We start from the raw sequence: 455,672 nt of genomic DNA on the forward strand, positions 1-455,672 counted from the left end.
TGCTTTATGACCGGCGGCCATGCCGTGTCCCGGCCAACGCTGCAACCGCGATAGATTTTGCCCGATGCCAAGCGAGAATGGGTCGATCTGGATTTTGGCCGGGCCTATGCCTAAATGCGCATATCGCATCTGGGGACATGCTCATGCCGAGCCGATTGGCCGCCTATCTCGATTCGATCCGGGCTCGCGATCCCGCTCCGCATTCGCGTGCGGAGATTTTGCTGTACCCCGGCGTCTGGGCGCTGGCCGGGCACCGGGTCGCGCACCGGCTGTACAAGTCGCGGGCCTTTTTCCTCGCGCGGCTGGTTAATCACTTCACCCGCTTTCTGACCGCGATCGACATTCACCCCGGCGCCAAGATCGGACGCAACTTCTTCATCGACCATGGCTTCGTCGTGATCGGCGAGACGGCGGAAATCGGCGACGACGTCACCATCTATCAGTGTGTGACCCTGGGCGGCACCAGCCCGGACAATGGCGTGGCGGGCAAGCGGCATCCGACCCTGATGGACGGTGCGATCGTCGGATCCGGCGCGCAGGTGCTGGGTCCGATCATCGTCGGTCCGCGCGCGCGGGTCGGCGCGAACGCGGTCGTCACGCGCGACGTGCCCGAGGGGGCGGTGATGGTCGGCATTCCGGCTCGCCCGACGATCGTCGAAGGCGGGGCTGCGCCCGAGAAGCGCTTCGTTCCTTACGGCACGCCCTGTTCCGAGATGTTCGATCCCCAGACCCAGAAGATCGAAATGCTCCGTTGCGAGCTGGATACGATGCGGCGGCGGCTGGACGCGGTGCTGGCCGAGCAGGGCGAAGAGCGCGACCGGGCCTGATGGGGGTCGTACCCTTTCCCAAAGCGGCGGGGCAGGTGGGGTTCGACCGCGCAGAGCTGACGCGTATCCTCGACCTCTATGGCCGGATGGTAGCGGCCGGGCACTGGCGCGACTATGCGATGGACATGGGCCGCGATGCGGCGATCTTCTCCGCCTTTCGTCGCGCGGCCGAACGCCCCGAATTCCGGATCGAGAAGCGCCCGGCGCTGCGCAACCGACAGGGCATGTGGGCGCTGATCGGCGAGGGCGGGGCGGTGCTGAAGCGTGGGCATGAACTGGGGCCGGTTCTGGCCCCGGTCGAGCGGCGCCTCATGAAGCTGGTCGAGGAATAACCCGTCCTCATGAAAAAGCGCCGGTCCCCGTGTCGGGAACCGGCGCCATTCCTACAGCCTTGTGATGGGCCGATTACTTGCCGCCACGCTGACGGCACTGGTCATACTGACCCTTTTTGCAGATCGGATAGCTCTTGAGCGGCGCCGGGGCCGGATAGGCCTGGGACGGGCTGGGCGCCTGCTGGAACACGACCGGCGCGCCGGGCGCGGGCTGCGACGCCATGGGCGGCTGGGCGGGCTGATAGCCACCGGCGGTCATCGTGCCGGCGGTCGCGGCGGCATTGGCCTGCATCGAACCCTGAGCCGACGCGTCGGTCTGGGTCTGCGTTGTGGTCGTATCGGTCTGCGTCGAGGCGCCGGCCTGCATCCCCGCCTGGGCGGTGGTGTCGGTCTGGGTCTGCTGGGCGAAAGCGGGCGCCGCCATCAGAGCGGTGGCGGCCAGAAAAACGAGCTTCATGCGAATCTCCTGTTCAGAAGCGCAAGTGCGTTAGCGCGTCGGGCAGAACGCCCCATGCCGCACTTGGCTCCCTCGTTTCGCTTGCGACCCGATCCTGGCAGGCTTTTAATCAACCACCGGCGTCGAGCGAATAGCCCGCCGAGCGCACCGTGCGGATGATGTCGGGGCGGTCGCCGATGTTGATGGCCTTGCGCAGGCGACGGATGTGCACGTCGACGGTCCGGCTCTCGATATCCGAGTCATGCCCCCATACCGCGTCGAGCAGCCGCTCGCGCGAGAAGACCCAGCCGGGATGCTCGAGGAAATGCTTGAGCAGGCGGAATTCGGTCGGCCCAAGCGAGACGACTTCGCCTGCGCGGCGGACCTTGTGGCCGACCGTATCCATCTCGATATCGGCATAGGTCAGCGCCTCGCCCGCCAGCGCCGGACGCACGCGGCGCAGCACCGCGCCGACGCGCGCGACGAGCTCTCGCGGGGAAAAGGGCTTGGTGACGTAATCGTCCGCGCCCGTCTCCAGCCCGCGCACCCGGTCCTCTTCCTCGCCGCGTGCGGTCAGCATGATGATCGGCACGTTAGCCGTCTCGGCCGAGCGACGCAGGCGGCGGCAGACCTCGATCCCCGAAATCCCCTCGACCATCCAGTCGAGCAGGACGATGTCGGGCGTGCTCTCCCGCGCCAGCAGCAGCGCCTCCTCGCCGTCGACCGTATGGGTGACGTCGAAATCCTCGCGCTTGAAATGGAAGACGAGCAGTTCCGCCAGCGCGGCGTCGTCTTCGACCAGCAACATCTTTACCCGTGCCATCGTGCCTGTTCCCTCAAGAAGGCAATGTGCCGCCGCGGTCCCGCTCACCCATCTGGGTGCCGGTGGCGGCGAAATAGACCATCTCCGCGACGTTCGTCGCATGGTCACCGATCCGTTCGAGATTCTTGGCGATGAACAGCAGGTGCGCGACCTGTCCGATCGTCTTGGGATTCTCGACCATATGGGTGACGAGCGTGCGGAAGATGGAATCGTAGAAATCGTCGAGCGCGTTGTCGCTGTCGCGGACCCGGATCGCCGCCTCGGCATCGCGCGCGGCAAAGGCGTCGAGCACGTCATGCACCATGGCGGAGGCGATCTTGGCCATGGCGGGCAGGATCGAGACGGGTTCGATCCGATCCTCGCTTTCGATCATCGGCACCCGCTTGGCGATGTTCTTGGCATAGTCGCCGATGCGCTCGACGACGCTGGCGATCTTGAGCGCCGCGACCACCTCGCGCAGGTCGTTGGCCATCGGCGCCCGGAGTGCGATGGTCCGCACCGCCAGCCGCTCGACCTCCGCCTCGATCAGGTCGATCGCCTTGTCGTCCTCGCGGACCTTGCGCGCCAGTTCCAGGTCGGAGCGTTGCAGCGCCTTGATGGCGTTGGCGATCGCCTCCTCGGCCAATCCGCCCATCTGGCTGATCAGCCCGCGCAGGCGGCCGATATCGTTGTCGAAGGCTTTTACGGTGTGGTCCATGATCCTCGTCCTCAGCCGTAACGGCCGGTAATATAGTCCTTCGTCCGCTCTTCCTTCGGGTTGGTGAAGATGTCGGACGTCTTGCCGTACTCGACCAAGGTGCCGAGGTGGAAAAAGGCGGTGCGTTGCGAGACGCGGGCGGCCTGCTGCATATTGTGAGTGACGATCGCGATGGCATAGCGGCCGCGCAGGTCGTGGATCAGTTCCTCAATGCGCGCCGTCGCGATCGGGTCCAGCGCGCTGCACGGCTCGTCCATCAGGATGACCTCGGGGTCGACGGCGATGGCACGGGCGATGCACAGTCGCTGCTGCTGGCCGCCCGACAGCGCGGTGCCGCTTTCCGACAGGCGATCCTTGACCTCGTTCCACAGGCCCGCACGGGTCAGCGAGCGCTCGACGATCGCATCCATCTCGCTTCGTGAGGTCGCCAGGCCATGGATGCGCGGGCCATAGGCGACGTTCTCGTAGATCGACTTGGGGAAGGGGTTGGGCTTCTGAAACACCATCCCGACGCGCGCGCGCAGCTGCACCACGTCCATCTCGGGCGCATAGATGTCCTGCCCGTCCAGCCGCACGTCACCCGACACCCGCGCCGAGGGGATGGTGTCGTTCATGCGGTTCAGCGTGCGCAGGAAGGTCGACTTGCCGCAGCCCGACGGGCCGATGAACGCGATGACGTGATCCATGTCGACATCGATCGAGATGTCATGGATCGCCTGCTTGTCGGCATAGGACACGCTGACGTTGCGCGCGGTTATCTTGGGGGTATTCACCAGCGTGTCTCGAACCGATTGCGGAGGTAGATGGCCAGCCCGTTCATCGCGAGCAGGAAGACGAGCAGGACGATGATCGCGGCCGAGGTCTTTTCGATGAAGCCCCGGTCGACCTGATCCGACCAGAGGAAGATCTGGACCGGCAGCACGGTCGCCGGATCGGTCAGCCCGCGCGGCGGCGCGGCGATGAAGGCGCGCATGCCGATCATCAGCAGGGGGGCCGTCTCGCCCAGCGCACGGGCCATGCCGATGATCGTGCCCGTCAATATGCCGGGCAGGGCCAGCGGCAGGACATGGTGAAAGATCACCTGCACCCGCGAAGCGCCGACCGCCAGTGCGGCATCACGGATCGAGGGCGGTACCGCCTTGATCGCATTGCGCCCCGCGATGACGATGACCGGCATGGTCATCAGCGCCAGCGTCAGGCCGCCGACCAGCGGGGCCGAGCGTGGCAGGCCGAAGCTGCCCAGAAAGACCGCCAGCCCCAAAAGCCCGAAGATGATCGAGGGGACCGCCGCCAGATTGTTGATCGACACCTCGATCATGTCGGTCCAGCGGTTCTTCGGCGCATATTCCTCCAGATAGAGGGCGGCCAGCACACCGATAGGGAAGGCCAGCGCCAGCGTGACGAGCATCGTCAGCAGCGATCCTTTCGCCGCGCCCCAGATTCCGACCCGCGTCGGGTCGGTGGCATCGGCATCGCGCAGGAAGCCCATGTCCCAACCGGTCGACAGGACCCCGCGCGCCTGCAACTGCGCAACGACGCCCTCGGCCTCGGGCGTACCGACACCCTTGGCGGCGACGTCGTAGCGGCTGGCGATCGGCAGTTCGAAGCGGACGGTGCGACGGAGCAGGCCGGGGTCGGCCTTGATCGCGTCGCGCACCACGATCCAGGCGCCGGGCGACAGCAGGTCGGTTCCCATCGGGCCGAAGGCGGTCGTCGCGGCGCTTTCCACCGCATCCTCCAGCCCGGCCCCGGCCAGCGCCAGATCGGCCCCGCGCCCCTTCAGGCGGGCGGGCTCGATCGGCAGTTCGGCGGCGGCGAGGTTGACCGGCATGGCCACCCGCGTCTCGGTAAAGCCGCGAAGCCCCTGCGCCAGCATGGTGATCAGCAGGAAGGCCAGGAACGCCGCCGACAAGGCGACGGCCGCCGCGCCCAGCCGCCGGAAGCGACGTTCGGCGGCATAGCGCCGACGCAGGCGACGGGCCATGGCGGGGCTGTCCCAACCCGTGGCCGGAGGCTGGGGGGGCGGCTTATTCATAGGTTTCCCGATACCGCTTCACCACATTCAGCGCGACGATGTTGAGCAGCAGCGTGATGAGGAACAGCGTCAGGCCCAGCGCAAAGGCGGCCAGCGTCTTGGGGCTGTCGAACTCGGCTTCGCCGGTCAGCAGGTCGACGATCTGGCGTGTGACGGTGGTCGTGCTGGCAAAGGGGTTGGCGGTCAGCGTGGCGACGCCGCTGGCGGCCATGACGACGATCATCGTCTCGCCGATCGCGCGACTGACGGCCAGCAGCACGCCGCCGACCACGCCGGGCAGGGCGGCGGGCAGCATGACGCGGGTGATCGTCTCGAACGGGGTGGCCCCCATCGCCAGGCTGCCGTCCCGCATCGAACTGGGCACGGCGGCCAGGCTGTCATCCGCCATGGACGAGACGAAGGGGATGATCATCACCCCCATGACCAGCCCGGCCGCCAAGGCGCTTTCCGACGAAGCCCACTCGATGCCGATCGCAACCGCGAACTGCCGGACGGCGGGGGCCACGGTCAGCGCGGCGAAATAGCCATAGACGACGGTCGGGATACCCGCGAGCACCTCCAGCACCGGCTTCATGATCCGGCGCGCACGGGGGGCTGCATATTGGGTCAGATAGATGGCGCTCATCAGCCCGAACGGGATGGCGACCGCCATGGCGATGACCGCCCCGATGAAGAAGGTGCCCCAGAACAGCGGCACCGCGCCCAGCGACGCGCCCGGATTGCGCGGATCGATCGACTGGGGGCTCCAATGCATGCCGAACAGGAAATCGGTAACCGGCACGACCGAGAAGAAGCGCCCGGCCTCGTAGAGCAGCGAGGCGACGATCCCGGCGGTGGTCAGGATCGCGATCAGCGACGCCCCCAGCAGCAGTCCGAGCACCACCCGCTCGATCCGGGTGCGCGCAGAAAACTCCGGTCGGACGTGCAGATAGGCATAGGCGCCGCCCGCCAGCGCCAGCAGCAGGACGATCGCGGTGGCGATCCAGTCGATCCGCGTCTGCGCGGCGTCATAGGCGGGGGCGAGCGTTCGCGACAGGGCATGGAACGCTCCATGTGCCTGTCCCGCCGCCAGCGCTCGCGCCTCGGACAGGATCGCCGCCCGTTCGAACCCGGGCGGGGGAAGCTGTACGGCCGCCGGGGCCTGAAGCACCATGTCGGTGACGAGCGCGGGGGAGGTCGCGGCCCAGACGGCAAGGAAGATCAGCGGCGGCACGGCCGTCCACAGCGCGACATACCAGCCGTAATGATGCGGCAGCGAGCTGGCGCGCGTCCCCGACCGACGGCGGAAACCGAGCGCATGCATCCGCGTCGAGGCCCAGGCGATGATGCCCAGCCCGACCGTCAGGATCAGAAGGACGACGCCGTTCATGACGGCAGGTTCGCCGGATCGAGCGTGATTTCACGGGCAATGATGGTGCGCGAACGAGCCTGGATCGCCTCCGGCGAGGCGATCAGACCCCGGCGGACCAGCGGACCGTCCTTGCCCCAGTTTTCGGCATAAAGCCGCAGGAAGGCGCGTAACCCCGGAATGGCATCGAGATGCGCCTTCTTGGCATAGACATAAAGGGGGCGCGATCCCGGATAACGGTCGGCGGCGATGGCGTCATAGGTCGGCTGCACGCCGTTGATCGTCACCCCGTCGACCGTCTGGCGGTTTTCCTCGAGATAGGAATAGCCGAAGACACCCAGCGCGTCGGGATTGGCCTGGAGCTTCTGGACGATCAGATTGTCGTTCTCGCCCGCATCGATATAGGCGCCGTCCTCGCGCACGCGCGTGCAGAACAGGCGGTGCGCTTCGGGATCGCGGGCGGCCAGCGCCGGTGCGCCCGGCTCGACCGCATCGCACCCTTTGGCCAGGATCAGCTCGGCCAGCGCGTCGCGCGTGCCGCTGGTCGCGGGCGGGCCATAGACCTGGATCGGAATGGCGGGGAGCATCGGATTGACGTCGGCCCAGGTGCGCGCGGCATTGGGCTTGCCGCCGGGATGCGCCGACAGCGCGCGGTAGATATCGACCGAGGTTAGCGCCATGTGCGGCCCGCGCTTGGATTCGGCAAAGGCAATGCCGTCAATGCCGATCTGGATCTCCAGCAATTCGCCCGCACCGTGCGCCGCGCAGTCGCGATATTCGCTGGCTTTCATGCGGCGGGACGCGTCTTCCAGATCGGGATGACCCGCCCCGATCCCGGCGCAGAACAGTTTCATGCCCGCACCCGTACCCGTCGACTCGATCACCGGCGCCTTGGCATCGGGATCGGCCGCGACGAAGCGCTCGGCAATGATCGTGGTGAAGGGATAGACGGTCGACGAACCGACCGCCGTGATCTGCTCCCGCACGCCCGCGCCGCCGCCATTGGCCTGATCATGGCAGGCCGCCAGCGCGAACATCGCGGCGAGAAGGCAGGGCAGACGCATCGAGATCCTTGGAAACACCGGAACGGGTGCGAACCGGCGCTGCCACGCTCGCCATACCCCCGTGTGACATTTTTATTGTGGTTTTGTGACAGCACTCTCGGAAGCGTTCTTTTCCGGTGTCTTCAGCGCCGGCAGGCGAACCGTCACGGTCGTCCCGACGCCCACCTCGCTGGCGATTTCCAGCTTTCCGCGATGCCGCTCGACAATGTGCTTCACGATGGCGAGGCCCAGTCCCGTACCGCCGATGCTGCGGCTCCGGCCCGAGTCGACCCGGTAGAATCGTTCGGTCAGGCGCGGCAAATGGCTGGCGGCGATGCCTTCGCCCCGGTCGGCGACGCTCAGGCGCAGCATGGGCCCGTCGCGATCCAGCCTGACCCGCACCGGCGTTTCCGCCTTTCCGTATTTCATCGCATTGCCGATCAGATTGTGCAGCATCTGCGACAATTGCGCACGGTCACCTGCAATCGGCGGCAGGTCTTCCGCCAGTTCGCAGCCAATGTCGTCGGCGCGTGGCGAGCCGGAGTCGAGGAACTCCTCCCAGACATGGTCGACCAGTTCGGCCATATCGACGGGCTGGGCGGGCTGGCGATATTTGTCGGCCTCGATCCGGCTGAGCGAGATCAGGTCCTCGACCAGCCGCTGCATCCGCCGTGCCTCGTCGAACATAACCTTCAGGAAGCGCGCGCGGATTTCGGCATCCTCGCCCGCTTCGTCGCCCAGGGTTTCGATGAACCCCAGGATCGAGGCGAGGGGGGTGCGCAATTCGTGGCTGGCATTGGCCACGAAGTCGACGCGCATCCGCTCGGCGGCGTCGTGTGCGGTTTGGTCGATCAGGTGGACGATGCGCTGGCCGCTCGTGGTATCGGCGACGCGCATTTCCCAGCGCTGTTCGAGCGACCCCAGTCCGACGAGAGAGATCGGATGGTCGGGATCGGTCACGCCTTCCTTGGCCAGCAGGCGTTCGGCGGCCGCGGGGTGCCGGATGGCGATGCGGGCATCCTCGCCGACGATATGCTTGCCGAGCAGCCCTCGTGCCGAGCGATTGGCCAGGATAACGCGTCCACCCTCGATCAGCAGCACCGGCTCGACGATCGCGTCCAGCGCTTCTTCGAGCAGCGGAAAGAGGCCGGTATGGCCCTCCTCGGCAGCGGGATCCTCCTCGGCTTCGTTCGGCACGCCCTCACTGGCGACCAGGGCGGCGGCAATCCCGCCGACCAGCGCAATGATGGCAGGCGCCGGTCCTGCCGTCAGGAACACGACGGCGGCAGCCACGACGACGACGACGATGGCCCATAAGGTGCGAATGCCGAATCCCATGACGTGCCGATGTAGCGGCGCACGCGCGCCCTGTCTCCACCGCTGAATGGCGGACCGGCACGGACCGGCTTCCAGTTTTGGGAAGCGGCTGGGCTTGCACAGGTTCTTGTGGCGGGCCGACGAATATGGGAGATCGCTTCGTCATGGACGACACGCCCTCCGAACCCGGCCCCGCATCGGGCTTCGCGCCCGAAGCGCAGGCCGATGCGCCTGCCTCCAGCGTGACCAGCCGCCGGATGCTGATGCTGGGCGCGGTCGGGGCGAGCACGGTGATTGCCGTCCGCCCGGCGCTGGCCCAGACGACGGCATCGGTGCTGAACTGTCAGATCCCCGTGCCCGGTCCGGGCGATGCCGGAAAATATATCGACAGGAATGGTAATGTCGTGAACCCCGGCCCGCTGGGACCGTTGGGCGCGCTGTTCGGCGGGCCCTATCCGCCACCGTCGCGGCCCTTCACCGGCGAAGAGGTGCGCAATGCGCTGTACAACGGCATGTCGCTGCCCGGCACCACTTACTATTCCAATGATGCCTATCTCAAATATATCAAGAAGCTGAGTGGCGGCCAGAGCGGCTATACCTGTTTCCTGTCCATTCAGAATCCCAGGACCTGATCCGATGGCCGGTCCGCGCTACCGCGCGGCGGCGGCGGCGCTCTTGATCGTCGAGCCGCTGGATATGTTCACGGCCGTTTTCCATCGCCCGTCCGGCGTGACCCATTTGCTGAACGAACCGGCGCCACAGATATTGGAGGCGCTGGCGGACGAACCCTTGGATAGGGATGCGCTGCTCGCTCGGCTGGCGCAGAATTTCGACTTGGGTGAGGCAGACGGTACGGCGGTGCTGCAGGCTCGTCTGGCTGAACTGGAGGCGGCCGGATTGGTCGACCGGGTGTGAGGCATCAAATTACCTTGCGGGTCGGGCCGGTCGGTTTCCGGATCGGATCGGACTGGCATGCGCCGATTGCGGCGCTGGATGCGCTGTATCGCGACTATCCGCGACCCGAATTCGCCGATTACAGCGTCCGATTGGAGGCCGTATCGCCCTGGCGCCGCCGGGTGCGGCCATCTGTTCGGGTGGCGGGGGATTACTGGTTGCCTGATGCGTCGCCATTGCCGTTGGCGCAAGGCGTGCTGGCGGCCGAGATGGGCATGAACCTGCAGGTTGCGCTCGGGCATCGCCGTCACCTGCTGCTTCACGCCGCCGTGGTCGCACGCGACGATCGGGCGATCCTGATGAGCGGCGTGTCCGGCGCAGGCAAGTCGACTTTGGCGTTGATGCTGTCGCAAAGGGGCTGGCGCTTCCTGGGCGACGAGTTCGCCATGATCGATCCGGACACCGGCCTAGCCCATCCCTTTCCCCGTCCGGTCAGCCTGAAGAACGAGAGCCTTTCGCTCATTCCCGAAGGCTGTCGCACAGGTCCGTTGCTGACGGGCACGCCCAAGGGCGATGTGCGCCACGTCGCGCCGCCCGCCGCTGCGATCGCTGCGATGGACGAGCCTGCACGGCCTGCGCTGTTGATCTTTCCGCGCTTCGGTTTTCCCTCCGCCCTGAGTGGCCTTGCGCCGACCGAGACCTTCATGCGGCTGACCCAGGCATCGACCAACTATGTCGCGATGGGGGAGGCCGGGTTCCAGACGCTGACCCGTCTCCGCGCGCAGATTCCGGCGGTGGCGCTCGATTATCCCGATGGCGAAACGGGTGTCGCCGCCGTCGAAGCCCTTTGGGAGGCGCTGTGAGCGCGGTCCGGACGTTGGTCGCGCTGCTGCGTGATCCCGAGCGGGCTTGGGCGATCGATCCGGCGCACTGGACCAAGGTGCTGGCCGTTGCGCGGGCCGAGACGCTGTCCGGAACCTTGGCGTATCGGTTGGAGGGGCTTGCATTACCCGGTGAGGTCGTCGGGGCGCTGGCGGAGGCGCGGATCGACGCCGCCGAGGCCAGGCGGACGGCGCTGTGGGAGGCGAACCGCGTGGCGCTGGCGCTTCGGCCCCTGGGGCACCCGGTCATCCTGTTGAAAGGCACCGCCTTCGTCGCGGCCGGGCTGGCGGCGGGGCAGGGGCGTGGCATTGGCGACTGCGACATCCTGCTTCCGCGACCGCTGCTCGGCCATGCAGAAAAGCTGCTGGTCGATGCCGGATGGGAATGGATGAAATCCGATCCCTATGATGACCTCTATTATCGCCAATGGATGCATGAGCTTCCCCCGCTGGTCAATGGCGAGCGGGGGCGGATGGTCGATGTCCACCACACCATCCTGCCGCTGACGGCGAGGCCGACACCGGATGCGCAGGCGCTGATCGACGATGCCGAAGTGCTGGACGGCGGATTGGCGGTGCTGTGCCATACGGATATGATCGTCCATGCGGCGGCGCATCTGTTGGCCGATGGCGAACTGGCCGGTGGCCTCCGCAATTTGTGGGATATCCATGCGCTCATCGAGGAAAAGGGCATGGTGGGGCTGGAGGCACGGGCGGCGCACCACGGCCTTTCGTCCGCCGTCGATCGTGCGCTGCGGTTGACGCATGCGCTTTACGGCACGACCGTTCCTGCCCGGTGGCAAAGGCTGACCATGATCGATCGCCTTTACCGATGCCGCATGATGGCGCGCGACGGATGGGCGCGCGAGCGGCACAAGGCGTTACGGATGATGTTTTATATCCGCTCGCACCTCATCCGAATGCCGCTGCCGATGCTCATCCGGCATTTGTGGATCAAGTGGCGGAAGGGGAAAGCCGCGTCAGGGTCGGGATAAGCTCCGCATAGCCATTGATGATCGCATCGCCCCCCAAGGCCTCGACCGGCTGGCTGAGGAACCCGAAGGAACAGGCGATGACTGGCAGTCCTGCTGCACGGGCCGCCTGGACGTCGAAGATCGAATCGCCGACGAACGCGGCTTTCCCCCCGCCGCACTGCTCGACCAGCGCCTGGATCGGTCTGGGGGAGGGCTTTGCGACGCCCAGCGTATCGCCGCCGATGATCGAGGCGAAGCGATCGGTCAGGTCCAGCGCCCCCAGGATCGCCCGAGCGAAGCGCTCCAGCTTGTTGGTCATGATGCCCAGTGTTACGCCGCGCGCCGCCAGTTCATCCAGCGCCTCGATCGCGCCGGGAAAGGGGGCGGTATGCACCGCCAGATGGGCTTCGTAATATTCGAGCAGCAGGTGGTGCAGCCGATCCAGCGTCTCGGCATCATGACCGCCGGTCGCGTCCAGCCCATGCCGCAACATCGCGCGGGCGCCGCCGCCGATCATCGGCTTGACCGCCTCGACGCTCAGGGGCGCCCGCCCGATCGAGCCCAGCGCGTGGTTGACGGCGGCGGTCAGGTCGCCACTGGTATCCAGCAGCGTGCCGTCCAGGTCGAAGCCGACAATGGCGAAGGGAAAACCATGCGATGAATTGACGTCCATGTTCGGCCTCGGTGCAGTCTCGGACTGGCGTTGACCGGAAATCCATGGCAGGCGCAACCGTCATGACGAGACCGATCGCCGCCATCATCCTCGCCGCGGGCAAGGGCACCCGCATGAAGTCGGACCTGCACAAGGTCCTCCACCCCATTGCCGGGCGGCCGATGCTGCTCCACCTGATCGACAGCGTGAAGGCCTTGTCGCCCGAACGCATGGTCGTGGTGACGGGCGCCGGGCGCGAGCAGGTCGAGGCGGCCGTCGCTCCGCTGGGCGTTGCCACTGCGCTTCAGGCCGAACAGCTGGGCACCGGCCACGCCGTCGCCCAGGCGCGCGAGGCACTGGCCGGCTTCGACGGCGATGTGCTGATCCTCTACGGCGACGTTCCGCTGGTGGAGGCACGGACGATGCGTGCGATGATCGACCGGCTGGGCGAAGCCGATGCGCCGGCGGCGGTCGTGCTGGGCTTCCGTCCCGGCGATCCTGCCGCTTATGGCCGGGTCATTGCCGATCGGAGCGGGCGTATCGATCGGATGGTCGAGTTCAAGGATGCCAATCCTGAAGAGCGTGCCGTAACCCTCTGCAATTCCGGCTTAATGGCCGTCCGCTCAAGCGATTTGTTCGGGCTGCTCGACTGGGTCGGCAACGACAATGCGGCGGGGGAATATTATCTGCCCGATATCGTCATGCTGGCCGCCGCAGACGGTCGCCACTCGGCCGTTATCGAGACGGGCGCGGGCGAGGTCGCGGGCGTCAACAGTCGTGCCGAACTGGCGGTGGTCGAGGGGGACTGGCAGGTTCGTCGTCGTGCCCGTGCAATGGCCGACGGCGCGACGCTCATCGCGCCCGATACGGTCTGGTTCTCGCACGATACCCGTCTCGGCCGCGACGTCGTGATCGAGCCGCATGTCGTGTTCGGCCCCGGCGTCCATGTCGCCGACGGCGTGACCATCCACGCCTTCAGCCATCTGGAGGGCGCGACCGTCGCCACCGGTGCGGATATCGGCCCCTATGCCCGGCTCCGCCCCGGTGCGGACGTGCGCGAGGGCGCACGGGTCGGCAATTTCGTCGAGATGAAGAAGGCCGTCCTTGGCCCCGGCGCCAAGGCCAATCATCTGACCTATCTGGGCGATGCCGAAGTGGGCGCGGGCGCCAATATCGGCGCGGGCACCATCACCTGCAATTATGACGGCTTCCTGAAGTATAAGACTGTGATCGGCGAGGGGGCTTTTATCGGCTCGAACTCGGCGCTGGTCGCGCCCGTCATGATCGGTGCGGGTGCGATCGTGGGCGCGGGTTCGGTCGTGACGAGCGATGTGGAGGCCGATGCCCTGGCACTCGTCCGCGCAGAGCGGCGGACCAAGGCCGGTTGGGCCAAGCGTTTCAGAGACATGATGACGGCTAAAAAGGCCGCGAAAAAGGCTGGGGAGTAAGTAGCTTATGTGCGGCATCGTAGGGATTCTGGGCGGTAATGACGTGGCCGAGCGGCTGCTCGACGGGCTGCGTCGCCTGGAATATCGGGGCTATGACTCGGCGGGCATCGCAACGATCGACCATGGCGAGATCGAACGTCGCCGGGCCTCGGGCAAGCTGGTCAATCTGGCCAAGGAACTCGCGGCGCATCCGCTGCCCGGCTCCATCGGTATCGCGCATACCCGCTGGGCGACGCATGGTGGCCCGACGACCAACAACGCGCACCCGCACGCGACCGATCACGTCGCGGTCGTGCACAACGGCATCATCGAGAACTTCAAGGCCTTGCGCGACGAACTGATCGGGCGCGGCCGGATGTTCACCAGCGAAACCGACACCGAAGTCGTGGCGCATCTGGTCAGCGAGAAGGTCGAGCAGGGCCTCGACCCCGTTGCCGCCGTCCGTGAGGTGCTGCCGCGCCTGCACGGGGCCTTCGCACTTGCCATCCTGTTCCGCGACCAGCCCGACATGCTGATCGGCGCGCGGCTCGGCTCGCCGCTGGTGGTCGGTTACGGCGACGACGAGATCTATCTGGGGTCCGACGCGCTGGCGCTGGCGCCGCTGACCCAGCGTATCGCCTATCTGGATGAAGGCGACTGGGTCGTCTGCACCCGTGAAGGTGCGCAGGTCTATGACCGTGACAACACCCCCGTCGACCGGCCCGTTACCCTGTCGGGCGTCACCGGCGCGCTGATCGACAAGGGCAATCACCGCCACTTCATGCAGAAGGAAATCTACGAGCAGCCGATCGTCGTCGCTCAGACGCTGCGCTCGTATCTCCAGCGGCTGGAGGGCAAGGTCGCGCTGCCCATTCCGGACTTCGACCTGTCGGGCATCAAGCGGGTCACCATTGTCGCCTGCGGCACCAGCTTCTATGCGGGCATGGTCGCCAAATACTGGTTCGAGCAGTTTGCGCGCGTGCCCGTCGACCTCGATGTCGCGTCCGAGTTCCGATACCGCGCGCCCGTCATGGAGCCGGGCGGGCTGATGATCGTCATCAGCCAGTCGGGCGAGACCGCCGACACGCTGGCCGCCCTTCGCCATGCCAAGAATGAGGGGCAGACGATCGCGGCGGTGGTCAACGTGCCGACCAGCTCGATGGCGCGAGAGGCCGACCTGCTGCTGCCGACCCATGCCGGCCCGGAGATCGGCGTCGCCTCGACCAAGGCCTTCACCTGCCAGCTGAGCGTGCTGGCCGCGCTGGCCGCCAATCTGGCCAAGGCCAAGGGGCGCCTGTCGGCTGACGAGGAGAAGCAGATCGTCCGTCACCTGGCCGAAGCACCCGCCGCGATCAACGGCGCGCTGGCCTATGACGAAGCGATCGAGGGCATGGCGGGTGCCGTCGCGGGCGCGCGCGACGTGCTCTATCTGGGGCGCGGCACCGACTATCCGCTGGCGCTGGAAGGCGCGTTGAAGCTGAAGGAAATCAGCTACATACACGCCGAAGGTTATGCGGCGGGCGAGATGAAGCACGGCCCGATCGCGCTGATCGACGAGCATGTCCCCGTCATCGTCATCGCGCCCTCCGGCCCGCTGTTCGAAAAGACCGTCTCGAACATGCAGGAGGTTCAGGCACGCGGCGGCAAGGTGATCCTGATCTCTGACTATGACGGGATCGAAGCGGCGGGCGACGGATGTATCGCCACCATCACCATGCCCAAGGTCCACCCGCTGATCGCCCCGATCGTCTATGCGGTGCCGGTACAGCTGCTCGCCTATCATGTCGCCGTCGCCAAGGGCACCGATGTCGACCAGCCGCGCAATCTGGCCAAGAGCGTTACGGTCGAATAACTGACCATTTACGTCACTTTAAGCCTCTCTGGTTACCATCTATCTTCGTGTTGAGTAATGAAGACGGATGGTAGCCGGATGCGTATTCTGATCGTCGACGACGAACCGGCGGTTCACGAGAGCTACGAACTGTGCTTCTCGGGACGGAACGTCACGCTGGACGCCATGGCGACCGAGCTGTTCGGTGAGGGGGCCGACGGGGGGGACGGCGACCTGGTGCTCGACCGGCATCATTGCCATCAGGGTCTGGAGGCGGTCGCCGCGATCGAGCGAGCCCAGGCGGAAGGATCGCCTTTCGCGGTGGCGTTCATCGACATACGGATGCCGCCGGGTATCGACGGTCGCGAAACCGCGCGGCGCATCCGGGCGCTCGATCCCGATATCCATATCGTCATCGTCACCGGCTATTCCGATTTCTCCCCCGCCGAGATCGGCAAGGTGGCGGGGCCGGCCGACAAGATCTTCTACATCGCCAAGCCGTTCGAGGTGATCGAAGTCCAGCAGATGGCGCATGCTCTGTGCCGCCGCTGGGACAATGATCGCGAACTGGCCGCCGCTCGGGCGTTGCTGGCGACGCAAGTCGCGACGCTGGAGGAAAAGACCGCCGAGCTGGAAGCGAACGAAAGCCGGGCGATGCATATCGCCATGCACGACGCCCTGACCGATGCCCCCAACCGCGTCGCCTTTCTGCGCGGCCTGACCGAGCGAGGGCGTCAGGACGGTCCGTTCGTTACCGCGATGCTCGATCTCGACCGGTTCAAGCTCGTCAACGACACGCTCGGTCATCTTGCCGGGGATGAATTGATCCGTATGGTGTGCGCGACCATCCAGGCCAATATGCCCGAGGGCGCGATGCTGGCCCGGCTTGGCGGCGACGAGTTTGGCATCTTCTTCGAGGCTGAGGACATTGACCTGGCCGTCGCTGCCTGTGACCGGATCGTCACCGCCTGTGCCTCGACCTTCAACGTGCTGGGCCATGCGGTGCGGTGCGGCGCATCCTGCGGCTTGGTGATGTGCCAGCCGGGCGGGGAGCGCGATCCGACCGATCTCGTCCGACAGGCCGACATGGCGCTGAACGAAGCCAAGCGTTCGGGGCGCGGCACCGTTCGGGTTTTCGATGCCAGCATGGACGAAGGCATTCGCGTTCGCCGCGAGATCGAGGCAGGCTTGAGCCAAGCCATCGCCCGCGACGAGCTGAGCCTGGCCTATCAGCCGATTGTCGCCCGGGGCAGCCTGGACATTGTCGGGTTCGAGGCGCTCGTCCGCTGGAGCACGCCCGAACGCGGTGCGATCAGCCCGGCGATCTTCATCCCGCTGGCCGAGGAAAGCACCCTGATCCATGATCTGGGTGACTGGATCCTCGACCACGCTCTGGCCGAGCTCCAGCATTGGCCGGGCCAATATGTTTCGGTGAATTTCAGCCCGATCCAGTTCCGCCGTTCGCATTTCGTCGGGCATGTGATGGAGAGCGTGCGAAGGGCAGGCGTCGAGCCCCAGCGTGTCCAGATCGAGATTACCGAAACCGCCATTTTCGACGATGCCGAACATGCCGCGCAGACCCTTTGCGAACTGCGTAAGCTGGGCTTCCGTATCGCGCTCGACGACTTCGGTACGGGCTATTCCAGCCTTTACAATATCCGCAAATTCGCGCTGGACTGCTTGAAGATCGACCGCAGCTTCATCGACGGCATGGGGCGCGAGCGCGAGTCCGCGGCGATCGTCCATTCCATCATCCATCTCGGTCGGGCGTTGGGCCTGGGCGTGATCGCCGAGGGCGTCGAGACGGAATCCCAGGCGCAGGCGCTGCGCGTCGCAGGTGCCAGCCATCTCCAGGGCTATCTCTTCTCGAAACCCGTTCCGGCGACCGAGGCCCGCAAACTCGCCGAGCGGAAATTCCTGACGCTGCCCGGCGAAGCGCAAGGGGCTCCCATCATGGCAGGCGCGGGGCGCTGACGAAGCGAAGCATCATGCGCCGGTGGCATGAACGGCGGCGGCGGCCACGATCGCTTCGTGAGACGATGGTGTCGCTGCTGACCCTGACCGGGATCGGCGGGGCACTGGCGCTGGCCGTCCTGCTGACGCTGGTCATCTCGCCGGGTTTTGCCGAGCTGGAAGAGCGGGCGACGGAAGGCTATCGCGGTCGGGCTCAGACGGTGTTGTCGGACTTCGCGGCGATCAGCGAGGTTGCCGCACGCGAACAGGCCAGTGCCGTTACCTCCGACGGCATCGCGCCGACCGTGCCAGACCAAAGCATCGTGTATCGGCGTGCGGTCGGTGAGGGCGGCAGCGTTCAGCGGCCCTTGACCAAAGAGACGCGTCAGGTCGAAGCCGCACTGGATCGCCTGGATTTTGAACATCTGGTGGACGTGGGCCGCTCGTCACGTTTCTATCTGTCCGTTGGGGAAGACGTCCTGGCCGTTGGCGTGGCGGACAGCCCGCGCGGCAATATCCATGTCGCCGTGGCGCGGCGTCTGACGGGGCAGACTCTGTCTCGCCTGCTTGGGCGACCAGTGGCCCTTTCCACCGGGGCTCCGGCCAGCAATGCTGGGCCCCGCCGCGGTGCGCAATTCATCGATATCGCCGTGCCGGTCGATGGACCTGATGGGCGGCCGGTCGCCTCGGCCCGGTTCCGGGTCTCACGCGAGGTCGTGCTGCTCGGCCGCCGCGTTCTCCTGTTGGCGGCAGCGGCATCGATCCTCCTGCTGGTGCTGCTCCTGCTCATGCTGCGCCGGGCGCTGGGGCGGTTCGTCCTCGTTCCGCTCGACCGGGTCCAGCGGCATATGCAGCGGGTCCAGGCATCGGGCGCGCTGCTGCCGTTCGAGGACGGTCAAAGCCAATGCGAGGAGTTCGGATCGCTCGGCCGCAACTTCAACGCCATGCTCAGCCAGCTCAAGGATTTGCGCGAACGCAACGAAATACAGAGCTTCGCGCTTGGTCGTTCGGAAAGCGCCGTCGCGGTCCTGCACAATGTCCGCAATGCGCTGGCGCCCCTGGCGACCATCCTCAGCCACGGCGTTGGACAGCATAACGGCGCCCGACGCGACCTGCTCGACCGGGCGCTGGCCGAGCTGGCAGGCGGAGAGGTCGAGCCGGACAGACGCGCCAAGCTCGTCGCCTTCCTGTCGACCGCCTTCGATGCGGAAGCGCTGGCCCGCACCGAGGTCCGGCGGCAATTGGAAGTCGGGCGCGATGCCATGCGCCAGACGTTGGAGATCATCGGCGCGCAACAGGCCCGAGCCCATGAGCGGCCCGCCCGCGAACGTTGCGACATCAGTGACATCGTGGCGCGCAATGCGACGATCGCACGCTATGCCCATGCCGTATCGATCAGCTTCACCTTCCCGGCCCACCCGGCCTATGTGGTGGCGAACCGGGTGATCCTGAGCCAGGTGATCGGTAACCTCTTCTCCAACGCGGTCGAAGCGATCGTCGCGACGGGGCGAGATCATGGCGCGATCACCGTCGACATTCCGCCGCCCAGCGAAGGGCGGCTGTCGGTCCGGATCATCGATGATGGCGAGGGGTTCGAGCCCGCCCAGGCGACGCGGCTGTTCCAGCCCGGCTACTCGACCCGGACCGAAAAGTCCGGCGGGCTTGGCCTGCATTGGTGTGCCAATTCCATGGCGGGGATGGGCGGGACGCTCGAATTGCGCAGTGCAGGCCGGGGCACCGGTGCGGTGGCGATCGTGACGCTCGACGCGGATGGCGAAGGGGAGCGCCAGGTCGAACTGGCTGCCTGATCGTCGATCATAGCGGCAGTTCCGCCTGGGCCGGGGCGGACCGAGCGCCGTCATCATCGCTGGAAAGGCCGGATAGCGTCAGCCCCAGCAGACGAACCCCGAGCGTCACGGGCAGTTGCTGATCCAACAGATCGAGCCCGACCGCCAGAAATTCGGCACGGTCACGGATCGGGTGATGGGCCGAGCGGGCCCGTGTGATGGTCCGAAAGTCGCTGTGCCGTAATTTTAAGGTCACCGTCCGGCCCGCAACCCCGCTTCGTTCGATCCGGGTCCAGGCGGCGTCGACCACCCGCTCCAGCGCACTCCGCAGCCCCTCGCGACCGGACAGGTCGGACTCGAAAGTCCGTTCGGCGCCGACCGACTTGGCAATGCGATGGGCACGAACCGGTCGATGATCGATCCCGCGCGCGGCACCATAGAGGTAATCGGCATAGCTGCCGAAATGGCGTTGCAGGAAATCCAGGGGTCGATCGCGTAGATCCTGTCCGGTCAGGATACCCAGCGTCTCCATCTTGCGTGCCGTGACCGGTCCGACACCATGGAACCGCTTAACCGGCAATCCCGCGACAAAGGTCGCGCCGTGCGCCGGTGGAATGATGCATATGCCGTCCGGCTTGTTCTGATCCGAAGCGAGCTTGGCGATGAACTTGTTGTAGCTCACCCCGGCCGAGGCGGTCAGCCTCGTCTCCGCGCGGATCGCCTCGCGAATGGCATTGGCGATGGCGGTGGCCGACCCCAGGGCAGCCCGGTCTTCGGTGACGTCGAGATAGGCTTCGTCGAGCGATAGCGGCTCGATCAGGTCGGTATAACGGGCGAAGATGGCGCGGATCTGTTGCGAAACCTCGCGATAGACGTCGAACCGGGGCGGCACGAACACCAGGTCCGGACATTTGCGCAATGCCGTCACCGAAGGCATGGCCGAGCGAACGCCAAAGGTCCGCGCTTCGTAGCTCGCCGCCGCCACGACACCCCTTGCGCGTGATCCACCCACGGCGAGCGGACGCCCACGTAGCGCCGGATCGTCCCGTTGCTCTACCGACGCATAAAAGGCGTCCATGTCGACATGGATGATCTTCCGCCCGTCAAGCCGCCCCGTTTCGTCGAAAGGTGATAATGGCGCTGGCACGCAATAGCCCGGAATGATCCTTGCGCCCGCACCTTACGGGCTTGAAAACGAAACAGGAACAGCGCCGAAACGTCAAGCCCGGGGTCGTCGGGACGGCAATGAGAGCGTTGATCAAAATTAATATCCTTTTATGGAACCTTTTCTAAAAGGGGCTCGGGATAATGATTTGATGCGCTTCCGATCCTTCGGTGCCGCTGCCCTTTTATTGCTCCTGTGTCTGCCCGCTATGGTCCGGGGAGAAGCACGCGGCGATCCATGGGCGGCATGGCAATGGGCCAGCTTCACGCGGCTCGGCGACGCAGTGCGCCTGCCCCATATCACCGCGACGGCGGTTGTCCGCGCCAGCGACGGGACCATGTGGATCGGTACGCGTGGCGGTCTGATCCGCTATGACGGGCAGCGTGTCCGTAGCTTCAAGGCCTTGTCGAGCGATCCATTTTCGCTGCCGGATAATTATGTCCGCTCGCTTTTGGCGCTGCCCGATGGCGGGCTGTTGATCGGCACCAATGTCGGCGGTTTGGCGCGTTACGAACCGGCGAGTGGCCAGTTCATCCGGTTGAAGGCCCTTAATGGACCGACGGGCAGCCGTGTTTTCAGCTTTACCCCGGATGGATCGGGAGGGGCTTATATCGCATCGGACGGTGGCGTTCATCATTACATCGCCCATGCCGATCAACTCGACTCCATGGCGGGTTCGGCGATCCGATCGACCGAGGGACGTCGTCAGGGTGCATTTGCGGTCTACCGCGATGCGGATGGCACGCTGTGGGCGGGGTGTGAAGGCGGACTGTGGGTACGCCCTGCCAAGTCCAGGCGGTTCCATCCGACGTCGCTCTTGGATGCCGCGAATAGCCGTGACATCTGGTCGATCCTGCGTGATGGGCACGGGCGGCTATGGGTGGGCACAGGTTCGGACGGCGTCTATTTGTCGAATGACCGGGGCATCCGCCCGCGTTTTTCGCAAATGCCCGCATTGCGTGGCGCCGCCCCCCTGATCGGGCATCGGACGATCAGGGCGATCATCGAAGACGAACGGGGAAGGCTGTGGGTCGGTACCGATGGCATGGGGATCGTGCTGATCGATCCCCGCCACGGCTTTTCAGCGACCGCGATCCGCCATCTCGGCGCGAACCCGATGTCGCTGGCGGGCGACACGGTGCGCGCGCTGGCGCTGGACGGGTCGGGGGGCGTCTGGGCCGCAACCGAAATGGGCGCGGCGCGGACGCAGGGACTGGGCGGCGGGACGTTGCGTATCGGATCGGCGATGCCCGATCCGCGCATGTCGCTGTCGGACGACAATGTTCGTGGGATCATGGTCGACCGGCATGATCAGGTCTGGCTGGGCCTGAGTAACGGGACTGTCGATGCACTCGACCGAAAGGCGGGGCGGGTTCGTCGACTGACCCTGAACGGCCAGCATGGCGGTCAGGATATCAAGGCGCTGCTGGAATCGTCGGACGGCACCATCCTGGTCGGCGCGCGCGGCGTCGTCGCGATCGATCCGCGCACCCTGTCGCAGCATGCGTTGACCGTGAACGGGCTCGGCGACCTTCCGGTCATCTCATTGGCCGAGACGCCCGATGCGCTGTTGATCGGCACCTATAAGGGCCTGTTCGTTCGGCGGCGCAGCGACGGACGGGTGCGGGTGTTCGAACATGATGCCGCCGACCCGCACAGCCTGCCCAACAACGAAGTCATCAACATCGTGACGCAGCCCGACGGCAGCGTGCTGGTCGCCACGCCGGGCGGCATCGGCCATCTCGACGTGCCAGGGGGAAAGTTCACCAATTTTTCCAGTCGGTCGCCAGGGCCGGGCAGCTTGCCGCAGGATTATGCCGGTTCGATCATTCCGGCCGGGCGCAGGATATGGGTGGGAACCTATGGCGGCGTAGCCCTGGGCCGGGCGGTCGCAGGCGGCTGGCGCTTCCATGCGATCACGGAAGCACAGGGACTGGCAGGGGACAATGTCGCCTCCCTTGTCCTGGATGCCCAGCAACGTCCCTGGATCGCCAGTGCCGGCGGCATCTCGGTCATCGACCCGGCAAGCCGCCATGTGCGGGTCATGAGCCAGCGCGATGGACTGAGTGCCAGCGCCTTCAACCAGCGCGCGGCGGCGCGAATGGCGGACGGCTCGCTGCTGTTCGGCGCACCCGACGGGCTGATCGTTCTGCAACCCGATGTCCTGCTCGGGCGGCTGAGCCGCGCCCGTCCGGGGCCGTTGATCGTCAGCTCGGCGGATATCGACGGTCACGCATTGGCCGTGGACTCGGCCGTCAAATCGCTCTCGCTGCGCTGGGGTGCGGACGGGCGCACCCTGCGCATCGGTTTTGCCCTGGCCGATTACGACGCGCCGGAGACGATCCGCTATAGCTATCGCCTGGACGGATTCGACCGGACATGGATGACGGTGCCAGCGGGGACGCCTGCTAGCGCCACCTATACGAACCTTCCCGCAGGCACCTACAACCTGGAACTCCGTGCCTATGTCCCAGGCCTGGGCGCGCGGATGGTCGAGCGTCGCGTCGAGATCACCGTCGATCCGCAATGGTATGAAAGCTGGCTCGGACGGACCGGCTTGGCCATGCTGTTCCTCTTGCTGCTTGGGGCGACCTTCTGGCTTGTTACGGCCGTCGTTCGCCGTCGCGCGCGAATGCTGGAAACCATGGTCGAGGAGCGGACCAGTGCACTGCGCGCCGCGAATGAGCAACTCGATCGCCTGGCCAGCACCGATCCGCTGACCGGGCTGGCCAATCGCAGGACCCTGATGGCGGCGCTACAGGATGCGCGCGACCGGGCAATTGCGGAGGACGGCTATTTTACCTTCGCGCTGCTCGATATCGATCATTTCAAGCGGATCAACGACGGCTATGGCCATGGCGCTGGCGACGAAGTGCTGGTGCGTATGGCAGCCCGTCTGCTGAAGGGCGTAAGGTCGAACGACGTCGTGGCGCGCTATGGCGGTGAGGAGATCGCGATCCTCTTTCCCGGCGCGACACTCGATAGCGCGACGGGCATCGTCGAACGCTTGCGGCAGGAAATCGCCAGTACCCCGCTGCTGGTCGGCAACCAGGCGATCACCGTCACGTTCAGCGCGGGCGTGACGGAGTGGCGTCCGTGCGAAGACGTGGCGGCCATGATCCGCCGTGCCGACGACGCACTCTACGAAGCGAAGCGCAGCGGAAGGGACCGGGTCGCGCGGGCGGCCTGATCCGGATCCCGTGCACGCCCGTCAGCATTGAATGGACATGACGATGAACGACAGCGCCGATACCGCCCCATCGCTCGTTCGGAGCGGTCGTCTGGTCCGCCGGGGCGGTGCCTTCGTGCTGGAAGGCGATGACGGCAGGCATCTGGAACTGCGTCTGATGCGGGTTCCCGTCGATCATGTCGGCAAATCGGTCGCGGTGACCGGCCACCTGCTGACCCCCGATGTGATGGAGGTCGACGGCGTCAGGGCCGCCTGACCCAGATCAATGCGCCTTCTTGCTGGGGATCAGGTGCAGCACGCCCACGATGGCCGCGCCGATGATAAGGCCGACAATGGCCGAGCCGATCGCGCCGACCAGCCACTCCGCCACCGCGCCGCCGACGGGCAGCGCCTCACCCGCGTGATGCGCGGTGCCGTGGATCAGATGGGGCAGGGTGGTCAGCCCGAATTCCTCCATGCCGTGGACGATGATCCCGCCCCCGACCCAGACCATCGCGGCGGTGCCGACGATCGCCAGCACGCGCAGCACGACCGGCATCGCCTTGACCAGGCCACGCCCGATCGCTTGCGCGGTCGCATTGTCGCGCCCGGCCAGATGCAGACCGATATCGTCCATCTTCACGATGGCGGCGACCACGCCGTACACGCCCACGGTGATCGCGATGCCGACCAACGCCAGGGCAATGGCCTGGGTGCCGATCGACAGGTCGGGCAGTTCCGAAAGGGCGATGGCCATGATCTCCGCCGACAGGATCAGGTCGGTGCGGATCGCGCCGGACACCTGGCGCTCTTCCAACTGCTTGGCGTCGACCGGCGCGGCATCCTCCGCCTCGGCATGATGGCCGGTCAGCGTTTCGAGGATCTTCTCGCTCGCCTCGAAACACAGGAACGCGCCGCCCGCCATCAGGATCGGCGTGATCGCCCAGGGCGCGAAGGCGCTGAGCAGCAGGGCGGCAGGCAGCAGGAAGATCAGCTTGTTGCGCAGCGAGCCCAGCGCGATCTTGCCGATGATCGGCAGTTCGCGCTGCGGCGCCAGCCCGACGACATATCGCGGGGTGACGGCCGTGTCGTCGATGACCACGCCCGCCGCCTTCGCACCCGCTCGCGCCGAAGCACCCGCGACATCGTCCAGCGACGCCGCCGCCAGCTTGGCGATCGCCGCCACGTCGTCCAGCAATGCGACCAGACCACCAGCCATCGACCCGTATCTCCCTAAACCCTGTTATCCCGTGCCTAGAGGCTCCTTGGGGGCGATGCACGGAAAAATGACGGGCACGTCATGTCATCCATGCCGCGTCGCGCCAGACCTCGCGCAGATGATCGAGCAGGGCGGGTACCGCCGGGGGGACTCCCGCCGCATGGACCGCCCAGATGGCGACCGCCGCCGAGCCTTCATGGCCGGGCAGGACGCGGACCAGCCGTCCATCCGCCAAGGCATCGCCGACATCCCATAATGAGCGAAGCGCAATCCCTGCGCCGCCCAGGACCAGTTCGCGCACCACCTCGCTGGACGGGGTTTCGACCCGGCTCTCGCCGTTCACCGTCGCCCCCGTCAGCCGCCAGGGGAACTGGCCTTGTGCGGCGAGCAGCGCATGGTCGGCCAGATCGGCGATGCTTTGGGGCGTCCCGGCTCGGGCAAGATAAGCGGGGCTCGCGCACAGGACCCGCCGATTGTCGGCCAATCGATGCGCTTCCAGACCGGAAGGCGGCGTCGCAGTGATCCGGATCGCGAGGTCGATGCCGCCGTCGATCACGTCGATGAAATCGTCGGTCAGATCGAGCCGAAGCCGGATCGCCGGATAGCGGTCGAGAAAGGGGGTGAGATACGGCGCGATCCATATTCGCCCGAACGAGGTCGGTGCGCTTACCCGAAGCGGGCCCGCAGGACCGCCGCCATTCTGCGTCACCCGAGCCTCCGCCGCGCGAAGCCCGGCGATCAGCGGTGCTACTTCCATATGGAAGGCGGCCCCGGCCGTGGTCGGGGCCAGACGACGGGTCGTACGGTGGAGCAGCCGCACACCCAAACGGCGCTCCAGCCGGGCGATCCGTTTCGACACCATGGCAGGTGACAGACGCCAAAGCCGAGCCGCGCCCGCCAGACTGCCCTCACGAACCACATCGACGAACAACGCAATGTCGGGGTCCATTCGTTCCTCCAGCGATCGACAGCTATTCGATTATGCCGACTACCGGAGCAAATGGCGATGCTCTATCATCCCGACCACAGGGCAAGAGGAGAGTTTCGATGCTTGAGGAGCGCCGCATGATCGACCGCCACGGCCTGTCCGTTGCTCCCGCGCTCGTCTGCTTTCTGGAGGAGCATGCACTGCCCGGCAGTGGCATCGATCCGGATCGTTTTTGGGCCGGGATGGCCGATATCGTCACCCGCTTCGCCCCCGAGAACGACGCGCTGCTGCGTCGCCGCGATGCGCTGCAGGCGCAGATCGATGACTGGTATCGACAGGGCGGCGCGCGTGACGGAGCGGCACAGCGGGCGTTCCTGACCGAGATCGGCTATCTGGTTCCCGAGCCCGCGCCCTTCACCATCGCGCCGAACGATGTGGATGAGGAGGTCGCGTCGCGCGCCGGGCCGCAGCTGGTCGTCCCGATGCTCAATGCACGCTTCCTGCTCAATGCCGCCAATGCCCGCTGGGGCAGCCTGTATGACGCGCTCTACGGCACCGACGCCATCGCGCCGGTTTCGGGGACGACGGACTATGACCCGGAGCGCGGCGCGGCGGTGATCCTTTGGGCGCGTGGCTTTCTGGACGAGGCCCTGCCTATTGCTGGGGGCTGGGACGCGGTGCCCGACCTTGCCACCGCCGTCGAGCGGCTTGAGGATCCATCGCTGTTCCGGGGGCGGAGCGAGAAGGGCTGGCTGTTCCGCCATCACGACCTGCATATCGAAATCATGGTCGATGCCGACCACCCGATCGGCCGTACCGACCGGGCCGGGATCGCGGACGTCGTGTTGGAGTCGGCGCTGACCACCATCTGCGACCTGGAGGACTCGGTTGCGGCGGTGGATGCCGAGGACAAGGTTGCGGGCTATGCCAACTGGCTCGGCCTGATCGACGGCACGCTGTCGGCTCGGGTCGAGAAGGGCGGCCGCTCCATCACGCGAAAGCTTGCCGCCGATCGTCAGTATCGCAAGCCCGACGGCACCGCCTTTGCGCTCCCCGGACGCAGCCTGTTGTTCGTCCGCAATGTCGGCCATCTCATGACCACGCCCGCGCTCCGGCTGCCGGCCGGTAGCGAAGCGCCCGAAGGTATCCTCGACGCGATCGTCACCAGCCTGATCGCGATGCGGCGCGGAGGTTCGATCTATATCGTCAAACCCAAGATGCACGGGCCGGAGGAAGCCGCTTTCGCCGACCGCCTGTTCGACGCGGTCGAGGATATGCTTGGCCTGGCGCGCCATCGCATCAAGATCGGCGTGATGGACGAGGAGCGGCGTACGTCAGCCAATCTGGCCGCCTGTATCCATGCGGTGAAGGACCGGATCGTCTTCATCAATACCGGTTTCCTCGACCGTACCGGCGACGAGATCCATACCGCGATGCTGGGCGGCCCGGTGGTGCGCAAGGCGGCGATGAAGGAATGCAACTGGATTGCGGCCTATGAGGATCGCAACGTCCAGATCGGGCTGGCCTGCGGCTTTGCGGGGCGGGCCCAGATCGGCAAGGGCATGTGGGCGGCGCCCGATCGGATGGCCGATATGCTCGCTCAAAAGGGTGCGCATCCGCTGTCGGGCGCCTCGACGGCCTGGGTGCCGTCGCCGACCGCGGCTACGCTGCACGCCACCCATTATCACCGGGTCGACGTTGCAGCCCGTCAGGCCGAGCGTGCCGCCGAGCCTGTCGCGTCGCTCGAACGGCTGCTCACCCCGCCTATTGCCAAGACACCCGAATGGTCGCCCGAGGAGGTCGCGGCGGAACTCGACAACAATGCGCAGGGGCTGCTCGGCTATGTCGTGCGGTGGATCGATCAGGGCGTGGGATGTTCCAAGGTCCCCGACCTCCACGATATCGGCCTGATGGAGGACCGGGCAACGCTGCGCATCTCGTCGCAGCATATCGCCAACTGGCTGCATCACGGCATCGTCTCGGCCGACCAGGTCGAGGAGGCGCTAGCGCGCATGGCGGCCAAGGTCGATGCGCAGAACGCGGGCGATCCCCTCTACCGGCCTATGGCGAAGGACGGGCTGGCGATGCAGGCGGCGCGCGCGCTGATCTTCGAGGGGCTGGCGCAACCCAATGGCTATACCGAGCCGCTGCTCCATCGCTATCGTGCGAAGGCCAAGTCGAAGGAGATGGCCTGATGCCGCTGTACGCGCTGGAGGAACGCCAGCCGGTCGTTCATGACACCGCCTGGATCGCCCCCTCGGCGGATGTGATCGGCGAGGTGATACTGGGCGAGCAGGTCAGCCTATGGTTCGGGGCGGTGGTCCGGGCCGATAACGGACCGGTGCATATCGGCGCGCGGACGAACATTCAGGACGGCGCGGTCCTTCATTCCGATCCCGGCAGCCCGCTGACCATCGGCGCGGACTGCACCGTCGGGCATCGGGCGATCCTGCATGGCTGCACGGTGGAGGACGGATGCCTGATCGGCATGGGGGCGACCGTGTTGAACGATGCGGTGATCGGGGCCGGGTCGCTGGTCGGTGCAGGCGCGCTGGTCACGGAGGGAAAGGTGTTTCCGCCCGGCAGCCTGATCGTCGGTTCGCCAGCCCGCGCCGTCCGGATACTGGAGCCCGACCAGATCACGCGGCTGCGCGCCTCCGCCACAGGCTATGCCGGGCGGGCCGTGCGATATGCCGAAGGGCTGACGCGGCTGGACGCGGAACGGCCGGGCGAAAACGTTGACGCGCGGACGGGACCTGCCTAGCCAAAGGGGGTGACGCCGCCCACCATCCTGATCGTCGAGGACGATCCCGCCCTTCGTACCCTGACCGCACGCGCGCTTCAGGAGAACGGTTTCGCCGTGAAGCTGGCCAATGCCGCCCCCGAAATGTGGCAGGCGCTGGAGGTCGGGCAGATCGACCTGATCCTGCTCGACATCATGCTGCCCGGCACGAGCGGCATCGATCTCTGCCGCCAGGTTCGCCAGAAAAGCGCGGTTCCCATTATCTTCATCAGCGCCAAGGGCAGCGAGGTCGATCGGGTGGTCGGGCTGGAACTGGGCGCGGACGATTACCTCGCCAAGCCGTTCGGCACCCGAGAGCTGGTCGCGCGCATCCGCGCCGTCCTGCGTCGTGGCGGCCTGGAGAACACGCCGGGCGAGCGCGAGGCCGGGATATTGGGCTTTGACGGCTGGACCGCCAATCTGCCTCGCCGCGAACTCATGTCGCCCTCGGGCGCACAGGTCGAACTGACGGGCGCCGAATTCGACCTGCTCGTTGCCTTTCTCGACAATGCGCAGCGTGTGGTCGCGCGCGAGCGGTTGATCGAATTGTCGCGCGCGCGGATCGGGGACAGCTCGGACCGCAGCATCGACGTGCTGGTCAGCCGCCTCCGCCGCAAGCTGTCGGGGGCGGGCGGGGCCGCGCCGATCGTCACGGTGCGCGGCGTCGGCTATATGCTGAACGTGCCGGTGGAACGGCGGTGATCCGCCCCTCGGTCGGCCTGCTCGGCCGGATCGTCGCGATCCTGCTGCTGGCGGTTACGATCGAGTTCGCGATTTCCACCTATCTCTACGAACGCGCCAGCCATGTCTCGGTGCGTGACGACGAAGCCCGGCGGCTGGCCGAGCATCTGATCGTCGCCCGCCGCGTGCTCAACGAACGGCCCGCAGGCGAACGACCGGAAGTGGCGGACGAACTGACCACCGATCGCTATATCGTCAGCTGGTCACCCGTCGCGCCGCCGCGACCGAAGATCGCCCCGGCGATGGACAGCATGCGTCGTCAGATCGTCGACTGGGAACCTTCGCTGGCGGCGACCGACATCCATTTGCGGCTGACCTCGCCGGGGCGGACCTCGGTCGTGTCGGGTGATCTGCGGTTGGATGACGGATCGCTGCTCAGCTTCCGGATGCGCGAGGGGGTTCGTACGCTCGATCTCGCACTCGGGCGGGTGCTGCTCGCGCTGATCCCGGCGATCGCGCTGATGCTGCTCAGCGGTGCGCTGATCGGGCGCATCCTGCACCCCTTGCGGATGCTGGCGCGCGCTGCCGACAAGCTGGGCCGGGGGCAGGGCGGGCAGGGGGCCGCGCTGATCGTGCCCGAGCGCGGGCCGGGCGAAGTGCGACATGTCACCCGCGCGTTCAACCGGATGCAGGCGCGGATCGGGCGACTGATCGATGAACGCACCCGCGCGCTGGCGGCGGTCGGACATGACCTTCGTACCCCGCTGGCCCGGCTGCGGCTGCGCGCGGACTCGATCCGCGACGATGAGGTGCGCGAGGCGATCGGCACGGATATCGAGGAGATGGAGGCGATGGTCTCCTCGCTTCTCGCCTTTCTGGGCGGAGACGGCGATGTCGAGCAGCCCGAGCTGACCGACCTGGCGATCCTGTGCGCCAATCTGGCCGATGACGCTGCCGATCATGGCCGCGACGTGTGTTATGTCGGGCCGGACCATTTTGATTGCCGCCTCCGCCGCTTCGGCATGAAGCGCGCCCTGACCAATCTGGTTGAGAACGCACTCCATTATGGCGAGCATGCGATCATCACCCTGCGCGCCGATCCGGGGGATGATGTGCGTATCCGGGTCGAGGATGACGGACCCGGCATTCCCGACGAATCGCTCGAACTCGTGCTGGAGCCCTTTGTGCGCCTGGATACCGCGCGTCGCCGCGACACGGTGGGTTTCGGTCTGGGATTGTCGATCGTCGCCCGCGTGGTCGCGGCGGAGGGCGGCGAACTGACCCTCGCCAACCGCCCCGAAGGCGGGCTTTGCGCCGAAATCCGTCTTCCGCATTGTCGGACATGATTTGTCACGCACTCGCTGCACGGCAGCAAAAAAGGGTGCGTATATCCTGAACCCAGAGGAAGAGACGGCCTCCGCAAAAACGGGGCGGCCCCTTCTCTGACGAGTTTAGACAAGTTCAGTCGGGAGAATGACCGATGACGATGGAGTTCGATTTGACCGCACTGGAATTGCAGGGTGCCCTGCTCGTGCTCGCGGTGATCATCACCTTCGCCGCGATCGAGGGCTGGAAGGCCCGCTAACCCGCTTTACTGGTTTCGCAAGGGCTCCTCTGCTGTCCCCTCCGGCATGGGCCTGACCGGAATGGAGCAGGCGGCTCGGCTCAGCGCCGGGTCGCCTGCTCTACGATTTCCAACCGACCGCGGATCGCATTGATCAACTGAGCCGCCGAATAGGGCTTGGTCAGAAGCGCCGCATCCATGTTCGCCGCCTCGGCCGCCATGCCGCCATCCCCCGTCGCGAAGATGATCGACAGGGTCGGCCGCAACTGCCGTGCCCGCCGCGCCAGCTCCACGCCCGACTCACCCGGCAGGTTCAGGTCCGTCACCAGAACGTCGATCTGTGCCGTCTGAAGCGCGGTCATCGCTTCCTCCGCCGTGACGGCGTGAACCACCACGAAGCCCGCATCCTGAAGCGTCTCGGCCGTGTTGGTGCGGATCAGGTCATCATCCTCGACCAGCAGGATCGTGCGGCCGTCGTGCAGGGGCTGCGCCGCAGGCTCGCTTGCCTGCATGTCCCGCGACGGACCGGAACCCTCGGCCTTCGGCATCTGGCGCTGCCGCTGATTGGTGAGAACATGCCGGAACTTCCGGGCCAGCGCCTCGCGGGTATAGGGCTTGGACAGCAGCTCGACACCCTTGTCCAGCCGCCCGCCATGGACGATTGAATTCTCGGTATAGCCCGAGGTGAAGAGAACAGCGATGTCGGGAAGCCGTTCGCGGGCCTTGCGGGCCAGCTCCGGGCTCTTCAGCGTGCCGGGCATCACCACGTCGGTGAAAAGGATATCGATCGGGATACCGCTCTCGACGACGCTCAGCGCGCTTTGGGCATCGACCGCCTTCAGAACCCGGTAGCCCAGGTCGGACAGCAGCTCGACGACGGTGGCGCGAACTTCGGCATCATCCTCGACGACCAGCACGGTTTCGGTACCGCCGGTGATTGGGCCGGTATCGACCGCAACCTCGACATCCTCCGCCTCCATGGCACGGGGCAGATAGAGCTTGATCGTGGTGCCGTGACCGACCTCGGAATAGATTTTCACATGGCCGCCCGACTGTTTGACGAAGCCATAGACCATCGACAGGCCCAGACCCGATCCCTTGCCCTCGCTCTTGGTCGAGAAGAAGGGTTCGAAGACCTTGTGGATGATGTCGTCGGACATGCCGCTGCCGGTGTCGGACACGGCCAGCATGACATATTGGCCCGGCGTCACCTCGTCATGGGTGCGGGCATAGTCATCGTCGAGATGGGCGTTGCCGAGTTCGATGGTCAGCTTGCCCTGGCCGTCCATCGCATCGCGTGCGTTGATCGCGAGGTTCAGCAGCGCATTCTCGATCTGCGCCGGATCGATGAAGGTGTTCCAGAGACCGCCACCGACGATCGTCTCGATCTCCACGCCCTCGCCGATGGCGCGGCGGAGCATGTCGTCCATGCCCTGCACGAAGCGGGTGACGTTGACGACCTTGGGCTCCAGTGCCTGACGCCGCCCGAAGGCAAGCAGCTGCGAGGCCAGCTTCGATCCGCGCGACACACCCGCCATGGCGTTGGCGACGCGCTGTTCGGCGCGCTGGTTGCCCGCAACGTCCTTGCCCAGCAGCTGGAGATTGCCCGACACGACCTGAAGCAGGTTGTTGAAATCATGCGCGACGCCGCCGGTCAGCTTGCCGATCGTCTCCATCTTCTGCGCTTGGGCAAGCTTCATCTCGGCCTGGCGCCGTTCGGCGATCTCCTCGATGACGCGGCTTTCCAGCGTTTCGTTGAGCTGGCGAAGCTGCGCTTCGGCCCGTTCGCGGTGATGGACCTGACGGGCGAGCAGCGTGGCCTGATCGCGCAGGGCCTGTTCAGCGGCTCGCTGCTCGGTAATGTCGGTATGGACGCCGACCCATTCGATCAGTTCGCCATCGGCCGCGATGATCGGCAGGCCACGGATCGCAAACGTCCGCCATTCCCCGTCGTGGCGACGGACGCGATGTTCGTGGATGAACATCCCCTTGGCGGCGACCGCCTCGTTCCATGCCACGACCGAGGCGGCGGCGTCGTCCGGGTGCACCGCGTTCGACCAGCCGAAGCCCTGATACTCGTCGAATGTCTGCCCGGTGATCGCCGCCCAGCCAGGCTGCTCGCCAACCATCCGGCCGTCGGCGCTGTTGGTCCAGAGCACACCGTGCACCGCATCCATTGCGGCCCGGAAACGCCGGTTGCTGCGCTCGATCGCCTCGGCATGGCGGGTCCGTTCGTCGACGTCGAAGACCAGGATATGGAAACCGATCACCTCGCCATCATCGTTACGGCGCGGGATATAACGCGTTTCGGCCCGACGTCGGCTGCCGTCGCGGTGATGCAGGTGCACGTCGGCGACGATGGCTTCCCCGGTCAGCGCACGTTCGATCAACGGGCGACGCTCGGCATAATCCTCTGCGGTCAGCACGTCGCTGAGCCGCTGGCCCAACATTCCCTCGGGATCGGTGCCCAGAAACTCGCGGTAATAATCATTGGCGAAGCGATAGCGTTCTTCGCGATCGACAAAGGCAACGAGCACGGGCAGCGAGTCCGTGATGATCCGCAGTTCCGCCTCACTCTCGGCCAACCGTCGTTCGGCCGCGACGCGGCCGGTATTCTCAACGACGGTGCACATCACGCCGCCGACCTTGCCGCATTCGAGATAGACGGGGGTATAATAGAGGTCGAACACGACCTCCTCCTCGATACCTGCGCGCGTGACGATCAGCGCCTGATCGCGATAGGCGATGTCCTCTCCGCGGAAGCCACGGTTTAGGATGTTACGGTTCCAGTCCCAGATTTCGGGCCAGACGTCCGGAACCAGCCCGCCGAACGCCTCCGGGTGGCGCGGCCCGGCGATGCTGCGATAGGCATCGTTATAGATCATGACATGAGCCGGGCCCCACATCAGCACCTTCGCAATCGGCGAATGGACGATATTGGCAACGGTCGTGCGCAACACGCTCGGCCAGCCGCCGATCGAGCCCAGTGGGCTTGCCGACCAATCGATGTCCCGCACCCGCTGGCCGCACTCACCGCCGCCGATCAGCCAGGTGTTGACGTCCGACACCGGCCCATCGGTCCGCATCCGCTCGATCGCGGCGAGCAGCAGCGCCTGTTCGTCGGGAAAGTCGCCCGCATCCACGGCTTCGGCAACATATCGTTCGAGCTGCGGCGGGAGCGACAGCATTCGCGACAGGGGAGTCATCATGGGTTGACGCATGGGTAAGCTGTACCGTCAAGTCAATCGGCGACGGCACCGATCGCGTTGATTTGTATCACTTTGCCTATCATGGCGGTCATGACCGCTCGGTTAATGGCTGGGGGTGGTGCGGCTCCAGGATCAGGGTCGAGCCCTCGACCCGCCAGCTTTTCAGGCGCGACAGGAAGTTCATGCCCAGCACGTCGGTTTCGCCGAACGCGGGCGAGACGACCACCGGCACCTTGTCGGCACGAATGGTGCCTATGCGCAGCGAGTCGACGCGCGCCGTTTCCGCCCGGATCATCCCGTTGGCGGTGTTGAGCACGACCGGGAAGGCGGGCATGCTGGCCTTCAGGCCAGCCGCCTGTGCCGTTGCGCTGGACAGGGCGGTCAGCGTCGCGCCGCTGTCGACCAGCATCCGCCGGTTGACGCCGTTGACGGTGACGCGCGCCCAGAAATGGCCGTCCGGCGCCATGCGAATACGCACCGTGTCGCCGACGACGCTCTGGTCCTGCAAATTCAACATCTGCATCGCGCGCTGGATATAGGGATCGAATTGCTGGCGTTGCTGCAGCAGGACGAACAATAATCCGCCGAGCAAAAGCCAGGACAGCAGGCTGATCGCCACCCGCAAGATCGGTACGCGGCGAGCGATGATGCCCGCCAGCACGACGGCAAGGACGACGGTCAGCAGGGGTAGGGGAACGCCCAGATCGGCAAGCATTGTGGTTCCATTCCTTCGACCTCCCATATGGGAAGGGCGAAGGCCGGGAGATAGGGGTGTCCGTCTTTACCGTTGCTGACCGTGCGGGATCAGCCCTGTTCGGTCATGCCGACTTCGGATGCGCTGAACCGACGGCCGCCATACCAGCGGCGAAAACTTCCGTCCGGTTGGCGGAAATAACGCGAGCCTTCATGAAGAACTGGTGCGCCCAGTGACCGATAGGCCGCCCAGATTCCATAGACCATGGCAACCAGCGCCAGGACCTTGATCCACTCCATCGACTCGCCCTTTATCTATTATGAGTCGAGGCTCGCCGTTGTTGTGGTCAATATCAAGTAAATACGTCGCTGCATCGCAGTAGTTTTATGCTGCAATGCCGTATTCAGTCGCCCATGGGCCGACTGAGCCATGTAGAATTCTTTAAGCCAAAGCGGCGTGGCCGTTCCGCCGCCCGTGTGATGCCGATCCGCGTGCCGACCACGACCGGCGCAGCGTTCGGCGTTCCCGTCAGCGCGAAAGGGGACTCCAAAAGCGACGCGCCGTTCAGGCCCAGGTCGATGCCAAGCGCGCTGCACAATTTGCCCGGTCCCGAACAAAGTTGTCTTGTCGGAAGCCCGGAACCGCGCCGTTCCTGCATGACATCCAGACCATGCAGGGGCTCCAAAGCCCGGATTAGGACAGCGCTGCCCGAAGTACCGCATACGACATTCAGGCAGTGATGAAGGCCATAGATGCGATACACATAAGCGTGGCCGACCGGTCCGAACATCGCCGCGTTCCGCGCCGTTCGCCCCGCAAAACTGTGCGAGGCGGGGTCGGCCGCGTCATAGGCTTCCGTTTCGACGATCACCCCGCCTATGCCGTCGACGGTGAGCGTGACGCCGATGAGCGCGCGCGCCACATCTTCCACATCGCCTTGGTAGAAGCCGACGGGGAGCGGTGTCATTTCTCTCCCGCGCGTAATTCGTACCAGACCGGTCTGTCCGCCAGAAGGTCGCCGAGACGCAGCACCACGTCAGCACGGAGGACGGCCGTATCGCGCCAGTCGATGGTGCCGTGCTCGTCCATCAACGGTTCCAGTCGCAAACCGAAGACACAGGTCAGGACGGCCTCACCGTGCCGCCGCTCAAAGGCGATGACCCGGTCGCGACCATGGCCTGTGACGGCAAGCGGATGATAGGTGCCGTGCGTGAACAGGTCGGGATGCTGGCGACGCAGGCCTAGCAGTTCGGCCATAAGCTTTTGTTTCGGCGCCGACCCGTCACCCAAGGCCGCCTCCCGCGCAGAATAGTCGACTGGGCGGCGATTGTCGGGATCGACCAGGCTCAGATCGGCGAACTCCGTCCCCTGATAGCAGTCCGGCACACCCGGCACCGTATAGCGCAGCGCGACCTGGACGAGCGAATTCGCACCGGCGGCCGGACGGATGCGGTGGAGCAGTGCGGCCATGCCCTCCCGGAAATCCGTCCCTTCGTCGCTATCGATCAACGTCTTCGCGAGATGGTTGCAACGCGCCTCATAGTCGGTGTCGGGGTCTTCCCACGACGAACGAAGCTTGGCCTCCCGCAACGCCTTCTCCTGCCAAGCGGCAATCCGTTCGGCGAAGTCGTCCAATTCGCCGGGTTCGGGCCAGGTCCCGACCAAGGTCTGGATCAGCATATACCAGTCGGCCGGATCGACTCCTTCGGCAAGGTCCAGCGTCTGCATCCGCCACGCCTCGACCTGACGTCGCCAATCCTCCGGCATCGCGCTCAGGACCGCCAGCCGGGCGCGGACATCCTCTCCACGCTTGTGATCATGGGTCGCGGTGGTCAGCATCGCCAGTGGAAAGCGGTCCGCACGGCCCTTCATCCGGTCATGAAAGGCTGCGATCGACAGGCTGAGCCGCGATGCGTCGAACCCGACATCGTTACGAGAGAGCAAGGTCGCGTGACGATAAAAGGCGGTGTCTTCGACCGCCTTGGCCGCGATGGGGGCCGAAAGCTGCTGAAAACGCCTGACCGCTTCTCCAAGCCGTTCGCGGTCGCCGGGCCCGGAGCCTGCCAGCCATTCCAGCATCTGGTCGACGACAAAAGCCTCTCCGGGGGGCAATAGCGGCTCCACCCGTTCGCGCGCCATTCGGCGGATGGCTTCATCGGACGAAGGCGCATCGGGGCCATAGGTTCGATAGACCGGAAAGACCCAGAGCAAACGCTCGATCGCCCGGCGCAGCATCGGGGTGGTGATCGCCCCCTCCAGTTTCGGGGCAGAAGCGGTCAGCGCTGCGAAGGCCGAGACGCACTGGTCCAGCTGTCCGGCAAACTGCCACGCGAGCAGGTCCTGTCGTGCCTGGAGTTCCTCCGGCGCGAACTGGTCCGAACGGCCGCTCAATTGTGCCCAAAGCTCAGCGAGCGGCCTGGTGCCCTCGGGCGCGTGGAGCAGGGCCGATACCTCCTCCATGAAGTCATAGCCGCTGGTGCCGTCGACGCCCCAATCATTGCCCATGGGCTCGTCGGCCGCGAGGATCTTTTCGACGACGATATAGGCGTGGTTGCCATCGTCCCGCGTGATGGCGTCGAAGCGCGCGCGCAACTTGCGGCAATAGCCGATCGGGTCGGTCAGTCCGTCGACATGGTCGATCCGGACGCCGTCGATCAACCCTTGCTCATATAGCCGGAAATAAAGGGCATGGGTCTCCTCGAAGACCTGATCGTCTTCGACGCGCAGCCCCGCCAGATCGTTGATCGTGAAGAAGCGCCGCCAGTTGAGTTCGTCGTTCGATACCCGCCACGACGCCAGCCGATAATGCTGGCGGCCAAGCAAGGCTGCAAGCTCCTGCGTCTCGGCCCCATCCTGATCCTCATCCCGGATCGGCAGACGATGTTCGCCATAGGCGACGACCTCGGCTCGGCCATCGCGGCGCTCGACGACGATCTGACCGTCCGCCAACACCTTGTTCAGCGGCTCGCCGAGGATCGGCAGGACGAGCTTGCGGGACCAATCGATGTCGAAAAAGCGTGCGAAGCGGCTTGCCTGACCTTTGGCCAGCACGTCGTTCCACCAGCCATTGCCGCCGCCCGCCACGCCCATATGATTGGGCACGATGTCGATGATGACCCCCATGCCGCGTGCCCTGGCGGCTTCGGCGAGAGACCGGAAGGCTTCTTCGCCGCCCAGTTCCGGATTGATCCGCGTTGGGTCGATGACGTCGTATCCGTGCATCGATCCAGCCGCCGCTGTGGTGATCGGCGAGGCATAGACATGGCTGATCCCCAGCGTGTCGAGATAGGGGAGCAGGGCTACCGCTCGGGCGAAAGGGAAGTCCTTGTGGAACTGAAAGCGATAGGTGGCGCGCGGCGTCATGGGCGACGTCCTTCGATAAAGCGGGTCAGCGGGCGTTAAGTATGGCGATGCGCGTCGCAACCTCGGGCGTGGCGAGCGATCGCGCGAGCGTATCGGGCAGGCGACGACGCCAGTTCGGATGCTCGTCGATGGTGCCGGGGAGATTGGGTTGCTCGTCCAACCCCAGCAGGTCCTCGACCGGCACGATGGCCAGCGGACACGGCGTTTCCGCGACGGCGGCGATGGCGGCATCGACCGCGGCGGTGGGTTCGTTGGGTTCGGGCGCTCCGTTGCCGATCGCCTGCCATAGGGCGGTGCGTTCCCGGGCACGGTCCGTGCTGTCATCCGGCGAGACGGGCCGCTCGGCGATACGCGCGCGCCATTCCAGATCGCGGCCCTTCCACCATCCGGCAACGGTCGCGATGTCGTGGGTGGCGGTCATCGCGATCGCCTGCCCGCTCCACGTCTCGGGCGGAAGGAACGCACCGTCCGCATCCCGCTCGAACGGCAGGACGCGCATGCCGAGCATTCCGGCCTTTGCCATGATGTCGCGAAAGCCAGGCGGCACGGTGCCCAGGTCCTCACCGATCACGATGGCTCCGCGTCCCTGATTGGCCCGATGCGCCTCGATCCGCAGGATGCGCAGCATGTCGGCAAAGGGCATCGCCAGATAGGCACCCTGATCGGCCGGAGCGCCGTCCGGCACGACCCAGAGTCGACATAACCCCAACGCATGGTCGATGCGGATGCCGCCCGCATGCGCGAAGACTGCACGCAGCGTATCGATGAACGGTGCAAAGCCCTGTCGCCGCAGCGCGAAGGGCGACAGCGCGGTGATTCCCCAATTCTGGCCATCGGGACCGAGCGGATCGGGCGGGGCACCGATCGACAGGCCGCTCAGCAACTCGCCGCGTCGGCTCCAGCCGTCCGCGCCGTTCGTGGCAACGCCAATGGCGAGGTCGGCAATCAGTCCGATCGCCATGCCATTGCCCCGCGCCGTGTCCGCCGCGTCGCGAAGCGCTCGGTCGGCCCACCATTGGGCAAAGGCGTAGAAGCGAATGGCGTCGACATGCTCGGCGGCAAAACGCGCGACCGCTTCGCTGGCGGGATCGCGATACTCTTCCGGCCAGTCAGGCCAGCCCCCCGCCCGGTCGCGGCCATGGAAATAGGCGTGGAGCGCATCGAACCGCGCCTGCGATTCCAGCCGTTCGCCGCCCTCCGCCCGCCAGCGTTCGAAGGCTCGGCTTTGCACCGTGTCGAGCTGATCGTAAACGATGCGCAGGTCCCGCATCCGATCCGGCGCGGCGCTTTGCCAGTCGATCAGGGCAGGGGTGTCAGGCACCGGCTCGCCAGCCGGGGCCAGCCAGACGTTGCGGAACAACCGGCTGGACGGGGCATAGGGGCTGAAGCGCGCGGCGTCGGCGGGAAACAGCGCATGGGCGGGGCTGACCGCCAGAGCGGCGGCACCGGCTCGGCCCAGCGACTTGGCGGCGCCTGCTAGACTGGCGAAGTCGCCAAAGGCACCACCACCTTCGCGCAAGGATGGAATCTGGACGGCGCTGCCCCAATGCCTGCCCGACGGTGGGGCCGGACAGCGGGGCGGGGCGATGGCGACCGTCCATTGCCGCTCGCCCTGTTCCAGCCGGTGATAGCCGGGCTCGAGAATGGCCGGCAGCATTTGGCCCTGGATCGAAAGCGACACCGTTTCGCCACCCTCCAGCGTCAGCAGCGCTGTCCCGTCACGGCAGATGTCGGGAAGGGGGATTTGCTCGCCGAGTTCACCCGAGACGAACACAGGCTCGCCGACATCGGTATCGAGCCGATCGAGGATCGCCGCCAGCGCCTCGTCGGAAACGGTCTGGTCCCGTCCCTTGGCGTCCTGCCAGTGACGTGACAGCCCGGCGGCTTCGGCGCGGGTGTGGAGGACGCTCATTCTGCGATCCATGCGGCGAAGCGATCGCCTTCCCGGTAGATCAACTGGCCTTGATCCGCAGCGATCGCCTCGGGCGCTTCGCCCAGGTCGATCAGGATGGTCAGCGTCGCGCCATCGGCCATGCGCCAGCGCGCCTTGACCCGTGCGGTCCCGGTCACGTCCGCCGCCAGACCCACCGCCCCCTTCAAGCGCGGCATGATATGCACCTGCCGGAGCGCCAGTAGTTCGCGGTATAGCGCACGCCACTCCCCTGCCTCGGGACCGGGCTCGGGGATCGAGCTGTCAAAAGTGCTACGGGCATTGGGGTCGGGAATGCGTTGACGCGCTTCCTCGTCGGCAAATGCGTCGAACTTGGCGAACTCGCGTCGGCGCCCTTCACGAACCGCGTCGGCCAGTTCGTCATGAAAGTCGGTGAAAAACAGGAACGGGCTTTCGCTCCCCTCATCCTCGCCCATGAACAGCAGCGGGATTTGCGGACCGAGCAGCAGCAACGCGGTCGCCGCGCGGAGCCGCTCGCGATCGGTCAGGCGGATCAGCCGGTCGCCCATCGCCCGGTTGCCGACCTGATCATGGTTCTGGAGAAAAGCGACAAAGGCCGTGCTGGGCAGATCGCCCGATGGTTTGCCACGAGGCTTGCCGTCATGATTGGGCGATCCTTCACCCTGATAGATGAAGCCCTCCTTCAAGCAGCGCGCCAACCGCTCGGCCGCATGATCGGCGAAGTCGCCATAATAGGCGCTGGTCTCGCCGGTCAGCAGGACGTGCAGGACGTTATGGAAATCGTCGTTCCACTGGGCGTTATAACAACCGGCGCGCAGGCGGTCGGCGTCGTTCTTCTCATTCTCCAGTACCAGATGGACGTGCCGTTCGGGCAGGGCAGTGCGAATCTCGCTCGCCATCCGGTCGAGGAAGCCGTCATTCTCGATGGCGTGAACCGCATCAAAGCGTAAGCCATCGATGCGATAATCGCGCAGCCACATGAGGGCATTGTCGACAAAGAAACGGTGTACCGGATCGGCATCGACCGCCACCGCGCCGCCCCAGGGCGTGTCGACCTCCTTGTGGAAGAAGGCGCTGGCATAGGCGTTCAGATAATTTCCGTCCGGCCCGAAGTGATTATACACCACGTCGAGGAAGACCGAGAGGCCCAGGCCATGCGCCGTGTCGACCAGCGTCTTCAGCTCGGCGGGTGAGCCATAGGGCTCGGCCACGGCATAGGGCAGGACGCCGTCATAGCCCCAATTGCGGGTGCCGCCGAATGCGTTGACCGGCATCAGCTCGATCGCGGTGATCCCAGAGGCCGCGATGGCGGGCAGCTTCTGTCGAATGCCCTCAAAGCCACCCAGCGTCCCGGCATGGACTTCGAGCAGCACCGTTTCCTCCCATGGCCGCCCACGCCATTCCGTGGCGCTCCAGGCAAAGGCCGGGTCGACCACCACGCTCCAGCCATGGACACCGCCCGCCTGAAGCCGGGAGGCGGGGTCGGGCACCGCCAACTCCTTGTCCAGGCGGAAACGATAGCGGCTTCCCGCAGCCGCTGGGGCGGCGGCGGAAAACCATCCTTCTTGGTCTCGATCCATCGACACCGAGGGCGCGCCGTCGATCTCCAGCGTCACCGCGTCACGATCCGGCGCCCAGAGCCGGAACAGCGTATCCGCGCCCTCGCGCAGTTCAGGCCCCCAGTTCGTCATGCCTCGACCGTGTCCCGCCAGGTGATGAGCACCGCGCTCTGCGGTCCGACCTCATAGCTATCGCCGATCTCGACCTCGCCCTGTTCGGGCTTGGCGCTATCAATCAGAACGGTGCGCGCGGCATGGGGCGGGGGCAGGGTGAAGGTGATCGGATCGGGCGAGGCATTGAGCAGCAGCGAGACCGCCTCGACGCCGCCATCCTCGGTCGCGGACGCGCGCCGCATCATCAGGGCTCGACCCTCGGGATTGTCCCAATCCTCGGGGCTCAGCTGCTCGCCACGCTCGTCCCACCATTCGATGTCGTTGATGCCATGGCCTGGCGTGTCCTGCCCATATAGGAAGCTGGGCGAGCGAAGGACGGGATAGCGGCGGCGCAATTCGGCCAGTCGCGCGGTGAAGGCGATCATCCCCTCACCCTCGTCCGATGCCGCAGCCTTCCAGTCGAGCCAGCTGATCTCGTTATCCTGGCAATAGGCGTTGTTGTTGCCATGTTGCGTGCGGCCGAACTCGTCGCCCGCGACGATCATTGGCGTGCCCAGCGAGGCAAGCAGGGTCGTCATCATCGAGCGCATCACACGACCACGCGCCGCCTTGATATTCTCGTCCTCGGTCGGCCCCTCGGCGCCCCAGTTGCGCGAGTAATTCTCAGAATGGCCGTCGCGATTGTCTTCCTTGTTCGCTTCGTTGTGACGCTGTTCGTACATGACGGTATCGGCGAGGGTGAAACCGTCATGGGCGGCGAGCATATTCAGGCTGGCCCAGGGACGCCGCGCGCGACGGTCGAACAAGTCACCGGAACCCGACAGCCGCGCCGCCAGATCACCACGCTGGCCGGAGTCGCCACGCCAGAATTTGCGTACCGTGTCGCGATACTTGTCGTTCCATTCCGAAAAGCCCGGCGGAAAATTACCAAGCTGATAGCCGCCCGGCCCGACATCCCATGGCTCCGTCAGCAGCTTTAGCCGTCCGAGCACCGGGTCCTGCCGCAGCACGTCGAAGAACGCCGCGCCCGGATCGAAACCCGTCGCCTCGCGCCCCAAGGTCAGGCCGAGGTCGAAGCGGAAACCGTCGATCCCGAAGCTCGTTGCCCAATAGCGCAGCGAGTCCGTCACCATCTGGATCACCCGCGCCTTGGACAGGTTCAGCGTGTTGCCGGTGCCGGTATCGTTGATCGTATAGCGCGGCTGATCCTGGACCAGTCGGTAATAGCTGGCATTGTCCAGCCCGCGCCACGACAGGGTCGGCCCCTTCTCCGACCCCTCGCAGGTGTGGTTGTAGACGACGTCGAGAATGACTTCGATCCCCGCCTTGTGCAGCTTGTGGACCGCGCGACGCAGCTCGTCCTGGGTATCGGTCGCGAAATAGGCCTGCTCGGGCGCGAAGAAGCCGAGGGTGTTGTAACCCCAATAATTGCGCAGGCCCTTTTCCTGAAGGAAACGGTCCTGGGTGAAACTGTGGATCGGCAGAAGTTCGATCGCGGTCACGCCGATGCGCTTCAGGTGCTTGATGACCGCCGGATGACCGAGCCCCGCATAGGTGCCCCGCTCGCGCGGGGGAACCAGTTCCATCAGCTTGGTCAGGCCCTTCACATGGGCTTCGTAGATCACCGTTTCCGACCAGGGCGTGTTCGGCTTCACGTCGCGGGACCAGTCGAAATGATCGTCGACCACCACGGCCTTGGGCATGGCGGCGGCGCTGTCGCGCTTGTCGAAGCTCAGATCCTCCTTCTTCGACCGGATCTGATAGCCGTGCAGCGCGTCGGTCCACTTGATCTCGCCGTACAGCTTGCGGGCATAGGGGTCGAGCAACAGCTTGTTTGGGTTGAACCGGTGCCCGGCCTCCGGCTCGTAGCGACCATGCGCGCGATAGCCGTAGAGCAGACCCGGCCCGACATCGGGCAGATAGCCGTGCCATACCTCGTCGGTGCATTCGGGCAGCGTGTAGCGCTTCAGCTCGCGCTTCCCCTGGGGGTCGAAAATGCACAGTTCGATCCGGTCGGCATTGGCGGAAAAGACGGCAAAATTCACCCCTTCGCCGTCGAAGCTGGTGCCCAGCGGATAGGCGGAACCGGGCAGTATCTGTTCGGGCAAATCGGTCAAAGCGGCTCTCCGGCAAAAGTCGAACGACTATGCGTGTGGCAGTTTCGATAGGAAGCGGGGTGCTATGGCCCGGTGGCATCCCGCGAAAGGAAGCCACCGAGCATAGGTCATGCGGTCTTGGCGCGGGGCTTTCGGGGCGCCCTGGGCTTCGGCTCCGCCGCGATGGTCTGCGGCGCCGCGTCGGCCTTTTTCCGCCGTACGGCCGGTTTGGCCGGGGCGGCAGGTTCGTCCAGGACCACTTCGGTCAACTCTCGTTCGGCCTGCTCCCAATGGTCGCGGTCACGACCATGCGGTTCGCCTTCCGACTGCCAGATGCCATATGCGCGCTGCCGAAGCTGTTCTCCCCGGTCGTTCATCGTCACCTCCCTATCGTGACTCGCAAACTGTTATCGCGAGCGTAACGATTGGATCGGCCATAACGCTCCCCGAAAAACGCGTTGATGCGGATCAGTCGCCCGTCGGGGATTTCGCCTTCACCTGTTCGGGCGGGGTGACGGCCGACAGGGTCTGGCGCTGGCTGGCAGGGTCGATCCGGCGCGTGCGGGTGAAGGGCGGCAATTCGACGCGGCCGCCAGTCTTCATCGCGGTCACGATCCCTTCGATGACGCGCAGGTCGGACAGGCCTTCCTCGGCGTCCGGCTCGGGATCGCGGTCGTTCAGGATGCAATCCGAGAAATAGCGCATTTCCCCGCCGAAATGGTCGGTATGCTTGAACTTCTCGTGGCTCTGCTTGTCGCCGATGGTCAGGTTCTGCTCGATCGCCGACTGGAAACCATAGGCCGGGCTCATATGGATCGAACCCTTCATGCCCGCGACGATCAGGCTGTCGATATTGTTCATCGCATAGCTGACCGTGAAGCTGGCCAATTTGTCGCCCGGCATCCGCAGCACGACCGCGAAGGTATCGTCCAGATCGCCCAGGCCCGCGCTCGGCTGGCGCGTGGCAACTGCGCTTTCGACGGCGACCGGCTCGGCCCCGAACAGATAGCGGATGGCGTTGATGGGGTAGGGGGCCATGTCGAACAGCGGCCCGGCCTCCAGCCCGTGCTTGGCCCGATGATTATCGGGGTCGAGCTTCTGCCCGAAACAGGAGGTGAAGCCGACCAACTCGCCCAGTTCGCCATTGCGGATCTTCTCGATCGCATCGAGCGTGCCCGGCTCGAAGTGCAGGCGATAGGCCGTCATCAGCTTGGCCTTGGAACGCCGCTCGGCATCCTGGATCGCACGCGCCTTCTCGCTCGAAATCTCCAGCGGCTTTTCGCACAGGACATGGATACCGGCGTCGAGCGCGGGGATGGCGAACTCCGCATGGCGCCAGTTCGGCGTACCGAGATAGATCGCATCGCAGACCCCAGCGGTCAGCAGCTTGTCGAACTCGTTATAGGAATAGACATGCTCGACACCGTATTTCTCGGCGAGAAGCCTGCCTTTTTCCGCATCGCCCGTGACAATCGCGGTCAGCTCCGAATTGCCGGTGTGCTTGATACCAGGCAGCATTGCCGATTGCGTGATGTCGCCAGCGCCAACGACCGCATAGCGAACCTTCTTCGTGCCGAAACCGAATGCCGATGCCAGGCTCATGGCCGTTCTCCCAAATATAAGACGCCAAATCTCGTAACGATTGCTGCAACGCGCCAATCCGGGGAAGGTCCCACGGAGATATTATGGTTTTGGCGAGTTTCCATCGCCTAACCTGCATCAACGGAGACGCGCCCTCGTGACTTTACCCGATCAGCATCCCGAGCCGCTTCGTGACGCCGACGGGTTTCTGGACCTCGAAAATTACGCCGCGCTGGGCGACGGGCGCAGTGTCGCTTTGAGCGGTGCGGATGGCGCCATCGACTGGTGGTGCGTACCCAATATGGACTCCGCACCCCTGTTCGACCAACTGCTCGACGGGGAACGGGGCGGCACGTTTTCCATCACGCCGGTCGAGCCGTTTACCGTCGAGCGACGCTATCGGCCGGACAGCAATGTGCTGGAGACAATCTTCATCACGGCAAGCGGCCGAGCCAAGCTGGTCGAATCGCTGAATAGCGGCCCAGCTGGGCGGCTGCCCTGGGCGGAACTGGCGCGGCGGGTGGAGGGGCTGGACGGATTTGTCCGCTTCGCCATCACCCTGCGCTTCAGCCGCCGGGCGGATACGGTCAGCCCCTATTTTGCGCCTGCGGGTGGGCATAACGTCTTCCACGTCGACCGGGTGCTGGGCGTGTTCCGCCATTGCGGCGGGGTGACGATCGATACGGTCGAGGACGGCCAGGTCACCGGTACGGCGGCGGTCGGACCGGGGGATCGCGCGCGGATCGCCATCATCGCAGGCGAGGACGAGCCGCTGGTCTGCCAGGATATCGAGCAGATCGACGCGCGGATCGACCTGTCGGATTTCGAATGGCGGCAATGGACGCAAGGACTGAAGGTGCCGGAGATGCACCGCGATCGCATCCTGCGCAGCGCGTTGGCGCTCAAGCTGCTGCTCTATTCACCCACGGGCGCGATCACCGCGGCGGCGACAACCTCGCTGCCCGAGGGGATCGGCGGAAAGAAGAATTACGACTATCGCTACGCCTGGGTCCGCGACGCTGGCTATACGATCAAGGCGTTCCTGCGCATCGGCGCGCATGGCGAGGCGAAGGCTGCCTTTACCTGGTTGCTCAAGCGGCTAGGCGAGGGGGATCCGCAGGTCTGCTACACACTGGACGGCTGTCCTGTCCCGGCGGAGCGCGAGATCGCCGTCAGTGGCTATCGACATTCCAAGCCGGTGCGCGTCGGCAATCTGGCGGGCGGCCAGCACCAGCATGGCATCTACGGCGACATTTTCGAGACTGCGAGCCGCTTCGTCGCGTGCGGCAATTTCCTCGACACCTCCAGCGCCGAGACGCTGTCGCATCTGGCCGATGCGTGCGCCGATCACTGGCGGCTCCCCGATGCGGGCATCTGGGAACTGCCTGAGGAACAGCATTACACCATGTCCAAGATCAGTTGCTGGCAGGCGCTGGCTCGCGCGGTCGAGCTGGCGGACGAAGGACAGATCCCGACCACCTGCCGCGACCGCTGGGCGCGCGAGCGCGACCGGATCGAGGCATGGATCGGCGAGCATTGCTGGTCGGAAAAGCGCGGTGCCTATCTGATGCATCCCGACAGCGACGCGCTGGATGCCAGCCTGGCTTTGGCCGTACGCTTCCGTTTTGATGGGCAGGATCGTCTGGCGCGGACACTGGACGCGCTGGACAGGGAGCTTGCGTCGGGCGCTTTCCATTATCGCTATACCGGCGTCGAGAAGGAAGAGGGCTATTTCCTTGCCTGCACCTTCTGGATGATCGAGGCCCGCGCGATCCTAGGCCAGCACGAGGACGCTCAAGCTGCGTTCGACGCCGCGACCGAGGCGTTGGACAGCCATGGGGCGGGGCTCTATGCCGAGATGATCGACCCCAAGACGGGGCATTATCTAGGAAACATGCCGCAGGGGCTTACCCATCTTGCGGTCATCCAGGCTGCAGCAACCTTGGCTGGCGAGGAACTGTAGTAGTGGCGCCTAATCGGTGCCGCAGTCCTGCTGCGCAAATCCTGATCCCCGTCGGGATTTGCGCAGCGGGATGGTCAGCGGTGCGGCCAACTGGTGTACTCAGTCGAGGTCGTTCTCACTGACGACAACGAGCGATTGTTGCATGTCACGGCCGAGCGCAGTCAGGGCCGCTTCGAGAATGTCGTCGGAATAGCGCTCGAATAGCTCGACCGCGTCGCCTTCGGGTACGTCCCCGCTCAGCGCTTCCAGCATGTCATACTGGACCGCAAACTGATATTCCTCACCGTCGAGTTCCCCGACGAACTCGACCTGCCCGTCCGACACATTGTCCTCGACCGTGCCGCTTACGATCGTCAGCGCTTCTTCCGCCATGGCATTCCTTCCCAAAAGTGGCTGCGTCGGGGACGCCGCAAACGGCCTTGGGTTCCCTGAACTCCGGCTTATTTGACCCGGCGCCAGCGCTGTTCGCGGCAACCCAGGCTACCCAGCAGGCATCCCTCGCCGACGAGCGTGCGGGCGTCGATCTGGGTGATCGTGCCCTGAACCTCACGGCCGATATCGGGAACATAGACCGTACCCGACCAGCGGCCCGGCTCTTCCTCCTCGAAATCGCTGAACAGCTGCGTGCCGACCAGTCGTGGCGAGCCGCCCCGCGCGGCGTCCGCCTTGGCCTGCTCACTCGCCCAGACGACCGTCCCGCACATCAGTTCGGCATCGGGCCCGCGTCCGCACGGCGCAAAGCGGACCTGCACCGTGTTCGACGGATTGGCCCAGGTCCCGGCCGGAACCCGCGCATCCGCGGCACTCGCCGTCAACCCGATACCCATGACGGCCGCCAGCATACCCGTCGCGCGTAAAACACCCATGCTCATTGCCAGTCCTATCCCAATGCAAGTCGTTGTCAGGACGGGAATATGGGAAGCCGCCTGTATGAAAGCAAAACGGCCGACGGGTCGCCCCGCCGGCCGCTTCGATCAGATCAGAGCCGGTCCTATTACGACGCGCGCTTGGCAAGCTCCTTGTTGATGCCCAGCGCCGCCAGCGTGCCGATCGCACCCGACAGCAGATAGGCGCCTACCGCCACCAGCCCGAAATGGCTCGACAGCAACAATGCGGCGAGCGGCGCGAAGCCAGCACCGATCAGCCAGGCGAGATCCGACGTAATCGCCGCACCCGTGTAGCGACGCAGGGGCGAGAAGCCCGAATTAATCGCACCCGAGGACTGGCCAAAGCCCAGGCCGAGCAGCAGGAAGCCCAGCACGATGTAGATCGTCTCGCCGGTACCGCCTTGATCCAGCAGCGACGGCGCGAAGCCCGCAAAGGCGGCGATCGCGGCGGCCGACAGGCCCAGCAGCGTACGGCGACCGACCCGGTCGGCGATCTTGCCCGACGCCAGGATCGCAAACACGCCGACGATGCTGCCGATGATCTCGATCATCATGAAGTCCTGCGGGCGTTCCTTGTTGAACAGCACGACCCAGGACAGCGGGAACACGGTGACGATGTGGAACATCGCGAAGCTGGCCAGCGGCGCAAACGCACCCAGGAACACCGTACGACCCTCGGTGCTCAGCGTCTCGCCGACCGGTGCCGGCTGAAGCTCGCGGGTTTCGAACAGGCGCTGGAATTCGGGGGTCGCGACGATGCGCAGGCGGGCGAACAGCGCCACCACGTTGATCGCGAACGCCACGAAGAACGGGTAGCGCCAGCCCCAGTCGAGGAAGTCGGCGGTGCTGAGCGTCGTCAGGAAGAAGGCGAACAGGCCATTGGCAACCAGCAGGCCGAGCGGTGCGCCCAGCTGCGGGATCATCGCATACCAGCCGCGACGACGCTCCGGCGCGTTCAGCGACAGCAGCGAGGGCAGGCCGTCCCAGGCCCCGCCCAGCGCGAGCCCCTGCATGATGCGGAAGATGCCGAGCAGCACGGCGGCCGACGTGCCGATCTGCGCATAGCCGGGCAGGAAGGCGATCGCCATGGTCGAGCCACCGAGCAGGAACAGCGCGATGGTCAGCTTGACGCCGCGGCCCAGATTGCGGTCGACCGCCATGAAGATGAAGGTGCCGATCGGACGCGCGATGAACGCCAGCGAGAACAGCGCGAACGAATAGATCGTGCCGGTCAGCGCGTCGACATACGGGAAGATCAGCGACGGGAACACCAGCACCGAGGCGATGGCGTACACGAAGAAGTCGAAGAACTCCGACGTGCGCCCGATGATGACGCCGATGGCGATATCGCCCGGCGCGACGTGGTGCGGATCGCGGGCATTGACCAGCCGCGCGTCCCGCTCAAGGGGCGTCGAGGTCGATGCGGTTAACTCTGCGCTCATCAGCTGCCAGTCCTGACTTCTTCCAAGTTATTGAAGCGGATCAGTTGCAGTGCAAAAAGACCGCGCATGACCGCCATTGTGCTGCGCCTATGCGCCTTTCCGGACGATGGGGGGATTGGACAAACTGTCCAATGTGCGCAGGTGCAGCAAAGGCGTAGCGGCCCCTGTCATATGTCTCATTCGTCGAGCCTTGCGCGCCTGCGCCCTCTTCGCTGGGCCGCCTTGCCCCTCCTGGCCATGCTGGGGGGATGCGACGCGGTCGTGCTCAACCCTGCCGGTGACGTCGCCGTGCAGCAACGCGATCTGGTGTTGATCGCGACGGCCCTGATGCTGCTCATCATCATTCCGGTGATGGCGCTGACGGTGCTGTTCGCGTGGCGCTATCGCAAGAGCAATACCGAAGCCGAATATGATCCGGAGTTCGACCACTCCACCATGCTGGAGCTGGTGATCTGGTCGGCGCCGCTGCTCATCATCATCTGCCTGGGCGCGGTGACGTGGACCAGCACCCATCTGCTCGATCCCTATCGTCCGATCGAGCGCACCGCGCCGGGGCAGCCGGTTGCGGCGGGCGTCAAGCCGCTGGAGGTCCAGGTCGTCGCGCTCGACTGGAAGTGGCTGTTCATCTATCCGGAGCAAGGCATCGCGACGGTCAACGAGCTGGCTCTGCCGGTCGACCGGCCCGTCGAGTTCCGCCTGACCGGCACCTCGGTGATGAACGCCTTCTACGTCCCCGCGATGGCGGGCATGATCTACACCATGCCCGGCATGGAGACGAAGCTGCACGCGGTCATGAACCGCGAGGGCACGTTCAAGGGGCTGTCGTCGCACTATAGCGGCGCGGGCTTCTCGGGCATGAACTTCCCCGTCTTCGCGCTTCAGTCGAGCGGCTTCGACCAGTGGGTCGAGAAGGTCCGCACGTCGCAGGCCGGGCAGGGCAAGGGCCAGGGTCAGCTGACCCGCGCCGCCTTCCTGACCGTCGAGAAGCCGAGCGAGTATGTCCCGGCGATGTACTATAGCGGCGTTCAGGGCGGCCTGTTCAACCGCGTCGTCAACCGCTGCGTCGCGGACAATACCCCCTGCATGTCGGACGTGATGATGCACGACCGCATGACCGGTGGCGGCGATCCGCACAAGATGAAGGTCGGCGAGGGCAATCCGCCCGTCAACAATACCGGCCCGATGCACGGTGAGCGGACAAAGGGTGCGCTCGAAAAGTCGCCCGAGGAAATCCAGACCTCGCCCCACCAGAGCAAGGAGCCGCTGCCGTCGAACGGCGTGCAGCAGCCGGGTGACATGAAGAACCGTCGCATGTCTTTCCTTTCCATCCCGCAGACCCCCGGCCCGCAGACCTTTGGTCATGCCGGTGCGGGTCGCGGCTGAGGCACGCCATCATGGAACACATCATAAAGACCATCTTCGGACGGCTATCGATCGAGTCGCTGCCGATCCACGAGCCCATCGTCGTCGGCACCTTCCTGGGCGTCGCGGTCGGCGGGATCGCGGTGCTGGCGCTCATCACCAAGTTCAAGCTGTGGGGCTATCTCTGGAAGGAGTGGTTCACCACCGTCGATCACAAGCGGATCGGGATCATGTACATGATCCTGGGCATCGTGATGCTGCTGCGCGGCTTTGCCGACGCGCTGATGATGCGCGGGCAGCAGGCAATCGCGTTCGGCGACAACCAGGGCTTCCTGAATTCGCACCACTATGATCAGGTGTTCACCGCCCACGGCGTCATCATGATCTTCTTCGTGGCGATGCCGATCATCACCGGCCTGATGAACTATGTCGTGCCGCTCCAGATCGGCGCCCGCGACGTGTCCTTCCCGTATCTCAACAATCTGAGCTTCTGGATGACGGCAGGCGGCGTGGTGCTGGTCATGGCCTCGCTGTTCATCGGCGAGTTCGCACGCACCGGCTGGTTGGCCTTCCCGCCCTTGTCGGAGCTTGATTTCAGTCCCGATGTCGGTGTCGACTATTATATCTGGGCGTTGCAGGTGGCGGGTGTCGGTACGACCCTGTCGGGCATCAACCTGATCGCGACCATCATCAAGATGCGCGCGCCGGGCATGACCATGATGAAGCTGCCGGTGTTCTGCTGGACCTCGCTGTGTGCGAACGTCCTGATCGTCGCCAGCTTCCCCGTGCTGACCGCCACGCTCGTCCTGCTGTCGCTCGACCGTTATGTCGGCACCAACTTCTTCACGAACAACCTCGGCGGCAACCCGATGATGTACGTGAACCTGATCTGGATCTGGGGTCACCCGGAGGTGTACATCCTGATCCTGCCGCTGTTCGGCGTGTTCTCGGAAGTCACCTCGACCTTCTCGGGCAAGCGTCTGTTCGGCTACACCTCGATGGTCTACGCCACGATCGTCATCACGATCCTGTCGTACCTGGTCTGGCTGCACCACTTCTTCACCATGGGGTCCGGCGCCAGCGTCAACTCGTTCTTCGGCATCACCACCATGGTGATCTCGATCCCGACGGGTGCGAAGATCTTCAACTGGCTGTTCACCATGTACAAGGGGCGCATCCGGTTCGAACTGCCGATGATGTGGACCATCGCGTTCATGCTGACCTTCTCGATCGGTGGCATGACCGGCGTTCTGCTGGCCGTTCCGCCTGCCGACTTCGTGCTGCACAACTCGCTGTTCCTGATCGCGCACTTCCACAACGTGATCATCGGCGGCGTGCTGTTCGGCGCCTTCGCCGCGATCAACTACTGGTGGCCCAAGGCCTTCGGGTTCAAGCTCAACCAGTTCTGGGGCAAGGTGTCGTTCTGGCTGTGGGTCGTCGGTTTCTGGGTCGCCTTCACGCCGCTCTACATCATGGGTCTGATGGGCGTGACGCGTCGTCTGCACCATTTCGAGGACCCGTCGCTCCAGATCTACTTCATCGTCGCCCTGCTGGGGGCGCTGATGATCGCGGGTGGCATCGGCGCCTTCCTGGTTCAGATCGGCGTGTCGATCTGGAAGAAGGAAGAGCTGCGCGACGTGACGGGCGATCCCTGGGACGGCCGCACCCTGGAATGGGCGACCTCGTCGCCGCCGCCGGACTACAACTTCGCGTTCACGCCCGTCATCCATGAGCTGGATGCCTGGTACGACATGAAGGACAAGAAGGCCGAGGCGCCGGTGGACGGCTACCGTCCGATCCACATGCCGAAGAACACGGGCACCGGCGTCATCATCGCCGCCCTGTCGACGGCCGCCGGGTTCGGCATGATCTGGTACATGTGGTGGCTCGCCGCCCTTGGCCTGATCGGTGTCGTTGTCGTCGCCATCTGGCACACGTTCAACTATGACCGCGACTATTACATTCCCGTCGAGGAAGTCGTGGCTACGGAAAGCGAGCGGCGTCGTCTGCTCGGGCAGGGGGCCTGATCCATGTCGACCGACGTTCTGAGCGCCGATCCGGCCAAGAACCCGACCTATTATCTGGTCGAGGACGAGGATCATCATCACGAATCCGGTGGCTCGACGGCCATCGGCTTCTGGATGTACTTGATGAGCGACTGCCTCATCTTCGCCATCCTGTTCGCTACCTACGGCGTGCTGGGCACCAGCTATGCGGGCGGTCCGACCCCGCGGGAGATTTTCGAGCTCCCGCTGGTCGCGCTCAACACCTCGATGCTGCTGCTGTCGTCGATCACCTATGGCTTCGCCATGATCGCGATGGAGAAGAACCAGAAGTCGAACACGCTGATCTGGCTGGGCATCACCGGCCTGTTCGGTCTCGCCTTTCTGTCGATCGAACTCTACGAATTCGCCAACCTCATCCATGAGGGCGCGGGTCCGCAGCGTTCGGCCTTCCTGTCGTCCTTCTTCACGCTGGTCGGGACGCACGGTCTGCACGTCACCTTCGGTTCGATCTGGCTGGTCACGCTGATGGTGCAGGTCGGTCGCTTCGGCCTGATCGAGGCGAACAAGCGCCGCCTGATGTGCCTGTCCATGTTCTGGCACTTTCTGGACGTCGTCTGGATCGGCGTCTTCACCTTTGTCTATCTGCTCGGAGTTCTCCGGTGAGCGCGCACAAGCCCCACGGTCACGGCGATCACGCCAATCTGGACCATGATCTCCACTCGCATGGCGACACGCACGGTCATGGCTCGATGAAGGGCTATATGATCGGGTTCGTGCTGTCGGTGATCCTGACGGCCATCCCGTTCTGGGCGGTCATGACCGGCGCGCTGGGCGATACCCAGACGACCGCGCTGGTCATCATGGGCCTGGCCTTCGTCCAGATCGTCGTCCACATGATCTACTTCCTCCACATGAACACCAAGTCGGAGGGTGGCTGGACGATGATGGCGCTGGTCTTTACGGCCGTGCTGGTCGTCATCACGCTCAGCGGATCGATCTGGGTCATGTATCACATGAACACCAACATGATGCCGGACATGGCCGCCCAACTGGGCGGCGGCATGTAATGGCCGATGCTGGCGTGAGCGGCGAGCGGCGTGGCCGTTCGCCACTGACGCTGGCGATCCTGACCGCGATCGGCGTGGCGCTGATCGCGGCTTTTCTTTCGCTCGGGCTGTGGCAGTTGCAGCGCCGGGTTTGGAAGCTGAACCTGATCGCGACGGTGGAGGCGAGGCTCCAGGCCCCTCCCGTCGCGGCTCCCCCCACGGCTCAGGCCTCCGACGCCTATACCCGCGTGACGGCCGAGGGGCGTTTTCGCAACGACTGCGAAACCTATGTCCAGGCCGTGACCGAGCGCGGGCCGGGTTTCTGGGTACTGACACCATTGGTCGGCCCCCGCTTCACCGTAATCGTCAATCGCGGCTTCGTGCCCGCCGAGAAGCGGGCCGATCATAGTCGCCCTGACGGCCCCGTTCGTATCACCGGGCTTTTGCGCGTTACGGAGCCGGGTGGTGCCTTCCTCCGGTCGAACGATCCCGCTGCCGATCGCTGGTACTCGCGCGATGTCGCCGCGATTGCCGAGGCCAAGCGGCTTGGCCCGGTCGCGCCCTATTTCATCGACGCCGACAAAACGACCAATCCCGGCGGGTATCCCGTCGGCGGGCTGACGGTCGTGGCGTTCCGGAACAGCCATCTTTCCTATGCCCTGACCTGGTTCGCGCTGGCGATCCTGACGGTGGTCGGCATCGTCATCCTCTGGCGGCGAGGTCGTGAGTGACCTCGGGCGATCCGCCCTTCCTGCCCTTTACCGTGCGCCCACGCGAGCCCGACGCGGCTGCGGGCACGGCCAATATGCGCCAGCTTATCCATCTGCGCTGGATGGCGGTGGCGGGGCAGTTGATAACGATCCTGTTCGTCAACCGCGTCATGGGGGTCCAGCTCCCCATTCCCGCGATGATGGGCGTGCTGGTGATGGCGGCCGCGATCAATCTGCTCAGCTATTTCCGGCTGCGCTTCCACCGGATCACCAACACCGAACTTCTGTTCGCCCTGATGTTCGACGTCGGCACGCTGACGCTTCAGCTGTTCCTGGCGGGCGGTGCGACCAATCCGTTCATTTCGCTCTATCTGATCCAGGTGGTTCTGGGCGCGGTGTTGCTGGAGACATGGTCGGCCTGGGCGTTGGCCGGGATTACCGGGCTTTGCTTTGGATTGCTGTCGCTCCATCACCGGCCGCTTGCCTTTCCGCCCTGGTTGTTCGGCGATATTGCCGGGCTGCATACGCTGGGCAACTGGCTGGGCTTTGCGCTGGTCACGGGGCTGCTGATCCTGTTCGTCACCCGGATCAGCCACAATATGCGCCTCAGCGCCGCACGGCTGGCGGACCTGCGTCAGCAGGCGTCGGAGGAGGAGCATATCGTCCGCATGGGCCTGCTCGCCTCGGGCGCGGCGCATGAGCTGGGCACGCCTCTGGCCAGCCTGTCGGTGATCCTCAGCGATTGGCGGCGCGTCCCCAAGCTGCGCGACGATGCCGAACTGATGGGCGAGATCGCCGAGATGCAGGCCGAGGTGCAGCGCTGCAAGGCGATCGTGACCCGTATCCTGCAATCGGCGGGCGAACCCCGCGGCGAGGCGGCCGAACTCTCGGAGGTCGGACGCTTCATCGACACCATCGTCGACGAATGGCGACAGAGCCATGCCCAGGTCGCGCTCGACTATCAGCGCACCGATGACGACGCCGCGATCGTCTCCGACCCCGCGATCAAGCAGGCGGTATGGAACGTCCTCGACAATGCCGCCGAAGCCTCGCCGCAGTGGGTCGGCCTGACCGTCGCGCGCGAGGGCGGGGCGGTGGCGGTCCGCGTTACCGATCGCGGGCCGGGCTTTACCCCGGCAACATTGTCGCAGGTCGGGCGGCCACAACAATCGACCAAGGGCGAGGGCCACGGCGTCGGGCTGTTCCTCGTGTCCAGTGTCGTCCGCAAATTGGGCGGCCGGGTCGAGGCGGCGAACCGGGTCGAGGGTGGCGCGATCGTCACGCTCACCCTACCTTTAAGTATGATCGGCGTATCGGATCGGGAGTAGAGATGGACGAAGACCGTTCATTGGTGATCGTCGAGGATGACGAGACCTTCGCGCGGACCCTGCAGCGTTCGTTCGAGCGTCGCGGCTACCGCGTGTGGGTGGCCGCCAGTCCGGATGCGCTGCGCGAGGTGTTGAGCACGACCACGCCGCGTTATGCGGTGGTCGACCTGAAGCTGGGGCAGGCGTCGGGCCTGGCCTGTGTGCAGACGCTGCACGCACATGATCCCGAGATGCTGATCGTCGTGCTGACCGGCTTTGCCAGCATCGCGACGGCGGTGGAGGCGATCAAGCTGGGCGCGTGCCACTATCTCGCCAAGCCGTCCAATACCGATGATATCGAGGCTGCGTTCCACAAGGCAAGCGGCGACGCGACGACCGCGATCACCGACCGGCCCAGTTCGATCAAGACGCTGGAATGGGAGCGGATCAACGAGACGCTGGCCGAGACGAACTTCAACATCTCGGAAACCGCCAGGCGTCTCGGTATGCACCGTCGCACCCTCGCGCGGAAACTGGAGAAGCGCCACGTCCCCTGACGTGGCGCTTGCCCCGATCAGCGGCGCTTTTCGGCCGCGATCCAGTCGGCGATCTTCTTTTCCAGCACCGGCATCGGCAGCGCGCCGGTGTCGAGCACCTCGGCATGGAAACGGCGGGGATCGAACTTCGTACCCAGCTCGGCCTTGGCCTGCGCCTTCAACCGGCTGATCGTCAGCTGGCCGATCTTATAGGCCAAGGCCTGGCCCGGAATGGCGATGTAACGCTCGACCTCGGCGGTCGCATCGGTGCGCGCCATGGGCGAGTTGGCAAGCATATAGTCGATCGCCTGATCGCGGGTCCAACCCTTGGCATGGATGCCGGTATCGACGACCAGCCGCATCGCGCGCAGCATCTCGTCGTTCAGGCCGCCCATCCGCTGATAGGGATCGGTTTCCATGCCCAGGTCGGGCCACAGCGTCTCGGCATAGAGGGCCCAGCCCTCGGCATAGGCGGTGTTGCCGCCGAAGCGCATGAAGGCGGGAAGCGCCGCATTTTCCTGCGCCAGGCTGATCTGGAAATGATGCCCCGGCACCGCTTCGTGGAGATAGAGCGTCTCCATCTCCCACATATAGCGTGAGGGGAGGTCATAGGTGTTGTAGTAGAAGACACCCGGCCGTGTGCCGTCCGGGGTGCCGCCCTGATAGGAGCCACCGGCATCGGTCTTTTCCTTGAAGGCCGGGACCGGACGGATTTCGAGCGGTGTTTTGGGGATCAGCGAGAATTGTTCGCGGATGCGCGCATCGACACGGCGGCCGATCGCCTCATAGCCTTCGCGAAGCTGTGCCGCGCTCTTGGGCGCGAAACGCGGGTCGGTGCGCAGGAAGGTGAAGAACTCCGCCAAACTGCCCTTGAAGCCGACAGCCTGCTTCTGGACCTCCATTGCCTTCAGGATACGCGCGACCTCGGACAGGCCGAGCTGATGCACGTCCTCGGCCTTGAGGGGCAGGGTGGTGTTCTGTTCGATCAGATAGGCATAGAGCCTGTCGCCGCCCGGCATCCCCGACAGGCCGACCGTATCGCGCGCCACCGGCAGATAGGTGTCGGCCAGGAAGGCCCGCATCCGCTGCTCGGCGGGTACGATGACGTCGCGGATCTGCGCGGCATAGGCGGCCTTCAGCCGTGCCTGCTCGGCCGCCGGGACGGTGGCGGGGAAATTCTGGACCGGGCCGTAGAAGGTCGACTTCTCGACCGGCACGGCAAGCAGATTGTCGAATTGGGCGATCATGTTGCGCACGACCAGCTTGGGCTGGACGATGCCGCTTGCCATGCCCTGCCGAAAGCGGGTGATCGCCTCGTCCAGCAGGCGGGCATATTCGACGTTGCGCTTCAGGTTGTTTTCGTAATCGGCCACCGTGTTGAACGGCGCGGCGCCCTGGCCCGAGGCGAATTCGGGGTAGAAGGTCTGGATGCCGTAGAAGTGATCCATGGGTCGTACGATCGTCAGCGCGACGATGGCCGGATCGAAGCCCCTCAGCGTCGTCTCGCCCTGCTGCTTGAAGACGTCATAAGCGACCTGGTTGGTCGGGGTCAGCCTGGCCCGATCGATCTGGCCCAGGGCCTTCAGGTCCTTCTCGGTCGCCGTGCGCTCGGCCGCGATATAGGCGTCGGAAAAGAAATCGCCGATCCGGTCGGCCCGGCGCATGTCGCCTCGGAAGATGCCGCTGATCGGGTTGCGCGCCAGGCTCGCTTCGTCGCTGTCATGGAAAAGCTGCTTGAGCCGGGCGTCCTCCTTGCCCTCACCGGGTTGAGGCGCCGCGATGGGCGTGGCCTGCGCCTGGACGGTGGCGGGGGCGCTCAGCGAGAGGGCGGCGAGGACGATGGCGAGGGAGGAAGAGCGCAAGCGGATATCCCGGTGAGAGCGTTGGAGCGATCTTGGTAGAAAGCCCCGTTCGCACCCGCAAGCCGTTGCGGCATAACCCCAAAAAAGAAGCGCCCCGTGATCGCCATCGGATCGCGGGGCGCCGTCTGCCCAGCATGGGGGGCGAGCTTAGACCGACGTCTTGTTCGTCGCCGCCTTGGCCGCGGCCGACCCGGCATTGCTGGCAGCCTTGACCACATCGTCGAACAGCGACTTTGCGCGGTCCTTGGCGGCGTCCTTGGTCAGACCGGCTTCCTCTAATTCACGAAGACCCGTCTCGCGCGCGGCCTGGGTCGCTTGGCGAAACGTCTCGCCCAGCTTCTTGCCGAGCGGGGTGAGCAATTCCTTTTCGCGCGCCGAACGCGGGATCAGCGCGCCCGCGATCACGCCGACGACCAAGCCGCCGACGAGGATGCCGAGCGGATTGGATTCGATCGAACGAGCCGTCTTGTGTGCCAGCTCGCCTGCCTTGTCCTTGGACGTGTGGAGCGCGGTTGCGGCCTTGTCCTTCGCGTCATGATAGGCCTGCGACGCGGTTTCGCGCGTGTGGTCGATCTTTTCGCGGAGGGCAGTCTGCTGATCCTGGTGGGTTTCGGTGGTCATTGCGAACATCCTTCTGGGCCGTGTCGCGAGGGCGCGCCCCCGCGAACCAAATCAGCGTTTACGCTTGAACAGGCGGGCGATCCGCCGACGATTGAGGAAGAGGCCGAGCACGGCCACGCCGCCAGCGACGGCGGCAGGGTTGCTCTTCGCGGACTCGAGGCCGCACTTCGCGGCCGTGACGCTTGCCTCACGTGCCTGCGCGGCCAGTGCCTGCGGCTCCAGCTTCGCCTGGATGCGCGATGCGGTGGCGTTCAGCCGCTCGCGTGCCTCGGCCGCGCGGATTTCCGCTTCTGCGACGGTCATGCGCCACCTCCCGACAGACGGGACTTGCCCATCATCGCCAAAATGCCGGCAATGATGACGACCACGCCGACGACAATCAGCGTCGCCGCGAACGGCCCGGTCGCCGGCGCCAGTGCGAAGATCAGGCCGACGAGCAACGCGATCAGCGCCGACAGGCCCAGCACCGCTGCGACCCCGAAGAAGATCGCCGCGCTACGATAGCGTCCGATCTTGTCGGTCGCGCGGGCCTTCGCCAGATCGATCTCGGCGGTGATGAACGTACGCCCATCATCGACGAGCTGCGACACCAGCGAAGTCAGCGTCTCCGGCTCGGGCGATACCGCCGTCCGCAGGGTTTCGACGACGCGGGTCACGCGGAGGCGTCGACCGACTGGCGGGTTTCGACACCCGACTGGACCACGCGCGCCAGCGCGAAGCCGAGGGCGGCGGCAATGCCGATCGCGACCGCCGGGCTCTTGGTGACGAAGGCGCGGGCGTCGTCGAGCAGTTCCTTGACGTCCTTGTCCTTGATCGCACCCGACAGCGAGGTCACGGTGTCGGCAGCCGAGCGGGCATATTGGCCATATTGGTTGCCCAGCTTCTCGTCGACTTGCCCGGCCGCGTCGTTCAGCAACTGCGCAACCTGGTCGAGTGCGGAACCGGCCTTGGCCTTGCCGTCACCGGCCAGTGCCTGAATCTTGTCGACCGCCTGCTGCTGGAACTTGCTGGCGCCGTCCTTCACCTGCTGCTTGGCGTCGGCGAGACCGGCCTTCGTCGTCGAAGCATCGGTGTCCGATACCAGCGGGGCGTTCGGGGCGGCCACTTCCGGCGCGACCGCGATGTTGGCGCCGAAACCGGGCGTCGCGGTGTTAGCGGCGGGGAAGGTGCTGTCGGTGTCAGCCATCGAAAAACCCTTTCGTTACGGCCCGGGCGAACGGGCGGTTTGCGTCTTAACCCCGGCAATGGAAGCACGGTTCCATGATTTTACCGCAATTGCCCTTCGCACAGTCACACGGTAGAGCCGCGCCGAGACCACTAGGCTGATGTAGGAGCATCGTTACGTGACCGCAATCATCGACATCCACGCGCGTCAAATCCTGGACAGCCGGGGCAATCCCACCGTCGAAGTCGACGTGCTGCTCGAAGACGGCAGCTTCGGCCGCGCTGCCGTTCCCTCGGGCGCATCGACCGGCGCGCATGAAGCCGTCGAGAAGCGCGACGGCGACAAGAGCCGCTGGATGGGCAAGGGCGTCGAAGCCGCGGTCGAAGCGGTCAACGACGAGATCACCGACGCGATCCTGGGCATGGACGCCGAGGATCAGGCCGATCTCGACCGCGCCATGATCGAGCTGGACGGCACCGAGAACAAGGGCCGCCTGGGCGCGAACGCCATCCTGGGCGTCAGCCTGGCGGCGGCCAAGGCCGCGTCCGAAGCGCGGGGCCTGCCGCTCTACAAATATGTCGGTGGCGTCTCGGCGCATCTGCTGCCGGTGCCGATGATGAACATCATCAATGGCGGCGAGCATGCGGACAATCCGATCGATTTCCAGGAATTCATGATCATGCCGGTCGGTGCGGCGAACATCATGGAAGCGGTCCGCTGCGGCTCGGAAATCTTCCACACGCTGAAGAAGGCGCTGCACGAAAAGGGCCTGGCGACCGGCGTGGGCGATGAGGGCGGCTTTGCCCCCAACATCGCCTCGACCACCGAAGCGCTCGACTTCATCATGGCATCCGTCGAGAAGGCCGGGTACAAGCCGGGCGACGACGTGATGATCGCGCTCGACTGCGCGGCGACCGAGTTCTTCAAGGACGGCAAGTACAATATCTCGGGCGAGGGCAAGATCCTGTCGAGCCATGAGATGGCCGAGTATCTCGCCGACCTGACCCGCCGGTACCCGATCCTGTCGATCGAAGACGGCATGGCCGAGGACGACTGGGAGGGCTGGAAGGCGCTGACCGACCTGATCGGCGACAAGGTGCAGCTGGTCGGCGACGATCTGTTCGTCACCAACCCCAAGCGCCTGAAGAAGGGCATCGAGGGCGGCTATGCCAACTCGCTGCTGGTGAAGGTCAACCAGATCGGCACGCTGACCGAGACACTGGAGGCCGTGTCGCTGGCGCAGCGTTCGCGCTACACCGCCGTCATGTCGCACCGTTCGGGCGAAACCGAGGACGCGACCATCGCCGATCTGGCGGTCGCCACCAACTGCGGTCAGATCAAAACGGGCTCGCTGGCGCGTTCGGACCGGCTCGCCAAGTACAATCAGCTGATCCGCATCGAGGAAGAGCTGGGTGACTCGGCGCGCTACGCCGGTCGCGATATTCTCATCCGCGCTTGAAATCGGAAGGCGACGGAACGATTATGGTTGCCGTGACCAAGAAACCGTCGCCTTTCATCCGGACCATGCGGCGGGCCGCGCTGCCCGCTCTTGGTCTGACGATCGTTGCCTTTTTCGGTGCCTATGCGGTGCTGGGGCGCAACGGCCTGCTCGCTTATGGCGAGTATCAGCGCCAGCTGGTCAAGCGGGAGCATGACTATGCCGCGCTCGACAAGCGACGGACGGTGTTGAAGAACAGGGTGGCGCTGCTCGATCCGGACCATGCCAATCCGGACATGGTCGACGAGATGGTCCGCAAGGAACTGAACGTCGCCCATCCGGACGAGGTCATCGTTCCCCTGAAGTGAAAAAGGGCGGCCCCGCAAGGCCGCCCTTTTCCGTATCACCGACCCAGGAAGGTCAGCAGGTCGCTGGTGAGGCGGTCGCTGTGCGTGACGTTCAGCCCGTGCGGCGCGCCGTCATATTCGACGAGTTGCGAATGCGCGATGCCCGCCGCTGCGGCGCGGCCCGCCGCATCGATCGGCACGGTCTGATCGCCGGTCCCATGCACGATCAGCGTCGGCACGCGGAACGCGGACAGGTCGGGACGGAAATCCGTCTGGCTGAACGACTCGGCGCAGGCCAGCGTCGGCTTGAGCCCCGCCTGCATCGCCACGCTCGTCGCCCAATCGAGCACATCGTCGCTGACCGGGCTGCTGATGAAGCCCACGCCGAAGAACTGCTTGAAGAAGGTGTGGCGCAGGAAATTGGCGCGGTCGTCGCGCAGGCCCTGGCCGATCTGGTCGAACACCGACTGGTCGGTGCCGTGGGGATTATCGTCGGTTTTGAGCATGTAGGGCACGACCGAGGCGATGAGCCCGGCCGCGACCACGCCCTTGCCGTCATGGCGGCTCATATAGCGGGCGACTTCACCGCCGCCCATCGAGAAGCCGATGATCGCCGCGTCCTGCGCGCCCGTCGCCTCCAGCACATCGGCCAGATCGTCGGACAGCGTGTCATAGTCGTACCCCGACCACGGCTGGCCCGAGCGTCCGAAGCCACGCCGGTCATAGGCGATGGCGCGGAACCCGGCCTCGGCCAGCGCCATCATCTGGGCGTCCCACATGTCCGCCGAGAGCGGCCAGCCATGGAGCAGCACGACGGGGCGTCCCTCACCCCAGTCCTTGACATAGATGTCGGTTCCGTCGCGGGTCTTCACATAAGGCATCGTCTGCTCCTGCGCATATGGCGATAAGGCGGGAGGTGAACGGGCCGGTCGTGCGGCCGTTCCGTATCCCCGGCGATTGCAGAGCGTCATGGAGTCCAACGATCCCATCACCTTGGATGGGGCCGATCAGGAGGGTAATAAAGCGGCGGTCGCGCATTGCCTTGGTTACGTGATGAAGTCACATTCCCATCATTCGCGATTGAGACGGAGCGTGACGGAATGCGGGGATGGCGTGGACTGCTGGCGGGCACGATGCTGGCCGGGCAGCTTGTGGCGGGGCCTGCGATGGCGCAGACCAGCCCGATGACCGAGAATGATCCCTATATCTGGTTGGAGGACAAGGACGGCGCGAAGGCGCTGGCTTGGGTCGAGGCTGAGAATGCCAAGACCCTGCCGCGTCTTCAGAACGATCCGCGCTATCAGACCTTCTATTCCGAAGCGCTCGCCATCGCCTCGGCCAAGGATCGTATTCCGATGCCGGGCCAGATCTATGGCCGCATCGTCAATTTCTGGCGCGATGCCCATCATCCGCAGGGGCTATGGCGCTGGACGACCGAAGCCGATTACGCCTCCGCCGCGCCGAAATGGACGACGCTTCTCGACCTCGACGCACTCAGCAAGGCGGAGGGCAAGAAATGGGTCTGGAAGGGCCTGTCCTGCCTCAGCCCGGAGGATCGCCTGTGCCTGATCGCCCTGTCCGAGGGTGGCGAGGACGCGATCGAATATCGCGAGTTCGATCTGGAGACCGGCCAGTTCGTCCCGAACGGTCTCCGCCTCTCGACCTCCAAGCAGGGCGCGGCCTGGCTCGACAAGGATACGCTGCTGGTCAGTCGTGACTGGGGGCAGGGGACACTTACCAAGTCGAGCTATCCCTTCGTCGTGAAGATGGTGAAGCGCGGAGCACCGCTGGAACAGGCGACCGAGATTTTCCGTGGCGCGCCGACCGACGAACTGGGCACCTATGCCAGTGTCCTGACCGATGCGAAGGGCAATCGGGCGGTCGTGATCGAGCGGCGCCAGACGTTCTTCGGCGGCAGCAAGCTGTTCTGGACGCCAGGCGGCGGGGCCAAGCCGATCGCGATGCCTGCCCGCGCCTTTCCGGCCGGGATGGTCGACGGCAAGGTGATCTTCCAGACCAGCGACGCTTGGGGGCAACATCCGGCGGGTTCGGTCGTCTGGGCGCCGCTGTCCGAGCTGGAAGCGGGGCAGATCACCCCACGCGCGCTGTTCACACCGACCGACCGACAGGCGGTGGAGGGGGTTTCGACCACGAAGGACCGCGTCGTCGTCACCTATATCGACAATGTCCGGGGCCGGGCCAGCATCTTTGCCCCGACCGGCAACGGCTGGGCGGCCACGGCGGTGCAGGTGCCGGACAATATGGCGGTCGATGTGGTCAGCACCAGCGACCGCTCGAATACCGTCTATCTGTCGACCTCGGGCTTCACGACGCCGACCGTGCTGTCGCGCTTCGACGCCAGCCGTCCGGCCGCGCCGCAAGTGCTGAAGACGCTCCCCGCCCGTTTCGACGCCGCAGGCACGACGGTCCATCAATATGAAGCCGTCTCGACCGACGGGACCAAAGTCCCCTATTTCGTCGTCCTGCCCAGGGGCGCGAAGCTGGACGGGACGACGCCGACGCTGATGACGGCCTATGGCGGGTTCGAGATTGCCCGCCTGCCCAATTATCTCGGTTCGACCGGCAAGATCTGGACAGAGCGGGGCGGCGCGTTCGTCCTCGCCAACATCCGGGGTGGTGGCGAGTTCGGGCCGAAATGGCATGACGCGGGCCGCAAGACCAAGCGTCAGATCATCTATGACGATTTCGCGAGCGTGGCGAAGGACCTCTTCACGCGGCGGATTACCAATCCGCAGAAGCTGGGCATCTATGGCGGGTCGAACGGCGGCCTGTTGATGGGTGTCGAACTGACCCAGCATCCCGAGCTGTGGAAGGCGGTGACGATCCAGGTGCCGCTGCTCGACATGGTGCGGTATCAGAAGATCGCGGCGGGCGATTCGTGGAAAGACGAATATGGCTCGATCGACGTGCCGGAGGAGGCTGCGTTCCTGCGAAAGATTTCGCCCTATGCCAATATCCGCAAGGGCGTCGCTTACCCCGAGCCCTATATCTGGACCACGACCAAGGATGACCGCGTCGGCCCGCAGCATGCGCGCAAATTCGCGGCGCGCCTGTCGGAATATGGCATACCCTATCTTTTTTACGAAGATACGGCAGGTGGGCACTCGGGCGATGCCGACATTGCGCAAGGTGCGCGGTTGAGCGCGCAGCAGATGGTATATTTCGCCCAGAAGCTGATGGACGCGCCGAAGCGATAGCCGGAGGGGCCGGGCGTCTCGCACGTCCGGCCTTTCCAATGCCCCATGCGGCAATTATGCTCTTGCTGCACCGCGACAGGATCGGCAAATGCAGGGGATGACCGATATGACGACGACCGAGCGCCGTCCGGCTGAACCGGCGGCAGGCGCTCCCGCCATCATCTTCGAAGCGATCGTCAAGATGCAGGCGGTGTCCGCCATGTATAATCGCGGCGAAGTGGTGCTGGCGCCCCATGTGATCTTCACGCGACACGACGAACTGTATGTCGACGCGACGACGATCGAGCGGGACGGAAAGCCGCCGCGCGAGGAAAAGATGGGCACGTTCAAGCTTGCCGGACTTGGCGCGCTGCGCCTGACGCCCCGGCGCTTCACGGCAAGTGCCCTGTTCGAGCGCGATGCCGAGAAATATCAGGGTGCGGCCCTGATGATGGTCGAGCCGGGCTGATCCTGGAAAAGCCAGGCACCGCGCTTCGGGTGAAACGCGGTACCCGGGAGCCTTAGCGGCAGCGGACCTGGTTCTGCTCGATCGAGCGACCGGCCAAGGCGCCGCCTGCCGCCCCGAGCAGCGTCGCGATCGTGCTGCTCCGCCCGCCGACCAGATTGCCCAGCACGCCGCCGGCTGCGCCACCGATGATCAGGCCGGTCGTGCCGTCCGGGCGACGGCAATAATAGCGACCATCGGTCCCCGCATAAACGCGGTCCTGCGGTTGCAGCACCCGCTCGCGATATTGCGAACCGTCGCGATAGTCGCCCACCGGATCGTAATAGGGTTCGGCATTGCGGTCATAGCCATCGGCCGGAACCGGCGGTGCGACCCGATACCCACCGGGACCAGCCTGTGGCGGGGCGGGACGATAGTCGCCATCGTCATAGCCGCCCTGGATCCGCTCGGACTGGTACAGGTCCACTTCCTGACGATAGATCTGATATTCCCGATCGAAGCGCGCCTGCGCCGCCCGGAACCGCGCATCCTGTGCGGCGGTCTGTGCCGTCGCAGGAATGGCCGTTGCGGTGACGGCGGTGGTGATCGCCAAGATGGTCAGACGACGAAAGCCCATCGTTCCTATCCCTCCATACCCCGACAATCGGGGGAGGCGAGCGATACGGCCACGAAAGGATATGGTTCCTGAACGACATCAACCATTCCTCCCCTGCAAGGGGAGGGGGACCATGCGCAGCATGGTGGAGGGGTGTAACCGGTCGTAAGTTTGTCCGATCTCTCCAACGGTGACACCCCTCCGTCAGGGCCTCGTCCTGCCACCTCTCCTTGCAGGAGAGGAATGTGAAGGCTTTTCACCCCTTGGTGACGAAGCTGTCCATTACCCGCTTGCGCCCGGCCTGCTCGAAATCGATCTCCAGCTTGTTGCCCTCGATCGCCGCGATCTCGCCATAGCCGAACTTCTGGTGGAACACGCGCTCGCCGACACGCAGGTCGTCACGCCCCTTCTGCCCCAATCCGACGGAGGGCGAACGCGACTCGACGATCCGAGCGGGACGGGCAGGGGTCGCATTCTGCCCCGTCGCTGCCCGCTGCCAGCCCGGACCGCGCCCGGTGCCGCGCCCGACATTGGCGAAGGGGTCGGCATGTTCGGACCAGTTGGCCCGCCAAAGGCTTTCGCCGCCGGTCATGCTCGTCTCGCTCTCGATATGCTCGGGCGGCAATTCGCCAACGAAGCGGCTGGGCAGGCTTGACGTCCATTGGCCATAGATACGGCGGTTGGCCGCATGCAGGATCACCGCCTTGCGCCGCGCGCGGGTGATCGCGACATAAGCGAGCCGCCGCTCCTCCTCCAGGCTGCGCGTGCCGCCTTCATCGATCGCACGCTGCGACGGAAACAGGCCTTCCTCCCAGCCCGCCAGGAACACCGTGTCGAACTCCAGCCCCTTGGCGGCATGGATCGTCATGATCGTCACCTCGGGCTCGCGCTGGTCGCCGTCGCGGTCCATGACCAGCGAGACATGCTCCAAGAACGCGCCGAGCGACTCGTAATCCTCCATTGCGCGGACGAGTTCGGACAGATTCTCCAGCCGTCCGGCCGCCTCCGCCGACTTTTCGTTCTGGTACATGGCGGTATATCCGCTCTCGTCGAGCAACTGGCGCGCCAGCTCCGGATGCGCGAGGTCGCGGGCCATGTCGCGCCAGCGGGCGATGTCGCCGATCAGATTGCCCAGGCTCCGCCGCGCCTGCGGGGTCAGTTCGTCGGTGTCAAGGATGCGCGCCGAGGCGATGGTCAGCGGCAGTCCTTCGGCCCGCGCCAGCCGGTGGATCTTGGCCAGCGCCTTGTCGCCCAACCCGCGCTTGGGAACGTTGACGATCCGCTCGAACGCCAGATCGTCCGACGGCTGGTTGACGATGCGCAGATACGCCAGCGCATCGCGGATTTCGGCGCGCTCGTAAAAGCGGAACCCGCCGACGATCCGATAGGGCAGACCGATCGCGATAAAGCGATCCTCGAACTCGCGGGTCTGGTGCGAGGCGCGAACGAGAATGGCGATATTGTCGTAGGAGGTACCCGACCGCCGCGCCGACTCGATCTCCTCGCCGACCCGCCGTGCTTCCTCGGGACCGTCCCAGACGCCCAGCACCTGAACCTTCTCGCCGACGTCCAACTCGGTCCAAAGCGTCTTGCCGAGCCGACCGCCATTATTGGCAATCACCCCCGAGGCGGCGCCCAGGATGTGCGGCGTCGAACGGTAATTCTGTTCCAGCCGGATGACCTTGGCACCCGGAAAGTCCCGCTCGAAGCGCAGGATATTCTCCACCTGCGCGCCACGCCAGGAATAGATGGACTGATCGTCATCGCCGACGCAGGCGATGTTCTTGCGCGCCTGGGCAAGCAGTCGCAGCCAGAGATACTGGACGCTGTTGGTGTCCTGATACTCGTCCACCATGATATAGCGGAAACGCTGCTGATACTGCTCCAGCACGTCGCGATGAGTCTTCAGGATGGTCAGCATGTGGAGCAGCAGATCGCCGAAGTCGCAGGCATTCACGCTGCGCAGCCGGTCCTGATATTGGCGATAGAGCTCGGCTCCCTGGCCGTTGGCGTAGCGCTCGGCTTCGCCCGCATCGATATCGCCGGGGACCAGCCCCTTGTTCTTCCATTCGTCGATCAGGCCGCCCAAAGCGCGCGCCGGAAACCGCTTTTCGTCGATGTCCGCCGCCACGATCAACTGCTTGAGCAATCGCAGCTGATCGTCGGTGTCGAGGATCGTGAAGTTGGATTGCAGCCCGACCAGTTCGGCATGGCGGCGCAGCATCTTGGCGCCAATCGCATGGAAAGTGCCCAGCCATGGCATCCCCTCCACCGCGTCGCCGACCAGCCGCCCGACGCGCTCGCGCATCTCGCGTGCGGCCTTGTTGGTGAAGGTGACCGACAGAATCTCCGACGGCCAGGCCTTGCGCGTATAGAGAAGGTGCGCCAGCCGTGCGGTCAGCGCCGCCGTCTTGCCCGTGCCCGCGCCCGCCAGCACCAGCACCGGCCCGTCCGTGGTCAACACCGCCTCGCGCTGCGCGGGGTTCAACGTCCGAAGATAGGGATAATCGGCCAGCGAAGCGGCGGGATCGGTAGAAGGCACGGTCATCGCGAACAGTTAGGGAACGTTTGCGGCGGGGGCAACCACCCGTAACTTCGGCCCGGCCTTGTTTCATCGCGGGACGCGTCATCATAGCGTCTTTTGTGCGACGCGAAAGCGACATGTCCGCCGCCTAGAGGCACCGCGTGCCGACGAGCGGCGGGGTGACCCATCACTCACGCCGCCGTGACGGGCACGATCCGATGCAGGAGCACCACAAGATGAAGAAGTTTACGGCAGCCGCCATTGCGGCTTCTCTGTTTGCGTCCGCAACGGCTCAGGCCGAAATGCGCGAGCCGGTCACGGTCACCGTTCGTCACGCCGATCTCGATCTGCACCGTGCCGCTGATCGCGCCCAGTTCGACGCGCGTATCCGCCGTGCCGCGACCATGGCGTGCGGCCATGTAACGGCCGATCTGCGCCGCAACGCCGACGTCACGCGCTGCCGCCGAGAGATGATGGCGGACGCCGCGATCAAGGTCGCGGCATTGTCGACCGCCGCGCCGGTCGCGCTGGCTAGCAACAACTGAGATCATGAACGGCACTCGACCGGGCGGTCCGATACACCGCCCGGTCGCGTTCCGATGTGAGACGGCGTGGACCGGAAGGCACCGGGCAGCCGTCATGAAAATGTCACCAGAAAGGCGCAACGCGATTGGTCATGACATCCTATGCGCTCGCCGGTGGCCAATCCGAATCGCACGTTCGCGGGCCGCGTCTCGATGCCGGGCTCCATCCGATGGGCCGTTGGGTATTCACCGCCCTGTTGATCGGCGGCCTGGCCTATGCCGGCTATAGCATTGCGGTCGACACCGCCCGCGTCGGTGAGCCGATGGCGATGGGCGTGTTCGCTTTTCTGGGGCTGGCGCTGCTGATCGCGCTGGGCTTCGAATTCGTGAACGGGTTTCACGATACCGCCAATGCGGTCGCCACCGTCATCTATACCCATTCGATGCCCGCCCCGCTCGCGGTCGTCTGGTCCGGTTTCTTCAATTTCCTGGGCGTTCTGACCTCGACCGGAGCCGTCGCCTATTCGATCATCACGCTGTTGCCCATCGACCTGATGCTGCATGTCGGCTCGGCTGGCGGGTTCGCGATGATCTTCGCGCTGCTGCTGGCAGCCGTTCTTTGGAACCTGGCGACCTGGGCGGTCGGGCTGCCCAATTCGTCGAGCCATGCGCTGATCGGCTCGATCCTGGGCGTCGGGCTCGCCAACCAGCTGCTGTCGAGCATTCCCGGCACCTCCGGGGTCGATATGGCGCAGGTGTGGAAGGTCCTGTCCGCACTGCTGTTCAGCCCGCTGATCGGTTTTGCCGGTGCCCTGATGCTGCTGCTCGTCATGAAGCGTTTCCTGCGCGACAAGCGGCTCTATCGCGAGCCGGAGGGCGATACGCCGCCGCCGCGCGGCATCCGTGCGCTTCTGATCTTCACCTGCACGGCGGTCAGCTTCGCGCATGGCGGCAATGACGGGCAGAAGGGCATGGGGTTGATTATGCTGATCCTGATCGGCTGTGCGCCGACTGCCTATGCGCTGAACCGCACGCTGCCCGAGAGTGCCATGCCCGCCTTCGTGCGCAGCGCGCAGGTTGCGGCGACCGCCTATGCCGCCCATGGTGGACAGGGCACCCCCTCGGTCGATCAGGCACGCGCGGACGTGGTTGACGCCGTCCGCAAAAAGGCGATCGATACGCCCAAAGTCTATGCGGGCCTGTCCGCGCTGTCGCGCGACATCGGCGAGCGGATCGGCAATTACGGCGCGCTCAGCCGTATCCCCGCCGCCGCCGTGCCCAACCTGCGCAACGACATGTATCTGGTCCTCGACACCACCCGCATGGTGACCAAGAGCGAGACGGCCAAGCAGCGCTTCACCGCCGCCGAGATCGAGTCGCTCAATAGCTATGCCGGGTCGCTGGAGCGCGGCACCCGCTATATCCCGCTCTGGGTGAAGGTCACGGTCGCGCTGGCGCTGGGCCTGGGCACCATGGTTGGCTGGCGGCGGATCGTCGTGACGGTCGGCGAGCGCATCGGCAAGACGCACCTGACCTATGGCATGGGGGCCGCAGCCGAACTCATGACGGCGGCGACGATCTTCGGTGCGGAATATATCGGCCGCCCGGTGTCGACCACCCATATCCTGACCTCCGGCGTCGCCGGGGCGTCTGTCGCCAATGGCGCAGGTCTTCAGTTCCGGACGATCCGTAACATGCTGCTGGCCTGGGTCCTGACGCTGCCCGCCGCGATGCTGCTGTCGGGCACCCTCTATTGGCTGCTGCTGCAACTGGCTCGCGTGTTGGAGGGGTAAGCGGATAGGGCTTTACGCCGGGCGTCCGCTTCTGCACGAGCGAGGCATGACCCATGCCTCGCCTCCGTCGCACCGCCATATCCTGCTGGCCAGCCTGACCGGCACGGCAGTCGAGTTCTACGACTTCTACATCTATGCGACCGCAGCGGCGCTGGTATTCGGGCCGCTGTTCTTTCCGGCATCTTCCGCGACGGCGCAATTGCTGTTGTCCTATGCCAGCTTCGGTCTCGCCTTCGTGGCCCGACCGGTGGGGGCCATCGCCTTCGGCCATTTCGGCGACCGGGTGGGACGCAAATCGACCCTGGTGGTCAGTCTGATGCTGATGGGCGGATCGACCGTCGCCATCGCTTTCCTGCCGACCTATGCGCAAGCGGGATGGATCGCGCCGCTGCTGCTGTGCATCGCGCGGCTGGGGCAGGGTCTGGGGCTGGGCGGCGAATGGGGCGGGGCCGCCTTGCTCGCGGTGGAGAACGCCCCGCCGGGCAAGCGCAACACCTGGGGCATGTTCCCGCCGCTCGGCGCACCGGTCGGCTTCATACTGGCCAATGGCTTCTTCCTGATCCTGGGGCTGATCCTGACCGACGAACAGTTCCGCGCCTGGGGCTGGCGCCTACCGTTCCTGGCGAGCGCGGTACTGGTGCTGCTGGGCCTATGGGTCCGCCTGCGCCTGACCGAGACGCCTGATTTTGCCAAGGCGAAGAAGGCTGAGGCGTTGCCTCGCGTGCCGATCGCGATGCTGCTTCAGGGGCATGGCCGCGCGCTGCTGGCGGGAACGGGCGGGGTGGTCGCCTGTTTCGCGATCTTCTACCTCGCGACCGCCTTTGCGCTCGGGCATGGGACGACGGTGCTCGGCTATCCGCGCGAGGCGTTTCTGGGCATTCAGCTGGTCGCGATCCTGTTCCTGGCGCTCGGCGTCGTCGTCTCGAGCGTGACGGCCGACCGGCATGGCGCGCCGTCCATGCTGCGGCTGGGCTTTGTGGGTTGCGTGCTGATCGGGATCGCGATGGGACCGATGCTGGCATCGGGGTCACTCGCCATCGTCTTTGTCTGGCTGTCGGCCGCCCTGTTCGTGATGGGCTTTGCCTATGGCCCGTTGGGCGGCTGGTTGCCCGCGCTGTTTCCGGCGGGCGTGCGCTATACCGGCGTGTCGATGACGTTCAATCTGGGCGGTATCATCGGCGGTGCACTCGCCCCCATCGCGGCACAGGCGCTGACCGAGCGCGGCGGGCTGAACTTCGTCGGCGGCTATCTGGTCGCCGCCGGTCTGCTCAGCCTCGCCGGGCTCGCCCTGATGCGCGGGCGCGGTGCCTATCAGGCCTGACGAAGCAGGGTCAGCCGCGCCTTTCCGTGGACGCGGGAAGCATCGACGGTGAAGCCCGCAAGCTCGATCTCTTCCTGCTTGGCCGTCTCGATGCTGACCCAGGTTCCCGCACCAACCCAGCCGAGCCGGGCCAGCTTGTCGAGCGCGACGCTGCCCGCGCTTGTCCCATAAGGCGGGTCCATCAGGATCAGGTCGAGCGGCGCCCGCGCAGGCCCCAGCGCCATCACCGAGGAGGCCCGGACATCGCCCTTGGCCTCCAGCTTGGCGAGATTGGCCCGCAGCGCATCGAGGGCGGCGCGGTCCTGCTCGACGAACAGGCAGGACGCCGCCCCGCGCGACAAGGCCTCGATCCCGAGCGCGCCCGAACCGGCGAAGAAGTCGCCGACGGCCAGCCCCTCGAAATCGCCCAGCCGGGCCGTGAGCATCGAGAACAAGGCCTCGCGCGTTCGGTCGGCGGTCGGGCGGGTCACGTCACCCTTGGGCGCGACCAGCGGGCGTCCGCGCCATTGTCCGGCGATCACACGCATCAGCGATGCCCTCCCGGGCGACCGGGACGCGAGCCGCCACCGTTAGGACGTCCGCCGCCGCGTGAGTCCGGCCTCGACGGTCCGCCGGAGCGTCCGGGCGAACCCTGGGGGCTACGCGACGGACGGGCGGGGCGGTCACCGCGATCGTCGAAACGTGGCTGGCGCTGACCGCTCGCGGGCTTGGCAAAGGGCTTGGTGTCGCCACGCGAACGATCGAAGCGCGCGCCGTCCCGTGCCGGGCGTTCGCCCCGATCTTCCGAGCGCGACGCCCGCTGTCCTCCGGAGCCATAACGCTCGCCGGTGGCAGCGCTGCCGAAAGGCTTGGCATCCCGACGCGACCGATCCGGGCGACCGCCCTCGCGAACAGGCCGTTCGGCACGGTCGTCGAAACGCGATGACCGCTGGCCGCCGGAGACCGACCGTTCGCCCGTCGAGGATTTGGCAAAGGGCTTGGCCCCCGGCCGCGCCCGATCCGACCGGACACCGTCACGCGCCGGGCGTTCGCTACGGTCCTCGAGGCGGGATGGGCGTTGTCCGCCAAAGCCGGACCGCTCGTTGGTCGGTGGCCTGCCATAGGGCTTCGCGCCCTCACGCGGTCGGTCGGATCGAACGCCTTCGCGGGCCGGACGGTCGTTTCGGGCATAGGCCGACGACGGACGCGCGTCGTCACGGCGGCTCCGGTCGCCAGAGCCCATCCGCTCCTGCGACCGGGGGCGGTCACTTGCTCCACCGCGGGCGTCGCCTGCACCAGCGCGTGCCGGGCGCTCACCGGCGGCGCGCGTCGGCGGCGTGCGGAAGCCGGGCTTGATCTTCGCAGGCTTAACCGCGTCGGCGGGGATGCCGCCCTCCAGCGACCGCCGGAATTCGACGATATCGGCCCCCCGGACCTCGCCGATGTCACCGACCGGCAGCTCGTCCAGCACAAAGGGACCGTAGCGCAGCCGGATCAACCGGCTGACCTGAAGCCCCAAATGTTCGAGGACGCGGCGAACTTCGCGGTTCTTGCCCTCCCGAAGCGTCATCTCGATCCAGACGTTCGCGCCGGTCCGCCGCTCGAGATTGGCGTCGATCTGGCCATAGCGGATGCCGTCGATCTCGATCCCATGGATCAGCTCTTCCAGCTGCGCTTGGGTGATGTCGCCATAAGCGCGGGCGCGATAGGTGCGCTCGACGCCGGTGGCGGGCAATTCCAGCTGACGCTTGAAGCCGCCATCAGTGGTCAGCAGCAGCAACCCCTCGGTATTCAGGTCGAGCCGTCCGACCGGCACCAGACGCGGCAACCCCTCGGGCAGGCGGTCATAGATGGTCGGCCGCCCCGCCGGGTCATGCTCGGTGACGAGCAGGCCGGTGGGCTTGTGATAGAGGAACAGGCGCGTCGGCTCGGGCGCGGCGACGGGATCGCCATCCACGGTCACGCCGTCGAGAGATGAAAGAAGCGTCGCAGGGGTGTCGATAGTCACGCCATTCAGGGCGATCCGGCCCTCGGCGATCATCCGCTCGATCTCTCGGCGCGACGCGACTCCTGCCCGCGCGAGCAGCTTTGCTATACGTTGATCTGGTGTCATGATCCACGCTGATACAGAGGGTGTCGACCAAAGGAAATTAATTGCGTCGTTTCTCGTAGACAAAGCGTTACGCGAGCGAGCGGGACAGCAGGACAGGCCGATAGAGGGATGAGATTCTTCGGGCGAAAGAAACGACAGCTGGTCAAGCTGCTCGTTGTTGAGGACGAGCCGTTGGTCGCGTTCGACACAGAACACGTCCTGACCGATGCCGATTTTGAGGTGGTCGCCACGGTCGACCGCGTCAGCAAGGCCGTCACCCTGATCGACGGGGGGGCCGGAATCGATCTGGTTCTGGCGGATGTGCGCTTGGCAGACGGCAGTGGCGTCGATGTGGCGCGGGCTGCCCATGCCCGCGACATCCCCGTCCTGTTCATCACCGGCACGCCGCCCGATGGCGTCGAGCAACTTGCCGAGGGGCTGCTGATGAAGCCCTATGGCTCGCGCGAACTGCTGGGCGCGATCGATGCGATCGAGGAGCGCCGCGCGGGAAAGGCGCCGGGTCGCCTGCCATCGGGCTTTCGTCTTTTCGCCCGAGCAGCATCGTCCGGCCCCGTTGCCCCTGATGGCCAAGCCTTATAGGGTCCCCGCTTTCCGATAGGGTGAGCGGTTCTATGGCGAGTGCGCGTTGGTTGGATGGAGTGCGGCCCTATGTCGAGCCCGCACCGCTGGCCTCGCTCGCGCTCGGCATATCGTCGGCCTTTCCGCTGACCATGATCAACGCGACGCTGGCCAGCCGGCTGGCGGAAGCGGGGATCGAGAAGAAGAGCGTCACCGCCTTCGCGCTCGTCATCCTGGCCTATAATCTGAAATGGCTATGGGCCTGGATCGTCGAGGGGGTAAAGATCCCCGCCCTGCACCGCTTGGGCCAGCGCGTCTCGTGGCTGCTGGTCGTGGCGGCGCTGGTCTGCGCAGCGGCGATCGGCCTGGGCCTGGCAGACCCGCGCGTGTCATTGGCGCAGACGGCGATGGCCGCCCTGGCGCTGGGCATCGCGGGGGCAACCTTCGATATTGTGATCGATGCCTATCGCATCGAACTGCTCGAGCCGCGCCAGTTGGGCGTGGGGGCGGGCATGGGCCAATATGGCTGGCGGATCGGCTCGGCACTCGTCGCCTCGCTCTCGCTGGTCATCGCGACGCGGGCCGGATGGAGCGTGGCCTATATGGTCAGTTGCGCCTTCGCGCTGCCCGCCGTGCTGACCGCCCTGTTCATGGGCGAGCCGAAGCGCCATAGCGAGATCACCGCCAGGCGCCCTACCGAGGGGATCGTCCGCGCGGTCGTCGGCCCCTTTGCCGAGTTTTTCCGCCGTCAGGGCGCGCTTATCATCCTGGCCTTCATCCTGGTCCACAAGATCGGCGACACGCTCGCCAACCTAACCTTCCGTCTGTTGTTCAACGACCTGGGGTTCAGCAAGGACGAGATCGCGCTGTACGATGTCGGTGTCGGCTTCTGGGCACTGCTGATCGGCGTATTCGTCGGCGGCGTCCTCTATGCGCGGCTGGGGATGAAGCGATCCGTGTTGATCAGCCTGATGCTGATGGCGGTGTCCAACCTGTCATTTGCGGGGCTGGCGGCGCTGGGTCATTCCAACTGGGGCATGGCGGGCGCGATCGGGTTCGAGAATTTTTCGAGCGGGATCGGCGGCGTCACCGTCGTCGCCTATTTCTCGGCACTGACCGACCTGCGCTTCACCGCCGCGCAATATGCGCTGATTTCGGCGGCGGCGAGCGTAGTCGGGCGTATCCTGAGCGGCACGACGGCGGGGGCGCTGGTCGAGAAATTCGGTTATGTCGACTTCTATCTGCTGACCACGGTCGTCGCCGTGCCTGGCGTCCTGCTGTTCTGGTGGATGGCGCGGTCGGGCCTGGTCGACCGTTCGATCGGCAGTGCAGGCGTCGCCGGAGAGGGCGACGCCCGTCGCGAGGCACCGGTCAGTAACTGATCGGCCGCCCTTCGTCCGCGAAGGCGGCCGAGACGGCGGCGGCGCTCGCCAGGACGCTATCGACCCGCCGCACGCCGAGCAGATCGGTCATCAGGAAATGCGCCTTTTGCGGCGCCGCTTCCATCTGGGAGAGGATGGTCATCAGCGCCGCCTCTGCCGCCGTCATTCGCGCACAGCAGCAGGGCGCAATGGCGATCTGGCCCGAGGCGTGGGCGGCCAGATCGGCCATCAGCGTCCGCATCAGGATCAGCGGGCGCCGGAAATCCTGTCCGAACATGGTGAACAGCGTGTGCGACGCACGGGCATCCGCCAGCCCGTGCGCGCCCATCCGACGTATCGCGAACAGGGCAATCCGGGCGTGGGGGCAGGCCGGCAGCATGTGCGGCAAAGCTGCGGCGAGGGTGGTGGTTTCGGCCATCGGCGGGGGACTCCGTGATTACGGTCCCCATGCTAGACGGTCGCTATTGATAGTCAATCGCAAATAAAGCGGTTGGTGGGATCGTCTCGTCGCATCATTGCGGCGCCTCGTCATTCTGGGCAAGGACCTGTCCGGCCAGGTAAAGTGATCCCGCGATCAGGACATGGGACGGGGCTTCGAGCCGCTCGGCAACCAAGGCGAGCGCATGCGAAGGGTCCCCGGCCGAGATCGCCTTGAGGCCCAAGGCATGGGCCTGTTGCGCAAGGCTTTCGGGCGCGTGGCAGGCGTGATCGGGCACGGGCACGGTAACGATCAGGTCGACCATCCCGCCGAGCTTTTCCAGAACCGGCCCGGCTTCCTTGTTCGCCAGCATTCCCAGAATAAGCGCGGTCGGTCCTTCGGATCGCCAGCCAGCCATGGTCCGCGCCACCGGCGTCGCGGCGGAAGGGTTGTGCGCGCCGTCCAGCCAGCATTGCGTTCCGGCGGGCAGGGCCTGGGTCAGCGGTCCATGCCTCAGACGCTGCATCCGTGCAGGCCATTGCGCGCCGGTCGCCGCCTGCCTCAGAGCCTCATCCGAAACGGTCACGGCTTGCTGATGTCGCAGCATCGCCACCGCCAGCGCCAAATTGCGCGACTGGTGCCCGCCTGTCAGGCTCGGCCGGGGCAAGGCGATTTGACCCCGCTTGTCCTCGTAGGACACGCCGCTGCGTGTGAACGCGCTCGACCAAGCCTGTCCCCGTGCGAAGACGGGAGCCCCGGCGGCGGCGGCCACCTCGGCGATCGCGTCTCGCAGCGGGCGGGCATAGTCCATGGTGACCAGCGGCGTGCCTCGCTTGGCGATTCCCGCTTTTTCGCGCGCGATGCCGGTCAGCTTGCGGCCCAGAAACGCTTCGTGATCGATGCCTAGCGCCGCGATGCCACAGACCGCAGGCGGCGGCAGGATATTGGTCGCGTCGAGGCGGCCGCCCAGACCCACTTCAATGATCGTCGCGGCGGCCGGATTGCGGGCGAAGGACAGGAACGCGGCCGCCGTCGTCACTTCGAAGAAGCTGGCCCCGATCCCCTCGGCATGCCCCAGCACTTCGTCGAGCACCGCCGCCAGCGCATCGTCCGTGATCAAGCGGCCGTTCAGTCGGATTCGCTCGTTGAACCGGACGAGGTGCGGACTGGAATAGACATGAACGCTCTGGCCCGACGCCTCGATCGCGGCGCGCAAAAAGGCGCAGGTCGAGCCCTTGCCGTTGGTGCCCGCGACATGGAAAACCGGCGGCAGATGATGCTGCGGATCGCCCAGCCGCCCGAGCAGGGTCGTGATCCGCTCGAGACCCAGGACATCCGCACCGGGCGACAGGCTCCACAGCCGATCAAGCTGTGCCTGGACGGCCGGATGGTCGGAACGGGCATGGTCGGGCATCGGCCGGTCTCTTGGAAAGCGGATATGAAAAGAGGCGGACCTCTCGGCCCGCCCCTCTAATGCGATCGATGGGAAAAGGCGACGGTTCAGGCGGCCTGACGCGATCCGGTCAGATAGCCGATCACGGTCGCCAGACGCTCACGCAGGTCGCGGCGGTGGACGACCATGTCGAGCATCCCATGGTCCAGATAATATTCCGAGGTCTGGAAATCGTCGGGCAGCTTCTCACGGATCGTGTTCTCGATCACGCGGCGGCCGGTAAAGGCGAGCGTCGCCTTCGGCTCGGCGATCTGGACATCGCCCAGCATCGCATAGGCCGCCATCACGCCGCCTGAGGTCGGGTCGGTCAGCACGACGATATAGGGCAGGCCCGCATCGTGCAGCATCTGGATCGCCACGGTGGTGCGCGGCATCTGCATCAGGCTGAGAATGCCTTCCTGCATGCGCGCGCCGCCCGAGGCGGTGAAGATGACATAGGGGCAGTTGTCCGCAATGGCCGCCTCGACGCCGCGCACGAACGCCTCACCGACCGCCAGGCCCATCGATCCGCCCATGAAGGCGAAGTCCTGCACGCCGACCACGACCTTGTGGCCCAGGATGGTGCCGCGTGCATTGACCAGCGCGTCGTTTTCGGCAGCGCTGGTCCGCGCCGCCTTCAGGCGATCGGCATAGCGCTTGGAGTCCCGGAACTTCAGCGGATCCTCGGGCACCTTGGGCGCGGGCAGCTCGTTGCAGCTGCCTTCGTCCAGCAGATGGCGAAAACGCGCCTTCGGCCCGATGCGGTCGTGATGATCGCATTTCGGGCAGACGTTCAGATTGTCTTCCAACTCCTTCGTGAAGACCATCTGCCCGCATCCCTTGCACTTATGCCAGAGATGATCGGGCGTCTCCTTCTTGACGACGAAGGGGATGACGTTGCGGACGCTGTTGAGCCAGCTCATGCGAGTTCCTTGCGTGCATCGGCCAGTGCCGACGACAGGGTTTGAATATAGGCGCGGACCGGGGCGGGAGCGTTGGCCCCATGCTCGCCCACCAGATCGACGATCGCCGAGCCGACGACGACGCCGTCCGCCACGCGACCGATCGCCGCCGCCTGTTCCGGGGTACGGACGCCGAAGCCGACCGCGACCGGCAAATGGGTCGCCGCCTTCAAACGGGCCACCGCATCCTCGATCGAGGATTGCGCCGCCTGCTGCTGCCCGGTGATACCCGCGACGGAGACATAATAGAGGAAACCGTCAGCACCCGTCAAAATCGTCGGCAGGCGTACGGCGTCGCTGGTCGGGGTCGCCAGCCGGATCGAGGCGATCCCCTTCCCGCGCAGCGCGACGCCCAGCGCATCGTCTTCTTCGGCGGGCACGTCGACGCAGATCACGCCGTCGACGCCCGCTTGCGCCGCCGCCTCGGCGAACCATTCGGGGCCACGCACCGTCATCGGGTTGGCATAGCCCATCAGGACCAGCGGCACGCGCGGATGACGGGCGCGAAAGGCCGTGGCGATCGCCAGCACGTCGGCGGTGCGGGTGCCCGCGCCCAGGCTCCGGATATTGGCCTTCTGGATCGCCGGGCCATCGGCCATCGGATCGGTGAAGGGCATTCCCAGCTCGACCACGTCCGCACCGCCCTCGACCAGCGCGTCGAGGATGGCGGCGGTGTCGCCCGGCGTCGGATCGCCCGCGGTCACGAAGGTGACGAGGGCGGCACGGCCCGCATCGGCGCAGGCCGCAAAGCTATCGGCGATCCGGCTCACATCTTGGCTCCCAGCGCGTCGGCGACGGTGAAGATGTCCTTGTCGCCACGACCCGAAATATTGACCAGCACGATCTGGTCCTGGTCCATCAGCGGCGCGCGACGGATCAGCCCGACCAGCGCATGGCTGCATTCCAGCGCGGGGATGATCCCCTCGACCTTGCAGCAGAGCTGGAAGGCGTCGAGCGCCTCGGTATCGGTCACGCCTTCATAGACGACGCGGCCGGTATCGTTCAGCCAGCTATGCTCCGGCCCAATCCCGGGATAGTCGAGCCCGGCCGAGATCGAATGCGCCTCTGCAATCTGTCCGTCCTCGTCCTGCAACAGATAGGTCTTGTTGCCATGAAGGATGCCGGGCTTGCCGCCGGTCAGGCTGGCCGCATGCTGGGTGGTATTCAGCCCGTGCCCGGCCGCCTCGATGCCCAGCATCGCGACTTCGGGATCGTCCAGAAAGGGGTGGAACAGCCCGATGGCGTTCGACCCGCCACCGACCGATGCGATCAGCAGGTCGGGCAGGCGGCCCTCGGCCTCCAGGATCTGCGCCTTCGACTCGGTGCCGATCACCGACTGGAAGTCGCGGACCATCTCCGGATATGGGTGGGGACCGGCCGCCGTGCCGATGATGTAGAAGGTGTCGTGGACATTGGCGACCCAGTCGCGCAGCGCCTCGTTCATCGCATCCTTCAGCGTCTGCGCACCCGACGTGACCGGACGCACTTCCGCACCCAGCAGCTTCATGCGGAACACGTTCGGCGCCTGACGCTCGATATCGCGCGCGCCCATGAAGATTGTGCAGGGCAGGCCGAAGCGCGCCGCGACGGTGGCGGTCGCCACGCCATGCTGGCCCGCGCCCGTCTCGGCGATGATCCGCGTCTTGCCCATCCGCTTGGCGAGCAGGATCTGGCCGATGCAGTTGTTGATCTTGTGCGCGCCGGTGTGGTTCAGTTCCTCGCGCTTGAAATAGACCTTCGGCCCCTTGCCCTCGGGCGCGCTCGCACGAAGCGTCTCGGTCATGCGCTCGGCATAGTACATCGGGCTGGGACGACCGACATAATGGGTCATCAAATCGTCGAACTCGGCCTTGAAAGCCGGATCGACCTGCGCGGCGCGATATTCGCGCTCCAGGTCGAGGATCAACGGCATCAGCGTCTCGGCGACGTAGCGCCCGCCGAAATCACCGAAATGGCCGCGCTCGTCGGGCTGGGCACGGAAGGAATTGGGGGCGTTCATCTCGTTTCCCTTGGGCATTTGCGGGGGCGACCCCTGCAAACGATCCTGTCACTGATTTGTCGCAACGGCTTTAAGGAACGTCGCGATCTTGTCCATATCCTTGACGCCCGGCGCGCTCTCGACGCCAGAGGACACATCGACCAAGGGGGCGCCCGTCCGCCGGATCGCCTCGGCGACGTTCCCGCCATCCAGCCCGCCGGACAAGGCCCAGCGCAGCGGATGGCGAACCCCGTCGAGCAGGCTCCAGTCGAAGCGCAGGCCCATGCCGCCGGGCAGCGACGCGTCGTCTGGGGTCTTGGCATCGTACAGGATCAGGCTGGCCGCCCCCGCATAGTCGCGGGCCTTCTCGACATCGCCGCGCAGCTTGATGGCGACGGCCGCCCAGACCTCGCGGTCGAACTTCGATCGGATCGCGGCCACGCGCGCCGGTGCCGTGCGATGAAGCTGGATCGCGTCGAGCATCCCGGCACGCACCGCCGCCTCGAGCAACTGGTCATCGGGGTCGACGAAGACGCCGACACGCTGAACATGATCGGGCACCCGTCCCGCCAGTCCCGCCGCGACGTCGAAGGTCAGGTGCCGGGGCGAGGCGGGGAAGAAGACGAAGCCGACATGGCTCGCCCCGCCGCCCAGCGCGGCGTCGAGCGTGGCGGGCGACGTCAATCCGCAGATCTTGGCAGTGGTCGGCATGGTCGTTTCCCGAATGGGAGGGTCCGAAAAACGTATTCAGAGCGTGCCCGCGATCGCACGTGCCGCGGCGTCGGGGTCTTCGGCCTGGGTGATCGGACGGCCGATGACCAGGATCGAGGCGCCCGCATCGACCGCCGCGCGCGGGGTGACGACGCGCTTCTGGTCGCCGATCACACCATCGGCCGGACGCACGCCGGGGACGACGAAAAAGCCCTTGGGCCACGCCTTCTTGACGGCGGCGACCTCTTCGCCCGAGCAGACGATGCCGTCCACGCCCGCCTCGGCCGCCAAATCGGCCAGACGGCGGACATGATCCGCCGGAGAGCCGATGACACCGGTGTCGCTCAAGTCGCTGGCGTCCAGGCTGGTCAGCATGGTCACGGCGACCACCTTCGTGCCGGTCGGCGCGGCCGCCTTGGCATCCTCCAGCATGGCGCGGCCGCCGCTGGCATGGACGGTCAGAATGGCGGGGGCGAGCGGCCCGAGCGATTGGACGGCCTTGGCCACCGTGTTTGGTATGTCGTGCAGCTTCAGGTCGAGGAAGATGGGCAGGCCAATATGGGCCATCTCGCGCACGCCAATCGCACCATGCGCACAGAAGAATTCCAGGCCCAGCTTCAGCCCCCCGACATGATGGCGGACCTTCTGCGCCAGCGCCTGTGCGCGAGCGAGATCGGGGGTGTCGATGGCGACGTAGATGCGATTGCTCATGAAGGGATCAGACCGTCGGCTGGATATTGGTGGTAACAGGGGGTGTCGGAGCGACATAGGCGCTGGTTTCGGCGGACACGGCGGCCAGCGAACGCTCGGCGGCGCTCAACCGCTGACGCAGCCTCCAGCGCGCAGCATGCTGCCAGATCAGCGTCGGCACCAGCCCGAGCAGGAAGGTCAGGAACAGCAGCAGCGGCAGGTTCACGTCCGCGACCAGTCCGCCGACCAGCCGGATCGGCACGGTCGTCCAGTTCCCCAGCGTGAAGGCCGCGGCCAGAAAGGCCAGCAGGCACCAGAAGAGCATTTTCAGGAACTGCATGGGTTTCTCCGCATCACCGGGTTCGGCGATGCGGTCTAGCGGCGTTGACCGGGCATGACCAGCCTTCAGCCGATCTCCCGGCGAAGCGAGGCGATCAGGGGGGCGATGGCCGTCAATCGCGCCTCTTCCTCGTCGACTATGGCCAGGAAAGCGCGCCGCTTGAACGCGGCCACCGCGCCGGGCTTCAGCCGGATGGTCGAGGGCAGGGTGGAGACGGCGATGTCGATCATCCGCTCCGCGCCGTGCAGCCGCCCCCAGAGATAGTCGTTCTCGCGGTAGCTGCGGCTGAAGAATGCGCCGAAGGTCAGGAACTGGATGCCCTTCAAGGTCGCTTCGGCACCGCCTGCTCGAATGGCGGTGGCATCGTCGGGGGAGATGCGGTCGACCTTGATCGGGTCGAACTCGTCCAGCCCTTCCCCCTGTAGCAATGGCAGCGTCGCCACGTCGAAATAGGGAAAACCCAGATAGGTGAGCAGCAACGTCCGCCGGGCGGCACGGGGCAGCCCCGAAAAGGCCGCCGCCAGCCGGGCGTCGGTTTCTCCGTCCAGCCGGATCAGGTCGAGCCGGGCCTCCAGTCGATCGAGCATCGGACCACCATCGTCGCGAACGGCGCGGATATCCTCCGCCCATTCGGTCAGACCGATACCGCTCTGGCGTTCCAGAAACTCGGCCAGCGATTCGTAGATGGCGTCGCGGACAGGCGCGAGTTCCGTCTCGCTATGATCCGCCTCGAGCTCGGTCAGCCGTCGGGCGAGCAACCGAAGACGACGGATGCGATAGCCGAGGTCGAAGGCACGCAGGAAGGTCCGCGCGCCGTTGCTCGATCCGCCGGTGAAGCTGATCGCGTCGCCACCGACATGGCGGGTCGCGACGGTCCGCTCGATCATCGCGCGAAGGCGGTGGCGGCTCGGCTGGCCATCGTCGCCCATGGCCTCCGTCAGGATCGTCGTCATGCCGTCGATGACGTTAGCGAGCTTCAGATGACCATAGGCGGCATAGCTGAACCCTGCCTTCGCGGCGGCGGCAGCCTGCGCGCGAACCCGCCACGAAGCCAGTCGCGCGGCGGTCGGGCGGTCGAGGAAGAAGGTGCCGCCGAACAGCTGCTCGATCTCCTGCTCCACCTCCTCGCGGATGGCGGCGAGGATGGCCTGCATCCGGTCGATCCGGCCGGACCGGGCGGCGATCGCCTCCAGATTGTCGCGGATCGGCTGCTGGCGGGGCAGTTCGCTGATCGCGCCGATGATCGTCTGGAAAAAGCCCGGATGACCGCCGCCCCCGGGCAGGCGGAAATGCATGCCCGGAAACGGGTCGATATAGACGAAGCGACGGTCGACCTGACGCCGGGCGGGGCGGCGTCCGAGCGCGTCGATGGCGGGGCGGAAGGGCGCGTTGACCAGCACCGATCCGTCGATCAGCACCGCCTTGTCCGCCGCACCCGCCGCATGATGGCGGGGAAGCACGCGGCGCAGAAAGTCATCGCGCTCGGGCCAGTCCTGTTCGCGCGCCGCCAGCACCCGGTCCAACTCGGCGACGGTGAAGGGCGGGAAGGCGCCGGGGAAGCTCGACGTCGCCCTGGCCGCAAAGACCAGTTCGGGGATCGCCGCTAGCTTGCCGCCGCCGGTGTCGGTGAAGTCGACGACCATGCGATGTTCGGTCTCGACCACCTCACCCGGCGAATGGAGCCGCAACCGCTGCGGCTGGCCGGTAAAGTCGGTGACAGTGACGAACAGATCCAGTGGCTGCCCCGGCGGGATCAGTCTTTTGCCCACCGGACCGTCCGCCATTCGATCGAAGGCTTCCAGCAACCGTCCGGTAAAGGCATCGGCAGCGAAAGGCGGCTCGAACCAGCGCGAGCGGATCAGGTGACCGAGCTTGGAGCGCACCTCCTCGCGCGTATCCTCGTCGAGCGCCGCGACCTTCTCGCCACTGCGCCCCGCCGCCATCCAGGCGATGGGCAGCGCCCACATCTTGGAAAAGCGCGATGTTGGTGCGGCTTCGGGGGCGATCAGCGATTCGATATCGGCCGCTTCCAGCCAGAGGTCGGTCAGCGGATCGAGCGACTGGCCGGTCGACATGGCATGACCCAGGAATATGCCGTTGATCCCGCCCGCGCTGGCACCCGCGATGATGTCGGCCAAGATGCGCACGCGCACGCCGCCGCGCTCCGCCATGTCTTCGAGCAGATCGTGATAGACCGCATCGACCGCCGACGCCGGGGGATCGCCCTCATGCGAGGCCCGACTGGCGCGCACGACCCGCCAGATCTCCTTGGTGATGCCGTGCATGTAGACGGCCAAGCTAATGCCGCCATAGCAGACCAGCGCCAGCCGCAGCTCCTTTTCGCGCATCAGCGAGGCCCGACCGTGGCCCAGATGGGCAAATGGTCGGAGGCGCGGCGCGACATCGGGGTCGCATGAACGCCGCAGGCACCGATCTTCAGCTCCGGCGACACCATGATCCGGTCGAGCCGTCCGATCGGCCGCATCGCGTGGAAGCTCGGCCCCGTCTCCGCCACGGTGAAATCGCGGGTGAAGTCCTTCAGGCACCCGGCGGCGCGGGTCCATTCGTTCAGGTCGCCCATCATGACCGTCGGTTGCCGGTGCGCACAGCTCGTCAGATGCGCCAGGATCGCCGCCGCCTGCCGCCGCCGCCACAGCCCCGACAGGTCGAGGTGCATGCCCACCACCCGGATCACCCCGGCCTTGGTCCGCAGATCCGCCATCACCGCACCGCGCGGTTCCAGCGAGGGCAGGTGGATTGCCTCGAAATCCAGCACCTGTATGCTCTTGCGCACCAGGATCGTGTTGCCATGCCAGCCCATAGAGCGAGCCTTCATCCCATAGACGATCGGCTTCCAGTCGCTATGGTCGTCAAGCAGATGCAGCGGAATCACGCCTTCGCGTTCACCGAAGCGACGATCCGCCTCTTGAAGGGCGATCACATCGGCATCGACCTCGCGCAGCACGTCCAGGATACGATCGGGATTGCGCCGCCGGTCGGCGCCGATCCCTTTCCGAATGTTGTAGCTGGCGACCTTGATCATTCCGCCACTGTAACGCAGCGACGGGCTTTTGGTGCCAATTCCAGAGCAGGATGGAAATGGTGCCGGATGAGGGGATCGAACCCCCGACCTTCGGTTTACAAAACCGCTGCACTACCGCTGTGCTAATCCGGCGTTGCGATCCCCCTAGCGTCAAGACACGCCGAAGGTCCAGCCCTCCGTTTGCGCAACCTGATGGGTGAGGCCTACCGGATGCCAGAGGTCGTCGCGCGTCGCCATGGTGCGGAGCCAGGCGGCAGTCAGGATCGCGTCGGTGCTGTGATCGTCATAGCGATGGAGCGGATCGTGCGGTTCGCTGCCCAAGGCCACCAGCGCCGCATCCAGCGCCTCGGCACTGCGCATCTTGCTCCGTCCGCGCGGGCGACCGGCGTCACGGGCGGCGATGGAGGTATAGATTTCGACGACCAGTGCGCCGGAGGGCGGCACCGGGTCGAACGGCCAGATCGCCATGCGCCCGTCCAGACGCCGGAGCAGCCGCATTCCGGCAAAGCTCGCCTTCGCTACCTGCGACGCGCCGATCGCGTCATAAACGGTCGAAGGCTTGCGCGCGCCATCGGTTGCGATCTCGCAGGTTCGCCAATGGAGGAAGTCCGCCTTGCGCCCGTCCGCCGCCCCGAAATAGAAATGCCGCCCGCGCCGCGCCTCCAGGAAACCGCGCGCGCCCAGATCGGGATCGTCGCAACTGTCATCGACATAGGCCCAGAGCGCCCGCGCGTCCGCGGTCGGCCTATCCCCCGGCAGATGTGCCCCGCGCGTGACGAACGGGGCCGAAAAGCTGAAGTCGAAGCCGATCAACAGCGGTTCGTCCGCCCGTGCCAGCAGCCACTCGGCCACGCCTTCGCGCGACCAGGCCCGGCCCGGCGGCGCGATGATGACGGGAGCGGCGTTTCCCGAACGGCAAAGGGCGACCTGGATACCCTGATGCGCAACACCATGCGCACCGGACCAGTCGATCGCGACGAAGCCGCTGAAACGGTCAGCCGTGACGGTCATCGCCGCCATCCTGCAAGGCACGGCGGCGCTCGTCCCACCAGGCCATACGCTCGGCGATGCGTTTCTCCAGACCGCGCCCCGACGGTTCGTAGAAGCTCTGCGGCGGTAACTCGTCCGGCCAGTAATTCGCGCCTGAAAAACCGCCATCGGCGTCGTGGTCGTATTGGTAGCCTGCACCATAGCCGATCTGCTTCATCAGCTTGGTCGGCGCGTTCAGGATATTGGCGGGCGGCATCAGCGATCCGGTGTCCTTGGCGGTTCGCCACGCCTGCTTCTGCGCCTTGTACGCCGCGTTCGATTTGGGTGCGGTGGCGAGATACAGACACGCCTGCACGATCGCCAGTTCCCCCTCGGGAGAGCCCAGAAACTCATAGGCATCCTTTGCCGCAAGACACTGGGTCAGCGCCTGCGGATCGGCCAGCCCGATATCCTCGATCGCCGTCCGGGTCAGGCGACGCAGCAGATAGAGCGGTTCCTCGCCCGCCGTCAGCATCCGCGCAAGATAGTAGAGCGCCGCCTGCGGGTCCGATCCCCGGATCGACTTATGCAGCGCCGAGATCAGGTTGTAATGCCCCTCCCGGTCCTTGTCATAGACCGCAACCCGGCGTTGCAGGAAGGCCGACAGCCCGGCGGCGTCGAGCGGTTCGGGCAGGTCGACCGCAAACAATGTCTCGGCCTGGTTGAGCAGGAATCGGCCATCGCCGTCCGCGCTGGCGAGCAGCGCATCGCGGGCGGGCGGTTGCAGGGGCAGGGGGCGCTCCATCAACGCCTCTGCCCGCTCCAGCAACTGTTCCAGCGCTGGCTGTCCGAGCCGATGGAGGATCAATACCTGCGCTCGGCTCAGAAGTGCGGCGTTGAGTTCGAACGAGGGGTTCTCCGTCGTCGCGCCGACCAACGTGACCGTGCCATCCTCGACGAAAGGCAGGAAGCCGTCCTGCTGCGCGCGGTTGAAGCGGTGAATCTCGTCCACGAACAACAGCGTCCGCTGGCCGAGCCGGGCATGGTCGCGCGCCTCGGCAAAGACTTTTTTGAGATCCGCGACGCCGGAAAAGACCGCCGAGATCGCGGCATAGCGCAGGCCTACTTCGGCGGCGAGCAGCCGGGCGATGGTCGTCTTGCCCGTGCCCGGCGGTCCCCAGAGGATCATCGAGGATAACCGCCCGGCTGCGACCATCCGCCCGATGGCACCCTCCGGGCCGGTCAGGTGATCCTGCCCGACGACCTCGGTCAGCTTCATCGGGCGCAAACGATCGGCCAGCGGCGCATCGGCCGAGAGAGAGGGCTGGGCGGGGGCGGGGTCCATACCCGCAAACAGATCGGCCATGGCCGTCATGTAGGAGCGCCGGAGCCGCCCGTCACCTTCCTGTCGAAGATATATCGTAAGTCATCTTGACGGATTGCGTCTGCGATATATCTTGAGCGTATCAAAACCCAATCTGGAGTATCACAATGCGACATTTTCACGGGCACGGACATGGCCAGGATCATCACCAACGGCGCGGCCGGTGGAGTTTCGGGCCGCTGGAAGTGCAGTGGGATTTCGAAGACCCACGCGGCGGACGGAGAGGGCCGGGCGGTGGCCGCCGGGGACGGATGTTCGACGGCAGCGAGCTGCGGCTTGTCCTGCTGAAGCTGATCGCCGACGAACCGCGCCACGGCTATGACCTGATCCGCGAGGTCGAGGCGATGACCGGCGGCGCCTATGCCCCCAGCCCGGGTGTCATCTATCCGACGATCACCCTGCTCGACGAAATGGGCTTCATCGAGGAACAGCGTTCCGAGGGGGCCAAGAAGCGCTTCGCCGCGACCGATACCGGCCGCACGCACCTGACCGAGAATGCCGAACAGGTCGAAGCGCTGCTGGCCCGGCTGCGGGCCCTGGGCGAACATCGCCAGCGGGTCGATGCGGCACCGATCCGGCGTGCCATGGGCGGGCTGAAGATGGCGGTGATGGAGCGCTTCGGCGGCGGCGACGCACCGCAGGAGATGGTGCATCAGGTCGCCGCGATGATCGACGAACTCGCACAGAAAGTGGAGCGCCTGAAATGAGCCTGTCCGTCGTCCGTGTGCCGACCCCTTCGGCCAGCCGCTATCTCCAGCAGCTCGCCAAGCACTGGAGCCATAAGATGGAGGTGTCCTTCACCGCCGAGGAGGGCACGATCCTGTTTCCCAACGGATCGAAACTGGAGATGCGTGCTGACAGCGAAACGCTGGATATCGCGCTGACCGTTCCCGAGGACGGCGATGTCACGCAGATGCGGCAGGTGGTCGCCAGCCATCTCGACCGCTTCGCCTTTCGCGAAGCGCCGCTGACCTTCGACTGGCGCGAAGGTTAAGCGAACAGGGCGCGATAGGCGTCGAGCACCGCGTCGTTGACCTTGTCCCACCGGTAATCGGCGACGCGGGCCTGTCCCGCCTCGCTGAACCGGTGGCGCAGGGCCTGATCGGTGGCGATCCGCTCCAGCGCATCGGCATAGCCGCTGATATCGCGCGCGCCGACCAGATAGCCGGTCTCGCCATCCGCCACGAGGTCCATCGCGCCGGTCGCGTTGGCGGCCACGACGGGCACGCCCGCCGCCATCGCCTCGGTCGTGACGTTGCCAAAGGTTTCGGTCACGCTGGGGTTGAAGAAGACGTCCATCGACGCGACCGCACGGCCGAGATCGTCGCCGGTCTGATAGCCCGCGAAGAGGGCATCGGGTGTCGCCTTGGCGAACCACTCCTGCGCAGGTCCCTTGCCGACGACCAGCACCTTGTGCGCCACGCCGCGCCGCCGAAGCTCCGCTAGCGCCTCGGCAAAGACGTCGAGGCCCTTTTCCTTGACCAGGCGCCCCAGGAACCCGATCGCCACCTCATGGTCGGCGATGCCGAGCGAACGCCGCCATTCCAGGCTGCGGCGCGAGGGGCGGAAACGGTCGTGATCGATCCCGCGCGACCAGATGCCCATGGGCGGCGTCACGCCCCATCCGCGCAGCAGCGCGATCATGCTGGGGCTCGGCGCCACGATCCGGTCGAACTTGTTGTAAAAGCGGGTCAGCAGCTTGATGATCGCCGGTTCCAGGAAACCCAGATGGTAATAGGCCGGATAGGTCTCGAACCGGGTATGGACCGAGGCGATCGACGGCACGCCGTTCTCCCGTGCCCAGCGCACGGCGGCGTGACCCAGAAACTCGGGCGCGGAGACATGGACGATGTTGGGCGCAAACGCCTCCAGATCGGCCCGCACCTTGGCCGGAAGCCCGCGCGCCAGCTTGTAATCGGCGCGGAACGGCATCGGGATGGCGGGGACATCGACCAGATCCCCGACCGGCGGAAAGGCGGGCGTGGACGAGGTCGGCGAATAGACCCGCACGGCGACACCCCGCGCCAGCAGATGGCCAACCAGCAGGTTCAGGCTCTGGTTCGCGCCGTCGCGCGTATAATTATAGTTGCCGCTGAACAGCGCGACACGAAATTGTTCTGGGATCATGGAGTTCGGCCCATAGCCGTGCGGGCCTCCAAAGACCACTCCCGCCGCCCGATCAAATCCGTTCCATTTTCGTTCCGCTCCGGCTAGAGCATCGGCATGGCCAAGATCCAGAAGCGCTATGTCTGCCAATCCTGCGGTTCGGTGTCCTCCCGTTGGCAGGGGCAATGCCCCGATTGCTCCGAATGGAACACGATGCTGGAGGAAGCGCCGGTCCAGCTGACACCCTTTGCTGCCAAGCATAACCTGCAAGGCGGCGGTAGGGCGATCCAATTGGTCGGACTGGACGCCGATATCCCGCTGCCCGACCGGATGGCGACCGGCATCGCCGAACTCGACCGCGCGCTGGGTGGCGGTTTCGTCGAGGGTTCGGCCACGCTCATCGGTGGTGATCCGGGGATCGGCAAGTCGACCCTGCTGCTCCAGGCGGCGGCGAAGCTGGCGATGGCGGGCAAGCCGGTCGCCTATGTCTCGGGCGAAGAAGCCGCCGATCAGGTCCGGCTGCGCGCACGGCGACTGGGGTTGGGGCAGGCCCCCGTACGACTGGCAGCGGCGACCTCGGTTCGCGACATCCTGACCACCCTGTCGATCGGAACGCCGCCTGCGCTGCTTATCATCGACTCGATCCAGACCATGCACTCCGACCTGATCGAGGGGGCGCCGGGCACCGTCAGCCAGGTGCGCGCGTCGGGACAGGAGCTGATCCGCTTTGCCAAGGAACGCGGCACTGCCGTCGTGCTGGTCGGCCATGTCACCAAGGACGGCTCGATCGCGGGCCCGCGCGTGCTGGAGCATATGGTCGACACCGTCCTCGCTTTCGAGGGCGAGCGCAGCCACCAGTATCGCATCCTCCGCGCGATCAAGAACCGCTTCGGCGGCACCGATGAGATCGGCGTCTTCGCCATGCAGACCGAGGGGCTGACCGAAGTCGGCAATCCCTCGTCGCTGTTCTTGACCAATCGCGAGGAAGGAATCACCGGCGCCACCGTCTTCCCTGCACTGGAGGGCACGCGGCCGGTGCTGGTCGAAATCCAGGCGCTGACCGTGCGGCTGGCTTCGGGTGCGACGCCACGACGCGCCGTTGTCGGCTGGGATACCGGACGCCTGGCCATGATCCTGGCGGTGCTGGAGGCGCGGTGCGGGCTGAGTTTCTCGTCCGCCGAAGTCTATCTCAACATCGCGGGCGGCTACCGCGTGCAGGACCCGGCCGCCGATCTGGCGGTGGCGGCGGCGCTGATCTCGGCCCTGTCCGAACGGCCGGTGCCGACCGACGCCATCGTCTTCGGCGAAATCGCGCTGTCGGGCGAGATCCGCTCCGTCGCGCATGGCCCGTTGCGATTGAAGGAGGCGGGCAAGCTCGGTTTTGAAAAGGCGATCGTGCCGCGCGCCATGGCCAATGATGAAGGCGGCCTGCGCATGACCAGCTTTCGTACCCTGGCCGAGTTCGTTGACCATATGCTGGGGCGCGGGTAGCGAAGGGGCTGATGGCGCCATGCCCCGATGATCGTGGCTCATGGGCTGGTTGAGATATGGGATAACAGGCGTTGACGGCCCTAGATATTCTTGTCCTGATCGCGGTGTTCGGCGCGGCGATACAGGGGTTCATGCGGGGCTTCGTCACCGAAGTGCTCGCATTGTTCGCCTGGGTCGCGATCGTCGCCGCGCTGAAGATGTTCCATATCGCATTGGCGCAGGCGCTGACCGGCGTGGTCGGCACCGTATCGGGCGCGGCCGTTCTGGCCTTCGCGCTGATCGTCGGCGTGACCTATCTGGGCGGGCGCACGATCGCGCGGGCCATCGGTTCGCGGACACGCACCTCCATCCTGGGGCCGGTCGATCGTGCTCTAGGCTTCGGCTTCGGCGCGCTCAAGGGTCTGATCCTCGCCAGCCTCGTCTTCCTGGTCGTCGCCCTGATGGTCGATACGGTCAGCGGCGGCCCCGCCCGGCGGCCCGAATGGATGGTCAAGAGCCGCACCTACAAGCTGCTGAATGCAACCAGCGCCGGGATCGCCGATTTTGTTGATCGCCGTCGCCGGGGCCTGCCCGTGTTCGGCGCGCCCACGCCCGCCACCGCCTCCGGCCCGACCAATAGCAGCGAGACCCCGTGATGAATGCGCCCCTCTACAATGCAGAGATTTTGCGCCTGACCACGGCGATCCCGCACGACCAGCGCCTGACCGATCCGATGGCCAGCGTCGAGCGCCGCTCGCCCATTTGCGGCAGCCGGGTGACGGTGGACGTCAATCTCGATGAAGCGGGCCGGGTGGCCGAGGTCGGAATGCTGGTCCGCGCATGTGCCCTGGGGCAGGCTTCGGCAGCGCTGCTGTCGGCGCATGTCGTAGGTCGCAGCGTGACCGAACTGGCCGCCGCGCGCGACGAACTCACCGCCTGGCTGGCGTCGGGGCAGGGGAATGCGCCCGCCTGGCCCGGCCTAGACATCTTCACCCCGGCGCTGTCCTACACCGCCCGCCACCCCTCGATCCGGCTGGCGTTCGAGGCGGCGGCGCAGGCCGCCGAGGATGCGGCGGCCGGAGCCAGGAACTGATGCACGGCGAGGTATCGCTGCTGCGCGACGGGGCGATCCTGTTCGGGTTCGGATTGGCCTTCGTCCTGATCTTTCGGCGGTTGGGACTAGGTGCGACGCTGGGATATCTCGTCGCGGGTGCGGTCGTCGGCCCGCACGTCCTGGGGCTGGTCGGGGACGCCGAGTCCAAGCTGGGCATCGCCGAGATCGGCATTACGCTCCTCCTGTTCATCGTCGGGCTGGAACTGAACCCCGCCCGGCTGTGGCGGATGAAGCATGAGATTTTCGGACTGGGGCTTCTCCAGGTCGCGATTTGCGGGCTGGCGATCACCGGCATCGTTATCCTCGCGCATTTCTCGCCGGAAGCGGCTCTGGCGCTCGGCCTGCCGCTCGCACTGTCCTCGACCGCGCAGGTCCTGCCGATGCTGCAGTCATCGGGGCGGATGCGCACGCCCTTCGGCGAGCGGGCCTTTTCGATCCTGCTGTTCCAGGACCTGTCGATCGTCCCGCTCATCACCATCGTCGCGGCCATGTCGCGCAACCCGGCCGATCATACCGGGCCGCCGGGCTGGATCCTGGCGCTGGAGACGATCGGCGCGATCATCGGCCTGATCCTGGCGGGGCGCTTCCTGCTGCGGCCCCTGTTCCGCCTGATCGGCAATATGGGCGAGCGGGAGATGTTCGTCTTTGCCGGGCTGTTCACCGTGGTCGCCAGCGCGGCAGTGATGGAGATGCTCGGCCTGTCGACTGCGCTGGGCGCCTTCATCGCGGGCGTCATGCTGGCCGACAGTCCGTATCGGCACGAACTGGAAGCGGATGTCGAGCCTTTCCGCTCGATCCTGCTGGGCCTGTTCTTCCTGGCGGTCGGCATGATGCTCGACCTGCCCGCCATCGCCGAGCGGCCGGTCTTCGTCGCGATCATGGCGATGGCGTTGATTGCCACCAAGACTTTGGTCATCACGCTGATCGGGCTGGCGTTCAAGATGAACTGGCGCTCCGCCCTCGCGCTCGGCCTGCTCATGAGCCAGGGCGGCGAGTTCGGCTTCGTGCTGTTCGCCCAAGCTCAACAAGGCTATCTGATCGCGCCGGAGGCGGCGAGCCTGTTCGGGGCGATCATCACCCTGTCGATGGCGACGACCCCATTCCTGATGGGCGCGACCCGCCGTATCCGCGAAGAGCCGGTCATCACCCGTGGCGGCCAGCGCGAGGGGCCGGTGACCGACGGGGCCAATGCCCTGATCGTCGGCTATGGTCGCTTCGGCCAGACCGTCGCGCAGATGCTGATCGCCAGCGACATACCCGTGACCCTGATCGACCGCGATATCGAGATGATCGACATCGCGGCATCCTTCGGAGCGAAGGTCTATTATGGCGACGGCACCCGGCTGGACCTGCTGCGCCAGGCGGGCGCGGCGGAAGCGGAACTGATCCTGTTTTGTCTGGATGACGATCAGATCACGTTGGAGCTGCTGGAGAGCGTCCATGCGGCCTTCCCCAACGCCTCGATCTTCGTCCGCGCCTATGATCGACGCGCGGTCCTCCGTCTCAAGGGCGGCCCCGCATCCTATGTGGTGCGCGAGGTGCTGGAGTCGGCGGTCAAGATGGCCCGCCTCGCACTGGGCAGCCTGAAGATCGACCATGCCGAGATCGACCGGGTGGAAACCATGTATCGTGCCCGCGACAAGGAACGGCTGGCGGCGCAGGCGGCTGCGGGTGACCTGCGGGCGGCCAGCGACCGGATCATCACGCAGGACGAAAGGAACGGCTGACCCATGGGACTGGTGGCAATCCTGGCGGCACTCTCGGGAGCGATCGCGATCGCAGCCGGAGCCTTCGGCGCACACCGGGCCGAAGGCGTGGCCATCGAGTGGCTGCGCACCGGTGGACAATATCAGCTGATCCATGCCGTCGCCGCGCTCGTCGCATTGCGTATGGAGGCGAGGGGGGTCGCATGGACCTTCGTCATCGGCGCGGCGATCTTTGCCGGGACGCTCTACGCCATGGCCTTTGGCGCCCCGCGCTGGTTCGGAGCGATCACCCCGATCGGCGGTACGCTCCTGATCGGCGGCTGGCTGTGGCTCGCCTGGTCGCTGCGCTGAGGCTACACGCCGGGCTTCACCTGCGCCTGGGGATGTTCTAGGGACCGGCCATGGCCGATCCATTCTATATCACCACCGCCATCCACTATCCCAATGGCCGCCCGCATATCGGCCATGCCTATGAGATGGTGGCGGCCGACGTCATCGCCCGGTTCCAGCGTCAGGCGGGTCGCGATGTCCTGTTCCAGACCGGTACCGACGAGCATGGGCTGAAAATGGCCCAGGCGGCGCGTGCGCGCGGCATTTCGACGCGCGAGTTCGCGGATGAAATGTCCAGCCATTTCCATGTGATGGCCGACCGTCTTGATATCTCCTACGACCGTTTCATCCGTACCGTCGATACCGATCACTATGCCGCCAGCCGGGCGATCTGGAAGGCGATGCAGGACAAGGGCGACCTGTATCTCGACCGGTATGAGGGCTGGTATTCGGTCCGCGACGAGGCGTTCTACGATGAGAGCGAACTGACGGTCGGCGAGGACGGTACCAAGCTGTCGCCTCAGGGCACGCCAGTCGAATGGACCGCCGAGGAAACGTGGTTCTTCCGCCTGTCCAAATATCAGCAGCCCTTGCTCGACCTGTACCGCGACAATCCCGATTTCATCCGCCCGGAAAGCCGCCGCAATGAGGTGATGCGCTTCGTCGAGGGAGGTCTTTCCGACCTGTCGGTGTCGCGGACCAGCTTCGACTGGGGCGTGCCCGTGCCCGACAGCCCGGGCCATGTCATGTATGTCTGGGTCGATGCGCTGACCAATTATCTGACCGGCACCGGATATCCGAACAAGGACAGCGATTTGGCGCGCTTCTGGCCCGCCAATCTGCACCTGATCGGCAAGGACATCGTGCGGTTCCACACCGTCTATTGGCCCGCCTTCCTGATGTCCGCCGATCTGCCGCTGCCGCAGTCGGTGTTCGGTCATGGCTTCCTGCTTCACCGAGGCGAGAAGATGTCGAAGTCGGTCGGCAATGTCGTCGATCCGATGGGGCTGGCCGATGCCTTCGGCGTGGACGCGCTGCGTTATTTCTTCCTGCGCGAGGTTAGTTTCGGGCAGGACGGCTCCTATTCGGCCGAAGCCATCGTTACCCGCGTCAATGCCGAACTGGCCAACAGCTTCGGCAATCTGGCCCAGCGTACCTTGTCGTTCATCGCCAAGAATTTGGGCGGCGAACTGCCCGAAGCCGGACGCAGCGATCCGGCTGATGCGGTGCTGCTCGAGGAAGTGGTCGTCGCCTGTGCTGCGCTGAAGACCGCCTTTGACGATCTGGCGCTCAGCCAGGGGATCGAGGCGTGGATGCGCGGTGTTTATGCCTGCAACCAGTATATCGACGTGCAGGCGCCTTGGTCCTTGCGCAAGACCGATCCGGAGCGGATGCACGCTGTGCTCGGCACGCTGGTCCGCGCGATCCGTATGCTGGCGATCGCGATCCTGCCGGTGACGCCACGTGGTGCCGCGCTGGTACTCGACACGCTGGGGGCAGAGGAACGCGATCACGCCGCGATCGACGATGACGGCTGGTATACCCGCCGCGCTGGCAATGGCGTACCGCTGGCCACCCCGACCCCGGCATTCCCGCGTCTGGAAATCCCGGCAGAGGCCGACGCCTGATGCTGGCCGACAGCCACTGCCACCTGAACTATAAGGGGCTGGTCGAGGAGCAGGCGGCGATCCTGACCCGCGCGCGGGATCGGGGCGTCACCGCGATGCTCAACATCGCCACGCGGGAAAGCGAATGGGATGCGGTGATCGCCACCGCCGAGCGTGAGCCCGATGTCTGGGCGACGGTCGGCATCCACCCGCATGAGGCCGATGCCCACCCGCATATCGACACCGCCAAGCTGGTCGAGCGGGCGCGTCATCCGCGTGTCGTCGGCATCGGCGAGAGCGGGCTGGACTATTATTACGATCATAGCGATCGTGCGCGTCAGCAGGCCAGCTTCCGCGCGCACATCGCCGCCTGCCGTGAAACCGGTCTGCCGCTCGTCGTGCACACCCGCGACGCCGAAGAGGATACCGCCGCCATTCTGGCCGAGGAGATGGGGAAGGGGGCCTATCCCGGCGTCATCCACTGCTTCACGGCCGGTGGAGATTTCGCCGATAAAGCATTGGCATTAGGATTTTATATATCCATATCGGGTATCGTGACATTCAAGAGTGCGAAAGATCTTCAGGAAACCGCTGCGCGCCTGCCGCTGGATCGGTTGCTGGTGGAGACCGACGCGCCGTTCCTGGCACCGGTACCCCATCGGGGCAAGACGGGGGAGCCGTCCTTCGTCGCCGACACCGCCAAGTTCCTCGCCGATCTGCGCGGCGAAACGGTCGAACAACTGACCCAGGCGACCGCCGAGAATTTCCATCGGTTGTTCGCGAAGACCCGCGCGTGAAAATCCGCATCCTCGGTTGCGGCACATCTTCCGGCGTGCCCCGGATCGGCAATGACTGGGGGGCGTGCGATCCGACCGAGCCTCGCAACCGACGAATGCGCTGTTCGGCGCTGATCGAGCATGACGGAACCCGAATCCTGATCGACACCGGCCCCGACATGCGCGAACAGTTGCTGGCGGCCGATATCGGTACGGTCAATGCGGTCATCTGGACCCATGATCATGCCGATCACTGCCATGGTATCGATGACCTCCGGCAAATCTTCCACGCCTTGGGCGAGCCGGTGGCGGGCTATGCGCGGCCCGCCACTGCGGCGTCGCTGGAAGCGCGGTTCGGCTATGTGTTCCGGGGAAAGACGGGATACCCGCCGACCGCGACCATGACGCCGATCGATGATGAATTGACGATCGGCCCGATCCGCATACGCACGGTTGACCAGCCGCATGGGCGTATCCTGTCGGCAGGCCTGCGCTTCGAATGCGACGGCAAGAGCATCGGCTACGCCACTGACTTCCATGAGCTAACGCCTGACATGGCAGAACTTTATAGCGACCTCGACCTCTGGGTCGTCGATGCGCTCCGCCGCCATCCGCATCCGGCGCACGCCGATCTGCCATCGGTTCTGCATTGGATCGTAGGTCTGAAGCCACGCCGTTGCGCACTGATCCATATGGACCAGTCGATGGACTATGCGACCCTGTGCCGCGAACTTCCGGATGGGGTCGAGCCTGCCTATGACGGCATGGAATTGATCCCGTGAGTGGCGATTGGGCCATGGACATCGTCTATTATGGCCTGATCCTTTTGCTACCGCTGAGCGCACTCGCGGCCCGGCGCATTCCCATCGGTCAGACGGTACGAATGGCACTGATCTGGATCGGGATATTCGGCGCCGCTTTCCTGGTCGTTGCACAACGGGACCGCATGGCAGGCCTTTGGTCCGGTGAGGCTATGCCGGACGGGATAGTGCGCATCCCGGTGGCGGAGGACGGGCATTTCTACGCCACCGTCCGCATCAACGGGGTCGAGCGCCGAATGCTTGTCGACAGCGGCGCGACCACAACCGCCTTGTCCGAGGCAACCGCCCAGGCCGCCGGGCTCGATCTCGACGAGAGTCCGTTCGGCAGCCTGATCGAAACCGCCAATGGTCGCGTCACGGCATCGCATGTCACCATCGCCGAACTGACTATCGGACCGATCCAACTGAGGGATGTCGGCGCCGACGTGTCGTCGAACTTCGGCGACCAGGATATCATCGGCATGAACGTGCTGAGGCGGTTGCGTTCATGGCGAGTGGAGCAAGGGCTACTGATCCTGAACGCCGCGCCCTAAGCACGTTTTTACATAATACATATTATCAATGTGAAGGAATGCCGAGTTGGAACGCCTGCTGGCCATCATGAAGCGCCTCCGCGACCCGCAGACCGGCTGCGAATGGGATGTGGCGCAGAGCTTCGAGAGCATCGCACCTTACACCATTGAGGAAGCGCATGAAGTCGCCGACGCAATTGCACGCGGTGATATGGCAGATCTCAAGGACGAGCTCGGCGATCTCCTCCTGCAAGTGGTCTTCCATGCCCAGATCGCCGAGGATCATGGGCAGTTCGCCTTTCCCGATGTCGTTGCGGCGATCAGCAACAAGATGGAGCGGCGTCACCCGCATATCTTTGGCGATCAGGCCCAAGGTGGTCATCACCTATGGGAGCAGATCAAAGCCGAGGAACGTCAGGCCAAGGCGGCGGGCGGTACGCTGGATGGCGTTGCCCTCGGCCTCCCCGCCCTGATGCGGGCGGACAAGCTTCAGAAGCGCGCCGCCCGGGTCGGCTTTGACTGGCCGGATGCCGAAGGATCGCGCGCGAAGGTCAACGAGGAAATCCGGGAGATCGCCGAAGCCCCGCCCGAAATGCTGGCGGAGGAATTTGGCGATCTGCTATTCTCGGTCGTCAACTGGGCGCGCCATTGCGGCGTCGATGCCGAAGCGGCGCTCCGTTATGCCAATGGCAAATTCGAGCGCCGCTTTCGCGCGATGGAAGCCGAGGCGGGCGATGGCTTCCCCGCCCTCGAACTGGAAGCGAAGGAAGCGCTATGGCAGGCCGTCAAGCGTCGCGACGGGTGAACCGCTCATAATCGGACTCGGCCAGGCGGACATCATAGACCGCCTGCTCGCCCTCGATCACCTGATCCAGCACCTCGCCATGCGCGTGAAGCCAGGCGGCCCCCGCCCCGTCACCGGCATCCAGCGTGACGCGATACCGCCGATGCCCGGAGGTCAGCGCAGCCGCCACCTGCTCGATCAGGTTGTCAATGCCCTCCCCCGTCATCGCCGACATTGCGACGATGTTGGGACGGCGTTCGGCGTCGACCAGCACATCCTGGCGCGCATCACCCTCGATCAGGTCGATCTTGTTCCACGCCTCAAACCGCGGCGTTTCGGGATCGACACCGATCTCGGTCAGCACCGCCTCGACATCGGCGCGCTGCGCCTCCGTATCGGGATGCGCAATGTCGCGGACGTGGATCAGCAGGTCGGCCGATACCACTTCCTCCAGCGTCGCCTTGAATGCGGCAACCAGCTGGGTCGGCAGGTCGGAGACGAAGCCCACCGTGTCGGACAGGATCGCCTTGTCGATGCCGGGCAATGAAATTTGCCGCAATGTCGGATCGAGCGTGGCGAAAAGAAGATCTTTCGCCATGACATGAGCGCCGGTCAACCGATTGAAAAGCGTGGACTTTCCTGCGTTGGTATAGCCGACCAGCGCGATGACTGGCCACGGCGCGCGCTGACGCCGCTCGCGATGAAGCCCACGCGTCCGGCTGACCTGATCCAGCTCGCGCCGGAGCCTTGCCATGCGATCGCGGATCATCCGGCGATCGGCTTCGATCTGCGTTTCACCGGGACCGCCGAGGAAGCCGAAGCCGCCGCGCTGCCGTTCGAGGTGGGTCCAGCTACGCACCAGACGACCGGCCTGATAATCGAGATGCGCGAGTTCGACCTGCAACCGCCCCTCGGCGGTGGCGGCGCGCTCGCCAAAGATTTCCAGGATCAGGCCGGTGCGGTCGATGACCTTGGCCTCCAAGGCGGTTTCGAGGTTACGCTGCTGCACCGGGGTCAGCGAGGCGTCGAAAACCACCAGCTGGGCTTCTTCCATCCGCACCTGCTGGGCGACCTGCTCCACCTGGCCGCTGCCGATGAGCGTGGCGGGCTTGGGCGCACGAACGCGCAGCGCGACGCGCTCGACCACGTCCAGGCCGATCGCCATGGCAAGTCCGGCGGTTTCCTCCAGCCGCGCCTCGGCGTCACGCGCGGCATCGCCCTGGTCGGGCAGGACGATGACCGTGCGGGCACCGCGGGCGAATTCACCGCGGTCGCGATCGAAACCCGTACTCAATCCTCGGCCGATCCCGCCTGCTCTTCGGCCAGATTCAGCGGACGGGCCGGCTGAATGGTCGAGACGGCGTGCTTGTAGACCAGCTGGGCCATGCCCTCACGCTGAAGCAGCATGCAGAACAGGTCAAAGCCCGCAATCTGACCCTGCAGCATGACGCCGTTGATGAGGAACATGGTGACGGGGTCTTCGGACTTGCGCACCGCGTTCAGGAAGATTTCCTGCAAAAGCGGGTTCTTGCGCTGCTGTTCGTTCACGCCGTCGACGATAGCGGCGACGTCCAGCGGGCCCGAGGGCATGATGGTGGAGATGGCATGCTTATAGATCAGCTGCGACTGACCGTCGCGGCGCAGCAATACCGAGAAATTGTCGAACCAGGTGACGATACCCTGGAGCTTCACGCCCTTCACGAGGAACATGGTCACCGGCGCCTTGGAGCGGCGCAGTGCATTCAGAAACAGGTCCTGCAGTGAACCCGATTTGTCGGCCATGGTCGAGCCCTTGTTCTTGGCGGGTCCGTGCCCGCGAGTAGCGCCGTTTCCCGGCGTCGGAATTGCGCCCGTGTGCCGAGCGCAACCGATATCTATGGTCTCGACAGGCGTTCGTCCAGAGGTGGCGATCAATCCTCTCGCGTCTCGCTGATCCCGAGCAGCTTCAGCTTGCGGTGCAATGCCGAGCGCTCCATCCCGATGAAGCTGGCCGTGCGCGAGATATTGCCCGAAAAACGGCGGATTTGGACGCGCAGATATTCACGCTCCCAACTTTCGCGGGCCTCACGGAGCGGAGCGCCCATGATCGCCGTCGCACCGCCGCCGCCCATATCGGCCCCCTCCCCCAGCACCTCGGCGGGCAGCAGGTCCAGGTCGATCCGCCCGACCCGGTCGCCCGGCGCCAGGATGATCGTCCGCTCGACGACATTGCGGAGCTGGCGAACATTGCCCGGCCAATCATAGGATTGCATCGCAACCATGGCGTCGGCCGCGATCTCGGGCGTGCGGACGCGGCGCTCGCTGGCGTAATGGGCCATGAAATGCTCGACCAGCGGGGGGATGTCCTCGCGCCGTTCCGCCAGCGACGGGATGGTCACGGGCACCACATTGAGGCGGTAGTAGAGATCTTCCCGGAAGCGCCCCTCGGCGATTTCCTGGGTCAGGTCCCGCGCGGTGGCGGAGACGACGCGGACATCGACCTTGACGACGCGGGTGCCACCGACACGCGTAAAACTTTGATCGGTCAGCACGCGCAGTATACGTGCCTGGGTCGCGATCGGCATGTCCGCGATCTCGTCGAGGAACAGCGTGCCGCCATGCGCCTGTTCGAGAAGGCCGGTACGGACCAGATCGCCCCCCTCCTCCACGCCGAACAATTCTTCCTCGACCCGCTCAGGCGTCATGCGCGCGGCGCTGACCACCACGAATGGCGCATCGGCGCGGTTGCTCCAGCCGTGGAGCAGGCGTGCGGCGACTTCCTTGCCGACGCCTGCCGACCCCATGATGAGTACCCGGCTGCCCGTTGCGGCCACACGCTTCAGGGTCGCGCGAATGCCGTTGATGGCGCTCGACGATCCGGTCAGATCGGTCTCCCGCCCGGCCGACGCCCGCAGCGAGGCGTTTTCACGACGCAGCCTTTCGGTCTCGGTCGCGCGTGCGACCATCAAGAGCAGGCGTTCGGCCTCGAACGGCTTTTCGATGAAATCGGCCGCACCCTTTCGGATCGCGGCGACGGCCGTGTCGAGATTGCCATGACCGGAGATGACGAGGACAGGAATAGACGGATCGCGCCGCTTGATCTCGTCGAGCAGCTCCAGCCCGTCGAGCTTCGACCCCTGTAGCCACACGTCGAGCAGGACGAGCGACGGACGTCGCACCGCCACCGCCTCCAGCGCGGAGTCGCTATCGGCCGCGACGCGGGCATCATAGCCCTCGTCCTCCAGCACGCCCGCGACGAGTTCGCGGATATCGAGTTCGTCGTCGACGACGAGGATGTCCAAAGCCATGATCTTTTTACGTCCGGGTACGAGTCAATGCGGTGAGCTGGCCCTCCCCAGCCAGTTCGGGTTCGGCGCCCCCCTGATCCAGCGCCGCCAGGGCACCGGCGTCGAACATCATCGAAACGATGGTCCCACCGGCGGGATTGTCGGAAAAGCCGATCGTGCCGGCATGTTCCGCAATGATCTTGTTGACGATGGCGAGGCCCAGTCCGGTGCCGCGCGCGCGCGTCGTCATATAGGGCTCGATGATACGGTCGCGCTCGGGCGGCAGGCCGATGCCATTGTCGGTCACCGTGATCGTGACCATGCCGCCCTGCTGGCCGACGATCATCACAACCTCTCCGCCCGTCAGGCCTTCCGGACGGGACTCGATGGCTTCCACCGCATTCTTGACGATGTTCGTCAGGGCCTGGCTCATCTGACGACGGTCGCAGACAAGGGTAGGGGCGGGCTCCTCCTGATCCAGCTGGAACCGGACCTCGGGATGCGCGACTTCGTGCAGGAACATCGCCTGGGCGCAGATATCGGCGATGGCCTCTTCGCGGAACACGGGCTTGGGCATCCGGGCGAAGGATGAGAATTCGTCAACCATGCGGCGAAGGTCGCCGACCTGACGGACGATGGTCTCGGTCAGGCGGCCGAACGTCGGATCTTCCGGACCGACGACCTTGCCGTAGCGGCGCTGGAGCCGTTCGGCGGCGAGTTGGATCGGGGTCAGGGGGTTCTTGATCTCATGCGCGATGCGGCGCGCGACGTCCGACCAGGCGGCGCGGCGCTGGTCGAGCAATTGCTGGGTGATGTCATCGAAGGTCAGGATCGGGCCGTCGCCGGTCTGGGCGATGCGCACCGCGAGGGTCCGCATGTCGCCATGGAGCGCCACCTGCACCGTCGCTTCACGCCGTCCCTGGTCGAGCAGCTCGTCAAGCTCGGGCGCGACCTCACCCAGCTTGCGCCCCACGAGTCCGGCCCGATCCGCGCCGAGCAGAAGGTCGGCCGAATTGTTCGCGATCCGGACCTGACGATCGCGACCGACGGCCACGACGCCCGCGGAAACGCCCGCCATCACCGCCTCGATCAGCGCGCGCCGGTTGTTGAGCTGGGAATTGGCCGTCACCAGTTCGGTGTTCTGCCGCTCCAGCTGACCCGTCATCTGATTGAAGGCATTGGCGAGCGTGCCGACCTCATCGCGGGTCCGGGGATCCGGCACTCGTGCGGTCAGGTCGCCGCCAGCGATGCGCCGCGCGGCATCGACCAGTTCGCCGACCGGACGAACGAGCCGATCGGCCACCGCCAGCGCGATCCAGACCGCAATACCGACAATCAATAGTGCGATCGCGAACAGAACGAGGTTGAACTTCAGCTGGAGCGACCGCGCACGTCCCTGGAGTGCGCGATAATCGTCGAACACGTCTTCCGCCGCGAAATGCTGCTTGCTCAGGAACTCGGCATTCACCGGCGTGCCGATATACAGCATCAGGCCATTACCCTTGGGCAGGGCCGTGACGACCCAGACACGCTGCTCATTGATGCCGACTTCGGGACGGCCGAGCTTGCTCGCTTGCTGGATCATCTCAGGCGTCACCAACTCGCGGAACGTCGCGTCCGAGGGCTGGCGAAAGAAGTCATAGAATTTGAAACCCTGTTTCGGGTCATAGGAGAAGAGAACGGACTCCACCGTCTCGCGTAAGACCGTCTGCTGACCCAGATAGGCATGGAAATCGCTGGGGTTCTCACGCAGCGCGGGAAGGTTGCGCGCCAGATCCTGCGACATCGCCCAGCCCGTCTTGACCCAGCGATTGATGATCTGCTGCTGGGACTGACGCGCGATATCCATGGCGTCGTCGAATGCCTTGCGTGCCCGGTCGGAAATCCAGAATTCCGCCGACGACTGGAACAGCACCGAGGCGGTCACGACGGTCAGCAGGATCGGAACGCTGGCGGTCAGCGAGAACAGGGCAACGAGACGGACATGCAGGCGTCCGCCGCCGCCAACCGGCGAATTGGCCGCGCGGCGGGTGGCCACCCTTCGCCCGAGCAGCATCAGGAGCAGGACGCCCGGCACCAGATTGAGCGCGAGCAACCCGGCCATGACCGGGGGAGCGATCAGGCTCTGCGCGTCATGGCGGCTGGCGATATAGACATAGGTGCCGACCGCGATCACGACCGCCCCCAGGACGACCGCAACCTCCATGACCGGAGTGACCGCGAAGCGAGAGCGCGGCCCTTCGGCAGGTTCAGCGGGCTTCACGGACGCCAACATCGTTGCAATCGTACAACGTGAAGCGTGTCCTGCAAGCCACAATTCGTGAAAATTATCCCAAGGCCTCTCCACCCTCGTCATCGCCATTGACGGGGATGTTCAGCGTATCGAGGCGCTTGCGTAGCGTATTGCGGTTGATGCCCATGGCGCGCGCTGCACGAAGCTGGTTGCCGCCGTGGCGTGCGAGCATCGCCTCGATCAGGGGACGTTCGACCTCGCCGATGATCCGGTCATAGAGCGTGCCGTCATCCAGCGATGTCGGCTGCGACATGGCGAGACGCGCGATATAGGCACGCACCGCCGCCGACAGGTCGCCATCCGCAGCCGCAGCGCCGACCGCTATGGAAGACGAACGCGCCTCCCCCAACATCGTCCGCACGGCTTCGGCATCGATCACCTCGTCGCGCGCGAGCACGGCGAGGCGCCGCATCATATTCTCAAGCTCACGAACATTGCCCGGCCAGTCATGGGTGACCAGCACGTCGAGCGCATGGGTATCGATCCGGCGCTTGGGCAGTCCCTGTAGCGCGGCATTCTCCAGGAAATGCCGGGCGAGCAGCGGAATATCCTGCCTTCGTTCGCGAAGGGCCGGCAAGGCGATCGGCACGACATTCAGGCGATAGAACAGGTCCTCACGAAATTGCCCCGAGGCCACCTGCTGGCTGAGATCGCGGTTGGTCGCCGCCACGATGCGGACATCGGTACGGATCGTCCGCGCGCCGCCGACCGTCGTGAACTCGCCTGATTGCAGGACACGGAGCAGACGCGTCTGCGCCTCCATCGGCATGTCACCTATCTCGTCGAGGAACAGCGTACCGCCCGCCGCCTGCTCGAACCGGCCAGCATTGCGCTGGGCCGCGCCGGTGAAGGCGCCGCGTTCGTGCCCGAACAGCTCGGCCTCGATCAGTTCGCGGGGAATGGCGGCCATGTTGAGCGCGACGAAGGGCGCGGCGCGGCGAGGGCCGAGGTCGTGGATCGCCCGCGCGACCAGTTCCTTGCCGGTGCCCGACTCGCCCGAGACGAGAACGGTCAGGTCGGTGGACACGACGCGGGCGATCACACGGTACACGCCCTGCATCGCCTGCGACCGGCCGATCAGCGGCAGCGCACGGTCATCCTCGCCCAGCCCATCCTCGACCAGCACGCCGCGCCGGGCGAGCGCGCCGGCGACCGCATGGGTCAGCGCGTCGAGGTCAAAGGGTTTGGGCAGATACTCATACGCCCCGACCTCTGCCGCGCGGACGGCGGTGGTCAGCGTGTTCTGCGCCGACAGGACGATGATCGGCAGGGCGGGAAACCGCTCGGCCACGCCCCGGATATGATCGATACCGTCGCCGTCCGGCAGGATCACGTCTGTGACCAGCACGTCCGGCGCGCCACCCGCAAGGATACGGTCGAGCCGCGCCAGCGTCTCGACCGTCGTCACCTCGTGGCCAGCCCGCCGCAGGGCCTGGCCGACGACGGTCCGAATCGCGGCGTCGTCATCGACGACGAGGACATGACTCATGACTTGGGGTTCACGATTGGGGGCTCATGGATGGGCTCTCATGGGTGGGCTCTGGGCAGAAGCAGGCGGAAGACGGTCATTTCCGGCGTGCCCTCCCTGGTATATTGGATGATCCCGTTCATGTCGCGAACGAGCTTGTCGACGAGTGCGAGGCCAAGCCCCTGCCCCTCGCGCCGCCCCGACACGAACGGGTCGAACAAATGGTCGACGATATCGGCTGGGGCGCCGAGGCCATTGTCGATCACGCAAATCTCGATCGGCAGCGGCAGACGGGGCTGCCCCTCGCCTGCGCTGACCGACATGCCGTGACGATAGGCGGTGGTCAGGACGATATGCGGGTTGCGAACCGCACGGACGGCCTCGCGCGCATTCTTCAACAGGTTGATGACGATCTGGAGCAGCGCGTCGCGATTGATCCGTGCCGGCGGCAGCGAAGGGTCGAACCGCTCCTCGATCGGAATGCCCCGCGCAAAGCCTGCCAGGGCAACGCCACGGGCATGGCCGAGCAGCGGATAGATATTCTCCGACGCCAACGGCAGCGGCCGGGTATCGCTGAAATCCTGCATCCGGTCGATCAGCGCGGCGATGCGGTCGACCTCGGTCGTAATGAGCGTAGTCAGTTCGCCGCCATTGAGCAGCTGCGCCGCGCCTCGGATGCCCGACAGCGGATTCTTGATCTCATGCGCCAGCATCGCGGCGGCCCCCACCGCCGCCCGGGCGCCCGCGCTGCGATCCGAAGCATGGGCCAACCGACGCGAAGGTCCTGCACTATGCAAGGTGATGGCGCGCCAGCCGGGATAGTCGGGGATCTGCGCCTCGACGAAATCGACCCTGATCTTCGGTCCGTGCGGTATGGCGATCACCGTGTCGTAGACGGCAAAGCCATGCCCGTCGCGACTGCGCGGCGCATCGGGCGGCGGCAGGATCGCGGCGAGCGGCTGCCCGGTCATCAACCGCTCGGACAGGTTGAGCAGTTGCTCGGCCAGCCCATTGGCATGGGCGATACGATCGTCGGGATCGACCACGACCACGGCGACCGGCAGCGCGCCGAACAGCGCGCCGAAACCGGGCCGACCGTGACCGGCCGTGTCAGGCAGCCGCTGCAAGCTCGATCTGCGGCATGTAGAAATCGTACAGCATCGCCTTGACCCGCTCGGCGCTGGCTTCGTGGTTCACCGTGTTGCGGAACTCGGCCGAGCCATGCAGGCCACGGGTGTACCAGCCGATATGCTTGCGGGCCATGTTGACGCCCGTCTCGGTGCCATAATGATCCAGCATCGCGTCGTAATGCTCGGTAACGGCGCGATATTGTTCGTCGAGCGCCGGGTCCTCGCGGCGTTCGCCGGTGGCGAACCAGTGCATCACCTGCCCCAGCAGCCAGGGACGGCCATAGGCTCCGCGCCCGATCATGATGCCATCCGCTCCCGACTGGTCAAGCGCCTTGTCGGCGTCGTGGATCGAACAGATGTCGCCATTGGCGATGACCGGGATCGACACCGCATCCTTGACGTTGCGGATGAACGCCCAGTCGGCGCTACCCTTGTACATCTGGTTGCGGGTGCGGCCGTGGACGGTGATCATCTTGACGCCGATATCCTCGGCGATGCGCGACAGTTCCGGCGCGTTCAGGCTGTCATGGCACCAGCCCATCCGCATCTTCAGCGTCACCGGCACGTCGACCGCCTTCACCGTCGCCTCGATGATCGCCGAGGCCAACTTCAGGTCGCGCATCAGTGCCGAGCCCGCATCGCCATTGACCACCTTGCGCACCGGGCAGCCCATGTTGATGTCGATGATCGCGGCCCCGCGATCAGCGTTCAACTTGGCCGCCTCGCCCATTTCATAGGGCGTGCAGCCGACCAGCTGCATCGACACCGGCTCTTCCAGCGGATGCCAGGCGGCCTTCTGGATCGACTGGCGCGTTTCGCGGATCGCGGCCTGGCTGGCGATCATCTCGGTGACGTTGAGGCCCGAGCCGTAACGGCGAACGAGCGTGCGGAACGGCATGTCGGTGACGCCGGTCATCGGTGCCAGCACGACGGGGCTGTCGATCGTCACCGGACCGACCTGAATGGGAGCGAGATTACGCATCATACTGCCTGAAAATTAAGCAGTCGCCATACGGGAAGTGGGCCGCCATGGCAAGATTGGCGACTGAGCCGAAAAGTCGCTAGGCGGACCCTATGAGCCAGGATGGAAAGATCGCCGCACTGATCGTCGCGGCGGGCGGGGGTTCCCGCATGGGCGGCGGCGTACCGAAGCAGTTTCGCGATCTCGGTGGTCGGCCAATGCTCAGCTGGAGCCACGCCGCCTTCACCTCGCACCCGGCGGTCGACATCGTCCTAACGATGGTCGCGGAAGAGCAGATCGATCATGCGCGGTCATTGCTACCGGGCGCCTGGGTGGAGGCGGGCGGTGCCAGTCGTCGGGAATCGGTGGCACGTGGCCTGCGCCATCTGGCGCTGGCAGGTGTCACGCAGGTGTTGATCCATGACGCCGCGCGCCCTTTCCTGTCGGTGGACGTCATCGACCGCGTGCTGGCGGGGCTTGGCTCGGCCGATGGGGCGATGCCCGTCCTGCCCGTGGCCGACACACTCGCCCGGTCGCTGGACGATGCCCTGGGCGAAACCGTCCCCCGCGAAGGCGTGGTCCGTGTCCAGACGCCCCAGGCTTTCCATCTGCAAGCCGTGATCGCCGCCCACGCCGCCTGGCCCGCCGAAGCGGAAGCTACGGACGACGCACAGATGGTGCGACGGCTTGGCGGGCGCGTCGCTTTGGTGCAGGGCGATGCCATGCTCGAGAAAATCACCTATCCCGACGACATGACCGGAGCCGATATGCGCCTGACCTGGGAAACCCGGACCGCGATGGGCTATGACGTCCATCGGCTGGAAGATGGCGAGGAATTGTGGCTGGGCGGCGTGCTCATCCCCCATCATCAGGGCCTGTCGGGGCATAGCGACGCGGACGTCGCGCTCCACGCGCTGACCGATGCGCTGCTCGGCACGATCGCGGCGGGCGATATCGGCACGCATTTCCCGCCCAGCGATCCGCAGTGGAAAGGCGCCGAGTCGGGCCAGTTCCTCGCGCACGCCGCCAAGCTGATCGCCGACAAGGGCGGCCGGATCGATTTCGTCGACCTGACCATCATCTGCGAAGCGCCGAAGATCGGCCCGCACCGCGCGGCGATGGTGGAGCGGATCGCCGGGCTGCTGAACATCGACCAGAGCCGGGTGAGCCTGAAGGCCACGACCACCGAACGGCTGGGCTTTACCGGGCGTGGCGAGGGGATCGCGACCCAGGCGGTGGCGACCGTCCGCCTGCCCGGCGGGGCGGCGGCATGAAGCGGCTGGGCCTGATCGTCGCGCTGGCCGCACTAATCGCCCCCGAGGTCGCGACGGCGCAGCGGGCCTGCATCACCGCGCCCGAGGCGGAGGCGATGACGCTGGTCGCCATGCCCGACATCCTGCGCGAGACCGGCCGGGTGTGCGGCGCACGGCTGCCCGCCAACAGCCTGATCCGGGGCGGCGGTTCGCTGATCTCGAAATATGAAAGTGCGGCCGACCAGGCATGGCCCGCCGCACGGGCGGCGATCGTCAAGCTGTCCGATCCCGCGATCGATACGCTGCTTCAGTCGGACTATGCCCGGCCGCTGCTGACCTCGCTGTTGGTGCCGTTCATCGTCGGGCGTATCGGCCTGGAGGATTGCGGGACGATCGACCGGCTGGTGACGCAGTTGGCCCCCCTGCCCCCGCGCAACATGGCCGGGGTGGTCGTGACCGCCCTACAATATCTAAAGACCGAAAAGGCACGGGGGCGGCAGGTGGCCGTGCCCAACCTGCCGCTCTGCACCAACGGAAACTGATATGGACGTCCTTCTTCCCCGCGAGCTGATCGAACTGGCCGAGCGCGTCGTCGTCGCCAACCGCGCGGCGGGTCGGCGCGTGGCGCTGGCGGAAAGCTGCACCGGCGGTCTGGTCGCGGCGGCGCTGACCGAGATCCCCGGATCGTCCGACGTCGTCGAGGCGGGGTTCGTGACCTATTCGAACCAGGCCAAGATCAGCCTTTTGAAGGTCAATCCGGAAGTGATCGAGACCTTCGGCGCCGTCTCGACCGCCACCGCCTGGGGCATGGCGCAGGGTGCGCTGGCCGCCAGCGAGGCGGACGTGGCGGTTGCGATCACCGGCGTCGCGGGCCCGGGTGGCGGCACGGCGAAGAAGCCGGTCGGAACCGTCGTCTTCGCCCAGGCGCTACGCGGCGGCGACCCTGAGGATGTGAAGGCCGAACGTCACGAGTTCGGCGATATCGGTCGCGGCGGTATCCGGCTTCAGGCGGCGCTGTTGGCGTTGGAGTTGCTGCTGCCGTAAAGCTTGGCGGCGCGATCCTCGAACGCGCCGATCATGCGGCGGAGTGCGGTGCCGAACACCTGCCCCGCCAGCATCTCGAACACCCGGTTCTTGAACGCGAAGTCGACGGTGAAGTCGACCGCGCAGCCCTGCTCCTCCGGGCGGAAGCGCCAGTTGTTGCGCAGATACTTCAGCGGGCCGTCGAGATATTCGACATCGATCGATCCCGGCCGGTCTTTGGTGACGCGGCTGGTGAACGTCTCACGCAGCCCCTTGAAGCCGACGATCATGTCGGCGACCGTCTCGGTCGGCGTGTCCGAGCGGACCCGCATCGCCGACACCCAGGGCAGGAACTCCGGGTAGCGGGCGACATCCGCGACCAGATCGAACATCTGCTCCGGCGTATAGGGCAGATGCCGCGTCTCGCTATGCTTGGGCATCAGCGCGCGCTTGCGAGCTTCGCCTCGCGGGCCGACCGCAGCCGCTCGAAATCGTCGCCAGCATGATAGCTGGAGCGGGTCAGCGGCGAGCTGGCGACCAGCAGGAAGCCCTTAGCCCGCGCGATCGCGGCATAGGCATCGAACGCCTTGGGCGTCACGAACTCCGCGACCTTGGCATGGCGCGGCGTCGGCTGGAGATACTGGCCCATGGTCAGGAAATCGATATCGGCCGAGCGCATGTCGTCCATCACCTGATGGACCTCCAGTCGCTCCTCGCCGAGACCCAGCATGACGCCGGACTTGGTGAAGATCGACGGATCATGCCGCTTCACGCTCTCTAGCAGGCGAAGCGAGGCATAATAGCGCGCACCGGGCCGGATCGTCGGATAGAGCCGGGGGACCGTCTCCAGATTGTGGTTGTAGACGTCCGGACGCGCCTCGACGATCGACTCGATCGCGGCCTGCGCCTTGTTGCGGAAGTCGGGCGTCAGGATTTCGATCGTCGTGTCGGGCGTCGTGCGGCGCAGCGCCTGGATCACCTTCACGAACTGCGACGCACCGCCATCGGGCAGGTCGTCGCGATCGACCGAGGTGACGACGATATGCTTCAGCCCCATCTGCGCCGCGGCATCGGCGACATTCTGCGGCTCCATCGCGTCGACCTTGCGCGGCATGCCGGTCTTCACGTTGCAGAAGGCGCAGGCACGGGTGCAGGTGTCGCCCAGAATCATGACGGTCGCATGCTTCTTCGACCAGCATTCGCCGATATTCGGGCAGGCCGCTTCTTCGCAGACGGTCGTCAGGCTCTTGGCACGCATCAGCTCGCGGGTCGCGGCGAAACCGGCGCTCGTCGGGGCCTTGACGCGGATCCAGTCCGGCTTACGCGCGCGCACCGGCGCGGCCAACGGTGTCAACTCGTTCATGCCCGCGAAATAGCGATGCTGTCCGCCCGACACAATGCCCACGAGCATGGCGAACATATCGGTGGACAGACACATTTTGATATGGAACCGAAACGGCCATGCTCGGGTTCGCCTGCTACAGCATCGTTTCCTTCATTGGATAAGAGAGAGCAATGACCGACTTTAACGACCTCGTGGATGGCTATCAGCGCTTTCGGACCTCCGATTGGCGTCGCCAGCGCGACCGCTGGGCCGAGTTGAAGGAAGGCCAGAGCCCCAAGGTGATGGTGATCGCCTGTTCGGACAGCCGCGTCGATCCGGCGCAGATTTTCGACACGCTGCCCGGTGAAATCTTCGTCGTGCGCAACGTCGCCAACCTCGTCCCCCCCTTCGAGACGGGCGGCGGTCATCACGGTGTCTCGGCCGCGCTGGAATTCGCGGTGACGCAGTTGGAAGTGACCGACGTCGTCGTCATGGGCCATGGCGCCTGCGGCGGCTGCAAAGCCGCGCTGACGCAAGGGTTCGCCCATGCCCCGCAGGGCGAAGGCGGGTTCGTGTCCGATTGGGTCAGCTTGCTCGACGGCGCGCGTGAGAAGGTCATCGCCAAGCATGGCGACGGTCCGGACGCGATGCGTGAGATGGAACTCGAATCGGTCCGCACCTCGATCGCCAACCTGCGCACCTTCCCCTTCGTCACCAAGCGCGAGGAAGCCGGTACGCTGACGCTGCGCGGTGCCTATTTTGCGATCGCCGACGGCGTGCTGCACCTGATGGACGAGAGCGGCGAGTTCAAGCCCGCCGCCCCGGCACTGGTCGCGGCGTAAGGAAGTCGGTCCGGGCCCCTGGCCCGGACACGACACGCGAAAGGGCGGACGCCGCATCCGGCGCCCGCCCTTTTTGTTATCCTGTGATCCGGGATCAGCCGGCCGACGCGACGACCTGATCCACGTCCTTCTTGGCTTCCGCTGTCGAACGAAGCGACAGTTCGCGCATCTGCTTGTTGCTGGGCAGGCTGGGCGCGCCCATCAACAGGTCTTCGGCGCGCTGGTTCATCGGGAACAGCGAGATTTCGCGCAGATTCTGCGCACCGCAGATCAGCATGACGATCCGGTCGACACCGGCGGCCATGCCACCGTGCGGCGGCGCGCCGTACTGGAAGGCGCGGTAGAGGCCGCCGAAGCGCTCCTCGACATCCGCCTTCGACAGGCCGACCTTCTCGAACGCGGCGACCATCAGCTCGGGCGACTGGTTGCGGATCGAACCCGACGCGATTTCGAAGCCGTTGCAGACCAGATCATATTGATAGGCCTTCAGCGACAGCGGATCGGCGGAGTTCAGCGCCTCCATGCCACCCTGCGGCATCGAGAAAGGGTTGTGCGCGAACTCGACCTTCTTCTCGTCCTCGTCCCACTCGTAGAAGGGGAAGTCGACGATCCAGCACAGGCGGAACGCGCCCTCCTCGATCAGGCCCAGCTGCTCGGCGACGCGGGTGCGTGCGAGCCCTGCGAGCTTGGCCGCCGCCTCGACCTTGCCCGCCGCAAAGAACAGGCCGTCATCGGGGCCGAGGCCCAGGGCGGCGTAGAGCGCTTCCATGCCCTCGGTGCCATGGTTCTTGGCGATCGGACCGCCGAACTCGCCGCCCTTGCGGGTCACATAGCCCAGGCCCGCATGACCTTCGGCGCGCGCCCACTCGTTCATCTCGTCGAAGAACTTGCGGCTCTTCTCGGCGGTCTTCGGTGCCGGGATCGCGCGGACGACCCCGCCCGAGCCGACGATCTTCTCAAACAGGCCGAAGCCCGAGGTCGTGAAATGCTCCGAGACATCGGTGATGATCAGCGGATTGCGCAGATCGGGCTTGTCGTTGCCGTACTTCAGCATCGACTCCGAGTACGGGATGCGCGGGAACTGGCCGATCGGCGTGACGGTGCGGCCATCGGCGAACTTTTCGAAGATGCCGCCGATCACCGGCTCCATCGTCTCCCACACCTCTTCCTGCGTCACGAAGCTCATCTCTAGGTCGAGCTGGTAGAATTCCCCCGGCAGACGGTCGGCGCGCGGGTCCTCGTCGCGGAAACAGGGTGCGATCTGGAAATAACGGTCGAAACCCGCGACCATCAGCAGCTGCTTATACTGCTGCGGCGCCTGGGGCAGCGCGTAGAACTTGCCCGGATGGATGCGGCTCGGCACCAGGAAGTCGCGCGCGCCCTCCGGCGACGACGCGGTCAGGATCGGCGTCGAATATTCGGTGAAGCCACCGGCCTCCATGCGACGACGCATGTCGGAGATCACTTGCGTGCGGCGCACGATATTGGCGTGCAGCGTCTCGCGGCGAAGGTCGAGGAACCGATAGCGCAGGCGGATATCTTCCGGATATTCCTGCTCGCCCGCCACCGGCATCGGCAGTTCCTCGGCCGCCGACAGCACGGTCGCGCCGCGCGCGAACACCTCGATCTCACCGGTCGCCAGATTGGCGTTGACGGTTCCCGCCGAGCGCGCCTTCACCACGCCGTCGATCGTCACGACCGATTCGACGCGGACGCTTTCCAGGATGGCCAGCGCGGGCGTGTCGCTGTCGGCGACGATCTGGGTGATGCCGTAATGGTCGCGCAGATCGACGAACAGCACGCCGCCATGATCGCGCTTGCGATGGACCCAGCCGGACAGGCGGACCGTCTCGCCGACCGCTTCAGCAGTCAGCGCGGCGCAGGTGTGGGTACGATAGGCGTGCATGGCGGACATTCTCTGTACGTCTGGGGAAAGTGCTGCCGCTTCCCCGCCCACCCCCAATTTGTCAATCCCAATGTGCCCAGGGTGGGCGTTTGCGCGTTCCTCTTTGTCAACCCGCGCGGGTCGGGCTATGTGCATGCGATGCACGTTCATCCGTTGATTACCGACAGCGCCACGCTCGCCAATCTCTGCGCCCGTCTCTCGCAGGCCGACTATGTGATGGTCGATACCGAGTTCATGCGGGAAAGCACCTATTGGCCGGAGCTTTGCCTGATCCAGATCGCCGATACCGAAGAGGCCGCCGCGATCGATCCCAAGGCGCCGGGGCTGGACATGACCCCGCTGCTCGATCTGCTGGTCAACAATGATCAGGTGCTGAAGGTCTTCCACGCGGGCGGCCAGGATATCGAGATCATCTACAACCTGACCGGCAAGACCCCGCATCCCCTGTTCGACACCCAGATCGCGGCGATGGCGCTGGGCCAGGGCGAGCAGATCGGTTACTCGAACCTAGTCGACAGCTGGCTGGGCATTTCGGTCGACAAGGGCGCGCGCTTCACCGACTGGTCGCGCCGCCCGCTCGACCAGCGCCAGGTCGATTATGCGATTGGCGACGTCACCCATCTGGCCGCGATCTTCCCCAAGATGCTGGAGCGTCTGCGCAAGACCGGGCGCGGGGCGTGGCTGGACCAGGAAATGGAGCGGCTGGCGGACCCGGCGCACTATGCCAACGATCCCGATGTCGCGTGGAAGCGTGTCCGCGTCTCGGGCCGCAAGCCCGATATGCTCGGCCGCCTGAAGGCGCTGGCCCGTTGGCGCGAACTGGAGGCGCAGGCCAAGGACCTGCCGCGCGGTCGCCTCGTCAAGGATGAGACGCTGGCCGACCTCGCCGGGCATCCGCCGCGCAAGCAGGCCGATCTGGCCAAGGTCCGTGGCCTGTCCGCGACCTGGGCGGGCAACGACATCGGCGCGCGCCTGATGGACGCGCTGGACGGTGCCGAACCGCTGAGCGCCGACGAACTGCCCGCTCGGGACGATCGCAAGCCGGGACTGGGTCGCGAGGGTGCGCTGGTCGCCGATCTGCTCAAGCTGCTGCTGAAGATCCGGGCGCGCGACATCGATGTGGCACCGCGCCTGCTCGCCCGCGCCGACGATCTGGAAATGCTGGCGGCGGGGGTTCGCTCCGACCTGTCGGTGCTCGACGGCTGGCGGTTCGAGCAGTTCGGGCGCGACGCGCTAGATCTGGTCGAGGGCCGCACCGGCTTCGTCGTAAAGGGCGGCAAGTTGAAGATGGTCCGTACCGCCGAGGACCCGGCATGACCCGCTGGGCTATCCTACTCGCCATACTGCCGCTCGCCGCCTGCGTGACGACGCCGAAAGCCCAGGGGCCTGCCGATGTGTCGGGATGCGGTGACGGCAAGGCAGCCGACCTGATCGGCAAACGCTGGACCGAGGCGCTCCGCGCGCCGACGCAGAAGCGCACCGGTGCGCGGGACCTCCGGGTCATCGCACCGGGCAATGCCGTGACGATGGATTATCGACCCGACCGGCTCAACATCGAAACCGATGCCGAGGGCCGGGTCGTTCGGCTCAAGTGCGGGTAAGCCGCACCGGAGTCTTGCCCAAGGCGGCGGCGAGCGTTGCATGGCGACGCTCCACCGCTTCGCCATAAAAGCCCCGATCTGCTTCCAGCATTTCCAGGCCGAGACGGGTGTCGTCCAGCACGAGCCCCGTCCGTTCCAGCGGCCCGGCCAATCCGCCGCTGAGCCGCTGGCCCAGCCGGATCGCCAGACCCCAGCTGGTCGCCAACTTCAACTGCGCGGGGCTGGCAAGTTCGGCGAGCGGTGACGGCACGTCCAGGCCGCCGCCCAGGCTGGTGTGGAGTGCCTGCGCCAGCATCGCCCGCGCCTCCGCATCGATGCCGACCCAATTGCCGTGAAGCGCGATCTCGACACCGCGTTCGGCGCGGAATTCCGGGTTCGCCCGCCAGCCCACATCGGCCAGCAGACAGGCCGCGTGACGCAGCCTTGCCTCTGCCGTCGCCTCGCCCGCGAAGAGCGGCGCGATCCAGCTTTCTAGCAGATCGCCATGCTCGGGGAAGCGACCCAGCAGCCGCCCTTCCTCGCGTGCCGCGACGATCAGCGGATCGAGTGCCCGCGTCTTGGCGTCCAGCCCGCCATAGAGAAGCCCCTCACGAAGACCGAAGGCGGACACCACGGTCGTACTGCTGCCCAGATGCTTGAGCAGCACGCTGAGCAGCGCGGTCGCATCCGCCAGCGTCGCGGCGCGGCTGGACGACAGCCCCTTCACCTCGCGCAGGCGGGCCTTGCTGAGATGCGGGATGGTCCGCGACAGGCGCAAAATGTCGAGCGGCGTCAGTTCGTAATGATGGATGATGGGCAGCGGATAATCGGCCAGCGTCATGTCCAGCCGCGCCAACGCACGCCACGAGCCGCCGACGAGGTAGAAGGGCAAACCACGCCCGCGTCCTTCCCAGCCCGCCTCCTCGATCAGGCGGCCGATCAGCCGCTCGAACGCCTTGCTGCCCTTTTCGCGCAGCGCCGGGATACGCAACACGCCGAGCGGGAAGGAAACGCGGTCCTCGACGCCGCCGTCGCGGACCCGCACCAGTTCCAGGCTGCCGCCGCCCAGATCGCCGACGATCCCATCGGCATCGGGAATGGCCGAGAGAACACCCTCTCCCGCTGCCTTGGCCTCCTGTTCTCCGGACAGAAGCTCGACCTCCAGCCCCAGCGACTCGGCACAGGCGATCAGTTCGCCGCCATTGGCCGCGTCGCGCACCGCCGCCGTCGCGACCGTGCGGAGCGTGGTGACGCCCATTTCGCGCGCCAGACTGGCGAAACGGGCCAGCGCGACCTGCGCCTTGCCGAGCGAAGCCGGATCGATCGCCCCGGTTGCCGCCAGTCCGCGCCCCAGACCCGCCATCACCTTCTCGTTGAACAGGATCGCAGGGAGGCGCGGCGGCCCCTGATAGACGACCAGGCGGACCGAGTTGGAGCCGATATCGATGATCGCCGTGCGCGGCGCGCGGGAACCTGCCATCTCTCAGCGCGCGCCCGTCAACGCTGCCGCCGGAGCGACAGGGTCGGCACCGCCTTGCTGGTGTCGAGCGCGGCACCGCGCCCCGAAAGCGAGGGATTGGTCATGAAATACCGATGCAGGTTGAAGGGGCGCTGATCGCCGGGCTGATCGCGGACATAGCTGCCGTCCGGCTCCAGTTCCCAGCTCTGTTCGTTGTCGAGCAGATTGGCGACCATCACCTGGTCGAGGATCTGGTCATGGACGGTCGGGTTGAGGATCGGCAGCATATATTCGACCCGCCGGTCGAAATTGCGCGGCATCCAGTCGGCCGAGGAGATGAAAACCTTGGCCGCGTCATGGGGCAGCGCCTTGCCGTCGCCGAACGCCCAGATACGGCTATGCTCCAGAAAGCGGCCGATGACCGACTTCACCCGGATATTCTCCGACATGCCAGGCACACCGGGGCGCAGGCAGCAGATGCCGCGTACGATCAGGTCGATCTCGACCCCTGCGCCGCTCGCCTCATAGAGCTTCTCGATGACCTGCGGATCGACCAGCGAGTTGACCTTCGCCCACAGGCTGCCGGTCCGTCCGGCACGGGCATGGGCGATCTCGGCATCGATCAGCGCCATCAGATTATGGCGCAGATCGCGCGGCGACAGGCTGACCCGGTTCATGGCCACGGGTTCGACATAGCCCGTGATGTAATTGAACATCTGCGCCGCATCGCGCCCCAGCAGAGGGTCGGCGGTGAAGAAGCTCAGATCGGTATAGATGCGCGCGGTGATCGGATGATAATTGCCCGTGCCGAAATGGCAGTAGGTGCGGAAATCGCTGCCCTCGCGCCGGACGACCATCGACACCTTCGCATGCGTCTTCCAGTCGATGAACCCATAGACGACCTGCACCCCCGCCCGCTCCAGCGCGGAGGCCCAGTACAGATTCTGCTCTTCGTCGAACCGCGCCTTCAGCTCGACGATCGCGGTCACCGACTTGCCCGCCTCGGCCGCCGCGATCAGCGCATTGATGATCGCCGACTGCTTGCCCGCGCGGTAGAGCGTCTGTTTGATCGCAACGACATCGGGATCCGCGGCCGCTTGTTTCAGGAAGGCGATCACCACCTCGAACGTTTCATAGGGGTGATGGACGACGATGTCCTTGGCCTTGATCGCGGCAAAGCAATCGCCCGCGAATTCGCGGATACGCTCGGGGAAACGGGGGGAATAAGGCGGGAATTTCAGGTCCGGCCGATCCTCGTCGACCAGCATGTCGAGATCGCCGATGCCCAGCAGGTTGCCACTCTCGGTGATGATCGCGTCGGACCCGCCCAGTTCCCCGCGCAGCACATCGGCGAGTTCGTCGGGCATGCCGGTCTCCAGCTCCAGCCGGATCACCCGCCCGCGCCGCCGCCGCTTGATGGCGTTGGCGAAGTAGCGGACCAGATCCTCCGCCTCTTCCTCGATCTCGATATCGCTGTCGCGCAGCACGCGGAAGGTCGCGGCGCCGTTGACGACATACCCCGGAAACAGCAGCCCGGAGAAGCGACGCAGGATCGTCTCGATCGAGACATAGCGGGCGCCCTCGCCCGGCAGGCGGACGAAGCGCGGCATGGTCGACGGAATCATGACAAGCTCGCGAATCGGCGCCTTGTCCGACACGCGGGTCAGGTCGAAGATCATCGACAGACCCTTGTTGGGGATGAACGGAAACGGGTGCGCCGGATCGAGCGCCTGCGGGGTCAGTATCGGGAAAATCTGTTCGCGGACATGCGTTTCCAGCCAGGTGCTCGCCTCCTGGTCGATGGCATCGCGTCGCAGAACGAAGATACCCGCCTCGTCGAGCAGGTTACGCAGGTCGCCCCAGACCTCCTGCTGGCTGGCCATAAGGCGATCCGCCTCGGCAACGATGCCGCTCAGCTGCTGCCCCGGTGTCAGGCCATCGACCGACCGCTGTTCGACATCCTGCGCCTGCTGGCCCTTCAAGCCCGCCACGCGGACCATGAAGAACTCGTCGAGGTTCGATCCCGAAATCGACAGGAAGCGCAGCCGCTCCAGCAGCGGGTGCGCCGTATTGCACGCCTCTTCCAGCACGCGGCGGTTGAAGGCCAGCCATGACAGCTCGCGGTTGAAGTACCGCCCGTTCGGCTCCGTCGCGAAATGATCGTCGTCGGGTTCTGACATTTGCGCGATATGGGCAGGACGGGTCATCATGTCTCGCTTAGGGCTTACGGCTCGGCGATCAGACCGGCCGCGATCAGAGTGGAGCGTGCAAGGGGAATGGACAAGCGCGCGCGCCGTTCCATCGCCCCCTGGTCGAGCATATCCACTGCGCGGATGACAGAAAGGTGACTCCGTTCGATCCGAAGCGTCAGCCACTCGATCAGATCGGGGCGGGCATCTAGGCCACGCCGCTCGAACAGATGCTCGAACAGCCCGGCGACCAGTTCGTCATCGGGCGCGCCGATCTCCGCCAGGCTGCTGTTCGCCAGGCGCGAGCGGAGGTCGGGCAACTTTACCTGCCAGCGCGGCGGCGGCGAATCGGCAACGATCAGCAACGGCAGCCGGTCGGCCTGCGCCCGGTTCCAGGCGTGGAAGATCTGCACCTCGGGGACGCGCTCGGCATCGTCGATGATCGTGCCCCCGCTCTTGGCCGCAAAGATGCGCGCCAGCAGAGACCGTCCCGACTTGCGCGGGCCGGTGAGGATCGCGGCCATGGTCGGCCACGCTTCCCATTGTTCGAGCATCCGTGCCGCCAATCGGTTGGAATCGGTCAGCAGGAACGCATCGGATCGGGGGTTCGCCGGCCATTGCAGCGGCAACGCCATCTGGTTCATCCGGTAATCACAGTATCCGCAGGAGGCACCGGCGCGGGCACTTGCGGTGCGCGCCGGATGCGAAGGGTGGTGCCCGATCCGGACACCTGAAGACCGCGCTGCTCAAGCGCGCGGCGAAGCTGATCGGGGTCGCCGTCATAGGTGACGGCCATGATCGACACGCCGCCCAGCGCCAGGCTGGTCGTGCCCGCGCGCACCACGCCCGGGATGCCCCGAATCAGGCTTTCGGCATTGGCGACAGCGCTGGCGGTCGGCGCATCATATTGCAGCGTGACAGCGATCCCCGCGCCCGGCGACGACGCAATGGCGGCATCCAGCCCCGCAATCGGCTCCTCGCCCGGCGTCGTATCGTCGATGACCACCGCCTGCGGCTTGGGCGGCGGGGCAAGCGTCGCATCGGGGTGCAGCGCACCGCTGGCCAGCGCCTTTTGATACAGCCCATCGAGTCGCGCGACGCCGGTATCCAGCAACTGCGACAGTCCATCGGTGCTGCCGACCCGCAAGGTGATCGTGCCGAGCAGGCTATTGTCGGGCCCATGTCGGGCCTCGAACACGCCGATCACCGGACCGCCGGGCCATTGCCGATAGAGGTGCACGACGGGGATCAGAATGTCCGACGCGCCATATTGGTCGAGGATCGAGCGCCACCAGCCACGCGGGCGCCGCCCAATCTGCCCGGCATTCATCAGCAGCGGCTCCGCCCCGGTACCCGAGGGGCGGATATAATCGATCGTGCTGTTGCCGGTGCGGAACCGTGCCCAGGCCTGTTGCCAGGGGGTACGAGCCTCGAACATCTGCGACACGCCGCCCGAGATTTGCAGCGGCATCACCAGCATCGGCGGCGAGCGATCGGCATAGGCCGACACGCCCAGCACCGAGGCGGCGCGAACCCGGTCGAACAACACACCCAGCTTGGCGACATAGCGGGTCGGGCCGATCTGTTCATTCTCGACCACGATGCCGCTGACCAGCGAATCGAGCAACCCGTCCGACGCCGCGGTGCCGCCGCGCCCCAGCCGCTGTGCCAATATCGCCCATGCCTTGCGCTGGGCGATCCGCCAGCCGCCGAGCCGCGCGGCCTCGGGCGTCTGGCCCGACACGTCGACCGCGACGCCGGTGACTTCGTAGGATCCGCCATTGTCGACCGGCGCGACGCCGCGCGTCTGCCCTTCGATCTGGGCAAGCACCGCGCCGCCCCCTATGCCAAGCCCGGCAAGGGCGGCCAGACCGGCCATGATGGAGGGCAATCGCAAACGCATCGCGGCCTTTTGGCGAAGCAGGCGTGGAAATCCAAGCGCGATATAGCTAACGGGCAAACATGACCGACAACAGCACGCCGTCCACCAGCCCTTCGCCCTCCGAAAAGGGCGCGTCCTACACCTATGCCGATGCTGGCGTTTCGATCGCCGCCGGTAACGCGCTGGTCCGCGCGATCGGCCCGCTCGCCAAGGCGACACGGCGGCCCGGCGCGGATGCCGACCTGGGCGGCTTTGGCGGATTCTTCGATCTGAAGGCCGCCGGTTTCACCGACCCGCTGCTGGTCGCGGCCAATGACGGCGTCGGCACCAAGCTGAAGCTCGCGATCGAGCATGACCGCCATGACGGGGTCGGCATCGACCTCGTCGCCATGTGCGCCAACGACCTTGTCGTGCAAGGCGCCGAGCCGCTGTTTTTCCTCGACTATTACGCCACCGCCAAGCTGGAAGGCGATGTGCCGGAGCGCGTGATCGCCTCCATCGCGGAAGGATGCCGCATCGCCGGATGCGCCCTGATCGGCGGCGAAACGGCCGAGATGCCGGGCATGTATGCACCGGGCGATTACGATCTGGCGGGCTTCTGCGTCGGGGCGGTCGAGCGCGACCAGGTGCTGACCGGCGCGACCATCGGCGATGGCGATGTGATCCTGGGTCTCGCCTCCTCCGGCGTCCATTCCAACGGCTTTTCGCTGGTTCGCCGCCTGGCCGCCGACAAGGGCTGGAAGCTCGATCGCCCGGCGCTGTTCGATCAGGACGTGCTGCTGATCGAGGCTCTGATGGCCCCGACTCGGATCTATGTCCGCTCGCTGCTTCCCTCGCTCAAGGCGGGCACGATCAAAGGCCTCGCCCATATCACCGGCGGCGGCCTGCTGGAAAACATCCCGCGCGTCCTGCCCAAGGGGGCCCATGCCGTGGTCGACGCGGATGGCTGGGAACAGCCGCGCCTGATGGCCTTCCTCCAGGCTCAGGGCGGGATCGAGCCCGAGGAAATGGCACGGACTTTCAACTGCGGTATCGGCATGGCGGTGATCGTCGCAGCTGACCAGGCGGAGGCACTGGCCGAAACGCTGCGCGCGGCAGGTGAGACGGTCGTGACCGTGGGCCGTGTCGAAGCGGGCGAGCGCGGCTGCACCGTCAAGGGTTCCGCGGGTACGTGGAGCGCCAAGGCGGACTGGACCGCGACCCATGTCGGCTAAGGAGCCGGTCAAGGTCGGCATCCTGATCTCCGGCCGCGGCTCCAACATGCAGTCGCTGGTGGCGGCCTCCCAGAAAGCAGACACCGCCTATACCGTCGCCCTGGTTGCCTCCGACAAGCCGGAGGCGGCCGGACTGGCCTGGGCGCAGGAACAGGGGATCGCCACCTTCGCCCTGTCGCCCAAGGGGATCGGCAAACCGGCCTATGAGGCGGCGATCGACCAGGCCCTGCGCGATGCTGGTGTCGAGGTCATCGCATTGGCGGGCTATATGCGGCTGCTGTCCGGCGATTTCGTCTCGCGCTGGCAGGGGCGCATCCTCAATATCCATCCTTCGCTGCTGCCGCTCTACAAGGGCCTCGACACGCATGAGCGTGCCATCGCGGCGGGTGATGCCAAGGCGGGATGCTCGGTCCATGTCGTGACCGAGGAACTGGATGACGGCGAAGTGCTGGGCCAGGCGGAGGTTCCGATCCTGTCCGATGACGACGCAGCGGCACTTGCGGCGCGTGTGCTCGTTGAGGAGCATCGATTGTACCCGCAAATACTCACGGAGTTCGTGCGTCGATGACCGATTTCCTGTCCCGCATCCGCGACATCGCCCTGCTGCTGCCCGGCACGACCGAGCAGGCTGGGCACGGCGAAACCCGCTTTCTGGTCGAGGGTTCGCCCTTCCTCCGGGTGAGCGGCACGTCGTCGGCCATCCATCTGTGCGTCGCCGATGAAGGACAGGAACCGCACTGGACCGATGTGGCGCTAGAGACCGACAGCGACTGGACGCTGATCGAGGATCGTATCGCGCGAAGCTGGGAACTGGTCGCGCCGACCGAGCTGCTGGAGGCGGGCGGGCGATGAGCGAACCGGCGGGCACCGAAGCCGCCGAGCGCGCCAAGTCGCGGCGGCGTCTACTGACGCTGGCGGAGTTCGTCGCGGTCGCCGGGTTGATGGTGGCTGCGCTGACCCTGTACCTGAACTGGTCGCAGCGGCGCAGCGATGCCGAGGACAAGGCCGCCTCCGCCACCGCCCAGCGGCAGGAGCGCGCCCGGCTCGACCTGACCGCCACGGTCGAGGGGGATGGCCGCCGCCTGCTGCTGCGCGATCCGAATCACGACCTTCAGGATGTAGCGATCGACTTCCCCAAGGCGTCGGGCATTGGACGTCAGGCTCCCGTCGGCGATCCGGCCATCGAGGCGGAGCCGATCGCCGGGCCGATCCTTGCCCTGACCGACGGCAAAGCCGATACTCGCGAGGGTCGCCTCCCCGCGCTGATCACCGTGCGGTACTGGGACGGCGATACTTCGCGGACCGTCACCGGCCTTTACGACATCATCTGGAGCACCCATGGCCGCCTGCTTCGCGGGCGGACGCTGCGACTGGAAGGATTGCGGCTGCGCGACCGGAACGGCACGCAAGCCAAGCTCGACGCCGCCTGGGCGGCGCGCCGAGGTTAAGGACGCGACATTCCTCCCCTTGCAGGGGAGGTGGCAGGGCGTCAGCCCTGACGGAGGGGGTTACCCTCTCGATAGCAGGACACCCCTCCACCAGCTTCGCTGGTTCCCCTCCCCTTGCAAAGGAGGAATGAGAGGCTGGCACGCCTTCACAACTCTCGCGCATAAACAACATCGTCGAAGACGGTGTCGCCGACCCGGAACTGCCGGGTCCCGGCAAGCCTGAAGCCTTCCCGCTCGTAAAAGGCACGCGCGCGTTCGTTGATGCCAAGTACGCCGAGGAGCATACGGCGGCGGCCCATGGCGCGCGCGTCATCGATCGCCATGGCCATCAGCCTGTGACCAAGACCGGTGCCGCTCGTCAGGGACAGGGTATAGATGCGGCGAAGCTCGATATCCCGCGCATCCGTCTCGACCGGCAGATCGGGGGATGTGAGCAGCGTATAGCCGACCGGCGCCGCGCCGTCGGGATGCTCCGCCAGGGTCGCCACGCAGGCGGGATCCGAAATCCAGGCGTCGAACTTCGCGGGCGAGCTGTTCAGGGTGCAATGACGCACCATGTCGGGACCGGCGATGGTCCCCGCAAACGTCTCGAGGAAGGTGGCGGCCGCGACGAGCGACAGCGCGGGCGCATCGCCCGGCCCGGCCCGTCGCAGCCGCCATTCCATCAGCCGACGATTTCTTCCGGCTTGAAGAAGTACGCGATCTCGATCTCGGCATTCTCGTCCGAGTCCGAACCGTGGACCGTGTTGGCTTCGATCGACTCGGCCAGTTCCTTGCGGATCGTGCCCGGCTCGGCGTTCGCCGGGTTGGTCGCGCCCATGATGTCGCGGTTGCGCTGCATCGCGTTCTCGCCCTCGAGCACCTGCACGACGACCGGACCCGAGATCATGAACTCGACCAGATCGTTGAAGAAGGGACGCTCCTTGTGGACCGCATAGAAGCCCTCGGCCTGCTCGCGGGTCATCTGGATGCGCTTCGAGGCGACGACACGCAGGCCGGCTTCCTCCAGCATCTTGGTGACGGCGCCGGTCAGGTTGCGGCGGGTCGCGTCGGGCTTGATGATCGAAAAGGTACGGTTCGCGGCCATGATGGTCACGCAGCTCCTGAATAAATGAGTTGGCTGGAAGTGGCGCCGCCCTAGTCGGGGCGGAAGGCCAATGCAATGTCTTATGGCGATCCTCTGATCGTCCCCGGCACGGGGAGGTGGCAGACCGCAGGTCTGACGGAGGGGGGCTTCCGCATAGGACGCCCCTGCGGCTAACCCCCTCCACCAGCTTCGCTGGTCCCCCTCCCCGTACCGGGGAGGATTGTCAGGCCGCCTGTTCCCAGCGGCCCTGGTCGTTCTGCTTCCAGTAACGCCGCTCGACGCCTTCCCGGTCGGCCAATGCCTTCCATGCGGTACGCGCCTCACCGATGCGGTCGCCGTCGAAGAAATGGAACGCCCGGTCGAAGGCCAGCGCCTCGTCGCGCCAAACGCCGTCGGCCAGCGCGACATGACGGGCGCCATTGGTCGGCTGAACCTCGCCCGCGATCAGCACCGGCTGGGCGGCATCGTCGCCCTCACCCGCCTGGGCATGGGGAAGGAAACCATCCGCCGGGATCATCCAGAGCTGCCGGTCGAGCGCGGCGCGCTGGTCCGCGTCGCCGCTGACGATCAGCAATCGGCCGCCGCGCGCCATCACCCGATCGGCGATGACGGGCAGCAGACGGTCGAGCGGCGCGATCGTCAGATGATAGAAATCGACCTGCATCGCGCCGCCCCTTACCCGACTTACGCCTCGAACCGGTCCGCGACGAACTGGTCGAGCAGGCGAACGCCGTATCCGGTCGCGCCCTTGTCGTGATTGACGCCCGGCTTGTCCGACCAGACCATGCCCGCGATATCCAGATGCGCCCAGGCGACGCCTTCGTTGATGTAACGCTTCAGGAACTGAGCTGCAGTGATCGAACCGGCGCCGCGCGGGCCGACATTCTTCATGTCCGCGATCTGGCTGTCGATCAGCTTGTCATAGGCATCGGCCAGCGGGAAGCGCCACAGCTTCTCGCCCGTCGCGGTGCCCGCCGCCAGCAGCGATTCGGCCAGCGTGTCGTCATTGGCGAACAGACCGCCATGCTCGCTGCCCAGGCTGATGATCATCGCGCCGGTCAGCGTGGCGAGATCGACGATGGTCGAGGGCGAATGCGTCTTCTGGACCCAGGTCAGCGCATCGCACAGGACCAGGCGGCCTTCGGCGTCGGTGTTGATGACCTCGATCGTCTGCCCCGACATGGAGGTGACCACGTCACCGGGACGCTGCGCATTGCCGTCGGGCATGTTCTCGACCAGACCCATGACGCCGACGACATTGGCCTTGGCCTTGCGCGCGGCGATGGCCTTCATCGCCCCCGCGACCGCGCCAGCGCCGCCCATGTCCCACTTCATGTCTTCCATGCCGGCGGCCGGCTTGATCGAGATGCCGCCGGTGTCGAAGGTCACACCCTTGCCGACCAGCGCCAACGTTTCCGCATCGGCCGCGCCGCCATTCCACTTCAGGACGAGCAGGCGCCCTTCGCGTACCGAACCCTGGCTGACGCCCAGCAGCGCGCCCATGCCCAGATCGCGCATCTGCGCCTCGTCCAGCACGGTGACTTCCAGGCCCAGTCCTTCCACGTCGTTCAGGACGCGTTCGACGAAGGTTTCCGGGTAGAGCTTGTTCGGCGGCTCGGAAACGAGCGTGCGGGTCAGCTCCAGCCCGCCATTGACCGCATGGATACGCGTATAGGCCGCCTCGGCCTCGTCACCCGCGCCGACGATGGCGATACGGGTCAAGGTCGGCTTCGACGTTTCGGGCAGCTTGGTGCGGTATACGTCATGCCGCCAGCCGCGCTGCACGGCGGCACCGGCAAAGCTCGCCACCGCATCGGCGGCAGGCTTGGTCGACAGGCCGCTGAGGTCGACCGACGCCGAAGAAGCGTTGGTCAGCAGCTTGGCGGTCACCGCCCCGCCCGCCTTGCGCCAATCGGCCTCCTTGCCTTCACCGACACCCAGCAGCAGGACGCGGCGCGGCGTGCCGCCGACTGCGGCGAACAGTTCGACGATCGAACCGGCCTCTCCCTTGAAGCGCGCGGCGTCGACCGCCGCCTTGGCGAGCGCGGCCGCACCCTCCCCTTCGATCCGGCCGGTATCGACCGCATCCTTCGGGAAGGGAAGGACGAGCACGTCACCGGCTTCGACGGTGGAGGTAAAGGCGATCTGCATGGAAACCCTCTGCTGAACTGGTAACAGTTGCTATCATCTAGGCTCTTGGACCGTCGTGGCAAGCGCGCGATTGCAGCAAGCCGCCGGTGATGCGATAGGCAGGCCTTTCAAGGCGTCGCCCTGCCGGGGGAGGCTTCATCATCGTGTCGGCAAGGACGGAACAGCTATCATCGTGCGCAGAATGACGCTTCTGACCGGCAGCGCCCTGCCCTTCGCCCTGTTCATGGCCATGCCTGCCGTCGCGCAGGACCTTCAGGATCGCCCCGTCTCGCCGCCGCCCAGCGAAGGCCCGGCTCCGGCCAATCCCGATCAGGTCCGCTTCAGCGCCGACCAGCTGGAATATGACATCAACGCCGATATCGTGACGGCGACCGGCGAAGTCCGGATGCTGCGCGAGGGCGAGCGGTTACGCGCCGACAAGGTCACATGGAACCGCAAGACCGGAAAGGTGCTGGCGACCGGCAACATCGCCGTCACCAACCCACAGGGCGACATCGCCTATGGCGATCAGATCGAGCTGACCGATTCTCTGAAGGACGGCGTGGTCGACAATATGCTGGTCGTCCTGGAACAGGGTGGTCGCCTGGCCGCCGTTCGCGGCACCCGCCAGCAGGACGGTACGGTCAATCTGGAACGCGCCGCCTATACCCCTTGCGCGGTCGAGACGTCGGAAGGCTGCCCCAAGGAGCCGTCCTGGAAAATCACGGCGGTCCGCGTCACCTATCGCCCCGATCGCGAGCGCTTTTACTTCAACGGCGCCAAGCTCAACCTGTTCGGCCTGCCGACCATTCCGCTGCCGCGCCTGTCCGCGCCCGTCGGCTCGGGTGGCGACAGCGGGTTCCTGACGCCCGACATCCGGCTGGACCGGGTGAACGGGGTCGAGGTCGCGGTTCCTTATTACTGGCGTCTGGCCCCCAACAAGGGCCTGACCGTCACGCCGCACGTCTTCACGGCGGTGCTGCCGATGCTGGAGGCGCAGTATGAAGCGCTGACCACCAAGGGCGCGTTCCGCATCACCGGCTATGGCACGGCCAGCCGTCGCAGCGACGACCTGAACACGCTGAACCCGACCGATACCAGCCAGGCCTTTCGCGGCTATCTGGATGCGGTCGGCCGCTATCAGTTCTCGCCGGAATGGAGCCTGTCGGGATCGATGCGGATCACCACCGACCGCACCTTCCTGCGCCGTTATGACATTTCCCGCGACGACCGGCTGCGCACCACCGCCAGCCTGGAGCATATCGACGCCAATAGCTATTTCTCGCTGACCGGTTGGTATGTCGAAACGCTGCGCGTCAACGATCCGCAGGGGCAGCAGCCGATCGCGCTGCCCGAACTCGACTATCGTCGCCGGTTCGACGACGGGCTGCTCGGCGGTAAGTTCGAGGTGCAGCTCAACACGCTGGCCATCAGCCGGACGGCGGGACAGGATACGCAGCGCGCCTTTGCCAGCATGCGCTGGGACCTGCGCCGCCTGACCAACTGGGGCCAGGAGGTAACCTTCACCGCCTATGGCCGCGCCGACGCCTATAATGCCAACAATATCGCCTCGACGCCTTTGGTCTATCAGGGGCTCGCCGGGTTCCAGGGGCGCGGCATTGGTGCGCTGGCGGTGGACGTCAAATGGCCGTTCGTCGGCGAACTCTGGGGCGGCAGCCAGCGCTTCACCCCGCGTGTGCAGATCGTCGCCAGCCCGAAGATCAAGAATATCGAAATTCCCAACGAAGACGCGCGCTCGGTCGATCTGGAGGATTCCAACCTCTTCGCACTGAACCGCTTCCCCGGTTACGATCGATTCGAGGATTCGACGCGCATCACCTACGGCGCGCAATGGGCGCTGACCCTGCCGGGCTTCACCTTCGATACGATCGTCGGACAGAGCTTCCGCCTGAACGACCGGCCGACCATCCTCTACCCGGGCACCGGCCTGTCGGATCGCTGGTCGGATATCGTCGGGCGGACGGAGATGCGGTTCCGCGATTTCGTCTCGCTGACCCATCGCTTCCGGCTCGACAAGGACAGCTTCGCGGTGCGCCGGAACGAGATCGACGCGACGGTCGGATCGCGCACCACCTATGCGCAGGTCGGCTATCTCCGCCTGAAGCGGAATATCTTCACCTCGATCGAGGATCTGCAGGACCGCGAGGAAGTGCGTCTGGCGGGCCGGGTCCAGTTCGCCCGCTTCTGGTCGGCGTTCGGATCGACCGTCGTCGACCTGACCGACCGGTCGGAAGATGCCTTGTCGCTGTCGAACGGCTTCGATCCGATTCGGCACCGGGTCGGCGTGCAATATGAGGATGACTGCCTGCGGCTCGGCTTCACCTGGCGGCGCGACTATGTGCAGACGGGCGACGCACGGGCGGGCAATAGCTTCCTGTTGACTCTGGCCTTCACCAATCTCGGTCGCTAAGCCGGTATTCAGCATGGGCGAAGCATATCGCGACGGTTACGCGCCTTCGTCAGGCGCGATGGGGATCACAGACACGGTGAAGCACGACATTCGTACCAAGGGCCGCGGCATCCGCGCGGGCGCAACGCTGATGCTGGTCGCACTGGCGACCGGCGCGCTGGCGCAGACCGTTCCGGATCAGGCCGTACCGGACACCGGCGGGCTGAACATCCCCTCGAACATGCAGCTGTTCGGCAAGCTGGACCCCAATGTCCGCAAGCCGACCGCGATCGTCAACGATACGGTGCTGACCCAGACCGATATCGACCAGCGCATGGCACTGGCCATGGCGCTGAACAATGTGAACAACCTGTCGGCCGAGGATCGCGACCGTCTGCGCATGCAGATCCTGCGCCAGCTGATCGACGAGACGTTGCAGATCCAGGAGGCCAAGACCGCCGAGATCACCGTCACGCCGGACGAGATCAACCAGGCCTATGCCCGCTTCTCGCAGCAGTTCGGCAAGACGCCCGCGGCGATGAACACGTTCCTGCGTCAGGTCGGCTCATCCGAAAAGTCGATGCGCCGCCAGATCGAGGGCGAACTGGCTTGGAGCCGTTATCTGCGCAAGCGGGTCGAACCGTTCGTCAATGTCGGCGACGAGGAAGTGACCGCGATCCGCAACCGCCTGGAAGCCGCCAAGGGCACCGAGGAATATAACCTCAAGGAAATCTTCCTCTCCGCCAACGAGGCGACCGGGCAGCAGGTTTTCAACAACGCCCGCCAGATCATCGGCGAAATCCAGAAGGGGCAGCAGCCCTTCGAATATTTTGCGCGCAGCTTCTCCGAGGCCTCGACCCGCGCGGTGAACGGCGACTTGGGCTGGGTCCGCGCGGCGCAGCTGCCGCCCGAGCTTCAAGCCGCCGTGGGCCAGATGCAGGTCGGCCAGGTCGCCGGGCCGATCCAGATTCCGGGCGGCTTCTCGATCCTGTACCTGACCGACAAGCGTCAGGTCCTGACCGCCGATCCGCGCGATTCGCGCCTGTCGCTCAAACAGCTGACGGTCAAGTTCCCGGCAGGCACCACCCAGGCCCAGGCCAGCGCCCGCGCGGCCGAGTTCGCCAAGGCGACCCAGGCCATCCGCGGCTGCGGCGACGTACAGCGTGTCGCGACCGCCCTGAAGGCCGAGGTGGTCGATAACGATCAGGTGACGATCCGCCAGCTGCCCGCCCCGCTTCAGGAAATCCTGCTGAAGCTGCAGGTCGGTGAGGCGACGCCGCCCTTCGGCTCGCCGGAACAGGGCGTCCGCTCGCTGGTCCTGTGCGGCCGCGAGGAACCGCGCTCAGGCAACCTGCCGACCAACGACCAGATCCAGAATCAGGTCGAGCAGCAGCGAGTAAACCTGCGCGCGAACCAGAAGATGCGCGACCTTCGTCGCGACGCGGTGATCGAATATCGTTAAGATGATCCGGCCGCTCGCGATCTCGATGGGCGACCCGGCCGGGATCGGGCCGGAGATCATCGCCAAGGCCTGGGCCGCGCGCCGGGAGGCGGGGCTGCCGCCCTTCCTCGCGGTCGGGGACTCGCGCGCGATTGCGCGGGTCTGGAACGGCCCGACCGTCCGTGTCTCGGACATGGCGGCCGCGGTGGCCGCGTTCGACGAGGCACTGCCGATCCTGTCGGTCGACGATGCGGGCGAAATCCGCCCCGGCAAGCCCGATGTCGAGGGCGCACGGTGCGCGCTTCATGCGCTGGAGCTGGCGGTCGGGCTGGTGCGCTCGGACGCGGCCAGTGCGCTCGTGACCGGGCCGGTCAGCAAGTCGCAACTCTACGATATCGGCTTCACCCATCCCGGCCAGACCGAGTTCGTCGCCGAACGCTGCGGCGTGGCAGGCGAGAATGCGGTGATGATGCTGGCGGGCCCTTCCTTGCGGGTCGTGCCGATCACCACCCATGTCCCGCTGGCGGCGGTGTCGAGCCTGTTGTCGGTCGAGCTGATCGTCGCCAAGGGCCGGGCGACCGCGCGCGGGCTGTGCAAGAATTTCGGCATTCGCGAACCCCGGCTCGTCTTTGCCGGGCTGAACCCCCATGCGGGCGAGAGCGGCGCAATCGGGCGCGAGGAAATCGACTTCATCGAACCCGCCATCGCGCAGCTTCGTGCCGAAGGGATCGACGCGACCGGCCCATTCGCGGCCGACACACTGTTCCATCCGCGTGCCCGCGCCCGTTACGACGCCGCACTCTGCTGCTATCACGACCAGGCGCTCGTGCCGATCAAGACGCTGCATTTCGACGAAGGCGTCAACATCACCCTGGGTCTGCCCATCGTGCGCACCTCGCCCGACCATGGCACGGCCTTTGGCCTGGCGGGGCAGGATGCCGCGCATCCCGGTGCGATGATCGCCGCCATCGCGATGGCTGGTGACGCTGCGCAGCGTCGGGCCGAAGCGGCCGCCTGACATGGATCCCATCACGCCGCTCCCCCCCTTGCGGGACGTCATCGCGCGCCACGGCCTGTCTGCCGCCAAGTCGCTGGGTCAGAATTTCCTATTCGACGGCCAGCTGCTGGCCCGGATCGCCGCCATTCCTGGCGACCTGACCGACAGGCAGGTGCTGGAAATCGGCCCCGGCCCTGGCGGCCTGACCCGCGCGCTGTTGATGGCGGGGGCCAAGGTCACGGCGATCGAACGCGACCGTCGCTGCATCCCCGCGCTGGCCGAACTGGCGGAAGCCTTTCCGGATAGGCTCAAGGTGATCGAGGGCGATGCGCTGCGCATCAACGCGCCCGAGTTGTTCGAGAGCAAGCCGCATATCGTTTCCAACCTGCCCTATAATGTCGGGACGCCGCTGCTGGTCGGCTGGCTGTCGGGCGCATGGCTCCCCTGGTGGCAGTCCTGCACGCTGATGTTCCAGAAGGAAGTGGCGGAGCGGATCGTCGCGGCGCCCGACCAGTCTTCCTATGGCCGTCTGGCCGTGCTGACCCAATGGCGGAGCGAATCGCGGATCGCGATGCCGGTCCACCGTTCGGCCTTCACGCCACCGCCCAAGGTTATGTCGGCGGTCGTGCACATCACGCCCAAGCCTGCGCCCGAGGGGGTGAGCTTCCGCACGCTGGAACGTCTCACGGCGGCCGCCTTCGGCCAGCGCCGCAAGATGCTGCGCCAGAGTTTGAAGCCGGTTGCCGGGGCCGTGGAGGCGATGGAGTCCATCGGCCTCGACCCGGCCCGCCGGGCCGAAACGCTGTCGGTGGACGAGTTCGTCGCCCTCGCTCGCGCTTTAGGGTGAAAATGTCCTCCCCGTAACGGGGAGGGGGACCATGCGAAGCATGGTGGAGGGGGCGTGCCGTAAACGGCATCCTATGAGGAAGCCCCCCTCCGTCAGGCCCGCGTCCTGCCACCTCCCCGTGCCGGGGAGGATGCTTACGGTGTCGGCGGCGTCTTACTGTCGACCTGCGCCGTCGTCACCGGCGCGGGCGGCCCCTTGGCGATTTGCGCAGAGAGCGCGGTCGCGTCGGCACAGTCGGTTTTGCAGAGCGTCTTGATCTTGGCGAGATTGTCCTTGGCGCGCGCCACCGCGCCACGCTGGACCAACGCCTCGCCCTGCCCCCGCAACGCCCGCGTGTCATTAGGATCGAGCAGCAAGGCTTCCCGATACAGGCGGATCGCCTTGCCCGGAAGGCCGCGCGCATCCGCGACTTCGGCCAGCAGGATAAACGCCCCCCGATTGCGCGGATCGACCGTCACGGCCGTCTCCAGCATGTCGGTCGCGCCGTCCAGATTGCCCGCCGCCTTCAGCCCGCGCGCCTGTTCGAGCAACTGCATCGAGCGAGCATCGATCTGGCTGTCCGAGCGCTGACCGCTGAGCGAAGTGGAAAGCGAAACCACCGCCAATGCGGCGGCAGCAGCCAAGGACGACAAACGCATGAGGAACTCCGGACGTGGCACTGAGCCGAATGCTAGCATGGCGCCCGGAGGCAGGCGACAAAAAAGCCGTCCGTGCCATGGGTGGCCGGATCGAGCCGCTGGCCCAGGCCATGCGTTGTCCCGATCCCCGGTTCGATCGGCGCGGTTGACCAGCCGGGATGGCGCGACAGGAAGGCCGCCACCTGCTCGCTCCCTTCTGCATCGAGCAGCGAACAGACGATATAGACCAGCCGTCCGCCCGGCTTGACCAGACCGGCACCGATGTCCAGCACCTGCGCCTGCATTGTGCCGAGCCGGACCAGCCGCTCCGGGGTCAGACGCCAGCGCGCCTCGGGATTGCGCCGCCAGGTCCCGGTTCCGGAACAGGGGGCGTCGATCAGGACGCCATCCGCCTTGGCCGCCCAGTCCGAAAGCATCTCGGCTTCGCGGCCGGGGTTGAGCAGGCGGCTCTCGATGATCGTCGCCCCGGCGCGTTCCGCCCGGGGCGCCAGTCGCTGCAACCGCGCGCGGTCGATATCGCAGGCGAGCAGCGCGCCCTGATTGTTCATTGCCGCCGCCAGTTGAAGCGTCTTGCCCCCCGCCCCGGCGCAAAGATCGACCAGCCATTCACCCGGCTTCGCCGCCAGCGCTTCGCCGACCAGCTGGCTGCCTTCGTCCTGCACCTCGACCAGCCCGGCGCGGAACAGATCGGACTGCTCGACCGGCGTTCCGTTGGGCAGGCGGATGCCCATCGGCCCATGCGGCGTCGCGGTGGCGTCGGGCCACTGCTCCATTACCGCGTCCCGGGTCGTCGCCAGGCCGTTGACCCGCAGGTCGAGCGGGGCCCGATCGACCAGGGCGGCCTGCTGCGCGGCATCCAGCCCGGAGGCGGTCAGAGCCTCGACCAACCAGGCGGGAGCAACCCCGCCCTCGGCGCGCGGTTCGTCAGGAGTGATCGGCGCAGGCCCATGCCCCGTCCCGTCGAACGTTGCGGCAATCGACGGATCCTGATCCGCCACCGCGAGCACGGCCGCACGTCCGGACGACGGCACCGGTCCGGCCTGCCGGATGGCGGCATAGACCAGCTCACGCACCGCACGCCGGTCCTTCGACCCGGCATAGCGGCGCGTGGCGAAATAGCGCGCGATCAGCGTGTCGGCCGCCGCGCCGCCGCTGGCGGCCGCGGCGACGATCTCGTCCAGCAACTCGATCGCCGCCTGGGTGCGGGCGCCGGGGGTCATGCGAAGCGCTCCGTCAGCTTAGCGGGTCGGGTAATTGGGAGCTTCCCGCGTGATCGTCACGTCATGAACGTGGCTTTCCTTCAGGCCCGCGCCGGTGATCTGGACGAACTGCGCCCGCTCGCGCAGATCTTTCAGCGTCGCCGAACCGGTATAGCCCATCGCCGCCTTGATGCCGCCCACCAGCTGATGGATGACGTCGCGCGCCGGGCCCTTGTAAGCGACCTGACCCTCGATGCCCTCGGGCACCAGCTTCATCTGGTCCTTGATGTCGCCCTGGAAATAGCGGTCCGCCGAACCGCGACCCATCGCCCCGACCGAGCCCATGCCGCGATAGGACTTATAGGCGCGGCCCTGATACAGGAAGGTTTCGCCCGGTGCCTCTTCGGTGCCAGCCAGCAGCGAGCCGACCATGCAGGCGCCAGCACCCGCCGCCAGCGCCTTGGCGAGATCGCCCGAGGTGCGCAGACCGCCATCGGCGATCACCGGTACACCGGCCTTCCAGCCTTCCTCGGCACAGTCCATGACGGCGGTCAGCTGCGGCACGCCGACGCCGGCGACGACGCGGGTCGTGCAGATCGAACCCGGCCCGATGCCGACCTTGACCGCATCCGCACCCGCATCGATCAGCGCACGGGTGGCGGCGGCGGTCGCGACGTTACCGGCAATCACCTGCACCGTGTCGGACAGCTTCTTGGCGGCCTCGACCGCGCGCGCAACGTCACGGTTATGGCCATGTGCGGTGTCGATGATGACACAGTCGACCTCGGCCTCGATCAGGGCGCGGGTGCGTTCGAAACCCTTCTCACCGACCGTCGAGGCCGCCGCGACACGCAGGCGACCCGAGCCATCCTTGGTGGCCGACGGATAGGTAACGGCCTTTTCGATGTCCTTGACCGTGATCAGACCGACGCAGCGATAGCTGTCGTCGACGACCAGCAGCTTCTCGATCCGGCGGGCATGGAGCAGGCGACGCGCCTCGTCCTGGCCGACGCCGACCTTGACGGTCGCCAGGTCTTCATGCGTCATCAGCTCGGACACGGGCTGCTGCGGGTTCTCGGCGAAGCGTACGTCGCGGTTGGTCAGGATGCCGACCAGGCGGCCGTCGAACTCGACGACGGGAATGCCGCTGATCCGGTGCCGCGCCATCAGCGCCTGCGCCTCGGCCAGCGTCGCGGTCGGCGAGATGGTGATCGGGTTGACGACCATGCCGCTCTCGAACCGCTTGACCTGGCGGACGGCGGCGACCTGCTGCTCGACGGTCAGGTTGCGGTGTAGAACGCCCATGCCGCCCAGCTGCGCCATGACGATCGCCATGTCGGCCTCGGTCACGGTGTCCATCGCCGCCGACAGGACGGGGATGTTGAGCGCGATCGAGCGGGTCAGTTGCGTCCGCGTGTCTGCGGTGCTCGGCAAAACGTCGGACTCCTGGGGTATGAGGAGCACGTCGTCGAAGGTGAGGCCGAGGCGGATATCCATGGGGCTGCCAAATCCTGCGGAGGGAACAAGTGGCGGGCCATGTAACCAAAGCAAGCCGTTCCCGCTAGGCCCTTGGTGCATCGCCATGCTAGAACACCGGCGGACCGATTATGGGGGAAGCCGTCCATGGGCCTGATTATCGCCGCGCTCGCCGTCCTGCTGGTGCTGATGTATCTGATGATGTCGATCAAGATCGTCCGCCAGGGCTATCAATACACGATCGAGCATTTCGGCCGCTATACGGGCACGGCGATCCCCGGCTTCAACTTCTACCCCGCCTTTTTCTATCGTGTCGGCCGCAAGGTGAATATGATGGAGCAGGTGATCGACATTCCAGGGCAGGAGATCATCACGAAAGACAATGCGATGATCTCGACCGACGGGGTCGTCTTCTTTCAGGTGCTGGACGCGCCCAAGGCGGCCTATGAGGTGTCGGACCTCTATGTCGCGCTGCTGAACCTGGTCACGACCAATTTACGCACCGTCATGGGTTCGATGGATCTGGACGAAACGCTGTCGAAGCGTGACGAGATCAACGCCCGCCTGCTCAACGTCGTCGATCACGCGACGACGCCTTGGGGGGTGAAGATCACCCGCGTCGAGATCAAGGACATCCGCCCGCCGGTCGACATCGTCAACGCCATGGCGCGCCAGATGAAGGCGGAGCGCGAGAAGCGCGCCAATATCCTGGAGGCGGAAGGCTCGCGCGCCTCGGAGATCCTTCGCGCCGAGGGCCAGAAGCAGGCGCGTATCCTGGAAGCCGAAGGCCGTCGCGAGTCGGCGTACCGCGACTCCGAAGCCCGTGAGCGTGCCGCCGAGGCGGAGGCCAAGGCAACGCGTGTCGTGTCCGAGGCGATCGAGTCGGGCGGCACCCAGGCCATCAACTATTTCATCGCCCAGAAATATGTCGAAGCGGTCGGCAAGTTCGCGACCAGCCCCAATGCCAAGACGATCCTGTTCCCCGTCGAGGCGACCCAGCTGATCGGGACGCTGGGCGGCATCGGCGAACTGGCCAAGGAAGCGCTGGGCAGCGGCAAGTCCGACGCCGCTACCCCACGCGTCACCACCAAGCCGGGGCCGTTCGACCAGTCACCGTCATGACGATCGGAGACCTCGACCCTGCCGCACTCTGGCTGGCGGGGGCCTTGGCGCTCGGGATCGCCGAATTGCTGGTGCCGGGTGTATTCCTGGTCTTCCTTGCCGTGGCCGCGGGCGTGACCGCGCTGACGACCTGGGCGCTGCCGGACTTGCCGGCCGGTCTGCAACTGGCCGATTTTGCGGTCTGGAGTGTGGTGAGCGTTGTCATCGGGCGGCGCTGGTATCGCGACTTTCCGGTGGAAAGCGATGCCCCCGTCCTCAACGAACCCGCCCGGCGGCTGCGCGGGCAGATCGTCACCGTCACCACCCCGATCATCGGTGGTGAGGGCCGCGCCCGGCTGGGTGACGGCGAATGGCCGGTGCGCGGGCCCGATACGGTCAGCGGGACGCGTTTAAGGATCGCGCATGTCGATGGCGGCACGCTGCTGGTCGAGCCGATCGAGCCGGAGGCCTGAACCGGCCGCTCAGCCCCGCTGCTGCGCCAGCACCTCATAGGCCATGACTGCCGTCGCCACGGCCGCGTTCAGGCTGTCGGCCTTGCCCAGCATCGGAATCTTGACCAGCGTGTCACAGGCCTCGGCATATTCGGGCGGCATCCCCTGCGCCTCGTTGCCGGTCAGCAAGAAGGTCGGCGCGGTATAGCGCGCGGCGCGATAGTCCGAGTCGGTATCGAGGCTGAGCCCCACCAGCTGACCCGGCCCCTGCCGCAGCCAGTCCAGGAAGGGCTGCCACTCGGTCCGCACGATCGGCACGGTGAACAGAGCCCCCATGCTGGCCCGCACTGCCTCGACGGAAAAGGGATCGACGCATTCGCCGATCAGGATCAGCCCCCCTGCCCCCACCGCATCGCCGGTGCGCAGGATGGTGCCCAGATTGCCCGGATCGCGCAGACGCTCGGCGACCAGCCAAATACCGGATGCCTTGCGGTCCAACTCGTCGAGCGTGACGCCCAACTCCTCGAACACGCCGACAACCGCCTGCGGATTGTCCTTGCCCGACAGTTTCGACAGGATGTCCGGCGTCGTCTCGATCGCCTCGCCCTCCGACGCCTCGACCGCCTCGATCAGGTCACGGACCAGCGGATGACCCGCCGACGGCCGAGCATAGAATAACAGGGTCGGCAGCCGCCCCGTCTCGCGCGCCTCGGTCAGGATGCGCAGGCCTTCCGCCAGGAACTGGCGGGATTGCTTGCGATGACGCTTGTCGCGCAGATCGCGGGCCCACTTGATCAGCGGGTTGGAGTAAGCGGTAATTTCACGGGGCATCAGTCTTCGCCGAACTTCGCTTCCACCAGCGCGGCCAGCGCTTCCACCGTCTCGCCCGCACCGTCACCCGCCGCGCTGATCGTGATGGTGTCGCCCATCGCGGCACCCAGCATCATCAGGCCCATGATCGACGTGCCTGTCACCGTACTGCCGTCCTTGGCCACCCGCACTTCGCAGGGCTGGGTCGAGGCGAGCGTCACGAACTTGGCGCTGGCACGCGCATGAAGGCCCCGGCGGTTGGTGATCAGGACGGATCGCGTCTGCTCCGTCATGCGGCGGCCTCGCCCAGCACCTCGGAGGCGACCGAGATATATTTGCGCCCCGCCTCGCGCGCGGCGGCGACGGCATCGACGACCTGCATCGACTTGCGCGCCGAGCCCAGCCGGATCAGCATGGGCAGGTTCATTCCCGCAATCACTTCGACCCGACCCCGCTCCATCAGCGAGATGGCGAGGTTGGACGGCGTTCCCCCGAACAGGTCGGTCAGAACGATCACGCCGCGCCCGGCATCGACGGTGGCGATGGCGGCGGCGATGTCGGCACGCCGCTCCTCCATGTCATCCTCCGGCCCGATCGCGATGGTGGCGATCCGCTCCTGCGGGCCGACCACATGTATCATCGCGGTCACGAACTCATCGGCGAGCCGCCCGTGCGTCACCAGAACCAGACCGATCATGTCAGACACGCATATCCATCATTGTTTGGCCGGCCTGGCTTCCAAAGAGTCTTTCGGCACGGCACCCAAATCACGATGCACCACCGTGGGGGAAAAACCGCTCTGGCGCAACCGTCCCGCGATGCGTTCGGCGACATGGACCGACCGGTGTCTCCCGCCGGTACAGCCTATCGCGATGGTGATGTAGGATTTCCCGCTCGCGATATAACGCGGCACCAGCGTGTCGAGCAGCGTCTCGATCTGCCCCACGGCCGTCTCATAGACCGGGTCATGCCGGATATAGTCGATGACCCCCTTGTCCAACCCGGTGCCGGGACGCAGCTCGGCCGACCAGTGCGGGTTGCGCAGGAACCGCATATCGAAGACCAGGTCGGCGTTGCGCGGCAACCCCTTGGAAAAGCCGAAGGACATGACCGTCAGCACCGGCTCGCTCAGGCCGTCGACCGCGTAATTGGCGCGCAGCCAGTTGCCCAGGTCATTGCTGGTCATGTTGGTCGTGTCGAGCAGCCGGTCCGCCATGTCGCGGACCGGGGCCAACAGGGCGCGCTCATGCGCGATCCCGTCATCGGCGGCCCGATCCATCGCCAGCGGATGGCGATGCCGCGTCTCGGCATAGCGGCGCTTCAACTCCGCGCCGCCGCAATTCAGGAACAGCGTCTCGATGGCCAGATTGGGGCGCTCGTTCAGACGCCGGATGCTTTGGGTGATCTGGTCGGGTGCAAAGTCGCGGGTCCGCACGCCGATGCTGATCGCCAGCGGCCGATTCTTGCCCTCCATGCCCTGGGGCGGCGCGGCCTCCAGCAGACCGTTCAGCAGAAAGAGCGGCAGATTGTCGACCACCTCCCAGCCCAAATCTTCCAGCGTCTTGAGCGTGGTCGAGGTCCCGGCCCCGGACATGCCGGTCACCAGCAAGATACGTTTTCGGTCCATTACGGGCATTCCTTGAGGCGAGACGCCAGCAACTCGACCTTGATCGGGGCCGAAGCGGGACGCGGATTAAGCCTGTATATAGGGAGTGAGACGCCCGTCATCACGGTCTGTCGTGCCTCGGGCAGACGTTCTTCGGCATCCGGATCGACATGCAGTTCGACAACGAGGCCGATGGTCGCGCTGGCCCGATACGGATAAGGCAGGATGCCGACGCCCCGTACCTCGATCAGCCCGGCGATCCGCTCCGGCACGGTGACATGCAGGGCGCCATCCCTGGCCGTCGCCTCGACATAATCGTCCCCGATCAGGACCGCTCCCCGGTCGATCAACCGCAGCGCCAGATCGGATTTTCCGGTCCCCGACGGACCGCGCAGCATCACGCCAGTTCCGCCTATCGTCACGCAGGTGGCATGAATGAGCTCACCCATCAGACGATCGCAGCCAGCGGCAGGCGCACCACGAAGCGCGCTCCGCTCATCCGGTCCTCGCGCGACTCGACATGGATGCGCCCCTGATGCGCCTCGACGATGGTCCGGGCGATGGCGAGGCCCAGCCCGGAATGGCGTCCAAAATTCTCCGAGCTCGGACGGATCGAGTGGAAGCGGCGGAAGATCGCTTCGCGCGCTTCCTCCGGCACGCCCGGCCCCTCGTCCTCGACCCGCACGACCCAATCATCCGGTTCGCCCGCAAGGCTGATCGCGACCACCGCCTCGTCGGGGGAAAAGGATAGGGCATTGTCGATCAGATTCTCGAACACCCGCTCCAACCGTGCACCTTCGCCGGACACCATGGCCGGGCCCGGCTCGGTCGAATCGAAACGAAGGCGGATGCCCCGTTCGACCCCGCGTGCCTCGCGCTGCGCAATCAGTCCGGCCAGAAGCGCATTCAGATCCACGGGATCGAACTTGGCCCGGCTCAGCTGGGCATCGAGCCGCGAGGCGTCGGAAATATCGGTGATCAGCCGATCGAGGCGCCGCACATCGTCGCGAACGATCGCCAGCAACTGCGCCTGGAGGTCCGGGTCGTGGACCGTCTCCAGCGTGTCGACGGCGGAGCGGAGCGAAGCGAGCGGATTCTTCAACTCGTGCGTCACGTCCGCCGCAAAGGCCTCGGTCGCGTCGATCCGGGCACGCAGCGCCAGGCTCATGTCGGACAGCGCGCGGGCCAGCATCCCCAGTTCGTCGCGACGATCGGGCAGACGCGGCACCACGACTTCCCGCGCCCGGCCCAGCCGAACCCGCACCGCCGCGCGCGCCAGCCGCCGCAACGGACGGACGATGGTGCGCGCCAGGAACAGCGACAACAGCACCGAAATCAGCGCCACCAGCGCCAGCAACACGCTCAACCGAAACCGTTCGATCCGAACCGTCTCGGTTATGAAGCGCGCATTCTCGGTCGCCATGAGCGCCCCACCGCTCGGCAGCGGCGCGGCGGCGGTGATGACCGGCGTGCGATCGGGCGCACGCCAGACCGAGGCGGAGACACGTCCGTCCCGCGCCGCACGGACGTCCGGCCATTCGGCACCGCCGCGACGCTCGCGATAGAGCGGCGGCCGGGCCGCGCCGACCACGGTGTCGATCCCGGCGTCCAGGAAGCGGGCGATCGCCTGCCCCCAATCCTGCTTGTCCGGATCGCGAAGCACGACGTTGCGAACACCCAGCGCCCGGCTATCCGCGACCAGTCGCCCGGCGGCATCGAACAGCCGGATGCGCCCGCCCGTATCGCGCGCCAGCCGGACGACAAGCAGGTCGCGTTCCTCGCTGCGTACCGAACTCAGCGCCTCGCCCATCAGCCGCACTTCGCGCAGCGACTGGGCCTCCCGGTTGTCGAGCAACCGGGCGCGATAGGAATCCAGATAGAAAAACCCGCCCGCCAGCAGCAGCAGCGCAAAGATGTTGAGCGCCAGAATCCGCTGGGTCAGCGAAATCTGGCCCGACCAGCGCAACGCCAGGTCGGGGGCTTCACTCCTCGGAGAATCGGTAACCGGCGCCATAGAGCGTCTCGATGGCGTCGAATTCGGGGTCTACCTGACGGAATTTGCGGCGCAGGCGCTTGATATGGCTGTCGATCGTGCGGTCGTCGACATAAATGTCGTCCTGATAGGCGGCATCCATCAGCTGGTTGCGGGTGCGCACGATGCCGGGTCGCTGCGCCAGCGTCTCGAGAATCAGGAACTCGGTGACGGTCAGCGTGACCGGCTCGCCCTTCCACGTCACGCGGTGCCGCGCCGGGTCCATGGCAAGCTGCCCACGGGTCAGCGGGCCCTGCGCATCGGCGGCGGGCGTGCCCTGCGGGGCACCGACATATTCCGACCGGCGCAGGATCGCCCGGATGCGCGCGATCAGCAGCCGCTGCGAAAAGGGCTTGGCGATGTAATCGTCCGCCCCCATCGCCAGACCCAGCGCCTCATCCAGCTCGTCGTCCTTGCTGGTCAGGAAGATGACAGGAATCTGGCTCTTCTCACGCAGGCGGCGGAGCAGCTCCAGCCCATCCATGCGCGGCATCTTGATGTCGAAGATCGCGAGGTCTGGCGGGTTGTCGATCAGCGCCTTCAGCGCCGCCTCGCCGTCAGCGTAGACGCGCGTCACGAAACCCTCGGCCTGAAGCGCGATCGATACCGAGGTCAGGATGTTCCGGTCGTCATCGACCAGCGCAATGGTGGCCGTCATGCGACCGCCCCCGGACCCGTGTCATGCGAAAAGACCGCCATGGCCCTCGGTTAAGCCAAAGTGAGACACGGCTCAACCATCTTCGCCATAGAGCGTGTTTGACGTGTTAAACAAATGGCGTATGGGACGATCCAACGCATACGTATTCGCGTGCGGTGAAACAGCGCCGGGCCGTCAGGACCCGCCGCCTTGGGGAACGAGGAAGCTCTTATGAACGAACGGATTCCGGAGATCGGTCTGCAAGCCCAGGGGATCGAGACCCGCGCCACCCTGCATTGGAACCTCGTCACCGCACGGCTGATCGAAACCGCCGTCGCACGCGGTGAGGGCAAGCTGTCGGCCGACGGTCCGCTGGTCGTCGAGACGGGCGAGCACACCGGCCGTTCGGCGCAGGACAAGTTCATGGTCCGCGACGACACGACGCGCGACACCGTCTGGTGGGGCAAGACCAACAAGCCGATGAGCTCGGACGATTTCGCCGCGCTGAAGGCCGATTTTTTCGCCGCGCTCGGCCAGAAGGAAGACCTGTTCGTCCAAGACCTCTATGGCGGATCGCAGCCCGAACACCGAGTCCGCGTGCGCGTCGTAACCGAGCTGGCCTGGCACAATCTGTTCATCCGCACGATGCTGGTCCGTCCCGAAGAGCATGAGCTGCGCAAGTTCGCCGCCGAATACACCATCATCGACCTGCCGAGCTTCCGCGCCGACCCCGCGCGCCACGGCTGCCGCTCCTCGACGGTGATCGCGGTCAACATGACCGAGAAGCTGATCCTGATCGGCGGCACGCGCTACGCAGGCGAGATGAAGAAGTCGGTCTTCGGCCTGCTCAACTATCTGCTGCCGACCACCGGCGTGATGCCGATGCACTGTTCGGCGAACATGGGCGCGGACGGCTCGACGGCCGTGTTCTTCGGCCTGTCGGGCACCGGCAAGACGACCCTGTCGGCCGATGCCAGCCGGACGCTGATCGGCGATGACGAGCATGGCTGGTCGGACACGGCGGTCTTCAATTTCGAGGGCGGCTGCTACGCCAAGATGATCCGCCTGTCGCCCGAGGCCGAGCCGGAGATTTTCGCGACCACCAAGCGCTTCGGCACGGTGCTCGAGAATGTCGTCATGGACCCGGTCACGCGCCAGCTCGACCTGAACGACAACAGCCTGGCTGAGAATAGCCGGGGTGCCTATCCGATCGACTTCATCCCCAATGCGTCGAAGGACAATATGGGGGGCGTACCGCGCAACATCGTGATGCTGACGGCGGACGCCTATGGCATCCTGCCGCCGATCGCCAAGCTGACGCCCGAACAGGCCATGTATCACTTCCTCTCGGGCTATACCGCCCGCGTGGCAGGCACCGAGATCGGGGTGACCGAGCCGGATGCGACCTTCTCGACCTGTTTCGGCGCGCCGTTCATGCCGCGCCATCCTTCAGTCTATGGCAATCTCCTGAAGGAGCGGATCGCCAAGGGCGGGGTCGATTGCTGGCTGGTCAACACAGGCTGGACCGGCGGCAAGTATGGCGTCGGCAACCGTATGCCGATCAAGGCAACCCGCGCGCTGCTCAACGCCGCGCTCGACGGCAGCTTGAACCAAGTCGAGTTCCGGACCGACCCGAATTTCGGCTTCCAGGTTCCGGTATCGGTGCCCGGCGTCGATGCAGCGATCCTGAACCCTCGCGACACCTGGGCGGACAAGGCCGCCTATGACGCGACGGCGGCCAAGCTGGTCGACCTGTTCAACGAGAACTTCAAGCAGTTCGCCGACCATGTCGACGAAGGCGTTCGCGCGGCGGCGCCGAAGGGGACGGTTGCGGCCTGATGGATCGGGGGAGGCGTTCTATAAGAATGCCTCCCGTTCATTTGAAACTGCTATGCCAGTTATCGCGAGATAGTCGCTCCCGCGAAACTCGGAATCTAGGGGCAATCGACAGTTATGCTGCCCGGACTTCCCTCTCCCCTGGATAGCGGAGCTTGCCAGCCTGCTGGCTAGCGCAGCTTGGGTGAGGGGTTGAGCGAGCCTTTGGCTCGCGCGCTCGCAGAGCGAGCGCAACACCCCTCACCCAGCTTCGACTAGGCCTTTGCTTTCGCAAAGACCAAGTCTGCGCAACCCTCTCCCCTCTATGAGGGGCGAAGGGAAAGAATGTCGATCAGATTGACGGAAAAACCTTACTCCGCCTCGGCCTCGGCCAGATCCGCCACGGGCAGCAGCTTGCTCAGTGGACGCACCGCCTGTTCGCCGATGGGTGGCGGGTCGATGCTCTTGCCGCCGGTGTCGATATTCAGCGCCTCGAAGCGTCGCGCACTGGTCAGCACCTGGCTCTCCAGGCTCCCGACAAAGGCGTTGTAGGCCGTCATCGCGGTATCGAGATTCTTGCCAAGCTTCGACACATGGCCTCCCATCACGGCAAGGCGGGCATAGAGTTCCTTGCCCAGCGCCCCGATCTGCCGCGCTTCCTGCGCCAGCTTCTCCTGCCGCCAGACCGCCGCGACCGTCCGCGCGATCGCAATCAGATTGGTCGGGGTCGCCAGCAACACACGCTTGTCGAACGCGAAATCCCACAGAGTCGGATCATTCTCCAGCGCCGCCGACAGGAAATGCTCGCCGGGGACGAACATGATGACATAGTCGGGCGCGTCCTCGAACTGGTTCCAATAGCTCTTGTTGCCCAGACCATTGACATGCGCGCGCATCGCGGCGGCATGGCGCGCCAGACCCAACTGCCGCTCGGGCTCATCGACCGCGCCAAAGGCATCCTGATAGTCGTTGAGCGACACCTTGGCGTCGATCACCAGCGCCTTGCCGCCCGGCACACGCACGATCGCGTCGGGGCGCAGGCGACCGCCCTCGCCGTCATCGACGCTGACCTCGGTCTGGAAATCGGCATGTTCGGACAGACCGCAGCTCTCCAGCACGTTGCGAAGCTGCTGCTCGCCCCAGCGTCCGCGTGCCTTGGGAGCGTTGCGCAGCGCATTGACCAGCTTGGCCGCCTCACCCGAGACGCGCTCCTGGCCGATCCGCATCGCCTCGATCTGGCCCTTCAATTCGCCAAATGCGTCTCGGCGCTCGTCCTCGACCTTGCGGACGCCTTCCTCATAGCGCTGGAGTCGCTGATGAACCGGGTCGAGCAGCGCCTTGAGCGTCTGGCCGGAGGCCTCTTCCGACTGGCGGAAGCGCGCCTCGGCGCGTTCCAGAAACTGGCGCTGGGCGACTTCCAGTGCGCGGGCGGCGGCTTCGCCGAACTGGGCGTTGATCTGTTCGCGTGCCTGCCCCAGCGCCTCCAGCGTCTGGGCATAGGCCGTTTCGCGCTCCTGCGCGCGAGCCCGCAACTCGGCCAGTTCGCGATGCGCGGCGTTGCGCTCGGCCTCGACGGCATCGCGCGCCGCCCGGATAACATCGAGATCGGCGGCGCGGCCGCGCAGTTCGGCCAGCGCCTGAAGCGCCTCGCTCCGGTCGCGCTCGGCGGCGTCGCGGGCGGCACGCAGCGACTCCACTTCCCCCGCACGGGTCTTGGCGGTCGCCAGTTCGGCGGCCAGGCCATCGGCCTTTCGCCGCGCGGCCATCCAGCCGACCACGCCCCCCAGCAACAGGGCGAGCAGGGTAACGGCGATCAATTCGGGCATTTCGACAACCTGTCAGACTAAGGGACAGGTCGGAACATAGAACGAACGAAGCCGGTCGGACAAGGTCATTCGACCGGCCTAGCCGGGAAAGGTCAGCCCTTGCGCATCTTGTTCAGCTTGCGCATCAGCATGTCGCGCTTCAACCGGCTGACATGATCGATGAACAGAACGCCGTTCAGATGATCGATCTCATGCTGCATGCAGGTCGCGAGCAGTCCGTCGAGTTCCGCCTCATGCGCCTCGCCCTTTTCGTCCAGCCACTTCACGCGGCAGGATGCAGGCCGCTTCACCTCGGCATATTGCTCGGGGATCGACAGGCAGCCCTCATTATAGGTGGACAGCTCGTCGCTGACCGACAGGACTTCCGGGTTGATATAGGCCTTGGGATTCTTGACCGGCTTGCCTTCCTCATCCTCTTCCTCCTGCAGGTCGATGACGAGAATGCGCTGGTCTACGCCGACCTGGATCGCGGCGAGGCCGATGCCGTGCGCGTCGTACATCGTCTCGATCATGTCGGACACGAGCTGGCGGACGGTGTCGTCCACCGTCTCGACAGGCTTGGAGACGAGACGCAGGCGGGGGTCGGGAATTTCGACGATCGGAAGAATGGCCATGACGATTTCGCTACGGTCAGCGACTCGAACCGTCAAGCCAGCGGATCAGACCACCGGCCGCCGGGCGCGCAGCGCCTGGGCCAGCGTGCCTTCATCCAGATAGTCCAGTTCGCCACCCACCGGCAAGCCATGGGCAAGCTGGGTCACGCGGACCGGAAAGCGCTCGATCCGCTCGGCGATGTAATGGGCGGTGGTCTGTCCCTCCAGCGTGGCGTTCATGGCGAGGACGACTTCGTCCACTCCACCGCCCTCGATCCGGCGAACCAGCGCGTCGATGGTCAGGTCTTCGGGCCGCACGCCCTCCAGCGCCGAGAGCCGTCCGCCCAGCACATGGAAGCGCCCCGGAAACAGCCGCGACCGCTCCAGGGCCCAGAGGTCGGCGACTTCCTCCACCACGCACAATGCGCCCGCATCGCGCCTGGGGTCGGCACAGATCGCGCAGGGATTAGCGGTGTCGATATTGCCACAGGTCGAGCAGGTCTCCAGCCGCTCCTCGACCGCCCCCAGCGCGGTCAGCAGCGGCACCAGCGCCGCCTCCCGCTTTTTCAGCAGGTGCAGGACCGCACGACGGGCCGACCGGGGGCCAAGGCCAGGAATACGCGCCAGCGCCTGGGTCAGCGCCTCGATCTCGGGGGATGCCATGGGTGAACAGATAGGGGGTTGCGCGCCGTCCCGCCAGCGCAGAGAGGCGTTGCCATGCGGATCATCTTCATGGGTACGCCGGGCTTTGCCGTCCCGGTTCTGCAAGCGCTGGTCGAGGCCGGGCATCAGGTCGTCGCGAGCTATAGCCAGCCGCCACGTCCCGGCGGGCGGCGCGGGCGACAGCTGGCCCCCTCGCCGGTGCAGCAGACGGCGGAAGGTCTGGGCATAAATGTGATGACCCCGGTATCTCTGCGCTCGGCGGAGGAGCAGGCTCGGTTTGCCGCGCTGGAGGCCGATGTCGCGGTGGTCGCGGCCTATGGCCTGATCCTGCCGCAGGCGATCCTCGACGCGCCGCGCCTGGGGTGCCTGAACGTCCATGGCTCGCTGCTCCCGCGCTGGCGTGGTGCGGCCCCCATCCAGCGGGCGATCCTGGCGGGCGATGTCGTGACGGGCGTTGGCATCATGCAGATGGAGGCGGGTCTCGACACCGGGCCGGTCCGGCTGGAAGGCTCGACGCCGATCGGACGCAAGACGACGGGTGACTTGACCGAGGAACTCGCGGCAATGGGGGCCGAGCTGATGGTCAAGGTCCTGGCCGACCCCGAACGCTACCCGGCGCGGCCCCAGCCTGCCGAGGGTGTCACCTATGCCGCCAAGATCGACAAGGCCGAGACGCGGCTGGATTTCACCAGGAGCGCGGTCGAGCTCGATCGGCAGGTCCGCGCCTTTCACCCCGCCCCCGGTGCGTGGTTCGAATATCAGGGTGAGCGGATCAAGCTGCTGTCGGCCGAGCCGGTCGACGGCCATGGTGCCCCCGGCGAGGTGCTGGACGACCGGCTGACCATCGCCTGCGGGGAAGGCGCGCTCCGGCCGGTAAGTGTTCAGCGGGCCGGGCGTGGCGTATCGAGTGCCGACGATCTGCTGCGCGGCTTTGCCATCCCGGCGGGGACGCGGCTTTGACGCGATTTGCGCTGACGGTCGAGTTTGACGGGCGGCCCTTCATGGGCTGGCAGCGCCAGTCGCATGGCCCCAGCGTTCAACAGGCGCTGGAGGATGCCGTCCATGCCGTCACCGGTGAGCGCACCGCGGTTCATGCTGCCGGACGGACCGATGCGGGCGTGCACGGCATGGCGATGCGCGCGCATGTGGACATCGCCAAGGACATCGCCCCCTTCCGCCTGATGGAGGCGATCAACGCGCGGATCAGGCCGAACCCGGTCGCGGTGCTGAATTGCGTGACGGTGCCGGACGACTGGCATGCGCGCTTTTCGTGCATCCGGCGATCCTATGAATATCGCATCGTCAATCGCCGCGCGCCGCTGACCCATGAAGCCGGATTGGCGTGGCAGGTGCCCCAGCCGCTCGACGAAGCCGCCATGGCGGACGCCGCCGCGCGGCTGGTCGGGCGGCATGACTTCACGACCTTCCGCTCGGTTCATTGCCAGGCGGACAGCCCGGTGCGGACGCTCGACCTGTTGTCGGTCGAGCGGGTCGATACACGGCTGTACATCCGCGCCGCCGCGCGGTCCTTCCTCCATCACCAGGTGCGGTCGATGGTCGGGTGCCTCGCACTGGTCGGCATGGGCCGCTGGTCACCCGACGATGTCGAAGCGGCGCTGAACGCCCGCGACCGCGCGCAGCTGGGGCTGAACGCGCCGTCGGACGGGCTGTTCTTCGTCGCGGCGGATTATCCGGACGAAGGCTGACGCGAGAAACGGGCCGCCAGCTCGACATGGGTCGACCAGCGGAACTGTCCCACCGGTTGCACCCAGTCGAGCTGCCATCCTTGGTCGACCATGGCCTTGGCATCGCGCGCGAAGCTGGACGGATTGCACGAGACATAGGCGACCGCGCGCACCTCGGCGCTGGCCAGCGCATCGGCCTGATCCCGCGCGCCTGCACGCGGCGGATCGAGCACGATGGCGTCGAACCGGTCCAACTCCGTCTTGGTCAGCGGACGGCGGTACAGGTCCCGATGTTCGGCAAAGACCATCTTTCCTGCACCATTCGCCGCGCCCTTCAGCGACAGGATCGCATCGCGCGCGCCCTCGGCGGCATAGACCTTGCCCGGCAGCGCCAGCGCGAAAGTGCCGAGCCCGGCGAACAGGTCGGCAGTGGTGCGGGGATTGCCCACCGCCTCGCGCACGGCGGCGACCAGAGCCGCCTCGCCATCGGCGGTGGCCTGTAGAAAGGCGCCGGGCGGCAGGGGAACCCCGACACCGCCCAAGGTGATCGTCACGGGCTCGGGCTCCCAGCGGGTTTCCGCGCCCAGCCCGTCATCGACCGAGAAACGCGCGACGCCGTGCCGCTGGCAGAAGGCGATGATCGTCTCGGCCGCTTCCAATCCGTCAGGCGAGAAGCTGGTGACCAGGATGTCCGCCCCCTGATCGGCGAGCGCCAGATGCACGTCGCCGCGCCGCTTGAACCCCAGCCGCTGGAGCAAAGCGCGAAGCGGGGCGACCAGCGCGAACAGCGTGGGGTGAAGGATATGGCATTCGGCCATGTCGACGATGGCGTGGCTCTTTTCCTCCGAAAAGCCGATCAGCACGCGCCCGCCCTTCGCCTCGGCATGGAGCGTTGCGCGACGGCGGCTGTGAGAGGGCGAGCAATGCGTGGGGCGCAGCGGCGCGGTCAGGCCCTGCGCGTCGAGCGCGGAGGCGATGCGGTCGGTGACGAACCCGGCATAGCTTTCGTCGTCCAGATGCTGGAGCTGGCACCCGCCGCAGCGCGGGAAATGGCCGCAGGGCGGGGTCTGGTGATGCGGGCCGGGCATGACGGTGCCGTCGGCCGACAGGGTGTCGCCGGGTGCGGCAAAGGCGGCGTGGCGGCCGGTCGCGGTCACGCCGTCGCCCCGGGCGGCGACGCGGATGATGGTATCGCTCATGCGATCAGCCTCTGACGGCGGAAAGCGCGTCTGCCAAGTCGTCCGCGATGAAAGCCTTGCCCAAGCGTCGTGCGGCCTGGGCATGAAGCCATACCCCCGCCTCCGCCGCTGCCAGCGGTTCGAGCCCCGCCGCCAGCATTGTACCGATCGCTCCGGCCAGCACGTCGCCGGTCCCTGCGGTGGACAGCCAGGGGCTGGCCACCGGGCAGAGGATCGCTTGGCCATCGGGGGCGGCGATGACGGTATCAGCGCCCTTGTGCACGACGACCGCTCCGCTTTGCCGGGCGGCGCGGCGCGTGGCGCCAAGCTTGTCGTCGGTGACTTCGCCGAACAGGTGGGTGAATTCGCCGCCATGCGGGGTGAGGATCTTGGGGGCTTTGTGCTTGGCCAGCGTCCCAAGCTCGACCAGTCGGAGGGCGTCGCCGTCAATGATCAGCGGCCGTCCGCTGGAAAGCGCCGCCTCAAGCCGTGCGGAGGCGTCGGCGTCCCGACCGAGGCCGGGGCCGATCACGACCGCACCGATCCGATCCTCGACCAAGGCGTCCGCCGCATAGTTCCGGCGCACGACGGCGTGCGGGGCAGCCGAGCCGGATATTCCGGCCGATGCGAGGTGGAGCACATAACCCGCCCCCGCCCGCAAAGCTGCGAGCGCCGCCAGTTCCGAAGCGCCCGACATGCTGCCCGCGACGACGGCGACCATGCCACGGCTATATTTGTGAGAGTTCGCATCCGGCTCAGGCAGGTGCGGGCGTGTCAGGGTGCGGGCGTGCGAACGAGTAGCAACGCCGATATCCAGCAATCGAACGTGACCCATGAGGCTGGCGGCGGGTTGCAGGAGATGCGACGGCTTCACCGCCCCCAACGCAAGCGTGACGTCAAAGCGCGGCACCTTGCCCAGCGCCTTGCCGTTATCCGTCGCCACGCCGGTCGGGAGGTCGACCGCGATGCGCAGCCATGCCGCCTCGGCAAGTCGGGCCAGCACATTCTGGATTTCGTCGGAAGGAGGCCGCGACAGACCCGTTCCGAAGATCGCATCGACAAGGACAGGTGCAGGCTCCGCCCCATCCAGCGCTTCGACCGCGCCGCCCCAAATTGCGGCCGCCCGGCAGGCCCCAGCACTGCTCGGAGCGTCGCGGGCAGCCACCCGTACCGCCAAACCCTGCCGCTTGAGCGCCGCAGCCGCGATATAGCCATCGCCGCCATTATTGCCCGGGCCGCATAGCACCAGTATCTCACGCCCGGCGGCCAACCGGGCCGCCGCCTGCGCAATGGCAGAACCGGCGCGATCCATCAGGGTCGCCTCGGTCATCTCCCCGACCATTGCCGCCTGTTCGGCCGCATGCATCTCGGCCCCGGTCAGGACGGGCAGGCCATCGATCGGGATCACCGTGTCCCCACCGTGGCAGGCAGGCGATAGCGGTCGCCACCGACTGCGATCTCGATCGTCCGGTCCCCGGCGACCGTTACCGATGCGGGCTGGGCGCCGTCAGCTGCCTCTACGCCGCGCCCGTCACGCGTCACCTGAAGCCGCCGAAAGCCGCCGTCAGGATGCCGCACGGTCAGCACGACCGCATTCCCCGCACCCGATTGCTCCACCGTGCAGTCACTGGCGAAGGCTTGCGCCCCCGCCAGTGCGCATTCGATGGCCAGACCGGGTTTCTGTTCGGCGGCGGGGCCGTTCTGGGCCGCCGCCTGCCGCTCTTCCTGTCCGCCCGAGCAGCCGGCCAGTGCCAAGGCGCCGACCAGCCACCGCGGATCAGATATCCGCATAGACATGGCGCTCGGACTTCGCGCCGGGGTGCGTGACCGCGCCCTGATGCGCGGGGCCGACATTCTGGGCATAGCGCCACAACACACCGGCCTGATAATCGTTCACGCGCGGGGTCCAGCGCGCCCGGCGCTCGTCCAGCACGCCGGGCTCGACCAGCAGGTCGATCGTGCCCGCCTCGGCATCGATGCGGATCGAGTCGCCATTCTCGACCAGCGCGATCGGGCCGCCATCGGCCGCTTCGGGACCGACATGGCCGATGCAGAAGCCGCGCGTACCGCCCGAGAAACGGCCATCGGTGATCAGCGCGACCTTCTCGCCCAGCCCCTGGCCATAGAGCGCGGCAGTGGTCGACAGCATCTCGCGCATGCCCGGACCACCCTTAGGCCCCTCATAACGAATGACGACGACGGTGCCCTCGGTGATGGCGCGCGCCTCGACGGCGGCGAAGGCCTCTTCCTCGCAGTCGAAGACCTTGGCGATGCCCTCGAACTGAAGGCGCTTCATCCCCGCCACCTTCACGATCGCCCCCTCGGGCGCCAGCGAGCCGCGCAGGCCGACCACGCCGCCCGTCGGGCTGAGCGGCGTCTTCACGTCGTAGATGACCTTCTGGTCGGGGTTCCAGGTGACCTCGTCGATATTCTCGGCCAGCGTCTTGCCGGTCACGGTGATGCAGTCGCCGTGCAGGAACCCGCCCGCCAGCAGCGTCTTCATGAGCATATAGACGCCGCCCGCCTCATACATGTCCTTGGCGACATAGCGGCCACCGGGCTTCAGATCGGCGATATAGGGCGTCGTCTTGAAGATCTCGGCCACGTCGAACAGGTCGAAGTCGATCCCGGCTTCGTTCGCCATCGCGGGCAGATGAAGCCCGGCATTGGTCGAACCGCCGGTTGCCGCCACGACGCGCGCGGCATTCTCGAATGCTTCGCGGGTGCAGATGTCGCGCGGACGGATGTTGCGCGCGATCAGCTCCATCACCTGCTCGCCCGCCGCCTCGGCGATGCCGTGGCGGTCGAGGAACGGCGCGGGCATCATGTTGCTGTTCGGCAGCGACAGGCCGATCGCCTCGCCGACGCACGCCATGGTGTTGGCGGTGAACTGGCCCCCGCACGCGCCGTGACCGGGACAGGCCACCTTTTCGAGCGCGATCAGGTCGTGGAGCGGGCAATTGCCCGCCGCATGCTGGCCGACCGCCTCGAACACGTCGACCACGGTCACGTCGCGATCGTGATGACGGCCGGGCAGGATCGAGCCGCCATAGACGAAGATCGACGGCACGTTCAGGCGCAGCATCGACATCATCATGCCGGGCAGCGACTTGTCGCACCCTGCAAAGCCGACCAGCGCGTCATAGCAGTGGCCGCGCACCGACAGTTCGACCGAATCGGCGATGACCTCGCGGCTGACCAGCGAGGACTTCATGCCCTGATGGCCCATCGCGATGCCGTCGGTCACGGTGATGGTGTTGAAGCGGCGCGGCATGCCGCCACCGCGAATGACCCCCGCCTGCGCGGCATCGGCCTGCGCGTCGAGCGTGGTGTTGCAGGGGGCCGAGTTGTTGCCCGCACTCGCCAGCGCGACGAAGGGCTTGGCGATATCTTCTTCCTGGATGCCCATCGCATAATAATAGCTTCGATGGGGTGCGCGCTCCGGGCCGACGGAAACGTGGCGGGACGGCAGGCGAGACTTGTCGAATTGGCGTGTCATGGCGCAGGCCTATGTCGCCAGACAGCCCCCAGACGCAAGCAAATTTCGCAAGGGCCCGCAATCCCGGGCCTTTGCAGGCGTCAGCGGGTCAGAGCGAACCCAATGCTTTCGCCACGCCGTCCATCGTGAACGGCTTTTGCAGACGGGGACGGTCACGGAACCGCTCGTCCACCGCATCGTCGGCGCCGCCGGTGGCGAAGACGAACGGCACGCCACGCTCGGCCAACGCTTCGGCGACGGGGGTGCTCTTCTGGCCGCCCCGCAGGTTGACGTCGAGAATGGCGGCATCGATACCGCCCTTCGCCACCCGCGCAAGCGCGTCGTCGACGCTGTCCACGGTGCCCGCGACCTGTTTGTCGAGGACGTCCAGGAAATCCTCGAGCATCATGGCGATCAGGGGTTCGTCCTCGACGATGAGGATCTGCACGGGCTCTGTCATCAACATCGCCATAACATGCTTTGCGCCCCGCGCCAGCCGCTAGTTGCGATCCGGCCCCTGCCCGCCATCTTGCGTCAGTGCCGCCTGCGTCGCCTCGGCCAATTGCTGGACCGAGAAGGGCTTGGGAAGAAAACCGACATTGGGCAGCGTGATCGACTTGCGCAGCTGTTCCTCGGCATAGCCCGACATGAACAGCACGGCGAGGTCGGGATAGCGTTTGCGGACCAGACCGACCATCGTCGGCCCGTCCATGGTGGGCATGACCACGTCGGAGATCAGCAGGTCGGGCTTGCCATGCTTGTCGAGCATCTCCAGCGCCGCCTCGCCATTCTCGGCGGCGATGACGGTATAGCCCTGTCGCGACAGCGCGCGTTCGGCGACGGCGCGGACCATATCCTCGTCCTCGACCAGCAGGATCGTGCCCGAGCCCCAAGGGGTCGTGACCTTGGCCGGTGGCTTGGCCGGACTTGCCTTGGTCGGCGAGACGGCCGGGGCGGCATGGACCGGCAGGTAGATGGAGAATTTCGCTCCGCCGCCCGGCGGCGAATCGGCAAAGATATAGCCGCCCGATTGCTTGATGATGCCGTAGACGGTCGACAGGCCCAGGCCGGTACCCTTGCCCAGTTCCTTGGTGGTGAAGAAGGGCTCGAAGATCTTGCCGAGGATTTCGGGCGGAATGCCGGTCCCGTTGTCGCTCATGATGAGGGCGGTGTAATCGGCGGCGGGCAGGATATCGTTGTTGAGCGCACGCGCATCGGCCATCGACACGGCGCGCGTCTGGATGGTCAGGATGCCGCCGCCAGCCGGTTCATTCTCCAGGATCGCGTCGCGGGCGTTGACCGCGAGGTTGACGACCACCTGCTCCAACTGCCCCGGATCGGCGCGGACTGGGCCCAGATTGCGGCCATGGCTGACATCCAGCCGCACCCGTTCACCGAGCAGCCGCTTGAGCAGGTTCGACACCTCCGACACGACGTCGGGCAGTTGCAGGATCTGCGGCCGCAGCGTCTGCTGGCGCGAGAAGGCGAGCAATTGGCGGGTCAGGCTGGCGGCGCGGTTGGAGTTGGTGCGGATCTGCTGGATATCGTCATAGTCGCTGTCGCCGGGCGAGTGACGCATCAGCATCAGGTCGCAATGCCCGATGATCGCGGTGAGGATATTGTTGAAATCGTGCGCGACGCCGCCCGCGAGCTGGCCGACCGCCTGCATCTTGGTCGCCTGCGCGACTTCGCGCTTCAGGCGGCTTTCCTCCGAATTGTCCTTCAGGCTCAGCAGTACCGCCGCCTCGCCCAGCCCGCGCGCGCCCGCGATGGTCAGCGCGACCGGCTCTTCGGGATGATCCTTCAACCGCACCGCCATGTCGGCAGAATGCGTCGCCCCGCTGGCGAAACGCCGGATCGCGTCCGCCACCGCCGCCTTGTCCTCGCGCACCACCAGATCGCCCGGATAGAGCGGCGGCGCGGTGCCGTTGACCCCGGCGGCGCGCATGAAGGCGGAGTTCATCTGGATGAAGCGCCCGTCGCGGTCGACCAGCGCGATCCCGAAGGGCATCAGCGAGACGAGGCCACGGACATGGCTGCCCGCGCTCGTACCTGCCGGGGCGACCAGTTGCTCATCCTCGTCGAGCAGCGCGACCAGCATCGGCGCGGCCTCCCCCTCGACAAAGGGAATTTGCAGGATGCGCAGCGGCTTGCCTTCGCCCTTCGCCAGTTCGGCGGCGAAGCGGACCTGGCCGCCCGGATCATGCGCCAGGAAGGTCGCGAAGTCGCGGCCGACGATCGAGATCATCTCGCCGCCCATCGCCCGCGCGCACAGCACGCGGTTGGCGGCCCGCACCCGGCCGTCGGGCGCGATCAGGGCGGCCATGATGCCTGCGGTCCCCAGTCGGTCGCCATGGATGCCGCCGATCAGCCGCTCGACCGTCTCGGCCAGGTCCTGTTCCTCGGCGATGGCGAAGCGCCAGACCAGCAAATCGGCCTCGTCACCGGCGCGCGTGACCAGCACCGACAATTCGGTGCCCATCACCGCGATCCGGTCCGCCCGGCCCAGCCCGTCGCGCCAGGCGGTCCGCCCCGCCTCCGCCAGCGTTTCCACCGACGCCGCGTCGAGCGGCACGCCCGGCGGGGTCGGCATGGTTGGGAAGAGCGAGGCATAGGCGTCATTGGCGCAGACCAGCCGCCCCGCCCGGTCGGTGACGGCAATCGCGTCCAGGCTGGCATCCGCCACGACGCGGGCAAAATCCCAGTCGACGCTGCGTCGGCTATGCTCGACCTTCGGCGTCAGGATGCGCCAGACCAGGATGACCCCAAAGGCCAGCAGCGCGGCCGCCAGAAACCCCGCCGCGACGACCCAGCTGCGGATCGCCACGAACAACAGGGCGGCCGCGCCCGCTCCGCTCGCAACCGATACGGCGGCCGCGACGCGGGTGGGGTGAAATCTTTCGAGGGACGCGATCGCCATCGCTAACCCATCATCCGGCAACCCGGCATGGTCAAGCCCGATCCCTCGGACGGACGGTCCATGCCGGGAAGTGGACGCTGATTACCAGATCCGCACGCGCTGTTCCGGCGTCAGATACAGCTTCTCGTCCGGCTTGGGGCTGTAGGCCGCATACCAGGGATCGAGATTGCGCACGACCCAGGCGCGCTGCTGCGACGGCGAGTGCGGATCGGTCAGCAAGCGGTTGCGAAGGTTCGCCTCCCGGTAATTGCGCCGCCAGACCTGCGCCCAGCCCAGATAGAAGCGCTGATCGCCCGTAAAGCCGTCGATCACCGGCGCCGCCTTGCCCTTCAGCGAGGCGTGATAGGCATCATAGGCAACCGACAGGCCCGCCAGATCGGCGACATTCTCGCCCAGCGTCAGCGCCCCCTTCACATGCAGGCCGGGCAGCGGCTCATAGGCGTCATATTGCTTCACCAGAGCGCCGGTGCGTTCCTTGAACGCCGCGACGTCCTTGGCCGTCCACCAGTCGGTCAGCTGGCCGTGCGCGTCGAACTTCGATCCCTGATCGTCGAAATGATGGCTGAGTTCGTGGCCGATCACCGCGCCGATACCACCGTAATTGACCGCCGGATCGGCCTTCGGATCGAAGAAGGGCGGTTGCAGGATCGCGGCGGGGAAGACGATCTCCACCATGCCGAAATTGGCATAGGCGTTCACCGTCATCGGGGTCATACCCCATTCCCAACGCTGGATCGGCTTGCCGAGATGGCCGATATTGTCCTCGTGCCGCCACTGGGCCGCGCGCAATGCATTGCCGAAGGCGTCGCCGCTGACGATCTTCAGGCCCGAATAATCCTTCCAGCGATCGGGATAACCGATCTTGGGGGTGAAGGCGGCCAGCTTGGCATGGGCCTTCGCCTTGGTTTCCGGGGCCATCCAGTCGAGCTGGTCGATCCGCTTGCCCATCGCGGCCAGGACGTTCTTCACCAGCGCATCGGCGGCCAGCTTGGTGGCGGGCGGGAAGTAGCGCGCGACATAGACCTTGCTCACCTCATCGCCGAGCGCGCTGCTGGTGAAGTCGACCGCCCGCTTCCAGCGCTCCTGCTGCTGCGGGGTGCCCGACAGGACGGTGCCGTAAAAGGCGAACTGCTCGCGGTCGAACTGGGCGGGCAGGACATCGGCGAACTCGTCGAGCGAGCGGAGCAGCAGCTGGTCCTTCAGCACCGCGATCGGCGTCGACTGGATCAGCGCGGCGATACCCGTCACCGCCGTCGGCTGGGCGACGACCAGCGTATCGACCGGCGTGCCCACGCCCTTCAGATAGGTCGCGAAGTCGAAGCCCGGCGCGCTCTTCGCCAGATCGGCCACGGTCATCTTGTTGTAGGTCTTGGTCCGGTCGCGACTGTCGACCCGGGTCCAGTGCACCTTGGCGATCTCCGTCTCGAAGGCGACGACCGCCTGGGCCCGTGCCTCGGCATCTGGTTCGCCCGCCATGGTCAGCATCTTGGACAAATGCGCCTGATAGGCCGCGCGCTGGGCGGCGATCTTCGGATCGTCGCTGAGGTAATAATCGCGGTCCGGCATTCCCAGACCGGCCTGGCGCAGGCCGACGGTGTAGAGATTGGGCTGGCGCGCATCCTGCCCGACGCCCGAGCCGAAGGGGATGCCGACGCCGTTGCGATCCGCCTCGGCCAGCAGGGTGGCATAGCCCGATTTGTCGGTCAGCCCCTTGATCCGGTTCAGCCAGGGCTGGATCGGTGCCAGTCCCTTCGCCTCGATCGCGGCGGTGTCGAGATAGGTGGCATAGGCGGTGCCGATCTGGTTCCGCTGCCCCTTGGCCTGTTCCAGGATGGCGTGGGTCCGCTCCCGCGACAGGTCGGCCAGTTTGTCGAACGCGCCATAGCTGGACTTGTCGGCAGGGATGGCCGTGGTCTTCGCCCATTCGCCATTGGCAAAGGCATAGAAGTCGTCACCGGGGCGGACGGACTTGTCCATGCCCTTTTCGTCAAAGCCGAACCGCCCATAGGTTGGGCCGTTGGCAGCGGCGGGACGGTCTTGCGCGTTCAGCGCCACGGTCCCCGTGATCGCAGTCGCGCCAAGCAGCGCGGCGATGGCCAAGCTCTTCATCATTCTCTCCAAAACGCAAAAAAGGCCCTCCGGTCGGTGCCGGAGGGCCTGTCATTCAGTCGATTACCAGATGCGGACGCGCTGCTCGGGCGTCAGCGCCATCTTGTCCGTCGGCTTGACGCCGAACGCCGCATACCAGGGATCGAGGTTGCGCACGGTCAGCACCCGCTCATGACCCGGCGAGTGCGGGTCGGACAGCAGCGCCTGACGCAGTGCCGGTTCGCGCCACTTGGTCCGCCACACCTGCGCCCAACCATAATAGAAACGCTGGTCGCCGGTCGTGCCGTCGATCACCGGCGCGGCCTTGCCGCCCAGCGACTTGTGATAGGCGTCGAGCGCGACGGTCAGGCCCGCCAGATCGGCGATATTCTCGCCCAGCGTCAGGCCGCCCTGGATATGCTGGCCGGGCAGCGGCTCATAGGCATCATATTGCTTCACCAACGCGTCGGTGAAGGTCTTGAACCGCGCCACGTCCTGCGGCGTCCACCAGTCGGTCAGCTTGCCGGTCGCGTCGTACTTGCGGCCCTGATCGTCAAAGTGGTGGCTGATCTCGTGCCCGATCACCGCGCCGATGCCGCCATAGTTCACCGCCGGATCGGCCTTCGGATCGAAGAAGGGCGGCTGGAGGATCGCCGCCGGGAATACGATCTCGTTCATCGGCGGGTTGGCATAGGCGTTGATCGTCATCGGCGTCATGAACCATTCGCCGCGATCGATCGGCTGGCCCAGCTTGTTTAGGTCCCGCTGGAACTCGAAGGCATTGGCGCGCGCGACATTGCCGACCAGATCGCCGCGCTGGATCTGCAGCGCGGAATAATCCTTCCACTTGTCGGGATAACCGATCTTGGGTGTGAAGGCGGCGAGCTTGGCCAGCGCCTTCTGCTTGGTTTCGGGCGCCATCCATTCCAAATTGCGCAGCCGGTCGCCCATCGCCGAGATCAGGTTCTTGACCAGCGCGTCGGCGGCGGCCTTCGACTCCGGCGGGAAATACTTGGCGACATACTGCTTGCCGACTTCCTCGCCCAGGCCGTTGGAGACGAGGCCGACGCCGCGCTTCCACCGCGCCTGCTGCTCGGGCGTGCCCGACAGGGTGGTGCCGTAAAAGGCGAAGTTGGTCTTGTCGAAATCGCTCGACAGATAACCGGCATAGCTGCGCAGGACCTTCAGCATCGCATAGTCCTGGAGGACGTTCAGCGGCGCTTCGCTGTACAGCTTGGCCTCGCCGGTGATCGCGCTGGGCTGCGCGACCAGATAGGCGGGACGGCCCGAGACGCCCAGCGTCTGCATATATTGCGCCCAGGGGAAGCCCGGCGCCTTGGTGGCGAAATCCGCCGCCATCCACTTGTTGTAGGTCTTGTCCGCGTCACGGCTCTCGATGCGGGTCCAGTGAACGCCCGCCAGCCCCTTTTCGAAGTTGAACACGGCCGCCGCGCGCGCCTCGGCATTGGGCTCGCCCGCCAGCGTCAGCATCTTGGCGAGATAGGCCTGATAGGCGGTCCGGATCGTCGCCAGCTTGGCGTCGTCCTTCAGATAATAGTCGCGGTCGGGCAGGCCCAGGCCGCTCTGGCCGAAGTTCGGGATATAGGTGTCGGGCGCCTTGTCGTCCTGGCCGATATAGACGCCGAAGGGCGCACCAACGCCCTGACGCTGGAGCTTGGCCATCTCGACGGCCAGCGCGTCGCGGCTCTTGGCCGCCTTGATGGCGCTCAGCCACGGCTTGACCGGGGTCGCACCCTTCGCATTGACGGCGGCCTCGTCCATGAAGCTGGCATAGAAGTCGCCCGCCTTGTTGCCCGGCTGCTTGGTCGCCTCGTCCAGGATGGTGCGCGTCTGCTCCAGCGAACGGTCCTGCAGGACGTGGAACATGCCGTAGGACGAGCGATCGGCGGGGATCGTCGTGCCCTTGTACCAGGTGCCGTTCGAATAATCGAAAAAGTCGTCGCCCGGCTTCACCGCCGTATCGCGGCCCGCCATGTCGAAACCGAAATCGCCGATCTCGGGGCCGTTCTTGGCATTGGGCTTCACGGGGCCCACGGCGGCCTTGTCGACAGGGTTCGCCGTCTGGGCCATGACGGGGGAAATGGCGGTCGTAAGAAGAGCGGCGATCAGCAGAGAGCGCATCTGAATTCCCGAAAAGGAGATGGATGCCGCTGTTGTAGCGAGCCGATACGCCCAGTCAAACCGTTAGAAAGTCACGTCAAACCGCGATACCGCTATCAGATTGCCACGCTTTTCCGTCGGTTGCGCCATTTGCGCGCGATCCACACGCGCCATCCGAGTGCCGAGGCGGCATAGCCGATCACCGCGCATCCGCCGGTCAGCACGCACAGGCCCAGGCCGAAGGCAGGCCCCTGCTCCCACAGCCAGTGAAACGCGCTCAACGCCCATTGCAGCCAACCGGTCGCGGCTTCGGCGACCGGCTGGGTGTTGATCGGCGTTTCGCTGCGCAAGAGGAAGGTGCCGATGCGATAGGCGATGACCCAGATGATCGGCGTGGTCAGCGGATTGGTGATGAAGGTCGTCAGCGCCGCGACCGGCACATTGGCGCGGAAGGGCAGCGCGAAGACCGCTGCGATCGCGATCTGCGCGACCGGGAACAGGAACCCCGCGACCACGCCCAGCGCGACGCCACGCGGCACCGACCGCCGGGTGAAGCGCCACAGTTCCGGCGCCAGGACACGGTGGGCGACCGGCCGGAGCAGCCGGTTGTTTTCCATCGAATCGCGGGTCGGCATGTTGCGCCGGACCCAGGCCAGGGAACGGCCCCACAGGGTGGGCACGGCCGAGGCCATCAGCCGCGATCGCGCAGGATACGGCCCTGCTCACGCTTCCAATCGCGTTCCTTGATCGAATCGCGCTTGTCGTGCGCCTTCTTGCCCTTCGCCAATGCCAGCTCCACCTTCGCGCGGCCGCGCGAATTGAAATAGATCATCAGTGGCACCAGGGTCATGCCCTCGCGCGCCACCGCACCGTGGAGCTTGTTTATTTCGCGCTCATGAAGGAGCAATTTACGAGGGCGCTTGGCTTCGTGATTGAAGCGGTTGCCATGGCTGAATTCGGGCACGTTCGAATTGACCAGCCACACCTCTTCGCCGCGCACCTCGGCATAGGATTCCGCAATCGAGCCCTCGCCGAAGCGAAGCGACTTCACCTCGGTCCCGGTCAGGGCGATACCGGCCTCGTAGGTCGTCTCGATGGCATAATCGAAGCGGGCGCGCCGGTTCTCGGCGACGATCTTCTTCTTGTCGAACGTTTGGGGTTTCGGGCGCATGGACGGGCCGATGTAGGCGCTGAATGCCGTCATGAAAAGCCGCTGATGACCGCATCATCCCGTTTCTGGAACGGGGCGTTCAGGGCTTGCGGCGGCCGCCCAGCGGGATGGTCAGCCGGATCATGACCCGCTTGCTCGGCATGCCGCCGACATCGACCTGCTCGGCCTCCGCGGAAACCGTGCCGACGCCCGCTATTGCCGTGCGCGCCTTGGGCAGGGTCATGGGTTGGGAATAATTGGGAATGGTGCCGATCCGGTCTGCATCGGATGACCGACCGCAGACGACCACATCGTCGCCCGTATCGCCGGGCGGACAACGCCGCGCCGTCGACGGCTTGCGCGGCATGGGCAGGACGGGTCCGGCCACGGCACCCGCCTGCAAAGCGATCATCACCAGCGTCCACATCGGCCGACTCTCCCCATGCCGCCCATTGATCACACCGATGGTCGGCCCGGATTGCGGCCGAAGGAAGGCCCGCAAAAGAACGTTGGGGTCAGATCAATCCGGCATGGGCCAGCGCCGCATCGACCTGCGCGCGCGAGGCCTCGGACGGCCAGGTCATGGGCAGGCGCACGCCTTGCGGGAAGTGCGGCATGATGCGGCTGAGCGCGTATTTGACCGGACCCGGCGAGGCGTCGGTGAACATCGCCTCGTGCAGCGGGAACAGCCGGTCGTGCAGTTCCAATGCACGCGCCATGTCCCCGGCCGCACAAGCCGCCTGGAACTCGGCGCACAGGCGCGGGGCGACATTGGCCGTCACCGAGATGCAGCCCACTCCGCCCATCGCGTTGAAGGCGAGCGCCAGGTCGTCATTCCCCGACAGCTGACAGAAATCGGCGCCCAGCGCACCGCGATGATGCGACACGCGCGCAAGCGCCCCGCTGGCGTCCTTCACGCCGACGAAGACTTGCGGCGCCGCCTTGACGACGCGGATCAGCGTCGCGGGCTGGATGTCGGTGACGGTGCGCCCGGGCACGTTATAGAGGACGATGGGCAGCGGCGCATTCTTCGCCAGTTCGGCGAAGTGGAGCGCGATACCCTCCTGGCTCGGCCGGTTGTAATAGGGCGGCACCATCAGCGCGGCGTCGGCACCCGCTTCCTGCGCGGCCTTCAGATTTTCGATCGCGACGATCGTGTCGTTCGAGCCTGCGCCCGCGATCACCGGCACCCGGCCGCGCGCCTGGTCGACGCAGACGCGCACGACATGGAAATGCTCGTCCTTGGGCATCGTCGCCGCTTCGCCCGTCGTGCCGCAGGCGACCAGCGCCGTCGAGCCCTCGGAAATCTGCCATTCGACGAAATCCCGAAATTTCGCCTCGTCGAACGCTCCGCCGACATGACCGCCCTGATCGTCGAACGGCGTCACAAGCGCCGGAATGGACCCTGAAAACATGAGAGGAAATGCGCTCCTGCTGCGCCGAGTGGGACAATTTGTTCAGGACATGTACGGGTAGAGTCCCTATTCTGTCCACCATGATGGCATTGACGAAGGCGGGGGCGCTCCTCGCGACATTGGCTGGATCGATGATCACGCCGGGCGGGCAGGACCAGCTCGATCGGTATCGCACGCAAATGGCGAATATGAGCCCCAACCAGTCGACGCAGGGGATGCCCGCCCCCGCCGACGGGGCAATCGCAGCGGCGCTGGCCCAGTGGCGCGCGCTGCAACAGACCGATTCGCTGCCGTTCGACAGCTATGCCGGGTTCCTGATGGCGCATCCCGGCTGGCCCGGCGAAGCGGGCAATCGCCGCGCGGCCGAAAAGCAGGCGGCGAACTTCACCGCCGCACCGTCGAGCATCGTCGCCTATTTCCGTCGCTTCCCACCCCAGTCGGCGGCGGGCGGCGTGGCCTATGCCCGTGCCCTGCTGGCGACCGGCGCACCGGCGGACGCGGCGCAGGCCGCGCGAACGGCTTGGCGGCGCGGCGCGCTGTCGCCGAATGACGAAGCGCTGGTCATGTCGACCTTCGCCTCCGCACTGACGCCGGAGGACCAGGATGCACGGATGGATGCGCTGCTCTGGTCGGGGCAGACAAGTGCGGCGGCGCGACAGCTGAATTATACCAGCGTGGCGCGGCGTCCGATCTTCGCCGCGCGGCTGGCCTTCCGCTCGAAATCGGCGGATGCCGCCAGCCTGTCTGCGTCGACGGCGGAAATCTATGCCAATGATGCGGGCTATGTCGCCGACCGCGCCAGTTGGTTGCGCGACACCGGTGATAGCCTGACCGCGCGGTCCTGGCTCGCCCGGACGCGGCAACTCGCGACGCGACCCGGCAATGTCGAAAAATTCTACGAGGCGTTGCTGGTCAACGCGCGGGCGGCAGCGGCCGACGGCCAGTTGCAGACCGCCTATGACATCGCACGGCAGGTCGACGACGCCTATCCGGCGGGCACCGACGTCTCGACCAAGCCTTATGGCGAGCGCGACGATTATACGAGCCTGGTCTGGCTGGCCGGGCAGAGCGCGATGAAGCTGGCACGCCCCGCCGATGCGATGACGCTGTTCGACCGGTACGGCCGGGGCAGCCAGTCGCCGCAGACCCGCGCCAAGGGCTTCTACTGGGCAGGTCGCGCGGCCGAGGCGGCGGGTCGGTCGACCGAGGCGGCAGGTTTCTACGGCCGGGCTGCGCAGTATCGCGATCAATTCTATGGTCAGCTCGCGCTGGAGCGGACCGGCCGCCCGCTCGTCGCGCCGCCTGCGATCGCCGCGACCAATGTCGCGCCTGCCGTGCGCGCCGCCTTCGATGCGCGCGAAACCGTGCGCGCCGCCAAGTTCCTGGGCATGATCGGCCAATGGCAGGACCAGAGTGCCTTCATTCGCCAGATCGCGGCCGATGCGGAGGACGAGAACGACCATCTCCTCGCCGCCGATCTCTCGCGGAGCATCAATCGCCCCGATCTGGCCGTCATGGTCGGGCGCAGCGCGATGCAGAACGGGCTGACCGATTATTCGGCGGCTGGCTTCCCGACCATCCCGGTCCCGACCGGCTATGAGCAGAGCTGGACGATCATCCATGCCATTGCGCGGCAGGAAAGCCAGTTCGACCGTGCCGCCGTCAGCCATGCGGGCGCGCGTGGCCTGATGCAGCTGATGCCCGCCACCGCCGCCGAGCAGTCGGGCAAGATCGGCCTGTCCTACTCACCCGCCGCACTGACCACCGATCCGAACCTGTCGATCCAGCTGGGCGCCAGTTACTTCGAGAGAATCCGCAACAATTACGGCAGCTATCCGCTTGCGATCGCGGCCTATAATGCGGGAGGCAGCAATGTGAACAAGTGGTTGCGCGCCAATGGCGATCCGCGCACCGGCACTGTCGACATCGTGGATTGGATCGAGGCTATCCCCTATTCCGAGACCCGCAACTATGTGCAGCGGGTGCTGGAGAATGCGGTGGTCTACGACCTGATGAACCCCGCCCGCGCGACCAGCCGGGGGCCGACGCCGCTCAGCTGGTATCTGGGCAAGTCGTCGCGGCCGGGTTGATCGCGGCGGCATAGGGAATAGAGGGGGACGATGGATCGTCCCAACTATATCACCCCGGCGGGCTATGCCGCGCTGCGTCAGGAATATGAGGCGCTGTTCGCGGTCGAGCGCCCCAAGCTGGTCGACACGATCGCCTGGGCGGCGGGCAATGGCGATCGTTCCGAGAATGGCGACTATATCTATGGCCGCAAGCGCCTGCGCGAGATCGACCGGCGGCTGGGTTGGCTGTCCAAGCGGATGAAGGCGGCCAAGGTCGTCGATCCGGCCCGGCAGGAGGATCGCAGCAAGGTGTGGTTCGGCGCGACCGTCACCATCGCGGACGAGGATGACAATGAGCGCGTCCTGACGCTGATCGGCGATGACGAGGCCGATGCGGGCCAGGGACGCGTGGGCTGGAACGCCCCCCTCGTCCGGGCGCTGCGGGGGGCCTCGATCGGCGATCTGCGGCGCGTGACGCTGCCCGCGGGCGAGCGCGAATATGAGGTGATCGCCATCGCCTATCCCGATCCGTAACCGCATTAGCAACGGTTCGTTTCGCATCCGGTTCTTGTTGCGGATTGGGCAAACGGCAAAATATGCTCAACGGACGGCGATCCTCGCGGTCCTTCGTGAATGAGTATCGGCCATGCCCGTCCCCACCCGTTTCTCCGCCCCGATTCTGTCGCTGTTCCGCGCCGTCTTCGGCCTGATGTTCCTGGCGCATGGCGTCTCGAAATTCTTTGGGCTTCCCCCCTTCCCCATGCCGCTCAATCCCTTGCTGACGGCGGCGGGCGTGTTGGAGCTGGTCGGTGGCGCACTGCTGTTCGTCGGGCTGTTCACGCGACCGGTGGCCTTCCTGCTGTCGGGCCAGATGGCGGTCGCCTATTTCATGGCCCATGCACCACAGGGTTTCCTGCCATTGGCCAATGGTGGTGAGGCGGCGATCCTCTATTGCTTCGCCTTCCTGTATCTTGCGGCGGCGGGTGGCGGTTCGATCGGCGTCGATGCGATGCGGCGTGGCGGCTGATCCGCAGCTCTGATAGTCAGGGCGCCATGAACGCCCTGACCCGCAACATCGCGCTGCTCATCGATGCCGACAATGCCCAGTCGGCGGCCATCGACCCCGTCCTGACGGTTCTCGCCGAGCTGGGCACGGTCAATGTCCGCCGCGCCTATGGCAACTGGTCGAAGCCCGGCCTGAAGGGCTGGCGCGACGTCATGGTCAAGCACGGGATCGAGCCGCAGCAGCAGTTCGACCTGACCAAGGGCAAGAACGCCACCGATATGAAGATGACCATCGATGCGATGGACCTGCTGTTCCGGGGCCGGATCGACGGGTTCGGCATCATGTCGTCGGACAGCGACTTCATGCCGCTGGCCACGCGCATCCGGCAGGACGGCTTTCCCGTCTATGGCTTCGGCAACAGCCGTACGCCCGAGGCATTCAAACAGGCATGCAGCCGCTTCATCGATGTCGGCGCGCTGATCGGCGAAGCGACCCGCCCCGCCAGCGCCAAGCCGGTTTCGGCCGATGTTCCGCTGGCCGACTCGCTGCCGCCCTCGATCGAGCAGGCGAAGCGCACAGCGGGCACCCCGCGCCCGATCGACGAGGAACTGCTTAAGCTGCTGGTCGACGCCTATAATTCGGTGAAACGCGACGAGCGGGGCTTTGCCAGCCTTTCGGCTATGGGCCAGCTGGCGGGCAATCGGTCGAGCTTCGACACGCGCAATTTCGGCTTCAAGCGGCTGTCCGACCTGATCGAGGCGGTCCCCAATTTCCAGACCGAGCGGCGAGAGGATGGCCGGACCTTCGTGAAGCGGGTGCGGTGAACGATCAAATTCCCCCCGTATGGGAGGGATCAAGTCAGTCCCTGGGATCGGGCATGGTCAGCGTCGCACAGGTGCCCGGCGCTGCATCGTCGAACCGCACTTCACCCCGCAACTGCCGGGCCAGGCTGGTGATCATCCGCATGCCCAGGCTGTGGCGGGAAGCGACCTTCATGTCGAAATCCTCGGGTAGGCCCTTGCCTTTGTCGCGCACCGACAGGACGATCTGCCCGTCGCGCGCGTGGAGGCATACATCGATCACGCCGCCTTCCTCGCCATAGGCATATTTGATCGCGTTGGTCAGTAGCTCGGTCAGCATCAATCCGATGGGGATCGCGGTATCGGCATTCATCTCGATCGCCTCGATATCGCAATGCACCTCATGATCCTTGGCCTGCTGGGCCAGCTGATCCGCGATACCGCAGGCCAGATCGTCGAGCGCCACCATGCCGACGCGCTCGCTGCGCCACAGCCGGTCATGGGTCTGCGCGATGGCAGCGATCCGCGCCTGCGCATCGTTCAGCATCCTGAGGACACGGGGATCGTCATCCTCCTGCTTCTGGAGGTTCAGCATGGCCGACACCAGCGCCAGGCTGTTCTTGACCCGGTGGCTGGCTTCGCGGGTCAGAAGCTGCTGATGCTCCACCGCCTCGGCCAGACGGCGCTCGGCCTCCTGCCGCTCGATGGCAACGCCGATCAGATTGGCGAAACCCTGCATGAAGGCGAGATCGGCCTCCTCGAAACGGCCCTCGTCCGGGCTGTCGACCTCTAATACGCCGTAACGCTGGCCGGATGCCTCGACCAGCACGTTGATCGCCCGGCGGATCTTGTGGTCGGCCATGAACTGCGGCGTCCGGAACCGCTCTTCCTGGTCGAGGTGGTTGGAGATGACCCCCTGCCCCGTCTGGAGCGCAAAGCCCGCGGGCGAGCCCATATCGGTGCGCATCTCGGTCGAGCCAACGACACCCGGCCCCCAGCCGACACCCGTGCGAACCAGCAGCGTTTCCTGGTCCGCCTTGTATTCCAGAAACTTGCAGAAGGAAGATCGCATCCCCTCTGCACAAAGCTCGGTCGCCCGCTGGAGCATCGGGTCCAGGTCGCGGGCGCGCAGCGCCTCGATCCCGAAGGCGGCGAGGACGGATTGTTGGCGGAGCCGATAATGCAACTGCCCTGCGCCGGCGATCTCACGATCCTCGCCTTGCGCCTGCTCCACTACCGCCATTCCCAACCGCGCCCTTTGTTACCCTGTCGTTATAACGGTCGAGATGGGAATTGGCCGCATCGGTTTAAAGCCGTGGGCCAGCCCCCGATACGACGACGCCCTCCCCGATCGCTCGGGAAAGGCGTCATCCGAAACCGAAATCTTTGGGATCAGCGGGTCAGCTTCTTATAGGCCAGACGGGTCGGGCGATCGGCGGCGTCGCCCATGCGGCGACGCTTGTCCTCCTCATACGACTCGTAATTGCCCTCGAACCATTCGACATGGCTGTCGCCCTCGAACGCCAGGATGTGCGTGCAGAGACGGTCGAGGAAGAAGCGATCGTGGCTGATGACCACGGCGCAGCCCGCGAACGTCTCCAGCGCCTCTTCCAACGCACGCAGCGTTTCCACGTCCAAGTCGTTGGTCGGTTCGTCGAGCAGCAGGACGTTGCCGCCCTCCTTCAGCATCTTGGCCATGTGGACGCGGTTGCGCTCACCGCCCGACAGCTGGCCGACCTTCTTCTGCTGGTCGGGGCCACGGAAGTTGAACGCACCGACATAGGCGCGCGTGCCCAGCTCCTGCTTGCCGAAGCGGAAGACCTCCAACTCGTCGGAGATTTCCTGCCAGACATTCTTGTTGGGATCGAGTTCGTCGCGGCTCTGGTCGACATAGCCGAGCTTGACGGTCGAGCCGATCTCGATCGTGCCCGCGTCGGGCTGTTCCTGGCCGGTGATCAGCTTGAACAACGTAGACTTGCCCGCGCCGTTCGGCCCGATCACGCCGACGATACCGCCCGGCGGCAACATGAAGTCGAGACCTTCGAACAGCAGCTTGTCGCCGTACGACTTGGTCAGGCCCTTGGCCTCGATCACCTTGCCGCCCAGACGCTCGGGGATCTGGATCAGGATCTGTGCCTTGCCCGCGACGCGGTTCTCCTGCTTCTCCATCAGTTCCTCGAACGCGCGGATACGCGCCTTCGACTTGGTCTGACGGGCCTTTGGCGTCTGACGCATCCAGGCCAGCTCGTCGGCGATCGCCTTCTGCTTGCCCGCCTCGTCGCGCTCTTCCTGCTCCAGGCGCTTGGCCTTCTTTTCCAGATAGCCGGAATAGTTGGATTCATAGGTATAGTAGCGGCCGCGATCCAGCTCGAGCACCCAGTTCACGACGTTATCCAAGAAGTAACGGTCGTGGGTGACCAGAATGACGTTGCCGGTATATTCCTTGAGATAGTTTTCCAGCCACGACACGCTCTCGGCGTCGAGGTGGTTGGTCGGTTCGTCGAGCAGCAGGATGTCGGGCTTTTCGAGCAGCAGCTTGCAGAGCGCGACGCGGCGCTTTTCACCGCCCGACAGGCGGGTGACATCGGCATCGCCCGGCGGGCAGCGCAGCGCTTCCATCGCCTGTTCCAGCTGGCTGTCGAGCGACCAGCCGTCGACCGCATCGATCTTGGCCTGAAGCTCGCCCATCTCTTCCATCAGGGCGTCGAAATCGGTGTCGTCCTTCGGATCGCCCATCTCGGCCGAGATGGCGTTGAAGCGATCGACCAGGTCGGCGATCGGGCGCACGCCGTCCTTGACGTTGCCCATCACGTCCTTCGACGGATCGAGCTGCGGCTCCTGCGCCAGATAGCCGACGCGGACACCCTCGGCGGCCCAGGCCTCACCGGTGAAGTCGGTGTCCATGCCCGCCATCACCTTCATCAGCGTGGACTTGCCCGCGCCGTTCGGGCCGATGATCGCGATCTTCGCGCTCGGCAGGAACTGAAGGTGGATGTTGTTGAGGACAGGCTTGTTGGCGCCGGGGAAGGTCTTGGTCAGACCCTTCATCACATAGGTATATTGGACGGCCATGGCGGCGCGGAGCTCCGTGCTTTTTCGACTGTGGGATATTTGCCCGCCCATGTAGTGGTTGCGCGGGCGGTTGGCAAACGGGACCGGCTGCGTAACACTCCGGCCCATGAAGCGCTTTCTTCTCGCGGCCTTGACCGCCTCCGCCCTGTCCTCCCCCACCTTGGCACAGCGGACCCCTCCGCCCCCGCCCGCCACCGTCGCACCCGAGGTCGAACGGCTGCGCGATGCGGCGCTGAACGATACGGTCGCCTGGGATATCGTCGAGGGACTGACGACCGAAGTCGGCCAGCGGCTGGCGGGCACCGAAGCCGAGGCACGCGCCCGGGCATGGTCGGTCGCCAGGCTGACGGCGCTGGGCTTCAAGAATGTGCGGATCGAGCCCTATCGGATGCCGGTGTGGGAACGCGGCGCGGAGAGCGCGGAAATCCTGGCCCCCTTCCCGCAGAAGCTGACACTGGCCGCGCTGGGCAATTCGGGTGCGACACCGGCGGGCGGTCTGACGGGCGAGGTCGCGGTCTTCCCCAGCATGGCGGCGTTCCAGTCGGCGCCTGAGGACGCGATCCGGGGCAAGATCGTCTATATCGGCAACGCCATGCCCAGGACCCAGGACGGATCGGGCTATGGCGCCTATGGCACCGCGCGCTTCACCGGCCCCGCGCTGGCGGCCAGGCGCGGCGCGGTTGCGATCGTCATCCGTTCGATCGGCACCGACCATCATCGCTTCCCCCATACCGGCACGACAAAATTCCCCGAAGGCGTAAAGCCCATCCCGGCGGCCGCCCTTTCCGTTCCTGACGCCGAGCAACTGGAGCGAATCGCCAGCCGAGGCCAGCCGGTCCGCATGAAGCTGGTCCTGACCCCGCGCATGGTCGGCACTCGCGAATCAGGCAACGTGATTGCAGAGGTGCCCGGCAGCGATCCGTCGGCGGGCATCGTGCTGGTCGGTGGCCATCTCGACAGCTGGGACCTGGGGACGGGGGCGATCGACGATGCCAGCGGGATCGCGATCACTGCCGCGGCGGCCAAGCGGATCATGGATGCAGGGCAGCCGCGTCGCACCATCCGCGTCGTCTGGTTCGGCGCCGAGGAGGTCGGCGGCATGGGCGGCGAGGCCTATGCCAAGGCCCATGCTGGTGAGCGCCATGCCACGGCCTCGGAAAGCGACTTCGGCGCGGACCGGGTCTGGCGGTTCGAGGTCAACCTGCCCACCACCGCCAAGCCGGTCGCGGACCGGCTGCAGACCGCACTGGCACCGCTGGGCATTACGCGGGGCAGCGGCCTGGGCGGTGACGGCACCGATATCGGCCCGACGATCAAGCTCGGGACCGCCGGGATCGACCTGAACCAGTCGGGATGGGATTATTTCGATACCCACCATACGCCCGATGACGTATTGGACCGCGTCGATCCGGCCGCCCTTCGCCAGAATGTCGCCGCCTGGACCGCCATGCTGGCGGTGGTCGCCAATGCGCCCGAGGCCATCGGCCCGGTCACCCCGCGTTGATCCGTCGCTCTCACGGTAACCTTTTGGTAACGCCAACGCCTTGAAAATGCCCGATCCGTGCCATCGGTTCGTCGCGAACCTTGCGATCCGATGAATTTTGCGGATTGACCGCGATGAACCGCACGTTATTTGAGCCGCTTCGCGACGGCATTCGGGCCGGCCGCGATTTTTGCTTTGCTTGGGAGCATTCGAATGAAGAAGATCGCTTTCGTTCTCGCTGCCGCCGGCCTGATGTCCGTCGCCGCCTGCAACAAGTCGCCGGAAGCTGCCGCTGTTGAGAACAACGCGGACATGCTGGCTGACAACATGGAAATGTCGGCTGACAACATGGATGCCGCTGCGGACAACACCTCGAACGCTGCTGCTGCCGCGACCCTCGAGAACGCTGCCGACAACATGAACGCCGCTGCCGACAACGTCCGTGACGCTGCCGACGCCAAGGCGGACAACATGCAGTAATAGTCGCCTCGGACCTTCGGGTCCGAAGCGCCGACTGCTATGTCGGAAAAGGGCGCTTCCCATGCGGAAGCGCCCTTTTTCTTTGCCCGATTTCCTGTGCAAAGTTGTCGCACGACGCTTGCGAAGTCCGGCCGCATCACGCTAACGACATTCGCGGTGGGGCCTGTAGCTCAACGGTTAGAGCTGGCCGCTCATAACGGCTAGGTTGCGGGTTCGAGTCCTGCCGGGCCCACCAACTTCCCGCATCGATCTTCCCCGTTACCGATCCTTGTCTTCGGCAAGTTCGAGCGACGCCGCGTTGATCCGGCTGATCTCCACCAGCACATCCGACGTCTCGACCGAAAGGTTGCGCACCTCTTCGGCGACGACCGCGAAACCGCGCCCCTGGGCACCGAGCCGTGCGGCCTCGATACTCGCATTCAGCGCGACCAGCCGGGTATTGGCCGATATCCGGCCGACCCGTTCCAGCATGGCCACGGTCTCGCGGTTCAGGTCATTGCGTCGCCGAATCACGCGCGTCAGATCGCGCTCATGCGTCACGTCGACAAAGGTCAGCACCGCCCCAAGATCGGGTTGCGGGTGATAGGTGATCTCCAGCACATGACCGTCATCGAAATGATGATCGAACTGGCGCCGCACCCCCTCGCGGGCCCATTGCCGATGATTGTCGAGGATCGCCGCCTTTCGGACATCTGACCAACCCACCGCATTGCCGACATGGTGCAGATAATCCGCCAGGCTCGATCCTGCGGTCACGGCACTGTCCGACAGGCCGAAGATGCGGCTGACATACTGATTGATCAGGAGAATTCGCTCGTCCCGATCATAGATCACGATACCGTGCCGGACATGTTCCATGACAAGGGCCAGCTGCTCCGCCGCACTCACCGACACCGTTAACCTCATTTTCGATAACTTATGTTGCCCCTAGCAGCTTTCGCCCAAGATGAAAGCGCGACGCATTTTTACTTATGAAATCGGCCTTGTCGGGGTCGCCCATGGTCTTCTAAGGTGCCGCCAAACACATTCACGAAAGGCGAGATCCATGGCAGTTAAGGGCGATCCGAAGGTCATCGAGTATTTGAACGAGGCGCTCAAGAACGAGCTGACCGCGATCAACCAGTATTTCCTGCATTACCGGCTGCTCGACCATTGGGGCGTCTACAAGCTCGCCCAGTTCGAATATCACGAATCGATCGACGAGATGCGCCACGCCGACTGGCTGGCCGAGCGTATCCTGTTCCTGGACGGGCTGCCCAATTTCCAGCTGCTGGGCCGCCTGCGCATCGGTGAGACCGTCGAGGAAGTGCTCAAGGGCGATCTGGCCATCGAGGTCGAGGCCGTTGCCCAGCTCAAGGAAGCCATCGCCTATTGCGAGGAAGTCCGCGACTATGTCAGCCGTGACCTGTTCCAGCGCATCCTGGCGAGCGAGGAAGAGCATGTCGACACGCTGGAGCGCCAGTTCGAGATGATCGCGCGCATGGGCATCCAGAACTATATCCAGCTGAACGCCATGGCGGAGAACGACACGCCCAAGTCGGGCGCGGCGCCGCACCTTCAGGGCTGAGAATGCGGGGCGGGTTTGATGGCCCGCCCCTGTTTCCGGAAAATTGTCCACCCAACCCGTTCAGCCTGAGCGAAGTCGAAGGCCACGGGAATTATATCGGTCATGGCCCGGACTTGGCGTCGGCCCTCGGCCTTCGACTTGGCTCCGGCTGAAGGGCGATTAGGAAAAGGCGCGCCCGCCGCCCCTCAGTCCTTCTTGCCGAACGGGTTCTTCGGTGCACGCAGCGTCAGACGCACCGGCACCGCGCCAAAACCAAGCTCGCGCCGCATCGAATTGACCAGATACCGCTCATAGCTGGCGGGCAACTGGTCCACGCGCGTTCCGAAGATCACGAAGCTCGGCGGACGCGACTTCACCTGGGTGACGTAGCGCAGCTTGATCCGCTTGCCGCCCGGCGCGGGTGGAGGATTGGCCTCGACCGCACGCTCGAACCAGCGGTTGAGCTCGCCGGTCGGCACGCGCTTCGACCAGGCGGCGCGCGTCTCGAACGCCGCTTCGATCAGCGTGTCCAGCCCCTTGCCGGTCGCGGCCGACACCGCCAGCAACGGGACGCCCTTGACCTGGCTGAGCCCGTCTTCCAGCGCCTTGCGCACACCGTTGAACAGCGACGACGGATTTTCCGCGACGTCCCACTTGTTGAGCGCGATCAGCAGGGCACGCCCCTCTTCCAGCACACGGTCGGCAATGCGCAAATCCTGCGATTCCAAACCCAGGGTCGCATCGAGCAGAAGCACCACGACCTCGGCGAAATCGACCGCGCGCAACGCGTCGGCGACGGACAGCTTTTCCAGCTTGTCCTGCACCTTGGCCTTTTTCCGCATGCCCGCGGTGTCGATCAGGCGGACCTGCCGCACCTCGCCGTTCCGGTCGTGCCATTCCCAGTCGATCGCGATCGAATCGCGCGTAATCCCGGCTTCCGGTCCAGTGATCAGGCGATCCTGACCCAGGAAACGGTTGATCAGCGTCGACTTGCCCGCATTGGGACGCCCGACGATTGCCAGCTTGAGCGGAGCGAAGGGGTTTTCGAGATCGACTTCCTCTTCTTCCTCGACTTCACGGTCGATAAAGGGAAGCAGCGCTTCGAACAAATCGCCCACGCCTTCGCCATGCTCGGCGGACAGTTGGACCGGATCGCCGAAGCCAAGCGCCAGCGCCTCCAATATGCCCTGTTCGGCCGCACGGCCCTCTGCCTTGTTGGCGGCGAGCACGATCGGGGTGTCGGAGCTGCGCAGCCAGCGGGCGATCTCCTCGTCCAGCGGCATGACCCCGGCGCGGGCATCCACCAGGAACAGCGCGACATCGGCCTCGCTGACCGCCGCCTCGGTCTGGCGGCGCATCCGGCCCGGCAATGTGTCGGGGTCTTCGTCTTCGTAACCGGCCGTATCGATGATACGGAAATCCAGGCCCAGAAGATGCGCGTCGCCTTCGCGCCGGTCGCGAGTCACGCCGGGCCGGTCGTCGACCAGCGCCAGCTTCTTTCCGACCAGACGATTGAACAGCGTCGACTTGCCGACATTGGGACGGCCGACGATCGCGACGATAGGGAGATTAGCCATCGCCGTCCGTTAGCGAAAGGCAGGCCTTTCGTCACGCCTATAGCGTTAAGAATATACTGCCCCGTGGAACAATGGTCCCACGGGGCAGAATCGCATCACTTATAGGCCGCGATCCGACCCTTCTGGTCGAGGACGTAGAGCACGTTATTGGCGACGATCGGCGGCAACGCGAACGGCGTCTTTGTGTCGACCGTCGCCTGGACCGATCCGTCACCCGGATTGGCGTAAACGATCTGCCCTTCCGAATTGGTCAGGATCAGGCGGTTGCCCGCCAGCACCGGGCCGAACCAGGTGATCGCACCGGTCTTCTTCTTTTCCTTGTGGAAGCGCTGCAGCTGCGCGATCCAGCGGGCCTTGCCGCTAGACCGTGCCAGCGCGACCAGACGCGCATCGTCGGTGACGAGGAAGATCCACTCGCCTGCGATCCACGGCGTCGAAAGCCCGGCGAAATTCTGCTCCCAGAGACGCTGGCCGGTCGACAGTTCCAGCGCGACCATACGGCCGCCCTGGCCCAGCGCATAGACGCGGCCCTGGTCGATCACCGGCGCGGCGTCGATATCCGACAGCGTCGACACCGAGGTGGAAATGCTCGTCCGCGACAGCGCGTCCTGCCACAGCAGACGGCCGTTTTCGTAACGATAGGCGTTCAGCTCGCCACTGGAGAAACCGGCGACGACCGTACCCTGGCTGGCCGATGGAGCCGCGACGCCGTACACGCCCTGCGTCTCCAGCGTGCCCTGCCCGGCCCAGACGATCTTACCATCCGTCTGGTTGATGGCATAAAGCTGATTGTCCTGGGTCAGAACATAGACATTGCCGTTGGCGATGGTCGGCGATCCGCGCAGCGGGCCGCTGGGCTTGGCACGCCACAGCACCTTGCCGTCGGCGGCGCTGGCCGCGATCACATCGCCCAGACCGTCCGATGCGAACACCGTGCCGCTGTCATAGCTCGCCCCGCCGCCGAAGCGGGCCAGGCGGTTCGCATCACCTTCGGTGATCCCGGTCGACCACAGGCGCGCGCCGGTATCGGCGTTCATCGCCACGAGATTACCCTCGACATCCACGACGAACAGCTTGCCCTCGGCCACGACCGGGGCGGCGCCCAGCGGATCGCGCGCCGAACCACCGTTGATCGTCGCGCTCCACAGGCGCTGCGGCTGTTCCGCCAGTGCGAGCTGCCCCATCGACTTGGCGGCATTGCCGCCAGGCTGCGACCATTCGGGGTTCGCTTCAGGCGCGGGCAGCAGGACCTGCACGTCGGCGATCGTCTTATCCGCCTCGACCCCCGTTTCCGAAACCAGGATCGGCACGCGGTTGCCCACGGTCGGCGTCTTCTTGGGCGCGCTCTTGAATACCCCGCAGGCGCCCAGCGCCATCAGCGCGGCAAGCGCCGCCGAGGTGCGGAAATGCTTCGTCATTGGGTCTTGGTGTCCTCACTCTGGCCGACCGCGTCGACCCCCAATACGCCGGCCATCTGAACCGCACGTTGCCGCAACGTATCGGGCACATCCTTGTCGCTGGCAATCTGGCCGAACAAACGGCCTGCCTGGTCGCGCTTGTTCATGCGCAGATAGGCCACGGCGACCATCTCGCCCGCGCTGCCGAAATAGGCGTTGCCGGGAACCGCCATACTGCCCAGTCGCGCGACGACCGCCTCGGGCTTCATCGTGTCATATTCGGCCATGGTCTGGCGAACCAGCGCCAGGTCACGGAACGGCTGGGTGAGCGAGGCATCATTGGCGATGGCGGCGAAGCGTGCCGCGGCACCCTTCATGTCGTCACGCTGGAGCAGGATATCCGCCTGGGTGAACTCGGCGAGAGCGCGATAGGCGTCGACATTGGTGTCGGACAATGCCTTCAGCTTCTCGCCCGCCGTCTTGGTGTCGTTCTGGCCCAGCGCGTCATAGGCGGCCTGCAACTGCTCGCCATCGACGCCCGCCGCCTGATGCTGGCGGTGCTGCCAATAGAGATAGCCGCCGAACGCCGCGAGCGCGACGACGATCGCCGCGCCGACGATAAGGCCCCACCGGGTCCAGAAAGACGTCAGCCTTTCGCGACGCAGTTCGTCGTCGACCTCGCTCAAAAAGGCCTGGCTGGATTGGGGCGTTAGGGCCAAGACGGGCTCCGCTATTCTGGATCAAGGCAAGATAGAAGCCGCGACCTTTAGCGAGGAGCGGCCCCTGTGGGAAGCGGGCTTGGCTTATCCCCCATCGCGGTTGGCTTGCCGGGGGGCATAGGTCTGCTCCGGCCCGGGGAAGCGGCGGGCGCGCACATCCTCCGCATAGGCACGCGCCGCCTCGCCGATCCGCTCGCCCATCGTCTCGTAACGGCGGACGAAGCGGGCGGTACGGTCGAACAGACCGAGCATGTCCTCGCCCACCAGCACCTGACCGTCGCACTCCGCCGACGCACCGATACCGATCGTTGGGCAGGCGATACGCTTGGTGATCTCGATGGCGATCGGCTCGACCACGCCCTCAATCACGACCGAAAAGGCACCCGCCTCCGCCACGGCGACCGCGTCGGCGATGATCTTCTCGGCCTCCTCAGGCGTGCGGCCGCGCGCGCCATAGCCGCCCAGGACGTTCACCGCCTGCGGCGTCAGGCCGACATGGCCCATGACGGGAATGCCGCGCTCGACCAGGAAGCGCACGGTCGGCGCCATCGCGACGCCACCCTCCAGCTTGACCGCCGCCGCGCCGGTTTCCTTGAGCAGCCAGGCGGCATTCTCGAACGCCTTTTCCGGGCTCGCTTCGTAACTACCGAAGGGCAGGTCGATGACGACGACCGCATGATAGCTGCCCCGCACCACGGCAGCACCATGCGCCGCCATCATCTGAAGCGTGACCGGCACGGTCGACGGCAGGCCGTAGATCACCTGCCCCAGGCTGTCGCCGACCAGCAGCATGTCGCAATGCGGATCGAGCAGCTGCGCCGAGCGCACCGTATAGGCGGTCAGCATGACCAACGGCGTCTCGCCCTTGCGGCGACGGATGGCAGGTACGGTCAGACGCTTCATCGGCGCAGGCGTGGGATTGGCGCGGCTGGTCGCGGTGTCGAGCGTGTAGGTCGTGGACATGCCAAAGCCTCTAACCCGTGTGCGCCGTGCGCTCCACCCCCTTGGACCGTCAGAAGATTTCGGCGTAGACCTCGGGCTTGAACCCGACCGTCAGCGCGCCGTCGCGGTCGAGCACCGGCCGCTTGATCAGTGAGGGCTGGGCCTGCATCAGCCGGATCGCCTTGTCGGCATCGATGTCCTGCCGGTCGGCCTCGTCTAGCTTGCGGAAGGTCGTGCCCGCGCGGTTGAGCAGCTTTTCCCAACCGACCTGATCGACCCAGCGGCGCAGCGTGGCTTCGTTGATGCCCTCGGCTTTGTAGTTGTGGAAACGATAGGCGACGCCGTGCTGGTCGAGCCAGACACGGGCCTTCTTCATCGTGTCGCAGTTGGGGATGCCATAGAGGATGATGGTCATAGAGCCTCGAACTTCGGGAGCGTCCGGCGCTTAGCGGAATGCACCAGGATAAGTGAAGTCGAAGGCCAGGGGAAACCCTCACATCCTAACCCGTGGCAACCCACACAGGCTAGCGCCCCCCTTCCCGCGTCGCTATCCCGAGAGGATGCAGGATCACCCCTTTTACGCGCTTCACACCCATGGCCTGATCCGCGTCGCCGCCGCGACGCCCGCCGCATCGGTGGGGGATGCTTATGCCAATGCGCAGGCCATGCTCGATCTGGCGCGCAAGGCGGATGAGGACGGCGTCGACCTGATCGTCTTTCCCGAATTGTCGCTGACCTCCTACGCGATCGACGACCTGCATTTGCAGGGCGCGATGCATGCGGCGACGTTCGCGGCGCTGGGCGAGATGGTGGACGCCAGCGCGGCGCTGTCGCCGGTCATGCTGGTCGGTGCCGCGCTGCCCCGTAACGGGCGGCTGTACAATAGCGCCGTCGTCATCGCACGCGGGCGGATTTTGGGCGTGGTGCCGAAGACCTTCCTGCCCAACTACCGCGAATATTACGAGAAGCGCTGGTTCGCGAGCGGCGCGGGGCTGACTGGCCTGACCATCGAATTGGATGGCCAGAGCGTGCCCTTCGGCACCGACCTGATCTTCGCGGCCGAGGATGTGCCGGGCTTCGTCGTCCATGCCGAGATTTGCGAGGATTACTGGGCCCCCACCCCGCCCTCGACACTGGGCGCACTGGCCGGGGCGACGATCTGCTGCAATTTGTCGGCGTCGAACATCGTCATCGGCAAGGCGCGCGACCGGGCGATGCTGGCCGCCGCCCAGTCGGCCCGCGCGGCCTGCGCCTATGTCTATTCGGCGGCGGGCATCGGCGAGAGCACGACCGATCTGTCCTGGGACGGCCAGGGCCTGATCCACGAGCTGGGCGAGACGATCGCCGAGTCCGAGCGTTTCCTGCGCGAACCCGCGCTGACCACCGCCGATATCGATGTCGAGCGGATCGAGCAGGAGCGCCTGCGCTTCGGCACCTTCAACGATGCCGCCGCCTTTGCGGGTCATCCCGAACAGCGTTTCCGCCGGATCGGCTTCGTCCATGGCGCGGAGGCGAGCGATCGGGGGCTGCGACGCGCCGTTCACCGCTTTCCCTTCGTTCCCGACGATCCCGCCCGGCGCGATGCCGACTGCTACGAAGCCTATAACATCCAGGTCGAGGCGCTGGCCAAGCGGCTCGATGCCAGCCGCGCCAAGACGCTGGTAATCGGCGTGTCCGGTGGGCTCGATTCTACCCATGCGTTGATCGTCGCCGCCAAGGCGACCGATCGGTTGGGCTGGTCGCGCGACCGTATCCTGGCCTTCACCATGCCCGGCTTCGCCACCGGCGCGGGCACCAAGGCCCATGCCTGGGCGCTGATGCGTTCGCTGGGGGTAACGGCAGAGGAAATCGATATCCGTCCCGCCGCGCATCAGCTGCTGGAAGACATGAAGCACCCCTTTGCGCAGGGCGAGCCGGTCCATGACGTGACCTTCGAGAATGTGCAGGCGGGCCTGCGCACCGATTATCTGTTCCGCCTCGCCAATCAGCGCGGCGGCATCGTGCTGGGCACCGGCGACCTGTCGGAGCTGGCGCTGGGATGGTGCACCTATGGCGTGGGCGACCAGATGAGCCATTATGCGGTCAATGCGGGCGTGCCCAAGACGCTGATCCAGTTCCTGATCCGCTGGTGCATCCGTACCGGGCAATATGACGAGGCGACGAACAAGGTTCTGGCGGCGATCCTGGCGCAGGAAATTTCGCCCGAGCTGGTTCCCGCCGACGCCAGCGGCGCCATGCAGTCCACCGAGGCGATGATCGGCCCCTATGCGCTCAACGACTTCTTTGCGCATTACGTCATCCGCTATGGCCTGAAGCCGTCGAAGATCGCCTTCCTCGCCTGGCGCGCATGGCATGATGCGGAAGCGGGCGGCTGGCCCGAGGACCTGCCGCAGGACGCGCGCGTCGCCTATGACCTGCCGACGATCCGGCACTGGCTGGAGCGATTCCTGACCCGCTTCTTCCAGACCAGCCAGTTCAAGCGCTCGGCCCTGCCCAACGGTCCCAAGGTCTCGGCAGGCGGCGCCCTGTCCCCGCGCGGGGACTGGCGGGCGCCATCGGACGGCACGGCAACGGTCTGGCTGAACGAACTTCGGGACGCCCTGCCGTCCGGTCTATGACACGGACTTGGCAGGCTGTGGGGAACAGGGCTATGCTGAAGGCTTGTTCGTTACATTTCCCCCTAAATTACAGGCTTCTCCCCGGCCTGTCGGCACGAGAGAATCCATGAGCCTTGTCGTTCGCACCCTGTCGGAGCAGATCTTCACGATCATTCGCGAGCGGATCATCAGCGGCGACCTGCCGGAGGAACAGCCGATCCGACAGGACGCGCTGGCCAATGAGCTGGGGGTCAGCAAGATCCCGCTGCGTGAGGCGCTCGCCCGGCTGGAGCAGGAGGGGCTGCTGACCAGCCAGGCCAATCGCGGCTTTTTCGTCCGCTCGCTGGGCGCTGGCGAGGCGGAGGAGATTTACGAACTTCGCCTGGCGTTGGAACCCGATGCGGCGGCGCGTGCGTCGCGTGTGGCGACGGCGGAGGATCAGGCCGTGGCGCGTGAGGCGTTGACCGCATTGGACGTCGCGGCGCGCGATGCATTGCACGAGGTCGCGCACCGCAACCGCGCCTTTCATCTCGCGCTGGTTCGCCCGCTGGGTGCCGCGCTGACCTTCCAGCTGATCGAACGGTTGCAGGTGCTGGCCGAACGTTACGTCGTTCAGCATCTGAAGCCTGCGGGTCGCGAGGACCGCGCGCATGAGGAGCATCATGCGTTACTCGACGCCTGGCTGGCACGTGACGAGGCGCGGGTGGCCGGTTTCCTGACCGAGCATATCGGCGCGACGCTGGTCGACCTGCGCGCCCAGTTGATCCGCTGACCCCCGTCAGCCGGGCGGGCGGCCAATAGGCGTGGTGATGATCCGGGCACCACGCCGATAGGTCAGATAACGCCACAGCCATTGCAGGCTGACGCGGATACGCTGCGCGAAATTGACCAGCAGCACGACATGGACGATCGCCCAGAGCATCCAGGCCGGATAGCCCTTCATCCGGAACCGGCCGAAATCGAAGATCGCGGCGTGACGCCCGATGATCGCCGCATTGCCGCGATTGTGGAAGCGGAAGGGCTTGGGCGCTGCGCCGCCCGTCAGTTGCGCCCGTAACGCCTTGCCCATATACTCGCCCTGTTGCTGCGCGACCTGGGCCAGGCCGGGCAAGGGCTTGCCGTCTTCGTCCAGGCAGGCGGCGACATCGCCCAGCGAATAGACATTCTCCAGCCCCTCGACGCTCAAATCCGGCCGCACCGCCACGCGTCCGCCCGGTCCCGGCGCTATGCCGAGCAGCTTGGCGGCCCCCGTCGGTGCCACGCCTGCGCCCCAAAGGACGGTACGAGCCGGGATGAATTGTCCGCCGGCGGTCAGCCCCTCGGCCGTGATAGCTTCGACCGGCATGTCGGTCATCACTTGAACCCCCAGCCGCGCCAGCGCCCGTTCGGCATAGGTGGCAAGCGAGTCCGGGAAAGCCGCCAATATCCTCGGCCCGCCCTCGATCAATATGATCTTCGCCGTCTCCGGCCGGATCCGGCGAAAATCGGAGGTCAAAGCATAGCGCGCCAGCTCGGCGACCGACCCGGCCAGTTCCACGCCGGTCGGCCCGCCGCCGACGATGACGAAGGTCATCAGCGCCTCGCGATCCGCAGCCCCGTCGCGTTCCGCTTCCTCGAACGCGCCCAGCACGCGCGAGCGGATGACCCGCGCTTCCTCGATCGACTTGCAGGCGGGGGCATGGCGGCGCCATTCGTCATGGCCGAAATAGCTGCTGGTCGATCCCGTCGCGACGACCAGCCGGTCATATTGCAACGTCTCGCCCGTGGCCAAGGCCACGTGCCGGGCGTCGGTATCGACCTGCGTCACCTCGCCCAGCACGACCCGGATATTGGGGTAGCGGCCCAGGACATGGCGGATCGGCTCGGCGACATCGGCGGGCGACAGGGCGGCGGTCGCCACCTGATAGAGCAGCGGCACGAACAGGTGATAGTTGTTGCGGTCGACCACCGTAACCCGCACCGGCGCACGCGCCAGTCGCTGCGCCACCGCAAGCCCGCCGAATCCCGCGCCGACGATCACCACATGCGGCCAATTGGGATCGACGCCTGCTCTCGTCATGTCCTGTCCCCCGTCATCAGAAGGTCACGGCGATCTTGCCGAAATGGTCGCCGCTTTCCTGATAGCGAAATGCATCGGCCAATTCATCCAAGGCGAAGGTTCGATCGACCACGGGGCGGAACGCTGCATCGTCCAGCGCGCGGACGAATTCCGTCTGCATCCGGCGGCTGCCGACGATGAGGCCCTGCAACCGCGCCTGCTTGCTCATCAGGGTGGCGGTCGGCACGTCCCCTGCAAAGCCGGTCAGCACCCCGATCAACCCGATATGCCCGCCGATCCGAACCGCGTCGATCGACTGGGCCAGCGTACCCGGTCCGCCGACCTCGATCACATGGTCGACACCCTCACCCGCCCAGTCATGGACGAGCTTCCCCCATTCGGGATGGGTGCGATAATTGATCGTATGCGCGGCCCCCAGCGAGCGGGCCCGTTCCAGCTTTGCGTCGGAGGACGAGGTGACGACCACATGAGCACCCATCATCCGCGCGATCTGAAGCGCCCAGATCGACACGCCGCCGGTCCCCAGCACCAGCACGCGGTCCCCCGGCTTCAACCCGCCATCGACGACCAAACTCCGCCATGCGGTCAGTCCGGCCGTGGTGATGGTCGCTGCCTCGGTATGGCTGTAGCCCGTCGGCGCGCGGGTAAAGGCTGTTGCGGGGGCGACCACCAGTTCGCACGCATAGCCGTCGATCCCGTCGCCCGGCACGCGCGAGAAGTCGCCGATCCGGGGCGGCCCTTCCTGCCAGTCGGGAAAGAAGCAGGAGACGACCGCATCGCCCGCCACGAAGTCCTGGACGCCCTCGCCCGCCGCCTCGACGATGCCCGCGCCATCGGCCATCGGGATACGCCCGTCCTGGGTCGGCATGCGGCCCGCCACGACACCATAGTCATGATAATTCAGTGACGTCGCGTGCAGCCGCACCCGGATCATACCCGGTCCCGGCGCACCGGGATCGGGGCGGTCGACCAGTCGCAGACGGTCCAGCCCGCCAGGTGCATCGAGGATCATCGCCTTCATGCCGTCGCCTTCATCGCTGTCTGTCGATGAAAAACCAACGCTGCTGCAGTGCGATGCGATCCCTCAGCCGGTCGCCAGAGACCACCCGTCGGGCAGGAAATCGACTGACATATAATAGTAAAAGGCACAGCTGCCGTCGCCGCCGCGATAGCTGCCGCCCTTGACGATGCCGTAAGCCATGCCGCCGAGGAAGACCGGCCCGCCACTGTCCCCGCTACGACAGGTCGGCCCCCGCACCGCGACCCAGGTCGGGGTACAGCCGCCGCCGCACAAATCCCCGGCGGGGGCGAAGTCGGGTATCCATACCTCGGCGCAGCTATAGCCCGTCCGTTCGCCGCGATGGCAGACGATGTCGCCCGCGCGGGTCCGGTTGCGGCTCCTCTGCCCCGTGACGCGGCGGCTGATCGTCTTGGCCGTGTCGCTCCAGAAGGCGGGCGACAACGACACCGGGCTGCCATTCACCTGTACATCCTGATAGCCCCATCCCCATTGCCCCAGAAAGGGCAGCGGATGCTCGCGCCGTTCGGCATCGGTCCAGACCAGATTGTCGGGACAATGGGCGGCCGTCACGACCGCGCTGTCGCTCCCGCGCCGGACGACGAACCCGCTGGTGCAGGCATAGCGGCGACCATTGCCGGGATCGATACCGGTCAGCCGCGCACCACCTTGAACGTCGGCCAGGTCGCTGTCGGGCGCATCCAGCGTCGCGATCCGCACCGGCACCCCTGCGATCCGGGCGATCCGATCCCGCAGGGCATCGCCCGGCTCTGCCTCGGCATCCGCGCGGGCCACCATCACGACCAGCGCCCCGATCCGGGGATCGACACCGATGCCCGGCGGCTGGGTCAGGCTGGCGCGGATTTCAGTCTGGTGAAGCGCGAGCGCGACGACCAATTGGCGGTGTGTGGCATAGGCGCCGGTCCGGAAGCGAACGAGCACCGGACTTCCCGCCACCTGCACGACCCGGTCCGCGACGGGCGCATCGCCGGTCAGCAATATGTCGATATGGAAAGGCGCATGGCCAACCGACAGTCCCGCGAGGCGGTCGGCGAACTCCGCCTTGAGCGAGTCGGTCAGCGGCACCGACGCCTCCTGCACCGCCAGTTCGTGCGCGGCCGCCATCGGCGTCTGCCCGGACAGGCTGGCATATTCCGCCGCATCCAGAGCAAGGGCGGCATTCCCGTCGAGCCGCGCCACGGCCTGTGCCCATGCGCCGCCCGGAATCGTGACAAGCAGGGCCGCCGCCAATCGCGGGAAAGCCCATCTATCCCGCCGACAAGATTTGCGCTGGTTATATCCCATCGATTTAGTATGTATTACCTATGAGGAGCCGATAAGCGGCGATACACGGCATAAACGACCAAGGGGACCGAATTGATGTTGCGACGCCATGCCCTTCCGCTGCTTCTGATCGCATGCGCGGTCCCGCTCGCCGCGTGCTCCAAATCGGAGCCTGCCAACAGCACCGCCCTCGACAATGGCGGCGTGGCCAATGACGAGCTTCTGGCCAATGATGAAGGGCCCGTCGACGGCAATGCGACGTTCGGCAACGACGTACTGCTCGACAATGAAGCGGCGCCGGGCGGCGCGAACGCGAGCTAAAATTTCCTTCGGTGGCATGGGGCCCCTACCGGGCTTCGTCACCGCTCCTGCCTCGCCAAAGGAAGCTCCCTGTGGCGATCGACTGGTCCGGCGGTTACGCAAACCGCCGGACCGTTTTTATGTCAGCGTTCGGGAATGCCCAACGTGCGCAAGACACGCATATCCTGTTCGACCACCCCGGCCGAGAAACGCTCGATCAGCCGCTGAGCCTGACGCCACATGCCGGTCGGCGCAGGCGTGGCGCGCGGCGGGGCCAGCAGGCGACCGCCGCAGATGCTGGCCAGCGCCGGGCCGTGATTGGCACCGTCGACGACCAAGGAGGGAAAGGGCAAGGCCGCCTCGGGCGAGGCGAAGAGCTGGCCGCCCTGCCGGTCCAGCGAATCGGCGGCGGGCGGCTGGAAGAACAGCGCCCCCGCGACCTTGGACACGTAATGGCTGGGCGACAGTCGCGCCCACCAGATGCTGGCCAAGCAAGCCGCGCCCTCGGCCACCAGCAGCACCGCCTTGTCGGCATGCGCCACCGCATGGTCAAGCCGAGTCGCCCAGATATCGCGGGATTCCCGCGATCCGTCGTCAAAGGGGAGTTGCAGATCGCCCTGCCGGGGCCAGGCGAACAGGCTTTCCCATGGCATGGCGCGCTCGCCGCCGGGTTTGCCCATGTCAGGCCCCACCACCGGCAGGGTTATGATCGAGAAGGGGTCGCTCAGACGCAGTTCGGCCGCCATGGTCTTCTCCGTCACTGATCCCCACAAGGTACGTCAGTTTCGGGGAAGGGCAAGGGGTGACGGACGCACCCCCGCCTCACCTCATCTTTACTCGGCCGCCATGGGCCGGGCCAGCCGACGCGAATCGCTGAGCGCGGTCGCGATGCTGTCGACCATCAGCTCATACTGGTCCGGCGTATAGCCGGCGGCCAGGAAGGCACGAACCTCGTGCGAGGGCACGCTATAGCCATGATGCCAGCTCAACACCGCCATCCGGCGCAGTGCCTCCAGCGAGGGATCGGCCAAGCGCGGGTTGCGGGTTTCGCCGAAGATGCTGCCGATCGCGCGGATCAGCTTGGTCGGCTCGCGCAGGCTGGACAGGCGGTCGCGGCGGGCGAGTGCAACGACCTGCCATTCGAGGGCCGACAGACGGGCATCCGGACGGATGGCCGCCGCGCCCTGCTGTGCGATGGCGGCATCGACGGCGATCCGTGCGGCACCGATTTCCTGGAAAGCGACATAGGCCATGATGCAAACCCCTTTTTGCGCGGGACATCCTGCCCCGGCCAGCATCACGCTCGCTCGAGGAAGCGGCACCGGGCCGCCTTGCCTGCTGTCTCGCCATTTCAACTACGAAGGTGAGGATCACCTTCCATACCGGCTGGTATATTAATCCGCCGTACAGGCGTCAACGACTTTCATACCAACCGGTATTAAAAATTTCGTCTTAGCGCGAAGGCCACAGCGCCAATGCCGCATCGACCATCGATTGCAGCTGCTCCGAAGAGACACCGCACCCGGCCTGGACGCCCATGCCCTGCAACACAGCGAAGATCAGATTGGCCAGTCCCGCCGGATCGACACCGGCAGGCATATCGCCCTCGTCCACCGCGCGCTGGAAACGTCCGACGATCGCCGCCTGCGACGAAGCCCGCCGCGCCACCACTTCCGCCTTGATCGACTCGGCTTCCGATCCGCAGGCGACCGAGTGGATCACGCCCAGGCAACCCTTCGGCTCCCATTGGCTGGTCATGGCCTTCAGCGCACCGCGCAGCAGATGTTCGGCGACACCACGTGCCGTGGGCTGATCCAGCGCTTCACGAATATAGGCGAGCTTCTCCGCCTCGTAGAGGTCGAGCGCTTTGTGGAACAGCGCCTCCTTGTTGCCGAACGCGGCATAAAGGCTGGGCTTGGTGATGCCCATCGCCTCGGTCAGGTCGGCCATCGACGCGCCCTCATAGCCCTTGCTCCAGAATACACGGAGCGCTGAGGCCAGGGCTTGGTCGGTGCAGAATTCACGCGGGCGGCCCTTACACGCGGGCAGAGCATTTTCCATAACGTTCGGTATAGAATTTCGGAGGCGGTTTGGAAAGCCCTTACCACACGAAAGAGCAATGGTCCGCTTTCGGACCTATATTAAGTTTTTGCAATGGCCTTCGGACCGAAGTGTCGCCGGGGGAATGGCGCATATGATGCTCGAAATCATGGGGTGCATTATTGAGGAGCATGATTCCTGGCTGATGCTGCCCGCTCTGGGCGTGTGCGTGCTGGGACTGATTGCTTTGTTCCTGCTGCACGACCGGGCCGAGGAGTGCGTCGAGGTCCGCCGACGCAATTGGGTGGAGCTGGCCGCGATCACGGGCGGCGTCAGCATCTGGTGCACGCATTTCCTGTCGATGCTTGCCTATCGGGCCCTCTGCCGCTGGGCTTCGATCTTCCCTTGACGCTGACGTCGATCGCGGCGCCCTGCCTGACCATCTGGATCGCGCTTGGCCATATCCGGCAAAGGCGTGACCTGGCCGGCTGTCTGGCCGTTGGCGGGCTAACCATGATCGGGATTGGTGCCATGCATCTGATCGGCATGGCGGCGCTGATCGTCCCGGCGCAGATTCGCTATGACCCCTGGGGGCTGGCGGCGGCATTTCTCGGTGCCACGCTGCTGCTGGCGGGTGCATTCCATATCTATGTGTGGATGCCTGGACGGGGCCGTACCGCCTTGTCCGTCGGCTTCGCGGCCCTGGGGATCGTCGTCCTGCATTTCGGCGGGATGACGGCCACGACGCTGGTGCCCGGTGGCGTGGTCGTGGATCCGGGCCTTCATCCGCTACAGCCACTCAATCTAGCGCGCGTGGTGTGCCTGGTGACGGCGACCATTGTGGTTGCCCTTGTCGCGGCGGCACTGCTGGACCGGCTTCTCACCGACCTGCGCGGCCTAACCCAGGCGACCCACAAGGGGATCGCGTCGGGCGTCGCCACCTATGCCGCCGCGCGCTCGATCGTCGGGGCGATCGTCGGGCTGGGGCAGAGCCTGAACCTGCCCGTCGTCGCCGAGGGGGGCGAGACGGCCGAACAGCATCGCATGGTGCTGGAGGAAGGATGCCCCCAGGCCCAGGGTTATCTGTTCGGCCGTCCCGCCCAACCTCTGGTCGGGGCTCAGCCCTTGGCCAGGACGCTGCGCTGACGCCCATAGGCGAAGTAGAAGGCCAGACCCGCCAGGTTCCAGATGATGAAGCGCACGATCGTCGCGCTCGGCAGGCTGAACAGCAGGTAGATGCAGCCCAGAATGGCGAGCGTGCCGACCAGATAGGGCTGCGGGCAACGGAACAGCCGCTTGGCCTCCGGTGCCCGGCGCCGCAAGACCATCAGACAGGCCCCGACCGCGATAAAGGCGAGCAGCGTGCCCGCATTGGCCAGCTCGGCAATCTCGTCGAGGCGGAAGATACCGGCAACGATGGCGATCGACACGCCCGTCACCAGCGTGATGCGGGTCGGCGCGCCGCTGCGCTTGCTGACCACCGCCAGTGCCTGTGGCAACAGGCCGTCACGCGCCATGGTGAAGAAGATGCGGCTCTGGCCGTACATCATCACCAGGATGACCGAGGGCAGCGCGATGACGGCGGCCAGGGCGATCAGGTGCGCCGCCGTAGGCTGGCCGAGCGAACGCAGGACGAGCGCCAGCGGCTCGGGCGAATTGGCGAGTTGCAGGAAGGGCAGAGCGCCCACCGCCGTCACCGCCACCGCCATATAGATCAGCGTACACACCAGCATCGACCCGACGATGCCGATGGTCAGGTCGCGGCCGGGGTTCTTCGCCTCCTCGGCCGAGGTCGCCACCGCGTCGAAGCCGTAAAAGGCGAAGAACACGATCGCTGCGGCCGCCATTACGCCGCGCTTGGCCCCGTCCACTTCGGTCGCGCCAAAGCCGTACGGCATGAAGGGATGGAGATTGGCGTTGTTGAACGCCGGAAGGGCAAAGGCGACGAAGACGCCCAGCGCGACGAGCTTCACGACGACGAGAATGATGTTCAGCGTCGCGCTCTCCCGCGTACCCGCCACCAGCATGCCCATCACCGACAGCGCGACCAGCACGGCCGGCAGGTTGATGATACCACCGCCATGCGGGCCCGACAGCAACTCGGGCGGCAGATGCACCCCCGCCGCCTGGATCCAGCCGACCAGATAACCCGACCAGCCGACTGCCACGGTCGAGCAGGCCAGCGAATATTCGAGGATGAGGCTCCACCCGACGACCCATGCGAGGGTTTCACCGAGCGCGGTATAGCTGAAGGTATAGGCGCTGCCCGCCGCCGGGATCAGCGTGGCCAGCTCGGCATAGGCGAGCGCGGCGCAGGCGCAGACCGCACCTGCAATGGCGAAGGCCAGGATGACGGCGGGTCCCGCCCGCTCCGCCCCGACGCCGGTCAGCGTGTAGATGCCGGTGCCGACGATCGCGCCGACCCCCAATGCGATCAGGTGCGGCCAGCTCAGCGTCTTGGCCAGCGCCTGCCCCTCCGCATGCTGGGTCACGCTGCCCAGCGATTTCCTCGGTCCGAACATCGTCGAAAAATCCCCCCGCCCCATGGGCTTGTCATTGTCACTCGACGGGCGCGAACCCGCCTTTCAGGTCCATCAGGGTGGACCGGATATGCGTATCAAGCAATGCTTTAACCCGGTCGGTGTCGCGCGCAAGAAAGGCATCGAGCTGTTCGCGATGCTCCAGATGCGCCCGCGCATCGCGTCCGGCGGGCTGCAGATGCGCGACGACATAGCGTTCCGCGAGCAGCGCGAGTTGACGGATCAGCTGGATGGTCAGGGGCTGCCGCGTCGGGCGGACCATGGCCATGTGAAAGCGACGATTGCAGATGGCGACCCGCGCCAGATCGCTGGCCGCCGCCTGGTCGAGCGCCTCGAATGCCGCGATCAGGGCGGCGCGGTCATCGGCATCGGCGACGAACGCAGCGCGCGCGGCGGCCGCCGGTTCCAGCTTGAGACGCAGGCCGTAAATATCCTCCGCCTGCGCGGCGGACAGCGCACTGATCATATAGCCGCGATTGGCGACGCCGTGGAGCAGCCCCTCCTGCTCCAGCCGGGCCATCGCCTCGCGCAGCGGTATCTTGCTGACGCCCAGTTCGGCAGCCAGCGCATCCTGGCGGATCGTTCGATCGGCGGGGATGGCCCCCGCGATGATCCGTTCGCGTATGATCGCGAAAATGCGATCCGCCAGGGTCTGCACGACGATGACGCCCTCGCCCCGATGACGCCCGTCATCCAAGGCGACGTCCGGTAGCGAGAGCGCCGTCGCCATCAGGCGGCCTTGGCCTGGCCCAGGTCCGGGCGGGTCGCGGCGGCCTTTTCGACCATCGCGATCACCTCGGCGCGGCGCTCGCCTTCCAGGACATAGCGCGGCGGCAGGACGCGCTCCGAACCACGACCCATGACCTGCTCGGCCAGCTTGATCGACTGGACTAGGTCATGCTCGGCATCGAGGTGGAGGAGCGGCATGAACCAGCGATAGATTTCCATCGCCTTGGCATGATCGCCACGGTCGAACGCCGCGACCAGTTCGACCGACTCCTTGGGGAAGGCGTTGGTCAGGCCCGAAACCCAGCCCTGCGCGCCCAGATACAGCCCTTCGAGCGCCACGTCGTCCAGACCGGCGAACAGGGTGTAGCGATCGCCGAACGCGTTGCGGAAATCGGTGAAGCGGCGCGTGTCGGGGGCCGATTCCTTGACCGCGACGATGTTCTTCACATCGACCAGCGCTTCGAGCACCGACTGGTCGATGACCGTGCGGTACGCGGGCGGGTTGTTGTACAGCATGATCGGCAGGCCGGTCTGGTCGGCCACGCCCTTGAAGTGGTTCACCAGCTCATGCGCCTTGGGCACATAGACCATCGGCGGCAGCAGCATCAGGCCATCGGCCCCGGCCTTTTCGGCCGCCTGCGCGTAACGCACCGCACGGCGCGTGTCATATTCCGAGCAGCCGGTGATCACGGGCACGCGGCCCGCTACCGCCTCGACGATGGCGGTCAGGACCGTGACCTTCTCGTCATAGTCGAGCGAGTTGTTCTCGCCGACCGTGCCGAGCGCAATCACGCCGGTCACGCCGTCATTGACCAGATCGTCGACGACGCGCTGCGTGTCGGCGAGATCGATCGACATATCCTCGCGGATCTGGGTCGTCACTGCGGGGAATACGCCGCGCCAGCCGATGCTCACTATCTGTTTTCCTGCCATTGTTTTAGATATCGTATACTGTTTAGCGCGTCACATCCGCGTGGTCAATCGTCATTCCTCATCTGGATACGGTCCCTTGCCCCCTTCGGCGATGAAGCGATCGGTCCGCTGGTCGATGACCGGCAACGGAACATAGCCCAGTTGCAGCATCGCGTCGTGCCAGGCGCGGATATTGAACTTCGGCCCCAGTGCCTTTTCGGCCTTGGCCCGTGCCCGCTGGAAGGCAAGCTGCCCCATATAATAGGACAGGGCCTGACCCGGCCATGTGATATAGCGATCGACCTCGGTCTCGATCTCGTGGTTGGACAGGGCCGTGTTATCACGCAGATAGGCCTGCGCCTTTTCGCGGCTCCAGCCCATGGCGTGGACGCCCGTGTCGACGACCAGCCGCGCGGCACGCCACGCCTGATAGGACAGCATCCCGAAGCGGTCGTAGGGATTCTTGTAGAACCCCATTTCCTCGCCCAGCGCCTCGCAATAGAGCGCCCAGCCTTCGCCATAGGCCGACAGATAATTGTCGCGGCGGAAGGCAGGCAAATTCTTGTTCTCGGCGGCCAGCGGCATCTGGAAGGCATGACCCGGCGCGCTTTCGTGCAGGGTCAGCGCGGGCAGCGCGTAGAGCGGGCGCGAGGGCAGGTCATAGGTGTTGACCAGATAGATGCCCGGCCCGCCACGCCCGGAGGTGTAGAAGGGCGCCTGATCCGCAGGCACGGGTTTGATCGCAAAGCGGCTGCGCGGCAAATGACCGATCCATTGGGCCGCGACTCCATCAAAGCCCTTCGCGATCCAGGCGGCCTTGTCGAGAAGCTCCTGCGGCGTCTTCGCATAGAAGCGCGGGTCGGTGCGCAGGAAGGTCAGGAACGCAGGCAGGTCGCCCTGGAACTTCACCTCCTTCATCACGCCGTCCATCCGCGCGCGGATCCGCTGCATCTCGGACAGGCCGACCGCATGGACCTGTTCGGGCGTCATGTCGGCGGTCACATATTCGCGGATCTTGGACCGGTAATAGGCCTGCCCATCGGGCAGGTCATAGGCCGCCGTGCTGGCCTGGGCATGGGGGATATAGTCCTCGCGCAGGAAGGTCAGCAGCCGCCTATGCGTGGGCAGCACGTCGTCCCGGATCGCGACCAAGGCGTCGGCCCGCAGCGCCGCGACGGTCGCGGGCGCCATGCTGGCGGGCATGGTCCTGAACGGCTCGAAAAAGGGCTGGGCATCGCCGGTTCCGGCATCGACCACCTGCGCAACGCCGATCTCGCGCCCCTTCAACGTGACACGCGGCACGGTGAAGCCGCGCGCGAGACCGGCCCGCATGTTCGCGATCTGCTGGTCGTAATAGCGCGGCATCTGGCGGAGCATCGCGATATAGTCGCGATACTGGCTTTCCTTGGTAAAGCTGCCCCGTGCCCAACTGGCCAGATTACCCCAGAAGCTGGTGTCCGAATTGAGCGGCTTTTCATATTCGCGGAACCGCTGCGCCGCGAGCAGCGCGTCGATCTGGCCACGATAGACCATATAGTCGGTGCGCACATCGGGGGAGAGCCTGGCCGGATCGACCGCATCCAGGGCCTTGGCGGTCGCTTCCCACCGCGCCAGCCGCGCGGCCTGGGCGGCGGGGCCGACATCGGGCAATTGCCGCGAGCCCGCGCTGCCGCTGTCGTCGTCGGCGGCACTCTGGCTGATCCGCCACTGATATTCGGCATCCGACAGCGCGCGGAACCGCGCGTCCGGCGTAGCGGCCGCCTTGCTTGCGACCTGGGGGCGGCCCTTGGCCTGTGCGGCACCCAGCGGCATCGCCGTCAGAGCGACCCCCGCTAGAAGCCATCCGATCCGGTTCGTCATGCTCATAACCCCCTTGCTCAACCCTTCAGCGCCGTCACGTCGCGGTAGAGATCGGCCGAAATCTCGACCCCCTCGACCAGCGACACCTGACGCGCGCTATAGCGGCGGGCGGAGGGCAGCCGCGCCCCCTGCCCCGTGATCGCGGCGAACATCGCCTCGGCCCGATCCTGATTTTCTGGAAGAAGATCGCCCAGGAAGCCTTTGGGATCGATGGCAATAATCAACTCGCCACCCAGCGGAGAGCCGCCGCGCCCGCCATCCCATTCGATCGACTCGCGGCTGGTCATATCGCCGATCAGCGGCCCGGCGAGCAGTTCGACCATCGCCGCCAGCGCCGATCCCTTATGCCCGCCAAAGGTGCGCATCGCGCCCGACAGGATCGCGGCCGGGTCGGTGGTCGGCCTGCCATCGGCATCGACGCCCCAATCGTTGGGCACGCTCTTGCCCGCCCGGCGATGGAGTTCGATCTCGCCGCGCGCGACCATGGAGGTGGCGAAGTCGAACACGAAAGGCGGCCCGTCCGGGCGCGGCCAGCCGAAGGCGATGGGATTGGTGCCGAACACCGGCTCCGCCCCGCCCGACGGCGCGACCCAGGCATGGCTGGGCGTGAAGGCCAGCGCGACGAGCCCGGCCTCGGCCAGTTCCTCGACCTCGGGCCAGAGCGCGGCAAAATGCACGACATTGTTGAGCGCCAGCGCGGCGATGCCGTTGGCCTTCGCCTTTTCGATCAGCGCGGGTTTGCCGGTCTGGAAGGCCAGTTGCGCAAAGCCGCCGCCGCCGTCGACGCGGACCAGCGCGCGGGCAGGATGGGACAGGACCGGCTCGGCATCGGGGACGACCACGCCCTTTTGAATGCTGGAGACGGCGACCAGCAGGCGGTAGATACCGTGCGAGGTGCATCCATCGCGCTCGCCCGCCACCATCGTCTCGGCCACCGCTTCGGCATGGGCGGGGGCCAGCCCCGCGCCCAGCAGCTTGGCCCGCGCCAGCGTGCGCAATTCGTCCAGGGTCATCCGCACGCCGCTCACGCCGTCGCCCCCGCCTTGGCCGCAAACAGCCGCATGCCGAAGATCGGGCCCGCCGTGCTGCGATCATGCGGTACGATCCGCACGCGCACGTTCTTCTTGCCCGCCGTCAGCGCGGGCGGCAGCGGGTATTCGACGTCGAAGAACGCGCCCGGCTTGTCATTCTCCAGATGCTGGGTGGCGACCTTCACATTATCGACCAGAATGTCGAAGTCCCGCGCCCGCTCCTCACCCCAATAGGTGCCTTGCAGGATCATCGGGCCGGGGCGCACCGCCATGGTGAACTCGAAATAGCCCCCCGACCGCGCGTCACGCCCCTGCCGCCCGCGATAGGAGACAGGGTAGGAGATGTCGGAGGTCAGGCCATGGTCACGCTCCGGCTGCATCTCGCCCAAGTGCATGACATCGACCGAACGCGCGGCGATATCGCGTGCTCGGGCCTGATCGGCCAGGAACGCCGCCTCCTGCGTCTTCCACCCCGCTTCGGTGAAGCGCTTGAAATAAACGGCGCTGCGCCGGTCATATTGGCTGTAGAACGGCACGAAGTTCAGGTCCGCCGGACGGAAGATCCCCGCCGTCCTGTATCGCGCAGTCGCCGGATCGGCGGCGGTGAAGCCCGCTAGCGGATTGGCGCCGACCAGCACCGGGTCGGGTGAGTCCCACTTGTCCTCGCGCCCGCCCAGATCGGCCGCCATCACCATCGGCCCGCGCAGGACCGCCACGACACTATCGTCGCCGGGCGTCGTCTCGACCCGAAGGTCGAGCGGCAGGCGGATCGAAACCGTATCTCCGGCCTTCCACCGACGATCGACCACGGCATAGCCCCGCTCGAAGCGCGGGGATACGGCCTGGCCATTAACCTCGACCTGCGCCTGCCCGTTCGCCCAGCCCGGCACACGCAGCGCCAGAGGGAAGCGACCCGCCCGGTCGAGGCGCGTGAAGCTCAACCTCGCCTGCCCTTCCATCGGATAGCCGGTGTCGAGCGTCACGATCGCACCGCGCTTCTCCCACCGCGCCTCGGCCGGGATGTAGAGATTGACGAAGAAGGTGTCGCCGCCCTGCCAGAAGATGGACTCGCCATGCTTGGCATGCGCTTCCATCCCCGACCCGACGCAACACCAGAAGGCGTCGTCCTTGTCGGTCGAGAACTCGCGCACCACGCCGCTCATCAGCGGCGTCATATAGGTGAAGCCGCCATTCTGCGGATGCTGTGCGGCCATCGCGTGGTTCAGATGCGCGCGTTCGTAATAGTCGAAATAGCGCCCGTCCGGCTGCCAGCAATAGAGATGCCGGGTCAGCTTCATCATGTTATAGGTGTTGCAATGCTCGCACGTCTGGTCGGTGACGTGCCGCGCGATCGTATCGGGTTCGGAGAAATACTCACGGTCGGCATTGCCGCCGATGACATAGCTGTGATGGCCGGTGACGGTTTCCCAGAAGAAGCTGGCCCCCTTGGCGGGGTCGGGCTTGCCGGTGATCTCATGGATACGCGCCAGCCCGATCAGCTTGGGCACCTGCGTATTGGCGTGAAAATTCGCCAGCTTGTCCTCGCCCGCGACCAGCGGGTCGAGCACCTTGCGATCATAGATGCGCTCGGCCAGCGCGAGCCACTGACGATCGCCGGTCCGCTCGTAAAGCTCGGCATAGCTTTCGTTCAGCCCGCCATATTCGCACCCCAGCACCGTCTGCATCTGCGCATCGTCGAGCGCGGCGAAGACACGTGCGAAATAACCGCCCAGCTTGACCGCGACGTCCAATGCCTGCGCGTTGCCCCAGCCGCCATGGATGTCGAGCAGACCCGCAAACAGCTTGTGCACGGTATAGAGCGGCGACCAGGAACCATTGAGGTCGAACCCGCCCGACTTGATCTTGCCCGCCATGATCTCGGGGAAGATTTCCTCGCCATCGACCACCTTGCCGTCGGCCCGCTTGCGCCCCAGCGCGCCGACATAGCCGGTGCCGCGCTTGGCCTGCGCCTCGGCCAGTTCGGCGACGATATAGTCGGCGCGGCGACGCATCTCGGTGTCGCCAGTCTGCTGCCAGGTCAGCACCAGCGCCGACATGTAATGGCCCAGCGTATGGCCCGCGATCGTGTCGCTTTCCCAGCCGCCATAGATCGCGGCCTTCGGCTCCAGCCCGGCATAGGCGCGGAAATTGTGGAGCAGGCGATCGGGGCTCAGACGGTAAAGATAGCGACGATTGGTTTCGACGGCGGTCGCATAGACCGAGGGGCGCAACCGCACCGCCGATAGCGGCAAAGGCTCGGCCTTGGCCGGAAGAATCGACGGCGCAGCCCCCACCGCGCGGGTCGCCATTCCCATCAACGCGACGCCTGCCGCCCCCTGCATCCATTCGCGTCTGCTCGACCGCAGCATCTTGCTCTCCCGGTAATACTGTATACCAATATAGACAGAACGGGAGGGGGGTCAATTGCGATGGTCCCGCAGAGGAGCTTCCCGAGGTCAGGGATTTTATCGTCATGCGCCAAAGCCTTATCCGCCTTCTGCCCGTCACGTTGGCCACGCTTTCGATCGCGGCGAACGCGCATGACGCGGATGGCGCTACCCCCCGGAAGATAGCCAGTGCATCGCAGAAGGCCGCAAATTCCCGTTTCCGGGTCGGCGCGTTCCACCTGATCCTCGACCTCGCCAGCCAGACCGCGCGTGGCCTTTCGCCGGTCGCGACGCCCTACTTCGACTTCCTGCCCATCGGCCGCGCCAAGGAACGCGCGGGCAATGGCTATAATCATCTGGGCGACATCCATCTGCGCCTCCGCCAGGGCGGGGGTGCGTGGCAGGACTATTCGTCTTCGCGTGAACGTCGACCGGTGCGGGCGCTGCCCGTACGCGGCGCGGTGCTGGCGGCGGCGGACATCGGCGGGTCGATGGGCACCGGCATGCCGCTGCGGATCGTGCGGGAATGGGTGAACGACAAGGGCACCCCGGCCCTGCGCTTCACGCTGACCAACACCTCCCACGCGCCGGTCGAGGTCGGCGGGCTCGGCCTGCCGATGGTGTTCGACAACATCATTTCCGACCGGACGCTGGAACAGGCCCATGCCCAGGCCAGCTTCGCCGATCCCTATATCGGTCGCGATGCGGGCTATGTGCAGGTCACGCGGTTGAACGGCGCAGGCCCCGCCCTGCTCGTCCTGCCCGAACGCGCCACGCCGCTTGAGGCCTATGTCCCGATCCCGACGCTGCGCGAGACCAAGGGCCAGGCGGTAATCTCGGAGGCCAGCCCGCGCACACAGACATCGGAAGGCTTTTACGACTGGACCATCGCCAGCGCCGCCTATGCCCAGACCGATTGGGCCAAGGCGGGTGCGCCCTGGAACGAGGCGACCAGCTTCACCCTGGCTCCGGGCCAGAGCCGCAAGATCGGCCTGCGCCTCGTCACCGCGCCCAGCATTCGCGCCATCGAACCGACGCTGACGGCGCAGGGGCGTCCCGTGGTGGTCGGCGTGCCGGGCTATGTCGTGCCGACCGATCTCGACGCGGCTTTGTTCGTGCGATCCGCGTCCGCGATCACCGGCATGGCCAGCTATCCGGCAGGCGCACTCGATGTCACTAAGGCACCGGGCAAGCCGGGCTGGACCCGCCTGTCGGTGCGCGGGCGCCAATGGGGTCGGGCGCGCCTGACCCTCACCTATGCCGATGGCACCGTCCAGACGGTCCAGTATTTCGTCACCAAGCCGCTTGAGCAGACCATGGCCGATCTGGGCCGCTTCTCGACGACGAAACAATGGTTCGAAGGCAAGGGCGATCCCTTCGGCCGCTCCCCCGCCATCCTGACCTATGATCGCGAGGCGGATCGCATCGTCACCGCCGATCCGCGTGTCTGGATCTCGGGAATGAGCGACGAGGGCGGCGCTGGCAGCTGGGTCGCGGCGGTGATGAAGCAGCTCGACAATCCCAACGCGGCCGAAATCGCCCGGATCGAGGAGTTGGTCGACAAGACGATCGTCGGGCGGCTCCAGGTCGCGAGCGGCCCTCAGGCCGGAGGCGTGAAGAAGAGCCTGTTCTATTACGACCCGGCCGCTTTCCCCGACCTCTACAAGCCGGAAACGGACTGGAAGAGCTGGACCTCATGGAAGAAGGATCAGGCCGACGACCTAGGCCGGGCGTACAATTATCCGCACGTCGCGGCGGGGCATTGGGCGCTGTACCGGATCGCGCGCAACCATGCCGGGCTGACGCGGGTGCATGACTGGTCATGGTATCTCGACCATGCCTATCAGACGATTGTCGCGATGATGCGCGACGCGCCGCATTATGCGCAGTTCGGGCTGATGGAGGGCGACGTCTTCGTCGACATCCTGACCGACCTGAAGCGAGAGGGCTGGAACGACAAGGCCGCCAAGGTCGAACGCCTGATGAAGGGCCGCGCGGATCACTGGCGCACCCTGCAATATCCGTTCGGCAGCGAGATGGCCTGGGACTCGACCGGCCAGGCCGAGGTCTATGCCTGGATGCGCTATTTCGGTTACGGTCCGCAGGCCGACGTCACGCGCGAGGTCATCCTGGGCTATGACCCGTCGATCCCGCACTGGGGTTATAACGGCAATGCCCGGCGCTATTGGGACTTTCTGTACGGCGGCAAATATCCCCGGCTGGAGCGGCAGATCCATCATTACGGCTCGACGCTGAACGCCATTCCGCTGTTCGACTCGTTCCGCCGCAATCCCGCCGACATGCATTTGCTGCGTGTTGCCTATGGCGGGCTGCTGGGCGGCATCACCAATATCGACCAGAATGGCGCATCCTCGGCCGCTTTCCACAGCTGGCCCGACCGGATGGAGTGGGACCCGTATAGCGGCGATTATGGCATGGGCTTTTTCGGCCATGCCTATGCCGCGGCCACCTATGTGGTGAACGATCCGACGCTGGGCTGGCTGTCCTATGGCGGCAACCTTTCGCAGAAGGGCGGACAGGTGCATGTCGAGCCGCATGACGGTGCACGCGCGCGGGTTTTCATCGCCCCCGCCGGACTATGGCTGACGCTGGAGGCGGGGAAGTTCAAGGCCGTCGATTATGAGCTGGCGACCGGCGCGGTTCGCCTGACCCTCGATCCGACGACCCGCGACACGCCCGCCGCGCGTCTGTTCGTCGAGACGACGACGCCCGGCGGCCGTGCCTATCGCCCCGAACGGGGTACGTTCGAGCGGGGCGGCTATACCGTTCCGCTGTCGGGCGCGGCATCCGAACTGCTGCTGTCCGCCAGATAGGCGGCAAGCTGGCGGACCAGCGGCCCATCAGCGGGCGGCATGGGCCAGCCATGCATATCGGCGGGCTGGCACCAGGTCAGCCCGTCCGCCTCCAGCGCGACCGGCGTGCCCGACCAGGCCCGGATGACGTAAAGCAGCAGGAGCAGATGGCGACCGGGCAATGGCTCGGTCGCAAAACCCGCCGGTTCCAACGCTTCGGCTGCGACCGTGATCGCCAGTTCCTCCTGCAACTCGCGGACCAGCGCTGCCTCGGGCGTCTCGCCGGGCTCCAGCTTGCCGCCCGGAAACTCCCATAGCCCCGCCAGCGCCTTGCCCGCCGGGCGCTGCTGCAACAGCACGCGGCCATCCCCATCGACCAACGCGGCGGCGACGACGGGAAACAAAACGGGCAAGGTCGGACTGTCGATCATTTCTTAACCTTGAGCACTTACACGGCGAGCGTCATGGGAGTGCGTGCGATCACAAAGATGCTGCAACGCCTGCTGCCCGATACGCGCGGTGCGGCGGCGGTGGAATATGGATTGATCGTGGCGGCCGTGATGCTGGTCATGATCGTCGGCCTGTCCCAATTCGGCATTAGCCTGGAAAATCTGGCCATTCGTATCGCCACCGAACTGGACCTCGCAAACCATTAATTTCTTTTCGGAAACGGCCGTCTTCAAACCTTTTTAACCAGTGGCCCGGTAAGGCGCCAAAAGCTGAACCGGCGCTCCGGCTCAGCCGGGTGATCGATCAAATCAGGACTGAACGGAGACCGGAATGAAGACGTTTCGCAAGATGCTGAAGAACAACAAGGGCGCGACGGCCATCGAATATGGCCTGATCGCAGCCCTGATCGCGGTTGCGGCTATCGGTGCGATGAAGACCGTCGGCACCTCGCTGAGCGGCACCTTCAACAATATCTCGACCAAGGTGGCAAACCCGTCGAACTAAAATCCGACTGACGGGTGGCGTCCGATCGTCGCCCGTTACGGGTTTCAGGATATTGAAGGGGCGGGTCGATCCATTCGGCCCGCCCCTTTCCTTTTGCCGCCGTTACAGCCGCCCCATCGCCAGGAATTTGGCGGCCCGTCCGCGCTTCAGCTCGTCACGGCCCAGGCCGCCCAACTCGCCAAGCGCCTTTTCGACCGCATCGCCCAGATTGGCAATCGCGCCTGAATGATCGCGATGCGCCCCACCCACAGGCTCGGGCACGATCGTGTCGATCACGCCGAAATGCTTCAGGTCCTGCGCGGTGACGCGCATCGCCTCGGCCGCATCCGATGCCTTATCGGCGGTGCGCCACAGGATCGAGGCGCAACCCTCGGGGCTGATGACCGAATAGACCGCATGCTCGAACATCAGCACCCGGTTGCCCGCCGCCAGCGCCACCGCGCCGCCCGAGCCGCCTTCGCCCACGATGGCCGAGACGACCGGTACGCCCGCCGCAAGACAGGCCTCGGTCGAGCGCGCAATGGCCTCCGCCTGGCCGCGCTCTTCGGCCTGGATACCGGGGAACGCACCCGAAGTGTCGACCAGCGTCACGATAGGCAGGCCGAACCGGTCGGCCAGTTCGACCAGGCGAATCGCCTTGCGATAGCCCTCCGGCTTGCCCATGCCGAAATTGTGGCGGAGGCGGCTGGCGGTATCCTCGCCCTTTTCATGGCCCAGTACCATCACGCGCTGGCCACGAAACTGCGCGAAGCCGCCCATGATCGCCTGGTCGTCGCCGAATGCGCGGTCGCCCGCCAGCGGCACGAACTCTTCGAACAGCCCGGCGACATAATGCTTGAAGTGCGGGCGCTGCGGATGGCGCGCGACCTGCGTCTTCTGCCACGGGGTCAGCTTGGTGAAGGTATCGCGCAGCAGCTTGTCGGACTTGGCCTGGAGCTTGGCGATCTCCGCGCCGATATCGACCGTCCCTTCGGCAGTCGTATCGCGCAGCTCGTCGATCCGGCTCTGAAGCTCGGCGATCGGTTTCTCGAAATCGAGGAAGGTCGTTGACATGGCGCTATCGCCTAAGGGCGCTTGTCCCGAAAATCAACGAGCGGGTGTTTCGCATTGACGAGTTCGACCAGTCGGCTCGCCTCGACATGGGTGTAGATTTCGGTCGTGGCGATGTCGGCATGGCCGAGCATCGCCTGCACCGCGCGCAGATCCGCCCCGCCGCCGAGCAGGTGCGTGGCGAAGGCATGGCGCAGGACATGCGGGCTGACCCGGTCAGGTGGAATGCCCGCCGCCGCCGCCAGCGCCTTGATCAACTGATAGAGGCGGATGCGGGTCAGATGCTTTTTACCGCCGGGAAAGAGCCAGAGCTTGTCGGCCGGGACATGCACCCGCCACGCCGCCACCGCCGCCCGCGCCCGGTCGGAGATCGGCACCATCCGCTCGACGCCGCCCTTGCCCTTCAGGATCAGGAAGGGGCGATCCGGGTGAACCGCATTGCGCGGCAGGGCGACCAGTTCGCTCGCACGAAGGCCCGAACCATAGAGCAGCTCGACCAGGGCCGCGAGGCGCAAATCGTTTGCGCTGGGATGCGCGGCCCCCGTACGCTCTGTGATGGCGGCGAACAGGCGCTCGATATCGGCATGGCTGAGTATCTTGGGTAATGCCCGCCGCTGCCCCGGGCGTGGCAGCACCGACGAGGGATCGTCGCCGCGCAAACCTTCTTCATGCAAAAAGGCATAGAAACGCCGCAGCGCCGCCGCCTTGCGCGCGACGGTGGAATTGGCCAGCGACGCCCAGCCTTCGGCCAGCCTCTGGAGCGCGCCCTCATCGGCCTCGCGCAATCCGTCCATCGCCTCGGCGGCAAGGCGCAGGTCGGAACGATAGGCCGCCAGCGTATTGCCCGCCGCGCCAGCCTCCGCCGCCATCATCTCCAGAAAGCGGTCGACCAGCGCGGCATCGTGCATGTTCATGTCCGGGCGATCGCCTCCGCCGCGATCATCCGCGCCTCGCTATCCAACCCGACCGCACGCAGTGCCTCGACGATGCGATAGAGCGCCTGGGGCGGCACGCCGCGCCAATCGCCGGTCTGCATCCCGACCGCGCAGAGCAGGACGACCATGCCGGTCTGCCCGTCCGCCACCGCCTGATCGAGCGCCTCGGTCCAGGCATTGCGCTGACCGACGCGCACGTCGAGCGCCTCGGCGCCCTTTTCGATATCGGTCCGCGACAGCCGCCCGAGCCCCGCCAGTCCGGCAAAGAACATGCGCTGTTTCAAGGCGTCGGCGCTGTAATTCGAGACCTGATCATAAGCCAGCTGGCCTTGCCGGTCGGGATCGCTCAACACGATCATCGCCCAGGCATCGCTGTTCTGCTTCGCCGCATCGCGCCAGCGCGCCGCGCTGCGATCGAGCCCGGCCGACAGCATCGAGGCGACCAGCCGGTCGGCCTCACGCCCGTCGCTCGTCACCGGCAGCCGCGCGGCAGCGCGGGCCGTCAGGATCAGTCGGCCATAGGGCGTGGGCGTATCGTCGCCCCAGAGCGCGAGCATCGCCGACAGCCGCTGCCCCTCATCCCCGGCGGCATAGGCGTTGCGCAGGTCATTGCCGATCGCCGACTGGGCCCGGCTGGCCTGATCGTCATCGGCCAGACCGGAATAGAAATCGACCAGCGCGGCGTTGGAGAGAACACCCAGTGTCGCCGCCTGATCGACCACCCCGGCCCGCTCGGTCGCGGGCACCGAGGGCGAGGTCGCCAGCCAGCCGCGCACCTGCGGCCCGACATAGGATAGATAATCCGGCGGCACCGTCACGCCCGTCGCCGTGGCCAGGCCGAACCGCCAGACCGTAAGGCGGTCGGCCCCACTCCAATCGACACTGACCGCCTTGCGCGCGGACCCCGCGCCCATCAGCTTTTCGGCGAGCTTCAGGTCGAAGTCGTCGGCGACCCGCTGACGGCGCATCTGGCGAACGGTCGCGGTGGCGCGTGCACCATCCCCCGTCAGCGCCCCGCACCAGCCTTGCGCGAGCCGATAGCCGCCCAGCCCGGTCACCGCGCTGCCGCGATCGGCCAGCGGGCATAGCCCCGCCGGGTCGCTGGAGGCGAGCAGCGCGTTCATCGCGACCTGATAGAGTTTGGGCGTGTAATTGGCCGGATCGACCGACTGGACGACCGCCCGCGCCACCTGCGCTTCGCCCATGCGCAGCAGCAGCCAGGCCCGTTCGGCGGCGAAGTCCGCGCCGTTGACGCCGCGCGGCGTCTCGACGTGCGCGGCCAGGGCGCGACGCAGCAGGATCGAGGTCCAGCGCGACGGCAGGGGCGCGGACAAGCGCCGCATCAGCGTCTCGGCGACGCGACCATCGGCACCGGCAAAGATCGTCTGGTCCAGCGCCCCTTCGCGCGGCCCCGCAGGACCGACCACCGCCAGCGACCGCCGGGCCGAAGCAGGCAGTTCATATTCGGCCAGCGTCGCCGCATCCATGGTGGGCGTCGGCGAGGGCGTGGGCGTCGGGACCGGGGTCGCCAGCGTATCCAGCAGCGCCCCCACGGCGTCGGCGGGGGTCGGCGCAGGCGTCGGCGTGGCCAGGGGCGTAGCCCCCGGCACGGCACCTGCGACCGGGCGCGCCGTCGACCGGGGGGTCGGCCGGGCACTGGGCTGCGCGGCAGGTTGGCCGAAGCCGGGGGGCAGCAGCGATTCGGGACGGTCCTGCGCCGCGGCAATGGCTGCGGCCCCGACCATCAGCAGGGCGACGGCCCTGGGCAGGTGGCGGAAAGCGCCCCCCCGCTTATTGCAGGTTGCCAAGCGAGACCGCCTTTTCGACCTGGGTGGTCGGCCGTTCGGTCGCCCGGCCCGAGAGCAGGAACAGCCCGCCGACGACGATGACGAGAAGGACGATGAGCGAAACGACCATACGGGACATGAAACGCAAAACCTTATAATGGACCCGTGAAAGCCCGGCCGGTGTTGCCGGGCGCGCGCCCGCTGTATAGCGCAGAGCGCAATGTTGCAAAGCCACAACCCTGTAGATGCAAGCTGGAACGGATCGCCCATCGTGCTCGTCGGTCTGATGGGCGTGGGCAAGTCGACCGTGGGCCGCCGTCTGGCGAATCGGTTGCGCGTGCCCTTCGTCGATGCCGACACCGCGATCGAGCAAGCCGCCGGCATGAGCATCCCCGAAATCTTCGAACATTACGGCGAACCCTATTTCCGCGACGGCGAGCGCCGCGTGATCGCCCGGCTGGTCGATGGCCGCCCCAAGGTGATCGCGACCGGCGGCGGCGCGTTCATCAATGACGAGACGCGCGCGCTGATCCTGGAACAGGCGACCGCCATCTGGCTGAACGCGAGCCCCGAGGTCCTGGCCGAACGCGTCAAGCGGCGCGACACCCGGCCGCTGCTGCGTGGCAAGGACCCGCTGAAGGTGCTGCGCGAGCTGTCGGCCGTCCGCAACCCGATCTACGCGCTCGCCCCAATCCATGTCTCCAGCAAGCGGGGGCCGCACGAGGCCACCGTCAACGCTATCCTGAAAGCCATCGGACGATGAAGACCGTCACCGTGTCGCTCGGCGACCGCAGCTATCCCATCCATATCGAAGCCGGGCTGCTGCCCCGCGCCGCCGAGTATCTTGCGCCCCTGTCGCGCGGGCGTCGCATGGCGATCGTGACCGACGAAAATGTCCGGCCGCATCTGGCGGTGCTCCAGGCATCGCTGGAGGCCGCGGGCATCGCGAGCGAGGCGATCATCCTGCCGCCGGGCGAGAAGACCAAGAGCTGGGCGATGCTGGAGCATGTCTGCGACCGGCTGCTCGAGCTCGGCATCGAGCGGGCGGATCATGTCATAGCGCTTGGCGGCGGGGTGATCGGCGATCTGGTCGGTTTCGCCTGTTCGATCGTCAAGCGCGGCTGCCGCTTCGTGCAGATCCCGACGACCTTGCTGTCGCAGGTCGATTCGTCGGTCGGCGGCAAGACCGCGATCAATACGTCGGCGGGCAAGAATCTGATCGGCGCCTTTCATCAGCCCGCCCTGGTGCTGATCGACCCGGACGTGCTCGACACGCTGCCCGCGCGGCAAGTACGGGCGGGTTATGCCGAGGTCGTCAAATATGGCCTGATCGACGACTTCGCCTTTTTCGAATGGTGCGAGGCGAACGCCCCTGCATTGCTGGCGGGGGATGCCGATGCGCGAGTGTACGCCATCGCGCATTCGGTCGCGGCGAAGGCGCGGATCGTGGCGGCGGACGAGCATGAGACGAACGGCATCCGCGCGCTCCTGAACCTCGGCCATACTTTCGGCCATGCGCTGGAGGCGGAGGCAGGCTTCTCCGACCGGTTGCTCCATGGCGAAGGCGTCGCGGCGGGCTGTGCCCTCGCCTTCCGCTATTCGGTGCGCAAAGGCCTTTGCGAGCGGCAGGATGCCGAGCGGGTCGCGGCGCATCTCCGTGCGATCGGCCTGCCCGACGGCTTGGCGGCGGCCGGGATCGATGCCCCCTCCGCGACGTTGGTCGAGCATATGAAACACGACAAGAAAATGGCGGCGGGTACCCTGCCCTTCCTGCTCGCGCGCGGGATCGGGCAGACCTATCTCGACAAGACGGTCGATCTGGCCGACATCGCCGCCTTCCTCGACGCCGAGCCGCGTTGATGCCCAACGGCGTCGCCAAGCAGAACCTGCCGAGCAAGATTTGCCCGGCGTGCGGGCGGCCCTTCACCTGGCGCAAGAAATGGGCGCGGGACTGGGATCAGGTGGTGTATTGTTCGGATGCGTGCCGGAAGAAGCGGTAACCACTTCGCCGTTCGCATCGAGCGAAGTCGAGATGCCTTCCCTTGGCCTTCGACTTCGCTCAGGCTGAACGGAGCTTGTACTGAACCCGTTCACGCTGAGCGAAGTCGAAGCGCACGCCCCGACCTATCCCCGCATCTTCTTTGCGGCCGCCAGGGCCCGCTCTCGCCCTTCGCGGTGCCCGATGATCTTGGCCGGATAATCCTTCGGCCGACACCCGGCCTCTTCCGGATCATGGATCGCGGCGTCCGACACATGCTTCAACTCCGGCACCCATTGCCGGATATAGTCGCCCGCATCGAACTTCTCCGACTGGCTAAGCGGTGCCATGATCCGGCCGAACATGTTCGAATCGATCCCCGTCCCCGCGACCCACTGCCAGTTGACGGCGTTGTTCCCGTAATCGGCATCGACCAGACAGTCCCAGAACCAGCGCTCGCCCTCGCGCCAGTCGATCAGGAGATGCTTGATGAGGAAGGAGGCGGTGATCATCCGCACCCGGTTGTGCATCCAGCCTGTTGTCCAGAGCTGGCGCATGCCCGCGTCCACGATCGGATAGCCGGTGCGGCCGGTCTGCCACGCCTTCAGATCCTTGTCCGCCTCCGCACCGCTCCGCCATGGCATCGTGTCGAACGCGTCGCGGCCGTTGCGGTCGGCATAGTCGGGCAACGCCATGACCACGCCATCGGTAAAGTCCCGCCAGGCCAGTTCCTTGCGAAACGTTTCGGTATCCCCGCGCCGGGCGAGCGAATGCCACACGGCACGCACCGAGACCTCCCCGAAATGCAGGTGCGGCGACAGGCGTGAGCTGCCCTCCTCGGAGGGCATGTTGCGCGCGGTGTCATAGGCGACCGCCTTCTCGCCGAAGTCCGCCATCCGCTCGCGCGCCGCCGCCTCGCCCGGTATCCAGTCCTCGTTAAAGCCTGTCGACCAGTCGGGCTTGGTGGGGAGCAGCGACCAGTCGGCCAGTGTCTCGCTTTTCGGCCAATGCCCAGGCGCCTCCAGCGTCTCGGGGCGGTCGCGTGGATGTTCGGGCGGCAAATGGCCCTGCAGTCCCTTCCAGAAGGCCGAGTAGATCCGGAACGGCTTGCCGCTGCCCGTCGTCACCAGTTCCGGCCGCGCCAGATGATTACCGTCATGGAGCGTCAGACAATCGTCCAGCACCTCCTCCGCCTTGCGCCACCAGGGTTCGTAATGACGGATGGCATGGATTTCGGTCGCGCCTGTCTCCTCCATCAAGGCGCGCAGGGTTTCGACGGCCTTGCCCCGCCGCAGGATCAGGCGGCTGCCCAATTCCTTCAAGTCCTTCGCAAGCGACGTCAGGCTGTGATGCAGCCACCAGCGTTGCGCCGCGCCCATCCGCCAGTCGCCGGGCGTTTCGTCGTCGAGGATATAGACCGGAATGACCGGCCCGGCCTCGGCCACCGCCAGGAGAGCCGGTTGATCGTGAAGGCGAAGATCCTGGCGAAACCACAGGATCGTGGGGGAAGCTGTCATCCAGCCGCTACGCTTCGGCCTCCGCCGGGTTCCGATGGGACAGTTTTTCGCCCAGAGTCTGGATCGCCGTGACGTGCCGTTCCGCGATCGCCATGACGTCATCGCCATAGCCGCCGCCGACCGTGCTGGCGACGGGAAGCCCCCGCGCCAATGCCAGATCGGCAATCAGCTTTTCGCGGGCGATCAGCCCCTCCCGCGTCAAGGACAGACGTCCCAGCCGATCCTCGACGAACGGATCGACCCCGGCCTGATACAGGATGATGTCGGGCCGATGCTCGTCGAGGAACGGCGTCAGGGTCGCGGTCAGTTCGGCCAGATAGCCGTCATCATTCACGCCGTCGGGTAATCCGACATCCAGTGTCGAGCGGGCCTTGCGTGCCGGGAAGTTCTTCTCGGCATGGATCGAATAGGTCACGATATCCGGCCGCCCGGCGGTCAGCGCGGCGGTGCCGTCGCCCTGATGCACGTCGCAATCGACGATCGCCACCCGGCCGACGACACCCTGCTCGACCAGCCGCACCGCCGCCACCGCCAGATCGTTGAACACGCAGTATCCCGCCCCCGTATTGGCCAGCGCATGATGGCTGCCCCCGGCGGTATTGGCGGCGAAGCCATGTTTCAGCGCCAGCAGCGCGGCAGTCCACGTACCCCCCGGCACCGCCCGCGCCCGATGGGCGACCTGCTCGGTGATCGGAAAGCCGATCCGCCGGGTCTTGTCGGGCGGCACGCGGGCCTCCAGCACCTCGGCGACATAATCGGGGTCGTGCACCGCCTCCAGCCAGACCGGCGGGATCAGTTCCGGCTCGGTCCAGACCACCGTATCGCCCTTTGCCCGCAGCAGATCGCGGATCGCCCCGTTCTTGCCCCAGCGATAGGTGGAACGCGCCGGTGCCTCGGTGACATAGGCGGGGTGATGGACGACATGGATCATCGCCCCTAGGTAGGAAGCCATGACCCGCGATAGGAGGGCCACGGCCCCGCTGCCCGAACTGCGTGCCCCAAAACTGCGAACCGACGTGGCGCGCTTTCTCGGCTATTATAACCGTCTTCCCGGCCCGCCCCAGCAGGAACTGGGTCCCGAGGCCGCCCGCCAGATGATGCGCGCCGCGCGCGACCTGACCGACCCGCCGGTGGGTCCGCTCGCGCTCGACGAGGCGTTCACGATCGACGGCCCGGCGGGGCCGATCCCCGTGCGACGGTTCGATCCCTGCGAACGGCGCGAGCCCGGCCCGGTGATGCTGTTCTTCCACGGCGGCGGTTTCGTGATCGGCGACATCGACACCCATGCGCCGCTTGCCGCCGAGATGGCGCGCACGCTCGACCTCCCCGTCCTATCGGTCGGCTATCGCCTCGCGCCCGAACATCCCTGGCCCGCCGCGCCCGATGATTGCGAGGCGGCGGCGCGCTGGCTGGCCGGGCAGCCGGGGACGACCGGGCTGATCGTGGCGGGCGACAGTGCGGGCGGCACGCTCGCCACCGTCACCGCCATGAGCCTGCGGGACCGGCCCGCCGATGTGCCCGTAATCGCCCAGGGGCTGCTCTATCCGGCCACCGACATGGCGCGCGCGCATCACTCGCTCCGAGACTTTGCCGAGGGGTATTTCCTGACCCGTGCGATGCTGGACTGGTTCGTCGCCTGCTACGCCGCCGATCTGGGCGATGTGCGTGCGGCGCCGATGCGGGGCGAACTGGCCGACATGCCGCCCGCCGTCATTATGACCGCCGAGTGCGACCCGATCCGCGACCAGGGCCGAGCCTATGCCGCCGCGCTGGCCAAGGCCGGCGTACCCGTCACCTTTCGTGAGGCACGCGGCACGATCCATGGCTTTGCAACGCTGCGCAAGGCGATCCCCTCCGGCGTCGGCGATCTTACCGCTTTCCTGCTTGCGTTGAAGGCCGTGATCGTCGAGGCGGAGGGCATCCGCCCGATGGGACAATGATGATGACCGACCTTCCCTATCGCCCCTGCGCGGGCGTCATCCTGATGAACCGCGACGGCCGCGTCTTTGTCGGCCAGCGGATCGATTCGACGCTGGAGGCGTGGCAGCTTCCGCAAGGCGGCATCGACCCCGGCGAGGAGGCCGATGCGGCAGGACTTCGCGAACTGTTCGAGGAAACCGGCGTCACCGCCGACAAGGTCGAACTGATCGCACGCGCCCCCCATGAACTCACCTACGACCTGCCCGAGGACATGATCGGCAAGGTGTGGAAGGGCAAATGGCGTGGCCAGCGGCAAATCTGGTTCCTCTACCGCTTCCTGGGCGAGGACCGCGACATCCGTATCGACACCGAGCATCCCGAATTCCGCGCCTGGCGCTGGGCCGAGCCGGAAACGCTGCCCGCCATGATCGTGCCGTTCAAGAAGGCATTGTACGAGGAACTGCTGGTCGTCTTCGCAAAGCATTTCACCGCAACCCATGGAAATGCGGCGGTTTCGGTCGACGGGACAAAAGGCTAAGGCACCGGACGATGAAGACGCGGCTGTTCCTGATCCCGATGGCGCTTGGCCTGCTCGCCAATGCCGATCCCAAGGACCCGGACCCGGCGCTGATCCCGCCCCAGATCCGTTCGATGCTGGAGGCCGCGATCGCCAGCGGCAACGAGAACGACATCACCACCGTCGTCCGCTACGCCCGCAACGCGGTGCCCGAGGCCGCCGACGCGATCGATGCGATGGCCGATGTCTGGCGGGACGAAAAGACCGCGAGCCGCAGCCGCACCCTGCGCGAGGCGACCTTTTTCGACCTGTGGCATGGCCGGGTGGAACTGGGCGGTTTTGCAACGACGGGCAACAGCCAGAATATCGGCCTGACGGGCATTGTCGACCTGACCCGCGAAGGGCTGCAATGGCGACACAAGCTGCGCTTCCAGGGCGATTATCAGGAAAGCTTCAGCGTCGTCAGCCGCGAACATTATGTCGCGTCCTACGAGCCGAACTTCAAACTGAACGCCAACAACTATGTCTATGGCGCGGCGCAATATGAAAGCGATCGCTTCCTCGGCTATTTCAACCGTATCTCGGCGTCGAGCGGGGCGGGCTATAGCGCGATCCGCAAGCCGCGCATGACCCTGGACGTCGAACTCGGCCCGGCGTTCCGGCACACCGAGTTCACCGACGGGCGCATCGAAAGCGCGCTGGCTGCGCGCGGCAATCTGAACTTCGTGTGGAAGCTGACCCCGGCGATGACGTTCAACCAGAACGCCTCGGCCTATGTGCAGAAGTTCAACAGCACGGTCAGCACCAATTCGGCGCTGAACGCCAAGCTGTTCGGTCCGCTCTCGGCCGCGCTGTCCTACAACGTTCAGTATGAAAGCGAGCCGCCGCTGGGCCGCCGGACGACCGACACGATCACCCGCGCCTCGGTGGTGTACAGCTTCTAATTTCGGCGACGGGGTTCACCTTTGCCGTGTCCATGGCCTAGATTGAGGCCATGGAGAGACTGAACACGATCGAGCGGGACGCGGTAGCGTCCGCCGCCGCCTATCCCATGCTGCCGCTGGTCGAGGAATGGGCCGCGATCAACAGCGGCACCCGCAACGTGGCCGGGCTGGCGATCATGGCCGACCGGCTGGCCGAACACTTCGGGACCCTGCCGGGCGATCTTGCCCTGGTCGAACCCGAGCCGGTCGAACGGATCGGCAGCGATGGCCGGTCCACGCCGCTGGCCCATGGCCGCCATCTGCTGCTGTCCGTCCGTCCGGACGCCGCCCGGCGAATGCTGTTCACCGGCCATATGGATACCGTCTATCCGGCCGATCACCCGTTCCAGACCGTGACGCGGATCGACGAGAACCGGCTCGGCGGGCCAGGGGTGGCGGATATGAAGGGCGGGCTGGCGGTGCTGCTGGCCGCGCTGAAGACGGTCGAGGCAAGCCCGCTGGCCGAACGGTTCGGCTATGACGTCCTCATCAATTCGGACGAAGAGACCGGATCAGCCTCTTCGGCCGCGCTGATCGCGAAATGTGCGGGCGGCAAGGTCGCCGCGCTCACCTACGAACCCGCTCTGCCCGACGGCACGCTGGCAGGGGCGCGGGGCGGAACCGGCAATTTCACCATCGTCGTGCGCGGACGCAGCGCCCATGCGGGCCGCAATCCCGAGGAGGGGCGCAACGCCATCGTTGCCGCCGCACGGATCGCGCTGGAGCTGTCGCAGCTTGCCACCGACGACATCACCGTTAACCCGGCCCGGATCGATGGTGGAGGGCCGAACAATGTCGTGCCCGATCTGGCGATGCTGCACGTCAATTTCCGTCCGCGCGCGCTGGCCGCGATCGAGCGGACCGGCGCGGCGATGAAGGCGATCGCCGAACGGATCGCCACCGAACACGATGTGCGCGTCGAGGTCCATGGCAGCTTCAATCGCCCCCCCAAACCCATCGACGACGGCGCGGCCGCCTTGTTCGAGACGGTTCGCGGCGCGGGAGCCGATCTGGGCCTGACCATCGGCTGGCGCGACACCGGCGGCGTGTGCGACGGCAACAATATCGCCGCGGCGGGGGTGCCCGTCGTCGACACTATGGGCGTGCGCGGTGGCGCGATCCACTCTCCGGACGAATATATGCTGATCAACAGCCTGGCCGAACGTGCGGGCTTGTCGACGCTGACCATCCTGCGCATCATCGGTGCCGCATGAGCAGCTTTTGCATCCGCCCCGCGGTCGATAGCGACCTTCGCCACCTCTATGAAATGGCCAAGCTGACCGGCGGCGGCTTCACCAACCTGCCCCCCGATCGCCGCGCCCTGACCGCCAAGCTGGCGCGCAGCCATGACGCCTTTGCGGGCGATGGCGACGGCAAGGTCAAGGACGAGCTGTTCGTCTTGATGCTGGAGGATCGCGCGACCGGCGAAGTCCGGGGCACCTGCCAGATCTTCACCCATGTCGGGCAGAAGCATCCCTTCTACAGCTATCGCATCGGCACGCTGACCCAGCATAGCCGGGAACTCGACCGCACCTTCCGCGCCGAGATGTTGTCGCTGACCACCGATCTGGAAGGCGCGAGCGAGGTCGGCGGCCTGTTCCTTCACCCCGGCGAGCGCGCCGGGGGTCTGGGCCTGCTGCTCGCCCGCAGCCGTTACCTGTTCATGCGCGCCAACCGCCCGCGCTTCGCCGACCGGGTGCTCGCCGAGCTGCGCGGGGTGATCGACGAGGCGGGCGGATCGCCCTTCTGGGACGGGCTGGCGGGGCGCTTCTTCGGGATGAATTTCCAGGAGGCTGACCAGTTCAATGCCATCCACGGCCACCAGTTCATCGCCGACCTGATGCCCAAGCACCCCATCTACACCGCGATGCTGACCGAGACGGCGCGCGCCGCCATCGGCCTGCCCCATCCCTCGGGACGGGCCGCCATGCGGATGCTGGAGAATGAGGGCTTCGCCTTCGAACATTATATCGACATTTTCGATGGCGGCCCGACGATGACCGCGCGGACCGATCAGGTGCGCACCATCCGCGACGCGCGCGAAGACACGGTCGTGGCGATCGACGCGCATCCGGGGCGCGAGGCGCTGGTCTCGACGGGGCGGCTCGCCGACTTCCGTTGCGCGCTGGCCGAGATCCGCGATGGCGATGGCGGGATCATCCTGTCCGAAGACGCCGCCCGTACGCTCGACCTGACGGTCGGCGATACCGTCCTGCATATCGATCGGTGAGCATCATGCTGAGAGAGATCAATTTCGACGGCATCATCGGGCCGAGCCACAATTATGCCGGGCTCAGTCACGGCAACCTCGCCGCCACGCGCAATGCGGGCAAGACCTCGCATCCCAAGGCCGCCGCGCTTCAGGGGATCGCCAAGATGCGCGCGAATCTCGACCTGGGGCTGGTACAGGGCGTCCTCCTGCCGCATCCCCGGCCCGACCATGGCTGGCTCGGGCGGCTGGCAACCGATTATGACTCCGCCTCACCGGTCCTGAAGGCGCAGAGCCTGTCCGCCTCGGCGATGTGGGCGGCCAATGCCGCGACCGTCTCGCCCGCGCCCGACACGCGCGACGGGCGCTGCCACCTGACCGTCGCCAATCTGCTGACCATGCCGCATCGCAGCCATGAATGGCCCGCGACGCTGGCGCAGCTGCGGATGATCTTCGCCGACCCGGCCTTTGTCGTCCATCCGCCTGTGCCTGCGCCCTTCGGCGACGAGGGTGCGGCCAATCATATGCGGCTGTGCAGCGGCCATGATCATCCGGGCGTCGAAATCTTCGTCTTCGGCGAGAGCGGCGGCCCCTTCCCCGCCCGCCAGCATCGCCAGGCGTGCGAGGCGGTCGCCCGCGCGCATCGCCTGTCCCCCGACCGGGTGCTCTTCGCGCGCCAGTCCGATGCAGCCATCGCGGCGGGGGCCTTCCATAACGATGTCGTCGCCGTCGCCAACGAACGGGTGCTGTTCGCGCATGAACAGGCCTTCGCCGACCGAGAGACATTCTACGCCGATCTGCGCACCCTGATGCCCGATGTCGAGATCGTCGAGGTGCCGGCCGAGCGCGTCAGCCTGGAGGATGCCATCGCCTCCTACCTGTTCAACGCACAGCTGGTCACTCCACCGGGCGGCGAGCCGACGCTTATCGTGCCGCAGGAGGCGCGCGACAATGCCCCCGTCTGGTCCTGGCTTCAGGAGCATGTTGCGGGCAATGGCCCGATTCGGCGGCTGGAGGTCGTCAACGTGCGCGAATCGATGGCCAATGGCGGCGGCCCCGCCTGTCTGCGGCTACGCGTGGTGGCCGATCCGGCAACCATCGACCCGCGCTTCCTGGTCGATCATGCCGCGCTGGATCGCATCGCCGCCGTGATCGAGGCGCATTGGCCCGACGCGATCGACCCCACCGAAATCGGCGACTCCGCGCTGATCGGCCGGATCGAGGCCGCGCGCCTCGCCCTCCTGACTGCGCTCGACTGTCTCAAATTGGCAAGCGGTTGACCCTTGGCGGCGGGGCGATCCGGTGGTGTAACGGCGCCATGTGGTCCCGCCTGGTCGCCCTGTTCACGATCAAGTCGAAGTTCGAGGCTTTTCTGGTCATCTATGGCCTGGGCCTCGGCGCGGTCGAGCGCGGGATGCATTATCTGACCGCTTATCCGGGACTTCCCGGCAAGATCCTGTTCGCCGCCTGCCCCATCGCGGTGTTCATGGCGGGTGCGCGCATCCTCGACTCGCTGGAGCGGGACTATCGCGATTGACAGGATAAGTTGGTCGCACGGTTCGCTGGCGACATTATCTGACAATCCGATGACTGGCCTTACCCACCTGCAACGCCTCGAAGCCGAGAGCATCCATATCCTTCGCGAAGTGGTCGCCGAGACCGAGCGTCCGGTGATGCTCTATTCGGTCGGCAAGGACTCGGCCGTGATGCTGCATCTGGCCAAGAAGGCGTTCTTCCCGGCACGCCCGCCCTTCCCGCTGCTCCATGTCGATACGACCTGGAAGTTCCGCGCCATGTACGAGCTGCGCAACCGCGCGGCCGAGGCGGCGGGGATGGAGCTGATCGTCCACCGCAACCCGGAAGCTGAGGCGCTGGGCATCAACCCGTTCGATCATGGCAGCCGCCACACCGATATGTGGAAGACCGAAGGGTTGAAGCAGGCGCTGACCGCGGGCGGTTATGACGCCGCGTTCGGCGGCGCGCGGCGCGACGAGGAGAAGAGCCGCGCGAAGGAGCGCGTCTTCTCCTTCCGCTCCGCCGCGCATGGCTGGGACCCCAAGGCGCAGCGACCCGAGCTGTGGAACCTCTACAACAGCCGCATCCATAAGGGGGAAAGCATCCGCGTCTTCCCGCTGTCCAACTGGACCGAACTCGATATCTGGCAGTATATTCTACAGGAGGGCATCGAGATCGTGCCGCTCTATTTCGCCGCCCCCCGCCCGACGGTGGAGCGCGACGGCATGCTGCTGATGGTCGATGACGACCGTTTCCGCCTGAGGCCCGGCGAGGTGCCGGTCGATCGCTCGATCCGCTTCCGCACGCTCGGCTGCTATCCTCTGACCGGCGCGGTCGAGAGCGAGGCGGCGACCCTGTCCGAAGTCATCCAGGAAATGCTGCTGACCACCACGTCCGAGCGGCAGGGCCGTGCGATCGATCACGATCAGGCGGCCAGCATGGAGAAGAAGAAGCGCGAGGGGTATTTCTGAGATGACCGCCTATCAACCCGATGCGCTGATCGCCGCCGATATCGACGCCTATCTCGCCACCCATGCCGCCAAGTCGATGCTGCGCTTCATCACCTGCGGCTCGGTCGATGACGGCAAGTCGACGCTGATCGGTCGGCTGCTCTATGATTCGAAGACCATCTTCGAGGATCAGCTGAGCCAGCTGGAGGCGGACAGCCGCCGGGTCGGTACGCAGGGCGCGAATATCGACTTCGCGCTGCTGGTCGATGGCCTCGCCGCCGAGCGCGAGCAGGGCATCACGATCGACGTGGCTTACCGCTTCTTCGCGACGGAGAAGCGCAAGTTCATTGTCGCCGATACGCCCGGCCACGAGCAATATACCCGCAACATGGTGACCGGCGCGTCCACCGCCGATCTGGCCGTGATCCTGATCGACGCGCGCAAGGGCGTGCTGACCCAGACGCGGCGGCACAGCTATCTGGCGCATCTGGTCGGCATCAAGGAGATCGTGCTGGCGGTCAACAAGATGGACCTGGTGGGCCATGACCAGTCGGTCTTCGAGGCAATCGTCGCCGACTATGCCGCATTCGCCAAGACGATCGGGATCGAGCGGTTCACGGCGATCCCGCTGTCCGGCCTGACCGGCGCGAACGTCACCACGCCCTCTCCGGATATGCCCTGGTATGACGGCCCCGCGCTGCTGCCGCATCTGGAGACGGTGGCGATCGACGGTGACCGGGCAGTCGCGGCGTCGTTCCGTATGCCGGTGCAATGGGTCAACCGACCCGATCTCGACTTTCGCGGCTTTGCGGGCCTGATCGCCGGCGGCCGGGTATCGGTCGGCGACCGGGTGCGGATCGCGCCCTCGGGCAAGACCACCAGCATCGCACGGATCGTCACCTATGACGGCGACCGCGAACAGGCGATGGCGGGCGAAGCGGTGACCCTGGCGCTGGCCGAGGAGGTCGATTGCTCGCGGGGTGACGTGATCGCCGCCGCCGAGGACCCGCCCGAGGTCGCCGACCAGTTCGTCGCCACCATCGTCTGGATGGCCGACGCAGCCCTGGTGCTGGGGCGCAGCTATTCGCTGAAGCTGGGAACCCAGTTGGTCGGCGCGACGGTCCAGCCGCCCCGCCATGTCGTCGACGTCAACAGCCAGGAGCAGCGCCCCGCCGACACGCTGACGCTCAACGATATTGGGCTGGCGGAAGTCTATGCCGACCGCCCGATCGTGTTCGAGCCCTATGCGAAAGGCAGTGCGCTCGGCGGCTTCATCCTGATCGACCGCGCGACCAATGCGACGGTCGCGGCAGGGATGATCGACCATGCGCTGCGTCGGGCGCAGAATGTCCATTGGCAATCGGCGGTGGTGACGCGCGAGGCGCATGCCCGGCAAAAGGGACAGGCCCCCAAGGTCCTGTGGTTCACCGGCCTGTCCGGTTCGGGCAAGTCCACCATCGCCAACATGGTCGAGCAGAAGCTGCACAGCATGGGACGCCACAGCTTCCTGCTGGACGGCGACAATATCCGCCACGGCCTGAACCGCGACCTGGATTTCTCCGAAGCCGGGCGGGTGGAGAATATCCGCCGGGTGGGTGAGGTCGCCAGGCTGATGGCCGATGCGGGCCTGATCGTGCTGACCGCCTTCATCTCCCCCTTCAAGGCCGAGCGCGACATGGTGCGTGCGCTGCTGCCCGAGGGTGAGTTCGTCGAGATCTTCGTCGATACCCCGCTGGATGTCGCCGAAGACCGCGACGTGAAGGGCCTTTACGCCAAGGCGCGGGCCGGCGAGATCGCCGAGTTTACCGGCATCTCCAGCCCCTATGAAGCGCCCGAACGGCCCGAAATCCGCATCGACACGACGAAGGAGACGGCGGAACAGGCGGCATCGCGGATCGTCGAGCATGTGCTGGGCATCTGGAGTTACGATCTGTGACCGACGCCGAACTGGCTCGCTCGGTCGCGGTCGAGGCGGGCGAACTGCTCAAGTCCATCCGCGCGTCGAGCGGATTGGAAGGCGCCGCCCTCGGCGCGCTGGGCGACAGGGATGCCAATACGCTGATCCTCGATCGCTTACGCGCTGCGCGGCCCGAAGACTTCATCCTGTCGGAGGAGTCGGTGGACGACCGCGCCCGCTGTGCCGCCAGCCGGGTGTGGATCGTCGACCCGCTCGACGGCACACGCGAATATGCCAGCGGGTCGAGCGAATGGGCGGTGCATATCGGCCTGGCCATTGACGGCCGTCCGGCCCTCGGCGCGGTGTCGGTGCCCGACCGCGATCAGGTCTTTGCGACCGACGACCTTCCTCCCAAGCATCCCCCCTGCCCGGCGGGCCTGCGCGTCGTCGTCAGCCGCAGCCGCGCGCCCGATATCGCGCATTGCGTCGGCGACCGGCTGGGCGCGATCATGATCCCCATGGGTTCGGCGGGCGCGAAGGCAATGGCCGTGGTCGAGGGACGCGCCGATGTCTATCTGCATGACGGCGGGCAATATGAGTGGGACAATTGCGCCCCCGCCGCCGTCGCGCTGGCGGCCGGGTTTCATGCGTCGCGCATCGACGGCAGCCCGCTGGTCTATAATTGCCAGAACCCCCTGTTGCCCGATCTGCTAATCTGTCGGCAGGAAGTGGCGGCCACGGTGCTGGAGGCCATCGCGCGGGGTTGAGGCGGATCGATCCAGGTTGCATAAATGTGACCTTGTAACGTCTCATGGCTTGGTTCATGGGTCGACGATGCCGCACCCTCTTTCCGTCGCTCTTGTCGTGCGGACGCTTCCATGACCCTTGTCCCCCTCGCCTTCGGCTTTGCCGCCATGCTTGCCACGCTGGCGGGCGGGCTGCTCGCCCTGCGGCTGCGTCATCGTATCGGGCTGGTGCTGGGCGTGACCGCCGGGATCGTGGTCGGCGTGGCCTTGTTCGATCTGGTGCCCGAGGCGCTGGAGCTGGCGGGGGACCGTTGGACGATCCGCGCGATGATGGCGTTCAGCGCGATGGGGCTGGGCGGCTATATGCTGCTCGACCGGGTGCTTGCCCGGATACCACGTGCCGCAGCCGCGTCATGGCAGGGCGATCTAGGCCCGGCCATGCTCTGCCTGCACAGCCTGATGGACGGGCTGGGCATCGGCATCGCGTTTCAGATCGATACGGCGGCGGGGTGGATGATCGCGCTGGCCGTGCTGACCCATGACGTGGCGGACGGCGTCAACACCGTCAGCCTCAGCCTGGCGGCGCGATCGGAAGCGGCGGCGCGGCGCTGGCTGGTGCTGAACGGAGTCGCGCCGATGCTGGGCGTCTTGATCGGCCTGGGGCTGTCGATCCCGGCGGGGATGCTGGCGCCGCTGATGGCGCTGTTCGCCGGGATTTTCCTCTATATCGGCGCGTGCGAGCTGGTGCCGCGCAGCCAGTCGCTCGATTCGCGGCTTCGGACCAGTTTCGCGACCTTGGCCGGCATCGCGCTGATGCTGGGCGTGACGCACTTCGCCCACTGAACCCGGATTTGGGGCACCGCCGCCGGGAAGGGCGCCGACGACGATGCCCCACTCCCGGCAAGACCCTCAGGCGGGCTGGACAGCCTCCGCCGCCGCATTCGCACCGCCTTCGGCCATGCCGGTGAGTTTCTCGTCGGTCGCCTTTTCCTCGGCCAACGTCTCGTCCAGGATTGCCGCGCAGTCGCTGCGGCCCAGCTGCCGTGCCCAGGACACCAACGTGCCGTAGCGCGCGATCTCATAATGCTCGACCGCCTGCGCCGCGGCGATCAGCGCGGCGTCGAGCACCCGCTTGTCCGCGACTTCGCCAGCGACCTCATTGGCCTCCTTGATGATGCCGTCGATCGCCGGGCAGGTGACCGCCTTGGGCGTTTCGCCGTGCATCTCGAACACCTGTTCCAGCCGCCGGATCTGCCCTTCGGTTTCGCGCAGATGCTGCTCGAACCCGGCCTTGAGCTGCGGGTCCGTCGCCTTGTCGATCATCTTGGGCAGCGCCTTGGTGATCTGATGCTCGGCGTAGTAGATGTCCTGAAGCTGATGGACGAACAGGTCGTTCAGCGTCGTGATGTCCTTGGAAAAAAGGCCCATGATCCGTCTCCTGATGGGATGGTTTTAGCGGTCGGCCGAGCCGGGCTCGGCGATCTTGCGGTGCGCCTCGGCCAGCACCGACTGGGGCACGACGCCCGAGCCTGCGACCTGCAACTTGTTCTTCAGCCCGGTGGTGATGTGCCCCTCACCTGCCTTCATCGCGTCCCAGCCCTTTTGGGCGACCTCGGCGGGATCGTCCTTCTTGCTCTGGCCGATATTGGTGTCGAGCATGTCGGCGCGGGCGAAGAATTCGGTGTCGGTGGCCCCCGGCATCAGGGTGGTCAGGGTCACGCCCTTCTCGTCCTTCAGCTCGTTGCGCAGCGCCTCGGTAAAATTGTCGATGAACGCCTTGGTCGCGTTGTAGATGGCGTTGAACGGACCGGGGATGAAGCCGACGATCGATCCCGTCACCAGCACCTTGCCCTCGCCGCGGCGGACCATCGCCGACAATATGCGTTGCAGTAGATAGACGGTGCCGGTGACGTTGGTGTCGACCGAGCGTCGCCAGTCCCGGACCGACTGATCGAGAAACGCCCCGCCCTTGCTGTTGCCCGCATTGGCGCACAGCACGTCGACGGTCCGGCCATTGGCGGCAGCGAGCAACGTATCGACTCCCTCCAGGGTCGACAGGTCCGCCTCGACCGCCTGGACCTGCGCGCCCAAAGCGGACAGCTTGCTGGCGGCCGTGTGGATCGCGGCCTCATCGGCGACGATCAGCAGGTCATACCCGTCACACGCCGCACACGCCGCCAGATGATAGCCGATGCCGGTCGAGGCACCAGTCACGATTGCCAATTTCTCTGCCATGGCGTGGTTCCTTATTGACCGGGCTTCAGCACGATCTTGGTCACTTCGTTCTGCTGGTCGTGGAACATGCGATATCCCTCGGGCGCCTGTTCCAGCGGTAGGCGGTGCGAGATCAGGAAGGTCGTATCGATCTTCCCCTCCATGATCGCGTCGAGCAGGCCGGGCAGATAATGCTGGACATGGGTCTGCCCGGTCTTGAGCGTCAGCCCCTTCTGCATGACCGCGCCCAGCGGAAACTTGTCGACGAAGCCGCCATAGACGGCGGGCATCGACACGCGGCCGCCCTTGCGACAGGCGATGATCGCCTGGCGAATCGCATGGATGCGGTCGGTGCCAAGGAAGGTCGACGCCTTGATCTGGTCGATGGCGTTGTCGACAAACAGGCCGTGCGCCTCCAGCCCGACCGAGTCGATCACCGCATCGGGGCCGATCCCGCCGGTCATCTGCATCAGCGCGTCATAGGTCGCGGTCTGCTCGTAATTGATCGTCTCCGCACCGAACTTGCGCGCCAGTTCCAGCCGATGCGGGAAATGGTCGATCGCGATCACCCGCTCCGCACCCATCAGGAAAGCCGACTGAACCGCGAACAGCCCGACCGGGCCACAGCCCCAGACCGCGACCGTGTCACCCGGCTCGATCTGGGCATTCTCCGCCGCCATCCAGCCGGTGGGCAGGATGTCGGACAGGAACAGCACCTTTTCGTCCTCCACCCCGTCCGGGATGACGATCGGGCCGGTATCGCTGAACGGTACGCGGACATATTCTGCCTGCCCGCCCGCATAGCCGCCGGTCATATGGCTATAGCCGAACAGTGCGGACATCGGGTGGCCGTACAGCTCGCGCGCGATATCCTGATTGTCGGCGGGGTTGCCGTTCTCGCAGCCCGAATATTGATGCTTGCCGCAATGATAGCAGGAGCCGCAGGCGATGGTGAACGGCACCACGACCTTCTGCCCCTTCTTCAGCGTCGAGCCCGATCCCGTCTCGACCACCTCGCCCATGAACTCATGGCCCAGGATGTCGCCCGACTGCATCGTCGGGATATAGCCGTCATAGAGATGAAGGTCGGAGCCGCAGATGGCGGTTGCCGTCACCTTGATGATCGCGTCGCGGGGATTGACGATTTCCGGGTCATCGACATTGTCGATGCGGACGTCATGCTTGCCATGCCAGGTCAGCGCCTTCATGCGGCCTGCTCCTCACGCTGTTTGGGGTTCATCGCATTGGTGGCGACCTCGCCGGTTTCCATCAGCTGCTTGAAGCGGGCGAGGTCGCGGCGGACCTGGATATTGGGTTCGCGCTGGAACAGCTTGGCGACCAGCTTGCCGATGACGCCAGCTGGCGGATCATAGAGGATGGTCGCGGTGACGACGGTGCCTCGCTTGCCCGCATCGTGGAAAGTCACGCGACCCGAATTGGCGATGTCGGCCCCTTCCGCCGAGGCCCAGGCGATCAGTTCGCCCTCACGCTCCTCGGTGACGATCGCGTCCCATTCGACATGGGTGCCGCCCGGCGCCTTGACGGTCCAGTGCGAGCGCTTGTCGTCGAGCACTTCGACGCGCTCGACATTCTCCATCACGCTGGCGAGATTGGAAAAGTCACGCCACCAGGCATAGAGTTCGGCGGATGGGCGGTTGATCGTCACCGCCCATCCGGCAAAGCTGTTCCCGCGATCCTCGACCCCCTCGGCCGTGGCGATCCTGACGGCGGCGTCCTGGTCCTTGGACGTTGACACGGGGGCGTCGTCATAGGGTCTGTCGGCGATGTCCGGCATAAGCCTCTCTCCTCATTCCATGCCCGGACAGCGTTGGGTGAGGCGTGATGTTCCTTATTTTATCATGTTTTTCCAATATCTTGATACATATCAAGCGATCGAGTGGATCAGCCTGCCGTCACCCGGATCTGGGCACGGCCGACCTTGCGCGCCAGCGCCTTGGGATCGGGAATGGTCATGGATCGCGACGACCAGATCAGATCACCCGCCCGCCGCGCTGCCTGCAACATGCGGTTCACGTGCACCGCCGTCAGGCCGAGCGCATCGGCCAAAGTTTCCTGCGTGATCGGCAGGTCGAAGCTGCGGCCATGGGTCATTTCGCTGAGTTCCAGACGCTCATGCAGTTCGAGCATCAGGTCGCCGATCCGCTCCATCGCATTCATCCGCCCCAGTCGCGCGATCTGTGCCAGCAGATAGGCCTCGTCCATCGCATGGGCGACCGCATAGGCTTCGTCGAGCGCAGGCAGCGTGCCGAGCTCGGGCGGGGCGCAGGTCGTGACCTCGGTCAGGGTGATGATGCTCGTCGGTGCCACCGGGCGTCGGTGATGATAGAGACCGACGACATCGCCCGGCAGCAAGAAGTTGAGGAACTGCCGCCGCCCATCAAGCAGGATGCGCACGCGTGCCGCCCATCCCGACAGGATCAGATGCGGGCAGGCGATATCGCGGCCCTCGACCATCAGATCTCGGCGGGGCCGGAATTGCTGGGGCCGGGCGATCGCCTCGCCAAGCGCCGTGACCGATGCATGGTCCAGGGGCGCGAGGCGGGACAAGCGATGGAGTGCCGGCGCGATCGGCCGGATGCTGCGCGTAAGCGGAATATTCATGGTTTGCCCTTCGCCGTCATCAGGGAAAACGGCCCGCCGGCGGGGCGGCCCAGGGAAAGCACAGCAAGCAGCGGGGATCGGAATAAATTCATCGCAACTCTCCTCATCCTGCCACCGACCTGGATTGGTCGTGCGGCGAGAGCGATGACGCGACGGACGCCACCGGTAATGCATAAAGGGGTTGGACGGCGACCAACCGGCGACATGCCACCGGATCGATCCGCCATCACGGTCATGACGAACCAAGCGGGGCTATCGTAACGCTTCCGTGTGCAAGGTGTACGAACAACCGTCCGCTGCGCTCCATAATGCACATCAATATCCGGCGTTTTTCGTGCGTTACGGTGAAAAACGAGGCAGAACGTGGGAAATAGGCGGCACGATACCGCTGTTTTTCACGTCCATTCAGACTCTTTTTAAGACAGAATGGAATCGCAGCGGGAGGCGGCCCCGGCACGGGTCTTCCGTCATTCCCTTTTGAGCCCGAAACCCTATGGTGCGCGCCTTTCTGTCCAAGAGGCTCTATCATGCGTTTCGCCACCCTCACCCGCCAGCCCGACGATCCCTTGCTGCGGATCATCGGTCAGCACGCCGCCGACCCGCGTACGAACAAGATCGACCTGGGCGTCGGCGTGTTTCGCGACGAGGAAGGCCGCACGCCCGTCATGACGGCAGTGAAGGCGGCCGAGGCCCGCCTGCTGACCGAACAGCCGAGCAAATCCTATCTGGGGCCGGAGGGCGATATCGGCTTCGTCCGTGCGCTGGCGACGCTGGTGCTGGGCGACGCGGTTGCGGCGGAACGGGTCGTCGGGCTCCAGACGCCCGGCGGGACCGGGGCGCTGCGCCTTGCCGCCGAACTGCTGGCGCGGTCGGGCGTCGAACGGATCTGGATCGGCAGTCCGAGCTGGGCCAATCACGCGCCACTCTTCCGCCAGGCGGGTGTCGAACCGGCGATGATCCCCTGTTTCGACCTGAACACCCAAAGCTTCGACCTGGACGGCTTCCTGACCGGGCTGGGCGAAGCGGGTGCGGGCGATGCCGTCTTGCTGCATGGCTGCTGCCACAATCCAATCGGGATCGATCCCGATGCAGCGGGCTGGCATGCCATCGCGTCACGCGTCGCCGAACGCGGGCTGCTGCCGGTCGTCGATCTTGCCTATCAGGGCTTGGGCGATGGCTTCGATGTCGACGCCCAAGGCGCGCGCACCATATTGGCGGCGGTGCCCGAGGCGCTGCTCGCCTATTCCTGCGACAAGAATTTCGGGCTGTACCGTGAGCGGACCGGCGCGCTGTTCGCCGTCACCCCCGATCGGGACAGCGGCGCGACGGTGTTCTCCAATTTGTTGGCACTGGCGCGGGCCAATTGGTCGATGCCGCCCGATCACGGCGCGGCCATCGTCCGTATCATCCTGGAAGACGAAGGCCTGACTGCTGAGTGGCGTGACGAGCTGGAAACGATGCGCCAGCGCCTCGAAAGCCTGCGTGCGGCGCTGGCCGCCGGGGGGCGGATCGGGACGATCGATCTGGCGGCCGTGGCGCACGGCAAGGGCATGTTCGCCACCCTGCCCCTGTCGCCCACCCAGGTGGAATGGCTGCGCGATCGTCATGCCATCTATATGGCCGGGTCGGGCCGGATCAACATCGCCGGGTTCAATATGGCGGCGGTCCAGACCTTCCATGAAGCGCTGCGGGATATGGTGGCGAACGGGGTCGCGTGATCCGGGCTATCCCGCCGTTCCTTTGGGGCGGCGGGATCTCCTTGGCCACTCGGGCAATAAAAAGGGGCGCATCCGAATGGCCGGATGCGCCCCTTTCCGAGAGGGTACGGGCTGGAACCCCGGCCCGCCCCGCCTTACTTGCCCGAGTGAACGATGCGGTTAACGATGTTCTCAATCCGCTCCTGACGGCCCGAACGGGGCTTTGGATCGATCGCCTTCTCGACCGCGAGGTCGGCGATTCCGGCCAGGTCGAGACCACCGACCTTCTGCCCGAAATCGCCATCCCAACCGGCATAACGCTCGGACTTGATCGCATCCAGACGACCGTCCTCGATCAGCGCGGCGGCGTTGAGCAGGCCCTTGGCCACCACGTCGATCCCGCCGACATGGCCGTGGAACAGATCGACCGCGTCCATCGACTGGCGACGCACCTTGGCGTCGAAGTTGAAGCCGCCGGTGGTGAAGCCGCCCGCCCGGATGATCTCCAGCATGGCCAGCGTCAGTTCCTCGACCGAGTTGGGGAACTGGTCGGTATCCCAACCATTCTGGTGATCGCCGCGATTGGCGTCGATCGACCCGAAGATGCCCAGGGCCCCTGCGGTCGCGATCTCATGCTCGAAGGTGTGGCCGGCCAGCGTGGCGTGGTTCGCCTCGATATTGACCTTCACTTCGTTCTCCAGGCCGTAAGCCTTGAGGAAGCCGTACACGGTGGCCGTGTCGAAGTCATACTGATGCTTGGTCGGCTCGTGCGGCTTCGGCTCGATCAGGATCGTGCCGGTGAAGCCGATCTTGTGCTTGTGCTCGACGACGAGGCTCAGGAAGCGGCCCAGATTGTCCAGCTCGCGCTTCATATTGGTGTTGAGCAGCGTCTCGTAACCCTCGCGACCGCCCCACAAAACGTAGTTCGCGCCGCCCAGACGGTGCGTCGCCTCCAGCGCATCGCGGACCTGCATCGCACCGAAGGCATAGACTTCGGGGTCCGGGTTGGTCGCGCCACCGGCGGCGAAGCGCGGATGGCTGAACAGGTTGGCGGTGCCCCAGAGCAGCTTGCGGCCCGACGAGGCCTGCAGCTTTTCAAGATGGTCGACCGCTTCGGCGAAATAACGGCGATGCTCGGCCACCCCCTGCGCATCGGCCATCACGTCGACGTCGTGGAAGCAGTAATAGGGCACGTCGAGCTTCGAGAAGAAGTCGAACGCCACTTCCCGCTTCTGCGCGGCGGCCGCGCTGTCGTTGGCGCCCGCATGCCAGGGGCGGTTGAACGTGCCGCCGCCGAACACGTCCGAACCCGGCCAGCAGAAGGTGTGCCAGAAGCAGGCGGCGAAGCGGAGATGCTCCTCCATCGTCTTGCCCAGCACGACGCGGTTCTTGTCATAGAAGCGGTAGGCGAGCTCATTGTCGCTGTCCGGGCCTTCATAGCGGATCGTCGGGATGTCGGCGAAAAAGTCGGTAGCCATGTTACGAATTCCTCGGAGTGATGCGGGAATAGCTGTTGCGGAAGCGCGCGATCTTGGGGGCAAAACGCTCGGCGAGCGCGGCGTCCGGGGCGATGGTGTGGGACACGGGTGGCGGCGCGCAGACCTCTTCCGGCGAGCCGCCATCGACCGCCAGCTGGGCGAGACGGGCCGCTCCCAGCGCCGGGCCGACCTCGCCACCCTTGAGATAGACCAGCTCGACGTTCAGCGCGGCAGCCAGCGTCTGGCCCCAATAGGAAGAGCGTGCGCCGCCGCCGATGACCGACAGCTGTGAAAGCTCGGTCCCGGCATCGCGGAGCACGGACAGGCCGTCAGCCAAAGCAAAGGCCACGCCCTCCAGCACCGCCTGCGCCAGCCGCTCCGGCGTGGTATCATGGTCGAGGCCCAGGAACGCGCCGCGCACCTCGGCATCGTTATGCGGCGTCCGCTCGCCCGACAGATAGGGCAGGAAGATTTCCGGGCCGCTCGCCGGACCGACGCTTTCGGCGCGGGCGAACAGCTCGGCCGCGCCGGGCGTGCCGGTCAGCCGTGCGACCCAGTCGATGCAGGCCGCCGCCGACAGATGCACCGACATCTGGTGCCAGACATCGGGCAGACAGTGGCAGAAGGCGTGGACGGCGCCCGCCGGATTGGGCCGGAATTCCTTGGTCGCGGCGAAGATCACGCCCGACGTGCCCAGCGACAGCAACGCGTCACCATCCTTGACCACGCCCACGCCCGCGGCCCCGGCGGCATTGTCGCCACCACCGCCCGCGACCGGCACCTGGTCGATGCCCCAGGCTTCGGCGACATCGGCACGCAGCTTGCCGGTCTGTGCCGTGCCCTCGACCGCCTGCGGCATCTGCTCGCGGGTCAGGCCGGTCGCGGCGAGGATATCGTCGCTCCATTCTCGGCGCTCGACGTCCAGCCAGAGCGTACCCGCCGCATCCGACACGTCCGACGCCTTCTCACCGGTCATCCGCAGCCGGACATAATCCTTGGGCAGCAGCACGGTGCGGATCTTCGCGAAGGTTTCCGGCTCATGATGCTGCACCCATAGCAGCTTGGGCGCGGTAAAGCCCGGCATGGCGAGGTTGCCCGCGACCCGGTGGAGATCGGGGGCCTTCGCCTCCAGCTCCGCACACTCCGCATGGCTCCGCCCGTCATTCCACAAGATGCCGGGCCGCAGGACCTGATCGTCCGCGCCCAGCAAGGTGGCGCCGTGCATCTGCCCGGCTAGGCCGATGCCGCGCACCGCCCGGCGGACCGCCGGATCGATCGCCCGGACAGCCGAAATCGTCGCCTGCCACCAGGCCTCCGGGTCCTGTTCGGACCAGAGCGGGTGCGGACGCTGCACGGTCAGCGCCGCCGTCCCCTGCCCCACCACAGCGCCGTGTTCGTCCAGCACGACGGCCTTCACGCCCGAGGTGCCGATATCGATGCCAAGGAACATCCCGCGTCCTTACTTCACGAACGGGTCGATGGTCGGGATCGTCCCGTCCGGGTTGAACTTCAACTCGGTCATCTTGACGTTACGCAGGTGGTTCTTATCCGACAATTGCGTATCGGCGTAGAAAAGCCACCACTTGCCCTTCCACTCGACGATCGAGTGATGGGTGGTCCAGCCCTGCACCGGCTTCAGGATATGCCCCTTATAGGTGAACGGGCCATAGGGGCTGGTGCCGATCGCATAGTTCAAGAAATGCGTGTCGCCGGTCGAATAGGTGTAATAATATTTGCCGTCGCGCTTGAATACCCAGGACGCCTCGAAGAAGCGCTTGTCATGGTCGCCGCCCAGCACCGGCTTGCCCTTTTCGTCGAGGATCACGACGTCGCGCGGAGTTTCTGCGAAGGTCTTCATGTCGGGGTTCATCTTGGCGATCTTGCCGGAGATGGCAGGCTGGTCGTCCTGCTTCAGGTCGGTATCGCTGCCGTTCGGATCGTACTTGCCGTCCTTCCAGCGCTGAAGCTGACCGCCCCAGATGCCGCCGAAATACATATATGCCGTGCCGTCCGCGTCCTGGAACACGGCGGGGTCCATCGAGAAGCTGCCGGGGATTGCCTCCGGCTCGGCCTTGAACGGCCCCATCGGGTTCTTCGAGGTCGCGACGCCGATGCGGAACGCGCCCAGGCCGTTCCGGTCCTTCGTCTTATCCCGCGCCGGGAAATAGAGATAATAAGTGCCGTCCTTATAGGCGGCGTCGGGCGCCCACATCTGCTGCGAGGCCCAAGGCACGTCCTTCACGTCCAGCGCGACGGGGCCGACCGTGACCTTGCCGCCCGGCTCGTCCATGCGCAGCACGCGATAGTCGCGCATGGCGTATTGGTTGCCCAGATCGTCATTCGGCGTGTCGGTCGGTACGTCGTGGCTGGGGTAGATATAGAGCTTGCCGTCGCTCCAGACATGGGCGGACGGATCGGCGGTGAAGATCTCGCGCACCAGCGGCTGCGACAGGTAATGACGACCATCGGGCGAGATCGGATTGGCATCGTTCGACGCCGTTGCCGTCGTGTTTTCGCCCACGGCATTGTCGGCCTTTTGCGCCGTCCCGCAGGCCGCCGTGCCGAGCCCCAGCACGAGGCTGGCCATCATCAAGCGCTTCATCGCTTTTCCTCTCCAAGCGCTCCATCTTTGGAGCTTTGAAAGTACGATAGCGCTATCAGGACGCGGGATGCAAGGCCGGTTCGGCGTTTTGCGATGGGACGGGGCTTTGCTTGACAACAGCCATGTCGGCATTGTTGGTAACGATATTCGGCCCTGCTCCTTCCATCGTGGGCCGCCCATTCCAAAGACCGACGCCACAGGTCGGCAGGCTTTCAGGATAGAGGATGACCCGCATGGCCCTTCGCTTCTTGCCTTCGCGCTGGCTGCTTGCCGCAAGCGTCGCATTGGTCCCGATCACAGCGGCGCCTGCCCAGATGGCGACCCAGCAACCAGCCGTCGTGCCGGGCGCCAAGCCGGTCACGATCGAGCGGATCAAGGTCCATTCCGCCGCGATCGAGGGCAATCTGGAAGGCAACAGCGCCGATCGCGACGTCATCGTCGTCCTGCCCCCCGACTATGCCAAGAACCGCACGCGCCGCTATCCGGTAGTCTATGCGCTGCACGGCTATTCGATCGGCGCGGACCAGTGGACGAAGGAAATCCATGTCCCCGCCTCGGTCGAAGGGGCCTTTGCCCGCGGCGTCCCGCCGATGATCCTCGTCTTTCCCGACAGCAAGACGATGCACAACGGGGCGATGTATTCCTCGTCGCAGACGGTGGGCGATTTCGAACGGTTCATCAGCCACGATCTGATCGCTGCGATCGACGCACGCTATCGCACCATTCCGCGTCGCGAAGCGCGTGGCCTCGCCGGTCATTCGATGGGCGGATATGGCACCACGCGGATCGGGATGAAACATGCCGACATGTACGGCGCGATCTATATGATGAGCCCCTGCTGTCTATCGCCCCGCGCGATGGCGCGGCCCGAGGGGACGGATGAAAAGCTGCTGACCAGCCTGACCTCACCTAGCGAGTCCGCCAGGCTCAACTGGGGCCAGCGGGCGATGCTCGCCGCCTCGGCCGCCTGGTCGCCCAATCCGAAGAATGCGCCGCTCTATCTCGACCTGCCGATCAAGGACGGCAAGGTGCGGGACGATATCGTCGCCAAGTGGCTGGCCAACACGCCGCTGGCCTTTGTCGACCAATATGTCACGCCCTTGCGCAGCTACCGCGCAATCGGGCTGGATGTCGGATCGCAGGATGGGTTGAAGGCCGATGCGCAGGCCCTGCACGAAGCGCTCGACCGTTATGGCATTGCCCACAAGTTCGAGATTTACGACGGCGACCATGTGAACCGGATCGGGGTGCGGTTCCAGGAGCAGGTGCTGCCGTTCTTTGGACGGGCGCTGGTGACGAAGTGAATATACTCTCCTCCCCTGTAAGGGGAGGGGGACCATGCGTAGCATGGTGGAGGGGTGTCTCGCTATCGAGAGGGCGACACCCCTCCGTCAGGCCTTCGCCCTGCCACCTCCCCTTGCAGGGGAGGAATAAAATTGGATCTCAATCCGCGATGGGCGTCATCGTATCGATCCGGAACGGCGCACTGCGCACCGGCACACCGGTATCCGGCTGGCCCGAGCCGACCGAGGCGCGATAGTCGCCTTTCATCACCAGCCGCTGGCCATCCGCATCCACCGCGCTCAGGTCGCGCAGGCTTAGCGTGAAGGTCAGGCTCTTTCGCTCGCCGGGGGCCAGACGCACCCGGTGGAATCCGCGCAGTGCGACACGCGGCACGCCCTCCACCTTGGGGAAGTTGAGGTATAGCTGTGCTACCTCGTCGCCCTCGCGGCGGCCGGTATTCCGCACTTCGGTCGTGACGGTCATGCTGCCGTCCGCCCCGGGCTTCACCGCCAGCGGTGCATAGGCGAAGCTGGTATAGCTGAGCCCATAGCCGAACGGATAGACCGGCGTGCCGGTGAAGTAGCGATAGGTCCGCCCCTTCATCGCATAATCGCCGAACGGCGGCAGGTCCTCCACCGAACGATAGAAGGTCAGCGGCAATCGCCCGGCCGGGTTGGCCTTGCCTGACAGGACATGACCGACCGCCAGTCCGCCTGCCTGGCCCGGATACCAGGCCTCGATGATGGCATCGGCATTCGCCTTGGCCCAGGCGAGGTTCACCGGACTGCCGTTCATCAGCACGACGATCAGCGGACGTCCGGTCGCCTTGGCCTGTTCGAGCAGCGCCTGCTGGTCGGCAGGCAGGTCGAGCGTCGTCTTGTCGCCCCCCTTGAAGCCGGGGACCGAGATCGGCGCCTCCTCCGCCTCCAAATCGGAGGTCAGCCCGATGACCGCGACCAGCGCGTCGCTGGCCTTGGCGACCGTGCGCAGCTCGGCCACTGGGTCGTCGGATACCCGCTTCCAGACCAGATTAATGCCGGTCAGGATACGCGCCTCGGTCGTGACGGTGATCGGGTAGCGACGCCCCTTTTCCAGCGTGACGGTACGCATCGTCGGGAGGCTGTTCCACGATGCCTTGGTCAGGTCGACGAACGGCTGTCCGTCCAACGTCATCGCACCGTTGAAGCCCGCTATGCCCAGCCGATAACGCCCGGTCTCCGGCGGCACGAGATAGCCCGTCCACACCGCCCGGTGCACGTCACGAACGGACGACAGGTCCAGGCTGCGCGAGGCGGCGTTGGCCTCGACACGGGTGACGACGGGGCGATCCTCGAACCGGGCAGACTTCAGCCATTCGTTCAGCGCGCCGGGGGCGAAGCGATCGGGAATGCGGCCGACGACATTATAATAGCGCGCGGTCAGGCCCGGCTCGCCGCTCTCGGTCTGGAGCGCGGTCGTCGGGATCGGATCGCCATCGGTATAGGTTTCGGCAAAGGGCAGGTAGCGCACCTGCGCGCCCGGCATGGCCTGACGAAGCCCCTCGACCACCGATACCTGCGGCCCCGACAGCGAGGAGGAATAGTTGCCGCGCAGCACTCGCGTCGCATCGCCCAAAGGCCCTATCACGGCAATCCGGGCATGGGGCTTCAGCGGCAAGATGCCTTTGTTCTTGAGCAGGACGAGGCTCTTTTCCGCAACCTCCAGCGCCAGTGCGCGGTGGGCGGGCGTGTCGATGTCGCGGGGAGAACTGGTCTGGGTGGACAGCGGACGCAGGCCCGGCAGGTCGCCGGTGCGATAGCGTGCGGCAAAGAGCCGCACCAGCGAACGGTCGATATCCGAGACCGAGATCAATCCGTGCGAGAGCGCCTCGCGATACGGATTGGTCAGCCCGTCCGTATCGGTCAGCGTCGCGTTGTTGCACTCGTTATCGACGCCCGCCCGCATCGCCGCCGCCACCGCGCTCGCCGCATCGGGGGCATAGTGATGGCTCGCGGCAATATCCTTCACCGCATCGCAATCCGACACGACATAGCCGCGAAAGCCCCAGCGTCCGCGCAGGTGATCCTTCAGCAACAGGTCGCTCGCGCAGGCGGGCTGGCCGTCGATCCGGTTATAGGCGCACATGGTCGATCCGGCCCCGCCCTCGACGATCGCGGCACGAAAGGCGGGCAGATAGGTATCGACCAGATCATGCTGCGAAACATAGACATTGGCTTCGTGTCGGGTCGATTCCGGGCCACTGTGCACGGCATAGTGTTTGGGTGTGGCGACGACATCGATCCGGGTGGGATCGTCGCCCTGCATCCCGCGCACGAAGGCGACGCCCATTCTGGCGGTCAGGAACGGGTCCTCGCCATAGGTCTCCTGCCCCCGCCCCCAACGCGGATCGCGAAAGATGTTGATGTTGGGCGACCAGGTGTCGAGCCCGGTGCCGATCCGGCCCATCCGCCCGGTTGTCCGCGCCAGCGCGTGAAGCCCGCGCACCTCGGCGCTGATCGCCTGTGCCGCGCGTCTGACCAGCGCGTCATCGAAGGTCGCCGCCAGCCCCACCGGCTCGGGGAAGTTAGTCGTCGGCACCGGCCCCAGCGCACCATGCAGCGATTCCGTCCACCAATTATAGGCTGGCACTTCCAGGCGCGGGATGGCGGGCGCGGTGTTGAGCAACTGGCCGAGCTTTTCGTCGGTCGTCATCCGGCCGATCAGGCGCGCCGCCAGCGCCTCGGCCTGTTCGGGACCGGCCGCCTGCTGCTGATGCTGCTGCGCCAGCACCATGCCGGAGGTCGATAGCGCCAGAGCCGAAAGGAACGCCGCACGCCATGAATTCATGCCAAATCACTCCCCTGAAACCATATTTTTGGTAACGGTATCACGAAAGCCGTCGCCGTCCAGCATTCGATTTTCATACGGTTTTTCAATGGTGCAACGGTGGACAGCCTGGGTTTAGTCGGACAAGATCACCCAAAGACCAATACGGGGAGGATCATCATGCGGCCCATCATCGCCAGGGTTTTCGCGAGCGCTATCGCCATGGCCTGGATGGCCTCCGGACCCGCCCTGGCGGCGGACAGGACCGATCCCTTGGCCCCGACGGGACGGTGGAGCGCCAATCAGGATGGGCAGGCCGCGCTGCCGCCAATGGGCTGGAACAGCTGGAACGCATTCAACAGCGATGTCGACGAGGAAAAGGTCATGGCCTCGGCCCGGCTGATCGTCGACAAGGGCCTTCGCGAGGCGGGCTATCGCTATATCAACATCGATGACGGCTGGTGGCTGCGCCGTCGCCAGCCCGATGGCCGCTTGGTCATCCGCGCCGACAAGTTCCGCTCCGCCGCCGCCGGGCCCAACCAGCAGACCAGCTTCCGCCCGCTGACCGACCGGCTTCACGCCATGGGGTTCAAGGCGGGAATCTATTCGGATATCGGCCGCAACAGCTGCGGCCAGGTCTATACCCCGAACTTCGCCAACCAGCCCGAGGGCACCGTCGCCGAGCGCGAGGTCGGGCTATACGGTCATATCGATCAGGATATCGCGCTCTATTTCCGCGAATGGGGCTTCGACTATATCAAGGTCGATGGTTGCGGCATTCGCGGGCTGGGCAAGGGCAGCGACCATGTCCGCAAGGGCGACTATCGCGAACTGACGCCGCTGATCGACATGAATTCTCTCGCGCGCACCAATATTCCGGCGGTGCGTTCGCTCTACGATCAGGTGGCGACCGCCCTGAAGCGCGAGAACCCCGATGGCGACTATCTGTTCTCGCTCTGCCTTTGGGGTTCGTCGGATGTGCGCAGCTGGGGCAAGCAGATCGGCAATGTCTCGCGCACCAGCGACGACATCACCGCCCATTGGTCGCGGATGCTGACCAATTTCGATACCAGCGCCAGCCGTGCGCTCTACGCCCATCCGCATACGTGGAACGACCCCGACATGCTGTTCGTCGGCTCGGGCGAGTTCGACGCCAACCACATGACCGAGGCGCGGTCGCACTTCGCGATGTGGGCGATGATGAACGCGCCGCTGCTGATCGGCTTCGACCTGCGCAAGGCCAATGCCGAGCAACTGGCCCTGCTCGGCAACCGGGCGATCATCGCGCTCAACCAGGACGCAGGGGCGAACCAGGCGGTGCCCGCCTATCTGTCCAACGACGTGCAGATTTTCGTGAAGAGCCTGGCCAATGGCGACAAGGCGGTGGCGATCCTTAACCGCACCGCCGCGCCCGTGCAGCCGGTGCTGACCGCCGATCATCTGAAGCTGCGCGGCGACGTCGCTATGACCGACCTGTGGACCGGGGCTAAGAGTCGGTTTTCGGGCGAGACGAAGCTGACCCTCGCGCCGCACCAGACGCTGATCTACCGCGTGACCGGCGCGCATCGTCTGGCGGATGGCCACTATCTCTCCGAGAACCCCAGCGATGTGAACCCGGCCGAGGACGGCATCGTCACGCCGGAGGGCGATCCGACCATCCATCACGAACTCAGCCCCTGGGGCGGCAGCAAGGGGCCCGGCGATTTCCCGCAATATGCCGGTTGGGGCGGCGCGCAGGCCGATCGCACGCCCTTCAACCGACCACTGAGGCTAAGCGGCAAGGTGTACGACACCGGCATTGGCGTGCTCGCCAATTCGCGGCTGGAGGTGCGCAATCGCGGCCAGGCGCGGTTCAGCGCCATGGTCGGCATCGACGACTCCGCCACCGCGCGCGAACGGCGGGTGGTGTTCGAGGTTTATGGCGACGGCAAGCTCCTCACCCGCTCGCGGGCCGTTGCACTGAACGAAGCGCCGGTCGCCGTCGAGGCGGATGTGCGCGGCCGCAAGCTGATCGAACTGATTGCCCGTGCCGATAGCGCTCCCGAGGCACCGCTGCCCGTCGTCTGGGCGGATGCGCGCCTGACGGGCTGACGGACATTCGCCCCGACTTTCATGGCCTTGCCGTTTGACGCAGGCCATGCAAAAGTTCGAGCAAAGGACAAGGGAGAGGGTAATGAAACCCAATTGGCAGGGGCCATCGCTGACGCGTCGTCAGCAACTGGCCGGGATTGCAGGCGGCCTCGCTATGGGAGCGCTACCTAGCTCACTATGGGCGCAAACTGCCCCGTCGTTGCGCGATCTGGCTGCGCAGAAAGGCATCCTGTTCGGCACCGCGATCAATGCGGGCCGGGGTTCGCCGATCAACGATCCGGGTTACGGCGCGATCGTCGCGCGCGAGTGCGGCGTGCTGGTCCCGGAAAACGAGATGAAGGTCTATGTGCTGGGCAGCGATCCTGCGCATCTGAACTTCGCCCCCGCCGACCGGATCGCCGGGTTCGCCCGTGACAACCGCATGAAGCTGCGCGGGCATACGCTGCTCTGGAATTATAAGAAGTACATCTCGCCCGCGCAGGCCGAGACGGTGACGAAGACCGGTGCGGAGAAATGGCTGCGCAGCTATATCGCGGCGGTCGCGGGGCATTTCGGCGACCAGATCTATAGCTGGGACGTGGTCAACGAAACGATCGACCCCAAGACCGGCGAAGTCCGGGGCACGGTGTTCGACAAGGCGCTGGGCTTCGACGTATTCAAGATCGCCTATGAGGCCGCGCGGGAACACGCCCCGCATGCCCAGCGCGTCTATAACGACTATATGTCCTGGGAAGTCGGCAACGAAACACACCGCGCGGGCGTGCTCCGCCTGCTGGAGCGGTTCCGCAAGGAAAATGTCCCCGTCGACGCGCTCGGCATTCAGAGCCATCTCGGCAATGACGGCAGCCATTCGAAGGTCCAGCGCGCCGAGTGGAAGCGCTTCCTCGATAGCGTCACGGCCATGGGTTATCGCCTGCTCATCACCGAGTTCGACATCAACGACCGCGAGATGCCCAAGGACATCGCCCAGCGCGATGCGCAGGTCGCCTCGGTCGCCAAAAGCTATCTCGACATGATGCTGTCCTATCCGCAGCTGGACCAGCTGCTGTGCTGGGGCCTGTGGGACAAGCATAGCTGGCTCAACGGCTTCGCCCCGCGCGCCGATGGCCTGCCACAACGTCCCCTGCCCTATGACGATGCGCTGAAACCCAAGCCGCTTCGCGCCGCCATCGCCGCTGCGCTGAGCGCCGCCCCCGTCCGAAAGTCCATCGCATGATCCGCCGTCCCCTCGCCGCCCTCGCCCTGTCGCTCGTCATGACGGGCGCGGCGTCCGCCCAGAGCGCGACGTTCGACCGTTTCACCTATCAGGGCCGCTCGATCGAGCAGGTGAAGCCAAAGGCGGGCGAATATCTGAACCCCATCGTCTCCGGCTATTATCCCGACCCGTCGGTGACGCGGGTGGGCAAGGATTATTATCTCGTCAACTCGTCCTTCGCGCACTTCCCCGGCCTGCCGATCTTCCACTCGACCGATCTCGTCCACTGGACCCAGATCGGCAATGCGATCGACCGGCCTGGCCAGTTGGACTTCACCGGGCGTTCGGTGTCGGAGGCGGTGTTCGCGCCCGACATCAGCTATCACGACGGCACCTTCTATATCGTCAACACCTGCGTTCAGTGCCGGGGCAATTTCGTCATCACCGCGAAGAAGCCGGAGGGGCCATGGTCCGACCCGATCTGGCTGCCTTTCGAGGGGATCGATCCGTCCATCACCTGGGAGGGCGACCGCGCCTATATCGTCAACAACCGTGCCCCCGATGAGACGCCGCGCTATGACGGCCACCGCGCCATCTGGATTCAGGAATATGACTGGCGCGCGGGCAAGATGGTCGGTGAGAGCACGCAGCTGGTCAATGGCGGCGTCGACCTGTCGAAGAAGCCGGTCTGGATCGAGGGGCCGCATATCTTCAAGAAGGACGGCTGGTATTATCTGACCGCCGCCGAAGGGGGCACCAGCGTCAACCATTCGCAGGTCGTGTTGCGCTCGAAGGAGCTTCGCGGCCCTTATGTTCCGTTCGCGAACAACCCGATCCTGACCCAGCGCGATCTCGATCCGAAACGCCCGCACCCGATCAGCGCGGCGGGCCATGCCGAGCTGGTCCAGACGCAGAATGGCGACTGGTGGGCGACCTTCCTGGCGACGCGGCCCTATGCCGATGATTTCTACAATATCGGCCGCGAGACCTTCCTGCTGCCCGTAACCTGGAAGGACGGCTGGCCGATCATCCTGGACAAGGGCAAGACGGTACCCTGGACCCACAAGGTTCCGAACCTGCCCGCATCGCTTGCCCCCAAGCTGCCGACCAGTGGCAATTTCGGCTATACCGACGAGTTCGACGGCAATCGGCTGGCGATGCAGTGGATCGGGGTGCGGACGCCGAGGACGCCATTCTATTCGGTCGCGAAGGGTGCGCTCACGATGAAGGGCGGTGATGCGCTGGGCGATCGACAGGGTGTACCGGGCTTTGTCGGACGGCGGCAGCAACATGCGATCGCGGATGTCTCGACCACGCTGCGCTTCACCCCGACCAGGGACGGCGCCCGCGCCGGGCTGGTCGCGATGCAGAACGACTATGCCTATCTGTTCTTCGGCCTGACCCGCATCGACGGCCAGTCCCGCATCGCGCTCTACAAGCGGGAGGGCAAGAATACGCGCGACGAGACGGCGGCCGAGACGCTGATCGCCTCGGCCCCCTTCGCGCCCAAGGGGCCGGTGACGCTGACCCTTCATGCCAAGGGCGGGACGATGGGTTTCGACTATGAGAGCGGCGGCAAGCGCGCGACGCTGAAAAGCGACCTCGATACCCGCTTCCTCAGCACCGAGCGGGCGGGCGGGTTCGTCGGGACCGTGATCGGCCCTTATGTGTACAACCCGCGATGAGGTGGCTTCCGCTCGCGCTGCTCGCAACCCTGCCTGGCTTGGCGGGCGCGCAGGCCTGGCAGTCGGATCGTGGCGACGGTACCTATGCCAATCCGCCGCTCTATGCCGATTATCCCGATCCCGACATCATCCGGGTCGGGCAGGACTTCTACTTCATCACCACGACCTTCGCGAACGTGCCCGGCCTGACCATCATGACCTCGCGCGATCTGGTGAACTGGCGCTTCGTCGGCCATGTCATCGACCGGCTGGAGGGGCTGCCGCAATATGATCTGAAGGACGGCGGCGCATATCGGAAGGGCATTTTCGCGCCCAGCCTGCGCTACCGCGACGGCGTTTTCTATATCGCAGTGACGCCGGTGGGCGAGAAGACGCGCATCTATCGCTCGAAGGATATTCACGGTCCGTGGGAAATGAACCGGATCAGCGAGGCCGCCTTCGATCCGGGCCTGTTCTTCGACACCGATGGCAGCGCATATATCATGACCTCGGTCGGGTCGGACGGCACCAACACGCTGCTCAGCCTGGACCGCGACTTGCGCACCGTCACCGACAAGCGCGTCGTCTATTACAACAAAGGCGCGGAGGGCTCGAAGCTCGTCAAGCGCGGTGACTATTATTACATGTTCAACGCCATCCCCCGGCGGCTGGGTATGACCGTCTCGCGCGCAAAAAGCCTGTTCGGCCCGTGGGAGACGCGCGACCAGATCGACGACAAGACCGGCGGACATCAGGGTGCGATCGTCGATCTGCCCGACGGCACCGACTATGGCTTCGTCATGGTCGATGCGGGCGCGGTTGGGCGGATGACCAATATCAGCCCCATGTTCTGGAAGGACGGCTGGCCGGTCTGGGGCACGCCGCAAGCCCCCGGCCGTGTTCCCGCCACCGCGACCAAGCCGATCCAGGGTCAGCCGGTCAGCATCCTTCCCGCCTCGGATAATTTTTCGGGGCGCAGGCTGGGGCTGCAATGGCAGTGGAACCACAATCCCGTCGCCAGCGGCTGGTCGCTGACCGAGCGGCCGGGCTGGATGCGGCTACGCGCGGGGCAAGCTCCCGCCTTATGGAGCGCCCGCAACACGCTGCTGCAAAAGGGGCAAGGGCCGTTCAGCCGGGGCACGGTGGTGATCGACACTTCGCATATCCGCAGCGGCGATCAGTGCGGCTTCGGCACCTTCGGCAAATATAGCGGCCATATCGCAGTCGGCCGGGGCAGCGACGGACGGCTGACCCTGACCATGCGGGTGATCGAGGACGTCGCGGCCGACAAGGGCACGACGCAGAAGATCGATATGCGGGTCGATGCCAGACGCGTGTCGGCGAAGCGGCTGTTCCTGCGCACGGACATGGACTTCAAGACCGACCGGGCGAGTGTGGCCTATAGTGTGGATGGACGGGACTGGCAGGCGCTGGGCGGGGAATTTCCGCTCGCCTTCGATTGGCGGACGGGCACGTTCCAAGGGCAGCAATATGCGCTGTTCTGCTACAATCCGGGCGTGAAGGGCGGGTGGATGGACGTGGAGAGCTTCACGCTGTCGGGAAGGTAGTCCCGTGGCGTTCGACTTCGCTCAGGCTGAACGGAGCGCGGGGAAGGCCACACGTCCCATCACCCGTTCAGCCTGAGCGAAGTCGAACGCCACGCCCCATCCCTCAGATCGTCGGCAACCCCTGCTCCACGATCTTCCGGATCAGGTCGCGGTGCTTCGGCAACCCCGCCAGCAACCGCCCGGTCTGCACGTCATTCTCCCGCCGCGCCCGCTGGGCCACAATCGTCTCGGCGATTAGGCTGCCCGGTGCGATGTCGGTGCTCTGACCCATGCCGTACAGGACATATTGGTAGCTGGCCGAAGGGAAGACCTCCTCCACCCGGTCGAACTCGTCATGCATCCACGGCGCCTGATAGCGCCAGAGTTCCATCAACTCCTGCAATCGATCCGGCATCGTCTCAGGCCGACAATTGTCGCGCCAGAAGTCGCTGTCGGTCCGCTGGGTCAGCGAATAATGCAGCTTCAGGAAATCGACGATCCGGCCCCAGCGGTAGAGCGTCGTGTCGTTGAACCGCTTGGCGACGGTGTCCATCACTTCGCGACAGGCGGGCATCTGCTCGGCGATCAGCTTGGCGGACAGTTCGATCAGCACGATGGCCGACGCCTCCAGCGGTTCCAGGAACCCCGCCGCCAGCCCGACGCCGACGCAGTTGCGCTCCCAGAAGCGGGTGCGATGGCCCGCCCGGATCTTCAGCTCGCGAACAGGCAGGTCACGCCCCGCCTCGCCCAGATAGGCCCGCAGCTCGCGCTCGGCACCGTCACGATCGATATGGCTGCTGGAAAAGACATGCCCCACCCCGCGCCGCGTCGGCAGGCCGATGTCCCAGATCCAGCCCGAGGACTGCGCCGTCGAAATGGTGTGCGAGGCGATAGGCGCCTCGGGATCGTCATAGGGCACCTGGATGGCCAGCGCAGTGTCGCAGAACAGCACGTCGTTCAGCGGCTTGAACGGCACCCCCATCGCCTCACCGAGCAACAGCGAGCGAAAGCCCGTGCAGTCGACGAACAGGTCGCCCGTCACTTCGCCCGCCTGCGCCATCCGCACCGCGCGAATGTCACCGCTCTCGGTCAGCAATACCTCTTCGACATCGGCCAGCACATGCCGAACGCCCAGTTGCTCGCAGCAATGGCGGCGCAGGAAGTCGGCGAATTTCCCAGCGTCGAGGTGATAGGCGTAATTGGCGATCGCCTCATATTCTGGCGTCGCAATCGTCTTGGGCGCCAGCCCCGCATCACAGATGCGCCCCTGCGGCGTCACCGCATCGCAGAAGCTGACCTGCTCGCCGTCCGCTGTCAGCCAGTGCGGCGCCAGATTCACCTGCGCGAAACTCTGCGGCAGCATCAGCGGATGGTAATAGCCGTCATCGTCCGCGCCCGTGGTCCAGCGATTGAACCGCGCACCCTGTTTGAACGAAGCATCGCATTCGCGGAAGAACGCCGTCTCTGACACACCCATCTTGCGCAATGTGGTGCGCAGCGTCGGCCACGTCCCCTCGCCCACCCCGATGATCGGCACATTGGGGGACTCGACCAAGGTGACGGTGAAGCCATGCGGCCGCCGCCCCTGATGCCGGGCGGCGATGACACCGGCGGTCAGCCAACCGGCTGTACCGCCGCCGACGATCACGATATTCTGAACGGGCTGAACCATGGGTCAGTAGGTCCGAGAAGCGGCGGGGATGTCAAGCCGAAGCCCGCCATCCCCGCCACCGGCCATCATCAGAAGCGATAGCGCGCGCCGAGCGTGAAGCGGCGGCCATAATCGAACACGTCGAGCAGCTGGTTCTTGAACCGGCCATGCGTGCTCTGCTTGTTCTTGTTGATGTTGAGCGCTTCACCGAAGATCGAAAAGTTCTTCGTGACGTCGTAGCTGCTGGTCAGGTCGACCTGGAAGCTCTGGTTCACGAAGGTCGGCTCGGCACCGTACGACCCGGTATTCTGGTTCTGGCCAAAGCCCGACAGATATTCGTCACGCCAGTTCAGCGCGGTCCGGAACTGGAAGCCGTTCTTGTCATAGAAGCCGACGAAATTCGCCGAGTTCGCCAGGCCGGTCACCGCGAAGCCGCTCTGCCCGACGATCTTCGGGTCATAGGGCTTGTTGGTGTTGACGAAGGTGCCGTTGGCCTGGAAACCGAAGCCGCTGTCGCCGAACACCTGCTGCCACGCGATTTCGACACCGCGGACCGTTGCGTCGGGACCGTTGACCTGCGCCGTGATGGCGAAGACCGCAGGGTTGCCCGTCGTCGGATCGATCACGCCGCCCACCGTCTGGTTGGTTACGCCGCCAACGATGAAATTGCTGACGTTCTTCAGGAAGAGATCAACCGCGATGTACGAGTTGCGCTGGTAATACCATTCCGCCGCCACGTCGAAATTGCTGGCGAGGTAGGGCTTCAGGTTCGGGTTGCCACCGCTGCCCGACAGGGCACCGACACGCTGGCCGTTGCCGATGCCGACGACGGGGTTCAGCAGGCTGAGGCCCGGACGGGTCAGCGTGCGCGACGCGTCGAAGCGAAGCTGCAGGGTGTCGGTCACTTCCAGTCGCAGATCGACCGAAGGCAGAACATAGGTGTAGCTGCTGCGGTTCGAAATCGGCTGGACGTCGGTAAAGGCGATCGACAGCAGGGTCGGATCGGCGGCACTGCGCGTGATGACCGTGGGCGCACGACCCTGGCCGATCGACCGGAGGCGGGTGTTCTCGGTCCGCACGCCAAAGGCGGCGTGCAGCGGCATGCTGCCAATCTGACCTTCCATCTTGCCGCTGAAGAACAGCGACAGTGTCTTTTCGTTGACAGACAGGATGCTGCCCGGATCGACCGCTTCCGTGAACTGGCCGGTGAAGCCGTTCACGCCACCATTATAGTTGAAGCCAGGGACGTTCTGCGCCTGCGGGTTGCCCAAGCTGGTCAGATAGTTCTGATAGGCCTGTGGGCTATAAACCAGGACCGACGGTGGTAGCGTGCCGCCAAAGCCCGGGATGAAGTTGTTGAGGCTGATCGATCCCTGATACAGGCTCGACGGCAGCGGCGAGACGCCCGAGCCCTGGCCCGACGGCGCACCATAACCGGCATAAGCCTGCCAGAAATTGTTGGTGAAGGTACTGCGGTTCAGCAGGTTGAAGGTGTCGTCGGTGTACTGGCCACCCGCCTTGAGGGTGATGTTGTCCTCTTTCCAGGTCACGACGCCGCGGAATTGCTTCAGTTCGTCGGTGTTCTTCTGGGTTTGCAGAACGGTGACGTGCGACCCGATCACCGCCGGATCGGCCCAACGGCCACCGTTACCGGCGGGACCGAAGTTGCTGATCGACGGGAACGCCTTGTTGCTGTCGGCGGTGATGTTGAAGCCCAGATTGGTGCCCAGCGCGCCGCCATAGCCGATGTCGCCGTTGCTGCTGCCGATGGTGTTGCCGGGGTTCAGCCAGCTCTTGGCATAGGCGCCGTCCGCCTCGACGGTCAGCTTCTCGGTGACGTCCCACTTGACGTTCAGACCGGTCTGGTTGGTCTGAAGGATCTGCTTGTTCATCGCTGCGGTGAAGTCGGTCGGAGAACCGGCCTGGGTAAAGCTGACCGCCGTGCCGTTGGCGTCCTGCTTGACGTTGCGCAGCGCATCCTGACTGAACCACACGCCGAAGCCGTAAACGTCCGTCGAGATGGTCTGACGGGAAAAGTTGTTGTCCAGCGTGACCATCAGGTCGTTGCTGGGGTGCCATTGCAGGGCGACGCGACCGTCGACGCGCTCGTCCTGGGTCCGCTGCTGTTCGGCGCCATATTGCTGCGGGAACCAGCCGGTCAGGGTGCGGCGTTGGCTGGGGTCAGCGTTGGGGTCGAAGGTAGGTCTGCAGACGGTGGCGGTGCTGCCTTGCAGCTGGCAAGGCGCGAAGTTGCCGCCCGGCCAGCCCGACACGAAGACGCGGTTGGTATCGGTATCACGGCGGGTATAAATGAAGCTCGACAGGATACCGAGCGTGTCATCAGCGAACGTGTCGCTGACCAGCGCGCCGAGCGTCGGCACGACATGGCCCGCGCGGTCCTGTAGCGACCCGGAAGCGCTGACGGCGGCGCGGAAGCCGGGGTGGTCGAACGGCTTGGGGAACTGGATGTCGACGGTCGCGCCGATCGAGCTGGACGCCAGCGACACGTCCGGCGTCTTCAGGACGCTGATGCCGCCGATAAAGTCCGAGCCGACGGTGCTGAAGTCGATCTGGCGACCGCCGGTCGCGGTCGAGATGCGGCGGCCGTCATACAGCGTCGTGTTGAAGTCGCCGCCAAAGCCGCGAACGGTGATGCCGGTCGGCTCGCCACGGGCGCCGGACCGCTGGATCGAGACGCCCGGCAGACGCTGGAGCGAGGCCGCGACGTTCGAATCGGGGAATTTACCAATATCTTCGGCCGAGATCGCGTCGACGACGCCGGTCGCGGTACGCTTGATGTCGAGATTGCGCTGCAAGGAGCTGCGCAGGCCGGTCACGATGATGTCGGCGGTGGTCGCCTCGCCGGCGGGAGACGGACTGTTATCGGCTTCGCTGGGAGCGGTGGACTGGTCCTGCGGGGTACCGGCCTGCTGGGCGGTGGTGGTGTTGGCCTGGACCGGCACGTCCGGGCGGACCGCGCCGCTGGTCTGGGCAAAGGCCGTCCCCGGCGACACCATGGCGAGGGCCATGAGCGGCGAGACGCCCGCCATCAAGGTCCGGCGCGAAACGAATGCAGCCACAAAAGCAGTGCGAGCCACCATCTTCCCCTCTCCTACGTTTATCATATTCATGCGCGATCGGCGTTCTTGCACCGTACCACCCATTCGATGACTCGATGTTAGCGTTATAATAGATGCATCACAAGCCATTTGTCAGAGCGGATGGGACCGGCTATCCCGTGGCTTGACGGCAGGCGCATGGGACGGACACAGTCCCGGCCTGACCGCCCCGCTTCGCACGTAACGCGACGGGACCGAGGGGATGAAGGGACCGACCGGCATGGCCGAAATGGAATTGCTCGACAGCGCGCGTCATGCGGCCCTGCGCGTCTCCGCCGCCCCCGATGCGGGGCGACATTTCGTCCAGCTTGTGGCCGACGAATTTTTGCCCGCCGCGCTCCATTATCCGATCCTGATGGCCCGCCATCCCGAAACCGGCGATCTCTATCCCGGTGCGCTGATGGGACTGGTGCCGGACGAAAATCTCTGTCTCGCTCCGAATGGCACGCTGGCGGATTATCGCCCCGCCGATCTGGAGCGTCAGGGCTTCTACGTCTCGGGCGAGAATATCGCGATCGACGTGCATCATCCCGCACTGACCCAGATGGACGGCGCGGCCGTGTTCGACACGGACGGCGGCCCGGCTCCCGCGCTTCGCCGGGTACAGGCGGCGCTGCGGCGGCTGCATGTCGGCCTGCCGGAGACCGAACAGTTCCTGCGCCGGCTGGAGGAGAACAGGCTGGTCGAGCCGATCGACCTGAGCTTCGAATTCGACAATGGTGAAAGCATGCGTCTCGACTCGCTCTACACCATCAGCCTGGATGCAGTGCACGCGCTTCCCGACGACGTCGCACTGGCGCTGTTTCGCTCGGGCGACCTGCAGCTCATCTATGCGATCACCGGATCGGTCCGGCATATCCCGACACTGGCGCGGCGGCGCAATGAGCGGCTGAGCGGCCTCACCCAATGACCCAGACGGCGGCCGAGATCGACCGCGCGGCGCTGGACGGGCATGACGCCTTTCGGCGGCTGGTGGTCGAGCCCTGCCGCCCGGTCGTCATTCGCGGTGCGGCGTCGGACTGGCCGCTCGCAGAGGCCGCGAAGGTCGATGGGGATGCCCTCACCGCCTATCTTGCGCGCTTCGATGCGGGTCGACAGATCGAGGCGTTCGTCGGCGATGCGGCGATCAGAGGACGCTACGATTACAACGACGATATGTCGGGCTTCAACTTCCGGCGACAGGCGATGCCGCTGGACGAGGCGGTGCGGCGTATCGCGGCTGGAAGCGACAGCGAGACGCTTTATGTCGGGTCCCTGCCGATAGCCAACGCCCTGCCCGGTCTGGCTGAAGACAATCGCCTGCCTTTCGCGCCGCCGGGCGTGTCGCCGCTGATTTGGATCGGCCATGCGTCGACCGTCGCATGTCATTACGACATGATGGACAATATCGCCTGCGTGGTGGCCGGTCGGCGTACCTTCACCCTGTATCCCCCCGACGCGATCGGTGACCTGTATGTCGGGCCGATCGATCACACGATGGCAGGCCAGCCGGTCGCCCTCGCCGCCGGAGCCGAACCCGGCGACCCGCGCTATCCCCGGTTCGAACAGGCGCGCGACCGGGCGATCATCGTCGAGCTGGGGCCGGGCGACGCGCTCTACATGCCCAAGCTCTGGTGGCACCGGGTCGAGGCGACGGGCGCTCTCAACATCTTGGTCAATTACTGGTGGGACGCCTTTCCGGTCGGCCCCGATCAGCCTTTCCCGACCATGCTCCTGGCGATGAGCGCAATCGCGGGCCGCCCGCCCGCCGAACGGGCCGCGTGGCGGGCCTGGTTCGACCATTATGTCTTCCGCCCCGACGGCCATCCGCTCGCCCATCTGCCCGAGGGCCGTCACGGGGTTCTGAGCGACGGTCCGGACCATGCCAAGATGGTCCGGGCGCACGCGATGCGGATGCTGCGCGGGGGTTAGCGCGGGCTGAGCGTCACCCCCTGAACCACCACTTCGGGATCGACCAGCCAGAGGGTGACGCGGTGCTTCCCCGCCGACAAAGCGGGCAGCACGATCGCGGCGACACGCCGGTTCTCGATCACGGAACGCCCCCACGTCTCTTCGGTCTCGCCCGCCATCAGGTTGAGCATGACGGGCGTACCGTCATCGACCGACACCGCAATCCGGTGCTTGCCCCCGCCCCGCACGTCGAGGCCCGGCGCCGCGACCACGCCCAGCGCCACCGGCCCGGCTTTGGTCCAGTTCACGTCATAGACCAGATGCGGGCTGTCGCCGCCCGGCCGTTCGATCACGGGCGCGGTGGTCGGCGTCGCGACCATCGCCGCGCCCTCGGCGGTGAAGCCCGCAACGCGCTGCCATCGGATACCCCGCCCGGCGACCGCGCGACCGGCGTCCGCAGCGACCCGGACCAACGGTTTCGGCGTGACCGGCGGCAGCGGCAACGGCTTTTCGACCGTCGCCAGCGCGGGCATCACATCGGCATCGGGCTGTTGCCAGCCGGTATAGCCGATATGGGTCTGGGCCATCATGCTGGTCCATTTGCCGCCCGCCGTATCCACCTCGTAGCGGCGGCGGATCGCCGCATCCTCCGTGAAATAGCCACGCGCGGCATCGGCGAAGCGCTTGGCCTTGGCTGCATCCCCCGCCTGCGCCGCCGCGCGATTGGCGGCAACTGCTTCATACAGCCGGTGCAGGTTGGTCATCGCCTCGACCCGGTGGAGGACCAGCTCGTAATAGGCATCGCGCAAATCGGCGGGCAGCGTCGCCCCGACCCGGCGCGCCTGCGCATCCAAGGCGTTCCACTCGCCCAGCACCCGCGCCCATTCGCCATCGGCATAGCCATAGGTCGTCGCATCGATCAGCTCGGGCTTGCGACGGCTGGCCAGCTGGCCATAGCGGGTCAGGAGCGCACCGATTTCCGTCCCGTGCGCGGCGCCGAACTGCGCCGTCGCCCATTTCGCCGGATAAGCCTGCATCGCGGCCAAATCCATGCGCTTTGGGTTCCACGCCATGTCGAGGAAGAAGCCGATGGGATATTCCATCGGCTTCAGATCGCCGACATTGACGATCCACAGGCGATCCGCGCCATAATCCTCCGCCATCCGCATCTGTTGCCAGACGCGCGGGATGGCGTTGGTGTCGAGCCACTTGTAGTTGCGCGGCCCGCCGACATAATCGAAGTGGTAATAGACGCCCGCCCCGCCCGCGCGGCGCTGCCCGATCGGGGGCAGGCGCCGGATATTGCCCCAATTGTCGTCGGCGAAGAGCAGGGTCACGTCGTCGGGGACGCGCATTCCCTTGTCGTAATAATCCTGCACCTCCTTGTAGAGCGCCCAGACCTGCGGCGTCTCGGCCGCCGGGCGCTTCGTCACGTCGGCGATGATCTGGCGCTGGTCGCGGACGATCCGCTCTAACAGATCGGTGGCCGTGCCCTCGGTCATCGGCTCGTCCCCGTCGCCGCGCATGCCGATGGTCACGGGATCCTCGGCCTTGCCGCGCCGCTCGATGCCTTTCCGCCAGAAGGACCGGAGCACGGGAGCGTTCTTTGTGTAATCCCACGGCCCGGTGCCCTCACGCTTCCAGTCGGCCTGTGCCCGCTGCATCGGTTCGTGATGCGACGTACCGAGCAGCACCCCCATCTCCTGCGCCAGCGGAGCGGAGGCGGGATCGTCCTCCCATAGCGACTTGCCCCACATGGCGGGCCAGATGAAATTGGCCTTGGACCGCAGCAGCAGGTTGAACACCTTCTCATAGGCCAGGTGATTGACCCCGCCGAACTTGGTCCGCGCCCAGTTGCCGAAGCCTGGTTCCTCGTCGTTGATGAAGATGCCGCGATATTTGACGGCCGGACGATCTGCGACGCGCCCCGCCGTCAGATAGAGGGTCGGGTGGCGTTGCGCGGGCACATCGGCCCACCAGGTCCAGGGGCTGACGCCCGCCTTCGCGCTGATGTCGTACAGGCCGAAGATCGTGCCGCGCCGATCCGACCCGGCGATGACGAGCGCACGCGCGACACCGGGCGCGGGATTGTCGACCACCTGCTCGACATAGCCCTCCCACTGGCCCGCCAGACCCGAGACATCCAGCTTGCCTGCCTTCACCAGCGCATCGATCACCGCGCTATGGCCCAGCGTCCCCGCGATCACCGTCGCCCCGCCCGAGACGTCGCGGGCAAGCCTGGCCTCGCCGCCGCCGACCGCTTTCAGATCGGCGACCAGATCGCTGGCGGCGCGCGCCACGCCGGGCTCGTCACCCGCATCGACGACGACCGTCGCCACGCGCCCCGGCACCAGCAGCGACAGCGCCCCCGGCGTCGCTCGCTCGCACGCCGCGACCGCGCCAGCGCAATCGCGCGCGGCCCAGGCGACACCGGGGATCAGCGCCGTCAGCGCGGCGGACAGGAACAAATGACGCATCGTCTCTCTCCTCGCCCCGTCCTTGATAAGCGGGGCGTTCTTCATTGGATTTCCCGCCCGTTATCGCTACCATCCAGCAAAGCCGCAAGCGCGGATCGTTGAGAGAGAGGATGGGCATGACGCCGTTCAGCCAGTTTTACCGGGCCGCAGGGCTGTTCGCGATCGCCACGGCGATGACCGCCGCCGCGCCGATGCCGGGCGCGCGCTGGATCCCGGCCTGGGGTTCGTCGCAGATGCGGATCGACGGCGCGAATGCCGACAAGCTCGCCAAGACCGGCCCTGCCACCATCCGCCAGATCGTCCATCTGACCGCGAGCGGCAAGACTCTCCGCCTGCGTCTGTCCAACATCGCCGGCGCGACCCCGCTAAAGATCGGAGCGGCCAGCATCGGGCTGGCGACGCCGGGCCGCTCGGACGTGTCCGCGATCCTTCCGATCCGCTTCGACGGTGCCACAGACGTGATCGTGCCGCCGGGGGCCGAACTCTATTCCGACCCCGTCACGCTGCCGGTCGAGGCGGGGCGGGACGTGGCGGTCAGCCTCTATTTTCCAGAAGCCGTGACCACCCCGACCGGCCATTCGGGCGCGCGCTCCAAGACCTTCCTGACGGCGGGCGACGCCACGGCGCGGAACGCGCTGCCCGATGCGCAGGTCATCGGCGGATGGTGGGCCTTGTCGGATATCGAGGTGCGCGACGCCGTCCAGAAGCAGACGGTCGTGACGATCGGCGACTCGATCACCGATGGCTATGGCATCACCGACGACAGCAACACCCGCTGGCCCGACGATCTGGCACGCCGGCTGGCCGCCTCGCCTGCCACGCGGAGCTTTTCCGTCGTCAATGCCGGGATCGGCGGCAACCGGGTGCTGCTCGACGGGCTTGGCCCCAATCTCATGGCCCGCTTCGACCGCGACGTGATCGCGCGACCGGGCGTGACCCATGCGATCCTGCTGGAGGGCGTCAACGATCTGGGCGTTCTGACCCGCGAGCAACCGGTCGACGCCGCCACGCATCAAGCGATGGTGAAGCGGATTACCCAAGCCTATCGCCAGCTGGCGGAGCGCGCACATGCCCATGGCATCAAGCTGATCGTCGGCACGATCACGCCGTTCCAGGGCAATGACTATTATCATCCCGGCCCGGAAACCGAGGCCGACCGGCAGGCGATCAACCGCTTCATCCGAACGGCGGGCATTTTCGACGGCGTGGTCGATTTCGACCGGGTGGTGCGCGATCCCGCCAAGCCCGACCGGCTGCTCCCCGCCTATGACACCGGCGATCACCTGCACCCCAGCATGGCGGGCTATCGCGCCATGGCGGACGCCATCCCGCTGTCGCTGTTCACCCGCCGCTGATCAGAAGGCGGCGTCGAGCCCGATCCGAAGCGTGCGCGGCCGCAGCGGCGTCACCTGATCCCGCCCCGTCGTAAAGGGCGTGCCCAGGGCGAAGCGATTGCCGCGCACATCGGCCAGGTTGGCGATACCGGCGGTCAACCCGTAGCGGCCCAGCCCCAGTCGCGCGGTCACGCCGCTGTCCAGATAGCTGCCCTGCCGCTCGCCCAGGATCGGCCCGACGCCCAGCCGCGACGATCCGACATAACGCAACCAGCCGTCGACCCGCAGGTCCCGCCCGCCCGGCAAGGTGCGGCGATAGACCGCCCCCGCCCGGCCGGTGAAGCGCGCGATATTGGGAATCTGGCTCAACCGCGCCAGGATCATCGCCCGGTCGGCGGCCTGCCCGTCCATCAATGCAAAGGCCTGCGCGCTCGACGGCTCGTCGATGCGGCTGTCATTATAGGAGATCGCGCCCTCCACCCTCAGCCCCGGGGCGATACGAAAGCCCGCCAGCGCCTCTAGGGTCCAGAGCTGGCCGTCGCCGATATTGGCGGTGCTGGGCAGGCCGGTGGCGTCGATGAAGTCGGCCTGAATGTCGCGCCAAGCCGTGTGCGCCAGTGTCAGCGATCCGTCGAAGCGGTCCCGCCCCGGCTGTCCGCTGCGCAGGCCCGCCTCGATGGTCGCGACCCGGTCGTTGCGGAACCGGCGGACCAGCGGCCCCTCGATCGTCAACCCGCCGGGACGAAACCCCTGCTGATAGCGCAGGAACAGCTGCGCGCCGGGCGTCAGGTCGATCAGCGCCGAAGCGGAGGGTAGCAGGATCGTCTGCGCCCGCCGCGCGGTTACTTCACGCAGCCTGGCCAGCGCCTGAAACGACAAGGCAAGCGGCAAATCCTCGCCCGCTCCGTCCAGCACGGACCGGGTGACGCGCAGGCCGCCGGTGGTGAGCAGGCCGGGTAACAGCCTCAGGCTCGCCTCGCCATAGAGCGTCGCCTCTTCCACCGTGTTGACGACGCCGGTGCGCGGCAGCAACTCACCCGGCTCGCCGAACAGCCGCGTCAGCCGGGTGCGGTTGTGAACATAGCTGAACCCCGCCAGCCAGCCCGATCCGTCCGGCGCGGAATGCCAGGCGCGGGTCTCGTTGGCCTGCATCCGGGTGGCATTGGCCTGGGCGAACAGCTGGACGGGACCACCCGGCGGGGTCGCGTCATACCGCTCCATCAGGTCGTGCGCCGTGACGCCGCTGCTGGAGCGGAAGCGCACCTGCCCGATCCGGCCGGACAGGATCAGCTGCGCCTGCCCGAAATCGGCGGAGAAACCCTCGGTGACGGGTGCCGAGCGGGTCAGCGGCGGGCCTTCACGATCGGCATATTGGCTGTCGGCGCCACGAATGCGCTGGCCGATGCCGACCGCCTCGATGCTCCAGCCGCCGCCCAGATCGGCCTTCACCGCCGCGCGACCGCCCGCGATGCGGGTGCGGTTGACGTCGGTACGGCCGAGCAGCGGCTTGTCGATATAGCCGCCCTCGCTCGCGCTGTCCGCGACCAGTCGGATCGCCAGCCGGTCGGCGATGACGGGCACGTTCAGCACCGCCTGCGCATCCACCCCCGGCGCGCCGTTGGTGGTGGCCGAACCGCCCAGCATCGCCGAACCCCCGAACTGCGTCGGGTCGGGCGCATTGGGCACCAGCCGGATCAGGCCGCCCAGCGATCCCGCGCCATACAGGGTGCCTTGCGGCCCCTCCAGCACCTCGACCGCCGCGAGATCGGCCAGTCGCAGATCGGGATCGGGCGCATTGTAGCTGAGGCGCAGGTCGCCGAAATACTGGCCGACGGTCGCCTGGGTCGGGCCGGTGAAGCTCGAATCCGCTATGCCCCGGATGAACAGCTTGTTGCGCCCGGCACCCAGATAGGTGGAGGCGATAGCCGTCATCCGGTCGGCCAGCTTCGACGTTCCGCCCGCCCCGCCCAGCTCCAGATCGGCCCCCGCCACTTGCACCACCTGCCCCGCAAAGTGGTCGCGGGTCGTGTCGCGCTTGCTGGCGGTGACGACGACATCCTCGCCCTGTACGTCCGATGGCGGCAGTGGACGCGGCTTCGGCCTCGGCGCGGGCGAGCGAAGGCGCGGGGTCAGTCGCCAGCTTCCGGGTCCCAACGCCTCGACTCGCGCGCCGCTGCCGCGCGCGATGGCGGCCAGCGCCTGTTCGATCGACAAGGCCCCGCGCAAGGGAGGTACCGGGCGGCGCCATAGCCCGGCATCGGGGACCACGATATTGGCGCGCGCCACGCGACCCAGCGCCATCACCTGCGCCCCCACGGTTCCGGCGGGCAGGTCGAGCGAAACGCGATCGGCGGCGGTCGCGGGCATCGCCGCCACCACCGCCACCAGACATCCGATCCCGCCCCCGATGGATCTCACTCGCGCGGTTCCAGCATCCAGCCGGTCGCGGCCCGCCGCACCCTCACATCCATCAGCGGCCCCAGCACCGCCGGATCGCGCCGGACCGCTTCCAGGTCGATCGTCCCCCGGAAGGGCCGCGCGGCGATGGCGGGCGCGACTGTCACCGGCCGGGCCAGGAAGCGCGACACATCCTCCGCGACCACACCCAGCGGCGCACCATCAAAGGCCAGCCTGCCCTCGCGCCAGCCGCCGACCTCTTCGGGCTCCACGGCCGATCGGATCAGTCGGTCGCCATCGACCGTCACCGCCTGCCCGGCGTCGAGACGGAGCGCGGCCCCCTTCGGGTCGACCATCACCGCCCCCTCGGCCACGGCGACACGGGTTTGCCCGCCCATTCGTACGTCGAACACCGTGCCCAGATCGACCAGGGCCAGTGTCCCAGCCTGAACCGCAAAGGGGTGCTGCGCATCATGCCGCACCTGGAACAGCGCCTCGCCACGAGCCAGCACCGCCCGGCGCGGTTCGGCATGGTCCAGCTCGACCCGGCTCAGCCCCGCCAGGGTGACGCTACTGCCATCCGACAGCGGGATGCGGCGGGTCTCCCCGGCGGCCGTCTCGACCGCATAGGGTTGGGGCCGATCCTGCCAGGCGGTCACGCCGATTGTACCGATCAGCGCCGCCGCCATGGCCCCGCCGATCCAGCGCAGCGGATGCCGCCGCACCGGCTCCGGCGCGATCGCGACGGGCGCCGGGACCTCGGGTTGCACCGACAGCGCCTCCTCGGCATCCATCAGGATCGCGGCCGCCCGGTCGTACCGTTCGGCATGGCCGGGATCGGCCTCAAGCCACTCGGTAAAGGCGTCCCAGTCGGCGCTCACCGGATCGGCCATGCGCAGCGCCCAGTCGAGCGCGACCGTATCGATGCCGTGCGCGGGGGAAATACGGTCCTGGCTCATTCGGTCCGTTCCTTCAGCGCGGCCAGCGCATGGGCCGCCATGCGGAGATCGCTCTCGACGGTGCTGATACTGACGCCCAGCTCGGCCGCGACCTGACGCTGGGGGATACCGTCGACCCGAACGCGGCGAAAGACGGCGGCGGGACGCTCCCCCAGGCCTGCCAGCGTGGCGGCGACCTGTTCGGCGGTCTGGCGCGCCGCCACTGCGCGTTCGGCACCGGGAGGCGGCTCCGGACCTTCTCCTTCCACCCAATCCTGCTCGCGCAATTCTTCCTGTCGCCGCGCCCGATAACGATCGATCATCAGCATGTCGGCGGCGCGGTAGAGATAGGCCAGCGGATTGGCGATCGGTCCGTCCATCCGGACCGCTACCTTCAGCCACAGGTCCTGCACCAGATCCTCCGCCGCATCGCCCGCCCCGCGCGCCGCCAGGAAACGGACGAGCTTGTCGCGATTGGCAAGGAAAACGGCCTCAAGCCCGGTGGGCGGCATGGTGGAAACCAGCAAAATCCATTGGGAGTGCCGTCGTTTAGACGAAGCGGGCTCCCGTGAAAAGGAGCCCCACCGGGACGCAAGGTGGGGCTCCCGTCGTCCGCGCGCGCTACAGGGGGGATGCACGCGGACGAACCCTGTCAAAAGGCGAATTGCAAGGCGGCTCGCGCCGACAACGCGACATTGCCCAGCCGCTGTTCTGCATTGACCTCGCCGCTCAGGCGGATTTCGCTGGTGCCGGTGATCGCGCGCACCCGCCCGACCCAGCCGCCGTTGCGGGCCTCGGGATCGAGGATGAAGGGCGTGCCGTCGCCGAAGCTGGCGACCGTACGGCCCAAGGTCCCGGCGATCCGCTCGCGCCGACCGCCTTCGACCTCCAGCCGGCTCCATTGCGAGTAGCGGTCATTACCGCCGAAGTTGATGCCCGCCGCAACACTGGCGGTCAGCGCCAGTTCGTCGCTGGTCCGCTTGCGCACCGTCAGGTCATAGCCGGTACCACCGCCCGTCTCGCGATAGGCATCCTCGTTCAACCGATAATAGTCGACCGCCAGGATGGGACGTACGTTGAACTGGCCGACCCAATGCTCCCACGAGACCGAGCCCGAGCCGGAATAGAGCATGCCCTTCCAGTCGCCGGTTGCACGGCGTTGCACCGCCTCGGTGCCGATCACGCCGTTAAACTGGCGCTGCGAGTCGAAGGACAGGAAGGCCGCCGAGCCGCGTGCCTGCGCCGCCAGCGCACCCCAGCGGGCGCGCCAGAAACCGGCCAGCTCATATTGGGTGTGGTTGACGCGGTTGACCGCCGTTCCCTCATTGTCGCGACCGCTCATGTAGGAGAGCGAGGCGCCGAAATTGCCCGCATCGGTCTTGTGCTCGATACCGCCGCTGATGCCCCAGCCGCGCACGTCATAGCTGCGGGTCGAGCGGGTGCCCTTCGACGCGTCCCAGCCGAGCGGGGTCAGCCAATAGCCCCATTTGCCTTCCTCGCTGAACTCGCCCGCCGGTTCGCGAAGCTGTGCCGCCGCCGCGCGCGAGGCCAAAGTCACGCCCTCGAACACGCTGCCGGTATAGTTGGGCAGCATCTGTTCGACCGCGCCCCGGAAGGCCGCGCCGTCATAGATGCCCCGGATCGCGTCGGACAGCTTGGCATCGCGGCCGATCGCGGCGTCGATCGCGTCGAAGGCGCTGACGCCTGCGTTGCTGAGGCCCAATTCGGTCTTGGCCTTGCGGCTGACTTCGACCGCGATCTCGTTGGGCTGGGCCGCGACGATCGCACCCTTGTAGAGGAAGGGCATGGCCGAGGGGGCGAGCGTCAGATTGTTCGCGCCGGTCAGCGTGCCGGAGCGCAACACGACATAGCGGCCGGTCACGTCCGTCCCGCCCGACACGCGCAAGGCAAGCTGGCTTTTCGCCCCGATCGTCGTCGCGCCGCCGACCTGGATCAGGTTGGCGGTCGGGTTCGCCTTGTCGAGCGCGACGCTGAGGATCGACTGGTCGCCCAGGCTGAGCGAGGCGATGTTGGTCACGCCGTTCGCCGCAAAGGTCCCGCCGCCGTTCGCGACCGTCACCGCGACGTGCGACGCGTTGGCAAGCCGTCCGGCAAAGACGCCCTTGCCGGTGATCGCCAGCAGGTCCTGCCCCTGCCCCGCAAAATCCGCCACACCGTTGAAGCGCGCGGTGTCGCCGATGGTCAGCGTGTCCGCCCCGGTGCCAAAGGTCGCGGTGCCTGCATAGGTGCCGATGCCGCTCATCTCCAGCCGGTTGGTGCCGGATCCGAAGCTGACATCCCCGCTGACCGATCCAGCGCCGATCTGAAGCCGGTCATCACCGCTGCCGAAGCGGATCGCACCGGTGATGCTAGGCGCGGCGGCTCCGGTGGCGGGCGCGATCTGGCGCACGACCGCGCCGCTGGTGTTCGCCGACAGATCGATCGCCACGCTGCGCGAACTGTCCGCACCTGCGCCCGCGATGGTACCCGCATTCTCGACCAGGGTCAGGCCGCCGGTGCGGTCGAGGATCGCGGTCGCATTGGCCGACGTGGACGCCGCCCGGATCGACCCGGTATTGCGGATCGTCGGCAGCGAAGCCCCCGCCTCGATCAGGACGGCGGTGGTCAGCACGCCCGGCGCACCGCCGCCAGTTGCCGAGATGGTACCGCCATTGCGTAACTCGGGCGTCGAGGCTCCCGCGCCGAAGCGGATCGCGGTCGCTTCCGCGCCATTGGCGGTCGCCTGCACCGTGCCGCCGATAGCGACGCCTTGCGCGATCTGGACGTTGCCGCCCAGCCCGCCGATCGCCAGTGCCGTCGAGCGCACGCCGCTATAGACTCCGGCCGAGGTGATGCGGCCATTGACGACCAACCCTGGCGCGGGCGTCGCGCCGCCGGTCGCGCCGATCACGACCGCGCGGGTCGCCGATCCGATCTGCATCGTCGGCGCGGCACCGTTGGTGACGAGGTCCGCCGCCTTGCCGGTCGCATTGCCCAGCGTGATGCCGCCCGCGACATTGCCGCCCACGACCAGCGCCGACCCGCCCTGGAGCAGATCGTCGGGGTCGAGCTTCGACACATCGGCCGGCGGCGTGGTGTAGCGATAGCCGGTCGAGCCGATCCCGCCCTCGATATTCAACGCGCCGCTGATATCGCCGTCGATCCGCGCGCCGACCGCAGCTTCGCCGATCGCGACGATCGTGCCGCCGATCGTGACATTGCCCGACACGGCCCCCGTGCGTACGCCGACCGAGCGGTCGCCCAGCACATTGACCTTGCCCGACTGGACCAGATTGCCGGTCAGCGGCCCGTTCAGGTAAATCCCCGCCGAGTCGTTGCCCTCCACGGTGATCTCACCGCCATTGGTGATATTGCCGGTGAAGGCTCCCGCCGTACGGATGCCGGTCCGCCGCGCCCCTTGCGCAAAGGGGCCGTCCAGGTCGCCGTCCTTGTCGATATCGACCGGCGTATAGGTCTCGTCGATGACGATCTTGCCGGTGTTCGTGATATCGCCCTTCACACCCGCCGCCGCGCCGATGCCGACCGCGTCATTGGCGTCGGTCGTCTGGATCGTCCCCGCGTTGCTCAGCTTGTTGTTGCTGTCGAGCGTGACGGCCGTGCCGCTGCCGGTCGTCACCACACTGCCCGCCGCGACGATGCTGATATCGGCGGCGGCCCCGTTATTGACGGTGGCGGTACGGACCGGTGTCGTCCGCTTGGTATCGATCACGGTCTGGGCCGAGGCGGCCGTCCCCGCCGCCAGCGCAAGCGTGGCGGTCGAGGCGAAGAGCAGGCGATGCACGAATAAGGTCCCCTTTATGTGCCTTTGCCCCTCCAGACGGAGCCGCCCGGCTGAATCCTTGGCGCCCGGATTAAAATTTCGTCAGGTTCGCCGCAGGTGTTGACGATCGCGACCTTGAGGATCAGAGGGCGGCTCAGGCGTGGGAGCCCCCGCGTCGTTCCAGAAAGCGAGAACATGTCCAGCGACAGTTCCAGTAGCGCCGCACGCCTCGGGGTCGTCCGCTAGTTTCGCAACTGGCTTTCGTCCGCCCCGGGTCGTGCGGACGAAAGGTTTGAAATGGTCAACGATCTGATTGCCGGTGTTGCCGCCGGTTTCCGTTCCTCCCGGCGCGGCCTGTCCATCGCCGATCTCGTCGATACGCTGCAGTCGCTTTCCGTCGAGGAAGCGGCCGACGCCCTGACGCAAATGCCCGACGCACGTGCCGTCGCCGTGCTCGACAGCCCCGAACTGCGCTCGGCCGCCGATATCCTCGCGCACCTGACCGCGCCGCGCGCCGCCGCCCTGCTGTCGCAAATGGCCGAGGACCGCGCCGCCGACGTGCTGACCGACATGGACGAGGGCGACGCCCTTGCGATCCGTGCCGAGCTGCCCGCCCCCGTCGTCGCGTCGATCGATACGCTGCTGCGCTGGCCGCCCGACAGCGCGGGTGGCATGATGACGACCGAATATGTCGCCTCTTCCGCCGACGCGACCGTCGCCGAGGTGCTGGCGCATATCCGCACCGTCGAGCGGAGCCGCGAAACCGTCTATTCCGTCTTCCTGTTGGAGCCGCAGGGGCGCCTGGTCGCCACCGTCTCGCTGCGCCAGTTGATCGCCGCCGAGCCGACATCGCGCGCGATCGACCTGGCGCGCGGGCATGACCCGATCACCGTCGCGCCACGCACCGACCGCGAGGAGGTGGCGCATCTGATCCGCCGCCACGACCTGCTGGCACTGCCCGTGGTCGACGAACAGGGCCGCCCGATGGGGATCGTCACGGTCGACGACGTGCTCGACGCGCTGGTCGCCGCGCATACCGAGGACACGCAGAAGTTCGGCGGCGTCGAGGCGCTGGACGGCCCCTATCTGGAAACCGGCTTCCTCGCGATGATCCGCAAGCGCGCCGGGTGGCTCAGCATCCTGTTCTTCTCGGAAATGCTGACCGCCAGCGCGATGCAGCATTTCGAGTCCGAGCTGGAGCGTGCGGTCGTGCTGACCCTGTTCATCCCGCTGATCATGAGCTCGGGCGGCAATAGCGGCAGCCAGGCCACCTCGCTGATCATCCGAGCGCTGGCGCTGGGCCAGGTCCGCCTGCGCGACTGGTGGCGGGTGGCGCTGCGCGAGCTTCCGGCGGGTATGACGCTGGGGGCGATCCTGGGGCTGCTGGGCATGGCGCGGATCGCGCTTTGGCAGACGCTCGGCTTCTACGATTACGGCCCGCACTGGGTGCTGGTGGCGACTACGGTCGGCACCGGGCTGGTCGGCATCGTGACCTTCGGCTCACTGGCGGGGTCGATGCTGCCCTTCCTGCTGCAACGCCTCGGCTTCGATCCGGCCAGCGCCTCGGCGCCGTTCGTCGCGACTTTGGTCGATGTGACCGGGCTGGTGATCTATTTCAGCATCGCGCTCGCCATCCTGTCGGGAACGCTGCTCTAATCCCTCCCGTTACAGGGGAGGAATGGGCTTACCGTTTCCAATAGCGCACATAATCCACCTTCATCGCCTGGGGCAGCGCGGCGTCGTCCACACCCTTCTGCCCGCCCCAGTCACCCCCGACCGCCAGGTTCAGGATCAGCGAATAGGGCCGCGTGAACGGCCAGGCCGCCGCGCCGCCCGGCCGGTCGTTCCTCACGCGCATATAGGCCCGCCCGTCGACGCCGATCGTGATCGTCTCGGGCGTCCATTCCAGCTGATAGCGGTGATAGTCCGTGCACGCCCCCGCCACGCGCACCTCGGCACCGCGCTGAGTCTTCAGGCGGTGATTAAAGGCGGCGGAATGGACGGTTGCGTGGATCACATCTGGGTCGAAGCCGACCATCTCCATGATGTCGATCTCGCCGCCGTCGGGCCAGCGCGATCCGTCCATTGGCAACAGCCAGATGGCGGGCCACATGCCCCGCCCGCAGGGTAGCTGTGCGCGCACTTCGTAGAAGCCGTAGCCCAGCGTCTGCTTCGCCACCAGCTTCGCCGAGCTATAGCGCTGGCCGCCCCAATCCGGCTCGTTGCGCAGCGCCTCCGCCCGCGCCTCGACGACCAATGCGCCCTTCTCGATCCGGGCGTTGGTCCGGTCGGGACCGGCATAATATTGCAGTTCGTGATTGGGCCAGCCGGTCTTGTTCTGGCCCGTGTCCCAGCGCCAGCGCCGCTGGTCGATCGCCCCGTTGAACTCGTCGCCGAAACTCGGCCGCGTGGCCGGTGCAGCCATTGCGCCGTCATAGGCATAGTTGGTCGCACCGAGCGACGGAGCCTCGACCTGCTGGGCGGACGCCCCGGTGGCCAGCAACATGACGCCTGCCAGCCACCAAGTCATTCTTTTCATTGCCATCCCCTCTCAGCTTTTGAGAGGGTATAAGCCGATCGGCGAGCCGACGCCAAGTCGCGCCGGATCAGCCCGCGATGGTGAAGACGGAACCGGAGTCGACGCGGATGCCAGCCCCGTTGATGAAGCTCGCCCGTTCCGACACCAGGAAGGCGACGGCGGCGGCGACCTCTTCGGGGCGTCCGCGCCGCTTCAGCGCCATGCCGGGGCGTTCCTCGTCCAGGAACGTCTCGATCGCCTCGTCGAAGCTCATGCCCTTTTCCTCGGCGCGCTTCTCCATCATCTTGTCGGTCATCGGCGTCGCGATGAAGGCGGGCGAGACGGTGTTCACCAGCACATTGTCGGGGCCGTAAGCCTTGGACAGCCCCTTGGCCAGGCTGAGGATACCCGCCTTCGCCGCGCAATAGGGCAGTTCGTCGATATAGGGCTGCACCGCATCCTCGGAGGCGAACAGCACGATCCGGCCCCAGCCTTTGCTGCGCATCGTCGGGATCGCCTCTCGACACATGCGCACCGCGCCCATCAGGTCGATATCGATCGTCTCATGCCAGCCCTTGTCGTCGATCTCCAGGAAATCGCCCGTCGCGCCGGTCACGCCCGCAGCGTTCACATAGATATCGGGGTCGCCCAGCCGCTCGCGGACCTCGGTCCAGATGGCCCGCACCGCCTCGACATGAGTGACGTCGCCCGTGACCGCGATCACCTCGCCCAGCGGCGACAATTCTTCGACCGCTTCGTCCAGCGTCCCGTCCGGCTTGTCGGTCAGCGCGACGCGTACGCCCGCCTCCAGCAGCAGGCGCGCGGTTTCCTTGCCCATGCCAGAGTCCGCGCCGCTGATGAGCGCGATGCGCCCCTTGATACCCAGATCCATCGTCATTCTCCTTGGACAGTGCGGCCGGCGGCGCGTGCTGATGTCGATCATCGATATGGATCAACCGTCCCGGCCATGAAGTGCCGAGGCCCGATAGGGTTCCGCCAATCGGCGGCGATAAGTCTTTGAACTCCAGCGGAACGCCCAACGTCGCCGCCCGTTCGAAAAGCCCCGCCATCTTTGCTGGAGTGCCGGTCGTTGCGCATGTTGTCTAAAGCCGAGATCGCCACCATGCCTCCCACCGGGGACGGCCCCGTACCGCTGCCCGGCATCGCCGAACTGGCGGCGGGGGCGGCGGAAATCCTCGACCGATCCGACATCATCCTGGCCGTCACCGATGAGACGCGCGCGCTGGGCGTGACGCGGATGCTGGAGGCGATGTCCCCCGACGCGACCATCCTGTTCTGCCCCGGTTCCGACGCCCTGCCGGGCGACGACGCACCCGCCTCGCCCGCCAATGTGGGGCAGCGCGTGTCAGCGCTGCATCGTGCACAGATGACGCTGGCGGCGAAGGACCGGGGCCGCATCGCCCTCGTCACTTCCGGCGAGTCGCTGGCCCGCGCGCTGCCGCCGCCGGAGACCTTCGCCGCCGAGCCGCCCTGTGTCGCGATCGACGACGCGTGCGATCTGGCGGATCTCCACGCGATGCTGCTCGACCTGGGCTATATCGCCGACGAACGGGTCGACGAGCCCGGCGAAGTCGCGCTGCGCGGCCATGTGCTGGACGTGTTTCCCGCCGACGCCGAACAGCCCTTGCGCGTCGAGGTCGCGGACGGCCGGATCATCGCGATCCGATCCTACGACCCCGCCGATCAGCGGAGCACCGGCGAGATCGAACGCCGGGAACTGGGCCGCGTGGCCGAACCGCCGCTCGGGCAGACGCAGACCAGCCTGCTCGATCACCTCCCCGGCGCCTGTGTCATTATCGAGCCCGCCGCCGATGAGCGTCGCCGCCGCCTATTGCTGCTGAGCGCCGATGTCGCCAAGCGCGGATCGAAGCGCGCGGCCCGCGACATGATCGATGAGCGTCACTGGAAGAAGGCGCTTGATCAACGCCAAACCGCCGAGATCGCCCGCATCGCCGAGCCCCCGCCGCGCTTCGTCGAGAGCCGTTCGCCCCTGCGCGACTTCGCCGCCACCGCCCGCGCTGCGATAAAGGAGGGCACGCGCGTCGTCCTGATCGGCAGCGAACGCGACCTGCGCTTCCTGGGCAAGCGGGTCGACAATGTCCTGCGCAAGACCGCAGAGCGGGCCGAAAGCTGGCAGGCCATATCGAAGGCCAAGGCCGGATCGCTCCTGACGCTTGTGGCACCCGCCGAGCGCGGCTTTGCGCGCGACGCTATCCTCGCGGTCAGCGCCGCCGATCTGCTGGGCAGCCGTGCCGAGCGGGAGGACGGGGCCATCCCGCATGTCGACCTGTCGCTGATGCAGACTGCCGAAATCCGGGTCGGCGACACCGTCATCCACGAGGATCACGGCATCGCCACCGTCGTCGGGCTGGAGACGATCGACGGGCAGGACGGGGTGTCGGGCGACGCGATCAAGCTGGAATATGCACGCGATGCGACCCGACTGGTCCCCGTCGCCGAAGCCGACCGGCTGTGGCGCTATGGCGGCGAGGACGACGCGGTTCGCCTGGACACGCTGGACGGCAAGAGCTGGCACGAACGACGGCGCGGCATCGACGAGGCGATCGCGACGACCGCGCGTCAGCTGACCGATATGGCTGCAGAGCGCGCCGAGCGTCATGCGCCCGTACTCGATCCTCCCGTCGCGGATTATGAGCGGTTCGCGGCGGGATTTCCGTATAGCGAGACCCCGGACCAGTTGACCGCCATCGAGGCGGTGCGCGCCGATCTCGCCTCCGGCCGCCCGATGGACCGGCTGGTCGTCGGCGATGTCGGCTTCGGCAAGACCGAGGTCGCCCTGCGCGCCGCCGCCATCGCCGCACTCGCCGGGCGGCAGGTGGTGGTGGCTGCGCCGACCACCGTGCTGGCCCGGCAGCATCTCGACAGCTTCGCGACGCGGTTCGAGGAAGCGGGCATCGCGGTCGCCGGCCTATCACGCCTGTCCACCGCCGCCGAAAAGCGCAAGGTCAAGGCGGGGCTGGCCGATGGCAGCATCCGCATCGTCATAGGCACCGGCGCGGTCGCGGCCAAAGGCGTGACCTACAAGGACCTGGCACTGGTCATCGTCGACGAGGAGCAGCGTTTCGGTGCCGCCGACAAGGCCCGGCTCCAGGCGCTGTCTTCGGGTCATGTACTGACCCTGTCCGCCACGCCGATCCCGCGCACGCTCCAGGCCGCGCTGGTGGGCTTGCGTCAGCTGTCGATGATCGCCACCCCGCCCGCCCGGCGGCAGCCCATCCGCACCGCCGTCTCGACCTTCTCCCCCGAGACGCTGCGGGCGGCGCTGCTGCGCGAGCGGTCGCGCGGCGGGCAGAGCTTTGTCGTGGTGCCGCGTATCGCCGACATGGCGCCGCTCGCCGAAAAGCTCGCCCAGATCGTACCCGAGCTGGAGGTCATGCAGGCGCATGGCAAGCTGCCCGCTGCGGAGATCGACGACGTCATGGTCCGCTTCGGCCGGGGTGAGGGCGATGTCCTGCTGGCGACCAACATCATCGAGGCGGGGCTGGACGTGCCGCGCGCCAACACCATGGCCATCGTCCATGCCGACCGTTTCGGCCTGGCGCAGCTGCACCAGCTGCGCGGACGCGTCGGGCGCGGGCATCGCCGCGGGCAGGTCCTGCTGTTCGCCAAGGGCGAGGATGCCATCGCGCCGCGCACCCTGAAACGGCTGCGCACGCTGGAGGCATTCGACAGGCTGGGCGCGGGGTTCGCGATCAGCGCGCGCGACCTCGATATGCGCGGCGCGGGCGATCTGCTGGGCGATACCCAGGCCGGTCACATGCGGCTGATCGGAGTCGAACTGTACCAGCAATTGCTGGAGGATGCGCTGCGCACCGCGCGCGGCGAGACGGTCGAACGCTGGACGCCGGAGCTTCGCATCGGGATGGAGGGTCGCCTGCCCGAGGCCTGGATTCCCGATGAGGATTTGCGCATTTCACTTTATGCCCGGTTGGGGCGGCTGCGCGACGATGCCAGGCTCGATGCGTTCGAGGCGGAAATGGAGGATCGGTTCGGCGAACTGCCGGACGATGCCGCCACGCTGTTGTCGCTGGCCCGGTTGCGCGAGCGGATGCGGGCGCGGTCGATCGCGCGGATCGATGCGGGACCCGCCGCCATCGCACTGACCCCGCACGGCCAGCAACCCGACCTGAACGGTATCGAGGGGCTGGAGGAGAAGGACGGTCGTCATCTCCTGAAGGAACGGCACGACAGTCCCGCCGATCGGCTGGCGCGGCTGGGCGAGTTGCTGGCTTGACCCATGCCATTGGCGGCGACGCTCGCGCGGCGTAGAGCCGCCGCCGAACAGAGAGGATTTTCGCCATGGCTTTTCCCGAACCCTATATGGCCGACCCCGCGCGTTATGACGGCCGGATGCCCTATCGCCGGACCGGACGCAGCGGGCTGAAGCTGCCCGCGATCAGCCTGGGGCTGTGGCAGAATTTCGGCGGGACCGATGTCTTCGAGACGGGCCGTGCGATCCTGCGCAGGGCCTTCGACCGGGGCGTCACCCATTTCGACCTCGCGAACAATTACGGGCCGCCCTACGGCTCGGCCGAGGAGAATTTCGGGCGGGTGATGGCGACCGACTTTGCTGGCCACCGCGACGAACTGATCCTGTCGACCAAGGCGGGCTGGGACATGTGGCCGGGGCCCTATGGCGATATCGGTTCGTCGAAGAAATACCTGATCGCCAGTTGCGACCAGAGCCTGAAGCGGATGGGCGTCGATTATGTCGACATCTTCTATTCGCACCGTGTCGACCCCACGACGCCGCTCGAAGAGACGATGGGCGCGCTGGTCCAGCTTCATCGCCAAGGTAAGGCGCTCTATGTCGGGATTTCTTCCTATGATGCGGGGCTGACCCGACGCGCGGCGGCGATCCTGGCGGAGGAGAAGGTGCCGCTGTTCATCCACCAGCCGAGCTATTCGATCCTGAACCGCTGGGTCGAGCCCGAGCTGCTGGCCACGCTGGAGGAGCTGGGCACGGGCTGCATCGCCTTTTCGCCACTGGCGCAGGGCATGTTGACGGGCAAGTATCTGGACGGCGTGCCGCAGGATGCCCGTGCCAGCCGGGGCGGCTCTCTGTCGCAGTCGCTGCTGACCGAGCAAAATCTGGCCGCGATCCGACGGCTGAACGACATCGCCCAGGCGCGCGGGCAGACGCTGGCGCAGATGGCGATCGCCTGGGTGCTGCGCGACCCGCGTGTCACATCCGCACTGATCGGCGCGCGGACGGTGGAGCAGCTGGACGACTCGCTCGATGCGGTGGCGCGGCTTGATTTTACCGCCGATGAATTGGCCATGATCGACCAGGCCGCACAGGATGGGGGCATCAACCTCTGGGTCGAATCCTCCGACATTGCTAAGCTGCCCGCAGCGCAGGGAATTCCAGCCTGACGACGCGTTGAGAACGGGCGATGGCCTCTCCATCACCCGTTCCGACATGTTTTGTCATAGGTGAATGCTGGCATTTGTCGGACAGTTGAATTAATCTCCCTTAAAAAGGGGAGACGTTCATGAAGACATTGATCCGTAGTTGCGCCGCCATCGGCGCCCTTTTCGCGACCACGGCGATCCATGCCGGTGGACAGGCACCGGCCTCCGCCCCCCGCAGACTGGAGATCGTGGCGAAGGACAGTCTGCCCAAGCCGCCCGCCCCGCGCGACGCGCGGACCGCCTATCTGATGACCTACTTCACCGACGAGGATCACTCGCTCCACTTCGCGACATCGCGCGACGGCTACAGCTTCACCGACGTCAATGGTGGCAAGCCGGTGATGGATGGACGGGAAGCGGCCGAGCAAAAGGGCATTCGCGATCCGCACATCATGCGCGGTCCCGATGGCGGCTTCTATATGTCGATGACCGACCTTCACATCTTCGCCAAGCGCGAAGGGTTGCGCGATACGCAGTGGGAGCGGCCCGAGGAGCAATATAGCTGGGGCAACAACCGCAACATGATCTTCATGAAGTCCTACGACCTCATCCACTGGTCACGGTCGCGGGTCACGCCATCGGCCATGTTTCCGCGCTATCGCGACGCGGGCAATATGTGGGCGCCGGAGACGATCTACGATCCGCAGCGCAAACGCCTGATGGTCTATTTCACCACTCGCGACGGCAACGGGCCGAATTATCTGGTCTATTCCTATGCCGACAAGGACTTCAGCACGCTGACCGAAGAGCCGAAAAAGCTGTTCGACTATCCCGATCCCAAGGTGAATGTGATCGACGCCGACATCACCAAGGTCGGCGGCAAATACCATATGTTCTATGTCGCGCATCAGGCGCCCGGCAATATCCGCCATTCGGAATCGTCGCAGATCAACAGCGGCTGGACGAAAGACCTGCGCAAGGTCGATCCCGAAACCGTCGGGACGGAGGCGCCGACATTGTGGCGGCGCAACGGCACGAACACCTATGTCCTGATGTACGATGTGTTCGGTATCAACCCGAACAATATGGGCTTTTCCGAAACCACGGACTTCGTGACCTATCGGAATATCGGTCGTTTCAATGAGCCTGGATCGCCGATGAAGGCCACCAACTTCACTCGACCCAAGCATGGCGCGGTCGTCGCGATCAGTCCGGCCGAGGCTACCCGCCTGGAGCGGTATTTCGCCGCGCGTTGAACGTGAAGATGCGCCCGACCATGTCAGGCCGGGCGCATCCCTCAGTCCGGTTACTTCGCGGCGCTGCTCACATCGCCCTGACCCATGGCCGAGACCAGAACATTGCCCGAGCCGGAGAAGTTGGCGGCGGGCAGGTTGGCGACCTTGTCACCCACCTTCACCAGCACCCGCTCCACCGCGCCGCGTGCGTTGGTGCGGACCGACTGGACCGCGCCGATCGCCCGACCCTGCGCATCGTTGACGAACATGCCGGTATTGACCGGGAAGGCCCCGCCCTGCGCCGCACCGCTACCGGCCAGCGCCAGATTGCCCGCCAGCGAACCGTTGCCGCCCGTCGCCGATGCGGTGCCCGAAGCCGAGCCTGACACGCTGCCACCCGCATTGGCGGCACGATTGGTCAGGTTGGAGACGGTGCCCCGCGCCCGGTTGCCGACCGCCCCGGCGGTGTCGCGCACCCGTCCGGCGACATTGCCGACCGTATTCACGCCGCGCCCTGCGGCATCGCGCACCGCATCGGTGCCGACCAGCTGCGCATCCACGCCGCCGCCGACCGTGCCCGAGGCCGATCCGTTGGCACCGCCCGACTGGTTGCCGACCCGCGTCGCGCTGTCCAGCGTCGAGCCGCCGCCGGCTTCACCCGAAGCCGTCACCCGGCCACGGCGCAGATCGACATTGCGATCGCCACGCACCGAGCCCCGCGTCCGGGTCGCCGTGTCGGTCGCGGCGCGACCGGTCTGGCCGACCCCGCTCAGCGTACCGTTCGCCCCGCCGGTCAGGCCGCCGGTGACACCACCCAGCTGACCGCCCAGGGCACCACCACCGACCAGGCCACCGCCGCCACCAAGCAACTGCGCCGAAACGGGCATCGCGACAAGCGCCGCAGCAAGGATCGCGGTGCCGGAAAGAAGGGTCTTCATCATCGTTCTCCTTAACTTCTGGAGAGACAACGAAAGGGCCTTCGGATTTAATCCCGAAAAAATTCGTCTTTTACTGTGCGGGCGTCCGGCAATCGGCGCAAACCATTCCACGGCCGAGAAATTTTTCTTCTCCCCTACGGCCATTTTTTTTGGCTTCGGCATCGACATCGGCCAGCGCGCCGCGGATGCGGCCGGGGTCGAGCGACGGATAGGCGGCGGCCACGCGGCCCGCGACCAGCGGCGCGGCAAAGGACGTACCCCGCACCTTGAAGCGACGACCACCAACTCCGGCCGCCAGCATGTCCGCGCCCGGTGCGGCGTAATCGAGATGGCTCGCCCGCCCCGCCTCGATCAGCGGCCGTCCCCGCCCATCGACGCCGGTCACGGCAATGACGCCGGGATAGGAGGCCGGATAGGCGGGTGGCGCGGCCGGGCCGTTATTGCCGACCGCCGCCACGATGATGAGGCCCCGCTTCTGTGCCGCCGCGACGACACGCGCGAGCAGCAGGTTGGCGGGGCCGACTAGGCTGATCGTCGCCACCGACACGCGCTGTTCGACCAGCCAGCCCAACGCCTTGGCGATGGCGGTGGCATTGCCGCCCGCCGGATCGCTGCCATAGACATCGGCCGAGGCGATCCGCGCACCGGGCAGCGCCCCCCGGATGCCATTGCTCCCGGCGATCAGCGAGGCGACCGCCGTGCCATGGTCATTGGCGCGCGGTGCGCCCGTGGCGAACCCCTTGGTCACCGCCGCGCCCTCGGCACCGCCGTCGATCACGCCGACGATGGGGCCGCGTCCCGTGCCGCCTTGCGCCGCCGTCAGGGCGATCGGTGCACCGGCTCCGCTCGGCAGGTGAAGCTGATCGGCGCTCACCTCGCCGCCCAGTTTCTGAAGAATGCCGAGTGCGGCCTTCAGCGACTGGCCCGGCGGCACACGCAGCCGGACGAAGCCGACACCCAGCACATCGTCGCGCTCGATCACCGTAAAGCCCAGTCGCCCGACCGTCGCCAACAACGCATCGCTGGGGGCACCGACCACCACCTCGCCCGCGCGCGCCGGAAACCCCATCGGGTCCAGCGCGATGGCGTCCGGGTGATCGCGGACCAGTTGCGCGAAGGTCGCGCGGCGCACCTGCTCCAACTGCCGCACGGTCGCGCGCGACGCGGCGTTCACCCGGTCGATCACTGGATCGGCGAGCGATGAAATCCCTCGCCCGACCGAGGGCAAACCGCCGGGAAGCGACGGCATTCCGGGCAGCGAGGGCACCAGTTGCGCCCGCCCCGCCGTCACGCCCAGCGCCAGACCCGCCGCCGCCATCGATACTGCCAGATAGCGGGTCGTCCGCTTCATCGCCGTTCATCCATTGTCAAAATTCATGCTGACATGGATTAAACGATGAACCTCATCCGTTTCATCCCTGCAACAAGGAAATAGGTTTGGCCGCTTTCGAGACCGAGTTGTTGGCGCTGCTCCCGCGACTGCGGCGGTTCGCGCGATCGCTCACCCATGACGGGGCGGATGCGGACGATCTGTGCCAGGTCACGATCGAAAAGGCGCTGATGGCGCGGAACGCGTGGCAGGCGGGGACACGATTGGATAGTTGGATGTACCGGATCATGCGCAATGCCTGGATCGACACCGCCCGCGCCCGGTCGCGCGCGGCGGAGACCTTCGTCGCCGAAGAGGCGGGGCTGGGCGTCGGCGGCGCTGGCAATGCGGAAGCGCGGGTGGCCCTGAATGAAGTGGATGCCGCGATGCGCACCCTGCCCGACGAACAGCGCGAGGCGGTGGCGCTCGTCCTTGTTGAGGGGCTCGCCTATAAGGAAGCCGCCGAGATATTGGACATTCCGATGGGCACCCTGACCTCGCGACTGGTGCGTGGGCGACAGGCGCTGATGGCGCGGCTGGGAGAAGCGGCATGACGATCGAACCCGAACTGCTGATGGCCTATGCCGACGACGCGCTCGATCCGTTGACCGCCAAGCGCGTGGAGCGCGCCATCGCCGCCGATCCCGCTTTGGCCGAGGAAGTCGCACGCCATCGCCGCCTGAAGGCGAAACTGGGCGCGGCCTATGCCCCGATCGTGGATGATCCCGTACCCGACCGGCTGGCAGCGATGCTGACCAGCAACGTCGTGCAGATGCCCCAGCGCCAGCCCCGCCCCTCACGCGTTTCGGCCGCCTGGCGTTCGGCGGCGGCGATGGCCGCTTGCCTCGTGGTCGGGATGCTGGTGGGACGTGGCGTACAACAGGAAGGGCCGGTCATGGCGACCGACCATGGCCTTTATGCCGCCGGTTCGCTCGCCAAGGCACTCGACGATCAGGCGAGCGGCGTGAAGGGCCCGGTGCGTATCGCGGTCAGTTTCCGTGCCGAGGACAACGGCTTTTGCCGCGTCTTCCAGTCGACCGAGGCGGACGGCATCGCCTGCCGCGATCCGAAGGGCTGGTCGTTGCGCCGGACCATGCCGGGCAGCACGCCCGGTACAGGCAGCGCCTATGCCCAGGCGGGATCGTCGGATGCCGAACTGATGGCGGCGGCTCAGGACATGATGGCCGACATGCCGCTGGACGCGGCGGGCGAGAAAAAGGCGATTGCGGGCCACTGGCGCACGCGCTGACCGGTGATTTCGGAAAGCGATCGTTTCCACCACGTCGGTGGACCGATCGCGCTTTCGCCCTATCTTGAACACATGAAAAAGATCGGTTTCCTCTCGTTCGGCCATTGGTCGCCCTCGCCCCAGTCCGCCACGCGCTCGGCGCAGGACGTGCTGCTCCAGTCGATCGACCTTGCCGTCGCTGCCGAGGAGCTGGGCGCGGACGGGGCCTATTACCGGGTCCATCACTTCGCGCAGCAGCTTGCCTCGCCCTTCCCGCTGCTCGCCGCCGTGGGAGCGCGGACCAGCCGGATCGAGATCGGGACCGGCGTGATCGACATGCGCTACGAAAACCCGTTCTACATGGTCGAGGATGCCGGATCGGCCGACCTGATCAGCGGCGGACGCCTGCAACTCGGCATCAGCCGGGGCTCGCCCGAACAGGTGATCGATGGCTGGCGGCATTTCGGCTATGGCCCTGCGCAGGGTGAGACGGATGCCGATATGGGCCGCCGCCATGCCGAAGTGTTCCTGCACCTGCTGAAGGGCCAGGGCTTCGCCAAGCCCAATCCCCGCCCGATGTTCCCCAACCCGCCGGGCCTGCTCCGGCTGGAGCCGCATTCGGCGGGGCTGCGCGACCGCATCTGGTGGGGCTCCGCCTCCGACGCCACGGCGGTCTGGGCCGCCAAGCAGGGCATGAATCTGCAAAGCTCGACCCTGAAGGCCGATGAAAGCGGTGAGCCCTTCCATGTCCAGCAGGCCAGGCAAATCCGCGCCTATCGCGAAGCCTGGGCGGCGGCGGGGCACGACCGTGCGCCGCGCGTCTCCGTCTCTCGCTCGATCTTCGCGCTGACCACCGATCAGGACCGCGCCTATTTCGGTCGCGACGACAGTCAGGATCAGGTCGGCATCATCGACAATATGCGCGCGGTCTTCGGCCGCTCCTATGCCGCTGAACCCGAGCGGCTGATCGAACAGCTACGCGCCGATGAAGCGATTGCGGAGGCCGATACGCTGCTGCTGACCGTGCCCAACCAGCTGGGCGTCGATTACAACGCGCATGTGATCGAGAACATCCTGCGCCACATCGCGCCCGCGCTCGGCTGGCGCTGACGAAGGGACAGGCCCCGGCCATGGTCGGGGCCGCAGCCCGTGGTGCCGATGATATGGAAGAAATGGCGCGCCCGGAACGATTCGAACGTCCGACCCTCAGATTCGTAGTCTGATGCTCTATCCAGCTGAGCTACGGGCGCGCATAGGGTCCCTGTCGAGACCTGATTTTGATCCACTGGCGCGCCCGGAACGATTCGAACGTCCGACCCTCAGATTCGTAGTCTGATGCTCTATCCAGCTGAGCTACGGGCGCGCTGTGGAGGTGGGCTGATAGAAGCGCTTCGGAACCTTGGCAACCCCTTTGCAAAGGTTATCCACATTTTTTCTAAGGGCGGACCTTCGCGGTGCTTTGCGGCATTTGGTCAGGTCCCCTGTTGCGGTTAGGAAGATCGCGATGACGCCCTATCGCCCTGCCCCGTCCGCCCGGCCCGCCCCTCGCTTGGCCCCCTGTATCCTTATCATCGGCCTGACCCTGGCCGGGTGTGCGCGGGACCATGACACGACGCCTTACCCGTCACTGGCGGTTCGGCCGGTCGAGAAACAGGGCTTTGCCGAACCCGCCGCCAAGCCGGTCGTGCTGCGGCCCGATCCGGCGCTTGATACACAGATCGCGGAGATGACCCGCCGCCTGACCGCCGTCGAACAGGAATTCACCAAGGCGCATGACCAGGCCCGCACCGATGCCGCCAAGGCGCGCGGCGCGGCGGTGGGCAGCGAGGCATGGCTGACCGCGCAGACCGAGCTGGCGACCCTGGACGAAATACGCGCGCGCACATCCTCGCTGCTGACCGAGATCGACGACCGCGCGATCCAGCGGGCCGCCGCGCTGGAGCCCGATTATCCCACGCTGACGAGCCTGCGCGACCGGGCGTCGGCGGCGGTCACGCGGCAGGCGGCGCAGATCAAAGCGATCAGCGACAGCCTCCCCGCCGCCTGACGCCTGGATCGAGATACATAGGGTCGACTCAGGTCGAGCCCCTCCCCTGAAGGGGAGGGGTGAATCAATCTGACGTCATCCTGTTCTAGAACTGGCGGATAAAGGGCAGGATGCTGGAATAATCGTCGGTCCAGGCGGCGAGACCCGGTGGCGCCACCGCCGGGGTCCAGTCTCCCCCTCGCGCCTCCAGCGTCTTCAACACGCGCGCATCCCGCGACAGCGCCAGCCAGACCGAGGCGGTGGCCTGCGCCTCGCGATCCAGATCGGTCGGCACATAGCTCATCCGCGAAACCGCCCAGCCCCCTTCCCGCGCGGCGGCAGCGACCAGCGGCTCCAGATCGACGAAGCGGTTGGAGATATGGACGAGCAGCAGCCCACGCGGGGACAGGATGCGGGCATAGGTCCCGAACGCCTCACGCGTCAGCAGATGCGCCGGAACCGCGTCCGACGAAAAGGCATCAAGCGCCAGCAGGTCCAGGCTGGCCGGTGCCTCGGCGGCCAGGCGGATGCGCGCGTCGCCGATCCGGATGACGGGGTCGGGCTGGCACCGGCGCAAATAGCTAAACTGGCCGGTATCGCGCGCGATGCGGACGATAACCGGATCGATCTCGTAGAAGCGCCAGCGCTGGCCCGGCTGCGCATAACAGGCGAGCGTCCCCGTCCCCAATCCGACCACGCCGATCCGCGCCGCCGGTCCGTACAGAATCGGCGCGGCGCGCATCGCCCGGCCGACGCCCGAATAGGGGGCGTAATAGGTGGTCGGCGTCCGCTCGCGCGCCGCCGAACCGCGAAGCTGGATGCCGTGGACGGTCGAGCCATGGTCCAGCTCGCGATAGCCTGGTCCGTCGCGCACGGTATAGACACCGAAATAGCTCCGCATCCGGGCGTCACGCTCCATCGACAGCGATAGCGCGCGATAGCCGCCGAACAGCACGAGCGCTCCGCCGAGCAGCAGTACGAAGCCGGTGCGTGCGCCAATGGTCAGGAACCCCAGCGTGGCGATGACCAGGAACACCGTCCCTTGCCGCTCCTCGCCGAACCACGCCGCAGGGCCGACCAGCCGCAACTCGAGAACCAGACCGATCGCCACCGCCAGCGCGACCAGCATCGCGCGGGGATGTCGCCACCACAGGTCGCGGATTACCGGCAGGATGAACTGCTGCGGGATCAGCATCCCCGCCGCCAGGATCAGCAGCGGATACTCGTACGTCCAGTCGAACAGCACCGGCGCCAGGATGCCCGCGAACACCCCGCCCGATGCCCCGCCGACCGCCATCCACAGATAGAAGCCGGTCAGCCGGTCGACCGCTGGCCGCGCGCGGTATAGGGCGGTGTGCAGCGCGACCGACACCATGAACAGCAGCAGCAGCGCGACGACGACATTGGAATAGGGCCGCTCCGGATAGCCGCCCATGATCACCCCGCCGAACAGCAGCAGCGTCACCGGCGCGATCCGGGTCAGCGTGTCCGCCGCGCCCCGCCGGGTAGCGAAGGCGATGATGAAGCTCGCCAGATACAGCCCCAGCGGCAGCACCCAGAGCAGCGGCATCGCGACGATATCGGTGGTGATATAGGTCGACGTCGCCAGCACCAGCCCCGAGGGCACCGCCGCCAAGGCGACCCAGTACCCGATCCGCCGCCATCCCGGCACGGCCGAGGTCGGTGCGGGGTCGGCCGCCGGGTCGCGCGACGCCGGGAGTCGCGTGGCGCATGCCGCGACCAGCAAAGCGAGCAGGCCGTAGCCCAGGCTCCACAACAGGCTCTGTCCATGAAGCGTCATCGCCGGCTCGACCAACAGCGGATAGGCGATCAGCCCGGCAAAGCTGCCCAGGTTTGACGCCGCATAGAGCGCATACGGATTACGCCCCGGCTGGGCGAGCGCGAACCAGCGCTGAATCAGCGGGGCCTGCGCCGACACCGCAAAGAAGAGCGGCCCGATGGACAGGCCGAGCAGCCATGGCACCCACAGCGCCGGTTCGGCATCGGGGGGCAGGTCCACCGTCATCAACCCGATCGGCAACCAGAGGGCCGCTGCCGCCAGTATCAGGATATGCACCCCCGCCTGCACCTTCGGCCGCCACCGCCCCAGCGCATGGGCATAGGCATAGCCGCCCAGCAGCAGCGCCTGATAGACGAACATCGCCGAGTTCCAGACGGCGGGCGCGCCACCCAGCCGGGGCAGCGCCATGCGCGCGACCAGCGGCTGGACCAGGAACAGCAGGAATGATCCGGTCAGGATCGTCGCCACGAACAGCGCGCGCGCCGCCAAATCCGGAATACGGCGTGTCACGGGAATGGAGGTCAGGCGTTCAGCAGTCGGGCGGCATGGGCGGCGTGATAGGTCAATACACCCGAGCATCCGGCACGCTTGAACGCCATCAGCGTCTCCAGCACCATCGCGTCGCGGTCCGCCGCGCCCGCTGCGACCGCCGTCTCAATCATCGCATATTCGCCCGACACCTGATAGGCGAAGGTCGGCACGCGAAACTCGTCCTTCACCCGGCGGATGATGTCGAGATAGGGCAGGCCCGGCTTCACCATCACGCTGTCCGCGCCCTCGGCGAGGTCGAGCGCGACCTCGCGCAGCGCCTCCTCGGCATTGGCATGGTCCATCTGATAGGTGCGCTTGTCGCCCTTCAGCAGACCCCGCGTGTTCACCGCATCGCGGAACGGACCGTAAAAGGCGCTGGCATATTTGGCGGCATAGGCCATGATCTGGACGTTGACGAAGCCCTCGCGCTCCAGGGCGGCGCGGATCATGCCGATGCGGCCGTCCATCATGTCGGACGGGGCGATCACGTCCGACCCGGCGCGCGCCTGGGTCAGCGCCTGCTCGACCAGCGCATCGGCGGTGTCGTCGTTGACGACATAACCCGCCGCATCGACCAGCCCGTCATGGCCATGCGTCGTATAGGGGTCGAGCGCCACATCGGTCAGCACACCGATATCGGGCACGGCATCCTTGATCGCGCGGATCGCCCGGCACATCAGATTGTCGGGGTTCATCGCCTCGCGCCCGTCATCGGTGCGCAGGTGCGAGGGCGTGTTGGGGAACAGCGCCAGACAGGGAATGCCCAGATCGGCGGCTTCCCTGGCCCGCGCGACGATGCCGTCCAGCGACCAGCGCGACACGCCGGGCAGGCTGGCGATCGGTTCCTCCACGCCCTGGCCCTCGGTCACGAACAACGGCCAGATCAGATCGGCCGGGGTCAGCACCGTTTCCGCGTGGAGTCGACGGCTCCACTGCGAGGCGCGAGTACGACGAAGGCGAAGCGCGGGATAAGATGCGGTCATCAAAAGGGCTTGTGCGGGATCGGACCGCGCTTGCCAAGCGTTGCGTGCAAAGCGTTCCGGGGGCGAAAGGAATATAGGCGTGCGAGAGATTCGATCGGCAGCGATGGTGGTGAATGCCAAGTCGCGGCGCGGCCAGGCCTTGTTTCAGCGGGCCTGTGCGGCGATGTCGGACCTTCCCTACAAGGTCGACGCCCGCGCGGTGGAGGATCCGAAGTATCTGGAGCCGACCGTCCGCGAGTTGCTGGCGGCCAAGCCCGATCTGCTGATCCTGGGCGGCGGCGACGGGACGATCAGCGGGCTCGTCGACCTGATGGTCGGGCATGACGTGATGCTGGGCGTCCTGCCGCTCGGCACCGCGAACAGCTTTGCCCGCTCGCTCGGCATTCCCCTGACCATCGAGGGCGCGGTCGACGTCATCCGCACCGGCCGCCCGCGCCGCATCGATCTGGGCATGATCGACAATGATTATTACGCCAATTGCGCGGCGATGGGGATCAGCCCCAAGATCGCCGAGACGGTACCGCACGGCCTGAAGCGCGTCGCCGGGCGGCTCGGTTATCTGGGCTGGGCGGCCTATCAGTTCCTGCGCTTCCGCCCCTTCACCCTGATCGTCGAGCAGAATGGCAAGCGCGAGCGACTGCGCGTCGTCGAGGTGCGCATCTCCAACGGCCCCTATCATGGCGGCACCGAGTTGGTGGATGCCGCCGCCGTCGACTCCGGCGAGATCGTCGTCCAGGCCGTATGCGGTCATGTGAAACGCCGCCTGATCGTCAACTGGGCAGCCAGCATCCTGCGCAGCGACTATCGCAAGGAAAAGGTCCGCGATTTCCGGGGGCGCGAGATCAAGCTCACCACCATCCCGCCGCTGCCCATCTCGATCGACGGCGAGGTGCTGGCGCGTACGCCGGTGACGGCCCGGATCGCACCGGGTATCATCGAGGTCATCGCGCCGGTCTGAACGACCCTCCCCCTTCCCACCCGCTTTCAGCGGGCGGGCCCCTTCCCTCTCCCACCGGGAGAGGGAGGGAGGCGCAAAGCGCCGGAAGGGTGAGGGTATTTGCCTACACACAGGGGCACCCTACCCCACCGGCATCGCCTTATTCGTCGGCTGCCCTTCTGCCAGTGCCTGTTCCTCGCATTCCTCCTTGCCCGCCGCCGGGGCCATACGCCCCCTGCGCCAGCCGCCATGCCGGTAATAACCGATGGTCATCAGCATCGAGGCAAGCGAGCCCGCCGGAAAGCTCCACCAGATCGCGTCCGCGCCCAGGCTCGGCTCCAGCAGGTTGGCGAGGCCGAAGCGCACCGGGAACATCGCGATCGCCAGGATGACGAGCGGCCCGACCACCGCGCCATTGGCGCGCACCGTCGCGGCCAGCACCATCGACACGCCGAACAGCATGAAGCTCCACCCGCCGATCAGGTTGATCTTGGCCGCAATGTCGATCGCGCCCTCCTCGTTCCCCAGGAACAACCACAGCACATGCCGGTCGAGCAGTGTGACCGCCAGGACCAGCACGCCGGTCAGCAACAGGTTCATGCGCAGGCCCGCACGGGTGATCCGGTCGACCCGATCCCACTGCCCCGCGCCGATATTCTGCGCCGCCATCGCGCTGACCGCCGCGCCCACCGCCATGGCGGGCATCTGGATATAGGTCCAAAGCTGGTTCGCCGCGCCGTAAGCCGCCGTCGTCGAGGTGCCGTGCCGATTGACCAGCCCCATCATCGCCAGCGCCGAGGTGGAGACGACCAGCATCTGGAGCCCCATCGGGAACCCCTTGACCACGATGGTCTTCAACAATTTGGCGGTCGGGAGCAAATAGCGCCACTCGGCACCGCGCAGCCGGATGACCAGATCCTTGGCATAGAGATAGGTGACGAGCGCCAGCAGCGATCCGGTATTCGCGATCAGCGTCGCGATCGCCGATCCCTCGATCCCCAGCCCCGGGATCGGCCCCAGCCCCAGGATGAAGACCGGGTTGAGTGCCACGTCGAGGGCCGATCCGAGCGCCATGAACTTCAGCGGCGTGATCGAATCGCCGACACCGCGCAGCGCCATGGTCAGCAACACCGAGATGAAGCCCGGCGGCATCGCGACGAAGATCACCCGCAGATAGGCGAGCGCGAGCGGAAACACTTCGGCCGGGGTCGCCAGCGCGCGCAGGATGGCGGGCGCGGCCAGCCAGCCTACTCCCACGGTCGCGGTCGAGATCACCGCGAACAGCCCCAACGCCGATCCCAGCACCCGGCGCATCGCCTCCACGTCGCGCCGTCCCATCGCCTGGCCGATCAGGATGGTCGCGGCCATGCCGAAGCCGAAGGTCGCCGCGACCAGCAGGAACATGATGATATTGGCGTTGGTCGTCGCCGCCAGCGCCCGCTCGCCCAGAAACTGGCCGATCCAGATCGCGTTGATCGACCCGTTCAGCGATTGCAGCACGCTCGACCCCAGGGTCGGTAGCGCGAACAGCAACAAAGTCTTGCCGATCGGCCCGGCGGTCAGGTCGCGGCGTCCGCTTGGGGGGGTCACGGTTTCTTGTCTCCGGCGATCCATTCGTCTTCGATAAAACGCGCCATAGCGGCATATTGGAACATCGGTGAAGGATTTCCCTGCCCCGCATAAAGGTCGCGCAGATGGCCCCAGTCGCACGCCGGCAGCTCGATACCGAGCATGACCGCCGGCAGGAGGCCTACAGCCTTGACGGCACTGGGCGACACGGCCCGGCCCCACCGGATCATTTGCGTGCGGTTTCCTCGCGGATGGCGCGAGTCATCTCCGACACCTGCTGCCCCCCTCGCGCATGGGGGCGACTGTCATAGAGTCCGTTCAGCAACCCCCGGTCGAACGCCGTCAGTTCCGCAGGAGCGACCGCATCGGTGTCGAACAGGGTCAGGATTGTCGCCGACGTCATCCCCTCGACCGGCCTGGTCGCGGCCATGGTCCGCATCACGGCATAGTCGGCAATCTGGCCCAGTGTCTTGTTCAGCAGGGCCTGACGCTTGATGACCACGACCGAGGCGGCGATGTCCTGACGGATCGGGCTCAACAGGCGCGACGCAGCACCGAGTTTCATCTCGGGCCAGTTTGCCGTGGGGCTGTCCTGCTGCAAGACGAGATCGCCGTCGCGCGACACTCGCATGGCGGCGTTCCAGGCATAGACGGGTCCCGCCCCCTTCACGATGCGGCTGACCGCCGGGCGGGACAGGTCCCCGAATATCTGGGGGGACCGCTGGCGCAGCGCCATGAGCTGCTGCTGCGGATCGTCGGCGAACAGGACCAGGATATTCGGCGTGCAGCCATCGGGGGCCATCTTCATGCCCAGCGACTCGACCGTCGCCATCATGCGGCGAAGAATCTTCTCGCTGGCCGAGACCGGCAGCCCGGCGGTGCCGATGCACACGGGCGCACGAAACCGCATGAGCGGCATGGCCGATGTCGGTCGCCCGGTGACGCCGATGACCTGATCGCGCACTTCGCGCTCGGTGGCCTGGGGCCGGGCGGTCACGACGACCGCCTCGCCGGTCGTGGCGGGCGGCGTGGAGGTCTGCGGCGGTGCCGTTTGCGCCAAGAGCGGCGATGGCAAGAGAAGCATGGCCCCCGTGAAGAAGGCCGTCGTCATTCCCCTGCGCATCGCCACTCTCCCCTGGCTGGTGAAATTACCCCGCGATCGCGTCCCGGACCGCCTGGAGCGCCTCGGCGCCCTTGGTGCCGTCAGGACCACCGCCCTGGGCCATGTCGGGACGGCCGCCGCCGCCCTGCCCACCCAGCGCCGCCACCGCCTTGCGCAGCAGTTCGACGGCATTGTGCTTGCCCGTCAGGTCGTCGGTCACGCCGACCGCGACCGAGGCGCGGCCGTCATTGACCGCGACCATCATCGCGACACCCGATCCGCCCAGACGCTGCTTGGCATCGTCCACCGCGCCCCGCAGACCCTTCGCCTCGAAGCCGTCGAGCACCTGGCCGATGAACGCCACGTCGCCGATCTGCTCCGGCCCGGCCGCCGCACCACCGGCCCCGCCGCCCATGGCGAGCGCCTTCTTCGCCTCGGCCAGTTCGCGTTCCAGACGACGCCGATCCTCGACCAGCGCGGCGATGCGTGCGGGCACCTCGTCTGGCGTGGTCTTCAAGGTCGCGGCAGCCGCCTTCAGCATGTCGTCGCGGTGCGACAGATAGGCGCGCGCGCCCTCGCCGGTCAGCGCCTCGACCCGCCGCACGCCGCTCGACACCGCGCCTTCCGACACGATCTTGAACACGCCGATCTCGCCCAGCGCGTTGACGTGAGTGCCGCCGCAAAGTTCTAGGGAGTAGGTGCCGTCGGCATCCTCACCCATCGAGACGACGCGCACCTCGTCGCCATATTTCTCGCCGAACAGCGCCATCGCGCCCATTTCGATCGCTTCGTCGGGCGTCATCAGACGGGTGACGACCGGGCCGTTGCCGCGCACCTGCTCGTTCACCTTCGCCTCGACCTCGGCAATGTCATCGGCGGTCATGCCGACCGGCTGCGAGAAGTCGAAGCGCAGGCGTTCAGGGGCGACCATCGAGCCCTTCTGCGCGACATGGGTGCCCAGCCGCTGGCGAAGCGCCTCGTGCAGCAGGTGCGTCGCCGAATGGTTGGCGCGGATCGCGGCGCGGCGCGCAGTGTCGATGGCCAGCTTCACGCTGTCGCCAACCTTGATGCCGCCTTCCTGAATCTCGGCATTGTGCACAAACACGCGGCCAAGCTGCTTGGAGGTGTCGGTGACGACCGCCTTCAAGCCGGTGTCGCTGGAGATGGTGCCGCTGTCGCCGACTTGGCCGCCGCTCTCGCCATAGAAAGGCGTCTGGTTGACGATGACCGACACCGTATCGCCAGCGGCGGCGCTATCGACCCGCGCCCCGTCCTTGACCAGCGCGAGCACTTCGCCCTCGCCCGTGTCGGAGGCATAACCCAGGAATTCGGTCGAGCCGGTTTCCTCGGCGATGTCGAACCAGACATCATCCGAAGCCTTCGCGCCCGAGCCCTTCCAGGCGGCACGCGCGGCGCGCTTCTGCTCGGCCATGGCGGCGTCGAAGCCCGCGCGATCGACCGACAGGTTCTGCGCGCGCAGTGCGTCCTCGGTCAGATCATAGGGGAAGCCGAACGTGTCATAGAGCTTGAACGCCGTCTCGCCCGCCAGCGTCGCGCCGGGCGCCATGCCCGCCGTCGCTTCATCGAGCAGCTTGAGGCCCTTGTCGAGCGTCTGGCGGAAGCGGGTTTCCTCTTGCTTCAAAGTAGCTTCGATCAGCGGCTGCCCGCGGACCAGCTCAGGATAGGCCGCACCCATCTCGGCGACCAGCGCCGGGACCAGCCGGTGCATCAACGGCTCCTTGGCACCCAAGAGATGCGCATGACGCATCGCGCGGCGCATGATCCGGCGAAGAACATAGCCGCGGCCCTCATTGGCGGGCAGCACGCCGTCCGCAACCAGGAAACCGGCCGAGCGCAGATGGTCGGCGATCACGCGGTGCGACGCCTTCTGCCCGTCTTCCGCCTTGGTGTGGGTCAGCTCGCACGAGGCTGCGATCAGCGCCTTGAAGGTGTCGGTATCGTAATTGTCGTGCACGCCCTGAAGGACGGCGGCGATCCGCTCCAGCCCCATGCCGGTGTCGATCGACTTCTTGGGCAATTCGCCGACGATCTCGTTGGCTTCCTGCTCGAACTGCATGAAGACCAGGTTCCAGATCTCGACGAATCGGTCGCCATCCTCCTCCGGGCTGCCGGGAGGGCCGCCATAGATATGGTCGCCGTGATCGTAGAAGATTTCGGAGCACGGACCGCACGGCCCGTTCTCACCCATCGCCCAGAAATTGTCCTTGGTCGGAATGCGGATGATCTTGTGATCGGGCAGCCCCGCGACCTTCTTCCACAAGCCGAACGCCTCGTCATCGGTGTGATAGACGGTGGCGGTCAGCTTTTCCGGGTTGATGCCCCAGACCTTGGTCAGCAGGGTCCAGGCATGGGTAATCGCCTGTTCCTTGAAATAGTCGCCGAACGAGAAATTGCCCAGCATTTCAAAGAAGGTATGGTGGCGCGCGGTATAGCCGACATTGTCGAGATCGTTATGCTTGCCGCCCGCGCGCACGCATTTCTGCGAGCTGGTTGCGGTCGAATAGGGCCGCGACTCCAGGCCGGTGAATACGTTCTTGAACGGCACCATGCCCGCATTCACGAACATCAGCGTCGGGTCGTTCTGCGGCACGAGCGGCGCGGAGGGCACGATCTGGTGCCCTTCGCTTCCGAAATAGTCGAGAAAGCCGCGGCGGATGTCGTTGGTCGAGGTCATAAGCGCGGGCTTAGGCGAGGTTTCGCGCGCGCTCAAGCGCCCGCGCGTTCGGCTCGTTCCGTCGCATCGTCGCGAGCAGCGGGGCGACGCCACCAGAGATACCGGATCAGGACGAACCCCAGGCCATCGCCAACCAACCGGCCAATGGGATGCCCGGCCATATCGGCCGCATGCTCGAACCGCCCCAGCGTCAAGCCCACGGCGAACAAGATGGCGGGCAAGCGCGGCTCGGTCACACCGAAAACGCGGCCGAGGAGCCAATAGGCTAGCGCACAGATGATGACGGCGTTCAGCAGGCCGTTGGCAAAGCCCACCAGCAGTTCGATCACGAGATCGATCGTCATGACAGTCTCTCCTGCCCGTCCGTGCCCCAGCGCAAACCACCCGGCAAGCCATCCGCCGAGAGGTCGATCTGCAAGACCCGCCGGTGCCGCCCGGGTCCGGCGCGGGCCGAGGCGTGAAGGATCAGCGTGCGGTACAGCCAAACCTCGCCCGCCCCGGCCAGACAAACCGCCTCGCCCAGCTGACCGACGACGCCTTCAATCGCATCCTCGGCGATCAGGCCCAGCCGATGCGAACCCGGTGCGACCAACAGCGGCGCATTGTCCGCATCGACGGGATCGAGATGGAGGCGGACCGTGACCATGCGTTCCAGCAGCGACACCGGCGGCGCGACATGGACGCGGCCCCGCTTGACGGTCCATGGCCCGAACCCCGCAACCTCGCGTCGCTCCACCACCTCGATGGTCCGGTCCTGGTGCCAGCCCAATGCCCAGTTCGCGCCGTCCTGCTTGTCGAACAGGATCGCGCGGACCGGCCGCACGCCTTCGCCGACGACCAGCCCAATCGCGGCGCAGAGCCGGCGCACGGCGGACAATCCGGCGGCGCGGGCCGGATCGATCCGCCGTCCCGGACACCCGCCAGGCCAGTCGGCGAACAGCGCCGCCAGTTCGGCCAATTCCCCGTCATCCAGCCGCGAGGGCCACAGGGCATAGCCGCGCGCGTCCAGCTCGGCGATCATCCGATCGGCGCCTCGATCGCCTTGGGCGGCGTCGAGAACCAGGCCGGACCGCTATCGGTCATGTGGAAGCAATCCTCGATCCGGATGCCGAACTTGCCCGGCAGATACAGCCCGGGCTCGTTAGAGAAGCACATGCCCGCAGCCAGCGGCGTCGCTTCGCCATGCACGAGGTTGACCGGCTCATGCCCATCCATGCCGATGCCATGGCCGGTCCGATGCGACAGGCCGGGCAAGCGATAGCCGGGACCATAGCCCTGGCCTTCGTAGAAACGCCGCACGGCATCGTCGATGCTGCCTGCGGGCGCGCCGATCCGCGCCGCCGCGCGCCCGACCTGCTGGCCCTTCGTCACCGTGTCCCAGACCTTGCGCTGTTCCGCGCTGGCGCGGCCATGGACCCAACTGCGCGAGACGTCGGACTGATAGCCCTGTACCGTGCATCCGCAGTCCATCAGCACGACCTGCCCGTCCGCCACCCGGTGGACCTGCTTGCTGCCATGCGGATAGGCCGAGGCTTCGCCGATCAGCGCCATGCTGAACTCCGGTGCGCCGCCCAGCTTGCGGGTGGCGGCACTCATCAGCGCGCCGACCTCCGCGCCCGTCATGCCCGCCTCGACACGGGGATATACCCAGCGATAGGCCGCCATCGTCACGTCCGTCGCCATCTGCATCAGCGCGATCTCGGCGGGCGTCTTCACCATCCGGCATCCGCGCACCACCGGATTGGCCGAGACCAGCCGCATGTCGGGCAGCAGCTTTCGCATCCCGTCGAATGCGAAGAAGCGCGCCGTTTCCTCGATCCCGACCGGGCGGTTCGCCAGTTTGCGGTCGCGCAGGAACCCCGCGACGACGGCCAGCGGGTTCTCGTCCTCCTGCCACACCCGCACCTCGGCGGGCACGGCCAGCGTCTCACGGACCGAGGGCTCCTCGAAGAACGGCGTGACGATGCACGGCTGACCCTCGACCGGGATGATCGCGGCGGTCAGCCGCTCGCTGCGCCACCATTGGACGCCGGTGAAATAGACCATGGTCGAGCCGGGCTCGATCAGGATCGCGCCGATCCCGTTCGCCTTCATCAAAGCCTGCGCCCGTGCCAGCCGCCGCGCCCGTTCCTCCGGGCCGATCGGCACCGCCCCGCCGGTGACGTCGGACAGCGCCGACAGGTCCGGCTCCGCCGCACGCAGCAGTCCCGGCCGGACGAGGAACGGCAGGGCGGCGGCCGCGATCATCGCGCGGCGGGACAACAGGGTCTGCATGACGGTGACGATAGAATTCTTGACCTGAGCGCCGCAATGCCCTTGGCTCGCCCGCGGATTTTAATTTGGGGTATGCATGGCCAAGCGGCTGACCTTGTACATCTTCATCGGCCTCGTCCTGGGGCTGATCGTAGGGCTCTCGCTCAACCTGTCATTGAATGACGGCAGCGCGGCGGCGACCGCGCAACTCAAGACGATTGCGGGCTATTTTGCGATCGTCACCGGCCTGTTCCTGCGCCTGATCAAGATGATCATCGCGCCGTTGGTCTTCGCGACCCTAGTGTCGGGAATCGCACAGATGGGCGATACCAAGGCGCTGGGGCGGATCGGGGTGCGCTCGCTCGCCTGGTTCATCTCGGCCAGCCTCGTCTCGCTCAGCCTGGGCATGTTGCTGGTCAACCTTCTCCAGCCCGGCGTCGGCCTCAACCTGCCGCTGCCCGCCGTCACCGCCGATAGCGGGGTGGTGAAGGCCGGGTTCGACCTGCAGAAATTCGTGACGCACCTCGTCCCCGCCTCTCTGATCGAGGCGATGGCGACCAACGAGGTTCTGCAAATCGTCATCGGCTCGCTGTTCCTGGGCGTCGCGATCACGGCGGTCGGCGAGCGCGCCGCGCCGCTGGTCCGTGCGGTCGATGCGCTGGTCGCGGTGATGTTGCAGGTGACGGATTACGTCATGCGGGTCGCGCCGATCGCGGTCTTCGCCGCCGTTGCGGGCACGCTGACCGAGCAGGGCCCATCGGTGATCGGCAAGCTCGCCATCTTCATGGGCAGCTTTTACCTGGGCCTCATCCTGTTGTGGTGCGTGCTGCTCGGCATCGCGGCGCTGTTCATCGGCCCGCGGGTGCGCGACCTGATCGCGCATATCCGTGCGCCGCTGATCCTCGCCTTCTCGACCGCGTCGTCCGAGGCCGCCTATCCGCGCATCCTCGAGGGGTTGGACCGGTTCGGCGTACCACCGCGCATCGCCAGCTTCGTTCTGCCGCTCGGCTATTCGTTCAATCTCGACGGCTCGATGATGTACATGACCTTCGCGTCGCTGTTCATCGCCCAGGCGTACGGCATCGATCTTTCGATCGGGCAGCAGATCACGATGCTGCTCGTGCTGATGGTCACGTCGAAGGGGATTGCGGGCGTGCCGCGTGCCTCGCTGGTGGTGATCGCGGCGACCATGCCGATGTTCAACATTCCCGAGGCGGGCTTGCTGCTGATCCTGGCGGTCGACCATTTCCTCGACATGGGCCGCTCGGCGACCAACGTCATCGGCAATGCGGTGGCGAGTGCGGTCATCGCCAAGTGGGAAGGTCCGCTCGATCCCCCCGAGCCGGTCGATGTGGCGTCGCTCCACGCCCCTTCGGGAACGCCCCCGAAGGATGCCCCCGACAGCTTCCGCCAGATCGGGGGGCATTGATCGTCGGACCCTATGCCTCACGCATAGGCATAGGGTCCGCCCTTGGCGAGCGCCGCCTGATAGGCCGGGCGGGCGTGGATACGCTCCAGCCAGGCGATGGTGGCGGGGCGGCGCTCGTCCAGCCCGGCGCGGGACCGGGCGGCTTCCAGCGGGAAGCTCATGATGATGTCGGCCGCCGTCATCTGCTCGCCGGCAAACCAGGGCGAGCGCGCCAGTTCGCTCTCGACATAATCGAGATGGCGGTCGACCATCGGCTGGAACCGCTTCATCGCCACCTTGCCCATGACCGGGATGCGGCTGAGCACCAACGTGACAAACAGCGGCGGCATCAACGATCCTTCGGCATAGTGCAGCCAGAAGCGCCAGCGCTGCATCGCCTCCCGGTGCGCGGGCGGGCCCAGGCGGCCATCGCCCTTGCCGACCAGATATTCGATGATCGCGCCCGTCTCTGCGATCACCAGTCCGTCATCCTCGATCACCGGCGACTTGCCGAGCGGATGCACGGCGCGGAGGTCGCGCGGGGCCAGCATCGTCTTGGGATCGCGCTTATAATGCTTGACCTCATAGGGAAGACCCAGTTCCTCCAACATCCACAGGATGCGCTGCGACCGGCTGTTTTCCAGATGATGGACGATGATCGTCATGGCTTTTCCCCTCGATTGCGCGGCTCAACGCGCCAAGGGGGATAGCGGACGCATTGGGGGACCGGTCCTGTGTTGCAGGTTCGAAAACTCAGCGAAAAGATCGCTGCCCAGATCCGCAACCGGCTTCTTCGTCCCTCTTCTCTGGACAGGGGCGAGGATTAGCGGAGCTTGTCAGCGCGCTGGCTAGCGGTTGAGCGAGCCTTCGGCTCGCCCGCTCGCTTACGCGAACGACCACCCCTCACCCAGCTTCGACTAGGCCTTTGCTTTCGCAAAGACCATGTCTGCGCAACCCTCTCCCCACTATGAGGGGCGAGGGAAGAAGAGGACGGCTGAATGTCGATCCACTCTAGATCGATCCACCCCTTCCCTTCAGGGGAGGGGCCGGGGGTGGGGCGCTTCCGCAAACGCCGTATCTGTGGTGATTCCTTACCCCAACCCAGCACCAGGTCGAGCAGGCTCCCAGCCTGATCTAAACCGCGCGGGGTGCGGTTTACCTGATGCTCCTGAAGAGGAGGAGCGCGACTCGGGTCGCCCCTATGTCATCCCGATCCAGATCCGCCATTGCCATGCGCAACGGCCCGCCAGATCCATGCCGAGGCGGGCAACGCAATCCGGTCGCCGGTGCGATACCGCAACAGCGCTTCCCGCAAGGCCGTCTCCATCCGCCGCCGTTCATCGGGGGCTGCCTGCGCCAAGGCCCGTGCAGCGGGGCCGATTTGCGACAGGAAGGACAGCGCATCCTCGACCGGATCGTCGCCTTCGCCCACCACATAATCGAATGGCACACGTGCGGCACTGTCAGGCCGCCATCCGCTTTCCATCAGCCACGCGCCGACCTGATTCACGTCGGCAAAGGCAAAGGGGCCGGGCGCGTAACTCTCGTCCTGCGGGGGAGCGATACCGATCACCGCATCCGCCAGCGTCGCGAAACCATTCTCGGCGCGTTCCGCAAAGCAGGAGAAGACCAGCCGCGCCCCGTCACGTGCGGCGTGTCGCAAGTTGGTGAGCGCCTCGACAGGATCGGGGAAAAACATCACGCCATGACGCGAGCATAGCAGATCGAACGGCCCTTCGGCCGCCGCCACGGTCAGCGCATCGCCGCACCGGAAACGCAGGCTATCGCCAGCCGCGTGGCCCGCCCGCGCCTGTGCCACCGCCACCAATTCCGCCGAAAGATCGACGCCCGTCACGCGCAATCCCGGCCGCGCCGTCCGGAGCGCCAGGCTGGTCCCCCCCGCCCCGCAACCGATATCGAGCGCATGCCCCCGTTCGGGCGCGACCGATGCGATCGCAGCATCAAGGTGACGCGACAGGTCCGCCAGGCTGCGGTCGGTCCGGCGCCATTCCGCAGCCCAGACATCGCCGACCCGCCCCCGCCAATCCATTCCGCCCGTCACGATCCAGCCCCCGATGCTCTCAAACAAAAAGGCCCGCCATTGCTGGCGAGCCCTATAGTCTTAGATGTCGTCCTCGGCATCGGGGCCGGTCATCATCTCCTCGGCGACCTTTTCGGTCCGCTGGCGGATCGCGCGTTCCAAGCGGTCGGCCATGTCGGGATTGTCGCGCAGGTAATTCTTGGCGTTCTCACGCCCCTGCCCGATGCGGACCGAGTCGTAGGAGAACCAGCTGCCCGACTTCTCGACCAGACCTGCCTTGACGCCCAGGTCGAGGATCTCACCGATCTTCGAAATGCCTTCACCGTACATGATGTCGAATTCGACCTGCTTGAACGGCGGTGCGACCTTGTTCTTCACGACCTTCACGCGGGTCGCGTTGCCGGTCACTTCCTCACGATCCTTGATCGCGCCGGTGCGACGGATGTCGAGCCGGACCGAGGCATAGAATTTCAGCGCGTTGCCACCCGTCGTCGTCTCCGGGTTGCCGTACATCACACCGATCTTCATGCGCAGCTGGTTGATGAAGATCACCATGCAGCGCGAACGGCTGATGGAGCCGGTCAGCTTGCGAAGCGACTGCGACATCAGGCGGGCCTGAAGGCCGACATGGCTGTCGCCCATCTCGCCCTCGATTTCCGCGCGCGGCACGAGCGCGGCGACCGAGTCGACCACCAGCACGTCGATCGCGTTCGAGCGGACGAGCGTGTCGGTGATCTCCAGCGCCTGCTCGCCGGTATCCGGCTGCGACACGATCAGCTCATCGATATTGACGCCCAGCTTCTTGGCATAGACGGGATCGAGCGCGTGTTCGGCGTCGACAAAGGCAGCGGTGCCGCCCATCTTCTGCGCCTCGGCGATGACGTGCAGCGCCAGCGTGGTCTTGCCCGAGGATTCAGGGCCATAGACCTCGATCACGCGGCCGCGCGGCAGGCCGCCGACACCAAGCGCGATGTCGAGGCCGAGCGAGCCGGTCGAGATCGCCTCGACCTGCATCGCTTCCTTCTGGCCCAGCTTCATCGCCGAGCCCTTGCCGAATGCCCGGTCGATCTGGGCGAGTGCGGCGTCCAGCGCCTTTTGCCGGTCTGCGTTTGCGGTTGCCATGCCTGTTTCGATCACTTTCAGATTGGCGGCCATCAGATGCTTCCCTCGCTAGACCAACCTTGTGGTCCATTCAACGCATCTGCAATGTATGTGTTTTGTTCCATGAGAACAAGATGCGAACAAAGCCTATCGCAAAAAAGTCGGCAGCGCCCACCAACCCTGTATCCGCGCCGCATCCGCTGCCGCATCGCGCGCGTCGGTATCGGCGAAAATCGCAAAGCAGGTCGCGCCCGATCCCGACATGCGCGCCAGATCGACGTCCGGTGCACTCGCCAGCAAGGCCAGCACCGCGTCGATCTGCGGCGCGATGGCACGGGCGGGCGGCTCCAGGTCGTTGCGCCCCGCCGCCGCGACGCTCATCACATCACCCTGCCCTAACGCCCCCCGGTCCACACCGTCCCAGCGCCCGAAGACCGCCGCCGTCGACACAGCCACGCCCGGATTGACCAGCAGGACCGGCCGCTCGCCCAGCGACTCCAACGGTTGCAGCGCATCGCCCTTCCCCTCGCCGCGCGACGTCCGGCCGAGCAGACAGGCGGGAACATCCGCGCCCAGCTCGGCCGCCAAAGCAAACAGGGCGGGGTCATCGGTCGATTTGCCGTGCAGCCGCGCCAGCGCGCGCAAGGTCGCCGCCGCATCCGCCGAGCCGCCGCCAATGCCCGACGCGACGGGAAGATGCTTGTCGAGCGTAATGGCATGCCCCTCGCTCACCCCGAACCGCGCGCAAAAGCCACGCGCCGCCCGCATGACGAGATTGTCGTCCTGCGACTCGCCCGACAGCACGCCGGCGAACGGCCCCGTCAGCGTGAGGCTGGGTTTGTCCGCCTGCTCGACCGTGACGACATCGCCATCACGGCAAAAGGCGAACAGCGTCTCCAATTCGTGATAGCCATCCTCACGACGACGGCGCACATGGAGCGCCAGGTTGATCTTGGCCGGGGCGGTTTCGACGATAACGGTCATGACCATCCCATGCGTCGCACGCGCGCGCTCGGCAAGGCCGGTCAGCCCGCGATCTTGGCGGCCAGCTTCGCCTGCTCCGTGTCGTCCGCCGTCAGTGCCGCGGCGCGCCAGGCATAGCGTGCCTCGTAACGGCGCCCCAGCGCCCAATAGAGATCGCCCAGATGGTCGTTGATCTCGCTATTGGCGGGCTCGGCCATGGCGGCGCGTTCGACCAGCGGCAGACCGCGCTTGGTCTGCCCGGCCTTGTGATAGGCCCAGCCGAGCGAATCGGTGATCGAGGCATCGTCGGGGGCCAGCTTGCTCGCCTTTTCGAGCAGCACGAGCGAGCCCGGCACGTCCCTGCCCTGCTCGATCCGTGCATAACCCAGATAATTGAGCGCCAGCGGCTGGTCCGGGCCAAGCTCGACCGCCTTGGCGAGCGCCACATCCGCCTCGTCCTTGCGCCCGGCCTGATCCAGCGCCCCGCCATATTGCAGCCATGCCGCCCAAGGCAGGGCCAGGTCGGCGCGGGTGACGCGCTCATACCAGGGCACCGCATCGGCCGGGCGCTTGGCGGCGATCAACTGGTCGGCATAGACCTGCCAATCGTCGAGGCTGGAATCCCTGGCGGTCGCCAGCCCTTGCGCGAGCATCAGCGCCTCGCCCTGTCGCCCCGCCTCGGCGAGCAGGCCGATGCGGACGATCGCGGCGCGGTGGGCGAAGGCGCCGCGCGGCCGCACGTCCCTGATCGCGGCGATGGCGGCATCCCACGCCTCGTCCTTCGACAGCGCCTCGGCCATGATCAGCCGGGCGCGGTCATTGTCGGGGTCGGCGATCAGGGCGGTGCGGGTCAGGGCGATGACCAGCGGGCGCGGCCCCTCGCTCGCCAGTTCGCCGCCGATCCGCACCAGCAGTTGCGACACGCCGAAACCGAGATCGGGCTTGGCGCCCAGTGCCTTGCGATCGGCCAGGACAAGCGGATCGCTGAGCAGCGCGCGGGCATTGGCCTCGTCGCCGCGCCCCGCCACGATCTCGGCGGCGGCGATCCGGGTGTCGGGGGCCGCGCGCATCGTCTCCAACAGGGCACGGACCGAGGCCGGGTCGATCCGCTTGCTCGCCAGCGCCAGCAATAGGCGATGCTCGTCGGCCAGCCGCTTGGCCACCGGTTCCTTGCCCGCGCTGTCGAGGCCGGGCTCGACCGGCTGCTTGCGGTCCCACGCGGCCCAGGCGCGCAACACCGGCGACAGGATGCGCAGCGCGCCGCCATCGATCCGGGTCAGCGCGGCGTCATATCCCGCCCGGTCGCCTTTGCGCGCCGCGATCGCCAGGTCGAGCAGCGCGACGTCGAGCGGCGCGACATTCTCCGCCTCCATCACCCGCGCGGACTTCAGCGCCAGCGGCACGTCGCCGCTGGTCATCGCCTCGCGATAGGCGCGCACCGCGACGGCGGGGTCGTCGGGCCAACCGGCCAGCGCAACGGCATAATCGTCGCTGGCCGCCGCCGACCGCCCTTCCGACGCCGCGACCCGCGCCGCCAGATAGGCTGATAACGGCGATCGGGGCACCTCCACCGCCGCCAGCGCCGACGCGGACCAGCAGGCCCCGACCAGCAACAATCCGGTCAGGGCACGGGAAAACGGACGCTTACATATTGGGATAATTGGGTCCTCCGCCACCTTCCGGCACCACCCAGTTGATGTTCTGGGTCGGGTCCTTGATGTCGCACGTCTTGCAATGGACGCAGTTCTGGGCGTTGATCACGAATTTCGGATCGCCTTCTTCCACACCCACCACCTCGTAAACACCGGCGGGACAGTAGCGTTGCGCAGGCTCGTCGAACAAGGGCAGGTTGTGCGCGATCGGCACATCCGCGTCCTTCAGCGTCAGGTGGACCGGCTGGTCCTCTTCGTGATTGGTGTTCGACAGGAACACCGAGGACAGGCGGTCGAAGGTCAGCACGCCGTCGGGCTTGGGGTAATCGGGCTTCTTCACCTGATCCTTGCGCCACATGCTTTCGTGATCTGGCTTGTGCTTCATGGTGAAGGGCATCTTCAGGCCGAAATGCTCAGCCCACATGGTCGCGCCCGCCAGACCCGAGCCCAGCGTATCGCCATATTTCTTGACCAGCGGCACGACGTTGCGGACGGTCGACAGCTCCTTGTAGAGCCAGGACGCGCGGAACGCCTCCGGATAATCGGTCAGCTCGTCACCCTCGCGCCCGGCCTGCACGGCGGCGAAGGCCGCCTCGGCCGCCAGCATCGCCGACTTCATCGCGCCGTGCGTGCCCTTGATGCGCGGCACGTTCAGGAAGCCCGCCGAACAGCCGACCAGCACGCCGCCCGGGAAGGTCAGCTTCGGGATCGCCTGAAGCCCGCCGTCATTGATCGCGCGCGCACCATAGGAGACGCGCTTGCCGCCCTTCAGCAGTTCGGCGATGACCGGATGGGTCTTCCACTTCTGCATCTCCTGGAACGGGGAGATATAGGGGTTGGTGTAGTTGAGCCACGTCACGAAGCCGAGCGCGACCTGCCCCCCCGCCTGGTGATAGATGAAGCCGCCGCCATTGGCGTCATGCCCCAGCGGCCAGCCCTGGGTATGGATCACCCGGCCCGGCACATGCTTGGCGGGGTCGATGTCCCACAATTCCTTGATGCCCAGGCCATAGACCTGCGGATCGCTGTCGCGGGCCAGATCGAACTGGCGGATGATCTCCTTGGACAGGTGACCGCGAACGCCCTCGGCGAAGAAGGTGTATTTTGCGTGCAGCTCCAGGCCCGGCTGGTAATCGGGCTTGCGGGTGCCGTCGCGCGCGATGCCCATGTCGCCGGTCGCGACACCCTTTACCCGACCATCCTCGTGGAACAGGATTTCGGCGGCGGCGAAACCGGGGAAGATCTCGACGCCCAACTCCTCGGCCTTGCCCGCCAGCCAGCGGCACAGATTGCCGAGGCTTCCGGTGTAGGTGCCCTTATTGTGCATGAAGGGCGGGGTCAGCGCGTGCGGCAGGTTGCGCTGCTTCGTCGCGCTCAGGATCCAGTGGAGGTTCTCCGTCACCGGAACCTCGGCCAGCGGACAGCCATCCTCGCGCCAGTCGGGCAGCAGCTCGTCGAGCGCGATCGGATCGATCACCGCGCCCGACAGGATATGCGCGCCGACCTCCGATCCCTTTTCGAGGACGCAGACAGCCAGCTCGCCACCCTGTTCGGTCGCAAGCTGTTTCAGGCGGATCGCCGCCGACAGGCCCGCCGGACCCGCGCCGACGATCACCACGTCATAAGGCATCGATTCGCGTTCGCTCATGGCATCCTCGCTTTTTGACCGCGCCGCTGCCGTAGCGTCCCGTTTGGCGGGCTCGTCCGGGCGCGGACTGAAAACATCTTGTCCTGACAGCCGATCCGACAGATTGACGCGCACGTCAACCTTGCAGCATGGGCTTACCCCATATGGGGGCTCTTCCAACGTTCGACACCGCACCGTTTGATGGTGCACTGGCCGCCAGCGTACTGGACTGGTGGCATGATGCGGGCGTCGACCTGCTGGTCGAGGATGACCCCCGCGACTGGACGGCGCCGGAGCCGGTGCGCGCGCCGCTCGTCATGCCTGGCCAGGCGCCCGCCGCCGCCCTGCCCGTCGCGGGCCCGGCGAGCTCGCTGCCCGATACGCTGGAGGCGTTCCTGGCCTGGCGTCTTTCCGATGCCGCGCCGGAGGCGACATGGGACGGCATTTCGCTGACCGCGACCGGGCCCGCCGATGCCGCGCTGATGGTGCTGGTCGACTGTCCCGACCGCGATGACGGCGATGCCGGTCAGATCCTGTCGGGTGCGCCGGGGCGGCTGTTCGACCGGATGCTGGCCGCCATGGGCCTGTCGCGCGAGACCGTCCATGTCACCTCGGTCTGCGCGCGGCGACCGATCGCGGGACGCACGCCCGCCGGGGTGGAGACGCGGCTGGCCGAGATCGCGCTGCACCATGTCGGGCTCGTCGCCCCGCGCGGGCTGCTCCTACTCGGCAATGCGGCGAGCCGTGCCGTGCTCGGGACCGAATTGACCGACGCGCGCGGACATTCACATGTCATTGACCATAAAAGCGGAAAAACGAACGTCGTCGCCACGTTCCACCCGCGCTTCCTGATCGAGAAGCCGATGGCGAAGGCGGAAAGCTGGAAAGACTTGCAAAGGGTCATGGGGGATTTGCGCGCATGAAGCTGGGCCGGACGATCGCGAAGGGCGCGACCATCGGGGCTTTGTTGACGGTCGTCGGCGGTGCAGCCCTTGCCGCCGAACCCGTCCCCAACGCCGACGTCCGCAGCCCCGCCGCGCTCAAGGCCCCGCCCGCCATCCCCGCATTGCTCGATGCCGATCAGAAGGCGGGCTATATGCGCGTCTTCGCGGCGATCCGGGACAGCCGCTGGACCGACGCGCAACTCGAACTCGACGCGCTCAAGCCCGGTCCGCTCCACGCCATCGCGCGCGCCGAACTCTACACCGCCAAGGGTTCGCCCAAGGTGGAGGTCGAGCGGCTGGTCGCCCTGCTGAACGAAGCCCCCGAACTGCCCCAGGCCGAGCAGCTGGCCCGCCTCGCCCGCTCGCGCGGCGCGCATGACCTGCCGCCATTGCCCGAGGCGCACACGCTGATCTGGCAGGACGGCGCGCCCCGCCGCACCCGCGCCAAGAGCGTGCGCAGCGACCAGATCGCCGCCGATCTGGCCGTCAAGATGCAGCCCTTCGTCAAGGCGGACGACGGCCCCTCCGCGCGCGCGTTGCTCGAATCGACGCAAGGCCTGTCGCCCGAGGCGCTGACCGAGTGGCAGCAGAAGGTCGCCTGGATCTATTTCCTCAGCGGCGACGATGCCAATGCCCGCATGCTGGCGGCGCAGGCCGCCGAAGGATCGGGCGACTGGGCCGTACAGGGTCGTTGGACCGTCGCCCTGTCGGCATGGCGGCAGAATGACTGCCAGGCCGCCGCGACCGCGTTCGAGGGTACGGCGGCGCGCGCCACCGATGTCGATCTGCGCGCCGCCGCGCTTTATTGGGCCGCGCGCGCCGACATGGTCTGCGGCCGTCCCGACAAGATCGAGGGCCGCCTGCGCTCCGCCTCGCAATTCCGCGAGAGCTTTTATGGCCAGCTCGCCCGCCAGGCGCTGGGAATGCGCGGCGATCGCGAGCCCAAGGGGCAGCTGGTCGCCACCGACTGGGCCGCGCTGGATCGCCGCCCCAATATCCTGGTCGCCGCCGCGCTGGTCGAAGTCGGCGAAACCGACCTTGCCGATCAGGTCATCCGCCAGCAGGCGCGGATCGGCCAGCCGACCGAGTTCCGCAGCCTCGTCCGCCTCGCCGAGTCGCTGGACTTGCCTGCCACCACCGTCTGGCTGGCGCACAACTGTCCGGCAGGCGTGACCGCCACCGCCGAGGCACGCTATCCAACGCCGAACTGGGCACCCGACAGCGGCTGGCGCGTCGAAAAGGCGCTGGTCTATGCCCATACGCTTCAGGAAAGCGGATTCCGCAACAAGGTGGTCAGCCCGGCGGGCGCCTATGGCCTGATGCAGATCATGCCCGCCGCCGCGACCGATTTCGCGCGCGAGCGCGGTGTGTCGATCGATCGCAGCGCGCTGACCAAGCCGTCGACCAATATGGATATCGGCCAGCGCCATCTGGAGCGCCTGCGCGACATGACCGGCGTGACCGGCGGCCTGCTGCCCAAGGTGATCGCGGCCTATAACGCCGGGCCGAAGCCGGTCGGCGAATGGAACAGCTTGGTCCACGACAATGGCGATCCGCTGCTCTATATCGAGAGCATTCCCTATTGGGAGACGCGCGGATACGTCACCATGGTCCTGCGCAATTACTGGATGTACGAGGGCCAGACCGGCAAACCGAAGTCGCCCAGCCGGGCGGCATTGGCGCAAGGGCTGTGGCCACGCTTCCCGGGCCTGCCGGGTGCCTCGGCGATCCGCCTGCAACGCCCGAACGTCGCACAGGCGAGCGTAACGCCAAAGACGACCCTGGCACTGAATGCGACCGTCAGCCCGCAGTCGAATACGGCGATGCCTCAGGCGAACTGATCCCGGCCAGAGGATTCCCTTGGCCTTCGACTTCGCTCAGGCTGAACGGCGGATGGGGATTTTGGCTTTACCACAACCTCCGTTCGCGCTGAGCGAAGTCGAAGCGCACGCGGATACAATCCTCTCGCATTATGACTGCCCCCCCAACCCCATTCAGCTTAAGCGAAGTCGAAGGCCACGCCCCACCACCAAAGCCGCCCCCAAAACTCGCGCCGAGACGTTCACTCCGCCATGCCCATCGACACGACCCGCAGCTTCACTCCTGTCCGCATCGCAGTGCTGACCGTATCCGACACCCGCTCGCTGGCCGAGGACCGGTCCGGCGATACGCTGGCCGGTCTGCTCGCCGATGCGGGTCATGAACTGGCCGATCGCACCATCCTGCGCGACGATGCCGACCAGATCGTCGCCCAACTCAACCACTGGATCGACGATGCCAGCATCGACTGCGTGCTGACCACCGGCGGCACCGGAGTCACCGGCCGCGACGTCACGCCCGAAGCCGTCGAACGCGTTGCGACCAAGATGATACCCGGTTTCGGCGAACTCTTCCGCTGGCTGAGCTATCAGACCATCGGCACCTCGACCATCCAGTCCCGCGCCTGCGCCTGTGTGGCGCGCGGCACCTATATCTTCGCGCTCCCCGGCTCGACGGGTGCGGTCAAGGATGCGTGGAACGGCATCTTGCGCGACCAGCTCGACAGCCGCCACCGTCCCTGCAACTTCGTCGAGCTGATGCCCCGCCTGCTGGAGCGCTGATCAGTCTGCCTGCATCGCCGCCAATTCATGCCCGTCGACATCGCGGAAGTGAAAGCGCCGACCGCCGGGAAAAGCGAAGATCGGCACCACGATCGACCCGCCCGCCGCCTCCACGGCGGAAAGCGTCGCCTCAAGATCGTCGACACGGATGACCGGCAGCGGGGCCTTCACCTTGTCCGATGCGGCATCGAGCCCGACATCGGTATCACCGCTCATCGTCGCGGCATAATCCGGCCCAAAGTCGGTGAAGGTCCAGCCAAACGCCTCTGCATAAAAATGCTTCGCCGCCGCCCGATCACCGACCGGCAATTCGAGATATTCCAGACGCGCCATTCGACCCTCCGTTCTCAATACGTTCCAATAATGATCGAATGGCTGCGGCGTAGCAAGCGTCCTATGCTTGCCCATTTGTTCCATTTATGTTCTACTCCAGCCATGTCGAAGATCGCGTCCCGAGGGGCCACCAACAACGCGACGAGCCGACGCTCCGCCCTGCCGGAGCGGGAGGCGGACGGCGACTGGCTTGACGCCCAGTCGCTGGTCGACGGCGCGCCGCCGCCGCTGCGAACCAGCGTCACGGTCCTGACGCCACGGACGATCCTGACCCGAAACACGTCCCCGGACGTGCCGTTCAACCAGTCGATCAACGCTTACGCAGGTTGCGAGCATGGTTGCATCTACTGCTTTGCCCGGCCGACCCATGCCTATCACGACCTGTCGCCGGGGCTGGATTTCGAGAGCCGGTTGTTTGCCAAGCCCGATGCCGCCACTTTGCTTCGCGCCGAGCTGGCCAAGCCCGGCTACCGCGTCGCGCCGATCGCGCTGGGCACCAACACCGACCCTTATCAACCGATCGAGAGCGAATGGCGGATTACCCGATCGATCCTGGAGGTACTCGCGGAGACGGATCATCCGGTGGCAATCACGACCAAATCCGACCGCGTGGTGCGCGATATCGATATCCTGGCCCCGATGGCGGCGAAGGGGCTGGCGACCGTCTGCGTCTCGGTCACCTCGCTCGATACCAAGGTCGCGCGCACCGTCGAGCCACGTGCGCCCACGCCAGAGCGACGGCTGGCGGCCGTGGCGAAGCTGGCGGCGGCGGGTATCCCCACCTATGTCTCGATCGCGCCCGTCATTCCCGCGATCACCGATCATGAGATCGAACATCTGGTCGCCCGCGCGGCGCAGGCGGGGGCGCGGCACGCCTTCTTCATTCCTATACGCCTGCCGCACGAGGTCGCCCCGCTGTTCCGCGCCTGGCTCGACACCCACTATCCCGAACGGGCGGGCAAGGTGATGGCGATCATCCGGTCCTTGCGGGGCGGGCGGGACAATGATCCCGATTTCTTCACACGGATGAAGGGGCAAGGGCCATGGGCGGAGTTGCTTCGGGTCCGCTTTCACCGTGCCTGTAGGCTGCATGGGCTGAACCAGGATCAGCCCCGGCTCGATACCAGCCTGTTCCGTCCGCCGAGAGGCCCACAGGGTGAGCTATTCTGAGGATCGTCCTGCCTCTCCAAGGCGTTATGCGATGGAAGGAGAGATGCCATGATGACCGATCCCGAACAGACCAGCCCGGAAAACCTGCCCAATGAGGATGAGGCCGATACCTCCGGTGGCGGCTATGGCAACCACGGTGAGGCCGGCGAAGAGGAACAGGATCGCCGCGAAGTCGGCGGCTGATATCGGCTGGGCCCGTGTCGAGAGCTGCCGCGAAGGCCCGGTTCCTATCGTCCAATCAGGCCACCCACGCCGCCGAAAGCCGGGGTCCAGTTACGACGCGATTGGCACAAGCTACCCACGTTTGCACAACTGGATTCCGGCCTTCGCCGGGATGGTGGAAGACCTTCGCGATGACAAAGGACCATCACCCGCTTTCGCACGACATACGGGGTCCGCCGCACATCGGCCGATACGCGCGCGCTTAACTCACCAAGGCCAACCGCGCTTCGGACGACTTCATCGCCACCGCCTTCACCCCCGGCAAATCCTCAATATGGCTGGCCAGTTCGGCGTCGAGCAGGAAGTTACGGCCGAGCGTCAACAGCGTGTCGCCGTCCTGCCCCTCGATCCGCGCGCGTACTTCGCCCCGGCCGTTGCGCAGCGGGTCCAGCATCGCATGCAACGCCTTGAACGCCACCTTGTCGGTCACCGTCACTTCCACCACGAACTTGGCGGTGCTCGCGAGGCCGTCGAACAGCTGGACGCGCTTGATGCTGACGCGCGGCGCTTCCTCGCCCGGTCGGCGATCCAGCTCGACGGTGATGAGCGCGCAATGCCCCTCCTTGGCCGCCTTTTCCAGATCGGCCGCCACCGAATCGTCGAAACAGGTCGCCAGGAACTGCCCGGTCGCATCCGATAGCTGCGCCATCATGTAGCGCTTGCCGCGTGCCGAGGTACGCCAGCGCGCATCCTCGACCAGCGCCGCCATGGTCGCGCCGATCCGCGCCCCGTCATCAGGGATGATCAGCTCGGTCAGCGAGGTATAGGTCCGCGCGCCGTGCATCTTGGCGATATGCGCATGGCGATCGACGGGATGCGCCGAGAAATAGAAGCCGAACGCCTCCTTCTCCTGCTCCATCCGCTGCGACAGGGTCCAGCGGGTGCCGGTCGGCAGCTTGATCGCGTCGCCCGCCACCTCGGTCTCGCCGAACAGGCCGCCCTGCCCGCTCGTCCGCCCCTCATGAGTGCGCGCGGCGATGGCGAGCACCGTTTCGGCCACCGCGTGAACGCCCGCCCGGTTGGGCTCGATCCCGTCGAAGGCGCCCGCAGAGGCCAGGGTCTCCAGCTGGCGCTTGTTCATCAATCGCGGGTCGACCCGCTTGGCCAGCGCATCGAGCGAGGCAAAGGCACCGCCCGCCTGTCGCTCGACGACCAGCTTCTCCATCGCGCCTTCGCCCACCGACTTCAGCGCGCCCAGCGCGTAGCGGACGGCCAGGCCATCCTCATGCGGCTCGACATCGAATTCGGCCTGGCTGGCGTTGATGCAGGGCGGCAGCATCGTCACGCCCAGACGCCGCGCGTCGTCGACGAAGATGGCCAGCTTGTCGGTCAGCGCCATGTCGTAGCACATCGACGCGGCATAGAATTCATGCGGGTGATGCGCCTTCAGCCATGCGGTCTGATAGGCGAGCAGCGCATAGGCGGCCGCGTGGCTCTTGTTGAAGCCATAGCCCGCGAACTTGTCGATCAAGTCGAACAGCTCATTGGCCTTTTGCGCGGGAATGCCGTTCACCTCCTGGCACCCCTTCACGAAGATGGCGCGCTGCGCGTCCATCTCCGCCTTCACCTTCTTGCCCATCGCGCGGCGGAGAAGATCGGCGCCGCCCAGCGAATAACCCGCCAGGATCTGGGCGGCCTGCATCACCTGTTCCTGATAGACGAAGATGCCGTAGGTCTCGGACAAAATCTGTTCGAGCAGGGGGTGCGGGTAGATGATCTCCTCGGTCCCCTGCTTGCGGCGACCGAAGCTGGGGATATTGTCCATCGGGCCCGGCCGATAGAGCGACACGAGCGCGATGATGTCGCCGAAATTGGTCGGGCGTACGGCGGACAGGGTGCGCCGCATCCCTTCCGATTCCAGCTGGAACACGCCGACCGTGTCGCCCTTCTGGAGCAGGCCATAGGTCGCCTCGTCATCCCAGGCGAGCGCGCCGAGATCGACCTCGACCCCACGCTTGGCGAGCAGCTGCACCGCCTTTTGCAGAACGGACAGCGTCTTCAGGCCGAGGAAGTCGAACTTCACCAGCCCCGCGCCCTCGACGAACTTCATGTCGAACTGCGTGACCGGCATGTCCGAGCGCGGATCGCGGTAGAGCGGCACCAGCTGCGCCAGCGGCCGGTCGCCGATCACCACACCGGCGGCGTGGGTGGACGAGTGGCGCGGCAGGCCCTCCAGCTTGGTGGCGAGATCCAGCAGGCGGCGAACCTGATTGTCGTTGGCGTACTCCTTCGCCAACTCGGGCACGCCGTTCAGCGCGCGCTTCAGGTCCCAGGGGTCGGTCGGGTGGTTGGGCACCAGCTTGGCGAGGCGGTCGACCTGGCCATAGCTCATCTGGAGCACGCGACCGGTGTCCTTGAGCACGGCGCGCGCCTTCAGCTTACCGAAGGTGATGATCTGCGCGACCTGATCGCGGCCGTATTTCTCCTGGACGTAGCGGATGACCTCGCCACGCCGGGTTTCGCAAAAGTCGATGTCGAAGTCGGGCATCGACACGCGTTCCGGGTTGAGGAAGCGCTCGAACAGCAGGCCCAGCTTCAGGGGATCGAGATCGGTGATGGTCAGCGCCCAGGCGACGACCGAGCCTGCGCCCGAACCACGACCCGGACCGACGGGAATGTCGTGGTCCTTGGCCCATTTGATGAAGTCGGCGACGATCAGGAAGTATCCGGGGAAACCCATCTGAATGATGATGTCGACCTCGAACGTCAGGCGTTCGTGGTACGCCTCGCGCCAGCCGGGTTCGCCCTCCCCTTCCAGCTCGGCGATGCGGTCGAGCCGGGCGTTCAGGCCGGCGGTCGCGTCGCGGCGGAGCATCGCCGCCTCGCCCTCGCGGTCGCCCGCAAGACTGGGGAGGATGGGCTTGCGCCACGGCGCCATTACCGCGCAACGCTGGGCGACGACCAATGTGTTCTCGATCGCTTCGGGCAGATCGGCGAATAGCTGCTTCATCATCTCGGCGGGCTTGAGCCACGCCTCGGGACAGCTTTTGGGGCGGTCGTCCATTTCGACATAGGTCGAATTGGCAATGCACAGCATGGCGTCATGCGCATCGCGGAAACCGCTATCGGTGAAACAGCAAGGGTTGGTCGCGACCAGGGGAAGGTCGCGGTCATAGGCCAAGTCGATCAGGTCCTGTTCGGCGGCCATCTCGATGGGATCGTCGCGGCGGGCGAGTTCGACATAGAGCCGGTCGCCGAAGATCGTTTGGAGCCGGTCGGCATAGGCTTTCGCCCGATCCGGCTGCCCCTCGGCGAACAGGCGGGCGATACCGCCCTCGCCACCGGCGGTCAACGCTATCAGGCCCTTGCTGAACGTCTGCAACGTGTCGAAGCCGACATGCGCGGCGAGTTCGATCGGGCGGTCCAGATGCGCCGCCGACACCAGCGCGCACAGATTGTCATAACCGGTCACGTCCTGCGCATAGAGCGCGATCCAGTCGACCACCGCGCCGACATTGTCGGGCATGTCGGGACGCGCGATGCCTAGCATCGTGCCGATGACCGGCTGCACGCCCGCCTTCTTCGCGGCGTCCGAAAAGGCCATCGCGGCATAAAGGCCGTTGCGATCGGTCAACCCGGCGGCGGGAAAGGCATTCGCCTTGGCCTGCGCCGCAATCGCCTTGGGATCGATCGCGCCGTCGAGCATCGTGAAGGAGGAAAAGATGCGAAGCGGCACATATCCGGAATGCATCATCCACCCCTACCCGACCGTGCGTGATTCGACCAGTGCGGAACCCGGCCGCCGGAACACTGCTCAAGCCGATCCGTTACGGCAACAGAAGGGTTTATCCAGATCAGGGCGAATGACGATGACCGATACCGACCGATCCTTTGCCACCTCCTTGCGGCCCGGCGCGGGATGGGGCTGGATTTTGGCCTATGGCATCGTGTCGGCGTTGCTCGGGCTGGCTGCGTTCCTGTTTCCCGTTCCGGCGACCTTGGCCGCAACACTGGTGATCGGGGCGTTCCTGATCGCATCGGGTCTGGTGTCGATCGGCGCAGGCATTTTCGGCAAGGGGCATGAGGGACGCGGCTATGCGATCGGGTTCGGCCTCGTATCGCTGATCATCGGACTGATCATGGCGTTCGAGCCCGCGACAGGTGCGATCTCGATCACGCTGCTGGTGGCGGTGTGGCTGGGCTTGCGTGGGGCGCTGGAGATCGGGCTGGGCGCGCGGATGCGGCGGCGGCGCGGGTGGATGATCGCGCTGGGGGTGCTGAACATTCTGCTCGCGTTGTTCGTGCTGGCGACGCTGCCATGGAGTGCGATGACGCTGCCGGGTTACATTCTGGGGCTGAGCTTCCTGTTCGGCGGGATCACCGCCATCGCCTCGGCGCTGGACCACAAGAAGGGCGCGAGCGCTTTTTCGATTTGAGGGGCAAAGCGCCGTCCAGGCTGAGCGTCGTCGAAGCCCACGCCCCGACATCCGCCAATAGGGCACGGCCGCCCTTGGCCTTCGATTTCGCTCAGGCTGAACGGAGGTTGGGTATAATACCTCGCTCCGTTCATGCCGAGTGGGGCCGAAGCGCATGTTCCGCCCTATCGAAGCAACCCTTCGATATCCTTGACCATATCTTCGGGCTTGGTCGTCGACGCATACCGCCCGACCACCTGCCCATCCCGGCCGACCAGGAACTTGGTGAAGTTCCACTTGATCGCCTTCGTCCCGAGCACACCAGGCGCTTCCGTCTTCAGCCATTGGAATAGCGGATCGGCGTCATCGCCATTGACGTCGATCTTGGCCATGACGGGAAAGCTGACGTCATAGGTCAGCGAACAGAAATTCGCGATCTCCGCCGCATCGCCCGGCTCCTGCGCCCCGAACTGGTTGCACGGAAACCCCAATATGGTCAGCCCCTGTCCCTCGAAACGGCGATGCAGCGCTTCCAGCCCCTCATATTGCGGGGTGAAGCCGCATTTGGACGCGGTGTTGACGATCAGCAGCACGCGCCCCGCATAGCGCGCCATGTCGATGGGCGAGCCGTCCGCCGCCTTGACGGTGAAATCCGCGATACCGCTCATGCGTGCTTCCCCAGCAGATAGTCGAGATTGGCACGCACGCCCGGCCATTCGCGGTCGATGATCGAATAGACGACGCTGTCGCGGATGCGGCCATCGGCCATCACCTGATGCCCGCGCAGCACGCCATCCCTCTTCGCGCCCAGCCGCTCGATCGCCCGCTGGCTGCGCATATTGAGCGCGTCGGTGCGGATCTGGATCGCCTGGCACGCCATCACCTCGAAGGCATGGGCCAGCAGCATCCGCTTCGCCTCGGTATTGACGCCGGTCCGCTGGACGCGGGTGGCATAGAAGGTGCCGCCAATCTCCAGCCGTCGATGCTGCGGCGCGATCCGCATATAGCGGGTGGTGCCGACCACCTCGCCGCCCGGCGTCTCGACCGTGAAGATCAGGGCGCGGCCGACGTCACGCTCCTTCAACGCCGCCGCCAGCCAGCGCTCGGGTTTCTTCATCATCGACACATTGGCGTAGAAGATGTTCCAGAGATCGCCTTCTCGCGCCGCCTCGACCAAAGCGGGCAGGTCGGCCTCGACAAAGGGGCGAAGCGTGACGTGGCGGCCGGTCAGCGTGGGCGTCTCGGTCCAGACGCTCATTGCAGGCGGCCTTCGTGCAAGCGCACCACCCGGTCCATCTTGAGCGCCAGCCGCTCGTTATGCGTCGCGACCAGCGCCGCCGAACCCTCGCCGCGCACCAGCCGCAGGAACTCGGCCAGCACGATTTCGGAGGTATGCTCGTCCAGATTGCCGGTCGGTTCGTCGGCCAGCACCAAGGGGGGCTGGTTGGCGAGTGCGCGGGCGACGGCGACACGCTGCTGCTCGCCGCCCGACAGCTGGCTCGGCCGGTGGGTCAGCCGGTGGCCCAGCCCCAGTGCGGTCAGCAGTCCCTTGGCGCGCGCCTCGGCATCGGCGGGCAGCTTGCCCTGGACGAGTTGCGGCAGGACGACATTCTCGATCGCGTTGAAGTCGGGCAGCAGATGGTGGAACTGGTACACGAAGCCCAGATGATCGCGCCGCGCAATGGTGCGGCCATGCGAGTCGAGCTTTGACACTTCCTCGCCCGCGATACGGATCGAACCGGAAAAACCGCCCTCCAGCAGGCCGACCGCCTGGAGCAGGGTCGACTTGCCCGAACCCGACGGCCCGAGCAGCGCCACGATCTCGCCCGGTGCGATAGCGAGGTCGACGCCGCGCAGCACCTCGATCGTCTGGCCGCCCTGCGTGAAGCTGCGCGACAATTCTCGGGTCGCCAGTACCGGCTCGGCGGCGTGGGGCTGGGCCACCGTTCCCATGCGGATGATCGGATCATTCATAGCGCAGCACCTGAACCGGGTCCGTGCTCGCCGCCTTCCAGGCGGGGTAGAGCGTGGCGAGGAAAGAGAAGACGAGCGCCATCGACGCGATCACGACGATCTCGACCGGATCGGTCTTGGACGGCAGCTCGGTGAGGTAACGGATCGACGGGTCCCAGAGATTCTGCCCCGTCACGAACTGGACGAAGTTCACCACACCCTGGCGATAGAACAGGAACACCGCGCCCAGCCCCAGCCCGGCGACCGTCCCCAGCGCGCCGATGGTGGTGCCCACCGTCATGAAGATGCGCATCAGGCCACCCCGCGTCGCGCCCATCGTCCGCAGGATCGCGATGTCGCGCGTCTTGGCGCGGACCAGCATGATCAGCGAGGACAGGATGTTGAACACCGCGACCAGGATGATGATCGACAGCACGGTGAACATCGCCACCCGCTCGACCGCCAGCGCCTCGAACAATTGCGCGTTCATCGTCCGCCAGTCGGCAATAACCGCACGGCCGCCCAGCTTGTCCGCCAGCGGGGCGAGGATCTGGCCCACCCGGTCGGCGTCGACCGTCTGCACTTCGACCATGCCGACCGTGTCGCCCATCAGCAGCAGGGTCTGCGCATCCTCGATGGGCATGATGACATAGGCCTTGTCATAGTCGTACACGCCGATCTCGAAGATGGCGCCGACCGTATAGCTGACGATGCGCGGCACCGTGCCGAACGGGGTCGTCTGCCCCTGCGGACTGATCAGCGAGATTTCCGAGCCGACCTGCGCGCCCAGCGCCTCGGCCAGGCGGCTGCCGATCGCGATGCGGCCGCTGCCCGGTGTGACGCTGTTCAGGTTGCCCATGATGATCTTGGAGCGGATGGCCGAGTTGCCACGGATGTCGGCGACGCGCATGCCGCGGACCAGCACCGCCTCGACCCGGCCGTTATAGCTGGACATCAATGGCTGTTCGATCATCGGCACCGCGCTGGTGACGCCGGGCGTGGCGCGCGCATCACGCACGATGTCGCGCCAGTCGGGCAGGCGTCCGCCCACCCCCTGCACCACGGCATGGCCGTTGAGACCGACGATCTTGTCGAACAGTTCGGCGCGAAAGCCGTTCATGACGCTCATGACGATGACGAGCGCGGCGACGCCCAGCATGACCGCGACCAAGCTGATCGAGGCGACCAGAAAGATGAACGCCTCTCCCTTGCCCGGCAGCAGATAGCGCCGGGCGATCATCCGTTCATAACGTGACAGGATCATTGATATCCGATCGATCCATGGAGAAACTGAAAAGCCCAAGGGCTGTACGGGCGGTACCCGGTGCTGGCAATGCCGCGCCCGGTTCGCGCAGGCAAACGGCCGACCCGCCCCATTGTTGCGCGCGCGCCACACAAGCGGCGCAATCGTAGCAAGGATGCCGCAAGAGGGATGACAAGCGGCCCTGCCGTAACGTACCACAATCTTACTGAGACACAGGCAGCAACGGCCGTGGTTCGGGGATTGCTCCAACGCTCACCCAACGAGGTTGATGCGGGAGCGGGAAAAGGGGGCTGACGAGCGATCGTCACGCAGGCGCCCGGATCGGAAACGGTCCGGGCGTTTGGCATTTCGGTCCTCGTTACGCTCGGCTCCATCGAAAAGCCGCCGGAACCGGCTGGGAAACGGGGAGCTTCCAGACTCCGTCCCCAGATGCCGGCCCGGCGCCCGTTCACGGGACTGTCGCTATACCAGATCAAGATGAACCGAATGTGGACGGGTCGGGTGATTCGTCAGAGGGCGACTTGCCCCTCCACCACTCGCTTACGCGAGCGGTCCCCCTCCCCAAGCAAGCTTGGGGAGGATCAAGAAGGCCCATTCCTCTCCAATCTTGCTTGGGGAGGGGGACCGCCGGGCGCCAGCCCGGTGGTGGAGGGGCAAGGCCCCAACGTCAAAACGACTTGGAAATCGTGAACCCGTAGGTCCGCGGATCGCCCGGCTGCCCCACGATCAGCCCCGTCGATCCCGACTGAGTCGCCAGCAATTCATAGTAATTGTGATCGAACAGGTTGCGCACCCAGACAAAGGCGTTCCAGCTGCCCGGCGCCTTGAACCCCGCACGAACGTTGGAGAGGCTATAGCCATTGATATCGGTGTAGGCGGAACGCGACGGGTTGGACGAGAATTTGGAACGGTAGCTGCCGTCATAACCCAGATAGAATTGCCCCTCGGTCCCCGCCACGGTCGCGGGCAGGTCATACTCCGCACCATAGGAAAACGCCCATCGCGAGACGCCCGGCAACCACTGGCCCGAGATGTCGCAATAGGGCAGCGAATTGCCCGGCGTCCCCGCCGCCGCAGGGGTGCCGACGATCTGCCCGTTCACCACCGGCAGCGCGGTGCCCCCCGACAGCTCGGGCGGGCACGGCGCATTGGTGAAGCGGGTATAGCGCGCATCGGTAAAGGCCGCATTGGCATAGACGTTGAACCGGCTGGTCGGGCGGAAGGCCGAGTCGATCTCCACCCCGCGCGTCCGCACGCGGCCCGCATTGGCCAGATAGCCGCGCAGGACGTTGACCTGAAGGTTGTTCACCGTCGCCTGATAATCGCCGATCTCGGTCCAGAAGCCCGCGATGTTCACGGTCGCGCGGCGGTCGGCGAATTGGGTCTTCAGTCCCAGCTCAAAATGATTGACCTTTTCAGGCCGCACCGTCTGCGTCGCCAGGATCGGGTTGTTCTGCGCATCGAGCGGCAGGCCGGACAAGTTGATACCGCCCGACTTATAGCTGCGCGCATAGGTCGCATAATAATGGACGTTCGGGTTGAACTCATAGGCGACGGTCAGGTCGCCCGACAGGTTCCAGTTGGTGAAGGACGGCGTGTAATTCTGCGGCGCGAGCACCCCACGTTGGTCGCTGGTCAGCGTAGTCGAGCCTGCCCCATTGGTCACCACCGAGAGATACGACCCATCCTTGCGGTCGTAATTAAGCCGCAAGCCGGGTGACACCGACAGGCGATCGTCGACGTGCCAGGTCAACTTGCCGAATAGGGCAGCCGAGGTGTTCGTAAAGCCGATCGTGTTGCGCGAGGTCAGGCCGTTCAGCGTCGCCGGATTGCGACCGCCTGCACTGGTCGGGTTCAGCAGAAAGGCGCTCGCCGCCGGTCCCTGGACCTGAAGCCCCTGCGTGTCGATCGACTGCCAGAAATAAAAGGCGCCCAGAACATAATCGAGCGTCCGCTTGCCGTTCGATGCAATGCGCAGTTCCTGCGTCACCTGGCTCTGCTGCGACGGATTGGCCGAGACGGTGGTGATGGGCAGGCCGATAAAGTCGCGGTCGTTCGACGGGTCCCAATGCCAGAAACGCCAGGCCGACACGCTGGTCAGCGTCGCCTCCCCCACATCCCAGTTCGCGACCAGCGACAGACCGCCCAATTCCTGCCTGGCGCGCAGATCGGTATCGACATCGGTCAGCCGGTCGAAGGCATTGGTCGAGGGCACAGTATAGCCCTGCGCCGCCGCCAGTGCGGCATATTGCCGGTTGAGCGGGCGCTGCGTCGCCCCCAGCCGCGCATAATATTGGACGCAGCAATTGGGGTTCTGCCGCGCATAATCGCCCGACAGGGTCAGGTCGAGCGTCGGTGTCGCGTGCCACAAAAACTGGCTGCGCAGCGACAGATTATCCTGGCTGTTCTGCCATTCCTGCTGGCGCGTATTATAGATGGTGCCGCGCCGCGTGGTGATCGAGGTCGACAGGCGGACCGCCACCTTGTCGTCGACCAGCGGGCCGGACACCGACGCCTTGCCCTGGAAGAAGTCGTAATTGCCCGCGCTCAGCTCGACCCGCGCCTCGGGCGTGAAGCTCGGCGGACGGGTGATGATGTTGATTGCGCCCGCCGTGGTGTTCTTGCCATAGAGCGTGCCCTGCGGCCCGCGCAGCACCTCGATCCGCTCGGTATCGGTGAAGTCGAACGTCGCCGAGGCGATGCGGCTGTAATAGACCTGATCGACATAGATGCCGACGCCCTGTTCGATCCCGTCATTGGTCAGCCCGAACGGCGCGCCCAGCCCGCGAATATTGGCGGCGGAATTGCGCGGGTTGGTCGAGTAGAATTGCAGCGTCGGCTGGATCTGGGTCAGCCGGTTGACATTGTACGTCCCCGTCTCAGCCAGCGCGGTGCCGCCGATCACCGACATGGCGATGGGCACCGACTGGATCGTCTCGGCCCGGCGGCGCGCGGTGACGACGACATCGCCCCCGCCCTGCTGCGCCGTGCCTAACCGTCCTTCGTCGCGATGGGTCTGGGGGGTCTGGGGGGTCTGCTGTTCGGCATTCGGATCGGCTTGTGGGTTGGCAGCAGCGGTCGTCTGCGCCGCCAGTATCAAGGCCAGGGTCAAGGACATGGAAGCTCCCCTTTTGATTTCATCTCCTATTCACACATCGTTTTAGTAGGCATTCAAGCCCGCCATGGCTTGGGATGAGCGAAGATTTGCTTTTCGATCCTCAAACGCCCTTGAAGCACATTTCTCACGAACCATATCGGTTCGCGTGCGGTGCCGGTATCGGGCCGCACGGATGGGTCGAACCGCCCCGCGCCGGGGTGGATCGGCCGATCCCGTTTCAATTCGCTTCTGATGGAGGTTTTGACATGCGTATCGACCTGACTCCGTATCGCCGCTCGACCATTGGCTTCGACCGGCTGTTCGATCTGCTGGAGGCCAATTCGCGGGCCGCTTCTGCGGAGAATTATCCCCCCTTCAACCTCGAGCGTCTGGCCGACGACCGTTACCGCATCACCCTGGCGGTGGCCGGTTTCGCGCGTGACGAGATCGAGATCACCGCGCAGCAGAACATGCTGCTCGTCACCGGCAAGAAGGATGACAAGGCGGGCTCGCCGAACTTCCTGCATGTCGGGATCGCCAATCGCTCGTTCGAGCGGCGCTTCGAGCTGGCGGACTTCGTGTTCGTCGAGGATGCGCGCCTGAACGACGGCCTGCTCGTCATCGACCTCGTCCGCGAGGTGCCCGAGGCGATGAAGCCCAAGACGATAGCGATCAAGACGGGCCAGCCGCTCGCCGCGGTGGAGCATCACGCCGGTGAGGCCGACGAGGCCAAGGCGGCGTAAGCAAGCTCGACGTCTTTCCCTCCCTAAAGACGTCGCGGGGCGTCCGGACCGACGGGTCCGGGCGCCTTTTGTTTTAAGGAATGCAGTCCCCACCCCGTTCAGGCTGAGCGAAGTCGAAGCCCACGCCCTGCTATCCGCCAAATGGAGAACTTCTGCCTTGGCCTTCGACTTCGCTCAGGCTGAACGGAGGTTGGGAGGTGCACCCAAAAGAAAAACCCCGCCTCCATCATCTGGAGGCGGGGCTTTCAAGTCACACCAACCGGCTCTGCTTGACCGCCGCTTCGATGAAGCTGGCGAAAAGCGGGTGCGGGTCGAAGGGCTTGGACTTGAGTTCGGGGTGGAACTGGACGCCGACGAACCAGGGATGGTCCGGCCGCTCGACGATTTCGGGGAGCGTGCCGTCCGGCGACATGCCGCTGAACACCAGGCCACCCTTTTCCAGCGCGTCCTTATAGGTGGTGTTCACCTCGTAGCGGTGACGATGCCGTTCCGAGATGTCTTCGCCGCCATAGATCGACGCGACGACGCTGTTGCCCGCCAGCTTGGCGTCATAGGCACCCAGGCGCATCGTGCCGCCCATGTCGCCGCTGGACTCGCGCTTCTCCAGACCGTCGCGGCCCATCCACTCGGTGATGAGGCCGACGATCGGCTCGGAGGTCGGGCCGAACTCGGTCGAGGAGGCGTCGGCGATGCCCGCCAGATTCCGCGCGCCTTCGACGCACGCCATCTGCATGCCGAAGCAGATGCCGAAATAGGGCACGCGACGTTCGCGCGCGAAGCGGACCGCCTCGATCTTGCCCTGCGCGCCGCGCTCGCCGAACGCGCCGGGGACCAGAATGGCGTGGCAGGGTTCGAGCTGCTGCGCGATTTCGCTCTCATCGCCCTCGAACAGCTCGGCGTCGATCCAGCGAATATGGACCTTCACCTTGTTGGCGATACCGCCATGCACCAGCGCTTCGTTCAGCGACTTGTACGCGTCCTGCAGGCCGACATATTTGCCGACCACGCCGATCGTCACTTCGCCTTCCGGGTTGACCAGACGGTCGACGATCTCGGTCCAGCGCGACAGGTCGGGCGCGCCCTCGGGCTCGATGCCGAAAGCGCGAAGCACTTCCGAATCGAGACCTTCGGCATGGTACTGGAGCGGCACCGCATAGATGCTCTTGGCGTCCAGCGCCGGGATCACGGCCGAAGGCGGCACGTTGCAGAACAGGCCGATCTTGGCGCGGTCCGAGGCGGGCAGCGGATGCTCGCAGCGGCAGACCAGCACGTCGGGGGCGACGCCCAGCGCCGCGATCTCGCGCACCGAATGCTGGGTCGGCTTGGTCTTCAGCTCGCCCGCTGCCGCGATGTAGGGCACCAGCGTGACGTGGATGCTGATCGACTTGCCGCGGCCCAGCTCATTCTTGAGCTGGCGGATCGCCTCGATGAAAGGCAGCGACTCGATATCGCCGACCGTCCCGCCGATCTCGCAAAGGATGAAGTCGATCTCCTTGCCGTTCTCGTCGAGCGTATCGGCCTTGGCGAACGCCTTGATCGCGTCGGTGACGTGCGGGATCACCTGGACGGTCGCGCCCAGATAGTCGCCGCGCCGCTCGCGCTCGATGATCGTCTTGTAGATGCGGCCCGAGGTCACATTGTCCGACTGGCGCGAGGACACGCCGGTGAACCGTTCATAGTGACCCAGGTCGAGATCGGTCTCGGCCCCGTCGTCGGTCACATAGACTTCGCCGTGCTGATACGGGCTCATCGTGCCCGGATCGACGTTGAGATAGGGATCGAACTTGCGGATGCGCACGCTGTAGCCGCGTGCCTGCAAGAGAGCCGCAAGAGAGGCCGCCATGAGGCCTTTGCCGAGCGACGAAACCACGCCGCCGGTGATGAAGATATACCGCGCCATGGGAAGAATCGCCTAGCTTGGATGGGGTGGATACGACAACAGCAAAGATGCGCGCCGCCGGAAAATATCGGCGGCGCGTTGGCCTATGCTGCGATGGAAACGAGGATTAGCGGGCGAGCGGAACCGCCGAATTGTCCGCCGGGGCCTGGGCAGGAGCCGCACCGGTCGGGACCGGGGCGGGCGCGGGCTGGGTGATCGGCGCCTGAGTCGCGGGCGTGCGGGCCAGCGAGGTATCGATGGCCGGCGCGCCGCGCGTCGCGGCCAGTACGGCCAGCAGGATCGAGAAGCCGACGAACGCGGTCGCCAGCACCGCCGTCGCACGGCTGAGGAAGTCCGCCGCGCCGCGCGCCGACATCAGCCCCGACGGGCTGCCCCCCATGCCCAGACCGCCGCCTTCCGACCGCTGCATGAGGATCACCGTGACCAGGGTCGCGGCGATGATGGCGTGGATGACGAGCAGAAATGCGAACATGAGGCGCGTATGATCCCGAACAAGGGGTGTGCGAAGGCGCGCACATAGGCGACGTACGTGGCGGGATCAACCATGCGGCTGGTCGGCACCCCGTTCCCTGCCATCCGATGTGCTGAAAAGGTTCCGGAAAATCCCTGACCCAAGTTGTTCATCTCATCGGAACAGGAGTGAAACCACCGTGGATAAGCGGCGTTATGACAACGAAACAACGCCCGGCAAAGCCCGGCACAGCCATTGGAATCGCCATCGTGTCCAACCCGCACGACCCGCAGTCGCTGTTCGCCTGGATGAGCGCCCTTGTCGATTATGTCCGGTCGGGCGAACCCGATCTGACCAACCGGCAAATGGCTTTGCTGCTCGTCGTCTATCTGCGCCCGGGCCCCCATACGGTACGCGGTTTGGCCCGCGCCTTGAACGTCTCGAAACCTGTCGTTACCCGCGCCTTGAATAGACTGGGAACGCTGGGCTATCTGCGCCGCCAACGCGATGATAGCGACAAGCGTAACATCTTTGTCGCCAGGACACCTGAAGGGGCGGACTTTCTTGAAGAATTCGGACATTTCATCGGCGCTGGCGACGCCCCAGCCCTCCAACGGGCCAACGCGTAAGAGCTTTGCCCTGCAGGGACGCACCGTCGGGCTCGACCCGCGCACCCATGCGGTTCGCCCCGATCTGGCCGATGTCCGGCTCGCTGAATACGTATTCGCGCCCCATTATGCCGCGCCCCTGCCCTACAGAACCCACGCGCCGGTGACACTGCGCGAGGGACGTGCCACGAACAGTACGGTCCTGGCCGAGTTGCGGTCGGGCGAGACGTTCGAGGTGCTGGAACTGGCGGGTGGCCATGCCTGGGGCATCGCGCCGCATCTCGGGCTGGTCGGCTATTGCGATGCGGGGCTGTTGGAGCGGGTGCAGTGACGACGACGGTATTTATCGATGGCGGCGCGGGTACGACCGGGCTGGAGATCGCCGACCGGCTGGCGGGGCGTCCCGACCTGTCGATCCTGACCCTGCCCGATGATCGCCGCAAGGATGCCGAGGCGCGCCGCGAAGCGATCAACGACGCCGATTTCGTCATCCTTTGCCTGCCCGACGATGCCGCGCGCGAGGCCGTGTCACTGATCGCCAATGACCGGACCCGTGTGGTCGACGCCTCGACCGCGCACCGGACCGCTGCGGGCTGGGTCTATGGTTTCGCCGAGCTGGAGCCGGAGCAGCAGGACAGGATCGCCGCGGCGCGGTTCGTGTCCAATCCCGGTTGTTATCCGACCGGCTTCCTCGCACTTGTCCGTCCGCTGGTGCGCGCCGGGATCATCCCGGCGGACTTCCCGGTGACGGTCAATGCCGCCTCGGGCTATTCGGGCGGCGGCAAGGCGATGATCGCCGAATATGAGACCGCCACCGAGCGCGCCTTCCGCCCCTATGGCCTCACCCTCGCGCACAAGCACGCGCCGGAGATGCAGCGTCATTCGGGCCTGACCCACGCGCCGATCTTCGCGCCTGCCGTGGTCGACACCTATCGCGGCATGGTCGTCGAGGTGCCCCTGCCCCTTTACGCCCTGCCGGGCGCGCCCTCGCTCGACCGCGTGACGCAGGCGCTGGCCGAGGCCTATGCCGACAGCCGCATCGTGCGTTTTTCGGCGGATGCCGTAGCGGCGGTGAATATCGAGGAAAATGCCGGAACCGACCGGATGACCTTGCGTGTCTGCGGCAATGCGGCCACGGGACAGGCGCGACTGATCGCCACGCTCGACAATCTTGGCAAGGGTGCCGGGGGTGCGGCGGTCCAGAACCTGAATATCATGGCCGGGCTCGATCCGACCGCCGGCCTCGTGCTCTAAGGAGACGTCATGACGCGCAATCCCGTTGGCAAGCTGCTGCTGTTCGGCGCGACCGGCGACCTGTCGCAGCGGATGCTGCTGCCCTCGCTGTTCAACCTCCATTCGGACGGGCTGCTGCCCGAGGGGCTGACGATCACCGGCACCGCCCGGTCGGATCATGACGATGCCAGCTTCCGCGAGTTCGCGGCCAAGGCGCTCGACACCTTCCTGCCGGACGACCGCAAGGACGCCGACAAGATCGCCAGCTTCCTGGAACGGGTCCAGTATCAGTCGCTCGACGCCTCCTCGACGGACGGCTTCCCGGCGCTGGCGGAGAAGGTCGGCGACGTGTCGAACGGCCTCGCCATCTATCTGTCGACCGCGCCCAGCCTGTTCGAGTCCACCATCAAGGGCCTCGAATCGGTCGGCCTGGCGGGCGAGACGGTGCGGATCGGCCTGGAAAAGCCCCTCGGCTACGATCTCGCCTCGTCCAAGGAGATCAACGACGCGGTCGCCTTCGGCTTCCCCGAGGAGCGGACCTTCCGCATCGACCATTATCTGGGCAAGGAAACCGTCCAGAACATCCTGGCGCTGCGCTTCGGCAATTTCTTCTTCGAGCCGATCTGGAACGCGCACGGTATCGACAATGTGCAGATCACCATCGCCGAGACGGTCGGTCTGGAGGATCGCGCCGGTTATTACGAGGGTGCAGGCGCGCTGCGCGACATGGTGCAGAACCACATCCTGCAACTGCTTGCGCTCGTCGCGATGGAGCCGCCCGCGCGCTATGACGGCACCGCGATCCGCGACGAAAAGGCCAAGGTCTTCCGCTCGCTCCGCCTGATGACTCCGGAGGAAGTGCCCAACAACACCGTTACCGGCCAATATGCCGATGGCGCGGTCGGGGGTAAGATCGTCGGTTCCTATGCCGACGAGCTGGGCAAGCCGTCCAAGACCGAGACCTTCGTCGCGATCAAGGCGCATGTCGACAATTGGCGCTGGCAGGGGGTTCCCTTCTACCTGCGCACCGGCAAGCGCATGGCCGCGCGCCGTTCCGAGATCGCGATCCAGTTCAAGCCCGTACCGCACTCGATGTTCGCCGGGCGTGGCGGCCTGCTCCAGCCCAACACGCTGGTCATCCGCCTGCAGCCCGAGGAATATATCCAGCTGCTGGTGATGGCGAAGGAGCCGGGCCTCGACCGCGACGGCATCCGCCTGCGCGAAGTCCCGCTGAACCTGTCGCTCGACGCCGAGTTTGCGGGCACCCGCCGCCGCATCGCCTATGAGCGATTGCTGCTCGACCTGATCGAGGGCGATCAGACGCTGTTCGTCCGTCGCGACGAGGTGGAGGCGCAGTGGACCTGGATCGACGCCATCCGCGCCGGTTGGGACGCCAACGACGTCAAGCCCAAGACCTATCCGAGCGGCAGCTGGGGCCCCTCCTCCGCCATCGCGCTGACCGAGCGCGACGGGGTGCACTGGCAGGACGACTGATCGCCGCCGCCCCGATCGCGAGGGCGAAGACTTTGGCGCAATATGGCCCGTCCGTGCGGCGGGTCCTATCTTGCGCCCCGAATCTCTAGGACAGGATGACATGACCGACGAAATCGAATGGTGGGATTACGAAGACACCACCGAAATGGCGAACGCGCTGGCGGGCGACATCCAGTTCATCATCGAAAGCGCGATAGAGGCGCGCGGCGCGGCGGTGATCGCGCTGTCGGGCGGCAAGACGCCGATCCCGGTCTATGAAAAGCTGGCCCAGGCCAAGCTCGACTGGAAGCGCGTGACCATCGTCCCCGCCGACGAGCGCGTCGTGCCGCTGGGCGATCCGCTGTCCAACGTCACCATGATCGGCAAGATCTTCCTGCCCAAGGGCGCGCGCGTCATGCCGATCGTGCCGCAGGCGACGTCGGACTATAAGGCCGCCGGTCGCTCGGCCGATGCGCTGATGCAGGAACTGCACTGGCCGCTCGACCTGGTGCTGCTGGGCATGGGCGCGGACGGGCACACCGCCTCGATCTTCCCCGGCCCGGACTATGACGAAGCGCTCAACGGCCCCAAGGAGCGCCGCGCGCTGGGCCTGATGCCCGACCCGCTGCCGCCCGAAGCGCCGGTCGCGCGCGTGACGCTCAGCCGGGCGGGCATCGTTTCTGCCCGTTCGATCATGTTCGCCATCTCGGGCCCCGCCAAGAAGAAGGTGCTGGAAGACGCGATCAAGGAAGGCGCATCCTCGCCCTATCCGGTCGGCCGCGTCCTGGCCGAAGTCGAACTGCCGATCGACATCCACTGGAGCGAGCAATGAGCCTCAACGCCGCCGTCTCTGCCGTCACCGACCGGGTCATCGAACGCTCGCGTCCGGGCCGCCAGGCCTATCTCGACCTGATCGCGCACGAGGCCGAGACGGCGGTCCGCCGCCCCAATCTGGGCTGCGCCAACCTCGCCCATGCCTATGCCGGGACCGAGGAAGACCGCGACGCCATGAAGGCGGATCGGGGCATGAATATCGGCGTCGTGTCGGCCTATAACGACATGCTGTCCGCCCACGCCGTCTATTATCGCTATCCCGAACTGATGAAGGTCTGGGCACGCGAAGTCGGCGCGACGGCGCAGGTGGCGGGCGGCGTGCCCGCCATGTGCGACGGCGTGACGCAGGGCTATGCGGGCATGGAGCTGTCGCTGTTCAGCCGCGACACCATCGCGCTGTCGACGGCGGTCGCGCTGAGCCACGGCACCTTCGAGGGGGCCGCGCTGCTGGGCATCTGCGACAAGATCGTGCCCGGCCTGCTGATGGGCGCGCTGCGCTTCGGCCATCTGCCGATGATCCTGGTTCCCGGCGGTCCGATGCCGACCGGCCTGCCCAATAAGCAGAAGGCCGCCGTCCGCGAAGCCTTTGCCGAGGGCAAGGCGGGCCGCGACGAACTGTTGGATGCCGAGATCGCGGCCTATCATTCGAAGGGCACCTGCACCTTCTACGGCACCGCCAACACCAACCAGATGATGATGGAGGTGATGGGCCTGCACATGCCGGGCGCCGCCTTCGTCAATCCGGGTACCAAGCTGCGCCAGGAACTCAGCCGCGCCGCCGTCCATCGCCTCGCCGCGATCGGCCAGCGTGGCGACGACTATCGCCCGCTGGGGCGCTGCGTCGACGAGAAGGCGATCGTCAATGCGGCGGTCGGTTTGCTCGCGACGGGTGGTTCCACCAACCATCTGATCCACCTGCCCGCCATCGCGCGCGCGGCGGGGATCATCATCGACTGGGAGGATATGGACCGCCTGTCGGCCGCCGTGCCGCTGATCGCGCGTGTCTATCCCAATGGCTCGGCCGATGTGAACGGGTTCGAGGCGGCGGGCGGCATGCCCTATGTCATCCGCGAACTCCTGTCCGCCGGGCTGCTCCACCGCGATATCATGACCGTCGCGGGCAAGGACCTGTCCGATTACGGCCAGACGGCGGTCATCGCCGAGGACAAGCTCAGCTGGACCCCGGTCGGCGACAGCGGCGATGAGACGATCCTGCGCCCCGCCGCCGCGCCCTTCTCGGCCGATGGCGGCATGCGCATCCTGTCGGGCAATCTGGGCCGCGCCTGTATCAAGGTGTCGGCGGTCGAGCGCGAACGCTGGATCATCGAGGCGCCTGCCCGCGTCTTCTCCGACCAGTCGGAAGTCCAGGCCGCGTTCAAGGCGGGCGAGTTGGAGCGCGACGTGGTGGTCGTGGTCCGTTTCCAGGGCCCCAAGGCGAACGGGATGCCCGAGTTGCACAAGCTGACCCCGCCGCTGGGCGTGCTCCAGAACCGGGGCTTCAAGGTCGCGCTCGTCACCGACGGCCGCATGTCGGGCGCGAGTGGCAAGGTGCCCTGCGCTATCCATCTCAGCCCCGAGGCGATCGGCGGCGGCGCGATCGGCCTGATCCGCAACGGCGACATCGTCCGTCTGGACGCGGTCGAGGGCACGCTCAACGCGCTGGTCGATCCGGCCGAATGGGCCGCGCGCGAACAGGCGGCGACGCCCGCCCCGGCACAGGGCATGGGCCGCGAGCTGTTCGCGCTGTTCCGCCAGGCCGCCGACGAGGCCGAGAAGGGCGCATCGCCCATTCTCGCGGGCGCCGGCCTGTAAAAGAATAAGGGGGAGGACATCATGGAAATCGTAGCCGTCGATATCGGTGGCACCCACGCCCGCTTCGCGATCGCCGAGGTCGAGAATGGGCGCGTGGTGAAGCTGGGCGAACCCTGCACCCAGAAGACCGCCGAGCACGCCTCGCTCCAGACCGCCTGGCAGGCGTTCGAGGCGCATCTGGGTCGCCCGCTGCCCAAGGCGGCCTCGCTCGCCATCGCCTCGCCGATCACCGGCGACGTGATCCGCATGACCAACAATCCCTGGGTCATCCGCCCCTCGCTGATCCCCGAGCGGCTGGGCGCGGACGTCTATACGGTCATCAACGATTTCGGCGCGGTCGGCCATGCCGTCGCGCAGGTGCCGGAGGAGGACTTCCTCCATATCTGCGGCCCCGAGGAGCCGATGCCCGCCAATGGCGTCGTCACGGTCTGCGGCCCCGGCACCGGCCTCGGCGTCGCGCAGGTCCTGCTGACGCCGGAACGCTACCATGTCATCGAAACCGAGGGCGGGCATATGGACTATGCCCCGCTCGACGGCATCGAGGATGCGATCCTGAAGCGCCTGCGCCGCACTTATACCCGCGTGTCGTGCGAACGCATCTGCTCGGGCCCCGGCATCGTCGCCATCTACGAAACGCTCGCCACGCTGGAGGGCCGTGCGGTTCCCAGCCGCGACGACCGCGAAATCTGGACCGAGGCGCTGGAGGGCACCGATTCGATCGCGCTGGCCGCGCTCGACCGATTCTGTCTCGCGCTCGGCGCGGTGGCGGGCGACTTCGCGCTGGCGCAAGGTGCCAAGACCGTCGTGATCGCGGGCGGCCTCGGCTTCCGGATCAAGGACAAGTTGCTGCGTTCGGGCTTCGACCAGCGCTTCGTCGCCAAGGGTCGGTTCCAGTCGCTGATGGCGCGTATCCCCGTCAAGCTCATCACCCATCCCCAGCCCGGCCTGTTCGGTGCGGCCGCGGCCTTTGCCCAGGAGCATTCATGACCGACATCGCCACCATCATGCGCACCAGCGCGGTCATCCCCGTGCTGGTCATCGACGACGCCGCCACCGCCAAGCCGCTGGCCGAGGCGCTGGTCGCGGGCGGGCTCAAGGTGCTGGAGGTGACGCTACGCACCCCCGCCGCGCTGGAGGCCATGGCCGAGATGAAGAAGGTGCCCGGCGCGATCGTCGGCGCCGGCACCGTCGTCAACGAGCAGCAGCTGCGCGACGTGGCGGATGCGGGCGCCGAGTTCATCGTCTCGCCGGGCCTGACGGATCGTCTCGGCGCGGCGGTGATCGAGAGCGGCATCCCCTATCTGCCCGGTATCGCCAATGCGGGCGACATCATGCGCGGGCTGGACCTGGGCCTGACCCACTTCAAGTTCTTTCCCGCCGAAACGAGCGGCGGCCTAAAGGCGCTGAAGGCGCTGGCCGCGCCCTTCTACCAGGCGCGCTTCTGCCCGACCGGCGGCATCACCGAAGCGAGCGCCCCCGAATGGCTGGCCTTCGACCGCGTGCTGTGCGTCGGCGGCAGCTGGGTAACCGGCGGGTCGATGGCCGATGTGGAGGCCAAGGCCCGCGCGGCGGCAGCGCTGCGGGGTTGATCAAGGACGAACACCCTCACCCTTCCCGCCCGCTATCGCGGGCGGGCCCCCTCCCTCTCCCGTTGGGAGAGGGAGGGAGGCGCAAGGCGCCGGAAGGGTGAGGGTGATAGATCACTGGCGAGCTCAAGCGCCCACCGCCCCGACCAACCACTGACGAAACGCCTTCATCGCCAGCCCTTCCTTCCGCGACAACAACCGCGTCAGCCAGTACCGCCCGGCGTCGATCTCCACACCGAATGGCTGAACCAACCGCTCATTCGTCAGCTCACGCCCGAACATCGCCTTCGGCGCGAGCGCGATACCCAACCCGGCCATCGCCGCCGCCGCCATCAAGGCCGAACTGTCGAACATGGGTCCACGCAGTGCCGGTGCCGGAACGCCTGCCGCGGCGAACCAGCTTTCCCATTCGCTGACCCGATAGGACCGCAGCAAGCGCTCCCGCGCCAGATCGCCCGGCTCCCTCAATCGCGCGGCCACCGGGGGGGTACAAAGCGGCGTCAGCGGTGCGGCCATCAGCGGCTCGGCATGGGTGCCATGCCAGGCCCCGTCGCCGAAGCGGATCGCGTAATCCAGCCCCTCCCCCGCCAGATCGACACGGTTGTTGTTGATCGATACGCGAACATCAATGTGCGGATGGGTCGCTGCAAAATCGTCCAGCCGCTCGAGCAGCCATCCGGTCGCGAAAGTCCCCACCACCCCGATGTTCAGCACATATTGGAAACGGCCGTCGGCAAACCGGTCGAGCGTCGCCCCGATCCGGTCGAACGTCTCGGCCAGGACCGGTACTAGCGCCTGTCCGTCATCGGTCAGCGCCAGTCCTCGCGGCAGACGATGGAACAGCCGCGCGCCAAGTCTCTTTTCCAGTGCCGCGACCTGATGGCTGACCGCCCCCTGACTGACACATAATTCGATTGCGGCACGCGTGAAGTTCAGATGCCGCGCCGCTGCCTCAAAGGCACGCAAGGCATTAAGGGGAAGCTGTGCGCGGTCCATGCCCCATCATGAAATCCGTTCATGGCTGTGTCGAGGGAAGATGCTTTGTCGCGCGGGGCAAAGCGATCCATCCTGCCGGGCAAGGAGACACGCCATGCTCGCCAGACCGACCCTGCTTTCGCTGATCGCCATCGTCGCCGCGCCCGTCATGCCACAAACGCCCGATCCGCTGACCAAACCGATCGTGACCGAACACACGGCGGAATGGCTCGCACTGCGCCCGCCGGTGAAGGTCTTCGGCACCACCTATCTGGTCGGCTTTGGCGGTTTGAACGTCGCGCTGATCGATACGGGCCAGGGTCTGATCCTGATCGACGGCGCGCTGCCCCAGGCCGCACCTGCGATCCTTGCCAATGTCGCAAAGCTCGGCTTCCGCCCGCGCGACATCAAATATATTCTCAGCACGGAGCCGCATTTCGACCATGCGGGCGGTTTAGCCGCACTCGCGCGCGACACCGGTGCAACGGTCGTCGCCAGCCCCCGGGGCGCGCAAGGGTTGCGCACCGGGCGGCTGGCCATGGACGATCCTCAGCGTGGGTATGACAGTCGCTTTCCGCCCGTCCGCACGGTGAAGGTCCTGCGCGACGGCGAGCGACTGACCCTGGGCAACACCATCGTCACCGCGCGGGCGACGCCGGGCCATACCATGGGCAGCACGAGTTGGAGTTGGCGCGCCTGCGAAGGCCAGCGGTGCAAGGCGATCGTCTTCGGCGCCAGCCTGAACCCGGTATCGACCGACGATTATCGCTTCTCCGCCCCGACGAACAAGGCGGTGGTCGCGGCCTTCGCGCGCGGTCAGGCGGCGATGCGCGCCCTGCCCTGCGACATTCTGATCACCGCCCATGCCGATCAGGACGGCGCGACCAGCCGGTTCCTGACGACGCCGGGCGCGTGCCGCGCCTATGCGTCGTCGTCACAACGCAAACTCTCCCAGCGCCTCAGGCAAGAGGCGCGCTGATCGTCACATCTCGCCGCGCTGGCGGCGGATCGCGTACCATTTCTGCACATTAGCATTATGCTCGGCCAGCGTATCGGCAAACACATGGCCGCCCGATCCGTCCGCGACGAAATACAGCGCCTTGCTGTCCGCCGGGTTCAGCACCGCGTCGATCGAGGCCCGCCCCGGATTGGCGATCGGCCCGACCGGCAGGCCGGGGCTGGCATAGGTGTTATAGCCGTTCTTGGCGTGAAGCTCGGACCGTAGGATCCGGCGGCCGAGCGGACGCCCCTTGGTGATCGGATAGATCACGGTCGGATCCGCCTGAAGCGGCATGCCGATACGCAGACGGTTGCCATAGACCGCCGCGACCGTCCGCCGTTCGGACGGCTTGCCGGTTTCCTTCTCGACGATCGAGGCGAGGATGATCGCTTCCTGCGGCGACTTGACCGCGATGCCGGGTTTCCGGTCGGCCCAGGCCTGGGCGAGATAGGTCTTCATCGCCTTCTGCATCCGCGCGACGATCGCGGCACGGGTATCGCCCTTCTGATAGGCATAGCTGTCGGGCAGGACCGAACCCTCGGCCGGAACGGGCACATCGCCGGTCAGGCCATCGGCCCGCATCAGCGCATCATGGACGAGGACCGAGGGATAACCCTCGGGCACCGGTACCAGCCGCTGGCGGACCTTGCCCTCCTGGAGCAGGGTCAGGACATCATGCGCGCTGGCATGTTCGGGGATGGTATATTCGCCCGCCTTTATCGCCCCGCCGTCGCCGAAGACCCGTGCGTACAGGCGAAAACGACTGGCCGAACGGATCGCGCCTGCCTTTTGCAGTTCATTGGCGGCACGCGCCAGGCTCGCCCCCTCGGGCACGACGACCGCGAGCGGCTTGTCCGCCGGACCGCTACCCGCCCAGTCATGCGCGACCCAGGCGAAGACGGCGATGCCGATCAGCCCCAGCAGCAACCCGATACAGCCGACCTTGCGCATATCTCACCCGGTTTTTGACGAGGGCGCAGTGGCCCGGACATGGAACAACCCCGGCACCGATCCGGGTCCGCTTTGCTGGCCGCCCGATGGCGCGGGCTTGAGCGTTTTGCAAGCGGACCCGGCGGCGGCCGGGGTTTTCTTTGGATAAGCCCGCGCTCCGTTCGCACTGAGAGAAGTCGAAGTACACGCGAACTCGCCCCGCATCCCGTGGCCTTCGCCTTCGGCGCTATGCGCCGAAATTTATCCTGAGCGGCTGGCGTGCCAGCCAGCCGAAGGGCTCAGGCTGAACGGAAGTTGGGGTTGGGGCGAATTAGATCGCCTTCATCACCAGCGAAGCATTGGTGCCGCCGAAGCCGAACGAATTGTTCAGCACCGCCTTCACTTCCCGCTTCTTGGCCGTGTGCGGCACGAGATCGACGCCCTCGGTGCCCTCATCCGGGTTGTCGAGGTTCAGCGTCGGCGGCACGATCTGGTCGCGCAGCGCGAGGATGCAGAAGATGCTCTCGACCGCTCCGGCCCCCCCCAGCAGATGGCCGATCGCCGACTTGGTGCTCGACATCGACGCACCCGACAGGTCGTCGCCGAACACGCGCTTGGCCGCGGCCAGTTCGATCGTGTCGGCCATGGTCGAGGTGCCATGCGCGTTGATGTAATCGATGTCAGACGGCTCCATGCCCGCCTTGCGCAGCGCCATGCGCATCGCATTCTCGGCGCCCTTGCCCTCGGGATGCGGCGCGGTGACGTGATAGGCATCGCCCGACAGACCGTAACCGACGACCTCGGCATAGATTTTCGCGCCACGCGCCTTGGCGTGCTCATATTCCTCGAGCACGACGACGCCTGCGCCTTCGCCCATCACGAAGCCGTCGCGACCCTTGTCATAGGGGCGGCTGGCCTCGGTGGGACGGTCGTTCATGCTCATGTTGAGCGCGCGCGCCTGGGCGAAGCCCGCCACGCCCAGCGGGTTGATCGTGCTTTCCGCACCGCCGGCCAGCATGATGTCGGCATCGTCATCGCGGATCATGCGCGCCGCATCGCCGATCGAATGCGCACCGGTCGAGCAGGCGGTGACGACCGCATGGTTCGGGCCCATCAGGCCGTATTTGATGCTGACCTGACCCGAGATCAGGTTGATCAGGCGGCCATGGACGAAGTGCGGGCTGACCCGGCCGGGGCCGCGCTCGTGAAGGTTGACCGATTCGATCTCGATGCCCGGCAGACCGCCGATGCCCGAGCCGATCGACACGCCCGCGCGCAGACGCATCTCTTCGTCCATCTCGGTCAGACCGGCATCTTCCAGCGCCTGACCGGCGGCGTCGATGCCATAGACGATGAAGGGATCGACCTGGCGCTGGACCTTGTGGTCGACGCGCTTGTCGGGATCGAAGCCATATTCATGGTCCTTGGGCTTCACCTCGCACGCGATAGTGCATTTCTGGCCCGTAGTATCGAACCGCGTGATCGGACCGGCGCCGGACTTGCCAGCGATCAGATTGGCCCAGGCGGTTTCCACGTCCGCGCCCAGAGGCGTGACAAGACCCAGTCCGGTTACGACGACGCGCCGCATATTCCACTCCATTCCCAAACGAAAACGGCTCCCCGCCCGCTAGTCGGGGTCGGGGAGCCGCTTGAAACCTGGTCTTGCGACCCGTTCGGCCCGCAGATCATGCGGGCCGAGGCCCCGGTATTAGGCCTTGTTCTCGTCGATATAGGTGATCGCGTCCTTGACGGTCGTGATCTTCTCGGCGGCATCGTCCGGGATTTCGACACCGAACTCTTCCTCGAACGCCATGACGAGCTCGACGATGTCGAGGCTGTCGGCACCGAGGTCGTCGATGAAGCTCGCGTCCTCGGTCACCTTGTCGGCTTCGACGCCGAGATGCTCGACGACGATCTTCTTCACGCGGTCGGCGGTCTCGCTCATGGTAATCCCTTCTCGTAATTCATCGGGGGTTGATACTTCCTGAACGCACGTAGAACGCGCGCCCTAGTCTGGCAAGCCCGTCCAGCGACGGACTTGGGCCAGGATAAGGTCATTCGTGGCAAATATGCCTTTTACAGCATCGCCATGCCGCCGTTCACATGCAGCGTCTGGCCGGTGACATAGCCCGCTTCCTTCGACGCCAGATAGACGACGGCGGCACCGATATCCTCGCCCTTGCCCAGATCGCCCGCCGGGATCTTACCGAGCAGCGCGGCCTTCTGCGCCTCGGGCAGCACGTCGGTCATCGCCGAGCGCATGAAGCCGGGGGCGACGCAGTTGACGGTGACGTTGCGGCTGGCCAGTTCCTGCGCCACCGCCTTCGACATGCCGACGATGCCCGCCTTGGACGCGGCATAATTGGCCTGGCCGGGATTGCCGGTCGCGCCGACAATCGAAGTAATCGAGATGATGCGGCCGAAGCGCGCCTTCATCATCGGCTTGGCGGCGGCGCGGATCAGACGGAAGGTCGCCTCCAGGTTGACGCTGATGACCTGGTCCCATTCCTCGTCCTTCATCCGCATGGTCAGGTTGTCGCGGGTAACGCCCGCATTGTTGACCAGGATGTCGAGCTTGCCGCCCAGCGCCTCGACCGCCTGCGGGATCAGCGCATCGACCGCAGCGGGGTCGGACAGGTTGCACGGCACCGCGACATGATCGCCCCCCAGCTGGCTGCGAAACGCCTCCAGCTTGTCGATATTGGAGCCGGACAGCGCCAGCTTCGCCCCCTGCGCCGCCAACGCCCCGGCCACCGCCGAGCCAAGACCACCCGATGCGCCGGTCACGAGGGCGGTCATTCCTGTCAGGTCGAACATGCTTATTCTCCGATTCTTTGGTTCACGCGGAGACGCGGAGACGCGGAGGGAGTGTGGGAATTGACGATCCGTCGCACCCCTTCTCTCAGCGTTGCGCCGCCAAAGTTGATCAGCAGACCAACCGGTTGCCCGGTCAGCCTCAAATTAGGTCAAGAGTTGCTTGGCATGAGCGGCGGACAGCCGCTCGACCGATTTGATTTCGACGAGCAATCGCTCGTCAACGAGGAGATCGATGCGGAAGGCGGCATCGAAGATCATGCCATCGAAATGGATGTCTACCGGACGCTGGCGGGCAACCTTAAAGCCCATTCGCTCCAGCTTGCCCGCCAATACGGTTTCATAAACACTTTCCAGCAAACCAGGCCCCAGGTCACGATGCATATGCAACGCGACATCGAGAACGGCCCCACTGATCTCGTCTATGTCCCGCATCTCCGCGCCTCCGCGTCTCCGCGCGAAATCAAAGCTTCGCCAACAGCCCCTCGATATCATCCATGGTCACGACGCTGACCGCATCGACGTCGGGAGCAATACGCTTGACCATGGGGCCCAGCACCTTGCCGCCGAACTCGATGCACTGCGTCACGCCCGCATCCTGCATCGCCAGCACCGATTCGCGCCAGCGGACCATGCCCGTCACCTGCGCGACCAGCAGCGCGCGGATCGCGCCGGGATCGGCGACGGGGGCCGCCTCGACATTGGCATAGACCGGCACCAGCGGCGCGCGGATCGTCGCCTCGGCCAGCGCGGCGTCCATCGCATCGGCGGCGGGCTGCATCAGCGGGCAGTGGAACGGCGCCGACACCGGCAGCAGGACAGCGCGCTTGGCGCCCAGATCCTTGGCCAGCGCCACCGCCTTCTCGATGGCTGCGCGGTGGCCGGAGATCACGACCTGGCTCGGGTCGTTGTCATTGGCGACCGTGCAAACCAGTTCCTCGCCGCCCTCGGCCAGAATCGCATCGACCGCCGCACCCGCGATCGTCTTAGCCTTTTCCAGATCCGCGCCGAGCAGCGCGGCCATCGCGCCCTCACCCACCGGCACCGCCGCCTGCATCGCCCGGCCGCGCAGCTTCAGCAGGCGCGCCGTCGTCGGCAGGTCGATCGCATCGGCCGCGCACAGCGCAGTATATTCACCGAGCGAGTGGCCCGCAACGAAGTCGGCCTTCTCGGACAGCCGCACGCCGCCTTCCTTCTCCAGCACGCGCAAGGTCGCGATGGCGTTCGCCATGATCGCGGGTTGCGCATTCTCGGTCAGGGTCAGCTCGTCGGCGGGTCCTTCGACCATCAGGCGATAGAGATGCTGGCCCAGTGCCTCGTCGACCTCCTGGAACACCTCGCGGGCGACGGGGCTGGCCTCGGCCAGCGCCTTGCCCATGCCGACGGCCTGGCTGCCCTGGCCCGGAAAGATGAATGCACGCATGTTGGTTCTGCCATGAAACAGTAATAGGATGGCCCGCGCGGTAGAAAGGTCGCCCGCCGCTGGCAAGTGTGCGCCCCTTCCCCGCTTGCCTTTTGCCGCCAAATCGCTATGAGCCAGCGCACCATTGGGCGGGAAGCACCTGCTTCACCCGCCCTCATGCCATTTTGGCGTGACGGTATTGAAGTATGGAAGACAGCCGGAGGGGTGTCCCACATGGGGTGGGCATCAGCGATCGGCCAACATAAGGTAAGCTGCATGGCTCTTTACGAGCACGTGTTCCTTGCGCGCCAGGATCTGGCACAGGCGCAGGTGGACGCGCTGGCGGAAGCCGCCACGAAGATCGTCGAGGACAATCAGGGCAAGGTCGTGAAGACCGAGACCTGGGGCCTGCGTTCGCTGGCGTACAAGATCGCCAAGAACCGCAAGGCGCATTACGTCATGCTCGAAATCGACGCCCCCGCCGGTGTCGTCGCCGAGCTGGAGCGCCAGACCCAGATCAACGAAGACGTGATCCGCTACATGACCGTCAAGGTTGACGGCCATGAAGAAGGTCCGTCGGTGATGATGCGCAAGCAGGAGCGCGACCGCGAGCGTCGTGCCGATCGTGGCGAACGCCCCGACCGCGCTGACCGCCCCCGTCGTGATCGTGAAGAGGAAGCCGCATAATGGCCCGCCCGTTTTTCCGTCGCCGCAAGAGCTGCCCCTTCTCCGCGAAGGACGCGCCCCGGATCGACTATAAGGACGTCCGTCTGCTCCAGGGCTTCGTGTCCGAGCGCGGCAAGATCGTGCCGTCGCGCATCACCAGCGTGTCGGCCAAGAAGCAGCGCGAACTCGCCCAGGCGATCAAGCGCGCGCGTCATCTGGGCCTCCTGCCCTACGTCGTGAAGTAAGGGGTCTTACAGATGAACGTTATTCTGCTTGAGCGCGTCGAGAAGCTCGGCGCCATCGGCGACGTGGTTTCGGTGAAGGACGGCTATGCCCGTAACTTCCTGCTGCCGCGCAAGAAGGCGCTGCGCGCCAACGAAGCCAACAAGAAGGTGTTCGAGGCCAACCGCGCCCGCATCGAAGCCGAGAACGCGAACCGTCGCGCCGAGGCCGAGGTCGAGTCGAAGACCTTCGAGAACGCCACCGTCACCCTGATCCGTCAGGCGTCGAACGTCGGCCAGCTGTACGGCTCGGTCGCGGTGCGCGACCTGGTCGAGGCGCTGGTCGCCGACGGCCACAAGGTGAACAAGAGCCAGATCGTGCTCGACCGTCCGATCAAGGCGATCGGCCTGTACGACGTGCGCGTCGCGCTTCACCCGGAAGTGGCCGTGACCGTCAAGGTCAACGTCGCCCGCTCGCCGGAAGAAGCCGAGATGCAGGCGCAGGGCGTCGACGTCATGGCCTCGATGTTCGAGCGTGACGAAGCCGGCTTCACCGAGGATTACGATCCCAACGCAGAGCCCGGCGCCACCGCCGAGGTTCAGCCGGATCAGGAAGAAGCGCAGGGCTAATCCCCAACGCTTCGGCCTTCCGCCGAAAAAGAAAGGGCCGTCCGGCATGTCCGGGCGGCCCTTTTTTGTGTCTTGGGGGACGACACCATGGTGCACGGCACGCTGGCCGCGCAGAACGACGTTACGGACAGGCCACGCAGGCGCTGACCACGGCGGCCAGCGGGATCAAAGCGAAAATGAGCGGCATGATATGTTTCATGGTAAAACTGCCTGTCTGTCCAATGGACCAGTAAATACACCGCGAAGTGCAAAAGTTTCGTTACGGTGAACGCTGAAACGTAAAAAATCTCAACTCATCGCCCTATGGGCTCGGTTCATCGCCAGAACAAGAGGTGGGTAAACTGGATCAGGACGATTTTTATACGCAGCGCGATGGCGGGATCGCGTCGTGATCGGGAAAGCCGATCGCTGGGCACTCCCCTTCCTCCGTATGTGGCGAAGAAGGGCAGGATACCGCCTGCGTGCTGATTGCCCCCTGCTATGGCGGTTTGCGGCCATGGAGGATTGGCCACCATCCGCCCTGTTGGGCGATGATTTCGACTGGGCGGGCAATACCGGGACAGGCTTTGTCGCGGATCATGGCGACGAGACCTTGTATCTGATCGACCGAGACTGGTTCGGATGGCCCGATCCGCCGCAGTGGAGCTTGGCTTCCTATGATCGGCGACGGGATCGATATTATTTCTGGGGCGATTTCAACGAATGCCCTCCGGCGTGGCGGCTTCCCTGACGGTCCGACCGCCTCAAGTCCTCGACCTTAAACCAAGAAAAATACCATCACGCCCCAATCTGGTGAGCGGGCGAAGACCATGGCCAGAAACGTCACGGCCATGATGCCCCCCCATCGGGATAGGCGTGACGTCCGGCAGCGTCGCACAGAAGCAGTTCGCCGGTCTTACTTCCGCCCGAACAGCTTCTCGATATCGCCATGCTGCAATTTCACCCAGGTCGGGCGGCCATGGTTGCACTGGCCGGAATGCGGCGTGACTTCCATTTCGCGCAGCAGCGCATTCATCTCGGCGACCGACAGGATGCGGCCTGCGCGCACCGAGCCGTGACAGGCCATGGTCGCGGCGACATGATCCAGCCGCTCGCGCAGGGATAGCGCCTGGTCGAAGGCGGCGAGTTCGTCGGCGAGGTCGGCGACCAGCCCCTTGGGGTCGCTCTGCCCCAAGAGTGCTGGCGTCGAGCGGACCAGCATGGCGGTCGGACCGAAGCGTTCGAGGTCGAGACCGAATTCCGCCAGTTCCTCGGCGCGCGCTTCCAGCCGGTCGCAGGCGGGTTCGTCCAGTTCGACCACTTCGGGGATGAGCATGGCCTGCGAGGCCACCCGCCCGCCGGTCAGCGCGGCGCGCATCCGCTCCAGCACCAGCCGTTCATGCGCGGCATGCTGATCGACCAGGACCAGGCCGTCCTCCGCCTCGGCGACGATATAGGTCTTGGCGACCTGCCCCCGCGCGACGCCCATCGGATATTGGCGGACCTCCGGCGGCGGTGCGAAGGCCGCTTCGGCACGGGCGAGCGGCGGGGGCGCCGAAAAGCCGGGGCGCGGCGCGAAAAGCGACTGGCGCTCCATTACCCGCGTCTCGGGCGCAGACGATGCCCAGTCATCGGCCACCGGCGCCGCGGCCAAGGGCGCAGCGACGCTCTCTGCCTGCCACATGGCCAGTGCCGAGTCCGGCGGACGCTGCACGCTGCGATGACCCGCTTCGTCCAGCGCGCGACGCAGTCCCGATACGATCATGCCGCGGATCAGCGCGGGGTCGCGAAAGCGCACCTCGGTCTTGGCCGGATGGACGTTCACATCGACCTCCGACGGCGGCATATCGAGGAAGAGCGCCACGACCGCGTGACGATCCCGTGGCAGCATCTCGGCATAAGCCCCTCGAATCGCCCCCATTAACAGGCGATCGCGGACCGGCCGGCCATTGACGAACAGATATTGATGGTCGGCGATACCCCGGTTGAACGTCGGCAGCCCAGCGACCCCGCCGAGCGATACGGTGTCGCGCACCCAGTCGATCGCGACCGAATTCTCCGCCAGCGCCCGATCGGTCAGGCCAGCCACGCGGCCGGGCCGCTCCTCGCCGCCCGGCACCGTCAGCACCCGCCGACCGTCATGCTCCAGCGTGAAGGCGATATCGGGCCGCGCCATCGCCAGGCGGCGCACCATGTCGAGGCAGGCGGCATATTCCGAACGCGGCGAGCGCAGGAACTTGCGCCGCGCCGGGACCCGCGCGAACAGGTCCTCCACCACGATCCGGGTCCCCGGCGGCACGGCGGCGGGACCGTCGCGCAGCACCTCGCCATTGTCGACGACACGGCTCCAACCGTCGCGGCCCGCGGGTCGGCTTTCGATCGTGACCCGTGAGACGCTGGCGATCGAAGGCAGCGCCTCACCGCGAAACCCTAGCGTCAGAACCGATTCGATGGCTTCGTCCGGCAGCTTGGACGTACAGTGCCTCTCCAGCGCCAGCGCCATGTCCTCGGCCGACATGCCGCACCCGTCATCGGCCACCTCGATCCGGCCGATGCCCCCTTGCCCGATCGTCACCGCGATCCGGCTCGCCCCCGCATCGATTGAATTTTCGACCAATTCCTTCAACGCACTGGCGGGCCTTTCCACCACTTCACCGGCCGCGATACGATTGACGAGATGGGGAGGCAGACGCCGTATTGACATGCGGCAAACCCTAGCCCAAGCGACGGCATCCCGCGACCCCGCAAATGACGGTGCAGGTGCCTTTTAGAGGCTCTTGGGACGGCTCTTGGCGGCGGTTCGGGATATGAAATGCGCCCACCCGGTCCACCAGACGGAACGAAAGCCTCGATGCCTCTCCCCCGCTTCCTGAAATTCATGTCGCAAGACATGGCGATCGACCTCGGCACCGCGAACACCGTGGTCTATGTCCGCGGACGCGGCATCGTGCTGAACGAGCCGTCCGTCGTCGCGGTCGAGACGATCAACGGTATCAAGCGCGTGAAGGCGGTCGGTGACGACGCCAAGCTGATGATGGGCAAGACCCCGGGCAATATCGAGGCGATCCGCCCGCTTCGCGACGGCGTGATCGCGGACATCGACGTCGCCGAACAGATGATCAAGCACTTCATCCTGAAAGTGCACGGCCCCCGCAAGTTCGCGCGCTGGCCCGAGATCGTGATCTGCGTGCCGTCGGGTTCGACCAAGGTCGAGCGCCGCGCGATCCGCGACGCCGCCTCGAATGCGGGTGCGAGCCAGGTTTTCCTGATCGAGGAGCCGATGGCCGCCGCGATCGGCGCCGACATGCCCGTGACCGAGCCGATCGGCTCGATGGTCGTCGATATCGGCGGCGGCACGACCGAAGTCGCCGTCCTGTCGCTGCGCGGCCTGGCCTATACCACGAGCGTGCGCGTCGGCGGCGACAAGATGGACGAGTCCATCGTATCCTATGTCCGCCGCAACCATAACCTGCTGATCGGCGAAGCCACCGCCGAGCGGATCAAGCAGGAAGTCGGCATTGCGCGTCCTCCGGCCGACGGCATCGGCGTGACGATCCAGATCAAGGGCCGCGACCTCGTCAATGGGGTGCCCAAGGAAATCCAGATCAACCAGGGCCAGATCGCCGAGGCGTTGTCCGAGCCGGTGGCGACCATCGTCGAGGGCGTTCGTGTCGCCCTGGAGAACACCGCGCCCGAACTGGCCGCCGACATCGTCGACCAGGGTATCGTCCTGACCGGCGGCGGCGCGCTGCTCGAGGGACTGGACGAGGTGCTGCGGGACGAGACCGGCCTGCCGGTGACGGTGGCGGAAGACCCGCTGACCTGCGTAGCCCTGGGCACCGGCCGCGCGCTGGAAGACCCGATGTATCGCGGCGTCCTGCTGAACGGCTAACCTCCAGCATAAGGGGACCGGCGCATGGCGCCCGCCCGCGACCGTCGCACCGGTTTCTCGCGACGGCGGCAATATGGAGCTTTTCTGGCCTATGTGCTCGCGGTGGCGGGTGCGGTGGTGGGTGCGGTGCTGCTTGTCGCATCGACCTTCAACCCGCCCGCCTTTGCCGCCCTGCGCATGACGCTGGGCAGCATGACCGCGCCCATCTCGGGCACGTTCGTCGCGATCGGGGACGCGGTGAGCAGCGTTCCCGACGCGATCGGCCATTATTTCTTCGTCCATTCCGAAAACGACCGGCTGCGCGCCGAACTGGAGCAATCGCGCAAGGTCCTGCTGACGGCGCGGACCATCGCCCATGACAATCGCCGCCTGCGGCGTCTGCTGGCGGTGCGCGACCGTACGCCCGATACCGTCGTGACGGCACGGCTGGTCAGTTCGACGGGGGCAAGCGGACGCCGCTTCGCGCTGCTCAACGCGGGCCGCTGGCAGGGCGTGGAGCCCGGCATGGCGGTCCGCGGGCCGGAGGGGCTGATCGGGCGCGTGACCGAGTCGGGACCTGCCGCCGCCCGCATCCTGCTGCTGACCGATCCCGAGAGCATCGTGCCCGTGCGGCGTACACGAGACGGCATGCCCGCCATCGCGGTCGGGCGCGGGGACGGCACGCTCGACGTCCGGTCGGTGGCTACCAATGTCCGGCTGGGCAAGGGCGACCTGTTCGTGACCTCCGGCACCGGCGGGCTCTATGCCCCGAACATTCCGGTCGCACGCGTCCGCACCGATGGCGGCGACGTCGCGGTGGCGCGTCCCTTCATCCATCCCGACACGCTGGATTTCGCGATCGTTCAGCGCGCCTTCATGCCGATGCCGCCATCAGCGCCGGCACCCCGGCCGTGACCCTCGACGCCTATAACCCCTTCGACCCCGGACTGCCCCCCGCCCGCGCCCGTGCGCTGCCGTGGCTGACCGTGATGGCCGGTTCGCTGACCGCCATCGTGCCGGTGGTGGCGATCGTGCCGTTGCAGCCGCCAATGGGCTTGCTGATGCTGCTCGCCTGGCGGCTGGTCGCGCGGTTTGCGCTGCGCCTGTGGGCGGCCGCGCCGCTCGGGCTGTTCGACGACCTAGTATCGGGGCAGCCGCTCGGCTCCGCCGTTCTGCTCTGGTCGCTGACCTCGCTGGCGATCGATCTGTTCGAGCATCGGCTGGTATTTCGCGACTTCTGGCAGGACTGGCTGATCGCCAGCGGCGCCATCGCCTTCTGCCTGATCGCCGGGCGCTTCCTGGCCGTGCCGGTCGGCGCGCAGGTCGATGCGCCGCTGGTCATCCAGATCGCCATCACCATCCTGCTTTTCCCGATGGCGACGCGCCTGGTCGCGTGGATCGATCGCAAACGCGGCCGGAATGAGGTAGGGGCCTGAGCATGGATCGCCCCGGCCGGATCATGACCGAGGCCGCGCAGGCCTATAGCTTTTCGCGTCGCGCCTTCGTGCTGGGCACGGCGCAGGCGGGCGTCGGCCTGATGCTCGCCGGGCGGATGGCGTGGCTGTCGATCGCGCAGAACGAGAAATACAACCTTCTCTCCGAGAGCAACCGCGTCAACACGACGATGATCCCGCCGCGTCGCGGCTGGCTGATCGACCGGCATGGCATGCCCATCGCCAACAACCGGACCGACTTCCGCGTCGACATCATCCCCGACCGGCTGGAGGACAAGGACCGGGTGCTGGAACTGCTCCGCCGAATCCTGAAGCTGGACGACGAGGCGATGAACCGCATCCGCCTTGACCTGGAACATGCCGCCGGGTTCCAGCCGGTGCAGGTCGCCGAGCGGCTGGACTGGGAACGCTTCGCGGCGGTCAGCGTCCGCCTGCCCGAACTGCCCGGCGTGCAGCCGACGCGCGGCTTTGCCCGCTTCTATCCGGCTGGCCCCGCCGTCGCGCATCTGACCGGCTATGTCGGCACGCCGACGGCCGAACAGTTCAAGGCGACGCATGACCAGTTGCTCGTCACCCCCGGTTTCAAGCTGGGCAAGGACGGGCTGGAAAAGATGCTGGAGCCGTATCTTCGCGGCAAGCCCGGCGCCAAGCGGGTCGAGGTCACCGCACGCGGCAAGGTGGTGGCCGAGCTCGCCACCCGTCCCGACACGCCCGGCCGCAATATCCGCCTGACCATCGATGCGGGGTTGCAGGAATATGCCGCCCGTCGCCTGGGCACCAATTCGGGGTCGGCGGTGGTGCTCGACTGCCGCACCGGCGAGACGCTGGCGATGGTGTCGATGCCCGCCTACGACCCCAACAGCTTTTCCGACGGGATCAGCCATCTCGAATGGTCGATGCTGTCGGAAAACGACCATGTGCCCTTGATGAACAAGGTCACGCAGGGGCTGTATCCGCCTGGCTCGACCGTCAAGCCGATGAACGGCCTGGCGTTGTTGGAGGCGGGCGTCGGGGCGAACGACCGGGTGCTCTGCACTGGCGCGATGCGGGTCGGGACGGGCGTGTTCCACTGCCACAAGCGGGGCGGGCACGGCGCGCTGAACCTGAAGGGCGCGATCGAGCAGAGCTGCGACATCTATTTCTATGAGATGATCCGGCGCATGGGTTATGACCGGATCGCACCGGTTGCGCGGATGGTCGGGTTGGGCCAGAAATTCGACCTGCCGCTCAGCACGCAACGTTATGGCACCGTGCCCGATGCGGCCTGGAAGCTGAAGAAATACAAGACGAAATGGACCGTCGCCGATGGCCTGAACGCCTCGATCGGTCAGGGCTATGTGCTGGCCAATCCGTTGCAACTGGCGGTAATGGCGGCGCGGCTTGCGTCCGGGCGGCATCTCCAGCCCAGCATGCTAGCGCACCAGGTTCATCTCGACGCCCCTGCGCTGCCCGTCGCTTCCGAGCATCTGGCGATCGTGCGCGACGCCATGTTCGGCGTGGTCAACCAGGGCGGCACCGGCGGCGCGGCGCGGATGCTGGTGCCCGGCGTCAGCCTGGCGGCCAAGACCGGCACCGCGCAGGTGCGCCGCATCACCATGGCCGAGCGGCGCATGGGCGTGCTGAAGAACGGGCAGCTGCCCTTCAAGCTACGCGATCACGCGCTGCTCGTCTGCTTCGCGCCCGCCGACAATCCACGCTACGCCGCCGCCGTCGTGCTGGAGCATAACGGCCATACCGTGCGCAATCTGGACGCGCCGCTGATCGGGCGCGACATCATGACCTATCTGTTCGACCGCGACCGGGCATTGGCCTCGCTGGCGGAAGGCGAACCGACCTGGGGCGGCGACATCGCCACCCGGATGCGCGCCGAGGAAGCCGCCTACCGCGCGGCGCATGCCCCTCAGCCCGCTGCCGCCGCGACCAAGACCGATGCGGGCGCGGCGACCGACGCCCCCGCCGTCGAGGCCGCGACCAACGTCTCCGATGCCCAGGCCGAGGCGATGGCGACGCGCGAAACCGATCCCGAAGACGCAGGCGACCCCAATCCATGAGCGGCCCCCGCATCATCCCCGAACCGATCGCGCAGCTGCCCTGGCGGGTCATCCTGCTGGTTACCGCCATCGGCTGTTTCGGGCTGGTCGTCCTCTATTCGGCAGCAGGCGGCTCGCTGACCCCCTGGGCCAAGCCGCAGGGGGTGCGCTTCTTTGTCCTGCTGGCGGGGTCGCTCGTACTGTCGCGCCTGCCGCTCGACCTGTGGCGGCGGATCGCCATGCCGGGCTATCTGGTGCTGGTGGTCGCCCTGGTGCTGGTCGAACTGCTCGGTGCGGTGCGCGGGGGCAGCCAGCGATGGCTGGACGTGGGCTTCATCCGCCTCCAGCCGTCCGAACTGATGAAGCTGTTCATCGTTCTGGGCGCGGCGCGCTTCTATGAACTGATGCCCCCGGCCGAGACACGGCGTTTCTCCGGCATATGGCCCGTCGCGGCGATGGTCGCCGTGCCCGCCGCGCTCGTCATGAAGCAGCCCGACCTCGGCACTGCGTTGATGATCTGTGCGGGTGGTGCCACGGTCATGTTCCTGGCGGGCGTACCCTTGCGCCTGTTCATCGGTGGAGCGATGGCACTGGCGGTCGCGGCGCCGCTGGCGGTGAACTTCCTGCTGCACGATTATCAGCGCAACCGCGTGCTGATCTTCATGAACCCGGAAAGCGATCCGCTGGGTACCGGCTATCATATCAGCCAGTCCAAGATTGCGATCGGATCGGGCGGCATTTGGGGCAAGGGCTTCCTGAACGGCACCCAGAGCCATCTCGACTATCTGCCCGAGGGGCATACCGACTTCGTCTTCGCGACCATGGCCGAGGAATGGGGGCTGGTCGGCGGCTGCTTCCTGATCCTGGCCTTCATCCTCGTCATCCGCTGGGGCCTGAACGTCGCACAGGCGGCGCAGACGCGCTTCGCCAGACTGACGGCGGCGGGGCTGTCGACCACCATCTTCATCTATGTCATGGTCAATCTGATGATGGTCATGGGCCTGGCACCCGTGGTCGGCATTCCCCTGCCCCTGGTCAGCTATGGCGGATCGTCGCAGATGACGGTGCTGTTGTGCCTGGGCATATTGATGGCGATCGACCGTGAAAATCGCCGCCCCGCACGCTGGTAAGGCAAAAAATCGGCAAAAAGCATTTGCAAAGCGACGGAGGCCTGCTAAATGCGCGCCTCCCGATCACGAGGCGGGCCGCCGGACGGCCTGACGAGCGTGACGAACGGACGCATAGCTCAGTTGGTAGAGCAGCTGACTCTTAATCAGCGGGTCCTTGGTTCGAGCCCAAGTGCGTCCACCAGTTTCTCCAACGGCCCTGCAGCGATGCGGGGCCGTTGTGCATTGGGCTTCCATGGCCCTCCAGCGGGATGAAGGATTGATGGCAGGATATAAGGTTCCCGGTTTCGCCGATCGCGCATCGGCTTCGCGCGACGCAAAGGCCGCCGCGCTGGAAAAGCTGCGCAACAAGGCCGCGCCCGACCCCGAGGTCGTCGCAGCCCGCGCCGCCGCCCGCGCGGCCAAAGAAGCCGCCGAGGCCGAGCGCCGTGCCGCGCACAAGGCCGCGATCGAGCAGGAAAAGGCCGCCCGTGAGGAAGCCCGCGCCAAGGCGAAGGCCGAGGCCGAGGCCGCCGCAGAGGCCGCTGCCGCCGCCGCACGGCCGCCGGTGGTCCCCACCGCCGCCGAACTGAAGGCCGCACGCGACGCACGCTACGCCGCACGCAAGGCGCGCCAGGGCAAATGACCCCGCGCGAGCTGCTGGGCATCGCCGAGGTGCCCGGCGGCGAGCCCCTGCGGCTGTTCCGCCGGGGCAAGGACTTCATGATCGTGCTCGACCGTAACGAGCTGATGAGCACGCGCATGAGCGGCTCGGAAGTCGCGCTGGGCACGATGACCTGCGACCGGCTGGGCGGGCGCAGCGCGCCGCATCTGCTGATCGGCGGCTATGGCATGGGCTTTACCTTGCGCGCCGTACTGGCCCGGCTGGGCCGCGATGCGCGGGTAACGGTAGCCGAGCTGGTCCCCGGCATCATCGAATGGGCACGCGGGCCGATGGTCGAGCTGACCGCCGGGTGCCTGGATGATCCGCGCGTGACGCTGGCGATGGGCGATGTCGGCAATGCGATCTATGCGGGGCGCGGCACCTATGACGCGATCCTGCTCGACGTCGACAATGGCCCCGACGGGCTGACCCGCCCAGCCAATGACGGGCTCTATTCGAACCGGGGGCTGGACGAGGCGCGGGTCGCGCTGCGTCCCGGCGGCGTGCTGGCCATCTGGTCGGCCGCCCCAGACCCGGTCTTCACCCGGCGGCTGTCGCGTGCGGGCTTCCTGGTCGACGAGGTCAAGGTCCGCGCCCGCGAGAATGGCAAGGGCGCGACCCACACCATCTGGTTCGCGACGCCGCGGTAGCATCCAATCGGCTCGTGCGATTTGACTCAAGCCCCTCCCCTTCAGGGGAGGGGTGAGTTCGACCAACGCATCATGCGTTGAGTCCTCAATCCTCTCGCTTGGCACCGTCCAGCTCTTTACGAATCCGCTCCTGCTCCACGGCGTCCCGCTGTTTCTCGGCCTTGGTGCGCCCGAACCGCGCCCGGTTCTCCGCAGCCTGCTGCTCGGCGGCCTTGCGGACCAGTCCTTTGCGCGCCTGACGGAAGTTGACGACCTCCCCCATCAGTGCCGCCGCAGCCGCCGGAACAACCCTTTGCGCTGGCTGAACGCCTCGAACATCTCGTCCGGCCCCTCGGGGTCGAGCACTTCATTGTCGGCCAGCCATTCCTCGACGCTCGACAGGTCCGGCACGTCATAGGGGCGTAGGCTCCGCCCCCCCTTCCCACGCAGCGCCTCGACTGCGGCGATCAACGAACCGGTGCGGGCAACGGTATCGCCAACCAGCCTGGGCGCGATGCCCAGATGCTCGCCCAGCAGATCGTCGCGGATCGCCGCGATCCGCCGTCCGGCCGGACTGTCCGCCTCGACCGCGATCGCCAGGTCGCACTCGGTATCCAGCCGCATGGATCGATTGTTCAGGTTGGACGAACCCAACCGGAAGACCTGGTCGTCGGAGATCAGGATCTTGGCATGGCAATAGATCGCTTCGCCCCCGGCGGTGAAGGGGTGATAAAGCCGCAACCGCCCATGCCGGTCGCGCCGCCGCAACGCCTCGACCAGCCGGGCGCGGGCGGTGTCCATCGCAATGGGCTCCAGCCAGCCTTGCGCGGTCAGCGGGTTGATGATGACGAATTCCGGGCCATTCTCTTCATCCAGTCGCCGGGCAATCGCCTCGGCGACCCGGCGGGAGGCGAAATACTGGCTCTCGATATACACGTAGCGTTCGGCCCGTGCGATCTGGGCGAGAAACAGCGCCTCATTCTCATGGACCGGGGTTTGATCGTCCATTTCCGGCATGGTGCGGGCGATGGCGACCGGCTGGTTGGTGAAGTCGGGCTCCAACCCTTCCGGCCAGCAGCTTGCGCCCGGCACGGCAGGCCCCATCGGCTTGCCGCCCGCCGCATGCAAGCGTTCGCGGAACAGCTCGCCCAATGCGTGCGTCACCGGGCCCTCCACCGCGCTGATCGCATCGTGCCAGGGTTTGTAGGGCTGGCCGCCGGGCCGCTTGCGACCGGGATCGTCATCGCGATGCTCCCGCGTGTCCCAGCGCTCGCTGGTCATGTCGATGCCGCCGCAAAAGGCCAGCTGGTCATCGATGATGACGATCTTCTGGTGATGCGAGGCAGCGATCGGGTGATGGCCGTCCAGCTTGGTATGGATGCGCTTGTGCGCCATCCACTTCAGGACCGTAAAGAAGGTCTTCCCCCGGAACAGCGACTTGATCGCGCCGGTGTCCCAGCGGAGCAGGAAAATCTCCAGCTCGGGCTGGCGCTGGACAAGCGAGTAGATGAAGTCGCCGACCGTCTCGCCGGGCGCCTCATCATGATCCAGAACGATGCGCGCGTCGAAGTCCCAGCCGATCAGCAGGATCTGCCGCCGCGCATTCAGCATCGCGCGGCGGGCCATCCGGAAATATTCCTCCGCATCGACGATGACTGCCATGCGATCGGCCTGCTCGATCCGCCAGCATTCCTGTCCGACCTTCAACGACGATCTCCCCTGTTGACGTCCGCGTCATGCCCCGACGACCCGGCACTGGCAAATGCCGAAACGGCCAATGCCCGCAAAAGGTCAGGGGATCGAACGCGAAAAGGGATCAGAAAATGCGGTAGCGGACCGGGCGGATCGACAGGGACTGTCCTGCGGCTGCCTCTTCCGCGACGGGCAAGTCGAAGGTCAGAGGCTCGGCGATACCGGCAAGCTCTGCCGTGATCCGGCGGGACCGACCGATGGGCCGGCTCGCCAATACGGTGACGGGCAGTGCGTCGGCGGCGCCCGGCTCGGCCAGTTCGACATCGTGCGGGCGGATATGGATTTCGCCCCCGCCCTGCCCGCGCGCTTCGTCGGGCACGGTCGCCAGCCCGTCGCCGATGATCGCCGCGCCGTCGCGACGCGTGACGGGCAACCGGTTGGTTTCGCCGATAAAGGACGACACGAAAGCGGTGGCAGGCGCGCTCTGCACCTCGGCGGGCGTGCCGATCTGCTCGATCACGCCGCCACGCATCACGACGATGCGGTCGGCGATTTCCAGCGCCTCTTCCTGGTCATGCGTCACGAAGATCGAGGTCAGCCCCGTCTCGTCATGGATGCGCCGGAGCCAGCCGCGCAAATCCTTGCGCACCTGCGCGTCGAGCGCGCCGAACGGTTCGTCGAGCAGCAACAGGCGCGGCTCGATCGCAAGCGCGCGGGCCAGCGCCACGCGCTGACGCTGGCCACCCGACAGCTGCGCGGGGTAACGGTCGCCCAGTTGCGGCAGCTGGATCAGTTCCAACAATTCGGCGACCTTCTTGGCGATCGCGGCTTTGGCGGGCCTGTCGCGCCGCTTGCGCACCGTCAGGCCGAAGGCGATGTTGTCGGCGACGGTCATGTGGCGGAACAGCGCGTAATTCTGGAACACGAAGCCGATGCGGCGCTCGGCGGCGGGCGTCCCCGTCATGTCCTGCCCGTCGAAGAGGACATGCCCCTCATCCGCAAAGTCCAGCCCGGCGATGGTCCGTAACAGCGTGGTCTTGCCCGATCCCGAGGGGCCGAGCAGCGCCAGGAACTCACCGGGCTTGGTCTCCAGGGTGACACGATCCAGCGCGGTGAACCCGCCGAAGCGGCGGGAGATATTGTCGACGACGATGCTCAATGCGCGGCTCCCGCCCGGTGGATGCCGAAACGCCATTCCAGCACGGTCTTCACTCCCAAGGTCACCAGCGCGAGCGAGGCGAGCAGAGACGCCACCGCGAATGCGCCGACAAAGTCATATTCATTGTACAGGATTTCGACGTGCAGCGGCATGGTGTTGGTCAGCCCCCGGATATGCCCCGACACGACCGACACCGCGCCGAACTCGCCCATCGCTCGGGCGTTGCAGAGCAGCACCCCGTAAAGCAGCCCCCAGCGGATGTTGGGGAGCGTGACATGCCAGAAAATCTGCCACCCATTCGCCCCCAGCGAGCGCGCCGCTTCCTCATCGTCGCGGCCCTGCTCGGCCATCAGCGGGATCAGTTCGCGCGCCACGAAGGGGAAGGTCACGAACACCGTCGCCAGCACGATGCCGGGCACCGCGAAGATGATCCGCACCCCATGCTCGGTCAGCCACGGCCCCAGCCACCCTTGCGCCCCGAACAGCAGGACGAAGATCAGGCCGGAAACCACCGGCGATACGGAAAAAGGCAGATCGATCAGGGAGATGAGGAGGCTTTTTCCACGGAAATCGAACTTGGCGATGGCCCAGGACGCCGCCACCCCGAACACCGCGTTGATCGGCACCGAGATGGCCGCCACCAGCAATGTCAGGCGGATCGCCGCGAGCGCATCCGGGTCGACCAGCGCGTCGAAGAAGATGCTCCATCCCTTCGCAAGAGCGCCCGCGAAGACCATGACCAAAGGCAGGAACAGGAACAACGCCAGAAAGAGAAAACCGACACCGATCAGCGCCCGCCGCGCCCAGGGGCTTTCGATGGTCGTAGGGTTGGAGTTGCTCATCGCGTCCCCCGCTTGGCGCGCCAGGCCTGGAGAAGATTGACGAACAGCAGCATCGCGAAGGACAGGACCAGCATCACACAGGCGATGGCGGTCGCACCATTATAGTCGAATTGTTCCAACTGGGTGATGATCAGCAGCGGCGCGATCTCCGACTTGAAGGGCATGTTGCCCGCGATGAAGATGATCGATCCATATTCCCCCACCCCCCGCGCAAAAGCGAGTGCGAAGCCGGTCAGCAGAGCCGGGGCAATGGCGGGCAGGATCACCCGGCCAAAGGTCTGCAAACGAGAGGCGCCGAGCGTCGCGGCGGCCTCCTCCACGTCGCGACCCAGATCGGCGAGAACCGGTTGAACGGAGCGAACAATGAATGGCAAGCCAATGAAAACAAGGGCAATCGTCACGCCCAAGGGCGTATAGGCGACCTTGATCCCAAGCGGGGCAAGCAGCGACCCAACCCAGCCATTTTCTGAATAGAGCGACACCAGCGCGATGCCCGCTACCGCCGTCGGCAACGCGAAGGGCAGGTCCACCGCCGCGTCGATCAGCTTCTTGCCCGGAAACTCATAGCGGACGAGGATCCAGGCGATGAGCAGCCCGAACACCGCATTGATCGCCGCCGCCGCCAGCGCCGCGCCGAAACTCAACCGATAGGCGGCCAGCGCGCGCGGCGACAACCCGACTTCAGCAAAGCCGTCCCAGCCCATGCCCGCCGCCCGGATGACGAGCGCCGACAACGGGACCAGCACCACCAGCCCCAGCCAGAAGATGGTCATGCCCATGGTCAGGCCGAAGCCCGGCAGCGCCGAGCGGCGCTTCCTCCGCAACACCGTGATCAGCGCCGCTTGGCCTGGCCGCCATAGATGGCGTCGAATACCCCGCCATCCGCGAAGAACCGCTTCTGCGCCGCCGCCCAGCCGCCGAAGTCCTGGATCGTCACCATATCCAGTTTCGGGAAAGTCGCGGCATACTTGGTCAGCACCGCCTGATCGCGCGGGCGATAGAAGTTGCGTGCAGCAATCTCCTGGCCTTGCGGCGTGTAGAGGAACTTCAGATATTCGGTCGCGACCTGTTCGGTACCATGCGCCTTGGCATTGGCATCGACGACCGCGACCGGCGGTTCGGCCAGGATCGAGATGGAGGGCACCACGATGTCGAACTTGCCCGCGCCCAGTTCCTTTTCGGACAGCAAAGCCTCATTTTCCCAGGCGATCAGCACATCGCCCAACCCCCGCTCGACAAACGTCGTCGTCGCCCCGCGCGCACCCGAGTCCAGCACGGGCACATGGGCATAGAGGTCGGCGACATATTTCTGCGCCGCCGCGTCCGAACCGCCCGCCTTCTTGCCATAGGCCCAGGCCGCCAGGAAGTTCCACCGCGCGCCGCCGCTCGTCTTCGGGCTCGGCGTGATGACCTGCACGCCCGGCTTTACCAGATCGGCCCAGTCGCGAATGCCCTTCGGGTTACCTTTGCGGACCAGGAACACGATGGTCGAGGTATAGGGCGCGCTATTGTCGGGCAGACGGGTCTGCCAGTTGGCGGGCAGCAGCTTGGCCCGCTCGGCGATCGCGTCGATGTCATAGGCCAGCGCCAGCGTCACCACATCGGCGGACAGCCCGTCGATCACCGAGCGCGACTGCTTGCCCGACCCGCCATGGCTCATGCGGAACGACACAGTCTTGCCGGTCTTGGCCTGATAATCCTTGGCGAAGGCGGCGTTGACATCCTTGTACAGCTCACGCGTCGGATCGTAGCTGACGTTGAGCAGCTCGACCGAGCCCTTGCCGTTGCCCCCGCCCGAACAGCCGGACAGACCGACCGTACCGATCATCAATGCGGCCATCATGGCCGGAAATGGTGCTCGCATCTGGATCCGTCCCTTTCGTTTCGGCGCGTAACCTATCTCGATCCCCCCGATAGGAAATGCCGTAAAGCTTGGGACGCACAAAGCCCTGCTTTTGCTCCCTCGATCCTGACAGAAGCTCGGTTTGACCCTGCTCGGCCTTGTATCGACGGGGCACAAGGCCGATCTCCGGTCCGCATTCGACCCCCTTACCCTTTCCGAAAGGACCCATATGACCGCCCAGCAAGTTGATGTAAAAACCGGCCTTTATATCGGCGGCGAGTGGCTGGGGCCGGAGGGGCGCGATACCCAGGCGGTATTGAACCCGGCAACCGGCCAGTCGCTGGGCGAGCTGCCGCTGGCGACCGCCGCCGACATGGACCGCGCGCTGGAGGCCGCGGCGCGCGGGTTCGAGCAGTGGCGTAAAGTCGCGCCGCAGGAGCGCGCCGCCGTTCTCCACCGCACCGCCGCCCTGGTCCGCGAGCGCGCCGAGGAGCTGGCGCGACTCGCGACGCTGGAGGAAGGCAAGCCGATCGTCGAGGCGCGCGGCGAAGTCGCCGCGACCGCCGCACTGCTCGATTTCCATGCAGGGGAAGCGGTGCGCATCTATGGGCGCGTCCTGCCGCGTCCCACGGGCACCCGCTCGCTGGTACTGCACCAGCCGGTCGGCCCGGTCGCGGCCTTCTGCGCCTGGAACTTCCCCGTGATGAACCCGGTGCGCAAGATTTCGCCCGCCATTGCGGCGGGTTGCTCGGTCATCCTGAAGCCCAGCGAGGAAACCCCCGCCAGCGCCATCGCGATCATGCGCTGCTTCCAGGATGCGGGCCTGCCCGGCGATGTCGCGCAATTGGTCTTCGGCGTACCCGATGCGGTGTCGCGCCACCTGCTCGCCTCGCCGGTCACCCGCAAGCTCAGCTTCACCGGGTCGGTGCCGGTCGGCAAGCATCTGCTGAAGCTCGCCGCCGATACGGTGATGAAGTCGACCATGGAGCTGGGCGGGCATGGCCCGGTGCTGGTCTTCGACGATTGCGATCTCGACAAGACGCTCGACCTGCTGGTCACCCACAAGTTCCGCAATGCGGGCCAGGTGTGCGTCGCCCCCACCCGCTTCCATGTGCAGGAGGGGATTTACGAGCGCTTCGCCAAGGGCTTTGCCGAACGTGCCGCCGCGCTGAAGATCGGCGATGGCCTGTCCTCGGACACGCAGATGGGACCGATGGCCAATCCCCGCCGTCCGCAAGCGATCGGTGCGATGATCGAGGACGCCGTGCGGAACGGCGCGCGCAAGCTGACCGGCGGTGAAGTCAAAAGCGGGGACGGCTTCTTCTTCTCCCCCACCGTGCTGGCCGATGTCTCGCTCGACGCGCAGGCGATGAACGAAGAGCCGTTCGGCCCGATCGCGCTGATCCGCCCCTTCGCCACCACCGAGGACGCTATCACCGAGGCCAACCGCCTGCCCTTCGGCCTCGGCGCATATTGCTTCACCGAGAATGGTCGCCGCCAGAACCAGCTGGCCGACGAGATCGAGGCGGGCATGGTCGCGATCAATACCGTCCGCCTCAGCTGGGGTGATGCGCCCTTTGGCGGGGTCAAGGAAAGCGGCTATGGCTCGGAAGACGGGCCCGAGGGCATTGCCAACCACATGATCACCAAGGCGGTTCACATCGCCTGATAAAAGCACGGGGTCAGGCCCGCGCGCGATAGGCCGCGCGGGCCGCCTCCACTTGCGGCTGATGCATGTCCGCCCAGCCGATCAGCACCCGCATCGGCACCAGGAACGACCGGCCCAGATCGGTCAGGCTATACTCCACCCGTGGTGGCACCTCCGCATAGACCGTCCGCTCGACGAACCCGTCCTCCTCGAGCCGCCGCAGCGTGCGTGACAGCATCTGTTTCGATACATCGCCGATCCGCCGCAGCAGGACATTGAACCGCAACGTCTCCGGCTCCAGCGCGGCGAGGACCAGCAGGCTCCATTGATCGCCGATCCGGTCGAGCACGTCGCGGATCGGGCATCCACCCTCCCCGCTCAATGCCATGGTCACATCCATATGACCTGGTCCCTGTAAAATGCCGTCTTGTGGTGCGGCAGCGCTCTGCATAGCTCCACGGTCTATAAAGTGGACCATGGAAAGGAAAGACCATGAAGATCGCCCTGATCGGAGCCTCGGGTAACGCAGGCTCGCGCATCCTGAGGGAATTGTCGGATCGCGGCCATGCCGTGACCGCCATCGCGCGCAATGCCGACCGGATTGCCGCCCTGCCCGGCGTCGACCCGGTCTCGGGAGATGTCGGTGCGCCGGATTCGCTGGCCGAGACGCTGCGCGGGCATGACGCGGTCGTCAGTTCGGTCCACTTCGCAACCACTGACGCGGCCGGTCTGATCGGCACCGTCCGCGCGTCGGGCGTGAAGCGCTACCTCGTCGTCGGGGGCGCGGGCAGCCTGGAGATTGCGCCCGGCCAGCGTCTGATCGACCAGCCGGATTTCCCGGACGCGTATAAGGCAGAGGCGAGCGCGGGCGCCGAATTCCTCGACCTGCTGCGCGGCGTCCAGGATCTGGAATGGACCTTCCTCTCCCCCTCCGCGATGTTCGTCCCCGGCGAGCGGACCGGCCAATTCCGGCTCGGCACCGACACGCTTCTGTCGAACGAGCAGGGCAGCAGCATCTCATTCGAGGACTATGCCATCGCGCTGGTCGACGAAATCGAGCAGCCCCGCCACATCCGCCAGCGTTTTACGGTCGGTTATTGAGGGACTTGCGCCACCCAAGCCGGACATGCCGTCGCGACTGCCAAAAAAATGTCAAAAACCCCCTTGGCAGGTCGGACATGCCCGGCTAATAGCGCCCCACCAGACGGGGACACGCTCCCCGCCATGCCGCAGACCGGCATCGGACGCATAGCTCAGTTGGTAGAGCAGCTGACTCTTAATCAGCGGGTCCTTGGTTCGAGCCCAAGTGCGTCCACCATTCAATCAAAAAATTGCGAAAGAGCGATTTCGCGAAGTCAGTAAATTCCACGATTTAAACGCTCGGTTAAGCGAGCCATACCTTCGGCAGATCGTTGATGTTGATCGTCTTCTAACGTCATTGGCTCGTCTACAGGCTCGATCGCGTAGATTGCGACGCGATCAAAACGCTCGTTACAAACGGGGCATCTAACCTTACGCGGCGAGTTGTCTTTGACGGTAAATGTCAGGCGTCCATCTCTTAATTCGCATGTAGGGCAGACCGGCAGGCCCGTAGGCTGGCCGCTATCATCAGCCTTATACTTGAAGCCGCCGCGCCCCATGACAAGCAACGCTTGACCTGCAAGCGTTGCCTTCAACCGTTCAAACTCAGCATCTTTTTCTAATGCCGCCTCTCGCGCTGCCACCAACTCGAGGCGAGCATCGCTTAGCGCAGTCATGAGCTCGGCAATCTGGACCTTATAGGCCGCAGCGTCCCAGCCCTTCTCTACGGCTCGAAGCCCTTTGGCTACATCAAGAGCCTGCCCGACGGCAGCAATCGCTTCCATGATCGGCATAACATCTCCCGCACATGACCATTAAAAGCTACAGGTCGATCACTGGCCCGAATTATTAGGCCTAGAGGCCCCCTGCCCCGAAGGCGGCACTGGTGGCGTCGGCGACTTCGCATCGCTCACCGCCTCGTCATACCAGCGCGACAGGTCGGCCTTCATGCTCCGTAGCGCATCGGGGTTGAGATAGGTCATGTGCCCGGCCGGGTAATAGGTGAAACGCAGATTGGCCTGCTGCGCGGGCTCCAGCATCATATGGCCCAGATCGTTCTCGGTGCCGAAGAACGGGGTCGCCATGTCGTAATAGCCGTTCATCGACAGCACCTTCAGATACGGGTTCGCCCGCATCGCGGCGCCCAGGTCGATCGCGGTGTTGGGGTTGTTCTGCGACCCGTCCGGCGACTTGTGCTTCCAATTCCAGGTCCAGCCCGCCGCGTCGCGCGCCGACAGGCGATAGGGCAGATCGGTCTTGTAGCCGAGCGTCGACTGCAGATAGTCCTGGAAGGATGCGATATAAGCTCCTGAGATCGCGTCCGAAGAGGCGTCCGTCTCCGGCCGCTCGCCCGCCGCATCGGTGTCGATGCCGAGATAACGCGAGTCGAACCGACCGACCGTGCGCGCCGACCCGCGCAGCAATTCCTTCTGGAAACGCGGCAGGTCGATGCGCAGGTTCGCGCGCTTGATATAGTCGGGCGAGATGCCGATCAGGCGGCTCATCTGTTCGGCGATCTGGTCGCGCTCCTGCGGCGAGATGCTCTGTCCCTTGGCCAGCGCCGACATATACGGGCCGACCGCAAAGGCACGCGCCTGCGCCACCACGGTCGCGACATCGGCAGGGCGATCGGCCAGGCGATTGTGATACCAGGCGGTCGCGGCATAGCTGGGCAGGTAATTCAAATAGACCTGATCCAGCCCCGGCTGGCGATAGCCGTAATTCATGATCGAGCTGAGCAGCACGACGCCGTTCAGCGCCATGCCCTTTTCCTGCAACTGATAGGCCAGCGCGCCCGAGCGCAGCGTGCCATAGCTTTCGCCGAGCAGGAATTTCGGGCTCATCCAGCGGCCATATTTGGTGACATAACGCTGGATCGCGCCCGCAAAGACGTCGACATCCTCGTCGACGCCGTAGAATTGCGCGGGCTTCATATCGCCCAGCGGCCGCGAATAGCCGGTGCCGATCGCGTCCAGGAACACCAGGTCGGTTTTGTCGAGCAGCGAATCCGGGTTCGGTCCGACATCATAGGGCGCGGGCCGCACGAACTCCGGGCTGGTCGTGCGGATGCGGATCGGCGCGAACGAGCCCATGCGCAGCCAGAGGGACGGTGATCCCGGCCCGCCATTGTACAGGAACGTCACCGGCCGCTTGGTGCCGGGCTTGGTGCCGTCGAGCGTATAGGCGGTGTAGAACATCGAGGCGGTCGGCTTGCCCTCGATATCCCGCACGGTCAGCGTGCCCGCCGAGGCGACATAGGGATAAGCGCGGCCATTGATCGTCACGCTGTCGCGGTGGCGGACCTCGGTTTCCTCCAGCGGCGCACGCGCCCAGGCGGCCTCCGCCTCGGCCTTGGCGGCTTCGTGATGCGGAGCCTTCTTCTCCCCCTCTTCCTGCGCGGCGAGCGGCGCGGTCATGGCAGTGGCGGCAAGGAGGAGGGCGAGGCTGTTGCGGATCACGAAGGGCTCACGAATAGGTGACGGGGCCGTCATCGTTTCGTGTTTCGGTATGGGAAGCAAGAGGTTGAAGGTGTGTGGGGTGATTATCGTACGCGCCGTCCAGCCCAAATGTGCTCGAAGGCCATGCTTATGGCCCTGATCCAGACTGTTCCCCGGCGAAGGCCGGGGTCCAGTTTCCACTTCGGCGCGATGGCGCGATGAATTTGCGTGGGAGGCAAATGGGCACGGATCGCCTTGGCCTCCCACTCGCCGCCTTCATTCCCTCTCAACGTTACCGAAACTGGGCCCCGGCCTTCGCCGGGGAACAGGAGGGGTTAGGTTCTTCGTTGGCCTTCGATTTCGATCAGGCTGGGCTGGCGGGGAACCACCCCCGCCAGCCCCCATATCAGCGCGCCAGCCAGGTCTGGACGGCGGGCTTCAGGCGATCCGCGACCGCCTTGCGCACCGCGATCTGCGAGATCGACCGCTTGGCCCCACCGCGCGAACCTTCGGGCAGGTTGGCATTGGCCCAGGCCTCGATCTTGCCGGGCATGGCGGGATCGTTCGAGCCCGCGCCGAGCCCGACGATAAAGGTCGCCCGGTTGCTCTCCTCCAGGAAGCTGTCGACCAGCGGCTTGTTCTGCACCGCCCAGTCGAACGCCATGTCGGGATGCGCCCCCGCGATCGAGCGGAGCAGCGCGGCACGCTGCGGCGGGGTGAAGGTGTTGTCCTTCAATACGCTCAGCGCACGGCGTGCCGCGGCATCGTCCTCGGCATAGCCCAGCAGCGAGACATAGCGGTTCTTGACCACTGGATTGCGTTCGGCCTTGGCCAGTTCGTACAGCCGGTCCCATTCGTCCGCCGTCGCGCGGGTGGCATAGGTCGCCAGGATCGGCTGGCGGATGGCGCCCGGAATAGCGTTGGGGTTCCTGGCGAGCGCGGTGACATAGCCCCGTGCACGCGCCGCGACCATCGCATCGCCGCTGGTGCCCAGCTGCCCGATCAACGTCTCGCGCAGGTTGGAAACGAGCGCACCGTCATCCGGCTTGGGCTCGAACCCGATCCGCGCCAGCACCGGCGACAGGATCGCCGCCGTCCGCGCACGCAGCGGCGTTTCGAGCGGCGTGCCTTCATAAAGGCCGTTCAGCCGCGCCAGCTCGCCGGCAACCGCCTGCCATTCCAGCGGATCGGCCTCGGGCTTTACCTGCGCCATCAGGTCGAACCAGCGGCTCAGATCCTGATAACCGCCCGCCGCCAGCGCATAATCGTCGCCCAGCGTCCCGAGACGATCGTTCAATGCCAGCTTCGCATAATCGCGCACGATCGCGGCATGGCCCGCATCGTCATACATGACACGCGTATAGGAGCCCTTGCCCTGGTTCAGCACCAGTGTGCCGCAACCGCCGACCGTCACCGGGGCGGGTGCCGCGCCGGTGACGATGGCCGTCGTCTCGGCCCCGCCGATGGTCGCCACGCGGATCGGCACATGCCAGGTCTGCGCCGCCTTCGACGCCTCATCCAGACCGAACCGACCCTGGGTCAGCGTCGCGACGGTCTTGCCGCCCTCGCAGCGTGTGCCCTGCAGCGTGATCAGCGGAACGCCGCCCTGCAACGTGAAGTCATGCGCGATGGTCGCGACATTGGTACCCGATGCCTTGGACAGTTCCTCCCAGAGCTGGTCGGTCACCGTGTTCTGGTACTTGTACTTGGCCATATAGGCGCGGATGCCCTTGCGGAACGTATCGGCGCCCAGCGTCGATTCGAGCATCCCGATCACCGCCTGTCCTTTCAGATAGGTGATGCTGTCGAAGGACTCGCCGATCTGGTCGACCGTCTCGACCTTGCGGATGATCGGGTGGGTGGCGCTGGTCGCGTCGATGCCCATCGCCGACTCACGTTCGCCCGCCACGCTGGCCGCCGCCGCTTCCCAAGCCGGGTTCAGGTCATTGCTGGCCTTGCCCTCCATCCACGAGGCGAACCCTTCGTTCAGCCACAGATCGTCCCACCAGCGCATGGTGACGAGGTCGCCGAACCACTGATGCGCCATTTCATGCGCGACGACGGTGTGGATACGCTGGCGATTGCTCTCGCTCATGACCTGCGGATTGAAGAGCAGCTCGTTCTCGAAATAGAAGATCGCGCCCCAATTCTCCATCGCGCCGAAGAACTGGCTGGAGCCCGGACCCGCAATCATGTCCATCTTGGGCAACGGATAGGGCGTGCCGAAATAATCATTATAATAGCTCAACAGCTTGGTCGCCGCGCCCAGCGAATAGTCGCCCTGGTCGACCACGCCCTTGCGGCTGACCACACCGATCTGGACGCCGTTCGCGTCCACCGTCTTGCGGTCCAGATTGCCCGAGCCGAAGAACAGCAGATAGCTGGACATCACCGGCGTCTCGCCGAAGCGATAGAGCTGGCTGCCGTCGGCTTGCGTCGTCACGGTCTCGGCGGGCATGTTGCTGATCGCGCGCTGCCCCTTGGGCGCGGTGGCGGTCAGGCGGAACTTCGCCTTGAAGGCGGGTTCGTCCCACATCGGCGCGAAGCGGCGCGCGTCGGGCGCCTCGAACTGGGTCGCCAGCATCCGGTCGGCCGAGCCATCGGCATTGGTATAGTCGATCGCGAACAGGCCATTGGCCGAACGGTTGATCGTCCCCGTCCACGCAAAGCCGACCTTGTGCCGCCCGACGCTCGCCGCCTGCGGCAGGGTGAGGGTCAGAGTCTGGGCGGCCTTGTCAGCCACGAAGGGCATCGGCTTCCCGTCGAAGGTCGCGCGCGTCACGGTCAGCTCGGCGGCGTTCAGCACGATGGTGGCGGTGGCCTGTTTCACATCGACATCGACGGTCTCCTCGCCGCTGAAGGTCAGCGCCTTTGCATCGGGACGGACGGTGATGTCGTACAGGACCGGCGCGACGGTCTGGGGCAGCTGGCCCGCCGCCAGCGCCGGGGTGGAAACGGTCAGGGCCAACAGGACCGATAGGGCGGACTTCATCGCAAGCAGGGCCTTTCAATGGGAATGCGCAAATCTCTAAGCCCTGTCCGCCCCAAAGCAAATGACGGTCATGTAATAATATTGCACAGGCCTTGCCCGTCTGGACAGGCCTTACGCTTACGTTATCGTAAAGCCATGAGCCTGCCCCCTGCCCTGAGTCGCCCGCCCCTGAACCGTCTGGCGCTGCCTGTGATCGGGTCGCCGCTGTTCATCATCTCCAACCCGGATCTGGTCATCGCCCAGTGCAAGGCGGGGATCGTCGGCTCGTTTCCGGCGCTGAATGCGCGACCCGCCAGCCTGCTCGACGAATGGCTGCACCGGATCACCGAGGAACTGGCGGCGCATGACCGGGCGAATCCCGATCGGCCCGCCGCACCCTTCGCGGTCAACCAGATCGTGCATCGCTCCAACGACCGGCTGGAGGCCGACCTGACGGTCTGCGCCAAGTGGAAGGTGCCGATCGTCATCACCTCGCTGGGCGCACGGGAGGATGTGAATGCGGGCGTCCACAATTGGGGCGGGATCACGCTGCATGACGTGATCGACGACCGCTTCGCGCGCAAGGCGGTGGAAAAAGGCGCGGACGGGCTGATCGCGGTGGCGGCGGGAGCGGGCGGCCATGCGGGGCGGCTGTCGCCCTTTGCGCTGGTGCAGGAAATCCGCAGCTGGTTCGAAGGCCCGCTGGCGCTGGCAGGATCGATCGCGACCGGCGACGCGATCCTGGCGGCGCAGGCCATGGGAGCGGACTTCGCCTATATCGGCTCGCCCTTCATCGCCACGGCCGAGGCCAATGCGGCGGAGGCCTATAAGCAGGCGGTGGTCGAAGGGCGCGCGAGCGACATCGTCTATTCCAGCCTGTTTACCGGTGTGCATGGCAATTACCTGCGCGCCTCGATCGTCGCGGCGGGCCTCGACCCGGACAATCTGCCCGAAGGCGATGTGTCGACGATGAACTTCGGCGGCGGCCAAGCGGCCAAGGCCTGGCGCGACATCTGGGGCGCGGGACAAGGCATCGGCGCGGTCGACCGTATCGTACCGGCGGCCGAGCGGGTCGCGGAGCTTCGCCGTCAATATGAGGCGGCGCGGCAGAGATTGTCGCTTGCCTCTTATTCCTCCCCCGCAAGGGGAGGAGTCGGGGCATAGCCCAGACGGAGGGGGGCACTCCTGGCGAAGGCGGGTTGTCCTCGCCAGCGGTGACACCCCCTACCATGCTGCGCAAGGTCCCCTACCCCCTGTGGGGAAGGAATGGCGCCCGACTAGAACGCCCTACCCAACCTCGCATGCAAAGCCTGCACGGGGCTGGCGACCTGGGCGTCTTCCCCGGCCATGGCATCGAGACGCTCGACCCGGCGGTGCAGGTCCAGGCTCGCCTGGGTCAGCCGCCGCGCCGGTTCAGGCAAGGCGGCAAGCTGCGCTTCGTCGGTATCCGGCGAAGCCCCCAGGCGCCGAACCGGCTGCCGCGCCTCCGCCCAGTCCATTTCACCGGCTTCGACCGCGCGCTGGGTCAGCACCCATGCGATGACGTGCATCAGCCGCGTCGTCACCTTCAGCGACTCGCAGGAAAAGGCGACCCGCACCACCGGATCCAGCCCATCGCGCTGGTCACGGCCGATCCCGTCGAAATAGCCACGCGCCGCCTCGGCCAGGGCCATGGCCTCGACATACAGGCCGTCGATCAGCTTGGCATGGAAGGGGGATTGGGACGCGGTGGAAGCCATGGCCTCTGGCTCGCACGACATTCGCGCCCGGAACAAGACGAGGTTCGGCGCGGGCTGTCCCGATACGAAGCGGTCCGGCCGCCGGGATCGTCAGGCGATGATATCGGGGATCAGCCGGTCTTCCAACTCGGCGAGTTCGTCGCGCAGCCGCAATTTGCGCTTCTTCAGCCGCGCGATCTGCAACTGGTCGGGGGTCGTGGATTGCAGCAGCGCCGCGATCGCGTCGTCCAGGTCGCGATGCTCGGTTCGCAACATGTCGATCCGCGCGCGTGCCAGCGTGACGTCCATCCTGCTCCCCCTTTGCGACCGGTACGGAAGGAAGCCCGACACCGGTCCCGCCCCTCTAGCAAGCCCGAAGGCGCGCGGCGAGAGGCCGCAACACGTCATCGTGCCAAATACCTCATCCGGTCGATTCTGACGAAAATGGATGAGGACAGACGATGATTTTGGTGTTCTACTCAGTCCCCCAAGCAATGACAGGAGGTTGAAGCCCATGCATACGGCGCATCAAACGGCCCTGGAGACCAAGCACGCCACGCTCGACCGGCGAATCAGCGCCGAATCGCAGCGTCCCGTGCCAGACGCGCTGATTTTGGCGGATCTCAAGAAGCAGAAGCTAAGACTGAAAGAAGAGATCCAAGGCCTATAGCCTGGACGCGGCCGCGCGGGTCAGCCGACCCGCCGCGGCCCATGTCGGGGGCATACGCCGCCCGATACCCATCCCCGATAGTATTTCCGAATCAGTGGTGGAACGGCTTGGTCTTCAAGCCCGTCGCAGGCTTGGCATATTCCGGCGTCGATGCACCACCGCCGACCGGTTTGCGAACCAGCGTCGGATCGATCTGGCGGTCGAAGGCAACGCCCACCCGCCCCTGGGTGCACCAGGCGATCCGCCCCGACACCGCGCCGACACCCCGCAAGTTGAGCGACACGGCCGTGCCGATTTCGACCGAAATGGGCAGTTCGGCCATCAGGCCGCCTTCGGAAATATTGCGGACCCGCACGTCACGGGGCGAGGTTTCGTCACCCAGCGTCATCTGCGCCATCAGCAACAGGCTGTCGCGCCGTCCGGCCCGGTCGCTGCGTTCCAGTTCGTCTTCCGCCATTTCAGACCCATTTGCGGGCGCACGGTTCGTCATGTCCATGATGATCGTCCCCGCTTCCCCGTTACCACTCGCGCGACCATGCGATACGCATCATCACGTTGCCAACCCCTTAATGAAACGTTGCCAACCCGTTAATGAAAGCGGTTCCAGACATCTGTTGACGAACAGGACAGGTCTTTGACGTTCGCGCCCGCATTTCGCAAGGCGACCCCCGTACCGGCGCCCCGATCCGCATGGACCGGAGCACCGGGCCGGTGCATCAATCGTCGCGCGAAACCTTCTCGTTCCGCTCGTGACGCTCCTGCGCCTCGACCGTCATGGTCGCGATCGGCCGCGCCTCTAGCCGACCGAGGCTGATCGGTTCGCCGGTGACTTCGCAATAGCCATATTCGCCCTCCTCGATCCGACGCAGCGCGGCGTCGATCTTGGAGATCAGCTTGCGCTGACGGTCGCGGGTGCGAAGCTCGATCGACCAGTCGGTTTCGCTCGACGCGCGATCGGTCAGATCGGGTTCGCGAAGCGAGTCGATCTGAAGCTGGGACAGCGTACCCTGCGCCTCGCGCTGGATCGCTTCCTTCCAGGCGATCAGCTTGCGGCGGAAATAGGCCTGCTGCTTCAGGTTCATGAAAGGCTCGTCCGCCGAGGGACGATAATTCTCGTCGATATCGTTGGCCGCATCCGGGCCGGTGGATTCCGTCACGCGATTAAACACCGTCGCCATACCACTCTCCCAAAGGGCCCGTCGGTGCGACGTTCGGCACCGTGTCCTCGGGGCCGCCCCCTGATGGTCGAGAGGGCCTATAATCGGTGCCACCGTCTGCCGCAAGCGACCGGCGTTTCATCGTCTTGCCAATTTCTATAATAAAGTTGCGATGTTAACCGGGCATAGACGAATTGGTGCCATTATGGTCAGTTTACAGACCCGATCATCGAATCCTGACTGTCGCCGGGCCGTCCATGTCCCTAAAATATGGTCGGCGGCGGTTCGCGAATCCCAAAGCTAGACGCGGACGGCCAATAATGGGTTTGACCTGAAGCCATTGTTGGTCACTGTGATGACAGAAACGCTGGAAAAACTTGCCTTTGGGGCGATCGGGTGGCGATGCCGGAACCATCACCCGGTTTGAAGCCTTGGTCCGGTCCCGTGTCGTTTGCGGGCCTGAACCGTTTGAGGATGTGACGATGTCTGTGCGAATGGCCTTGGCAAAACTGACGGCCTGTGTCGCTGGCGGCGCCGTGATCGGCGGCGGGGCCGTCCACATGGTCGATCGTCCCGAGCGCCCGGCGCTGGTCAAGCAGACCAAGGTCAAGAAGCGCATCGTGCATCATCGTCGGCTGCCCGCGCGGCGACATGCCGTCACACGCACGACCACGACCACCACGACGCCCTCTCCGACGATCGTGACCGTCATGACGCAGGAACCGCCGGTTCCCGTCCCCCTGCCCGCCACCGCACCGTCGGTCGCGCCAGGCGGCGGCTATGTCCCTGCGGTCATCGGCGGCTGGGGTGGCGGTTTCGGCGGCGGCTGGGGCGGTGGCCTTGGCGGCGGTTTCGGGTTCGGCGGCGGCTTCGGCGGCGGTGGCGGATCGAGCGGAAGCATCGTGATCTCGTCGACCAGCAGCGGCGGATCGACCTCGTCGGCATCGGGCGGGTCCGGCGGATCGGGTGGTTCGTCCACCTCGTCGGCCTCCGGGGGTTCGGGCGGATCGTCCACCTCCACCGGCGGCGTCAGCAGCACCTCGTCCAGCGGCAACGTGTCCAGCACATCATCGTCGGGCAATGTGTCGAGCACCTCCTCGACCGGCGGCTCCTCTACCTCTTCGGGTAACGTATCGTCGACATCCTCGACCGGCGGTTCGTCGACCTCCTCGGGCAACGTCTCGTCCACCTCTTCGACTGGTGGCTCCTCCACTTCGTCGGGCAATGTTTCGTCGACGAGTTCGTCCTCGGGCAATGTCAACTCGTCGAGTGCGTCCAGCACCTCTTCGGCGTCATCGGCATCGTCCGCCTCCTCGGCTTCGTCGAGCGGCTATGCGTCGAGCAGCAGCGGCTGGTCGTCCAACGGCTCGTCGGCCAGCTCGGCCTCGAGCGCGTCGTCGGCGTCGAGCGCTTCTTCGGCCAGCAGTGCCTCATCCTCGGGCGGTGACACGCCGCCCCCGACGCCAGTGCCCGCCCCGCCGATGGTTCTGTTGTTCGGCAGTGCGGCGGCGGCGCTGGTCATCCGGCGGCGACTGGCCAAGCCGAAAACGGCCTGACCCGCCGCCGCCCGGTGGCGGTTACGCCTTTTGCAGCGCGGCCTCGATCTCGGGCACTGGATGCCCGGTCAGATCCTTGGCCAGTTCGCCGACCAGCCGGTCCTCGACCGCCTTGTGATAATGTTTGCGCAACTCGCCCAGCGTCTTGGGCGGGGCCACGACGATCAGCGACTCGAACTCGTTGGCGAGTGCGCGGCGCTTGAGCATCTCGGCGGTCTCGGCCGCGAAGCGATCCTCTTCCTGCTGATGGAAGTCGGTCTCGCCCATCGTGCCGCGCGATGCGGCGAACTGCGCACCCTGGCCGCCGCCACCCGCCTGGTTCGATCCGCCCTGCGCGATCGGCGGCGCACCCGCGCCGCTTTGGGTGGAGGACGCCGCCCCGGCACTGTCCGTTTTCTGGTCGCGATCCGCCGGATTGGGATGTTCGACCGCGTGTTCGACGATCAGATTGGGATAGTCGGCATCCCCCTCGTTTCGAAAGAACAGGCTCTTGCGGCCATCGACGACCAGCACGAAGCTGTTATGCGGCACCTGCATCGCGTTTCTCCTTCTATGAGCCCGGGGATAACGCGGACGCTTCGCCACGGGTTGCGTGACGGCGGAGCGAACGCCATAGCCTCCGCCCCATGCACGACATTCGCCTGATCCGGGACGACCCCGCCGCCTTCGACGCCGCCCTCGCCAAGCGGGGTGCGGAGCCCCAGGCCGATACGCTGATCGCAATCGACGAGCGCCGCCGCGCCGTCATCGCCGAGGCGCAAGGTGCGCAGACCCGCCGCAACGACCTGTCCAAGCAGATCGGCCAGGCCAAGGCGGCCAAGGACGAGGCACGCGCCCAAGCCTTGATGGACGAGGTCGCCGCGCTGAAGGCCAAGCTCCCGGAGCTGGAGGAGCAGGAGCGCAGCGTCGAGGCCGAGCTGAACACCGCGCTCGCCGCCATTCCCAACCTGCCCGCCGCCGATGTGCCGGAAGGAGCGGACGAGAATGACAATGCGCTCGTCCATCAGAAGGGGAGCCCCGCGACCTTCGCCTTCGAGGCGCGCGAGCATGACGCGATCGCGCCGGCGCTGGGCATGGATTTCGAGACCGGCGTGGCGCTGTCGGGCGCGCGCTTCACGCTGCTGCGCGGCCCCATGGCGCGACTGTCGCGCGCACTCGGCCAGTTCATGCTCGACCGGATGACCGAGGAAAACGGCTTCGAGCTGGTCCAGCCGCCGCTGCTGGTTCGCGACGAAGCCGCCTTCGGCACCGGCCAGTTGCCCAAATTCGCCGAGGACCTATTTCGAACTACGGATGGCCGCTGGCTGATCCCGACGGCGGAAGTCTCGCTGACCAACATCGTGCGCGAGGCGATCCTGAGCGAGGCGGAGCTGCCGCTGCGCTTCACCGCGCTGACCCCCTGTTTCCGTTCGGAAGCGGGCGCGGCCGGGCGCGACACGCGCGGCCTGATCCGCCAGCACCAGTTCGACAAGGTTGAGATGGTGTCGATCACCACCCCCGACCAGTCGGATGCCGAGCATGAGCGGATGACCGCCTGTGCCGAGGGCGTGCTGGAGGCCCTTAGCCTTCCCTATCGCCGGATGCTGTTGTGCACCGGCGACATGGGCTTCTCGGCGGCGCGCACCTATGACCTGGAGGTCTGGCTTCCCGGACAGGCGCGCTATCGCGAGATTTCGTCCTGTTCGACCTGCACCGATTTCCAGGCGCGGCGGATGATGGCACGCTATCGCCCCACCGAAGGCAAGGGCACCCGCTTCGTCCATACGCTCAACGGCTCGGGGCTGGCGGTCGGCCGTACGCTGGTCGCCGTCATCGAGAATTACCAGCAGGCCGACGGCTCGGTCGTCGTGCCCGATGTCCTGCGCCCCTATCTGGGCGGGCAAGCGGTGCTGGAGCCGCGCTGATGCGCATCCTGCTCACCAACGACGATGGCTATCACGCGCCGGGGCTTGCCTCCCTGGAGCGGATCGCGGCGACGCTGTCGGACGATGTCTGGATCGTGGCGCCCGCCGAAGACCAGTCGGGGACCAGCCGTTCGCTGACCCTGACCCGGCCGATGCGGCTGCGGCAATTTGGTGAGCGGCGCTTTGCGGTGACGGGCACGCCGACCGACTCGGTGCTGATGGCACTGGGCGAGGTGATGAAGGACGCGAAGCCCGACCTGATCCTGTCAGGCGTCAATCGCGGCGCCAATCTGGGCGAGGACGTCTTTTATTCCGGCACGGTATCGGCCGCAATGGAAGGGGCGATGGCGGGCATCCGCTCGATCGCGCTCAGCCAGCGTTATCCGACACAGGGGGTCGGCGACCAGGTCTCCTTCGCCACGGCCGAAGCCTGGGGGGAGCGGGTGCTGCGCCCGCTGCTCGACCTGGACTTCGCGGCGCGAACGCTGATCAACGTCAACTTTCCGCCGGTCGCGCCGGACGCGGTGAAGGGCATCCGTATCGCGCGCCAGGGCCTGCGCGACTATGGCCGGGCACGGTTCGAGAAGCGGGCCGATCCGCGCGGCTATGACTATTACTGGCTGGCGCTGGGCCGCCTGCCGCATCGGCCGGGCGCGGACAGCGATCTCGACGCCATTGCCGCCGATCACATCGCGGTAACGCCTTTGCAACTCGACCTGACGCATGAACCCTCATTCGTTATGCTTAACGAAGCCTATCGCTAAGCGGATCACGAAACGGCTTTCTGGGGGACGTGGGGTTGGATCGGACATCGGTTGCCATCGGGCGGATCTTGGGGCTGGGGCTGCTCGTATCGGGCTGCATTCCCAATATGGAGCCTCCCATGCGCGCCGCCGAGCCGGTCGCACCTCCTGCTCCAGTCGTCACCGCGCCGCCACAGGCCAGCCCGGTGACGCGGCCTGCCCCCGTCACCCCTGTCTCCCGACCTGGTTCCGCGCGCCCGGCCATCCGTCGCTCGGTGCCCGTCACCACTGCGCGCCCTGCCCGGCGCCCGCCGGTTGCAGCACCTGTCGTCCAGCGGTCGGTTCCCGTTTCGACACCAACCGCGCCCGTATCTTCACCGCCCGCCCCGCGCCCCTCCTGGGAAGTGCGCCCCGTCGCGCCCGACGCGCGCGAAATTGCGGAGAGCGTCTATGTCGTGAAGCCCGGCGACACGCTGCGCGCCGTGGCGGATCGCGCAGGGGCCGGTTCGGAAGTCATCGCGCGTGCCAACGGGCTGACCCCGCCCTTCATGATCCGCGCGGGCCAGCGCCTGACCATTTTCGGCGGCCGCTATCACCTGGTCCGCTCGGGCGAGAGCGGCATCGCCATCGCGCGGGCTTATGGCGTTTCATGGTCGCGGATCGTCGATGCCAATGCGCTCAGCGAACCCTATGTCCTGCGCGCCGGACAGCGGATCCTGATCCCCGGCACGGCTCCTGGCGCCACCCCGCTCAGCAGCGCCGCCGAGCGCGCCGCCGCCTTCAAGCTCGACGTGGACGACATCCTGACCGGCGGCGAGCCCGCGCTCGCCAGCAACCAGGAGCCGGCCAAGCCCAGCGCGACGCCGCGCCGCGTCCTGCCGCCGACCGCCGTGGTCGCGGCCCCCGCGCGGCTGCGCTCGGGCTTTGCCTGGCCGGTCGACGGCCGCGTCGTGAAGCGGTTCGGCGCGGGCTCCAGCGGCGAGCGCAACGACGGCATCAAGATCGCGGCGCCGGTGGGCACGCCGATCAAGGCGGCGGCGGACGGGGTGGTCGCCTATGTGGGTGACGGGATCGCGGCGCTGGGCGGGCTGGTGATCGTCAAGCATGGCGATGGCTGGACCAGCGTCTATGGCCATGCCTCCAAATTGATGGTCCAGCGCGGCCAGAGCGTGAAGCGCGGCCAGACGCTGGCGCTGTCCGGCCAGACCGGCTTTGCCGACCGCCCCGAGCTGCATTTCGAGCTGCGCCGGGGTCGCACCCCCGTCGATCCGCTCAGCCAGCTGCCCCGGCCATGACCCATGCCTGCTTTATGAACGCTGCCTAACGGGTGGTTCAGGATTCGGAACGCCACGACCTGTCATAGGTTGAAAACGAACAAGGGGCCGTTGCCCCTGGGAGTTGGCGTATGAAGAAGATGTTCCATGTTCTGGCGGCGATCGGCCTGTCCGTAACGGGCGTCGCTGCGACGACGGTCCTGCCGGTGGCGAGTGCCGAGGCGCAATCCTGGCGCGGTGACGATGGGCCCCGTTATGATCGGGACCGGCGCGATCGCCGCGACTGGCGCGAGGATCGCCGCGATTGGCGGGGCGAACGGCGCGGCTGGCGTGACGATCGGGGCTGGCGTAGCAACGACTGGCGTGCTCGCCGCGAAGCTCGCGTGGCACGCGAATATGACCGGGCGCGCCGCACCCCCGGCTATGTCGATCCACGCTCGCAGGGCGACTATACCAACTATACCGGCCGCGGCTCGGGTTATCGCCCCTGCAACTATGTCGAGCGTAACGGACGTACCGTCTGTCGCTGACCCCCTGATGCCTTTGGGGTGACGAACGCGGATCGGCGGTGTAACGGCCAGTCATCATGGCATACACTTCCGATCTGCTTCGCACCCTGGATGAACGGGGTTACGTCCACCAGATGACCGACGGCGCCGCACTGGACCGTCTGGCCGCAGGCGGCGTGGTGCCGGGTTATATCGGCTTCGACCCGACCGCGCCGTCGCTGCATGTTGGCAGCCTGGTGCAGATCATGCTCCTTCGCCGGATGCAGCAGACCGGCCACAAGCCGATCGTCCTGATGGGCGGCGGCACCGGCAAGATCGGCGACCCCAGCTTCAAGGACGAGGCGCGCAAGCTGCTCGGCGAGGACGGGATCAAGGCCAATGTCGCCTCGATCAAGCGCATCTTCGAACGCTTCCTGACCTTCGGTGACGGCCCGAACGACGCGGTGCTGGTCGACAATGCCGACTGGCTCGACAAGCTGGAATATATCCCCTTCCTGCGCGAAGTGGGTCAGCATTTCTCGGTCAATCGGATGCTGTCCTTCGACTCGGTGAAGCTGCGCCTCGACCGCGAGCAGTCGCTCAGCTTCCTCGAATTCAACTACATGATCCTCCAGGCCTATGACTTCCGCGAGCTGGCCCAGCGTCATGGCTGCCGGTTGCAGATGGGCGGGTCGGACCAGTGGGGCAATATCGTCAACGGCATCGAACTGGCCCGCCGCATGGACGGGACGGAGGTGTTCGGCGTGACCACCCCGCTGATCACCACGGCGGACGGCGGCAAGATGGGCAAGACGATGGCGGGTGCCGTTTGGCTGCACGAGGACCAGCTGCCGCATTTCGATTACTGGCAATTCTGGCGCAACACCGACGACCGTGACGTCGGCCGCTTCCTGCGCCTGTTCACCGACCTGCCGCTGGACGAAATCGCGCGGCTGGAGGCACTGGAAGGCGCGGAGATCAACGAGGCCAAGAAGGTCCTCGCCAACGAAGCCACCGCCATGTGCCGTGGCCGCGCGGCGGCGGACGAAGCGGCCGAAACGGCGCGTCGGACCTTCGAGGAAGGTGCGGCGGGTGCGGCGTTGCCAAGCTTTGCGGTCGAGGGCGGGTCGGTTTCCATCGTCGACGCGCTGATCGGACTGGGCTTTGCCAAGTCCAAGGGCGAGGCACGGCGGCTGATCGCGGGCGGCGGCGCGCGGGTGGATGGCGAGAAGGTGGCGGACGAGAATGCCGTCATCGCCGTTCAGGGCGAGCCGGTGAAGGTTTCGTCGGGCAAGAAGAATCACGGATTACTGACGGCGGGGTAATTCCCGTGGCCTTCGACTTCGGCGCTATGCGCCGAAGTTTATCCTGAGCGGCTGGCTTGCCAGCCAGCCGAAGGGCTCAGGCTGAACGGGGTTGAGGGCTACTTCCTCTTCATAAGGGCTGTTCCCCGGCGAAGGCCGGGACCCAGTTTCTGCCAAGTCGACGAAGCGGGATAGCGGTGCGTGGGAGGCGCTTTCTTCGCCCGATAAACCGCAAAGCAACTGGACCCCGACCTCCGCCGGGGTACGAGCTGCGCCTCAGCCCCGCTTCACCACCACCGCGCCCGCAATCACCAGCGCCACCCCCACGACCTTCCCGATCGTCACCGGCTCGACCCGCACCCCGAACAGGCCGAAATGGTCGACGATCAGCGCCGCCACCAATTGGCTCGCGATCGCCGCCGTCAGCGCCACGGAAATCCCCAATCGCGGCGCGGCATAGGCCAGCACGGCCACGAACCCGGCGCCGTAAAAGCCGCCCAACCACGCCCAGCCCGGCGCGCCCTTGAGCGCCGTCGGACTCGTCCGGTCCATCGCCGCCCAGGCGACCGCCAGGACGATCGTCCCGATCAGGAACGAGGTCAGCGCCGCCAAGACCACCGATCCCGACGCCTTGGCAAGCGCGGCATTGGTCGGCGGCTGGATCGCCAGACCGAGACCGGCGATCAGGACGAGGATGAGCGGAAAGACAGCAGCCATCCGCGCCTAACGCCACGAACGCCGCTTCGTTCAGCCCGAACGCAAGAGCGCGACGCCTGCATCCCGCTCGAACAGATAGAGGGCCGTCCGCGCCGCCTGCCCGCGCGGTGCTTCCAGCCCGCCGTCACGATCGATCAGCAGCCGCGCATCGTCCTGCGCGCACTGCATCAGGTCGGCCATGTTTTCGGGCGTGGCGAGCCGGAACGCCATCTCCCCCGATTGCCGCGTGCCGAGCAGTTCGCCGGCCCCGCGCAACCGCAGATCCTCTTCGGCGATACGGAACCCGTCATTCGTCTCGCGCATCAGGGCAAGCCGCGCCCGCGACGTTTCCGACAAATGCGAGCCCCGCAGCAACAGGCAGCGCGACAGCCCCCCGCCCCGCCCGACGCGCCCACGCAACTGGTGCAACTGCGCCAGGCCGAAGCGGTCGGCATGTTCGATCACGATCAGCGTGGCATTGGGCACGTCCACCCCCACCTCGATCACCGTCGTCGCGACCAGCACGCCCAGCCGTCCGCCCGCGAACGCCTCCATCACCGCGTCCTTCTCGGCAGGCTTCATCTTGCCGTGAACCAGGCCGACCCGTTCGCCGAACCGCGCGCGCAGGGTCTCGGCGCGCATTTCGGCGGCGGCGAGGTCGGACTTTTCGCTCTCCTCGACCAGCGGACAGACCCAGTAAGCCTGCCCCCCGTCCGACAGATGCCGACCGAGCGCGTTGACCACTTCGTCCAGCCGGTCCTCCGACACCACGCGCGTCTCGATCGGCTGGCGGCCCGGCGGCATCTCGTCCAACCGGCTGACGTCCATCTCGCCGTAATTGGCGAGCGTCAGGGTGCGCGGGATCGGCGTCGCGGTCATCGCCAGCAGGTGCGGCGGGGCCTTGCCCTTGGCGGACAGCATCATCCGCTGCGCCACGCCGAAGCGATGCTGTTCGTCCACCACGACCAACGCCAGATCGCGATAGGTCACGGTCTCCTGAAAGATCGCATGGGTGCCGACCAATATGTCGATTTCGCCCGCCGCCAGCGCCATCAGCGTGGCCTCCCGCGCCTTGCCCTTGTCACGGCCGGTCAGCACGGCGATCTCGAGCGGCAGCCCGGCGAGCGTCTTGCGCAGCGTCTCATAATGCTGGCGCGCCAGGATTTCGGTCGGCGCCAGCATCGCTGCCTGGGCCCCCGCCTCCACCGCGATCAGCATCGCCATCGCCGCGACCAACGTCTTGCCCGCGCCGACATCGCCCTGGAGCAGCCGCAGCATCGGCGCGTCCTGCGCCAGATCGCCCTCGATCTCCCGCACCGTCCGGCTCTGCGCGCCGGTCAGCGTGTAGGGCAGCTTGAGCATGTCCCTCAAGCGCCCGTCGCCGTTCAACGCCCGCCCCCGCCGCTTGCGGGTATCGGCACGGACCAGCGTCATCGCCAGCTGGTTGGCGAACACTTCGTCATAGCCCAGCCGCTCGCGCGCCTTCGCGTCCGCCGGATCGGCATGGATACGGGCCAGCGCGTCCTTCCAGTCGGGCCAGCCGCGCTGCGCCTTCAGCCCCGACTCGATCCATTCGGGCAGTTCGGGCGACCGTTCCACCGCCTGCGCCGCCAGCGCCCCCAGCCGCCGCGAGGTGATCCCTTCCGACAGGGGATAGATGGCCTCACGCTCGCGGAAGCCTTCGGCGCTGTCGCCCAGATCGGGATGGACGATCTGCAAATCCTGGCCATAGAGGTCGAGGCGACCCGATACGACCTTCGTCTCGCCGATCGGCAGCAGCTTCTTCACCCAACCCGAATTACCGCCGAAATAGACCAGCGCGACGCTGTTGCCCGCCGCATCCTCCGCCCGCACGCGCGTCGGCCCGCGCGGGGAGGACGAAGCGCGATGCTCCTTCACGGTCAGCGGAATGGCGATGACCCTCCCCGCATCCGACACCATCAGCTCGTCGCGTGGGAAACGGTCGATATGGCCGGTCGGCAGATGAAAGGCGACATCGACCACGCGCGCGATGCGCAGGCGCTCCAAAGGCTTGGCAAGACCGGGACCGACGCCTTTCAGCGACGTGACCTCGGCGAACAGCGGATTGAGGATATCGGGACGCATGACTAGATGGGTGCGTATAGCCTCAAGCCCCCGCACGCCGCCAGAGCATGCGGGCGTTAATCTCGTTGGATCGGAACCCCATGGACCACGAAACCCGTATCAAGCGCCTCCGCTTCCGCGCATGGCATCGCGGCACCAAGGAAGCCGACCTGATGATCGGCGGCTTTTTCGACGCGCATCACGAGACGTTGAGCCTTGAGGAACTCGACTGGTTCGAGGCGCTGCTGGAAGAGCAGGATGTCGATATCATGGCCTGGGCGATCGGGACGCAGCCCTGTCCGCCGCAATGGGACGGCCCGGTGATGCAGCGGATGCGCGCGCTGAATTTCGTGCCGATCGCCCGGTAACTTATTCAAGTTCAGCCGTTCACCTGCCCGACGACCCCAGCTTCGGAACCCCATGCCCGATATCAAGACGATCCTGACCGCCAAGAGCCCGCTGACCCTGTCGGGCGTTCCGGCGGGGTTCCTGCCGGTGCTGCTCGCCGATCTGGCACGAGCCGCGACCACGCGTGCGGTGTTCATCTGTGCCGACGAAGCGCAGATGCGCGAACTGGCCTCGACCGCGACCTATTTCGCGCCCGAGCTGGAAATCCTTCAGATCCCCGCCTGGGACTGCCTGCCCTATGATCGCGCCTCGCCCACCTTGCGCGTCATGGCGGAGCGGATCGCGGGGCTCCACCGGCTCCAGGCCAAGCCCAAGACGCCGCAGCTGGTCCTGACCACGGCCAACGCCGCGACCCAGCGCGTGCTGACGCCCTTCCGCATCCGCCAGCTGGTCGCCCGCCTCGCGCCGGGCGAGCGGATCGGGCTGGAGAAGCTGTCCGCGCTGCTCCAGGCGAACGGCTATGTCCGTACCGAGACGGTGCACGACCAGGGCGAGTTCGCGGTGCGCGGCGGCTTGGTCGATCTGTTCCCCAGCGGCGAGGAACAGGCGTTGCGTCTCGATTTCTTCGGCGACGAGATCGAGAGCGTTCGCACCTTCGACCCCGCCGACCAGCGGACGACGGGCCGGGTCGAGGGCTTCACCCTGCTTCCCGCCTCCGAGGCGCTGCTCGACGAGGAATCAATCAAGCGCTTCCGCACCCGCTATCGCGAAACCTTCGGCGCGACCGCGACCGGCGACCCGCTGTATCAGGCGGTGTCCGAAGGGCGGCGTATGGCGGGCATGGAGCATTGGCTGCCGCTGTTCGAGGAGAAGCTGTCGACGCTGTTCGACCATCTCGGCGAGGCTGCGGTGGTAGTGCGCGACAGCGGCGTGACCGCAGCGGCGACCGCGCGGTTCGAGGCGGTGGCGGACTATTACGAGAACCGCAAACGCGCCGAGGCCGCGCAGCCGGGCAGCTTCCGCCCGCTACCCGCCAAGGCGCTGTACCTGACGGACAAGGAATGGAGCGAAGGGTTGGAGACCGCGACCGCGCATCTCGTCTCGCCCTTTCATGAGCCGCAAAGCGCAACCGTCCTGGATTTCGAGGTCGACGGCGCGCGCGATTTCGCGCCCGAACGCGCGGCGCACGCTAATATCTATGAGGCGGTGGTCGATCATGTCGAAGCACTGCGCAAGGAAGGCCGCAAGCCCGTCCTCGCCAGCTATTCGGTCGGTGCGCGCGAACGGCTCGGCAGCCTGCTGAAGGATCACGGGCTGAAGGGCGCCAAGGCGGCCGAAACCTGGCAAGAAGCGCTGGGCATCGCCGATACCTCCAAGAGCTTCGGCGTCGCTCTGGTCGTCCTGCCGCTCGACCATGGTTTCACCGCACCGGGCATCGCGGTGCTCACCGAACAGGACATGCTGGGCGACCGGCTGATCCGGCGGCAAAAGCGGCGCAAGTCGGCGGACGCCTTCCTGGCCGAACTGGCGACGCTTTCGCCCGGCGATCTGGTGGTGCACTCCGACCACGGTATCGGCCGTTATGAGGGGCTGACCTCGATCCCGGTCGGCAAGAGCCCGCATGACTGCGTCGCGCTCTCCTATGCGGGCGGCGACAAGCTGTATGTGCCGGTCGAGAATCTTGAAGTCCTGACCCGCTACGGCTCGGGCGAGGACGGCGCGACGCTCGACCGGCTGGGCGGCGAGGCGTGGCAGCGGCGCAAGGCCCGGATGAAGGAGCGCATCCGCGAGATCGCGGGCGAGCTGATCGCGGTGGCCGCCGAGCGCGCGCTGCGCCCCGGCGAGGTGGCCGAGCCCGACAGCGCGGGCTATCCGGCCTTTGTCGACCGCTTTCCTTACGAGGAAACGGACGATCAGGACCGGGCGATCGACGACGTGCTGGGCGACCTGACGGCGGGCAAGCCGATGGACCGGCTGATCGTCGGCGATGTCGGCTTCGGCAAGACCGAGGTGGCGCTGCGCGCCGCCTTTGTCGCGGCGATGGCGGGAATGCAGGTAGCGGTCGTCTGCCCCACCACGCTACTCGCCCGCCAGCATTACAACAATTTCGTCGCCCGTTTCGAGGGCTTCCCGATCAAGATCGGCCGCCTCTCCCGCCTCGTCACCGCAACCGAGGCCAAGCGGACCAAGGACGGCGCGGCGAGCGGCGATATCGACATCGTCGTCGGCACCCATGCGCTGCTCGCCAAGAATGTCGAGTTCAAGCGGCTGGGCCTCGTCATCGTCGATGAGGAACAGCGGTTCGGCGTCACTCACAAGGAACGGCTGAAGACGCTGAAGGCCGACGTCCACATGCTGACGCTGACGGCGACGCCGATCCCGCGCACGCTGCAAATGGCGATGTCGGGCCTGCGCGAGCTGTCGGTCATCCAGACGCCGCCGGTCGATCGCCTGGCGGTGCGCACCTATGTCATGCCCTGGGACCCGGTCGTGCTGCGCGAGGCCTTGCTGCGCGAACATTATCGCGGCGGACAGAGCTTCCTCGTCACCCCGCGCGTCGCCGACCTGCCGGATATCGAGGAATATCTGCGCAAGGAGGTGCCGGAGGTCCGCTATGTCGTCGCCCACGGCCAGATGTCGGCGACCGAGGTCGAGGAGCGCATGTCCGCCTTCTACGACCGCAAGTTCGAGGTGCTGGTCTCGACCACCATCATCGAGAGCGGCATCGACATTCCGTCCGCCAACACGATGATCGTCAACCGCGCCGACCGCTTTGGCCTGGCCCAGCTCTATCAGTTGCGCGGCCGCGTCGGCCGGTCGAAGACGCGCGCCTATGCCTATATGGTCACGCCGCCGGAGCGCATGATGACCGAGGCGGCGGAGAAGCGACTGAAGGTGCTGTCCGACCTCGACTCGCTGGGCGCGGGCTTCCAGCTGGCCAGCCATGACCTGGATATTCGCGGCGCGGGCAATCTGCTCGGCGACGAACAGTCGGGGCATATCAAGGAGGTGGGCTACGAACTCTATCAGTCGATGCTGGAAGAGGCGATCCTGGAGGCCAAGGCGGGCGGCGCGTTCGAGAAGAAGCGCGACTTCTCGCCCCAGATCACCGTCGACGCGCCGATCCTGATCCCGGACGATTACGTCCCCGATCTCGACCTGCGGATGGGCCTCTATCGTCGCCTGAACGATCTGGAAAAGAACCGGGAAGTCGAGGAATTCGCCGCCGAGATGATCGACCGTTTCGGGCCTTTGCCCGAGGCGACCGACAACCTCATCCAGGTCATCAAGATCAAGCTGAACGCCAAGACGGCGTGCATCGCCAAGATGGATGTCGGCCCGCGCGGTGTGCTGGTCGCGTTCCACGACAACCGCCCGCCCAATGTCGACGGGCTGTTCGCCTATGTCGAGCGGCTGGGCGAACTGGCCAAGCTACGCCCGGACGGCAAGCTGGTGCTTAACCGCGCCTGGCCTGACGCCAAGGCGCGGCTGCACGGCGCGCTGCAATTGTCGAAGGGATTGGCGAAGGCGGCGGGATGAACTCCAATCCTCCCCATCTCTGATGGGGAGGATTGAGGATCAGCTGCTATGATCGGAGACGATTTTCCAGCCATCGGCGCGGCGTTCGAAGACCAGGGTGGTCATCCCGCTCTCGGCCTTCGCTCCGCCCGACAGGTTCCAGCGGGCGAAGAGGATACGGCGGTCGCCGATCCGCTTCAGATGAAGAAAGTCGAAGCGGAGCTGCCCGCGGCTATTCGCACCACCAGCGAAGCTCTTGCGATAACTGTCGGCAATGGCAGGCTTTCCCTGAATCAGCCCCTTGCTGCCGACAAACACCGCATCGGGCGCATAGATAGCCATGAAGCGGTCGAGATCGCCGCCATTCCATCCTTGCGCGCTCTCCAGCATCACGGACCGGATTGCGGCTTCGGCCGGATCGGCGACTGGGGCGGCGGCATGAACCGCCATGGGCGACAGCGCAAAGGCCGCCGCGATCGTCAGGCCGCGCATTCCATTTCTCCCTCGACCATCGCCTGCAACGCCTTTTCGTCCAGCGGCGCGGCGCACAGGAAACCCTGATAGGTGTCGCAGCCCAGTCGTCCGAGCAACTGCGCCTGCCCTTCGGTCTCCACCCCCTCGGCAATGATCCCCATGCCGAGTTGCGCCGCGATGCGGATGATCCCGCGCACGACCACCCGGTCGCGCCGCGTTCCATCGACCTCGGTCACCAGTGCACGGTCGATCTTGAGATAGTCGATGGGCAGGCTGGTGAGATAGGCCAGGCTGGAATAGCCGGTGCCGAAATCGTCGATCGCCACCCGCACGCCTTCCGCCCGCAGCGTGTCGAGCACCTGGGCGGCACGGTCCAGTTCGCGGATCAGGCCCGTCTCGGTGATCTCGACGGTCAGCCGCTCGATCGGAAATCCGCTGGCCGCCACGCGATCGAGAAAGATGCGGGCGAAACCGGCCCGCCCGATATCGGCGGCGGTCACGTTGATCGACAGGCGCAGATGCGACAGCCGCGCGGGCCAGCGCGCCGCGCGTTGCAGGGCGACCTGCTGGATATGGTCCGACAACGCCAGGCCCAGATCGGCGCGCTCGGCCGCGGCGAAGAGCGGGTCGGCGCCCAGCGGCCCCAGGGTCGGATGCCGCCAGCGGGCCAGCGCCTCGACCCCCGTGATCCGCCCGGTGCGGATGGCGACCTGCGGCTGAAAGACGATGTCGATCTCGCCGCGCTCGATGGCGTGGTGGAGATCGGCCGCCAGCACGTCCAGTGGCGCCACATCGCCCGGATGGGCGAAGCGCAACATCGCGCCGTCGCTTGCCTGCGCTTCGGCGAGCGCCTCCCCCGCACGGGCGAGCAGGCTGGCGGGATCTTCATGGGCGCGCGCCTCGGACAGACCGAGCCGGACGCCCAGACGGATCGGCACCGCGCCCGCCTGTACGGGCTGGGCGAGCAGCGTCTCCAGCGTTTCGGCAATGGTCCGCGCCTGTCGGCCATCGGCGACGCCCGCCATGACGAATTCCGCACCGCCCGACCGCGCGACGATCGCCCGGTCGCCGAACGCCTCGGCCGCGACCGCCTGCATTCGCGCCTCGACCCCGCGCAACAGCATATTGCCCGCCGGTCGGCCGTGTGCGGCGTTGATCAGGTCCAGCCGCGACAGCGACACGACGATCGCAACGCAAGGCTCGCCCCGATCCAGAGTATCGGCGACCCAGCGATGGATTTCGCCGACCTCGCCGTCCGCATGGGTGCGGCGTCGACGCACGTCGAGCGTCCGGCGGGCATGACGCTCGGCGAGCCGCAAGGCGGCATGGACCATGGGTTCGCCCGCATCGGGCGCCAGGATATGCGTGGCCCCCGCCGCAAGGAACGCATCGAGCGTATCGGGGTCCGAATCGGGCACCGAGACCAGCATGGCCGCCCCCGTCGCTGCGATCACCGCACCCAGTGCCTGCGCGGCACGAAGCCCGGCATCGCCCTCGCCCCGCGCATCGATCAGCGCGACGCGAGCCTCGCTGGCTAGGAAGGCGCTGACCAGCATGTCGCCGGGCGGATGCTCGCCGTCGCGCGGCGCCATCGACCAGATCGCCCAGCCGCCACGGATGATCGCTTCGTCCAGCAACGCAGGATGGCGGAACGAAAGCGCGAAGATCGCCGTTCCCCTGCGGTGGGCGTTAAAACCGAATTCATCCTGCGTCATGGGCGCACCCTATCCACCGCCACTGGGATCACCAACGGCAATCGATCTTGTTCGCGTCCCGCCTTGGGGCTACCGTCATGACGATGGGACGTGCCAATAATTCGTCCGATAATGCGGATGCCGTCGCTGTGACGGATCGGCGCCCGGCCGACGGGTCGCTGGTCGACCGCCATGGCCGCACGATCCGCTACCTGCGCATCTCCGTCACCGACCGCTGCGATCTGCGCTGCCGCTATTGCATGGCCGAGCAGATGACCTTCCTGCCGCGTGCCAAGCTGCTCAGTCTGGACGAGATCGCGATCATCGCCGAGCGGTTCATCGCCCGCGGCGTGACGCGTATCCGCCTGTCGGGGGGCGAACCGCTGGTCCGCCGCGATGTCGTCGATCTGGTCAAGCGGCTGGGCGGCCATGTCGGTCATGGCCTGGACGAGCTGACCATGACCACCAACGGCACCCGGCTGGCCGACCATGCGGGCGCGCTGGTCGATGCGGGCGTGAAGCGTATCAATGTCAGCCTGGACAGCCGCGATCCCGAACGCTTTCGCTATATCACCCGGCACGGCGATGTCGGTCAGGTGATCCATGGCATCCTCTCCGCGCGCGACGCCGGCCTGGCGATCAAGATCAACATGGTCGCGCTCAAGGGGATGAACGAAGACGAGATTGCTTCGATGCTATCGTGGTGCGTTTCGGAGCGATTGGACCTGTCCCTTATCGAGACGATGCCACTGGGTGCGATCGATGAGGACCGGGTCGACCGCTTCCTGCCGCTGACCGCCGTGTTCGACCGGCTGGCGGCGGAATTCCCGCTGGTCCGCGCCGGGCATCGCACGGGCGGCCCCGCCCGTTACTGGCAGGTGGAGGGCAGCGAGACGCGGCTCGGCCTGATCTCCCCCCTCACCGCGAATTTTTGCGATGGCTGCAACCGCGTGAGGCTGACGACCGAGGGCAAGCTGTATATGTGCCTGGGTCATGAGGATCAGGTGGATTTGAAGGCCGCGCTGCGGAACGGGGGGATCGAAGCGCTGGATACGGCGATCGATCTGGGACTGGCGGCCAAGCCCGCCCGGCATGACTTCCGTATCGAGGCGGGATCGGCCCCGGCCGTGTCGCGCCATATGAGCGTGACCGGCGGATGACCCTTCCCGTCCGGCGGGCGCTTGTCGCCTCGCCCACCGCGCCCGCCCAGACCGCGGCCGCCGACCTGTTGCAAAGCGCCGACTGGGTCGATTTCGACGAGGCGGATTATGTCATCGCGTTGGGCGGTGACGGCTTCATGCTGCAGACGCTGCACCGCATGCTGGAGCGGCGGCGCGGGGCCGTGCCGGTGTTCGGCATGAACCTGGGCACGGTCGGCTTCCTGATGAACGAATGGCGCGGCTATGGGCTGGAGGATCGGCTGGCCCGCGCCAAGCCGTTCCGCGTCACCCCGCTGAAGATGACCGCCACCGGCATCGACGGCCGCGTCCATACCTTGCCCGCGATCAACGAAGTTTCGCTCCTTCGCGAAACCCGCCAGACCGCCAAGCTGGAGGTCATGGTCAACGAACGCATCGTCCTGCCCGAACTGGCCTGCGACGGTATCCTGGCCGCCACGCCGGCTGGATCGACCGCCTATAATTTCTCGGCGCAGGGCCCCATCCTGCCGCTCGGCTCGGCGCTGATCGCGCTGACTCCGATCAGCCCGTTCCGCCCCCGGCGCTGGCGTGGCGCGATTCTGCCCGACAAGGCCCGCATCTCGATCAAGGTCCTCGACCCGGGCAAGCGCCCGGTCTCGGCCGTGGCAGACCAGCGCGAGGTCCGCGACGTGGCGCAGGTCGATATCTGCATGGACCGTTCCCGCGAGCTGACGCTGATGTTCGATCCCGAACATGCGCTCGACGACCGCATCACGATGGAACAGTTCGTCTCCTAACGGAGGCCACCGCATAACCTCTTATTCCTCCCCTGCAAGGGGAGGGGGACCATCCGGAGGATGGTGGAGGGGTGTCGCGCCTATCGAGAGCGGGACACCCCTCCGTCAGGCCTTCGGTCTGCCACCTCCCCTTGCAGGGGAGGAATGGAAGCCAACAAAGGCCCGACCCGCATTTATCCACAGCTTTGGCGGGGCGACTTACGCAAAAGCGTCAAAAAGGGGTTGCGGGTTTTCCCCGGCCCTTTATAGGACCCCTCCACAGCGCCGGAACATTCCCTGATAGCTCAGCGGTAGAGCTCTCGACTGTTAATCGAGCGGCCGTAGGTTCGAATCCTACTCAGGGAGCCACCGGCGCTGTCTTCTCCTAGACAGCGCCAGCCATGACGGATCAGCCGTCGATCACATGCGGCACGAACCGCGCCGTGTTCGAGGTGATCAGCCCGTCCTCGCGGATGCCCATCCCCACTGGCGCACCGTCCACGACCCAGCTGCCCAGCACCGGAAAACATCCCGGCGCCGCCTCCGGCAGACGGTAGAGCGACTGGTAGATATAACCTTCCTCGCCATAGTCTCCCGCCGTTTCCGCCACGATGCTGCCCGCCTTGCGGATCGAGACGTTTGCGCCCTCGCGCGACAGTAAAGGCTTGGCCACCGCATCGCCGCTCGGCACCGAAAAGCTCGCAGGCAACAAATTGGGATGGCCGGGGAACAGGTCCCACAGTACCGGCAGGATCGCCTTGTTCGACCAGATCATCTTCCAGATCGGCTCGATCCAGGTCAGGTCGCCGCGCTCCAGATTGTCGAGCAGCGGCCCGGCAAACTCCTCATGGACCAGCCATTCCCACGGATAGAGCTTGAACAGCGCCTCGATCCGCATGTCCGCTTCGTCGACGAAGCAATGCGTGTCGTGGTTCCAGCCGATCCGCTCCATCAGGATGGGGATGGTGGTGATACCGGCCGCCTCGGCCGTATCACGCAGATAGGCAGCAGTGACGGCATCCTCGCCCGCCGGGTCTTCGACATGCGCGACATGCAGTGTGGCGGGCAGAGCGGGCGCGATCTCGGCCCAGCGCCCGACCAGCGCCTCGTGCAGGCTGTTATACTGGTCGAGGGCGGGGAAACGCTCTTCCTTCCACGCCCATTGCACGACGGCCGCCTCCAACAGCGATGTCGGCGTGTCGCAATTGAACTCGAACAGCTTCGGAGCACCCGAACCGTCATAGCCCAAGTCGAACCGTCCGAAATTCAGCGCGGGCGGCTCGGCCTCCCAGGCTTCGCGGATCGGGTCGTGGAAGACGGGCGGAATGGCGAAACGGTTCAGAAGCGCGGGGTCGCTGACCACCGCCTCGCCCGCCGCCAGGAACAGCCGATACAGCTCGCCCGTCGCGCCCTCGATCGTGTCGATCTGGGCGCGGGTGAAACGATAACAGGCGCTTTCGTCCCAATAAGGCCGCTCGCGCCCCTCATGCCAGATCAGGCCCAGTGCCTCGACCTTGGCCTGCCAGTCGGGTCGCGGCGTCAGCGTCTGGCGGATCATGCGTGGATGCTGCCGAAGCGGCGCGCCGAACTGCCGAAGCCGCCACGGCTGACGGCGGCGGACCGGGTCATCGCGCTACCGGGCGGAGCATAGGCATAGCGGGCGCCGGTCGCGGCACGGAAACTGCCGCCGGTCGCGCGTTCGCCGAACCAGGGAATGGCGCGGCCGCGACCCAGAAAATACCAGAAAGCCCCGCCACCACCGCCGACACGATGCTGGCGGCAGCGCTCGTCGGGCAGACGCACACCCTGCGCGTCGGTGCAGATCGCCGTGTCGCGATCGGTCGTCCAATTGTCATCGGCTTTGGCGCGATTACAGCCGCTTGCCAGCAGCGCCGCCGCCATCGCGGTCGTCAATTTCAGATCAAATGCCATATCGGCCCTCCCGCGTGCATCATGATGCAGGAGCGTCGTCCTTGGCCAGAAAAATGAAAGGGCGCCGGTGAACCCTGTCACCGACGCCCTTCCTTTCTGCCACGCTTAGCGGCAGCGGACCTTGCCGCGATCGATCGAGCGGCCGAGTAGCGCACCGCCGCCTGCGCCCAGCAGCGTGCCCAGCGTACCGCCGCCGATCACATTGCCCAGCACGCCACCGCCGACCGCGCCGACCACCAGGCCGGTGGTGCCGTCATTGCGCTTGCAATAGGTGCGGCCGTCGCGACCACGATAAATCTGGTCTTCGCGGCTCAGGCGACGCTCGCGATGGTTGCCGCGGCGATAGTCGCGCGAGGCATCCCAATCGTCACGGTCACCATGCCAGCGATAGTCGCGATCCTGGGCGACGGCGGGCGTCGCGGCAATGGGGGCGGCAACGGTAACGACGGCCAGAGCGGCGAGCAGGGCTTTCATGGCAGGTCTCCTTATCCTCAAGCGGGCACAACGCGCTTGCTGCGAACCTGTTCAATTCTCATCTGGCTGGCACCGACGGGACGGGTCGGGCATTGAGGAACCATGCGCCAAGCCACCACCATCGTCACCGTCGACACCCATGGTCAGGGCCTGACCGAGATCACCCGGCCCGTCACTGCCTGGGTGCGCGAACAGGGCATGCACGAAGGGCTGCTGACCCTGTTCTGTCGGCACACCTCCGCCTCGCTGATCATCCAGGAAAATGCCGCGCCGGAGGTGAAGACTGACATCCTCGATTATTTCGCGCGAATCGCGCCCGAGGATGCCCGCGCCTATGCCCATGACGATGAGGGGCCGGACGACATGCCCGCGCATCTGCGCAGCATCCTGACAGGTGTTCACCTGTCCGTTCCGCTGATCGGCGGGCGGCTGATGTTGGGGACATGGCAGGGCATCTATCTGTTCGAACATCGTCGCGCACCGCATCGACGGCAAATTGCAATCCATATGGCAGGCGTGTGACGCACTATTCATCGCGGGAGCCAAACCGTTCATCGACCGTTCTGCCGGGATAGGTTAGACCGGCGCCAGCTACAGGGCTGTTGCCGTCCGGCCTGGTCGAGCGGCAAGGAAAGGAAGAAGTGTCCATGCAATTCGGTCGGAAGATCGCGCTCGCGCTGCTCGGCGCCAGCACCTTGATGGTCGCGGGATGTGCGACCGAAACCACCTATCGCCCGGCGACGGGTTCGGGCTTCTACCGCACCGGCTATTCGGACCAGCAGCTGGAACCGGGTCGCTTCATCGTCAGCTTCGCGGGCAACACCGTGACGTCGCGCGACACGGTCGAGCGCTATCTGCTGTACCGCGCGGCCGAGCTGACGCTGGCCAATGGCTATGACTATTTCGTGATGGCCGACCGCGACACGCAGCTGCGCTCGCGCACCTATTCGACGCCGGGCGCCTTTGGGCCGGGCTTTGGCGGCTGGGGCGGCGGCTGGTGGGGTCCGTCGTGGCGCTATTATGGCCGCGGCTTCGGCTGGCGCAGCTGGGACCCGTTCTGGGGTGATCCCTTCTTCGGCAACAACATGGATATCAACACCATCGACCGCTACGAAGCGACGGCCGAAGTCGTGATGCGCAAGGGTCCGATCCCGCGCGACAATCTCCGCGCTTTCGATGCCCGTGCGATCGTCTCGACGATCGGGCCGACGGTGGTAATGCCGAAGTAATTCGGCCAAGGTATCGGATCACGGGGCGGTCACCTTTTGGGGTGGCCGCTCTTTTTTTTGATTTACGGGCGACTGCCACGCACCCGGCGCGCATTGACCATGCCGCGCAATGCCTCGGTGCGGACCTGCAACTCGCGTTCCTCGGACGGTGACAGTCCGTCCTGCCCGAAGCGCTCCCCCAACGCACCGATCGCGGCATCCTCGCGCTTGAAGGATCGAGCCTCGGCACGCGATATGTCGCCGCTGCGCCGTCCCTCACGGATCGCGTGACGGATGTCGCGTCGGTCGGCCGCGACGCTCGGCTGATTGGGCATGGCGAGGATATCGGAGGGTGGCCCGGCGCTGACGAACTGCGCCGGCGCGCCGACGGGTAGTGAGGCTGTTATGACGGCCAACAGCGCATAGTGCTTCATGATTGATCCTCCCTGTCGGCGGAGGATCGCCCTCTGTGACTGAACAAGACCTGTCCATTCCTCCCCTGCAAGGGGAGGTGGCAGTCCGACCTCGCCAGCGTTGACACTCCTCCACCAGCTTCGCTGGTCCCTATCTCCTTGCAGGGGAGGAATATAAAAAGGGCGGCGAACCGAAGCCCGCCGCCCTCTTACGCTACCGATCGAAAAACGATCAGGCCGTCACCGCTCCGTGGCAATGCTTGTACTTCAGGCCCGAGCCGCACGGGCACGGCGCGTTGCGGTTGACGCGACCTTCCCACTGCGAAGGATCGGTGCCCAAATCCATGCCCTCGGGTTGCGGGATTTGCATCGGCGGCATCTGCGGCTGGAGCAGCCCGCGCGCAGCCGCGTCCCAATCGTTCGTATTGTCCTCGCCGGTGAACGGATCGAAGTGCGAAGTGATGAAGTCCGGCAGTTCGGGAAGCTCCGGCGGTGCCTGCAACTGGAACTGGGCATAGGCGATGGTGCGCGTCACATCCTCGCGGATATTGTCGAGCATCCGCTGGAACAGCGAAAACGCCTCGTGCTTATATTCGTTGATCGGCGTCTTCTGCGCATAGGCGCGCAGGTGGACGACCTGGCGCAGCGCGTCCAGCGTCGCCAGATGCTCCTTCCAGTGATGGTCCAGATTCTGGAGGAGGATCGACTTTTCGACGCTGGTCCAGGTGTCGGGCTCCAACTCCTTGGCCTTGGCCTCGACCATCGCATCGGCCTCGGCGGAGACGCGCTCGAGGACAATCTCCGGGTCGATCGCTTCCTCGGTCATCCAGTCGTCGATCGGCGGCTCGAGGTTCAGCAGGTCCTTCAGCTGCTGCTTCATGCCCGCGACATCCCACTGCTCGGGATAGCTGTTGGGCGGGCAGGCGGTGCCGACGATCGCATTGACCGTCTCGGCGCGCATGTCGGCGACGACTTCGCCCACCGTCTCGGCATCCATGATGTCGGCGCGCTGTTCGTAAATGACCTTGCGCTGGTCGTTCATCACGTCATCATATTCGACGACCTGCTTGCGAATGTCGTAGTTGCGCGCCTCGACCTTCTTTTGCGCGGTCTCGATCGCCTTGGACAGCCACTTGCTGCCGATCGCCTCGCCATCCTCGATATTGCTGCGCATCATCTTGGCGAACAGCGTGTCCGGGCCGAAGATGCGGAGCAGATCGTCGTCCAGGCTGAGGTAGAAGCGCGACAGGCCCGGATCGCCCTGACGGCCCGAACGGCCGCGCAGCTGGTTGTCGATGCGGCGGCTTTCATGGCGTTCGGTGCCCAGCACGAACAGACCGCCCGCCTCCAGCACCTTCTGCTTTTCGGCGACGATCTCGGTGCGGATGCGGGCGGCCGCCTCCTCATATTCCGGCGTGCCCTCGACCAGATCGGGATGCTCGTCGAGCATTCGGAATTCCAGGTTGCCGCCCAGCTGGATGTCGGTGCCGCGACCCGCCATGTTGGTCGCGATGGTGACGGCGCCCAGACGGCCCGCCTGCGCGACGATATGCGCCTCCATCTCGTGATAGCGGGCGTTCAGTACCTTATGCGGCACGGCTTCCTGGGTCAGGAATTCGCTGAGCAGTTCCGACTTCTCGATCGACACGGTGCCGACCAGCACCGGCTGCCCCTTGGCGGCATGATCACGGATCTTCTTGGCGATCGCCAGGAACTTGTCCTGCGTGTTCTTGTAGAACTCGTCCTCCTCGTCGACACGCGCGATCGGCACGTTGGTCGGGATGGTGACGACGTTGATCTTGTAGATGTCGTAGAATTCGCCCGCTTCCGTCGCGGCGGTGCCGGTCATGCCCGAAATCTTCGGGTACATGCGGAAATAATTCTGGAAGGTGATCGAGGCCATGGTCTGGTTCTCGGGCTCGATATTCACGCCCTCCTTCGCCTCGACCGCCTGGTGCAGGCCTTCCGACCAGCGACGCCCGTCCATCATGCGGCCGGTGAATTCGTCGATGATGACGACCTTGCCGTCCTTCACGATGTAATCGGTGTCGCGCTTGAACATCATGTTCGCGCGCAGCGCCTGGTTCAGGTGATGGACGACCTGCGTATTCTCGAAATCATACAGATTCTCGCCCTGGAGCAGCCCGGCCGCCTCCAGCAGGCGCTCGGCGCGCTCGGTGCCATCCTCGGTCAGGATGATCGACTTCTGCTTCTCGTCCTTCTCGTAATCGTCGGCGGTCAGCTGCTTCACGATCGCATCGACGCCGATATACAGTTCCGACTTGTCGTCGGTCGGGCCGGAGATGATCAGCGGCGTGCGCGCCTCGTCGATCAGGATCGAGTCCACCTCGTCGACGATCGCGTAGTTGAAGGGGCGCTGCACCATCGACGAGCGCTCATACTTCATATTGTCGCGAAGATAATCGAAGCCGAACTCGTTGTTCGTGCCATAGGTGATGTCGGCGTCATAGGCCGCGCGGCGCTGCGCATCGTCCAGATTGGGGATGATGGTGCCGGTGGTCAGGCCCAGGAAATTATAGACCCGGCCCATGGTCGCGGCGTCGCGGCTGGCCAGATAGTCGTTGACGGTCACGACGTGCACGCCCTTGCCGGGCAGCGCGTTCAGATAGGTGGCGAGTGTGGCGACCAGGGTCTTGCCCTCACCGGTGCGCATCTCGGCGATCTCGCCCCGGTGGAGCACGATGCCGCCGATCATCTGCACGTCATAGTGACGCTGGCCCAGCACGCGACGCGCGGCCTCGCGCACGGTCGCGAAGGCTTCGGGCAGCAGGCTGTCGAGCGTGGCGCCGTTATCGAGCTGTTCGCGGAACTTCACCGTCTGCGCGGCGAGCTGCGCGTCGGTCATCGCCTCCATCTCGGGCTCGAACGCGGCGATCTTGGCGACGGTCGGCTTGAGCGACTTGACGTAACGGTCGTTGGACGAACCGAACAGGGACTTGGCGAGGCCGCCGAACATAAGCGATTTCCTGACTGAAATATCGTGAGATGGGCGCAGCGCCGGTGGAAGCGGGGCGCGCGCGACTGCAATGGGAAAGGAATGGGGTCGGCCATGGCCGACGCCGGGGCTATTCGCGCCGACGGCCCATGAAGATCGCAGCGATCGGCCGGGGCGTGACCGCCCGGAACATACCGAGAGGTTCGGCGCTATCTACCAGCGCGACAAGCGCCTGCACCGGCCGCGTCGCGGCGCGCGCAACGGCGGCCTGCTTGGCGGCGGCCACGATGCAGCGTTCGGCAACGACCCCCCGCGCCTCCTGCCCACGCGCACTCGCACCCACGCCGGTCAGCGCGGACAAAAGAGCGGAAAGGAGCAGAAGCAGGTTCATGCGAAGCTTGTCTTAGGCAGATACGCGCGGCGCGTCCATCCGTTGCATGGCATCGCGCGCCGTAGGCGACATCATCGTTTGTCGAGCGGCATCTGCCACCGGACATTGAACGTCCGGTATACACCGATGACCGCGAGCACGAGGTTGCGAAGCCCGACCCCTGCGCCCCAGATGCGCTCCCGCTCCAGCATGTCCCTTATTCTTCGGTTGGGAAGCGATAGCCGAGGCGGACCAGCGCATCGACCTGCGACACGGCGACAGCGGGTGTCGCACCGGGGCCCGTCTCCGTCTGTCCGTCACAGGGCGATGGAATGGCCATACCCTTTTCCCAAAGGCGCAGGTCACGCTTGCAATCGATGAAGCGTCCCTGCGACGTCACGCCATATGTGACGTTCATATCGCTGAGAAGGGTCAGGTCCTTTGGCCAAAGCGCGGGATCGTGAGCCGCCGCGTTTGGGGCATAATCGACCAGGAAGCGCCCTTCGAAGCGGCGTGTGACGGGCTTCCCGGTCTGGCGGGTAATGGCATCGATCAGGCGACGGGCCATCCCGTCGCACATGGGGCCGCTCCTTGCGACCAGCGGTTGCTGCGATGGCTTTCCGCCCTCGCATTTCAGGACGCGCCCATCGGGTTCGGCGACGAGACGCAGCGTTACCGGCATGGTCGCCGGGTCTTCCGACCCACCACCACCGGGCAATTGCCATCGTATTCTCAGCGAATAGCGGCTCGGCACCGGCTTGCCCCGGGCGTCCTTGGCTGGAGAGAACAATCCAGCGCCAGTTACCGTAAGCCGACAGGTTTGTATGGCAAGGTTCTGAGATGCCGCCTCGACCACCTTGCATTCGGTCACACGTCCGGCCGCGTCGATCTCGAGATCGACGATGACCCGGCCCTGCTCGCCCGCTCGAAGTGCGGAGGGAGGATAATTGTCAGGACCGAAGAGCGTTCGCATGACCTCGCCGGAAATCTGTGCCTTCGGCTCTTGCTGAGCCGAAGCCGGGAGCGCGATCGCCGCCATCGCCATCGCTACGATCATCCTATGAAATCCCCCGAAACCACGACTGTCACCAGATATCACCCGTTGCAGCGCGCGCGCGCAAGCGGCAAAGCACGGGGCCATGAGCATCGCCACCTCTCCCCTCGCCCAGCCCTTTCCCGCTTTGCCCGCGATCGACGGCGTGACGCTGCGCGTTGCCCGCGCGCAGTATAAGACGTGGGATCGCTGCGACCTGACCTTCGTGACGCTGCCCGAAGGGACGAGCGTGGCGGGCGTGCTGACCACCAGCAAATGTCCGTCGCCGGAGGTGGAATGGTGCCGCAAGGCGCTGGTTCTGGGCCAGGCCCGTGCGCTGGTCGTCAATGCGGGCAATTCCAATGCCTTTACCGGCCACCGGGGTCGCGCCGCCGTCGAGGCCATCGCCGCACGCACCGCCGTCGCGATGGAGTGCCAGCCTTCGGACGTGTTCGTCGCCTCGACCGGGGTGATCGGCGTGCCGCTGCCCATCGACAAGGCGGAGGCAGGCCTCGACGCCGCCTTCACCGCCGAGCCCTGTGGCTGGCAAGACGCCGCCGCGACGATCATGACCACCGACACCTTCGCGAAGGGCGCGACGACGACCGCCGTCGTCGATGGCCGCACGGTGACGCTGGCGGGCATCATCAAGGGTTCGGGCATGATCGCGCCGGACATGGCGACGATGCTGGGCTTCATCTTCACCGACGCGGCCGTCGCGCCGGAGTTCCTGCAACGTGCGCTGAGCGCCGCCAATGGCCACAGCTTTTCGTGCATCACGGTCGATGGCGACACATCGACCAGCGACACGGTGCTGGCCTTTGCGACGGGTAAGGCGGGCAATGCGCCGCTGATCGATGACGAGAGCGACGGGGCGGATGCCTTCCGCGCGGCGCTGGCCGATCTGTGCCATCAACTCGCGCTGCTGGTCGTGCGCGATGGCGAGGGTGCGACCAAGCTGATCGAAATCCGCGTCGAGGGCGCGGAGAGCGACCGTTCGGCGCACCGCATCGCCATGTCGATCGCCAACTCGCCGCTGGTAAAGACCGCGATCGCGGGCGAGGACGCCAATTGGGGCCGCGTCGTCATGGCGGTCGGCAAGGCGGGCGAACCGGCCGAGCGCGACAGGCTGTCGATCCGCTTCGGCGAGACGCTGGTCGCTAAGGACGGCTTGGCGGTTGAGGGCTATGACGAAGCGCCCGTCGCCGCACACCTGAAGGGACAGGAGATCGCTGTCGGCGTCGATCTGGGCCTGGGTGAAGGCGTCGCGACGGTTTGGACCTGCGACCTGACCCATAGCTATATCTCGATCAACGCCGATTACAGGAGCTGAAGCCGATGCTGACCATCTGGGGCCGGATCAACTCGCACAACGTCAAGAAGGTCGTCTGGCTGGCTGAGGAGATGGGGCTGGCCTATGACCGACGCGATGTCGGCGGGCCATTCGGCATGGATGAGGCGTACCGCACGCTCAATCCCAATGCGCTGATCCCGACGATCGAGGATGACGGCTTCGTCCTGTGGGAGTCGAACAGCATCCTGCGCTATCTGGCGGCGACGCGGGGTGGAGAGGCTTTCTATCCCGTCGATCCGCAGGCCCGCGCCTCTGTCGAGCAGTGGATGGACTGGGGCTTCACCTGGGCGGATGCGATCCGACCGATCTTTTTTCAGATGGTGCGCACGGCCCCCGAAGCGCGCGACACCGCGCTGATCGAGCGGAGCGTGGCACGGGCGGCGGGGCTGTCGGCGATCCTCGACGATGTGCTGGCGCGGCAGGAATGGCTTTCGGGTGATTCGTTCGGCGTCGGGGATATTCCGGTCGCGGCCTATGCGAATACGTGGTTCCAGCTGCCGGTCGAGCGGCCTTCGCGGCCCAATCTGGAGCGCTGGTATGCGGCATTGCGGGAACGTGCGCCGTTCCGCGACGTGGTGATGATCCCGCTGAGTTGAGCGGACGTTGGTATCGTTGAGACCTCCTGCCTTCCCCCATCCCCTCCCGTTTACGGGAGGGGAGCGCCCAGACCATCGTCCCGGACAAAAAAAGCCCCTCCCGCAGGCGGGAGGGGTTTGGGGAGGGCACCGGGCCTCGCAGAGACCGTCATGCCGCTATATTACAGCGCGCCTTCCAGCCAGGCCTTGATCCGGCCCTTGGGCTCGGCACCGACCTTGGTCGCGGCGGCGGCACCGCCCTTGAACAGGATCATCGTCGGAATGCCGCGCACGCCGTAACGGCCCGGCGCGTCGGGATTGTCGTCGATGTTCAGCTTGGCGATCGTCACCTGCTCGCCCAGTTCTTCCGACAGCTCTTCCAGCGACGGGCCGATCATCTTGCACGGTCCGCACCATTCGGCCCAGAAATCGACCAGTACCGGCTTGTCGGAGTTCAGGACGTCCGCTTCAAAGCTGGCGTCGGTGATCTGCTTGGTTGCCATAGTCTCAATACTCCTTGGATTGTCATCCATCTAGGACGCGCGCGTCAGTCGCTCAACCATCAAGCGTCAAGCTTTGCTCCCGGTCGCGATAGCCGGGCTTGTGCGCGGCCAGCAGCGCATCCGGCACGGTGACCAGGCGCGGACCCGCCGTGTAGAGCAGCGCCACCGACACGCGCCGCCCCGGAAAGATCACCTCCAGCGCGGCGGCATAACCCGCCATCTGCGCCAGATGGAATGCGGGCACATCGTCGATCCCGCCGGGCGCGCGCCGCCCGGTCTTATAGTCGATTAGGCGTATCTCGTCGGCATTGATCAGGAGACGGTCGACCCGACCCGACACGACGAGACCATTGGCCAGCGTCGCCGCGATCGGCGCTTCGGCTAGCGAACCCGGCCCGAACAGCGGCGCATAGGCTGGATCATCGAGGATCGCGAGGACCGCCCCCGTCACGTCCGCGCGCATGGCCGGATCCTCGACCCCTGCCGCCTGGGACAGCCAGCGCTCGGCCGCCCCGCGCCGCTGCTCCGGCACCACCGGCGGCAGACGTTCGAGCAGACAGTGGATCAACCGCCCCCGCTCGGCGGCGGCGCGCATGGCGGGCGTGGGGGGCGGATCGGCGACCATGTCCTCGCCCAGCTGCGACGGTGCGAGCGGGCGCGGCGGCCGCGACTCCTGCGGCGCGGGCGCATGAACCCAGTCGGGCAGCCGCGTCTCCTCCCGCGCCGTCGCCACGACCACGGTGCCGGGGCGGGCCACGACCGGCGGCTGTGGCTGACTGCCAAGGAACTGGCGCGACTGGCCGTCACCCGGCTCGACCTCGGGCACACCCAGCGCAGTCATCGCGCGGGCGCAGGTCGCGTACCAGCTGTGCATCGGCGGCACGCCCGCCGCTCGCTTGCCCAGCGCCCCCGCGACCACCAATTGCTCCTCCGCCCGCGTCGCCGCGACGTAGAAGAGCCGCCAATGCTCGGCCAGTTCACGCGCGGCGATCTCGGCGGCGACGGCATCCAGCGGCCCGCCCCGTTCCTCGGCGCGCGGCGGGAAGACCGGGATCGGCAATGCCCCCGGCTCTGGCGTCCAGCGCAGGATCGAGCGGGGGCTTGCGGTCGGATCGGCGGTTGCGTCGGCCAGGATGACGAGCGGCGCCTGCAACCCCTTGGAACCATGCGCGGTCATCACCCGCACGGCATCGAGCGGCGCGGACGGATCGCGCACGATCTCGACATCGCCGCGATCGAACCAGTCGAGGAACCGCTGGAGCGAGGGCGTCGTCGTGCTCTCAAAGGTCAGCGCGGCGTTGAGCAGTTCCTCGATCGGATCGCGCGCCTCGGTCCCCAGCCGCCGGATCAGCTTGCGCCGCCCGTCGAGCGGTCCGGACAGCAATTCCTCCAGAAACTGGTAGGGCGTCGACACATCGGCACGCGCCAGCATCTGGCGGAGCGGGGCCAGATCGTCGGCGGGCAAGGTTCGCGTCAGATGCGCCCAGAGCGATCCCCGCGCCCGGTGCCCGGCCGCCATCAACCGATCCTGCGACCAGCCGATCAGCGGCGATACCAGCAGCGACGCCAGCGACAGGTCGTCCTCGGGCTGAAGTGCGAACCGCACCGTCGCCAGCAGATCCTGCACCGCCAGCGGCGCGTTCAGCCGCAGCCGGTCGACACCCGCCACCGGCACTCCCTCGGCATAGAGCCGTGCGACGATCAACGAGGCGAGGTCGCCGCGCCGCTTGACCAGGATCATGATGTCCTGCGGTTCCAGCCGACGGCCCTTGCTCTCCAGCATGACGCCGTCGTCCAGCCAGCGTCGGACGGCGCGCGCGATGTCGGTTGCGACCTTGCGCACCGCATCGTCGATCCAGCCTTCCTCGTCCTCGTCGCTACCGCCCGCCACGACCGGCGGCCAGAGCGTGACGCGGCCGGGGCCCTTCACCTCGCTCGCATGGCGCTCCACTTCGCCCGCCATGCCCATGCCCGGCTCGCCCAGCGCCTCGATGGCGGCGTCGACGAACTCCAGGATCGGCGTGGTCGAACGGAAACTGTGAGTCAGTGACAACTGGTTGAACGGCAGGCCGCGTTCCTCGGGCGGCCATTCGTCATCGCCCGCCACCTCGTCCGCGCGGCGCGAGAAATGCAGCTCCGCCGCCTGGAAGTTGATCGGGTCGGTGCCCTGGAAACCGAAGATCGCCTGTTTGTGATCGCCCACGGTGAACAGCGTTCGCGTGGACGGCGCATAAAGGCCGCGCCCGACGAAAAACTCGTCAGCCAGCGCACGCACGATCCGCCATTGATGCGCGTTGGTGTCCTGCGCCTCGTCGATCAGGACATGCTCGGTCACTTGGTCGAGCTTGTAGCGGACCCATTCACCGATGCCGGGCCGCTCCAGCAGCTCGACGGTGGTGCGGATCAGGTCGTCGAAATCGACCGCCCCGATGGCGCGCTTCGACAAGGTATAGGCGCGCGCATAGTCACGCCCCACACTCAGCGCATCGGCGAGCAGATCGGCATGACGCGCCCGCGCCGCCAGACCCAGCAAATGGCGGCAGGTCTCACCCAGTTCGCGCGCCATGTCCTCATAATCGGGATCGGCGTCGGTCAGCTTCTTGGACGCCTTGCGCGGTTCGCCCTTGGCGGTGAAGACCGTGCCCATCAATTCTTCGAGCAGCGCCACCCGCCCCGCCCGGTCGCTGCCGATCCAGCGCTCCAGCGTCGTCGCCGCCTTGTCGCCGGTCGCGGTGCCCCAGGCCCGGTTCGCCCCCGCCAGACGGACGACCGCGTCCTCGTCGATTTCCTCGACACCCTCGGCAATCGCCTCGTCGATATCCCCCGACGGCAGATCGAGCGCACGGCGGAGCCAGGGCTGGATGCCGGTGGGCATCGCCTCCAGCGCACCCGGCGCGCGGGCGCAGGCGGCAAGGAAAGCCTCCGCCCCGCCCTCGCCCAGCCGCAGCGAGAGTGCGCCGACCGTCTCGACCGGGCCGACACGGCCCTCGCGCTCGGCGGTTTCGAGCATGCGCGCCAGGGCTTCACGCGCTAGCACCGCTTCCTCGCGCGCCTCCAGCGGGCGGAAGCCCGGCGCAAGCCCGGCCTCGACCGGGAAGGCTGCGAGCAGCCCCTGGCAAAAACCATGGATGGTCTGGATGCGCAGCCCGCCGCCCGGCGCGTCGAGCACACGGGCGAACAGGGTCCGCGCCCGGTCGCGCAGGTCCGGCGTCGGCGTTTCGCCCAGCGCCTTCAGGTCGCGGAACAGCTCGGTCTCGGGCATCCGCACCCAGGCGGCGAGGCGTCCGTTGATCCGCTGCGCCATTTCGGCGGCCCCGGCCTTGGTGAAGGTCAGGCACAATATCGCCTCGGGCGCGACGCCGCGCAGCAGCAGGCGGAACACGCGCGCAGCGAGCACCTGCGTCTTGCCGGTGCCCGCCGAAGCGGACAGCCAGACATGCGCGGCGGGGTCGCTCGCGGCGGCCTGGTCGCCCTTGAGCGGGGGAAGATTGGCCATGGGACGGGCGCTCATGCGGCATGCTCCGGGCCGCGAGAGTCCCGTGCGCTTTGACTTCGCTCAGCGTGAACGGAGGTAGGACCCAAGCCCCCGCTCCGTTCGGCCTGAGCGAAGTCGAAGGCCACGCCGTTACGTGCTAACACAGCCCAGGATTTACCGATCACGGCCATACCATTCATCCCGCCGCATCAGCTGGTCATATTCCGCATAGGGCGCATATTCGGGCACCAGTTTCGCGGTAAACAGCGCATCGCCGGTCAACCACTGCCCCGCCGCCTCGGCGAAGTTCGCCGCCGCGATGGACACGAACTCGTCGGTCCGTATCCGCTCGCGCTTGCCATCGGGGTCGACCGGGGTGGCGATATAGCCCAGCCCCTCGCGCCCGCGCCCCAGCGACCAATATTCGAATCCGCCCGCCTTGCCGGACACATTCTCGAACCCGCCCCGCTCGGCGATCAGGCCGAGCAGGCCGAGTTGCAGGCTGAACCCTTCGCGCACCGCCGTCGTCGAGGGCGGCTTGCCGGTCTTATAGTCGATCACCACCAGCGACCCGTCCGCCGCCTTGTCGATCCGGTCGAACCGGCCGGTCAGCGTCACGCCCGCCAGCTTGGCCTCGCCCTTGCCCTCGGCGCTCAGGACATGGCGGCCCTCGCCCGCCTTGGCGGCGACTTCGGCGGCGATCCAGTCGATCGCCTCGATCAACCGGGGCTGCCACAGCGCGCGCATCATCGGATGAGTCCGCTGGTCGCGCAGCATCGCCAGCGCGCGGGGGCGCAGCGCCTCGACATCGCAAGCGTCCTTCTTCCACCACATCTCCAGAATGTCGTGGACGGCGGTCCCGCGCCACGCCGCGCTGGGGTCGGCATCCACCGGGTCGAGCGGTGACAGGCGCAGCACCCGGCGCGCATAAAAGGCGTAAGGGTCGGCCTTGAGCCGGTCGACCTCGGTCACCGAGATCGTGGTGGGCCGGAGCGCAGCGGGCGGCTTGGGCGCGGGCCGGTCGACGGGCGCGTAATCGTCCGGTCGGTCTAGTTCGACCGCCCAGCGCGCCAGTGAGGGATGCACCTCGAACCGCTCGCCCGCCATGGCCTGAAGCCGCAACCAGAAGCGTGAGGCCAAAGTCGGTCCGCTCGCATCGCGGCGCGCGCGGGTCAGGATCGCGCGGGGTGCCCCCATCGCCTGTGCCAGATCATGCGCGGCGATGCCGATCCGCTGCTCCAGCCCGACCAGGCCCAATAGCGAGCGGATACGCGGCGCCAGCCACGGGTCCGGCGCAGGCCGCCCCGGCCAGACGCCCTCGTTCAGGCCGCCCGCGATCATCAGATCGGCGGTCTGGAGACGTGCCTCGATCGGCCCATAGATGGCCAGGCGGGGATGCTGGCCTTCGCGCGGGATGGCGCGGATCGCGATCTCATCGAACAGGCTGCGAAGCAGCGCGGGCAGCTCGGCGGGATCGACCCGGGCGGGGCCGTGATCGGCCTCTTCCTCGTAACCCGCCAGGAACTCCGCTGCCGCGCGACCAGCGGGGCCGGTCCATAGCGCATCGCCGCACAGGGTCTGCCCGCATTCGCGCAGACAGGCGAGCAGGCTGCGCAATCCCTGCGGCCCATCGCCAAAGGTTCGACCCACGGCCTCCAGCATCGGCGCGGCCTTGGTCCAGAAGGCGGAAGCCGTGGGCTTGTCGGCGACATGCGCGGCGATGCCGTCGAGCCCCGGCGCCGGACGCGGCCCCCTGAGCGCCCGGTCGAGCGCACGGACGCCGTCGAGCCACTCCACCCGCTCCATCTCGCCACGGATCAGCGGGTGCTTGAGCAAAGCGAGCAGCGGCAATGGCGCGAAATGCTGCGCCGCCGCTTCGGCCAGTTGAAGCAGGAAGGTGCCCGGCAACAGGATCGACAAGGGCCGCCCTGCCGTATCGTCGATCAGGATGTTCCAGCGCCGACAATGCGCCGCCACGCGCCGCGCCAGCGCGCGGTCGGGGGTGACGAGCGCGGCGGTACGGCCCGGCTCCTCGACCGCTTCGCGCAGTGCCAGCGCGATCGCCTGCGCCTCTTCGGCGGGGGTGGCGAGTTCGATGGTGGAGACACCCGACAGCCGCCGGTCCTCAGCGGGCAGGTCGGTCCATTTGCCGGTAAAGTCGGCCGGGGCCATGGCATTGGCGATGGCACGGCCCCGCGCGGCCCCCGCGTCATAATCACCACCGCCACGCCACACCGTCACCTCGCCGCGCCCGACGCCCATCCGGTCGAGCAGGAGTTTCAGCGCATATTGCGGGTGCGTCTCGATCGAGCGGCGGGTGCGGCCCGTCTCGGGATCGGGCTTATGGGGCCCCAACGCATCCCATTCCTCGTCGGGCATGGTCAGGTCCAGCCCGGCGAACACCACCGAGCCGCCCGGCATCTCCGACACGCAGCGCAGCAGCCGCGCGACCGCAGGCGCGGTATCGGTGACACCCGCCGCACACACGAACCCGGCGGGCTGCGCCTGCGCCCAGCGCTTGGCCGTCCGGTCGAGCAGCAAGGTGCGGCGCTTCGCCGCATCGATCCGCCCCATCCGCTCCAGCACCGCAGGCCAGCGGTCGAGCACCACGGAGAAAGTCGCCAACGCCGACTGCCAATGCTCGGTCAGCTCGGGGCCCAGGTCGAGTGCGGCGAGTTCGGCCGGATCGACCTCCTCGACCAGCATCTGGTCCAGCGTGCGGGCCAGATCGCCCGCCAGCCGAACGGCTTCGGCCGCCGTCACTGGCTGGCCCGCGCGCTGCCGTTCCTGCTCGACCAGCCGCGCCAGGATCATCCGGCGCGCGGAGGGCGCGATGGCGGGCGGCGGGGGTGCTTCGGCATCGGCGGGGTCGAGCGCGGAGCCCGCCGCCTCGCCCAGTTCGGGATCGCCCAGCGCGACCATGCGCGGCAGGATCAGGCCGCCGCCACTCGCGCGGACAAACGCCTCGGTCACCGCGCGGACGCCGCGATTGGTCGGCAGCAGGATCATGCCCTGCGCCAGTGTCAGCGGATCGCCCCCGCTGCGCCGCATCAGCCCGGCGACCAGCGCATCGGCAAATCCACGATGCGCCGGAATGGTGTGCAGCCTCGGGCGGCGTGGCTCACCCATCCGCGAGGATCAGCTCCGTCTGCGGGATGGCGCGCGGGGTGCCGACATCGAACCACAGCCCCTGATGCACCTGCCCGAAGGCGCGACCCGCCTCGATCGCGCGGTTCCAGAACAGGTTGGTCGAGAAGGGCCCCTCGGGCGCGTCGGCGATCAGGCGCGGGTGCAGGATCTGAAGCCCGGTATAGGAAAAAGGCGCGACCCGGCCGCGCTGACGCCGCGCGGTGATCCGGCCATCGGCGCCAAGGTAAAAGTCGCCCTGCCCGTTATGATTATGCGCCCGCGCCAGCGGCACCATCAGGAGGAGCGCGTCCATCGTCGCCTCGTCCCAGCGCGAGGCGAGCAGGCGGATCGCGTCGACCGGCCCGTCGATCCACAGATTGTCGCTGTTGACGACCAGGATCGGATCGTCGCCCAGCAGGGGCTTGGCCTTGACCAGCCCGCCGCCGGTTTCGAGCAACTGCTCACGCTCGTCCGAGATGATGACTTCGATCCCCGGAAAGCGATCTTTCAGATGCGCTTCCAGCTGGTCGGCGAGATAGTGGACATTGACCACCGCCCGCTTGATCCCCGCCGCGACCAGCCGGTCGAAGACATGGTCGATCAGCGGCTTGCCCGCCACCGACACCAGCGGCTTGGGGCGCGTGGCGGTCAGCGGACGCATCCGCTTGCCCAGCCCCGCCGCCATCACCATCGCGGTACGCGGCACCCGGCCCGAAGGCGTGGGACGAAGCGAGAGTTGCCGGGTCATCGGGACAGTACCTTCGGGTCGCCGCGCAGCTCGGGCGGCACATTGTCATCGAACCAAGCGGCCACCGGCGCCAGCACCGGCTGCGACAGATCGCGTTCCAGATAGGCCCAGACGCGCGGGCACAGCGCAGCATAACGTGGCTTGCCGTCGCGCTTCCAGAGGCGGGTGAAAATGCCGACGATCTTGGCATTCCGCTGGGCGCCCAGCACGTGATAGGCGTTCAGGAAGGCTTCGCCTTCGCCGGTCGCGGCCAGATAGCGCCTGAGCATCGCCTCTTCGATCGAGGGCTCGACATCGCGCCGCGCATCCTGGAGCAGCGAGACGAGGTCATAGGCCGGATGCCCGGCCAGCGCGTCCTGGAAGTCGAGCAGACCGAGCGTCCGCCCGGGCCCGACCAGCATCAGATTCTCGACATGATAATCGCGCAGCACGGTGACGGGCTTGTCCGCCAGCGCATGGGCGAACACCTGATTCCAGGCGACGCGATAACCCTCGATATCGACATCCAGGCCGACGGCGGGCGTGTACCATTCGGGCAGGAGCGCCGCCTCACGATGAAGGACGGCGGTGTCATAGGGCGCCAGCCCCTCGGGCGCGTGGTTGCGCAGCGCGGCCAGCAGGTCGACCGCATCGCTGTAGAGCTGCACCGTCGCATCGGGATCGGCCTCGATCGCCTCGCGCATCCGGTCGTCGCCGAAATCCTCGATCAGGACGAGGCCGCGTTCCTCGTCCGCACCCAGGATCGTCGGCGCAGCAAAGCCCTTGCCGACCAGCCAGCGGGCGATGGCGATGAAGGGACGCGGGTCCTCATGCGGCGGTGGCGCGTCCATCAGGACGGCGCGGCGCGCCCCCTGCGTCACCCGGAAATAACGGCGGAACGAGGCGTCTCCGGCGAGCGGGGCGATCACCGCCCCCTCCCATCCCAGCGTCGTCAGAAAGGCGGGCGCATCCGCCGGAGGGGTCATATCGGCCATCGGTTTTCCCAGCCCGAGGGGATCTTTGCTGTCAAGATACGTCCGCCGCCCGGATCCAACTCGATGGTCAGCGCCAGCGCCTGCGGCCAGGCGCCCTCGCCTGCCCGGTCGGGCCATTCGACGATCAGCGCGGAGTCCCACAGTGCCTCGTCCAGCCCAAGTTCCTCCATCTGCTCCGGCCCGTCGAGGCGATAGAGATCGACATGCAGGACCGGTATCATGGTCTCGGGCGGGGCATAGGGCTGGACGATGGCAAAGCTCGGGGATGGGGCCTCACCGGGCAGGCCGAGCGCGGAGAGCAGCCCGCGCGCCAGGCTGGTCTTGCCCGCCCCCAGCGTGCCGGTCAGCGTCACCACATCGCCGGGGCGGAGATGCGCCGCCAGCCGGCGTCCGAATTCCTCGGTGGCGGCGGCATCGGCCAGCCGGATCGTCATGGATTTTCCTTTTCCGCCACGCGCCGGGGCAGTTCGACGGTGACCAGCGTGCCCTCGCCCGGTTCGGACAACAGGGTGACGGTGCCGCCATGCGCCTCGACGAATTTCTTGGCGAGCGGCAGGCCGAGGCCCAGCGCACGCTCGCCGGTCGCCTTGATCCCTGGCTCGGCAAAACGATCGAAGGCACGCGCGACGGCTTCTTGGTCCATCCCCTGCCCGTCGTCCGACACCACGATCCGCGCGCGCGCCGAATCACCATCGGCGTGAAGCAGGATGCGCCCGCCCTCCGGCGTCTGTTCGACCGCATGGCGCAGCAGATGCTCGATCGTCTCCTGCAACCGGCGACGGTCGCCGGTGATCCGGCCGAGCGAGCGATGCACCTCGACCGCGAAGTCGAGCTTGCGGCGTCCCGCGATCGGCCGGATCGTATCGGCCGCCGCCCGCGCGACGCGGGCCAGTTCGACATCCTCGCGCGCGATGCCGCCATCCGCCTGGTCGCGGGTCAGGTCGAGCACATCGTCGACCAGCAGGCCTAGCCGCTCCGTGGATTCGAGGATCGCCTCGACATAGCTCGTCGCCGTCTCCGGCAACGGTCCGGCGAACCCGCCATGCAGCATCTCGGCAAAACCGCTGATCGAGGTCAGAGGCGTGCGCAGCTCATAGCTCATATTGGCGACGAAGGCGGTCTTGACCTTGTCCGCCGCCTCGAGCGCATCAGCACGATCCCGCAAGGCTTGTTCGGCGCGGCGGCTGTCCGTAATGTCGAGCAGCGTGAACAGCGCATTGCCATCGGGCAGCGGCACGCCCGCAAACTCGAAATGTCGCCCATCGGCAAAGGCGACCCGCCCGCCGCGCTGCTGCCGCTCGATCGTCGCGGAGCGGACCAGATCGACGATCAGCGCCGAACGGCCCGGCGTCGCCAGTCGCTCCGCCACGCGCTCGGCAAAGGCATCGACACGCGGATGGCTGGTCAGGAAATCCTCCTCCAGACCCCAGAGCGCGCGGAAGCGGTTGTTCCACAGCTGCAACCGACCATCGGCGGCGAACACGCCCAGCGCCTCGAACAGATTGTCGAATGTCGCGGTACGAACCCGCAACAGCGTGTCGCGCGCGGAGGCCAGCTGCACCTCCTCGGTCCGATCCTCGAAGATCATCAGCAGGCCGCCGTCGGGCAACGGTTGCGCCACGACGCGCAAATGCGTGCCGCCGGGCAGATGCCATTGCTCCTCGATCCCGCCGCTCGCCTGCCGGAACCAGCCGACGCGCTCCGCCTTCCAGCCGGGGAAGTCGCGGACTTCGGGACTGCGATTGGCCTCGCGCATCCGCTCCAGGATACGGTCGAATTCGGGATGGTCGGCCAGCCACTCGGCGCGCATCGCGAACATGCGGCGGAAGGGCTGGTTGCAGAAGACGAGGCCGCGATCCGGTCCGAAATGCGCGACCGCCGCCGACAGCCGGTCAAGCATCGCGCGCTGCGCCTCGGCAAAGCGCTTCGCGCCCGCGCGCGACTGTTCCAGATCCTCGATATCGACAGCAAAGCCCGCGATGCCGCCGGTCGGCAGCGGCACGTCAAAGATGCGCAGCGCCCGGCGCGCGCCGTCGATGGTGGCGGGCAGGACCTGCTCGTGTGGCCGCCCCTGATCCCGCGCCGCCGCCGCGCCCGCCAGCGGACCGCCGCGCCCCGACCCCTCGACCAGTTCCAGGCCGCGCCCGACGACATCGGCGGCGTCCCGTCCCTCCACCGCTTCGACATAAGCGGTGTTGACCATGGCGAGGCGCAGATCGGTGCCGCGATACCACATGGGTAACGGGGCGGCCTCGATCAGTCCGGTCAGCGCCTGGAACGCATCGCCAAGCCGCCGGGCCTCGCCGTCGAGCCGGACGATCTCGTCCTGCGTCTCGGTCATGTCGAAGACCCATATGACGACCTCTCCGGCCGCGCCCTGATGCGCGGGCGCGCGGGCACCGTCGAACAACAAGGTGCGCACCGATTCCTGTGGCCGGACGATCCGGCGGAAACGGCGTCCGGTCTTCTGCGCGGCGTTCAGATCGGCGGCGAGCAGCGCCTTGTCCTCAGGCGTAAGCCCGGCGTCTTCATAGGCCAGTTCCTCGAGGAAGCGCGCCACATCGGCCAGACCCAGCCAGTCGGCCAGCCGCCGGGGCATTTCGATCCGCCCGTCGCTGCGGATCACCATCGCCTGGGCGGGACCGGCGCGCAGCATCGCGTCGAGCCGGTCCCGCTCCAGCCGTACCGTAGACGCCTCCGCCCGGGCGCGGACGCCCAGATAGAGCAGCACCATGCCGATCACGATCAGGGCACAGGCGCCTGCACCCAACAGGACCGCCTCGGTATCACCGATCGCAATCATCCGAGAAAGGCCGGGCCGAAACGCTGCATCCGCCCATCTCTAGCCCGATCGGCACGCGATACGCCATAACGAAGACGCAGAGCCGTGGGACGCAGCCAAAGAAAAAGGGCCGCCCTTTCGGACGGCCCTTCTCGTTCGGACAAAGCCCGAAGACGGGATCAGTAGCGGTAATGATCCGGCTTGAACGGACCTTCGACCGGCACGCCGATGTAAGCCGCCTGCTTCTCCGACAGCTTCGACAGCTGGACGCCCAGCTTTTCGAGGTGGAGTGCGGCGACCTTCTCGTCGAGGTGCTTGGGCAGGACGTAGACTTCGTTCTTGTAGTTCTCGCCCTTGGTCCACAACTCGATCTGGGCGAGCGTCTGGTTGGTGAACGAAGCCGACATCACGAAGGACGGGTGGCCGGTCGCGCAGCCCAGGTTCACCAGGCGACCCTTGGCCAGCACGATGATCTGCTTGCCGTCCGGGAACTCGACCAGGTCGGTGCCGGGCTTCACTTCGGTCCACTTGTAGTTCGACAGCGCCGCGATCTGGATCTCGCTGTCGAAGTGGCCGATGTTGCAGACGATCGACATGGGCTTCATCGCCTTCATGTGATCGGCGGTGATGACGTCGGCATTGCCGGTCGCGGTGACGAAGATGTCGGCGCGCTTCACGGCCTCATCCATGGTCACGACCTCGAAGCCTTCCATCGCCGCCTGCAGCGCGCAGATCGGGTCGATCTCGGTCACGAGCACGCGCGCGCCGCCATTGCGCAGCGACTGGGCCGAGCCCTTGCCCACGTCGCCGAAACCGGCGACTGCGGCGACCTTGCCCGCCAGCATGACGTCGGTGGCGCGACGGATCGCGTCGACCAGCGATTCCTTGCAGCCATAGAGGTTGTCGAACTTCGACTTGGTGACCGAGTCGTTGACGTTGATCGCCGGGAAAGGCAGCTCGCCCTTCTTCGCGATCTCGTACAGGCGGTGAACGCCGGTGGTCGTCTCTTCCGACACGCCCTTCAGGTTCTTGACGGTCTGGGTCAGATAGCCAGGCTTCTTGGCAATGAACGCCTTGACCGAACGCTGGAACTCGACCTCTTCCTCATTCTCCGGTTCGCCGAAGGTCTGGCCGGCTTCCAGCTTGGCGCCCCAGAGCGCGAACATGGTCGCGTCGCCGCCATCGTCCAGGATGATGTTGGCGGTTTGACCCTCGACGTCGCCGTCCCAGGTAAAGATGTCGCCGACATAGTCCCAATATTCGGCCAACGTCTCGCCCTTGACGGCGAAGACGGGCACGCCGCTCGCGGCGATCGCGGCGGCGGCATGGTCCTGGGTCGAGTAGATGTTGCAGGTCGCCCAGCGGACGTCGGCGCCGAGCGCGGTCAGCGTCTCGATCAGCACGGCGGTCTGGATCGTCATGTGCAGCGAGCCGGTGATACGCGCGCCCTTGAGCGGCTGTTGAGCGCCGAATTCGTCGCGCAGGGCCATCAGGCCGGGCATCTCGGTCTCGGCGATCTTGATCTCGGCGCGGCCGAAATCAGCCAGGCTGATGTCCTTGATGACGTAATCGTTCTTGGTGGCGGCAGTCGTGGACACGACGAAACTCCGTGCAAAATGGGGCCGACCAAGACGTAGCGCGCACGCCGATCGGCACGGCGCCCGCCTTAGCGGTGATCGCCTTAGGGATCAAATATAAAGATATCTTTATATCGTTGAGCGCATCGCATTCCTCCCCTGCAAGGGGAGGAACAGGATCGTTCAGGCCCTGCCGCCGCCCGTCACCAGCTGGCGCGGATCGACACCGGCCGCGCCGTAGGCCGCCTGCCAGCGGTCCTCGGCGGGCACGTCGAACAGGATGCCCGGCTCGCCACCGACGTTGAACCAGGTGCCGGGTTCGCGCAGCTCCTGCTCCAACTGACCCGCATCCCATCCGGCATAGCCCAGCGCTACGACCCATTGCTTCGGCCCGTTGCCCTCGGCGATGGCGCGCAGCACGTCGACCGTGCTCGACAGCACCCAGCGGCCGCCGACATCGACGCTGTCCTGTCCCTGCCAGTCATGGCTGTGCAGAACGAAGCCGCGCCGCGGCTCGACAGGTCCGCCATAATGGACCGGCGCGTCGGGGATATCGCCATGCGCGATCTCGAACTGGTCGAGCAGCGTATGGAAGCCGATGCCGTCGATCGTCGCGCCCAGCCCGATGCCGAGCGCCCCGCCCTCGTCATGGGCGCATACGGCGATGATGGCATGATCGAAACGGGGATCGCCCATGCCGGGCAGGGCCAGCAGGAATTGGCCGGAAAGATAGGTCAGTTGATGCACGCCACCGACTATAGGCATCGTCGCCCCACCTCGCCATGCTTGAAATCTATAAGGTCTCTGCGCCATGAACGCCGCGTGGCCCGGCATGGTGCCGTGGCAAATCCCCCGCGAAGGATCCGCACGATGACGATCAAGGTCGGAGACCGCCTGCCTAGCATCACGCTGGTCAAGGTGACGCCCGAAGGCCCCGAACAGGTCAACACCACCGATTATTTTGCGGGCAAGCGCGTCGCGCTGTTCGCGGTGCCCGGCGCCTTCACCCCCACCTGCTCGGCGCAGCACCTGCCCGGCTTCATCGCCCAGGCAGAAGCCGTCAAGGCCAAGGGCGTAGACGAGATCGCCTGCACCTCGGTCAACGACGTGTTCGTCATGAAGGCCTGGCGCCAGACCAACAATGCCAGCGAGATCACCATGCTGGCCGACGGCAATGCCGATCTGGCCAAGGCGGTCGGCCTGACGCTGGACGGGTCGAAGTTCGGCATGGGCACGCGCAGCCAGCGCTACACGATGCTGGTCAACGACGGCGTGGTCGAACAGCTGTTCGTCGAGGCCCCGGGCGAGTTCAAGGTCAGCTCGGCCGAGCATCTCCTCTCGGTCCTCTGATCGGCCCTGCTGATCCGGTCGGTCGCACGGCCGGTCGGATCGGGGGTGGAACAGTGCTGGAGGCTCCGGCGTTTTTTGCCCATCGAAGGATCGGCACAATGAGAGGAGCCTTGCCATGACCACCTATGTCCCACCCGAAAAGCAGGCACAGGCAAAGAGCTTCACCGAAAAGGCGCAGGGCGCCGCCAAGGCGGCCGGCGACAAGGTGAAGGAACACCCCTATGCCGCCGCCGGAATCGCGGCGGGCGTCGCGGCGGCCGTCGCCGGTGCGGCGTTCGGCGCGTCGAAGCTGCGCACGCCCGGTGACGACGAGAATTCGGCACTGGGGGCCTGACCCCATGGCGCGGGTGTGGGCGATCCGATGTCGCGCGCACCCGCTTGCCAGCCCGGTAAACAGGGCTTAGCTCTGGACGATGACTCACGCTGTCCAGATCGTCGAAGAACTCGACCGCCTCTATACCGCCTCCGTCACGCGTCTGAAGGAGGCGTTGACCCTCTATCTCCGTGACGGCACCGCGCCCACGCTGGAAGACCGTGCGCATGGTTGTTTCGCCTATCCCGAAATCCGTCTGATCTATCGCGGCGAGGGCGGGCGCCCTGCCCCGATGCGGTCGTTCGGCCGACTGGTGTCGCCCGGTGACTATCGGATCAGCGTCACCAAGCCCGCGCTGTTCAAGGATTATCTGGTCGAGCAACTGACGCTGCTGATCGAGGATTACGACGTCTCGGTCGAGGCGGTGCCCGGTCGCCAGGAAATCCCCTTCCCTTATGTCCTCGACCCCGGCCATGCGTTGAGCCTGGACACGGTATCGGCGGCCGAGTTGGCGCGCTTCTTCCCCGCGACCGAGCTGGCGCATATCGGTGACGAGATCGCCGACGGCCTTTGGATGAATGCCGACGGCAACCGGCCGCTGGCGCTGTTCGACGGGTTGCGCACCGACTTCTCGCTCGCACGCCTGCGCCACTATACCGGCACCCCGCCCGAGCATTGCCAGCGCTTCGTGTTGTTCACCAACTATCACCGCTATGTCGATGAATTCGTTCGCTGGGGTGCGTCGCAGCTGGGCGAGGGTTCACGCTTTACCGCCCTGTCCGGCGCGGGCGGCGTCGTGATCGAATGGCCGGAGGATGTCGACAAGATCGTCACCGACAGCGCGTGGCGGCGGCACCAGATGCCCGCCTATCATCTGGTCGCCAAGGACGGCACCGGCATCACGCTCGTCAATATCGGCGTCGGCCCGTCCAACGCCAAGACGATCTGCGACCACCTAGCGGTCATGCGGCCCGAGGCGTGGCTGATGATCGGCCATTGCGGTGGCCTCCGCCCCAGCCAGCGGATCGGCGACTATGTGCTGGCGCATGCCTATCTGCGCGACGACCATGTGCTGGACGATGTGCTGCCGCCCGAAATCCCGGTGCCCGCCATCGCCGAGGTGCAGGTCGCGCTCGCCAAGGCCGCCGAGATCGTCTCGGGCCAATCGGGTGACGAGCTGAAGCGTCGCCTGCGTACCGGTACGATCGTCACCACCGACGACCGCAATTGGGAGCTGCGCTATTCCAAGTCGGCGTTGCGCTTCTCGCTCAGCCGCGCGGTCGGGATCGACATGGAGTCGGCGACGATCGCGGCGCAGGGTTATCGCTTCCGCGTCCCCTATGGGACACTGCTCTGCGTGTCGGACAAGCCGCTGCATGGCGAGCTGAAGCTGCCGGGCCAGGCCAACCGTTTCTACGAGCGCGCGATCAGCGAACATATGCGGATCGGCATCGAGACGTGCGAACAACTGCGTCGGGAAGGCAACAAGCTGCACAGCCGCAAGCTGCGCGCGTTCAACGAGCCGCCCTTCCGCTGACAAGCAACCGGGGGCGGGTGGAAGCGTTACGGTGACGAACCGAAGCTGCTTTGTTTGAATGGGGGATTTCGTCATGGTCGATACCACGGACCCGAAAACGCCACGCCCGCCCCGCCGCCGCGCCACGCCCAAGGCAGCCGGCACGCCCACGCCGCGCAAGCGTCCGGCGCCCAAGCCCGCCCCTGTCGAGGAGGAACCGGTCGACGCGGCCACCTTGGAGGACGCGGAGGATGCGGTGGCCGAGGCCCCCAAGCCCGTGCCCAAGCCCAAGGCGCCCCCCAAGCCCCGTTCGACCAAGCGCACGGCGCCTCGCAAGGCACCCCCGCGCAAACCGGCTGCCATCAAACCAGCCCCCGCGCCTGCCTTGGGCAAGCACGGGCTAGACCGGGTCGGCGGCAAATGGGGCGTGGCCTCGATCCTGGGCAGTCTGGCAGCAGCGGCCGGACTGACGGCGGCGCTGCTGTCGCTCAAGGGCAGCACGCCCAAGCGCGACAAGGGCAAAGACAAGGACGGCGAGAAGGACTGATACCAGCAGCCGTTCGGCCTGAGCAGACGCTGGTATAAACGCCCCTCCACCACCGCTTCGCGGCGGTCCCCCTCCCCATCGTAGATGGGGAGGATTTGGAGGAATGCCGTCTCAATTCCTCCCCAAGCTGCGCTTGGGGAGGGGAACCGCTCGCGACAGTGAGTGGTGGTGGGGCAGGCAACGCCAGCGGCGGAACATACCCCCCAGCCTCACCAACCCTGCGGCTTGCCCTTATTCTGCTGGTCCAGCCACGTCTTCAGCGGGGCGAAATACTCGACCAGCGCCTTGCCCGACATCTTGCGGCTGCCGGTGAACACCTGTAGCGCGTCCGGCCACGGCTTGGACTGGCCCATGGCCAACATCGCGTTCAGCTTCTTGCCGACCTCCTTGTTGCCATAGAAGGAGCAGCGGTGGAGCGGGCCCTTCCACCCGGCCTGCTGGCACGCCGCCTTGTAGAACTGGAACTGAAGCACCCGCGCCAGGAAATAGCGCGCATAGGGCACGCCCGCCGGGATATGGTATTTGGCACCCGGATCGAACTTCGTCTCGTCGCGCGCGACCGGCGGCACCACGCCCTGATATTTCAGGCGCAGCGCATCCCAGCCCGCCTGATATTGCCCGGCCGGGATCTGGCCCGAGAAGACGCCCCAGCGCCATTTGTCGATCAGCAGGCCGAAGGGCAGGAACGCCACCTTGTCCATCGCCTGACGCAGCAGCAGGCCGATATCCTTGTCCGCACTGGGCACGCGGGCCGGATCGAGCAGGCCGATCTTCACCAGATAATCGGGCGTGATCGACAGCGCGACGGTGTCCCCGATCGCTTCGTGAAAACCGTCATTCGCGCCGTTCTTGTAGAGGAACGGCTGATCCTTGTACGCGCGCTGGTAATAATTATGCCCCAGCTCGTGATGAATGGTCACGAAGTCGTCGGCATTGACCTTCGTGCACATCTTGATCCGGATATCGTCCTTATTGTCGACATCCCAGGCCGAGGCGTGGCAGATAACCTCGCGGTCGGCGGGCTTGACGATCTGCGACCGCTGCCAGAAGGTCTGCGGCAGCGGCGCGAAGCCGAGCGAGGAATAGAAGCCCTCGCCCGCCTTCACCATCTTGATCGGGTCATATCTCTTGGCCTTCAGCAGATCGCCGGTGTCATATCCGACATCGCCCGCCCCCTTCGGCGCGACGAGGTCATAGATATTGCCCCATTCCTGCGCCCACATATTGCCGAGCAGATCGGCACGGATCGGGCCGGTCTTGGCCTGCACCGTGTCGCCATATTTCTCGTTCAGCTTCCAGCGGACATAAGTGTGGAGCGCCTTGTACAGCGGCTCCAGCTCGCCCCAGATCCGGTCGGTGACCTGCGCGAACTGTTCGGGCGACATGTCATAGCCCGAGCGCCACAGCGACCCGGCATCGACATAGCCCAGCTCCTTGGCGCCCTGGTTGGCCAGCGCGGTCATCTGGGTGTAATCGGCCCGCATCGGCGCGCCGACATTGTCGTGCCAGCTGACCCACATTTCCTTCAGTTTCGCCGGATCGCGCTCGCTGCCCATCGCGGCCTCGATGTCCGATCCGTTGATCGGCTGGCCGTTCAGCACGCCCTTGCCCTTGCCATAGGAGGAGGACATGCGCGTCGTCAGCATCGACAACTGTGCCGAGGCCCCCGGCGTGGTCGGCGCGGGCAAGGTAATGCCACCGCGCAACAGGTCCAGCTTGCGCTTGGTGTCATAGGACAGGCCCGGCAGCGCCTGATAACGCGCCGCCCCCAAGCCGTAGCGGACGGCGAGATCGGTCATCTCCGCGCCCGACGCGGCGGCCAGCGCATCGGTGTCGTCGGTGATATAAGTCGCATTGACCCAGGCGACCTGCTGCGCACCAACAGATTTTTCGGCCAACGTCTTCTCGGCCTCGGCAACGAAGGCATCCGCCCCGGCGACGGTCGCGGGCGGCTGCGTTGCCGGCGCGGCGGGGGCCGCAGTCTGGGCGTGAGCGGCACCGGCCAGCACAAAGGCAAGTACGGCGCCGGAAACGGCGGAACGGATCATGCTATCCCCCTAACATTCTGAAACGCCCTCGAAACGGGGCGGATGGCGCGCAGTTGCGCGGCTTTGGTCGTCGCCGTCAAGCGGTGAGGAACTGCACGATCGCCGCGCCCAGCTCGGGCTTGGTGACCGAGGCCATATGGTTGCCCGGAATCTCGACATAGCGCCCTCGCGGCAAGGCCTCGGCCAGTTCGACCGCGGCGCCATTGTCGAAGTCGTCGACGCCCGCCACGACCAAGGTCGGCAGGTCGAAGCCCTCGATCGCGGAGAGCGGCGTGTCCGCAAAGGTCTGGAGGATATGGAGCAGCGCCACCGGATCGCCGCCGGTGGTCTTTAGGAAGGCCTCGGCCATCCATTCGGGGGTGCCGCGCTTATGCTCGCCCAGCCGGGTCAGGATATTGGTGAAATGCGCGACCCGGCGGTCGGTGTGGAGCAGCCCCTCCAGCCCCATGCCCGCAAAGATCGCCTTGCCGGGCTCCGCCCCGGTCGCAAGCATCCGGCTGACCGTCCGCGCGCCTAGCGAATAGCCGCCGAGATCGTAATCGGTCAGCCCCAGATGCTCGACCAGCGCATGGCCGTCGCGGGTCAGCGCGTCCTTCGGATAGGCGGCGGGGTCATGCGGCTTGCCGCTCTCCCCATGCGCGCGCAGGTCGGGCATGATGACCCGGTAGCCCTTGGCCGCGATGGCGGCGGCGTGGCCGTAGCGGATCCAGTTGGTATAGGCGTCGGAGAAATAGCCGTGGATCAGCACCACGGGCCGCCCCTCCCCCATTTCACGCCACGCGATCGGGGTGCCGTCGAAGCTGTCGAAGAAGCGGGTTTCGGGGGCGGTGTCGGCCAAGGGTTCGGTCTCCGGCGGTTAAGCTGTACGCGAACCTCCTAATACGGATCGGCCGGGATGTGGACCTTTCTTGCCGCCATTGCGCCATAGGCAGCGTCGACGTTCAGCGGTTCCGCGCGCATTCCTCGCGTATAGGCGAAGGGGAACCAGCGGGGCTGGTGGAGGAGTATCGCCCTCTCGATGGCGGCATACCCCTCCGTCAGGCCTTTCGGCCTGTCACCTCCCCTTCCAGGGGAGGAATGGAATGGCCCTAGCCAACATAGATACCGGCAACCCGCCACTCGCCATTCTCCCGCTCCAGCGTGACCGTCTCGACGACCGCCGCCGAATTGCCGAAGCGCGTATTGAACCGCACCATCCGATAGCCGGCAGGCGGTGCGGGAACATCGTCCTGGCTGAGCAAGGTCCGCGATACCGTCTTGCCCAGCGGGGTCCGCACCTTCTCCGAGGTGGCGGCCCAGACCTGCTCGGTGTTCAACTTGTGGAAGCTGCTCGTGGTCAGGCGGTAGCTGTCGGCCCAGCGCCCCTGGTCGATCAGTTGCAGGAAGTGCTGGGCGGCTTCGACCACCGCCGGATCGGTGGCTGTCGTCGTAGCCGTCTGGGGCGGCGTGGACGCCATATGGGTCAGGCCGCCAAGGGCGAGCAGGCTGAGGGCGAGGGTCATGAGTATCGCTCCGATGATGATCCGGGGACGGCGGATGCCGGTCTCCACGCCGACGATCGGCGTCGGGCTTTCATCCCTCATCGGCTCTGGCCGGTCCTCCCCGATCCTCTTGTCCCCCACATAATCGGGGGTCGGAAGCGATGCGTCGCCCTCCACCTCCAGCAGCATCCGCGCCGCCTCGCGACTGCTCGACACGGCCAGCTTGCGGCGGGCGTCGCGCAGCCGTTCGTTGATGGTGTGGACCGACAGGTTCAGTTCGCGCGCGATCGACTTGGCGTCATGCCCCCGAACGATCAGGCGCAGCGTCTGCTTTTCCCGGTCGGTCAGCGCGCCGATACCCGCTTTGGCCTGCATGGTCATGGTGCCGACTATGCCGGAGCCGGGCCTGCCGACCACCCTTAAAAAATTGTACCTTGACCGCGTCGGCACAAGCCAAAACGGCGCCATGAGTCCCATTCTCACCAGTCCGCGACAAAATGGCGGGAATCCGCGTTTTTTTTGTGATTCCGAGCGAGTCGCACGCATGGACAAAAGGGGTACAAGCCGTTAGCCGCCGCCCATGGCAGCATCCCTATTCCTTCTCCTGGCGGTGATCCTGGCGTTCGCCGGTGGAGGGGGCCCGTGGATGCTGATCGCCACGGTCGCGGCGGCGACGGCGGCGGGGACGCGGCTGCCCGATCTCGACACGCCGCTCCAGCTCCAGCATCGCAGCGCGCTGGTGCACAGCGTGCTGCCCTTCTACGTCGCCACGCTCGATCTGCGGACCTGGCCGGTCGCGGCGGGGCTGGGGTTCGGCGTGGGCTTTCATCTGGCGGCGGATCTGTTTCCCGGCACGATGCGCGGCTTCGCCACGATCAAGATACCGCTGATCGGGTCGATCGGGGCCTTTCCCTCCTATATCTGGATCGCGGTCAACGCGGCAGCGAACATGGTCGGCGCGTTCGTCATCCTGGAATGGATCGCCGCCGACCGGGTGGCCGCCTGCGCACTCGCTGCGACGGGCGTATTGGGGGCCAGCTATCTGTTGCGGACCAAGGGCGGCTTCTATGCGCTGGTGGTGATGATCGCACTGGGCTGGCTCTTCCTGAGCTAAGTCAGGCAATTGGCGTTTCGCCACGATTGCGATATGGGACAATCCTCTGCCGCCAAGAAGCAGGCCAATCGGGAGTGGATGCCGGACCCTTGATCCGGACCCTCGATGACCGCAGCAACTGCTTCCCCTGCCGAAACCCTGCCGCCCAGCCCGATCGGGCGTCCGCACAGCCTGCTTGAAGACGCCTATGCGATCTTCATCGGCGTGACGCTGCTGATCGTCGGGCTGATGTTCCTGAAGGCGGCGGGACTGGTGACGGGCGGCATCGCGGGCGTCGCGCTGCTGCTGTCCTATCTGCTGCCGCTGCCTGCGGGCGTACTGTTCACGCTGGTCAACATCCCCTTCTTCCTGTTCGCGCACAAGGTGATGGGCGCGCGGTTCGCGGTGAAGACGGTGCTGGTCAATATCGGCATCGGCGTCGCCTCGGCGATCACGCGGGTGTCGGTGCATGTCGACGGGGTGCACCCGGCCTTTGCCGCGCTGGTCGGCGGCACGGTGATCGGCATGGGCATCTTGTCGCTTGCCCGGCATCAGGCGGGGGTCGGCGGCACCGGCGTCATCACCATCTGGCTCTATCGCAAGCGCGGGTGGAATATGGGCATGACCCAGGTCGCGCTCGATATCGTCATCCTGGCGATGGCGATCCCGGTGGTTTCGGGTGTGCAGATGATGTGGTCGGCGATCAGCGCGGCCGCGATCAGCCTGATCCTGTTCGCCTGGCACCGGCCCGGATTGTATATGGGGCGGTAAACCCTTGATCCTCCCCGGTACGGGGAGGTGGCAGCGCGTGAGCGCTGACGGAGGGGGGCTTCCTCATAGGACACCCGTGTGGACGCCCCCCTCCACCACCGCTTCGCGGCGGTCCCCCTCCCCGTTACCGGGGAGGAATTTCAGGCTCAGTCGCCCTTCTTCAGATGGCGGCGGCCGAGCAGTTCGGCGATCTGCACGGCGTTCAGTGCGGCACCTTTCCGCAGATTGTCCGACACGCACCACAGCGACAGGCCGTTATCGACCGTCGAGTCCTCGCGCACGCGGCTGATGAAGGTCGCATAGTCGCCGACGCACTCGACGGGCGTGACGTATCCACCGTCCTCGCGCTTGTCGATCAGCATGACGCCGGGCGCCTCGCGCAGGATGTCCTGGGCTTCCTGCGCCGAAATCTCGTCCTCGAACTCGATGTTCAGTGCCTCGGAATGGCCGACAAAGACCGGCACGCGCACGCAGGTCGCCGTCACCTTGACCTTGGGGTCGAGGATCTTCTTGGTCTCGGCGACCATCTTCCACTCTTCCTTGGTCGAGCCGTCGTCGAGGAAGCTGTCGATGTGCGGGATCACGTTGAAGGCGATCTGCTTGGTGAACTTCTTCGGCTCGGCGGGGTCGCCGACGAAGATGTTGCGGCTCTGCTCGAACAGCTCGTCCATGCCCGCCTTGCCCGCGCCCGACACCGACTGATAGGTGGCGACGACGACGCGCTTGATCGTCGCCTTGTCATGCAGCGGCTTGAGCGCCACGACCATCTGCGCGGTCGAGCAATTGGGGTTGGCGATGATGTTCTTGGCGGTGTAGCCGTCGATCGCGTCGGGGTTCACCTCCGGCACGATCAGCGGCACGTCCGGGTCCATGCGGTAGAGCGACGAATTGTCGATCACGACGCAACCGGCGGCGGCGAATTTGGGCGCATAGATTTTGGTCGCGTCCGATCCGATGGCGAACAAAGCCATGTCCCAGCCGGTGGGATCGAAATGCTCGATATTCTTGATGGTGAGCATCTTGCCCGTCTCACCATATTCGATCTGGTCGCCCTGGCTGCGCGACGAGGCGACGACCGCCAGCTCGTCGATCGGGAATTCCCGCTCCGCCAGAATGTTGATCATTTCCCGGCCGACATTGCCCGTCGCCCCGGCGACCACCACGCGATAACCCATTATATCCTCCACTCGGAAGCGTGAGCCGGTAGCGTCATTGCGTGGACACGTCCACCAACTTTGCGAAAAGTGCGCGTTTCATCGGGGCAAGCGGGGGTTTAACGAACCCCCGCCCAAGCCTCAGGCAGCATGGTCGAACGCCTGCCCGTCCAGCCAGTCGGGTACGACCTGCGGCCGGATCGCCGTCGCATCGATCCGCGGGGCGATGACGGCAAAGCGATCGCCTTCGACCATGACTTCGGCCGCCAGTGCCCGGCTGTTGTAGCAGGACGCCATGGAGGCGCCATAGGCCCCGGTATCGCGCAGGACGGCCAGGTCGCCTTCCTTCACCCGGTCGATCAACCGGCCTGTGGCGAAGCGGTCGCTGCTTTCGCAGACGGGGCCCACGACATGCGCGCGCATCGTCGCACCGTTCGCGGCGACCGCCGCGAACTCATGCCAGGCGTCGTAGAGCGCGGGCCGGGCGAGATCGTTCATGCCCGCATCGATGACGACGAACGGGCATTCCTCGCCCGGCTTGACCCAGAGCACGCGGGTCAGCAGCACCCCGGCATGGGCGGCGATATAGCGCCCCGGCTCGAACATCAGGGTCACGTCCCAGTCGTGCGTCACCTTTGCCACCATCGCACCGTACGCGGTGACATCGCCGTCCGGGCCGTCGTGGTAGTCGACGCCAAGCCCGCCGCCCAGATCGACATGGGTGATCACGTGTCCCCGCGCCCGCAGCGCCGCGACCAACTCGCCGATCCGGCGATAGGCGGACTCCAGCGGCCCCAAATCCATAATCTGGCTGCCGATATGCACCGCAACGCCGCGCAATGTCAGGCCTAGCCGTTTCGACAGCCGGTCGAAGATGCCGATCGCATCCGCAAAGGCCACGCCGAACTTGCTGTCTCTGGTGCCGGTGGTGATCTTGGCATGGGTCCCCGCATCGACATCGGGATTGACCCGCAGCATCGCGGTGGCCTCGACGCCCATCCGGACGGCGGCCGCCGCCAGTACTTCCCCTTCGCGCTCGCCCTCCAGATTGACGTGGCCGACGCCGGCCCGCAGCGCCTGGGCGAGTTCCTCCGGGGTCTTGCCGACGCCCGAATAGACGATATCCCCGGCCGTCATGCCCGCTGCGAGCGCGGCAGTCAGTTCGCCGCCCGACACGATATCCGCGCCGAACCCCTCATCGCGCAGGACCGACAGCACGGCCAGCGACGGATTGGCCTTGACCGCGAAGGCGAGCGATTTGCGCGGGATCGGGGCCAGCGCTTTGCGGAACCGCCGGGCGGCGGCGCGCAGGGCGCTTGCCGAGTAGACATAGGTCGGCGTGCCCACCGCCTGCGCGATCCGGCCGAGCGCGACGCCCTCCGCATGGAGCGCGCCGCCCCGCAGTTCAAAGCCCGTGTCGCGGCTCATGACCGACGGTCCCGGCGAATGCGCGCGGCACGAATGGCCTCGGCGGTATGATAATGCCCGCGACGTTCGGCCCGGAGCGCCTGGATCATGTGCTTGCCATTCAGCATCAGCACGACCCCGCCCAGCGCCACAAAGAACCAGAACAGCGCGAGCAGCGACTCCGACGGCCCGCTCAGCGTCGCCACCACCGCGCCTATCGTCGTCAGGCCGCCCAGCGACCGCCACGCCATGTCCCGCCCGCTCATGCCGCCATCTCCTCGCTCGGATCGCCAATCACGCAGGTCGCAGCGGCGCGCATCTGTGTGCCGCACCGATGACAGACCAGAATATCGGCAGGAAAATCACGCTCCTCGGCCAGCGCGTCGGCCGTGTCGCCGCGCTCGAACACCAGACCCATCGCGGCATGGCGATGACGCCTGGCCGCAGCCCGCGCCCGGCCGATCATCGCGGGCGAACCGCCGAGCCCGCGTCCCTCGATCGCGGTGAAGCCCATCGCCCGCGCCTGTTCGGCAACCGCGATCAGGAAGCCGCCCGCGCCGCAATCGGCGTCGACGATCCGCACCGCACGGCGATGCCGCTCGCGCAGCGAACCCAGCGCCGCCTCGATCGCGGGCCAGCGGGGGTCGTGACGATATTTGCTGTCGATCTGCATGGTCGGAGCCTCCCTCACGCCACACGCGACAGGACGGGGGCGTCGGCCGCCACCGGGTCGAACGACACCAGCGGGGTCAGCGCATCTTGCGCAACTGCGACGCTGGCATGATAGATTTCGGCCTCCTCGATCGCATAGCGCATGGCCGCGCCACGCGAGATGAAGCGCCCTTCCAGCTGGCCTGCGCTATCCTGCACCAGCCAGTGACCCGCATGGTCCTGGCCGACATAGATAAGCTGCGCTTGGCGGTCGGGGTCGATAAAGAAATCAGTACACATGGATACGGGAAACCTCTGCCGATCGGGCGTTCGATCGCCCGCCCGCATCAGCTACGCGTCGCCCCATAGGGTTTCGAGATGGATTTCCCGCTATCGCATAGCGCCCGCATAGTGTCGGTCATATCCGCCGCCAGCGGGCGCTGACCTGCACCTCGTCAAACAGATGCTCGCCCATGATCGCCAGCGCGCTACCCAGGCTGGCGAAGAGGAAAGCTGCGGTCGCCAGTACATAGCCCACCAGCCCGGCACGGCCGCCATGCCCCGCCATGGCCATCAGATACGCGATCGCCCGCCAGGCAAGGACGCAAAGCCCGACGCCCAGCAATCGCAGCGCCAGTCCGTGCCGCCATGTCCGAACCCGTACCGCCATACCGCCTCCTCATTTGGTCGGCGGCTAATCGGGACGCGCATAGCAATGCGAGAGCGAATGGCCGGTTTCGCATAGCGCCCACATAATGTTCGCCCCGCATTCTCGTCGGGGGAGCCATGCGCTTCAAGGGCTCAGTCGTGCGTACTGGCGGCCCAGGTGGCGTGCGCGATGCCATGGACGGCCTGGAAATGGTCGGTGATCCGGTCGAGCTCGCCCGCCTCGACTATGGTGCTGGTCAGGGTGGCGGCGACGGTTACCTGCTCCTCGCCCAATTCCTCGATATCGAGTTCGGCTACCGGCAGCCCGGCGCGCTCCAGATGCTCGACCAGCATGTCGCCGACCGGCCCGGCCTGCGCCGCACTGGTGGTCAGGCTGACCGAGTAGGTCGCCTCGACATGGCGTCCCTCGACCGGGATTCGGTTGATCGCATCGACCAGCGGACGTAGCGCGGTATTGGCGATCAGGACCATGACGGTCAGCAGCACCGCTTCGGCCACCATGTCGCTGCCCGCGATCGACCCGACCGCCGCCGAGCACCAGAGGGTCGCCGCGGTGTTCAGACCGCGGACATTCATCCCCTCCTTCATGATGACGCCCGCACCCAGGAAACCGATGCCGGAGACGACATAGGCGATGATGCGGATCGACTCGACATCGCCGCCCAGCCGCTGCCCCAGATCGACGAACGCCGCCGCGCCGATCGCGACCAGGGCGTTGGTGCGCAGGCCCGCCGTACGCTGGCGATACTGCCGTTCGGCGCCGATCACGGTGCCCAGCACGAACGCGGTCAGATAGCTGACCAGCGTGTCGAGGAACGGCCAGAGGTGGAAGGTCTTCAGGAATGCCATGTACAGTCCGTAAATCCTCCCCGTTACGGGGAGGTGGCAGCGCGTCAGCGCTGACGGAGGGGGAGCGCCACACGGGTCAACACTCGCGGTACGCCCCCTCCTCCATGCTGCGCATGGTCCCCCTCCCCGTCCCGGGGAGGATCACTTTACTTCGTCGGCTTGTCCTTCACCGTCCGGTCCAGGAAGTTCAGGATCGTGTGCCACAGATGCTCCGACACGCCCGGCCCACCGACACGGTGGGTCTGGCCGGGGTAGAGCATCATCTCGAACGGGGTGTCGGTCTTCTGCATCTCGGCGGCGAACGCGGTCGCGTTGTCGAGGAAGACGTTGTCGTCCGCCATGCCGTGGATCAGCATCAGCGGATCGCGGATCTTGGCCGCATCGGTAATCGCCTGCGACGTCGCATAGCTTTGCGGATCGGTACGCGGATCGCCCAGATAACGCTCGGTGTAGTGCGTATCGTACAGCTGCCAGTCGGTGACCGGCGCGCCCGACACGGCGGCGGCATAGACCCCCGGCGTCTTCTCCAGCATCTTGATCGACATATAGCCGCCGTACGACCAGCCATAGGTCGCGATGCGCGCGGGATCGACGAAGGGCAGCGTCTTCAGATAGTTGGCGCCCGCCAGCTGGTCGGCGACCTCGACCGTGCCCATCGCGTGATAGATGGCATCCTCGAACGCCTTGCCGCGATTATATGAGCCGCGATTGTCGATCTGGAAGAAGATCCATCCCTGATCGACCAGATATTGCGGCAGCGCCCCCTGCCAGCCGCGCGTGACCTGCTGGCCGGTGCCGGGGCCGCCATAATGCTGGAAGAAGACGGGGTAGCGCTTGCCCGGCTCCAGCTTGGGCGTGATCATCTCCCAATAGAGCGTCGTGCCGTCATGGGCCTTGATCGTGCCGAACTTCGTCTCGCGGTGGCTGGCGAGATAGGGTGCATAGGGATGCCCGGCCCGGATCGCATTCTCGTTGATCCAGCTCAGCCGCTGGCCCGCTGTGTCGGCCAGATAGACCTGGGTCGGCTGGGTCGGACTGGAGCGCGAGACGATGAAGCGGCTGGCGGACGAGTCCATCGTGGCGCTGTTGGTATAGCCGCGCTCGGTCAGGCGGGTGATGACGTTCGGCTGGGCGATGTCGACCGCATAGAGATGCTGTTCGAGCACATCGTCCTTCAGACCGGTGAAGTATAGCCGTCCCTTCGCTTCGTCGACGCCGACAAGGTTGGTGACGACCCACGGCCCCTTTGTCAGCTGCGTCCACTGGCCGTTTGCAAAGCGGTAGAGATGGCCATAGCCGTCGCGCTCCGAACGCCAGATCAGGCTGCCGTCCTTCATCGGGCGATAGGCGTCGGACAGGTTCAGCCAGCTGCGATCGCCAGAACGCTCGGTGAAGAGGACGGCCGACTTGCCGGTCTTGGGATCGACGCGGAGCATGTCGAGCGTCTTCTGGTCGCGACTCTCGCGCTGAACCAGCATCGCCGAGCCGTCCGGCGTCCAGTCGACGCGCGCCAGATAGATGTCGGGATTGGTGCCGAGATCGACCTTCACCCGGCCCGACCCGTCCGCCTTCATGACGTAGAGATCCACCAGCGCGTTGGGCGTGCCTGCCGCCGGATAGCGCTGTTCATAGACCTTGGTGCCCGCCGCGCCGATCGCCGCGCGGACGGCGACCTTCACGGGCGCGTCATCGAAACGCTCGACCGCGATATAGCGTTCGTCGGGGCTCCACCAATAGCCGGTGAAGCGGTGCATTTCCTCCTGCGCGACGAATTCGGCCTCGCCGAAATGGACGGTGCCGCCGCCGTCCTTCGTCAGCGGCCGTGCCTCGCCACCACCCAAAGGCATGGCCCACAAATTCTGGTCGCGCACGAAGCTGACATAGCCACCCTTGGGGCTGACGATCGGATTCAGCTCGCCGCCCGGCGTGTTGGTCAGGCGGCGGACCGTGCCGTCGAGACCGGCCAGATAGAGGTCGCCGTCCAGCGGCACCAGGATCGACTTGCCGTCGGGCGCCCAGTCATAGGCAACGATGCCTTTCGACCCGCCGATGCGTGCGCGTTCGCGCTGCATCTTCTCGGCCTCGGACAGTTCCGCGCCCGAGCCGACCTTCTTGGAGTCGACCAGCATCCGCTCCTCGCCGGTGCGGGTGTCGCGAGCCCAGAGGTCCAGCCGCTCGCGCTCGTCGGCGCGCGGGCGCAGCGACGTCAGCAGCGTGCCGTCGGGCGACAGGCGCAGGCCGCGCGGCTGCGATCCCGACAGGTCGGGGCTGCCGAAGACACGCTTCAGGGTCAGCGTGCCCTGTTCGGTCCCCTGCGCGGTCGGCGCATCAGCCGACATGGCCGAGGCCCCCGAACCCATGGCGATCGACGCCCCGACCGACGCCAGCGCCAGACCCAGCACCCATTTGCGCATTCATACCACTCCGAACCTTGTCATTGCCGGGTTCCCGCCCGGCCATGGCGCGCGTTATCGCGGGGGCGCTGCCATCCCGCAAGCGCGATCCGGCACAGGGCACAGCGACGCCTGTTTTCCTGAAATGAATCAGCGGCGCAACTCATAACGAAAGCGTTCCAGATTTCGTAAACTCGGCATTAACGAATTTCCGTTAGGGCCGTTGTTCGGGTGCGACGGTCGAATGACGGTTCTGTCGCCTGCGCCCGGCCCATTATCGGAACGGACATGGCGACGAGTACCGCTTTGGAATTTCAGAACGATCGGCGCGGCGACATCCGTGCGATCCTGGCGCGATGGGGCAGCGCCGGGCATCCGCACGTGCAAGCGTTGCTGATGCCGCAGGTTCTGCTGCATGACCTGACCGATGCGGTTCATGCGGTTTGTGCGGTCCATGGCAATCATCCCTGCATGATCGATTACGCCATGGCGCGCGGCATCCAGATCGAAACCCTGCCCTGGCTGATCCAGTCCTCCAACGCCTTTGCCCTTGAACGCGCCTTTCTCGCCAATCTGACCTCGGCGGCGGGTCCGCTGCCCTCTACCCCCGGCCAGGCCCAGACCGATGCCGCGCTGACCCAGCTTCGCCATACGCTGGAAATGCTCGCCAATTCGGATCGGCGGGGCTGCGCGACCGGCGCCGTTTCGGCGCTGATCCTCGACTGGCGCTCGATCCGGCAGGTACTCGACCAGGCGGCGCGGCGCTTCGGCCTGTCGCCCGCGCCCGGCCAGATGCCCGAGCCGCTGTGTGACGTGGAGGATGACGAATCGGGCATCGGCCTGGCGCGCGCGCGCGGGTTCGGCGCGACGCAGCTGCTCGTCCAGCATCGCGGCCTGTGGGACCTGCTGGAGGCGCGGGCAAGCGCGCGGCGCGGCTGATGCAGTCCATGGAGGCTTCGACTGGTCGCGTCCCCGCCTCCGTCGATCTCCCTAGCGGCATGTTAACCATCTTGAACAGTTGGGTATTCACGCAAATCCGATAGCTTGATCGGCATGAGAGGCATGGTGTCCAAGGCAATCGTATCGCTCTGCGCACTGACGGTCATTCCGGCGGCCGACGCACACTCGCTGCTCGACTATGTCGGGCAATGCGTCCCCTTCGCGCGCCAGGCCTCGGGCATCGCGATCTATGGCGACGCCTGGACCTGGTGGTCCAAGGCGGAGGGCAAATATCCCCGCGGCCGCACTCCCCGCGTCGGCGCGGTCGTCGTGTTCGAGAAGACCAGCCGCCTGCCGCTGGGCCATGTCGCGGTGGTCAGCCGCGTGGTCGAGGACCGGGTGCTGATGCTGACCCACGCCAACTGGTCGATCCAGAACGGCCAGCGCGGCCATGCCGAGCAGGATGTGACGCTGTTCGACGTTTCGCCGGGCAACGACTGGAGCGAAGTGAAGGTCTGGTTCCGCGACTCCGAAGGTCTGGGTAGCTCGACCTACCCCATTTACGGCTTCATCTATGGCAAGGGCCATGCCGCGCCCGGCCTAACCAGCGAAAAGCCCGATTATGTCGGCGCGCTGATCGACGCCTATGTGGCACGCTGATTGCCAGGTTCGGGGCTGAGGGTGTAGGCTATCCTCCTGTCACGGGAGACGATCGATGGTGCTGTTCACTCTGTTGATATTGTCCGCCGCCCCGGGAACGCCGCCCTCGACCATGCCCAGCATCGGCCAATTGCCCGAACGCTGCGCGCCAAAGGAAACGCGGGTGAACCAATCCGCACCGGCGGTCGGTCTTCGCAAGCTGAATGAAATGCCTGATGCCGAGCCGCAGTTCATGGTGCTGCGCGAGGTAGACGGCTGCCCCGTTCCGGCGATGGTACGCACGAAAGCGAAGCGCCGTTAGTCCAGCTCTTATCAAATCCATCCCGGCGAAGGCCGGGATCCAGTCGGGTAAGCACTGGTAAATAACCGATCGACTGGCAACTGGACCTCGGCCTACGCCGGGGTGGAGTGCCTTAGGAAATGCGGCCTACGCGCCAACGCCACTGACAGGCGTAAGCCGTTACCCCGCCAAGGGCCGATGGACCACACCGCCGGTCATCGCCTCCGGCACGCCGGTCGTCCCCGGAAAGCTGATCGCACGCTCCCCCAGCCGCCGGACCGCCATATAGGCGAAGCCTTGCGCCTCCAGCGCGTCGCCGTCCCAACCCAGCGCATCGGTCGGCTCGGGCGTCAGGCCCGTCGCGGCTGCGATCATCGTCAGCATGGTGGCATTGTGCCGCCCGCCCCCCGCGACCAGCAATTGCCGGGGCCGCTCGGGTAGATGATCGAGCGCGCGGGCGACGGTCTGCGCGGTGAAGGCCGTCAATGTGGCCGCCCCGTCCGCCGCCGACAGGCCCCGCGCGGGCTGGATGGTGAAGTCGTTGCGGTCGAGCGACTTGGGCGGCGCCAGGTCGAACCAGCCATTGTCCATCATCGTGTCGAGGACCGTCGGCTCCACTCGCCCGCTCGCCGCCATCTGGCCGTTCGCATCATAACGCTGGCCGGTTTCGGCCTCCATCCAGCTGTCGATCAGGCCGTTCGCCGGACCGGTATCGAAGGCGACCAGCGCGCCGTCCGTCCCGATAAAGGTGATGTTGGCGACACCGCCGAGGTTCAGGATCGCGACCGGCTTCTCCAGATCGGCGGCGAGTGCGGCGTGATAGACGGGGATCAAGGGCGCGCCCTGCCCCCCCGCCGCAACATCGGCGGAGCGGAAATCGGACACGGTGACGATCGCGGTCGCCTCCGCCAGCGCCTGCCCGTCACCGATCTGCCAGGTCCAGCCGCGATCGGGGCGATGCGCGACCGTCTGGCCGTGAAAACCGATCACGTCGACCGCCGCCGCCTCGACACCCGCGTCGCGGAGCAGCTTCTGCACGACCATCGCATGGGTGCGCACGATCAGGTCGCCCGCCGCGACGATGGGCGGACTGGCACGCGGCCGGTCGAAGGTCAGGGCGAGTGCGGTCGCCTCGGCCAGTTCGGCGCGGGCGGTGTCGGAATAGGCTTCGGTACGAAAGGCGATGGGCCGGACCAGCGCCTCGCCATCGGTTTCGATCAGCGCCGCGTCCACGCCGTCCAGCGACGTTCCCGACATCAATCCGATCGCCAGCATCGCGCCCTATCCTCTCGCTTCCACGCCCATCCATGCCGGGATCGCGCGCGCCTGTCGACCGGACTTCGCGCACCATCTGGAAAAGCGTCGCGTTTTGGCCTATGTGCGCGCGTATCCCATGGCAACCAAACTCCCTACTCCGCCGCGTGTCGGCATGGTCTCGCTCGGCTGTCCCAAGAATCTGGTCGACAGCGAACGCATCCTGACCCAGCTGCGCGCCGACGGCTATCAGATGTCGCCCGACTATGCCGGGGCCGATGTCGTGCTGGTCAACACCTGCGGCTTTCTCGACTCCGCCAAGGAGGAGAGCCTGGAGGCGATCGGCGAGGCGATCAAGGAGAACGGCCGCGTCATCGTGACCGGCTGCATGGGCAAGGAAGCCGAGGCGATCCGCACCCGCTTCCCGGACGTGCTCGCGATCACCGGCGCGCATGAATATGAACAGGTGGTCGAGGCCGTGCACGCCGCCGCGCCGGCGAACCTGTCTCCCTATATCGACCTGATTCCCGATGCGGGCCTGAAGCTGACCCCGCGTCATTACAGCTATCTGAAGATTTCGGAGGGCTGCAACCACCGGTGCAGCTTCTGCATCATCCCCAGCTTGCGCGGCGATCTGGTCAGCCGCCGCCCCGACGCGATCCTGCGCGAGGCGGAAAAGCTGGTCGCGGCGGGCACACGCGAGCTGCTGGTCATCAGCCAGGACACCTCGGCCTACGGCATCGACATCCGCAAGCAACCCCGGATGTGGAAGGGGCAGGAGGTCGTGCCGCACATGACCGACCTCGCCCGCGAACTGGGCAAGATCGCGCCCTGGGTTCGGCTGCACTATGTCTATCCCTATCCGCATGTGGATCAGGTGATCCCGCTGATGGCGGAAGGCCTGGTGCTGCCCTATCTGGACATTCCGTTCCAGCATGCCGCGCCCTCTGTGCTCAAGCGGATGAAGCGCCCCGGCAACGACGCCAAGGTGCTGCAGCGCATCCACCAGTGGCGCGACATCTGCCCCGACATCGCCATCCGCTCGACCTTCGTCGTCGGCTTCCCCGGCGAGACGGAGGAGGATTTCGAATATTTGCTCGACTGGCTGGATGAAGCCCAGCTCGACCGCGTCGGCGCCTTCCGCTTCGAGCCGGTCGAGGGTGCCGCCGCCAATGCCCTGCCCGATCACGTCCCCGAGGCGGTGAAGGAAGAGCGTTACGCGCGAATCATGGAAAAGACCGCCGCCATCTCAGCCGCCAAGCTCGCCGCCAAGGTCGGCCGCACTCTGCCCGTCATCATCGACGCGGTGGACGAGGAAGGCGGCGCCACCGGCCGGTCCCAGGCCGACGCGCCCGAGATCGACGGCGAAGTCTTCCTGCGCGACGCCGGGCATCTGGCGGTCGGCGATATCGTGAAGGTCGAGATCGAGGATGCCGACGAGCACGACCTTTACGGCGTTCCCGTCACAGGAAACGCATAAGCATCATCACCAGGCCGACCATCGACACGAGATAGGCCAGCGACCGCACATAACGGACGCCGAAGATATAGAGCGGCACATAGGCGACCCGCGCGAGGAACCACACCCACGCGCCGGTCGCCGCGATCCCGCCGCTCTGCCCCGTAACCGCCAAGCCTAGCGCCAGTGCGATGAATATCGGCCAGGTCTCACGAAAATTGGCGGACGCCCGTTCGGCCCGCCCCGCATAGCGCCCGAGCGGCGCAGGCGTGCCGTCGCGCGGGCCCGCGTTCCAGCCGATGCCCCGATCCAAAGTCGCCAGCTGCGATTGCAGCGCGATGTGGACGAACAACAGGATGATCGACCAACCGAGGATGGTCAGTTCGGTGGTCATTCCGGTTCTCCCCTTATCATACTACCCCGGCGACGGCCGGGGTCCAGATGCACGCCGCCCAAGGCATGCGATGCCTTGTCCAACGCAAGGCGCCGCGACTGGACCCCGGCCTTCGCCGGGGTGGGGCGGAAATTTATGCCCAGGTCCGTTCAGCCTGAGCATAGTCGAAGGCCAAGGGAGAGGCTCTCCAAGTGCCGCCAGCCACGCTCGACGAAAGGGTTAGTGTGGGCTTCGACTTCGCTCAGCCTGAACGACTGTTGGGATACTGGTCCAAGCACCCCTCGCTCCGTTCAAGCTGAGCGAAGTCGAAGTCCCCCACCCCTGTTGCGCCGCCCCCGCAAACCTGCTTCCTTGGCGGGCATGAGATACCCCATTTTGCTGGCGGCGATTGCGTTCATCGCCCCCGCCCCGCTCATCGCCCAGGCCCTGACCCCGGCGGAAACCCAGAAGATCGATGCCCTGGTGATGAAGACGCTGGCCGATACCGGCGTCCCCTCCGCCTCGATCGCGGTGGTGCGCGGCGGCAGGATCGTCCTCGCCAAGGCCTATGGCAAACAGTTCGAGGGGCAGACCGGCCCCGCCGACGCCAAGCTGCCCTATCAGATCGCTTCGGTGTCCAAGCAGTTCACCGCCACCGCCGTCCAGTTGCTGGCCGACGACGGCAAGCTCTCGCTCGACGACACGGTGTCCAAATATGTGCCGGGCATCACGGACGGCGACACGATCACCATCCGCCAACTGCTGAGCCACACTTCGGGCCTGCGCGACTATTGGCCGCAGGATTACAGCTTCAAGGCGATGGCGACGCCGACCACGCCGCAAGGCATCGTCGACCGCTGGGCCAAGGCGCCGCTCGACTTCCGGCCCGGCACGCAATGGCAATATTCCAACACCGGCTATGTCGTCGCGGGCATGATCGTCGAGAAGGTGTCGGGCCAGCCTCTCCTTCAGTTTCTTCAGACCCGCGTCTTCCAGCCGCTGGGCATTCGCGCGTTAGATCAGGACAAGGCGGTCGGTCCGGGCTTCCCACAGGGCTATCTGCGCCATGCGCTCGGCCCCGTCCGGGTCGAGACGCCCGCCGCCCCCGGCTGGCTCTATGCGGCGGGCGAGCTATCCATGTCGCCCCAGGACCTTGCCAAATGGGACGTCGCGCGGATGAACCGCACGCTGCTGCCCGCAAAGGACTGGGCGGAGCAGGAAAATCCCGTCAAGCTGACCGACGGCTCGAACACCAATTACGGGCTGGGCGTGGGCGTCGGCACCGCCGATGGCCGCCGCTTCGTCGAGCATAGCGGCGAAGCGGTCGGCTTCCTGACCGAGAATATCGTCTATCCGGACGACAAGGCCGCGGTGGTCGTCGCGGTCAACGCCTGGTTTGCCGACGCGCAGAGCCGGATCGCCAAGGGCATCTCCGACATCGTCCTGCCCGCGCCCCAGGCCAATGCCGAGGACGCCGCCGCGCTCGACCGGACCAAGCGGGTGTACGCACAGCTCCAGGCGGGCCAACTCGACCGTGCGCTGCTGACCGAGGATGCGGCCTATTATTTCACGCCGACGGCGCTGGCCGATTACCGAACCAGCCTGTCGCCCCTGGGTGCGCCGACCAAGATCGAACAGGCGGGGCGCACGCGCCTGCGTGGCGGGTTCGTCAACCGCTCCTATCGCGTCACCTATCCCGGTCGTACGCTTCGGATCAGCACCTATGCCGAGCCCGGCACCAACGGAAAGATCGAACAATTCCTCGTGAGCCCCGCCGAATGATGGACTTCGCCCCCCTGCTCCAGCCCGATCGCGGCCAGCCCGCCCGGACGATCACCCTGCTGACCGCCGAGGGCTTCGCCGACTGGCTCGCACGCCAGCCCGTCGCCACCCGCACGCTGGCGACGGCGCAGCGTTTCGCCGCCAAGCCCGATACGCATCTGCTCGTACCCCATGACGGCGAGGTGGCGGTGGTCGCGGGCGTCGCAAAGGCAACCGGACCTTGGGCGCTGGCCAAGCTGGCCGAGGCCCTGCCCGAAGGCCAGTATCGACTCGACGGCGCGGGGGTCGGCGCGAACGCGCTGGGCTGGCTGCTCGGCCAGTATCGCTTCACCCGTTATCGCAAGGGCGATGACAACGGCCCTCGCGTGCTGCTGACCCGCGATGTCGCGCACCGGGACGAAGTGATCCGCCTCGCCGCCGCGACCGCGCAGGTCCGCGATCTGGTCAACACGGGTGCGGGCGATCTCGGTCCTGCCGAACTGGAGGCGGAGGCCGAGGCACTGGCCCGCACCCATCACGCGCAGATCATGGTGACCAGCGGCGAGACGCTGGCCCGCGACTATCCGATGATCCACGCCGTCGGACAGGCCGCCACGCGCGAGCGTGCGCCCCGGCTGATCGAGCTGTACTGGGGCGATCCCGCCCATCCGCGCATCGCGATCGTCGGCAAGGGCGTGTGCTTCGACACGGGCGGGCTGGACATCAAGCCCTCTGCGGGCATGCGGCTGATGAAGAAGGACATGGGCGGTGCCGCGCATGCGCTGGCGCTGGCGAGCCTGGTGATGGCGGCGCGGTTGCCGGTGCGGCTGCACCTGTTGATCCCGGCGGTCGAGAATGCGGTATCGGCGGCGTCCTTCCGCCCCGGTGATGTGCTGAAGACCCGCAAGGGCCTGACGGTCGAGAACACCAACACCGATGCGGAAGGCCGGTTGATCCTGGGCGACGCGCTGACCCGCGCCGGGGAGGAGAAGCCCGAACTGATCCTCGACTTCGCCACGCTGACCGGCGCGGCGCGCGTGGCGCTCGGCCCCGACCTGCCGCCGCTGTTCACCGATGACGAGGCGCTGGCGGCGGACCTGCTGACGGCGGCGGCGGGCGAGGACGATCCCGTGTGGCGGATGCCGCTATGGGACGGCTATGACGACATGCTGAAGTCCGACATCGCCGACATGGTCAATGCGCCCGATGGCGGCTTTGCGGGAGCGATCACGGCGGCGCTGTTCCTGCGGCGCTTCGTGCCGAAGGACACAGCCTGGGCGCATTTGGACGTCTTTGCATGGCGGCCCTCGGGCAAGCCGGGACGACCCAAGGGGGGCGATGCCTATGCCCTGCGTGCGGCGTACGCGATGTTGAAGGGGCGGTATTCGGGGCATTGAGGTTGTAGCTTGGCCTTCGACTACGCTCAGGCTGAACGGGGGTTGGGGACCGTACCTGACAGCCGTTCACGCCGAGCGAAGCCGAAGGCCACGCCCCGCCACGCCGTTACAATCCCGCCGCCGCCTCGATGATCGGCACGAACTTCGCGGCGGTCAGGCTCGCCCCGCCGACCAGCGCGCCGTCGACATTCTCGACCGCCAGCAGCACGGCGGCATTCTCGCCCGTCACCGAACCGCCATACAGGATCCGCACCCCGTCCGCCGCATCGCCGATCAGCATGCGAAGCTTGGCCCGCGCGATGGCATGGATGCTGGCGATCTCGTCGACTGTCGGCGTCCGCCCCGTCCCGATCGCCCAGCGCGGTTCATAGGCCAGCGTGAACCAGCTGCCGTCTGCATTGTCGGGGACCGACTTCTCGATCTGCGCCTGCACCACCCGCTCGGCTCGACCCGCATTACGCTCAGCCTCGGTCTCGCCGCAGCAGAGGATGACGTTCAGCCCCTGGCGATGCGCCGCCGCCGCCTTGGCCCAGGCATCCTGGCTGGTCTCGCCCTGATCGGCACGGCGTTCCGAGTGGCCGACGATGGTGAAGCTGGCCCCCGCTTCCTGGACCATGCCTGCCGAGACGCAGCCGGTATGCGCGCCCGAATCGCGCTCATGTACATCCTCCGCCCCGATGGCGAGGCCGGGCACGCGCTCGGCTGCGGGCGCGATCAGGGTGAAGGGCACGGCGACCGCCACATCGACGTTCGGCGCCGTCTCGGCAGCCTTTGCGATGGCGTCCAGCTCGGCCAACGCGGCGCGCGAACCGTTCATCTTCCAGTTGCCCGCCACCAATTTGCGCCGTGCCATATGAGGCTCCCAGATTGAGTCGCATGTTATACGTGTTCAACACCGATAGCGGATCGTGGATTTCGCACAAGCTTGATGCCGAGCGACCTCGCCCCTAAAGCGGGACACGTTTTTGTCTTTGCCGATCGGTCGTCCATGCTCAGCTTCTTCCGCCGGATCATCAATTCCAAGGCCGGCGTCGTCGTGACCTTCATCGTGCTGGGCGTGATCGCGATCGCGTTCGCGGCCGGTGACGTCACCAATATCGCGGGCATGGCGGGCGGCCTGAACGGCTCCGACGTCGCCAAGGTCGGCGACGCGAAGGTGACCGCCAACGACCTGCGCACCGCTGCGCAGAACGAGGTCGCCGCCTATCGCCAGGAACAGCCGGGCCTCGACATGGCGCAGTTCATCGCGGCGGGCGGGTTCGAGGGCGTGCTCCAGCGCGAGATCACCGGCCTGGCGCTCGAACAGTTCGGCAAGCAGCAGGGCATGGTCGTCTCGCGCCGTCTGGTCGACGGCCAGATCGCCTCGATCCCGGCCTTTCGCGGCCCCAATGGCCAGTTCGACCCGGCGCTTTATCAGCAGCTTCTGGCACAGCGGAAGATGACCGATGCGCAGGTCCGCACCGATATCGAGCGTTCGACCTTCGCGCAGCAGCTGACCATCCCCACCGTCGGTGCGACCCAGTTCGCGACGCAGATGGCGCTGCCCTATGCCTCGCTGCTGCTCGAAAAGCGGCAGGGCGAGGTCGGCTATATCCCGACTCGTCTGGTCCCCGCGGGGGCCGCGCCGAGCGACGCCGACGTGCAGACCTTCTACACCCGCAACGTCCAGCGCTACACGCTGCCGGAGCGTCGCGTGGTCCGCTATGCGGTCGTGAACCCCGCCGCCGTCGCCGCCAAGGCGACTCCGAACGATGCGGAGATCGCACGCTATTACCAGACCAACCAGTCGCGCTATGCCGCGACCCAGAAGCGGGACGTGACCCAGGTCATCGTCGCCGATCAGGCGGGCGCCAATGCGCTGGCCGCCAAGGCCAAGGGCGGCACCTCGCTGGCCGATGCGGCGCGCGCTGCCGGGCTGGAGGCTTCGGTGCAGAAGGGCGTCGACAAGGCGGCCTATGCCACCCAGGCCTCGGCCGCCGTCGCCGATGCCGTGTTCGGTGCGCCGCAGGGCGGCGTGATCGGCCCGGTGCGCGGGACGCTCGGCTTCGTGGTCGCCAAGGTCGATGCGATCACCCAGGTTCCCGGCAAGACGCTGGCCCAGGCGCGCCCCGAGATCGTCACCGACCTGACCAAGCAGAAGCAGGCCGCCGCGCTGGGTGAGATGCGCAACGCGATCGAAGACTCGCTGTCGGGCAACGCCACGTTCGACGAGGTGATTGCCGACCGCAAGTTGCAGGCACAGACGACGCCCGCCGTCACCGCACAGGGCGCGGCACCGGATGCCCCGACCTTCCAGCCAACGCCGGAACTGCGCGCGATGATCACCGCCGCCTTCACTGCCGAGGATGGCGACGCGCCGCAGATCGTGCCGATCGGCCAGGACGGCGGCTTCGCGGTCGTCGGCGTCGGCCAGATCCAGCGCTCCGCCCCGCGTCCGCTGGCGCAGGTGCGTAGCCAGGTCCTGGCCGACCTGACCGCCGACCGCGCGCGTATCGCCGCCCGCACGCTCGCCAATGCCGTGCTCGCCAAGGTGAACAAGGGCATGCCGATGGCGCAGGCGCTGAAGGAAACCGGGCTGGCGGTGCCGCCGGTCCGCCCGATCGCCGCGTCGCGCCGCGATCTGGCCGCCGCGCAGAATACGCCCGCCGCCGCCCCGCTCGCGCTGCTGTTCTCGATGCCGCAGAACAAGGCGCGCACGCTGGCCGCCCCGCAGAACGAGGGCTGGTACATCATCCGCGTGACCAAGATCGAGCCGGGCAATGCGACCGGCAACGACGCCGCGATCCGCGCCGCGCGCGGCGATATCGGCCGCCTGATCGGCCGCGAATATGTCTCGCAGTTCGCACGCGCGGGTCGCGACGCCGTCGTCGTCAAGACCGACCCCAAGGCGGTCGCCAAGACCCGCTCGGAGCTGCTGAACAATGGGAGCAACTGAGCGCAGCACCGCTGAACGGCTGGCCGATGGCCAGCCGCAGCTGATCTGGCGTCGGCAGATCGCCGATACCGAGACGCCGGTCGCCGCCGCGCTCAAGCTGATCGAGCCGGGTCGCGGTGACTTCCTGCTGGAATCGGTCGAGGGCGGCGCGACGCGGGGTCGTTACAGCCTGATCGGCCTCGCCCCCGATCTCGTCTTCCGCGCCGATGGTCATGCCGCCGCGATCAACCGCCATTGGGCGACGAACCGGGACGCGTTCGAGCCGTGCGACACGCCCACGCTGGCTGCGCTGCGCACCCTGGTCGCCGAATGCCGCGCCGACGTGCCCGAGGGCTTGCCTTCGGCACTGGCCTGTCTGGTCGGATATTTCGGCTATGAGACGGTTGGGCTGGTCGAGACGCTGCCCCAGCCCGAGGCCGATCCGCTCGGCCTGCCCGACATGATCTTCGTGCGGCCGACGGTGATCCTGGTCTTCGACCGGCTGGCCGATGCGCTCTATCTGGTCGCCCCCGTGTGGCCCGATGCCGCGCGCGATGCCGCGCGGATGATCGCGGATGCGGAGGAGCGGCTGGACGCCACTGCCGCGCGCCTTGCGACCGCCACCCTGCCCGCACCGGTGCGCGCCGAACTGCCCGAACCCGCCTATGAACCCGCGCTCCCGCCCGGTCGCTATGGCGAGATGGTCGCGCGGGCGAAGGACTATATCGTCGCGGGCGATATCTTTCAGGTGGTGCTGGCGCAGCGTTTCTCCGCGCCCTTCACCCTGCCGCCGTTCGAGCTGTATCGCAGCCTGCGGCGAATCAACCCCTCGCCTTTCCTCTATCATCTCGACCTGCCGGGCTTTTCACTGATTGGATCGAGCCCGGAAATCCTGGTTCGCGTCCGCAATGACGAAGTGACGATCCGGCCGATCGCGGGCACCCGCCCTCGCGGGCGTACGCGGGCCGAAGATGCGGCCAATCGTGACAGCCTGCTCGCCGATCCCAAGGAACGCGCCGAGCATCTGATGCTGCTGGACCTGGGCCGCAACGATGTCGGACGCGCGTCCTCGGCGGGCAGCGTGCGCGTGACCGACAGCTATACGGTCGAGTTCTACAGCCACGTCATGCACATCGTGTCCAACGTCGTCGGGCATCTGGCCGATGACAAGGACGCGCTCGACGCGCTGTTCGCGGGCTTCCCGGCGGGCACGGTCAGCGGCGCGCCCAAGGTCCGCGCCTGCCAAGTCATCGCCGAACTGGAGCCCGAGCGACGCGGCGCCTATGCGGGTGGCGTCGGCTATTTCTCGCCCGACGGCTCGATGGACTCGTGCATCGTGCTGCGGACGGCGGTGGTCAAGGACGGTACCATCCACGTCCAGGCGGGCGCGGGTATCGTCGCCGACAGCGACCCGGCCTATGAGCAGCGCGAATGCGAGGCCAAGGCGGGCGCGATGCTCGCCGCCGCGCGCGATGCGGTGGCGCGTGCCGGTGAAGGCGGCTTCGGGCAGTAAGTATAGTCGGATCGGCAAAGGCGCTGTTCCCCGGCGAAGGCCGGGGCCCAGTTCCTACTGGGTTGAGAGTGTGCAAGACGCTGCATGGGAGGCCATTCCCCAACCGATAAAGCCTGTCACGAACATCATTGCGACCGGACCCCGGCCTTCGCCGGGGAACAGACTTGGGTCAGGCGGTCCCTACCCTGGATCGGGATGACATTGGGGCGTCCTTAGCCGAACCCCTCCCCTAAAGAGGAGGGGTGGATCAACGTGACGTCATCCTGCCCCCGGACATCACTCCCCGTCAGCCGCAGGCGGCGTCGCCTCGGCCCGGCGCGCACGGCGATCGGCCTGATATTGCTGGTTCCACAAAATGCTGCATCCGCTCTGGCCACCCGTGCCCACCGGCGAGCAGGTGTCCGGAATACCGCCCGCCACGCGACCGACCTGATCCATCGTCGCGGCGCGGTTGACCCAGCTCTGGTTCTGCGCCGGGATCGGCTTGTCGTCGCGCAGCGCCTTGGGAATACGATAGGGTTCGTCGTCACGGCCGCAGACCACGACTTCCTCCGCCGTGCTCTCGGGACATTTCTGGTCGCCGGTCAGCGTGACGTTGCGCACCCGCTTGGGCGGCTGGCCGGTGCTGGCCTGCGCCTGGTCCGACGTCGCCGCTTGCTGGGCAAAAGCCGTAGCCGGGGTCAGCAACAAGGCGGCAATCAGGGCGGCTCGAACCATGGTGACGTAAACTCCTTATGGTCTGACAACGTCGGACGCCCTTCATGGCTCCATGCTGAACGAAGCCCGGTAGGGGCAGATTTCCGGCGGAATTGCGGCGCTATGTCGCATGATCCGTCATCGCGCCACCGTCATGACGATACCCTGCCCCGCGAGACCGATGTGAACGGGGCGTTGCACCGCCCGCGCGATCGGCTATGGCGGTGCCATGATCCTGGTCGTCGACAATTACGACAGCTTCACCTGGAACCTCGTCCATTATCTTCAGGAATTGGGCAGCGAGGTAGAGGTGGTCCGCAACGACGCGATCTCGGCGGGCCAAGCGCTCTCGTCGGGGGCGCAAGCCTTTCTCATCTCCCCCGGGCCTTGCACGCCGACCGAGGCGGGCGTCAGCCTGGACCTGGTCGCCGCCGCCGCCGATGCGGGTCGGCCGCTTCTCGGCGTGTGCCTGGGCCATCAGGCGATCGGCCAGCATTTCGGCGGCTTGGTCGAGCGTGGCGGCCTGATGCATGGCAAGACCTCGCCGGTGCTGCACGACGGCACCGGGCTGTTTCGGGGCCTGCCCTCGCCCTTCACCGCGACGCGCTATCACTCGCTGATCGTCAACGATGTGCCCGATAGCCTGGTCGTCAATGCGCGCGCCGAGGATGGCACGGTAATGGGCTTTCGCCACGCGACGCTGCCCATTCACGGCGTCCAGTTCCACCCCGAAAGCATCGCCACCGAATATGGTCATGCAATGCTCGCCAACTTTCTGCGCGAAGCGGGCGTGGCGCATGAACTGCCCGAGCGGCTGCGCCCGCCGGTGGAGAGTGCCGCGTGACGACCGTCGCGCTGCTTCCCGATACCGTCAGTCCTTTGTCGCGAGAGACGGCGGCCGCCGCCTTTGCCGACATATTGGACGGCCGCGCCGAGGATGAGGCGATTGCGGCCTTCCTGGTCGGTCTGACGGAGCGGGGCGAAACCTCGATCGAGATCGCCGAGGCCGCCCGCGCCATGCGGCAGCGCGTCATCCCGGTCGAAGCGCCCAAGGGTACGGTCGATGTGTGCGGCACCGGCGGCGACGGACATCATACCCTCAACGTCTCGACCGCCGTGTCGCTGGTCGTCGCCGCACTCGGTGTGCCGGTCGCCAAGCATGGCAACCGCGCCGCTTCGTCCAAGGCGGGCGCGGCCGACACGCTGGAAGTGCTGGGCCTCGACATGGAGCGCGCGGGGGCCGTGGCGCAGTCGAGCCTCAACGATATCGGTATCGCCTTCCTGTTCGCCGCCAACCACCACCCGGCCATGGCGCGGATCACCCCGATCCGGCGCAGGATCGGACGACGGACGATCTTCAACCTGATGGGTCCGCTCGCCAATCCGGCGCATGTCGGGCGGCAGCTGATCGGCATCGCGCGTCCCGACTATGCGACCGTTTATGCCGAGGCGCTGGAACAATTGGGCGCCGAGGCGGCGCTGGTCGTGTCGGGCGAGGAAGGGCTGGACGAGCTGTCCGGTGCAGGTCCCAGCATCGCGGTCTCGGTCGGCGACATTACCGCCCCCGCAACCATTACCCCGGAGGATGCGGGCCTCCCCCGCCATCCCATCACCGCCATTCGTGGCGGCGACGCGCGGCACAATGCCGAGGCGCTTCGCCGTCTTCTCGCCGGGGAGCCGGGCGCGTATCGCGACGCGGTTCTCCTCAATGCCGCCGCCGCGCTGCTGGTCGCTGGGCATAGCACCGACCTGGCGCAAGGCGCGGTCGCCGCCGCCCGTGCCATCGACACCGGCGAGGCCGCGGCGCTTCTCGATCGATGGATTGCTTACCGATGACGATGCTCGACCGCATCCTGGAAACCAAGCGCGCCGATGTCGCCGCACGCAAGGCGACCATGTCGCATGCCGATCTGGACGCCAAGATCGCCACCGTCTCCGCACCGCGCGGGTTTCGTGCCGCACTGGACGCCAAGGCCGGCCATGCGCTGATCGCCGAGGTTAAGAAGGCCAGCCCCTCCAAGGGCCTGATCCGCGCCGATTTCGATCCCCCCGCCCATGCCCGCGCCTATGAAGCGGGCGGCGCGGCCTGCCTGTCGGTGCTGACCGACGAACGCTGGTTCCAGGGGGCGGACGTGTTCCTGGAACAGGCGCGCGCGGCGGTATCGATCCCGGTGCTGCGCAAGGACTTCATGGTCGATCCCTGGCAGGTGCACGAATCGCGCGCACTGGGGGCCGACGCCATCCTGATCATCGTCGCGGCCCTGGACGACACCCAGATGCAGGAGATCGAGGCCGCCGCGATCGAGTGCGGCATGGACGCGCTGGTCGAGGTGCACGACGCCGCCGAGATGGAGCGTGCCGCGCGGTTGAAGTCGCGGCTGATCGGGGTGAACAACCGTGATCTCAGGGACTTCACCGTTGATTTTCAGCGGACCTATGAGCTGGTGGCACATGCCCCTGCGGGTAGCACTTTCGTGGCCGAAAGCGGGCTGACCAGCCGGGAGGATCTGGACGCGATGGCTGTGCACGGCATTCATTGCTTCCTGGTTGGCGAAGCGCTGATGCGCCAGCATGACGTCGAGGCGGCGACCCGCGCGCTGATCGGATGACCGGCCTCACCCATCTCGACGAAGAAGGCTCGGCGCGCATGGTCGATGTCGGAGCCAAGGCGGTCACGGCACGACAGGCGGTGGCGCAAGGCCGCATCACCATGACTCGAGACGCCGCCGCCGCGATCCGCGCGGGCAGCGTCCAGAAGGGCGATGTGCTGGCGGTCGCGCGGGTGGCGGGGATCATGGCCGCCAAGAAGACCAGCGACCTCATTCCGCTCTGCCACCCCCTGCCGCTGAGCAAGGTGGAGATCGATCTGGTTCTGGACGAGGAAGGCGTGACCGCCACCGCCACCGCTGCCATGGCGGGCCAGACCGGTGTCGAGATGGAGGCACTAACCGCCGTGTCGGTGACGCTGTTGGCCGTGTACGACATGGCAAAGGCTCTCGATAAGCGCATGATGATTAGTGATATTCGCCTGATCGCCAAGACCGGCGGCAAGTCCGGCGACTGGCACGCCTGACGCCTCCGATCGCAGGGGAACGGACGCTGCGGAAAAGCGTCCTTGGGCCAAAAGGAGCGACCGTCATTCTTCTCCCCGTCCCCGAAGCCCAGGCCCGATTGCTCGCCCTGGCCAGCGAACGCTCCATCATCGAACTGCCGTTGCGCCAAGCCGCCGGACGCTGGGCCGCGCGTGACGTGACCGCGCGGCGGACCCAGCCTGCGCACGACCTGTCGGCGATGGACGGCTATGCGATCCGCTTTTGGGATATGCCGGGGCCATGGACCGTCATCGGCCAAAGCGCGGCGGGACGGCCGTTTAGCGGTTCGGTCGAGCCCGGACAGGCAACGCGCATTTTTACCGGCGCGGTGCTTCCGGAAGGCGCCGACACCGTCCTGATCCAGGAGGAAGCGGCGCGCGACGGCGCGGTCCTGACGCTGGCAGGCGAAGGCCCCGCCCATCAGGGCCGCAATGTCCGGCGGCGCGGGCTCGATTTTTCCGAAGGTGCAACGCTGATCGCTGCCGGGCAAAGGCTGACCCCCGCGCGCATCGCGGTGGCGGCGACCGGCGGTCACGCCGTCCTGCCCGTCCGTCCGGCCGTTCGTGTCGCGATCGCCGCAACCGGCGACGAACTGGTCCCGCCCGGCAGCACCGATCCCGCCGCCCTGCCCGAATCGAACGGCGTCATGCTGGCGGCGATGCTGGCCGATCTGCCGGTAAAGATCATCGATCTGGGCATCCTGCCCGATGATCTCGATAAGCTCCGCGACGCCTTTGCCTCGGTCGAGGCCGACCTGCTGGTCACAACCGGCGGTGCCTCGGTCGGAGACCATGACCTCGTCCAGCCCGCGCTCAAGGCGGCGGGCGGGAGCGTCGACTTCTGGCGTATCGCGCTTCGCCCCGGCAAGCCGATGATGGCGGGACGGCTAGGCGAGACGGTGGTGCTCAGCCTGCCCGGCAATCCCGTTTCGGCCTTCGTCACCGCGACGCTGTTCGTCCGCCCGCTGATCGCGCATCTGGCGGGCGCCGCCGATCCTCTGCCCAAGCCCATCCCCGCCGTGTTGGGCGAGGATCTGCCCGCCAACGGCCCGCGCATCGACTATCTGCGTGCCGCGATGATCGACGGGCGGGTCCATGCGGCGGCCATTCAGGACAGCTCGATGCTGCTGACCCTGGCGCGCTCGACGTGCCTGATCATCCGTCCGCCGCATGCCCCGGCCGCCGCCATGGGCGACTCGGCGGAAATCCTGATGCTCGCTTGACGCAAGCCAAAACGTTCCATATAAGTTCCACGTCTGTTCTAGACGGAGGATCGCGATGCTCACCGCAAAGCAGCATGAGCTTGTCTGCTTCATCAACGACCGTTTGAAGGAAACCGGCGTCTCGCCGTCTTTCGAAGAGATGAAGGAGGCGCTGGACCTCAAGTCCAAGTCGGGCGTCCACCGTCTGATCTCCGCACTGGAGGAACGCCACTTCATCCGTCGCCTGCCCAATCGTGCCCGCGCGCTGGAAGTGTTGCGGATGCCCGACCGGCCGGAAAAGACCGTGGTGGCCGAACCCGCATCCGCCAATGTCCGTGCGCCCGCCCCGCGTCCGGCAGTCGAGCCTGCCAATGACGTGGTCGAAATCCCGCTCCATGGCCGGATCGCCGCCGGTTTGCCGATCGAGGCGTTCGAGGGCAGTTCGATGCTGGCCGTGCCCGCTGCCCTGCTCGGCTCGGGCGAACATTATGCGCTGGAAGTATCCGGCGATTCGATGGTCGAAGCGGGTATCCTCGATGGCGACTATGCGCTGATCCGCCGCACCGATGTGGCGCGCGACGGACAGATCGTGGTCGCGCTGATCGACGATAGCGAAGCGACGCTGAAATATTTCCGGCGCGAAGGCTCGATGGTCCGCCTCGACCCCGCCAACCGCGCCTATGACCCGCAGCGCTACGCGCCCGCACAGGTGCGGGTACAGGGCAAGCTGTCGGGCATCCTGCGCCGCTACGAGTGAGGGCGGAGCAAAGCCATCTTAGAAAGCCCTGATCCGGCTTTGGATGGCTTTGCTCACAGTCTGGTTTGGGGCTGTCGAATGCATCGCCCTTGGTTGATAGAGGGCCTATCGCCCTCCCCTCTGTCCGGTCATCGACCATGGATGGCGATCACCGGGTTGGCGCACCATCCGCACCATGGGTGGATCGAGCCGGATTGAAACTCCGCCGGTCCGCTTCAAAACAGCGCTGTCCAGTTTCAACCAGCGGGGCTGGCACGCATCGGGCAGGCGACGGTCGGCGATCATGATGTCCACCCGACCGCAAAGCGCCACCAACGACGTCCATGGCACCGGATAACCACTGCGCGTCGCCGCGATCCGCCACCGCCGCCCGCCCTTCTCCAAAACGGTCACGCACATATCCCGCCCGCAATGCGCCGCCGGTTGATCGGCCAGCGCCAGCGGCTCGGCATCGGTGCCGCTGAGTTCGGACAGGGTGGTCCGCATATAATCCCCCGCCCGATGACGGAGCAGCGCCATACCATGCCCCGTCGCGATCCCGGCATGTCGACCGTTGCCGGTGACGATAAGGTCCGGTGCCGGTGCTGCCAGCATGACCCATATACCGGCCATCAGCGCGGGCGTCCCGAGCCATCGCCACCGGGTCCGCCAAAGCGCGATCCACAATCCCCCCGCGACGGCCAACCCGAACGCCCATCCCGACGCCACGGGCAAGGCGACCACCGATCCCGGCATGGCGGACACCGCATGCGCCAGCTTCAACAACAGGCCCAGGGCCTGTCCGAGCAACCACCAGAATGGGCCGCCCAACCCCATGGGCTCCAGCAACAATGCGATCATCTCCAGCGGCATGGCGATGAAGGTCGTCCAGGGAATCGCGACGATATTGGCCAGTGCGCCGTAAAGCCCCGCCTTGTGGAAATGATAGACGGCGATCGGCATCAGCGCCGCCTCGACCACCAGCCCGGTCAGCAGCAACGCGCCCAGATGCCGCAAAGCCGCCCAGCGCCAATCGGGATGCGGCCCCAGCCAGCGGCGAACCGCCGGATGTTCATGAAGCGCGACAATGGCGGTGATCGCTGCAAAGGAGAGCTGGAAACTGGCCCCCACCAATGCCTCGGGCCGGAAGATCAGCACGATCAGCGCCCCTGCCGCAACGAGGCGCAGGGTCATCGCTTCCCGACCCATGGCCAGCGCCGCGAGGACCAGCATCGCCGCGACACAGGAGCGTATCGTCGGAACCTCCGCTCCGGTCAGCCACGTATATCCGACGGCGGCAAAGGCTCCGGCCGCTGCTCCGACCAACGGCAGTCGAACCCGCAACGCCAGCCACGGCCAGAGCGCCAGCAGCCTGATGGTCAGCACCATGACGATCCCGACGACCGCCGTGATGTGAAGGCCGCTGACCGACAGGAGATGCGCCAGACCGGCCCGCCGCATCGCCTCCGCATCGTCCTGCGCGATCGCGCCGACATCGCCCGTGGCCAGCGCCGCCGCTATCCCGCCCGCGCTGCCCGGAAGCAGGCCCGTGATCCGTTGCGACAGGCGCTGGCGCAACCCGGGACTTTGATCGGCCTGGTGCAGTATCCGTACCGGCGCGAAGCCGCGCCCCGTGGCACCGATACGCTGAAACCACGCCGCGCGCGCAAAGTCATAGCCTCCCGGCGCGACCGGCCCCGCCGGCGGCATCAGCCGTGCCCGCAACCGGACCCATGCGCCCGGCCCCAATCCCACCGGCGCATCCTCCTGCGGCAATGATATCCGGATGCGCGGCGGCAGGTTCAACATCCGCCCGCGCCCGTCCCGCGCCCGAACCGGTCTCAGCATCAGCCGGACGATCTGCCGTGCCGCCAAGGGCTCGGCCGTCTCCACCTCGGCGATCATGTCCGCTATCACCGGCCGTGTTAGGACCGGTGCTCGGACCGACTCGGCACGCGCCCAGGCCAGTAGCACACCCGCCACCACCAGCATCGCGCCCAGACCGATAGCCCGCATCACCCGTCCGCCATCGGACAGGGTTGCCGCCGCCAGCCCGACGCCCCCGGCGGCGAGCATCACCGCCTCCCAGGCGCGTGGATCAGGCAGCACGAACCACGCCGCGATCCCCGCCCCCAGCATCACCGGCGTCCATAACGGGATCTGGTTCCGCTCGGCCTCTGCCCATGGCTCGGCCCGGCAAAGGCGCGGCATTTGGCGGCGCGGACGCATGGTGCTAGGGGCTGCGGCGGCTGACTGGGCCATCGAATCTTATGCTGGGAGTATGCGCGGTTGAGCGCAACACATGATATCGCCACCGGATCGACCATGAGCGGAGTCGTGACCCGTTTCGCGCCCTCGCCGACCGGATTTCTTCACATCGGCGGCGCGCGCACCGCGCTGTTCAACTGGTTGTTCGCGCGGGCGAATGGCGGCAAGTTCCTGCTGCGCATCGAGGATACCGATCGCGCCCGCTCGACCCAGCCTGCGATCGACGCGATCCTGGACGGCATGCGCTGGCTGGGGCTGGACTGGGACGGCGACGCCGTGTTCCAGTTCGCCCGTGCCGACCGCCATGCCGAGGTCGCCCGCGAGATGATGGAGCGGGGCCATGCCTATCGCTGCTACATGACGCAGGAAGAGATCGCCGCGCAGCGTGAAGCCGCACAGGCCGCCAAGCAGCCGCTGCGCATCCGCTCGCCCTGGCGCGACGCCGATCCCGCCACCGCGCCGGAGGGCCAGCCCTTCGTCGTCCGCCTGCGTGCGCCGCGCGAGGGAGCGGTGACGATCGAGGATCGCGTGCAGGGTAGCGTCACCGTGCAGAATGCCGAGCTGGACGATCTGGTCCTCCTGCGGTCCGACGGCACGCCGACCTATATGCTGGCGGTCGTGGTCGACGACCATGACATGGGCGTGACCCATGTCATTCGTGGTGACGATCACCTGAACAACGCCTTCCGCCAGCTGCCGATCTACAAGGCGATGGGCTGGGCCGAGCCGATCTATGCGCATATCCCGCTGATCCACGGATCGGACGGCGCCAAGCTCTCCAAGCGCCACGGCGCGGTGGGCATCGAGGCCTATCGCGACGAGATGGGCATCCTGCCCGAAGCGCTCGACAATTATCTGCTCCGCCTGGGCTGGGGCCATGGCGATGCCGAGATCATCGCGCGGGACGAGGCGGTGAAGTGGTTCGACCTCGCCGCCGTCGGCAAGGCGCCGTCGCGCTTCGACCTGAAGAAGCTGGAAAACCTCAACGGCCATTATATCCGCGAAGCCGACGACGCCCGTCTGGCCGAGCTGACCGCCAAGCGGATGGGTGTCGAGGATGTCGCGCTGCTGACCGCCGCCATGCCGTCGCTAAAGCCGCGCGCGGCGAATTTGAACGAATTGGCCGATGGCGCGCGCTTCCTTTTCGCGACCCGTCCGTTGAGCCTGGACGACGCCGCCACCGGCCTGCTCGACGATAAGGCACGGGGCATTCTCTTTTCCGTTCACACCGCGCTTGACGCGGTGCACAACTGGGATACGGAGCTTTTGGAAGACGCGGTACGCAAGGTGGCCGAAGCCGAGAGCGTGAAGCTCGGTCAGGTCGCCCAGCCGCTCCGCGCTGCCTTGACCGGACGCAAGACGTCCCCGGGGATTTTCGACGTGCTCGTTTTGCTGGGCCGCGAGGAAAGCCTGGGGCGGATCGCGGACCAGATGACCGCAGATAGGAAGGATCACTGAGTATGAGCGACACCGCGAAATTCGAAATCGGCGGCAAGGGCTTTGACTATCCGGTCATGTCGGGCTCGATCGGCCCGGACGTGGTCGATATCCGCAAGCTCTATGCCCAGACGGGTGCCTTCACCTATGATCCCGGCTTCACCTCGACCGCGTCGTGCCGGTCGGAACTGACCTATATCGACGGCGACGAAGGCGTTCTGCTGCACCGCGGCTATCCGATCGGCGAACTGGCCGAGAATAGCAGCTTCATGGAGGTCGCCTACCTCCTGCTGAACGGCGAACTGCCCAACCAGGGCGAGCTGTCGGAATTCACCACCACCATCACGCGCCACACCATGGTGCATGAGCAGCTGGCGGCGTTCTTCCGTGGCTTCCGCCGCGATGCGCACCCGATGGCGATCATGTGCGGCGTCGTCGGCGCGCTGTCGGCCTTCTACCACGATTCGACCGACATCCATGATCCGGTGCAGCGCACCATCGCGTCGCACCGCCTGATCGCCAAGATTCCGACGATCGCGGCGATGGCGTACAAGTACAGCGTGGGCCAGCCCTTCCTGTACCCGGACAACTCGCTGTCCTACACCGGCAACTTCCTGCGCATGACCTTCGGCGTTCCGGCCGAGCCGTATGAGGTGAACCCGGCCGTCGAAAAGGCGATGGACCGCATCTTCATCCTGCATGCCGATCACGAGCAGAACGCGTCGACCTCGACCGTCCGTCTGGCCGGTTCGTCGGGTGCGAACCCGTTCGCGTGCATCGCGGCGGGCATCGCCTGCCTCTGGGGTCCGGCGCATGGCGGCGCGAACGAGGCCGCGCTCAACATGCTGCGTGAGATCGGCACGCCCGAACGCATCCCCGAGTTCATCGCGCGCGCCAAGGACAAGAACGATCCGTTCCGCCTGATGGGCTTCGGTCACCGCGTCTACAAGAACTACGATCCGCGCGCGACCGTGATGCAGAAGACCGTGCGCGAAGTGTTTGACGCGCTGAAGGTCAACGATCCGCTGTTCGAGACGGCGCTTCGCCTCGAAGAGATCGCGCTGAACGACGAATATTTCGTCGAGAAGAAGCTGTTCCCGAACGTCGACTTCTATTCGGGCGTCATCCTGTCGGCGATCGGCTTCCCGACCGAGATGTTCACCGTGCTGTTCGCCCTCGCCCGCACCGTCGGCTGGGTCGCGCAGTGGAACGAGATGATCACCGATCCCGACCAGAAGATCGGCCGCCCGCGTCAGCTGTATACCGGTCCGACGCAGCGTTCGTATGTTCCGGTCGAGCAGCGCTAAGCCATGAACCGGGTCCGGCCGATCCTGATCGCCATCGGCGTCATGCTGGCGCTGACGGGGGGATTGTGGATCGGTCAGGGCTTGGGTTACATCCATTGGCCCGAGCAGAGCTTCATGCTCGGCCAGGGCGAATGGGCGGATCGCGGCGCCTTTGTCGCGATCGCCGGACTGGCGCTGATCCTGGTTGCACGACGGCTGCCCCGGCGGCGCTGAACGGTTCGCCAGGACGGCAAGAGAAAGGGCTCCTTCGGGAGCCCTTTTTGTTGATGGGGCGGCGTCTGTCGGAAGCAACTTCAGCCCCCTGCCTGAAGGGAAGGGGAGAAGGACAGGGTCTGAACGATATCCCGCCGCGCCTCTTCTTTCCATCGCCCCTGGACAGGGGAGAGGGTTAGCGGAGCTTGCCAGTTTACTGACTAGCGCAGCTTGGGTGAGGGGTTGAGCGAGCCTCCGGCTCGCGCGCGCTATGCGCGCTCACCCCTCACCCAGCTCCGACTAGGCCTTTGCTATGCAAAGACCAAGTCTGCGCAACCCTCTCCCCTCTGAGAGGGGCGAGGGAGAAATATGTATGGCTGAATGCCGATCCGCCCGAAGACTCAGCGCGCCCGGAGGCGAAGGTGAAAGGTCGCGCCCTCGCCCGGCACGCTCTCAACCCACAGGTCGCCGCCCATCGCACGCGCCAGACGGCGGGCGATATAGAGACCCAGGCCGTTGCCGCCGGGCTCGCTTGGGTCGACACGCTCGAACTTCTCGAAGATACGGGTCTGGTCTTCGGGTGCGATGCCCTTGCCGTGATCGGTGACGCTGACCACGGCCCATTCCCCGTCACGCTCGGCCGTGACCACCACTTCGCCGCCGCGCGGGGTGTACCGGATCGCATTGCCGATCAGGTTGATGAGGATTTGGAGACACCGGCCAAAGTCCCCGATGGCAGGCATCGCCTCGCCCGCGCCGGGACGACGGATCGTCACGCTCGCGGCATCCGCGCGCACGCCCAGCAAGCCCGAGGCGCGGCGGGCGACATCCGCCAGGTCGATCGGCATGGCCGCGAGCCGGAAATCGGGCTGTTCGATTGCCTGTAGCTCGACCAGATTGTCGACCAGCCCGATCAGATGCCGCCCGGCGTGTGCGATGTCATTGGCATATTCGGCATATTCGGCGGCGATCGGTCCGTCGCTGCGCGCTGCGATGCTGTCGGCATTGGCGACGATCCGCGCCAATGGCGTGCGCAGGGCGCGGTCAAGCCCGGCCGTAAATGTCTCGGTCAGCGGCGACGCGCCGGGATGCAGCAAGTCATCGTCCGCCCCCTCTCCCGGCTCGTCGATCAGATAGGTCGCGCCGATCAGCCCGGCGATGCCCCCCGTCGCGTCATGGCGGATCGCCGCCGACAGCCGGACGGGCGCATCGGTCGGCCGCAACCGGGCGCCTCGCCCGTCGAGCGGCGCGCCCTCGTCCAGCAGCGCCGTGCCGGAGTCGAAAGCGAAAAGAGCCGCCAATGGCCGCCCCAGCATCGCCTGTGCATCGAAGCCATGGCGCATCCCCGCCCCCGGTGACACAAAGGTCAGACGAAGTGCCGCGTCGGTTTCCCAGCGAAAGTCCGCGCCCATCGCAGCATGATCGGGCGGGGTCGCGGTCGGCTTCCACGCGTCCCGGTCACGCCAGCCGCTGACGCTCAGGCGGATCTGCCCGGTTTCGGGGCGGGCCTGTACCCACAGGTCGAGATCGCCCTCGTCATCGGCGACCATCACCTGCCGCGACACCGTAATGCCAAGCCGCCGCGCCAGTCGAGCGATCCTTGCGATGGGTGCCACCGCCAGACAGTCGCTGGCGCTTCCCCCCGCACGCATATGAAGCAGTTCGATGGGAGGATCGGCCGACAAAATGTGATCGCCTGCGTCCAGAATGGCACGCGCGACCATCGATTCGCCTGGGCTGTCCATTGCGCTCATCGGCGATCGGAGCCTTCCAGCCGCTCGATCGCCTCTCGAAACGGCGCGGGCAGGCTAAGCGATGCGATGGCCCGGCGCGCCTCTTCGGCCGGAATGGCCATGATCGCGTCCAGCGCCTCGGCAAAGCCATCGACATCGCGCCGCCCGTCCGCCTCGCACAGAGACAGCCCGATGCGCGCAATCACCGGCCGATCCTGGTCCAACGATCGCAGCGCCAGCCACAGCCGGTCGCCTTCGGGTTCCAGCACGATCTCGCGCACCATGTCATGCTCGATGCCGAGCGCATGGGTCAGCAGGGCAACGAACAAACCCAATTGCCGGTCAGACAGGCTCTCGAGCAGCAGGTCGGGCAATTCGCCCGGCCGCGCGTCGATCGCCGCAGCCAGCCGCATCGCGGGCAGGCCCGGCCGGTCACCGTCATCGCGCGCCGCCATGACGCGCTCGACGGCCTGCGCCAGCGCCCGGTCCCAGGCAGGATCGTCGCCCCTGCGCAGGGCCGCCGCCACGGTCCAGACCAGCCGGTCGTGCAGTCGTGTCGGCAGGCCCACCGCCTCATCGCCTTCGCGCGAACGCCCCTCGGCCAGCAGCACCGCGCGCGCGGCGGCGGCCACGATCCGGTCGGGGGCCTCGGTCAGGCGGATCAGCAAGCTCGGCGCATCACCCGCCATGCTCTCGATAGGCAGCGCACGGGCGATCAGGCCCTGCCGGACCTGCGCGACCAGTTCGTCGACCAGTGCCGGGTCGGCCAGCGCATCCGCACGATAGAGCAGCCGCAAGACCTCTTGCTGCTGGGGCTGCCCACCGCCCTCCGGCATGACCCGATCGGCCTGTTGCAGGAGATCGTGCGCGATCGTCTCGACCAGGTGGTGCAGCCGCGCCGTCACCTCGAACCGGACCTGGTCGGTCAGGCGCGATTCGGCATCCAGCCGCAGGTCCAGCACCGCACCCCGCCGCCGTCCCGCCGCGCGCGCGCGCGCCGCCGCGACGCGGTCGGACAGCCGCGTGGCGTGCCATGGGGAGGCGTGATGTGGGTCCGGTTCGACCGCCATGGGGCATCGCTAACCCCTTTGATGTTAAAGCGACACTAAACTTGGGCGCGCAATGTCTCGATTGCGGACGTTAAAGTGACGATCGCATAAATACTGGCAAGCGCCAGGCCCCAGGGGACGATGCTGACCAGCGCGGCGGGGAAAAGGACCAGCAGATAGGCGGGCGGGCTGGCCCACCAGCGCCGCCGAAAGCGATACAGCCCCGCCCGCTCCGCCAAAATACCCAGAATGATCAGCATTAACGCCAGGACCGGCGCGATATCCTCGCCCGACAGACGGAAATCCTGCCACCCGAGCGCCGCCACGGCGAGCCCGGACAGCGCCGCGATGGCCGCCGACCCGGCGCGCGCCGCGCTCTGTTCGTCGCGCAACCCCGCCAGCGTCTCGCCAAGGCCCAGCCCCAGCGTTCCGGCAATGGCGATCAGCAAGCCGAAAGCCGGCAGGCCGGACAGGATCAGAACCAGTCCGAGCAGCCCCAGCCCGGCCCCAGCCCCGCCCGCGACATGCGCAGGGACCGAACGCTCGACCAGGCGCGGCAGCGCGAGGCGTGCGATGGGCGCCAGGATGTAACGATCGAACCAGCTCCGTCGTCCGGAGACCAGCCGCGCGACGACCGCCCGCCCCCGCGCATCCAGCGCCTCGGCACGGTGGACGATGCCATGACCCGCCTTTTCCGCATCGGCGGGCAGAAGGATATGCGTCGCCCGCGCCTGCGAGGCGAGCCGCAGCAGCGTCGATTGTAGGTCGTAATCGCGGGGCAGCGCCGCCACTTCGGCGACCCGGCGCGGATCGAGCCGCGCGACGCCCGCCCAGGCCATCTGCCCGCCGACCCGCTCCAGTCCGGCTTCGGCCTCCGCCTCGGGCAGCACGATCAGCGCGTCCTGTCCGGCATCGCGCAGGACCAGCGCGATCGTATCCTCGGTGGTGATCAGACCATCGGCCAGTACGAGTAGTCGCGACAGGGGGTGGAGCTTCTCCGACGCCTCGACCGCGCTGCGCACCGTGTCGACCACCACCCCGCGCTGGGCGATTCGGGCGATCGCGCCGAGCAGTTCCGGGGTCAGGCGCGCGACGACGATGATGATCTGCGCGGCCCCCGCCGCGATCAGCAGGCGCGCCTGATATTCGATCAGGGTAACGCCCGCGAACGGTAGGGTGGCCGTCAGCCGACCGGGGCGGTCGTCGGCGTCGTCAATCGCAAAGAGAAGACCGGAAAGCATCACGTGCTGTTAGGCGCTAGAGACGCGCCTTGCCAGCCCTGACCCGGTGACGCGTCAAAGGCGCGCGACCTGATCCCCGATCCGGTCGAGCAACTGCGGGTCCGGGCTTTCCAGTTCCGCCGCCTGAGCCGCCAGGGTCATCAGCGGCAAAGCGTTGACGCTCGCCGCCAGCCCCTTCAGCCGCAAGGCCGCCTCGCGCCATTCGCCGACGTCCTCGGCCATATGCATGGCCTCCATCGCACGGGTCACGCCCTCGACAAAGGCGCGGCGCAATTCCTGGATCACGGCCGGTTCATCACCCGCCACCGCCGCCAGGGCAGAATCGATCGTTCCGTGCTCGTAGGTCATTGCCCTCACTTAAACCCGAACGGGGGTTGCACGGAATAGCGCAATTCGCTTTCTGCCATCGGCAAACGTGATAAACCGGCCCATTGTGACACGGGGGCCCAGATGATCGTCGATATGCGCGCAGAGCGTCAGGACAGGTCGGACATGCCGAACGCAGAGACGGATATGTACGACTATACCGTCCAGCCCCCGGCCGAAGAAGCCCCGTCCGCCCCGCCTGCCGCCGATCCCCCGTCCTTCGGCATCTGGCTGGACGAAGGCACCGCGCTGGTCGAGCAGGAGGAGCCCTCACCTGCGCGCTGGCCATTGATCGTCGCGATTCTGGTCTCGGTCCTGTGGGCGGCGGCCATTCTATTCTGGGACATCTCGGCCAGCCCGATGCTCTCACCCGCGACGCTGGCCCCGCTGGGGACGCTCGCACTGGCCGGACCGATGCTGATCGCGGTCCTGTGGCTGGTCGGCCAGCGCAGCAGCCGTGCCGAGCAACGCCGCTTCGCGCTGACCGCGCGCGACATGCGCGAGGAAGCGGCGGCGCTGGAACGCGCGGTCGGCGCGATCGGACAGGCGCTGTCCGCCAACCGCTTCGAGTTGTCGGCCCAGGCGATCGCCCTGTCCGAAATGGCCCAGGCCGCCGAGACGCGCTTCAGGACGATCGCACGTGACCTGACCGACGATATCCAGATGGTCGAGGCGCATGGCCGCACGCTCGCCGATATCGCCGTGACCAGCCAGTCGAGCATGACCCAACTGCTCGAAGCCCTGCCCCGCGCGGCGGAGGAGATCGGCGAGGCATCCGACCGGATGGCGGAGGCGGCGCGCTCGGCGCAAATCCACGCAATGGAGCTGGACGCCCAGTTCGTCGCGCTCGGTCGGCGCGGGCAGGATGCGGACACCATTGCCAGCGGTGCGGCGCTGCGCCTGGCCACCCACATCGAACAAATGGAGGAAACCAGCCGCGTCGCCGGGGTGCATCTGGAAACCGTCACCGGCAATCTCGCCACCACGATCGACGCGCTGCTCGACCGGACGGCCCAGGCCATCGACCAGTCGCGCCTGGGCTTCGCGGCCCAGGGCGAGGAGATGCTGGCGATGATCGCGGCGAACCAGGCGGCGCTCGACGGGGCCGCGCGCGACAGTGCCGATGCGCTGGCCGAACGGCTGACGACGGTGGACGGCGCCGTCGCCCGCCTGACCGCCGAACTGGAGGCACAGCGGATCGCGGGCGAGACGATGATCGACACGCTCGACACCGAACTGGAGCGGGTCGAGACGCGCATCGCGGTGCTTCACACTCAAGGCACCGAAAAGTCGCAGATGCTCGCCGCTTCGATCAGCGCCTTGGGCGGATCGGCGGATGCGATGACCGGCGCGCTGGAGGCGGGCGAGACCATGGCCAACCGCGTCATCGGCACGACCGAGACGCTGCTGATCGCGCTCGATGCCGCCGCCCGTGAGATCGACGAAACGCTGCCCGAGGCGCTGGGGCGGCTCGACCAGCGGATGCATGCCAGCCATGAGGTCGTCGTCGAGACCAAGCCCGAACTGCTCGCCCTGGTCGCCGCGGCGGAGAGCACGCATGAGGCGATCGAAGCTATCGCCGACGTCATCGCCGAACAGCGCCAGACGCTGGAGACGCTGTCGGGCTCGCTGCTCGAAACCCTGTCGACCGGGCGGGCCAAGGCCGATGCGCTGGGTATGATGGTCGAGGAGACGATCGAACGCTCGCACCAGTTCGCCGACGAGGCCGCACCCAAGCTGGTCGATGCGTTGCTGCGCGTCCGCGAGACCGCTGCGACGGCCGCCGAAAAGGCGCGCGAGACGCTGGCCGACGTCATTCCCCAAGCCGCCAGCGCGCTGGAAATCGCCAGTGCCGAGGCGATGCGGCGCGCGACCGGCGACACCGTCGAGCGGCAGGTTCATGCCATCGTCGATGCCACCCAGAGCGCGGTCGAGGCCGCGACGCGTGCGACCGAGCGGCTGGCACGGCAGGCCGACATGATCGTCGAGAAGACGACCATCGTCGAATCGCGGATCGAAGAGGCCCGGACCGAGCGCGAGGAAGCCGATCGCGACAATTTCGCCCGCCGCGCCTCGCTGCTGGTCGAATCGCTCAACTCGGCGTCGATCGACATCGCCAAAATCTATGCCCCCGAAGTCACCGACAGCGCCTGGGCCGCCTATCTGAAGGGCGATCGCGGCGTCTTCACCCGGCGTGCGGTGCGTATCCTCGACTCGCATCAGGCGCGGGGCATCGCCGATCTGTATGACGAGGATCCCAAGTTCCGCGACCATGTGAACCGCTATATCCATGATTTCGAGGCGATGCTGCGCGGCGTGCTGGCGCAGCGTGACGGATCACCGTTGGGCGTCACATTGCTATCGTCGGATATGGGCAAGCTCTATGTCGCGCTCGCCCAGGCCATCGAGCGGCTGCGTTAACGGAGGGCGAGAAATGGCGGTCGAGGCTTGCTCCAACCGCCATTCAGTTTGAGCGAAGTCGGGGGCTACGCCCCTCAACCGTTCAGCGCATAGACCCGCAACCGGTGGCCATCGGGATCCAGTGCCACGAAGCTCCGCCCGAACGGACGATCATTGGGCGGCGTCAGCATCGTCACTCCCTTGGCCAGCCAATCCGCATGACACGCATCCACGCCGTCATGGTCCCGCCGGAACCCCAGCTCGATGACACCCGACGTCCCCTCGGCCGGGGGATCGATCACGTCGCGACGCCACAGGCCCAGCGTCGTACCCGAGTCGAGGGCGAACAAGGTAAAGGCGTCGCCTGCGTCGACCGGGTCGCGCAACAACACCCCGCGATAAAAGTCGGTGCTGACGCGCATATCGGCGATGTGCAGCAGGATGGTGGTCGTCGGGCAGGTCATGGCAAATCTCCTTCGTTCGAGAGGAGGTCCGCCTATCCGACGGCTGCGTCAGTTTCCGTCAGCAGGAAGCGTTCCTGTGGAATGCCCGCCGCTTCGCGCCATTCGCGCAGCAGGACGGCGCGGCGACGTGGATAACGCTCCGGCAGGGCGCGCGCGGTGACGATGCGGTCGATACGGAAGGTACGATAATCGCCGCGCAACTCGCACCAGCCGAGCAGCACATCGGCCCGGTCGAACAGCGCGATCGCGAACGGCCAGATCGTCCTCTCCGATGCTTCACCCTGTGCGTCGCGGTAGACCAGCGACAAACGCCGCTCGGCTCGGATCGCTGCCCGCAGAGGTGCCGGATCGACCTCCCCCTCATAGGCTTCCGAGCGCAGGCCGATGAACAGCGCCGTATCGCGCATCGCCTCGGCCTGTTCGGCTGTCATCGCGCGCATGATCCGCGCCGCGGCACTGCGCGCGGCCTGTCCCATTGCCGGGTCCGCCCGTTCGGCGACCCAGCGAGCCCCCAGGACCAGCGCCTCGACCTCCTCAATGGGGAAACTCATCGGCGGCAGCATGAAGCCGGGCTTCAAGCGATAGCCCAATCCCGCCCCGCCCTCGACATCCGCACCCATTGCCTGAAGCGTCGCGATATCGCGGTATAGCGTACGCAGCGAAATGCCGAGCTGCTCGGCCAGATGCCGCCCGGACACGACGCCGCTCTGGCGGTGGAGCAGATGGAGCAGGTCGAACAGGCGGGACGCACGCGCCATGTCAGACGCCCCGGCTCACCCCGCTCCAGTCGAGCATGTCGGCGGTGATCCAGCCATAGACATAATTCAGATAGAACAGGACGAACATCACCGTCGCCACGATCGTCGTGCGCAGGAAGAAACGCCCGATCAGGAAGACATGCGGTGCGCTCTCAGCGGTGCCGGGGATATGCTCGCCCCCCGCCTCGTGCGTGGTCCTGACCCCGAAGGGCAGGACCAGGAACACGGCGAGGAACCAGAACAGGACGTAGATCGCGAGGGCCGACGTCCAGTGCATGGTCTTAGCCCTCGATCAGCAGGACATCGACGATCGGCTTCTTGCCGGTCCAGCGGGTCGCCACCTTGCGCACCGACAGGCGGATATCCTCGCGCAGCTTGTCGGTCGCCCGGCGCGGGCCGTCGACCGCCTTGGCCGCAGCCGCCACCGCCTCGGCGATGAAGGCGTCACGCTCGTCCTCGACGGGCACACCCTGTACGCGGATCTGCGGGCTGCCGACCAGCCGCCCCTTGGCGACCGCGACGCCGACCGAAATCTGGCCGTTGATCGCCAGCTTGCGCCGCTCGTTCATCGTCGAGCCGTCCGACGGCAGGATGACGTCACCGTCCAGCACCAGTCGACCGACCGGCACATTGCCGATCTTGGTCGCGTTGCCAGGCAGCAGGCGAACCATGTCACCGTCCGACTGGACGATGGTCTGCGGCACCCCCTGCGTCGTCGCGAAGCGGGCATGCTCCATCATGTGCCGCATCTCGCCGTGAACGGGCATCAGCGTGCGTGGACGGAGCCACTTGTACATCTGCGCCAGTTCGGGCTGGCCGGGGTGGCCCGAGACATGGACATGCGCCTGACGCTCGGTGACCATCCGGACGCCCTTGCCCGCCAGAATATTCTGAATACGGCCGACCGCCGTCTCGTTGCCGGGAATCTGGCGGGCCGAGAAGATGACGGTGTCGCCGGTGTCGAGCCGGATCGTATGACTGCCCTCGGCGATACGCGACAGCGCGGCGCGCGGCTCGCCCTGCCCGCCAGTCGCGACGATCAGCACGCGGTCCTTGGGCAGGCGGTTCGCCGTCTCAGGATCGACGACCTCGGGGAAGCCCTTGAAATAGCCACAGGCGCGGCCGACCTTCAGAATCCGGTCGAGCGAGCGGCCGGTGACGCACAGCTTGCGCCCCGTCTCCTTGGCGACCTCACCGAGCGTCACCAGACGCGCGGCGTTGGAGGCGAAGGTGGTGACGACCACGCGTCCCTTCGCCTTGGCCACCGTCTCGGCGATGCCGGGGCGGACGCTGGCTTCCGAGCCCGAGGCCTCGGTGTTGAAGGCGTTGGTGGAGTCGCACACCAGCACGTCGACTCCCATGTCGCCGATCGACGACAACTGCGCAGGGCTGGCGGGCTTGCCGATGACGGGGGTCTGATCGAGCTTCCAGTCGCCGGTGTGGAACACGCGGCCGACCGCTGTCTCGATCAGCAGCGCATTGGCTTCGGGGATCGAGTGCGACAGCGGCACGAAGGTGAAGTCGAACGGGCCGACCTCGAACGTCTTGCCGGTTTCCATCACGCGCAGCTTGACGCGGTTCGCGCTGCCCTCTTCCTCCAGCTTGCCGCGGACCAGTCCGGCGGTGAAGGCGGTGGCATAGATGGGCACGCCCAGGTCTTCGGCCAGATAGGGCAGCGCGCCGATATGGTCCTCATGACCATGGGTCAGCACGATGCCGACCAGGTCGTCCAGCCGGTCCTCGATGAAGCTCAGATCGGGCAGGATCACGTCGATGCCGGGATAGGCCGGATCGGCAAAGGTGATGCCGCAATCGACCATCACCCACTTACCTTCGGTGCCGTACAGGTTCACGTTCATGCCGATTTCGCCCGATCCACCGAGCGCGCAGAACAGCAATTCTTTCTTGGGAGTCATTCACTTCCTGACAATGGACGCCCACCCCGCTGAAAGCGGGTTCGGGGCGATGGGGGTGCGCCGGTCAGGGCGCGGTCATTTCTTCGCGGACCCCGGCGCCCAGCGGTATCTCGCGGGCTGCCTGGTCCGAAACTCGTCATATGATATGGGCGCGTTCCCACAGGATCGCCAGCCCCTGAATGGTCAGGTCGGGCTCGATATGATCGAAAACATCGGTGTGCGGCGACAAAAGCGCCGCCAATCCGCCCGTTGCCAGCACCTTGACCGGCCGCCCGACCTCGGCCTTCAGCCGCGCCACCAGCCCCTCGATCATCGCGACATAGCCCCAGAAGATACCGATATGCATCTGGTTGACCGTGTTGCGGCCGATCACGCTGCGGCTTTCCGGTGCCTCGATGGCGATGCGCGGCAGCTTGGCCGCAGCGGTCACCAGCGCGTCGAGCGACAGGTTGATGCCGGGTGCGATGATCCCGCCCTTATACGCGCCCTGATAGTCGCTGATGTCGAAGGTCGTCGCCGTGCCGAAATCGATGGTGATCAGGTCGCCTGGATAAAGCTCATGTGCCGCGATCGTGTTGACCGCGCGGTCCGCGCCCAACGAGGCGGGTTCGTCGACGTCGATCGCGATCCCCCATTCCACCGGCGCGCGGCCTGCGATCAGCGGCTCGACCTTGAAATATTTCTGGGCCAGCACCTGAAGATTGTGGAGCGCGCGCGGCACGACGGTGGCGATGATGACGCCGGTCACATCCTCGCGCGCATAGCCTTCCAGCGCCAGCAACTGGCTCAGCCATACCGCATATTCATCGCCGGTGCGGCGCGGATCGGTCGCGATTCGCCAGCGCCCCTTGATCGTCCGCCCTTCGAGCAGCGCAAAGACCACGTTCGTGTTCCCGGCATCGATCGCAAGCAGCATGGGGGTCCTTCAGATCAGGAAGATATCGCCGGCATGGATGACATGGCCGGAGCCGTCCGCCAAGCGGAGCCTGAGCGCGCCGTCGCTCGCCAGGCCGTCAAAGCTTCCGGTCAGCGCCTGCCCGTCCGGTAGTTTGGCGGTCAGTGCGGTGCCGCGCGGATGCGCCCTGGCCTCCCAGCGCGCGATGATCGGTGGCAACCCCTGTTCACGCCAGACCGCGACCCAGCGGGTCATCGCATCGGCGAGCAGCGCCTGCATCGTCTGGGGCGAGACAGTGACGCCATGATCGCCAAGCGCTGTCGTGGCGCGGCCGGATAGGTCCGGGGCCGACGCCAGGTTGATCCCCATGCCGATGACGACCGCATCACCCGTACGCTCCAACAAGATGCCCGACAATTTGGCGCCGTCGATCAACAGATCGTTCGGCCATTTCAGCGCAAGGCGTGCGCCGATATCGGGCAGACAGGATCGAACCGCGTCTTCGATCGCCACGGCGGCGACCAGCGCCAGCGTCGCCGCCATCGGATCACCGGGGCGCAGGCGGACCAGCGTCGATCCATAATAATTTCCGGAAGGCGAGGACCATTCCCGCCCCTGGCGTCCGCGCCCCGCCGTCTGGCGGTCGGCGCGGAGCCAAAGGCCGTCCCAATTGCCATCTTCGCCGCCTGCCTCGGCAAGCCGGCGAAGATCGGCATTGGTCGATCCCGTTTCCGGGACGTGGAGCAATCGGCTCAGAACAGCGCCCGAGCGGCTGCCAGCGACCAGGCGCCCAGCAGCGGGATGGCCAGATAGCCGACCGGCGAGACGAACAGCGCCGACAGCGCGATCAGGCCGTTCTCGACGGGCTGAACGTCGCTATTGGCCCAGGCACCGACGGGCTCATCGAAGAACATCGTCTTGATGATGCGCAGATAATAATAGGCACCGATTACCGAGGCGACGACACCGATCACCGCCAGCGGGAACAGCCCCGCCGCGACCGCCGCGTTGAACACCGCGAACTTGGCATAGAAGCCGAGCAGCGGGGGAATGCCCGCGACCGAGAACATGAAGAAGGCCATGGCCCAGGCCAGCGCCGGCCGCGTGCGCGACAGGCCCGACAGGCTGGCGATCGACTCGAGCGGATTGCCGTCCTCGTCGCGCATGCGGATGACGATCAGGAACGCACCCAACGTCATGATGACGTAGATGGTGAGGTACGTCAGCACCGCCGCGACGCCCTGTGCCGTACCTGCCGCCAGACCGATCAGCGCAAAGCCGACATTGTTGATCGACGAGTAAGCGAGCAGCCGTTTGATATTGGTCTGCCCGATGGCCGCGACCGCGCCGAGGATGATCGACGCCAGCGCTGCGAAGGTCACGATCTGCTGCCACTGCTGCGCGGCCGAGCCCATCGCCTCGACGGCAACACGCACCGCCAGCGCCATCGCCGCGACCTTGGGGGCCGAGGCGAAGAAGGCCGTCACCGGGGTCGGCGCGCCTTCATAGACGTCGGGGGTCCACATGTGGAACGGCACCGCCGACATCTTGAACGCCAGGCCGGCGAACACGAACACCAGGCCGAACATCAGGCCCAGCGAACGCGTACCAGCGGCGGCATCGCGGCCATAAGCCAGCGCAATCTGGGCAAAGTCCGTCGAACCCGAGAAGCCGTAGACCAGCGAGATGCCGTAGAGCAGGATGCCCGAGGCGAGCGCACCGAGGACGAAATATTTCAGACCCGCTTCGGCCGAACGACCGTCGCGACGCATGAAGCTCGCCAGCACATAGGCCGACAGGCTCTGCAGTTCGAGACCGACATAGAGGGTCAGCAGATCACCCGCCGACACCATCATGCCCATGCCGACCGAGGACAGTAGCATGAGGATCGGATATTCGGGACGCAGATCCTCACCCGGCGAGCGGGCGAAGAAGCGCGGCGCCATGATGATCGCCACCGCAGTCGCTAGATAGATCAGGACCTTGGCGAAACCGGCAAAGGCGTCGGCGCGGTACAGACCGCCAAAGGCGAGCCCGCCTGTGGTCGACGGACCGGCCAGCGCGACCATCGCGCCGGCCAGCACGAACACCGCCGCGATCGAGATGCCGCGCGTGGCGTTCGTCCCGCCCCAGGCGGCGACGAGCATCAGCGCGATCGCGCCGAGGGTCAGCACCAGCTCGGGCAGGACCATCAAAAGGTTCAACGAATAGCTCATCAGTGCGCCTCCCCGTGCGCAGCTTGGTGCTCAGGGGCATGGGTGGTGGCGAGCGCAGGGTTACCGGCGGTCGGACGGCTGTCCGAACCCGGATTGGCCCGGTCGATCCGCTGCAGCAGGACCGTGACGTCCTTGCGCATCGGAGCCAGGAAGCTCTCCGGATACACGCCCATCCACAGCGTCACCGCCGCGATCGGCGCCAGCAGCCACAGCTCACGGCTCGTCAGGTCGGGCATCGCCGCCACCTCATCCGACTTGATCTCGCCATAAGCGACACGCCGGTAGAGGTAGAGCATATAGGCCGCACCCAGGATGATGCCGGTGGTGCAGAGCAACGCCGTCCAGGTCGACACCTGATAGGTGCCCATCAGCGACAGGAACTCGGCGACGAAGCCGCTGGTGCCCGGCAGACCGATCGACGCCATGGTGAAGAACAGGAACAGCACGGCGTATTTGGGCATGTTGATCGACAACCCGCCGTAGCGCGCGATCTCACGGGTATGCAGCCGGTCATAGATGACGCCGACGCACAGGAAGAGCGCGCCCGACACCAGACCGTGGCTGAGCATCATGATCATCGCGCCTTCGATGCCCTGCTGGTTGAAGGCATAGAGGCCGATGGTCACGATCGCCATGTGCGCGACCGACGAATAGGCGATCAGCTTCTTCATGTCGGACTGCACCAGCGCGACCAGCGAAGCATAGATCACCGCCACCACCGACAGCGCGAAGATCAGCCAGGTCAGCTGGCCGCTCGCCTCCGGGAACATCGGCAGCAGGAAGCGCAGGAAGCCATAGCCGCCCAGCTTCAGCAGCACGCCCGCCAGAATGACCGAACCCGCCGTCGGCGCCTGCACGTGTGCGTCGGGAAGCCAGGTGTGGACCGGCCACATCGGCATCTTGACCGCGAACGAGGCGAAGAAAGCGATCCACAGCCAGGTCTGGACCGAGGCCGGGAAGTCATAGGCGAGAAGCGCCGGGATCGAGGTCGTGCCCGCCGTGCGCGCCATATAGAGCATCGCGACGAACATGAGGAGCGAGCCGAGCAGCGTGTACAGGAAGAACTTGTACGACGCGTAAATGCGGTTCGCCCCGCCCCAGATACCGATGATCAGATACATCGGGATCAGACCGGCTTCGAAGAAGACGTAGAAGAGGAACAGGTCCTGCGCCGCGAAGGTGCCGATCATAAGCACTTCGGTGAACAGGAACAGGCCCATATATTCCGGGACCCGCTTGTCGATCGCGCGCCAACTGGCGCCGATGCAGATCGGCATCAGGAACACGCTGAGCATGATCAGCAGCAGCGCGAAACCGTCGATGCCGAGCGACCAGCCGAACGGGCCGAAGATGCCCGGGGCATGTTCGACGAACTGCCACTGGGCGCCGCCCACATCGAACTGCGTCCAGAGCACGATGCCCAGGGCGAAGTCGATCAGCGTGGCGGCAAGCGCCAGCATGCGCGCACCGTTTGCGGAGACGAAAAGGCAGGCGATCGCGGCAATGGCCGGGACCGCCAGCATGACGGAGAGGATCGGGAAGCCCTGCATCACGCGATCAACCCAAAATGGCCCAGGTGACGGCCGCGGTCAGGCCGATCAACATGACGAAGGCATAGCTGTAGAGGTATCCCGTCTGGAAGCGCGCCGCACCCTTGCTGCCGAGCTGGACGAGCCAGGCGACACCATTGGGGCCGAAGCGGTCGATCGTCTTCTCGTCGCCACGGTGCCACAGGAACCGGCCGATCGCGAAGGCGGGGCGCACGAAGAGGAAATGGTAGATCTCGTCGAAATACCATTTGTTGAGGAGGAAGCGGTACAGAATGCGGAACTGGTCCGCGAACTTGGCCGGGAACTCCGGTGCACGGATATAGGTCAGATACGCGGTCAGCAAACCGAGCAGCATCACCACCGTCGCCGACAGCTTCACCCACACGGGCACGCCGTGCATCGAGTGCATCAGATGCTCGTTGAAGGCGATCGCCCCCTTCCAATAGCTCTCACCCGCTTCCGGCTCGATGAACCAGCCGTGGAAGACGAAGCCCGCCGCGATCGCGCCGATCGACAGGACGATCAGCGGGATCAGCATGACCAGCGGGCTCTCATGCGGATGATAGCCCCCCGTGCCTTCCGGCACATCGGTGTGGCCCGCATCGTGCGTATGCGGCTCGTGACCGGCATCTTCCGAATGCGCGTCGTTGTGATGCGCATCGTGAGCGTGACCATGGGCATGATCGTCATGGCCGTGGCCATGCACGTCATGGATCGCGTGCTGGATATGCTCCGACCCGGTCCAGCGGGGCTTGCCCCAGAAGGTCAGGAACATCAGGCGCCACGAATAGAAGCTGGTCAGCAGCGCGGCGATCACGCCCGCCCAGAAGGCGAAGCCCGAACCACCGGCATAGGCGACCTCGATGATCGCGTCCTTCGAATGGAAGCCTGCGAAACCGAACGCCATCGGGTTGCCGAACAGAGCCGGGATGCCGACGCCGGTGATCGCCAGCGTACCCATCATCATCGCCCAGAAGGTGAGCGGGATGTGGCGACGCAGACCGCCATAATAACGCATGTCCTGCTCATGGTGCATCGCATGGATGACCGAGCCCGCACCCAGGAACAGCAGCGCCTTGAAGAAGGCGTGCGTGAACAGGTGGAACATTGCCGCGCCATACGCGCCGACACCGGCCGCGAAGAACATATAGCCGAGCTGCGAACAAGTCGAATAGGCGATGACGCGCTTGATGTCGGTCTGCACCGTGCCGACGGTCGCAGCAAAGAAGCAGGTGCAGGCCCCGATCACGGTGATGACGCCCAGAGCGGTCGGCGACGTTTCGAACATCGGCGACAGGCGGCACACCATGAACACGCCCGCGGTGACCATGGTCGCCGCGTGGATCAGCGCCGAAACCGGGGTCGGGCCTTCCATCGCGTCCGGCAGCCAGGTGTGGAGGCCAAGCTGCGCCGACTTGCCCATCGCGCCGACGAACAGCAGCAGACAGAGCACGGTCATCGTGTCGAAACGATAGCCCAGGAAGCCGATGGTCGAGCCCGCCATGCCGGGGGCTGCCGCCAGGATCGCCGGGATCGAGACGGTCCCGAACACCAGGAAAGTGCCGAAGATGCCGAGCATGAAGCCGAGGTCGCCGACGCGGTTGACGACGAACGCCTTGATCGCGGCCGCATTGGCCGAGGGCTTACGGAACCAGAAGCCGATCAGCAGGTAGGACGCGAGACCCACGCCTTCCCAGCCGAAGAACATCTGGACCAGATTGTCCGCCGTCACGAGCATCAGCATCGCAAAGGTGAAGAGGCAGAGATAGGCGAAGAAGCGCGGCTGATCCGGCTCCTCGCTCATATAGCCCCAGCTATAGAGGTGGACGAGCGCCGAGACGCTGGTGATGACCACCAGCATGATCGCGGTCAGCGAGTCGACGCGCAGCGCCCAGTCGACCGACATGGTGCCGCTGGTGATCCAGTGGAGCACCGGCGTGACGGTCGCGACATTGGCGCCCGACAGATAGCCGATGAAGATCGGCCATGAGAGCGCACAGGAAATGAACAGCGCGCCGGTCGTGACGACCTTGGCGGGCACGTTCCCGATGGCCTTGTTGCCGAACCCCGCAATGGCGGCGGCCAGCAACGGCAGGAAGACGATAGCGAGGATCAACCCGATTACCCCTTCATCCGGTTGACATCGTCGACCGCGATGGTGCCGCGGCCACGGAAATAGATGACCAGGATCGCCAGACCGATCGCCGATTCACCGGCGGCCACGGTCAGCACGAACATGGCGAAGACCTGTCCCACCAGATCCTGAAGCGCGGCCGAAAAGGCAACCAGGTTCAGGTTCACGGCGAGCAGGATGAGCTCGATCGCCATGAGGATGACGATCAGGTTCTTCCGGTTCAGGAAGATACCCAGCACCCCCATAGTGAACAGGATCGCTGCAACGACCAGATAATGAACGAGACCGATCGTCACAGTTCCACCCCCTGCCCGATGGGCTGATTGATGTTACGGATCGCCTCATGCGGCTGACGCGCATTCTGCTTGGCGATGTTCTGCGGACGGACGCCGCCCCGCTTGCGATGCGTGAGCACGATCGCGCCGATCATCGCGACGAGCAGGACCAGGCCCGCACCTTCGAAGATGAACAGATAGCGGGTGTACAGCAGGTTGCCGATCGCCTGGATGTTGGACACCTCCGGCGCGATCGGGGCCGCACGGGCCGCCAGCTGCACGCCGCCGACGCTCCACGCCTGGAAGGCGATGATGACCTCAGCCAGCAGGGCGACGGCGAGTGCCAGACCCAGCGGCAGATAACGCGCAAAGCCCGCCCGCATCGCCGCGACCTCGATATCGAGCATCATGACGACGAAGAGGAACAAGACCGCGACCGCGCCCACATAGACGATGACGAGCAGCATCGCGATGAACTCGGCCCCGCACAACACCATGAGGCCCGCGGCGTTGAAAAACGCCAGGATCAGCCACATGACCGAGTGCACCGGATTGCGCGACGCGATCGTGAGCCCTGCGGACACGATCACCACGGTCGCGAAAATATAGAAGGCGATAGCCTGTATCACTGCCTGTCAGGCCCCTTTTCTGTCCGCCCCGAACCGTTGGTCGCGGGCTTTAACGGTACGGCGCATCGGCGGCAAGGTTCGCCGCGATCGCGCTTTCCCAGCGGTCACCGTTATCGAGCAACTTCGACTTGTCGTAGATCAGCTCTTCGCGGGTCTCGGTCGAAAATTCGAAGTTCGGACCCTCGACGATGGCATCCACGGGGCAAGCCTCCTGGCACAGCCCGCAATAGATGCACTTGGTCATGTCGATGTC

418 protein-coding genes, 7 tRNA genes and 1 pseudogene (1 of these 426 only partly in view) are annotated in these 455,672 nt (G+C 66.3%); 185 read left to right on the forward strand and 241 right to left on the reverse strand.

Annotated elements, in window-relative coordinates; genetic code table 11:
* Positions 1–143 precede the first annotated feature (143 nt).
* Positions 144–827: a serine O-acetyltransferase EpsC gene (gene epsC / locus ACWKSV_RS04640; RefSeq protein WP_076718160.1), complete on the forward strand. Its 684-nt coding sequence runs from the start codon at positions 144–146 to the stop codon at positions 825–827.
* Positions 827–1,159, forward strand: a complete 333-nt coding sequence (locus ACWKSV_RS04645; RefSeq protein WP_056434966.1) for a DUF2794 domain-containing protein — start codon at positions 827–829, stop codon at positions 1,157–1,159. The genes epsC and ACWKSV_RS04645 overlap by 1 nt, the downstream gene beginning before the upstream one ends.
* Positions 1,160–1,232: 73 nt before the next feature.
* On the opposite strand, the gene ACWKSV_RS04650 is transcribed toward ACWKSV_RS04645, so the two are convergent.
* The 8 genes from ACWKSV_RS04650 to ACWKSV_RS04685 all read right to left on the reverse strand — a co-directional run bounded on the left by ACWKSV_RS04650 (position 1,233) and on the right by ACWKSV_RS04685 (position 8,879).
* Positions 1,233–1,616 carry a hypothetical protein gene (locus tag ACWKSV_RS04650; RefSeq protein WP_076716185.1) on the reverse strand — a complete coding sequence of 128 codons (384 nt, stop codon included), beginning with the start codon at positions 1,614–1,616 and terminating at the stop codon, positions 1,233–1,235.
* 109 nt (positions 1,617–1,725) lie between these two features.
* The gene (gene phoB / locus ACWKSV_RS04655; protein ID WP_042488715.1) at positions 1,726–2,418 is read right to left on the reverse strand and encodes a phosphate regulon transcriptional regulator PhoB; all 693 of its coding nucleotides are present in this window, start codon (positions 2,416–2,418) and stop codon (positions 1,726–1,728) included.
* A gap of 13 nt (positions 2,419–2,431) precedes the next feature.
* The gene (gene phoU, locus ACWKSV_RS04660; RefSeq protein WP_056435378.1) at positions 2,432–3,118 is read right to left on the reverse strand and encodes a phosphate signaling complex protein PhoU; all 687 of its coding nucleotides are present in this window, start codon (positions 3,116–3,118) and stop codon (positions 2,432–2,434) included.
* Positions 3,119–3,126: 8 nt separating this feature from the next.
* Positions 3,127–3,888 carry a phosphate ABC transporter ATP-binding protein PstB gene (pstB, locus tag ACWKSV_RS04665; RefSeq protein WP_236697035.1) on the reverse strand — a complete coding sequence of 254 codons (762 nt, stop codon included), beginning with the start codon at positions 3,886–3,888 and terminating at the stop codon, positions 3,127–3,129.
* A complete protein-coding gene (pstA, locus tag ACWKSV_RS04670) occupies positions 3,885–5,099 on the reverse strand; it encodes a phosphate ABC transporter permease PstA (RefSeq protein ID WP_216637068.1) in 1,215 nt (404 codons plus the stop codon). Before pstA ends, pstB begins: the two co-directional genes overlap by 4 nt.
* A gap of 43 nt (positions 5,100–5,142) precedes the next feature.
* A complete protein-coding gene (gene pstC, locus ACWKSV_RS04675) occupies positions 5,143–6,519 on the reverse strand; it encodes a phosphate ABC transporter permease subunit PstC (protein ID WP_076716188.1) in 1,377 nt (458 codons plus the stop codon).
* Complete coding sequence (locus tag ACWKSV_RS04680; RefSeq protein WP_076716189.1) at positions 6,516–7,562, reverse strand: substrate-binding domain-containing protein; 1,047 nt, start codon at positions 7,560–7,562, stop codon at positions 6,516–6,518. Before ACWKSV_RS04680 ends, pstC begins: the two co-directional genes overlap by 4 nt.
* Before the next feature lie 72 nt (positions 7,563–7,634).
* Positions 7,635–8,879 carry a sensor histidine kinase gene (locus ACWKSV_RS04685; protein WP_076716191.1) on the reverse strand — a complete coding sequence of 415 codons (1,245 nt, stop codon included), beginning with the start codon at positions 8,877–8,879 and terminating at the stop codon, positions 7,635–7,637.
* A 143-nt stretch (positions 8,880–9,022) separates the two neighbouring features.
* On the opposite strand from ACWKSV_RS04685, the gene ACWKSV_RS04690 reads away from it, so the two are divergent.
* From ACWKSV_RS04690 to ACWKSV_RS04705, 4 genes are read left to right on the forward strand one after another with little or no spacing between them, the layout of a single operon-like run.
* Positions 9,023–9,490: a hypothetical protein gene (locus ACWKSV_RS04690; protein ID WP_056435375.1), complete on the forward strand. Its 468-nt coding sequence runs from the start codon at positions 9,023–9,025 to the stop codon at positions 9,488–9,490.
* Between the two features lie 4 nt (positions 9,491–9,494).
* Entirely contained in the window at positions 9,495–9,773 is a 279-nt protein-coding gene (locus ACWKSV_RS04695) for an HPr-rel-A system PqqD family peptide chaperone (RefSeq protein ID WP_076716192.1), read from the forward strand.
* Positions 9,770–10,615, forward strand: coding sequence for an HprK-related kinase A (locus ACWKSV_RS04700; RefSeq protein ID WP_076716194.1), 846 nt, complete (start codon positions 9,770–9,772; stop codon positions 10,613–10,615). Before ACWKSV_RS04695 ends, ACWKSV_RS04700 begins: the two co-directional genes overlap by 4 nt.
* Positions 10,612–11,628, forward strand: a complete 1,017-nt coding sequence (locus tag ACWKSV_RS04705; protein ID WP_083706653.1) for a nucleotidyltransferase domain-containing protein — start codon at positions 10,612–10,614, stop codon at positions 11,626–11,628. The genes ACWKSV_RS04700 and ACWKSV_RS04705 overlap by 4 nt, the downstream gene beginning before the upstream one ends.
* Here the strand turns inward: ACWKSV_RS04705 and ACWKSV_RS04710 are convergent.
* Positions 11,588–12,280 carry an HAD-IA family hydrolase gene (locus ACWKSV_RS04710; protein WP_076716195.1) on the reverse strand — a complete coding sequence of 231 codons (693 nt, stop codon included), beginning with the start codon at positions 12,278–12,280 and terminating at the stop codon, positions 11,588–11,590. The genes ACWKSV_RS04705 and ACWKSV_RS04710 overlap by 41 nt on opposite strands.
* Before the next feature lie 62 nt (positions 12,281–12,342).
* On the opposite strand from ACWKSV_RS04710, the gene glmU reads away from it, so the two are divergent.
* From glmU to ACWKSV_RS04730, 4 genes are all read left to right on the forward strand, one after another.
* Positions 12,343–13,707, forward strand: coding sequence for a bifunctional UDP-N-acetylglucosamine diphosphorylase/glucosamine-1-phosphate N-acetyltransferase GlmU (gene glmU / locus ACWKSV_RS04715; RefSeq protein WP_076716197.1), 1,365 nt, complete (start codon positions 12,343–12,345; stop codon positions 13,705–13,707).
* Between the two features lie 7 nt (positions 13,708–13,714).
* Positions 13,715–15,538 (forward strand): glutamine--fructose-6-phosphate transaminase (isomerizing), encoded by a 1,824-nt coding sequence (gene glmS / locus ACWKSV_RS04720; protein WP_076716198.1) that lies wholly within the window; start codon positions 13,715–13,717, stop codon positions 15,536–15,538.
* A gap of 78 nt (positions 15,539–15,616) precedes the next feature.
* Complete coding sequence (locus ACWKSV_RS04725; RefSeq protein ID WP_191864513.1) at positions 15,617–17,491, forward strand: EAL domain-containing protein; 1,875 nt, start codon at positions 15,617–15,619, stop codon at positions 17,489–17,491.
* Between the two features lie 14 nt (positions 17,492–17,505).
* Positions 17,506–19,278 (forward strand): sensor histidine kinase, encoded by a 1,773-nt coding sequence (locus tag ACWKSV_RS04730; protein ID WP_076716200.1) that lies wholly within the window; start codon positions 17,506–17,508, stop codon positions 19,276–19,278.
* Between the two features lie 7 nt (positions 19,279–19,285).
* Here ACWKSV_RS04730 and dinB read toward each other — a convergent pair whose 3' ends face one another.
* A complete protein-coding gene (dinB, locus tag ACWKSV_RS04735; RefSeq protein WP_083706654.1) occupies positions 19,286–20,335 on the reverse strand; it encodes a DNA polymerase IV in 1,050 nt (349 codons plus the stop codon).
* A 295-nt stretch (positions 20,336–20,630) separates the two neighbouring features.
* Here dinB and ACWKSV_RS04740 point away from each other — a divergent pair, with 295 nt between their 5' ends.
* The gene (locus tag ACWKSV_RS04740; RefSeq protein ID WP_191864512.1) at positions 20,631–23,612 is read left to right on the forward strand and encodes a diguanylate cyclase; all 2,982 of its coding nucleotides are present in this window, start codon (positions 20,631–20,633) and stop codon (positions 23,610–23,612) included.
* A gap of 43 nt (positions 23,613–23,655) precedes the next feature.
* Positions 23,656–23,868, forward strand: coding sequence for a DUF5818 domain-containing protein (locus ACWKSV_RS04745; RefSeq protein ID WP_076718163.1), 213 nt, complete (start codon positions 23,656–23,658; stop codon positions 23,866–23,868).
* Between the two features lie 6 nt (positions 23,869–23,874).
* Here ACWKSV_RS04745 and ACWKSV_RS04750 read toward each other — a convergent pair whose 3' ends face one another.
* Together ACWKSV_RS04750 and ACWKSV_RS04755 are read right to left on the reverse strand one after the other, a co-directional pair.
* Positions 23,875–24,810 (reverse strand): DUF808 domain-containing protein, encoded by a 936-nt coding sequence (locus ACWKSV_RS04750; protein ID WP_076716205.1) that lies wholly within the window; start codon positions 24,808–24,810, stop codon positions 23,875–23,877.
* A 79-nt stretch (positions 24,811–24,889) separates the two neighbouring features.
* Positions 24,890–25,759 carry a LysR family transcriptional regulator gene (locus tag ACWKSV_RS04755; protein ID WP_076716206.1) on the reverse strand — a complete coding sequence of 290 codons (870 nt, stop codon included), beginning with the start codon at positions 25,757–25,759 and terminating at the stop codon, positions 24,890–24,892.
* 116 nt (positions 25,760–25,875) lie between these two features.
* Between ACWKSV_RS04755 and ACWKSV_RS04760 the strand changes: the two genes are divergently transcribed.
* The 4 genes from ACWKSV_RS04760 to ACWKSV_RS04775 are packed head-to-tail and all read left to right on the forward strand — an operon-like array spanning position 25,876 to position 30,547.
* Entirely contained in the window at positions 25,876–27,933 is a 2,058-nt protein-coding gene (locus ACWKSV_RS04760; protein WP_483666905.1) for a malate synthase G, read from the forward strand.
* On the forward strand, positions 27,933–28,502 hold the full coding sequence (locus tag ACWKSV_RS04765) for a gamma carbonic anhydrase family protein (protein ID WP_076716209.1): 570 nt from the start codon (positions 27,933–27,935) through the stop codon (positions 28,500–28,502). The genes ACWKSV_RS04760 and ACWKSV_RS04765 overlap by 1 nt, the downstream gene beginning before the upstream one ends.
* Before the next feature lie 9 nt (positions 28,503–28,511).
* Positions 28,512–29,222, forward strand: a complete 711-nt coding sequence (locus tag ACWKSV_RS04770) for a response regulator (protein ID WP_056434946.1) — start codon at positions 28,512–28,514, stop codon at positions 29,220–29,222.
* A complete protein-coding gene (locus tag ACWKSV_RS04775; protein ID WP_172839661.1) occupies positions 29,219–30,547 on the forward strand; it encodes an ATP-binding protein in 1,329 nt (442 codons plus the stop codon). The genes ACWKSV_RS04770 and ACWKSV_RS04775 overlap by 4 nt, the downstream gene beginning before the upstream one ends.
* A gap of 319 nt (positions 30,548–30,866) precedes the next feature.
* Here the strand turns inward: ACWKSV_RS04775 and ACWKSV_RS04780 are convergent, their stop codons facing one another.
* From ACWKSV_RS04780 to ACWKSV_RS04825, 10 genes are all read right to left on the reverse strand, one after another.
* Positions 30,867–33,974 carry a PAS domain-containing protein gene (locus tag ACWKSV_RS04780; RefSeq protein ID WP_237243355.1) on the reverse strand — a complete coding sequence of 1,036 codons (3,108 nt, stop codon included), beginning with the start codon at positions 33,972–33,974 and terminating at the stop codon, positions 30,867–30,869.
* 88 nt (positions 33,975–34,062) lie between these two features.
* Positions 34,063–34,689 (reverse strand): retropepsin-like aspartic protease family protein, encoded by a 627-nt coding sequence (locus tag ACWKSV_RS04785; protein WP_076716211.1) that lies wholly within the window; start codon positions 34,687–34,689, stop codon positions 34,063–34,065.
* 89 nt (positions 34,690–34,778) lie between these two features.
* Positions 34,779–34,967: a hypothetical protein gene (locus ACWKSV_RS04790; RefSeq protein WP_056434944.1), complete on the reverse strand. Its 189-nt coding sequence runs from the start codon at positions 34,965–34,967 to the stop codon at positions 34,779–34,781.
* A 104-nt stretch (positions 34,968–35,071) separates the two neighbouring features.
* Complete coding sequence (locus ACWKSV_RS04795; RefSeq protein WP_076716212.1) at positions 35,072–35,635, reverse strand: DNA-3-methyladenine glycosylase; 564 nt, start codon at positions 35,633–35,635, stop codon at positions 35,072–35,074.
* Positions 35,632–38,031, reverse strand: a complete 2,400-nt coding sequence (gene treY, locus ACWKSV_RS04800; RefSeq protein WP_076716214.1) for a malto-oligosyltrehalose synthase — start codon at positions 38,029–38,031, stop codon at positions 35,632–35,634. The genes ACWKSV_RS04795 and treY overlap by 4 nt, the downstream gene beginning before the upstream one ends.
* 25 nt (positions 38,032–38,056) lie before the next feature.
* Positions 38,057–39,943: a 4-alpha-glucanotransferase gene (gene malQ, locus ACWKSV_RS04805; protein ID WP_191864510.1), complete on the reverse strand. Its 1,887-nt coding sequence runs from the start codon at positions 39,941–39,943 to the stop codon at positions 38,057–38,059.
* Complete coding sequence (treZ, locus tag ACWKSV_RS04810) at positions 39,940–41,634, reverse strand: malto-oligosyltrehalose trehalohydrolase (RefSeq protein WP_076716217.1); 1,695 nt, start codon at positions 41,632–41,634, stop codon at positions 39,940–39,942. The genes malQ and treZ overlap by 4 nt, the downstream gene beginning before the upstream one ends.
* Positions 41,631–43,733: a glycogen debranching protein GlgX gene (glgX, locus tag ACWKSV_RS04815; protein ID WP_076716219.1), complete on the reverse strand. Its 2,103-nt coding sequence runs from the start codon at positions 43,731–43,733 to the stop codon at positions 41,631–41,633. The genes treZ and glgX overlap by 4 nt, the downstream gene beginning before the upstream one ends.
* 107 nt (positions 43,734–43,840) lie before the next feature.
* Positions 43,841–44,089, reverse strand: coding sequence for a DUF2934 domain-containing protein (locus tag ACWKSV_RS04820; protein WP_076716220.1), 249 nt, complete (start codon positions 44,087–44,089; stop codon positions 43,841–43,843).
* A 91-nt stretch (positions 44,090–44,180) separates the two neighbouring features.
* Positions 44,181–45,314 carry a Gfo/Idh/MocA family protein gene (locus ACWKSV_RS04825; RefSeq protein WP_076716222.1) on the reverse strand — a complete coding sequence of 378 codons (1,134 nt, stop codon included), beginning with the start codon at positions 45,312–45,314 and terminating at the stop codon, positions 44,181–44,183.
* A 136-nt stretch (positions 45,315–45,450) separates the two neighbouring features.
* On the opposite strand from ACWKSV_RS04825, the gene ACWKSV_RS04830 reads away from it, so the two are divergent.
* Positions 45,451–47,256, forward strand: a complete 1,806-nt coding sequence (locus ACWKSV_RS04830; RefSeq protein WP_076716223.1) for a glycoside hydrolase family 15 protein — start codon at positions 45,451–45,453, stop codon at positions 47,254–47,256.
* A gap of 99 nt (positions 47,257–47,355) precedes the next feature.
* Here ACWKSV_RS04830 and ACWKSV_RS04835 read toward each other — a convergent pair whose 3' ends face one another.
* The 3 genes from ACWKSV_RS04835 to ACWKSV_RS04845 all read right to left on the reverse strand — a co-directional run bounded on the left by ACWKSV_RS04835 (position 47,356) and on the right by ACWKSV_RS04845 (position 49,585).
* The gene (locus ACWKSV_RS04835) at positions 47,356–47,628 is read right to left on the reverse strand and encodes a DUF1488 family protein (RefSeq protein WP_076716225.1); all 273 of its coding nucleotides are present in this window, start codon (positions 47,626–47,628) and stop codon (positions 47,356–47,358) included.
* 68 nt (positions 47,629–47,696) lie between these two features.
* Positions 47,697–48,128, reverse strand: a complete 432-nt coding sequence (locus ACWKSV_RS04840) for a DUF2147 domain-containing protein (RefSeq protein WP_237243356.1) — start codon at positions 48,126–48,128, stop codon at positions 47,697–47,699.
* Between the two features lie 122 nt (positions 48,129–48,250).
* On the reverse strand, positions 48,251–49,585 hold the full coding sequence (locus tag ACWKSV_RS04845; protein WP_056434934.1) for an MFS transporter: 1,335 nt from the start codon (positions 49,583–49,585) through the stop codon (positions 48,251–48,253).
* A gap of 237 nt (positions 49,586–49,822) precedes the next feature.
* Here ACWKSV_RS04845 and cyoA point away from each other — a divergent pair, with 237 nt between their 5' ends.
* From cyoA to ACWKSV_RS04880, 7 genes are read left to right on the forward strand one after another with little or no spacing between them, the layout of a single operon-like run.
* Positions 49,823–50,968 carry a ubiquinol oxidase subunit II gene (cyoA, locus tag ACWKSV_RS04850; protein WP_156884270.1) on the forward strand — a complete coding sequence of 382 codons (1,146 nt, stop codon included), beginning with the start codon at positions 49,823–49,825 and terminating at the stop codon, positions 50,966–50,968.
* Positions 50,969–50,979: 11 nt separating this feature from the next.
* On the forward strand, positions 50,980–52,974 hold the full coding sequence (cyoB, locus tag ACWKSV_RS04855) for a cytochrome o ubiquinol oxidase subunit I (RefSeq protein ID WP_076716229.1): 1,995 nt from the start codon (positions 50,980–50,982) through the stop codon (positions 52,972–52,974).
* A 3-nt stretch (positions 52,975–52,977) separates the two neighbouring features.
* Positions 52,978–53,616 carry a cytochrome o ubiquinol oxidase subunit III gene (gene cyoC / locus ACWKSV_RS04860; RefSeq protein WP_007403230.1) on the forward strand — a complete coding sequence of 213 codons (639 nt, stop codon included), beginning with the start codon at positions 52,978–52,980 and terminating at the stop codon, positions 53,614–53,616.
* Positions 53,613–54,020, forward strand: a complete 408-nt coding sequence (gene cyoD, locus ACWKSV_RS04865) for a cytochrome o ubiquinol oxidase subunit IV (protein WP_076716231.1) — start codon at positions 53,613–53,615, stop codon at positions 54,018–54,020. The genes cyoC and cyoD overlap by 4 nt, the downstream gene beginning before the upstream one ends.
* A complete protein-coding gene (locus tag ACWKSV_RS04870) occupies positions 54,020–54,730 on the forward strand; it encodes an SURF1 family protein (protein WP_076716232.1) in 711 nt (236 codons plus the stop codon). The genes cyoD and ACWKSV_RS04870 overlap by 1 nt, the downstream gene beginning before the upstream one ends.
* A complete protein-coding gene (locus tag ACWKSV_RS04875) occupies positions 54,727–56,037 on the forward strand; it encodes an ATP-binding protein (RefSeq protein WP_076716234.1) in 1,311 nt (436 codons plus the stop codon). The genes ACWKSV_RS04870 and ACWKSV_RS04875 overlap by 4 nt, the downstream gene beginning before the upstream one ends.
* A 2-nt stretch (positions 56,038–56,039) precedes the next feature.
* Positions 56,040–56,573, forward strand: a complete 534-nt coding sequence (locus ACWKSV_RS04880) for a response regulator transcription factor (protein ID WP_056434929.1) — start codon at positions 56,040–56,042, stop codon at positions 56,571–56,573.
* Positions 56,574–56,590: 17 nt separating this feature from the next.
* On the opposite strand, the gene ACWKSV_RS04885 is transcribed toward ACWKSV_RS04880, so the two are convergent.
* The 5 genes from ACWKSV_RS04885 to ACWKSV_RS04905 all read right to left on the reverse strand — a co-directional run bounded on the left by ACWKSV_RS04885 (position 56,591) and on the right by ACWKSV_RS04905 (position 60,221).
* Positions 56,591–58,420 carry a DUF885 domain-containing protein gene (locus ACWKSV_RS04885; RefSeq protein ID WP_483666920.1) on the reverse strand — a complete coding sequence of 610 codons (1,830 nt, stop codon included), beginning with the start codon at positions 58,418–58,420 and terminating at the stop codon, positions 56,591–56,593.
* Positions 58,421–58,561: 141 nt separating this feature from the next.
* Entirely contained in the window at positions 58,562–59,035 is a 474-nt protein-coding gene (locus ACWKSV_RS04890) for a hypothetical protein (protein ID WP_237243357.1), read from the reverse strand.
* A gap of 51 nt (positions 59,036–59,086) precedes the next feature.
* Positions 59,087–59,338, reverse strand: a complete 252-nt coding sequence (locus ACWKSV_RS04895) for a hypothetical protein (RefSeq protein WP_076716239.1) — start codon at positions 59,336–59,338, stop codon at positions 59,087–59,089.
* Positions 59,335–59,691, reverse strand: coding sequence for a phage holin family protein (locus ACWKSV_RS04900; protein ID WP_056434925.1), 357 nt, complete (start codon positions 59,689–59,691; stop codon positions 59,335–59,337). The genes ACWKSV_RS04895 and ACWKSV_RS04900 overlap by 4 nt, the downstream gene beginning before the upstream one ends.
* Positions 59,688–60,221, reverse strand: coding sequence for a hypothetical protein (locus ACWKSV_RS04905; RefSeq protein ID WP_156884271.1), 534 nt, complete (start codon positions 60,219–60,221; stop codon positions 59,688–59,690). Before ACWKSV_RS04905 ends, ACWKSV_RS04900 begins: the two co-directional genes overlap by 4 nt.
* Positions 60,222–60,378: 157 nt before the next feature.
* On the opposite strand from ACWKSV_RS04905, the gene eno reads away from it, so the two are divergent.
* Together eno and ACWKSV_RS04915 are read left to right on the forward strand one after the other, a co-directional pair.
* A complete protein-coding gene (gene eno / locus ACWKSV_RS04910; RefSeq protein WP_076716240.1) occupies positions 60,379–61,659 on the forward strand; it encodes a phosphopyruvate hydratase in 1,281 nt (426 codons plus the stop codon).
* Between the two features lie 65 nt (positions 61,660–61,724).
* Positions 61,725–62,006, forward strand: a complete 282-nt coding sequence (locus ACWKSV_RS04915; protein WP_089413591.1) for an FtsB family cell division protein — start codon at positions 61,725–61,727, stop codon at positions 62,004–62,006.
* 35 nt (positions 62,007–62,041) lie between these two features.
* Here ACWKSV_RS04915 and ACWKSV_RS04920 read toward each other — a convergent pair whose 3' ends face one another.
* The gene (locus tag ACWKSV_RS04920) at positions 62,042–62,866 is read right to left on the reverse strand and encodes an alpha/beta fold hydrolase (protein ID WP_076716242.1); all 825 of its coding nucleotides are present in this window, start codon (positions 62,864–62,866) and stop codon (positions 62,042–62,044) included.
* 219 nt (positions 62,867–63,085) lie between these two features.
* Here ACWKSV_RS04920 and ACWKSV_RS04925 point away from each other — a divergent pair, with 219 nt between their 5' ends.
* Together ACWKSV_RS04925 and ACWKSV_RS04930 are read left to right on the forward strand one after the other, a co-directional pair.
* The gene (locus ACWKSV_RS04925) at positions 63,086–65,203 is read left to right on the forward strand and encodes a prolyl oligopeptidase family serine peptidase (RefSeq protein ID WP_076716244.1); all 2,118 of its coding nucleotides are present in this window, start codon (positions 63,086–63,088) and stop codon (positions 65,201–65,203) included.
* Between the two features lie 88 nt (positions 65,204–65,291).
* Positions 65,292–65,651 carry a hypothetical protein gene (locus tag ACWKSV_RS04930; RefSeq protein ID WP_380773262.1) on the forward strand — a complete coding sequence of 120 codons (360 nt, stop codon included), beginning with the start codon at positions 65,292–65,294 and terminating at the stop codon, positions 65,649–65,651.
* Positions 65,652–65,703: 52 nt separating this feature from the next.
* Here ACWKSV_RS04930 and ACWKSV_RS04935 read toward each other — a convergent pair whose 3' ends face one another.
* On the reverse strand, positions 65,704–66,264 hold the full coding sequence (locus tag ACWKSV_RS04935; RefSeq protein ID WP_076716245.1) for a glycine zipper 2TM domain-containing protein: 561 nt from the start codon (positions 66,262–66,264) through the stop codon (positions 65,704–65,706).
* Between the two features lie 235 nt (positions 66,265–66,499).
* Positions 66,500–68,791, reverse strand: coding sequence for an ATP-dependent helicase (locus ACWKSV_RS04940; protein ID WP_076716247.1), 2,292 nt, complete (start codon positions 68,789–68,791; stop codon positions 66,500–66,502).
* A 212-nt stretch (positions 68,792–69,003) separates the two neighbouring features.
* Here ACWKSV_RS04940 and ACWKSV_RS04945 point away from each other — a divergent pair, with 212 nt between their 5' ends.
* The 3 genes from ACWKSV_RS04945 to ACWKSV_RS04955 all read left to right on the forward strand — a co-directional run bounded on the left by ACWKSV_RS04945 (position 69,004) and on the right by ACWKSV_RS04955 (position 72,405).
* A complete protein-coding gene (locus tag ACWKSV_RS04945) occupies positions 69,004–69,312 on the forward strand; it encodes a UrcA family protein (RefSeq protein ID WP_172839662.1) in 309 nt (102 codons plus the stop codon).
* 131 nt (positions 69,313–69,443) lie between these two features.
* Complete coding sequence (locus tag ACWKSV_RS04950) at positions 69,444–71,084, forward strand: inorganic phosphate transporter (protein ID WP_076716249.1); 1,641 nt, start codon at positions 69,444–69,446, stop codon at positions 71,082–71,084.
* Between the two features lie 46 nt (positions 71,085–71,130).
* Positions 71,131–72,405 (forward strand): MFS transporter, encoded by a 1,275-nt coding sequence (locus ACWKSV_RS04955; RefSeq protein ID WP_076716250.1) that lies wholly within the window; start codon positions 71,131–71,133, stop codon positions 72,403–72,405.
* Here the strand turns inward: ACWKSV_RS04955 and rsmD are convergent.
* Together rsmD and ACWKSV_RS04965 are read right to left on the reverse strand one after the other, a co-directional pair.
* Positions 72,396–72,932, reverse strand: a complete 537-nt coding sequence (rsmD, locus tag ACWKSV_RS04960; RefSeq protein ID WP_076716251.1) for a 16S rRNA (guanine(966)-N(2))-methyltransferase RsmD — start codon at positions 72,930–72,932, stop codon at positions 72,396–72,398. The two genes, ACWKSV_RS04955 and rsmD, sit on opposite strands and share 10 nt — an antisense overlap.
* Positions 72,932–74,497 (reverse strand): pseudouridine synthase, encoded by a 1,566-nt coding sequence (locus ACWKSV_RS04965; protein ID WP_483666906.1) that lies wholly within the window; start codon positions 74,495–74,497, stop codon positions 72,932–72,934. Before ACWKSV_RS04965 ends, rsmD begins: the two co-directional genes overlap by 1 nt.
* 108 nt (positions 74,498–74,605) lie before the next feature.
* Between ACWKSV_RS04965 and ACWKSV_RS04970 the strand changes: the two genes are divergently transcribed.
* Positions 74,606–75,076 (forward strand): response regulator, encoded by a 471-nt coding sequence (locus ACWKSV_RS04970; protein WP_056434915.1) that lies wholly within the window; start codon positions 74,606–74,608, stop codon positions 75,074–75,076.
* Positions 75,077–75,108: 32 nt separating this feature from the next.
* Complete coding sequence (locus ACWKSV_RS04975; protein WP_076716252.1) at positions 75,109–76,437, forward strand: AmpG family muropeptide MFS transporter; 1,329 nt, start codon at positions 75,109–75,111, stop codon at positions 76,435–76,437.
* Here ACWKSV_RS04975 and ACWKSV_RS04980 read toward each other — a convergent pair.
* The 13 genes from ACWKSV_RS04980 to ACWKSV_RS05040 form a co-directional block, all read right to left on the reverse strand.
* Positions 76,427–76,855: a DUF6628 family protein gene (locus tag ACWKSV_RS04980; RefSeq protein ID WP_056434913.1), complete on the reverse strand. Its 429-nt coding sequence runs from the start codon at positions 76,853–76,855 to the stop codon at positions 76,427–76,429. The genes ACWKSV_RS04975 and ACWKSV_RS04980 overlap by 11 nt on opposite strands.
* 94 nt (positions 76,856–76,949) lie before the next feature.
* Positions 76,950–78,269 (reverse strand): bifunctional folylpolyglutamate synthase/dihydrofolate synthase, encoded by a 1,320-nt coding sequence (locus tag ACWKSV_RS04985; RefSeq protein WP_076716255.1) that lies wholly within the window; start codon positions 78,267–78,269, stop codon positions 76,950–76,952.
* A gap of 86 nt (positions 78,270–78,355) precedes the next feature.
* Positions 78,356–79,210, reverse strand: a complete 855-nt coding sequence (accD, locus tag ACWKSV_RS04990) for an acetyl-CoA carboxylase, carboxyltransferase subunit beta (protein WP_056434911.1) — start codon at positions 79,208–79,210, stop codon at positions 78,356–78,358.
* Positions 79,207–80,019, reverse strand: a complete 813-nt coding sequence (gene trpA / locus ACWKSV_RS04995; protein ID WP_076716256.1) for a tryptophan synthase subunit alpha — start codon at positions 80,017–80,019, stop codon at positions 79,207–79,209. The genes accD and trpA overlap by 4 nt, the downstream gene beginning before the upstream one ends.
* Positions 80,016–81,248: a tryptophan synthase subunit beta gene (gene trpB / locus ACWKSV_RS05000; RefSeq protein ID WP_076718171.1), complete on the reverse strand. Its 1,233-nt coding sequence runs from the start codon at positions 81,246–81,248 to the stop codon at positions 80,016–80,018. Before trpB ends, trpA begins: the two co-directional genes overlap by 4 nt.
* Before the next feature lie 48 nt (positions 81,249–81,296).
* A complete protein-coding gene (locus ACWKSV_RS05005; RefSeq protein ID WP_076716258.1) occupies positions 81,297–81,938 on the reverse strand; it encodes a phosphoribosylanthranilate isomerase in 642 nt (213 codons plus the stop codon).
* Positions 81,939–81,974: 36 nt separating this feature from the next.
* Positions 81,975–82,649: an orotidine-5'-phosphate decarboxylase gene (gene pyrF, locus ACWKSV_RS05010; protein WP_076716259.1), complete on the reverse strand. Its 675-nt coding sequence runs from the start codon at positions 82,647–82,649 to the stop codon at positions 81,975–81,977.
* 7 nt (positions 82,650–82,656) lie between these two features.
* Complete coding sequence (locus tag ACWKSV_RS05015) at positions 82,657–82,968, reverse strand: lipopolysaccharide assembly protein LapA domain-containing protein (protein WP_076716261.1); 312 nt, start codon at positions 82,966–82,968, stop codon at positions 82,657–82,659.
* 65 nt (positions 82,969–83,033) lie between these two features.
* Positions 83,034–85,316 carry a patatin-like protein gene (locus ACWKSV_RS05020; RefSeq protein WP_191864507.1) on the reverse strand — a complete coding sequence of 761 codons (2,283 nt, stop codon included), beginning with the start codon at positions 85,314–85,316 and terminating at the stop codon, positions 83,034–83,036.
* Positions 85,316–86,011, reverse strand: coding sequence for an endonuclease/exonuclease/phosphatase family protein (locus ACWKSV_RS05025; protein WP_076716264.1), 696 nt, complete (start codon positions 86,009–86,011; stop codon positions 85,316–85,318). Before ACWKSV_RS05025 ends, ACWKSV_RS05020 begins: the two co-directional genes overlap by 1 nt.
* A 57-nt stretch (positions 86,012–86,068) precedes the next feature.
* Positions 86,069–86,143 (reverse strand) — tRNA-Thr (locus ACWKSV_RS05030).
* Positions 86,144–86,161: 18 nt separating this feature from the next.
* Positions 86,162–87,022: a hypothetical protein gene (locus ACWKSV_RS05035; protein WP_156884284.1), complete on the reverse strand. Its 861-nt coding sequence runs from the start codon at positions 87,020–87,022 to the stop codon at positions 86,162–86,164.
* On the reverse strand, positions 87,006–88,346 hold the full coding sequence (locus ACWKSV_RS05040) for a replication-associated recombination protein A (RefSeq protein WP_076718174.1): 1,341 nt from the start codon (positions 88,344–88,346) through the stop codon (positions 87,006–87,008). The genes ACWKSV_RS05035 and ACWKSV_RS05040 overlap by 17 nt, the downstream gene beginning before the upstream one ends.
* A gap of 125 nt (positions 88,347–88,471) precedes the next feature.
* Between ACWKSV_RS05040 and ACWKSV_RS05045 the strand changes: the two genes are divergently transcribed.
* Positions 88,472–89,071, forward strand: coding sequence for a PadR family transcriptional regulator (locus ACWKSV_RS05045; RefSeq protein WP_076716339.1), 600 nt, complete (start codon positions 88,472–88,474; stop codon positions 89,069–89,071).
* Positions 89,068–89,358, forward strand: coding sequence for a DUF2218 domain-containing protein (locus ACWKSV_RS05050; protein WP_076716341.1), 291 nt, complete (start codon positions 89,068–89,070; stop codon positions 89,356–89,358). Before ACWKSV_RS05045 ends, ACWKSV_RS05050 begins: the two co-directional genes overlap by 4 nt.
* Here ACWKSV_RS05050 and ACWKSV_RS05055 read toward each other — a convergent pair.
* Entirely contained in the window at positions 89,355–90,491 is a 1,137-nt protein-coding gene (locus ACWKSV_RS05055) for a glycosyltransferase family 4 protein (RefSeq protein ID WP_191864506.1), read from the reverse strand. The genes ACWKSV_RS05050 and ACWKSV_RS05055 overlap by 4 nt on opposite strands.
* Positions 90,492–90,587: 96 nt before the next feature.
* Between ACWKSV_RS05055 and radA the strand changes: the two genes are divergently transcribed.
* The 10 genes from radA to mazG all read left to right on the forward strand — a co-directional run bounded on the left by radA (position 90,588) and on the right by mazG (position 99,611).
* Positions 90,588–91,961, forward strand: a complete 1,374-nt coding sequence (gene radA, locus ACWKSV_RS05060) for a DNA repair protein RadA (RefSeq protein ID WP_076716344.1) — start codon at positions 90,588–90,590, stop codon at positions 91,959–91,961.
* 131 nt (positions 91,962–92,092) lie between these two features.
* The gene (locus ACWKSV_RS05065) at positions 92,093–92,596 is read left to right on the forward strand and encodes a CvpA family protein (protein WP_237243611.1); all 504 of its coding nucleotides are present in this window, start codon (positions 92,093–92,095) and stop codon (positions 92,594–92,596) included.
* The gene (locus ACWKSV_RS05070) at positions 92,596–93,033 is read left to right on the forward strand and encodes an iron-sulfur cluster assembly scaffold protein (RefSeq protein WP_076716347.1); all 438 of its coding nucleotides are present in this window, start codon (positions 92,596–92,598) and stop codon (positions 93,031–93,033) included. Before ACWKSV_RS05065 ends, ACWKSV_RS05070 begins: the two co-directional genes overlap by 1 nt.
* Complete coding sequence (locus ACWKSV_RS05075; RefSeq protein WP_076716348.1) at positions 93,033–94,781, forward strand: cation:proton antiporter domain-containing protein; 1,749 nt, start codon at positions 93,033–93,035, stop codon at positions 94,779–94,781. The genes ACWKSV_RS05070 and ACWKSV_RS05075 overlap by 1 nt, the downstream gene beginning before the upstream one ends.
* Before the next feature lie 3 nt (positions 94,782–94,784).
* Positions 94,785–95,111: a DUF423 domain-containing protein gene (locus ACWKSV_RS05080; protein WP_076716350.1), complete on the forward strand. Its 327-nt coding sequence runs from the start codon at positions 94,785–94,787 to the stop codon at positions 95,109–95,111.
* Positions 95,112–95,161: 50 nt separating this feature from the next.
* Positions 95,162–96,718 (forward strand): methionine--tRNA ligase, encoded by a 1,557-nt coding sequence (metG, locus tag ACWKSV_RS05085; RefSeq protein WP_076716351.1) that lies wholly within the window; start codon positions 95,162–95,164, stop codon positions 96,716–96,718.
* Positions 96,718–97,494: a TatD family hydrolase gene (locus ACWKSV_RS05090; protein WP_076716353.1), complete on the forward strand. Its 777-nt coding sequence runs from the start codon at positions 96,718–96,720 to the stop codon at positions 97,492–97,494. The genes metG and ACWKSV_RS05090 overlap by 1 nt, the downstream gene beginning before the upstream one ends.
* On the forward strand, positions 97,491–98,255 hold the full coding sequence (locus ACWKSV_RS05095; RefSeq protein WP_076716354.1) for an MBL fold metallo-hydrolase: 765 nt from the start codon (positions 97,491–97,493) through the stop codon (positions 98,253–98,255). The genes ACWKSV_RS05090 and ACWKSV_RS05095 overlap by 4 nt, the downstream gene beginning before the upstream one ends.
* A gap of 14 nt (positions 98,256–98,269) precedes the next feature.
* Positions 98,270–98,827 (forward strand): retropepsin-like aspartic protease family protein, encoded by a 558-nt coding sequence (locus ACWKSV_RS05100; RefSeq protein ID WP_076716356.1) that lies wholly within the window; start codon positions 98,270–98,272, stop codon positions 98,825–98,827.
* A 67-nt stretch (positions 98,828–98,894) separates the two neighbouring features.
* Entirely contained in the window at positions 98,895–99,611 is a 717-nt protein-coding gene (gene mazG / locus ACWKSV_RS05105) for a nucleoside triphosphate pyrophosphohydrolase (protein ID WP_237243361.1), read from the forward strand.
* Here mazG and hflX read toward each other — a convergent pair.
* The 7 genes from hflX to dusB all read right to left on the reverse strand — a co-directional run bounded on the left by hflX (position 99,592) and on the right by dusB (position 108,729).
* Positions 99,592–100,884 carry a GTPase HflX gene (gene hflX / locus ACWKSV_RS05110; RefSeq protein ID WP_076716359.1) on the reverse strand — a complete coding sequence of 431 codons (1,293 nt, stop codon included), beginning with the start codon at positions 100,882–100,884 and terminating at the stop codon, positions 99,592–99,594. The two genes, mazG and hflX, sit on opposite strands and share 20 nt — an antisense overlap.
* Complete coding sequence (hfq, locus tag ACWKSV_RS05115; protein WP_042482301.1) at positions 100,881–101,372, reverse strand: RNA chaperone Hfq; 492 nt, start codon at positions 101,370–101,372, stop codon at positions 100,881–100,883. The genes hflX and hfq overlap by 4 nt, the downstream gene beginning before the upstream one ends.
* A gap of 128 nt (positions 101,373–101,500) precedes the next feature.
* On the reverse strand, positions 101,501–102,877 hold the full coding sequence (gene ntrX, locus ACWKSV_RS05120) for a nitrogen assimilation response regulator NtrX (protein ID WP_056434891.1): 1,377 nt from the start codon (positions 102,875–102,877) through the stop codon (positions 101,501–101,503).
* Positions 102,878–102,884: 7 nt separating this feature from the next.
* On the reverse strand, positions 102,885–105,131 hold the full coding sequence (locus ACWKSV_RS05125) for a sensor histidine kinase NtrY-like (protein WP_076716361.1): 2,247 nt from the start codon (positions 105,129–105,131) through the stop codon (positions 102,885–102,887).
* 52 nt (positions 105,132–105,183) lie between these two features.
* Positions 105,184–106,638: a nitrogen regulation protein NR(I) gene (gene ntrC / locus ACWKSV_RS05130; RefSeq protein WP_076716362.1), complete on the reverse strand. Its 1,455-nt coding sequence runs from the start codon at positions 106,636–106,638 to the stop codon at positions 105,184–105,186.
* A gap of 38 nt (positions 106,639–106,676) precedes the next feature.
* Entirely contained in the window at positions 106,677–107,744 is a 1,068-nt protein-coding gene (locus tag ACWKSV_RS05135) for a two-component system sensor histidine kinase NtrB (RefSeq protein WP_076716364.1), read from the reverse strand.
* Positions 107,728–108,729 (reverse strand): tRNA dihydrouridine synthase DusB, encoded by a 1,002-nt coding sequence (gene dusB, locus ACWKSV_RS05140; protein ID WP_076718176.1) that lies wholly within the window; start codon positions 108,727–108,729, stop codon positions 107,728–107,730. The genes ACWKSV_RS05135 and dusB overlap by 17 nt, the downstream gene beginning before the upstream one ends.
* A gap of 92 nt (positions 108,730–108,821) precedes the next feature.
* Between dusB and ACWKSV_RS05145 the strand changes: the two genes are divergently transcribed.
* The 3 genes from ACWKSV_RS05145 to ACWKSV_RS05155 are packed head-to-tail and all read left to right on the forward strand — an operon-like array spanning position 108,822 to position 111,005.
* Entirely contained in the window at positions 108,822–109,982 is a 1,161-nt protein-coding gene (locus ACWKSV_RS05145) for a bifunctional 2-C-methyl-D-erythritol 4-phosphate cytidylyltransferase/2-C-methyl-D-erythritol 2,4-cyclodiphosphate synthase (RefSeq protein WP_076716365.1), read from the forward strand.
* Positions 109,979–110,503, forward strand: a complete 525-nt coding sequence (locus ACWKSV_RS05150) for a hypothetical protein (RefSeq protein ID WP_076716367.1) — start codon at positions 109,979–109,981, stop codon at positions 110,501–110,503. The genes ACWKSV_RS05145 and ACWKSV_RS05150 overlap by 4 nt, the downstream gene beginning before the upstream one ends.
* 1 nt (position 110,504) lies before the next feature.
* Entirely contained in the window at positions 110,505–111,005 is a 501-nt protein-coding gene (locus tag ACWKSV_RS05155) for a CinA family protein (protein ID WP_056434885.1), read from the forward strand.
* Here ACWKSV_RS05155 and ACWKSV_RS05160 read toward each other — a convergent pair.
* Together ACWKSV_RS05160 and lipA are read right to left on the reverse strand one after the other, a co-directional pair.
* Positions 110,966–111,424, reverse strand: a complete 459-nt coding sequence (locus ACWKSV_RS05160) for a type II toxin-antitoxin system RatA family toxin (protein WP_076716368.1) — start codon at positions 111,422–111,424, stop codon at positions 110,966–110,968. The genes ACWKSV_RS05155 and ACWKSV_RS05160 overlap by 40 nt on opposite strands.
* Positions 111,424–112,347 (reverse strand): lipoyl synthase, encoded by a 924-nt coding sequence (gene lipA, locus ACWKSV_RS05165; RefSeq protein WP_076718178.1) that lies wholly within the window; start codon positions 112,345–112,347, stop codon positions 111,424–111,426. Before lipA ends, ACWKSV_RS05160 begins: the two co-directional genes overlap by 1 nt.
* A 152-nt stretch (positions 112,348–112,499) precedes the next feature.
* Here lipA and ACWKSV_RS05170 point away from each other — a divergent pair, with 152 nt between their 5' ends.
* Entirely contained in the window at positions 112,500–113,150 is a 651-nt protein-coding gene (locus ACWKSV_RS05170) for a carbonic anhydrase (RefSeq protein ID WP_056434883.1), read from the forward strand.
* 94 nt (positions 113,151–113,244) lie between these two features.
* Here ACWKSV_RS05170 and aspS read toward each other — a convergent pair whose 3' ends face one another.
* Complete coding sequence (aspS, locus tag ACWKSV_RS05175) at positions 113,245–115,056, reverse strand: aspartate--tRNA ligase (protein WP_076718179.1); 1,812 nt, start codon at positions 115,054–115,056, stop codon at positions 113,245–113,247.
* A gap of 138 nt (positions 115,057–115,194) precedes the next feature.
* On the opposite strand from aspS, the gene rnd reads away from it, so the two are divergent.
* Together rnd and ACWKSV_RS05185 are read left to right on the forward strand one after the other, a co-directional pair.
* On the forward strand, positions 115,195–116,373 hold the full coding sequence (rnd, locus tag ACWKSV_RS05180; RefSeq protein ID WP_156884286.1) for a ribonuclease D: 1,179 nt from the start codon (positions 115,195–115,197) through the stop codon (positions 116,371–116,373).
* Positions 116,370–116,657, forward strand: coding sequence for an I78 family peptidase inhibitor (locus ACWKSV_RS05185; protein WP_076716371.1), 288 nt, complete (start codon positions 116,370–116,372; stop codon positions 116,655–116,657). The genes rnd and ACWKSV_RS05185 overlap by 4 nt, the downstream gene beginning before the upstream one ends.
* Here the strand turns inward: ACWKSV_RS05185 and ACWKSV_RS05190 are convergent.
* Genes ACWKSV_RS05190 through ACWKSV_RS05205 form a run of 4 tightly spaced genes read right to left on the reverse strand, consistent with a single transcriptional unit; the run spans position 116,644 to position 122,187 of the window.
* The gene (locus ACWKSV_RS05190; RefSeq protein ID WP_076716373.1) at positions 116,644–118,116 is read right to left on the reverse strand and encodes a Ppx/GppA family phosphatase; all 1,473 of its coding nucleotides are present in this window, start codon (positions 118,114–118,116) and stop codon (positions 116,644–116,646) included. The two genes, ACWKSV_RS05185 and ACWKSV_RS05190, sit on opposite strands and share 14 nt — an antisense overlap.
* Positions 118,117–118,133: 17 nt before the next feature.
* Complete coding sequence (locus ACWKSV_RS05195; RefSeq protein ID WP_076718181.1) at positions 118,134–120,302, reverse strand: RNA degradosome polyphosphate kinase; 2,169 nt, start codon at positions 120,300–120,302, stop codon at positions 118,134–118,136.
* Between the two features lie 17 nt (positions 120,303–120,319).
* On the reverse strand, positions 120,320–120,928 hold the full coding sequence (locus ACWKSV_RS05200; RefSeq protein ID WP_076716374.1) for an HdaA/DnaA family protein: 609 nt from the start codon (positions 120,926–120,928) through the stop codon (positions 120,320–120,322).
* A complete protein-coding gene (locus ACWKSV_RS05205; protein ID WP_076718183.1) occupies positions 120,925–122,187 on the reverse strand; it encodes a hypothetical protein in 1,263 nt (420 codons plus the stop codon). The genes ACWKSV_RS05200 and ACWKSV_RS05205 overlap by 4 nt, the downstream gene beginning before the upstream one ends.
* Positions 122,188–122,246: 59 nt before the next feature.
* Here ACWKSV_RS05205 and purM point away from each other — a divergent pair, with 59 nt between their 5' ends.
* From purM to ACWKSV_RS05225, 4 genes are read left to right on the forward strand one after another with little or no spacing between them, the layout of a single operon-like run.
* Complete coding sequence (gene purM / locus ACWKSV_RS05210; protein ID WP_076716376.1) at positions 122,247–123,380, forward strand: phosphoribosylformylglycinamidine cyclo-ligase; 1,134 nt, start codon at positions 122,247–122,249, stop codon at positions 123,378–123,380.
* The gene (gene purN, locus ACWKSV_RS05215; protein ID WP_076716377.1) at positions 123,370–123,948 is read left to right on the forward strand and encodes a phosphoribosylglycinamide formyltransferase; all 579 of its coding nucleotides are present in this window, start codon (positions 123,370–123,372) and stop codon (positions 123,946–123,948) included. The genes purM and purN overlap by 11 nt, the downstream gene beginning before the upstream one ends.
* Positions 123,945–124,232, forward strand: coding sequence for a hypothetical protein (locus tag ACWKSV_RS05220; protein ID WP_076716379.1), 288 nt, complete (start codon positions 123,945–123,947; stop codon positions 124,230–124,232). Before purN ends, ACWKSV_RS05220 begins: the two co-directional genes overlap by 4 nt.
* The gene (locus tag ACWKSV_RS05225; protein ID WP_076716381.1) at positions 124,229–124,828 is read left to right on the forward strand and encodes a hypothetical protein; all 600 of its coding nucleotides are present in this window, start codon (positions 124,229–124,231) and stop codon (positions 124,826–124,828) included. Before ACWKSV_RS05220 ends, ACWKSV_RS05225 begins: the two co-directional genes overlap by 4 nt.
* 146 nt (positions 124,829–124,974) lie before the next feature.
* Here ACWKSV_RS05225 and ACWKSV_RS05230 read toward each other — a convergent pair whose 3' ends face one another.
* The 4 genes from ACWKSV_RS05230 to ACWKSV_RS05245 form a co-directional block, all read right to left on the reverse strand.
* Positions 124,975–125,493, reverse strand: a complete 519-nt coding sequence (locus tag ACWKSV_RS05230; protein WP_076716382.1) for a GNAT family N-acetyltransferase — start codon at positions 125,491–125,493, stop codon at positions 124,975–124,977.
* Entirely contained in the window at positions 125,493–125,915 is a 423-nt protein-coding gene (ndk, locus tag ACWKSV_RS05235) for a nucleoside-diphosphate kinase (RefSeq protein ID WP_007403624.1), read from the reverse strand. Before ndk ends, ACWKSV_RS05230 begins: the two co-directional genes overlap by 1 nt.
* Before the next feature lie 223 nt (positions 125,916–126,138).
* The gene (locus ACWKSV_RS05240; RefSeq protein ID WP_076716384.1) at positions 126,139–126,579 is read right to left on the reverse strand and encodes a DNA polymerase III subunit chi; all 441 of its coding nucleotides are present in this window, start codon (positions 126,577–126,579) and stop codon (positions 126,139–126,141) included.
* Between the two features lie 20 nt (positions 126,580–126,599).
* Positions 126,600–128,066, reverse strand: coding sequence for a leucyl aminopeptidase (locus ACWKSV_RS05245; protein ID WP_076716385.1), 1,467 nt, complete (start codon positions 128,064–128,066; stop codon positions 126,600–126,602).
* Between the two features lie 181 nt (positions 128,067–128,247).
* Between ACWKSV_RS05245 and ACWKSV_RS05250 the strand changes: the two genes are divergently transcribed.
* From ACWKSV_RS05250 to rsmA, 4 genes are read left to right on the forward strand one after another with little or no spacing between them, the layout of a single operon-like run.
* A complete protein-coding gene (locus ACWKSV_RS05250) occupies positions 128,248–130,476 on the forward strand; it encodes an LPS-assembly protein LptD (RefSeq protein ID WP_172839665.1) in 2,229 nt (742 codons plus the stop codon).
* Positions 130,477–130,489: 13 nt separating this feature from the next.
* Positions 130,490–131,917, forward strand: a complete 1,428-nt coding sequence (locus ACWKSV_RS05255) for a peptidylprolyl isomerase (protein WP_172839666.1) — start codon at positions 130,490–130,492, stop codon at positions 131,915–131,917.
* A gap of 1 nt (position 131,918) precedes the next feature.
* Positions 131,919–132,914 carry a 4-hydroxythreonine-4-phosphate dehydrogenase PdxA gene (pdxA, locus tag ACWKSV_RS05260; protein ID WP_076716388.1) on the forward strand — a complete coding sequence of 332 codons (996 nt, stop codon included), beginning with the start codon at positions 131,919–131,921 and terminating at the stop codon, positions 132,912–132,914.
* 1 nt (position 132,915) lies between these two features.
* Positions 132,916–133,740, forward strand: coding sequence for a 16S rRNA (adenine(1518)-N(6)/adenine(1519)-N(6))-dimethyltransferase RsmA (rsmA, locus tag ACWKSV_RS05265; protein WP_076718185.1), 825 nt, complete (start codon positions 132,916–132,918; stop codon positions 133,738–133,740).
* 134 nt (positions 133,741–133,874) lie between these two features.
* Here the strand turns inward: rsmA and ACWKSV_RS05270 are convergent, their stop codons facing one another.
* From ACWKSV_RS05270 to guaB, 3 genes are read right to left on the reverse strand one after another with little or no spacing between them, the layout of a single operon-like run.
* Positions 133,875–134,378: a tetratricopeptide repeat protein gene (locus ACWKSV_RS05270; protein ID WP_172839667.1), complete on the reverse strand. Its 504-nt coding sequence runs from the start codon at positions 134,376–134,378 to the stop codon at positions 133,875–133,877.
* Between the two features lie 32 nt (positions 134,379–134,410).
* A complete protein-coding gene (locus ACWKSV_RS05275; protein ID WP_191864505.1) occupies positions 134,411–135,598 on the reverse strand; it encodes an RsmB/NOP family class I SAM-dependent RNA methyltransferase in 1,188 nt (395 codons plus the stop codon).
* Positions 135,599–135,616: 18 nt separating this feature from the next.
* Entirely contained in the window at positions 135,617–137,074 is a 1,458-nt protein-coding gene (gene guaB, locus ACWKSV_RS05280; RefSeq protein WP_076716391.1) for an IMP dehydrogenase, read from the reverse strand.
* Between the two features lie 126 nt (positions 137,075–137,200).
* On the opposite strand from guaB, the gene ACWKSV_RS05285 reads away from it, so the two are divergent.
* Together ACWKSV_RS05285 and ACWKSV_RS05290 are read left to right on the forward strand one after the other, a co-directional pair.
* Positions 137,201–138,175 carry an SPFH domain-containing protein gene (locus ACWKSV_RS05285; RefSeq protein WP_076716393.1) on the forward strand — a complete coding sequence of 325 codons (975 nt, stop codon included), beginning with the start codon at positions 137,201–137,203 and terminating at the stop codon, positions 138,173–138,175.
* Positions 138,172–138,627 (forward strand): NfeD family protein, encoded by a 456-nt coding sequence (locus ACWKSV_RS05290; protein WP_076716395.1) that lies wholly within the window; start codon positions 138,172–138,174, stop codon positions 138,625–138,627. Before ACWKSV_RS05285 ends, ACWKSV_RS05290 begins: the two co-directional genes overlap by 4 nt.
* A 9-nt stretch (positions 138,628–138,636) precedes the next feature.
* On the opposite strand, the gene ACWKSV_RS05295 is transcribed toward ACWKSV_RS05290, so the two are convergent.
* The 7 genes from ACWKSV_RS05295 to ACWKSV_RS05325 are packed head-to-tail and all read right to left on the reverse strand — an operon-like array spanning position 138,637 to position 143,712.
* Complete coding sequence (locus ACWKSV_RS05295) at positions 138,637–139,437, reverse strand: TrmH family RNA methyltransferase (protein WP_076716397.1); 801 nt, start codon at positions 139,435–139,437, stop codon at positions 138,637–138,639.
* Positions 139,437–139,709, reverse strand: coding sequence for an HPr family phosphocarrier protein (locus ACWKSV_RS05300; protein ID WP_056434862.1), 273 nt, complete (start codon positions 139,707–139,709; stop codon positions 139,437–139,439). Before ACWKSV_RS05300 ends, ACWKSV_RS05295 begins: the two co-directional genes overlap by 1 nt.
* The gene (locus tag ACWKSV_RS05305) at positions 139,706–140,113 is read right to left on the reverse strand and encodes a PTS sugar transporter subunit IIA (protein ID WP_042482384.1); all 408 of its coding nucleotides are present in this window, start codon (positions 140,111–140,113) and stop codon (positions 139,706–139,708) included. The genes ACWKSV_RS05300 and ACWKSV_RS05305 overlap by 4 nt, the downstream gene beginning before the upstream one ends.
* Before the next feature lie 18 nt (positions 140,114–140,131).
* Complete coding sequence (gene rapZ / locus ACWKSV_RS05310; protein WP_156884287.1) at positions 140,132–141,043, reverse strand: RNase adapter RapZ; 912 nt, start codon at positions 141,041–141,043, stop codon at positions 140,132–140,134.
* The gene (locus ACWKSV_RS05315) at positions 141,043–141,420 is read right to left on the reverse strand and encodes an HPr kinase/phosphorylase (RefSeq protein ID WP_237243363.1); all 378 of its coding nucleotides are present in this window, start codon (positions 141,418–141,420) and stop codon (positions 141,043–141,045) included. The genes rapZ and ACWKSV_RS05315 overlap by 1 nt, the downstream gene beginning before the upstream one ends.
* Positions 141,421–141,470: 50 nt before the next feature.
* Positions 141,471–143,036 (reverse strand): sensor histidine kinase, encoded by a 1,566-nt coding sequence (locus ACWKSV_RS05320; protein ID WP_076716401.1) that lies wholly within the window; start codon positions 143,034–143,036, stop codon positions 141,471–141,473.
* A complete protein-coding gene (locus ACWKSV_RS05325; RefSeq protein ID WP_076716403.1) occupies positions 143,005–143,712 on the reverse strand; it encodes a response regulator transcription factor in 708 nt (235 codons plus the stop codon). The genes ACWKSV_RS05320 and ACWKSV_RS05325 overlap by 32 nt, the downstream gene beginning before the upstream one ends.
* A gap of 210 nt (positions 143,713–143,922) precedes the next feature.
* Here ACWKSV_RS05325 and ACWKSV_RS05330 point away from each other — a divergent pair, with 210 nt between their 5' ends.
* Complete coding sequence (locus ACWKSV_RS05330) at positions 143,923–145,530, forward strand: phosphoenolpyruvate carboxykinase (RefSeq protein WP_076716405.1); 1,608 nt, start codon at positions 143,923–143,925, stop codon at positions 145,528–145,530.
* A 347-nt stretch (positions 145,531–145,877) separates the two neighbouring features.
* Here the strand turns inward: ACWKSV_RS05330 and ACWKSV_RS05335 are convergent, their stop codons facing one another.
* The 3 genes from ACWKSV_RS05335 to recR all read right to left on the reverse strand — a co-directional run bounded on the left by ACWKSV_RS05335 (position 145,878) and on the right by recR (position 148,588).
* Positions 145,878–147,332 (reverse strand): DNA recombination protein RmuC, encoded by a 1,455-nt coding sequence (locus ACWKSV_RS05335; RefSeq protein WP_076716406.1) that lies wholly within the window; start codon positions 147,330–147,332, stop codon positions 145,878–145,880.
* Positions 147,333–147,424: 92 nt separating this feature from the next.
* Complete coding sequence (gene def, locus ACWKSV_RS05340) at positions 147,425–147,946, reverse strand: peptide deformylase (protein ID WP_056434855.1); 522 nt, start codon at positions 147,944–147,946, stop codon at positions 147,425–147,427.
* A gap of 45 nt (positions 147,947–147,991) precedes the next feature.
* Positions 147,992–148,588: a recombination mediator RecR gene (gene recR, locus ACWKSV_RS05345; RefSeq protein WP_058744229.1), complete on the reverse strand. Its 597-nt coding sequence runs from the start codon at positions 148,586–148,588 to the stop codon at positions 147,992–147,994.
* A 54-nt stretch (positions 148,589–148,642) separates the two neighbouring features.
* Here recR and fmt point away from each other — a divergent pair, with 54 nt between their 5' ends.
* Positions 148,643–149,548, forward strand: coding sequence for a methionyl-tRNA formyltransferase (gene fmt, locus ACWKSV_RS05350; RefSeq protein WP_076716408.1), 906 nt, complete (start codon positions 148,643–148,645; stop codon positions 149,546–149,548).
* A complete protein-coding gene (truA, locus tag ACWKSV_RS05355; RefSeq protein ID WP_056434852.1) occupies positions 149,545–150,294 on the forward strand; it encodes a tRNA pseudouridine(38-40) synthase TruA in 750 nt (249 codons plus the stop codon). Before fmt ends, truA begins: the two co-directional genes overlap by 4 nt.
* Here the strand turns inward: truA and ACWKSV_RS05360 are convergent.
* From ACWKSV_RS05360 to dapA, 12 genes are all read right to left on the reverse strand, one after another.
* On the reverse strand, positions 150,276–151,472 hold the full coding sequence (locus tag ACWKSV_RS05360; RefSeq protein WP_076716409.1) for a class I SAM-dependent RNA methyltransferase: 1,197 nt from the start codon (positions 151,470–151,472) through the stop codon (positions 150,276–150,278). The genes truA and ACWKSV_RS05360 overlap by 19 nt on opposite strands.
* Before the next feature lie 4 nt (positions 151,473–151,476).
* Entirely contained in the window at positions 151,477–152,859 is a 1,383-nt protein-coding gene (locus tag ACWKSV_RS05365; protein ID WP_076716411.1) for a bifunctional ADP-dependent NAD(P)H-hydrate dehydratase/NAD(P)H-hydrate epimerase, read from the reverse strand.
* Entirely contained in the window at positions 152,856–153,206 is a 351-nt protein-coding gene (locus tag ACWKSV_RS05370; RefSeq protein ID WP_237243364.1) for a hypothetical protein, read from the reverse strand. Before ACWKSV_RS05370 ends, ACWKSV_RS05365 begins: the two co-directional genes overlap by 4 nt.
* Positions 153,207–153,228: 22 nt before the next feature.
* Positions 153,229–154,950 (reverse strand): dihydroxy-acid dehydratase, encoded by a 1,722-nt coding sequence (gene ilvD, locus ACWKSV_RS05375; RefSeq protein ID WP_076716414.1) that lies wholly within the window; start codon positions 154,948–154,950, stop codon positions 153,229–153,231.
* A gap of 88 nt (positions 154,951–155,038) precedes the next feature.
* A complete protein-coding gene (locus tag ACWKSV_RS05380; protein WP_191864504.1) occupies positions 155,039–155,389 on the reverse strand; it encodes a response regulator in 351 nt (116 codons plus the stop codon).
* A 39-nt stretch (positions 155,390–155,428) separates the two neighbouring features.
* Positions 155,429–157,849: a hybrid sensor histidine kinase/response regulator gene (locus ACWKSV_RS05385; protein WP_076716416.1), complete on the reverse strand. Its 2,421-nt coding sequence runs from the start codon at positions 157,847–157,849 to the stop codon at positions 155,429–155,431.
* A gap of 81 nt (positions 157,850–157,930) precedes the next feature.
* Entirely contained in the window at positions 157,931–159,958 is a 2,028-nt protein-coding gene (locus ACWKSV_RS05390; RefSeq protein ID WP_076718186.1) for a M13 family metallopeptidase, read from the reverse strand.
* Between the two features lie 63 nt (positions 159,959–160,021).
* Positions 160,022–162,079 carry a M13 family metallopeptidase gene (locus ACWKSV_RS05395; RefSeq protein WP_076716417.1) on the reverse strand — a complete coding sequence of 686 codons (2,058 nt, stop codon included), beginning with the start codon at positions 162,077–162,079 and terminating at the stop codon, positions 160,022–160,024.
* A 95-nt stretch (positions 162,080–162,174) separates the two neighbouring features.
* Positions 162,175–162,750 carry a DUF2062 domain-containing protein gene (locus ACWKSV_RS05400; protein ID WP_056434844.1) on the reverse strand — a complete coding sequence of 192 codons (576 nt, stop codon included), beginning with the start codon at positions 162,748–162,750 and terminating at the stop codon, positions 162,175–162,177.
* On the reverse strand, positions 162,750–163,229 hold the full coding sequence (smpB, locus tag ACWKSV_RS05405) for an SsrA-binding protein SmpB (RefSeq protein WP_007403364.1): 480 nt from the start codon (positions 163,227–163,229) through the stop codon (positions 162,750–162,752). Before smpB ends, ACWKSV_RS05400 begins: the two co-directional genes overlap by 1 nt.
* A 79-nt stretch (positions 163,230–163,308) precedes the next feature.
* A complete protein-coding gene (locus tag ACWKSV_RS05410) occupies positions 163,309–163,635 on the reverse strand; it encodes a hypothetical protein (RefSeq protein WP_076716419.1) in 327 nt (108 codons plus the stop codon).
* Between the two features lie 88 nt (positions 163,636–163,723).
* A complete protein-coding gene (gene dapA, locus ACWKSV_RS05415; RefSeq protein ID WP_076716421.1) occupies positions 163,724–164,623 on the reverse strand; it encodes a 4-hydroxy-tetrahydrodipicolinate synthase in 900 nt (299 codons plus the stop codon).
* 80 nt (positions 164,624–164,703) lie between these two features.
* Between dapA and ACWKSV_RS05420 the strand changes: the two genes are divergently transcribed.
* From ACWKSV_RS05420 to ACWKSV_RS05435, 4 genes are all read left to right on the forward strand, one after another.
* Positions 164,704–166,713 (forward strand): lytic transglycosylase domain-containing protein, encoded by a 2,010-nt coding sequence (locus ACWKSV_RS05420; RefSeq protein WP_076716422.1) that lies wholly within the window; start codon positions 164,704–164,706, stop codon positions 166,711–166,713.
* A 30-nt stretch (positions 166,714–166,743) separates the two neighbouring features.
* Entirely contained in the window at positions 166,744–167,226 is a 483-nt protein-coding gene (gene greB, locus ACWKSV_RS05425; protein ID WP_076716424.1) for a transcription elongation factor GreB, read from the forward strand.
* Positions 167,227–167,338: 112 nt separating this feature from the next.
* The gene (locus ACWKSV_RS05430; RefSeq protein WP_076716426.1) at positions 167,339–167,719 is read left to right on the forward strand and encodes a DoxX family protein; all 381 of its coding nucleotides are present in this window, start codon (positions 167,339–167,341) and stop codon (positions 167,717–167,719) included.
* A gap of 26 nt (positions 167,720–167,745) precedes the next feature.
* A complete protein-coding gene (locus ACWKSV_RS05435; RefSeq protein WP_076716427.1) occupies positions 167,746–168,522 on the forward strand; it encodes an NYN domain-containing protein in 777 nt (258 codons plus the stop codon).
* 34 nt (positions 168,523–168,556) lie between these two features.
* On the opposite strand, the gene ACWKSV_RS05440 is transcribed toward ACWKSV_RS05435, so the two are convergent.
* Together ACWKSV_RS05440 and ettA are read right to left on the reverse strand one after the other, a co-directional pair.
* The gene (locus ACWKSV_RS05440; RefSeq protein WP_083706660.1) at positions 168,557–169,741 is read right to left on the reverse strand and encodes a sensor histidine kinase; all 1,185 of its coding nucleotides are present in this window, start codon (positions 169,739–169,741) and stop codon (positions 168,557–168,559) included.
* Positions 169,742–169,890: 149 nt separating this feature from the next.
* Positions 169,891–171,570, reverse strand: coding sequence for an energy-dependent translational throttle protein EttA (gene ettA / locus ACWKSV_RS05445; RefSeq protein WP_056434837.1), 1,680 nt, complete (start codon positions 171,568–171,570; stop codon positions 169,891–169,893).
* A gap of 106 nt (positions 171,571–171,676) precedes the next feature.
* Here ettA and ACWKSV_RS05450 point away from each other — a divergent pair, with 106 nt between their 5' ends.
* From ACWKSV_RS05450 to ACWKSV_RS05460, 3 genes are all read left to right on the forward strand, one after another.
* Positions 171,677–173,074, forward strand: a complete 1,398-nt coding sequence (locus tag ACWKSV_RS05450; RefSeq protein ID WP_483666907.1) for a M20/M25/M40 family metallo-hydrolase — start codon at positions 171,677–171,679, stop codon at positions 173,072–173,074.
* Between the two features lie 192 nt (positions 173,075–173,266).
* Positions 173,267–173,533 carry a hypothetical protein gene (locus tag ACWKSV_RS05455; RefSeq protein WP_056434835.1) on the forward strand — a complete coding sequence of 89 codons (267 nt, stop codon included), beginning with the start codon at positions 173,267–173,269 and terminating at the stop codon, positions 173,531–173,533.
* Between the two features lie 159 nt (positions 173,534–173,692).
* A tRNA-Ile gene (locus ACWKSV_RS05460) sits at positions 173,693–173,768 on the forward strand.
* A gap of 23 nt (positions 173,769–173,791) precedes the next feature.
* On the opposite strand, the gene ACWKSV_RS05465 is transcribed toward ACWKSV_RS05460, so the two are convergent.
* Positions 173,792–174,439, reverse strand: a complete 648-nt coding sequence (locus ACWKSV_RS05465) for a PAS-domain containing protein (protein WP_076716431.1) — start codon at positions 174,437–174,439, stop codon at positions 173,792–173,794.
* A gap of 139 nt (positions 174,440–174,578) precedes the next feature.
* Between ACWKSV_RS05465 and bfr the strand changes: the two genes are divergently transcribed.
* Positions 174,579–175,100: a bacterioferritin gene (gene bfr, locus ACWKSV_RS05470; RefSeq protein WP_056437268.1), complete on the forward strand. Its 522-nt coding sequence runs from the start codon at positions 174,579–174,581 to the stop codon at positions 175,098–175,100.
* A gap of 185 nt (positions 175,101–175,285) precedes the next feature.
* Here the strand turns inward: bfr and der are convergent, their stop codons facing one another.
* From der to ACWKSV_RS05495, 5 genes are all read right to left on the reverse strand, one after another.
* A complete protein-coding gene (der, locus tag ACWKSV_RS05475) occupies positions 175,286–176,656 on the reverse strand; it encodes a ribosome biogenesis GTPase Der (protein WP_056437271.1) in 1,371 nt (456 codons plus the stop codon).
* 95 nt (positions 176,657–176,751) lie between these two features.
* Positions 176,752–178,074: an outer membrane protein assembly factor BamB family protein gene (locus ACWKSV_RS05480; RefSeq protein ID WP_056437274.1), complete on the reverse strand. Its 1,323-nt coding sequence runs from the start codon at positions 178,072–178,074 to the stop codon at positions 176,752–176,754.
* A complete protein-coding gene (locus ACWKSV_RS05485) occupies positions 178,071–178,772 on the reverse strand; it encodes a tetratricopeptide repeat protein (RefSeq protein WP_076716432.1) in 702 nt (233 codons plus the stop codon). The genes ACWKSV_RS05480 and ACWKSV_RS05485 overlap by 4 nt, the downstream gene beginning before the upstream one ends.
* An 84-nt stretch (positions 178,773–178,856) precedes the next feature.
* The gene (gene panB / locus ACWKSV_RS05490) at positions 178,857–179,735 is read right to left on the reverse strand and encodes a 3-methyl-2-oxobutanoate hydroxymethyltransferase (RefSeq protein ID WP_076716434.1); all 879 of its coding nucleotides are present in this window, start codon (positions 179,733–179,735) and stop codon (positions 178,857–178,859) included.
* A 49-nt stretch (positions 179,736–179,784) separates the two neighbouring features.
* Positions 179,785–180,129, reverse strand: coding sequence for an ArsC family reductase (locus ACWKSV_RS05495; protein WP_076716436.1), 345 nt, complete (start codon positions 180,127–180,129; stop codon positions 179,785–179,787).
* A 145-nt stretch (positions 180,130–180,274) separates the two neighbouring features.
* Here ACWKSV_RS05495 and ACWKSV_RS05500 point away from each other — a divergent pair, with 145 nt between their 5' ends.
* On the forward strand, positions 180,275–182,332 hold the full coding sequence (locus ACWKSV_RS05500; protein WP_076716437.1) for an NAD(+) synthase: 2,058 nt from the start codon (positions 180,275–180,277) through the stop codon (positions 182,330–182,332).
* A 106-nt stretch (positions 182,333–182,438) separates the two neighbouring features.
* Positions 182,439–183,083, forward strand: coding sequence for a GntR family transcriptional regulator (locus ACWKSV_RS05505; protein ID WP_076716439.1), 645 nt, complete (start codon positions 182,439–182,441; stop codon positions 183,081–183,083).
* A gap of 6 nt (positions 183,084–183,089) precedes the next feature.
* On the opposite strand, the gene ACWKSV_RS05510 is transcribed toward ACWKSV_RS05505, so the two are convergent.
* From ACWKSV_RS05510 to ACWKSV_RS05520, 3 genes are all read right to left on the reverse strand, one after another.
* The gene (locus tag ACWKSV_RS05510) at positions 183,090–184,370 is read right to left on the reverse strand and encodes an NAD(P)/FAD-dependent oxidoreductase (protein WP_076716440.1); all 1,281 of its coding nucleotides are present in this window, start codon (positions 184,368–184,370) and stop codon (positions 183,090–183,092) included.
* A gap of 16 nt (positions 184,371–184,386) precedes the next feature.
* Entirely contained in the window at positions 184,387–185,391 is a 1,005-nt protein-coding gene (locus tag ACWKSV_RS05515; RefSeq protein ID WP_076716442.1) for a zinc-dependent alcohol dehydrogenase family protein, read from the reverse strand.
* A gap of 63 nt (positions 185,392–185,454) precedes the next feature.
* Positions 185,455–186,588, reverse strand: coding sequence for a chymotrypsin family serine protease (locus ACWKSV_RS05520; protein WP_237243366.1), 1,134 nt, complete (start codon positions 186,586–186,588; stop codon positions 185,455–185,457).
* Between the two features lie 180 nt (positions 186,589–186,768).
* Here ACWKSV_RS05520 and ACWKSV_RS05525 point away from each other — a divergent pair, with 180 nt between their 5' ends.
* Positions 186,769–186,993, forward strand: a complete 225-nt coding sequence (locus tag ACWKSV_RS05525) for a hypothetical protein (RefSeq protein WP_076716443.1) — start codon at positions 186,769–186,771, stop codon at positions 186,991–186,993.
* A gap of 122 nt (positions 186,994–187,115) precedes the next feature.
* On the opposite strand, the gene ACWKSV_RS05530 is transcribed toward ACWKSV_RS05525, so the two are convergent.
* From ACWKSV_RS05530 to ACWKSV_RS05540, 3 genes are all read right to left on the reverse strand, one after another.
* Complete coding sequence (locus ACWKSV_RS05530; protein ID WP_191864501.1) at positions 187,116–187,733, reverse strand: alpha/beta hydrolase; 618 nt, start codon at positions 187,731–187,733, stop codon at positions 187,116–187,118.
* 72 nt (positions 187,734–187,805) lie between these two features.
* On the reverse strand, positions 187,806–188,225 hold the full coding sequence (locus ACWKSV_RS05535; RefSeq protein ID WP_056437302.1) for a hypothetical protein: 420 nt from the start codon (positions 188,223–188,225) through the stop codon (positions 187,806–187,808).
* Between the two features lie 199 nt (positions 188,226–188,424).
* Positions 188,425–189,033 (reverse strand): TetR/AcrR family transcriptional regulator, encoded by a 609-nt coding sequence (locus ACWKSV_RS05540; protein ID WP_076716447.1) that lies wholly within the window; start codon positions 189,031–189,033, stop codon positions 188,425–188,427.
* A 133-nt stretch (positions 189,034–189,166) separates the two neighbouring features.
* Here ACWKSV_RS05540 and ACWKSV_RS05545 point away from each other — a divergent pair, with 133 nt between their 5' ends.
* Both ACWKSV_RS05545 and ACWKSV_RS05550 read left to right on the forward strand, forming a co-directional pair.
* Positions 189,167–189,421 carry a hypothetical protein gene (locus tag ACWKSV_RS05545; RefSeq protein WP_156884288.1) on the forward strand — a complete coding sequence of 85 codons (255 nt, stop codon included), beginning with the start codon at positions 189,167–189,169 and terminating at the stop codon, positions 189,419–189,421.
* Positions 189,418–190,158, forward strand: a complete 741-nt coding sequence (locus ACWKSV_RS05550) for an MHYT domain-containing protein (RefSeq protein ID WP_191864500.1) — start codon at positions 189,418–189,420, stop codon at positions 190,156–190,158. Before ACWKSV_RS05545 ends, ACWKSV_RS05550 begins: the two co-directional genes overlap by 4 nt.
* Here ACWKSV_RS05550 and ACWKSV_RS05555 read toward each other — a convergent pair.
* From ACWKSV_RS05555 to ACWKSV_RS05580, 6 genes are all read right to left on the reverse strand, one after another.
* Positions 190,131–191,534 (reverse strand): amino acid permease, encoded by a 1,404-nt coding sequence (locus ACWKSV_RS05555; RefSeq protein ID WP_156884289.1) that lies wholly within the window; start codon positions 191,532–191,534, stop codon positions 190,131–190,133. The two genes, ACWKSV_RS05550 and ACWKSV_RS05555, sit on opposite strands and share 28 nt — an antisense overlap.
* Positions 191,535–191,571: 37 nt before the next feature.
* Positions 191,572–192,282, reverse strand: coding sequence for a GntR family transcriptional regulator (locus ACWKSV_RS05560; protein WP_082442291.1), 711 nt, complete (start codon positions 192,280–192,282; stop codon positions 191,572–191,574).
* The gene (locus ACWKSV_RS05565) at positions 192,282–193,196 is read right to left on the reverse strand and encodes a dihydrodipicolinate synthase family protein (RefSeq protein WP_056437316.1); all 915 of its coding nucleotides are present in this window, start codon (positions 193,194–193,196) and stop codon (positions 192,282–192,284) included. Before ACWKSV_RS05565 ends, ACWKSV_RS05560 begins: the two co-directional genes overlap by 1 nt.
* Positions 193,197–193,265: 69 nt before the next feature.
* Positions 193,266–195,059 carry a DUF885 domain-containing protein gene (locus ACWKSV_RS05570; protein ID WP_483666908.1) on the reverse strand — a complete coding sequence of 598 codons (1,794 nt, stop codon included), beginning with the start codon at positions 195,057–195,059 and terminating at the stop codon, positions 193,266–193,268.
* An 11-nt stretch (positions 195,060–195,070) separates the two neighbouring features.
* The gene (locus tag ACWKSV_RS05575; RefSeq protein ID WP_191864533.1) at positions 195,071–196,066 is read right to left on the reverse strand and encodes an Ldh family oxidoreductase; all 996 of its coding nucleotides are present in this window, start codon (positions 196,064–196,066) and stop codon (positions 195,071–195,073) included.
* Between the two features lie 11 nt (positions 196,067–196,077).
* Positions 196,078–198,453, reverse strand: coding sequence for a glycoside hydrolase family 127 protein (locus ACWKSV_RS05580; protein ID WP_237243367.1), 2,376 nt, complete (start codon positions 198,451–198,453; stop codon positions 196,078–196,080).
* Positions 198,454–198,593: 140 nt separating this feature from the next.
* Between ACWKSV_RS05580 and ACWKSV_RS05585 the strand changes: the two genes are divergently transcribed.
* On the forward strand, positions 198,594–201,305 hold the full coding sequence (locus tag ACWKSV_RS05585; protein ID WP_237243368.1) for a DUF5695 domain-containing protein: 2,712 nt from the start codon (positions 198,594–198,596) through the stop codon (positions 201,303–201,305).
* Here the strand turns inward: ACWKSV_RS05585 and ACWKSV_RS05590 are convergent.
* Positions 201,251–201,715 carry a (deoxy)nucleoside triphosphate pyrophosphohydrolase gene (locus tag ACWKSV_RS05590; protein ID WP_076716454.1) on the reverse strand — a complete coding sequence of 155 codons (465 nt, stop codon included), beginning with the start codon at positions 201,713–201,715 and terminating at the stop codon, positions 201,251–201,253. The genes ACWKSV_RS05585 and ACWKSV_RS05590 overlap by 55 nt on opposite strands.
* 39 nt (positions 201,716–201,754) lie before the next feature.
* On the opposite strand from ACWKSV_RS05590, the gene ACWKSV_RS05595 reads away from it, so the two are divergent.
* Together ACWKSV_RS05595 and ACWKSV_RS05600 are read left to right on the forward strand one after the other, a co-directional pair.
* Positions 201,755–201,940, forward strand: coding sequence for a Flp family type IVb pilin (locus tag ACWKSV_RS05595; RefSeq protein WP_156884291.1), 186 nt, complete (start codon positions 201,755–201,757; stop codon positions 201,938–201,940).
* Between the two features lie 124 nt (positions 201,941–202,064).
* A complete protein-coding gene (locus ACWKSV_RS05600) occupies positions 202,065–202,238 on the forward strand; it encodes a Flp family type IVb pilin (protein WP_058744148.1) in 174 nt (57 codons plus the stop codon).
* A gap of 102 nt (positions 202,239–202,340) precedes the next feature.
* Here ACWKSV_RS05600 and ACWKSV_RS05605 read toward each other — a convergent pair whose 3' ends face one another.
* The 4 genes from ACWKSV_RS05605 to ACWKSV_RS05620 are packed head-to-tail and all read right to left on the reverse strand — an operon-like array spanning position 202,341 to position 206,149.
* On the reverse strand, positions 202,341–203,291 hold the full coding sequence (locus ACWKSV_RS05605) for an acetyl-CoA carboxylase carboxyltransferase subunit alpha (protein WP_076716457.1): 951 nt from the start codon (positions 203,289–203,291) through the stop codon (positions 202,341–202,343).
* 11 nt (positions 203,292–203,302) lie between these two features.
* Positions 203,303–204,202, reverse strand: coding sequence for a tyrosine recombinase (locus ACWKSV_RS05610; RefSeq protein WP_076716459.1), 900 nt, complete (start codon positions 204,200–204,202; stop codon positions 203,303–203,305).
* The gene (locus ACWKSV_RS05615; protein WP_483666909.1) at positions 204,199–206,031 is read right to left on the reverse strand and encodes a hypothetical protein; all 1,833 of its coding nucleotides are present in this window, start codon (positions 206,029–206,031) and stop codon (positions 204,199–204,201) included. Before ACWKSV_RS05615 ends, ACWKSV_RS05610 begins: the two co-directional genes overlap by 4 nt.
* The gene (locus ACWKSV_RS05620) at positions 206,015–206,149 is read right to left on the reverse strand and encodes a hypothetical protein (protein WP_257575576.1); all 135 of its coding nucleotides are present in this window, start codon (positions 206,147–206,149) and stop codon (positions 206,015–206,017) included. Before ACWKSV_RS05620 ends, ACWKSV_RS05615 begins: the two co-directional genes overlap by 17 nt.
* 81 nt (positions 206,150–206,230) lie before the next feature.
* On the opposite strand from ACWKSV_RS05620, the gene ACWKSV_RS05625 reads away from it, so the two are divergent.
* The 3 genes from ACWKSV_RS05625 to ACWKSV_RS05635 are packed head-to-tail and all read left to right on the forward strand — an operon-like array spanning position 206,231 to position 208,010.
* Positions 206,231–206,773: a shikimate kinase gene (locus ACWKSV_RS05625; RefSeq protein WP_056437338.1), complete on the forward strand. Its 543-nt coding sequence runs from the start codon at positions 206,231–206,233 to the stop codon at positions 206,771–206,773.
* Positions 206,770–207,870 carry a 3-dehydroquinate synthase gene (gene aroB / locus ACWKSV_RS05630; RefSeq protein WP_076716462.1) on the forward strand — a complete coding sequence of 367 codons (1,101 nt, stop codon included), beginning with the start codon at positions 206,770–206,772 and terminating at the stop codon, positions 207,868–207,870. Before ACWKSV_RS05625 ends, aroB begins: the two co-directional genes overlap by 4 nt.
* Positions 207,870–208,010 (forward strand): DUF2256 domain-containing protein, encoded by a 141-nt coding sequence (locus tag ACWKSV_RS05635; RefSeq protein WP_076716463.1) that lies wholly within the window; start codon positions 207,870–207,872, stop codon positions 208,008–208,010. Before aroB ends, ACWKSV_RS05635 begins: the two co-directional genes overlap by 1 nt.
* A 124-nt stretch (positions 208,011–208,134) precedes the next feature.
* Here ACWKSV_RS05635 and ACWKSV_RS05640 read toward each other — a convergent pair whose 3' ends face one another.
* Both ACWKSV_RS05640 and ACWKSV_RS05645 read right to left on the reverse strand, forming a co-directional pair.
* Positions 208,135–209,505 carry a cryptochrome/photolyase family protein gene (locus tag ACWKSV_RS05640; RefSeq protein ID WP_076716465.1) on the reverse strand — a complete coding sequence of 457 codons (1,371 nt, stop codon included), beginning with the start codon at positions 209,503–209,505 and terminating at the stop codon, positions 208,135–208,137.
* 7 nt (positions 209,506–209,512) lie between these two features.
* Complete coding sequence (locus ACWKSV_RS05645) at positions 209,513–210,436, reverse strand: histone deacetylase family protein (RefSeq protein WP_076716466.1); 924 nt, start codon at positions 210,434–210,436, stop codon at positions 209,513–209,515.
* A gap of 19 nt (positions 210,437–210,455) precedes the next feature.
* Between ACWKSV_RS05645 and ACWKSV_RS05650 the strand changes: the two genes are divergently transcribed.
* The 11 genes from ACWKSV_RS05650 (at position 210,456) to ACWKSV_RS05700 (ending at position 221,085) form a co-directional block, all read left to right on the forward strand.
* Complete coding sequence (locus ACWKSV_RS05650) at positions 210,456–211,445, forward strand: alpha/beta hydrolase (RefSeq protein ID WP_076716468.1); 990 nt, start codon at positions 210,456–210,458, stop codon at positions 211,443–211,445.
* Positions 211,446–211,447: 2 nt separating this feature from the next.
* Positions 211,448–211,963 carry an RNA pyrophosphohydrolase gene (locus ACWKSV_RS05655; protein WP_191864532.1) on the forward strand — a complete coding sequence of 172 codons (516 nt, stop codon included), beginning with the start codon at positions 211,448–211,450 and terminating at the stop codon, positions 211,961–211,963.
* Between the two features lie 11 nt (positions 211,964–211,974).
* Positions 211,975–212,886, forward strand: coding sequence for a DUF481 domain-containing protein (locus ACWKSV_RS05660; protein WP_076716470.1), 912 nt, complete (start codon positions 211,975–211,977; stop codon positions 212,884–212,886).
* Positions 212,887–212,936: 50 nt separating this feature from the next.
* Positions 212,937–214,139 (forward strand): hydrolase, encoded by a 1,203-nt coding sequence (locus tag ACWKSV_RS05665; protein WP_076716471.1) that lies wholly within the window; start codon positions 212,937–212,939, stop codon positions 214,137–214,139.
* Positions 214,136–215,155, forward strand: coding sequence for an arginine N-succinyltransferase (locus tag ACWKSV_RS05670; RefSeq protein WP_076716473.1), 1,020 nt, complete (start codon positions 214,136–214,138; stop codon positions 215,153–215,155). Before ACWKSV_RS05665 ends, ACWKSV_RS05670 begins: the two co-directional genes overlap by 4 nt.
* A 5-nt stretch (positions 215,156–215,160) precedes the next feature.
* Entirely contained in the window at positions 215,161–216,414 is a 1,254-nt protein-coding gene (locus ACWKSV_RS05675; protein ID WP_076716474.1) for an N-succinylarginine dihydrolase, read from the forward strand.
* Between the two features lie 38 nt (positions 216,415–216,452).
* On the forward strand, positions 216,453–216,671 hold the full coding sequence (locus tag ACWKSV_RS05680; protein WP_042482538.1) for a hypothetical protein: 219 nt from the start codon (positions 216,453–216,455) through the stop codon (positions 216,669–216,671).
* Positions 216,672–216,720: 49 nt separating this feature from the next.
* Positions 216,721–217,620, forward strand: a complete 900-nt coding sequence (gene cysD / locus ACWKSV_RS05685; protein WP_056437359.1) for a sulfate adenylyltransferase subunit CysD — start codon at positions 216,721–216,723, stop codon at positions 217,618–217,620.
* A gap of 1 nt (position 217,621) precedes the next feature.
* Positions 217,622–219,535, forward strand: coding sequence for a sulfate adenylyltransferase subunit CysN (cysN, locus tag ACWKSV_RS05690; RefSeq protein ID WP_191864499.1), 1,914 nt, complete (start codon positions 217,622–217,624; stop codon positions 219,533–219,535).
* The gene (locus tag ACWKSV_RS05695; RefSeq protein ID WP_191864498.1) at positions 219,532–220,263 is read left to right on the forward strand and encodes a 3'(2'),5'-bisphosphate nucleotidase CysQ; all 732 of its coding nucleotides are present in this window, start codon (positions 219,532–219,534) and stop codon (positions 220,261–220,263) included. The genes cysN and ACWKSV_RS05695 overlap by 4 nt, the downstream gene beginning before the upstream one ends.
* 111 nt (positions 220,264–220,374) lie before the next feature.
* Positions 220,375–221,085 carry a ZIP family metal transporter gene (locus tag ACWKSV_RS05700; RefSeq protein WP_076716476.1) on the forward strand — a complete coding sequence of 237 codons (711 nt, stop codon included), beginning with the start codon at positions 220,375–220,377 and terminating at the stop codon, positions 221,083–221,085.
* Positions 221,086–221,151: 66 nt separating this feature from the next.
* Here ACWKSV_RS05700 and ACWKSV_RS05705 read toward each other — a convergent pair whose 3' ends face one another.
* The 5 genes from ACWKSV_RS05705 to ACWKSV_RS05725 form a co-directional block, all read right to left on the reverse strand.
* Positions 221,152–221,670, reverse strand: a complete 519-nt coding sequence (locus ACWKSV_RS05705; RefSeq protein ID WP_076716477.1) for a YciE/YciF ferroxidase family protein — start codon at positions 221,668–221,670, stop codon at positions 221,152–221,154.
* Between the two features lie 24 nt (positions 221,671–221,694).
* On the reverse strand, positions 221,695–222,477 hold the full coding sequence (locus ACWKSV_RS05710; protein ID WP_076716479.1) for an SDR family NAD(P)-dependent oxidoreductase: 783 nt from the start codon (positions 222,475–222,477) through the stop codon (positions 221,695–221,697).
* Positions 222,478–222,488: 11 nt separating this feature from the next.
* Complete coding sequence (locus tag ACWKSV_RS05715) at positions 222,489–223,664, reverse strand: zinc-dependent alcohol dehydrogenase (RefSeq protein WP_076716481.1); 1,176 nt, start codon at positions 223,662–223,664, stop codon at positions 222,489–222,491.
* Entirely contained in the window at positions 223,661–224,251 is a 591-nt protein-coding gene (locus ACWKSV_RS05720; RefSeq protein ID WP_076716482.1) for an SRPBCC family protein, read from the reverse strand. The genes ACWKSV_RS05715 and ACWKSV_RS05720 overlap by 4 nt, the downstream gene beginning before the upstream one ends.
* Positions 224,252–224,358: 107 nt before the next feature.
* Complete coding sequence (locus ACWKSV_RS05725; RefSeq protein ID WP_076716484.1) at positions 224,359–225,078, reverse strand: Crp/Fnr family transcriptional regulator; 720 nt, start codon at positions 225,076–225,078, stop codon at positions 224,359–224,361.
* A 527-nt stretch (positions 225,079–225,605) separates the two neighbouring features.
* On the opposite strand from ACWKSV_RS05725, the gene ACWKSV_RS05730 reads away from it, so the two are divergent.
* Positions 225,606–226,796, forward strand: a complete 1,191-nt coding sequence (locus ACWKSV_RS05730) for an amino acid aminotransferase (RefSeq protein ID WP_076716485.1) — start codon at positions 225,606–225,608, stop codon at positions 226,794–226,796.
* A gap of 134 nt (positions 226,797–226,930) precedes the next feature.
* Here ACWKSV_RS05730 and xylA read toward each other — a convergent pair whose 3' ends face one another.
* The 4 genes from xylA to ACWKSV_RS05750 are packed head-to-tail and all read right to left on the reverse strand — an operon-like array spanning position 226,931 to position 231,090.
* Positions 226,931–228,253, reverse strand: a complete 1,323-nt coding sequence (xylA, locus tag ACWKSV_RS05735; protein ID WP_076716487.1) for a xylose isomerase — start codon at positions 228,251–228,253, stop codon at positions 226,931–226,933.
* Position 228,254: 1 nt separating this feature from the next.
* A complete protein-coding gene (gene xylB / locus ACWKSV_RS05740) occupies positions 228,255–229,703 on the reverse strand; it encodes a xylulokinase (protein WP_076716488.1) in 1,449 nt (482 codons plus the stop codon).
* Positions 229,704–229,712: 9 nt separating this feature from the next.
* Complete coding sequence (locus ACWKSV_RS05745; protein ID WP_076716490.1) at positions 229,713–230,855, reverse strand: glycoside hydrolase family 43 protein; 1,143 nt, start codon at positions 230,853–230,855, stop codon at positions 229,713–229,715.
* Positions 230,856–230,910: 55 nt separating this feature from the next.
* Positions 230,911–231,090, reverse strand: coding sequence for a hypothetical protein (locus tag ACWKSV_RS05750; RefSeq protein ID WP_156884292.1), 180 nt, complete (start codon positions 231,088–231,090; stop codon positions 230,911–230,913).
* On the opposite strand from ACWKSV_RS05750, the gene ACWKSV_RS05755 reads away from it, so the two are divergent.
* Positions 231,089–232,159: an alpha/beta hydrolase-fold protein gene (locus ACWKSV_RS05755; RefSeq protein ID WP_191864497.1), complete on the forward strand. Its 1,071-nt coding sequence runs from the start codon at positions 231,089–231,091 to the stop codon at positions 232,157–232,159. The two genes, ACWKSV_RS05750 and ACWKSV_RS05755, sit on opposite strands and share 2 nt — an antisense overlap.
* Before the next feature lie 139 nt (positions 232,160–232,298).
* Here ACWKSV_RS05755 and ACWKSV_RS05760 read toward each other — a convergent pair whose 3' ends face one another.
* Positions 232,299–234,965 carry a glycoside hydrolase family 3 C-terminal domain-containing protein gene (locus tag ACWKSV_RS05760; RefSeq protein ID WP_076716491.1) on the reverse strand — a complete coding sequence of 889 codons (2,667 nt, stop codon included), beginning with the start codon at positions 234,963–234,965 and terminating at the stop codon, positions 232,299–232,301.
* Between the two features lie 159 nt (positions 234,966–235,124).
* Here ACWKSV_RS05760 and ACWKSV_RS05765 point away from each other — a divergent pair, with 159 nt between their 5' ends.
* From ACWKSV_RS05765 to ACWKSV_RS05780, 4 genes are all read left to right on the forward strand, one after another.
* Positions 235,125–237,035 carry an NPCBM/NEW2 domain-containing protein gene (locus ACWKSV_RS05765; protein ID WP_191864496.1) on the forward strand — a complete coding sequence of 637 codons (1,911 nt, stop codon included), beginning with the start codon at positions 235,125–235,127 and terminating at the stop codon, positions 237,033–237,035.
* 82 nt (positions 237,036–237,117) lie between these two features.
* Complete coding sequence (locus tag ACWKSV_RS05770; RefSeq protein ID WP_483666910.1) at positions 237,118–238,251, forward strand: endo-1,4-beta-xylanase; 1,134 nt, start codon at positions 237,118–237,120, stop codon at positions 238,249–238,251.
* Positions 238,248–239,915 carry a glycoside hydrolase family 43 protein gene (locus ACWKSV_RS05775; RefSeq protein ID WP_076716494.1) on the forward strand — a complete coding sequence of 556 codons (1,668 nt, stop codon included), beginning with the start codon at positions 238,248–238,250 and terminating at the stop codon, positions 239,913–239,915. The genes ACWKSV_RS05770 and ACWKSV_RS05775 overlap by 4 nt, the downstream gene beginning before the upstream one ends.
* Complete coding sequence (locus tag ACWKSV_RS05780) at positions 239,912–241,462, forward strand: glycoside hydrolase family 43 protein (protein WP_483666911.1); 1,551 nt, start codon at positions 239,912–239,914, stop codon at positions 241,460–241,462. Before ACWKSV_RS05775 ends, ACWKSV_RS05780 begins: the two co-directional genes overlap by 4 nt.
* A 103-nt stretch (positions 241,463–241,565) precedes the next feature.
* Here the strand turns inward: ACWKSV_RS05780 and ACWKSV_RS05785 are convergent, their stop codons facing one another.
* Together ACWKSV_RS05785 and ACWKSV_RS05790 are read right to left on the reverse strand one after the other, a co-directional pair.
* Positions 241,566–243,113, reverse strand: a complete 1,548-nt coding sequence (locus ACWKSV_RS05785) for a tryptophan halogenase family protein (RefSeq protein ID WP_076716498.1) — start codon at positions 243,111–243,113, stop codon at positions 241,566–241,568.
* A 68-nt stretch (positions 243,114–243,181) separates the two neighbouring features.
* A complete protein-coding gene (locus tag ACWKSV_RS05790; protein WP_191864495.1) occupies positions 243,182–246,193 on the reverse strand; it encodes a TonB-dependent receptor in 3,012 nt (1,003 codons plus the stop codon).
* A gap of 220 nt (positions 246,194–246,413) precedes the next feature.
* Between ACWKSV_RS05790 and ACWKSV_RS05795 the strand changes: the two genes are divergently transcribed.
* Together ACWKSV_RS05795 and ACWKSV_RS05800 are read left to right on the forward strand one after the other, a co-directional pair.
* On the forward strand, positions 246,414–247,121 hold the full coding sequence (locus tag ACWKSV_RS05795; protein ID WP_237243370.1) for a SapC family protein: 708 nt from the start codon (positions 246,414–246,416) through the stop codon (positions 247,119–247,121).
* Entirely contained in the window at positions 247,118–248,122 is a 1,005-nt protein-coding gene (locus ACWKSV_RS05800) for a cupin-like domain-containing protein (RefSeq protein ID WP_076716501.1), read from the forward strand. The genes ACWKSV_RS05795 and ACWKSV_RS05800 overlap by 4 nt, the downstream gene beginning before the upstream one ends.
* Here ACWKSV_RS05800 and ACWKSV_RS05805 read toward each other — a convergent pair.
* Positions 248,119–250,578, reverse strand: coding sequence for a glycosyl hydrolase 115 family protein (locus tag ACWKSV_RS05805; RefSeq protein WP_076716502.1), 2,460 nt, complete (start codon positions 250,576–250,578; stop codon positions 248,119–248,121). The two genes, ACWKSV_RS05800 and ACWKSV_RS05805, sit on opposite strands and share 4 nt — an antisense overlap.
* 116 nt (positions 250,579–250,694) lie before the next feature.
* On the opposite strand from ACWKSV_RS05805, the gene ACWKSV_RS05810 reads away from it, so the two are divergent.
* Positions 250,695–251,933, forward strand: a complete 1,239-nt coding sequence (locus ACWKSV_RS05810; RefSeq protein WP_237243371.1) for an SGNH/GDSL hydrolase family protein — start codon at positions 250,695–250,697, stop codon at positions 251,931–251,933.
* On the opposite strand, the gene ACWKSV_RS05815 is transcribed toward ACWKSV_RS05810, so the two are convergent.
* The 4 genes from ACWKSV_RS05815 to ACWKSV_RS05830 form a co-directional block, all read right to left on the reverse strand.
* Positions 251,934–254,330, reverse strand: coding sequence for a TonB-dependent receptor (locus tag ACWKSV_RS05815; protein WP_335695347.1), 2,397 nt, complete (start codon positions 254,328–254,330; stop codon positions 251,934–251,936). It abuts the gene before it with no gap.
* A complete protein-coding gene (locus ACWKSV_RS05820; RefSeq protein WP_076716504.1) occupies positions 254,327–255,268 on the reverse strand; it encodes a FecR family protein in 942 nt (313 codons plus the stop codon). Before ACWKSV_RS05820 ends, ACWKSV_RS05815 begins: the two co-directional genes overlap by 4 nt.
* The gene (locus ACWKSV_RS05825; protein WP_191864531.1) at positions 255,265–255,759 is read right to left on the reverse strand and encodes an RNA polymerase sigma factor; all 495 of its coding nucleotides are present in this window, start codon (positions 255,757–255,759) and stop codon (positions 255,265–255,267) included. Before ACWKSV_RS05825 ends, ACWKSV_RS05820 begins: the two co-directional genes overlap by 4 nt.
* A gap of 140 nt (positions 255,760–255,899) precedes the next feature.
* Complete coding sequence (locus ACWKSV_RS05830; protein WP_076716505.1) at positions 255,900–259,049, reverse strand: autotransporter outer membrane beta-barrel domain-containing protein; 3,150 nt, start codon at positions 259,047–259,049, stop codon at positions 255,900–255,902.
* A 276-nt stretch (positions 259,050–259,325) separates the two neighbouring features.
* Between ACWKSV_RS05830 and mgtE the strand changes: the two genes are divergently transcribed.
* Positions 259,326–260,684: a magnesium transporter gene (gene mgtE, locus ACWKSV_RS05835; protein WP_076716507.1), complete on the forward strand. Its 1,359-nt coding sequence runs from the start codon at positions 259,326–259,328 to the stop codon at positions 260,682–260,684.
* A gap of 28 nt (positions 260,685–260,712) precedes the next feature.
* On the opposite strand, the gene ACWKSV_RS05840 is transcribed toward mgtE, so the two are convergent.
* Both ACWKSV_RS05840 and ACWKSV_RS05845 read right to left on the reverse strand, forming a co-directional pair.
* The gene (locus tag ACWKSV_RS05840; protein ID WP_156884293.1) at positions 260,713–261,567 is read right to left on the reverse strand and encodes a glycoside hydrolase family 16 protein; all 855 of its coding nucleotides are present in this window, start codon (positions 261,565–261,567) and stop codon (positions 260,713–260,715) included.
* Positions 261,568–261,634: 67 nt separating this feature from the next.
* Positions 261,635–262,438 (reverse strand): SDR family NAD(P)-dependent oxidoreductase, encoded by an 804-nt coding sequence (locus tag ACWKSV_RS05845; protein WP_076718206.1) that lies wholly within the window; start codon positions 262,436–262,438, stop codon positions 261,635–261,637.
* A 204-nt stretch (positions 262,439–262,642) separates the two neighbouring features.
* Here ACWKSV_RS05845 and ACWKSV_RS05850 point away from each other — a divergent pair, with 204 nt between their 5' ends.
* The 3 genes from ACWKSV_RS05850 to ACWKSV_RS05860 all read left to right on the forward strand — a co-directional run bounded on the left by ACWKSV_RS05850 (position 262,643) and on the right by ACWKSV_RS05860 (position 268,199).
* A complete protein-coding gene (locus ACWKSV_RS05850) occupies positions 262,643–265,822 on the forward strand; it encodes a helicase-related protein (RefSeq protein WP_483666912.1) in 3,180 nt (1,059 codons plus the stop codon).
* A gap of 65 nt (positions 265,823–265,887) precedes the next feature.
* Positions 265,888–266,964 (forward strand): L-glyceraldehyde 3-phosphate reductase, encoded by a 1,077-nt coding sequence (mgrA, locus tag ACWKSV_RS05855; protein ID WP_076716510.1) that lies wholly within the window; start codon positions 265,888–265,890, stop codon positions 266,962–266,964.
* Positions 266,965–267,083: 119 nt separating this feature from the next.
* Positions 267,084–268,199: a glycoside hydrolase family 43 protein gene (locus tag ACWKSV_RS05860; protein ID WP_076716512.1), complete on the forward strand. Its 1,116-nt coding sequence runs from the start codon at positions 267,084–267,086 to the stop codon at positions 268,197–268,199.
* A 50-nt stretch (positions 268,200–268,249) separates the two neighbouring features.
* Here the strand turns inward: ACWKSV_RS05860 and ACWKSV_RS05865 are convergent, their stop codons facing one another.
* Positions 268,250–269,119, reverse strand: coding sequence for a hypothetical protein (locus tag ACWKSV_RS05865; protein ID WP_076716513.1), 870 nt, complete (start codon positions 269,117–269,119; stop codon positions 268,250–268,252).
* Between the two features lie 67 nt (positions 269,120–269,186).
* Positions 269,187–270,467: a S8 family serine peptidase gene (locus ACWKSV_RS05870; RefSeq protein WP_076716515.1), complete on the reverse strand. Its 1,281-nt coding sequence runs from the start codon at positions 270,465–270,467 to the stop codon at positions 269,187–269,189.
* An 80-nt stretch (positions 270,468–270,547) separates the two neighbouring features.
* Here ACWKSV_RS05870 and ACWKSV_RS05875 point away from each other — a divergent pair, with 80 nt between their 5' ends.
* The 3 genes from ACWKSV_RS05875 to ACWKSV_RS05885 all read left to right on the forward strand — a co-directional run bounded on the left by ACWKSV_RS05875 (position 270,548) and on the right by ACWKSV_RS05885 (position 272,823).
* Positions 270,548–271,039: an RNA polymerase sigma factor gene (locus ACWKSV_RS05875; protein ID WP_380773310.1), complete on the forward strand. Its 492-nt coding sequence runs from the start codon at positions 270,548–270,550 to the stop codon at positions 271,037–271,039.
* Positions 271,036–271,734 (forward strand): anti-sigma factor family protein, encoded by a 699-nt coding sequence (locus ACWKSV_RS05880; RefSeq protein ID WP_076716516.1) that lies wholly within the window; start codon positions 271,036–271,038, stop codon positions 271,732–271,734. Before ACWKSV_RS05875 ends, ACWKSV_RS05880 begins: the two co-directional genes overlap by 4 nt.
* Before the next feature lie 72 nt (positions 271,735–271,806).
* Positions 271,807–272,823 (forward strand): LLM class flavin-dependent oxidoreductase, encoded by a 1,017-nt coding sequence (locus ACWKSV_RS05885; protein ID WP_076718207.1) that lies wholly within the window; start codon positions 271,807–271,809, stop codon positions 272,821–272,823.
* Between the two features lie 63 nt (positions 272,824–272,886).
* Here the strand turns inward: ACWKSV_RS05885 and ACWKSV_RS05890 are convergent.
* Positions 272,887–272,963 (reverse strand) — tRNA-Arg (locus ACWKSV_RS05890).
* A 36-nt stretch (positions 272,964–272,999) separates the two neighbouring features.
* A tRNA-Arg gene (locus ACWKSV_RS05895) sits at positions 273,000–273,076 on the reverse strand.
* Positions 273,077–273,262: 186 nt separating this feature from the next.
* Here ACWKSV_RS05895 and ACWKSV_RS05900 point away from each other — a divergent pair.
* A complete protein-coding gene (locus tag ACWKSV_RS05900) occupies positions 273,263–273,760 on the forward strand; it encodes a hypothetical protein (protein ID WP_156884377.1) in 498 nt (165 codons plus the stop codon).
* An 85-nt stretch (positions 273,761–273,845) separates the two neighbouring features.
* Here the strand turns inward: ACWKSV_RS05900 and ACWKSV_RS05905 are convergent, their stop codons facing one another.
* Positions 273,846–276,050, reverse strand: coding sequence for a spermidine synthase (locus ACWKSV_RS05905; protein WP_083706662.1), 2,205 nt, complete (start codon positions 276,048–276,050; stop codon positions 273,846–273,848).
* Positions 276,051–276,061: 11 nt separating this feature from the next.
* Positions 276,062–277,054, reverse strand: a complete 993-nt coding sequence (gene hemB, locus ACWKSV_RS05910; protein WP_076716521.1) for a porphobilinogen synthase — start codon at positions 277,052–277,054, stop codon at positions 276,062–276,064.
* Between the two features lie 103 nt (positions 277,055–277,157).
* Between hemB and ACWKSV_RS05915 the strand changes: the two genes are divergently transcribed.
* A complete protein-coding gene (locus ACWKSV_RS05915; RefSeq protein WP_076716523.1) occupies positions 277,158–278,012 on the forward strand; it encodes a diacylglycerol/lipid kinase family protein in 855 nt (284 codons plus the stop codon).
* Positions 278,013–278,132: 120 nt separating this feature from the next.
* Here the strand turns inward: ACWKSV_RS05915 and ACWKSV_RS05920 are convergent, their stop codons facing one another.
* Genes ACWKSV_RS05920 through ACWKSV_RS05950 form a run of 7 tightly spaced genes read right to left on the reverse strand, consistent with a single transcriptional unit; the run spans position 278,133 to position 285,631 of the window.
* Positions 278,133–279,581: an MATE family efflux transporter gene (locus ACWKSV_RS05920; protein ID WP_237243373.1), complete on the reverse strand. Its 1,449-nt coding sequence runs from the start codon at positions 279,579–279,581 to the stop codon at positions 278,133–278,135.
* The gene (locus ACWKSV_RS05925) at positions 279,578–279,790 is read right to left on the reverse strand and encodes a hypothetical protein (protein WP_076716526.1); all 213 of its coding nucleotides are present in this window, start codon (positions 279,788–279,790) and stop codon (positions 279,578–279,580) included. Before ACWKSV_RS05925 ends, ACWKSV_RS05920 begins: the two co-directional genes overlap by 4 nt.
* Entirely contained in the window at positions 279,787–280,671 is an 885-nt protein-coding gene (locus tag ACWKSV_RS05930; protein WP_076716528.1) for a hypothetical protein, read from the reverse strand. Before ACWKSV_RS05930 ends, ACWKSV_RS05925 begins: the two co-directional genes overlap by 4 nt.
* Positions 280,672–280,708: 37 nt before the next feature.
* Positions 280,709–283,357: an alanine--tRNA ligase gene (alaS, locus tag ACWKSV_RS05935; protein ID WP_076716529.1), complete on the reverse strand. Its 2,649-nt coding sequence runs from the start codon at positions 283,355–283,357 to the stop codon at positions 280,709–280,711.
* Between the two features lie 32 nt (positions 283,358–283,389).
* Positions 283,390–283,701 (reverse strand): hypothetical protein, encoded by a 312-nt coding sequence (locus ACWKSV_RS05940; RefSeq protein WP_076716531.1) that lies wholly within the window; start codon positions 283,699–283,701, stop codon positions 283,390–283,392.
* The gene (locus ACWKSV_RS05945; protein ID WP_076716533.1) at positions 283,698–284,378 is read right to left on the reverse strand and encodes a phytanoyl-CoA dioxygenase family protein; all 681 of its coding nucleotides are present in this window, start codon (positions 284,376–284,378) and stop codon (positions 283,698–283,700) included. The genes ACWKSV_RS05940 and ACWKSV_RS05945 overlap by 4 nt, the downstream gene beginning before the upstream one ends.
* Positions 284,375–285,631: a M24 family metallopeptidase gene (locus ACWKSV_RS05950; RefSeq protein ID WP_076716535.1), complete on the reverse strand. Its 1,257-nt coding sequence runs from the start codon at positions 285,629–285,631 to the stop codon at positions 284,375–284,377. Before ACWKSV_RS05950 ends, ACWKSV_RS05945 begins: the two co-directional genes overlap by 4 nt.
* Before the next feature lie 76 nt (positions 285,632–285,707).
* Between ACWKSV_RS05950 and ACWKSV_RS05955 the strand changes: the two genes are divergently transcribed.
* Positions 285,708–287,039 carry a dicarboxylate/amino acid:cation symporter gene (locus tag ACWKSV_RS05955; RefSeq protein WP_076716536.1) on the forward strand — a complete coding sequence of 444 codons (1,332 nt, stop codon included), beginning with the start codon at positions 285,708–285,710 and terminating at the stop codon, positions 287,037–287,039.
* A 17-nt stretch (positions 287,040–287,056) separates the two neighbouring features.
* Here the strand turns inward: ACWKSV_RS05955 and ACWKSV_RS05960 are convergent, their stop codons facing one another.
* From ACWKSV_RS05960 to ACWKSV_RS05985, 6 genes are all read right to left on the reverse strand, one after another.
* A complete protein-coding gene (locus ACWKSV_RS05960) occupies positions 287,057–287,683 on the reverse strand; it encodes a glutathione S-transferase family protein (protein ID WP_056437494.1) in 627 nt (208 codons plus the stop codon).
* Positions 287,684–288,222: 539 nt separating this feature from the next.
* A complete protein-coding gene (locus ACWKSV_RS05965; protein WP_237243374.1) occupies positions 288,223–289,068 on the reverse strand; it encodes a class I SAM-dependent methyltransferase in 846 nt (281 codons plus the stop codon).
* Positions 289,069–289,140: 72 nt separating this feature from the next.
* Positions 289,141–290,214, reverse strand: a complete 1,074-nt coding sequence (recA, locus tag ACWKSV_RS05970) for a recombinase RecA (protein WP_042482753.1) — start codon at positions 290,212–290,214, stop codon at positions 289,141–289,143.
* A 93-nt stretch (positions 290,215–290,307) separates the two neighbouring features.
* Complete coding sequence (locus tag ACWKSV_RS05975; protein WP_076718211.1) at positions 290,308–291,144, reverse strand: 4-(cytidine 5'-diphospho)-2-C-methyl-D-erythritol kinase; 837 nt, start codon at positions 291,142–291,144, stop codon at positions 290,308–290,310.
* A 41-nt stretch (positions 291,145–291,185) separates the two neighbouring features.
* Positions 291,186–292,739 (reverse strand): hypothetical protein, encoded by a 1,554-nt coding sequence (locus ACWKSV_RS05980; RefSeq protein WP_237243375.1) that lies wholly within the window; start codon positions 292,737–292,739, stop codon positions 291,186–291,188.
* A 28-nt stretch (positions 292,740–292,767) separates the two neighbouring features.
* Positions 292,768–294,423, reverse strand: a complete 1,656-nt coding sequence (locus ACWKSV_RS05985; RefSeq protein ID WP_076716538.1) for an electron transfer flavoprotein-ubiquinone oxidoreductase — start codon at positions 294,421–294,423, stop codon at positions 292,768–292,770.
* A 143-nt stretch (positions 294,424–294,566) separates the two neighbouring features.
* Here ACWKSV_RS05985 and ACWKSV_RS05990 point away from each other — a divergent pair, with 143 nt between their 5' ends.
* From ACWKSV_RS05990 to moaB, 3 genes are all read left to right on the forward strand, one after another.
* Positions 294,567–295,325: a uracil-DNA glycosylase gene (locus ACWKSV_RS05990; RefSeq protein WP_076716539.1), complete on the forward strand. Its 759-nt coding sequence runs from the start codon at positions 294,567–294,569 to the stop codon at positions 295,323–295,325.
* Positions 295,322–297,187 (forward strand): lytic transglycosylase domain-containing protein, encoded by a 1,866-nt coding sequence (locus ACWKSV_RS05995; protein ID WP_076716541.1) that lies wholly within the window; start codon positions 295,322–295,324, stop codon positions 297,185–297,187. The genes ACWKSV_RS05990 and ACWKSV_RS05995 overlap by 4 nt, the downstream gene beginning before the upstream one ends.
* A 231-nt stretch (positions 297,188–297,418) precedes the next feature.
* Complete coding sequence (moaB, locus tag ACWKSV_RS06000; protein WP_056437505.1) at positions 297,419–297,946, forward strand: molybdenum cofactor biosynthesis protein B; 528 nt, start codon at positions 297,419–297,421, stop codon at positions 297,944–297,946.
* Here moaB and ACWKSV_RS06005 read toward each other — a convergent pair whose 3' ends face one another.
* Complete coding sequence (locus ACWKSV_RS06005) at positions 297,947–298,279, reverse strand: VOC family protein (protein WP_056437508.1); 333 nt, start codon at positions 298,277–298,279, stop codon at positions 297,947–297,949. It abuts the gene before it with no gap.
* A gap of 102 nt (positions 298,280–298,381) precedes the next feature.
* Here ACWKSV_RS06005 and ACWKSV_RS06010 point away from each other — a divergent pair, with 102 nt between their 5' ends.
* Together ACWKSV_RS06010 and ACWKSV_RS06015 are read left to right on the forward strand one after the other, a co-directional pair.
* Complete coding sequence (locus ACWKSV_RS06010; protein ID WP_076716544.1) at positions 298,382–299,449, forward strand: PA0069 family radical SAM protein; 1,068 nt, start codon at positions 298,382–298,384, stop codon at positions 299,447–299,449.
* A 48-nt stretch (positions 299,450–299,497) separates the two neighbouring features.
* Positions 299,498–299,632 (forward strand): hypothetical protein, encoded by a 135-nt coding sequence (locus ACWKSV_RS06015; protein ID WP_257787190.1) that lies wholly within the window; start codon positions 299,498–299,500, stop codon positions 299,630–299,632.
* A gap of 241 nt (positions 299,633–299,873) precedes the next feature.
* On the opposite strand, the gene dnaE is transcribed toward ACWKSV_RS06015, so the two are convergent.
* Complete coding sequence (gene dnaE, locus ACWKSV_RS06020) at positions 299,874–303,365, reverse strand: DNA polymerase III subunit alpha (RefSeq protein ID WP_076716546.1); 3,492 nt, start codon at positions 303,363–303,365, stop codon at positions 299,874–299,876.
* A gap of 115 nt (positions 303,366–303,480) precedes the next feature.
* On the opposite strand from dnaE, the gene ACWKSV_RS06025 reads away from it, so the two are divergent.
* Positions 303,481–304,047, forward strand: coding sequence for an HdeD family acid-resistance protein (locus ACWKSV_RS06025; protein WP_056438386.1), 567 nt, complete (start codon positions 303,481–303,483; stop codon positions 304,045–304,047).
* 164 nt (positions 304,048–304,211) lie between these two features.
* Here ACWKSV_RS06025 and ACWKSV_RS06030 read toward each other — a convergent pair whose 3' ends face one another.
* The 5 genes from ACWKSV_RS06030 to ACWKSV_RS06050 form a co-directional block, all read right to left on the reverse strand.
* Positions 304,212–304,694: a glutathione peroxidase gene (locus tag ACWKSV_RS06030; protein WP_076716547.1), complete on the reverse strand. Its 483-nt coding sequence runs from the start codon at positions 304,692–304,694 to the stop codon at positions 304,212–304,214.
* Positions 304,691–305,284: a GNAT family N-acetyltransferase gene (locus tag ACWKSV_RS06035; protein ID WP_076716549.1), complete on the reverse strand. Its 594-nt coding sequence runs from the start codon at positions 305,282–305,284 to the stop codon at positions 304,691–304,693. Before ACWKSV_RS06035 ends, ACWKSV_RS06030 begins: the two co-directional genes overlap by 4 nt.
* A complete protein-coding gene (locus ACWKSV_RS06040; protein ID WP_380773210.1) occupies positions 305,281–306,000 on the reverse strand; it encodes an ABC transporter ATP-binding protein in 720 nt (239 codons plus the stop codon). Before ACWKSV_RS06040 ends, ACWKSV_RS06035 begins: the two co-directional genes overlap by 4 nt.
* Positions 305,993–307,243 (reverse strand): lipoprotein-releasing ABC transporter permease subunit, encoded by a 1,251-nt coding sequence (locus ACWKSV_RS06045; protein ID WP_056437522.1) that lies wholly within the window; start codon positions 307,241–307,243, stop codon positions 305,993–305,995. Before ACWKSV_RS06045 ends, ACWKSV_RS06040 begins: the two co-directional genes overlap by 8 nt.
* 667 nt (positions 307,244–307,910) lie before the next feature.
* Positions 307,911–310,361 carry a TonB-dependent receptor gene (locus ACWKSV_RS06050; protein WP_076716550.1) on the reverse strand — a complete coding sequence of 817 codons (2,451 nt, stop codon included), beginning with the start codon at positions 310,359–310,361 and terminating at the stop codon, positions 307,911–307,913.
* 245 nt (positions 310,362–310,606) lie between these two features.
* Here ACWKSV_RS06050 and ACWKSV_RS06055 point away from each other — a divergent pair, with 245 nt between their 5' ends.
* Positions 310,607–311,083 (forward strand): Hsp20 family protein, encoded by a 477-nt coding sequence (locus ACWKSV_RS06055; RefSeq protein WP_056438392.1) that lies wholly within the window; start codon positions 310,607–310,609, stop codon positions 311,081–311,083.
* Positions 311,084–311,333: 250 nt separating this feature from the next.
* Here the strand turns inward: ACWKSV_RS06055 and pyrG are convergent, their stop codons facing one another.
* Positions 311,334–312,983 (reverse strand): CTP synthase, encoded by a 1,650-nt coding sequence (gene pyrG / locus ACWKSV_RS06060; RefSeq protein ID WP_056437529.1) that lies wholly within the window; start codon positions 312,981–312,983, stop codon positions 311,334–311,336.
* A gap of 106 nt (positions 312,984–313,089) precedes the next feature.
* Positions 313,090–313,455: a preprotein translocase subunit SecG gene (gene secG, locus ACWKSV_RS06065; RefSeq protein WP_042482793.1), complete on the reverse strand. Its 366-nt coding sequence runs from the start codon at positions 313,453–313,455 to the stop codon at positions 313,090–313,092.
* A 287-nt stretch (positions 313,456–313,742) separates the two neighbouring features.
* On the opposite strand from secG, the gene ACWKSV_RS06070 reads away from it, so the two are divergent.
* The 8 genes from ACWKSV_RS06070 to eda all read left to right on the forward strand — a co-directional run bounded on the left by ACWKSV_RS06070 (position 313,743) and on the right by eda (position 320,983).
* Positions 313,743–314,063: a MarR family transcriptional regulator gene (locus ACWKSV_RS06070; protein WP_042482995.1), complete on the forward strand. Its 321-nt coding sequence runs from the start codon at positions 313,743–313,745 to the stop codon at positions 314,061–314,063.
* Positions 313,999–314,373, forward strand: a complete 375-nt coding sequence (locus tag ACWKSV_RS06075) for an SH3 domain-containing protein (RefSeq protein WP_338112323.1) — start codon at positions 313,999–314,001, stop codon at positions 314,371–314,373. Before ACWKSV_RS06070 ends, ACWKSV_RS06075 begins: the two co-directional genes overlap by 65 nt.
* Positions 314,370–315,296, forward strand: a complete 927-nt coding sequence (argC, locus tag ACWKSV_RS06080) for an N-acetyl-gamma-glutamyl-phosphate reductase (RefSeq protein WP_076716552.1) — start codon at positions 314,370–314,372, stop codon at positions 315,294–315,296. Before ACWKSV_RS06075 ends, argC begins: the two co-directional genes overlap by 4 nt.
* A gap of 9 nt (positions 315,297–315,305) precedes the next feature.
* A complete protein-coding gene (zwf, locus tag ACWKSV_RS06085) occupies positions 315,306–316,769 on the forward strand; it encodes a glucose-6-phosphate dehydrogenase (protein ID WP_058716760.1) in 1,464 nt (487 codons plus the stop codon).
* Positions 316,770–316,869: 100 nt separating this feature from the next.
* Positions 316,870–317,580, forward strand: a complete 711-nt coding sequence (pgl, locus tag ACWKSV_RS06090) for a 6-phosphogluconolactonase (protein ID WP_056437543.1) — start codon at positions 316,870–316,872, stop codon at positions 317,578–317,580.
* A complete protein-coding gene (gene edd, locus ACWKSV_RS06095; protein ID WP_076716553.1) occupies positions 317,577–319,394 on the forward strand; it encodes a phosphogluconate dehydratase in 1,818 nt (605 codons plus the stop codon). Before pgl ends, edd begins: the two co-directional genes overlap by 4 nt.
* A 21-nt stretch (positions 319,395–319,415) precedes the next feature.
* The gene (gene glk / locus ACWKSV_RS06100; protein ID WP_056437549.1) at positions 319,416–320,381 is read left to right on the forward strand and encodes a glucokinase; all 966 of its coding nucleotides are present in this window, start codon (positions 319,416–319,418) and stop codon (positions 320,379–320,381) included.
* Positions 320,378–320,983 (forward strand): bifunctional 4-hydroxy-2-oxoglutarate aldolase/2-dehydro-3-deoxy-phosphogluconate aldolase, encoded by a 606-nt coding sequence (gene eda, locus ACWKSV_RS06105; RefSeq protein ID WP_076716555.1) that lies wholly within the window; start codon positions 320,378–320,380, stop codon positions 320,981–320,983. The genes glk and eda overlap by 4 nt, the downstream gene beginning before the upstream one ends.
* Before the next feature lie 123 nt (positions 320,984–321,106).
* On the opposite strand, the gene ACWKSV_RS06110 is transcribed toward eda, so the two are convergent.
* The gene (locus ACWKSV_RS06110) at positions 321,107–321,976 is read right to left on the reverse strand and encodes a LysR family transcriptional regulator (protein WP_076716557.1); all 870 of its coding nucleotides are present in this window, start codon (positions 321,974–321,976) and stop codon (positions 321,107–321,109) included.
* A gap of 94 nt (positions 321,977–322,070) precedes the next feature.
* Between ACWKSV_RS06110 and bla the strand changes: the two genes are divergently transcribed.
* Positions 322,071–322,934: a subclass B3 metallo-beta-lactamase gene (bla, locus tag ACWKSV_RS06115; RefSeq protein WP_076716558.1), complete on the forward strand. Its 864-nt coding sequence runs from the start codon at positions 322,071–322,073 to the stop codon at positions 322,932–322,934.
* 3 nt (positions 322,935–322,937) lie between these two features.
* Here the strand turns inward: bla and mltG are convergent, their stop codons facing one another.
* The 6 genes and pseudogenes from mltG to fabD all read right to left on the reverse strand — a co-directional run bounded on the left by mltG (position 322,938) and on the right by fabD (position 328,122).
* Positions 322,938–323,906 carry an endolytic transglycosylase MltG gene (gene mltG / locus ACWKSV_RS06120; RefSeq protein WP_076716559.1) on the reverse strand — a complete coding sequence of 323 codons (969 nt, stop codon included), beginning with the start codon at positions 323,904–323,906 and terminating at the stop codon, positions 322,938–322,940.
* A 310-nt stretch (positions 323,907–324,216) separates the two neighbouring features.
* Positions 324,217–325,473: a beta-ketoacyl-ACP synthase II gene (fabF, locus tag ACWKSV_RS06125; RefSeq protein ID WP_056438398.1), complete on the reverse strand. Its 1,257-nt coding sequence runs from the start codon at positions 325,471–325,473 to the stop codon at positions 324,217–324,219.
* Positions 325,474–325,593: 120 nt separating this feature from the next.
* Entirely contained in the window at positions 325,594–325,830 is a 237-nt protein-coding gene (locus ACWKSV_RS06130) for an acyl carrier protein (protein WP_007403554.1), read from the reverse strand.
* A 131-nt stretch (positions 325,831–325,961) separates the two neighbouring features.
* The gene (gene fabG, locus ACWKSV_RS06135) at positions 325,962–326,702 is read right to left on the reverse strand and encodes a 3-oxoacyl-[acyl-carrier-protein] reductase (RefSeq protein WP_076716560.1); all 741 of its coding nucleotides are present in this window, start codon (positions 326,700–326,702) and stop codon (positions 325,962–325,964) included.
* A 2-nt stretch (positions 326,703–326,704) separates the two neighbouring features.
* A pseudogene (locus tag ACWKSV_RS06140) lies at positions 326,705–327,134 on the reverse strand (GxxExxY protein).
* A 28-nt stretch (positions 327,135–327,162) separates the two neighbouring features.
* The gene (gene fabD / locus ACWKSV_RS06145; protein WP_076716561.1) at positions 327,163–328,122 is read right to left on the reverse strand and encodes an ACP S-malonyltransferase; all 960 of its coding nucleotides are present in this window, start codon (positions 328,120–328,122) and stop codon (positions 327,163–327,165) included.
* 255 nt (positions 328,123–328,377) lie between these two features.
* Between fabD and rpsF the strand changes: the two genes are divergently transcribed.
* From rpsF to ACWKSV_RS06165, 4 genes are all read left to right on the forward strand, one after another.
* The gene (rpsF, locus tag ACWKSV_RS06150) at positions 328,378–328,788 is read left to right on the forward strand and encodes a 30S ribosomal protein S6 (protein WP_037567458.1); all 411 of its coding nucleotides are present in this window, start codon (positions 328,378–328,380) and stop codon (positions 328,786–328,788) included.
* Positions 328,788–329,012, forward strand: coding sequence for a 30S ribosomal protein S18 (rpsR, locus tag ACWKSV_RS06155; RefSeq protein ID WP_007403456.1), 225 nt, complete (start codon positions 328,788–328,790; stop codon positions 329,010–329,012). The genes rpsF and rpsR overlap by 1 nt, the downstream gene beginning before the upstream one ends.
* Before the next feature lie 12 nt (positions 329,013–329,024).
* Positions 329,025–329,618 carry a 50S ribosomal protein L9 gene (gene rplI, locus ACWKSV_RS06160; protein WP_076716562.1) on the forward strand — a complete coding sequence of 198 codons (594 nt, stop codon included), beginning with the start codon at positions 329,025–329,027 and terminating at the stop codon, positions 329,616–329,618.
* Positions 329,619–330,141: 523 nt separating this feature from the next.
* Positions 330,142–330,348, forward strand: coding sequence for a hypothetical protein (locus ACWKSV_RS06165; protein ID WP_076716564.1), 207 nt, complete (start codon positions 330,142–330,144; stop codon positions 330,346–330,348).
* Between the two features lie 165 nt (positions 330,349–330,513).
* Here ACWKSV_RS06165 and mutL read toward each other — a convergent pair whose 3' ends face one another.
* A complete protein-coding gene (gene mutL / locus ACWKSV_RS06170) occupies positions 330,514–332,301 on the reverse strand; it encodes a DNA mismatch repair endonuclease MutL (protein WP_076716566.1) in 1,788 nt (595 codons plus the stop codon).
* Positions 332,302–332,448: 147 nt separating this feature from the next.
* On the opposite strand from mutL, the gene ACWKSV_RS06175 reads away from it, so the two are divergent.
* The 8 genes from ACWKSV_RS06175 (at position 332,449) to ACWKSV_RS06210 (ending at position 339,372) form a co-directional block, all read left to right on the forward strand.
* Complete coding sequence (locus ACWKSV_RS06175) at positions 332,449–333,489, forward strand: rod shape-determining protein (protein ID WP_042482832.1); 1,041 nt, start codon at positions 332,449–332,451, stop codon at positions 333,487–333,489.
* 24 nt (positions 333,490–333,513) lie between these two features.
* Positions 333,514–334,383: a rod shape-determining protein MreC gene (locus ACWKSV_RS06180; RefSeq protein ID WP_076716567.1), complete on the forward strand. Its 870-nt coding sequence runs from the start codon at positions 333,514–333,516 to the stop codon at positions 334,381–334,383.
* Positions 334,380–334,904, forward strand: coding sequence for a rod shape-determining protein MreD (locus tag ACWKSV_RS06185; protein WP_056437662.1), 525 nt, complete (start codon positions 334,380–334,382; stop codon positions 334,902–334,904). Before ACWKSV_RS06180 ends, ACWKSV_RS06185 begins: the two co-directional genes overlap by 4 nt.
* Positions 334,905–334,906: 2 nt before the next feature.
* A complete protein-coding gene (gene mrdA / locus ACWKSV_RS06190) occupies positions 334,907–336,973 on the forward strand; it encodes a penicillin-binding protein 2 (RefSeq protein WP_076716568.1) in 2,067 nt (688 codons plus the stop codon).
* Entirely contained in the window at positions 336,970–338,082 is a 1,113-nt protein-coding gene (gene rodA, locus ACWKSV_RS06195; protein ID WP_076716570.1) for a rod shape-determining protein RodA, read from the forward strand. The genes mrdA and rodA overlap by 4 nt, the downstream gene beginning before the upstream one ends.
* A 105-nt stretch (positions 338,083–338,187) precedes the next feature.
* Positions 338,188–338,263, forward strand: a tRNA-Lys gene (locus tag ACWKSV_RS06200).
* Positions 338,264–338,341: 78 nt separating this feature from the next.
* Positions 338,342–338,704: a DUF6481 family protein gene (locus ACWKSV_RS06205; protein WP_056438408.1), complete on the forward strand. Its 363-nt coding sequence runs from the start codon at positions 338,342–338,344 to the stop codon at positions 338,702–338,704.
* Entirely contained in the window at positions 338,701–339,372 is a 672-nt protein-coding gene (locus ACWKSV_RS06210) for a spermidine synthase (RefSeq protein WP_076716572.1), read from the forward strand. Before ACWKSV_RS06205 ends, ACWKSV_RS06210 begins: the two co-directional genes overlap by 4 nt.
* 85 nt (positions 339,373–339,457) lie before the next feature.
* Here ACWKSV_RS06210 and ACWKSV_RS06215 read toward each other — a convergent pair whose 3' ends face one another.
* The 6 genes from ACWKSV_RS06215 to ACWKSV_RS06240 all read right to left on the reverse strand — a co-directional run bounded on the left by ACWKSV_RS06215 (position 339,458) and on the right by ACWKSV_RS06240 (position 344,887).
* Positions 339,458–339,634 carry a DUF4169 family protein gene (locus ACWKSV_RS06215; protein ID WP_076716573.1) on the reverse strand — a complete coding sequence of 59 codons (177 nt, stop codon included), beginning with the start codon at positions 339,632–339,634 and terminating at the stop codon, positions 339,458–339,460.
* Entirely contained in the window at positions 339,634–341,013 is a 1,380-nt protein-coding gene (locus tag ACWKSV_RS06220; RefSeq protein WP_483666921.1) for a phospholipase D-like domain-containing protein, read from the reverse strand. Before ACWKSV_RS06220 ends, ACWKSV_RS06215 begins: the two co-directional genes overlap by 1 nt.
* A gap of 154 nt (positions 341,014–341,167) precedes the next feature.
* Positions 341,168–342,202, reverse strand: a complete 1,035-nt coding sequence (locus tag ACWKSV_RS06225; protein WP_076716575.1) for a sulfate/molybdate ABC transporter ATP-binding protein — start codon at positions 342,200–342,202, stop codon at positions 341,168–341,170.
* Positions 342,199–343,044, reverse strand: coding sequence for a sulfate ABC transporter permease subunit CysW (gene cysW, locus ACWKSV_RS06230; RefSeq protein WP_076716577.1), 846 nt, complete (start codon positions 343,042–343,044; stop codon positions 342,199–342,201). The genes ACWKSV_RS06225 and cysW overlap by 4 nt, the downstream gene beginning before the upstream one ends.
* Positions 343,041–343,871: a sulfate ABC transporter permease subunit CysT gene (gene cysT, locus ACWKSV_RS06235; protein WP_249024812.1), complete on the reverse strand. Its 831-nt coding sequence runs from the start codon at positions 343,869–343,871 to the stop codon at positions 343,041–343,043. Before cysT ends, cysW begins: the two co-directional genes overlap by 4 nt.
* A gap of 5 nt (positions 343,872–343,876) precedes the next feature.
* Complete coding sequence (locus tag ACWKSV_RS06240; protein ID WP_156884295.1) at positions 343,877–344,887, reverse strand: sulfate ABC transporter substrate-binding protein; 1,011 nt, start codon at positions 344,885–344,887, stop codon at positions 343,877–343,879.
* Positions 344,888–345,116: 229 nt separating this feature from the next.
* On the opposite strand from ACWKSV_RS06240, the gene ACWKSV_RS06245 reads away from it, so the two are divergent.
* Positions 345,117–346,556, forward strand: coding sequence for an NAD-dependent succinate-semialdehyde dehydrogenase (locus ACWKSV_RS06245; RefSeq protein ID WP_076716580.1), 1,440 nt, complete (start codon positions 345,117–345,119; stop codon positions 346,554–346,556).
* Between the two features lie 13 nt (positions 346,557–346,569).
* Here ACWKSV_RS06245 and ACWKSV_RS06250 read toward each other — a convergent pair whose 3' ends face one another.
* On the reverse strand, positions 346,570–346,923 hold the full coding sequence (locus ACWKSV_RS06250; protein ID WP_076718219.1) for a winged helix-turn-helix transcriptional regulator: 354 nt from the start codon (positions 346,921–346,923) through the stop codon (positions 346,570–346,572).
* A 104-nt stretch (positions 346,924–347,027) separates the two neighbouring features.
* Between ACWKSV_RS06250 and ACWKSV_RS06255 the strand changes: the two genes are divergently transcribed.
* Positions 347,028–347,636: an NAD(P)-dependent oxidoreductase gene (locus ACWKSV_RS06255; RefSeq protein WP_076716582.1), complete on the forward strand. Its 609-nt coding sequence runs from the start codon at positions 347,028–347,030 to the stop codon at positions 347,634–347,636.
* A gap of 141 nt (positions 347,637–347,777) precedes the next feature.
* Positions 347,778–347,853 (forward strand) — tRNA-Lys (locus ACWKSV_RS06260).
* 37 nt (positions 347,854–347,890) lie between these two features.
* On the opposite strand, the gene ACWKSV_RS06265 is transcribed toward ACWKSV_RS06260, so the two are convergent.
* From ACWKSV_RS06265 to ACWKSV_RS06275, 3 genes are all read right to left on the reverse strand, one after another.
* On the reverse strand, positions 347,891–348,409 hold the full coding sequence (locus ACWKSV_RS06265) for a hypothetical protein (RefSeq protein ID WP_076716583.1): 519 nt from the start codon (positions 348,407–348,409) through the stop codon (positions 347,891–347,893).
* A gap of 39 nt (positions 348,410–348,448) precedes the next feature.
* Positions 348,449–350,032, reverse strand: a complete 1,584-nt coding sequence (locus tag ACWKSV_RS06270; protein WP_156884378.1) for a S10 family peptidase — start codon at positions 350,030–350,032, stop codon at positions 348,449–348,451.
* A gap of 427 nt (positions 350,033–350,459) precedes the next feature.
* Entirely contained in the window at positions 350,460–353,045 is a 2,586-nt protein-coding gene (locus ACWKSV_RS06275) for a M1 family metallopeptidase (protein ID WP_076716586.1), read from the reverse strand.
* Positions 353,046–353,180: 135 nt separating this feature from the next.
* Here ACWKSV_RS06275 and ACWKSV_RS06280 point away from each other — a divergent pair, with 135 nt between their 5' ends.
* Entirely contained in the window at positions 353,181–354,188 is a 1,008-nt protein-coding gene (locus ACWKSV_RS06280; protein ID WP_172839669.1) for an NAD(P)H-dependent flavin oxidoreductase, read from the forward strand.
* 113 nt (positions 354,189–354,301) lie between these two features.
* Here ACWKSV_RS06280 and ACWKSV_RS06285 read toward each other — a convergent pair whose 3' ends face one another.
* A complete protein-coding gene (locus ACWKSV_RS06285) occupies positions 354,302–354,763 on the reverse strand; it encodes a DUF1465 family protein (RefSeq protein ID WP_076716588.1) in 462 nt (153 codons plus the stop codon).
* Between the two features lie 90 nt (positions 354,764–354,853).
* Positions 354,854–355,051, reverse strand: coding sequence for a YdcH family protein (locus ACWKSV_RS06290; protein ID WP_056437698.1), 198 nt, complete (start codon positions 355,049–355,051; stop codon positions 354,854–354,856).
* Between the two features lie 205 nt (positions 355,052–355,256).
* Here ACWKSV_RS06290 and ACWKSV_RS06295 point away from each other — a divergent pair, with 205 nt between their 5' ends.
* Positions 355,257–355,412 carry a YdcH family protein gene (locus tag ACWKSV_RS06295; RefSeq protein WP_076716590.1) on the forward strand — a complete coding sequence of 52 codons (156 nt, stop codon included), beginning with the start codon at positions 355,257–355,259 and terminating at the stop codon, positions 355,410–355,412.
* A 91-nt stretch (positions 355,413–355,503) separates the two neighbouring features.
* Here ACWKSV_RS06295 and ACWKSV_RS06300 read toward each other — a convergent pair whose 3' ends face one another.
* Together ACWKSV_RS06300 and dksA are read right to left on the reverse strand one after the other, a co-directional pair.
* Positions 355,504–355,908, reverse strand: coding sequence for a PilZ domain-containing protein (locus ACWKSV_RS06300; RefSeq protein ID WP_237243376.1), 405 nt, complete (start codon positions 355,906–355,908; stop codon positions 355,504–355,506).
* A 220-nt stretch (positions 355,909–356,128) separates the two neighbouring features.
* Positions 356,129–356,590: an RNA polymerase-binding protein DksA gene (dksA, locus tag ACWKSV_RS06305; protein WP_058744014.1), complete on the reverse strand. Its 462-nt coding sequence runs from the start codon at positions 356,588–356,590 to the stop codon at positions 356,129–356,131.
* Positions 356,591–357,063: 473 nt separating this feature from the next.
* Between dksA and ACWKSV_RS06310 the strand changes: the two genes are divergently transcribed.
* Positions 357,064–358,125, forward strand: coding sequence for a hypothetical protein (locus ACWKSV_RS06310; protein ID WP_483666913.1), 1,062 nt, complete (start codon positions 357,064–357,066; stop codon positions 358,123–358,125).
* 21 nt (positions 358,126–358,146) lie between these two features.
* Here ACWKSV_RS06310 and ACWKSV_RS06315 read toward each other — a convergent pair whose 3' ends face one another.
* Positions 358,147–358,662, reverse strand: a complete 516-nt coding sequence (locus ACWKSV_RS06315; protein ID WP_076716593.1) for a host attachment family protein — start codon at positions 358,660–358,662, stop codon at positions 358,147–358,149.
* Between the two features lie 89 nt (positions 358,663–358,751).
* Here ACWKSV_RS06315 and serS point away from each other — a divergent pair, with 89 nt between their 5' ends.
* The 5 genes from serS (at position 358,752) to tyrS (ending at position 363,859) form a co-directional block, all read left to right on the forward strand.
* Positions 358,752–360,029: a serine--tRNA ligase gene (serS, locus tag ACWKSV_RS06320; protein WP_076716594.1), complete on the forward strand. Its 1,278-nt coding sequence runs from the start codon at positions 358,752–358,754 to the stop codon at positions 360,027–360,029.
* Positions 360,029–360,793, forward strand: coding sequence for a 5'/3'-nucleotidase SurE (surE, locus tag ACWKSV_RS06325; RefSeq protein ID WP_076716596.1), 765 nt, complete (start codon positions 360,029–360,031; stop codon positions 360,791–360,793). Before serS ends, surE begins: the two co-directional genes overlap by 1 nt.
* A 119-nt stretch (positions 360,794–360,912) precedes the next feature.
* Positions 360,913–362,067 carry a M23 family metallopeptidase gene (locus ACWKSV_RS06330; RefSeq protein WP_076718225.1) on the forward strand — a complete coding sequence of 385 codons (1,155 nt, stop codon included), beginning with the start codon at positions 360,913–360,915 and terminating at the stop codon, positions 362,065–362,067.
* Between the two features lie 110 nt (positions 362,068–362,177).
* Positions 362,178–362,576, forward strand: coding sequence for a hypothetical protein (locus tag ACWKSV_RS06335; protein ID WP_076716597.1), 399 nt, complete (start codon positions 362,178–362,180; stop codon positions 362,574–362,576).
* Positions 362,577–362,632: 56 nt separating this feature from the next.
* The gene (gene tyrS, locus ACWKSV_RS06340) at positions 362,633–363,859 is read left to right on the forward strand and encodes a tyrosine--tRNA ligase (protein WP_076716599.1); all 1,227 of its coding nucleotides are present in this window, start codon (positions 362,633–362,635) and stop codon (positions 363,857–363,859) included.
* Between the two features lie 255 nt (positions 363,860–364,114).
* Here tyrS and ACWKSV_RS06345 read toward each other — a convergent pair whose 3' ends face one another.
* A complete protein-coding gene (locus ACWKSV_RS06345) occupies positions 364,115–364,555 on the reverse strand; it encodes a DMT family transporter (protein WP_076716600.1) in 441 nt (146 codons plus the stop codon).
* 30 nt (positions 364,556–364,585) lie between these two features.
* Positions 364,586–366,640: an ATP-dependent DNA helicase RecG gene (gene recG / locus ACWKSV_RS06350; RefSeq protein ID WP_076716602.1), complete on the reverse strand. Its 2,055-nt coding sequence runs from the start codon at positions 366,638–366,640 to the stop codon at positions 364,586–364,588.
* Positions 366,641–366,720: 80 nt separating this feature from the next.
* Here recG and ACWKSV_RS06355 point away from each other — a divergent pair, with 80 nt between their 5' ends.
* Together ACWKSV_RS06355 and mfd are read left to right on the forward strand one after the other, a co-directional pair.
* Positions 366,721–366,987: an FAD assembly factor SdhE gene (locus tag ACWKSV_RS06355; protein ID WP_007404480.1), complete on the forward strand. Its 267-nt coding sequence runs from the start codon at positions 366,721–366,723 to the stop codon at positions 366,985–366,987.
* Positions 366,988–367,039: 52 nt separating this feature from the next.
* Positions 367,040–370,507 (forward strand): transcription-repair coupling factor, encoded by a 3,468-nt coding sequence (gene mfd / locus ACWKSV_RS06360; RefSeq protein ID WP_076716604.1) that lies wholly within the window; start codon positions 367,040–367,042, stop codon positions 370,505–370,507.
* Positions 370,508–370,546: 39 nt separating this feature from the next.
* Here mfd and ACWKSV_RS06365 read toward each other — a convergent pair whose 3' ends face one another.
* Together ACWKSV_RS06365 and ACWKSV_RS06370 are read right to left on the reverse strand one after the other, a co-directional pair.
* Complete coding sequence (locus tag ACWKSV_RS06365) at positions 370,547–370,978, reverse strand: YybH family protein (protein WP_076716605.1); 432 nt, start codon at positions 370,976–370,978, stop codon at positions 370,547–370,549.
* Positions 370,966–372,675: a putative bifunctional diguanylate cyclase/phosphodiesterase gene (locus tag ACWKSV_RS06370; RefSeq protein WP_083706666.1), complete on the reverse strand. Its 1,710-nt coding sequence runs from the start codon at positions 372,673–372,675 to the stop codon at positions 370,966–370,968. The genes ACWKSV_RS06365 and ACWKSV_RS06370 overlap by 13 nt, the downstream gene beginning before the upstream one ends.
* A gap of 83 nt (positions 372,676–372,758) precedes the next feature.
* Between ACWKSV_RS06370 and moaA the strand changes: the two genes are divergently transcribed.
* The 3 genes from moaA (at position 372,759) to ACWKSV_RS06385 (ending at position 374,938) form a co-directional block, all read left to right on the forward strand.
* Positions 372,759–373,814, forward strand: a complete 1,056-nt coding sequence (gene moaA, locus ACWKSV_RS06375) for a GTP 3',8-cyclase MoaA (protein ID WP_443026389.1) — start codon at positions 372,759–372,761, stop codon at positions 373,812–373,814.
* Positions 373,811–374,590 carry an NAD kinase gene (locus tag ACWKSV_RS06380; RefSeq protein ID WP_058746045.1) on the forward strand — a complete coding sequence of 260 codons (780 nt, stop codon included), beginning with the start codon at positions 373,811–373,813 and terminating at the stop codon, positions 374,588–374,590. The genes moaA and ACWKSV_RS06380 overlap by 4 nt, the downstream gene beginning before the upstream one ends.
* Positions 374,591–374,863: 273 nt before the next feature.
* Positions 374,864–374,938 (forward strand) — tRNA-Asn (locus ACWKSV_RS06385).
* Positions 374,939–374,978: 40 nt separating this feature from the next.
* Here ACWKSV_RS06385 and ACWKSV_RS06390 read toward each other — a convergent pair.
* The 3 genes from ACWKSV_RS06390 to ACWKSV_RS06400 all read right to left on the reverse strand — a co-directional run bounded on the left by ACWKSV_RS06390 (position 374,979) and on the right by ACWKSV_RS06400 (position 376,975).
* Positions 374,979–376,127, reverse strand: a complete 1,149-nt coding sequence (locus tag ACWKSV_RS06390) for a glutathionylspermidine synthase family protein (RefSeq protein ID WP_076716607.1) — start codon at positions 376,125–376,127, stop codon at positions 374,979–374,981.
* A complete protein-coding gene (locus ACWKSV_RS06395) occupies positions 376,124–376,501 on the reverse strand; it encodes a DUF1190 domain-containing protein (protein WP_076716608.1) in 378 nt (125 codons plus the stop codon). Before ACWKSV_RS06395 ends, ACWKSV_RS06390 begins: the two co-directional genes overlap by 4 nt.
* A 105-nt stretch (positions 376,502–376,606) precedes the next feature.
* Positions 376,607–376,975, reverse strand: coding sequence for a glycine zipper 2TM domain-containing protein (locus ACWKSV_RS06400; RefSeq protein ID WP_056437916.1), 369 nt, complete (start codon positions 376,973–376,975; stop codon positions 376,607–376,609).
* Between the two features lie 102 nt (positions 376,976–377,077).
* Between ACWKSV_RS06400 and ACWKSV_RS06405 the strand changes: the two genes are divergently transcribed.
* Positions 377,078–377,497: a secondary thiamine-phosphate synthase enzyme YjbQ gene (locus tag ACWKSV_RS06405; RefSeq protein ID WP_076716610.1), complete on the forward strand. Its 420-nt coding sequence runs from the start codon at positions 377,078–377,080 to the stop codon at positions 377,495–377,497.
* 125 nt (positions 377,498–377,622) lie between these two features.
* Entirely contained in the window at positions 377,623–378,204 is a 582-nt protein-coding gene (locus ACWKSV_RS06410; RefSeq protein ID WP_052811366.1) for a CC0125/CC1285 family lipoprotein, read from the forward strand.
* A gap of 62 nt (positions 378,205–378,266) precedes the next feature.
* On the opposite strand, the gene ACWKSV_RS06415 is transcribed toward ACWKSV_RS06410, so the two are convergent.
* The 4 genes from ACWKSV_RS06415 to ACWKSV_RS06430 form a co-directional block, all read right to left on the reverse strand.
* Positions 378,267–378,617 carry a hypothetical protein gene (locus ACWKSV_RS06415; protein WP_076716611.1) on the reverse strand — a complete coding sequence of 117 codons (351 nt, stop codon included), beginning with the start codon at positions 378,615–378,617 and terminating at the stop codon, positions 378,267–378,269.
* 211 nt (positions 378,618–378,828) lie between these two features.
* Positions 378,829–381,573 carry a preprotein translocase subunit SecA gene (secA, locus tag ACWKSV_RS06420; protein WP_056437924.1) on the reverse strand — a complete coding sequence of 915 codons (2,745 nt, stop codon included), beginning with the start codon at positions 381,571–381,573 and terminating at the stop codon, positions 378,829–378,831.
* Between the two features lie 109 nt (positions 381,574–381,682).
* Entirely contained in the window at positions 381,683–381,943 is a 261-nt protein-coding gene (locus ACWKSV_RS06425; protein ID WP_076716613.1) for a hypothetical protein, read from the reverse strand.
* A gap of 196 nt (positions 381,944–382,139) precedes the next feature.
* Complete coding sequence (locus ACWKSV_RS06430) at positions 382,140–382,979, reverse strand: energy transducer TonB (protein WP_076716615.1); 840 nt, start codon at positions 382,977–382,979, stop codon at positions 382,140–382,142.
* A gap of 82 nt (positions 382,980–383,061) precedes the next feature.
* On the opposite strand from ACWKSV_RS06430, the gene argJ reads away from it, so the two are divergent.
* A complete protein-coding gene (gene argJ, locus ACWKSV_RS06435; RefSeq protein ID WP_076716617.1) occupies positions 383,062–384,288 on the forward strand; it encodes a bifunctional glutamate N-acetyltransferase/amino-acid acetyltransferase ArgJ in 1,227 nt (408 codons plus the stop codon).
* Between the two features lie 5 nt (positions 384,289–384,293).
* Positions 384,294–384,905, forward strand: a complete 612-nt coding sequence (locus tag ACWKSV_RS06440) for a glutathione S-transferase family protein (RefSeq protein WP_076716619.1) — start codon at positions 384,294–384,296, stop codon at positions 384,903–384,905.
* A 161-nt stretch (positions 384,906–385,066) separates the two neighbouring features.
* On the opposite strand, the gene trxA is transcribed toward ACWKSV_RS06440, so the two are convergent.
* The 9 genes from trxA to ACWKSV_RS06485 form a co-directional block, all read right to left on the reverse strand.
* Positions 385,067–385,387 carry a thioredoxin gene (trxA, locus tag ACWKSV_RS06445; RefSeq protein ID WP_007404159.1) on the reverse strand — a complete coding sequence of 107 codons (321 nt, stop codon included), beginning with the start codon at positions 385,385–385,387 and terminating at the stop codon, positions 385,067–385,069.
* A 52-nt stretch (positions 385,388–385,439) separates the two neighbouring features.
* The gene (gene addA, locus ACWKSV_RS06450) at positions 385,440–388,898 is read right to left on the reverse strand and encodes a double-strand break repair helicase AddA (RefSeq protein WP_076716621.1); all 3,459 of its coding nucleotides are present in this window, start codon (positions 388,896–388,898) and stop codon (positions 385,440–385,442) included.
* A gap of 138 nt (positions 388,899–389,036) precedes the next feature.
* Positions 389,037–391,991 carry a double-strand break repair protein AddB gene (addB, locus tag ACWKSV_RS06455; RefSeq protein ID WP_076716623.1) on the reverse strand — a complete coding sequence of 985 codons (2,955 nt, stop codon included), beginning with the start codon at positions 391,989–391,991 and terminating at the stop codon, positions 389,037–389,039.
* Positions 391,984–392,739, reverse strand: a complete 756-nt coding sequence (locus ACWKSV_RS06460; protein ID WP_076716624.1) for a nucleotidyltransferase family protein — start codon at positions 392,737–392,739, stop codon at positions 391,984–391,986. The genes addB and ACWKSV_RS06460 overlap by 8 nt, the downstream gene beginning before the upstream one ends.
* Positions 392,736–393,704, reverse strand: a complete 969-nt coding sequence (locus tag ACWKSV_RS06465; RefSeq protein WP_083706779.1) for an aminoglycoside phosphotransferase family protein — start codon at positions 393,702–393,704, stop codon at positions 392,736–392,738. The genes ACWKSV_RS06460 and ACWKSV_RS06465 overlap by 4 nt, the downstream gene beginning before the upstream one ends.
* Positions 393,701–394,147, reverse strand: coding sequence for a tRNA (adenosine(37)-N6)-threonylcarbamoyltransferase complex ATPase subunit type 1 TsaE (gene tsaE / locus ACWKSV_RS06470; protein WP_076716628.1), 447 nt, complete (start codon positions 394,145–394,147; stop codon positions 393,701–393,703). The genes ACWKSV_RS06465 and tsaE overlap by 4 nt, the downstream gene beginning before the upstream one ends.
* On the reverse strand, positions 394,144–396,516 hold the full coding sequence (locus ACWKSV_RS06475; protein ID WP_076716629.1) for a sensor histidine kinase: 2,373 nt from the start codon (positions 396,514–396,516) through the stop codon (positions 394,144–394,146). The genes tsaE and ACWKSV_RS06475 overlap by 4 nt, the downstream gene beginning before the upstream one ends.
* A gap of 158 nt (positions 396,517–396,674) precedes the next feature.
* Entirely contained in the window at positions 396,675–398,093 is a 1,419-nt protein-coding gene (gene ahcY, locus ACWKSV_RS06480; RefSeq protein ID WP_056437950.1) for an adenosylhomocysteinase, read from the reverse strand.
* Positions 398,094–398,255: 162 nt separating this feature from the next.
* Complete coding sequence (locus ACWKSV_RS06485) at positions 398,256–398,837, reverse strand: YqgE/AlgH family protein (protein WP_076716631.1); 582 nt, start codon at positions 398,835–398,837, stop codon at positions 398,256–398,258.
* Between the two features lie 105 nt (positions 398,838–398,942).
* Between ACWKSV_RS06485 and ACWKSV_RS06490 the strand changes: the two genes are divergently transcribed.
* The 4 genes from ACWKSV_RS06490 (at position 398,943) to ACWKSV_RS06505 (ending at position 401,798) form a co-directional block, all read left to right on the forward strand.
* Entirely contained in the window at positions 398,943–399,422 is a 480-nt protein-coding gene (locus ACWKSV_RS06490) for a peroxiredoxin (protein ID WP_076716632.1), read from the forward strand.
* A gap of 115 nt (positions 399,423–399,537) precedes the next feature.
* Entirely contained in the window at positions 399,538–399,756 is a 219-nt protein-coding gene (locus ACWKSV_RS06495) for a hypothetical protein (RefSeq protein ID WP_056437961.1), read from the forward strand.
* Between the two features lie 79 nt (positions 399,757–399,835).
* Positions 399,836–401,272 carry an AMP nucleosidase gene (locus tag ACWKSV_RS06500; RefSeq protein ID WP_076716634.1) on the forward strand — a complete coding sequence of 479 codons (1,437 nt, stop codon included), beginning with the start codon at positions 399,836–399,838 and terminating at the stop codon, positions 401,270–401,272.
* 73 nt (positions 401,273–401,345) lie between these two features.
* Positions 401,346–401,798 (forward strand): hypothetical protein, encoded by a 453-nt coding sequence (locus tag ACWKSV_RS06505; protein WP_076716636.1) that lies wholly within the window; start codon positions 401,346–401,348, stop codon positions 401,796–401,798.
* 209 nt (positions 401,799–402,007) lie between these two features.
* On the opposite strand, the gene ACWKSV_RS06510 is transcribed toward ACWKSV_RS06505, so the two are convergent.
* From ACWKSV_RS06510 to ACWKSV_RS06520, 3 genes are all read right to left on the reverse strand, one after another.
* Entirely contained in the window at positions 402,008–403,846 is a 1,839-nt protein-coding gene (locus ACWKSV_RS06510) for a M2 family metallopeptidase (RefSeq protein ID WP_083706667.1), read from the reverse strand.
* A gap of 76 nt (positions 403,847–403,922) precedes the next feature.
* Positions 403,923–404,684: an alpha/beta fold hydrolase gene (locus ACWKSV_RS06515; protein WP_076716638.1), complete on the reverse strand. Its 762-nt coding sequence runs from the start codon at positions 404,682–404,684 to the stop codon at positions 403,923–403,925.
* Positions 404,685–404,934: 250 nt separating this feature from the next.
* The gene (locus ACWKSV_RS06520; protein WP_191864526.1) at positions 404,935–405,708 is read right to left on the reverse strand and encodes a DUF4019 domain-containing protein; all 774 of its coding nucleotides are present in this window, start codon (positions 405,706–405,708) and stop codon (positions 404,935–404,937) included.
* 199 nt (positions 405,709–405,907) lie between these two features.
* Between ACWKSV_RS06520 and ACWKSV_RS06525 the strand changes: the two genes are divergently transcribed.
* Positions 405,908–406,441 carry a hypothetical protein gene (locus tag ACWKSV_RS06525; protein ID WP_156361285.1) on the forward strand — a complete coding sequence of 178 codons (534 nt, stop codon included), beginning with the start codon at positions 405,908–405,910 and terminating at the stop codon, positions 406,439–406,441.
* A gap of 105 nt (positions 406,442–406,546) precedes the next feature.
* On the forward strand, positions 406,547–407,191 hold the full coding sequence (locus tag ACWKSV_RS06530) for a YitT family protein (protein ID WP_056437974.1): 645 nt from the start codon (positions 406,547–406,549) through the stop codon (positions 407,189–407,191).
* 146 nt (positions 407,192–407,337) lie between these two features.
* Here the strand turns inward: ACWKSV_RS06530 and ACWKSV_RS06535 are convergent, their stop codons facing one another.
* The 8 genes from ACWKSV_RS06535 to ACWKSV_RS06570 form a co-directional block, all read right to left on the reverse strand.
* Complete coding sequence (locus tag ACWKSV_RS06535) at positions 407,338–408,366, reverse strand: aspartate-semialdehyde dehydrogenase (RefSeq protein WP_056437978.1); 1,029 nt, start codon at positions 408,364–408,366, stop codon at positions 407,338–407,340.
* A 120-nt stretch (positions 408,367–408,486) separates the two neighbouring features.
* Positions 408,487–409,773 (reverse strand): diaminopimelate decarboxylase, encoded by a 1,287-nt coding sequence (lysA, locus tag ACWKSV_RS06540; RefSeq protein ID WP_076716639.1) that lies wholly within the window; start codon positions 409,771–409,773, stop codon positions 408,487–408,489.
* Complete coding sequence (locus tag ACWKSV_RS06545) at positions 409,770–410,018, reverse strand: hypothetical protein (protein WP_076716641.1); 249 nt, start codon at positions 410,016–410,018, stop codon at positions 409,770–409,772. Before ACWKSV_RS06545 ends, lysA begins: the two co-directional genes overlap by 4 nt.
* Complete coding sequence (locus ACWKSV_RS06550) at positions 410,015–410,425, reverse strand: hypothetical protein (RefSeq protein WP_076716643.1); 411 nt, start codon at positions 410,423–410,425, stop codon at positions 410,015–410,017. Before ACWKSV_RS06550 ends, ACWKSV_RS06545 begins: the two co-directional genes overlap by 4 nt.
* Before the next feature lie 14 nt (positions 410,426–410,439).
* Positions 410,440–410,703 carry a hypothetical protein gene (locus ACWKSV_RS06555; protein ID WP_076716644.1) on the reverse strand — a complete coding sequence of 88 codons (264 nt, stop codon included), beginning with the start codon at positions 410,701–410,703 and terminating at the stop codon, positions 410,440–410,442.
* A 118-nt stretch (positions 410,704–410,821) separates the two neighbouring features.
* Entirely contained in the window at positions 410,822–411,073 is a 252-nt protein-coding gene (locus tag ACWKSV_RS06560; protein WP_076716646.1) for a hypothetical protein, read from the reverse strand.
* Positions 411,074–411,204: 131 nt separating this feature from the next.
* Complete coding sequence (locus ACWKSV_RS06565) at positions 411,205–411,921, reverse strand: MgtC/SapB family protein (protein WP_076716647.1); 717 nt, start codon at positions 411,919–411,921, stop codon at positions 411,205–411,207.
* 146 nt (positions 411,922–412,067) lie between these two features.
* Complete coding sequence (locus ACWKSV_RS06570) at positions 412,068–414,335, reverse strand: S9 family peptidase (RefSeq protein ID WP_156884297.1); 2,268 nt, start codon at positions 414,333–414,335, stop codon at positions 412,068–412,070.
* A gap of 267 nt (positions 414,336–414,602) precedes the next feature.
* On the opposite strand from ACWKSV_RS06570, the gene ACWKSV_RS06575 reads away from it, so the two are divergent.
* The 3 genes from ACWKSV_RS06575 to ACWKSV_RS06585 all read left to right on the forward strand — a co-directional run bounded on the left by ACWKSV_RS06575 (position 414,603) and on the right by ACWKSV_RS06585 (position 416,214).
* Positions 414,603–415,253 carry a DUF6975 family protein gene (locus ACWKSV_RS06575; protein WP_056437997.1) on the forward strand — a complete coding sequence of 217 codons (651 nt, stop codon included), beginning with the start codon at positions 414,603–414,605 and terminating at the stop codon, positions 415,251–415,253.
* A gap of 114 nt (positions 415,254–415,367) precedes the next feature.
* Positions 415,368–415,913: a CHAP domain-containing protein gene (locus ACWKSV_RS06580; RefSeq protein ID WP_082442313.1), complete on the forward strand. Its 546-nt coding sequence runs from the start codon at positions 415,368–415,370 to the stop codon at positions 415,911–415,913.
* Between the two features lie 55 nt (positions 415,914–415,968).
* Positions 415,969–416,214: a hypothetical protein gene (locus ACWKSV_RS06585; protein ID WP_056438000.1), complete on the forward strand. Its 246-nt coding sequence runs from the start codon at positions 415,969–415,971 to the stop codon at positions 416,212–416,214.
* 159 nt (positions 416,215–416,373) lie between these two features.
* Here the strand turns inward: ACWKSV_RS06585 and ACWKSV_RS06590 are convergent, their stop codons facing one another.
* Entirely contained in the window at positions 416,374–417,468 is a 1,095-nt protein-coding gene (locus ACWKSV_RS06590; protein WP_191864444.1) for an anhydro-N-acetylmuramic acid kinase, read from the reverse strand.
* Positions 417,469–417,586: 118 nt separating this feature from the next.
* On the opposite strand from ACWKSV_RS06590, the gene rimO reads away from it, so the two are divergent.
* On the forward strand, positions 417,587–418,927 hold the full coding sequence (gene rimO, locus ACWKSV_RS06595) for a 30S ribosomal protein S12 methylthiotransferase RimO (protein WP_076718233.1): 1,341 nt from the start codon (positions 417,587–417,589) through the stop codon (positions 418,925–418,927).
* Here the strand turns inward: rimO and ACWKSV_RS06600 are convergent.
* Complete coding sequence (locus tag ACWKSV_RS06600; protein ID WP_076716650.1) at positions 418,911–419,300, reverse strand: MAPEG family protein; 390 nt, start codon at positions 419,298–419,300, stop codon at positions 418,911–418,913. The genes rimO and ACWKSV_RS06600 overlap by 17 nt on opposite strands.
* 360 nt (positions 419,301–419,660) lie before the next feature.
* On the opposite strand from ACWKSV_RS06600, the gene ACWKSV_RS06605 reads away from it, so the two are divergent.
* Together ACWKSV_RS06605 and ACWKSV_RS06610 are read left to right on the forward strand one after the other, a co-directional pair.
* Positions 419,661–421,061, forward strand: coding sequence for a serine hydrolase domain-containing protein (locus ACWKSV_RS06605; protein WP_076716651.1), 1,401 nt, complete (start codon positions 419,661–419,663; stop codon positions 421,059–421,061).
* Complete coding sequence (locus ACWKSV_RS06610) at positions 421,058–422,437, forward strand: leucyl aminopeptidase family protein (RefSeq protein WP_076716653.1); 1,380 nt, start codon at positions 421,058–421,060, stop codon at positions 422,435–422,437. The genes ACWKSV_RS06605 and ACWKSV_RS06610 overlap by 4 nt, the downstream gene beginning before the upstream one ends.
* 106 nt (positions 422,438–422,543) lie before the next feature.
* Here the strand turns inward: ACWKSV_RS06610 and tpiA are convergent, their stop codons facing one another.
* Positions 422,544–423,290 carry a triose-phosphate isomerase gene (gene tpiA, locus ACWKSV_RS06615; RefSeq protein WP_076716655.1) on the reverse strand — a complete coding sequence of 249 codons (747 nt, stop codon included), beginning with the start codon at positions 423,288–423,290 and terminating at the stop codon, positions 422,544–422,546.
* 135 nt (positions 423,291–423,425) lie between these two features.
* On the opposite strand from tpiA, the gene ACWKSV_RS06620 reads away from it, so the two are divergent.
* Together ACWKSV_RS06620 and trpE are read left to right on the forward strand one after the other, a co-directional pair.
* Positions 423,426–425,372: a peptidylprolyl isomerase gene (locus ACWKSV_RS06620; RefSeq protein ID WP_483666914.1), complete on the forward strand. Its 1,947-nt coding sequence runs from the start codon at positions 423,426–423,428 to the stop codon at positions 425,370–425,372.
* Positions 425,359–426,864 (forward strand): anthranilate synthase component I, encoded by a 1,506-nt coding sequence (trpE, locus tag ACWKSV_RS06625; RefSeq protein WP_076716658.1) that lies wholly within the window; start codon positions 425,359–425,361, stop codon positions 426,862–426,864. The genes ACWKSV_RS06620 and trpE overlap by 14 nt, the downstream gene beginning before the upstream one ends.
* A gap of 276 nt (positions 426,865–427,140) precedes the next feature.
* Here trpE and ACWKSV_RS06630 read toward each other — a convergent pair whose 3' ends face one another.
* Entirely contained in the window at positions 427,141–427,581 is a 441-nt protein-coding gene (locus ACWKSV_RS06630) for a hypothetical protein (RefSeq protein ID WP_076716660.1), read from the reverse strand.
* Positions 427,582–427,789: 208 nt separating this feature from the next.
* Between ACWKSV_RS06630 and ACWKSV_RS06635 the strand changes: the two genes are divergently transcribed.
* The 6 genes from ACWKSV_RS06635 (at position 427,790) to lexA (ending at position 432,610) form a co-directional block, all read left to right on the forward strand.
* Entirely contained in the window at positions 427,790–428,404 is a 615-nt protein-coding gene (locus ACWKSV_RS06635) for an anthranilate synthase component II (RefSeq protein ID WP_056438026.1), read from the forward strand.
* Positions 428,401–429,396 carry an anthranilate phosphoribosyltransferase gene (trpD, locus tag ACWKSV_RS06640; protein WP_076716662.1) on the forward strand — a complete coding sequence of 332 codons (996 nt, stop codon included), beginning with the start codon at positions 428,401–428,403 and terminating at the stop codon, positions 429,394–429,396. Before ACWKSV_RS06635 ends, trpD begins: the two co-directional genes overlap by 4 nt.
* The gene (gene trpC, locus ACWKSV_RS06645; RefSeq protein WP_076716663.1) at positions 429,393–430,169 is read left to right on the forward strand and encodes an indole-3-glycerol phosphate synthase TrpC; all 777 of its coding nucleotides are present in this window, start codon (positions 429,393–429,395) and stop codon (positions 430,167–430,169) included. The genes trpD and trpC overlap by 4 nt, the downstream gene beginning before the upstream one ends.
* Complete coding sequence (gene moaC, locus ACWKSV_RS06650) at positions 430,166–430,633, forward strand: cyclic pyranopterin monophosphate synthase MoaC (RefSeq protein ID WP_076716665.1); 468 nt, start codon at positions 430,166–430,168, stop codon at positions 430,631–430,633. The genes trpC and moaC overlap by 4 nt, the downstream gene beginning before the upstream one ends.
* 98 nt (positions 430,634–430,731) lie before the next feature.
* Complete coding sequence (locus ACWKSV_RS06655) at positions 430,732–431,874, forward strand: molybdopterin molybdotransferase MoeA (protein ID WP_237243378.1); 1,143 nt, start codon at positions 430,732–430,734, stop codon at positions 431,872–431,874.
* A gap of 55 nt (positions 431,875–431,929) precedes the next feature.
* Positions 431,930–432,610, forward strand: coding sequence for a transcriptional repressor LexA (gene lexA / locus ACWKSV_RS06660; protein ID WP_076716668.1), 681 nt, complete (start codon positions 431,930–431,932; stop codon positions 432,608–432,610).
* Positions 432,611–432,715: 105 nt separating this feature from the next.
* On the opposite strand, the gene ACWKSV_RS06665 is transcribed toward lexA, so the two are convergent.
* Positions 432,716–434,800, reverse strand: a complete 2,085-nt coding sequence (locus ACWKSV_RS06665) for a ComEC/Rec2 family competence protein (protein ID WP_191864443.1) — start codon at positions 434,798–434,800, stop codon at positions 432,716–432,718.
* A gap of 114 nt (positions 434,801–434,914) precedes the next feature.
* Here ACWKSV_RS06665 and gltX point away from each other — a divergent pair, with 114 nt between their 5' ends.
* From gltX to ACWKSV_RS06680, 3 genes are read left to right on the forward strand one after another with little or no spacing between them, the layout of a single operon-like run.
* Entirely contained in the window at positions 434,915–436,315 is a 1,401-nt protein-coding gene (gene gltX, locus ACWKSV_RS06670; RefSeq protein WP_056438044.1) for a glutamate--tRNA ligase, read from the forward strand.
* Positions 436,316–436,317: 2 nt separating this feature from the next.
* The gene (locus ACWKSV_RS06675; protein WP_056438047.1) at positions 436,318–437,601 is read left to right on the forward strand and encodes a citrate synthase; all 1,284 of its coding nucleotides are present in this window, start codon (positions 436,318–436,320) and stop codon (positions 437,599–437,601) included.
* Positions 437,602–437,604: 3 nt separating this feature from the next.
* A complete protein-coding gene (locus ACWKSV_RS06680; RefSeq protein WP_056438051.1) occupies positions 437,605–437,814 on the forward strand; it encodes a hypothetical protein in 210 nt (69 codons plus the stop codon).
* A gap of 380 nt (positions 437,815–438,194) precedes the next feature.
* Here ACWKSV_RS06680 and ACWKSV_RS06685 read toward each other — a convergent pair whose 3' ends face one another.
* Genes ACWKSV_RS06685 through ACWKSV_RS06700 form a run of 4 tightly spaced genes read right to left on the reverse strand, consistent with a single transcriptional unit; the run spans position 438,195 to position 442,164 of the window.
* Positions 438,195–439,517, reverse strand: coding sequence for a sensor histidine kinase (locus tag ACWKSV_RS06685; protein WP_191864525.1), 1,323 nt, complete (start codon positions 439,515–439,517; stop codon positions 438,195–438,197).
* A 26-nt stretch (positions 439,518–439,543) separates the two neighbouring features.
* On the reverse strand, positions 439,544–440,596 hold the full coding sequence (locus ACWKSV_RS06690; RefSeq protein WP_076716671.1) for a hypothetical protein: 1,053 nt from the start codon (positions 440,594–440,596) through the stop codon (positions 439,544–439,546).
* A 35-nt stretch (positions 440,597–440,631) separates the two neighbouring features.
* Complete coding sequence (locus ACWKSV_RS06695; RefSeq protein ID WP_076716673.1) at positions 440,632–441,816, reverse strand: hypothetical protein; 1,185 nt, start codon at positions 441,814–441,816, stop codon at positions 440,632–440,634.
* Between the two features lie 54 nt (positions 441,817–441,870).
* Complete coding sequence (locus ACWKSV_RS06700; RefSeq protein WP_056438064.1) at positions 441,871–442,164, reverse strand: hypothetical protein; 294 nt, start codon at positions 442,162–442,164, stop codon at positions 441,871–441,873.
* Between the two features lie 102 nt (positions 442,165–442,266).
* On the opposite strand from ACWKSV_RS06700, the gene ACWKSV_RS06705 reads away from it, so the two are divergent.
* A complete protein-coding gene (locus ACWKSV_RS06705) occupies positions 442,267–444,603 on the forward strand; it encodes a coiled-coil domain-containing protein (protein ID WP_237243381.1) in 2,337 nt (778 codons plus the stop codon).
* Between the two features lie 74 nt (positions 444,604–444,677).
* Here ACWKSV_RS06705 and ACWKSV_RS06710 read toward each other — a convergent pair whose 3' ends face one another.
* From ACWKSV_RS06710 to nuoI, 12 genes are all read right to left on the reverse strand, one after another.
* Complete coding sequence (locus ACWKSV_RS06710; RefSeq protein ID WP_076716675.1) at positions 444,678–445,046, reverse strand: VOC family protein; 369 nt, start codon at positions 445,044–445,046, stop codon at positions 444,678–444,680.
* 32 nt (positions 445,047–445,078) lie between these two features.
* Entirely contained in the window at positions 445,079–445,804 is a 726-nt protein-coding gene (locus ACWKSV_RS06715) for a helix-turn-helix transcriptional regulator (RefSeq protein ID WP_076716676.1), read from the reverse strand.
* Position 445,805: 1 nt separating this feature from the next.
* Positions 445,806–446,081: a DUF1467 family protein gene (locus tag ACWKSV_RS06720; protein WP_042483165.1), complete on the reverse strand. Its 276-nt coding sequence runs from the start codon at positions 446,079–446,081 to the stop codon at positions 445,806–445,808.
* 4 nt (positions 446,082–446,085) lie between these two features.
* Positions 446,086–447,720, reverse strand: a complete 1,635-nt coding sequence (locus tag ACWKSV_RS06725; RefSeq protein ID WP_076716678.1) for a ribonuclease J — start codon at positions 447,718–447,720, stop codon at positions 446,086–446,088.
* Positions 447,721–447,856: 136 nt separating this feature from the next.
* Entirely contained in the window at positions 447,857–448,636 is a 780-nt protein-coding gene (locus tag ACWKSV_RS06730) for a type III pantothenate kinase (protein ID WP_076716680.1), read from the reverse strand.
* Between the two features lie 9 nt (positions 448,637–448,645).
* The gene (locus tag ACWKSV_RS06735) at positions 448,646–449,362 is read right to left on the reverse strand and encodes a biotin--[acetyl-CoA-carboxylase] ligase (protein WP_076716681.1); all 717 of its coding nucleotides are present in this window, start codon (positions 449,360–449,362) and stop codon (positions 448,646–448,648) included.
* Between the two features lie 5 nt (positions 449,363–449,367).
* Positions 449,368–450,831, reverse strand: coding sequence for an NADH-quinone oxidoreductase subunit NuoN (gene nuoN, locus ACWKSV_RS06740; RefSeq protein ID WP_076716683.1), 1,464 nt, complete (start codon positions 450,829–450,831; stop codon positions 449,368–449,370).
* On the reverse strand, positions 450,831–452,381 hold the full coding sequence (locus tag ACWKSV_RS06745; RefSeq protein WP_191864524.1) for an NADH-quinone oxidoreductase subunit M: 1,551 nt from the start codon (positions 452,379–452,381) through the stop codon (positions 450,831–450,833). The genes nuoN and ACWKSV_RS06745 overlap by 1 nt, the downstream gene beginning before the upstream one ends.
* Positions 452,382–452,388: 7 nt before the next feature.
* Positions 452,389–454,503, reverse strand: a complete 2,115-nt coding sequence (gene nuoL, locus ACWKSV_RS06750; protein WP_156884298.1) for an NADH-quinone oxidoreductase subunit L — start codon at positions 454,501–454,503, stop codon at positions 452,389–452,391.
* Positions 454,503–454,760 carry an NADH-quinone oxidoreductase subunit NuoK gene (gene nuoK / locus ACWKSV_RS06755; protein WP_042469352.1) on the reverse strand — a complete coding sequence of 86 codons (258 nt, stop codon included), beginning with the start codon at positions 454,758–454,760 and terminating at the stop codon, positions 454,503–454,505. The genes nuoL and nuoK overlap by 1 nt, the downstream gene beginning before the upstream one ends.
* A gap of 47 nt (positions 454,761–454,807) precedes the next feature.
* Entirely contained in the window at positions 454,808–455,419 is a 612-nt protein-coding gene (locus tag ACWKSV_RS06760; protein WP_007404217.1) for an NADH-quinone oxidoreductase subunit J, read from the reverse strand.
* Between the two features lie 49 nt (positions 455,420–455,468).
* A protein-coding gene (nuoI, locus tag ACWKSV_RS06765; RefSeq protein ID WP_042483186.1) for an NADH-quinone oxidoreductase subunit NuoI crosses the window boundary here: on the reverse strand, positions 455,469–455,672 show its 3' portion. 282 nt of this gene lie beyond the right edge of the window; 204 of the gene's 486 nt are visible here — the last part of the coding sequence; the start codon falls outside the window, past its right edge; its stop codon occupies positions 455,469–455,471.

Source organism: Sphingomonas sp. SphC10, assembly GCF_057004845.1.

Coding starts and splice junctions, on each gene's coding strand:
- epsC (WP_076718160.1), top strand. CDS start 144: ATGCCGAGCCGATTGGCCGCCTATCTCGATTCGATCCGGGCTCGCGAT.
- ACWKSV_RS04645 (WP_056434966.1), top strand. CDS start 827: ATGGGGGTCGTACCCTTTCCCAAAGCGGCGGGGCAGGTGGGGTTCGAC.
- ACWKSV_RS04650 (WP_076716185.1), bottom strand. CDS start 1,616: ATGAAGCTCGTTTTTCTGGCCGCCACCGCTCTGATGGCGGCGCCCGCT.
- phoB (WP_042488715.1), bottom strand. CDS start 2,418: ATGGCACGGGTAAAGATGTTGCTGGTCGAAGACGACGCCGCGCTGGCG.
- pstA (WP_216637068.1), bottom strand. CDS start 5,099: ATGGCCCGTCGCCTGCGTCGGCGCTATGCCGCCGAACGTCGCTTCCGG.
- pstC (WP_076716188.1), bottom strand. CDS start 6,519: ATGAACGGCGTCGTCCTTCTGATCCTGACGGTCGGGCTGGGCATCATC.
- ACWKSV_RS04680 (WP_076716189.1), bottom strand. CDS start 7,562: ATGCGTCTGCCCTGCCTTCTCGCCGCGATGTTCGCGCTGGCGGCCTGC.
- ACWKSV_RS04685 (WP_076716191.1), bottom strand. CDS start 8,879: ATGGGATTCGGCATTCGCACCTTATGGGCCATCGTCGTCGTCGTCGTG.
- ACWKSV_RS04690 (WP_056435375.1), top strand. CDS start 9,023: ATGGACGACACGCCCTCCGAACCCGGCCCCGCATCGGGCTTCGCGCCC.
- ACWKSV_RS04695 (WP_076716192.1), top strand. CDS start 9,495: ATGGCCGGTCCGCGCTACCGCGCGGCGGCGGCGGCGCTCTTGATCGTC.
- ACWKSV_RS04710 (WP_076716195.1), bottom strand. CDS start 12,280: ATGGACGTCAATTCATCGCATGGTTTTCCCTTCGCCATTGTCGGCTTC.
- glmU (WP_076716197.1), top strand. CDS start 12,343: ATGACGAGACCGATCGCCGCCATCATCCTCGCCGCGGGCAAGGGCACC.
- glmS (WP_076716198.1), top strand. CDS start 13,715: ATGTGCGGCATCGTAGGGATTCTGGGCGGTAATGACGTGGCCGAGCGG.
- ACWKSV_RS04725 (WP_191864513.1), top strand. CDS start 15,617: ATGCGTATTCTGATCGTCGACGACGAACCGGCGGTTCACGAGAGCTAC.
- ACWKSV_RS04730 (WP_076716200.1), top strand. CDS start 17,506: ATGCGCCGGTGGCATGAACGGCGGCGGCGGCCACGATCGCTTCGTGAG.
- dinB (WP_083706654.1), bottom strand. CDS start 20,335: ATGGACGCCTTTTATGCGTCGGTAGAGCAACGGGACGATCCGGCGCTA.
- ACWKSV_RS04740 (WP_191864512.1), top strand. CDS start 20,631: ATGGTCCGGGGAGAAGCACGCGGCGATCCATGGGCGGCATGGCAATGG.
- ACWKSV_RS04745 (WP_076718163.1), top strand. CDS start 23,656: ATGAACGACAGCGCCGATACCGCCCCATCGCTCGTTCGGAGCGGTCGT.
- ACWKSV_RS04750 (WP_076716205.1), bottom strand. CDS start 24,810: ATGGCTGGTGGTCTGGTCGCATTGCTGGACGACGTGGCGGCGATCGCC.
- ACWKSV_RS04755 (WP_076716206.1), bottom strand. CDS start 25,759: ATGGACCCCGACATTGCGTTGTTCGTCGATGTGGTTCGTGAGGGCAGT.
- ACWKSV_RS04760 (WP_483666905.1), top strand. CDS start 25,876: ATGATCGACCGCCACGGCCTGTCCGTTGCTCCCGCGCTCGTCTGCTTT.
- ACWKSV_RS04765 (WP_076716209.1), top strand. CDS start 27,933: ATGCCGCTGTACGCGCTGGAGGAACGCCAGCCGGTCGTTCATGACACC.
- ACWKSV_RS04780 (WP_237243355.1), bottom strand. CDS start 33,974: ATGATGACTCCCCTGTCGCGAATGCTGTCGCTCCCGCCGCAGCTCGAA.
- ACWKSV_RS04785 (WP_076716211.1), bottom strand. CDS start 34,689: ATGCTTGCCGATCTGGGCGTTCCCCTACCCCTGCTGACCGTCGTCCTT.
- ACWKSV_RS04790 (WP_056434944.1), bottom strand. CDS start 34,967: ATGGAGTGGATCAAGGTCCTGGCGCTGGTTGCCATGGTCTATGGAATC.
- ACWKSV_RS04795 (WP_076716212.1), bottom strand. CDS start 35,635: ATGACACCGCTCCCCGTCGGCTTCTACCAAGGCGATGTGGAAGATGTG.
- treY (WP_076716214.1), bottom strand. CDS start 38,031: ATGACGCCGCGCGCCACCTATCGCTTTCAGTTCCACAAGGACTTCCCT.
- malQ (WP_191864510.1), bottom strand. CDS start 39,943: ATGAGCGTCCTCCACACCCGCGCCGAAGCCGCCGGGCTGTCACGTCAC.
- treZ (WP_076716217.1), bottom strand. CDS start 41,634: ATGACGAACTGGGGGCCTGAACTGCGCGAGGGCGCGGATACGCTGTTC.
- ACWKSV_RS04820 (WP_076716220.1), bottom strand. CDS start 44,089: ATGAACGACCGGGGAGAACAGCTTCGGCAGCGCGCATATGGCATCTGG.
- ACWKSV_RS04825 (WP_076716222.1), bottom strand. CDS start 45,314: ATGAGCCTGGCATCGGCATTCGGTTTCGGCACGAAGAAGGTTCGCTAT.
- ACWKSV_RS04835 (WP_076716225.1), bottom strand. CDS start 47,628: ATGGCGGAAGAAGCGCTGACGATCGTAAGCGGCACGGTCGAGGACAAT.
- ACWKSV_RS04840 (WP_237243356.1), bottom strand. CDS start 48,128: ATGAGCATGGGTGTTTTACGCGCGACGGGTATGCTGGCGGCCGTCATG.
- ACWKSV_RS04845 (WP_056434934.1), bottom strand. CDS start 49,585: ATGAGCGCAGAGTTAACCGCATCGACCTCGACGCCCCTTGAGCGGGAC.
- cyoA (WP_156884270.1), top strand. CDS start 49,823: ATGCTGGGGGGATGCGACGCGGTCGTGCTCAACCCTGCCGGTGACGTC.
- cyoB (WP_076716229.1), top strand. CDS start 50,980: ATGGAACACATCATAAAGACCATCTTCGGACGGCTATCGATCGAGTCG.
- cyoC (WP_007403230.1), top strand. CDS start 52,978: ATGTCGACCGACGTTCTGAGCGCCGATCCGGCCAAGAACCCGACCTAT.
- ACWKSV_RS04870 (WP_076716232.1), top strand. CDS start 54,020: ATGGCCGATGCTGGCGTGAGCGGCGAGCGGCGTGGCCGTTCGCCACTG.
- ACWKSV_RS04880 (WP_056434929.1), top strand. CDS start 56,040: ATGGACGAAGACCGTTCATTGGTGATCGTCGAGGATGACGAGACCTTC.
- ACWKSV_RS04890 (WP_237243357.1), bottom strand. CDS start 59,035: ATGACCACCGAAACCCACCAGGATCAGCAGACTGCCCTCCGCGAAAAG.
- ACWKSV_RS04895 (WP_076716239.1), bottom strand. CDS start 59,338: ATGACCGTCGCAGAAGCGGAAATCCGCGCGGCCGAGGCACGCGAGCGG.
- ACWKSV_RS04905 (WP_156884271.1), bottom strand. CDS start 60,221: ATGGCTGACACCGACAGCACCTTCCCCGCCGCTAACACCGCGACGCCC.
- ACWKSV_RS04915 (WP_089413591.1), top strand. CDS start 61,725: ATGCGGCGGGCCGCGCTGCCCGCTCTTGGTCTGACGATCGTTGCCTTT.
- ACWKSV_RS04920 (WP_076716242.1), bottom strand. CDS start 62,866: ATGCCTTATGTGAAGACCCGCGACGGAACCGACATCTATGTCAAGGAC.
- ACWKSV_RS04925 (WP_076716244.1), top strand. CDS start 63,086: ATGCGGGGATGGCGTGGACTGCTGGCGGGCACGATGCTGGCCGGGCAG.
- ACWKSV_RS04930 (WP_380773262.1), top strand. CDS start 65,292: ATGCAGGGGATGACCGATATGACGACGACCGAGCGCCGTCCGGCTGAA.
- ACWKSV_RS04935 (WP_076716245.1), bottom strand. CDS start 66,264: ATGGGCTTTCGTCGTCTGACCATCTTGGCGATCACCACCGCCGTCACC.
- ACWKSV_RS04940 (WP_076716247.1), bottom strand. CDS start 68,791: ATGACCGTGCCTTCTACCGATCCCGCCGCTTCGCTGGCCGATTATCCC.
- ACWKSV_RS04945 (WP_172839662.1), top strand. CDS start 69,004: ATGAAGAAGTTTACGGCAGCCGCCATTGCGGCTTCTCTGTTTGCGTCC.
- ACWKSV_RS04950 (WP_076716249.1), top strand. CDS start 69,444: ATGACATCCTATGCGCTCGCCGGTGGCCAATCCGAATCGCACGTTCGC.
- ACWKSV_RS04955 (WP_076716250.1), top strand. CDS start 71,131: ATGACCCATGCCTCGCCTCCGTCGCACCGCCATATCCTGCTGGCCAGC.
- rsmD (WP_076716251.1), bottom strand. CDS start 72,932: ATGCGTGTGATCGCCGGACAATGGCGCGGACGCCCGCTGGTCGCGCCC.
- ACWKSV_RS04965 (WP_483666906.1), bottom strand. CDS start 74,497: ATGACACCAGATCAACGTATAGCAAAGCTGCTCGCGCGGGCAGGAGTC.
- ACWKSV_RS04970 (WP_056434915.1), top strand. CDS start 74,606: ATGAGATTCTTCGGGCGAAAGAAACGACAGCTGGTCAAGCTGCTCGTT.
- ACWKSV_RS04975 (WP_076716252.1), top strand. CDS start 75,109: ATGGCGAGTGCGCGTTGGTTGGATGGAGTGCGGCCCTATGTCGAGCCC.
- ACWKSV_RS04980 (WP_056434913.1), bottom strand. CDS start 76,855: ATGGCCGAAACCACCACCCTCGCCGCAGCTTTGCCGCACATGCTGCCG.
- ACWKSV_RS04985 (WP_076716255.1), bottom strand. CDS start 78,269: ATGCCCGACCATGCCCGTTCCGACCATCCGGCCGTCCAGGCACAGCTT.
- accD (WP_056434911.1), bottom strand. CDS start 79,210: ATGAGCTGGCTCAACAGCGTCCGCAACGTCATCCCCTTCGTCGTCAAG.
- trpB (WP_076718171.1), bottom strand. CDS start 81,248: ATGAACGCCCCCAATTCCTTCCGTGCCCAGCCCGACGAGCGCGGCCAT.
- ACWKSV_RS05005 (WP_076716258.1), bottom strand. CDS start 81,938: ATGCCGACCACTGCCAAGATCTGCGGATTGACGTCGCCCGCCACGCTC.
- pyrF (WP_076716259.1), bottom strand. CDS start 82,649: ATGAGCAATCGCATCTACGTCGCCATCGACACCCCCGATCTCGCTCGC.
- ACWKSV_RS05015 (WP_076716261.1), bottom strand. CDS start 82,968: ATGCAGTTCCTGAAAATGCTCTTCTGGTGCCTGCTGGCCTTTCTGGCC.
- ACWKSV_RS05020 (WP_191864507.1), bottom strand. CDS start 85,316: ATGCGCGAAAAGGAGCTGCGGCTGGCGCTGGTCTGCTATGGCGGCATT.
- ACWKSV_RS05025 (WP_076716264.1), bottom strand. CDS start 86,011: ATGATCAAGGTCGCCAGCTACAACATTCGGAAAGGGATCGGCGCCGAC.
- ACWKSV_RS05035 (WP_156884284.1), bottom strand. CDS start 87,022: ATGACCGTCACGGCTGACCGTTTCAGCGGCTTCGTCGCGATCGACTGG.
- ACWKSV_RS05040 (WP_076718174.1), bottom strand. CDS start 88,346: ATGGCCGATCTGTTTGCGGGTATGGACCCCGCCCCCGCCCAGCCCTCT.
- ACWKSV_RS05045 (WP_076716339.1), top strand. CDS start 88,472: ATGCGACATTTTCACGGGCACGGACATGGCCAGGATCATCACCAACGG.
- ACWKSV_RS05050 (WP_076716341.1), top strand. CDS start 89,068: ATGAGCCTGTCCGTCGTCCGTGTGCCGACCCCTTCGGCCAGCCGCTAT.
- ACWKSV_RS05055 (WP_191864506.1), bottom strand. CDS start 90,491: ATGATCCCAGAACAATTTCGTGTCGCGCTGTTCAGCGGCAACTATAAT.
- radA (WP_076716344.1), top strand. CDS start 90,588: ATGGCCAAGATCCAGAAGCGCTATGTCTGCCAATCCTGCGGTTCGGTG.
- ACWKSV_RS05065 (WP_237243611.1), top strand. CDS start 92,093: ATGCGGGGCTTCGTCACCGAAGTGCTCGCATTGTTCGCCTGGGTCGCG.
- ACWKSV_RS05070 (WP_076716347.1), top strand. CDS start 92,596: ATGAATGCGCCCCTCTACAATGCAGAGATTTTGCGCCTGACCACGGCG.
- ACWKSV_RS05075 (WP_076716348.1), top strand. CDS start 93,033: ATGCACGGCGAGGTATCGCTGCTGCGCGACGGGGCGATCCTGTTCGGG.
- ACWKSV_RS05080 (WP_076716350.1), top strand. CDS start 94,785: ATGGGACTGGTGGCAATCCTGGCGGCACTCTCGGGAGCGATCGCGATC.
- metG (WP_076716351.1), top strand. CDS start 95,162: ATGGCCGATCCATTCTATATCACCACCGCCATCCACTATCCCAATGGC.
- ACWKSV_RS05090 (WP_076716353.1), top strand. CDS start 96,718: ATGCTGGCCGACAGCCACTGCCACCTGAACTATAAGGGGCTGGTCGAG.
- ACWKSV_RS05100 (WP_076716356.1), top strand. CDS start 98,270: ATGGACATCGTCTATTATGGCCTGATCCTTTTGCTACCGCTGAGCGCA.
- mazG (WP_237243361.1), top strand. CDS start 98,895: ATGAAGCGCCTCCGCGACCCGCAGACCGGCTGCGAATGGGATGTGGCG.
- hfq (WP_042482301.1), bottom strand. CDS start 101,372: ATGGCCGACAAATCGGGTTCACTGCAGGACCTGTTTCTGAATGCACTG.
- ntrX (WP_056434891.1), bottom strand. CDS start 102,877: ATGGCTTTGGACATCCTCGTCGTCGACGACGAACTCGATATCCGCGAA.
- ACWKSV_RS05125 (WP_076716361.1), bottom strand. CDS start 105,131: ATGTTGGCGTCCGTGAAGCCCGCTGAACCTGCCGAAGGGCCGCGCTCT.
- ntrC (WP_076716362.1), bottom strand. CDS start 106,638: ATGAGTCATGTCCTCGTCGTCGATGACGACGCCGCGATTCGGACCGTC.
- dusB (WP_076718176.1), bottom strand. CDS start 108,729: ATGCGTAATCTCGCTCCCATTCAGGTCGGTCCGGTGACGATCGACAGC.
- ACWKSV_RS05145 (WP_076716365.1), top strand. CDS start 108,822: ATGAGCCAGGATGGAAAGATCGCCGCACTGATCGTCGCGGCGGGCGGG.
- ACWKSV_RS05150 (WP_076716367.1), top strand. CDS start 109,979: ATGAAGCGGCTGGGCCTGATCGTCGCGCTGGCCGCACTAATCGCCCCC.
- ACWKSV_RS05155 (WP_056434885.1), top strand. CDS start 110,505: ATGGACGTCCTTCTTCCCCGCGAGCTGATCGAACTGGCCGAGCGCGTC.
- ACWKSV_RS05160 (WP_076716368.1), bottom strand. CDS start 111,424: ATGCCCAAGCATAGCGAGACGCGGCATCTGCCCTATACGCCGGAGCAG.
- lipA (WP_076718178.1), bottom strand. CDS start 112,347: ATGAACGAGTTGACACCGTTGGCCGCGCCGGTGCGCGCGCGTAAGCCG.
- ACWKSV_RS05170 (WP_056434883.1), top strand. CDS start 112,500: ATGACCGACTTTAACGACCTCGTGGATGGCTATCAGCGCTTTCGGACC.
- aspS (WP_076718179.1), bottom strand. CDS start 115,056: ATGCACGCCTATCGTACCCACACCTGCGCCGCGCTGACTGCTGAAGCG.
- rnd (WP_156884286.1), top strand. CDS start 115,195: ATGCACGTTCATCCGTTGATTACCGACAGCGCCACGCTCGCCAATCTC.
- ACWKSV_RS05185 (WP_076716371.1), top strand. CDS start 116,370: ATGACCCGCTGGGCTATCCTACTCGCCATACTGCCGCTCGCCGCCTGC.
- ACWKSV_RS05190 (WP_076716373.1), bottom strand. CDS start 118,116: ATGGCAGGTTCCCGCGCGCCGCGCACGGCGATCATCGATATCGGCTCC.
- ACWKSV_RS05195 (WP_076718181.1), bottom strand. CDS start 120,302: ATGACCCGTCCTGCCCATATCGCGCAAATGTCAGAACCCGACGACGAT.
- ACWKSV_RS05200 (WP_076716374.1), bottom strand. CDS start 120,928: ATGAACCAGATGGCGTTGCCGCTGCAATGGCCGGCGAACCCCCGATCC.
- ACWKSV_RS05205 (WP_076718183.1), bottom strand. CDS start 122,187: ATGCGTTTGCGATTGCCCTCCATCATGGCCGGTCTGGCCGCCCTTGCC.
- purM (WP_076716376.1), top strand. CDS start 122,247: ATGACCGACAACAGCACGCCGTCCACCAGCCCTTCGCCCTCCGAAAAG.
- purN (WP_076716377.1), top strand. CDS start 123,370: ATGTCGGCTAAGGAGCCGGTCAAGGTCGGCATCCTGATCTCCGGCCGC.
- ACWKSV_RS05220 (WP_076716379.1), top strand. CDS start 123,945: ATGACCGATTTCCTGTCCCGCATCCGCGACATCGCCCTGCTGCTGCCC.
- ACWKSV_RS05225 (WP_076716381.1), top strand. CDS start 124,229: ATGAGCGAACCGGCGGGCACCGAAGCCGCCGAGCGCGCCAAGTCGCGG.
- ACWKSV_RS05230 (WP_076716382.1), bottom strand. CDS start 125,493: ATGGAATGGCGGCTGCGACGGGCCGGGCCGGGCGATGCGCCCGCGCTG.
- ndk (WP_007403624.1), bottom strand. CDS start 125,915: ATGGCCGCGAACCGTACCTTTTCGATCATCAAGCCCGACGCGACCCGC.
- ACWKSV_RS05240 (WP_076716384.1), bottom strand. CDS start 126,579: ATGCAGGTCGATTTCTATCATCTGACGATCGCGCCGCTCGACCGTCTG.
- ACWKSV_RS05245 (WP_076716385.1), bottom strand. CDS start 128,066: ATGCAGATCGCCTTTACCTCCACCGTCGAAGCCGGTGACGTGCTCGTC.
- ACWKSV_RS05250 (WP_172839665.1), top strand. CDS start 128,248: ATGACGCTTCTGACCGGCAGCGCCCTGCCCTTCGCCCTGTTCATGGCC.
- ACWKSV_RS05255 (WP_172839666.1), top strand. CDS start 130,490: ATGGGCGAAGCATATCGCGACGGTTACGCGCCTTCGTCAGGCGCGATG.
- pdxA (WP_076716388.1), top strand. CDS start 131,919: ATGATCCGGCCGCTCGCGATCTCGATGGGCGACCCGGCCGGGATCGGG.
- rsmA (WP_076718185.1), top strand. CDS start 132,916: ATGGATCCCATCACGCCGCTCCCCCCCTTGCGGGACGTCATCGCGCGC.
- ACWKSV_RS05270 (WP_172839667.1), bottom strand. CDS start 134,378: ATGCGTTTGTCGTCCTTGGCTGCTGCCGCCGCATTGGCGGTGGTTTCG.
- ACWKSV_RS05275 (WP_191864505.1), bottom strand. CDS start 135,598: ATGACCCCCGGCGCCCGCACCCAGGCGGCGATCGAGTTGCTGGACGAG.
- guaB (WP_076716391.1), bottom strand. CDS start 137,074: ATGGATATCCGCCTCGGCCTCACCTTCGACGACGTGCTCCTCATACCC.
- ACWKSV_RS05285 (WP_076716393.1), top strand. CDS start 137,201: ATGGGCCTGATTATCGCCGCGCTCGCCGTCCTGCTGGTGCTGATGTAT.
- ACWKSV_RS05290 (WP_076716395.1), top strand. CDS start 138,172: ATGACGATCGGAGACCTCGACCCTGCCGCACTCTGGCTGGCGGGGGCC.
- ACWKSV_RS05295 (WP_076716397.1), bottom strand. CDS start 139,437: ATGCCCCGTGAAATTACCGCTTACTCCAACCCGCTGATCAAGTGGGCC.
- ACWKSV_RS05300 (WP_056434862.1), bottom strand. CDS start 139,709: ATGACGGAGCAGACGCGATCCGTCCTGATCACCAACCGCCGGGGCCTT.
- ACWKSV_RS05305 (WP_042482384.1), bottom strand. CDS start 140,113: ATGATCGGTCTGGTTCTGGTGACGCACGGGCGGCTCGCCGATGAGTTC.
- rapZ (WP_156884287.1), bottom strand. CDS start 141,043: ATGGACCGAAAACGTATCTTGCTGGTGACCGGCATGTCCGGGGCCGGG.
- ACWKSV_RS05315 (WP_237243363.1), bottom strand. CDS start 141,420: ATGCTGCGCGGTCCGTCGGGGACCGGAAAATCCGATCTGGCGCTGCGG.
- ACWKSV_RS05320 (WP_076716401.1), bottom strand. CDS start 143,036: ATGGCGCCGGTTACCGATTCTCCGAGGAGTGAAGCCCCCGACCTGGCG.
- ACWKSV_RS05325 (WP_076716403.1), bottom strand. CDS start 143,712: ATGACGGCCACCATTGCGCTGGTCGATGACGACCGGAACATCCTGACC.
- ACWKSV_RS05330 (WP_076716405.1), top strand. CDS start 143,923: ATGAACGAACGGATTCCGGAGATCGGTCTGCAAGCCCAGGGGATCGAG.
- ACWKSV_RS05335 (WP_076716406.1), bottom strand. CDS start 147,332: ATGCCCGAATTGATCGCCGTTACCCTGCTCGCCCTGTTGCTGGGGGGC.
- def (WP_056434855.1), bottom strand. CDS start 147,946: ATGGCCATTCTTCCGATCGTCGAAATTCCCGACCCCCGCCTGCGTCTC.
- recR (WP_058744229.1), bottom strand. CDS start 148,588: ATGGCATCCCCCGAGATCGAGGCGCTGACCCAGGCGCTGGCGCGTATT.
- fmt (WP_076716408.1), top strand. CDS start 148,643: ATGCGGATCATCTTCATGGGTACGCCGGGCTTTGCCGTCCCGGTTCTG.
- ACWKSV_RS05360 (WP_076716409.1), bottom strand. CDS start 151,472: ATGAGCGATACCATCATCCGCGTCGCCGCCCGGGGCGACGGCGTGACC.
- ilvD (WP_076716414.1), bottom strand. CDS start 154,950: ATGACACGCCAATTCGACAAGTCTCGCCTGCCGTCCCGCCACGTTTCC.
- ACWKSV_RS05380 (WP_191864504.1), bottom strand. CDS start 155,389: ATGACAGAGCCCGTGCAGATCCTCATCGTCGAGGACGAACCCCTGATC.
- ACWKSV_RS05385 (WP_076716416.1), bottom strand. CDS start 157,849: ATGGCGATCGCGTCCCTCGAAAGATTTCACCCCACCCGCGTCGCGGCC.
- ACWKSV_RS05390 (WP_076718186.1), bottom strand. CDS start 159,958: ATGAAGAGCTTGGCCATCGCCGCGCTGCTTGGCGCGACTGCGATCACG.
- ACWKSV_RS05395 (WP_076716417.1), bottom strand. CDS start 162,079: ATGCGCTCTCTGCTGATCGCCGCTCTTCTTACGACCGCCATTTCCCCC.
- ACWKSV_RS05400 (WP_056434844.1), bottom strand. CDS start 162,750: ATGGCCTCGGCCGTGCCCACCCTGTGGGGCCGTTCCCTGGCCTGGGTC.
- smpB (WP_007403364.1), bottom strand. CDS start 163,229: ATGCGCCCGAAACCCCAAACGTTCGACAAGAAGAAGATCGTCGCCGAG.
- ACWKSV_RS05410 (WP_076716419.1), bottom strand. CDS start 163,635: ATGTGGACGCTGGTGATGATCGCTTTGCAGGCGGGTGCCGTGGCCGGA.
- dapA (WP_076716421.1), bottom strand. CDS start 164,623: ATGTTTTCAGGGTCCATTCCGGCGCTTGTGACGCCGTTCGACGATCAG.
- ACWKSV_RS05420 (WP_076716422.1), top strand. CDS start 164,704: ATGATGGCATTGACGAAGGCGGGGGCGCTCCTCGCGACATTGGCTGGA.
- greB (WP_076716424.1), top strand. CDS start 166,744: ATGGATCGTCCCAACTATATCACCCCGGCGGGCTATGCCGCGCTGCGT.
- ACWKSV_RS05430 (WP_076716426.1), top strand. CDS start 167,339: ATGCCCGTCCCCACCCGTTTCTCCGCCCCGATTCTGTCGCTGTTCCGC.
- ACWKSV_RS05435 (WP_076716427.1), top strand. CDS start 167,746: ATGAACGCCCTGACCCGCAACATCGCGCTGCTCATCGATGCCGACAAT.
- ACWKSV_RS05440 (WP_083706660.1), bottom strand. CDS start 169,741: ATGGCGGTAGTGGAGCAGGCGCAAGGCGAGGATCGTGAGATCGCCGGC.
- ettA (WP_056434837.1), bottom strand. CDS start 171,570: ATGGCCGTCCAATATACCTATGTGATGAAGGGTCTGACCAAGACCTTC.
- ACWKSV_RS05450 (WP_483666907.1), top strand. CDS start 171,677: ATGAAGCGCTTTCTTCTCGCGGCCTTGACCGCCTCCGCCCTGTCCTCC.
- ACWKSV_RS05455 (WP_056434835.1), top strand. CDS start 173,267: ATGAAGAAGATCGCTTTCGTTCTCGCTGCCGCCGGCCTGATGTCCGTC.
- ACWKSV_RS05465 (WP_076716431.1), bottom strand. CDS start 174,439: ATGAGGTTAACGGTGTCGGTGAGTGCGGCGGAGCAGCTGGCCCTTGTC.
- bfr (WP_056437268.1), top strand. CDS start 174,579: ATGGCAGTTAAGGGCGATCCGAAGGTCATCGAGTATTTGAACGAGGCG.
- der (WP_056437271.1), bottom strand. CDS start 176,656: ATGGCTAATCTCCCTATCGTCGCGATCGTCGGCCGTCCCAATGTCGGC.
- ACWKSV_RS05480 (WP_056437274.1), bottom strand. CDS start 178,074: ATGACGAAGCATTTCCGCACCTCGGCGGCGCTTGCCGCGCTGATGGCG.
- panB (WP_076716434.1), bottom strand. CDS start 179,735: ATGTCCACGACCTACACGCTCGACACCGCGACCAGCCGCGCCAATCCC.
- ACWKSV_RS05495 (WP_076716436.1), bottom strand. CDS start 180,129: ATGACCATCATCCTCTATGGCATCCCCAACTGCGACACGATGAAGAAG.
- ACWKSV_RS05500 (WP_076716437.1), top strand. CDS start 180,275: ATGCAGGATCACCCCTTTTACGCGCTTCACACCCATGGCCTGATCCGC.
- ACWKSV_RS05505 (WP_076716439.1), top strand. CDS start 182,439: ATGAGCCTTGTCGTTCGCACCCTGTCGGAGCAGATCTTCACGATCATT.
- ACWKSV_RS05510 (WP_076716440.1), bottom strand. CDS start 184,370: ATGACGAGAGCAGGCGTCGATCCCAATTGGCCGCATGTGGTGATCGTC.
- ACWKSV_RS05515 (WP_076716442.1), bottom strand. CDS start 185,391: ATGAAGGCGATGATCCTCGATGCACCTGGCGGGCTGGACCGTCTGCGA.
- ACWKSV_RS05525 (WP_076716443.1), top strand. CDS start 186,769: ATGTTGCGACGCCATGCCCTTCCGCTGCTTCTGATCGCATGCGCGGTC.
- ACWKSV_RS05535 (WP_056437302.1), bottom strand. CDS start 188,225: ATGGCCTATGTCGCTTTCCAGGAAATCGGTGCCGCACGGATCGCCGTC.
- ACWKSV_RS05540 (WP_076716447.1), bottom strand. CDS start 189,033: ATGGAAAATGCTCTGCCCGCGTGTAAGGGCCGCCCGCGTGAATTCTGC.
- ACWKSV_RS05545 (WP_156884288.1), top strand. CDS start 189,167: ATGATGCTCGAAATCATGGGGTGCATTATTGAGGAGCATGATTCCTGG.
- ACWKSV_RS05555 (WP_156884289.1), bottom strand. CDS start 191,534: ATGTTCGGACCGAGGAAATCGCTGGGCAGCGTGACCCAGCATGCGGAG.
- ACWKSV_RS05560 (WP_082442291.1), bottom strand. CDS start 192,282: ATGGCGACGGCGCTCTCGCTACCGGACGTCGCCTTGGATGACGGGCGT.
- ACWKSV_RS05570 (WP_483666908.1), bottom strand. CDS start 195,059: ATGAGCATGACGAACCGGATCGGATGGCTTCTAGCGGGGGTCGCTCTG.
- ACWKSV_RS05575 (WP_191864533.1), bottom strand. CDS start 196,066: ATGACCCTGGACGAATTGCGCACGCTGGCGCGGGCCAAGCTGCTGGGC.
- ACWKSV_RS05580 (WP_237243367.1), bottom strand. CDS start 198,453: ATGCTGCGGTCGAGCAGACGCGAATGGATGCAGGGGGCGGCAGGCGTC.
- ACWKSV_RS05590 (WP_076716454.1), bottom strand. CDS start 201,715: ATGATCGACAGTCCGACCTTGCCCGTTTTGTTTCCCGTCGTCGCCGCC.
- ACWKSV_RS05600 (WP_058744148.1), top strand. CDS start 202,065: ATGAAGACGTTTCGCAAGATGCTGAAGAACAACAAGGGCGCGACGGCC.
- ACWKSV_RS05605 (WP_076716457.1), bottom strand. CDS start 203,291: ATGTCAACGACCTTCCTCGATTTCGAGAAACCGATCGCCGAGCTTCAG.
- ACWKSV_RS05610 (WP_076716459.1), bottom strand. CDS start 204,202: ATGAACATGCACGATGCCGCGCTGGTCGACCGCTTTCTGGAGATGATG.
- ACWKSV_RS05620 (WP_257575576.1), bottom strand. CDS start 206,149: ATGTCCCGTATGGTCGTTTCGCTCATCGTCCTTCTCGTCATCGTCGTC.
- ACWKSV_RS05625 (WP_056437338.1), top strand. CDS start 206,231: ATGTTGCAAAGCCACAACCCTGTAGATGCAAGCTGGAACGGATCGCCC.
- aroB (WP_076716462.1), top strand. CDS start 206,770: ATGAAGACCGTCACCGTGTCGCTCGGCGACCGCAGCTATCCCATCCAT.
- ACWKSV_RS05635 (WP_076716463.1), top strand. CDS start 207,870: ATGCCCAACGGCGTCGCCAAGCAGAACCTGCCGAGCAAGATTTGCCCG.
- ACWKSV_RS05640 (WP_076716465.1), bottom strand. CDS start 209,505: ATGACAGCTTCCCCCACGATCCTGTGGTTTCGCCAGGATCTTCGCCTT.
- ACWKSV_RS05645 (WP_076716466.1), bottom strand. CDS start 210,436: ATGATCCATGTCGTCCATCACCCCGCCTATGTCACCGAGGCACCGGCG.
- ACWKSV_RS05650 (WP_076716468.1), top strand. CDS start 210,456: ATGACCCGCGATAGGAGGGCCACGGCCCCGCTGCCCGAACTGCGTGCC.
- ACWKSV_RS05655 (WP_191864532.1), top strand. CDS start 211,448: ATGACCGACCTTCCCTATCGCCCCTGCGCGGGCGTCATCCTGATGAAC.
- ACWKSV_RS05660 (WP_076716470.1), top strand. CDS start 211,975: ATGAAGACGCGGCTGTTCCTGATCCCGATGGCGCTTGGCCTGCTCGCC.
- ACWKSV_RS05665 (WP_076716471.1), top strand. CDS start 212,937: ATGGAGAGACTGAACACGATCGAGCGGGACGCGGTAGCGTCCGCCGCC.
- ACWKSV_RS05670 (WP_076716473.1), top strand. CDS start 214,136: ATGAGCAGCTTTTGCATCCGCCCCGCGGTCGATAGCGACCTTCGCCAC.
- ACWKSV_RS05675 (WP_076716474.1), top strand. CDS start 215,161: ATGCTGAGAGAGATCAATTTCGACGGCATCATCGGGCCGAGCCACAAT.
- ACWKSV_RS05680 (WP_042482538.1), top strand. CDS start 216,453: ATGTGGTCCCGCCTGGTCGCCCTGTTCACGATCAAGTCGAAGTTCGAG.
- cysD (WP_056437359.1), top strand. CDS start 216,721: ATGACTGGCCTTACCCACCTGCAACGCCTCGAAGCCGAGAGCATCCAT.
- cysN (WP_191864499.1), top strand. CDS start 217,622: ATGACCGCCTATCAACCCGATGCGCTGATCGCCGCCGATATCGACGCC.
- ACWKSV_RS05700 (WP_076716476.1), top strand. CDS start 220,375: ATGACCCTTGTCCCCCTCGCCTTCGGCTTTGCCGCCATGCTTGCCACG.
- ACWKSV_RS05705 (WP_076716477.1), bottom strand. CDS start 221,670: ATGGGCCTTTTTTCCAAGGACATCACGACGCTGAACGACCTGTTCGTC.
- ACWKSV_RS05710 (WP_076716479.1), bottom strand. CDS start 222,477: ATGGCAGAGAAATTGGCAATCGTGACTGGTGCCTCGACCGGCATCGGC.
- ACWKSV_RS05715 (WP_076716481.1), bottom strand. CDS start 223,664: ATGAAGGCGCTGACCTGGCATGGCAAGCATGACGTCCGCATCGACAAT.
- ACWKSV_RS05720 (WP_076716482.1), bottom strand. CDS start 224,251: ATGCCGGACATCGCCGACAGACCCTATGACGACGCCCCCGTGTCAACG.
- ACWKSV_RS05725 (WP_076716484.1), bottom strand. CDS start 225,078: ATGAATATTCCGCTTACGCGCAGCATCCGGCCGATCGCGCCGGCACTC.
- ACWKSV_RS05730 (WP_076716485.1), top strand. CDS start 225,606: ATGCGTTTCGCCACCCTCACCCGCCAGCCCGACGATCCCTTGCTGCGG.
- xylA (WP_076716487.1), bottom strand. CDS start 228,253: ATGGCTACCGACTTTTTCGCCGACATCCCGACGATCCGCTATGAAGGC.
- xylB (WP_076716488.1), bottom strand. CDS start 229,703: ATGTTCCTTGGCATCGATATCGGCACCTCGGGCGTGAAGGCCGTCGTG.
- ACWKSV_RS05745 (WP_076716490.1), bottom strand. CDS start 230,855: ATGAAGCGCTTGATGATGGCCAGCCTCGTGCTGGGGCTCGGCACGGCG.
- ACWKSV_RS05755 (WP_191864497.1), top strand. CDS start 231,089: ATGGCCCTTCGCTTCTTGCCTTCGCGCTGGCTGCTTGCCGCAAGCGTC.
- ACWKSV_RS05750 (WP_156884292.1), bottom strand. CDS start 231,090: ATGCGGGTCATCCTCTATCCTGAAAGCCTGCCGACCTGTGGCGTCGGT.
- ACWKSV_RS05760 (WP_076716491.1), bottom strand. CDS start 234,965: ATGAATTCATGGCGTGCGGCGTTCCTTTCGGCTCTGGCGCTATCGACC.
- ACWKSV_RS05765 (WP_191864496.1), top strand. CDS start 235,125: ATGCGGCCCATCATCGCCAGGGTTTTCGCGAGCGCTATCGCCATGGCC.
- ACWKSV_RS05770 (WP_483666910.1), top strand. CDS start 237,118: ATGAAACCCAATTGGCAGGGGCCATCGCTGACGCGTCGTCAGCAACTG.
- ACWKSV_RS05775 (WP_076716494.1), top strand. CDS start 238,248: ATGATCCGCCGTCCCCTCGCCGCCCTCGCCCTGTCGCTCGTCATGACG.
- ACWKSV_RS05780 (WP_483666911.1), top strand. CDS start 239,912: ATGAGGTGGCTTCCGCTCGCGCTGCTCGCAACCCTGCCTGGCTTGGCG.
- ACWKSV_RS05785 (WP_076716498.1), bottom strand. CDS start 243,113: ATGGTTCAGCCCGTTCAGAATATCGTGATCGTCGGCGGCGGTACAGCC.
- ACWKSV_RS05790 (WP_191864495.1), bottom strand. CDS start 246,193: ATGGTGGCTCGCACTGCTTTTGTGGCTGCATTCGTTTCGCGCCGGACC.
- ACWKSV_RS05795 (WP_237243370.1), top strand. CDS start 246,414: ATGAAGGGACCGACCGGCATGGCCGAAATGGAATTGCTCGACAGCGCG.
- ACWKSV_RS05800 (WP_076716501.1), top strand. CDS start 247,118: ATGACCCAGACGGCGGCCGAGATCGACCGCGCGGCGCTGGACGGGCAT.
- ACWKSV_RS05805 (WP_076716502.1), bottom strand. CDS start 250,578: ATGCGTCATTTGTTCCTGTCCGCCGCGCTGACGGCGCTGATCCCCGGT.
- ACWKSV_RS05810 (WP_237243371.1), top strand. CDS start 250,695: ATGACGCCGTTCAGCCAGTTTTACCGGGCCGCAGGGCTGTTCGCGATC.
- ACWKSV_RS05820 (WP_076716504.1), bottom strand. CDS start 255,268: ATGAGCCAGGACCGTATTTCCCCCGCGCACGGCATCGATACGGTCGCG.
- ACWKSV_RS05825 (WP_191864531.1), bottom strand. CDS start 255,759: ATGCCGCCCACCGGGCTTGAGGCCGTTTTCCTTGCCAATCGCGACAAG.
- mgtE (WP_076716507.1), top strand. CDS start 259,326: ATGGTCAACGATCTGATTGCCGGTGTTGCCGCCGGTTTCCGTTCCTCC.
- ACWKSV_RS05840 (WP_156884293.1), bottom strand. CDS start 261,567: ATGAAAAGAATGACTTGGTGGCTGGCAGGCGTCATGTTGCTGGCCACC.
- ACWKSV_RS05845 (WP_076718206.1), bottom strand. CDS start 262,438: ATGGATCTGGGTATCAAGGGGCGCATCGCGCTCATCAGCGGCGCGGAC.
- ACWKSV_RS05850 (WP_483666912.1), top strand. CDS start 262,643: ATGTTGTCTAAAGCCGAGATCGCCACCATGCCTCCCACCGGGGACGGC.
- mgrA (WP_076716510.1), top strand. CDS start 265,888: ATGGCTTTTCCCGAACCCTATATGGCCGACCCCGCGCGTTATGACGGC.
- ACWKSV_RS05860 (WP_076716512.1), top strand. CDS start 267,084: ATGAAGACATTGATCCGTAGTTGCGCCGCCATCGGCGCCCTTTTCGCG.
- ACWKSV_RS05865 (WP_076716513.1), bottom strand. CDS start 269,119: ATGATGAAGACCCTTCTTTCCGGCACCGCGATCCTTGCTGCGGCGCTT.
- ACWKSV_RS05870 (WP_076716515.1), bottom strand. CDS start 270,467: ATGAAGCGGACGACCCGCTATCTGGCAGTATCGATGGCGGCGGCGGGT.
- ACWKSV_RS05880 (WP_076716516.1), top strand. CDS start 271,036: ATGACGATCGAACCCGAACTGCTGATGGCCTATGCCGACGACGCGCTC.
- ACWKSV_RS05885 (WP_076718207.1), top strand. CDS start 271,807: ATGAAAAAGATCGGTTTCCTCTCGTTCGGCCATTGGTCGCCCTCGCCC.
- hemB (WP_076716521.1), bottom strand. CDS start 277,054: ATGACCGCATCTTATCCCGCGCTTCGCCTTCGTCGTACTCGCGCCTCG.
- ACWKSV_RS05915 (WP_076716523.1), top strand. CDS start 277,158: ATGGTGGTGAATGCCAAGTCGCGGCGCGGCCAGGCCTTGTTTCAGCGG.
- ACWKSV_RS05925 (WP_076716526.1), bottom strand. CDS start 279,790: ATGATCCGGTGGGGCCGGGCCGTGTCGCCCAGTGCCGTCAAGGCTGTA.
- ACWKSV_RS05930 (WP_076716528.1), bottom strand. CDS start 280,671: ATGACGACGGCCTTCTTCACGGGGGCCATGCTTCTCTTGCCATCGCCG.
- alaS (WP_076716529.1), bottom strand. CDS start 283,357: ATGACCTCGACCAACGACATCCGCCGCGGCTTTCTCGACTATTTCGGA.
- ACWKSV_RS05940 (WP_076716531.1), bottom strand. CDS start 283,701: ATGACGATCGATCTCGTGATCGAACTGCTGGTGGGCTTTGCCAACGGC.
- ACWKSV_RS05945 (WP_076716533.1), bottom strand. CDS start 284,378: ATGATCGCCGAGCTGGACGCGCGCGGCTATGCCCTGTGGCCCTCGCGG.
- ACWKSV_RS05950 (WP_076716535.1), bottom strand. CDS start 285,631: ATGCAGACCCTGTTGTCCCGCCGCGCGATGATCGCGGCCGCCGCCCTG.
- ACWKSV_RS05955 (WP_076716536.1), top strand. CDS start 285,708: ATGGCCAAGCGGCTGACCTTGTACATCTTCATCGGCCTCGTCCTGGGG.
- ACWKSV_RS05960 (WP_056437494.1), bottom strand. CDS start 287,683: ATGACGATCATCGTCCATCATCTGGAAAACAGCCGGTCGCAGCGCATC.
- ACWKSV_RS05965 (WP_237243374.1), bottom strand. CDS start 289,068: ATGGATTGGCGGGGGCGGGTCGGCGATGTCTGGGCTGCGGAATGGCGC.
- recA (WP_042482753.1), bottom strand. CDS start 290,214: ATGGCCGCCAATCTGAAAGTGATCGAAACAGGCATGGCAACCGCAAAC.
- ACWKSV_RS05975 (WP_076718211.1), bottom strand. CDS start 291,144: ATGACCGTTATCGTCGAAACCGCCCCGGCCAAGATCAACCTGGCGCTC.
- ACWKSV_RS05985 (WP_076716538.1), bottom strand. CDS start 294,423: ATGAGCGAACGCGAATCGATGCCTTATGACGTGGTGATCGTCGGCGCG.
- ACWKSV_RS05990 (WP_076716539.1), top strand. CDS start 294,567: ATGGGGGCTCTTCCAACGTTCGACACCGCACCGTTTGATGGTGCACTG.
- ACWKSV_RS05995 (WP_076716541.1), top strand. CDS start 295,322: ATGAAGCTGGGCCGGACGATCGCGAAGGGCGCGACCATCGGGGCTTTG.
- moaB (WP_056437505.1), top strand. CDS start 297,419: ATGCCCATCGACACGACCCGCAGCTTCACTCCTGTCCGCATCGCAGTG.
- ACWKSV_RS06005 (WP_056437508.1), bottom strand. CDS start 298,279: ATGGCGCGTCTGGAATATCTCGAATTGCCGGTCGGTGATCGGGCGGCG.
- ACWKSV_RS06010 (WP_076716544.1), top strand. CDS start 298,382: ATGTCGAAGATCGCGTCCCGAGGGGCCACCAACAACGCGACGAGCCGA.
- ACWKSV_RS06015 (WP_257787190.1), top strand. CDS start 299,498: ATGATGACCGATCCCGAACAGACCAGCCCGGAAAACCTGCCCAATGAG.
- dnaE (WP_076716546.1), bottom strand. CDS start 303,365: ATGATGCATTCCGGATATGTGCCGCTTCGCATCTTTTCCTCCTTCACG.
- ACWKSV_RS06025 (WP_056438386.1), top strand. CDS start 303,481: ATGACCGATACCGACCGATCCTTTGCCACCTCCTTGCGGCCCGGCGCG.
- ACWKSV_RS06030 (WP_076716547.1), bottom strand. CDS start 304,694: ATGAGCGGTATCGCGGATTTCACCGTCAAGGCGGCGGACGGCTCGCCC.
- ACWKSV_RS06035 (WP_076716549.1), bottom strand. CDS start 305,284: ATGAGCGTCTGGACCGAGACGCCCACGCTGACCGGCCGCCACGTCACG.
- ACWKSV_RS06040 (WP_380773210.1), bottom strand. CDS start 306,000: ATGAATGATCCGATCATCCGCATGGGAACGGTGGCCCAGCCCCACGCC.
- ACWKSV_RS06045 (WP_056437522.1), bottom strand. CDS start 307,243: ATGATCCTGTCACGTTATGAACGGATGATCGCCCGGCGCTATCTGCTG.
- ACWKSV_RS06050 (WP_076716550.1), bottom strand. CDS start 310,361: ATGTCCTTGACCCTGGCCTTGATACTGGCGGCGCAGACGACCGCTGCT.
- ACWKSV_RS06055 (WP_056438392.1), top strand. CDS start 310,607: ATGCGTATCGACCTGACTCCGTATCGCCGCTCGACCATTGGCTTCGAC.
- pyrG (WP_056437529.1), bottom strand. CDS start 312,983: ATGGCGCGGTATATCTTCATCACCGGCGGCGTGGTTTCGTCGCTCGGC.
- secG (WP_042482793.1), bottom strand. CDS start 313,455: ATGTTCGCATTTCTGCTCGTCATCCACGCCATCATCGCCGCGACCCTG.
- ACWKSV_RS06070 (WP_042482995.1), top strand. CDS start 313,743: ATGAGCGCCCTTGTCGATTATGTCCGGTCGGGCGAACCCGATCTGACC.
- zwf (WP_058716760.1), top strand. CDS start 315,306: ATGACGCGCAATCCCGTTGGCAAGCTGCTGCTGTTCGGCGCGACCGGC.
- pgl (WP_056437543.1), top strand. CDS start 316,870: ATGACCGACGAAATCGAATGGTGGGATTACGAAGACACCACCGAAATG.
- edd (WP_076716553.1), top strand. CDS start 317,577: ATGAGCCTCAACGCCGCCGTCTCTGCCGTCACCGACCGGGTCATCGAA.
- glk (WP_056437549.1), top strand. CDS start 319,416: ATGGAAATCGTAGCCGTCGATATCGGTGGCACCCACGCCCGCTTCGCG.
- eda (WP_076716555.1), top strand. CDS start 320,378: ATGACCGACATCGCCACCATCATGCGCACCAGCGCGGTCATCCCCGTG.
- ACWKSV_RS06110 (WP_076716557.1), bottom strand. CDS start 321,976: ATGGACCGCGCACAGCTTCCCCTTAATGCCTTGCGTGCCTTTGAGGCA.
- bla (WP_076716558.1), top strand. CDS start 322,071: ATGCTCGCCAGACCGACCCTGCTTTCGCTGATCGCCATCGTCGCCGCG.
- mltG (WP_076716559.1), bottom strand. CDS start 323,906: ATGCGCAAGGTCGGCTGTATCGGGTTGCTGCTGGGGCTGATCGGCATC.
- fabF (WP_056438398.1), bottom strand. CDS start 325,473: ATGCGGCGCGTCGTCGTAACCGGACTGGGTCTTGTCACGCCTCTGGGC.
- ACWKSV_RS06130 (WP_007403554.1), bottom strand. CDS start 325,830: ATGAGCGAGACCGCCGACCGCGTGAAGAAGATCGTCGTCGAGCATCTC.
- fabG (WP_076716560.1), bottom strand. CDS start 326,702: ATGTTCGACCTGACAGGAATGACCGCCCTCGTGACCGGCGCATCGGGT.
- fabD (WP_076716561.1), bottom strand. CDS start 328,122: ATGCGTGCATTCATCTTTCCGGGCCAGGGCAGCCAGGCCGTCGGCATG.
- rpsF (WP_037567458.1), top strand. CDS start 328,378: ATGGCTCTTTACGAGCACGTGTTCCTTGCGCGCCAGGATCTGGCACAG.
- rpsR (WP_007403456.1), top strand. CDS start 328,788: ATGGCCCGCCCGTTTTTCCGTCGCCGCAAGAGCTGCCCCTTCTCCGCG.
- rplI (WP_076716562.1), top strand. CDS start 329,025: ATGAACGTTATTCTGCTTGAGCGCGTCGAGAAGCTCGGCGCCATCGGC.
- mutL (WP_076716566.1), bottom strand. CDS start 332,301: ATGTCAATACGGCGTCTGCCTCCCCATCTCGTCAATCGTATCGCGGCC.
- ACWKSV_RS06175 (WP_042482832.1), top strand. CDS start 332,449: ATGCCTCTCCCCCGCTTCCTGAAATTCATGTCGCAAGACATGGCGATC.
- ACWKSV_RS06180 (WP_076716567.1), top strand. CDS start 333,514: ATGGCGCCCGCCCGCGACCGTCGCACCGGTTTCTCGCGACGGCGGCAA.
- mrdA (WP_076716568.1), top strand. CDS start 334,907: ATGGATCGCCCCGGCCGGATCATGACCGAGGCCGCGCAGGCCTATAGC.
- rodA (WP_076716570.1), top strand. CDS start 336,970: ATGAGCGGCCCCCGCATCATCCCCGAACCGATCGCGCAGCTGCCCTGG.
- ACWKSV_RS06205 (WP_056438408.1), top strand. CDS start 338,342: ATGGCAGGATATAAGGTTCCCGGTTTCGCCGATCGCGCATCGGCTTCG.
- ACWKSV_RS06210 (WP_076716572.1), top strand. CDS start 338,701: ATGACCCCGCGCGAGCTGCTGGGCATCGCCGAGGTGCCCGGCGGCGAG.
- ACWKSV_RS06215 (WP_076716573.1), bottom strand. CDS start 339,634: ATGGGGGAGGTCGTCAACTTCCGTCAGGCGCGCAAAGGACTGGTCCGC.
- ACWKSV_RS06220 (WP_483666921.1), bottom strand. CDS start 341,013: ATGGCAGTCATCGTCGATGCGGAGGAATATTTCCGGATGGCCCGCCGC.
- cysW (WP_076716577.1), bottom strand. CDS start 343,044: ATGAGCAACTCCAACCCTACGACCATCGAAAGCCCCTGGGCGCGGCGG.
- ACWKSV_RS06240 (WP_156884295.1), bottom strand. CDS start 344,887: ATGATGGCCGCATTGATGATCGGTACGGTCGGTCTGTCCGGCTGTTCG.
- ACWKSV_RS06245 (WP_076716580.1), top strand. CDS start 345,117: ATGACCGCCCAGCAAGTTGATGTAAAAACCGGCCTTTATATCGGCGGC.
- ACWKSV_RS06250 (WP_076718219.1), bottom strand. CDS start 346,923: ATGGCATTGAGCGGGGAGGGTGGATGCCCGATCCGCGACGTGCTCGAC.
- ACWKSV_RS06255 (WP_076716582.1), top strand. CDS start 347,028: ATGAAGATCGCCCTGATCGGAGCCTCGGGTAACGCAGGCTCGCGCATC.
- ACWKSV_RS06265 (WP_076716583.1), bottom strand. CDS start 348,409: ATGCCGATCATGGAAGCGATTGCTGCCGTCGGGCAGGCTCTTGATGTA.
- ACWKSV_RS06270 (WP_156884378.1), bottom strand. CDS start 350,032: ATGACCGCGCCGCTCGCCGCGCAGGAAGAGGGGGAGAAGAAGGCTCCG.
- ACWKSV_RS06275 (WP_076716586.1), bottom strand. CDS start 353,045: ATGAAGTCCGCCCTATCGGTCCTGTTGGCCCTGACCGTTTCCACCCCG.
- ACWKSV_RS06280 (WP_172839669.1), top strand. CDS start 353,181: ATGAGCCTGCCCCCTGCCCTGAGTCGCCCGCCCCTGAACCGTCTGGCG.
- ACWKSV_RS06285 (WP_076716588.1), bottom strand. CDS start 354,763: ATGGCTTCCACCGCGTCCCAATCCCCCTTCCATGCCAAGCTGATCGAC.
- ACWKSV_RS06290 (WP_056437698.1), bottom strand. CDS start 355,051: ATGGACGTCACGCTGGCACGCGCGCGGATCGACATGTTGCGAACCGAG.
- ACWKSV_RS06295 (WP_076716590.1), top strand. CDS start 355,257: ATGCATACGGCGCATCAAACGGCCCTGGAGACCAAGCACGCCACGCTC.
- ACWKSV_RS06300 (WP_237243376.1), bottom strand. CDS start 355,908: ATGGACATGACGAACCGTGCGCCCGCAAATGGGTCTGAAATGGCGGAA.
- dksA (WP_058744014.1), bottom strand. CDS start 356,590: ATGGCGACGGTGTTTAATCGCGTGACGGAATCCACCGGCCCGGATGCG.
- ACWKSV_RS06310 (WP_483666913.1), top strand. CDS start 357,064: ATGGCCTTGGCAAAACTGACGGCCTGTGTCGCTGGCGGCGCCGTGATC.
- ACWKSV_RS06315 (WP_076716593.1), bottom strand. CDS start 358,662: ATGCAGGTGCCGCATAACAGCTTCGTGCTGGTCGTCGATGGCCGCAAG.
- serS (WP_076716594.1), top strand. CDS start 358,752: ATGCACGACATTCGCCTGATCCGGGACGACCCCGCCGCCTTCGACGCC.
- surE (WP_076716596.1), top strand. CDS start 360,029: ATGCGCATCCTGCTCACCAACGACGATGGCTATCACGCGCCGGGGCTT.
- ACWKSV_RS06330 (WP_076718225.1), top strand. CDS start 360,913: ATGCGCGCCGCCGAGCCGGTCGCACCTCCTGCTCCAGTCGTCACCGCG.
- ACWKSV_RS06335 (WP_076716597.1), top strand. CDS start 362,178: ATGAAGAAGATGTTCCATGTTCTGGCGGCGATCGGCCTGTCCGTAACG.
- tyrS (WP_076716599.1), top strand. CDS start 362,633: ATGGCATACACTTCCGATCTGCTTCGCACCCTGGATGAACGGGGTTAC.
- ACWKSV_RS06345 (WP_076716600.1), bottom strand. CDS start 364,555: ATGGCTGCTGTCTTTCCGCTCATCCTCGTCCTGATCGCCGGTCTCGGT.
- recG (WP_076716602.1), bottom strand. CDS start 366,640: ATGCGTCCCGATATCCTCAATCCGCTGTTCGCCGAGGTCACGTCGCTG.
- ACWKSV_RS06355 (WP_007404480.1), top strand. CDS start 366,721: ATGGACCACGAAACCCGTATCAAGCGCCTCCGCTTCCGCGCATGGCAT.
- mfd (WP_076716604.1), top strand. CDS start 367,040: ATGCCCGATATCAAGACGATCCTGACCGCCAAGAGCCCGCTGACCCTG.
- ACWKSV_RS06365 (WP_076716605.1), bottom strand. CDS start 370,978: ATGCGCGGCCTGACGATCGCGGCGGCCTTTGCGCTGTCGCCCATGGCG.
- ACWKSV_RS06370 (WP_083706666.1), bottom strand. CDS start 372,675: ATGACGCAGGATGAATTCGGTTTTAACGCCCACCGCAGGGGAACGGCG.
- moaA (WP_443026389.1), top strand. CDS start 372,759: ATGGGACGTGCCAATAATTCGTCCGATAATGCGGATGCCGTCGCTGTG.
- ACWKSV_RS06380 (WP_058746045.1), top strand. CDS start 373,811: ATGACCCTTCCCGTCCGGCGGGCGCTTGTCGCCTCGCCCACCGCGCCC.
- ACWKSV_RS06390 (WP_076716607.1), bottom strand. CDS start 376,127: ATGATCCGCCAGACGCTGACGCCGCGACCCGACTGGCAGGCCAAGGTC.
- ACWKSV_RS06395 (WP_076716608.1), bottom strand. CDS start 376,501: ATGGCATTTGATCTGAAATTGACGACCGCGATGGCGGCGGCGCTGCTG.
- ACWKSV_RS06400 (WP_056437916.1), bottom strand. CDS start 376,975: ATGAAAGCCCTGCTCGCCGCTCTGGCCGTCGTTACCGTTGCCGCCCCC.
- ACWKSV_RS06405 (WP_076716610.1), top strand. CDS start 377,078: ATGCGCCAAGCCACCACCATCGTCACCGTCGACACCCATGGTCAGGGC.
- ACWKSV_RS06410 (WP_052811366.1), top strand. CDS start 377,623: ATGCAATTCGGTCGGAAGATCGCGCTCGCGCTGCTCGGCGCCAGCACC.
- ACWKSV_RS06415 (WP_076716611.1), bottom strand. CDS start 378,617: ATGAAGCACTATGCGCTGTTGGCCGTCATAACAGCCTCACTACCCGTC.
- secA (WP_056437924.1), bottom strand. CDS start 381,573: ATGTTCGGCGGCCTCGCCAAGTCCCTGTTCGGTTCGTCCAACGACCGT.
- ACWKSV_RS06425 (WP_076716613.1), bottom strand. CDS start 381,943: ATGAACCTGCTTCTGCTCCTTTCCGCTCTTTTGTCCGCGCTGACCGGC.
- ACWKSV_RS06430 (WP_076716615.1), bottom strand. CDS start 382,979: ATGATCGTAGCGATGGCGATGGCGGCGATCGCGCTCCCGGCTTCGGCT.
- argJ (WP_076716617.1), top strand. CDS start 383,062: ATGAGCATCGCCACCTCTCCCCTCGCCCAGCCCTTTCCCGCTTTGCCC.
- ACWKSV_RS06440 (WP_076716619.1), top strand. CDS start 384,294: ATGCTGACCATCTGGGGCCGGATCAACTCGCACAACGTCAAGAAGGTC.
- trxA (WP_007404159.1), bottom strand. CDS start 385,387: ATGGCAACCAAGCAGATCACCGACGCCAGCTTTGAAGCGGACGTCCTG.
- addA (WP_076716621.1), bottom strand. CDS start 388,898: ATGAGCGCCCGTCCCATGGCCAATCTTCCCCCGCTCAAGGGCGACCAG.
- addB (WP_076716623.1), bottom strand. CDS start 391,991: ATGGGTGAGCCACGCCGCCCGAGGCTGCACACCATTCCGGCGCATCGT.
- ACWKSV_RS06460 (WP_076716624.1), bottom strand. CDS start 392,739: ATGACCCGGCAACTCTCGCTTCGTCCCACGCCTTCGGGCCGGGTGCCG.
- ACWKSV_RS06465 (WP_083706779.1), bottom strand. CDS start 393,704: ATGACCCCTCCGGCGGATGCGCCCGCCTTTCTGACGACGCTGGGATGG.
- tsaE (WP_076716628.1), bottom strand. CDS start 394,147: ATGACGATCCGGCTGGCCGATGCCGCCGCCACCGAGGAATTCGGACGC.
- ACWKSV_RS06475 (WP_076716629.1), bottom strand. CDS start 396,516: ATGATTGCGATCGGTGATACCGAGGCGGTCCTGTTGGGTGCAGGCGCC.
- ACWKSV_RS06485 (WP_076716631.1), bottom strand. CDS start 398,837: ATGCCTATAGTCGGTGGCGTGCATCAACTGACCTATCTTTCCGGCCAA.
- ACWKSV_RS06490 (WP_076716632.1), top strand. CDS start 398,943: ATGACGATCAAGGTCGGAGACCGCCTGCCTAGCATCACGCTGGTCAAG.
- ACWKSV_RS06495 (WP_056437961.1), top strand. CDS start 399,538: ATGACCACCTATGTCCCACCCGAAAAGCAGGCACAGGCAAAGAGCTTC.
- ACWKSV_RS06500 (WP_076716634.1), top strand. CDS start 399,836: ATGACTCACGCTGTCCAGATCGTCGAAGAACTCGACCGCCTCTATACC.
- ACWKSV_RS06505 (WP_076716636.1), top strand. CDS start 401,346: ATGGTCGATACCACGGACCCGAAAACGCCACGCCCGCCCCGCCGCCGC.
- ACWKSV_RS06510 (WP_083706667.1), bottom strand. CDS start 403,846: ATGATCCGTTCCGCCGTTTCCGGCGCCGTACTTGCCTTTGTGCTGGCC.
- ACWKSV_RS06520 (WP_191864526.1), bottom strand. CDS start 405,708: ATGACCATGCAGGCCAAAGCGGGTATCGGCGCGCTGACCGACCGGGAA.
- ACWKSV_RS06525 (WP_156361285.1), top strand. CDS start 405,908: ATGGCAGCATCCCTATTCCTTCTCCTGGCGGTGATCCTGGCGTTCGCC.
- ACWKSV_RS06530 (WP_056437974.1), top strand. CDS start 406,547: ATGACCGCAGCAACTGCTTCCCCTGCCGAAACCCTGCCGCCCAGCCCG.
- ACWKSV_RS06535 (WP_056437978.1), bottom strand. CDS start 408,366: ATGGGTTATCGCGTGGTGGTCGCCGGGGCGACGGGCAATGTCGGCCGG.
- lysA (WP_076716639.1), bottom strand. CDS start 409,773: ATGAGCCGCGACACGGGCTTTGAACTGCGGGGCGGCGCGCTCCATGCG.
- ACWKSV_RS06545 (WP_076716641.1), bottom strand. CDS start 410,018: ATGAGCGGGCGGGACATGGCGTGGCGGTCGCTGGGCGGCCTGACGACG.
- ACWKSV_RS06550 (WP_076716643.1), bottom strand. CDS start 410,425: ATGCAGATCGACAGCAAATATCGTCACGACCCCCGCTGGCCCGCGATC.
- ACWKSV_RS06555 (WP_076716644.1), bottom strand. CDS start 410,703: ATGTGTACTGATTTCTTTATCGACCCCGACCGCCAAGCGCAGCTTATC.
- ACWKSV_RS06560 (WP_076716646.1), bottom strand. CDS start 411,073: ATGGCGGTACGGGTTCGGACATGGCGGCACGGACTGGCGCTGCGATTG.
- ACWKSV_RS06565 (WP_076716647.1), bottom strand. CDS start 411,921: ATGGCATTCCTGAAGACCTTCCACCTCTGGCCGTTCCTCGACACGCTG.
- ACWKSV_RS06570 (WP_156884297.1), bottom strand. CDS start 414,335: ATGCGCAAATGGGTGCTGGGTCTGGCGCTGGCGTCGGTCGGGGCGTCG.
- ACWKSV_RS06575 (WP_056437997.1), top strand. CDS start 414,603: ATGGCGACGAGTACCGCTTTGGAATTTCAGAACGATCGGCGCGGCGAC.
- ACWKSV_RS06580 (WP_082442313.1), top strand. CDS start 415,368: ATGAGAGGCATGGTGTCCAAGGCAATCGTATCGCTCTGCGCACTGACG.
- ACWKSV_RS06585 (WP_056438000.1), top strand. CDS start 415,969: ATGGTGCTGTTCACTCTGTTGATATTGTCCGCCGCCCCGGGAACGCCG.
- ACWKSV_RS06590 (WP_191864444.1), bottom strand. CDS start 417,468: ATGCTGGCGATCGGATTGATGTCGGGAACGTCGCTGGACGGCGTGGAC.
- rimO (WP_076718233.1), top strand. CDS start 417,587: ATGGCAACCAAACTCCCTACTCCGCCGCGTGTCGGCATGGTCTCGCTC.
- ACWKSV_RS06600 (WP_076716650.1), bottom strand. CDS start 419,300: ATGACCACCGAACTGACCATCCTCGGTTGGTCGATCATCCTGTTGTTC.
- ACWKSV_RS06605 (WP_076716651.1), top strand. CDS start 419,661: ATGAGATACCCCATTTTGCTGGCGGCGATTGCGTTCATCGCCCCCGCC.
- ACWKSV_RS06610 (WP_076716653.1), top strand. CDS start 421,058: ATGATGGACTTCGCCCCCCTGCTCCAGCCCGATCGCGGCCAGCCCGCC.
- tpiA (WP_076716655.1), bottom strand. CDS start 423,290: ATGGCACGGCGCAAATTGGTGGCGGGCAACTGGAAGATGAACGGTTCG.
- ACWKSV_RS06620 (WP_483666914.1), top strand. CDS start 423,426: ATGCTCAGCTTCTTCCGCCGGATCATCAATTCCAAGGCCGGCGTCGTC.
- trpE (WP_076716658.1), top strand. CDS start 425,359: ATGGGAGCAACTGAGCGCAGCACCGCTGAACGGCTGGCCGATGGCCAG.
- ACWKSV_RS06630 (WP_076716660.1), bottom strand. CDS start 427,581: ATGGTTCGAGCCGCCCTGATTGCCGCCTTGTTGCTGACCCCGGCTACG.
- ACWKSV_RS06635 (WP_056438026.1), top strand. CDS start 427,790: ATGATCCTGGTCGTCGACAATTACGACAGCTTCACCTGGAACCTCGTC.
- trpC (WP_076716663.1), top strand. CDS start 429,393: ATGACGATGCTCGACCGCATCCTGGAAACCAAGCGCGCCGATGTCGCC.
- moaC (WP_076716665.1), top strand. CDS start 430,166: ATGACCGGCCTCACCCATCTCGACGAAGAAGGCTCGGCGCGCATGGTC.
- lexA (WP_076716668.1), top strand. CDS start 431,930: ATGCTCACCGCAAAGCAGCATGAGCTTGTCTGCTTCATCAACGACCGT.
- ACWKSV_RS06665 (WP_191864443.1), bottom strand. CDS start 434,800: ATGCCGCGCCTTTGCCGGGCCGAGCCATGGGCAGAGGCCGAGCGGAAC.
- gltX (WP_056438044.1), top strand. CDS start 434,915: ATGAGCGGAGTCGTGACCCGTTTCGCGCCCTCGCCGACCGGATTTCTT.
- ACWKSV_RS06675 (WP_056438047.1), top strand. CDS start 436,318: ATGAGCGACACCGCGAAATTCGAAATCGGCGGCAAGGGCTTTGACTAT.
- ACWKSV_RS06680 (WP_056438051.1), top strand. CDS start 437,605: ATGAACCGGGTCCGGCCGATCCTGATCGCCATCGGCGTCATGCTGGCG.
- ACWKSV_RS06685 (WP_191864525.1), bottom strand. CDS start 439,517: ATGGTCGCGCGTGCCATTCTGGACGCAGGCGATCACATTTTGTCGGCC.
- ACWKSV_RS06690 (WP_076716671.1), bottom strand. CDS start 440,596: ATGGCGGTCGAACCGGACCCACATCACGCCTCCCCATGGCACGCCACG.
- ACWKSV_RS06695 (WP_076716673.1), bottom strand. CDS start 441,816: ATGCTTTCCGGTCTTCTCTTTGCGATTGACGACGCCGACGACCGCCCC.
- ACWKSV_RS06700 (WP_056438064.1), bottom strand. CDS start 442,164: ATGACCTACGAGCACGGAACGATCGATTCTGCCCTGGCGGCGGTGGCG.
- ACWKSV_RS06705 (WP_237243381.1), top strand. CDS start 442,267: ATGATCGTCGATATGCGCGCAGAGCGTCAGGACAGGTCGGACATGCCG.
- ACWKSV_RS06710 (WP_076716675.1), bottom strand. CDS start 445,046: ATGACCTGCCCGACGACCACCATCCTGCTGCACATCGCCGATATGCGC.
- ACWKSV_RS06715 (WP_076716676.1), bottom strand. CDS start 445,804: ATGGCGCGTGCGTCCCGCCTGTTCGACCTGCTCCATCTGCTCCACCGC.
- ACWKSV_RS06720 (WP_042483165.1), bottom strand. CDS start 446,081: ATGCACTGGACGTCGGCCCTCGCGATCTACGTCCTGTTCTGGTTCCTC.
- ACWKSV_RS06725 (WP_076716678.1), bottom strand. CDS start 447,720: ATGACTCCCAAGAAAGAATTGCTGTTCTGCGCGCTCGGTGGATCGGGC.
- ACWKSV_RS06730 (WP_076716680.1), bottom strand. CDS start 448,636: ATGCTGCTTGCGATCGATGCCGGGAACACGAACGTGGTCTTTGCGCTG.
- nuoN (WP_076716683.1), bottom strand. CDS start 450,831: ATGAGCTATTCGTTGAACCTTTTGATGGTCCTGCCCGAGCTGGTGCTG.
- ACWKSV_RS06745 (WP_191864524.1), bottom strand. CDS start 452,381: ATGCAGGGCTTCCCGATCCTCTCCGTCATGCTGGCGGTCCCGGCCATT.
- nuoK (WP_042469352.1), bottom strand. CDS start 454,760: ATGGGGGTGCTGGGTATCTTCCTGAACCGGAAGAACCTGATCGTCATC.